Below are 461,373 nucleotides of genomic sequence, written 5' to 3'. Positions count from 1 at the left end.
GACCGCGGATTTAGAAGACAATAAACCGTTACTCGAAGATGAAGTCGCGCTTGGCTTAACCTATGCGCAAATCGATGATTTCCTTGAGGGTAAAGACGTCGGCAAGGCGGTTGAAGACAAGTTAATTGGTATTTATAAGGCGACGCAGCATAAACGTCAGCCTATTCCAACCATTTACGACTAACCCTGAATCGTCCTTGAATATGCACTCGTTTGAACTCTGTTCACGAGTGCTTTTTTATGCCTTTGCTATTTGGTGACAGCCATTACCACAATCATAATGGGATTATTCACTGTGGTGGGGCTCTGGCGTTGCTAAGTGTTGGCGTGTCAGGGCGATCAGTTGGTTTGGGTATTGACGATAATCCAAATAGGGCGTGAGTAAACAATGCTGCCCTGGCGAAGATGGCAGCTTAAGTACGGTTATGGATTTATTTTGGGCAGTTAAATGCTGCGCACCGGAATCGTTCACGGACATGGTGAGCCCTAAAGCATTTGCGGCCACTTGCCCCGCAATGAGATGAATCTTAGCGTTTGCCATCAGCTCTATAGCGCCTATGCAGATCAGTTCATTTTGCTTGAGTAACACTTGGTCACGATAGCTGCGCCAATCTTCTCCAACCGCGCTGATTTTTGCCATAATAGTGAAGATCTTACGCCAATGATTGCCATTGAGAGCGATGAGAGCCCCGATAGCATCTGGCTGAGTGTAATGCCAGCTCTCAGGTACCAGCGGCGCTGTAGGAAGATAGTAGGCGAACCTAGCGTGTGGATTACCGATTATCATCGAGAGCGTATAAGTTTCGTTGGAATAAGACTATTTTCGATCCTAACCCGATTAAGGCCTATGCGGCTAATAAAATTGCGAGATGAGTAAATTGGGTGACTAAATTGAAGTGACTAAATTGGAGTGATTAAATTGTACTGCTTAAGTGGTTTTTATCGCGGTAAAACGTTTGAAGGATGTTTTTATCTACCCGTATAATCTAGTTGCACATTTTATCTTCATGTAGGAACAGCGATGAAGGCCATCATCATAGGTTCGACAAAACACCTATTTTTAGCTGCAGTGTATGCAAGTACTGGCATAGTGGTGGCGTTACTCGCGACAGGGATCTATTTTCTTAATGCGCGCCCTGAGCTGTCACTTTGGCATACGGTCGAGCTAGAAAATGAGTTCCATTATAATACTAAACTCGCCAATTTTAATGAGTACTTATCGCTAGAAGAGCGCCTATTCGCCGAAGTTGAGCGCAAAGTTGTACAGAAAATTCCTGCCTCTGAACTATCTCCCGTGAACCGCTATGTCAAAAATAGCTTATCTGATCCTGCCCATTGGCCACAAAATTGGAATCGCAGTTATGAATGGCCTGTGGCTAATGCCGAATTTGGAGTATTACTGCTCCACGGTATGTCGGATTCGCCCTATGCTCTATCCAATGTGGCGGCGCACTTTAAAGGTAAAGCCCATGTACTCGGTTTAAGATTGCCAGGGCATGGCACGATTCCAAGTGGATTGACTGAGCTTTATTGGCAAGATCTGGCCGCAGCGGTTAATTTAGCCACAGCGCATATGCGGCAAACTCTGAAAGATAAACCATTATTTGTGGTGGCTTTTTCGACGGGTGCCGCCATCGCGCTGAACCATGAGTTAGAACGTATCAGCCATAATAAAACCCCAGATTATGATGGAATGATTTTTATCTCTCCCGCGATAGGGCTAGCGCCATCTGCGGCGGCCGCACGCTGGCAGAGTTGGATAGGACGATTGTTGGAGCTGGATAAACTGCAATGGAACAGTATTCAAGTAGAGTACGATCCCTTTAAATACACCTCTTTTGCGGTTAATGCGGGCGATGTAGTTTATCAATTAGCCCTGCGTAACCAAGGTTTATTGGCAGGATTAACGCCGCAGCAACGGGTGCAAGTTCCGTCGATACTCACTTTTCAGTCAGTGGTGGACGCAACGGTTTCAACCGCGGCGGTGGTGAATAATCTGTATCAAACATTACCTGAAAAAGGTCATGAGCTAGTGCTGTTTGATATGAACCGACTCGATGTGAATGCCAAGATGGTGTCCAATGATCCACTTGCGGGCTTGTTGGCGAACATTAATAACCCTGAGTTACATTATCGCGGCACTGTGGTGGAAAATATCAGTAATGAAACCACGCAGGTTCAGGCGCGATACTTTGGTTTAGATGAACTGGGTTTAAATGAACAGAATTTAGATACACAGGATATAGACGCACAGGGTAAAGTGCTCACTCAGGTCAGTGAAAACGTGCGAATATTAGATTTATATTGGCCTGCAGGCGTGTATTCCTTATCCCATGTTGCGCTACCTTTTGGCATAGATGATGGGCTTTATGGCGCAGTGATCCAGCCTGATTTACATAGGATCCAAATCGGAGCCTCAGCTTCGCGGGGAGAGCGCGGCTTGTATAGTGTGTCAGCATCTGAAATGTTACGACAGAAATGGAATCCCTTTTTCCCATATCTACTCGAGCGCATGGATGAGTACCGACTCGCCCATATGCACTCGCATTGAATGATGATTGAGTAAACGGGTGTCATTATGTCTGTTCTGCAGCTAAATCCTGTTTGAGTATGGACGTAATCAGTATCGAGCAATCATTATCGACGAAAATTGTGTCATTCAGAACATAAACTAAGCAGTTGATCAAAGAGATGTAATGAAGCCCTTGCGCAGTTGCGAGGCAATTGCTACAGTTCTGGCTCGCTTAAGATAAACCCCATAAACAGTATCTTAGGTGATAAGTAATTGAGCAAAAACCGTAAAGATTATCGCTAAACAATATTTAGCTAAGTCAGCACAGGTATGCAATATACTTAAAAATTCGGTATGTAGCGCAGCCCGGTAGCGCACTGTCATGGGGTGTCAGGGGTCGGAGGTTCGAATCCTCTCATACCGACCAAATTCCTCTTTTTATAAGAGTTAAAAAGCCTGCTAACTTAATCGTTTGCAGGCTTTTTTATTTTTATGAATTTTAAAGTTCTTTTTAAGCATGCCAAAAGACTGAGGTATATGCATGGTAAAGTGTCCTAGCTTGAATCATGAAAAAACATAATAAATATGGGCAGGCTGCGCGTAGCTGCGACTTTATCACAGTGTTGAATCACCTCGAGGTTTGATTGATAGGGGGGGGATGTATAAGTTGTATTGTTAAATAGACATTTTCTGAAAGCTTTGGGTAATGCTTTGAAGATTCAGAAGTGGCATTTATTGGGAGCAAAAAATTAGTTGGACACACTTTTGTTCCCATCTTATGGTTGAATAAACTGCATTAAAAAACCCAAATACCACGCCAACAAAGACGCCCAAGTATAACCCCAAACTGCCATCAATAAAGCAGCGGAAGCCAGCCTTGGGTGAAAAGCGCTGGCGATAACTGGTGCAGAAGCCGCACCACCAATATTACACTGACTCGCGATCGCGAAGTACATGATAGGTAATCGAAAAAATACAGTAAAAATAAATAAGATAATAATGTGTATAGAGAACCAAATAAGAGCGATACAAACGTAATAGGGCGCGGCGCTCAATGCGCTAATATCAAAGTTCAACCCCATCAACATTATCATGATATAGATAAAAAAAAGAGCTGCCTGCTGAGTTTCCTTGACTAACACATGTCTTGCATTTGTTAATGAAAATAATAATCCTAAAAAAGTTGCAATTAATACTGACCAAAAAAATTCAGAAGTAAGATTGTATTTAAATAAGTGTGGGAAACTATTAGCGATTCTTGTTGCAAGGAAGGATGATAATTTTTCACTGAAGAAAATTACAATGAAAAAAGTCAAGCTCAATATCAGAATCCAATAATAGCTTGTTTGTTTTCCTATCACTTTACGTTTGATGTCAGTGCAAAATATCGGTCTATAGCTTTTATCAGCTTTCAGGAAATCATCGATTTTATCTTGGCGTTCTGCAATGAAAAGTAATATAACCATCCATATACCGGAAAAAAGAATATTAATAGCCATCATTACCGCAAATACGGCATCACCGACACTGTGGATTTCTTTTACAGCCAATTGATTGGCGGTTCCACCAAGCCAGTTTGCCATCAGTGTTGACATGCCTTTCCAAGCTGCATTATCTCCCTGCCAGACGAGTTCGTTCGGAAAAAATATAGAGCCTAACCATAGGCTTAATGGACCACCAATACAGATGCTCACAGCACCTAGCACGTACATACCGAGAAGTTTTTTTCCCACTAAACTGAGAGCAAAGAAATCGGTACCTAAAATCAGCAAAAACAAACAACCGGGCATTAAGTGTGTTTTTGCCATTTCGCTAAGTTGACTATGACTTGCATCAATAATATTTAGCGAGCTAAAGATGGCAGGTAAGGTGTAGCACATTAGCATCAGTGGAAAAATACGATAAAATTGCTTAAAAAGTGTAATAGAGGATGTGTGTGTATAAAATAAACCACATAGTAAAAAGACTAAAAAAAATCCTATTCCAAGATCTGATGACATCAATTAAATTCACCTAGTAAGAATAGCTGGTATACATATATTATATTTTACAGTAACTTACTAAAGGCTAGGAAGCTCATGCTTAATGCAGATAATTCTTCTCCTTCACGTTGAATTGACCAATAAGTTCGTTTATAATCCCATCCATCCACAGGTAATAAAATAAGGTCTTTTCTTGCTAATTCAGCGTCAATCGCTAATAGGGGTAATACACTCAAACCTATACCTGTTCCAATTGCCCTTTTAATAGAGCCAATGGTTGACATGCAGATTTCATCACGAACGTGGATATTTAAGCTTTTTAATAACTGAATTGCACGAATTCGAGAGAACGATGATTCATGGTCGAATATCCACAATTGTTCACTAAGCCAAGATTTTGTATTTAAACCATTTGCAGCAGGATGAGTTACGCCACTCACAATGCAAAGATTATCTTGTAACCAATGCTCACAAATGAGATTTTTACTCGCGGGTTTAGCATCAATAAAGCCTAAGTCTAGTTCTTTTTCTGAAACCATTTTTTCAATAACTAAACTATTATCAATGACTAGTTTTATTTTTACATCGGGATATTGGTTCTTAAATAATGGAATTTTTTTAGATAATACATAGTTACCAGCAGTCTTACTGCTCCCAATGGTTAACGTCCCCTTAATGCCATGTTCAGGGAATGAAAATATATTTTCTAACTCTTTTCCCTTGGATAGCATTTCATTAGCATAAGGTAATATTATTTCTCCATGCGCATTTACAACCAAACCTCCCGCCACTCGCTCAAATAATCTGCAGCCTAAAGAGCTTTCTAATTCTTTAAGTGCCATACTTACAGCAGGCGTTGACATATGAAGTACTTTTGCCGCTTTTGATATCTGCCTCTCAGAATGTATGGCTTTAAAGATCATCAATTGTCTTAATGTTATCCGCATCAAATGCTCCGCGAGGGGAAAATCAGTTATACTAGCAGTATAATAGTTTAAAACGATAAATAATTAACATGATAAATATCTGATTTTTATAAAGCGGCTATGTAGCCGCTTTATCTATAGAGGTTAAAATAGATATCTTGTAGATACAAAAATGAGAGTGTCATCAAACTCAGTATGTCCTTTGGCGTCAGTATAGTCACCATCAAAATAGGAAATACCTACCCCAAAAGTCAAATCCTTTTGAGCCTTAAAATCAACGCCTACTGAATATTGACTTGCATCACTCTCTTTTAGTGTTTTTAGATCTGCTCCGGCATTTTTTGTCACTTTACCCAGCCCAGCATCATCTTTTAAATATTGAAATTTTATATCATATTTATTAATAGGAACAACCATACTTAACAGGTAGGAGTTACCTTTAATATTATCATAAATACTTGACTCAGAGCGCTGGTACATCGCCCCCAATTTTACGGATGAAATAGCAACACCACCCACCAGTCTTGTTGCCTCTAACTGGTTCAATCCATCAGCATAGGCTATTGAAATATAGTGACTATTCTTTTTAAGTGCTGCATCGCCTAGGGAAAAATTAATTGCATAATTGTTTTGTTTATCAGAAAGTTCTGGATTTTTTTGATTAAAATCCTTATCAAAAACATAACTGATACCCATAGTAACACCTGCGACCTTAGCGCTATTTAATGTTACCGAATCGCCTAATCTATCGTTACCTGCAATGATCATATTCATATCGCTTGAGGTAATATTAAACAAATCCACTTTACCTTCAGCACTTTTAAAAACGGTATCATTTCTTCCGAAAACAGCCGAGCCATAGTTAGTTTTAAAACCTAAGTAAGAGTTCCTCGGTTTGAAAATATTAGAATCATCGTTATCAAAGCTTTCTATCCCTGCTTCAAATTTATATAACAAGCTAAAATTATCATATACACTATACTCACCTTTAACGCCTAAATATGATGCATAATTTTCAAGGGAAAATCCATCAACTTTCTCGTTACCAGAAAGACCATTACTTGAGTTGGCCACACCAAGCCACAGTCTTCCATAAAAATCTAATGGCTCAGATAAAGCTGGAGTTGAACAAATTAAAATAAAACTAAAACCAAGATATTTAGCATTTTTCATCGACATCACCTTTTTAGAATGTAAAAGCAATGTCATATTAGAGATTTAAGCAAACACATCTCCGCTTTAGATCACATCTAATCAACAAAAACATCAAGTTAAGCATAACTTAAAGTGTGTTAAGTTATATTTAACAATTTCAATTTATTGCTCAATGTCACTATTTAAAAAAATTAAGAAACTATCATCACGCCAAATCTTACCAAAATAAAAACTGGAGAATTGCATGAAGATAAAATACTTGAGTATTATTGTCTGTTCGATTTTAACGGCGTCATCATGGGCTGCTGATAATAAAAATGATTTAGCATCATTCCATAAAGATGTTAATGGTTGTAAAACCTGCCATACAGCACCCAATAAAGTGAGCGATAGCGAGACATTTGAAAATAAACAATGTAAATCATGTCATGGTGATTATGGAAAACTAGCAAATCCCAAACTAGAAATTGACCCACATTCTTCACACTTAGGTGATATTAATTGTACGTCTTGTCATAAAGGACATGAACAACCAAAATTATATTGTAATGAATGTCATTCATTTAAAGGGCTCGACATGCCTTTTAATAAAGCCAAATCTAAAGAACCGTGGGACAAAGGTTGGGATAATGAAGCCATAAATAAAGCGATAACTGCAGGTCCTAAAGAAACAACGGATGTGATTGTTGTTGGAGCCGGTAGTGCTGGGTTTAATGCTGCGATTGCAGCTAAAAAGGCGGGGGCTAACGTTATATTGCTTGATAAAGCACCATTTAGTGGTGGTAACTCTATGCTCGCCGCAGGCGGGTATAATGCTGTGGGTACAGTTCAGCAAAAAGATCATAAAGTCGATGATAAAATCGAATGGTATGTCGAAGATACAATGAAAGGCGGTCGATATGCTAACGACCCTAAATTGGTACAAATATTAGCGGAGCAATCGGCTGATGGCATTAAATGGTTAGAATCTTTGGGCGCCAATATGGATGATTTAAAACGCTCTGGCGGCGCTAGAGTCGATAGAACACATCGTCCATCTGGTGGTTTAAGTGTTGGTCCACATATTATTGATGTACTAAGAAAAGCATCAGATAAAGAAGGGGTTGATACAAGACTCAACTCCAAAGTTGTTAAATTGGTTGTTGATGATGAACAAAAAATTGTGGGTGTTGTCATCCACGGTAAACACTCTGGTCACTATATGGTTGCAGCTAAGTCGGTTGTTTTAGCCACAGGTGGTTATGGGTTTAACAAAGAAATGATTGCTTTTTATCGCCCTACATTTAAAGGCATGACAAGTTCAAATAATATCACTTCAACTGGGGATGGTATTGAACTTGCTAAAGCAGTCGGTGCAAGTATGACTGATATTGATTGGATCCAGACGCATCCAACAGTAGGAAAAGATAGCCGTATATTAATTTCAGAAACGGTTCGAGGTGTCGGGGCCATAATGGTTAATAAAGAAGGCAATCGCTTTATCAATGAATTAACGACTCGAGATAAAGCCTCTGATGCCATTCTAAAACAACCTGAACAATATGCTTGGCTAGTATTTGATAATGAATTATATAAAAAAGCTAAAATGGTTCAGGGGTATGATCATTTAGAAATGCTTGAAAAGGCCAATACTGTTGCAGAGCTTGCAAAAATAACAGGAATGACCCCAAGTGTTTTAGACAAAACTATCACAAACTACAACCATTATTTCAAACAGGGTAAAGATGAGGCATTTAACCGTGAGCAGATGCCGCTATCAATAGAAAAATCTCCTTATTATGCCGTAAAAGTTGCTCCTGGCATCCATCATACTATGGGGGGAGTTGCCATTGACACTAAAGCTGAAGTACTCGATATACAAAGCCAACCGCTCAAAGGTTTATTTGCGGCGGGAGAGGTGACCGGTGGTGTTCATGGGTATAATCGACTGGGTGGTAATGCTGTCGCTGATACTGTGATTTTCGGTAAAATCGCTGGGACAAATGCTGCTAAACATGCTCTAAATACAAAGTAACGCTAAATCAGTGAGAGACTCGTTATTGTCTCTCACAACATCTCAAGTTTTATTCATCGTAAATATTAGCAATAAAATTATTGCTTGAGTTAAAGTGCTCCCCTGCTATTTTTTGAGAGGCTAATGTAGCCTCTCTTTTTTATTTTTCGGCAGAATTAGATTCGATGGATTTTGCTCACTTTTCGATGGCTTCATCTTTTTAGATCGCGCGGGAATATTGGCGAAATATACTTACTCTTTCCATGAATCGAATAATACACTGTAGGCGAGTCCAGCATCGCACCATTTCTTAGAGAACCAATTACAGATTTGAACGTCGGAACCTTAAGCCGGATACGCAGTAACGATTACTATCACTGAACCTACATTTCCAACGTTTAAAATTATTACACATATATTGATCAGCTTTAATGCTCAATAGGATTGTGTTGTTAGACTTTCCTACAGAGCATCAAAGCGGGTGAGGCTATTTGGCAGTATTATGCCGCGCAAGCCAGGCACTCAAGCGCTCTTGGGTGCCGATGACAAAGACAAAAAACGCCGGTACGAAGAATATTGCCAGCAAGGTGCCACTGAGCATGCCACCGAATACGCCAGTACCGATAGCATGCTGAGTTTCGGCGCTGGCACCGCTCGCAAGCATTAAGGGTACCACTCCGAGAGTAAATGCCAGTGACGTCATCAGAATTGGACGCAGACGCAGGCGTGCTGCGGTCACTGCAGCATCTATCAGCGTATGGCCCTCGGCGTGCAGTTGGCGGGCGAACTCGACGATGAGGATAGCATTTTTTGCCGATAGACCGATGATGGTGATCATTCCCACCTTGAAGAACACATCGTTAGGCATATCACGCAATATTACTGCCGTTACCGCGCCCAGCAGACCCAGCGGCACGACCAACATCACCGAAAGTGGGATCGACCAGCTTTCGTACAACGCAGCGAGTACCAGAAATACTACCAGAGCGGACAGCAACATTAGCAACGGTGCCTGCGCCGTCGATTGGCGCTCTTGCAATGATGCCCCCGTCCAAGCTATCGCGAACCCTTGTGGCAACTGCGCCACTAAGCGTTCCATCTCTGCCATCGCTGCGCCGCTGGAAACGCCAGCTGCAGCACCCCCGGAAATACGCATAGCTGGGAAGCCCTGAAAGCGCATCATTTGCTGTGGCGACTCTTTCCATTCTGCCGTCACTACTTCCCGTAGAGGCACCATGCCACCACTTGAATTACGCACGCGCAGGCTGAGCACGTCGTCCAATTGCATTCGTGCCGTAGCGTCGGCCTGCAGTATGACCTGCTGCATACGTCCATTATTTGGGAAATCATTGACATACAGTGATCCCATGGCCGCCGAAAGTGTGCTGCTGACCGCGGAGAAGGACAGACCCATAGCCTCGGCTTTTGACCGATTGATATTCAGACTAATGCTCTCACCGGGCGGTAGGCCATCTGGGTAGACATCGCTGACCACCTCGCTCTGCGCAGCCTGTGCCAGCAATTGTGCCTGTGCAGCTATCAATGCAGCCTCGCCGCGGTTAGCTCTATCCTGCAGGAACAGAGTGAAACCGGAGGAGGTGCTCAGCTCGTCAATGGCTGGCGGCATCATGGTCATCACTGTGCCTTCGACGTTATCAGCCATAGCTTGCTGCGCCAGTGCCGCTTCTTCGGCAGCTGTGGCGCCATTTCGTTGTTCCCAGTCCTTGAGCATAGTGAAAGCCATGGCGGCATTGGGGCCGGAGCCTGCAAAGCTAAAGCCCAGCACTACCATATTTGTATCCAGCGTTGGGCGCGATGCGACGTGCGCCTCGTAGGCTTTGACCACATCCAGCGTACGCTCGCTGGTAGCGCCTGTGGGTAATTGGATGGAGGTCATGAAATAGCCTTGATCCTCTTCTGGTAGGAAGGACGACGGCAATTGCCCAGCAGCGATGACTAGCACCATGCAGAGTACGGCGAATGCTGCCATCATACGTCCACTGCGTCCAACTAATCGTGCTACGCGTGCACTGTAGCCTACGGTTAGGTGTTCAAATCCACGGTTGAAGGCACCGAAGAAACCGCCTTTTTGATGGTGATCAGCACTGACTGGGCGCAATAGCGTGGCGCATAGTGCTGGCGTTAGGGTCAGTGCGAGGAAGGCCGAAAACAGAATAGACACCGCCATCGACAAAGTGAACTGTTGATAGATCACTCCCACTGAGCCGCTACCGAAGGCCATGGGGATGAATACTGCGGTCAGCACTAGCGTGATACCGATCACCGCGCCAGTAATTTCCTTCATCGCCTGTGAGGTTGCCTCCCGCGGCGACAGTCCTTGGGTAGCCATCAGTCGCTCAACGTTTTCCACCACCACAATAGCATCGTCAACAATAATGCCAATGGCCAGCACCATGCCGAACATGGTCAATGAGTTGATTGAGAAGCCTGCCAGTAACATCACCGCGAAGGTACCGAGTAGTGCTATGGGCGCGACGATAGCAGGTATAAGTGTGTAGCGCAGGTTCTGCAGGAACAGGAACATCACCATAAATACCAGCGCCATAGCTTCAAACAGGGTATAGATTACTTTTTCGATAGACACTTTGACGAAGGGGGCGGTATCGAATGGCACTGAGTAGTTCATGCCAGCAGGCATACTCGGCGCCAGTTCGGCTAGACGTTCACGTACCGCAGAAGCTGTGCGTACAGCGTTGGCTCCTGGCGAGAGCTGGATAGCAGCACTGGTCGCCGCCACACCATTCTCACGGTTAGAAAAACCATAGGATTGAGCGCCCAGCTCGACCCGAGCCACATCACCGAGCACCAATTTTGCGCCATCGGCACCGGCACGTAGGACGATAGCAGCGAACTCCTCGGGCGTGCTGAGTTGTCCTTGCACTGTTAGGGGGACTGTCAGTCGTTGTCCCTGTAAGATAGGTTCATCACCGAGTCGCCCTGGGGCTATTTGTGCGTTTTGCTGCTCAATAACGATAGCAAGGTCGTTCATTGTCAGGCTATAGGCGGTGAGTTTATTCGGGTCTACCCAGACGCGCATGGCTTGCTCGGCACCGAATAATTGCACGCGACCAACACCGTCGATTCGGCGTAGCTCCTCGACAATATTGCGTGCTAAATAGTCGTTTAGCGCGATTTCGTCGAATTGGCCGTTTGGAGAGGTCATACCAATCATCATCAGAAAACCCGATGCGGCCGACTCTACCTGCAGGCCGCTCTGCCGTACAACTTGAGGTAGGCGTGGTTCGACAGCCTTAATACGATTTTGCACGTCCACTTGGGCCATTTCAGCATTCGTGCCCGGTTTAAAGGTGGCGGTTATTTGTGCGCTGCCCGAGCTGTCCACCGATGATTCGAAGTAGAGTAAGTTCTTCACTCCTGACAATTCGCGCTCGACTAGGCTTACCACTGAGTTATTAAGTGTCTGTGGCGTGGCTCCTGGATAAGCGGCATAAATGCTCACCGACACGGGTGCCACTGATGGGTAGCGGGAGATGGGTAACTGTGGAATGGCGATGACGCCAATCAGTACGATAAATAAGGCTATCACCCAAGCAAATACTGGGCGGTTGATGAAAAACTGGGGCATGGCGACTTCTCCAAATTCAGCGCACGACAGCGCTAAGTTGCTGATTGGAAATAGTAGGTTGCCAAGGGCGCGCGACGACCTGCGCAGTTGGGCTTAGGCGTTCGATGCCTTCAACAACTATCTGCTGACCAGCGCTTAGGCCGGATACTACGTGATAGCGACCTGCCATCAATTCATCGACCTTAACGGCCACAGGTTGCACTTTAGCTTGCCCATCAAGCACCCACACTTGTGATTGACCAGCCTTGCGAGTCACAGCCTGCTGAGGCACGTTCAGAGCCGTAGGATAGTAAGTTTGTGGAATGCGAGCTTTTACGTAAAGACCGGGTAACAGACGATGCTGCGGGTTATCTACCAGTACGCGCAGCAGTACATCGCCAGTACCTGCATCTACTTGAATGCCGGAAAATAAGATATGCCCCTGCATGCCAAGAGGCGTACCACTACTGCTAAGGATCTCAACAGCCAACTCTGGGAGTCCTGAGCTTGCCTGCTGACGCATCGCCTCCAACATTGATGCTGGCAAACGTACATCAACGTACACTTGGTCGATTTGTTGGATCCTCGCCATGGGTGTGGCATCGGTGGGTGAGACCAATGCACCTTCGCTCACTAAAGCTTCATCTATACGTCCGGAGATGGGGGCTTCGACGCTGGCAAACTGAAGATCTAACTGACGCCGTGCCAGCGTCGCTTTGGTTTGGGCTACATCTGCGGCAGCCTGATCGCGCTGGGAAATAGCATCGTCATGCATTTGTTGGCTGACGGCCTTGGTTTGTATCAAAGAGGCTAAGCGATCGGCTTCTTGACGAGCCCTAATCCATACCGCTTCGGTACGCTGTAACGCTGCAGCAGCAATATCGACATCGGCTTTAAATGGCGCTGGATTTATTTGAAACAGCACAGTGCCAGATGTTATCTCGGCGCCCTGTTCGAATAGACGACCTTGCACTATGCCGCTAATTTGCGCGCGGATCTCAGCGCTGCGAACCGCAGAGACACGACCGGGCAGATCTTTAGTCACCAATAGTGCTTCATTTTCTAATGTCATCACTGACACTTGAACCGGAGCAGTTGTCTCTTCATTCTGTACCGCTGAATCACAACCTACCAATCCCAACACGGCAATTCCTACAACTAACACAAGGCTTAAGTGCCGCTGTTTGATGTACATAACCTACTCTCCTCAATGTACAGCGATCTCACTAATGGCGTTTTATCAAACGCTAGAGAACTAATGCTGAATTATGACGAGTCAGTATTGCGAATTATTCGAGACATTGTGGAGAATGTATGGAGGGGATGATAAAGTTCAACCATTTTAACGTTGGGGCAATCCATGGCTAATCTCAATGAGCCCGTAAGTTCTATGACTTCGGCACTGGTGTTAATTGCAGAGGATGAAGCAGAGATTGCCGATATCCTTATCGCTTATTTGCAGCGCAGTGGGCCACGAACTCAACATGCTATCGATGGTATCCAAGCGCTAGCCATGCACCAAGCATTTAAGCCCGATCTATTGCTGCTCGATGTACAGATGCCGAATCTCGATGGCTGGAATGTACTGAATGAAGTTCGTTCCCGTGGTGACACGCCGGTGATCATGCTTACCGCGCTGGATCAGGATATCGATAAATTAATGGGATTACGCCTCGGTGCTGACGACTACGTGGTTAAACCATTCAATCCCGCCGAAGTGGTGGCTAGGGTGCAGGCGGTACTGCGACGCGCTCGCACTAACACTCCTATAAATACCCAAATGTTGCGCGTCGGCACGTTCCAAATCGACTTAGACAGCCACGAGGCTAGCGTAATCTGTAACGGTCAGCAGCAGGCACTGGATCTGACCTTGACCGAGTTCAAACTGCTCGCTTGCTTGATGCGAACACCGAAACGTGCTTTTAGCCGTGAGGAGCTGTTAATTAATTGCTTGCCTGAGGGCGATACTCAGGAACGAACGGTAGACAGTCATATCAGTAAGCTACGTAAAAAGCTTGAAGTCCTCAATATTCAAGGAGTGCCGCTCAGTGTCTGGGGGGTTGGCTATCGCTTTGGTGGTGAAGTATGAGGCAAACACCGGGTTTGCGCAGGCAAATTATCCAGTCCCTAGCGGTAATGACTTTAGGCATCATTTTCCTGTCAGTGTTTGGCTCCTATCTATTCTATGCCATTGCGGTGGCCTACCTGCCAGGCAGTATATCTGAAACCTGGATGCCTTCTCAGATGGAGATGCTATGGATAGTTTGCACTATCATAGCCGCGTTGGGGATAGCGTTATTTGTTGCCATTCGCCTGTCACGGCGCATTCTTACACCACTGAACTCTGTGGCATATAGCCTACGCGAAGTCGCCCAAGGCAAGCTCAACGCGCGTGCGCGAATGGACCAACATGCGATGGGGGAGACGGCGCAATTGGTGAGTGACTTTAATGCTATGGCCGAGCGCCTAGAGTATATGACTCGCGAGCGGGAGTTTTGGAACGCGGCAATCGCTCACGAACTCCGTACCCCAGTCACCATTCTGCGTGGTCGGTTGCAGGGCTTAGCGGAAGGTGTTTTTAGCCCCAGCAGTGAGCTCTTCGAGGGACTGTTACGGCAGGTTGAAGGCCTCAATCACCTTATCGAAGATTTACGAGTGCTGAGCCTCAATGACAGTGGTCATCTAGAATTACAGCGGGATGAGGTCTGTTTAGCAGAGGAGTTAAGTGCAGTGATTGAGACTTTCGCTGTGGTGTTAGACGCTAAGGGACTCATACTGCAGCAGGAACTCGATACAAGACTTAAAGTTTACTGTGATGCTATACGAATATGTCAGGCGCTGATGGCGCTGCTGGAAAATGCGCGCCAGCATGCTGATCCTGGCACTTTGACTGTAAGACTTTACAGCGTGGGAGCAAGTTGTTATCTAACCGTAGAAGATGAAGGCCCTGGTATTCCTGATGAAGCAGCAAGCTACATATTCGAGGCATTTCGCCGAGTTGATCCGTCTCGCTCTCGAAAAAGTGGTGGCAGTGGGCTCGGCCTCGCAGTGGTTAAAACAATTGCTGAAGCTCACGGCGGGCACGTGGTCTGCCAGCCATCGGGCCATGGAGGAACAATATTCGTTCTGTCTTGGCCTGTTAAGGCCTGTTAAGGCTCCCCTTAACTACATCCTGATACTGGAATTATCTATATGAACGGTGACGTGCTTAGTGATTCCTGCACGTATGGTCACCACGCCAGAGCACATTGCTGAATCGGGAAAATGCAGGGATTGTAGGTATTCCCTAGATCCCATTGGTTGTTATCCAATATTGATTACAACTAATGGGATGTTATTTTGTTTGAATACGCTCAATTTGCTGTACTTGTAGCCTTGATATCGCATTTGCGTGTAACTGTACATAAATTTTCGAGGTAATTAAAACGTGCAAAATTACATGATTTATGTTTAAATTTAGCAGGTTATGATTAAATGGTTCACAGTCGTAGAGTATCAGGGGGCGGAGGTTCGAATCCTCTCATACCGACCAAATTAGATGCATCCGCCATTTAGCATTAAAGACATTATTGAGTAGGACATTTACCTATGCGCGCGTTTGTTTTACGAGCAAGATCAGCCCCTACTGACAGTCAGTTGTTTTTGGCTTCTGTCGGCCAAGAGGCGCATACCGAGATTTTAGCTCATACCCTGATGAACACTATCTTTGTGGCTCAGTCCCATCGAAACGATGTTGTCGTTTATTTGGTGCTAGAAAGTACCCATGATTTTTCCCGCACTATCTGCTTCGATACTCGAAATATTTGCCATATTGGTGGTTTTCACGAGCAAGCTTTGCTCACTAAAATTGCCAAAGCCTTAGATATTTCTCGGGGCATGACGAAGGAGCAAACCCGTGTTGTTGACGAGGGCATCAGTGTTAGCACTATCAGTTTTGAAAAGCTGGTACAGGACCTCGCGGTGGATTATCAATTGTTTATGATGGATAAGAAGGGTACATCAATCCGTGAGCAAGAATTTGTGGGTAATCCGTGCTTTTTACTGACCGATCATATTCCTATGCCGAAGAAAAGTTTTAATACCTTGAAACGACTCGGCGCGCAAAAGATCAGCCTAGGGCCTAAGATGTTGTTTGCTTCTCAGTGCGTGGTATTGATCCATAATGAATTGGATATTAATCAATAGCCTCTGAGTCTTATGTATCCGTTGCTAACGCTGACTATTCCTGTGGTAACGTGTGTGTCGAGCCCCATTTTTTAATGGGGTTTTATATTTTCCCCTTTAAAAATGTAATCGCTTTTTGGGCTCTGCGTGACAAGGGCCATTCCGCACGGTGGATAAGCCAAATGGTGTCTACAACTTGGCTGCCACATTCCACAACATAGATATCTTCTTGTCGTTCAAAGGCTTTGCGGGCGTATTGCGGTATAACCGTAAATCCTAGCCCTTTTGCTACAGGCTCGAGAATGAGGCTGATTTGGTTGGTAAATCCCTTGCAAGGGATCTCTTGAATGCCGGGATGGGTTGGATATTTACGGCTAAGCAGCCGAGTCGCCATAGCCTCACCATCGGGATGGGAGATAAACCCTAGCCGTTGTAAATCAGTCCATTCATGTTGTTTATGGCTTGCAGGTACCACAAGTTCAAGCGGCTCTTCGGTAAAATGTGTGCTGTGAATACGAGGATCGGAAGGTTTTAAGGTTACCATGCCGATTTCATGTTCATTGGCCAACACTGAGGCCACTATCTCACTGTCAGGGGCAAAACGGTGGCGAATGCTTAACGCCGGAAAGGCTTGTTGTAATTCGATTAATAATGGAAAAAGCGTTAAACCAATGCTACCTGGAGTGATAAGGCTAATATCACCGGCATTGGCGTCATCATGGATAAGTTTCTGTTGTAGGCGTTTCTGCGCGCATTCAACTTCTTTAACGTAGGTCAGCAGGTTTTCCCCTATGGGAGTGATTTCAAGCTGGCGGGTGCGGCGTAAAAACAGTGTGCCGTAGGTTTCTTCTAAGCGACTGATATGCTGACTCACGGCCGCTTGGGTGATACCTATGGCTTCGGCGGTGCGGGTGAAATTGCCTTTCTCGACCAGAACGCTAAAGGTGTGTAACCATTGTGGATTTATCATAAGTAAAATTTATCAAATCTATAATCTGTATGTGCTTTTAATTATGGCACGATAAGACTAGTCTGTCGTCATTCAGTATTAAAATACCTTTTGATCTTAATAGACACAGGAAACACCATGGCCGATCTATTTTCATCCTTCAAACTTAAAGACATCACCCTCAAAAACCGTATTGCCGTTGCACCCATGTGCCAATACCAAGCCACAGATGGACTCATCAACGACTGGCATCAGGTACATTACACTGGCCTTGCCCGTGGCGGAGCGGGTCTTGTTGTGGTTGAAGCCACAGCGGTTTCTCCTGAAGGACGTATTACCCCCAAATGCCTTGGGTTATGGAATGACGAACAAGCCCAAGGCTTAGCAAAAGTGGCTAGTGCGATTAAAAATGCGGGTGCTGTTGCAGGCATTCAGATTGGTCATGCAGGCCGTAAAGCGAGTGCCAATATCCCGTGGGAAGGGGATGACCATATTGCCGATAATGACGCGCGAGGTTGGCAACCGATTGCACCATCAGCTGTCGCATTTGGCGCAAACTTACCTAAAGTGCCTACCGCTATGACGATTGAGGACATTGAGCGGGTTAAAGCCGACTTTGTGGCGGCAGCAAAGCGTGCTTTAGCGGCAGGATTTGAATGGTTAGAACTGCATTTCGCCCACGGTTATTTAGCCCAAAGTTTCTTTTCAACCTATGCCAATCAACGCACCGACCAATACGGTGGCAGTGCCGAAGGGCGGGGGCGCTTTTTGTTAGAAACCATTGCCGCGGTAAGAGACGTTTGGCCATCGCATTTACCCTTAACGGCGCGATTTGGTGTGATTGAATTCGACCATAAAGATGAAGAAACACTGACGGAATCGATAGCCTTGGTGAAGCAATTTAAGCAAGCGGGGCTCGATATGCTGAACGTCAGCATTTGCTTCTCGACCCCAACGGCAAATATTCCATGGAGTCCGGCATTTTTGGCGCCTATTGCAGCGCGGGTTCGTCAAGAAGTGGGGTTCCCTGTTGCGACGTCTTGGGGTATGGATGATCCACATCAAGCTAATGCGGCCATTGAAGATGAACAAATGGATTTAGTGATGATAGGTAAAGCGTTTTTAGCGAATCCACATTGGCCGTATCAAGCGGCGCAAACCTTGAAAATTGCGCACCCATCTTGGGTATTACCCGCTTCCTACGCCCATTGGTTAGCACGCTACTCTACGGTTAAAGCCGATTGATTGTAGAGTGACTTGAGTTGATTTAAACCTAAGCCTTAAAAAGCCGTTATCTAAAGATAGCGGCTTTTGGCTTTAGTGGCAGGTAAGGTCCATCATAAGAGACTAGCTACAAGAGACTCGCTACGCTGTCCCTTCAACCCACGCAGTTAAATCCAAGCTTCGTGCATTTCGTATTCATCCAGTCGCCAGGGAATAAAAAAGCCCCAATCCTGTAGGAATGGGGCTTTTTTAACTAAGATGATGAAGCTCAGTGGTTATAGAAACGTCGACCTTCACGCATCACTTCAATCAATTCAGGCGCGCTCATTTTTTTATTGAGCCTATGTTCATAGTTTTCATCGTAAATACGATATTTACCGTGGCGGTCAATCACTGTCACTTCTGCTTCTTGATAGATAGCAAAAATACGGCTATCACCTATATAGATCCACGTTTCTTTGTCAGGTTGTAATAGGCTGCGGCCAGCGCTGTAATCTGTCGTGTTATTGGTGCAACCTAGCACGTGGGTCATTAAAGTCGGCGCAATGCCGTAATGGCTGGTGCGGTATTTGACCTTAGAAGCACCCGTACTCGGCCAGTGGATCACTAATGGCACTTTGACACTCTGTGGTGACAGGTTGCGATTAGCTTCATCACTATTGCTGGTGAACATTTTGCCATTGACCCCAGTGATAATCACTAAGGTGTCGTTGGACACATTGGCCAGCATCGCCTTGAGTTGTTGATCGACAAAATACAGAGATTGGCGATATTGATTAAACAGTACTTTTTGTGCTGGCATCAGGTCGGTATTGGCTTTCACTGTTTCGATACCCAGAAAACCCACGGGAGTATCAAAATTTTCTGGCGCTTTTAAGTTAACGAGCGCCAACCAAGGTTTATGTTGGATGCTGTGCCACTCGTTAAAACTGGCCACTGTGTGCAAATCGGCATCGGCACTGCCATTGGTTTCTTTGGCTACGACAGGATTAAAGTCATTAAACATCGCTTGTGATGAACGCAAATTGAGATTGGTTTCAGGGAGGAAAAGCCCCAATTCATAGCCTGCTTGTTGAAAGCTTCTGGTCAGTAAAGGACTGGTGCTATTAAAAATTCGCGCATCGCCATAACTGCCTTGCAGGCCATAGAGTAGCGAAAACATGCCCGTTCTAAATTGGTTGCCGCCGCTGAAATGCTGGGTAAAAGATTGATTATTTTCAGTGTATTGGTGTAGGAATGGCATGCTTTTGCCATCGACCATATCCGCCCGTAAACTGTCGATGGTAATCATCAACACGTTGATTTTCGTGTCGGCTTGGCAGGTGAGTGGCTGCTCTGGATAACTGAGTACACTAGTGTTGTGATTGACGTCATCGCCTTGGTATGAACCATCGATACCGTGACTTTCCATAAAGGAGCGAGCTGTCGCGGGATAAGATAAAGGATAAGTATCGTCGAAACGGGTAATTTCGGTGATATCGGCGGCATCGGCCCAAATGTGGATCAAGTGGCTGCTGATAAAACAGATACACACTAAGGTGATAACTTTATTCCCTAAATTGAGTTTTTGAATTTTCTCTATGCGTTTCCACAAAAAATTGGCCATGGTCAGTTCAATGGCGATGATGGCCAGTGGTGTGACGATATAAGAAGTACCACGGAGCAGGGCATTGAGATCCGCCCAAGCTAAATCGAAGGCGAAGGGGCTCAAGTGCATGCCGTAATCGGCGTAAACAATGGTATCGTATAATAAGATACAAAGACTTAGGGTCGCGATCACCGCCGCGACACCTCTTAATATCTTTGAATAAGGCAATATCAAGGTTAGTGGAAATAGGCAGATCAAATAGGCGATAAAGGCGAGAAAGCTAAACTGACCAATAGTGCTGACGCTCAGATAAAACCAGCCATACCAAGTTTCTGGATAACCTACGCTGCCAAGGTATCGGCTTCCGACTATCATGGCTAATAAGCCATTGAAGAAGGCGAACCAATGCCCCCAGTTGATGAGCCGGGAAACCCGATCGCGGCTCATTTGCTTTTTTCGCTCGACCATAGTGATCCGCTTATTCCTAAAAGGCCTTGTATCTTATATTCTTTTGATGATTATTACCCAGTTAACTTACTGGGATTTAACCGATTGTGCGAGTGCTTTTGCAAATTGTTCGGCCACGGCTTGGCGCGATTCGCTGGGCACTTTACGTTCTAGCAGGTTAGTCACGCAGTTACCCAATGCCATCAGGCTCAGGTCAGTCGGTGCTTTATGCTTTTCTAACACAGCCAATATTTCGGCGATTAATGATTCAACTTGGGTGTTTGAGTATTTCGATTGGATTGCCATAATCAAAAAATGTTTCACTTTGGAATGGATTAGCGGCATATAATAGCGGATTTATCCCAGTATCACTATCAGGGCTTATGAGTATTAACATCGAACACGCAATTATTCACGAGATTTCTCAGGACAGTCAGGGGCAATTACGCTGCCGTTTGCGTCCTCAACCTCTGCTGAACGGTCAGGCGGTCGAGGTGATGCTCGACGAGTTGCATCAGACATATACGGGAAAGGCCGGTAAAGGTTTTGGCTATTTTGGTATCCATGGTGACGACGGTGAGGCGAATCCCGCCTTTGCCAATGCGCTAACTCAATACCGTGGCGGCGAGCTAGGGTTTGTGGAATTTTCCGGTCAAGCCAGTAAATTACTGCAAGAAGAATTGTCGAAATACGACTTCAGTCAAGGCGGTTTCCTGTTGATGTCTTGCTATACCAGCATCACCAGCGATTATTTGTTTGTGGCTTTATTAAGTGCTAAGTCGTCAATGACAGTATTAGATGATATGGAACTGTCGCAAAATAACCATTTGGATTTAAATAACATCCAACTCGCGGCGCGTATTGATTTAACTGAGTGGCAAGCCGATAAGGATTCTCGCAAGTACATCTCCTTTATCCGTGGCCGTGCGGGACGTAAAGTCGCTGACTTTTTCCTCGACTTTATGGGCTGCGTAGAAGGCGTCAACACTAAGGCGCAAAACAAAACCTTAATGAATGCGGTTGAAGATTTTGTTGCCAGCAGTGAGTTGACGAAAGACGAGCGTCAGCAGTGCCGCAATAAAGTGTTTGAATACTGTAGTGAGCGTTTCGATGAAGGCGCTGACATTGAGATCAAAGACTTGGCCGATGAGTTAGCCGATCAAGGCATGGACTCCTTCTATGATTTTGCCCGTGGCGGCAGTTATGATCTCGATGAAGAGTTTCCGGCCGATAAATCGACCCTGCGCCAATTGAAGAAGTTTTCTGGTACAGGTGGCGGCGTAACGTTAAGTTTTGATGGCGGCCACTTAGGTCAACGGGTGATTTACGATCCCATCTCGGACACGATTTTAATCAAAGGTGTGCCAGCAAACTTAAAAGATCAGCTTGATCGTCGTCTTAAAGGCGAATAGTACTTAATTCATCCATCGTTTTTTAAGCGAAAGAATAACCAAAGGCCAAGAGTTTTTACTCTCGGCCTTTTTGCTAACTAAGTCGCGCTGACTTAGTGTCTATGCTAAGTGAGTACAGCTAAGTGAGTACTTCTTAGTCAGTGACTCGTTGCCTATGTTAGTTATTGGAACTAAATGGCACTGGACGTGGCGTATCTTTATTCGATGGTGGCAAAATAGGTAGCGTGATTTGCGGCTGATCGCCCGTTAAGGACTCAAGGAAGGCGACCATTTCTTTCACTTCTTGGTCAGAGAGTTTTTGCCCTAATTGAATGTCTGCCATGGTATTCACCGCTTCTTCCAAGGTCCAGACGCTGCCATCATGGAAGTAGGGATAGGTGAGCTCAATATTGCGAAGTGTCGGCACTTTAAACACAAATTTATCAGCTTCTTTACCTGTGACGCCCTTACGACCTTCTGCTGGGTTATTGGTGTGGAACGGTTTGATGAGTCCCATTTTCATATACATGGTTCCACCGACAGCGGGGCCGTTATGGCAACTCACGCAGCCTTTATCCTTGAAGAGTTGGTAACCCGCTTTGGCATTTGCGCTGATGGCATCTTGCTTGCCCAGAAGATATTGATCGAAGGGGCTATTAGGGGTGACTAAGGTTTTTTCAAAGGTGGCAATCGCATCGGTTAAACGGTCAATTGTGACTTTTTCATCGCCATAGACCTTGGCGAAGTGCGCTCGGTAGGCGGGCATAGAGGCGATAGTTTCAGTTGCGAGTTCATGGGTAAAGCCCATCTCTTTCGGGTTGGCGATAGGCCCCGCGGCTTGTTCTTTCAAATCACTGGCACGACCGTCCCAAAATTGAGCCAGCATAAAGTCGGCATTAAGCACTGTGGGTGAGTTAATTGGGCCTTCCTGCCAATGGTGACCAATAGACGTTGGCAGTGCATCGACACCACCAGTGGATAAATTATGGCAAGAGTTACAAGAGATAAAGCCAGATTTAGACAGTCTGGGTTCGAAGAACAGCATTTTACCTAATTCAACTTTTTCAGGCTCAGTGATCTTGGCTGCTGTAATGACTTCGATGGGTTCTGCACTGATAGCATGGGTACTGGCTAACATACCTGCGATGAAAATGGCGATAGATGTAAGTTTGGTCATCTTATTTCTCCCTGTATAACCTTGGTTTTTGTATGGTTTAACAGGGATGCTAGCGGTTAATAATGCTGAGTGATAATGCTTTGTTTCGATTGGGTCTATCGCTGTTGCGGATTAAGCTTTTGCGATCTAATTCGCTGTTTTTACGTTGTTATTTTGCTAGGTTGAGTGGTATTTCTATTAAGGTTTCATCTGTTAATCGACAAGGTAGATGCATTGTTGCTTTCTGCCTATCGGTACCTGATGGTTGCAATGAGTCGAATTGCTGGATTTTAGAAAACCTGATACAAACATGTGATACAAAATATTGGGCCGAGTGGATTCATTTGTCGCGACAATAGACGGAATTGATTAGAATCTCCATTCATGTTGAGTTAACTCGTGTTGAGTGCCTCAAGTTAGCATGCTCGGCCATCGCCAAGCGGTGCTATAAAATTACATAGGCGGACTGTTTTTCTGCCGAGGAGCGTTAATGCAATTGTTTGTCAAAGATTTAACTGTGATCGATTTTTCCTATTTGTGCCCAAAGCGCGGCATGGTGGGGGAGAGTTGGATTGTTGATGTTCTGTTAGAGGGCGGATTAGACGAGCAAAACATGGTACTCGATTTTGCTAAAGTCAAACGTACGATCAAGCAGACCATAGATGCGGTGGCCGATCATCGTTTATTAGTGCCTACGGCCTGCAGCAGTGTGCGATGGCAACAGCAGGGCGATAGAGTATGGATGGATTTTGATAGTCAGCTAGGTGAAATTCATTTGGCCTGTCCTTCACAAGCCTTTGCCTTAGTGCCGACCGAAGAGATTGATATTCCCAGCGTGAATGCCTTTTTACAGAAAGCATTGCGCGAAGCTTTACCTAAGAATGTCGAAGGGATCACGCTCACCTTGAGACACGAAATCCTCGATACGCCTTATTACCATTACAGCCATGGTTTACGTAAACACGATGGTAATTGTCAGCGTATCGCCCATGGGCATCGTAGTCCTATTCACGTTTATGAAAATGGCAGTCCAGCACCTAAGTGGGATGAGTATTGGGCCAAACGTTGGCACGATATTTATTTAGGCAGTGAAGAAGACTTGGTTTCAGTTAAGACCCTTAATCTTTCGCCGCAAACGCGGATAACCGATGACAGCCACTATGGTTTTCATTACCAAGCCCCCCAAGGGGATTTCCAATTGGCAATGCCAAAGGAATGCTGTGATTTAATTCCCCACGACACGACGGTTGAGTTGTTAGCCGATTATATTGCCACGACATTAGTCGCTAAAGTGCCAGGAAGTCAGTTTAAAGTGGTGGCGTTTGAAGGTGTTGGCAAGGGCGCGATCGTCGTTAAGGGATAGGCACTACGAGCTGATATAAGTGAATGGACTTAAACTATTCACCTTTTAATCACGGATTTAATAGGCCTCGGTAGATTATCGGGGCTTTTTTGTGTGTTTTTAGCATAGGCTGAACTGAGATTACGACAGGGATGTGGGTTTGCAGAATCGATTTTTATGGTGCGTTAGGTTAACGTGGCATTGATTGAATTCGGTTGCGTTTTGTGTCGCGATGAATGTATTTAGTGGGTCTTGATCCCTATTGCCCATCGATAAGGATTTTTTGAAGATGTTGGAAACTAGGATATTGGAAACTAAGATGCTGGAAAATAATAAGATGTTGAGAAATAAAGTATCGCAATTTTTATCTCACGGTGGAGCCCCCCTAAGTTCAAATCCAGTGCGCTGCTTATCGGCATTATTCACTTTGGGCCTAGTGCTCATTGCGCCTCAGGTACAAGCTGAGGTGAGTTTACAGGGTAAGTTAGAGCAAGGCGCATTAATGCGGGGTCAAGCGCCAGCGGGCACTCAGATTAGCTTAAATGGTGAAGCCATCAAGGTCACGCCTGATGGTCATTTTGCCTTTGGTTTTGATCGCGACGGTGAACTGAGCCAGCAGCTAACCTTGGTTTATCCCGATGGTTTGACTGAGGTTAAGCCTTTAACCTTAACTAAGCGAGAGTACGATATTCAAAGTGTAAAGGGCATTAGCTCGAAGATTATGAAGCCTGATCCTGTCGCGCAGGAAAGAGCGGCGAAAGACACGGCGCAGGTGAAAGCGGCGCGGGCAACATTTAGCGAGCAAACGGCCTTTTTACAGGAGTTTATTTGGCCGCTGACGGGGCGTATTTCCGGAGTTTATGGTAGCCAACGTATTTATAATGATGTACCCGGTAATCCACACTTTGGGGTGGATGTGGCGGCGAAAACCGGCACTGTAGTGGTCGCACCCGCCGATGGTGTTATTAGTCTTTCTGTGCCTGACATGTTTTATTCGGGCGGGACTATGGTGATCGATCATGGTTATGGCGTGAGTTCGAGTTTTTTGCACTTGAGTAAGCTGTACGTCAACGCGGGTGAAACGGTTAAGCAAGGCCAAGCTGTTGCAGAGGTGGGCGCAACAGGCCGTGCAAATGGCCCACACTTAGATTGGCGAGTGAACTGGTATCAAATGCGCCTCGACCCTACAACCATAGTGCCGCCAATGGCAACAGTGCTAGCGAATGAGAAAGCCAACAAAGCGGCCAAAAAGGGCTAGGTTCGATATTCAACTCTGGCTCACTTAAATGGCGCAATAATGCGCCATTTAATGGTGATCCTTATCGTGAACACATAGTGAGTTGGCTTCTTTCTAGGCTAGCTTCAAATGTCCGCTTGCCAATAATCATTTTTAACCGAGTCGCCTAAAAAGATTACTTCAACAGTGGATGATCAGCAGGCAGTTGGCGGGTGATCCATAAAATCAGTTTATGTTTCATGTTTGGCCCATCTTCTTTATCTTTGGCCAGTGGCTGAATCAAGTTGTCAGTGACCAATAAACGGTAAATACATTCCACTTTGTCTTTGGGTGAGATGCCTTTGTCAAAGTCTGCATATCCGCGTTTTTTGGCATAGCCCACGCCGATTTCCATGGCGAACTTCAATATTTGTGCTTCGTTCTTGTGTGGCTTCATTGGCGATCCTCTGTTTGCACATAGCATCCATCTACTGGACACGATAATTTGTGCCTGATGGCATCTGCGAGTTATATGTCCTAAGTTACGCTAAATATGCTGTTTTTTAGATTTAATTTTGGCGATTTTTGACAAAACCACCAAAAAACTGACCTAAAAATAACGAGAATATTGAATCTGATTAAATTGTCATCAACTCAGATGTTAACTCAGTTACTGTCGTAGGTTTTAGCTAAGGCAAGTGCCGATGAAAATCTAAGCTCAGTTTTATCTGCCTGAGTTTAAGTCTGACTTAACATTCAGATACTTGTTCGCTCGCGATGACCGCTTTTATGCCATGGGGATGCACTTTAATGCACACATTGCCGCGTTTAAAGGCGATAGTTGGATTGGCTAAACGTTCTTTATCGCCTTTGGGCGAGCTCATTTTGACTTTAATCTCAGCAAGGGATGGCAAGTCTGGTAATCTTGACTGCTCTGATTCAGCTGTCTGCTCAGATTGCGGCAATGAACTCAGTCCTAGGTTGAGTAAAGGGCGGAGTGTTGGACATAAGACCAGTAAATCTTGGCTCAAGGTATCGCAATCTTTGGCTTTAGAATCAATAACTAATTCTATGTGCTCCCAGCCTTCCTGTGGATAAACTTTATCACTAGGATAGGGAAGCTCGACGCAGGCAATGCTAAATTGACCGAGTGTGAGTGGCGTGTCTAGCTCGATGATCAGAATCGTACGGCCATTGATGATGTTGTCTGAAATGATTTTACCTATGCGGCTAAAGGCGTCGCGCATGGCATCGGCACTGGCGATGGAATTGACGCGCAGCGCGACATGGTCGCAAACCAGTGCTTTATCTGCTAAGTCTAAGGTTTCAAGCAAGGCTAAAATCTGTGCTTTGAAGGCTGGCCAGCCTTGGATTAATTGCTCATAGCTGAGGTTTGCACTGTGCGGCGCAACAGGCTTGTTGAATTTAGGCATAAATACTCCAAGGCATTTCTATTGGCGTTAGTTTTATCCCTTAAGTAAATGACTGAGACTATTACAACTAACATCATGCTTTAAAAGGTTAAATAAAAACGCCCATTAAGCTGGGCGTGTTTGATATCGTTCAATTATCTATTTGGCATTTTGCCATTAGGAAGCGGGCTAAGATTAAGGCCAAATCTCAATCGGCGTTCCTTCATCGACTACTTTCCACACTTCATCCATTTCGGCGTTGGTAATCGCGATACAGCCGTCAGTCCAGTTGTATTGCTGGGCTTGTTCTGGCGGCAGTGACGACTTAGGGTTTTGGCCGTGGATCATGATCATGCCTCCGGGTCTAATGCCTAAGGCTTTGGCTCTGAGTTTATCCTCTTCATTAGGATAGGAAATATGGATTGATTTATAATAAGCACTATCTGGCTTTTTATAATCTAGGGTATAACGCCCCTGTGGTGTGCGTTGATCGCCTTCCTTTAATTTGTGTCCAGCGGGTAGGTCACCCATGGCGATGCGATATTGTTTGAGCACTTTGCCATCGCGTAATAAAGCCATACTGGATTCGGATTTAGTGATCACCACCAGATCCACTTTACCCATGCCAGAGGCATGTAATTCGGGTGAAACGAGAGCCGCGATAGTCACAGTGAGAGATGTCAATGTGGAAAGTAGGGTGGCGCGCATGGAGTCCTCGAAAATAAACACAGGTTGTTGGCTTTTTTCGGCATCATACCGCAATTTTATCCTACTGTGAGTAGATAATTTTGAGCTAGGTGCAATTGCATGGCAGACTCGTGGCATATTTATGCTGTAATCCCTGTGTTAGTCAGTTTGTTGCAAGGAAGTAAAAGCTTTTATGTCTGAGAATATCGAATCCGAAAGTCCGTTAAAACGTCAATTACGTACCATTATTTTTGGCACTGATACTCCCGCTGGCCGCTATTTTGATATCGCCCTCATGGTGTGTATTGTGTTGAGTGTCGGCTTAGTGTTCCTCGACACAGTAGAGATATTCCATCGCGAATACGGCCAGCTTATTTCTGTGTTGGAATGGGTATTCACCATTATTTTTACGATTGAATATGGCCTACGTTTGTACTGCGCGACTCATCCTGTGTTATATGCTCGCAGCTTTTATGGTTTAGTGGATTTGTTATCGGTATTGCCAAGTTATCTGGCGTTGCTGATCCCTGGCGCTAACTTTACCTTAGTCATCCGGATACTTAGGCTGTTTAGGATTTTCCGCGTACTCAAATTACTGCGTTATTTGAGTGAAGGAAATGTGCTGCTTAGGGCGATGATGCAGTCGAGTCGTAAGGTTTTTTTGTTTTTCTTCTCGGTCAGTTTGATCGTTATGGTACTGAGTTCAGTAATGTATGTGGTTGAAGGGCCTGATAATGGTTTCAGTTCAATCCCTAAATCTGTGTACTGGACAATTGTGACTATTACTACAGTCGGTTACGGTGACATTACCCCGAAAACTGGGTTAGGTCAGGCGATTGCGGCTTTTACTATGCTGATTGGTTACTCGATTATTGCAATCCCAACGGGGATTTTAACCGCCGAGATATCCCAAGAAGTAGGGCGTCATCGAGATTTACGCTCGTGTAATCAATGCCATAAGACAGGTCATGATATTGATGCCATGTATTGTAGTCGTTGTGGATGTGAGTTAGATAGCTTGGATGTGCCCGTTGATAAAGGCGTTTCCTGATGACTTCGGCGAACACTTTTTATTTTTGTAGGTAAAAGACACGTATGACGCAAGCCAAGTTTGTTGAAGGCCCCATATTACGCCATATCTTAGTGATGAGTTCGACCGCCGCGGTAGGGATTTCTGCCTTATTTGTCGTGGATTTATTGGATATCTTTTTCCTGAGCCTATTGGGAGAGCATGAACTCGCGGCGGCTGTGGGATATGCGGGGAGTATTTCGTTTTTTACCACATCGATTGGAATTGGTTTATCGATTGCATTAGGGGCTTTAGTGTCTCGCTCGATTGGCGCAAAAGATGTGGCGTTGGCAAAGCGCTTATTACTCAATAGCGCGGTTGTGACGACACTGATCAGTGTGCTGGTGGCGGCTGTGGTCACCACCTTTATTCCTGAGCTAGTTGCCTTAGTGGGCGCGAGTGGTCATACGGCAGAACTTGCTGCGAGCTATTTGTATATTCTCGTGCCTTCCTTGCCTTTTATCTGTCTTGCGATGGCGCTCGGCGGGGCTTTGCGCGCCGTGGGTGATGCAAAGTTATCTATGATGTCGACCTTAGCGGGGGGCGGCGTTAATGCTGTACTCGATCCGATTTTTATCTTCATGTTCGCCATGGGGATTGAAGGCGCTGCATTGGCATCCGTTTTAGCGCGGGTGGCGGTATTTGTGATTGCCGCTCGCGGTGTGGTGGTTAAGCATAAGTTGTTAGGCCATTTCGATAAGGCACATTTTATCGCCGATCTTAAGCCCATCTTTGCCATTGCAGGCCCTGCGATGTTAACCAATGTGGCAACTCCCATCGGAAATGCCTTTGTGACCCGAGCGATCGCCGATTTCGGTGATGCTTATGTGGCAGGCTGGGCAGTATTGGGGCGTTTAATCCCTGTGGCTTTTGGGATGATCTTTGCACTGTCCGGCGCGATTGGACCTATTGTTGGGCAAAACTTTGGTGCAGGTCAGTTTGACCGAGTACGTGAGAGTTTAACGCGAGCGATTCAGTTTTGTACTGTGTATGTGCTGGTAATGTCTTTGCTGCTGTTTATGCTTAAGTCACATTTGGTCAGTGTGTTTGATATGAAGGGCGACAGCGCTGATCTTATTCACTTTTTCTGCAGTTATATTGCGGTATTCTTTATATTTTCTGGGATTTTATTCGTGGCGAATGCGTCCTTTAATAACCTTGGCAAGGCCAAATATTCCACGCTATTTAACGTAGGTAAAGCCACTTTAGGCACTGTGCCCTTTGTGTATTTTGGTGCGCTTTGGGGCGGGGTTTACGGCGTATTGATTGGGCAAATTTTAGGGTCTATTTTGTTTGGTACATTAGGTGTGTGGGTTGCCTATCGTTTAGTGGATAAAGTGGCGGCGCAGGCACAGTTTTCAGCCGCGCCTAATCTTGATGCTGCGAATGCTATCCCCCGTAATGTCGTACTGAGTGAGGAAGAGGAAATCGCTAATTGTGTTGCACAGAACTTACCGAGTGCGACCAATCCGCTTTCATCCTCTTGCGTGCAGATGGCGCAATTAACGGAGGAGCAAGAGAATGAGCCCGTATTACCCTATTTAGACGAGGGGAAAAAGCCTAATTGACGTTATGTGGCTTAGCTGCGCCATGTAGAAGCTGTGGGCAAGAACGCAGATAAAAATGAGCTCTTAATAATGAGGATCAGTCAGAAAGCTGCTAATGATAGGTATGCTGAAAAACAAAATGCCACAAGATTGCTTGTGGCATTTTGTTTGAAACGGCGTTTGCACTTCATTTCGTTAAGCTAACAATGCCAAAATACGCCGCTAAAAGACTATTCTGCTGAGCTTCTTATTCTTCGGTACTGCTTATTCTTCAATACTTGGCGTGTCTTGTTGGCCTTCGACTTGTTCAGTCGCGGCTTCTGATGCCGCCATTTTTGCGCGATCAGCCTTAGAGATGTAACCTGATTTTGCAGGTGAGCCGATAGTCACTGGGTCGACTTTATTCAGTCTGGCCTTAGCGCGTTTAGCTATTTTCTTGATGATCTTTTGTTTCTTGTTCATGACGTCTCTAATTTCGTTTCGCACCCGCTACGCGCAGGAATATGAGGCCAAGGGCTCAATTGAGGCGGGATTCTAACTCAATCTGAACGAACTGACCATGTTTTGCTGAATTTTGTCGAAAACAACGGCTACTCTTTGGGAACTAGTTTTGCTAAATGGCGTTAGCATAACTATTTGACTTAAACGGCGCTGTTAGTATTTCACACGACAAATGCTGCAAATTCTGCGGTGTAGACTGTCAGTGTGGATCAAAAGCCATTATATTGCCTAGCATTATGAGTTTGAAAAATTGACTCTACTGTTATTTTATTGCTCATATCCTGAGCCGAGGAAGATGTGTGTTATTAACTAAAATCACTTTTTTTGAGCGCTTTGAGCACGATATATTAAGTGGCACTAAAACCATTACATTGCGTGATGAAACGGAATCCCATGTGATTGCAGGTCAAACGCTTCCCGTTTCAACCTTCGAAACCGACCGCTGGTTTTGTGATATCTATATTATTGATGTCGTGCCAGTGACCTTAACTGAGCTCTCAGACATTCATGCTAAGCAAGAGAATATGACGTTGCCGCAGCTACGTGATGTGATTGCAGAAATTTATCCCGGTCTTGAGCAATTGTTTATGATCCAGTTTAGGGTTTTACCGCAGTAAAAGTATAGAGCGTAATTCGTAAAAGAAAAAAGGCCGCACAGCAGCCTTTTTATTACAAATTCAATGGCATATTAAGTTGTCGAAGATTGCTGAACTGTTCAAGAACATCAGCTATCCAAGACAACTAAACCGTCCAAGGTAACAGTTTTTTGGCAAAGTGATCGGCTTGGCCTAAGCGAATCGCTGCGCGGTGACGTATCCGATAAAATGCTTGATAGCACAGGGGGACTAAGTACAAGCTAGTCACTGTCGAGAACGATAAGCCACCGATAATGGCGATTGCCATGGGGTAATATGGCGGGCCGCCGCCACCGATTTGGGTATCACCCATTGCCAGTGGGACTAATCCCAGTACTGTTGTACCTACTGTCATTAACACTGGCCGCAAACGGGTGATACACACCTCCCGAATGGTGTCAGACAATTTGTCGAGTTCCGGTGTCATCTGATTGATTTGATCCACTAGAACGATACCGTTGTTCACCACTATCCCCATTAAAATCAAGATACCTATCATTGCCATCACTGAAATAGGGGTGCCTGTGATAAACAGCGCCCAGAATACACCTGTGATGGAAAATAGGATCGAGGTAATAATCGCTGTCGGTAACAGTAGAGATTCAAACAACGCCGCCATAACAATATAAATCATCGCGACAGCCAAGAGCATATTAGTCACCATCACGTTCTGATCTTCATCTTGGCGCTCGAAGCCACCACGGAGTGAATAGTCGTAACCATCGGGGAAACGGATATTTTCCATCACTTGCTTGATCTTAGTTTGCGCCTCTTCTGTGGTGAGGTTTTCTAAGTTAGCCCCAATCGACAGCGAGGTTTGGCGATTGAAGTGTTTGATAGTATCGAAGCGGGGTTGGATCTCAATCTTCGCCAGATTATCTAAGGTGTACACTCTTTGGTCGAGGCGTACTATGGGTAACTGCTTGAGTTTCTCAAGTGATTTTTGCCACTCTTTCTCGTAGGCCATTTCGATGCGCAGCTCGCCATTAGGATCGTGGCGGAAGGATCGTAGCGGTGAACCGCGCAGTGCCATGGAGATACTTGAGGCAATTTCATTGAGTTTTAAATCTAACCGCGCCGCCATTTGTCTATCAATGCGGATAATCACTTCTTGCTGAGCGCCATTAAGCTCGGAGCGAACATCTTGCAATCCTTTGATATTTTGCAACAAAGGAATAACTTGTTCGCTCAAATTAATCAGCTCAGAGGTTGAACGTCCTGTCAGTGTGACTCGCACGCCAGAGTTGTCATTACCCCAGCCAAATTGTGGTTTGGCGATGGAATACTTAGGAAAGCCGCTACGGATTTTCTTTTTTAACTCATCCACTGATATAGGCAAATCTTTCTTTAGGAGGATCACCGATGAGCCATCGTCAGAGGCATAATAGCTGTAGACAGAATCAATATGGAATTCCTCTTTATTGTTATAAAGATACTCTTCCATTTGGTTGATCATTGCCTCAGTAACATTGAGATTATGTCGACCTTCTACTTGGTAGTTAATGTAGATTCGTTCATTGCTCTCGCTGTCTTCTTGATCCTGTTTAACCATAGATAGCGGCAGGGCGGTGGATGCGAGTATCGCTACAGCAATCACGCCTGAACGCCAAGGTCTGAGCAATACCCAATCTAGGGTATTATTGTAAAAACGTTGTAATTTACCCGCATCCTTTTCGGGGGCGATGTTGAAGTGAAACTTAGTCAACATCAAAGGGATTAAGGTTTTTGCGACCAATAGCGACGCGGCGAGTGAGATACAAATCGCAATAGCAACATGCTCTAGAAAAATAGTGATCTCGACTTTTACGCCAAAAATATTAGGTAAAAATACAATGGCGGTTGTCATTGTGCCTGCCAATACCGCCAGAGACACTTTATCGACCCCCGTCATGACTGACTCTTCATTGTCTTTAGGGTGTTTACCTTGTTTTTCCTGCAATACGCTCTCAGTGACAACCACAGCGTTATCAATCAACATACCGACGGCGAGCAGGAGTCCCATCATAGACAGAATATTCAAGCTGTAACCGAGTAGATACATAGCGGCGAGCGTCATACCAATTGAAATAGGTACGGATGACACAACCACTAAAGTCATTTTCAAATTACGCAGGAATAAGTACAGCACTACAAAGGACAGCAGTGCACCGATTAACCCTGAAAGCAGCAAATCCATTAGTGAAGATTTTACTCCAGAGGCTTGATCCTCCATGATAAATAGGCGAATACCTTGGAACTGTTGGTCTTGCTTAGCAAGTTCAATCACCTTCATGACACGGTCTGACACTGCGACTAAGTTAGCGCCAGATTCCTTAAACACATCCAAACCCACGGCATAGTGCTTATCTAAATGTCGACCTTCGATACGTTCAGGTAGGGCAAATTGCACATCGGCGATATCGCCTAAGGTCAATCCGGGGATCAGTACTAGTGCTTTGATATCTTCAAGGTTTCTAAACTCACCCTTAGGTGAAACTTGGTAAACGATATTACTGGCCCTGAGTGTACCTGCGCTCAGCACAAAGTTCTCTCTGCCGAGACGTTGTTGCAAATCTGTGGCTGAAAATCCACTGGCGGCAAGGCGGTCGGCATTGATGCGTACCTCAATTTGCTTTTGCTCAACGCCGTACAGGCTGACCTTAGAGACACCTTCAACACGTTCAAGCGGACGCTTGAGCTGTTTATCGAGTAGATCGAATGCACCTGAAAGCTCACGATCACTTGAGATGCGTATGGTGAGCACAGGCATGTCGGCGGTGGAGAATTGTCGGATAAAGACCCGCTCCACATCCTTGGGCAGTAAATGCCGCACAGCATCGATTTTTTCCCGCGCTTCTAAGCTCTTAGTGGCAACGTTTTCTCCCCACTTCATGTTGATTTCGATTTCGGCGCCTTCTTGGGAGGACTCTGATTCAAGCTCATCAATCCCCCCCATAGTCGCGAGGGATTCCTCCAGTACTTTGGTAATATCGCGTTCCACTTCAGCAGGGGTCGAGCCTTTGTAAGGCACTTCCACCACTATCTGTGGGATATCAATACCGGGGAACATTTCCAGCGGTAATAGGCGACTCGAGGCGAGACCAAACAGCAAGATAGCAAAGAAGAACATGCTGGTGGTTACGGGGCGCTTAATGGCTAAACGGGTGAGGTTCATGGGCGAGCCTCCTCTACGTTTACATGTGAGCCAGTTACTGCGTATTCTTTACGGTCGAATAGGGCATAGAGCACTGGGAGCACTATTAAGGTCAGTAGTGTTGATAAACTCAGACCAAAGATCACCGTAATCGCCATCGGTGCGCGCACCTCTGAGCCATCACCTAGACCTAGCGCCATCGGCAATAAGCCTAAGGTCGTGGTGAGGGTTGTCATCATAATCGGGCGTAGGCGCGATTTAGCTGCATCGCGAATGGCATCAAGTTTTTGAGCACCTTCGCTACGCAGTTGATTGATCCGATCCACAAGCACAATCGCGTTGTTCACGACGATCCCCGCCAACATGATAAGGCCAATAAATACCACCACACTCAAGTTAGTTTGGGTGATATAAAGCCCAAGTACACTGCCACCTAATGCCATAGGTACGGCAAAAAGGATAAGCAAGGGGTGCAGTAGTGATTCAAACTGACTCGCCATGACTAAATACACTAAGAGAATCGCTAAGATAAGGGCAATTTTGAGTGATTGGAATGAGTGCTCCATTTCTTCATTTTGACCACCAAAACGGGCCTGGACCGATGCGGGTAACACTTGTTGCGATAGTATCTGCTGCGCCTGTGCAACCGCATCGCTTAAATCACCATAGGCGAGGTTAGCTGATACGAGAGCTACACGTTGTTGGCTGATGCGGTTAATCGCAGATGGGCCTAATTGTAATGAAACTTCTGCAACTGCGCTTAATGCAATAGGCTGACTGCTATTCGGATTGATGATTAAGGCATCGATATCGCTGATTTGATCCCGTTCCGCGAGTTCACTGCGCACCAGAATATCAATCTTACGGTCACGCACTGTGTATTGACTGGCAACAGTACCACCAACACGTTGGGCAATACGGTTTGCAACCGTTGGCGCATCCATTCCTAGAGCCGCTAACCTTGCATGATCGAAACGGATACTTAGCTCAGGTTGACCATCACGTAGACTGGTGTTCACGTCGGCAAAACGCTCCGAGGCGGATAATGCTTTGACGAGACTATCTGCGCTGCGTTTGAGCAAGTTTAAATCGTAACCTGTGAGCTCAATCTCCAGTGGCGTTTTAAAGCTGAATAACTCAGGTTGCTCAATTTTCGCTTCAAGTTCAGGAATACGGCGCGCAGTATCACGTAATACTTGAGTGACTGCGTTATAGGCACTGTGGTCGTTAAGCACCACTTGCAAGCGGCCCCAGTTTTCCCCCCCGCGGGCAGTATCCGAAGTCATCAAACCGCCGCTACCAGCTTGGCTATAAGCATGTTTAACTTCGGCTCTGTCTTTAATGGACAGTGCAAGTTGCTGTAATATCTTGTCGGTTTCGCTCACTGCCGTACCCGGCGGCAGTAAGATCTCCACGTAAAACTCGCCCTGATTCATTGGCGGAATAAGCTCCATACCAAGTCGCGGTAATAAGCTAATACAAGCGCCTGTTATTGCAATCGTGAGTAACAGTGTTGCTTTTTGTTGGCGCAGCGCCGAGGCCAGAAGCTTGTAATAAACCTTCTCAATACTGTGGTAGACAAAGTTAAATGCTGAGCTTAACGGGCGCATCACTAGACCAATAAGCCATGAGAAGAAGCGGCCTAAAATCAACACTAAGGTCAGTAGTGCACTGGGTAAGTAACTAACAATTAATAGAATAGGAAAGGAAAACACAGTCGCACTATAGTGTTTAAGCTTACCCATTTTAGTGGTGGGTTTATCCTTAGGTGCCGTTTTTATCAGCGCGGGTAAGGTTTTAAAGCCTTCACGTGATGCCAGCATTGGAATGGACGTTAACGCGACTAATAGCGATGCTAACAGTGCAAAAGTGACCGTTAGCGCTTGGTCTGAGAAGAGGGCGCCGGCAATCCCATCCACAAATACTAGCGGCACAAACACCGCAAGAGTGGTGAATGTTGAGGCAAAAATTGCGCCTGCCACTTCTTTAGTCCCCGTCACTGCAGCTTCTAATTTACTCATGCCTTCGCTACGGCAGCGGTCTATGTTCTCTAATACCACAATGGCGTTATCGACCAAGAGACCGATGGCAAGGGCAATACCACCTAATGACATGATGTTTAAGCTGATATCGGCAAAATACATCATGTTAAAGGTGGCGATGACTGAGAAGGGAATCGAGATAGAAATAATCAGTGTCGGGATGATATTACGCAAGAACAGGTAAATCACTAGCATAGATAACAAGCTGCCCATCAGCGCAGAAGAGGTGACTTCGCTGACCGCACTTTCGATAAACTCAGACTGATCGTAAATCACTTCGAGCTTATTTTGCTTAGGGTCTTGATTGATTTTGACGAGTTCATCGCGCAGTTTTTTGGCGACAGCGACAGTATTTGCATCACCTTCTTTATAAATGGCCAGTTCAATCGATTCTTGACTGCCGATGCGGGTGATGTCACTACGCTCCTTGTAGGCATCTGTGATGGTAGCAACTTCGAATAAACGGACTAAAGCTTGCTCATCGCGATAGACGATCACTTGGCCGAGTTCATCTAATGAGTTGAATTGGTTTAGCGTTCGTACTAAGTATTCGCGATCACCTTGGATCACTTTACCCGCAGAGAGGTTGATGTTTTCCTCATTAATACGACGTTTAATATCATCGGCATTGAGATTGAGCTGCGACAGTTTTTCTTGATTGAGCTGAATATGCACTTCTTGCTCTAGGCCGCCAGATAAACGCACTGCGGCGACCCCAGATAGCGCCTCTAAACGACGCTTAAGCTCTTCCTCTGCATAGGTGCGCATTTGTTTGAGATCGGCTTCTGAGGCATTGGGCACAGACAGCGCAAGACGCATAATGGGGTCGAGATTGGGGTTAAAACGCAGTAATAAGGGCTTTTTAACATCAAGTGGCAGAGCGATAGTATCGAGCTTTTCACGTACATCTAAACTCGCCATATCCATTGTTGTGCCCCATTCAAACTCAAGCACCACATCTGACATGCCTGAGCGCGAAATAGAACTGATTTTACGTAAGCCTTTGACCACGCCAACGGCTTCTTCAATTGGTTTAGAGACGAGCTGTTCGACTTCAACTGGCGCCGCACCGTCATACATAGTGCGAATGGTTAATGTGGGATAGCTTAAGTCTGGCAGTAACTTCACCGCTAGGCGGGAAAATCCCACCATACCGAATAAAATCACTGCCAGCATGAACATCCATACCGTGACTGGCCGTTTAACGGAAGTGCTGATAATTGACATGAAAGGCTCCTATCAGTTCTTAGCGGAAGCAAGATCGAGTGGGGTGATCACTTCGACTAAGGATTGGTCTTTCAAGTTTTGCTGGCCACGGGTAACGACTTGCTCACCGGGGTTAATACCTGTAATCACTTCTACCGAATCACCTTCACGGTAGCCAATTTCGACTTCACGACGGTTCGCATTGGTACCATCAATAACATAAAGCGCTTGTTTGTTGTCTTGGTTAATCAAGGCGCTGTAGGGAACAGTAATCACGTTCTCGTGGGTATCGTATTTGAGCTCAACCCGGGTAAACATGCCAGCTTTAAGGCGCGCCTCTTGATTTGGCACAGCAAGTGTCACCTTAAAGGTGCCACTTTGTGGGTCCACAATCGGGCTTATGCGCAACACTTTGGCGTGGATAGCATTCTTGCTATGTTGATTACTAAACACTTGTGCTTCTTGGCCGAGTTTTAAGCTCGCAAGCTGTTGCTCTGGCAAATGAACTATACCGTGGAGTTCATCTTGGTTGACTATATAAAACAAGTCGCCAAATTCCTTCGCCATATTGCCAGCTTTCACATAGCGTTTAGCAACTACACCGCTGATAGGGGACAGTACGCGGCTTTCTTTTACTTGCAGTTCGGCGAGATCTTTTTTAGCGATAGCGGCTTGCAAGTTATATTCAAGTTTGGCCATTGAATCCGCGCTGATAAATTCTCTGTTGCTCATTTTCTTCAGACGATTTAATTCTTGTTCGATGATTTTGACTTCGGCTTCTGAGCGGTCTAAATCATATTGCTGCCTCTTGGCATCAATAACAGCGAGCACTTGGCCCTTTTGAATGCGGTCACCTTCTTCAACAGCGAGAGATTCAATGAGTCCTGATATACGACTCACTACATTGGCTTCCTGTGGCGCTTCTAAGGTGGCAGTTGTACTGTAAAAAGAAGAAACGTTTCCTTGCATCACTGTAGTGGTTTCGACGGGAATGGCATATTTTTCTTCTTTTTTGACCACTTCTTCCTCACCACAGGCTGCTAGCATCGAAATCATTAGCAGTGGCAGGGTGAATTGAGCAATTTTTGACTTTTCCATAAGAATGTTACCTGTTGTCTTTATTGTGATGTCAGTTGTTAGCAGAAACCATGCCAATACTTAAAGTTGTTTAATTTCAGTCTATTAGTCGTATTTTTGGCTAAGTGTGATTTGTGATTCTTACTAAATGTAGCCAAAAGGTTTAAAAAGTGATGAGAATAACTAAGCGCGGTTAATTAAGATTACACAAGTGCGCAATTGCAACAATGTATTTTGTCAGGAGAGGTAATACCAATCGTATTAAATATCTGTACATTCAGCGGGAGTTCAACGCGCTTTAGACAAGGTGAAGGCTTGAAGGCATAGTGGTGCTCTGTCGAAAGCCTTGAACGCAGTATAAAGCGCTTTGCCATGTAGTGAACATCAGCCGCTCTTCGGGAGCCTCACAGACATCCCACTCCGGTGTTGCATTGACTTAAAAGGGAATAACCCTTTCTGCGTCAATGCGCCTTGGATTGAAATGCCTGTGAGGCTCTGAACTGATTAGATATTTAATGTGATTGGTATAAGTTTAAAAGAGGATTATTTGAAATGAAAAAAGCGCCCTTAGGCGCTTTTTAATGCGTAAGTCGTGGGACTTAGCGTTTGTCTTGTGCGACGAAATCACGCGCAGTTTCACCAGTATATAACTGACGTGGACGGCTGATTTTGTGGCCTGGTTGATCTAACATTTCTTTCCAGTGAGCAATCCAGCCTACAGTACGTGCCAGTGCAAATAGCACAGTGAACATACTGGTTGGAATACCAATGGCTTTCATAATGATGCCAGAGTAGAAGTCGACGTTTGGATACAGCTTTTTAGAAATGAAGTATTCGTCTTCAAGTGCAATGCGCTCAAGCTCCATTGCCACATCCAAGAGTGGATCTTGTACTTTCAGTTCTTTCAGCACTTCATGACAGGTTTCACGCATCACTTTGGCTCGTGGGTCAAAGTTTTTGTAAACACGGTGTCCAAAGCCCATCAGACGGAAAGGATCATTTTTATCTTTAGCGCGTTCAATGAATTCAGGAATACGGTCTACTGAACCGATTTCTTCTAACATTTGCAAACAGGCTTCGTTAGCGCCGCCGTGTGCAGGGCCCCAAAGAGATGCGATACCCGCTGCGATACACGCAAATGGGTTTGCACCTGAAGAACCGGCTAAACGTACTGTTGAAGTCGATGCGTTTTGTTCATGATCTGCATGTAAAATGAAGATCCTGTCCATTGCACGTTCAACAATAGGGTTCACGACGTATTCTTCGCACGGTACAGCAAACATCATGCTTAAGAAGTTGCCTGCATAGCTTAAGTCATTACGTGGGTACACGAATGGCTGGCCTGAAGAATACTTGTAGCACATGGCTGCTATCGTAGGCATTTTTGAGACTAAGCGATAAGCGGCGATTTCGCGGTGACGTGGATCGTTAACATCCAGAGAGTCTTGGTAAAATGCAGATAATGCACCCGTCACACCACATAACATGGCCATAGGATGTGCATCACGACGGAAACCTCTAAAGAAGAAGGCTAGCTGCTCGTGAACCATAGTGTGGGTTTTAACTGTATGTACAAACTCAGTATATTGCGCTTTGGTCGGCAGTTCACCGTAAAGCAGCAAATAACACAGGTCTAGGTAATCGGAGTCAACGGCAAGTTGATCGATTGGATAGCCACGGTGTAACAATATACCTAGATCACCATCAATATAGGTAATTGCAGATTCACAGGAGGCAGTCGCAAGAAAACCTGGATCAAAAGTAAAGTAACCTTTGCTGCCAAGTTTACTGATATCGATTACGTCAAAACCAGCGGTTCCCTGCTTTACTGGCAATTCTATCGAGTCGTTCCCTGGTAATTCTAATTTGGCTTTTAAATCAGCCATACCCCGTTCTCCTTACTTAGTTCTTATCTGTGAGTGCGGCATGTCAAACCGCCATTACTTTACAGCCATTCTAGATCACATTTCAATTTAAATAAGCGTTTAAATTTGTTAGACCATGGTATAAAAGCCTTTACTTTTCTATTTGTAACTGGCACTTACAGTAAAAAATAGTCAAAAAAACATAATTTGCATTCTGTGATGTTTGTATTTGACATTTGCCGCGAGTATACTTGCCTCGCCCAATAAGGGCCGCAAACAACGATTATAAAGCACCCTTTGTTTACATGTTAAATGAGTGCGTGCTCAGATAGTTAACTGTTTGTTTAAACTTTGCTTTTGTGTTTACTTTTGCAGTGATCAACCTCCTGTTTAAAGTTTGTACAAAAGCGGTTCACATAACAAAAAAAATGCTCAATGGAGCTGAGTGAGCAGAACGTGAAAAAGCAAAGACCTGTCCATTTAGATCTGCAGACCATTCGCTTTCCTGCAACAGCGATTGTGTCAATTCTTCACCGTGTTTCCGGTGTCATCATGCTGTTCGCAGTTGGCATTCTCATTTGGTTGCTAAATTCATCTTTAGCATCAGCTGAAAGTTTCGCTGGCGTACAGTCTCTATTCGATAACTTCGTGATGAAGTTTATCCTGTGGGGCATTATGACTGCACTGGCGTATCACTTGTTTGGTGGCCTGCGCCACTTAGTAATGGATACCGGTCGTTGGGAAGAATTGTCATCGGGTGCCGCATCAGCGAAAGCTGTATTTGCCTTAACGGTAGCCTTTTCAATCATAGCGGGGATCTGGGTATGGTAACCAATGCAGCAAGTTTTGGACGCAGTGGTGTTCATGACTATATTCTACTACGCGCTAGTGCAGTGATCCTCGCCTGTTACACCATTTTCTTGGTTGGCTTTATTGCATGTAGTTCCCCTCTCACCTACGACGTCTGGCATGGCCTATTTAGTGCTCTGCCAATGAAAGTGTTTACACTTCTGACGCTGGTAGCCTTATTAGTACATGCTTGGATTGGTGTATGGCAAGTGCTGACAGATTACGTTAAGTGCACGTCGTTACGTGGTGTTTTACAGTTCACCTTTGTCGTTACCGTATTTTGTTATTTAGCGGCCGGCATTGTTATTGTGTGGGGTGTCTAAGTGAGTATTCCAGTACGCGAATTTGATGCTGTAGTGATCGGTGCCGGTGGCGCTGGTATGCGTGCAGCGCTGCAGATTTCCAAAGAAGGTAAAAGCTGTGCGCTTTTATCAAAAGTATTCCCAACCCGTTCTCATACCGTATCTGCGCAGGGTGGTATCACTGTTGCGTTAGGTAACGCCCATGAAGATCATTGGGAACAACACATGTACGATACCGTGAAAGGTTCCGATTTTATCGGTGACCAAGAAGCGATCGAGTTCATGTGTAAAACCGGTCCTGAAGCCGTGATTGAACTTGAGCAAATGGGTTTGCCTTTCTCTCGTTTCGAAAATGGTACGATTTACCAACGTCCATTTGGTGGTCAATCTAAGAACTTTGGTGGCGAGCAGGCTGCGCGTACTGCGGCAGCTGCCGACCGTACTGGTCATGCTTTGCTTCACTGTTTATACCAACAAAACGTTAAGCATAAGACGCAAGTCTTCTCAGAATGGTATGCATTAGATCTCGTTAAAAACGATGATGGCGCCGTTGTGGGTTGTACTGCGATTGAAATTGAAACGGGCGATATCGTTTATTTCAAAGCTAAAGCAACGATTCTTGCGACCGGTGGTGCAGGGCGTATTTACGCTTCGACGACTAACGCGCATATCAACACCGGTGACGGCGTAGGTATGGCAATGCGTGCTGGCGTACAAATGCAAGACATGGAAATGTGGCAATTCCACCCAACTGGCATCGCCGGCGCGGGTGTACTTGTGACTGAAGGTTGTCGTGGTGAAGGCGGTTATCTGCTGAACAAAGACGGCGAGCGTTTCATGGAGCGTTATGCCCCTAACGCGAAAGATTTGGCATCACGCGACGTGGTAGCACGTTCTATGATGACTGAAATCCGCGAAGGTCGTGGTTTAGACGGTCCATTAGGCCCACACTGTTTGCTGAAGCTTGATCACTTAGGTAAAGAAACATTAGAAGCACGTTTACCAGGCGTGTGTGAATTGTCTCGTACTTTTGCCCATATCGATCCAGCCGATGGTCCAATTCCAGTACTACCAACGTGTCACTATATGATGGGCGGTCTACCAACTAAGGTCAGTGGTCAAGTTATTCGTAAGAATGAAGACGGCACTGAACAAGATGTTATTGGTCTGTTCGCTGTGGGTGAGATTGCCTGTGTATCTGTACATGGTGCAAACCGTTTAGGTGGTAACTCACTGCTTGACTTAGTGGTCTTTGGCCGCGCAGCGGGTCAGCATTTAGGTAAAGCTTTGGATGAGACTGACGATCCAAAAGACGCAAGTGATGCAGATATTCAAGCCTCTCTGGCTCGTCTGAATCGTTGGGAAAGCAACAAAGATGGCGAAGATCCAGCGCAAATCCGTAAGGATCTGCAACTGTGTATGCAATTAAACTTCTCTGTATTCCGCCGTGGCGATGCTATGGCTGAAGGGTTAGAGCAGTTGAAAGTGATTCGTGAACGTCTTGCAAATGCTAAATTGTCTGATAACTCTCGTGAATTCAATACTCAACGTATTGAATGTTTAGAGTTAGATAACTTGATGGCAACGGCAATCGCCACGGCTTACGCGGCTAACTTCCGTACTGAAAGCCGCGGTGCTCACTCACGTGAAGATTATTTAGAGCGTGATGATGAGAACTGGTTATGCCACAGCTTATTTGACCCAATCACTGAAACGATGGATCGTCGTGCAGTGAACATGGCACCTAAGTTACGTGAAGCATTCCCGCCGAAGAAACGTACCTACTAGGAGTTGCAAAGATGAAATTGACATTTGCAGTTTATCGCTACAATCCTGACGTAGATACTAAACCGTATATGCAGGATTACAGCTTAGAAGTGGCTGAAGGCTCTGACATGATGGTGCTCGATGCACTGATCAAGTTGAAAGAGCAAGATCCGACTTTGTCATTCCGTCGCTCATGCCGTGAAGGCGTGTGTGGTTCAGACGGCGTGAACATGAATGGTAAGAATGGTCTGGCGTGTATTACTCCAATTTCAACCTTTAAAGGCAAGAAATTAGAAATACGTCCATTACCAGGCATGCCAGTTGTTCGTGACTTAGTTGTTGATTTAACTCAGTTCTATAAGCAGTATGAGAAGATCAAGCCTTACCTCATCAATGATGAGAAACAACCTGCTCGTGAACACTTACAATCCCCTGAAGAGCGTGCTCATTTAGATGGTTTGTACGAATGTATCATGTGTGCCTGTTGTTCTACGGCTTGCCCATCATTCTGGTGGAATCCTGATAAGTTTATCGGTCCAAGCGGTCTGCTTCATGCATATCGTTTCTTGATCGACAGTCGCGATACAGCTACAGAAGAACGTTTATCTGAGCTGGACGACGCCTATAGCGTGTTCCGTTGCCATGGCATCATGAACTGCGTTGACGTTTGTCCAAAAGGTCTTAATCCGACTAAAGCAATTGGTCATATTAAGTCCATGCTGTTGAAGCGAGCAGTGTAATGCGAGAACCCGAGCTGAAACCAATAATAATATAGCTCTTGAAGAGTCACTTTCTGGTAGCAGAAGGTGACTCTTTTGCGTATGTAATGGAAGACAACGCGCCGTATATCTGGACATCTAGGGGCGGCAGAAATTATGCGTCGAAGGTAATCTCTACAGACTGCATATTTAATACTATGGCTAAGCACGTGTATAAAGTTTGAAAGGAATAGAAATGCACCAAGGCATCATGAAAGCCTGGCTCGAATCATCTCACTTAAGTGGTGCAAATTCGACCTACGTAGAAGAGATGTATGAAGCCTATCAAGAAGACCCACAGTCAGTCGCTGATGATTGGCGTGCGGTATTTGATAATCTCCCTCCTGTGAACGGTGCCTCTGTTGATGCGCCTGAAGCTGCTCACTCAAAAGTACGTGATTATTTTCGCAGTTTAGCGTTAGAAGGTCGCCATAAGAGCTCAGCTCGTGTGACGGATCCTGAAATGGATGCTAAACAAGTTAAAGTCCTGCAATTAATTAACGCCCATCGTTTCCGTGGTCACCAAGGTGCTAATCTTGATCCCCTCGAACTGTGGAAACGTGAACCCGTAGCTGATTTAGATCCTGCCTTCCACGGCTTGACTAAAGAAGACATGGAACGTGAGTTTAATACAGGTTCTTTTGCTCATGGTGGCGAAACCATGAAGCTCGCGGATTTGGTAAAAGCGCTGAAAGCCACCTACTGTGGTTCTATCGGTGCTGAATATATGCACATTACCGATACCGATGAGAAACGCTGGATCCAACAACGTCTCGAACCTTCCTTAGGTAAAGCTAACTACGATAAAAGTGTTAAGACACGCATTCTTGAAGGCCTTAACGCCGCAGAAGGTATTGAAAAATACTTAGGTGCTAAATTCCCTGGTGCGAAACGTTTCTCGTTAGAAGGCGGTGATGCGTTAGTGCCTATGATGCGCGAAATTATTTATCGTGCAGGTGAAGCCGGTACTAAAGAAATCGTCGTCGGTATGGCTCACCGTGGTCGTCTGAACGTGTTAGTGAACGTATTAGGTAAGCGTCCAGCTGAACTGTTTGACGAGTTCGCGGGTAAGCATGCTGATACCCACGGTTCTGGTGATGTTAAGTACCACCAAGGTTTCTCCTCTGATTTCGAAACGCCGGGTGGCAATGTGCATTTAGCACTGGCCTTCAACCCATCGCACCTTGAAATCGTTAACCCTGTGGTCATCGGTTCTGTACGTGCCCGTCAAGACCGTCGTGGTTGTAAGGATGGCTTGCAAGTCATGCCTATTACTATTCATGGTGACTCTGCCATTGCGGGTCAAGGGATAGTACAAGAGACATTCAACATGTCTCAAACCCGTGGCTTTAAAGTCGGCGGCAGTATTCGCATCGTAGTGAACAACCAAGTGGGTTTCACGACGTCTAACCATGCGGACACTCGTTCGACTGAATACTGTACTGACATCGCTAAGATGGTTCAGGCACCGATTTTCCACGTTAACTCTGATGATCCCGAAGCCGTTGCTTTTGTGTCGCAGTTAGCCGTTGATTATCGTAACGAGTTCAAACGTGATGTGGTGGTTGAATTGGTCTGTTATCGCCGTCATGGCCATAACGAAGCCGATGAGCCAAGTGCAACTCAGCCGCTGATGTATGCCAAGATCAAGAAACACCCAACGCCACGTAAGATTTATGCAGACAAGCTAATCGCTGAAAACGTGATGGCAGCTGATGATGTGACTGGTCTTATCAATAATTACCGTGATGCATTAGATCAAGGTGATTGTGTGGTTAAAGAATGGCGCCCAATGACGCTGCATTCTGTTGACTGGACTCCGTATATCGGTCGTGAGTGGGACGAAGCGTATCAAGCCTCTATGTCGGCTGAGCGTTTACAAAGTCTGGCTGACAAACTGAGCTATGTACCTGAAAGTCATCCATTGCAATCACGGGTTGCTAAGATTTATAGCGACCGTTTAGCGATGGCAAAAGGCGAGAAGCCACTCGATTGGGGTTTTGCAGAAACGCTGGCTTATGCCTCAATTCTGGAAGACAACAAGCGTGTACGTATTACAGGTCAGGATTCTGGCCGCGGTACTTTCTTCCATCGTCATGCTGTATTGCACAATCAAAACGATGGCACGACTTACATGCCACTGCGCAATATTGCTGATGAACAAGGCCCAATTGATATTACTGACTCAGTATTATCTGAAGCCTCAGTACTGGCGTTTGAGTATGGTTATGCCACAGCAGAACCCGGCGGATTGACTATTTGGGAAGCCCAGTTTGGTGACTTTGCTAACTGTGCCCAAGTGGTAATCGATCAGTTCTTGTCATCGGGTGAGCAGAAGTGGGGCCGTTTATGTGGTCTGACTATGCTGTTACCCCATGGCTATGAAGGTCAAGGCCCTGAGCATTCAAGCGCCCGTTTAGAGCGTTTCTTGCAGATGTGTGCTAACCACAATATGCAAGTGTGTGTGCCTTCAACACCTGCACAGGTCTACCATATGTTGCGCCGCCAAGTGGTGCGTCCTATGCGTCGTCCACTTATTGTTATGTCGCCTAAGTCATTACTACGTCATCCATTAGCGGTTTCAAGCTTGGAAGAATTAGCCAATGGCAGTTTCCAAAATGTGATCGGTGAAATCGATACGTTGGAAGCAAGCAAGGTTGACCGAGTTGTCTTCTGCAGTGGTAAGGTTTACTTCGAGCTGCTGGAAAAACGTCGTAAAGAAAATATCACTAACGTAGCGTTAATCCGTGTCGAACAGTTATATCCGTTCCCACATGATGAAATGATCGTTGCTTTGGCTGATTACCAACATGTGAAAGATTTTGTTTGGTGTCAGGAAGAGCCACAGAACCAAGGTGCTTGGTACTCTAGTCAACACCATTTCTGGGCCGCGGTTCCTGCAGGTGCACAGTTAACTTATGCTGGTCGTGAAGCGTCAGCTGCACCAGCGTGTGGTTACCCTGAGTTGCACACACATCAGCAAGAATCTTTAGTGAACAGTGCCCTGAAACTTACAATCACACTGTAGTAATAGACATTTTATAAAAGGATAGTTTTTCATGAGTATCGAAATCAAGGTACCCGTACTACCAGAATCTGTTGCCGATGCCACGATTGCCACTTGGCATGTGAAAGTGGGCGAGCAAGTTTCTCGTGATCAAAACCTGGTTGATATTGAAACCGATAAAGTGGTTCTTGAAGTGGTTGCGCCAGAAGATGGCCACATTGGCGAGTTTTTGTTTGAAGAAGGCGCCACTGTTCTGGGTGAACAAGTGATCGCTAAATTCATCGCCGGTGCTGTATCGGGCAAAGAAGTCACTAAAGCGCAAGCTGAAGCGGCAACGCCTGTAGCTGAAACTAGCGATGAAAGCAGTGATGCGTTAAGCCCATCTGTACGCCGTTTACTGGCTGAGCACAATGTTGATGCCAGCAAAGTAAAAGGCACTGGTGTGGGTGGTCGTATTACGAAAGAAGACGTAGAAGCCTTCGTTAAGTCTGCCCCTAAAGCTGCGGCGCCAGCAGCACCTGCTGTAGCTCCGTTAGCGGCTGGCCGTAGCGAGAAGCGCGTGCCAATGACACGTCTGCGTAAGACAATCGCAAACCGCTTGTTAGAAGCGAAAAACTCTACCGCTATGCTCACGACGTTTAACGAAGTGAACATGAAGCCAATCATGGATATCCGTAAGCAATACCAAGATATCTTTGAAAAGCGCCACGGTATCCGTTTAGGCTTTATGTCTTTCTACATCAAAGCCGTGACTGAAGCGCTGAAACGTTTCCCAGAAGTCAACGCGTCTATTGATGGCGACGATATCGTCTATCACAACTACTTCGACATCAGCATTGCAGTATCAACACCACGTGGTCTGGTAACACCAGTGTTACGTGACACAGATACCATGAACTTAGCTGAAATCGAAAAAGCAGTTCGTGACTTAGCCCTTAAAGGCCGTGACGGTAAGCTGACTGTGGCTGACATGACTGGCGGTAACTTCACTGTGACTAACGGTGGTGTTTTCGGTTCACTGATGTCTACACCGATCCTTAACCTGCCACAAAGTGCGATTTTAGGCATGCATGCCATTAAAGATCGCCCAATGGCAGTCAATGGTCAGGTTGAAATCCTGCCCATGATGTACCTAGCACTCTCATATGACCATCGTATTGTTGATGGCCGTGAGTCTGTTGGTTTCTTGGTTGCGATTAAAGACTTCCTAGAAGACCCAACTCGTCTGCTGCTTGATCTGTAACACAACTCGATAAGAGATTGCGCTTAAAGAAATAGCCAGACATACCCTCGTGACTGGCCCAAACGGGCCAGTTGGATTTGATTAGAAGTATACGGATAGATCATCATGAATTTGCATGAGTATCAGGCAAAATCCTTATTTGCCGAATATGGTTTACCAGTGTCAGAAGGTTTTGCATGTGATACAGCCCAAGAAGCTGTAGAAGCGGCAGGCCATATTGGCGGAAATTTATGGGTTGTTAAGTGTCAAGTACACGCAGGCGGCCGCGGTAAAGCAGGTGGCGTTAAAGTCACTGGCGATAAAGAAGAAATCAGAGCCTTTGCCGAACACTGGTTAGGCAAAAATCTGGTGACTTATCAAACTGATGAGAAAGGCCAGCCAGTTGCTAAAATTTTAGTAGAAAGCTGTACCGACATTGCTAACGAACTGTACTTAGGTGCCGTTGTTGACCGCGCGACTCGTCGTGTTGTGTTCATGGCGTCGACTGAAGGTGGTGTTGAAATTGAGAAAGTGGCAGAAGAAACGCCAGAACTCATCCACACTGCAATCATAGATCCTTTGACTGGCCCACAAGGTTATCAAGCACGTGATCTTGGCTTCAAGTTAGGTTTAAACCCAACTCAAATGAAGCAGTTCACTAAGATTTTCATGGGTCTGGCGACTATGTTCGTTGATCATGATTTCGCATTGCTTGAAATCAACCCACTGGTTATTACCACTGAAGGTAACCTACACTGCCTAGACGGTAAAATCGGTATCGACGGTAACGCACTTTATCGTCAACCAAAAATCAAAGGCATGCACGATCCATCACAGGATGATGCCCGCGAAGCTCACGCTGCTAAGTTCGAGCTGAACTACGTTGCATTAGACGGTAACGTTGGCTGTATGGTGAACGGTGCAGGTCTGGCGATGGGTACTATGGATATCGTTAACTTACACGGTGGCAAGCCAGCGAACTTCTTAGACGTAGGCGGCGGCGCGACGAAAGAACGTGTAGCAGAAGCATTCAAAATCATTCTGTCTGACAGCAATGTGAAAGCGGTTCTGGTTAACATTTTCGGCGGTATCGTACGTTGTGACATGATCGCAGAAGGTATTATCGGCGCAGTTAAAGAAGTGGGCGTTAAAGTACCTGTTGTGGTTCGTTTAGAAGGTACTAACGCTGAACTTGGCCGTGAAGTATTAGCTAAATCAGGTCTAGATATCATTGCAGCTACCAGTCTAACTGACGCGGCTGAGCAAGTAGTTAAAGCTGCGGAGGGCAAATAATGTCTGTCTTAATCAATAAAGATACCAAGGTAATTTGCCAAGGTTTCACTGGCGGTCAAGGTACATTCCACTCACAACAAGCTATCGATTACGGTACGCAAATGGTGGGCGGTGTGTCTCCTGGTAAAGGTGGTCAAACTCACTTAGGTCTGCCAGTGTTTAACACTGTGAAAGACGCTGTGGCTGCGACTGGTGCGACTGCTTCTGTGATCTATGTTCCGGCTCCGTTCTGTAAGGATGCCATTCTTGAAGCTATCGACGGTGGCATCGAGCTTATCGTTTGTATCACTGAAGGCATTCCTACACTGGACATGCTGCAAGTTAAAGTGAAGCTTGAAGAAACTGGCGTTCGCATGATCGGCCCTAACTGCCCAGGTGTTATCACCCCAGGTGAATGTAAGATCGGCATTATGCCAGGTCACATCCACTTAAAAGGCAAAGTGGGCATCGTTTCTCGTTCAGGTACTCTGACTTATGAAGCGGTTAAGCAAACAACGGATGAAGGTTTCGGCCAATCTACTTGCGTAGGTATTGGTGGTGACCCAATTCCAGGTACTAGCTTCATTGATGTACTGGAAATGTTCCAAAACGATCCACAGACTGAAGCGATCGTTATGATCGGTGAAATCGGTGGTAACGCTGAGGAAGATGCGGCGGCTTTCATTAAAGCACACGTGACTAAGCCTGTTGTGTCTTATATTGCGGGTGTCACTGCACCTGCAGGTAAGCGTATGGGCCATGCTGGCGCGATTATCGCTGGCGGTAAAGGTACTGCAGAAGACAAATTTGCTGCATTAGAAGCAGCGGGCGTGACAACTGTCCGCTCGCTTGCTGATATCGGCAAAGCGCTGCGTATTCGTACAGGTTGGTAAGCTAACCTTTCGAATATAAAAGGCGCCTAAGGCGCCTTTTTTATTGGCTGTAATTTCGGCAGCTAAGCGCAGTAAATCATAGGAATGGGATTGAGCTAACACCATGAAGACTAGATATTTTTGCTTCTACGGGTTAGATTGATGCTTCTCTACTACGCGCTCGTCTGTGTCATTGGCGAGGATAATGTGAGTAGAGCCATTAACCATGAGCTAAGTGCTTATGGCTTCAGTGCTGTTCTGCAAAAAATCTTGAACTCAAATTTATTTAACACGGTTGCAGTCTATCGTTGCGAGCGTATTTGTTTTATGGGGCTTATCGCATTGGGGGAGGGTAAGCAACAGAGTCGATGTTAGCCACAGTAACGGCTTAAACATCACATTTTTTACGAGGGAAAAATTGTGAAAACACCTAAAATCATTATTTCGGAAATTGACTTAGAAAGACTAGAGCGATTATTGGAGTCACTGCCGGCAAATGCGTTTCCGGGCAAAGCGGCATTGGAGGCTGAATTAGACAGAGCCGATATTGTGCCTGCATCACAGGTGCCCGCGAATGTGGTGACCATGAATTCAGAAGTGAAGTTTAGCGTTTCATCCAGTAATGAGACTTTCTGTTTACGTTTAGTGTATCCAAAAGACGTGAACGGCGCGGGCACGATTTCTATTTTGGCGCCAGTGGGCAGCGCATTATTAGGGCTCTCTCAAGGTGATGAAATTGAATGGCCAGGTCCGGGTGGTTCTATGGTAAAAGTGCGTATTGAAGAAATCCTGTATCAGCCTGAGCGCAGTGGTGATTTCCACCGTTAAGCTTGAGGTATTGGCGTAGTGTCGTTGACGTTACGCCAGTGCACTTTAAGCGAACCATTGGTTGATTTTTAAGTGCCATTTTTGAAGGAGCAAAGATGATAACCCAAACTGAACGGTTAATTATTCGACCATTTACTGAGCAAGATTGTGAAGCGCTTTATTTGATGAACAGTAATCCCGAGATGCTAAAGTACATTCCCACCGCGGCATTTACAGCTCGCGAGCAGGCGGTTGAGTTGTTTCACAAGGTGATCCAAGTCGATTATCTGCAACATGGTTTTGGTCGTTGGGCGGTAGAGCATAAAGCTGATAAGCGGGTGATTGGTTTTTGTGGTCCGAAATTTATTCCAGAATTCAGCGAAGTCGAACTGGGTTATCGTTATTTCCCTGAGTATTGGGGAACTGGAATTGGTACTGAGGCCGCATTTGCTGCATTAGCCGAATTTAAACGTTTTGGCATTGACCAGACGATTGCACTTATCTTAGCAGGGAATCTCGGTTCTGAAGGTGTGGCTAAGCGTGTGGGCATGCATTGGCGTGAGCAAAATGAGTTTATGGGCCATAAAGTGAATATCTACGCCAAGGTGTTATAGCGGTTTACCCGTAAACATCATCTAATAAAAAACCAGCCTTAGGCTGGTTTTTTGCTTAATTCTTTATAAACACAATGGCCGACTTAGGCGTCGTTATGCTCACAGGTATCGTTGGTGCAAGTGCCGTACAAATATAAGCTGTGATTAGTCAACTTAATGTTGTGTTTCATGGCAATTTCATCTTGACGACGTTCGATGACTTCATCTGAAAACTCAATCACTTTGCCACACGATAGGCAAACTAAGTGATCATGATGATGCTGAGTCGATAGTTCGAAAACGGCTTTACCGCTCTCAAAATGATGGCGACTGACAATACCTGCATCATCAAATTGGTTTAACACACGGTAGACGGTGGCTAGACCAATTTCTTCACCGATATCGAGCAGCTTCTTGTACAAATCTTCTGCACTGATATGTTGGTTTTCAGGTCCTTGCATCAGTTCTAGGATCTTGACTCGTGGCAGGGTAATTTTCAAACCCGCTTTTTTTAGCGCTTGATTTCCATCTGTCATTGCTAATCTCTTGATTGCAGAACCAATAGGTTCATCCGTGGATAGTGTTTGCCATTATAGGTGCTCAGGTTGAAAACTTAAACCTTTGTTCTGGCTTTCTAGGGCGATATGCAGATAAATTGTGTCAATAGGCGTTAAATCACAATATTTTGCGGCAATTCAAGCATAGTTTTTGTATGGTTATACCAAGGAATAATATTCACGGCTGCCAAAGTCAGTGAGAATAATTCAAATAAATAAAATAATAAGGAATCGGCATGTACCAGCAAATTGTGGTGTTAACCGGCGCAGGGATCTCTGCTGAGTCGGGTTTACGCACCTTTCGCGATCAAGATGGTCTGTGGGAAGAGCATCATATTGAAGACGTTGCTACACCAGAAGGGTATGAGCGTGATGCTGAATTGGTAGAGCGATTTTACAATAGTCGTTGGTTGCAACTGCATAGTGGCACGGTTGAACCCAATGCAGCGCATGTGGCCTTAGCAAAGTTGGAAGCGGACTTTAAAGGTCAATTACTTATCATCACACAAAATATTGATGATCTGCATGAGCGTGCGGGCTCGCGTCGTCTATTGCATATGCACGGTGAATTATCCAAAGGCCGTTGTCCGCGCTCACGTCAGACCTTTATTTTACGTGAGCCCTTTGGTGCCGATAATTGCTGTACTTGTTGTATTCCGGCCCAGCGATTACGCCCCCATGTGGTGTGGTTTGGTGAAATGCCCTTAGGGATGGATCGAATTCACGATGCGCTGGATAACTGCGACTTGTTTATTGCCATTGGCACCTCTGGCACTGTGTATCCTGCCGCGGGCTTTGTGGATACAGCTAACCATCATGGGGCTCAAACAGTCGAAGTGAATATGATGGCACCCGATAGACACAGTCAGTTTCAATATCACCTCACAGGAAAAGCGGGGGAGTTAGTGCCTCAGTTGGTTGATACCATTTTAGCGGGTCGAGTGATTGGCAGTGAGTCGAACACATGAGCGAAAAAGTTGCGATTATAATGCGTGGCTTACCGGGCAGTGGTAAGTCACATTGGGTTGAAACTTACATTCTTTCCCTTCCTTTAGAAAAAGCCATTGGCGTGCGGCAACGTGGCGTATTTTCGACCGATAGTTTTTTCTACCATGAAGATGAATACCGTTTCGATGCCAAGAAATTACCTGAGTTTCATCAATGTAATTTGACGGGGTTTATTCTGGCACTTTCTTCAAGCGAGCCCGTGGTTATTTGTGACAATACCAATCTGTGCCACTGGGAATACATGGCCTATGAAGCGGCGGCAAAAGCCTTAGGTTATCAAGTTAGAATTGTGCTTGTGGGTGAACCAAGCAGTCTGGCTCATCAGCAGGAATGCGCGAAACGCAATCGCCACGGCGTTCCTTTGGCACAAATTCAGCGGATGGCGAAGGGATTTGAAGATTTTTAATTTCAGGTACTTACTTATGTTGAGTGTTGTGATCTGTAGCAATCAATTTTAGGTATAGGTCCCGCAGTGTTTTCGCCCTGTCATAAGTCTGTTGTACTCTGTTTCAACGTTCTGCTTTGTCTATGTCTATGTGCATGTGTATGGCTCGTACATTCGCCTTGTCTATTTGACTGTGCACTTTAAGCTTGATCCCAAAGACAGTTTATCCACATAAGTCTGCGTATAATGCGCTAACTTGTGTGGCATTGAAGGGTCAATGCAAGATTGCTGCTGGCTTGATCGAGACCATTGAGCACAAGCGGACGTTTATCAGAGGAAAGAGCCATGCTCATTAAAATTTTACTAACAGTCTTAGTCATTGCTGGCGCTTGGTTTTTACTGGTGAAACGCAAGCGTCAGATTGAACCTCTGGCAGTTAATCTCAGTTCAAAGCGTTTTAGTGAACCGCTGTGGCGCCGATACCTGTTGACGGGTGTGTTTGTGGTGATTGGATTTAGCCTACTGAGTTACAGTGTTTGGTATTGGCGCGATCAGCATAGAATTGTCACTGTGAGAATTGTGTCACCGAATGCCGACAATAACGGCGAGTATCGTGTGCGAAAAGGGGATATCTCAGACTCGAAAATGGTCACTATCGATGGCATCCATATTCGCTTTTCGACCCAAGAACGGTTGGCTATTATCGAAACCGATTAAGGCATATTTATTTTACTAAATTACCTTGCACGCCTTTTCATTGCCAACTTATGCGGTAAACTAGCGACAATTTTTTAGCCTGCACTTAAGTGGAATCGTTAACTTAAGTTTTTTTTCAGGAGGACAAATGATTACTGCTTATGTCTATGATAATCGTCACCTTACTGTGACAGAGCTCGGCATACTGGACAGTATTCCCGCATCGACCATTTGGTTAGATCTGTATAAACCCGATGATGAGGAGCGAGAGTGGTTAAGTCATTTTTCTGTTGAAGAAGTGCCTGACGAAGAAGATATTAATGAAATTGAGGCCTCGGCACGTTTTTATCAAAACAGTGACGGCTTGCATATTAATTCATTATTCCCACAGCGTGTCGGCCAAGATGTGCGCGGCGTTAACGTTTCCTTCAACCTTCGTAGCAATTTTTTACTGACAATTCGTGAAGAAGACGTAGGTCTTATCCGTTTGCTGCGTAACTATTTGCGTTTAGGGCGGTTAGAAGTATCGACACCGCAGGAATTGTTTCTCGAATTATTTAATCTGAAAGTGGATTATCTATCTGACTTAATTGAAGACGTTTACACTGTACTTGAAAATGTCGGTGAGCAAGTATTTGATAACGATGAACTTGACGATGTATTTAAGCTCATCACTCTGCAAGAAGACTCTAATGGTAAAATTCGATTAAGTTTGCTCGATACTCAGCGTTCACTGCGTTATATGCAGCGTTATTATCGTGGCCAGTTATCCGATGAACATTTAAAGGACTTGCGGGAAATGTTGTCGGATATCGAGTCGCTGATGCCCCACAGTCAGTTTATTTTCGATAAGTTAAACTTTCTGCTCGATGCGGCCATGGGTTTCAGTGGTCTGCAACAGAACAAAATCATCAAAATCTTCTCGGTTGCCGCAGTGGTGTTTCTACCACCGACCTTGATTGCCAGTAGTTATGGGATGAACTTTACCAGCATGCCTGAGCTTGAGTGGCAATACGGTTATCCTATGGCGATTGTGATGATGTTAGCCAGTGCCGCAGGTACTTACTTCTTCTTTAAACGTAAGCATTGGTTATAAGCCTGGCGCGAGCTGTGTTTATTTCTTGAATTAACAATAAGGGTCGAATGCAATATTCGACCCTTATTGTTATCACTTTTATTAATCATGTTCATTCAATGACTTTTATTCAATGAGTGAGACTCGATGACTTTGCTTAAATGAGTGAAGCTCGTTAGACATAATCGTTAAGCCAGTTTCTTAATCAACTACTTACGACTATCGCCGCCAAAGTAGTAACTCACTCGCTCGCGCGGATTCAAATACTCGTGGACTTTTTCAGGAAGCGCCGCAGGTGGTAAGCAGCGCACTATGCTGATCCCTTCAATTTCCAGATCAACGATAGGCGCCTGATCTTTAGGCACTAAGGCATCGTAAACCAATATTTTTGGACATAGCAGTTTAGTTAAGTTAACCGACATCACCATGGCATATTGACCGCTGGATAATTCCACCACACTGCCTGGGGGGTAAATGCCCAGCATCTTGATCATCTTGCCAATATACTCTTGATTTAGCTTAGTTTTATATTGCTTATACAAATGCCCTAGTGCGGCGTAGGGCATTCTGGCTTTGCCCTGTTGGCTTGGGTAACACAAGGAGTCATATTCGTTCACTACCGCAATCAGTTGCGATACCTTATCGAGAGCCTCTTCCTTTAGGCCTTTGGGATAACCACTGCCATCGAGAAACTCGTGGTGATTGGTGATTGCAGGTAAGGCTGCTTGGGGAAAATTATCGGCTAATTTGAGCAGTTCAATCCCAAGTAATGGATGCTGCTTGATAAAATTAAGCTCTGGTGCTGACCAAGGTGTCGATTTTTTTAGAATTTGTGGTGGGATTTTTAATTTACCCACGTCGTGGAACAGGGCACTGAGACCGACCGTTTCGATTTCACTTCTATCCCATTCCATTTCTTTGGCGATCAGCATAGAGAGGATAGCAACATTCAAGGAGTGGTAGTAAATGCTTTCATCCTGCTTAGCATCACTCATCAAATGCAGCACTAAGTTATCTGAGTTGAGCAGCTGTTCGACTATGGTGTGCACCAAATCTTTGGCGTCATCGACCGCATTTAAGGGGCGATTACGTAACTTAGAGATGAGGCTGCGCATCATGGCTACTGAGCGGGTAAAATTTTGCTCAGTTTTATTAATGTCACGGCGTAATTTTTTTTGTACTTCGATTTGCTCAGCCTTGTATTGATCCATGTCGTTTTTAAGCACATTGATTTCAGCACTTGGCGGCAATTTGATAGGGTTGACCGCATCAGCATGTATCGGGGCGACGTCGCTGCGTTCTAAATCGACGATGACATGTTCGATGCCCAGATTTTTAATCAACTCGATTTGTGCAGCTTGTTTAATATGAAAGCTACTGAATAAAAAGGGATGATCTTTCCAAGCCACGGGCAAACGCACAAAGTTGCCGACTTGAAGTTGATGGACTGAGACTTTACAGCTTTTTTTCATATTCTTGTTATCGTGAAGCGTAATGTGGGTTATTTTATCTCAATGATGCTGCTTTACAATTACTTAACTAACATGTCAGCATAGTAAGCCTAGAAAGTAGCCACTCCATTGAGGAAGTATGGACTTTATTGAAGTATACCCTAATGCGTTGCCGAATGACTTGTGTGACCGTCTCATTCTGGCATTTGAGCAACATGCTGGCGTTGTTGATGGACAAACGGGCAATGGCGTCGATCTGGAGAAGAAGATCAGCCGCGATTTGACCTTAGATAGTTTCGTCGACCTGCAGCCCATCAGAAACGAACTCTTAGGTTATACCTTAAAGGGCGCAGTAGATTATTTTACAAAATATTCAATGGCATTAATGGGTGCGGTTGCTGTGTCAGTGAGTGATGAGCAGGGCCAACCTGTAACACTAACTCCGACTAATTTTGCGACGCTGGGTGCGCCTAGGGCCGATGGCTTAGTGAAGTATTTGTATCGCAGTGGCAGTATTAATATTCAAAAGTATCAGCAAAATAAAGGCGGTTATCCCCATTGGCATTCGGAGCAATTCCCGCAGAATGGCCACAATGAAGCTCTGCATCGCGTCGTGCTCTATATGTTTTATTTAAATGATGTGGAAGAGGGCGGCGAAACCGAATTCTATTATCAACAGCGTAAAATCTCCCCTAAAAAAGGCACTATGGTGATAGCGCCTGCGGGATTTACTCATTCACATCGGGGGAATAAACCTGTGAGTGGTGACAAATATATTGCCACTTCTTGGATCATGTTTAATCGAGCCGAACAGCTATATGCGGTGATTGCATGATAGTATCCCAGTTTCTTACACTGGGATACTGATCCTAAAGAGGGCCCCTTCTAAGCGACTTTCTTCAATTTTTAAGCTGCCACCGTAGCTGTGAACGATTTCATCACAGACAGCTAATCCGATCCCTTGCCCTGGGGACTGAGTATCGGCACGCACGCCACGTTGGATAATCTTCTGTCTTAAGCTTTCTTCAACACCTGGGCCATCATCTTCAACAATGAGTTCAAACTCACCTTGTGAGTTAATTTTAGCCGATACATGCACTTGGCTGATACACAAGCGGAAAGCGTTTTCCATTAGGTTGCCACACAGTTCCATCAAGTCGCCCTTGTTGCCAGGGAACATTAAGGCGGGAGGAATGTTTGCTGAGAACTGCACTTGCTTGTCGCGATAAATTTTAAACAACATTTGCGCTAATTGGTCGACTAAGGGCGCAATCACCGTTTGTTCTTGCTTCAGGCCTTGGCGGCCTAACATAGCTCGTTTTAATTGATATTTGACCAGCTGATCCATCTGGCTGACTTGTTCCATGATCTTTTCGCTCGCCGATTGTTTACTCAAACTGGCGTCATCTGTAATGGCATGCACGGCGGCTAAGCGGGTTTTAAGACTGTGTGCCAAGTCATTCATCGCATTTTGATAGCGCTGTTGTTGGGCACTCGATTGTTGCAACATCTGGTTGAGTGCTTGCGTTACGCCTTCAAGTTCAACAGGATAGCCCTCAGAAAGTGATTTACTCTTACCTTGGTTAATTGATTGCAGTTCATTTTGCATCCGTACCAAGGGACGCATGCCCCAATAGGCGGCGCTGACCAATAGAATTAAGGCTAAGGCCAATACCATGGCTAAACGAATATAAGTACGTTTACTGAATTTACTGTATTCCTGCTCCAGTTTGGCGGCATCTTTCATGACGAGGAGGTTGTAATGCACACTGGCAATTTCTACCGCGAGCAAATAGACGAAATATCCTCTGTCGTCAGCCATGGTGAGGTAGTAGGGCGGGGAGTCGTTACGGATTTCGTTAAAACGCTCACAGGTATCAAATAAGCCACGATCTACTGCGAGGGATGAGGTCCAAACCTGCTTAAATTTGTCATCGCAGCTCGCTATCACATAACGCTCTTGTTTATTATTTTCTTCCAGCCAAGCACTGGTATCGGGGATAAGATCGTGCTCCCGTAATTCGGCGGCGACTTGGGGAATTTCGGCAATGAGTTGGGCCGTTTCTTCGTTATAACTATTTTGCGCATGCAGAATATTAACCATCCATGCGAGACCAAAACCCACTAAGGTAATAATTGATAGCGAGGTGAGAAACATCCGTGTCAGCAGACGTTTCTTGAATTTTAATCTTAATTGCATGGCAGGTTAAATTTATATCCTTGGCCGCGGATGGTCACTATGGGGGTATCGATACCATCGCGGGTCAGTTTTTTACGCAAGCGGCTGACCATAACTTCAATCGTATTGGGATCGCCTTCCTTATCACCATAAATCACATCGAGTAAACGTTGCTTGGCGACAACCTCATGACAATGGCGCATCAAATATTCGAGGATTAAATATTCAAAGGCAGTGACCTCCATGACTTCGTCACCCAGAGTGACTTGTTTGGCGGCGAGATCGAGTTTCAATTCTCCACTGCAAATCACGGGTTTAACAAAACCTGCGCTACGGCGCACTAAGGCATCAAGCCTTGCGACAAGCTCTTCTTTTTGAAAGGGTTTCACTAAGTAGTCATCGGCTCCGGCGTTTAGGCCTTCAACTTTATCCTGCCAATTAACTCGTGCCGTGAGAATTAATATCGGTGCTTTAAGACCCGCTTCACGGAGTTGTTGAATTAAGCTAATACCATCTTGATCGGGTAGCCCTAAATCGACAATGGCGACATCGATGGGATAATTAGTGGCTTGATAAAAACCTTCTTTGGCAGTCAGTGCCACTTGAACTTGATTGCCGAGATCGCTTAATTGCACTTTTAAGTGGTGGGATAAAATAGGATCGTCTTCAACAACCAAAATTCTCATAATATAATGCCTTAAAGTGTATGAGCTAAAGCTTTAGCAAACTAGTCTACGCAAAATCACACTGATAACCAAATAGAGGATCAGCATATCTTAGTTGAACTTAACCTTTGCTGACCGAGTTGAACTTGTGGTCAAAATAAGTACTAATTAATTGTTGAATAAGACGGTTTTGCCGTTAAAGTGTTAGCGTATCGGGGAATTTCCCCAAGGCGATTTTTGTTTTCTGATCCGCAAAATGCCGTTGCCACACATAATCGCGCCTAAGGTAAATAACATCACCGCCATCATGATAAAAGACAATCTCAACCAAGGCATTTCTTGCGCTAATCGCAGATGTACCGCTTCAATGGTTGTGACGCCCCATACGGCAAAGACACTTATAAATAATAAAATTTGTAATAAACGAAGTAAGTAAACTGAGTTAAAAAATAAGACCAAAGGCGCAAGTGCAAAAGGAATAGCAAAGTTAATTTGTTCGTAACGTACGAAGTGGGCACTCAATAACCAGCATGCAATCAGGATCCAAAGACTTCTCCACCACATTTATACCCCTCCCATTAAACGTATTAAAATAGTAAACATAATGTATCTAAAAACAAACTTCCGTACTATTGGTGCGTTCACATTTTGCTAACAATAGACATGTTAACTGTATTGCGTTCAAACAAAAACGCCCAACACTGAAGCTGGGCGTCATTTTGGTCTTTGTGAGGTTTAGTTCGATTTATCTAAATGATGAACTTGCTCATCAAAACTTCTAGCAACTTTACCCGCTTGAGTGTTGTTAAACACTTGCTCGTTAAATTCGCCCTCTGATTTAGCAATAATTACAGTTGCTACGCAATCACCTGTGACGTTTACAGCAGTACGTACCATGTCGAGTAAGCGATCGACACCGATAATCAGGGCAATCCCTTCCACTGGCAAGCCAACTTGATTTAACACCATGGCCAGCATGATAAGTCCGACACCTGGAACACCCGCTGTACCAATTGATGCTAACGTGGCAGTCACAACGACAACGGCATAATCGGTTAGTGAGAGCTCAATGCCAAAAACCTGCGCAATAAACACAGTGGCAACGCCTTGCATGATTGCTGTGCCATCCATATTAATGGTAGCGCCTAACGGTAGCGTAAAAGCGGCGATTTTATTATCCACACCTAATCTATGTTCAGACGCTTCTATGGTAATGGGTAAAGTGGCATTTGAACTGGCGGTTGAAAAAGCAAACAACTGCACATCGCGCATTTTACGAATAAATATTAAGGGATTGAGGCCTGAGAAAAGTTTTAGAAGTGTAGGGTAAACAACAAACGCATGGATCAGTAATACACCTAAGACCACGAAGAAATATTTAACCACACTACCAAAGGTCTCTAAACCGAGTGTTAATGCAAGTTTTGCCATCAGCGCAAATACACCATAGGGCGCGAGTTGCATTATCAGTGTCACGACACGCATGATGACTTCATTTAAATCTTCAAACAACGCCGCAATACGTTTACCTCTCTCACCAATATGGGCAATAGCAAAGCCAAAAATCACCGCAAAAATAATAATTTGCAGCATATTACCTTCGCTCAATGCCTGCATCGGATTAGTGGGCACTATGTTTATCAGCACATCAGCAAGACTTGGGGCTTCTTTTGCGACGTACTCCATTTTTTCTGACGCCAGTGAGGCGTTTCCAGGATGTATAAGGACTGCGCTGACAATCGCAATCACTAAGGCAATGGCGGTTGTGAATAAATAGAAGGCGAGGGTTTTCCCCCCTAAGCGGCCTAATTTTGAAGGTTCACTCAGTGAGCAAGTTCCGCAAACTAATGAAATAAAGACTAAAGGAACGACTAACATTTTTAAGCTGGAGATGAAGATAGTACCGATAACATGCAAGAAACCTTCGGTAATATAATCTTTTACTATATCGCTTTCTGGAAAGGCATTACGAAGAAAGAGGCCTAAAGCAATACCTGTTCCCATACCGATCAGAATTTTACTTGTAAGGCCGAGTTTATTTTTTATAGAAATTGCCATAGAGAGTCCTGTGTGTTTTTTATACATTCTATTTTTTGGCGCTCACAAGACTAGCAAGAAAATCGTGAAGATGAAATGACAATTAATGTTAAAGTATTTATCAGATTTGCGAAATAAAATAAGATAGTTACGGGAAAGTTGCGTGAAAATTGTGTAATGTTAGCCTATAAGTAATAAGCGTCTCGCTTAGGTATTATCATCAGAGTAACAGGGAGCCTGACAATGAAGTCAGCGTATAAGGTTTTTCTCGCAGGATTGTGTTCGCTTTTATTATCAGCATGTGGTGGTGGAGGCAGTATCTCTGATGATGGTTCCGGTACTCCGCCGACGCCAAGTGTCGTCACTGTCACTCTGAGTATTACTAATACGGATATTTCTGCTTTAGCACCTGCCACAGTATCAGCTAAAGTTGTTGATTCGAAACTCGGTTCCTTGGCTGGTGAATTAGTTACTTTTACTCTGAGTAATTCTAATATTGGGTCTTTTGATCCTAGTACGGCAACGGCATTAACGAATACCGAAGGTGTTGCTACTATTATTTTAAATACAGCAACTATTGCGGGTGCAGGTACTGTCACTGGCAAAGTTGATACTGGGGAGTCTGGGAAAATTGGTTTTGTGATGAAAGGTGATGGCGGTGAAGCGGGTGGAGGTGCACAAGTTAATTTAGCCTTAACTGATATTACAGGCTTACCTATTCAAACTATTACATCCTTAAATCCAGGTAAGTTAACTGCTACTATCACCGGCATTAATAAACCCACGATAGTGACCTTTGACAATGATATTGGGGACCTTCCTATCAAAACTGCTGTAACAAATAGTCAGGGAAAGGCTAGTGTTGATATTTATGCTGGTAATACGTTAGGTGCAGGAACTATCGTTGCCTCTTTAGCTAGTGGTGAAAAAGGTAATACAGTAGTGGTGGTTGGTGCTACAAATGTAGTCATGGGTAGTGGAAGTCCTTTTGTTGCTGGTAAAGCAAATGTTAGTTCAAGTGATTTAACTGCAGGTGGCACCGCGACTATTTCTGTCGTTATCCAGGACGATCAAGGTAAGCCTTTTACCCAACCTGTGGATGTTAAGTTTTCATCGGCCTGTTCAACTAAATCATCACCAGAAGCCATAATAAGTTCACCCGTACCCTCTGTGAATGGCGTAGCTACAACGACTTACCTTGCAAAGGGCTGCGTTGGAGATGATCCTATTAATGTTACTGCTAACGCAGGTGGATTAAATCTTTCAGCTACGGGCACTATTAAAGTACTTCCTGCTAACGTGGGAAGCATTATATTTATGTCTGCGACACCGCAAAATATCGCCATTTTAGGTACAGGTGGCTCAGAATCTTCTGAAGTTAAATTTAAGGTACTTGACACAAATAGTAATCCGGTAAGTAACCAGTTAGTTAACTTTAGTTTGAACACTACGACGGGAGGCATAGTGCTTGACCCATCAAGTGCAACGACTAACAATCAAGGCATTGTTCAGACAGTTGTAAGAACAGGGACTGTTGCTACTTCGGTAAGAGTAACAGGCACTATTGCTGGCTCTTCGCCAGTTATTTCAAGTCAATCAAGTCAGCTCATCATCTCGACAGGGATACCCGATCAAGACAGTTTTTCACTTTCTGCAACAGTACTCAATGCGGAAGGTTGGAACGTTGATGGCACCAAAGTGACCGTTACTGCACGCCTAGCCGATGCATTCAATAACCCTGTTCCAGATGGCACAACAGTATCTTTTACCACTGAAGGTGGCTCTATTGAAGATGCTTGTCAGACTGTTAAAGGTACATGTAGTGTTGTTTGGACGAGTCAGTTAACTAGGCCTGAAGGGCAGTCTCTTATTGACGCAACAGGCGCATTAATTCGCAATCCTATTGCGATACTTGCGCCTAATTTAGGTAATTATTATGGCCAGAAATATGGTGGTCGAGCAACTATTACTGCAACTGCGATTGGCGAAGAATCCTTCCCAGATATTAACGGCAATGGCCGCTTTGATTCTTCTGAAGCAACAGCATTTTTAACTCAAAAGGATGTAAGTGGTAAGCCATTTGATTTGGATGATGCTTTCAATGATTATAATGAAGATGGCATTTTTAATCCTCAGCAAGCGGGTGGACAAATTGGTGGGGAATTAGAAGAGTTAATTGATTTTAATTCTAATGGTGTTTTTGATATAAAAGATAGTAAATATAACGGTGTACTCTGCTCTGAGCCAGCACATGCTGCTTGTGCTGATGGTATTACAGATTCAAAATCACTATATGTGAGAGGCAGTTTAGTGATTGTCATGTCAGGAAGTACTGCTTATGCGACTCCGATTGCTGATGTGCTTATCGACGATAGTTACAGCATCAGCAAAGACCAACGTATTGACTTAATAGGTAAAGATGCCGCTACTGTTTATTTCACTATATCTGACTTACATAACCAACAAATGCCTGCTGGTAGTATTGTTAGATTTAAAGCAAGCGCAGGTTCTGTTGCTAGTAGTGCTCAATATATTTGGCCAAGTAGTAACTATAACGCGGGACGTGAGTTTAGTGTGACACTGAAAGGTGAAGAGCAACCTAATGCAGGTACTCTTATTGTTGAGGTTGAAACCCCTAATGGGTCAGTGACTCAGGTTCTATCTATTCCGATTAGAATCAGCTAGTTTTAAGGACCTTATCCAAATAAAAAGAGCATCTAAGGTGCTCTTTTTCTATTGTAGGTCTGTCGAATTTTATAATGATGTAGTTCAAAAAGTTAGGAATAATTCCTAACGCTGGAACTGATACACGCTACCTAGTTTCATGATCTGTGTCAGTTCATCCAGAGCTGTTCGAGATTCGATGATTAGCTGAGGGTCTGCAAGATCTTGGGTGGTTAATCTGTCTCGATAATGTTTGTCTACCCAAAGGTTTAAACGAGTAAATAAAGCATTATTCATCAGAGTGTGTTGATTTACCGCTGCGACTTCCACTTCATTCATGGCGACACGTAAACGAAGACAGGCAGGGCCGCCACCGTTTTGCATGCTTTGTTTTACGTCGAAATAAAGCACTTGCTTAATCGGTGTGTTTAACGTGAGTAATTCGTTCAAATAGGCAAATACCGCGGGATTTTCTTGGCAATCTGTTGGGGCAATAATCGCCATTTCACCGGATGGCAATGTAATAATTTGAGTATTGAATAAATAGCTTTTGACTGCGTCGTTAATTGCTACTTTCGCGGTTGGCACTTCAATGAAATACAGCTCAGTGTCGAGTTTACGTTTAATTTCATCGATCTTATTCTGGGTATTTAAGAAGGCTTGTTCGTGGTAGAACAGGACATTTTGATTACCTACTGCGATAACATCGTTATGGAATACACCTTGATCAATCACATCAGGATTCTGTTGGATGAAGACGCAATTATCGTCTTCCAGCTGATGTAAGCGTGCGACTGCCATCGACGCTTCTAAGGTTTGTCTTGCTGGATATTTTTGCGGTTTAGGTGCATTGGGATTAGTGGCTTCTTGTCCATAAACAAACAGCTCAACACCAGCATGGCCGTATTCATTGCAGAGACGAGTGTGGTTTGCGGCACCTTCATCACCGAAGCTATTATGCTCAGGTAAGTGACTATGGTGATGAAAATAGTGGGGATCACTGAAAGTTGCTGTTAATATGCGCCCCGTTGTCAAAGGCTCGATGCTGCGATGCAGTTTGTCGACTAAATTTGCTGGGGTGAAATGCAGTTTGCCGTCACGTGTATCTGCACTTGGTGAGACGGTAGCGGCATTGGCTGTCCACATACTGGAAGCACTGCAACAGGCATTAAGTAACATAGGCGCTTCTTTTGCCGCTTGTTTTAATACATTAGCATCAGAGCCGGAAAATCCAATTCGGCGCAATGTATAGAGATCTGGGCGCTCTTGAGGAGCTAATATTCCTTGAACCATGCCCATATCGGCTAGTGCTTTGGCTTTTTGGAGTCCTTGTTTTGCTGCAGCTTTGGGGTTGGAAACTAAGGCGGCATTGCTAAGTGAGGCTACATTGCCAAAAGACAACCCTGCGTAATTGTGTGTTGGTCCAACGAGTCCATCAAAATTCGCTTCAAAGTGCTTCATTGCTTATCCTTGTGATAGGGAAAGTTATTATTTGTTCATATGGTCCCTGAGGGAACCCAGTATACTGAAGCTTTTCGAGTGCACAAGCGGACGGTTTTGTGCTCAAAGCGACTTTTTCACGATAAATGCATAACTATTTCTTGCTTGCTGGCAAATAATGAAATATTAGTTTTTAATTACGCATATTATATTTTTACATTTTTTCAACTTTGATTAAAAAGTGACTCGCTGGTACATATAAAAGAGGGATTAACTTGAAACTATCAGTACAACCCTCTATATATGGTGCCAATTTCCACCTTCTTGAGATTTTTTGGCGCAAATTAAACTATGGGTAAATCGCTAGTTATTGTCGAATCACCGGCCAAAGCTAAGACTATTAATAAATATCTTGGCAAAGAATTCATCGTTAAATCGAGCGTAGGTCACATCCGTGATCTGCCGACATCATCGACTTCAGAAGGCAATGAAAAGGTTAAATCCGCTGCCGAAGTTAAGAAGATGTCGCCAGAAGAAAAAGCTCAATATAAAAAGGTGAAAGATCAGCAAGCGCTAGTGTCTCGTATGGGCGTAAACCCTGAAAAGGGCTGGGCGGCTAAGTACCAAATTTTGCCGGGTAAAGAAAAAGTCGTTAAAGAGTTACAGGCACTTGCCGATTCTGCTGACCAAATCTATCTCGCAACCGACTTAGACCGTGAGGGAGAAGCTATCGCCTGGCATTTGCAAGAGGTGATTGGTGGTGATCCTTCACGGTATCAACGTGTTGTTTTCAACGAAATTACTAAGTCTGCGATTCAAGATGCTTTTAGTAAACCGTCGACACTCGACACTAACATGGTTAATGCCCAACAAGCGCGCCGCTTCTTAGACAGAGTTGTCGGTTTTATGGTGTCGCCGCTGCTGTGGAAAAAAGTCGCTCGCGGTTTATCCGCTGGGCGAGTGCAGTCGGTTGCCGTGCGTTTAGTGGTTGAACGCGAAAGCGAAATCAAAGCCTTTGTGCCTGAAGAATTTTGGGATGTACACGCAGAGCTCAATACGCCCGCTCAAGAAGCTTTGCGGATGGAAGTGGTTAAGCATCTAGATGCTGCCTTTAATCCTATCAATGAACAGCAAGCGATGGCTGCGGTTCAAGCGTTATCTGCGGCAAGTTTTACTGTGCTGGCCCGCGAAGATAAAGCGACTCAAAGTAAACCATCGGCTCCCTTTATTACGTCGACACTGCAACAGGCCGCGAGTACACGCTTAGGTTTTGGTGTGAAGAAGACCATGATGATGGCGCAGCGACTTTACGAAGCCGGTCATATCACTTATATGCGTACCGACTCGACCAATTTGAGTCAAGAAGCCGTTGAAAACTTGCGCGATATGATTGCCAAAGAATTTGGTGATAAGTATCTACCCGCCGAACCGATTCGATACGGATCAAAAGAAGGCGCACAAGAGGCTCACGAAGCGATTCGTCCATCGAACGTTCAAGTGCAAGCAGCGACCTTATCTGACATGGAACGTGACGCTCAGCGCTTATATGAGCTTATTTGGCGCCAGTTTGTCTCATGTCAAATGACACCTGCACAATATGATGCCACTAAGTTGACAGTAAAAGCGGGTGACTATGAGCTCAAGGCTACTGGACGTACTTTACGTTTTGATGGTTGGACTCGCGTACAAACAGCGCTTAAGAAGAAAAACGAAGAAGACAATACGTTACCATTCGTGGCACAGGGCGATGTATTAGCATTAAAAGAATTGCAGCCTAAACAACATTTTACTAAGCCGCCAGCACGATACAGCGAAGCCTCTTTAGTTAAAGAATTAGAAAAACGCGGTATTGGCCGCCCATCAACCTACGCAACCATCATTTCAACGATTCAAGATCGTGGTTATGTAAAAGTCGAAAATCGTCGTTTCTATGCCGAAAAAATGGGTGAAATTGTCAGCGAACGATTGGTGAGCAGTTTTGCTGATTTGATGAGCTATGACTTTACCGCCAGCATGGAGCAAACATTAGATGATGTGGCTCGGGGCGAGTTAGACTGGAAAAAAGTACTCGATGGTTTCTATGCTGACTTTATTAAGCAATTAGAAAAAGCGGAGCTGGATCCCGAAGAAGGTGGCATGCGTCTTAACCAAATGGTGATGACGGATATCAAGTGCCCAACTTGTGGTCGTCCTATGGGGATCCGTACGGGAACGACTGGGGTTTTCCTTGGTTGCTCTGGTTATGAATTACCCCCTAAAGAACGCTGTAAGACGACGATGAACCTCACGCCTGGCGTTGAGGCGATTAGCGAAAACAGTGAAGATGCCGAAACAGATGCACTGCGTGCGAAGCACCGTTGTAGTATTTGTGGCACGGCAATGGACAGTTATCTGATCGATGAGAAGCGTAAGTTACACGTCTGCGGTAACAATCCAATCTGTGAAGGCTATGAAGTCGAAGAAGGCCAATTCAAGATCAAAGGCTATGAAGGTCCACTGATTGAGTGTGATCGCTGTGGTCACGATATGGAACTGAAAAATGGTCGTTTTGGTAAGTACTTTGGCTGTACCAATGAAGAGTGTAAGAATACCCGTAAATTACTGAAAAATGGTGAGGCGGCGCCGCCAAAAGAAGATCCTATTTATTTACCCGAACTGAAATGCAGTAAATCGGATGCCCATTTCGTATTACGTGATGGTGCTGCGGGTATCTTCTTAGCGGCCAGTACTTTCCCTAAATCACGTGAAACCCGTGCGCCTCTGGTTGAGGAGCTGGTTCAATACCGCGAGCTGCTGTGGCCTAAGTATCAGTATTTAGCGGATGCGCCAGTCACTGATGATGAAGGCAATAAGGCTGCGGTGAAGTTTAGCCGTAAGACGAAAGAGCAATACGTTGCAACTGAAGTCGATGGTAAAGCCACGGGTTGGTCTGCGCATTACGTCAATGGTAAGTGGGTGAGTGAATCTACCAAGAAGGCCAAGAAAGGCGCATAGCGACGGATTAAGCTAGCTTAACGCTAAGAGAACAACAAAAAGCCAAGTCATATTTGACTTGGCTTTTTTGTTTGCGTTTTTTCGATATTAATTTGTTGCTATAGATAATAATTCAAACATGTTGAGTACTTTACGTACAGATACAAACTGACTAACAATGACGCGATAGCATGAGTGGCAAATGTGTCGCTAATTCAACTTAACGGTAAGCAAATAGAGACTGATCACCATTTCTTTTTAGGTTGAAACAGCATATCGATATCATCTTCTTCATTTTTAGGTCTAGGCGCACTGGGCTCAGATTGTTTCTGTGCACCCATAATTTCATCAAGTAATTGTTTAGCCTCATCGACTTTACGCCCAATGAAGGGATCATTAGGCGTTTGTGCCTTAATGGCGTGTAATGTTGATAGGGCTTTGGTTACCATTTGTTTTGATGAGCCATATTGCTTCATAAAGCTGGCCGCGCGGGCACGAGAAAGCATAGAATCGACATTAATTCTGAGCTGTAAACTGTCGATGCGGCTTTCTTCTTGAGCAAAAATGCTCGGATCAACTTTACCTTTATTATGCTCGGCTCTGAGTATCGCCTTTAATTTTTTTAAGGTTTGAACAAGCGCTAAAATTTGCTTGTCATTATCGGGTAGTCTGAAATTCTCAATTGGAGGAGTTTGAGGTTGTCCAGACTGTAAGCTTGTTATTTGATTATTGATATCGGCTAAGCGGCGTTGGTAGTCTGACTGTTGTTGGCCATTACTGATCGCTGTTGCAGATTGCAAGGCATCTTGTACACGCCGGTACAAAACCAACACTATATTCGTGCTACAAGGCATCATTCCTGTGTTTGATAACACAGTTTCAGTTTCATCGATAATTGCTCTTTGACGGGCAAATTCAATGCGACGCTCAGCCTCTACACGTTCTTTTTGTTGCTGTAATACGTTAATTCCGATAACAAGCAGTAAAAGCGCACCGATGAGGATCAGAACCAAGGTGAATGACATAGATGTTCCATTATTTATCCAATTGAGCTAATGCTACAATAAATCAATAAACTAGCATAGTTATCTTAGCCTAGGTTATCATTTCTGTCGTATGAATCTGTAGACTTGTGCTCTATATTCCTATTTGCTTTAATTTTTACTATATACTATAACGATTGATTATAGCTGAGAGTGCTTTGAGGGCTCAGTTGTTAATGGCATTTTGCGTGTTTGAGACAAGGAAATAAGATGAAACTGCAACAACTCAGGTATATTGCTGAGGTCGTAAAACATAACCTCAATGTATCGGCGACAGCTGAAAACTTGTATACCTCTCAACCTGGGATCAGTAAACAAGTTCGTATGCTTGAAGATGAGTTGGGGATCCAAATATTTGGTCGTAGCGGTAAGCATTTAACCCATGTCACACCTGCGGGTTTGCAAGTGATCAGCATTGCCAATGATATTTTAGGTAAAGTTGAAAGTATCAAAAAAGTGTCTGAAGAATATACTAAGCCAGATCAAGGTGAGTTAAATATTTCCACAACAGATACTCAGGCACGCTATGCATTACCGACGATAATTCGTCAGTTTATTGATCGCTATCCTAAAGTGAACTTGCATATGCACCAAGGGACACCGTCGCAGATCAGCGAACAGGCGGCTCGCGGTGATGCAGATTTTGCCATTGCGACCGAAGCAATGCATTTATATTCAGATCTGATAATGTTGCCTTGTTACCACTGGAACCGCTCTATCGTTGTGCCCAAAGACCATCCTCTTGCGACCCGCAATCAAGGCAACTTGATTAGTATCGAAGATTTAGCCCGTTTCCCCTTAGTGACCTATGTCTTTGGTTTTGACCGTGCTTCTGAAATTGAAAAAGCGTTCAATCGGGCCAATTTAGAGCCGCGTGTTGTCTTTAGTGCGACCAGTGCCGATGTGCTTAAAACCTATGTTCGTTTAGGATTAGGTGTGGGCGTCATCGCGTCTATGGCCATTGATCCAAATGTTGATAAAGATTTAGTCGCTATTGATGCTGGTCATTTGTTTGCCCACAGTACGACTAAAATTGGTTTTAGGAAGGGCAGTTTCTTGCGCAGTTATATGTATGATTTTATTCAGCACTTTGCGCCGCATTTAACCCGTGATGTGGTGGAGAAAGCTGTAGCATTACGGGATCAACAGCTCATAGATGAAATGTTTGCCGATAAAAATCTGCCAATGCGTTAACTTGGATGATTTACAAACATAAAAATGCCGCTAATAAAAGCGGCATTTTTATGGGTTTAGCGATTAAGATAAATCGACTTTATCCATCTCGAGTTGCGCAAGGGCAATAACTGCTTGAGTGCGGTTACGAACGCCAAGTTTTCTAAATATGGCGGTAGCGTGCGCCTTGATGGTCGCCTCAGATACGCCAAGATCGTAGGCTATTTGTTTATTTAATAAACCTTCGGCAAACATCTGCAACACTTTATATTGTTGCGGCGTGAGATCGGATAACTTGCTGGCCATTTTATCAATGGCATCGTCATTGATAGCAATAATCTCAGTGCCTTTAGGCAACCAAATATCACCGAATAACACCGCACTTAGCGCCTCTTTTAGGGTTTCCATTGAAGCTGATTTAGGGATAAAACCACTGCTGCCATAATGAATCGCACGGCTAATGGTATTGATATCCTCGTGGGCTGAAATCACCACAACGGGTAACTCAGGATAATGTGAGCGTAGGTGGATAAGTGTGGAGTAGCCGTGGGACCCCGGCATCTGCAGATCTAACAGTACAAGATCGTAATCGACGCTTCGAACATCCAATACAGATTGCAGTGCGTCAGCACTGTCGGCTTCAAACCACTGTGCATGCTCGAAAGCGCTGGTCAGCGCTTGACGTAGTGCATTTCTGAACAATGGATGATCGTCTGCGATAATAATATTTAAGTTTTCTAGCTTCATGGCTTTTATGATTATGTTCGGTGCGCGTGAAGATTGAACTCAATGTAACAGAAAAGTAATCAAGGAACCTATTGCTTTATTCAGGAATAAGGACAAAATTTTGATATGTTTCTGGTTGTTAGACTTTGGTCGGTGTTTTACAGGGAAAAAGATGGACAGTATAGTTTCAATTGAAAGCCCGAAAGTACGGGCTAACCTATACTTTAAAATCGTCTAAAAACTACCCATATGTCCACACTTTTGTGGGATTTCGTTGTTCGTCAACCGCAACAAAGGTGAACACACCACGTATGGCATGCTCTCGATGGTCTTGATACATGTCTTCGACATAGATGTTGACTTCAACTTTTAATGACGTATTACCTACATGGATCACACGAGCGATGAGTTCTGCTAGTGTGCCAGCTGGGATAGGCTTTTTAAAATCAATTCTATCGGAACTCACTGTGACTAAGGTTTTACGGCAGAAACGAGTTGCCGCAATAAAGGCTGTTTCATCCATCCACGCTAAAGCTTCACCACCAAATAACGTATTGTGATGGTTGGTGATTGAGGGAAATACTGCTTTAATCACACGCGCTTCTGAGGAATCAATTCGAGTTTGAATCGCGTCAGGAAAAGGTGTTTCAGCGGCTTCGATTCGTGAGGTATTTTCGGTGTTTGTGGACATGGGGGTAAGCGACATACAGCAACCTAAGGTAATGCAGCAAAATAAGCTCGAATTATAAAGATTTATGGTGGTTAAAGATAGAAAACTACAGGCTTTAAGGTGCAGTAGGCATATGACTGAGGATAATGTCATGCTTCCAATAAAAAACCGAAATGAGATCGGTTTTTTATTGGACGATTTATTCTACTTCAGATTTATTTGGTTAACAGTGCTTTTCTTTCGCGGGAAGCCGCTGCGAGCTTACGTAGCAGAATTTCAGAGTCGTCCCAATGTAAGCAGGCGTCTGTGATACTTTGGCCATAACAGAGTGGCTGGCCTTCAACGACTTTTTGATTACCTTCTTGTAAGAAGCTTTCAGCCATAATACCTGCGATGGCAGTGCTGCCAGCACGCATTTGAGTCATAATTTCATCGGCGACCATCAGTTGTTTGAGATGGTTCTTCTCACTGTTTCCGTGGCTGAAATCGATAACCATACGTTGAGTTACCCCAACAGATGCAAGCTGTTGACGCGCTTCTTCGATATCTTGTGCGTGATAATTAGGTTTTTTGCCACCACGTAGGATGATATGGCCAAACGGGTTGCCGTGGGTGCGATAGACCGCCATAGCGCCATCTTTATCCGGTGAATAGAAAACATGTGGCACTTGTGCGGCACGCACTGCATCAACGGCAATATTGATGTTCCCATCAGTACCATTTTTAAAACCAACGGGGCAAGACAGTGCTGAAGCCATTTCTCGGTGGACTTGGCTTTCCGTGGTGCGCGCACCAATCGCACCCCAAGTGATGAGATCCGCTATGTACTGACCGTTCACCATATCTAAAAATTCGGTGGCGATAGGTAATTTTAATTCAGTGATTTGTTGCAGCAATTCGCGGGCAATGCGTAAACCTTTGTTTGGCTCGAAACTGCCATCGAGATCGGGATCTGAAATTAATCCTTTCCAACCGACAATTGTGCGGGGTTTTTCAAAATAGACGCGCATTAAGATACACAAGTCATCTTTCAATTCTTGGTGTAACGCGGCTAAGCGTTGAGCATAATCTAATGCCGCTTTAGTATCGTGGATTGAGCATGGGCCTATGATCACCAATAGACGTTGGTCTTCACCCATAATGATGGCTTCGACTTCACGACGTTGCTGAACCAGATAATCGGCTGCATCTTGAGTTAATGGGAACTCAGATGCCAGTTGCGCAGGTGAGATGACTTTTGCTAATAAGGAAGTGCGTAGTTCGTCTGTTTTTATGGTCATTCAAAATACCGAGCTTGCGTGCGGCGCTTTTCGCCAGATTGCCTCGGATTATAACGAATCGAACCGAGTTGCACAGTGCCAATTGCGTTAATTGTCGGCAACTGTGCAATGAATTTGATTTAAGTTAGTTTCTTTTAGACTAAATTCACTCGGTTTCTTTTGCTGATTTTGGCTTATTAGGATTAGAACATATGCCGTTCTAGGCCCGTGACATCTAATATTTTAGTGGCAATTTCTTCCACGGAATGATTAGTGGTGTCTATGTAAGGAATGCGTTCTCGTTTAAACAGCATTTCAACTTCTTTGACTTCTAAGCGGCACTGTTTGAGCGATGAGTAGCGGCTATTCTCCATGCGACTCTGACGGATTTCATGTAAACGCACGGGATCAATCGTCAAACCAAACAGTTTTTTCTTATTGCGTTTCAGTGCTTCAGGTAACTTAAGGTTATCCATATCATCTTCGGTGAAAGGGTAGTTTGCCGCTTTTATGCCGAACTGCATTGATAAATACAGGCTCGATGGCGTTTTGCCACAGCGAGAGACCCCAAGTAAAACCAGATCGGCTTGATCCATATGTTTCATGGTCTGGCCATCATCGTTATCCATGGCGAAATTAATGGCATCAATACGCGCTTCATAGCCGTGATTCGCTTTTCCATGGGTTCTATGTACAACTGGAGAGGCAGAAACACCTAAATGTTGTTCGAGTGGGGCCACAAAAGTATTCAAAAAATCATAATCAACCCCTTCACTCGAGTAGATGATGTCGCGGATCTCGGCTTTTACGATGGAATGGAATACTAACGGCCGCTCACCTGTTGTAATAAAACAATCATTAATTTGTCGCTTAACTTGCTCCGCTTTCGTCAATGTTTCGACAAATGGAATCGTAAGTGACTCAAATTCTAATGGAAATTGCGAGAGAACCGCATGACCAAAAACTTCAGCTGTGATCGCTGTCCCGTCGGAGATATAGAATACTTTTGGTGCCATACTGACCTCTTGTAGTAATAAAATTACAAATAAAATTATAGATTTACGCGTGTTCGACAGGAGTGTAAAATGCCGCTGCCCTCGTGTGAAGGGGCCACTGAAATAAACTTGCGGAGATAGAACTGTGCAGCAATACGTACTCTGGTATCAAGAATTAGGCATGGGTGACGTCAACTTGGTTGGCGGTAAAAATGCTTCTCTAGGCGAGATGATCAGCAATCTGGCCAATGCCGGTGTTCAAGTACCTGGCGGATTTGCGACAACTTCCCATGCGTTCAACGAGTTCCTTGAACAAAGCGGAGTTAACCAGAAGATTTATGACATTCTAGCCACACTGGATGTAGATGATGTCAATGCGCTGGCTAAAGTAGGTGCACAGATCAGACAGTGGGTTATCGACACTCCATTTCAACCAGCATTAGAGCAAGCGATTCGTGAAGCTTACGATAAACTTGCCGCTGAAACTAGCGAAGCGTCATTCGCGGTACGTTCTTCTGCAACAGCTGAAGATATGCCAGATGCCTCTTTTGCAGGTCAGCAAGAAACCTTCTTAAACGTGAAAGGATTTGAATCCGTACTGACAGCGATCAAGCATGTGTACGCTTCACTCTTTAACGATCGCGCTATTTCCTACCGTGTGCATCAAGGTTATGAGCACCACGGTGTTGCCTTGTCTGCTGGCGTACAACGCATGGTTCGTTCAGATAAAGCGGCTTCAGGTGTGATGTTCACTATGGACACTGAATCTGGCAATAACGATGTGGTGTTTATCACTTCATCTTTTGGTCTGGGTGAAATGGTTGTTCAAGGCGCGGTAAACCCAGATGAATTTTATGTTCATAAACCTATTTTAGCCTTAGGTCACAAGGCTGTTGTGCGCCGTAATATCGGTAGCAAGCTCATCCAAATGGTGTATTCAGATGATGCTGCTCACGGCAAACAAGTCAAAATTGAAGACGTGACTGCTGACAAACGTCGTCAATTCTCTATCAATGACGCTGAAGTTGAAGAATTAGCCAAACAAGCCATGGTGATCGAAAAACATTACGGTCGTCCAATGGACATCGAATGGGCAAAAGACGGCAACGATGGCAAATTGTATATCGTTCAAGCGCGTCCAGAAACGGTTCGTAGCCGTGAAGATGTGCAATTGATTGAACGTTATCACTTAAAGAGCCGTGGCGCTGTGATCTGTGAAGGTCGCGCTATCGGTCATAAAGTGGGTACTGGTGTAGCCAAAGTATTAACCTCAATCGCCGATATGGATCAAATCCAACCTGGTGATGTGTTAGTGACAGACATGACAGATCCTGATTGGGAACCTATCATGAAGCGCGCAAGTGCTATCGTCACAAACCGTGGCGGTCGTACCTGTCATGCGGCAATTATCGCCCGCGAATTAGGTGTGCCAGCGGTGGTGGGTTGTGGTGACGTGACTGACCGTATCAAGAATGGTCAAATCGTGACTGTTTCTTGCGCCGAAGGTGACACTGGCTTTATCTACGAAGGTAAACAAGAGTTTGAAGTGATTTCAAACCGTGTTGACTCTCTGCCTGCATTGCCAATGAAAATCATGATGAACGTGGGTAACCCTGATCGTGCATTTGATTTTGCCCGTTTGCCAAACGAAGGTGTGGGTCTAGCGCGTTTAGAATTCATCATCAACCGTATGATTGGTATTCATCCGAAAGCACTGCTCGAATTCAATCAACAGGATGCAGCGCTGCAAACTGAAATCAACGAAATGATTGCTGGTTACGAATCACCTGTTGAGTTCTATATTGCCCGTCTGGTTGAAGGTATTGCGACTATCGGTTCAGCTTTCTATCCGAAGAAAGTGATCGTACGTATGTCAGACTTTAAGTCTAACGAATACGCAAACTTGGTTGGTGGTGACAGATACGAGCCAGAAGAAGAGAACCCAATGCTGGGCTTCCGCGGTGCGAGCCGTTATATCTCTGAATCCTTCCGTGACTGTTTTGCCCTTGAGTGTGAAGCGATCAAACGCGTTCGTAATGACATGGGTCTGAAAAACGTTGAAGTCATGATCCCATTCGTTCGCACAGTGAAAGAAGCTGAGCAAGTGGTCGGCCTGCTCAAAGAGCAAGGTTTAGAGCGTGGTAAAGACGGTTTACGTGTCATCATGATGTGTGAAGTGCCTTCAAACGCCCTGTTAGCAGACCAATTCCTTGAGCATTTCGATGGCTTCTCTATCGGCTCAAACGATTTAACTCAGCTGACACTCGGCCTTGACCGTGATTCAGGTATCATTAGCCATTTATTCGATGAGCGTGATGAAGCCGTTAAAATGCTACTTTCATTAGCGATTAAAGCGGCTAAAGCGAAGGGCGCTTACATAGGAATTTGTGGTCAAGGTCCTTCAGATCACGCTGATTTTGCCGCTTGGTTGGTAGAACAAGGCATAGATACAGTGTCATTAAACCCTGATACTGTGATTGATACTTGGTTGTATTTAGCCGAAGCGCACGGTTGATCTAGATAGTAATTTTATAAACTTGTTAAAAAAGCCGCTTTTTAGCGGCTTTTTTTTGTTTATAATGGCGCCATAACGATAATTGACAGAAGCCATCTATGCTACCCCTGCTATCACATCAACAAACATTAGAGCCAGTGTATTTGGCATACCTTGATGCACTGGAGCAAAGTGAGTATTCCGGTGATATAGACAAACGTTACAGCGCCCGTTTAGTGCAAGCAACGGACAACTCTGTATATCAATTTTTGCCTCAAGCTGTGTTATATCCTAAAAATCAGCAGGATATCCAAATTGCATTGACACTGGCAGCTACGGACGCATTTCGCAGCGTGACCTTCAGTGCGCGGGGCGGTGGTACGGGCACCAACGGACAATCACTGACCCATGGTTTGATTTTGGATGTGTCGCGTTACATGAACCGTGTTCTCGAAGTGAATGCTGAGCAAGGTTGGGTTCGAGTCGAAGCTGGCGTGATTAAAGATGCGCTTAACGATGCATTGCGTCCCCATGGATTCTTTTTTAGTCCCGATTTATCCACTTCAAACCGCGCCACGATTGGCGGCATGATCAATACCGATGCCTCGGGTGCGGGCTCACTGGTCTATGGTAAGACGTCAGATCACGTGCTGGCGCTGTGCAGTGTGCTGATCGATGGCAGTGTGCTGGATACGCATCCCCTAGATGCGGGACTACTGTGTAACCCCGATAATGTCAGTGATAATCCGCTGGGGCAGAAATTGATTTCTGCTGTGGCGGCGGTCTGCCGTGAAAAGCGTACTCAGATTGAAAACCAATTTCCTAAGCTCAATCGTTTCCTCACTGGCTATGACTTAAAACACGTGTGGAACGACAACCTGACGCAATTCGATTTATCACGAATTCTGACTGGCTCAGAGGGCACGCTTGCGGTGATAACCGAAGCCAAACTTAATCTCACCCCGCTGCCGACTGAGCGCGCTATGGTAAACATTAAGTACGATTCGTTCCAATCGGCATTGCGTCATGCGCCATCCTTAGTTGCCGCGCGGGCGACTGTGGTCGAAACCGTCGATTCAAAAGTGCTTAACTTAGCCCGTAAAGATATTGTCTGGCATTCGGTGGCTGATCTTATCCAAGAAGTGCCTGGTAAAGTTATTGATGGCCTCAATATGGTCGAATTTGCAGGTGACACGGTCGAAGTTGAGCAAAAGCTCGCGAGTTTGGAAGCTGTGTTAACTGAGCAGATCAGCAAAGGCGAGTGCGGTGTATTGGGTTACCAAGTGACGCAAGATAAGCCGAGTATCGAAAAAATTTACGGCATGCGTAAAAAAGCCGTTGGCTTACTCGGCGCCACTAAAGGTCGCCGTAAGCCCATCGCCTTTGCAGAAGATACTGCGGTACCGCCCGAAAAACTCGCCGATTACATTATGGAGTTTCGCGCGTTACTCGACGGGCATAATCTGCAATACGGTATGTTCGGCCATGTGGATGCGGGCGTGTTGCATGTTCGTCCAGCGCTCGATATGTGCGATGTTGAAGATGAAAAATTACTGCGAGTCATTTCTGATCAAGTCGCGGCACTGACGCTTAAATACGGCGGCCTAATGTGGGGCGAACACGGTAAAGGTGTGCGCGGTGAATACGGTCCAGCTGTCTTTGGTGATGAACTTTTCGGTGTATTGCAAGATATCAAAGGTTTGTTCGACCCTGATAATCGACTAAACCCCGGCAAGCTGGTGGCGCCTAAGCATACTGGCGCCCTCTATTACGATGTTGACAGTGCTAAGCGCGGTCAGTTTGATCGACAAATCCCCGTTGATGTGCGTGATGCGTTCCCCGATGTGATGAATTGTAACGGTAATGGCCTGTGTTTTAATTACAGTAGCTATTCGCCCATGTGCCCATCGTTTAAGGTGACGGGTGACAGAGTGCAGTCACCTAAGGGGCGTGCAGGGCTCATGAGAGAGTGGCTAAGACTGCTTGAGGCTGAAGGGGTTGATGTTAATGCCCTCGCAAAAGCGAAACCTTTTGGTATATTGCAGCGCATACAAAATACCATCAATGCCAAACGTGATTATGATTACTCCCACGAAGTGATGGAATCGCTTAAGGGCTGTTTAGCCTGTAAAGCCTGCTCTGGACAATGTCCGGTTAAAGTGGATGTGCCTAAGTTTAGGGCGCAGTTCTTCAATATTTACTATCAACGCTATTTAAGACCCGCGAAAGACTATCTCGTTGCCGGGATTGAAGATAGCTTGCCATTGATGGCTGCGGCACCGCGTCTCACTAACTTTGTTGCACAAAATCCATTGAGCCAATGGGTGATTAAACAGGCGATTGGTTATGTGGATGCGCCTGCGTTATCTGTGCCGACTTTGAAGCAAAGACTCGATGGTCATGCAAGCCGTGGTTACGACTTAGCTGCGTTGCAAGCGATTCCTGAAGAGAAGCGCTCACAGTTTGTGTTGGTGGTACAAGATCCTTTTAACAGTTTCTATGACTCAGGTCTTGTGCTGCGCTTTATCCAATTGATAGAAAAACTCGGCTTAAAGCCGGTGTTATTGCCCTACAAACCCAATGGTAAGCCAACACATATCAAGGGATTTTTAGATAAGTTTGCTAAAACGGCGCAGTCGAGTGCAGACTTTTTGAACCAAGTCCATAAACTGGGCATGCCCATGGTCGGCATCGATCCTGCCTTAGTCTTGTGTTATCGCGATGAATACCGTGAAGTCTTAGGGGCTAATCGCGGTAATTTTGAGGTCAAGTTAGCCAACGAATGGCTACTGAATGTCATCAAAGATTTACCTGCAAAAGCTGCGCAAGATAAGCAATATACTTGGTTTAGTCATTGTACCGAATCGACGGCCAAGCCAAATACCGCCAATGAGTGGACTAAAATCTTTGCCCATTTTGGCGCTAAGTTAACCGCAGTCAATTTAGGTTGTTGTGGTATGGCGGGAACCTATGGTCATGAGGCAGAAAACCTCGAGCGCTCTAAAGCCTTGTTTGATATGTCTTGGCAGCAAACGCTAGCGAAAATTGAGCAGCCGCAAGTGTTAGTGTCTGGTTATTCGTGCCGTAGTCAGGTAAAACGTTTTGCCGGATACAAGCCAAAGCATCCACTTGAGGCCTTACTCGAGTTAGCAAATATTTAATAGTGTTTATGCCGTTTTGATTGCGCTAGTCAGATCGTCATTATCCTCACTGGTATATCCCAGTGTTGAATGTCACACTAAAGCCAGCCGCAAGGCTGGTTTTTTTATGGATGATGGAGGCCTAGATGGAAAAGATGACTGACAGTATTCAACACACGCTCAAACAATTCGCCGCCGATAGTAGGCTAATCTCGGTTGCACCATTGTGCAGTGAAGCCCCATTGTTTGACATTAACGCCTTGGGTGATTGGACCTATCTAGGCACATCGCTGCCAGCAAAGTTTGCTAAGTTGTTCGCCAGTATTTTGCATTGCATCGATGATGAGTATTTCTTAATTACCCCAGTGGAGAAGGTGCGAGTGCGGGTTGAAGATGCCCCCTTACTGATTGTCGATTTCGAGCGAGCGCAACCCCATTCGCTGCTCAATGTAAGAACCAGCATTGAAACACAGCACCACAAAGTCGATATAAAACAGATGAAGCTCACCGATGACAGTGTTTATTTGCCGCTTGAGCGCGGTTTATGGGGCAAATTAGGTCGGGCCTGTTACTATAATTTTGTGAATGAATTCAATTTATCTGATCTAGATGAGGAATGAGCTCGTAGGTTAATCGCATAATTTGCTGTGGTCTAAGCTAGTTTATTATGGGTTAAGTGGTAGTATTAAAACTAACTCTGGGTTCCTATGATGGCGTGCAGAGTAAGTGAAAACGCGTTAAACCTTTGCTGTAGGAGGTGCTGTTTGAATCGTCATGAAAGCTTAGGCTATCTTGTATCCCACTTAAATATCGAGCTGCAAAATGAGCTTGATCTGCATCTTAAGCGATATCAACTCGATATAAAACTGTGGCCTGTGCTGTTTGCTTTGTGGCAAGAAGAGGGCATAAGCCAAACTGAATTGTCTAAGCGTTGCGATGTGGCAAATTACACTATGACGCGCTTACTCGATCAGTTGCAGGTGCAAGGTCTTATTACTCGCCATCAAGAAGTCGATAATCGGCGTGCCTTCCAAATCTTTTTGACCGATGAAGCCAAAGCATTAGAGCAAGATCTTATCTGCGAAGCTGAGCGGGTCAATGAAAAATTTCTGTCAAATTTAAGTGAAGATGAACAACAGACATTCATTTTACTATTAAATAAAATCAACCGTTTGGCTTGAAATTTTGAATCTAATGGGTATGGAGGAAAACTGTGGTTTAGCCGTTTTTACTTCTATCTGTATGTGGTTATCTAAATCATGTTCCCAGTTTAATCCCATCCACTATGCCTCACTCTGCGGGATTAAACTGGTTTGATTAATTTAAGTAAAGTGCAAAGACGCAAAGCAGACTTACGGCTATCACTGAGTGCTGTAAATAACGCCGGCTGGCTAATAAATTCTCTTTGCCTTGTTTTAGGCTAGCGACGAGTCTATGTTGCTTATAAATTCGGCACATTAACTCATCGGTTTGGGGATCGATAAGCAGTTCAAACTTGCAAGGTGCGCCATCTTTAAGCTGAATGGTATGCTCGCTTTGAGGTTTAAAGTTAAGCTTGTGCGACACCATCTGCCCATTAACGAAGACCCGCTCTAAACCACTCCAATTGCTGGCTTGCAGTTCTACGACATCTTGGTTGAGATCATATTTGAAACGGATCATAGCGCTATCCTGTGCTGGGACCTGATAGACTAATTCAAGCAGACAAATATGACGTTTTCCAGCGTGATTAAATGAATATTCTGTGTCGAAATTAAAAGCGCGGCTAAACCATGAGCTTAGTGATAGATTAAATTTTAGATAACAAAAAAGCGACCAGAGGTCGCTTTTTTCAATATTTGACGGGCATAAAAAATAATAAACGCGTAGAAAAATTACTGCTTAGCGGCTTCGATAATGGCTTTCGCCATTTCATCAGCCACGGCGCCGGTTGTACGGTTCTGCGCATCGGCTTGGCTGAATATTTTCAGCAGCGTGTTGTAAATTTCTTCTACTTTAGCCGTCGATTTTGCTGCGTCGTAATCTTTTTCGAACGACACGTTGATAATGCCGCCTGCGTTAATCACATAGTCTGGCGCGTACAGTATGCCCATTTCTTTCAGTTGTTCACCGTGGCGTACTTCGGCTAATTGGTTGTTGGCACAGCCAGCAACAATTTTGGCTTTTAGTTGCGGTAAGGTTGCATCGTTTAAGGTTGCGCCAAGGGCACAAGGGGCATACACATCCACATCTTGCGCGTAGATTTCTTGAGGCGCGACAACAATGGCACCAAAGTCGGTAGCGACTTTGTCTAATGAGGCTTGATGAATGTCAGTAACAATCAGTTCTGCGCCTTCGTTATGCAAGTGTTTGCACAGGTAATAGCCAACGTGACCGACGCCTTGAACGGCGATTTTAAGGCCTTTAAGGCTGTCTAAACCAAGTCTATGTTTAACTGCAGCTTTGATGCCTAAATAAGTGCCAAGGGCTGTGAACGGTGATGGATCGCCACTTTTACCTTCAAGACCCGCCATATAAGGGGTTTCTTCATGGGCGATCATAATATCAGCCGTAGTAGTGCCAACATCTTCCGCTGAATAGTAGCGGCCACCTAGGCTGTTAATCAAACGGCCAAAGGCACGGAACAGCGCTTCGCGATCTTGTCTTTTCGGATCGGCAATGATCACGGATTTACCACCGCCCATGGTTAAACCTGCTAGGGCATTTTTATAAGTCATGCCACGAGAGAGGCGTAATACGTCAGTCAGGGCTTCATCATCCGATTGGTAATTCCACATCCGGCATCCACCCACGGCAGGGCCTAGGTTGGTGTTATGGATGGCGACAATGGCCTTTAAGCCACTTTCTTTATCATGACAGAATACAACCTGTTCATGTTCGTCAAAGGATACATGATTAAATACAGCCATGTGAATTTCTCCGCTATACACAATGAAAAAGCCGACGAGGTGAGCCTCTATCGACTGCTTGTTATATTTATTGCAGAACCATAGCATTTAGCGATACTCTCAACCATGCATAATGACCGAATAAATACATTATTTGTGGCAATTTAGCTTTCCACTTTACGTAAACGTAAGCTTTGCGATTAAGAATGGATTGTACTGAATTTAACGTAACGAATAGAATGAATCGCGCACTGATCCCAAGAATTAGGCTCGCGTTATAACAATAAGATAGGACGGAAGTATGACTGAACAAGCTGTCGACCAAACTCAACAAAATTTATCAGCTGAAGAAATAGAAAAGCTGCGTCAAGAGTGGGTCAGAACTCAATTTCAAAAAGCCAATCGTTTTCTCGCTGAAAAAGGCGTGATCCCAAGCAAAGTCCTAGCCGATGAAAGCCGTTATCTTGCGCCTTATATGGCGATTTGGAAGATGGAATCAAAGCGCCCAAGCAACAAAACCTATTGGGTGATGTCAGGTGATTTACCGTCGGATTTTGTCGATGTCAAAGTGGCGGCGACGGCCCGTGATGCCGTGCGTCATTTCTCTATGATGTGGCAAATGCAGGCGGAAAACTTAGTGCGTTCGGGTGCAACCCGTGATGCCACTCAGGCTAAATTTGCTCAATTATTAGTATCGCGTGCCGAGAGTTTATATCGTATGCACAACGACGATAAACTGTGGAATGCTTAAACTCAAATGAGTTAAGGATTGTATTTAGATAGTATTGAGTTAATACAGTCACTTGTGTTGATTGATACTGATAATTGAAATAATAAGGCACTCAATTGAGTGCCTTATTTATGTTGATGTTTTATTTACACTTTATATTAAGAAAAAGGTCATCGAGCAGAGTCGATAGGGCTTATTCTTCGCTGTCGCTCAAGTAGTAGAAACCTTGATTGATGAGTTTCAACAGTAAGGCTTGGACTTCTTCATGTTGACATATTTCAGTCGCTTCATCGGCGTTTAAGCTGACGTTATCGCTCAACTGTGTGATCACATCTGCCGGTGTATTTAGCAGTTCGTGCACATCACCATTGATGAATAATCGCGGCGTGGCGTCATTTTCAAGGCGCAATACTTTCAAACCGCCGATACGGTTGACGCCAGCACCTTGGGCGAAGGCATCTTGCAAATCTTCAATGCTGTAAGCTTCTTCGCCTTCACACAAGTCAAGCTCGAAACGGTTTTGACTGAGCAACTTACCTAACACGATTTGGTAGCTATTGGGATCTTGGCTCAGTTGACTCAAGAGTGACATTATGCCCACTTGGTGATCTTGGCTGACGATACCGGCTGAACTCGGCTCAGTTTGCGACGTGAAACGCTGCTGACCTAAGTTATTGTCGAGCAAATAATCGGCGACTTCACTGACCAATTCTTGCTGGCTAGGAGCGCGGAAACCAATCGAGTAACTCATTGCCACAGTTAGGGTTTCGCCGCAGTGTGGGAAACCAGGTGGAATATAAAGCATGTCGCCTTTTTCTAACACTACATCGATAATGGGTGTGAAGTCTTCAACCAGCGGCGAGTTTGGATTGCCGCCACGGCGTTGTTGCGGGGTATTGTCACCCACAGTCCAGCGACGCTCACCTTCGCCTTGAATGATAAACACATCGTAGTTATCGACGTGTGGGCCGACACCGCCACTTGGAGTTGCAAATGAGGCCATCAAGTCATCGAAGCGCCAGTCAGGTAAAAAGCGTAGAGCTTCAACTAATGGTTGCGAATCTGGATACCAATGGTTGACTGCTTGCACTAATAACTGCCAATGGGTTTCGCCATAGCTGTCGTAATCTTCAAACGGACCTTGCACTACTTCCCAATCATTGTCTTTGGTGACGACGATGCGTGAAGAGATTTCTTCTTCACAGGCAAGACCTGCTAGTTCGTCGGCGCTGATTGGATCTTCAAACTGCGGAAACGCTTTTTTGATCAGCAGGGGTTTCTTTTGCCAGTACTCACTAAGAAACTGGGCGATATCGAGATTGAGTGTATACATAGTGTTAAAAAAGGCGACCACATCGCGGTGATGTGAGTCGCCTTAATCCTTATTTCTGTTTATGAAAGAGTATTGTCCATCGCCAATTTCAGTTAATAACTAATTTCAGTCAATAGCTTACTATTAGTTAATCGCCAATTTTAATTAATAATTTACTTCAGTTCGTCGACAAACGTTTCGGCACGACCAATGTAATTGGCGGGCGTCATTTTCTTCAGTTCAGCTTTCACTGAGTCTGGTAATTCAAGTCCGTCAATAAACACTGACAGTTGCTGCGCGTCGATACGTTTACCGCGCGTCAGTTCTTTTAATTTTTCGTATGGCTTTTCAATGCCATAACGACGCATCACAGTTTGTACTGGTTCTGCTAACACTTCCCAGTTGTGATCGAGTTCATCACGCAGATGCGCTTCGTTAACTTCTAACTTGCTGATGCCTTTTAAGGTCGCTTGATACGCGATCAACGCATGGGCAATACCCACGCCTAAGTTACGCAGTACAGTCGAGTCAGTTAAGTCACGTTGCCATCTTGATAGCGGCAGCTTAGACGCTAAATGTTGCATCAGGGCGTTAGCGATACCTAAGTTACCTTCAGAGTTTTCAAAATCGATTGGGTTAACTTTGTGCGGCATAGTCGATGAACCGATTTCACCAGCGATAGTGCGTTGTTTGAAGTGACCTAGGGCGATGTAACCCCAAATATCACGGTCAAAGTCAATCAGCACAGTGTTGAAACGGGCAACCGCATCAAACAATTCGGCAATGTAATCGTGTGGCTCGATTTGCGTCGTGTAGGCATTCCAGTGCAAGCCAAGGCTAGTCACAAAACGCTCAGACAGCTCATGCCAATTAACTTCAGGATAGGCTGACAGGTGAGCATTGTAGTTACCTACGGCACCGTTCAGTTTGCCCATGATTTCAACATTGGCGATTTGTTTGATTTGACGTTCAAGGCGCACTGCGACGTTCGCCATCTCTTTACCGAGCGTCGATGGGGACGCGGGTTGGCCATGGGTGCGTGACATTAACGGCACAGAGCGATATTCAATCGCCAGCTTTTTAATCGCAGTCAGTAACTCGTTGCAGTAGGGCAGTAATACTTGTTCACGGGCTTCAGTCAACATTAAACCGTGGCTTAAGTTGTTGATATCTTCAGAAGTACAAGCAAAGTGAACAAACTCACCCACAGCGGCTAATTCGCTATTGCCCGCGATTTTTTCTTTAATGAAGTATTCAACCGCTTTTACATCGTGGTTAGTGGTACTTTCGATAGCCTTAACACGCAGCGCATCTTGTTCGTTGAAATTGTCTTTAATGCCATCGAGTACGGCGATAGCTGACGCGCTCAATGTTGGCACTTCGCTAATGTCTGGACAGTCGGCTAACAGTTTTAGCCAATTGATTTCAACCTGAACACGGTACTTGGTAAGACCGAACTCGCTGAAAATCCCTCTCAATGACGCGGTTTTACTACCATAACGACCGTCTACCGGAGAGATAGCAGTTAGTGCGGAAAGATCCATGTGTAGCTCCTTGATGAACGCTAATTTTATTATAGGGTAAGACTTTTCTTGGCTGTATCGACTATGGCTTTGCGGGCGAAGACTAAGTGTCGACGTTTACCGCCCAACTGACGCCACAGTACTGCGCTGCGTATAGCGGCAAGCAGCAGAGCACGAATTTTATGTTGTACAATAGGGCGCTGCAAACACACAGGATTACCCGAAATTTGGATTTTTGGCCCTAAATTACTGATGATGTCACTGTAAATGCTGGCAAGATTGGCAACAACTTGCTCATCTGTGATGGCAAAATGATGTAGCTGGCGATTCACTTGATTAATACGTTCAGCCAACATGCCTAAGCCACTGTTAGAGCGCACGAGTTTACGCTCAAGGGCAAGCACGCCCACTAAATAGCGGGTGATTTCAACATCTTTTTGGCTGCTGTCACCGAGCTGGTTCAGGATCAGCTTATAGCCTTTTTGCAATACGATTTTATCTTGATAGACATCGGCCGTATTGTCAGGATTGGTGACGAGAATGGTGTTTAAGCTCGCTGCGAGCTCAGCATTATCCAATTCGCCATGGCGCGCTAAATGTTGAACTTGGGCAATGGCTTGCAGTATGCCTGCAAACGCCATCGTCCGATTAATGAGTTGCTCGTTCACGCTTTACCCTCGGATTAATTGATCTATGATGCCGCCACCTAGGCAGACTTCACCATCATAAAATACCGCAGACTGTCCAGGCGTCACCGCCGCTACAGGTTCATCGAAGACCACGCGCAAGGTGTGTTCATCTGTGTAGGTTAATGTACAAGGCACATCTTGTTGGCGATAACGGGTTTTGACAGTGATATGACAACCATCGACAGGCCCAGTTCTATCTACCCAATGCAGTTGGTTAACTGTCATGCCGGTCGACATCAAACGGGGATGGTGTCCGCCTTGACCCACGATCAATACGTTACGCTCAAGATCTTTATCGACCACATACCAAGGATCGTCATTGCTGTTTTTCATGCCGCCAATGCCTAAGCCTTTACGTTGGCCTAAAGTGTGGTACATGAGTCCTTGGTGCGTGCCTATGACTTCGCCTTCTGGGGTTTCGATATTGCCAGGCTGCGCCGGTAAATAAGTCCCTAGAAATTCAGTGAACTTGCGCTCACCGATAAAGCAGATGCCGGTACTGTCTTTTTTGTCATGGGTGATTAGGCCCATTTCTTTCGCAATTTCACGAACTTGATGTTTTTCGAGCTCACCGACAGGGAACAGGCTTCGGGCAACTTGCTCATGGCTAAGGGTGTAGAGAAAATAGCTTTGGTCTTTATTGCCATCAACGCCACGGAGCATTTGCGTACTGCCGTCGCTGTTATCGCGACGGCGAACATAGTGACCCATTGCGATGTAATCGGCGTCGAGGATTTCATCGGCAAATTCTAAAAATGCCTTAAATTTGATTTCTTTGTTGCACATGATATCGGGATTTGGCGTGCGCCCGGCTTTGTATTCGGCGAGGAAATACTCAAACACATTGTCCCAATATTCGGCAGCAAAGTTGACTGTATGTAGCTTGATCCCGAGTTTGTCGCACACGGCTTGGGCGTCTTTTAAATCTTCTGCGGCCGCGCAGTACTCGTTGTTGTCATCTTCTTCCCAGTTCTTCATGAAAAGGCCTTCAACCTGATAGCCTTGCTGCATAAGCAAATAGGCTGAAACAGATGAATCTACACCGCCGGACATGCCGACAATGACTTTTTTTCCTGTATGAGTGGGTTCGATTGATGTCATAAATCCTAAAAACCATTGAGTATGTGTGTTGGCTAGGTGGATGAATTTAAGCCGCGACATTGAGCGCGTAACAAAAATACCTAACCTAACTAAAAATATGGGCTAACTAAAAATCCAAGCTCACTTTAAATCCAAGCTAACTTTACATCTAGGTGCTGTGCTGCTGATTGTTAAATCAAACTTTGCCTGCGCTATCAAATAAAATGAGTCCGCAAACTGTCAGTAAACCTCGCATTTACGGCCAACTATTTATTTGCTGTACAAGGCCTCTGCAGTAGCACACGCATTAAGCTTAGCCAGCCGTTTATGCGGGGTGGTATTCTATCACGCCTTGCTCGCTTGGGCTATCGTGAGGCGGTCACTATTGAGTAAGCTAAGGGGATAAGTTTGGCCATTTTGTGCCTGATTGAGATAGTCTTTTAAGCAATCGAGTACTAAGGGACTGCGCAGTAAAGATGGCTTGGCTTCTATCTGCGCAAGACTTAACCAATGCGCACTATGGATCGCTTTATCCTGCGGCGCAGGTGAGGGCATATCATCTAACTGCACGAAAAAAGTAAAGCGTACAAAGGCTAAGTCTTCACTGGCGCTGAGTTGATAAATGCCGACGAGTCCTTGGGCTTTGAGTGATAACCCCGTTTCTTCAAATACTTCGCGCTCACAGGCTTGGATTAAACTTTCATTTGCTTCTAAGTGACCCGCGGGTTGATTAAAGCGTTGCTCGCCTTCAATCCACTCTTCTACCATCAGATATTTGTCCTGTGAAGTTGCATGAACAATACAAGCGACGGTCACATTGGGTTTATATCTTTGACTCATGGAGCCTCCTTTGAGTGGACATGGTGCCACTTTTTAGTGGCGTTGAGCGCAGAAATTAGGCTGAAATTTAGACTTCATCACCGAGACGGATGCATTTGTGCTCACCCGATGGCAAATTATCTAGACTCCATTGGCCTATTTTATAACGGATTAATCTTAAGGTCGGAAAACCGATATGCGCTGTCATGCGTCTGACTTGGCGGTTGCGGCCTTCATGAATTTGGATTTCTAGCCAAGTTGTTGGGATATTTTTGCGCTCTCTCACCGGTGGATTACGTGGCCAAATGTCAGGTGAATCCATGATTTTGACTTTAGCAGGCAGCGTTATACCATCATTTAATTCAACACCTTGGCGCAGTTTTGTCAGTACATCTTCCGTCGGAACGCCTTCTACTTGCACCCAATAGGTTTTAAAGGTTTTCTTTTTCGGCTCTGTCAGTCTTGCCTGTAATTGACCGTCATTGGTCAGCAACAACAAGCCTTCACTGTCTCTGTCTAAGCGGCCTGCGGCATACACGTCAGGAATGGGGATATAGTCTTTTAGGGTCTTGCGACCTTGTTCATCGGTAAACTGGCAAAGTACATCAAAAGGTTTATTAAACAGCACAATAATCGGCGCAATCGTTTGGCTCTGCACCGGTTTTGCCGCCGCAATTGCGCGTCGATTAGGATTTTTAAAGGGTTCTTTCTTTAAACTGCCATTGGCATTTCGTACTGGCGCCACTTTGCTATCTACGGCGGTAGCGCGGTTGACAGGGCCTCTGCTGGCGGGCTTAGCGGGTTTAATCGGGCTCTTGGCCGGGGAACTTGCGCTGGCATTGGCACCTTTAGGTTGAAACTTGTTTTTGGTCATACTTTTGCTAACAGGAGGTTGAGACACGCTTACCTGACTTGATTGAGTCGTTAATGTGGTCATAGTGTACTTGGCATTCGCCGTTAGTGGAATTTGAATATTATTGCGAATGCTCTATGATGTCGGCCAGAAAATGTGATCTGTGCCTAAATGTTTATTAGGTTTTAATGAGTCGTTGTAACAAATTTTAGCTTGCGCGCAAAGACAGAAGGGCATTGAGAATTTTAAAGATGAGGGTGTGGTCGATTGCCTTGATTGATATTTTTCCTGTGCTCAGATTTGTTCGCCATGCTATAAAATTATTATAAAAAATATTAAATTTTACAATAATGTAGGATGTAACATGAAAGATAACTCATCAACAATTATTTACACTGAAACAGACGAAGCGCCAGCACTGGCCACCCTCTCACTCTTACCTATTATCAGAACGTTTACCGACGCCGCGGGCGTTGCGGTTGAAACCCGTGATATCTCGTTATCGGGCCGTATTATTGCCAGTTTCCCTGAGCAACTGACCGAAGCACAAAAGATTGGCGACCATCTGACAGAGCTTGGCGAGTTAGCGAATCAGCCAGAAGCGAACATCATCAAGTTACCGAATATCAGTGCTTCGATCCCACAATTAAAAGCCTGTATCCTTGAACTGCAGCAAAAAGGTTACGACATCCCTAATTATCCGGATGAGCCAAAAACTGACGCTGAAAAGTCAATTAAAACCCGTTACGACAAGATCAAAGGTAGTGCGGTAAACCCAGTACTGCGTGAAGGTAACTCAGATCGCCGTGCCCCATTATCGGTGAAAAACTTCGCCAAGAAAAACCCGCATTCCATGGGGAAATGGGCCAAAGATTCCAAGTCACATGTTGCCCACATGACTGACGGTGATTTCTACGGTAGTGAGCAGTCTGTCACTTTATCTGGTGCGGGCAGCGTGAATATCGTGCTGACGCAAAAAGATGGTCAAGAAGTGGTGCTCAAATCGGGTCTTAAGCTGCTGGCTGGCGAAATTATCGATGCTGCGGTATTGAGTAAAAAGGCATTAGTGAGCTTCTATGAGCGTGAAATCGAAAACGCCAAAGCAGAAGATGTGCTGTTATCGCTGCATCTGAAAGCCACTATGATGAAAGTGTCTGATCCTATTATGTTTGGTCACGCTGTGAAGGTATTCTTCAAGCCAGTATTTGACAAACATGCGGCGCTTTTCGCTGAATTAGGCGTAGATGTTAACAACGGTTTTGGTGATGTTTATGCCAAAATAGCGACATTACCTGCTGATAGCCGCGCCGAAGTCGAAGCCGATATCGCCGCCGTTTACGCTGCGCGTCCCGCATTGGCTATGGTTGATTCTGACAAAGGTATCACCAACTTACACGTGCCAAGCGACATCATTATCGATGCGTCTATGCCTGCTGCGATTCGTTCATCTGGCCAAATGTGGGGACCAGACGGTCAACTGCATGACACTAAAGCCATGATCCCAGATCGTTGTTATGCCGGTATCTACCAAGAAACGATTGCTTTCTGTAAAGAGCACGGCGCTTTTGATCCTAAAACCATGGGCAGCGTGCCAAACGTGGGCTTGATGGCGCAAAAAGCCGAAGAGTACGGCAGCCACGATAAGACCTTTGAAATTCCTGCTGACGGTGTGGTCAACGTTGTCGATGCCAGTGGTAAGGTATTGATGAGCCATAACGTGGAAGCGGGCGATATCTGGAGAATGTGCCAAGTTAAAGACGCACCTATCCGTGATTGGGTAAAACTGGCCGTGCGCCGTGCCCGTTTAAGCAATACTCCAGCGGTATTCTGGTTAGATAGCAAACGTGCCCACGATGCGCAAATCATTGCTAAAGTGCAGCAGTACCTGCCAGAACATGACACTGATGGCTTAGACATCAGCATTATGTCTCCAGAAGATGCTACGCGTTTGTCTTTGGCTCGCATCAAAGAAGGCAAAGATACCATTTCAGTTACGGGTAACGTTCTACGTGACTACCTGACTGACTTGTTCCCCATCCTCGAGCTAGGCACCAGTGCCAAAATGCTGTCAATCGTTCCGCTAATGAACGGCGGCGGTCTATTTGAAACAGGTGCGGGCGGTAGTGCACCTAAACACGTGCAACAGCTTGAGAAAGAAGGTCACTTACGTTGGGATTCGCTCGGTGAATTCTTGGCTCTGGCGGCGTCTTTAGAGCATTTAAGTCAAACCGTAGGCAATCCAAAAGCCCAAGTGTTAGCCGATACGTTAGATCAAGCCATTGGCCTATTCTTAGATGGCAACAAATCGCCATCAAGAAGAGTCGGTGAGTTAGACAACCGTGGCAGCCATTTCTACTTAGCCATGTACTGGGCACAAGCCTTAGCTGCGCAAACGGGCGATGAGCAGTTACAAGCTCACTTCATTCCGTTAGCGCATGCGCTAGCGGCGAATGAGCAAGTGATTGTGGCTGAATTAGCGACGGCACAAGGTGCACCAGTCGATTTAGGCGGTTACTACCGTTTAGATGCGGCTAAGGCTGAAAAAGCCATGCGCCCAAGCGAGACGTTGAACAAGCTGTTGATTGCTTAATTTAGCTCGTTATCACTTTTAGATGGTGTGCGCGTGTGGGCCATCTAAGCTGATGTAAAGTTGTAAGTCATTAGACTGATTTTAAAAAAGGATCTGCATTGCAGATCCTTTTTTATACCCTAAATTTGCTGTCGAGACCGATGATAAAAACTTTTTGCAGGGATGCAATGGATGGTCTGCGGCTATTGAACTTGAATTAAATTCATGCGAAATGATGATGAGCGATGTAGCATTAAGTGGTGAGAATTGATGAAACACGCAGCAATAAAAAGGCAGGGACAAGTCCCTGCCTTTTAGATCATTGGCCTCACCAAACGTTATTTTGTTGGTGAAATGGCTGAAGCGTGCATCCCTTTTGGACCGGCTTCTACTTCAAATTGAACGGGTTGGCCTGCTTTTAGAGTTCGATAGCCTTCCATTTCAATGGTAGAATAGTGTGCAAAAACGTCCTCACCACCTTGATCAGGGCAAATAAACCCGAATCCTTTGGCGTTGTTGAACCATTTAACAGTTCCGCTTGCCATACTTCCACTTCCTTCTGTTGTCTACTTACCAGTAAGATAGTAAAACCTGTATAGACGGGTATTCGTTCACCGTCTGCACAACAGAATGTAAGGAGTAAATGCGGAAGTCAAGCTAAAATTAACAAAGAGGTAACAACTGATTAATTTGAACGGATCAATTGGAAGAGGCCAACACGAGAGGCTAGTATTAAAAAATGGCAAAGATAGGAAATATTGAACACGTTGAAGAACGTGTCGAATCAGAGTTAATGCCGCCTTCGATGTATAAGGTGGTACTCAATAATGATGATTACACCCCAATGGATTTTGTGATTGAAGTTTTGCAGGTTTTCTTTCGCAAGAACGAGCAGGAAGCGACCGATATCATGTTGACGATCCATCACCAAGGAAAAGGGATTTGCGGTATTTTCCCGTTTGGGATTGCAGAAACTAAGGTGATACAAGTAAATCAATTTGCAAGACAAAACCAACATCCGTTACTGTGTTCGTTAGAGAAAGCATAAAACCGCTTTACTCTGTAGTCTGTTGTTAATTTTGGGGGTGCTTATGCTGAACAAAGATCTGGAAGTCACCTTAAATCTGGCGTTTCAGCAAGCCAGAGACGCGCGTCACGAGTATATGACAGTGGAACATCTGTTATTAGCTCTGATCGACAATCCTGCGGCTCAAGAAGCGTTAATCGCCTGTGGAGCGAATCTAGATAAACTCAGAGATGAAGTGGCAAGCTTTATCCAACAAACAACCCCAATCATTGCCGATATTGATGATGACAAAGAAACTCAGCCGACGCTTGGGTTCCAGCGAGTGCTGCAACGGGCAGTATTCCATGTGCAGTCATCGGGTCGCAATGAAGTGAACGGCGCTAACGTGTTAGTCGCCATTTTCAGTGAGCAAGAATCCCAAGCCGTGTATTTACTGCGCCGCTGCGACATTAGTCGCTTAGACGTAGTGAATTTTATTTCCCATGGTTTCGCCAAAAATGATGATGCTGAGTCACATCAAGATCAAGAACGTGTTGAAGATCAGGGCGAAGGCAGCGAAGAGCGCAGTATGTTGTCGCAATTTGCGTCCAATTTAAACCTGCTCGCTAAGCAAGGGATCATCGACCCACTGATTGGTCGCGACCAAGAAATTGAGCGCGCGATTCAAACCCTGTGCCGTCGCCGTAAAAATAATCCACTGTTAGTGGGTGAGGCGGGTGTAGGTAAAACGGCGATTGCCGAAGGGTTGGCGTATCGTATCGTCAATAAACAAGTGCCCGATGTGATGCTTGAAGCCACAGTGTATTCCTTGGATTTAGGTTCACTGCTGGCGGGAACTAAGTATCGCGGCGACTTTGAAAAGCGCTTTAAGAACCTGTTAAAAGAACTGGCGGCTGATAAGCATGCCATCCTATTCATCGATGAGATCCATACCATTATCGGTGCGGGCGCGGCCTCTGGCGGCGTAATGGATGCCTCTAATCTGCTGAAACCTTTACTATCTAGCGGTAACTTGCGCTGCATGGGCTCGACAACTTTCCAAGAATATCAAAGTATTTTTGAGAAAGACCGCGCACTTGCACGTCGTTTCCAAAAGGTGGATATCAATGAGCCTTCAGTGGAAGAAACCACTAAGATTTTGATGGGGCTTAAGTCTAAATACGAAGAATATCATGGGGTTCGTTATACTCAGGCCGCGATCAGCAGCGCTGCAGTATTGTCGGCCAAGCACATCAACGACAGGCATTTACCTGATAAAGCCATCGATGTGATTGATGAAGCGGGTGCGCGTATGGTGATGCTGCCTATGAGCAAACGTAAAAAGACCATAGGCCAGGCCGAGATTGAGTCGATTGTGGCGAAAATGGCACGTATCCCTGAGAAGTCGGTATCCGCTACTGATAAGGACTTACTGCGTAACCTTGAGCGTAACCTTAAGATGGTGGTCTTTGGCCAAGATAAGGCCATTGAGAGTCTGAGTTCGGCCATTCGCTTATCGCGCAGTGGCTTAGGTGCGGACCGAAAACCTGTGGGGAGCTTCTTATTCGCCGGTCCCACCGGTGTGGGTAAAACCGAAGTCACTAACCAACTGGCCAACTGCTTGGGGATGAAACTGGTGCGCTTTGACATGTCTGAGTACATGGAAAGCCATACAGTGTCACGCCTGATTGGTGCGCCTCCTGGTTATGTGGGTTATGACCAAGGTGGCTTGCTCACGGATGCTGTGATTAAAAATCCGCACTGTGTCGTGCTATTGGATGAAATTGAGAAGGCCCACCGTGATGTCTATAACCTGCTGTTGCAGGTGATGGATCACGGTACTTTGACCGATAACAATGGTCGTAAGGCTGACTTCAGACATGTGACTTTGGTGATGACCACTAACGCGGGTGTACAGGAGACTATTCGTAAGTCGATCGGCTTTACCCAGCAAGATCACACCCAAGATGCATTATCTGAAATTAATCGAGTATTTTCGCCAGAATTTCGAAATCGTCTCGATTCCATCATTTGGTTCAATCATTTGGATATGACGATTATCGCCAAAGTGGTCGATAAATTCTTGGTGGAATTGCAGGCTCAGTTGGATGCAAAACACGTTACTTTGGAAGTCAGCGACGAAGCCAGAACCTTGTTGGCCGAGAAAGGCTACGATAAGAACATGGGCGCACGTCCAATGGCTCGGGTCGTGACCGAATTGATCAAACGTCCATTGGCAGACGAGATCTTATTTGGTGTCTTAGAGTCCGGCGGAGTGGCGCATGTGGATGTGAAGGAGGGCGAGATTGTCATTCGCACCGAACGTCACGAAAAAGCGACAACAAAAGCTTAACGCTTGATTATCCATTAGTTTTAGACATAAAAATGGCTGCAATTGCAGCCATTTTTTTCATCTTTCGCAAACAAAAAAACCCGGCCTTGCCGGGTTTTTAAATCTAAGAGGCTATATCAGCGTGCGCGGAAGACAATGCGACCTTTGGTCAGATCATAAGGAGTCAGCTGGACGGTAACTTTATCGCCAGTGAGGATCCGGATGTAGTTTTTACGCATTTTGCCTGAAATGTGGGCTATCACCACATGACCATTTTCAAGCTCTACACGAAACATTGTGTTTGGCAAGGTTTCAAGGATAGTGCCTTGCATTTCAATGTTGTCTTCTTTCGCCATTAATTAATTATCCCATTAGCCTTCGAATATAAAAAACGGGCGTATCATGCCCCAAATTCCCCCCGCTGTAAAGGGGAAGTACTTAGCAAACTTGGGAATACTCCCAGCCCGTCGGTGTCAGAATTTGATATGGGCGATACAAACGCTTGTAAGACATCTTACGGTTTTCATCTATTTGATATCCGAGATAAACAAATTCTTTATTCATGAGTTTCGCCAGTCGACACTGAATTAAAATCAACAGTGCGCCGAGGGAGCGATGTTCTTCGTCGGGGTCAAAATAGCTGTAAATTGCCGAAAGACTATTGGGCAAACTATCAGTGACCGCAACTGCCAATAATTTATTTCCATCATAGACTTCGACAAACGTTGGCGGTAACCAATGGCAAAAAAGAAAGTGATTATATTGATCTTCACTCGGGGGAAACATGGGGCCGTCAAAATGTCGCCCACGAATGTAATGTTCATACAGGGCATATTGTTCGGCGGTTTGCTCCGATGTTATACGCCAGGTCAGATCTTGGTTTTTTGCTAAAGTGCGTTTTTGGCGTTTCGATGGGACAAATTCATGCGTTGGCACACGGATTGGTTGGCATGCACTGCATCTAGGGCAACGTGGTTTGTAGATAGAGCTACCACTGCGGCGAAAACCCACTGCGAGCAAACGCTCAAATAAAATGGGATCGAGCGTATCTTCTTGGATGACGAGTAGCTGCTCCTGTTGGCCATCAAGGTAGCTGCAGGGAAATATTTGACTGATACCGATAGCGATCGATGCTTTACTCGAGTTCAAGGATGACCTCTTTAGTGGCCCAAGTATTTGGGTCCACGGGATTGTTTCTCAGTTCGCTCAGTAACGTTATAAAATCAATGCGTTTAATAGCTTTAGCTCCCAAACTTTCTAGGTGGGGATTCATCACTTGTGCGTCGATGAGTTTGAATCCCATCTTGAGTAAATGTTGTTGCAGTGCGGCAATGGCGGCCTTGGACGCATTGGTTTTACGGTGAAACATGGATTCGCCGCAAAATACTTGGCCGATCGCTAAGCCGTAAAGCCCACCGATTAAACGTTCACCTTCCCACACTTCAATGGAGTGAGCATGACCTGTGTGATGCAATTCGCGATAGGCCATTTGAATTTCTTGGGTGATCCAAGTGCCGCTCTGTTTTTCTCTTGGCTGCGCACATCCCGCCATCACATCGGTGAAAGCGTGATTGATTGTGATCCGCCAAGGTTGTTTTTTTAAGTATTTACGCAGGCTGGTGCTGATGTGAATTTCACCTGGAATAAACACGGCGCGGGGATCCGGTGACCACCATAGGATGGGATCGTCAGAATTAAACCAAGGAAAAATACCGTTGTAGTAAGCAGAGAGTAAACGTTCAGGACGTAAGTCGCCGCCGATAGCCAATAAACCATTAGGATCGGTTAAGGCGTGCTCGGGCGAAGGAAAAGCGTCAAATTCGTGATTCAGGAAAGACAGTGACTTCACAATTGAGTATGATTTAGTTATAGACCTTATTATTAAGTTAGCGGAAATTCAGATATGTGGAAACCTACTCTAGCAAGCTTTATGTTTATTTTTGCTTTTATCATCAGCCCCGCTAATGCTGGCTATGATCGCAATCAAGCCGTGCCAGTTGAGAAAGTACTCTATGGCGATATCACTTCGGTACGTAATATCACCGAAACCCAGTTAATTGAAGACCGTAATCAAGGTTGGAAAACCTTCGGCGGCGCCTTAGCGGGTGGGGTGATTGGTCATCAGTTTGGTGGCGGTTCGGGTCGAGATGTGGCGACGATTTTAGGTGCCTTGATTGGTGGGGGTATCGGTAACCGTTATGGCAGCGGTACTAGCGTGCAATCGTTTAAGCTGGTGGAACTGATGATCAATCAAGAAGATGGTACTCAGGTCATGGTGATCCAAGATTACGATGCTGGCATGACGTTTAACGCGGGTGACAGAGTTCGAGTGGTGTACCTGCAAGGTGGCGTGCGTGTTGATATCGCGATGTAAGCGATTGTCTCATATTGGATAAATTCTCATCTTCAGTAAATGGTCATCTAGAGTAACGGACGGTAATGCAATGACACGGATAGAACTAAGCCAATATTTAGCCGATTTTTTACATGTGTCGGCCTTTAAGGATTACGCACCCAATGGGCTGCAGGTAGAAGGCAAGGATGAGATCCGCACCTTAGTCACGGGCGTGACAGCGTGTCAGGCCTTGATCGATGAAGCGATTCGATTAAACGCCGATGCGATATTGGTTCATCACGGCTTTTTTTGGAAGAATGAGCCTGAAGTGATCACAGGCATGAAACAACGCCGAATTAAGGCGCTGCTCAAGCATGATATTAGCTTGTTTGGATATCATTTGCCCTTAGATGCCCACCCAATGCTCGGTAATAACGCGACTTTGGGGAGACAGCTTGGGATCATCGACGCAGAAGCCATCGAAGAGGTGGCTCAGGGGCTACTGTGGCTTGGAAAACTTGATCTTGCCGTCAGTGCTAGCGAATTTTCTCACACCCTTGAGAATGCGTTAGGCAGAGCCCCACTGCATATTGGTGATAGCGATGCAAAGATCCAACATGTAGCTTGGTGTACTGGTGGCGCACAGGATTATATCGATGTTGCGGCGAGTTTAGGTGTGGATGCGTTTATCAGTGGTGAAGTGTCCGAGCGAACGTTCCACAGTGCGGTAGAGCAGGGCATACATTATTTTGCGGCGGGGCACCATGCGACAGAACGTTTTGGCATTCAAGCCTTAGGCCGTCACCTCGCCCGCGAGTTTGATCTCGTGCACCATTTTGTGGATATCACCAATCCGGTCTAATCCATTCATAAAGCGGCTTATGATGACCATCTAACTGTTTTATTCCTAAACGAAAGGCGAGCATGGCTCGCCTTTTTTATTGTGGTTTATTATTACTTATAGTCACTTATATCCCTTTCTCTAGCGTTTGTGTAATCAGCTCGTAGCTGCTGCTAGATCAGCTCCAAAGTGGACAATACAAAGATGCCTAAGGTGCACGTGATCAGCGAGCAGACTGTGGTTAGCGCAATAATATTGGCCGCAAGGGGCGCATTGCCACCCATGGCGCGCGCCATCACATAGCTTGCGGCTGCGGTGGGTGCAGAACTCATTAAAAAAACCAGTGCTAACTCAATCCCTCGATAACCCAACAGCAAGGCCCCAATAGTGATAAAAAGCGGGGCAAAGATCAGTTTCAATGCGGTCGAGAACCAAGTTGTATGCTTTTCATGTTTGAGTGAACCAACATCGAGCGAACCGCCGGTACACAGTAGCGCTAATGGGAGGGTCATATTGGCAAAGTATTGTCCCGCATCGAGCACCATTTTCGGTACTGGAATAGCAAGCAAATAGAACAAGATGCCGGCCATAATGGCAATGATCAACGGGTTTTTGGTGATGGTCTTGATGATCATGCCAAATGCACGTTGGCTGGATTCTTCACCTTTAGGGCTTAGGCAAATAACCGCTTGAATGTTATACAGCAGCGTCATCGAGGCAACATAGACCGCGGCTAAGGCAACACCAGAACTCCCATAGGCGTTGGAAACGTAAGCTAAGCCGATAATCGCGGTATTGGCCCTAAAACCCCCTTGAATGATCACACCTTGGTCTTTGTGCTTGGGAAATAGCCGCCCAGTTGCATAGGTGGAGAGTATAAAAAACAGGAAATTGGCTGCTAAACCATAGCCAATTAAGGGCGCACTGGAGGCGAGATCGTGATTGGAACTAATGATGCTAAGGAACAGCAAGGCTGGCAGCGTCACGTTAAAGACTAATCTTGATGCGACATCAATAAAGTTTTCATTGATGATTTGGGTGCGTTTTAGGATCACACCGAGCGCTAACATCAAACAGATGGGACCCGTAATCGAGGCCGAAAACAGCAACTGCTCAACGATATTTCCCATAACGACTCCTCGAGTTATTCATTTAGCACTGCGTCGATTTTAGACTTGTCACTGATATGAATGTCACATTGCCGTGAATATCTTGTCGATAGAAATACGAGTTTTAACTCGGTCTCTTAAACCACTCAGTTAAAATTAAATGGCTTAAACTCAGTCTTTTAAAAGACTGAGTGACACTTGCGACCACGAATCGGCTCAAACAATCGATACCAACAAATAAGGCCACATAAAATGCGGCCTTATTGATTTTCGAGCGTTATCTAGCGCAGATTACTTAACTCGCATGCCAGGCTGTGCGCCTTCATGGGGTTCTAAAATCCACAGGTCGCTGCCACCAGGGCCAGCGGCCAAAACCATGCCTTCTGACATACCAAAACGCATCTTACGTGGCGCTAAGTTGGCGACCATCACAGTTAGTTTGCCTTCGAGATCTTCTGGCGAATAGGCCGATTTGATCCCTGCAAACACTTGGCGTGTTTCGCCGCCGATGTCGAGCTGCAACTTCAGTAACTTGTCAGCGTCAGCAACATGCTCGGCTTTCACGATACGAGCGATACGCAGGTCGATTTTAGCAAAATCATCAAAGTTGATGGTTTCACTAATAGGATCGTTAACCAGAGGCTCACTGCTGACATTAGATGATTCAACCGTCTTTTCAGGCGCAGCCGTCTTTGGTGCGTCGGCCGTGACTTGCAGGTTATCCTTAGAGTCGGCAACCATAGCATTTACTTTATCCAGCTCAACACGTTGCATCATGGCTTTGAATGGCGCGATTTCATGACCCGCTAAATCTTGGTTCAATGCACTCCAAGTGAGCGGTAGTTGGAAAAAGGCTTCCACATCTTGGGCTAAACGTGGCAATACAGGTTTGAGATACGTCACTAGAATACGGAACAGATTCAAGGCATTTGAACACACTTGATGGGCCGCTTCCTGTTGATCATCGTGTTTTACCATTTGCCAAGGCGCAGCATCGGCTACAAAACCGTTAGCAATATCCGCCAGTGCCATGATTTCGCGCATTGCTTTGCCGTATTCGCGCGACTCGTAAAATTCGGCAATCACCTCTTGCTTGGCTAGAAACGCCTCAGTCAGTTTGGTGTCGTTAATTTTCGCTAGCTTGCCATCGAAACGTTTAGTGATAAAACCTGCAGTGCGCGAGGCTAAGTTCACTAGCTTACCGACTAAGTCTGAATTCACGCGCTGGGCGAAATCTTCGAGATTTAAATCTAAATCGTCGATACGGCTGCTGAGTTTGGCGGCGTAGTAGTAACGTAAATATTCAGGATCTAAATGATCTAAATAAGTTCGCGCCTTGATGAAAGTGCCTTTGGATTTTGACATCTTAGCGCCGTTGACCGTCACATAGCCGTGGGCATAGACGCTGTTTGGCTGGCGGTAACCTGAGCCGTGTAACATGGCTGGCCAAAACAGACTGTGGAAGTAGACTATGTCTTTACCGATGAAGTGATAAACCTCGGCGGTTGAATCTTTGCCCCAGAATTCCTCAAAGCTCAGCTCAGGGCGTTTGTCACAGAGGTTTTTGAACGAACCCATATAACCGATAGGCGCATCTAGCCAAACGTAGAAATACTTGCCTGGCGCATCGGGAATTTCGAAACCAAAATACGGTGCATCACGGGTGATATCCCATTGCTGCAATCCTTGCTCGAACCATTCGTCGAGTTTATTGGCCATTTCGACTTGCAGGGCACCAGAGCGAGTCCACTCTTTTAGCATGCCTTCGAAGGCGGGCAGGTCGAAGAAAAAGTGCTCAGTGTCTTTCATCACTGGTGTCGCACCCGATACTGCTGATTTTGGATTGATGAGCTCAGTTGGGCTGTAAGTCGCGCCGCAGGCATCACAGTTATCGCCGTATTGATCCGGTGACTTACACTTAGGACAAGTGCCTTTTACGAAGCGGTCTGGCAAGAACATGGATTTCTCAGGATCGAACAGTTGAGAAATACTCTTGCTCTTGATATAGCCATTCGCACGTAGCTTGAGATAAATATCACTCGCCAGTACGCGGTTTTCATCGCTGTGGGTGCTGTGATAGTTATCGAAGGCGATATTGAAATCGGCAAAATCCTGCTGATGTTCTTTGTTCACTTGGGCAATCATGTCTTCTGGCGCTATGCCTAATTGCTGTGCTTTAAGCATGATTGGCGTGCCATGGGCGTCATCGGCACAAATATAGTGGCACTCATGTCCACGAAGCTTTTGATAACGCGACCAGATATCTGTCTGTATGTATTCCAGCATGTGACCTAAATGTATCGGTCCGTTTGCATAGGGAAGTGCGCTGGTCACGAGAATTTTACGTTGTGAAGTTGCCATCTTGTCTCAAATATCGTGGTGGGCCAAAAATATTGGTAGAGATACTAACCGATTACAGGATGATTTTCATCAAAACCTGAGCCAATTGAGCTAAATCTGCGCTAATGTTTTCTGCATTATCTGGTACACTTGGGCAAATTTATTGGTGGGGGTAATTCTTTTGTCTTCAACTCAAACTGATTATCGTCTGAATGACGATCTTCTCGGGCCAGTTCTGGCTATTCTCGATTCATTTGTTGACCCGTATCTCGCTAAAGGGTTAGTGAGCGCAGGATGCGTAAATAAGCTGGCATTGGAAGGTAAGCGTTTGCAGCTTGGCTTAGTCTATCCATATCCTTGTATGACTCAGTATCGCGACACTGTTATGGCGCTGACGAATAAGTTAGCGGTGCTCGATGCTATTGATGAAGTCGAGTGTGAAATCGATTTTCAACCTAAAGCCTACTCAGCGTTATCTTCTATTGCGCCGATTGCCAATGTGAAGCAAGTAATTGCCGTAGCCTCAGGTAAGGGCGGCGTGGGTAAGTCAACCACAGCGGTGAACTTAGCTTTGGCATTAGCGGCTGAAGGTGCGCAGGTGGGTATTCTCGATGCGGATATTTACGGCCCGTCAGTGCCTATGATGTTAGGTATTCCTAATTTCAGACCGCTTTCCCCCGATGGCAAACATATGACTGCCGCCAGTGCCCATGGTATTGCCGCGCAGTCGATTGGTTTTATGCTCAGTGGTGATGAAGCTGCCGTGTGGCGTGGCCCAATGGCTGCGGGCGCGTTAACCCAGTTACTGAATGAAACCCAATGGCCAGAACTGGATTATTTAGTCGTTGATATGCCACCAGGCACAGGGGATATTCAGCTCACGTTATCGCAAAAAGTTCCTGTGAGCGGCGCCGTTATCGTGACTACACCGCAGGATATCGCGCTGGCCGATGCCAAGAAGGGCATCAATATGTTCCAGAAAGTGAACATTCCTGTGCTGGGTATTGTCGAGAACATGAGTTTCCATTTATGTCCTGAGTGTGGTCATAAAGAACATCCATTTGGAACACACGGCGGCAGTAAAATCGCTGAACGCTATCAAGTTCCACTGTTAGGCGCTTTGCCGCTGCACATCAATATCCGTGAAGCCATGGATAATGGTGCGCCGACCGTCGTTGCCGATCCTGACAGTGAAGTCGCAGCTCTTTATCGGGAAATTGCCCGTAAAGTGGGCGCAGAATTGGCTTTAAAACAAAGCCAGAAAACAGTTTCTATTAGTGTTTCAGATGACGAGTAAGGTTTAAGGGTATGAATTCTCAGCAGTGTGTCATTATTGCAATTGCTGGCGCGTCAGCATCGGGCAAAAGTTTAATTGCCAAAACGATTTTTGACGAATTGCGCCGCGATTTAGGCACAGATCAAATTGGGGTAATTAATGAAGACGCGTACTATCGCGATCAGAGTCATTTATCCATGGATGAACGGGTATTAACGAATTACGATCATCCAAAAGCGCTGGACCATCAATTGTTGTGCACGCATTTACAGTTGCTCAAGTCTGGCGAAGCTGTTGATATCCCTTGTTATAGCTATACAGAACATACACGCACTGCAGAAACTTTAAAGATGACACCGAAAAAGGTGATCATTTTAGAAGGTATCTTATTGCTGACCGATCCTAAGTTACGTGCCCTGATGGACGCGAGTGTGTTTATGGACACGCCGCTGGACATTTGTTTCCTACGTCGCTTAACTCGTGATGTGGCCGAGCGGGGCCGTACTATGGAGTCTGTGATTTCACAGTACAAGAAAACCGTGCGTCCTATGTTCTTACAGTTTATCGAACCCTCGAAACAATACGCCGATATTATCGTTCCCCGTGGCGGCAAAAATCGTATTGCGACCGATATTTTAAAGACTCGTATCCAACATTTACTGGCAAAATAACGACATAAAAACTCAAGGAGTAATAGGCAAGATGCGCTTAACCGATATCGAAATTGAACAGGCCCTTGATAACGGCACTATCGTAATAGAACCTCGCCCAGGCATAGAAGCTATTTCAGGCGTCAGTGTTGATGTGCGCTTAGGTGGACAGTTTCGCGTCTTTAAAGATCATACCGCGCCTTTTATCGACTTGAGTGGTCCAAGTGCTGAGATGCAAGCGGCGCTCGATCGGGTGATGAGTGAGATTATCGAAATCCCCGATGGCGAAGCATTTTTCTTGCATCCTGGCGAATTGGCTTTGGCTGTGACTTACGAGAGCGTAACTTTACCTGCTGATATCGTCGGTTGGCTTGATGGCCGTTCGTCTCTAGCGCGTTTAGGCCTGATGGTACACGTAACGGCGCACCGTATCGATCCGGGTTGGCAAGGTAAAATTGTGCTCGAGTTTTATAACAGCGGCAAGTTACCTTTAGCTTTGCGTCCACGCATGACTATAGGTGCGCTTAACTTTGAACGCTTAAATCATGCGGTTGCACGTCCTTATAACACTCGTAAGAGTGCCAAGTACAAAGATCAGCAAGAAGCGGTGGCTAGCCGTATCAGTCAGGACTAACACGCGTGTTCTGGGTGAATGGCGCATCGCAGGCAAGTGTCGACCCTTCCGATCGAGGGCTTGCCTACGGTGATGGCCTGTTTGCAACGATGCGAACGGACGCTGAGGGGATTATGTTTTTTGAAGCCCATCAAGCCCGTTTAACCGCAGGCGCCGCAAGGCTGGGATTTCAATGGCAAATGAGTGAAGCATTGCAACAGCAACTGAATACCTTAGCCATTGAATATCCTCATCATTGCATTAAGTTAATCGTTTCCCGTGGTGCTGGTGGCCGTGGCTATACACCGCCAGAAACGGTTAATCCTACCGAAATCGTCTCAGTTCATACTATCCCCGGCCATTATGCTCAGTGGCAGCAACAGGGTATTAGCCTTAAAACTTCGTCGGTACGATTGGGTTTGCAGCCTCTGTTGGCAGGGATGAAGCATTTAAATCGACTCGAACAAGTTTTGATTAAATCACACTCTTTACCGCAGGGATTTGATGACTGGTTAGTCAAAGATATCGAGGAGAATGTGATTGAATCATCGATGGCGAATGTGTTTTTTATCAAAGATAATCGCATTATCACGCCTTCATTAGCCCTGTGTGGCGTGGCGGGGGTGATGCGCGAACAGATAATGTTGGCCTTGCTTGAACAGAACATGAATATCGAATGTTTGCCCGTTGGCGCCGAGCGTTTAATCGAATTTGACTCAGCGTTTATCACTAACAGCGTTTTAGGGATTGTGGATGTACTGGCGATAGACTCGCTCAAGTTCACCCGTGCTCCGATTACCGCGCAACTTAGACAGACACTTTCACTCACTCTATGAAAAAAATCATTATTATCGCCAGTTCAACCCTGTTGACCTTGCTAACCTTAGTCTGTTTGGGTGCCTTTTGGGGCTATCAAACGGTTGTCGAATACAGTCAAACGCCGCTGAGCCTCAGTGAGCCTAAAGAGTTGAAGGTTGAGCGCGGCACCAGTGTGAATCAACTGGCACAGCAACTTGCCGATGACGGCGTTATTCAAGATACGTGGAAACTCAAGTGGCTACTTAAGTTCCGTCCTGAGCTTGCCAAAATTCGCACGGGACTTTATGAAATATCACCTTCACAAACGATTACTGATTTACTCAATGATTTGATCGCTGGGAAAGTAAAAACCTTTAGTTTGACCTTAGTTGAAGGTAAAACTATTGTGGAATGGGAACAACAGCTTACCAGTGCTCCGCATTTACAAATGTCACCAGAAGCATTTGCTGCGGTATTGATGACACAAGGCGATGATTCTGGTTTGCCTGAGGGAAAATTCTTCCCCGACACTTATCATTATACCGCCGAGGCGGATGCTAAAGTCATGCTGACTCAAAGCTATAAAATGATGGAGCAGGAGCTTGCCAAAGCGTGGGCAGAACGGGCGCCAAATTTGCCGTTAAAATCGCCCTATGAAATGCTGATTTTGGCATCGATAGTTGAAAAGGAAACCGGCCAAGCCCATGAGCGTGAGCAAATCGCCGGTGTATTTGTTAATCGTCTTAACCTAGGTATGCGTCTGCAAACCGATCCGACCGTTATTTACGGCATGGGTGATCGCTATAAGGGTAATATCACCCGCAAAGATTTAGTCGAAGAGACGCCTTTTAATACTTATCGTATCTTTGGATTGCCGCCAACGCCGATAGCTGCACCGAGTAAAGCCTCATTGATGGCCGTGTCTAAGCCCGCCAGTGTGAGTTACCTTTATTTTGTATCGCGCAACGATGGCACCCATGTGTTTTCAACCACGCTTGAAGAACACAATCATGCTGTAGACGTCTATCAGCGTAAGACAAAACCAGCGACGCCAGAAAAATCACCAAAGTAAAAATGCAGAGAAAGAAAATCCAATGTCAGTTTTTGCAAAATTTATCGTTATTGAAGGCTTAGAAGGCGCAGGTAAGTCGAGTGCGATTAACCTTATTCGCGACTTTATTGAAAAGCATACGGGTAAAGCACCGATTTGCACCCGCGAACCGGGCGGTACACCATTGGCTGAACGTATCCGTGATTTAGTTAAGATTGCCGATGCGAACGATCCCCTGTGTGATGAGGCCGAGTGTTTACTCATTTATGCTGCCAGAGCTCAGTTAGTTGCCAATGTAATAAAGCCCGCGCTTGCGCAAGGGCAATGGGTATTGGGTGATAGACACAATCTATCGTCATTAGCTTATCAAGGTGGTGGACGAGGGTTAATGCCGTTAGTGGAAGCAGTGAGCACTGCAACACTAAAGGGATTTAAACCCGATCTTACTTTGTACTTAGATTTAGATCCTAAGCTTGGGCTTACCCGCGCAGCTAAACGTGGTGAGCTTGATAGAATTGAGCAACAAGCGATTGATTTCTTTGAGCGCGCACGCGCTACATATCTCAAACTTGCCAGCGAAGATGACAGTATTGTGGTTATAGACGCGAGCCAAACTATGGCCGAAGTGCACAAAGATATCTTAGCCGTGCTTCAGGCGATGGTATGGTAGCCGAGTCCGGATTTACGGCTGAGCAATTACCTTGGCTCGAAGGGCCAAGACAGGCATTTTTAGCTCAATTAGCGCGTCAAAAAATACCTCACGCACAACTCGTGGGCATTGATTCAGCCTATGGCGGTGAGTTGCTGAGTGTGTTTATGGCGCGCGCTGCTATGTGTTTGCAGCCAACGCCTGTGGGCGCGTGCGGTTTTTGTAAGTCTTGTCAGCTCTATGATGCTGGCAATCATCCTGATTTTTATCATATCGCCGCCGATGGCAATCAAATTAAAGTCGATCAAATTCGTGAGCTGTGTACGCGTCTGACAGCCACCGCACAGCAAAGTGGCAGGCGTGTAGCGATTATCCACCACAGCGAGCGTCTTAACTCCGCAGCCGCGAACGCACTCCTTAAAACCCTTGAGGAGCCAGGTAAAGACACCTTACTGATTTTGCAGTCGGATACGCCTGCACGTTTGATGGCGACGGTTAGCAGTCGTTGTCAACGCATTCCCTTTGTCGTTCCGAGTCGAGAGGTCATCAAAAACTGGCTTGCCCAGCGATGTGGTATTCAAGAGGATGTGACTTGGTGTTTGAGTGTGGTGGGGGGGCCGTTAAAGTTGGCTGAGAGTTTGCAGTCTGAGGGTAGCCAACAGAGTCGGTATCAATCCTTGCTACAATTTCGCAAAGATTGGGCACAAAGTTTGTCGTCTGGTCATCTGTGTGCTAGTTTGTTAATAATAAGTGAACAACAAATAATTGATGTTCTTAAGGTTTTGTACCTACTTATACGACAGGTTTTACTGAAAAATAGCCATCAAGATGCGTTTGTTCATGCGCAGCTCGGGAATTTGGCGGCTAAGATCATGGGAATGTGTCATAGCTTAAGCACAATGCCGAGCGTCAATTATCTGGCCCTGTGTCAAAGTTATGTCTTAGAATATAGAGAGATAACAAATAAGTAATATGCCATGGTAGATCTCGTCGTTAATTTTGATACTTTACATCAGTTATATCGTGCCTATATGCCTTTTATTAAGCCGGCAGGATTATTTATTGCGACCAGTGAAAGTCATTATCTTGGCCAACCGCTGACGATTGCGTATCGTTTACCCGGCGCAACCCTCACTAATGAATTTCGTGGTGTTGTGGTGTGGATTAATCCCTTAGGAGCGTCGGGTGGCCGCCCTGTGGGGATTGGCATTAAAATTATTTCTGAGCCAGATAGCCATAAACACCATATCGAAAAGTTACTGTCCCGCGAACTCGCCTCCGGCGATCTAACCTGCACTATGTAGCTTAGCCTGCATTATTGATCTGGTTTAAACGTTTGTTCACTGCCTAAACTGGCTATTTACTTCTGTTGAATTTGACCTCGATCTCTTGGCTGGGTATCCTTGTCGTCCTTTGTTACTCTGCTTGGAAATCCTTGTGCTTATTGATTCACACTGCCATCTCGATCGCCTCAAAGCGGCGCCTGATCAACAAACCTTAGAACAGATTCTTGCTAATGCTAAAGCCCGTGGCGTGGACTATATGTTGTGCGTGAATGTACGCCAGCAGGGATTTGAATCGATGCGAGATAAAGTTGCAGCCTTCGAACAGGTATTTTTGTCATCGGGTGTGCATCCATTAGACGTTAAAGAAGGCCTCGATGTTGAGCAAATTCGTCGCTTTGCCACCGATCCTAAAGTGGTCGCGATTGGTGAAACGGGGTTAGATTATTTTTATGCCGACGAAACTAAACTGCTGCAACAACAATGTTTTGAGCAGCAGATTGCCCTTGCGGTAGAAGTGAATAAACCTCTAATTGTCCATACCCGTGATGCACGTGAAGACACGATCACTATGCTTAAGCAGGGTAACGCGGATAACGTTGGCGGCGTGCTGCATTGCTTTACCGAGAACTGGGAGATGGCGAAAGCGGCGATTGATCTCGGCTTTTATATTTCGGTTTCTGGCATAGTCACTTTTAAAAATGCGGGTGATCTGCGAACCGTTATTCGCAAAGTGCCTCAGGATCGTCTGCTAGTTGAAACGGACTCGCCTTATTTGGCGCCGATCCCACACCGTGGACAAGAAAATCAGCCTGCCTATGTGCGTGATGTGGCTGAGTTTGTGGCAGAGCTTAGAGGTGAGCGTTACGAAGATCTTGCTGAATACACCAGCAATAACTTCTTTAATTTATTCAAAGATGCAGCGCGTTTAGTTGGCCGTTAGCTGCAAGTGCTTTGAATCACTTTATGCGATTGTGTGATTGTTAGCGTACAGGCATAAAAAAAGGCCCAAAACGATTAAAGCTGCTTGGGCCTAGGGGAATGGCTCATTGAAGAGCCGTGCGCTACAGGTGAAAGCGCCATGCAGTGCGCTTTACAATAGACTGAGTGTAGTCGAGCTTTTGTCTTATAGTCGCGCTCACTTTCCCCCTTTTTTAGGTTATTTATCGCTAAAAAACAGCGAAATTATAACGATTTCGCCTGTTCTGGTAGTAGTAACACTTTATCTTTCACTAAGTCTCTGGGTAGGTTGTTTTTTAACTTATTGCCTAAATGTTTCGCCATGCCTAATGGTGCACCGCCATAACAGACGATCACTTCACCTTGAGCTTTCACTGCGGTGTTTAGGGCAATATCTCGCCCCATCAAATACTCTTTCGCTTCAACATCGCTCACATCGACCGTTTTTGCGGTTGGGCTGAGTTGTTTTCCTGCTAATGCAATAATCGCTTCATGGCGGACTTTAAAGCCGTGTTTACTGTTATCGGCGAGTTTAATACCAATACGCTGAAAGCGCATACGGCCGATAAAAGCGTTGAATTCATGCGGAAATAGCCAGAATTCATCATCGCGAACCATGATGAGTTCGTCCGGTAAGCTGATGCCTAAATCCTGCTGAAAATAGTCTTTGATCCCTTGGGCTTGTTTCGCTGATGCGGGCGTGAAGGGAAAATTTTTCTGTAGTGTAGGCTCTGGTTGTAAACGCGGCACTGAGGCGGTTTTTGTCAATTTAGCGACAAAGAAACCTTCACTGTCGTAAATCTGTGGCCAGACATGTAAGAAGCCTTCGGGCGTTGTAGCTCGATCTGCACCATCAAATAAATCGCTTAAGGATTCAAACTGCACCGCATCGCCGTAGACTTGCTTTAAATACTCGCACACGCCTTGGTTTTCGAGGCGGTTTAAGGTGCAGGTTGAGTAGACCAAACTGCCACCGGGTTTCAGGGCGAGAAACGCCGATTCGATTAAGGCTTTTTGGGTTTCGCTAATCGCCAGCACATCGTCTAGGCTCCAGTGTTTTAGAGCATCGGTGTCTTTACGCACTGTGCCTTCACCGCCACAGGGCGCATCGATAAGCACGGCATCAAAACTTTCGTACAGGTATTCGCCAAATACACGGCCATCGAAATGAGTGAGGGCGCAGTGGCTCGCACCCATGCGCAGCACATTGGCGTGCAATACTTTCACGCGGCTCGCCGAATACTCATTAGCCACCAATAAGCCTTGGTTTTGCATCAATGCGGCCATTTGAGTGGTTTTTGAACCGGGTGCGGAGGCGAGATCGAGTACGCACTGCCACTTTGCACTAGGCGTAAATAGTGCGGTCGGCGGCAACATAGAGCTGGCTTCTTGAATGTAGAATAGACCCTGAATGTGCTCTAAGGCATTGCCGAGCTGTTCTTCTTCGTCGTAACTGATCCAAAATCCGTCTTCACACCAAGGAATAGGATCGAACGTCCAGCCCTTAGGTTGCATCAAGGTCTTAAAGTCGTCACTGCTGATTTTTAAGGTATTGACCCGAATTGAACGTCTAAGCGGCCTGTCGCAGGCGGCAATAAACTCGTCCATGGATAAATGGGCGGGGAGTTCTTGGGTGATTGTATCGATAAAATTTTGATTTAATTGGACCATTGATTTCATTGAACCATAGGAAAATAGACTGTGTATCAACTGGCGCGAGTATATCATAATCCCTTATTGGGTCTGAGATTTTATCCCAAGTGCCTCAGCCGTTATGATGCTTTATGTTTATGCACAGACGATTGCCGCAATATTGCAATGAGTCGCCATAAAGCTAGCACTCAGTAGTCATGAGCTAATAGAATAAAAACAAATAAAAATAAGGGGATTAGCGTGCTGAATCGCGTGTGGTTAGCTTTCTTTGTTACGGCATTGCTGGCAATAGCGGTGCAACTGTTCAATGGACACATAGAAGTCCTATCGGCTTCGGTCGCCGCATTATTTGCGAGCGCTAAGCTTGCCGCCGAAATTGCCCTTGGCCTGATTGGTGTACTTTCCCTGTGGATGGGGTTAATGCAGGTGGGCGAGAAGGCCGGAGTGGTCAGCGCTATCGCCTTTGTGTTTGAGCCCTTACTGCGCCGTTTGATGCCAGAAGTGCCCAAGGGCCATCCCGCCTTTGGCAGTATCACGATGAATTTAACGGCGAATATTTTTGGTTTAGATAATGCCGCCACGCCGCTTGGTTTAAGGGCGATGCATGATTTGCAGAGTTTGAATCCACTAAAAACCGTGGCGACTAATGCACAAATCTTATTCTTAGTGCTTAATACTTCCTCTGTGACCTTAGTGCCTGTGACGGTGTTCCTTTACCGTGCCCAGCAAGGTGCAGCCGCGCCTGCGGATATTTTCCTACCGATTTTACTGGCAACCTCGGCCTCGACATTGGCGGGCTTACTGGTAGTGGCGTTAGTGCAGCGAATTTCGTTATTGAACTCTGTGGTGCTCGGTTATGGCGCCTTGATGCTCTCTGGCCTAGTGGCGAGTGGTTTTTATCTGATGACCTTAAGTGCTGAAGCCATTGGCACAGTGTCGACGGCAATGGGTAACGGCATTTTATTGTTATTAGTGTTTACCTTCGTCATTGTTGCTGGCATCCGTAAGGTGGCGGTTTATGATGAGTTTATTGAAGGGGCGAAGGCGGGTTTTGCCCAATCTATCCAACTGATCCCTTATTTGCTCGCCATGCTATTAGCGATCGGTTTACTGCGCGCATCCGGCGCCTTGGATTATCTGTTGCACTTGATTGCCACTGGCGTGCGGATATTGGGTTTTGATACGCGTTTTGTCGATGCTATGCCGACCGCGCTGATGAAGCCTTTTAGTGGTTCAGGCGCCAGAGCCATGATGCTCGAGACAATGGATCATCACGGCGTCGATTCTTTTGCTGGCCGATTAGCGGCGATTTTTCAGGGCAGCACTGAAACTACTTTTTATGTTCTCGCCGTGTATTTTGGTTCTGTGGGTATTCGCCATGGCCGCCACGCCTTAGCCTGTGGGTTAACCGCGGATTTTGCGGGGATCAGCGCTGCGATTGCCGTTTGTTATTGGTTTTATGGATAAGGGGTTAGAGTGTTGAGCGCCCTAGAATGTGTCAATGACATTTCGATAAGCTGAAAATCAATCAGGCGCATTATGCGCCTGATTGATTTGTAAGAGCTTTAATATTAGTGCGTTGGTGTAAGTATTTTGATGAAAAGGTTTACTGGGCTGGCGCCCATTCCAGCCATGCGTTTTCGGCTTTGTGTTGCAATCTTAATACTGTTCCTGCTGCTAAACGATTACCCTCTTGAGTCGTGTCCTTAGTCGCGACATTAATGCCGCCAGCGAGTAAGGTTTCCAGCGAGCCGGCTTCGATTTGCGCACCTGAAAAGAGGCCAACATCGACTTTAATCCCAGAAGCATCCCAGAACTGACTGCTTTGATTCACTAAGTGACTGTACTGTGCCTCGATATGGGCCTGCATCAATACACTATTACCCTGTGTCGATAGGCTATAACCGTCGATTTGACCGACTTTAATCCCTCGGAAGAAGATAGGTGTGCCGACTTTCATTGAGCCTAGGCTAGTATCTTCTAGAATGAATTTCAGCGCATCTTCGGCAACATTGGCATAGCTGCTGGCAGCGAGGTTGGCAACAAACTGGGTCGCTTTTTGACTGCCCTTACCCGGTAAGACTCCTATGTAAGGACCTGTGATCAGCGTTTCTGGCGCTTTGATCCCCGCCAGAGAAATTTGTGCATCCACTAAATGATATTCACAGTCACTGCGGCTGAAATGTTCGGCATATTCCCCGTAGAGATATGCGCTAGCTGTGAGTGTATTAAGATCCGCATTGAGCTTCACCTGCGACACTTCACCCACTTGATGACCTTGATAGCGAATCGCGGCCTTGGCCGTCAGTTTGCTGGAGGCGGGTAATGTGAGGCGAATCGCCTGCGCCTGACTTAATGCTAACTGCTTGCTCTCATAGAGTTTTAACGGGGTTGTATTGCTCACTTTGTCATTGCTATCAAGCAGTCCCAGACTGATGCTGCCCTTTAATGCCCCTTGTAGCGGGGCAACGGCGACATCAATACCGGCAAGACTGGCACTGATATCCACGGCGCTGTTACGCCAGAATACTTTTGGCTTTTTCAGCAAGGGTTGAAACTGTTTGTCGATAGCTAGCTTGATAGCGAAGTCTTCGGTTTTGCTTTGCCAGTTCACTGAGTCAACTGTGCCAATTTGCATTTTTTTATAGTAAATCGGTGAGCCTTGGCTGACATCGGCGCCATCTTGACTGATTAACGTTAAATGCACTTGCTGCTGACGATCATAAAAAGCTGTCGCGGCATCCACAGAGCTAAAGAGGGTCAGAGCGCTGTTAGCAGCTAAAGGTGTGTCGCTTTGACCTTGGATCAAGCTAACTGCACCTTGAGTGAGCGTTGTAAAATCCCTTGCTTTGACTGAGACACCGTCTAACGATGCGTTTACCGTTAATGCCGACTCAGGCACAAAATAGCTGTCGCTGCGAATTAGACTGGCAAACTCAGGTTGTAGCTCGAGTTGGTATTCCACCGCCGATAAATCTTTGGTTAACTTAACCGCAAGCACTGAACCGATGGGTATTTGCTTGAAGCGAACTTGAGCGCCCGCTGAAATGCCCATGTTTTCGGCTGAGGTTAAGGTCAAGAAACGCTTCTTTGATTGCAGTAAATCAGGTGCCTTTGATTGTAAGGCAAAGCTGCTTGGTACCGCGCTTTTGGTGTTGATGCCTGGCAGGAAGTTGATCACGCTACCTGTCAGTAAACGTTCTGGATTTTTAATACCTGAGAGGGAAATATCAGCACCTTCAAGCCAAAACACGCCGTTGTTAGTTAACAGTGAACCGTATTGAGGTTCAAACTTAGCCACGGCTGTAACACCATTGGACGTGAGTTGTTTACTTAAAATACTGCCAATGCTCATGCCGCGATAAACGATGCGGGTACCTTTGTCGACACCGTTAGCGTCAGCCATGGTTAGGTTTATTTCTATGCCGCCAAGGGCGGTGGTTTCTGAATCATAAAGCGAAAAAACGTCACCGTTTTTAGCTATGTCTGCTTTATCGTCAGAGCTGAAACTCACGCCGCCAGCCAGAATGGACGCCAAACTCTCTGAACTGACTTTAACCCCAGTTAGTGAAGCATCAATTTTGACGCCAGAAACATTCCAAAAGTGAGAATTTTTCTTCACTAACCGTGCATATTGCTCTTGAATGAAAGCGCTGATAATGACTCTTTGATTGCCATCTAAACGATAGCTGACCACGCTACCCACGGGGATTTGGCGAAAAAATATTGGCGAGCCAACATCGAGCGAACCCAGTTTATCGGAGGTCAATTCGACCATCACACCTTCTGAGCCGATTTGCATCGGCGGCGGTTGGCGTTCTGCTTCAAAAAAGGTCGAGGCATTACCTTTCCCTGGTTGGATAGCAATATAGTTACCGGAAAACAGCGCATCTAAGCCTTCAACACCTGTAATACTTGCTTTAGGTGTGACAAGCCAGAAGAGGGTTTCTTTATTCAAGAAAGGCTTAGCGCGGTAGTCCATCATGACCTTGACGTTCACGCCTTTGAGATCTTCATCTATGCCAATGTCTTTCACTTTACCGACAGTCAAACCTTGGTATTTGACTAAGGTTTTACCTACATCAATCCCAGTGGCGCTCGGAAAGTGAATTTGAATTTCAACTCCCGATTCTTTAATGCTCTTAATGCCCAGCCAAGCACCTAATGCCAACGCGACAATAGGAAGTAGCCAAATGGGCGAAAAGAGTTTTTTCTTTACAACTTTCGGCGATTCAATTTGTGTCATCTTGAGGTTCCAATCGATCCCAGAGTAAACGAGTGTCTAAAACTTTTGCGGCTAACTGAGTTAACAGAATCACCAAGGCAAATGCGGTAGCCGCAGGCGCTGGTTTCGCGTCGAGTAATTGTCCTATGTTCACTAATGCCACTGTGATTGAGATGACAAATAAATCGAGCATTGACCAGCGGCCAATCCATTCGATGATGTGAAAACCCACCATCAATTTCTTTTTTGAAATCGGGATATCAAAGCTGATCGCACACAGATAAATGGATAAGCCGATGATTTTAATCCATGGTACTAAAATACTGGCGGTAAACACTATGATGGCAATAGGCAGCATATCTGAATGCACTAAATGTAAAATGCCCGAAAAAATCGTGTCGTGCCGCACTTGGCCTTGGTTGGTCAGCATAGTGATAGGGTAAATGTTGGCTGGCACCAGTAAGATGGCAGCGGTAATCAACAAAGCCCAACTTTTTTGCAGGCTGGAATAGTCCCTGACGTGCAACTCAGTTTCACAGCGCTGACAGTGCGTGAGTTCACTGCTGTTGAGTTGGCGACACACTTTACAGAGACATAGGCCGATATCTTTACCTTGTTGTTTCATATCAGCTATGACCTTCCAATAACGTCCACATATGTTCTAAGTCGTATTCTCTTTGTAGAAACAAGGTCACGAGAAACAGCATAGTGAAGCAAAATGTGCCCATACCAAAATAAATGTCCGAAAAATCAGATAGCTGAAATGATGAAACTAAGAAGCTGATCACATAAATTTCCAGCATAGTGAGCTGCGATAAGATACCATGAAATTTTAATAACTGCTTCAATGAGTTACGCCAAAAAAGGCTACTCAATCCCCATTTCACAATTAAAATCTGTGTCAATATCGATAACAGTAATAAGCCTGGACCTATCACAGCTGCGGCAAGTACGGCGACACCTACAACCCAATAGCCTTGGTCAAATACTGCAAATGCCCCTTGGAAAACCGTGGTAGTACGAATACTACCGAAAAAGTGGATCTCGAGTACGGGTAAAAAATTGGCAGGGAAATAAAACACTAATGCCGAAATACATAGGGCTAACATACCATTCACAGAACAGTATGGCGTGTCATAAAGTGCAGTGCTGCAACGAGGACAGAGTGCTCTAACGCCGCTAGGCAAGGCACGTTTGCGGATCGCTAAATCGCAGGAACGGCATAGGGTTACTGAATTTTCTGCTGCGTTTTCATGCATATAAAAATATATATTAGCCTAATAGGAGTCATAACAGCGAGATCGGTGCAAAGTGTCGTGCTAGTTAGCTGTTCAGCCACGTCTAGCGTTTTATAATCTTGGCAACGAAAGTACGCTAATAATATCAGATTAATCAGAACACTTGCATCACAAGTTCAATCTATGTCACTCTAGTTACTGTATATAAAAACAGTGCGAGGGCAGTCATGGCAGTAATAACACAGTTTGTCGTGGTCAGAGAAGGGGTTGAAAAGATGACATTCACATCTAAGAAGGAGGCTGATGCCTACGATAAGATGCTCGATATCGCCGATAACCTTATCCCCTTCATTCAAAAAGCTGATTTGGGTATAGATGAAAGTGTGGGCGAAAAGCTCGCATTCTATTTTGCTAACAATAAAGATGAGCTGACGAACTTGCTTAAAGGCGCCGTTCAGGTTAATAGTACGCCAACGAATCCGCCTGCAGCGAAAAAAGCGGCTAAAAAGACCGAAGCAGCAGAATAAAATTGTTAGGAAATGTAATGAAATCGAAATTTTATGAGTCACTTAACCGTCAAGCCTTGGCCTTGTTGGAAGGGGAAGACGACCTTGTTGCGGCGATGGCGAATTTTTCAGCCTTGCTCAATGATAATTTAACTGAGCTGAACTGGGTGGGATTCTACGTTATGCGTGGCGAACAACTAGTATTAGGCCCGTTTCAAGGTAAAGTGGCTTGTACACGCATTCCGTTAGGAAAAGGTGTGTGTGGTACTGCAGCATTCACTAATCAAACTCAGCGAGTGGCTGATGTCCATCAATTTGATGGTCATATTGCCTGTGATTCTGCCAGTAATTCTGAAATCGTTGTGCCAGTTCGTGCGCAAGGTAACGTGGTTGCCGTGCTCGATATTGACAGTCCTATCTTCGATCGTTTCGATGAAGAAGACCAAAAGGGGCTGGAATTACTGGTTAAAAGTTTTGAAAACTGCCTATTTGATTAATTTGCGTACAATAACGCATAATTCATAGTCGCAATCGGTGGCGTGCGCCTTATAATATGCGCCTGCACGCATTAAGCTGGTTTGATTGGCATGCAATGAATAAGCTTAGTGTTTTGAGCTGTCAAAATTTGTTAAGGTATATTTTTTAACTTTAGTAAACGCGGCTAGGATGCTAATTTGTACGTTGACTCAATATTGAGTTTAACGAAGATAAACGACATGTAAGAAGCTGATATATATCACCTCGAATCGATGTCCCTTTTTGACTGTGGAAGTAATGATGGAATCAACAGAAAAGTTGACCGACACCAATGCAATTTTGGCGTATTTGTATGAAACATTTCCTTTGTGCTTTATTGCTGAAGGTGAAACTAAGCCATTAAAAATCGGATTGTTTCAAGATTTGGCTGAAAGGTTGGCTGATGATTCTAAAGTCAGTAAAACTCAGCTCAGAGTTGCCTTGAGACGTTACACCAGCAGCTGGCGCTATTTAAAGTGCGTTAAAGCGGGCGCACAACGCGTAAATCTGGATGGCGAACCTTGCGGCGAGTTAGAGCAAGAGCACATTGATCATGCTCAAGCCATGTTGAAAGAGAGTCAGGATAAGGCCAAAGCGAAACGTGCAGCACTTGCACCTAAGCCTGCGGCGAAGAAAGCACCTAAAAAGGTGGCCGTTCCTCAGCGTCCTAAAACTGAGCGTCCTGCTAAGCCTGCACCAAAAGCTGCAGCGCCAGTCGTAAATTATGTTCAAGCACAATTGACTGATTTAACGAAAAAACAACGCGTCAATGTTAAATTAGGTATGACACCCGTAGCCGGTGTGATTACTGACATTAACAAGGAAGATATTCATGTTCAGCTTGATAGTGGCCTAACGATTAAAGTTAGAGCAGAACATATCCTGCTGTAATCATTTATTAAAACGGAGTAACTTGTTGATGCGAAAACTCACTTTGGCTACCTCGATCGCCACTGTTTTTGTCGGATTCTCGGCTTGGGCCGTACCACCCACGATTCAAATCAGCGAGTTACCCACTCTCAAGCAGGAAGCGCAACATAAGGTTGCGAGCAAAAGGGTAACGGACTTATACACTCGTTCGCACTATCATAGATTCAATCTCGATGACGCCTTTTCTGCGCAAATTTTTGATCGTTATCTGCAGCAGTTGGATTATCGCCGCAATGTGTTAACCCAAGCGGATGCCGATAGTTTTAAACCTTATGCTACCCAATTCGATGACATGCTTAGTTCTGGTGAACTTGAGCCTGCCTATAAAATGTTTGATATCGTCCAAAAGCGCCGCTATGAAGGCTTTGTCTATGCTTTATCTCTATTAGATAAAGAGATGGATTTTTCTGCGCCCGGTGATGCCTATGAGTACGACCGCGATGAGGCCGCATGGCCAAAAGACCAGACAGAAATTAATGAGTTATGGCGTCAACGTGTTAAATACGATGCACTAAATCTTAAACTCACAGGTAAGAAATGGCCTGAGATTGTTGATATCCTCCAAAAGCGTTACAACAACGCGATTAAACGGTTGATTCAAACTAACAGTGAAGACGTGTTCCAAGGCGTGATGAATGCCTTCTCGCGTAGCATTGAGCCACATACAAGTTACCTTTCACCACGCAATGCTGAACGTTTCCAAATGGAAATGAACTTGAGCCTTGAAGGTATTGGTGCTCAACTGCAACTCGAAGACGATTACACTGTCATTAAAAGTTTAATTACTGGCGGTCCTGCTGCGGGCAGTGAAAAACTGTCGCCGGAAGACAAGATTGTCGGTGTCGGTCAAGAAGGCGGCGAGATTGTTGATGTGATTGGCTGGCGTTTAGACGACGTGGTCGACCTGATTAAAGGTCCTAAGGGCAGTAAAGTTGTACTGCAAATTTTACCGAAGAAAGGCGGTTCGAATGCGAAGCCATTCGATGTTACCTTAGTTCGCGATAAAATTCGCCTTGAAGACAGAGCGGCAACCTCTAAGGTGATTGAACCTAAAGACGGCGAGTATGCAAATCGCAAAGTCGGTGTGATCCAAATTCCTGGTTTCTATATGAATTTGTCGCAGGACGTTGAAAAAGAGCTAGTGAAGTTAAACGACGCCAAAGTAGAAGGCATAGTCATCGACCTTAGAGGTAACGGTGGGGGTGCATTAACGGAAGCCGTGCTGCTGACGGGACTCTTTATCGATATGGGCCCTGTAGTGCAAATTCGTGATGCCGATGGACGAGTGTCTGCGCATCGTGATAACGACGGTAAAACCAGTTATGCAGGACCATTGACTGTGATGGTTGACCGTTACAGTGCTTCAGCCTCTGAAATTTTTGCTGCCGCATTGCAAGATTATGACCGTGCACTGATCGTCGGTGAGTCGAGTTTTGGGAAAGGCACAGTACAGCAGCATAAGAGCCTAGGCCGTATCTACGACATGTATGAGAAGCCAATTGGCCATGTGCAGTATACGATTCAAAAGTTCTACCGTATTAATGGTGGTAGTACACAGATTAAAGGTGTGACCCCCAACATTGCTTACCCAAGTGCGTTGGAGCCGGGCGAGTACGGTGAAGCTGAAGAGAAAAATGCTTTACCTTGGGATAAAGTGCCTATGGCGCAATATGGCACGCTTAATGATGTTACGCCTGAGTTAGTGACTAGCCTTGAATCTAAGCACCTTAACCGTATAAAAAACAGCGTAGAGTTTGCCTATATCAATCAAGATATTGCCGACTTTAAAAAGCATCACAAAGAGAAAACTGTGTCTCTGGTTGAAAGTGAGCGTATTGCTTCCCGCGAAGCCGATGAGAAAAAAGTCCTCGACAGAACAAACGAGCGTCGAGTCGCCAATGGTTTAGCACCGGTTAAATCAATGGTAGACATTAAAGACGACGCTGAATTGCCAGATGCATTTTTAGACGAAACCGCTTATATCACCTTAGATATGGCTGATGTGCAAAAAATGGCTAAAACTAGTGCTAAGTAGGCACTAGTCGAGTCGATTTATCCGATATCAAAACGCGCTTATGGCGCGTTTTTTCTTATTTAGATCAGCGTTAAAGGGATCGAAATGACACAAGCTCAAGCAAAATACTTAAAAGATTATCAAGCGCCACTTTTTACGATAGAGACTATCGATTTAGCTTTTAATTTGGCAGGCAATGAAACCCAAGTGCAGGCGATCAGTCGTATAAAACGCACTTCAAAACATGCACAAGCCTTAGTGTTGGATGGCGAAGATTTGACTATTGTTTCGCTGACAGTCAATGGTGATGCTGTGCCTTACCATGTTAGTGCAGGTCAATTAGTTTTAGAAACTGAGCTTGATGAGTTTGAGCTGAACATTATCACTAAGCTCGATCCTGAAGCTAATTCGAGCCTTGAAGGGCTCTATATGTCCGATGGTGCCTACTGCACGCAATGCGAGGCAGAGGGCTTTCGACGTATCACTTATTTCCTTGATCGCCCTGATGTATTAGCTAAATACACAGTTCGTATCGAAGCCGATAGCGCCGCATTCCCGTTTTTACTGAGTAACGGTAATTTGATTGATCAAGGTGAGTTAGATGGCGGACGCCATTATGTTTGCTGGCAAGATCCATTTCCAAAACCAGCGTATTTATTTGCCTTAGTCGCTGGCGATTTTGATCTATTGCAAGATGAGTTCATTACTCGCAGTCGCCGTAAAGTGATCCTGCAAGTGTTCGTTGATAAAGGTAATTTACATAAAGCACACCATGCGATGGCATCACTTAAGAAATCCATGGCATGGGATGAGAGCCGTTTTGATCTTGAGTATGATTTAGATATTTACATGATAGTGGCCGTCGACTTTTTCAATATGGGAGCGATGGAAAACAAAGGCTTAAATATCTTTAACACTAAATATGTGCTCGCAGATACCTTAACGGCCACCGACGAGGATTATCACGGCATTGAATCGGTTGTAGGCCATGAGTATTTCCATAATTGGACAGGAAACCGCGTAACGTGCCGCGATTGGTTCCAGTTAAGTTTGAAAGAAGGCTTAACGGTTTTTCGCGATCAAGAATTTAGCTCAGATTTAGGCTCTCGTGCTGTGAATCGAATTCACGCAATTAAAGTGATCAAGAATCAGCAATTTGCAGAAGATTCTGGCCCTATGTCCCATCCTATTCGTCCAGAATCTGTCATTGAGATGAATAATTTCTACACTGTGACTGTGTATAACAAGGGCGCTGAAGTCATCCGCATGATGCACACTTTGCTCGGCGAAGAAAAGTTTCAGGCGGGAATGAAACTGTATTTTAAACGCCACGACGGCCAAGCTGTCACCTGTGATGATTTTGTGGCGGCAATGGAAGATGCCAGCGGAGTGGATTTAACCCAATTCCGTTTATGGTATAGCCAAGCCGGTACGCCGATTGTGACTGCGATGGACAGTTTTGATGCGCAAACGGGCGTTTATCAATTGACCCTTAAACAAAGTCTAGTGAACTGTGCATCACCGCTGCATATTCCGTTTAGCTTAGAGCTCTTAGATGCGAAGGGCCATTCTTTAGTGAATGAGATCCTCGATTTTACTCAAGCTGAACAAGTGTTTAGCTTTGATGGATTCACTCATAAACCCGTCGCTTCGTTACTGCAAAACTTTTCCGCGCCCGTCAAATTACAATATCGATTCAATGTGGATCAACTCGTTCACTTGATGCGTTTTGCTAGCAGCGAAGTGGCGCGTTGGGAAGCTTCTGTGACCTTAGTGAGCCAAGCAATTTGGCAAAATGTGGCGAGTTTACAACAGCAACAAGCTATGGCTCTCGATCCCCGTGTGCGCGATAGTTTTAAAGGTGTGTTGTTAGACACTGAGCTTGATCCGGCATTGATCGCCGAAATATTAGCGATACCTACGGCTTCGGCTTTGATTGAGCAAACAGAGAGTGTCGATCTAGATGCGTTAGCTTTAGCACGTGAATTTGTATTAATAGAGCTCGCTTCACATAGTGAAGATGAATTGATTGCGCTATATCGTTCTTTAGTCGCAGTAGAGAGTACGCAGGCAAGAGCCCTTAAAAATCAGTGTTTAACTTGGTTAGCTCGGGTGTCGGATGAGGCAGAGGAGTTAGTGATTTCTCAGTTCGATAACGCCAGTAATATGACGGATTCTCTTGGTGCGTTGACGGCAGCCAATGTTGGGAATTTACCTTGTCGTGATGAACTGATGACGACATTTGAGCTACGTTGGCAGGATACGCCATTGGTGATGGATAAATGGTTTATGTTGCAAGCGACCCGTGATGCAGATGATGTGATTGAGTGTTTGCGTCAGTTGCAGCAACACAAGTGCTTTAGTATGAGCAATCCAAACCGAGTGCGTGCTTTAGTGGGCAGTTTTGCTGCCGGTAATATTTATCAATTTCACCGTAGAGACGGTAAGGGTTATGCTTTCTTAACCGAATGCTTAATGACCCTTAATAAGCTCAATCCGCAGGTTGCGGCCCGTATGGTGACGCCATTGATCCAGTATCATAAATTCGACTTAGGCCGCCAAACCTTGATAAAAGCCTGTTTAGGACAACTTTTGGCTTTGCCTGACTTATCTAAGGATATGTACGAAAAAGTCTCTAAAGCATTGGCAAAATAGCAGTTTGTAGGAGGAGGGCAGCAGTCTGTGCTGCCCTGATATTATGGAACTGTATTTCAAACTATCGATCAGCTATCGAGATTTCTTACCTTATTATCAAGGGCTTGCCGATAAAGTCGAGGTTCGTGAAACTCAAGGGCGGATTTTGTGGATTAATGGCCGTCATTTTAGGCGTTTTTTAACCGAAAATGGCATTCAAGGCTATTTCAAATTGGTTTTAGATGACAAGGGACAATTTGTTTCATTAAATCGAGTTTAGTCTTAATTTGTTTATCTTTACTTAGAGCAATTACTTTAAACGGTCGGCTGATTACTAAACTCGCTTTGTGATATTTTATTTTTAAATATGTTAATGAATTATATGATTTTTTAATGTGTTTTTATGTTTCATTCCTATTCCGCTTTTCGCTAATTTAAATCTCTCCTTTTTAGTTAACGGTACAAATGTACCTACATGCTTAATTCTTTAGAAAATTTTCTCTAACTGCGCCTTGCTCAAGGGGATTAATTGCTGTAACAATGATGTTACCTGTGAGCTAACAAGATGTTGGTTGTAATTCCTAAAACAAAGAATCCAGCAGGGTACGGAGAGCTAAAATGAAAATTGTTAAAAATAGTTTTAACAAATCGGCGCTTGCTTTGGGGGTGGCGTCGGCATTGAGTTTGTTAATGATCCCAAGCGTTAATGCAGTATCTTTTAATTGGGGAGAGGTTGAGGGCACATTTGACTCAACTTGGACTGCTGGTGCGAGCTGGCGTGTAGGGGAGCGCGATTGGGAAGGTCAAATTGGTAAGGTTAATCAACCCCAATTCGATTGGTCTAATTACAGCGCATTTGGCAATACTAAATACACTTCTGCTGAGATTTGGGCCCAGCCCGGATCGTATTCCAGTAACAATGACTTAAGTAATTTACTTTATTCTCAAGGCGATACTACGTCCGAAATCGTTAAAGGTTTGCATGAATTGTCATTGAAATACAAAAACTATGGTTTATTCGCCCGTGGTATGTATTTCTATGATCGTAAACTCAATGATGGTAATTATGATTTTAATGATCCGATAACGGGCAAAGAGTTTGACCCTTGCGAAGATAATCGTGCTTCAGAAGTTCAATGTAAAGATATTCGCTTACTCGATGCGTTTGTGTATGGCAACTTTGACCTCAACGATGGCGCTAATCCATTATCTATTCGTGTAGGTAATCAAGTGGTGTCATGGGGTGAAAGTACACTGATTGCCCATGGGATCAGTGAAATCAACGCCGTTGACTTGAACATACTTAATGCGCCAGGCGCTGAACTAAAAGAAGCGTTCAGACCTCAAGGCATGGTGTGGGCTTCCCTTGGTTTGACGGATTCATTAACGGTAGAAGCATTCTATCAATATGATTGGCAACCTATTTGGGTTCCAACACCGGGTTCTATTTTTGCGACTAACGATTTTGCGGGTTTCGGTGGTTACGCTCAAAACGCTCAGCTTGGGTTTAATGCTAACCCTGACATCAATTTAGACTTTGTGATGCAAGAATACGAGCGTTTAGCGGGCATGATTGCCAGCGGCCAATCTATTCCGACACAGCAATTGGTTTCTATGGCCTTAGCTTACCCAACAAAAGTGACGCTAGTGCAGGATGAGGCAGAGCCAAGCAATGATGGCCAATATGGTATTAAGCTGGGTTATTACGCGCCTTCACTGGGTGAAACCGAATTTGGTTTTTATTTCATGAATTACCATAGCCGTCGTCCTCTTATCAGTGGTACAGCCGCCGATTTTAGCACGGGTGCACTTTTGTCTGATCTGGCGACCATAGGTCAAAACTCGGGTAACATTGATCGTGAATTGTTGCTCAATTTGAAGAGTTTCTCTAAGGCGCAAATCGTTTATCCAGAAGATATCAAGCTTTACGGTTTCAGTTTCAATACCTTGGTTGGTGATACCTCTGTCGCGGCTGAAATTGCCCATCGTCAGGATGAACCACTGCAAATCGATGACGTAGAATTGTTGTTTGCCGGTATGCCACAGCAGTTAGCTAACGCTGGTCTTCGTCCAGATCTCGATGGTATTTCACAGATTAAAGATGTTAAGCCGGGTGAAACCGTGGATGGCTTTATCCGTCTTGATACCACTCAGGCGCAGATGACTTTCACCCATTTATTTGGTCCAACGTTAGGCTTAGATAACTTGACTATGTTGGCCGAAGTGGGTGGCGTGTGGATCCATGATATGCCAGGTTTTGATGAGCTACGTCTCAATGGCCCAGGTACGTCACGTTCTGGCGGCAACCCAGATATGCCCGGCATCATTCAAGCTTTGCATAATGGTCCTGAAACGAACCCGTTCCCAACCGACTTTGCTTGGGGATACCGTTTAGTTGGAAAGGCGGATTTCAACAACGTATTTGCTGGGGTCAATATGTCTCCACGGGTGATTTTCTCCCATGACGTTGATGGTATTACACCTGATCCTATGTTCCTGTTCACGGAAGGACGTAAGTCTGTCGCGCTAGGCGTTAACTTCGACTATCAAAACCGTTGGGGTGCAGATATCTCCTATAACAATTTCTTTGGCGGTGTCGGTACGACGAATGCGATGGCAGATCGTGATTATGTTTCATTCAATATCAAGTATTCGATCTAAAAGGACTCAAACAATGAAGAAACTGACGATATTGGCGAGTGCAGTCATGCTGGCGTTCGCAGCGCCAGTCGCTATGGCTAAGATATCAGAAGCTGATGCGGCAAAACTTGGCAATGAACTTACCCCTTTAGGTGCTGAAAAAGCAGGTAATGCTGATGGTTCTATTCCTGCGTGGGATGGTGGTATCACTAAGCCTGTGGCGGGTTATACCAAAGGGATGCACCACCCAGATCCTTTCCCTGAGGATAAGATTGAATTTACTATTACCAATGCTAACAAAGCGCAATATAAAGATTTTTTAACGCCGGGTCAGATGAAGTTGTTCGAACTTTATCCTGATACCTACAAGATGAATGTGTATAAGACTCGCCGTAGCGCCTCTGTACCACAGTTCGTTTACGATGCGACTAAAGTTAACGCGACTCGTGCTGAACTGATTGCACAGGGCAATGGTATTTCTGGTGCGGCTATTGGTATTCCATTCCCGATCCCTGCCAATGGTTTAGAAGCAATTTGGAACCACATTTTGCGTTTTCGTGGTATCGATATCGAAACTTCCCGTAGCCAAGCTGCACCTACAGCCGATGGTAGCTATAGCTTAGTGGAAACGGCTGAGGAAATTCGCTTCGAATATTCTCGTCCAGAAATTACCTTAGATCAGCTTAAAGCCAGCAATACGCTGTTCTACTTTAAGCAAGTGGTGACTCAGCCTGCACGTTTAGCAGGTACAGCCTTATTAGTTAAAGAAACCATGGATCAAGAGGCGCTTCCCCGCCAAGCTTGGACCTATAACACAGGTCAACGTCGAGTACGTAAAGCGCCGAACGTGGCTTTTGATACACCGGGTACAGTGTCAGATGGTCTGCGTACGACAGATGATTTCGATATGTTTAACGGCTCCCCAGTGCGTTACAACTGGGAACTGGTTGGCAAAAAAGAAATTTATATCCCGTACAACGATTACAAACTGCATTCGGATAAGCTGAAATATGACCAAATATTGAAACCCGGTCATGTGAATCCTGAGTACGTTCGTTGGGAAAAACACCGTGTATGGCAAGTGAGGGCGACGCTGAAAGACGGTATGCGCCACATTTATAAAGTGCGCGATATGTACCTTGATGAAGATTCATGGCAAGTGTCAATCGCCGATCTCTACGACAACCGTGATCAGTTGTATCGTGTGGCCGTTGCACATGGCTTGAATTATTACGAAGTACCTGCACAGTGGGATACTTTAGAAGTCTTCCATGATTTGCAATCCCGTCGTTATCTCGCCATGGGCTTAGACAACCAAAGTGGCATGTATAACTTCGATGCCAAACTGACTGAAGCTAACTTTACCCCCGATGCATTGCGTCGTGAAGGTATCCGTTAATAGGCCACGTACAAAGGGGCGCTTAGCGCCCCTCATTAGTTTAAGGAAGTTTGTATGTCGTTTCGCATCCTTCAGTGTGTCGCTGTATTAAGTTTCGGTGGCGCTTTTTTTCCTTCTACATTATCTGCAACGCCCTCTGATCCGATTTTTTCTCAAGTTCAACCTCTTGCTGCTTCATCTTTGATTTTAGATATTGCCAACGTAGGCGCAGGTTTAGTGGCTGTGGGTGAACGTGGCCATGCTCTGGTGTATGACGGCAGTTGGCATCAAGTGGCTACGCCCGTGAGTTCACAGCTGACCAAAGTCTTTTTCCTCAATGAAAAACGCGGTTGGGCTGTAGGTCATGATGCAACCATTTTACAGACTCAGGATGGCGGTCAAACTTGGCAGTTACAAATGCATTCGCCAGAGATTGAAAAGCCTTTCCTCGATGTGGTGTTTTTAGACGAAAACAATGGTATTGCCATTGGTGCTTACGGTTTGTTTTATCGCACCAACGATGGTGGCGCCCATTGGCGTGAGGAGTTCCATGAGGAGCTTTTAGCTGAAGAAGATGTGGCTTATTTGGCGGAGTTAAAAGGCAGCGATCAATCGGCCTATTTGAGTGCGCGCGCTTCATTATTGCCGCACTTTAATCGTATTTTAACCTTAACCGATGGACGTTTATTATTGGTTGGCGAGCTGGGCTTAGTCGCTGTTTCTGGCGATCAAGGTAAAACATTTACGCGTACCAATTTTGATTACGATGGTTCTATGTTTAACGCCGTAGAAACGAAAAATGCTGTGTATGTGATGGGCCTTCGCGGTCATATATTCAAAGCTGATGTGAGTTTAAGCCAATGGAATCAAATAGAACTGCCGGTGCAATCCTCAATCAACGGTGCCATGGTTGTTTCTGACGACGCGCTATATTTAGTGGGAAATGCGGGGATAGTGATCAAGCTAAATGAGGATGACACTAGCAGTATCGTGACTCGTCGCCAAGGGGAAAACTTAGTGTCTATTGCGAAGGATAATCAAGGGAATATGTGGTTATCCGGCAGCCAAGGGCTGTTTATTCTTAAGCCATAAAATTTTAAAACTACAATAAATAATAGGGCCGAGAAGATGTTAGAAAAACTGGTCAACGGATTTGAGTCATTTTTGTTTCGCAATCGCGCATGGGTCGTCGGCATTTTTGTGTTTTTGACGTTGTTTTTTGGCTATCAGGCCAGTCAACTCAAAATGGATGCGGCTTTTATCAAAAATATTCCACTGCAGCACAGTTATATGCAGACCTACCTGAAACACCAAAAAGATTTTGGTGGTGCCAACAGCATCATGGTGGCGGTTGAGGATACCAGCGGTAATATTTTTAATGCTAACTATTTTGATACCTTAAAAAATGTGCATGATCAGCTGTTTTTTATTCCAGGGGTTGACCGTGCGCAGGTGAAATCAATTTTTTCGCCTTCCACTCGTTTTACTGAAGTCGTTGAGGATGGTTTTGCTGGCGGGCCAGTTATTCCAGCGGATTTTTCAACTTCAGTGTCTGGGTTAGAAACGGTTCGCGATAATATTGAAAAAGCAGGGATTGTCGGCCGATTAATTGCCAACGATTACAGTGCGGCTATGGTGTCGGCTCAATTAATGGATTTTGATCCACAGACGGGTAAACCGCTTGATACCATTGCTTTTGCTGCACAATTAGAAAAAGAGCTTAGGGGCAAGTTCGAAACCGATAAGGTTAAAATTCACATCATAGGTTTCGCCAAAATGGCGGGGGATGTGGCTGATGGCGCTAAGGGCGTGTTGCTGTTCTTCGTGATCGCGATTTTGATCACCGCCGTCATGGTTTACCTCTTTTCTAAATCCATCATCTTGACCATGTTGCCACTGGTCTGCAGTTTAACGGCTGTGGTCTGGCAGCTTGGTTTATTGACTGTGATAGGTTTCGGTCTCGATCCTATGTCGATTCTGGTACCGTTTTTAGTCTTCGCCATCGGTGTGAGCCACGGGGTGCAGATCATCAATGCTGTACGGCGCCGAGTGCTCGACGGGCAAACGACAAAAGCGGCTTCGGCGTCGGCATTTCGTAGTTTATTAGTGCCGGGTGGTGTGGCATTACTGTCCGATACTGTTGGTTTTATTACCCTGTTATTTATCGATATTGGGATTATTCGCGAGCTGGCGATTTCTGCCTCGCTCGGTGTTGGCGTGATCATTTTCACTAACCTTATCCTGTTGCCTTTGGTGATTTCTTTTACTGAAATCAAAGTCAATAAACATGCAGAACCGACGGCTGAAGAAGTGCGAACTGAGGCGATTTGGCGCTTCATGGCGCGTTTTGCGACGCCTAAATATGCTGTGGTAGTCATTATTGCCACTGTGGTGTTGTATTTTGTGGGTTTGCAACAAGCCAATCAGATGAAGATTGGTGACTTACAGGGCGGCGCGCCAGCGTTACATCAAGATTCGCGTTATAACCTCGATACCTTCTTCATCACAGATCATTTCTCTATCACCACAGATGTGATGACTGTGATTGTTGAGGCAGCACCTGAAGCCTGTACTTACCACGATGTGCTCACTCAAATTGATCAGTTTGAGTGGTTAGTGCGCAATACCCCTGGGGTGGAGTCGACAGTGAGTTTGGCGTCAGTCGCTAAAAAAGTGAATGCTGGCTTCAACGAAGGTAATCCAAGATGGGAAGTGTTGCCGCGTACAACGGCGAGCTTAGTACAGGCCATTGGCCAAATTCCCACGACTTCAGGTTTATTAAATGGCGATTGTTCTGTCATGCCTGTGTATCTGTTTATGAAAGATCACAAGGCCGAAACCATAGAAACTGTGGTCGCTAAGGTTAAAGCCGTCGCCGCGAAAATGGACAACGAGAAGTTGCAGTTTAAACTGGCGTCGGGTCCTGTGGGTGTAATGGCAGCGACTAACGAAGCGGTGGCTGAGGCACAGTTACCTATGATGATATACGTCTATGGTGCAGTGTTTGTACTCTGCTTAATCAGCTTTAAATCTTTTAAAGCCACTGTGGCGGTCATTATTCCGTTATATGTCGTGTCGACACTGGCACAAGCTTTGATGACTCAGCTCGATATTGGCTTAGCTGTCAGTACCTTACCTGTCATTGCGCTGGGGGTTGGTATTGGTGTGGACTATGGTATTTATATCCTCTCGACTATGTCGTCTAAGCTATCGAATGGTATGCCAGTACAGCAGGCTTACTATGAGGCGTTGGTCGAACGGGGTAGTGCGGTGATCTTTACGGGCCTTACATTGGCGATTGGTGTCAGTACTTGGTTCTTCTCGGCACTTAAATTCCAAATGGACATGGGAATATTGTTAACATTCATGTTTGTGGTAAATATGCTCGGTGCCATAATTATCCTACCTGCATTGGCCGCCATTTTCTGGCGCCAACCTAAGTAGAGTCTACAAATGGGGAGCTAAGCTCCCCATTTACTTTTGAATACTTAGTCTGCTTTATCGATTGTTTGGTCATTTGTCATTCCTTGTTTACGCCAATACTGGATTTCAAGAGGATGTACCACTAAAATTTTCCTCGAAATACAGCGGTTTTAGTAATAAACTTCGCGCGACGATCTAGATCACATTAATTTATCTGCGATTGTTAAGCCGAAGCATCCAAATAATGAAAAAAGCGCTGCCATAGACGCTTAAGGAAACAGCAACATGGCCTTGAAAGATGCAATGCCTTCAGTACTACTTGAAAATGTAGTCAGTTTAATTCACGCTAAAGTCCCTAATTCACAAGCCAAGCAAGTTGAACAGTTCGCCACCTGCCTTTATGCCCACATGTCGAAAGACGATCTCAATGCGCGTAATGACAGTGATTTATACGGTGCGGTTCTCAGTTTATGGAACGCCCTGAACAAAACACCAAAAGGTAACACTCATCTGAGAGTGTTCAATCCTAGCCAAGCCAAACACGGCTGGCAATCTACTCACTCGATCATTGAAGTTATCCAACCTGACATGCCATTTTTGGTCGATTCAGTTGGTATGGCATTGAAGCGAATGGGTATTACTGCTCACATGATGTTGCACACTCCACTGGCGATTGAGCGTTCAGAAAGTGGTGTGACGAATGTCACTTATCTTAATCAGAGCCCTGAAAGCACTGAGCATGTCGCCGTATTTTTGATTGAAATTGACCGTCAAAGCAGCACGGTTGATATCAAAGCATTAGAGCGCGAAATTCAGTCTGTGCTTGCCGATGTCGCTTCATCAGTCAACGACTGGGAAGTCATGTCTGCCAAGTTGGCTGAGATGATCAAGGAATTGCCAAAACGTCCGTTCCCGGGCGATAAGCAAGAGTTAGAAGAAGCGATTAACTTCCTGACTTACTTGAATAATCATCACTTTACGCTATTAGGTTACCGTCAATACGATTTGAAACGTGTCGAAGGTGACGTTGAGTTAGTGCCTAATATCGCCTCTAGTTTAGGTTTGATGAACAAGCACACTAAAGCGCAACCTGAGCAAGGTTTGTTGTTATCTAGCTTCTCCGATAGTGCCCGCAAAGAAGCCTTAGATCACAGCTTACTGATCCTCACTAAGAGCAGCGCTAAGAGCCGCGTGCATCGCCCAGCTTATGTCGATTATATCGGTATTAAGCGTTTCGATAAGAAAGGCAATGTGATTGGCGAAGATAGATTTATCGGTTTATATGCGTCAAACCTGTATAACCGCAGTCCACGTGAAATCCCACTGCTGAATGAAAAAGTGCAGCGTGTGTTAGATCGTTCAGGCTTGACCCCACGTTCACACGACTATAAAGCCCTGCTAAACATCCTTGAGAATTTACCTCGTGACGAGCTAATTCAAGCCAATGTTGATGATTTATCGCACATGGCCCATGGCGTGTTAGAAATGCAAGACAGAGACAAGCTGAAACTCTTTGTACGCAAAGATGGCTTTGGCCGTTTCTTATCCTGTTTAGTGTACGTTTCTAAGGATCGTTACAACACTAAACTCCGCCAAGATACTCAACGTATTCTGGCCCAGCACTTTAACAGCAAAGAAGATGTAGAGTTTACGACTTATTTCTCCGAGTCGACGCTAGCCCGCACTCACTACATAGTCAAAGTTGATAACAATAATATGGATGTAGATGTGGCTGCCATAGAGAACAACTTAATAGAAGCGGCACGTTCGTGGGAAGATAAGTTAAGCACTGCGCTTAACAGTGCACTCGGCGAAGAAGCTGGCACTCATCTGACTAAGCGTTATTTCAATGCGTTTGAGCAAAGCTATAAAGAAGACGTATTGCCAAGTTCTGCCGTCGTCGACATGCAACAGCTCGAAGCACTGGATGATGAACACAAGCTCGGCATGTTGTTCTATCAACCGCAGGAAGCGGCGCTGAACGACAACAAAGTGCGTTTAAAGCTATTCCATAAAGATGAGCCTATTCATCTATCTGACGTGTTGCCAATGCTCGAAAACTTTGGTCTGCGCGTGATCAACGAGCGTCCATATGAAGTCACGACTTCAGACGGTTCTACCTTCTGGATCTTAGACTTCTTGATGACAGTTAAAGTCGTCAACACAGATAACATCGCTGATAGCCAAGATAGATTCCAAACTGCACTGTCACAAGTGTGGCAAAAGAAGTTAGAAGATGACGGCTTCAACCGCATTATTCTGGCGTCAGGTTTAACCGGCCGTGAAGTCTCTGTATTGCGCGCGTATGCGAAATACATGCGTCAAATCGATGCAACTTTCAGTCAGTCATATATTGAAGAAACCTTCGGTCGTTACCCACAAATCGCTGATTTGTTGGTGAAGATGTTCATCCGTAAATTTAACCCTAAACTGAAAACCCGTACTCTGGGCAAGTTTTTGGAGCAGATCAATTTACGTTTAGACGAAGTGTCTAGCTTAGATGATGACCGTATTATTCGTCGTTATTTAGACTTGATTAACGCCACTCTGCGTACCAACTTCTACCAACTGGATGCCAAAGGCGAATCTAAGAGTTATATCTCGTTTAAATTCATGCCTTCACTGATCCCTGAAATGCCACGTCCACTGCCGAAATTCGAAATATTCGTTTATTCGCCACGGGTTGAAGGTGTGCATTTACGTTACGGTAAAGTGGCTCGTGGTGGTCTGCGTTGGTCAGATCGCCGTGAAGATTTCCGTACCGAAGTATTAGGTTTGGTAAAAGCACAGCAAGTGAAAAACACTGTGATTGTGCCTGTGGGTGCTAAAGGTGGCTTTGTTTGTAAACAATTGCCAACTGAAGGCGGCCGTGAAGCTTTCTTCACCGAAGGTCAAGAATGTTACCGCATCTTTATCCGTGCATTGCTCGATATTACCGATAACATTTTGAACGGTGAAATCGTCCATCCATTGGATGTGGTTCGTCACGATGAAGATGACCCATATTTAGTGGTAGCAGCCGATAAAGGCACAGCGACATTCTCTGATATCGCGAACTCGATTTCCCTCGAATACCGCTTCTGGCTCGGTGATGCATTCGCATCGGGTGGCAGCAACGGTTATGACCATAAGAAAATGGGTATCACGGCCAAAGGCGGCTGGGAATCGGTTAAGCGTCATTTCCGCGAAGTCGGTATTGATTGCCAAACCACAGACTTTACCTGTTTAGGTATAGGTGACATGGCGGGCGACGTATTCGGTAACGGTATGTTGTTGTCTAAGCACACTAAACTGGTTGCAGCCTTTAACCACATGCATATCTTTATCGATCCAAATCCGGATACGGCATTAAGTTATGATGAACGGGCGCGTTTATTCGCTCTGCCACGTTCAAGCTGGGAAGATTACAACAGCAAGTTGATTTCTAAAGGTGGCGGTATTTTCCTACGTTCATCTAAATCCATTCCATTATCGGCAGAAATTAAGCAAATGTTGGCCACAGAGAAAACCTCTATGACCCCAACTGAGCTGATGAAAGAACTGCTGAAAATGCCAGTGGATTTGATCTGGAACGGCGGTATCGGTACTTATGTGAAATCTGCACGCGAAACCCATGCTGAAGTCGGCGATCGTGCCAACGATGCATTGCGTGTCAACGGTGGCGAACTGCGCGCTAAGATAGTCGGCGAGGGCGGTAACTTAGGTTGTACTCAGTTAGGTCGTATCGAATATGCGTCTAACGGCGGCCGTATCAACACTGACTTCGTGGATAACGTAGGTGGTGTGGACTGTTCAGATAACGAAGTGAACATCAAGATTTTGCTGAACGCTATGGTAACTGAAGGTGAACTGACGTTGAAACAACGTAACCGTTTACTGGAAGAAATGACTGAAGAAGTCGGCCACATCGTACTGCAAGACTGTAAAGATCAAACACGTACTATCTCTGTGACTCAAGTGCGTGGTGCTGAGCAGTTAAAAGAGCAGATCCGCTTTATCCAGTATCTGGAAAAAGAAGGCAAGTTAGACAGAGCCTTAGAGTTCTTACCGTCTGACGACGAATTGGCTGAGCGTTTAGCCAGTGGTCGTGCGTTAACACGTCCTGAGCTATCAGTACTGGTTGCCTATGCGAAGATGGTGCTGAAAGAGCAATTAGTGACCCCAGAAATCACTGAAGATACGCTGTTAAGCCAATTGCTTATCGCCTATTTCCCGAAAAAACTTCAGGAAAAATACAGCGACAAAATGGCAACCCATCCACTGCGTGGCGAAATCATTGCGACCTCACTCGCCAATGAACTCGTTAACGACATGGGCTTGAATTTTGTTCAACGTATGCAAGATGAGACTGGTGCCTCAGTTGCTGACGCGGCAATTTGCTACACTATGGCCCGCGAAGTATTTGGTTTAGCTGAATTAACTAAATCGATCACTGACTTAAACGGCATAGTTCCTGCTGTGGTTCAAGGTGAAATGCTGCATCAGTTACGCCGCAATATGCGTCGTGCTAGCCGCTGGTTCCTCCGTCACCGTAACCGCACTGGTAGCATCGAACAAACCGTTGCCTTCTTCAAACCCGTATTTGAACAAATTAAAGACAATGTTCATTTATATCTGGTCGAAGAAGAAGCTAAGGGTATCCAATCTGAGATCAATGCTTTGGTCAAAGAAAACGTACCACAAGCTGTGGCAACCATTGTGGCTAACATGAGCACCTTGTTCTCTGCCTTAGACATTGCCCAAATTGCCCAAACAGAAGATAAGACAGTTGCGCTAGTGGCTGAAACTTACTTCAAACTCGGCGCCCGCGTTGAGCTGCACTGGTTCTTAGAACAGATCAGCGCTCAACCTGTGGCTAACCATTGGCAAGCACTGGCTCGTGCCGCCTTTAGGGAAGAGTTGGATTGGCAACAACGTGCATTAAGTTCAGTGGTACTAAGAACCTGCAGTGCAACCTGTGATGCCGAAAGCGTGATTTCTCAGTGGATTGAGATCAATCAAGGCTTATTGGAAAGATGGTTCCACATGCTAGCTGACTTCAAAACGTCGCAAAGCCATGAGTTTGCTAAGTTCTCTGTCGCCCTACGTGAACTTAACCTTCTGATCCTTCATTGCGAAGGCCAAAAGTAAACTTATTATAACAATCAGAAGCCCTGGCGATCGCCGGGGCTTTTTTTAGGTCGAGGAAAGTACATGTTTTATAAAATCGCACAGAAAGTCATGTTTCAGATGGATCCTGAGCGAGCTCACCATCTTGCTATAGGCAGTTTAAAAATGACCGCCAATAGCCCGTTAACGTGTCTATATGGACAAACGATTGCACCCGCTCCTGTCAGCTTTATGGGGTTGACCTTTCCTAACCCAGTGGGACTTGCTGCCGGTATGGACAAGGACGGCGAATCGATTGATGCCTTTCATGCGATGGGATTTGGTCATATTGAAGTGGGTACAGTTACCCCAAGACCACAGCCTGGTAACGATTTACCCCGTCTATTTAGATTAAAGCCTGCCAAAGGCATCATTAATCGCATGGGGTTTAATAATAAGGGTGTCGATAATCTGGTCAAAAATTTGATCGCTAAAAAGACCGATATTATGGTTGGCGTCAATATTGGCAAAAATAAAGACACGCCAGTAGAACAAGGTAAAGACGATTATTTGATCTGCATGGATAAAGTTTATCTCCATGCGGCTTATATTGCGGTGAATATTTCATCACCCAATACCCCAGGATTACGATCGCTACAATATGGCGATCTATTAGATGAATTATTGAGCGCAATTAAAACCAAGCAACTTGAGCTGGCCGAAAAGCATAAAAAATACGTGCCCATCGCGCTTAAAATTGCTCCAGATTTAACCATCGAAGAAATTGAAAATATCGCGCAAGCTTTGATTAAAAACAAATTTGATGGCGCAATTGCGACCAATACCACTTTAACGCGTGATGGTGTTAGCGGTCTTGCCAACGCCAATGAAAGCGGCGGCTTAAGCGGCAAACCCTTAACTGAGCTGTCTACTAAAGTGATTAAGCAATTGGCGATTTGTTTGAAAGGGCAGATCCCGATCATCGGTGTGGGCGGTATTAATAGCGCTGAAGATGCCTTAGCCAAATTTGATGCGGGCGCCACTATGATTCAGATTTATTCAGGTTTTATTTATCAAGGTCCGAAGTTAATTAAAGAAATAGTGAATGCATACCGCTTGAAATAATGATCTTAGGATTAATATAACGATCTAAAATAAGATCTTATTCTTTAACAGCGATCTAAAATGATCCTTAGATCGCTGTTAAGATCTTACAATAGATCGACTAAGTAACTGTTAAATAATTTGTATTTTATTATTTTTATTTTGATATTGGATAAAATATCTACTATTATGTCCCAGTGTTCAAATATTGGGTCACCGTTATGTTATTAATGCCGCAAAAAGATTGGCAATGGAAATATAACGATTCGTATGGTGTATTAGGCGTATCGTTAGGTTCCGAGATAGAATTTCTGACGTCTTATAAAGCAAAATTACTCATTCCAGATGCCTTATCAAGTATGGAATTTAATATTGCGCACGCCAAATTCTATATGAACTTACTCGATAGATTGCCTAAAACCCTGTCTTTGTCCGATGCCGCTATTGTTCAAATTGCGCTCAATGCCACCGCAGCCCATTTTATGCTGACACCACAAATGCCTAAATCATGGTTTTTTGATACCAGTGATGTCTGTGTTTATAGCGATGTAGGTAAAGTCTTTGAACTTAAATGCCAAAAGCAAAGGGCACTCGTGCTTGTGGTTGAAAACACCCTGCAATCGGCCTTAGTGATGTTATTATCGACCGAATGTGTTTTATCCGGTGCTAAAACTATGGTGCAGTTTGAAACCATCAAAGTGATGCATAATCGCTTACACCCCCTACGTGCGCAGCGCCACGTGGTTGCGGCATAGCGTAGTTGTAGATCAATAGTCATTATTGGTTTTTGATATCTATTATTAGCCGATAATTCGCTTAAATCTCCATAGCATTAGTGCGCTATCCGTACTCTTTTCTGCTAAGAAAGCTTTTATCTAAAATTAGTCACGTGACTCTTCAACACCTTTCTATCGAATGCTACCCAACGATAATTTGTGAGTCTTATTACTCTAAACTCGGCTCAGCTTTTTCTATCAAATAGAAGGAGAGTGACGAGGCAAAGGCTAAAAAGAACACAGATCGCAATATTCCGTCATGGGTTGCAAGCATTTTAAAGTGAATTTATTCCTTATTGATAATAAGCTCATTTGATCCACATAGATCGGTTTGCCATGGCATTTACTCGGCGACTCGCAGCTAGTCCATCCGTGGATGCTCGACCGCCCCATCCATGGGGCGGACGGTCGTCTCGCCAATCACCATGGCGCACCTTTTAGCATTTGCGTAGTCTGGGGGTTCAAATGGCGAGAGCTTGCATTTGATGATGGTTTTAAATTTTAGTTTTTTCAATGGAAAATATCGAGCAAGAATATCGCTTTGTTGTTCATGGCAAAGTTAATGTATTAATAATACTATTTTTGGGGTATCCGTTAATTTACATACCGTGCCAACCAGTTTCTCGTATATAAAGTCTCTTTTTTTACATAATAAAGTGATTGAAAAATCATCAGAATGGATGCTAAGTTTCTGGCCTATTCAAATTATTTATTCGGAATGTTCGAAACCTAACTATTTCTTGCTAGGTTTTTACGAGGAGTCTGGGTAATAAACTGTTATCTGTTTGGTGGAAAGATGGAATATAACGAAGTCAAAAGTAGCGAAATTCCGATAGACTTATTGCTCGAAGCAGACCCTTCAGAAGTTAACATTGCAACGTATTTATCTGATTCTTGGTGTTTTACTGCATCAGATAAAGGCCAAATACTTGGTGTTTGTGCCGTTAAATCTCAGAATTCGACTCTTGCTGAAATCTACAATGTTTCTGTGTACCCAGAGCATCAAGGCTGTGGTATAGGCTCTGAATTATTGAAATTTACTCTAGCAAATTTACCGATGAAAGGTATAAAAAGAGTTGAGCTTGGTACAGGTACATTTGGCTATCAACTGACATATTATCAACGTTTCGGCTTTCGCGTAGAGTCAGTGGTAAAGGACTATTTTCTACTCAACTATCCTGAACCTATTTTTGAAAATAGCATCCAGCATAAAGACATGTTAAGGCTTTACGTACTGATTTAGTTACTTAGATTACATGCGCTTCAAGAGGGACTGTCAACGTGTGGCGTTTTCAGTTCAAATTGGATGTTGAGAATTTAATAAGACACCCATTGTTAAATTTGGTTACCCAGTATAGGTCGATGAGATTAGGCACAGTCATGGAAGTGACCGTCCGTGACAGGGATGTCACGGACGAGCATACACGGATGTACTTGCTGCGAGTCACTGGAATGACAGTGCTTAACCAAACTCCATCAAACAATCTAAAATCTAGATCCTCGTTCAAAGGTATTGGCCAGCAAATCATTCCCTTTATCGACCACCAATGAAAACGCCTGCGATTGCAGGCGTTTTTGTTTATTTCTATTCGCTTTGCTTTTACGCGCTAGAGCCTTAGAAAGCGGACTACTTTTTAATCCATTTGCCTTTGGCATCTTGCACATAGTTGCCTTTATCTGTGGCGGCTATGGCTTTTTCGCCTGCGAGTTTAGCAACATCGGCTGGGGATAGTTTGTTCTTCTTGGCGATGGTTTCGTAGTGGGCGCGACGTTTGTTATTTACGTCGTCCATCACGGCTTTGGCTTCGGGATTGGCTTGCACTAATCCTAAGTAGCCGTTGGCTTGTTCGCCTAAATAGCCCTGTGATTTAGCTTCTTGAAGTGACATAGCAAAGGCGCTTAGGCTTAAGAAGCTGAGGGTTAATAGCAATAATAACTTTGTTTTTAGTCGGATTGATTTCATGGTGATTCCTCAATTCTTATTTAATTAGAACAGCTTATCGTCTGACAGGAGTTGGTCTAATTCCTTATCTACTTTGATCCGTATCTCATGTTCAATTTTCACATTGAGATTGATAACGATAGGTTTATCTGGCGGTTCTATTTTGACTGTGGGCGTACAGCCCTGCAATGAGGCTAGGGCTACCAATGCGATAAGCGCGCTTCGGGTACCTATGCTAATTTGCTGTAATTGAATTATCTTCACTGAGGTTTCCTTGTTACTTCACTGATTTTTCGATTCTGTCCTGCAAGTCATTACCAATTTGCAGACTTCTAAATAATTGCAGCATGTTCTCTTCGTGGGAGTAATTCAAGTGGATAGGGCGTTCAATCCCTTCACCGCGGCCTTTTACTTCGACGAGTAGTTTAGCATCACCGGCTTGGTCCATATCAAAGCTGCTTGATAATTGGCTGTATTGTAAGTGTTCTAACGTCGAAAAGACAAAGTCTAGATACGGTTGGGATTGGCGCATCTGCTCAACGGCGGGGTTGCCCGAGATAGCGATGAGGCCGCCGGGTGCGCGCGCGGCTAATTGCCCGCCAGTGATCGACACTTTGCCGTTGATTAAATCGACGGGCAACACGCCATCGAATATGCCGTCGGCATAGATGCCAATTTGTGGTTGAATGCGCAGGACCTCTTCCAGACTCATGGCCTGCAGCAGCAGATAGGCATGGGATTTATCCTGCAATTTAAGATTAAATTCTGGCAGCAGAAACTGTCCGCTGAGCACTTTGCCTTTGGCGGTCATGGAAACATCGGTGTCACTTAAGCCTGTGAGTTGTTGTATCCAATTGTCGGGCAATTTCTCGGCATCTTTGCCAAGGGCGATATCGGCTTCCACTTCGATATCGGTCAGTGGGAAGCCAGGATCAAATAAGTTAAAGGTCATCAGCGTCTGCGGGCAATTGAGCTTACTGAGGCTGCTAAAATAGCCTTTATCCTGCGGCTTGTTATGAGACTCTTTTTTATAAGATTGCCCCCAAGTGAACTCACATTGCGCTTGCAGTTTTCCCCCCTCAAAAATGATGTCTTTATAAAAGCCTTCAAGTTCTGTCATCGATTGAGTTATTTGCATGGCAAATTGGGTCTGATCGCGCTGTTGGGTTAAATTAAACTGCGCCTGTAATTGGTTATTACCTGTGACATTAAGCTCAGATGGTAAGGGTTGGGTTTGATTGAGCAAGGCCAGCGCCTCGGTCATGCTAGTGTTGACTACCCATTGGCCCGTTAACACTAAGGGATTGTTCGCGGTGGCAAGGTTCAACTTGTGTTGGCTTTGCAGCTCAACAGTGCCCACTTGCCAGTGCTCATCACCAAAGAGCGTATTATTTTTCCAATCTAAGCTTTGTGCCAGCGTTAACTTGTCCAGCTTGAGTACGGTTTCTTTGCGGCTGCGGCCTTTGCTGCTGAGCTGTTTTTCGATATTAAGCTGACTTGCTTGCCATGCGAGTTGATTACGCCAAGTGGTAGCGCGTAGTGAGTCGAACAGCGCTTCGATATCGGGTTTAAGCTCAAATGACATGGCTTTTTGTAATGCAATCGAGAAACTGCCCGCATTCATATCGGTTTTCGTTATGATGCTAGTGCTAGCATTTTTATCCGCATTAGCCTCAGTGACTACATCATCTGTCACTAAAGTCTGTTTGGTCTGCGAAAAATACAATTGCTCCAGTGCTAAGGTTAAAGGCGGTATGGCAAGGGTTAACCTGTTTGCGGTATCAGATGTGGGCACTGAGCTTTGCGCTGGACTGGCTTTCTGAATGCTAGCGTTTTGAATACCAGAACTCTGAGTATGAGTGCTTTTCTGCGAGCTTATGTTCAGCGGTGCGAGAGCATTTATCGCGATACTACCAAGGCTAAACTCTGCATGTTTAGCCGCATTTTTATTTTGCATGCTAATACGCTTAAGCTCACCCACGGCGAATTGTAGCGTGTTGCCAGTATTTTGTTTTGTTGATTGAGTCAGTTCAGTCGATTCGGTAGCGGCAGTGATAAATTGCCAATCGGTTGAACTTGGCGTCTGAACTAAGTTAAATGTGCCTGCTGTCGTTAACTGACTATTATTCCAGCTAAAATCCTGCGGCGGATTTGTCCACAATTCAGATAATTGCATTGAGCTTGTTTGCTTCGTACTAAGGCGCCAATCTGTTTTGAAGGACAGTGCTTCGGTTGATTTTGTGATTTCAACATTGGCCAAATCGACTTGGGTATCGAGCTTACTGCCTAAGGTTTTAAGCTTCACTCGAGGAAGTTTAATCGCAAGGGGATTAGCCAAGTGCACATCTTGCGGAATTTGAGTCAGCGGGTAATGCAGGGCTTCAGGTAATGTCAGTGCGATTCCCACTGGTGTATCTGTACTTTTGAGCCCCGATAGCAGCTTAGCGATTTGACTCGCTAGCTGATCAGGCACTTGCTCAGCTATCGGTTGAGATACTGGTTCAGATACTGACTGAGATGAAGGTTTAGCCAGCGTCTCATCGAGCAGCTGCATCAATCGTTGTTGCTGCTCTGTATTTGGACTCAGCGCTAAGCTAAAGGGCTCTAGTTTTAGGTCAAGTTCGGCTAAATGCCCAGCAATCTTAAATGCGAGCTCAGGTTTTGGCGCAAGCTCGGGTTTAGGTGCAAGTTGCAGCGCAGCCAACTGATTAAAGGTCAGCTTTGGCTCGATTAACTGATGCTCACTGATAAGCTCGCCTGAGGTTAATGTGATACTGCTGTTGGATATCAATTGGCCTTGTAAATCAATCGCTAACGCTTGCCACTCTTTATCAAGCTCAGTTAACGGACTCAGTACACTGTCCTGCGCTTGCCTTAGGCTGATTTGATGCAAGCTTGCAAGCAGCGGCGCGAGCTGGATTTGACTCATGAGTTGCCATTTGTTGGTTTCGAGTGTGGCTTTAAGTATGGCGATGCTTTCACCTTCGTGGCTAAACTCGCTGTTGATTTCCCCTGCGCCGTTAAGGCTCAACTTATCCATTACCAAACGATAGGCGGGTAAATCATTATGGGTGTTGAGATGGTGGGAGTTGAGAATAAGGCTGGTTTTTCCGATATCGATGAGTGGTAGTGATTTGATATCTAAGGCCAATGCGGGGCCTTGTTCATCGATGGCATTCCGATTGGGTAAAAACAGTGATTGCCCTAACTCGACTTCAATATCACCTGTGGATATTTGGGTGATTTTTTGAGTGAGGTAAGAGGCTTGGCTGAACTGTTTAAGTTCGGCAAAACTTTGCGGCCAGTCAAGTTTTAGCTGAATATTCAAATCATTAAGTCTGATATGGCTATCATGCACCCTCAGATTGGCAGAGGTAATTCGCCAATGTTCTAACTGACTTTGCCCTAATTCAATGTCAATCAGTTCGCTGTCCATACCTGTGAGGGCAAAATTTGCCGCCCGTATGATGAGTTGTTCAGCCTGGGTATTCACAATCCAAACAGTTAACGCCACGCCCGCCAAGATGCCCGTTAAGCTGGTCGCCAATAAGGTTTTTTTTAGGGGGAATTGACGGCGATTTTGCGCAGCAACATGAGTATCCGTTCCAAAATCTAAAGCACCACTGCGAGGGCCTGCAGATATCTCCGTTGCCTCGTGCTGAAGTGCCTTGCTATCAGAGGCATTGCCACGGCTTGGCTTGTTGTGGATTGGCATTGGGTTTGATATTTATCCTTTTTTGACTGAGCCCTGATCAAACTCGTGCCTTAGCAGTACACAAATACACGAATGTGTATATTTCATCGGCACTTTTACTTTGTTCGGTTACTTCGGAGCTTTTATATCGCGCACGAGCACCTGAGGCAGTTTAACACTCAAGGGCTTAGCTGACTAATGTGAAAGGATCATTGAATAGACAAGCGCCTGCTGTCAATAGTTGAGGTTTTACAGGCTCTTGTACTTCATCTTTTATTCGAGCTAGCTAACTTTTGGTTAACTCACTCTTGGTGAGTGAATTGCGGCTAGCTAAATATCTGGGCGGCGATCACCACAATTCCGCAAAGTGTGGCGAGCATTAAGGCTAACTTGCCGCCCGCAACGCGGTAACCCGTCGGCATATTGGCAGCGTCTCGCATTTGGCGTTGTGTCCACACCATGGCCACAGGTAAAAAGATGGCGAGGATCACCAGCGCAATCGCCGCATAACCTAGGGCGGTGATAAAACCTTGAGGGTAGAAGAGGGCAAAACCTAAGGGCGGTAAAAAGGTGATAGCCGCGGTTAAGCTTCGACCTGTTGCATTATCTTCTTGCCTTAAGCTTGAGGCCATAAAATCGAACAAACCTAAACTCACCCCTAAAAACGAGGTCGCAAGGGCGAGATCGGCAAATAGACTAATAGCGCTACTTAAGTATTCACTGTGCAGTACGCTCGCCAGTTGATTGATAAAGCTTGATAAACTCTGGTTTTCGAGCAATTGACTTTGGTTCAATACGCCTTGACTGCCCAGTTGCCACAAAAGGTAAATCACTAATGGCAAAGCCGAGCCAAACAACATGATCCTGCGCAGGGCTTTGACTTCAACGCCTAAGTAGCGCACCACTGAGGGAATCGAACCGTGAAAACCAAAGGAGGTAAAAATCACCGGAATAGCCGTGACAATTAAACCTTGGTTAAGTGGGAGTTCGAGCAAATGTGGGCTTTCAACCTGCGGCAGTAACAAGGCCAACATAAGCAATAATGCCAATAGCTTAAGGGCAAATAAACCGCGATTGATGAGATCCACACAGTGGGTTCCCATGCCCACAATGGCGCCAACCAGCAGGGTGAATAGGATGGCACCCGCCTGCGGTGGCAAATTTAGTCCTAGCCAAGTGCTCAGCTTTTGGTTCACTTGCTCGCCGCCGCCAGCAATGTAGGCGGCGCAGAGGGCGTACAGTAAAAACATCAAGGCGCTATTGGCGATCAACTGGCCCTTACGACCCAATAAGCGTTGCGCTAAGTGATTAAGGCTGGCATCGCTGGGGGCGAATTGATGGATTTCCACCATAAGCAGTGCCGTGTAGGCCATCAGCGCCCATAGGATGAGCATAATGGCGGAGGAGGTGCCAAAACCGAGTCCAGCCGATGCGATAGGCAAAGCTAACATGCCCGCGCCGATTGTGGTGCCGGCGATAAGCAGTAAACTGCCGAAAATTTTATTCTGTGTCATAACATGATCTCAAAAGCGTGTTGCAAGAAAAAGAGATAAAGACTTGATCCTAAAGCAACTGTCTTAAAGGATTTTGATGCGATTCAAGCACAAAATGATTTAAGCAAATGAGACAGTGGCGCTAAGCGGATCCGAAAGGATATGGCCACAATGGAAGGTCAGGCAAGGTGCCTTTATACCCAAACAACCTGAAGATGCAGGATTCAGCGGGAGTTTAACGCACTTTAGGCAAGGCGGTTATTTGCAGACCTAGCGGGCTAAGTTAAAAATAACCAACACCGCATAAAGTGCGTTAAAACCCGCCGGGACGGAGCGTCTAGGGTACTCCACTCCCGTGTTGCATCAATTCAAAAGGTGGTCGACATTCTGTCATTGATGCGCCTTGAATTGAAGCCCCCTAGGCGCTCTGAAACTCGTATCTTCAGGTAGCTTGGGTATATCCATTGCGGCTACAGATAGGGAGTATAAAATGCTGTGAAACACATAAAACTTGCCTTAGCGTGTGTTGAGTAAAAACGGATAAGTGTTTTGATGCTTTGCCTTAATAACCTAACGGCAACGGAGGTTACCATAGGGAACTGAAATGTACTTGTCAACTATTACAACAGTATTTTGATTATTTTTTGTCACAGGATTAAGGCGCAAGATATTCATTGATTACATTGCGGCAATGGCACTTGAGGGAATCGCGCGATAAAAAATGCCGCCGACTTGATTTAAGCTGGCGGTATTTTTAGCGGTAAAATCGATAGTAAGACATCAGGAACAGTGAGCAGATTATGCTTTGCTCTGCAGCGCCTTTTCATGTCTTGCCAGCAAGTTTGCTGTGATGTCACTGAGGCTTAAGTGTTGATCTTCAAGCAATACCAGTAAGTGATAGATAAGATCTGAGGCTTCGTTAACCAGCTCTTCCTTATCGTGGGTCGCAGCGGCAAGGGCGGTTTCAAGACCTTCTTCTCCGACCTTTTGGGCGATACGTTTTGTGCCGCGCGCAAACAAAGACGCCGTGTAACTGGAATCGGCACTTTGCCCTTTACGTGAGGCGATTAAGCTGGCGAGGTTGCTCAAAAAGGGGTGCGCATTGTCATCTAACCAGCAACTTTCGGTGCCTTTGTGGCAGGTTGGGCCGTTGGGGATCACTTGCACTAACAGGCTATCGTTATCGCAGTCTTTATCGATAGCGACCAACCTTAGCGTATTCCCCGAGGTTTCACCTTTAGTCCACAAGCGCTGTTTTGAGCGGCTGAAAAAGGTGACATCACCTGTGCTTAAGGTTTTTTCCAGCGCGGCCTTATCCATGTAACCGAGCATTAATACCTTGCCCGATAAGTGATTTTGGATAACGGCAGGAATGAGCCCATCCTGTTTGTTCCAATCCAGCTCATTAACTTGAACAGGGCTAAAATCCGACTTAGTGTTTGTTTGCGTTGACATAGTATTCACTCTTAATCTGTTTGTAGAACCTAGAACCTAGAACCTAGAACCTAGAACCTAGAACCTAGAACCTAGAACCGCTCTAGCGTCTAATCGTGATCCCTTCGGCCGCTAAATAGGCTTTTAATTCACCGATGTTGATAATCGCCTTGTGGAATACGCTCGCTGCCAGCGCCGCATCGACCTTAGCTTCAATAAATACATCGCGAAAATGCGCCATAGTTCCAGCACCGCCCGAGGCAATTAACGGCACGTCGCAGATGGCGCGAACAAGACTTAACTGCTTGATATCGTAGCCACCGCGCACGCCGTCTTGGTTCATCACATTGAGTACGATTTCACCACAACCTCGTTTTTGCACTTCTTCAACCCAGTCTTGGGTAAACCATTGGGTATCTTTGGTCGCCGCTTCATCGCCAGTAAATTGCTTTACTTTATAGCTGTTGCTGGTGGCATCGAAAAAGGAGTCGATACCAATCACGATACACTGGCGGCCGAATTCGTCCTGCAGGCGTGAGATCAAACTCGGATCAGTTAAGGCGGGCGAGTTAATCGAAATCTTATCCGCACCAAAGGCTAATAATTCACGGGCTTGGCTAATGGTTTTAATGCCACCTGCCACACAGAAGGGAATATCAATCTGCTCCGCCACGCGGCTCACCCAAGATTTATCGACCACACGTTCGTGGGCACTGGCGGTAATGTCATAAAACACCAGCTCATCGGCGCCTTCTTCGGCATAACGCGCGGCTAAGGGGACGATATCGCCGACAATTTCGTGGTTACGGAATTGCACGCCTTTCACTACTTTACCGTCTTTTACATCTAAACAGGGGACTAGTCGTTTGGCCAGCATTGGATTGCCTCCGCCACGTTAAACTGATTGATAAGCAAGGCTTTACCTATAATGATGCCCGCAGCGCCGCTGTCTCGCACGGCGCTCACATCCTCAAGGGTCGCAATACCGCCGGAGGCTTGCCAAGCGATGTCGGGGAAGCTTGCTGCAATTTCTTGATAAAGCGCGGTATTTGCGCCCGTTAAGGTGCCATCACGGCTAATATCAGTCACCAGCGCGTGCGTTAAGCCGACAGCGCTAAAGGTTTCTACGAGGGATTCTAAACTCTTACCGCCACCACTTTGCCAACCGGATACGGCGACCATTTTCTCGCCGCTCTGGTTGATATTGACATCGAGTGCGAGGCAAATCGCTTCGCTGCCGTATTTGATAAACCATTGTTTAACTAACTCAGGTTCTTTCACCGCCAGTGAGCCAATCACCACACGTTTTACGCCGATATCTAATAATTCAGTGACTTGCTCTTCAGTACGAATGCCGCCGCCCACTTGAATATTGGCGTTAAGTCCCGCCACTAATTCACTGATAAGGCGAGTTTGGCGTTTCGCGGGATCTTTCGCACCCGTTAAATCAACGATATGCAACCACTTAGCGCCTTGTGCCTCGTAGGATTGCAGCTGCGCCAAAGGACTTAAATCAAAGGTGGTCTGCTGGCCATAATCGCCTTGATAAAGGCGGACGACATTGCCATCAATTAAATCAATCGCAGGAATAATCATAAGCTCACATCCTCGACTAATTTGTTTATAACTAATTTATTAATAACTAGTTTCTTAATGAGTAATTTATTCATTGGTCAGTCTTTCCTGCGCCAACTTGTCCATCAGCGCTTCATCCATCTGTAAAAAGTTACGCAGAATTTGCGCGCCCACGGTGGCACTTTTTTCGGGGTGGAACTGCACGCCCATAAAGTTGCCTTTGCCAATGGCGGCGCTAAAACCTTCACCATAGGAACATTGGGCTAAGGTAAATTCACTCAACGGCGCGCGGTAACTGTGGACGAAATATACATAACTGCCATCTTCAACGCCTGCAAACAGCGGGTGAACGTTAGGGATTTTGGCTTCTTGTGAGTTTGTCGTTAGCTTAAGTTGGTTCCAGCCCATGTGTGGCAAAGGTAAGCCTTCAGCTTTGAGTAACTGCGTATCCAGTTCACAAATGTCGATTGGGATTATGCCTAAGCACTCGCAATCTTGACCTTTTCCGCCGCGCTCCTTAGAAATCGCCGCGAGCATTTGCATGCCAAGGCACACGCCTAGCACAGGTTGAGTCAGGCCTTGAATAAGTTCGACTAAACCTTTTTCATGTAAGGACGCCATGGCGGCTCCCGCTGTGCCCACTCCCGGTAGCACCACACGTTTTGCCGCTTTGATTTTGGTTTTATCGTCTGTGACTAACACCTTAGCGCCTAAACGCTCGAAGGCGAAACGTACTGAGTTTAAATTGGCGCAGCCCGTGTCTATGATGACGGTTTCAGCATCTGATGATTCATTTGCTGTTAATTGCGGGCTAGTTGTTAATTGCTGGCCAGCTATTAATAGAGTGTCTTGTTGCATCCTAACCTCTTAAACGATTTATGCTGATGCCTTAAAGCACGCCTTTGCTCGATGGCAGAATATCGCCTTCGACTTTAACCGCTTGGCGTAGCGCGCGCCCGAGCACTTTAAACAGGGCTTCAACCTTATGGTGATCGTTATCGCCCTGCGTCGACACATGCAGCGTACAGCGCAGGCCATCGGCAAAGGATCGGAAGAAGTGCGGCACCATTTCAGTGGCCATTTCGCCCACATGCTCACGCTCAAAATCGGCCGAGAACTTGATAAAAGGGCGGCCAGAGATATCCAGCAGACATTCACCCTTGGCTTCGTCCATCGGCAGACTAAAGCCGAAACGGGCAATGCCGCGTTTGTCGCCGAGCGCTTGGCGCAGGGCATCACCTATAGCCAGTGCAGTGTCTTCGATGCTGTGGTGATCGTCGATTTCTAGATCGCCATCGACTTTCACATCCATTTTAAAATTACCGTGGGTGGCAATTTGATCGAGCATGTGGTCGAAAAAGCCAATGCCAGTGTCGATTTTACCTTTAACGGAGCTGTCGAGATCCACAGTCACGCGAATATCGGTTTCTTTGGTGGTACGTACGACTGTGGCGGTGCGGCCTTTATTGAGCAGCGCATCGGCGATGGCGTTCCAGCCTAAAGTGTCGCGTTGATATTTCAGGCTTTTAATGCCCATGGCATTGCCCAGCTCCACATCGGTTTCGCGATCGCCAATTACCGCCGATTGGGTGAAATCGATGCAGCCTTGGGTGAGGTAGTCTTTTACTAGCCCAAGCTTAGGTTTACGGCAGCTGCAATTTTCATCGTTAAAGTGCGGACAAATCACCACATCTTCAAAGTTAACCCCTTGGCTTTTGAGGATTTGCATCATCATATTGTGGGGCGCGTCGAAATCTACCTGCGGGAAAGACGGTGTGCCAAGGCCGTCTTGATTGCTGACCATGACTAAGCGAAACCCTGCCTTTTGCAGACGTAGCAAAGCGGGGATCACCTGTGGCTCAAACACTAATTTAGCCAGACTATCGACCTGTTTGTCGGTGACGGGTTCTTCAATCAAGGTGCCATCGCGGTCGATAAACAGAATTTTTTGTGCAACGTTCGGGACAAATTGTGGGTTCATGGCTCTACCTTCAAATTCAATTCGTTTAGCTAATGCTTAAGCTGATTTAACTTTCAGCGTTACATTGCTTTTTATTAGTTTTTTATGATCAGAGATTTATTATCAGTGACTTATCATTCATTTCCTGATGGCTGCTCAGTGCGTTGCGATTCAAATAAATTCACTAACACATCGGTATCCGCCTTTGAACTAAAGCTAAAACGGATGGACTTAGCAAGCCTTGGGTCTTTGTAGGCGCGAGCGACAACACCGCTGCCTTGCAGTAACGCAGCTACCTTGGCGACATCATCAAATTCAGCCAGCACATAATTGCCGTTAGGCTTAAGCACGCGGGCGCGCGAATCTGAACTATTCGATTTTGAACAATAAGCGCTGATCGCCGCGGTGAGCCTGGCGCCTTGCTCATTTAATTGTGCAACTTGCACTTTCATCCGCGCAACGCCAGCGCTTGATAGCGCTTGGGTGGCGATTTCACTCACGGGTAGCGGCACAGGATAGGGCGCAATTACGCGTATAATGATGTCGACTACGGCCTCATTTGCCAGCATAAAACCACAGCGTGCTCCGGCGAGAGCAAAGGCTTTTGACAGGGTGCGCAGTACCACCAGATTCGGATAGCTTTCCAGCAAATCCGCCACACTGTATTCGGGGCAAAACTCAATATAGGCCTCATCGATCACCACAAGCGCGTCGGGCAGGGCTTTGATTGCTTGCTCGATAATGGCTTTGTCGATCACAGTCCCGGTCGGATTATTGGGATTGCAGATAAACACCAGTTTTGCGCCGCGAACGTCCTCGGCATAGCTTGTCGGCAAGCCATATTCTGCACTGAGATTTAACGCTTTAACGCCCACATTAAAGGTGTTCGCGCTGATGGCATACATGCCGTACGTCGGGCCAAAGCAGGCAATGCTGTCGACGCCTGGTATACAAAAGGCGCGAATTAACAGTTCAATCGCTTCATCGGCGCCGCGGCTGGCAACTATCTTGCTGGTGCTCACGCCGCTGTAGTTGCTGTAGGCACTGATAAGCTGCGGTGGTTGGCATTCTGGGTAACGATTCAATTTTGATAAATCGAGCGCTGCCGTATCGACATTATTGAAGGGTGATTCGTTGGCATTGATCCAAATATCACCACGACCGCCCAGTCTGCGGGCACTCTGGTAGGGCGTTAAATCCAGTAACTCAGGACGCGCTAAGCGCTCGGCTAAATTTAGTGACGCCGATTGCGCTAACGTTGATGGTGCTAACTTTGATGCCGCTAATACTGTGGGTTCTGCTGTCTTTTCCATGCTGCTCACTTGGCTCATTTTCTTCACTCAGCTCTATTTTCAATTACTTAAGGTTAAGCGGGTCATTTCTCTAGGCTAGCTAGGCGAATGGCGACGGCATTTTTGTGCGCATCGAGCAATTCATTACTGGCTAACGTCATGACTGCTTGCCCCAGTCCGATTAAGCCTTTAGCGCTGAGTTCCTGCACGGTAAAGCGGCGGCTAAAATCGGCTAATGACAGGCTCGACACGGCGCGGCTGTAACCGTAAGTCGGTAGCACGTGGTTGGTGCCACTGGCATAATCGCCAACAGATTCAGGTGTATAAGCGCCTAAAAATACCGAGCCCGCGGCGCGAATGTTTTTCAGCACCTCACGGGGAAAGCGCGTTTGAATGATCAAGTGCTCAGGCCCATATTGATTAGAAACCTGCGCGGCTTGCAGCATATCGTCCACAACAAAAGTACGACTGCTCAGTAGTGCCGTTGTAGCTATATCACAACGCGGCAGGGCAGCGAGTTGTCTTGTTAGTGCATCATTTACGCCATCGGCTATAGCTTGCGAATCTGTCACTAAAATCACTTGTGAATCAGGGCCGTGCTCCGCTTGCGAAAGCAAATCGGCGGCGATAAATTCGCAATTGGCGTCGCTATCGGCAATCACTAGCACCTCAGAAGGACCTGCCGGCATATCGATACACACAGTGCAGCGACCATCCTGTGACACTAAGCGTTTAGCTTCAGTCACATAGCGATTACCTGGGCCAAAAATCTTATCAACAGCCGGAATTGTTTCTGTGCCAAAGGCCAGTGCCGCAATCGCCTGCGCGCCGCCCACTTGATAAATTTCAGTGATCCCACAAGCATTGGCAGCATAGATAATGGCATCGTTGATCGGTGGTGGGCTGACTAATACTCTTTGTTCGCAGCCTGCGATCTTGGCGGGCAGTGCAAGCATCATCACAGTAGAAATTAATGGCGCGCTGCCACCGGGGATATATAAACCCACTTTTTCAATCGGTTCGCTACGTAGCTCGCAGCGTACTCCCGCCTCGGTTTCCATATCAATCGGGCGAAATTGCTGGGCGCTGTGAAACACGTCTATGTTCGCCATGGCTTTGGCTATCGCCGCTTTAAGCTCTGGTGATACTCGTGCGCTTGCCGCAGCAATCTCGGCTTCACCCATGCGCAGCTCGCCACTTCCTTGTCCATTTAAATCTCTGGTCGCGTTATTGAAGCCATCAAACTTTTGATTAAATTCAGCAATAGCAGCATCACCCCGCGTTGCCACCGCATCGATAATGGCGCGAACGCTTTGCTCTAAGCCGCTGTCACCAATTAAAGGCGAGCGTTTCAGCGCCGTTTTTTGCTCGGCGGTTGATAAGGTTGACCAAGTTAGGATTTCCATACATTACCCCATCATTTTTTCGATTGGCATTACCAGAATCGAGCTGGCACCGAGTGCGGTCAGCTGTTCCATGGTATCCCAAAACAAATCTTCGGTACTGACGGCGTGGATAGCAACGCGGTTAGTATCATCATTTAATGGCAATACGGTTGGGTTTTCAGCGCCGGACAGCAGGGCGACGATTTGATCTAAGGTTTCGGTTGGCGCGTGCAGCAGGATGTATTTGCTCTCACGGGCGCGGATAACACCATTGACGCGGGACAGAATCTTGTCGATGAGTGCTTGTTTCGTCGGCGTTTGGGTTTGGGTCGATTGAATGATGCAGGCCATAGAGCGGTAAATCACTTCAGTTTCGTATAAACCGTTGGCCTCTAAGGTGGCGCCCGTCGACACGAGATCACAAATCCCATCGGCAAGGCCGGCACGCGGGGCGACTTCAACCGAACCTTTTAACATACAGTCGCGATAAGTTATGCCTTTTTGTTGCATAAAACGGCGCAGCAGGTTCGGGTAAGACGTGGCGATGCGTAATCCTTCTAACGAGGAGGCATCGGCGTAACTGAATTCTGTTGGTACGGCTAACGAGAGGCGACATGATCCGAAATCTAACTGACGCAGTTTGAGGCAATCTGCGGGTTTATTCAGGGTTTGACGCTCGATTTGTTCCTCTTCGAGCACATTTTCACCGATGATCCCCATATCAACCACGCCGTCCATCACTAATCCTGGGATATCGTCATCACGAACGCGCAGTAAATCGATAGGCATATTGTCAGCGTGAGCGATAAGGCGTTGTTCATTAATGGAAAATTTAACACCACAGCTTTTTAGCAGTTGCTGAGAGTCAGTAGAAAGACGGCCAGATTTTTGGATGGCGATGCGTAAACGGTTCGATTCAGTCATAGTGTTATCTCGCTCAAAAGTATCAAAATTAAAAGATTCAAAAGTGTGTGTTTAATCGGTTTAATACGTCTTGCCATTCAATGGGCTCTAGCTAAGGTCTTTAGTTAAGTGCTCTTTGCTAACGTATTGATAATTTATTAAATATCTAAAGTTGCTTATTTAAATTAAAACCAAAATTAACGCCTAAATGCAAAAACCCCCGGAATTCCTTCCAGGGGTTTATGATCATCTTGAATCAGTCCGCCAGAAGGATATAGTCCTCCGGCAGTGAGCGTCCGAAGGCTACCGCATATGGTGGTGATGGTGGTGGATAGCGTTCAGTAGTGGGCTCATTTTACTCTCTCGGTATTTAACGTTATTGGCTTAACTGCTCGAAATACAGTGAAGCGTTGAATTCGTTTTTACGGACGTCTATCCGTATAAGTGGATTTAAACTAACCGCTTTTATGAGCCTTTGCAACAGTCAATTTGAATTAAATGAGAATATTTATGCGTTTTTGTGAAAGGCAGAGGGTTATCGTTAAATAAAGTTATTGAGCATTTTTGTTGGAGGGATGTTGAAAGTGGATGGAAATGTGTTGGAAGTCGTGCAGGGGATTCGTAACTTGAGTTGTGAGCATTTGCTGATATTCATTAATACAGGCTTGCCATGGTGTTCACTCACCGACTCGCAGCTAGTCCGTCCTTGGATGCTCGACCGCCCCGTCCATGGTGCGGACGGTCGTCTCGCTAATCACCATGGCCTACCTTTTTAGCATTAGCATAAACTGTAGGTTTTAAGGAGACACGCAGCACGCTTTTGGACAAAAGCGCGGAAGATCTATTACTCACAATCGTCTAGTTCACATTACGATAAGTATGGCGAAGGTCAAAAAACGTAGACATTGCTGAGGTCAATTCTAACTAGATGGCCAAATTAACCGTACCACTACAAACAATGGGTGGCTTAGAAAAATTTGAATAACATCGATTGTTAGATGTGTTCATTTATGATGAAAGTATAAAACGGCGTAGTTTCATCCTCGATTAACTCACGTACTGAATTAAGCTGTAATCGTTTTGATACCGCTTTAAAAAAGCGCAAAGCCAGTTCATTTTCTTTGAACGTAGCGACCAGTATCGGTGTGCTAATCTGCTCAAATATTTGACGGACTACTTCGAGCGCAATCCAACCACCGCGATATTTAGGAAGAATAAAGAGGTCAGCCAGTTCCCAGATAAGCCTTTTTTCATCTTCAACCCATTCTAGTAGAACAAAGCCTACCAATACTTCATTTACCCAAATGAGGTAGGCTTTTGCCTCTTGTGAGTTAACATAGGATTCAAGATCTGAGGCTGTAGAGCCATCATATAACCCATCAATGCCTATATCTTCTTTACTCCAAGATGTTGAATCAAAATAATAAAGTTGGAGCAGACGTTGTAGCGTTGTGGTGTCACTTGTTTTTAAATTGATAAGACTAACGTTTGACATCATTCATCCTGATTACCTGCGTCTTAGTATTGATGCTTGGGCACTGAAACATCCTGTTATCGAGCGTATATAATGGTATAGAGTTTTGCTTTGCTGAGGTAGCTTATTTATTTCAAATGGTTAGTGGCAGGCTGAAATCGACAGAAGTTTGCGAACCGTTACAGCTAGCGCACATGCTTTGGCGGATGCTAGCAAATACCGACGTTTAAATTGGCGTTAATTACGCGGCTAACTTGTAGTCTTATCTCAAATCAGCATAATGCTTCGAGCTGTTAAGCTTAACGCTATTGTTTACGGCAGTGGCATGCGGTACTAACCATTGTTTGTGCTTATAAAGTTTCACTATGCATTCGCTCAGTAATTTATTGTGTGGACTTGCAGTACTGTTTTCACTGACGTTCCTAACACCTTGATAAAGGATTGATTCTCCCTTTGACTCGCTCCCGCCAACCGACATCAAAGCATGTTTCCTCTAAAGAAACTGTCGCTAAGCCTTCTGCTTTAAAAGGCGCCGCTGCGGTGAGTCGACTCGCGTCCGAAGTGCAACGCGCATTTTTGCCCGATGGAGTATTGTCTAAACATATTCAAGGATTTAGTGCGCGAACAAGCCAGATGCAGATGGCACAGGAAGTGAGTGAGGCGATAGCGGCGAAGGGGAATGTAGTAATTGAGGCGGGTACGGGGGTAGGTAAAACCTTTGCGTATTTGATCCCCGCGATATTGAGCGGTAAGCAAGTCATCGTCAGTACGGGCAGTAAAAACTTGCAAGAGCAGTTGTTTTTTAAAGACTTACCCGCGCTGGTCGCCATGTTGGGAATTGAGCCAAAACTGGCGCTGCTAAAGGGGCGTAATAATTATCTGTGCCAGTGGCGACTCGATAAGCAAATGAGCGAGGCGACACATATCGATGCGCGTTTGTTGGATGATTTGTTGAAAATCAATCAGTGGGCGAGCACCTGCAAAGATGGTGATATTGGCGGCTTAACCTCAGTGCCTGAGAATTCTTCGGCGCTGCCGCTTGTGGTCAGCACTAAGGAAAGCTGTATTGGTAAGCGCTGCGATTTTTACGATGCCTGCTTTACCCGCAAGGCGCGCAGCCGTGCTCTGGATGCCAAAATTATTGTGGTTAACCACCATTTATTTTTCGCCGATAGTGTACTGAAAGACACGGGCTTTGCCGAGTTATTACCCGATCCTGATGTGGTGATTTTCGATGAAGCGCATTTATTACCCGATATTTGCGTTAACTATTTTGGCCAGCAATGTTCGAGTCGTACTATCGATGATTTCATTCAAAAGCTACTCGCTATTTATCAGACTGAACTCAGTGATACTGGGCAACTCGCCCAATTTTGCCAGCGTTGCCTCGCTAAATTAAGTGATTGGCATAATCAGTTATATTCCTGCGGTGAATCCGATTGGCGTTTAGTGCTGGGAAATAAAGCGCTCGCGGGGGCGTCATGGGATTTATTAGCGGAATTAACCGCGCTGCAGAATTTATTAATGGCCCATATTGGCCGCAGTGAATTGTTAGATGATATCGCCATTAAGTTGGCGGAGTTGAATAACAAGCTCAGTGTGTTTTTTAACTGCGATAATAATCTGGCGGCCTACAGCATCGAATTTGGTAGTCGCTTTGTGGTGCTGCGAATTTCACCAATCAATATTGCCCGTGAGTGCCAACAGTTATTTGTGCCCGAAACCAGCTGGATATTTACCTCGGCAACTTTGCAGGTTAACCGCAGTCTTGTTCATTTTGCCCGAGAAATGGGTATCGTCGATGCGCAGCAAAGTATTCTCGACAGTCCCTTCGATTATCCCCGCCAAGCGGTATTTTGTGTGCCAAGACAACTTGGGAGCGTGACCAATCAACAGCAAGCGTTAAAGCAGCTGGTGGATGTGTGCGTGCAAGCGATAGATGCGGCGCAGGGACGGACTTTTATTTTATTTACCAGCCATAAAATGCTCGAACAAGCGGCGCTGGCACTGCGAACTCGCACTCAGTATCCGCTGCTGGTACAAGGCCAAGCGGGTAAACAGAGTCTGCTGACTAAGTTTCGCCAACTTGGCAATGCGGTATTGCTCGGCACCAGTAGTTTTTGGGAAGGGGTGGATGTGCGCGGTAAATTGTTAAGCTGCGTGATTATCGACAAATTACCTTTTGTGTCGCCCGATGAGCCCCTGTATCGCGCCCGAGCCGACAATGTGAGTCGTCAGGGACTCGATCCTTTTACTGAAGTGTCGTTACCGCAGGCGATTATTGCGCTGAAACAAGGTGTTGGCCGTCTTATTCGCGATGAAAAAGATCGCGGTGTGCTGATCCTTTGCGATAATCGCATTGTGAATCGCTACTATGGCCAAGCTTTTTTAAACTCGCTGCCACCGATGGCGCGCACCCGTGACCTAGAAAAGGCATTGGCATTCTTGAGAACAATCCCCTGAAATTCGTTTATGGTTTACCTAGCATACTTAAATTTGTCTTATTTGCCGGATATGGAATTCTGAGCTAAGTATTGAGCCGTTACACATATTGTAAGGATATAAAAACGGAGGTAAAAATTGCCACCTGTGAGCAATAGGTGGCAAACACCCTTGGAGGTTGGGTCAAGTGGCATCCTGCCTAATGGTTCCATTCAAAATAAATAATTCTTCGGCCTTTGGTTTTAGATTTTTAGTGAATTAATGGCATTCTTTGCAAGCATCTGCTGGTGCTTTTTCTTGATGAGCGATATGGCAATTGGTGCATGTTAAAACGCCATCATGTTTAGTATGAGCTTCACCTGCGAGAGTTTTCATTTCTCCATGGCATGATACACATTGCTGATTTTCAAAAACATAATCCGCTGAAGGTTTTTTATCTTTATGGCAGGATTCACAGTCAGATCTTTCAGAATGACTGTCGGCAAGTGATACCGCCATTAAATTAGTTGAAAAGCACAGTGCGCACATTAGCATCATCTTTTTAAGCATGTTATTTTCCTTTTTTATTGTTGGTTAAATCATCATTCTGAAGCGAGTAAATCATATATCTAGCTTTGAAATATGTAACTTTAAGTTGGAACTGTATTTTTCTCGCTGTTTTATTAGTGATATAAACGGAAAGATAATATCGCTTTTGCTTGGTGCGTAAGTTTAATAATCGAGAATTTTACACCTCAAGCTTTAGCAGTCTTGCGTGTGTATAATAGTTTTTTAATATGACAAAACCTTGATCGTTATCAAAGGTTAACGGGTGAGTTATTTTTTAGCGTTAAAGTATGATCAAGGTTATATTGCGGAATGTAAAAGACTAATGATTTAAATCTGGATTATGTAATTTATATTTTTGATGTTTATTTAAAAATTCTATATTTTAGAAAATATATTGATTTTACTTTTTCTAGTCGGATGTGTGATATTTATTTTGATCTTAAAACAATAGGCGAAGCCAAAACGGGCTTCGCCTATGATGTTTAATGTTGAGTAGCAGAGCTATAATTACACATTAGTTTCTAGCTTGTAGAGCTTAGAAACTTGCAGTTACCCCAGCATAAATACTGCGACTCTTTTGAATATAATCAAGGTCGGTGGCAACTTGGTCACGTTCAGAATCCGTTAGGTTAGTCACGCCAAGCTTCAGTCTAAACATAGGATTAATTTGATAATTCGCACCTATATCGAGCGAGCCATAACCCTCTGATTTGACATTGGCTCGCAAATACTGCTCGCCAGTATAATGGTAGGCGATAAAGGTGGATAAACCATCGAATGCCTGCCATTGCAGTTTTAGGTTATAGCTGTCGTCCGGTGTTAAGGTAAAAGGCGCGCCATTTTGCTTATCTTCGGCATCGGTTTTACTGTAATTACCGTTTAGGCTGAGATCTTGAGTTAAATTGTACCAAGCTTGTAATTCCCAACCAGTGATCTTAGCTTCGTTCACGTTTTGGTAAGTTAATACTGTACCAGGGACTCTATTCCAAGTTTCGGTGATAATTTTATTTTCTACATCGTTATGGAAGTAGGTGATCGAGCCACCAAAATCCGTGGTTTGATATTGGGTCGATAACTCGTAGTTCACTGAGGTTTCGGGTTGAAGATCAGGATTTCCCGCAACGGTACAGGCGCCACGACAAGCGGGGATAATATAATCGGCTTGGGATTGCGCCATATTTGGTGCTTTAAAGGCTTTGCCGCCACCACCTTTAATGACCCATTCAGAGCTTAAGTTATACACTAAATACAAGCGTGGGCTAAATTCGGTGCCGTACACATCGTGGTGATCGACGCGCCCACCTAAGGTGATATTGAGTTCGCCTAAGCTAAATTCATCTTGTAGATACAATGCCGATTGGCTGTCGTCTAAGGTGCCATCACCTAAAATATTGCGGCTATTTTCGAGCTGGGTCCAACGGTATTCTGCACCGCTGGTTAACATGTGATCGCCAAGCAGGACAGTGGTTTGACCGTCGAGATTGTGGTTGGTTTGGGTGATATTACCAATCTCGGCGATTAACGCTGAGTCGTCAGTCACCTCAACATTTTCATAGTAATAGCGCAGGCGAGTATCGCCCCAGTTCCAGTGGCCATTATGGGTCAGACCTGAACTTATCCGCTCCGCTTGTTGGTTATTGGTGAGAATCGTGCCGTAGTTATTCCAATCAGACTCGCGTTCATCGTTGGCGTAACTTAAGTCAAATTGCAGATCTTGCTGGTTATCAATCAGCCATTGTAAATTGGCGAGGGCGCTGATTTCATCTCTGTCTTCTAACGCATCAATAGTGGGTTTTAAGTCCGAGCGCCATGCATCGCGTTTATTGCTGTCGACGATTAAGTTTGCCAGTAATTTATCTTTGATCAGCGCGCCACTGCTGTAGAAATTGTACTTAGTGCTATCGCCACCCTTGCCACTGGTAGGTGCATCGTATTGCACGCCAACGCTGGTTTGCCAGTCCTCAGTTGGTTGACGCAGTATGACGTTAACCACACCGCCCAAAGCTTCTGAGCCGTATAGGGATGACATAGGCCCACGCACAACTTCGATACGTTCAATGGCAGACATTGGAATAGAGGACAAGTCAAAATCGTTGCCATAACCAGAAGTTAATGCTTCGCGGGAGTTAATGCGGCGGCCATTAATCAAGATTAAAGTGTAATCTGAATCTAAACCTCGCAGGCTGATTTCATTGCGACCATAGGGCGTGCCTTCGCTGATGTTCACACCCTGTAAATAACGGACTGCGCTAGCAAGATCGTCTATGACTAGCGCTTCAAGTTCACTGCGGTTTATCACGGACACTGAAGCTGGCGCCGAAAGCTCCGAGTGTTTAGTTTGTGTTGCTGTGATCACCATGCGTTCCATTTCTGGAGTGGTATCTTGCGTGTTTGCAGCACTAGCCCATGCTGCAGGTAATAACAAACATAAACCAATAGCGCGCGATAGCTGGCTCAACATAGGTGTCTGTGTTGCATGAGATAGATGCGAGGTTTGGCGAGTGCGACGGATAAAGCGGGGCATATCATTCTTCCTTCGGTAATTTTGGCGAATGATAATTATTCTTAATTATAGCTTCAAGCTTGGATGTCTCTCTTTTGTGTAAAGGCAGTGTAAATTTTTTAGTGTTTAATAACAGTGTGATAGCCCGTATATTCGACGTGTTGCTCGCTGGCATGGTCATTCTGATTGAGCGGATTGAGCGGATTGAGCATAAGGCACTGAGTATGACGATCTGAGTCTGACTGTCGTCGGATAAATCACTAAAAAATAGTGAGAATAATCAGAAACTATCACCGCACAAAACTGCATAACGTAATATGAAGCTATATCAATATGATTAATATGGATATTTTAACTGGCATAAGCTTTGCTGGCGATGTGACTTTATGTTTCGTGGTGCATTCATGTTTGTGATGTGAATCGTCGCCATACAAAATGTATTGCCAATATTTACGGAGAGAATATGAATCCAGCATTTTATAGCCTAGCCACAGTCACTGTTTTAACTTTGTCACTCGCCACTACCGAACCTGCTGTTGCAACAGATGCGCCCGCATTAGCTAAAGCAGCATCAGTTAAAACGGCTGGGGCTCCACAAGCTGACATTGCTCAGCCCGCTGCTGCACTTACAGACACTTTATTTACCCAAATTGCAGCGGTGGATTTTGCTGTGTTCGACAGTTTCAATAAGTGTTCAGCCCCTGCTGAACTCAAGAAACACGCGGCGTTTTTCACTGAAGATGTAGAGTTTTACCACGACACGGGCGGCGTCACTTGGAACCGCAAGGACATGATCGCTAATACTGAAAAATATGCCTGTGGCCATTACCGCCGCGAGTTAGTTGCGGGCACGCTGAAAGTGTTTCCGGTGAAAGAGTTTGGCGCGATAGAGCAAGGCGTTCATCGTTTTTGCAGCTTTGAAACCGGCAATTGTGAAGGTCTAGCCGACTTTGTCATTGTGTGGCGCAAACAGAACGAACAGTGGAAAGCTACCCGAGTGCTGAGCTATGGGCACAGAACCGCTGAGGCCAAAACGGACTAAACCAAAGCTAGCTTTTAACAAAAAATGAGCCTTTAACAAAAAGCTAGCCTCTAACAAAATGCAGTAGTCGATTATTGGCGGGCATAGCCACATCTTGCTTCAGTGTTAAGCCTTGCTCGCTGGCTAAACTGCAAATCCATTCAATATCGCGAATGCCGCTGGCGTGATCCCGCTGTTTTAAAAAGGCATCAAACTGGCGATTGCTGTCACTGCTAAATTCGCCTTGGTAGTTAAAGGGGCCGTAAATGCACAGGGTCTTGAGTTGGGGGAGATACAGACCAAGGCCAGTAAAAAACGCTTCAACCATATTTTGGCTCATAATATGCAAAGTGTTTGCAGTAAATACGCCATCAATATCAGATGTTAATCCCTCCACTGGCCATGGCACAGTGACATCAAGGGTAAGTGGTAAGCGTAGGTTTGCCGCTGCATTGGGTAGCTTGCCTTCATTCATACACCTTGCGGTAATGACCTCAATATATTCAGCCTGATCGCTGGTTTGCCAGATTAAATGGGGAAGATTTGCTGCAAAATACACAGCATGTTGCGCTGTGCCACTGCCGATTTCGAGTACATGTTGGTTGAGTGAGAATGCTTGTGTTAATACCGCTAAAATCGGCGCTTTGTTGTTTTCACACGCTTGGGAAAACGGCAATTGGGTAAGTGGCTGGGTAATTGGCATTAGTGGCATAATGGACTCTAGGTTGCTGAGATAAAAAGAGGATGACGCCGCACAAGCCTATCTTAAACCAGCAAAAAGTATAAGACTTAAAAGATAAAATGAGCCGCGCCTTAACATTCGGAGTCTCTATCTTAGGTAACTTAATCTTAGGTGCCTTAATCTTAGGTACCTTAATTTTAGTGCCTTAATTTTAGGTACCGCTATTTCCAGAAGCTTCCATCTCAAGCTTCTCCATTTCAGGTTCTTCAAGAAGGAGTCAGCAGCCAGCTCAACTTCCTTTGTCATGTCCTGCAAAAATAGTTATCGCAATTCACTGTTGACCTCGATCTCAACTTAGATATACTCACAAATTCTGAACGCTTGTAAAAAATATAAAACAACGTCGGTATGATGCCGTGTTAAAACTAGTCTCCAAAACTGAGTGTCCAGAAGAACTGAGTGCCCAGAACTAAGACTTAACACTCACTTTCAGCCATCAACTTTCAACAGTTAACTTTCAACATCAAGGAATGACCATGCCAGCAGAGCGTTGCGCCTCTTACTACAATGCCACCATTGACCAAGAGTCGGATTATCCTGTGCTTGAAGGCGACATTCGAGTCGATGTGGCGATTGTCGGTGGCGGTTTACTGGCGTGGCAACGGCGTTGGAATTATCTGAGAAGGGCTACAAAGTTGCGCTTATTGAGGCTAACAAAATTGCGTGGGGCGCGACCGGACGCAACGGTGGGCAGGTGACGGGCAGTTTATCCGGCGATGTTGCGATGACAAAACAGCTGCGCCGTCAAATTGGCCATGAGGCCGAAGATTATGTGTGGAATATGCGTTGGCGCGGCCACGATATTATTAAAAATCGGGTGGCCAATTACGGCATAAACTGTGATTTAAAGTTTGGTCATATCCAAACCGCTTACCAGCCAAAGCACATGCAAGAGCTTAGGGCTATGCATAATGAGGCGCAGCGCCGCGGCATGGGTGAATTTATGACGCTGGTATCCGCCGATGAAATGCCTGCCTATTTAGGCTCGCCCTTGTATCACGGCGGCTTAGTCAATCGGCGTAACATGCATTTGCACTCAGTTAATTTATGCCTGGGTGAAGCCCGCGCGGCAGCAGGTCTTGGGGCGTTAATCTTTGAACACTCACCCGTACTTGATATTGAAGAAGGCGATGTGGCGACTGTTATCACTGCCAAGGGAAAAGTGCGCGCCAACAGTGTGCTGATCGCCGGTAATGCTTACCATAAACTCGCCCGTCCAAAACTGCGCGGTATGTTATTTCCGGCGTCCTTAGGCAATTGCGCCACTGCGATTCTGCCCGATGATGTCGCTTTGCAAATCAATCCGCAGGATTTAGCCGTGTATGATTGCCGCTTTGTACTGGATTACTATCGCCTGACCGCGGATAAACGGCTGATGTTCGGCGGCGGCACTAACTACAGCGGCCGCGATCCTAAAAATGTGGCGGCGGAATTACGGCCTGCGATTGAACGTACGTTTCCACAATTAAAGGGTGTTAATATCGAATTTGCCTGGGCCGGAATGGCGGGAATTGTGATTAACCGTATCCCGCAGCTCGGCAAAGTGTCGCCTAATGTATTCTATTGCCAAGGATATTCTGGGCACGGAGTAGCGACATCGCACATTATGGCCGAGATAATGGCCAATGCGATGGACGGGGAATTGCGTGAGTTTGATTTGTTTGCGGCCATGCGCCATATCCGCATTCCGTTAAATGAATGGTTCGGCAATCAAGCGCTTGCATTAGGCATGTTGTATTACACTTTGCGAGAAAACTGGCGCTAGTTTGCGCCGTGTTGTCTGCTACCAATCAATTTGCTCAAACAGTATTTAATCCTGCTCGGCGAGTTTTTCGGCAAGATAATCAACCAATACGCGGATCTTGGCCGACAGGTGGCGATTTTGCGGATAGAGTGCCCAAATGCCTTCTTTGGCTTCGCGGTGAGTGTCAAGGAAGGAGAGCAACCGTCCGGCTTGAATATCTTCTTCAATATAATAATCAGGCAGTTGAACTATCCCTATGCCTTTTAGTGCCGCATCCCTTAATGCGTAGCCGCTGTTACAATTAAGATTGCCGCGGACTTTAATATTGCGCTCGCGGCCATTTTCTACAAAGCGCCAGTAATTATGATTACCAATCAAGCAATTGTGCTGGCTAAGTTCAGATAAGGTATGGGGCTGGCCGTATTTTTCCACATAGCTTGGTGAGGCGGCGACATAGTGGGTACGGCTGCTGAGCGGTTTGGCCATCAAACTCGAATCGGCGAGTTTTCCGAGGCGAATCGCCAGATCATAACCGCCTTCAATCAAGTCCAAGGTGCGATTGGTCAAGTCGACGCTAAATTCAACACTGGGATATTGCACCATAAAATCATTGAGTAACGGCATGATAAATTTCTCGCCATAGGCGACTGGCGCCGTGAGCTTGACTAAGCCTTGGGGTGAGTCCTTTAGGTTTGAGATGGCGCGCTCGGCTTCTTCTAACCCAGTTTGTAATTGGCGGCAATGACGATAATAAATCGTGCCTTCTTCGGTTAACGACACTTTGCGGGTGGTGCGGTAAAAGAGTTTTGTGCCGAGGCGATTTTCTAAGGTGCTCACTTGGCGGCTAACATGGGCGGTGGAGATATTCAGCCGCTGCGCTGCTAGGGTAAAACTTTCGGCCTCAGCCACTGCGACAAATTCAGAAATGCCATCCCAGAGGTACATTGTTGTTACTCAGTAAAAATGAATTGCTTGAATACTAGATTGTCTCTCGCTGAGAAACAAATACAATCCTCCTATTCAGTAGCATCAGTGCAATGGGCGCAAGAATTTACTTGGCCTGAATTGAATTTATGATACACCAATGACTTACTCCTATTACCTATTCAAGGGACGTAACAATGTCGAACGAAAAACCGCAGTTTATTAAATCAAAGGCCGCTGTTGCTTGGGGACCAGGACAACCACTTAAGATTGAAGAAGTGGATGTGATGTTACCTAAAGCGGGCGAAGTCTTAGTGCGCATTGTGGCTACGGGCGTGTGTCACACGGATGCGTTTACCCTGAGCGGTGACGATCCAGAAGGCGTATTCCCAGCGATTCTAGGCCACGAAGGCGGCGGTATAGTTGAGCAAGTGGGCGAGGGGGTGACCAGTGTACAAGTGGGCGATCATGTGATCCCACTTTATACCCCAGAGTGCGGCGAGTGTAAGTTCTGCCTATCGGGCAAAACTAACCTGTGCCAAAAAATTCGCGCGACCCAAGGTAAAGGCTTAATGCCCGATGGCACCACGCGTTTTTATCTCGATGGCAAGCCTATTTTCCATTACATGGGCTGCTCGACCTTCTCTGAATATACTGTGTTACCTGAAATCTCATTGGCTAAAGTCAATAAGAGCGCACCATTAGAAGAGATTTGTCTGTTAGGTTGCGGCGTAACCACTGGTATGGGCGCTGTGATGAACACGGCCAAAGTGGAAGAAGGCGCAACCGTGGCGATTTTCGGCCTCGGCGGTATCGGTTTATCGGCAATTATCGGTGCTACTATGGCCAAAGCCAGCCGTATTATCGCGATTGATATTAATGAGTCTAAGTTTGAGTTAGCCAAAAAACTCGGCGCGACCGACTGCATCAACCCAAAATTACTCGATAAGCCTATCCAAGAGGTGATCGTTGAGATGACCGATGGCGGCGTGGATTACTCATTCGAGTGTATCGGCAACGTCAACGTGATGCGCAGCGCCTTAGAGTGTTGTCATAAAGGGTGGGGTGAGTCGGTGATCATAGGTGTTGCCGGTGCTGGTCAAGAGATTTCAACCCGTCCATTCCAACTGGTTACTGGCCGAGTGTGGCGCGGTTCTGCCTTTGGCGGTGTGAAAGGGCGCTCAGAGTTACCACAGATTGTTGAGCGTTACTTGGCGGGTGAATTTAAGCTCGATGATTTTATCACCCATACTATGGGACTGGAGCAAATCAATGAAGCGTTCGAGCTAATGCACCAAGGTAAGAGCATCCGTAGCGTGATCCATTTTGATAAATAAGCGATTTTGCACGCTAAGTTGATGCTTCAGCTTGATGTGACTAACGGGCAGACAGGTGCAAATCTGTCTGCTGTGTTGCCAACGGAGCTGACGATAAGCGCCATGACTAACGCTAAGACTAACGTTATAAATAGCACTAAAAGATTGAGCTTAAAAGGACTTGTATGACCATAGAAAATATCAGTTGTAACAAGAGTTTTGGCGGTTGGCATAAGCAGTATCGCCATCAATCTCAGTCGTTAAACTGCGAGATGCGCTTTGCCATTTATCTGCCGCCTGAGGCGGTGAATAAACCTGTGCCTGTGCTGTATTGGCTTTCAGGTCTAACCTGTACCGATGAAAACTTTATGCAGAAGGCGGGTGCACAGCGCATGGCAGCAGTACTTGGGATGGCGATTGTCGCCCCTGATACCAGTCCTCGCGGTGACGATGTGCCCGATGCGGCGGATAAAGCTTACGATTTAGGCTTAGGCGCGGGTTTTTACCTCAATGCGACAAAAGCACCTTGGAATCGTCATTACAAAATGTACGATTACATAGTCCATGAGCTGCCTACCTTGATTGAAGCGCATTTTCCTGTCACTACCCAGCGCGCCATCTCCGGCCATTCAATGGGCGGTCATGGTGCTTTGGTGATTGGTCTGAGTAATCCGCACAGATACAGCTCAATTTCGGCCTTTAGCCCGATTTCGAATCCAAGTAATGTACCTTGGGGTATTAAAGCCTTTAGCGAGTACTTAGGTGAAAATCGTGAACATTGGCGGCAGTATGATGCCTGCGAGTTGCTTAAGCTCGCGATTAGCGAAGTGCCAGTACTGATTGACCAAGGTGAAGCTGACAGCTTTTTAGATACCCAATTGATGCCACAATCGCTGGTGGATATCGCCCAAGCTAAGGGCTATCCCTTAGATGTGCGCATGCAGCCGGGTTACGATCATAGCTACTACTTTATCGCAAGTTTTATTGAAGAACACCTTAAGTTCCATAGTCTGTATTTTAAGCCCTAAAGTTATTTAAGATATTGATATTAAAGGCGCAGTGATATTGGTTTATCACTGCGCTTTTTGTTTACCCAATACTGTCTCTTGGTCGTTGGATAGCTTAGAAATATGTCACGCTTGCACATTAATTTGGTTGAATAAAACATTTATCAACAGTAAGTTAGTATTCAATATTTAGGGATTTGAAACGTATTTAAAGGAGATTTGATGAGGATCGTTAAACTTGCCATGTTAGGCGCATTGTTGATATTAGGGGGATGTGCATCGTACACCACCCCAGGTGGTAGTGTGCAGCTGAGTTCGTTAGCTGAATCGGATATCAACTTACTTATGTCCAAAGAGCCTGCTGCGGTATTTCCTGCAAATCTTTCGGTAGCGCGTATTCAAGCTCCCGGTTATTTATCCTATCGAGTAAGCAGTTTTGGTACAGGTCGTTATAGCGTGGTGACGACCCGCGAAGTTGAGACGGAAGCTGACTTTGCTCGGTTAGCTAAAATGCCACAAGTGTCAGGTATTGCGCCATTAAATCGCATTTTACTCCCTGAGAATTTGGACTCGATAAAATCCTTACGAGAAGCCGCTGCGAGATTAAAAGCTGATATCTTACTTATCTATACCTTCGATACTTCATTCCATGCGGGTGAACAACAGTTTGCTCCACTCAATGTGGTGTCTTTGGGTTTCTTAAAGAATAAAGAGATCAGTGTAACGACGACTGTTTCTGCTGCATTTTTTGATGTTCGGACTGAATATCTTTATGGACTTGCCGAATCTACCGCGAAAGAGACGGGAAATGCTAGCGTATGGGGAACGTCTGAAGCGGTAGATGATTTGCGTGTGATTACCGAAAAAACGGCATTTACGCAGTTAATCCCTGAAATAGAAAAAGCTTGGGCGGGTATTATTTCGCAGTATTCCCAGAAAAAATCGTAATCCAGTTAATGTAATAAGAATTCAAATACTGACTGAAAAATGCCGCAACTCACTGAGTTGCGGCATTTTTTATGGTGCGATTTAAGCAATTAGCGAAAGTGAGTTAACACTCTGCACTTAGCACTCAACAATGTTGACCGCTAAACCACCTTTGGCGGTTTCTTTGTATTTACTGCGCATATCTCTGCCGGTATCCATCATGGTTTTGATCACTTTATCCAGTGAAACCTTATGGTTACCGTCACCGCGTAGGGCCATACGAGAAGCGTTGATCGCTTTGATCGCGCCCATGGCATTACGTTCGATACAAGGCACTTGCACTAGGCCGCCCACAGGATCGCAGGTTAAACCTAAGTTATGTTCCATGCCGATTTCAGCCGCGTTTTCAACGTGCTCAACTGTACCGCCCATGATTTCAGTCAGTGCGCCAGCGGCCATAGAACAGGCCACGCCCACTTCACCTTGGCAACCGACTTCGGCGCCCGAAATTGAGGCATTTTTCTTGTACAAAATACCAATCGCAGCGGCAGTTAATAGATAACGGGCGCAGACATCGATATCCACTTCTTGTACGAAGGTATCGTAATAGCATAATACGGCAGGAATAATTCCCGCAGCACCGTTTGTTGGCGCAGTGACGACGCGATCACCGGCCGCATTTTGCTCGTTGACCGACAGTGCGAATAAATCGACCCAATCCATAGCGGTTAATGGATCGACATTGTTACGGCCTTCGGCTTTCAAACGACGGTACAGTGCAGGAGCACGACGACGCAGTTTTAGGCCGCCAGGTAAAATGCCTTCCTTCTGATAACCGCGTTCGATACAGGTTTTCATCGTCTGCCAAATATTCCACAGCTTGGCTTTGACTTCATCTTCAGTGGCTAAACTCAGTTCGTTCGCCATCATTAAAGAAGAAATGCTGAGACCTTGCTCACCGCATAATTCCAGTAAATGAGCCGCACTCACAAAATCAAAAGGAGCCGATTCAATTTGTGAGGCTGGCGATGCATTACGTTGGCTGATTTCGTCTTCATCTAAAATAAAGCCGCCGCCCACTGAGTAGTAAGTGCGATCAAAAATGCATTCTCCTTTACAGTAAGCGTACAAGGTCATGGCGTTAGCATGCGCAGGTAGCGTTTTGCGTCTGTGATAGGTAATGCCTTGCTCACGGGTAAACTTAACTACTTTGCCACAGTGTAGAGTTAAGGTTTCGTCCTTGGAGACGTGTTCTAAAATACCGTCGATACTGTCAGTGTCCACGGTTTCGGGATCTTCGCCCATTAAGCCTAAAATCACTGCTTTGCCCGTGCCGTGGCCTTTGCCTGTTTGGCCGAGGGAGCCAAAGAGTTCGGCTCTTAATTCATCAATCTGGGTCACGAGTCCTGAGTCAGTCAGGTTTTGCATAAAAATTTTGCCCGCTTTCATTGGGCCGACGGTATGTGAACTCGATGGACCTATGCCGATCTTGAACATGTCAAATACGCTAATCATGATAGAAGTCCTGTTGTGTCTTGTTTATTATTTTAGTCTGAGTGCATGGGATTGCTCGCTCTGCAGATTGAAGCACGCTAATCTTGCGCGTGTACTCTGGTCAGTGGCGGCGTTCTTTCATGCGAAATCTGCTTGTGTGATACTCTAACGCCAGTATCCCATAGATTAGTGTGACAATTCACATTAGTTTTTTTTATACGTAATAGTTCGGATAAGCTGAACTTAATTGGGACTTTTTTACAGGCCATTTTATGGCCAAGAATACAGGCTTCGACAGCGCTACAAGAGTAGGTGGCTCGCTTTTTTTAGCTTTTTTGTGAGCGAGGACTACTTATGGCTTGAGTGGTTATTTTTTGAGTATTAATGAATATTTTTAGGGAGAAGTATGAGCTATTTAATGTTGGATTTACTGTCGTTGGACGTCAGTGAGGCTGAATCTGAGATGCTACGCCATCCACAGGTGGGTGGTTTAATCCTATTTTCCCGCAATTTTTCGAGCCGTGATCAGTTGATCCGTCTGGTACAACAGATACGCCAAATACGCCCAGAAATATTAATCGCCGTAGATCACGAGGGGGGCCGAGTACAACGTTTCCGTGATGGCTTTACCATTATTCCCGCCATGGGCGACATTTTACCCGCAGCAAAGGGCGATATGGTATTGGCCAAGCGTTGGGCCTGTGAGCTCGGTTTCTTGATGGCGATTGAATTACTGGCTTGCGATATCGACTTAAGTTTCGCGCCCGTATTGGACTTAAACGGCGTGAGCCAAGTCATAGGTAAACGCAGCTTTAGCCCAGAGCCCGCCGAGGTTATTACATTGGCCGAAAGCTTTATTGCTGGCATGGCCGCAGCTGGCATGGGCGCCGTGGGTAAACATTTCCCCGGGCACGGCAGTGTAGTGGCGGATTCGCACTACGAGAAACCCATTGATGATCGCGATGCCGAGGCGATTTTTGCAAAGGATATCCTGCCGTTTAAAGAATTGATCGCAAAAGAAAAGTTATTAGGCGTGATGCCCGCGCACGTGGTTTACCCTAAAGTCGACCCTAACTCTGCGGGCTTCTCTGAATACTGGCTAAAACAAGTGTTGCGTAAAGAACTTGGCTTTAACGGGGTGATTTTCTCCGACGATCTCGGCATGCAAGGCGCAGGATTTGCGGGCGATTACCGTGCAAGGGCCAGCGCCGCCTTAGCCGCAGGTTGCGACATGATTTTAGTGTGTAATGATAATGCGGGCGTAATGTCGCTACTCGATGGCTTTACTTGGCCTGCGAGCGCGCCACAGTATCCTGCGAGTTTACTTAAACCCAATGCCTCGCAAACGGCAGCGGCGCTCGATAATACGGCTCGTTGGGAAAATGCCAAGCAGCTTGCCGAGCAAATTTGTTTGGCTCAACAGGCGAAAGTTTGATGTAGCGCAAGGTGTGAGATCACTCTTTTGCTAGGGTTAGTTAATTCACTGTGATTAAAAATGATTAAAAGGCCTTGATATGATTTTCTATCTTCATGGATTTGATGCGACTAGCCCAGGTAATCACGAAAAAATGCGTCAGTTGCAATTTATTGACCCTGATGTGCGTTTGATCAGTTACAGCACCTTGCACCCTAAGCACGACATGCAACACTTGCTTAAGGAAGTCGCCAAGCAAATGCAGCATAGCGACGATCCCGCGCCGTTAATGGTTGGCGTAGGACTCGGCGCTTATTGGGCCGAGCGGATTGGATTTTTAAATGGTCTTAAATCTGTGCTGATTAACCCTAATTTGCACCCAGAAAATAATATGCAGGGCAAGATTGACCGCCCAGAAGAATATGCCGATATCGCCAATAAGTGTGTGTCGCAATTTCGCGAAAAGAATACCCACAAGGCCATGTGCATATTTTCTGTGAATGATGAGATGTTCGATAATCAGCAACTCGCCAGTGAATTAAGCGCCTATTATTCGATTGATTGGGATGACGTTCAACCCCACAAATTCCCCCAGCTCGCTGCCCATCTGCCCAAAATAAAAGCCTTTAAGTTGGCTTGATTGATATCGATTGAATAAAAGTATCACTCCTCTTTTTATATTTAAGAGGGGGGAGTGGATTTATCTCATCGGCTATTCCGCCTTATGGTTTGGCTTTCGTACTTCATGTGGCGGACATTGCGACTTTGAATATGACTGTGGCTATTGGGAATATTTTTAAGTAGAGCACATTGAGGGCTCTAGATTATAAAATCGACTGTATTGGTTTTGGACTGAAATGTGTAGGAAAGTAGTCTCGAGTGGCTGCGACTTTTGGTTTTTTTTTAGGGGATTAGCGTTGGCTGGTATCTACTTGCACAGGCTTGCCATGGCATTGACTCACCGACACGCAGCCAGTCCATCCTTGGATGCTCGACCGCCCCGTCCATGGGGCGGACGGTCGTCTCGCCAATCACCATGGCTCACCTTTCGTGCATTCACGTAACCTGTAGATTTAAAAGACATACGCAACACACTTTTGGACAAAACCTTATTAGATAATTGGCTCTTCTTAGCCAGATTCGGATTAGCTATTCTTTAGTAACGTCTTACCGATTTTCAAGTAATCCAATGGCATGGTTTGTAACAAAGATAAGGTTGTTTGCCCAGTACCAAAGTTATCGATAGCCATTAAAATCCCCAACTGGCGTAAGCTTTCAATGCGCTGGCGCCACGTTGAACGCAATCCTAAAGCCCGAGTCAACCTTCATATCAGTAAAATCTTTTAATGCCCGCTCAAAAATATAGTTGGTTAATGGAACAATTAATTTGTCCTCTTCGGCAATGGGAATAAACAAATCAGGTCGCACTAGCCCATTTGCGGGTGTTGCCAACGTACTAATGCCTCGACTCCCTTGGCTTTACCGTTCTCGGCACATCACTGGCTGATAAACTAAGAAAAACTCTTCTTTCTCTATTCCACTGCGAATGTCATCGGTGAGGGAATGGCGAGTAACTCTTGAATCGAGTACAAATAGGATAGAACCCGTAAGTAAGACGATGCTAACTGGCCATGAAATGGCCAGAAATATCCAAAAGAAATGCCAGAAAAATGCGGGGACATTTCTAATAACACTGAAAAATTGTGCTCTTCAGAATCTAGTGTTATCACCTTTTTTTTTATAAACTCGAGTGATTCAGGGATCGTGTTGCCAGTTATGGACAAAGCAACATTGATAACAGCGCTGGGAAACACATTCGGCTGTACAAAGGAGTCTAATAAATATCTCCCTTCTTTAATGAAGGCGGCGCCGCGCTTAGAGATAGGATCCTAGTTTAATGATACTACTGCTGGCACTGACATATCGACGAAGGTTAACAAATAATGAATTACTATAAATTAGGTATAAATTCGGAAAGTAAAAAATGGATGAATTATATGAATCCTAGTTCATTTTTTATAGATGGCGAAGGAAATGAATTAAGTGATGTGAAACTATCTGCGATTCAATCTGGATTCAAAGGTGTTTTATATTTCAATGCCTTAAAAGAAGGTAAATCACCTCCGGTGGTCTCGGTTGGAACCAGGTTATTGGCGTTTAATGAGGATGTCTTTTTTGAGGGCGATATTAATGTTAGTGGTGTCCAGTTAATACCATTTATAAATAGGCATAACAATTTAAAGTATGTGTTGATGCATGTATTTAATTACATTGACTGCGTTGATTGGGAATGTTCTAAAATTGAACGTTGGCCTCTGGGCTACATTCCAGAAGTTTGGGAATCAAAGCGTGGGCGATTTTTTATTGAACCCGTTGTCTATAAGGAAAAAATACCTGAAAACTTAGACGCCTTTCGTTTGTATGAGTGGGGTGGTGCATTTAATATAATAATATCCGAAGCTTTCAAAGATAAATTGTTGTCTGTGGAGTTTGATAGTTCCCTTCTTGATTTTAAACCACTATCTCTTAAATAATAAATGCCGAGGAGGTTATTAAACATCCTCGGCATAATTTTTTTGTATATCCATCCCTCAACTTTGTAGGCGCATATTGATGCGGGACACATATTGGGCAAGGTTCTTGGTGTGCAGGTCAATACCCACAGATTATTCATCACTACAATGCAGATGACTTGGTAATATCATAGCAACTGTCTAGAACCACGGTGAACAGCTCCTAGACAGCGAGCCCCCGCAGTGCTTTTAGATTCTTTCACGTACGTAATCTCCTAATTCTATAATGTTTCCAAATTCAAGATATATACCTTTCCCATCTAGAAGCCTATATGACTTAAAATCTCTACGAAAGAGCACAACAGCATCTAATGTCTTTAATTGATAAACGAGCCACCAATTCTGCCCTTCCTTTTTTGGGTAGCTCTGACGACATGATTTTAGGTACTCTTTTATAGACAAACCACGAATTTTTCTTCTATCTAAATCGGCCTCCTTCATTACATCCGGAGGATAAACATATGCACTAAGTTTTGCAGCAGAGATACCTAAGAATTCCGCCTGTCTTACTAATTCACTTGAAGGATTAATTATTTCTTCCAGTTCTGACTGTGTGAGATTGCTATAAATGTTATCTTTACCACATATTCCGCAATGAAATGAAAGATTAATTTCATTGCTGGTCATAAAGTCATCAAAAAAACACGCATCGACTTCATTATATTTTTCACAATACTTACACTTTAATGATGCTGTTGTTGACATTGTTATCCCTACAAAAAGCTAACGTCTTAGTATTTATGCGCTGCGCTGTTTGCAGGGCATAAATCGCTTGTCGGACTTGGCCGCTGCCACATCCGTGTCAATTGGTATAAATGATGCTATAGGAATTTGCTTTTTTGCGGTAGCGTTTTTTATACCGTTTGAAGAGTAATTAGTTGATATCTATGACTGGATGTTACCCTATGAACCAGACTAGGAAAGTCTGATTCACTAGCTAATTTTTGGATAAAAGCTAGTAAGTGATTTTGCTAAATTAGCAGCCAACCAATTAAATCAGGTATAGCACAGTCATTTAACATATCGTCTAGTGTTGATGCTATTGTTTAGTTTGTGAATATTCTATGTTCTACAATATTCACTTATCTTCTTCTCAAACTCTCTAACGAGCCCTTTGGGTACTCGAAGGTTAACCGTATCAGGTTGCTCTACTTTGTATATCCCTTGATAGTTGAGAACGCATATTCTTACAATCTCAAACAATGATTCAATCGGGTCGATACCGTGTTCATCAACAAATTTAGGGTATTTGCCATGGTTTGAGAATGTTGATATTTCCCCATGTACAAACTTACTCCTCAATTCATAAATAGTTTTTATTTTTGATTCAATACCAACTATATCACTGGCGTCTCTACTCACCCCACCAATTATAGAAGCCTTGTTACTTCTTTCTATACTATACAGAGCATCTAACGCAATGAAATGGTTTAGGAACCTCTCTCGTTTATCATGGGTCCACCCATGAGCGATAAAAGATAGTGCAGATTTCATTCTCTTAGTGGGAGAAGAAAAAATCTTCTGTAGATTGCCTAGAACTTCATCGCTCAAGTTTATCTCATAAACAGAAGGTAGATTAGATCTTATTTGTGTAGTAGTAATGCTCGTAGAATCAAAATAATTAATTCTACAATCAACTGTCTCTTGATTGATTCTCAAAGGAGCATCGATAGTCGCACATAGTGCACCAAATAACCGATCTAGATCTTCGGCAGCTTCATTTATTGAGCGTGCATAAACCAAAACAGCAGAACTATCAGGTAGCAGCTTATACCTCCCGATAGGCTCACGGCGTAAATGTTTATCATCCAGTTCTTTTAGTGGGAAATTTATTCCAGTTCGCGCTCTCATATCGCCAAGTAGGTTTTCTATTTGACCTGAACCATAAATACATAAGTTATTAGTGAGCCTATGTACCCCGTCTGTATTAGCATAGCGAATAGTGTAGACGTATGGTTTAGGAGCCTTTTGAGAGTCGATGTGGTCTACAAACAAAGCACTTAGAATATTGCGATGCTGTTGTGAGAATATGGATTTTACTGGCTCATCCAGACTAGTTAACGATAAAAAATCTGCATCAATAGTATTAAATGCATACGAGCAAAACTTTAGAAGTATCTCCTTTGCACTCTGGATATTACTGATACCTAATTCACTTCCTAACTCTTTAATCAGTCTGCTAGCACATTTATTTACTTCTTCATCATTATATTTGAGCCAGAAAACGATATCTCCAGCCATAAATTCACCTATCTGAATAGATGGAGCTCCATCCTTAGGACAGTAAAAGAATGCGTTAGATAAATCGGTTGTTATGCTGCTAGCGAATGAAGTATCCAATATAAATTATCATCAACATGATGGATGTCTTATTGGATATTAATAGATTTAGATTAATTAAGTCAAAGAATAACATCTATTAGTTTGCGAATACCCACTATCACACACACATAATTTTGGAGGTATTCTGACATTAGATCTCAACCGCCAGCCATGAGGAAAAGTACTGAGTTTCCAGTAACACGATCTACCTCTGAGTAAATATGTTAACAAGTAAAGGGGCAATAGCTTTTTAGCTAAACGAACTGCGAAAGTGATAGTTAAGATTGGCATTGTTGTACCAATGACCGTTGGCGGCATGGATGCCGCCGTCGAGCCTATAGGGATATTTCTTATTAAATAATCGGCGAGTCACTGGGAAACAATGACAATTAATGCAGCACAGCTAGCTTTTTGCATCAGTTATTGATGCCGGAATTCGTCATTAAAAACTTGCCTAAGATTGGTATTGCAGTACCTGTGACTATCTAAAAAGGATGTTTTAGTCGCGCACTCAGGTATCGCGCTGAACTGGCATAAATAGCAAAGCATTTTATTTACTGGGCATGAAAGGGCATAATGCGGCGCTTACTATTTGAGATACAAGGAATAACCATGAAGTACTTGGTTAGCGTAGTTGCATGCTGTTTATTATCGGCCTGTTCTTTTGGGGATGCTGATGTTGAGTTTACGCCTGAAAAAGGGGAAGAGCGCTCGTATCAGCTGTATAGCACCACTAACATCACTGTAGACAATGGTCAGCGTACCGAAACGGTTAACGCCACGTCACATCAATTGCTGCGTTATAAGGTCCTCGAAACAGGCAAAAACAGTCGGTTTCAAGTGCATGTCGATTATATGAACATGCGCGATGGCCAAGGGAGCGGCGTCAGTAGTGGCCAGCGGGCCGATCGTAATCCAGAAATGCACGCTATTTTCTCGCAGGGGTTTGAATTTTCTTTAAATCTAGACGATGGCAGCGTTAAAGAATTCAGTGCATTGAACAAACCTGTATGGCAGGCGCTGTTGGCTGAACGCGGCGCAGAGCTTGAGCAGGAACTGAAAAAGCTCTTTAGCTCATCGGCCTTTCTTAGCACCATACCCGCCAAAGCGGGGGCGGTTGTCGCGCTTCCTACCTATCAAGGCCACCCCAATGCCAAGCTTACTGTATTGCAAGTCACAGATACGCATGTGTTAGCCAAAGTTGAAAGTGGCGGCGATCAAGCCAAAATATACGGTCAGTTGATGTTAGAACGTGAGCGGGGTTGGTTAGCGCAGTTAGCCTTAGTGGCAGAAGCGCCGTTTGAGCGCTACGGCTATAAGGGCACAGTGCGCAGCAACGTTATTATGTTGCCGCAGGAGCGCCAGTTGGGCGATCTGACGCAGTATTTAGGTTTTTATGATTTCCCAGTATTTGAGTATCAAAAACAACCTGACGTTGTGTTGGATAACGTCAATAAGACCTTAACCCAAGATGCTGTATTTGCCTATGATGCGGGCTACTTTTACCAGCAAGATGATTTATTAAAGCTGACTTATCAGTATGACTTTTCAGGTTTTAAACCCGAAGGCGGGTTTAGCTTAACCGATATCACAGCACACAGTGCGGATGGCACAGTACTGCCGCTGCAATTGAGCAAGGTAGGTAGTTATAGTTATCCAGAACAGGATGGTTTCCATCAGTCTGAGCAGCAGAATTTGCTTATCGGTTGGAATGCGCCGAATGACCTCTTAGCTCAGGTTGCTGAGTTTCGCGCGACTGCCCATTATCGCAGCGCGAAATTGGTTAAACTTAACCTGACCCCCGATCCCAGCAAAACTGTGGCCTTGCAGTATGAAGATATACAGCTGGAACTCTCGCCAATCCCAGATAAACCATTCAGTTATTTGCTGAAATCGCGAGGCAGCACTGACAAATCTTGGTTATACAGACGCTTTGACGGTGCCGAAGGCGCTATGGTGAAATATCTTTCACCGCCGCCCACTGGACCGGATTGGTTAACCCCGGCAGAGCAAAATATGCTGGCGTTGGCCTCATCGACACAATATGAATCGATCACACAGTTTACCTTTCCCGCAGCGCCGCCCACGCTGACACTCTATGTGAATACTGTGGTTGACAGTGGTGAACTGACTAAGAACATTCGTTTTATTCCGACTCAAGATTACGCGCAAAATGTCGCTTATCCGCCGGTGCAGCAACAACTGCTTTATAGTGATGATATGTATGCGTCCTATGTTAATCAGCCGCAAGTTACTGCACCTGAAGACCCCGCTTTACTTGAGCCGCAAGTCGTGGCCAAATACGGCGTCAGTTTGCTGTTAACTTCCGAGCAGGCAGCGGTGTGCACGCTCAGTGTTGTCGATGCACCTAAGGTCAACGAGCACACACTGCAATGGACAAACACAAGCACTAACAACACGGGTTTTGGTGGAGGGCTGGATAAGTTTGTGCTGTACCAACTGACTAGCGCCGATGGGATCCGCCGCAATTTTTACGACATCAATGTCAGCAGCACTTTGGCCTGTACCGGTACGCCCAAATGGCAAGCGCTAGCGTATCAACCCGAGCAAAGCTGGTTGATTGATATCACTCAGTTGCCGAATGTTGATACCCATCAAACCGTGGCCGACTTTATGCGGCGCTATCGTTTTTTAAATGCGCAAAATTTACAGCTAGCTCCTGCTATTCAAGGTGACAGCAGTGATTTTTATCAGCGTCCGTTGCAGCAAGTATTACGTGAGGAACGCTGGTTTGTACTGGCGGGGCGCGCAGCACAGATAGAGCAGCTGACGATAAGCGGCGAACCGGTCAATAAACAGTGGGTTAATACATTCCCTGCGTTACCTTAAGGAGCAGAATATGAGAGTCTTATTACTATTATCTGCGCTACTTATGTCGTTTAATCTGTCGGCTGAGCGAATTTTACTCGACGAACTATGGCGGCTTAGCGATGTGCCTGGTGAAGCCATTTATTATCAGGAGCAAGCGCCGACAGAGCAAAATGGTGAGTGGCCGCTACAACTCTTTTATCTGGAGACGGATAAACCCGTTTTTAAGGGCAGCGTCAACAGTCCCAATTTAGCCGAGAGTTTTATCGTTGGTGATTTCGAGTTTTTCTATCCCGATGGTCAACTGTCTCGCAAGGGCAGTAGCGATGCACAAGGGCGTTATCAGGGCACGCATCTGCATTATTGGGAAGACGGAGCGCTCTCGGGAGAGTACCACTACCAGCATGGCCAGTTGCATGGAGAGCAGAAAAGTTACCATACTAATGGTCAATTAAGGGAGCTTCAGCATCGTGTGAATGGTGCTGAATTAGGATTATCGCAAAGTTATTTTAACAATGGCCAGTTGCAAACACGCGTAACCTACGGCGCTAACGGTATGGAAGGGCTATATGAAAGTTTTCATAACAATGGTCAGCCGGAGCAAACCGTTAATATGGTGGCGGGGAAAAGAGAAGGCGAGCGACTGTATTGGACAAAAGAAGGCTGGTTATACACTAAAGAGTTTTATCTTAAGGGGAAAATACACGGCGAAGTGTTGATTTACCGAGCTGCCGATGTGCTGCAAGAGATTAAACACTATGAGCATGATAAGCAGGTGGGAAACCAGCAGCGTTTTGATGAACAAGGGCGGTTAGCAGAGCTGCAAAAGTATGATAAGGATGGTCGTGAAATTCAACATATTACCTATGATAATGCCGGTAACGTTGCGACCCAAACCGACACGCAATACCTCGCTAAAGGTCAGACTAGCACTGAACAGCGCTTCGATTCTGCGGGTAAGTTAACTTATCAATATCAGCAAGATACAGCAAAAGACTGGAGCTTACGTCAGCGTTTTGATGCAGCAGGAGAGCTGATTGAACGTGATGAACAACTCAAGGGGCGATACGATGGCTTGTATATCGGTGCTGGCTGGAACGGTTATATCAGGCGGATAAACTACCGCAAAGGTCAAATGCACGGTGCATATCGAGAAGATAAGGCCGAGGACGGCGGCTTTGTCAGCGGCCAATATCACTTAGGGTTAAAGTCCGGCAAGTGGGTCACAAAAAACGCGGATACGACGCGCAATGAGCAGTTTAACCAACAAGGTGAGCTGAGTGGTGAACAAACAGAAATCGCAGCCGATGGCACGATAATGCGCCGAGAGTTTTATAAAAACGCTAAGTTACATGGCGCGTATTTACTGCGTGGCTTTGATAAACAACTGCAAGCCCAAGGTCAGTATGTTAACGGTCAGCGTGAAGGCCAATGGCTGCTGCAAGATGAAAGCAGCTACAGCATGGTTAAGCTCTGGCATGGCAACTATAAAGCAGGACACGAAGTGGGTCACTGGCAAGCCTTTTCCGCCAATGGCCATTTATTAGGGCAGGCTCAGTATGATGATAAAGGTCAATTGCAAGGCAAAGGCTATAGTTTTAACGAAGATGGCAGCCTGCTGCAAAGTGATGAGTATCTTGATAATCAACTGCACGGCAGGTCGGTGTACTACTTTAATGGTGAACCCTCATCCGAGTATCGCTATCAAAATGGTCTGATGATCAGCGAGTAGTACTTCATCACCAACCCACATAATCAAGCAAAAACCGGCTAATTAGGCCGGTTTTTTGCTTTTTTGTATCTAGTTTGCTGCCTTGCTTTATCGTCAGGCATACGCGCCGCTTGTCATTAGAGGGCTCACTTCTCAAACCCTCGTTTCGCGTTTACTAACTTGCCAGAACAAACACAATCTTAGCGTTAAACGTTAACACGCCTTCATACTTCTTCGGTTATCACAGGGGTGTTTTTAAACATGAACAATGCAGATGGGTGTACGAGTTGATTTTCAGCTAAAAGCATTATATTCATTCGGGATGGATAGTTTTACTTTTCAAACTCTTGAAAATAATTATTTATTGTGTAAAGTAGCGACCCTTGCTATTTTGTAACAAAATGATACAGAGTTGCTGTTTTATTTGTCCATTTATTGGATATCCCTTTGCGTATGTCGCCCGACACAGCTAACAGCAGTCTTGTTAGCTGTTTTTTTGCCTAAATTTAAATATTGTTTGTTTTTTGCTCTACAAATCCATAGGTTAACACTTAGCCTTTGGATAATTGCGGCTATGCTTATTTCTATAACAAGGTTCCGTGAAAAAGGAGCGTGAGATGAAGCGAGTATTAATTAATTTGACGGGAAAAGTGCAAGGTGTTGGTTGCCGTCATGCGACCTTGACTAAGGCCAGAGCCTTGGGCGTGACAGGATATGTAACCAATTGCCGCGATGGCAGTGTTGAAGTACTCGCCCAAGGCAGTGACATTGCCGTTAATGCTTTAATTGCTTGGTGCGAAGTAGGTGTGCCTTGTACCGAGGGATTAACCGTAACGGTAGGAGAAGACGAGGCTGATGATATCTACCTCGATTTCTCCATCGTTCAGTCTTAATTTAAACGTACCGTGTTAGCTTAAGAATTGTGCGGGTTGTGCGTTTGTTCAGTATTGGCCAACAGTCTGTATTGATTCGGCATTCTGATTATTTTGCATTGCACTGGGTTGCGCCATCTTGCGGATTTGGATCACCATGCCCATTTCGGGATGATCTAAATAATGGATTTCTTCACTCTTCACACGGCGGTTTTGCTCCAAAGGCACAAACATTAAAAATGGTGTCATGACTTTGGGTGCCGTGAGTGTTGCGCTGGTATCAGCCGCATCACTGGGTACGGCTGGCATTAATTTTCTGCCTTCTTTGCGCAAGTGCAATGCGGTTTCAATATACAAATAGTGGCTTAAATAGATATTCAGCGTGCCATCTAACTCCCATACTGGTGATACAGCAGGTGCAAGCATTGGTGTGCCATCGGCATTAGTCATAGGCTCTGCTTGAGCTTGCTTAATGATTTTTCTGCCATCGAAGTGATAAGTACCTGAGAAATCTTTACCCGCAAATAAGCGTATGGGTACTGAGCCACTCTTACCACGCATAGGTTGTTGCCAAGCTATGTGCAGTAAACTGCGCGTACCACGTTCGCGGGAAATACTATTGATAATGCTCGCGAACTGACTTTGGCTGCGGGTTAACAATACTGGGTTGCCATTGGCTGTAGGATAACTGATCTGTGCGCTGCTGATTTCTGATGGGATCACCGGCGGGTAACGATATTCCACACTCGCAGGCGCGGCAGGCATAGGTTCTGACGTCGAGGTACCGTTTAAGGTTTCAGCGCAGTGGCTATTTGCATCGGCATCAAAGACCAGTGTGCAAGGCGCAGATGCGCTGGGTATCGGCGTGATTGCTTGCGCGATAGCTGGGGAGATTAAGTCTATTGCGTTATCGGTTTTCGTCTTGTTCGGCGCATCAGGCCATTGTTCACTTGACTGACTTTGGCGTTCAAACACATAGACTTCAACCTCGAACCAAGCTTCTGCTTGGACGACCTGGCTGTGTGATAGTGCAATGAGTGTAGCGATAGAGACCGCGAGTTTACGTAACACTATTTATCTCCAAGACGATGTTGCGATAATTGTTCTAGCAAGAGTTTCACTAAAGCGAGCCTGTCTTTACTGGTTTCGGCTGCAAGGCTGAACTTTAACTTATTCGGTCCTTCCATTCGATAGATTTGTGGCTGGCTTTGGAGTAATCCAATAATAAACACAGGATCTATGACATGATCATCACTAAATTCGATGCTGCCACCTTTACTGTGCACTTCTATTTTAGTCGCACCTAAGCGAGTCGCCTCATGTTTATAGAGGGTCATTTCCATTAAGTTACGCGTCGGTTCAGGTAATAAGCCAAAACGGTCGATCAATTCGACTTTTAACTCATCCAGCGCCGCCTGTGTTTCACAACCTGCGATGCGTTTATAGAGCGACAGACGAATATTTACGTCGCTCACATAGGCTTCTGGCAGTAGGGCGGGGATACGCAGTTCAATTTCGCATTGCTGATTGAGCATTTGCGCCAGTGACGGTTCTTTGCCTTGTTTTAAGGCTTTGACTGCCGCTTCGAGCATTTCCATGTACAAGCTAAAACCAATTTTAGAAATATGGCCACTCTGTTCATCGCCCAAGAGTTCACCTGCGCCGCGGATCTCTAAATCTTGGGTCGCCAGCATAAAGCCCGCACCGAGATCTTCAAGAGCATCAATGGCTTCTAAACGTTTGCGCGCATCTGGGGTCATACGTTTGGGATGCGGCGTCATCAAATAAGCGTAGGCCTGATGGTGCGAGCGTCCGACGCGGCCGCGTAATTGGTGTAACTGTGCCAGACCAAAGGTATCGGCGCGCTCAATAATAATGGTGTTGGCACTTGGGACGTCGATACCAGTTTCGATAATAGTGGTACAGACTAACACGTTGAATCTTTGATGGTAAAAGTCTGACATTACCCGTTCTAGATCGCGCTCACGCATTTGACCGTGGGCAACAACGACTCGCGCTTCAGGCAATAAATCGATAATGCCTTGGGCACATTTCTCAATACTTTCAACATTATTGTGTAGGTAATACACTTGGCCGCCACGGAGAATTTCCCGCAAAATAGCCTCGCGCACAGTCGCGGGATCCGATTCCCGCACAAAGGTTTTCACTGCTAAACGTTTGGCGGGCGGGGTGGCGATAATCGATAAATCGCGCATACCCGACATGGCCATGTTTAAGGTGCGCGGAATGGGCGTCGCGGTCAGGGTTAAGATATCCACGTTGGCGCGCAGCGCTTTGATTTTCTCTTTTTGACGCACACCGAATCTGTGTTCTTCGTCGATAATCAACAGGCCTAAGTTTTCAAACTTGGCCTCAGATTGCAGTAACTTGTGGGTACCGATCACGATATCGACTTTGCCTTCTTCCAATTGTTGCAGCACTTGAGTCTGCTCTTTGGCGGTACGAAAGCGTGACATCACTTCAGTGACCACGGGCCAGTCGGCAAATCTGTCTTTAAAGTTTTCATAGTGTTGCTGGGCAAGCAGTGTGGTCGGAACTAGCACGACCACTTGTTTGCCAGCGTTGACGGCCACAAAGGCGGCGCGCATGGCGACTTCGGTTTTACCAAAGCCCACATCGCCACAGACTAATCTGTCCATTGCGGTCGGCGATTGCATATCGGCTAACACGGCGATGATGGCGCTTTCTTGATCAACGGTTTCTTCGAAGGGGAAGCCGCGGGCGAATTGAGCGTATTCTTCTTCGTCAATGGCGCAGCTTTCGCCGGGACGCGCTTGGCGACGGGCATAGACATCGAGCAGCTCGGCCGCGACGTCGCGGATTTTTTCAATCGCCTTTTTCTTGGCTTTAGCCCACGTCTCGTTGCCGAGTTTATTTAAGTGGGCGTCTTCATCGGCGCCAACACTGTAACGGCTGATGAGATGCAATGAAGACACTGGCACATACAGTTTGTCACCGCCAGCGTATTCTAATTGCAAGTATTCTGCGACCAGTCCACCCGTATCTAAGGTGACTAAGCCCCTATAAAGTGCAACGCCGTGTTCTAAATGCACTATGGGCTGGCCAACTTTGAGTTCGGCCAAGTTTTTAATCAGGGCATCATTACTGATCTGACGCTGTTTCTCACGGCGACGTTGCTGGGAAATACGATGGCCGAAGAGTTCAGTCTCACAAATGATACTGATACTTTCTTTGGCGCTGAGCTGCAGCAAACAACCGCGTGACAGCGGTGATACGATAAGGCCTAACTTGGCATCACTTTGAATAAATTCATCAAAATGGTTAAACAGTGCAGGTTTTAACTGAATTTTAGCGAGCAATTCAAGCAGCGCTTCGCGGCGACCCTCGGACTCAGCGCTAAACAACATGCGTTTGGCGCTGCTGGCATAATCTTGCAGCGCTAGCAGCGGTTGCTTTAATTTATGATTGGCGCTGATGTCGGGCAGGGTGCTGGCGGCAATAACAACCGCTTTCGTTGTTTCAGTGCCATCTGTTGGCACTTGCATTTGATAACGTGGCAGCGGTTTAAAGGCGGCAAATAACTCTTCTATGAGTAAATACAGCTCTTTAGGCGCCAGTAATGGCCGCAGCGGATCGACGCGTCTGTCTTGATAGCGATGTTCGACTTCTTGCAGATGGGCGCGCGCCGACTTTTCGATATCGCCTAAGGTGACGAGTTGAGTGTCCTTGGGCAAGTAATCGAATAGGGTGGCGGTGTCATCAAAAAACAGCGGTAGATAGTTTTCGATCCCCGCCGGCATCAAGTTACGGCTCACTAGCTGATAAACCGATTCCGGCTCTTTGACTATGACCTCGAAACGGCGGCGGTATCTTTGCCTAAAACCTTCGATGGCCGAACTGTCGGTTGGGAATTCCTTCGCGGGCAATAGGCGAATCGAGTCGACAGGTTGCAATGAGCGTTGGGTTTCTGGATCAAAATGGCGAATGGTTTCCACTTCTTCATCGAATAGCTCGATGCGCAGTGGCATATTCATCCCTGTTGGGAAGATATCCAGAATCGATCCGCGAATGGCAAACTCGCCATGTTCATACACTTGCTCCACCGAATGGTAGCCAGTGTCGGTTAAATGCTGGCGTACATCGTGTAACTTGTAGCTATCCCCCTTTTTGAGCACAAACACGTTGGCGCTTAAATAGGCCTTAGGTGGCAGGCGCATCATCAAGGTGGTGACGGGCACGATAACGATATTTTGCTCAATCTGAGACAGCTGCGATAGCGTTTCGAGTCGCTGGGAAATTAAATCCTGATGGGGCGAAAAACTGTCGTAGGGCAAGGTTTCGCGGTCAGGGAATAATCTGACCTTAATGCCTGTTTTACTGAGCAAATAACTTAGCTCTAACTCTAAGCTTAAGGCGCTTGGCGTGTCACTGGTGACGACTAAGGTCGTTCCCTTATGTTGACGCGCTAAATTGGCGAGTGTAACTGCTTGGCAAACCCCGCCCACGGTGGACAGAGTCTGAATTTGAGTGCCATTTTTGACGGCTGGCGGCGTTAGGGCTGATATGTGAGTCATTGGCGTGCGATAAACTGATTCATTCACAAAGAGTTGCAGACATTGTAGAGACTTGATGGCGTAGGTGCCAGAGAAAAGTCAGCGGCTATTGACGCTCGTCTCTGGCGAGTTTGCGTAACTTGAGTTGTTTCTGTTGCACATTGAGGCTGGCTTTGACTAATTGCTCCACGTCAGATTCAAGAATTTGACTGAATTCAAAGTCGGTTTGCCATTGTAGATGTTCAGGTTGAGTATGTTGTTCTGTTCTGTCATTACGACTCATATCGCCTTCGGCTTGTGCTATTTTTTGTGCTTGAGTGGCGATGACTTTGCCAAAACAGAGAATGGCAACTAATTCGTCGTGAATAAACAGAGTAATTTTATAGTGGGAGCCAATGTCTAAGGCTGTTGGGGTGAGTAATCTCAGGCCACTACCACCAAATTGGTTACCAAAGCATTTTTCGCCCTCTTGGGTTTCTTTTTCTAATACATGTTGCAGCACTAGATCTACTTTGCGGGATTGCAGCTTTAAAAAATCCACGACAACTTTTGCCTCGTTATCTAAATGGCGCAGCTGTAGCAAGCAGTTAGCTTCGAGTGTTTTGACTTCGCTGAGTAGTTGAATGCCTAATGATTGCATTGATCTCAGTGCCATTTCTGAGGGTAATGGCTGGGAACTCGGCCATTGGCTTAGGTAGGCGGTAAAGTGGTGAGGCACACTAAAATACGGATTGGTGTCAGTGAACAAGGCTTGCCTCTTTATTTATAGGACCAATACCCCTATTATCGTGCCCATCTTCATGATTTAGCAAGTTCAGCACACAGGACGCAACCCTCTTTCAATGAATCCAGGATTCCCTTTCTATATTGGTTACCGTTATTGGCGGGCCAAAAAAGCGAACGCGTTCGCGTCGTTCATTACCTTATTTGCCGTTTCGGGCATTTTTTTAGGCGTTGCAGCCTTGATCGTTGTCAGCTCAGTGATGAATGGCCTTGAAGGCCAACTTAAGCAACGTATCTTAGGTGCAGTGCCACAATTAACCCTTTATAGCGAAGCGCCATTAGTCGATTGGACAAAGCAGGCGAGTGCGCTTAAAGCCTTACCGGGGGTGTTAGGCATTACACCGAGCGTGTCGACGCAGGCCATGGTGCAATCTGCGTCGAATATTCGCGCTGTGCAGGTTTATGGGGTGTTTCCCGAATTAGCACAAAAGTTATCCTCCGTTGCGCAGCATACTTACTCAGGTGCATTTGAACAGTTGGCGAGTGGCGACTTCAAGGTGATTTTAGGATCTGAGCTCGCACGGCAACTCAAAGTTGCTCCCGGTGATACGGTACGATTATTGAGTGGCGATGGTGTGGTGTACTCCCCATTAGGCCCAGTTCCGAGTCAACGTAAGTTCTTGGTATCTGGCATTTTTGAAATGGGCTCTCAGGTTGATGCCGGCGTTGCATATATCCATTATCAAGATGCAAAACGTCTAATGCGCCAACCGAGTGAGGCTATTGATCAGCTTAGACTCTATTTAACCGATCCCTTTAGCGCGCCCGCTTTAGCGTCTAAAGTGCAGGATGTTCTCGCTAAACAAGATATTAAGGTAACAACCAGCGATTGGCGTGATACCTATGGTCACTTGTTTGGTGCGGTAAAAATGGAAAAGAACATGATGTCGCTGATGCTGAGCCTGATTGTGGCCGTGGCCGCATTCAATATTGTTTCGGCGCTAGTGATGATGGTGGTCGATAAAACCACGGATGTGGCAGTGCTAAAAACCCAAGGTGTAACCACGCCCGCCGTGATGGGCATTTTTGTGGTGCAGGGTTCGCTCAATGCAGTACTCGGTTTAGTGCTTGGGCTCGCGGTAGGTATACTTATCACCTTGAATCTGAATGGCATTATGACGACCTTAGGCATTTCGATTTTAGGTGCGGGACAGAGTTTGCCAGTAAAACTGGAGTTGATGCAGTTGTCAGTGATCGTGATAGGCACGCTATTGGTCACCTTGTTGGCGACCTTATATCCCGCGCTGCGTGCGGCCAGTGTGCAACCCGCAACTGCGTTGAGATACGAGTAACCCGTGAGCTTTTATGATTAGTCGTCACCCATGGGCATTCATCCGTGAGTGATGGTTTGCCAAGATGAAAATAATTTAATGTATTGATTTAATGAAATAAATCGATGCCAAAGCATGTTTAAGAGAGAACTTCAATGCAAGACGTGTTACTGCAAGTGCAGAGTGTCAGTAAGAGTTACCATGATGGCGCCGTGACCACGCAAGTGTTGTCTAATGTCGATTTGCAGGTGTTTAAGGGCGAGCAGTTGGCGATTGTCGGCAGCTCAGGCTCAGGTAAGAGCACACTGCTGCATATTATGGGCACTTTGGATGAGCCAACCGCGGGCAAAGTCTTGTTGCTAGGCGAAGATTTATACCAAGTGTCTAGTGCGCGCCAAGCGCAGATCCGCAATCAAGATCTCGGCTTTATTTATCAATTCCATCATTTATTGCCTGAATTCACTGCGCTAGAAAATGTCGCTATGCCGGCATTTATTCAAGGTAAAGACCGTAAACAAGCACTCGCCGATGCCAAAGTCTTATTGGAGCGGGTAGGGCTAGGCCATCGCATGACTCACATCCCCGCCGAATTATCGGGCGGCGAACGTCAGCGTGTCGCTATCGCAAGGGCGTTGATTAATAAACCTAAGTTAGTGCTGGCCGATGAACCTACGGGTAATTTAGATGCTAACAGTGGCGATGCGGTTTATGAGTTGATCCGCGAGCTGGCCGATCAGTTAGGCACGGCGTTTGTGGTGGTGACCCATGATCATAAATTGGCTGCCCGTATGGACCGCCAACTGATGATGAAAAACGGTTACTTGCAATTAGCGGCGGAAACCCAAGTATGAAAGGACCGTTAGCCCTATCCATTGGTTGGCGTTTTTATCGCGCCCGCCAATCCAACAGTTTTATTAGTTTTATTTCCTTTGCATCGACTGCCGGTATCGCTTTAGGTGTGGCGGTATTGATCATAGTTCTGTCTGCAATGAATGGTTTTGAGCGCGAGCTAGAGCAAAGATTACTGGGTGTAGTGCCGCAGGCGGACATTGTCGGGGTGGACGAACCTATCGTCAATTGGCAGAGTGTTGCGCAAGGTGCACTACAAATTGAAGGTATTCGTGGTGCTGCCCCCTTTATTCGCATGCAAGGTTTAGTGCAGAAGCCTGGTGGTTTTCAAGGCTTAGCCGTGGTGGGTATTGATCCGAAAGAAGAAACGAAGGTTTCAACTTTGTCACAGTTTATGAGTGATGCAAGCTGGCAGAGTCTGAGCCAAGATGAGAATCATATCGTCCTTGGCGAGAGTTTATTGACTAAGTTGGGGCTTGAGGTGGGTGATACGCTGGCCTTATATGTGCAGGATATCGATCCCGACGCGGCAGGCAGTTTACGTGCGGCGAAGAGCCATCGTTTTGTGGTGTCAGGCACCTATCATCTGGGCGGCGAGCTTGAACTGACAACCGCTTATATTCCATTGCAATACGCGGCGCAGATCTTGAACATGAATAACGGTGTAACGGGTGTGCGTATTAGCGTCGATAAAGTGTTTGATGCACCAGTAAAAGTGCGCGAACTCGGTTATGCGCAAAAGCAGTCTGTGTATATCAGTGACTGGACACGTACCCAAGGGCATTTATATCAAGATATTCAGTTAGTTCGTACTGTGATGTATTTAGTTCTAGTGTTGGTGATTGGTGTGGCCTGCTTTAACATCGTCTCCACCTTAGTGATGGCGGTGCGGGATAAAGCGTCCGAAATTGCGATTTTGATGACCATGGGCCTGAGTCGTTTGGCTGTGATGGGGATTTTCATGGTGCAGGGCGCGTTAAATGGTCTGCTTGGCTGTGGTCTTGGCGGCATTATTGGCATTAGTGTGGCGCTGAATTTAAGTGCGATTGCGAGCTCAGTTGAGCAGTTACTCGGTATTCAACTGCTCTCGGCCGATGTTTACTTTGTCGATTTTTTACCGTCTGAGTTGCATGTTTCGGATGCAGTACTGGTGATTGTGATGGCGTTTGTGATGAGTTTAATCGCGACTTTGTATCCCGCTTGGAAGGCGAGCCAAATTGCACCAGCACAAGCGTTAGCGGGTAGATAACTGGATAAGTGGTTGTTCGTCCTGTTAGCCGATTTGGGCTGAAATCAGTGCAGATGTTTTCAGGACACTCCTTTCTTCCCAATGACTATTGCTTAATTACTATACTATTTCTAAATACGAAATTGTGGCGACTGAGGACTTGATGACTCGAGTACTTAAGGCTTTAGAATGAAAACCACATAAACAAAAAGGCCAGTGGGCGCTCTTAAAGAGATTACCACTGGCCTTTTTTGTATCTGTTTTATGCGTTTATTTAAAGCTAAGTGTTAATCTTGATTAACGCTTTAAGCCTTCGTTCAATAATGGACGCATGATCTTCACTAATTCTGTGGTCACCTTAGGTGAGCCAGCAACGATGTTGCCCGAAACCAAATAGTTATGGTTGCCAGTAAAATCAGTCACTGTACCGCCTGCTTCGCGGCAAATCAGATCGCCAGCAGCGATGTCCCATGGCTTTAAGCCGATTTCAAAGAAACCGTCCAAACGACCCGCGGCAACATAGGCTAAATCTAATGCGGCAGAACCTGCGCGACGTAAGTCAGCACATTGGCCGAAGACTTCGCCGAAAATAGCCATGTAAGTTTCAGTGTGTTGACGCGCTTTGAATGGGAAGCCAGTACCAATCATGGTAGGCGCTAATTCATTCACGTTGGTCACACGCAGACGGAAATCATTGAGTTTGGCGCCTTTACCACGTACAGCGGTAAAGAGTTCTTCACGGACAGGATCGTAAACAACGGCAACTTCAGTCTTGCCTTTGTATTGCAGAGCGATTGAAACCGCGAAGTGGGGAATGCCTCTAACAAAGTTGTTAGTGCCATCCAGAGGGTCGACTATCCAAACATAGTCTTTATTCTCACCGCGGTTTTCGCCTTTCTCTTCACCCACGATAGTGTGATCAGGGTAAGATTTACGAATTTGGTAAGTAATTGTCGCTTCTGCTTCCTTGTCTACACTGGTAACAAAATCGTTGATACCTTTTGAACTGACTTCGATACGGTCAAGTTCAGTATAGGCGCGCATAATAGTTTGGCCGGCCGCGCGGGCAGCGCGTACAGCAATCGTCAGCATCGGATGCATTGCAATCCCCTGGATGTTAAAGAACGTTAAAATAGCGGGCGGTATTATACTCGATTTGATAGTTATATCAAATACCGATTTTCATATAAGCATTCGGCAATGGCTGTGATAATATTCGTCCCCAACGTTTTATGAATTAAATTAAGTTGTTTCATGCTAAGTAATATTCGAGTGGTTTTAGTGGGGACTTCGCACCCCGGCAATATTGGTTCTACTGCCAGAGCGATGAAGACTATGGGTCTGTCTACTCTGTATCTTGCAGAACCCCGGGTTGAACCCGACGGTCATTCCATAGCATTAGCCGCGGGTGCATCGGATATTCTGAAACATCTTGTGAAAGTGGATTCACTTGCTGAAGCGATTGCCGATTGCAGTCTAGTGATTGCAACCAGCGCGCGCAGTCGCACCTTAGACTGGCCCATGTTAGAGCCAAGACAAGCTGGGGTGAAATTAGCGACCGAGGCACTTAAAGGCCCTGTTGCGATTGTGTTTGGCCGTGAAAACCATGGTTTAAGCAATGAAGAGCTGCAACAGTGCACTTATCATGTGGCTATCCCTGCAAATCCAGAGTACAGCTCGCTTAATCTGGCACAAGCCGTACAAATCATTTGTTATGAAACCCGCGTTGCCCATCTCGCGCAAAAAGAAGTGGCCGAAGAAGAGCTGACTGAGTATCCCTTGGCTGCCGATCAGGAACGTTTTTTCGCACACCTTGAAACGACACTGTTATCAACAGGATTTATCATCAAGAACCATCCTGGACAAGTGATGATGAAACTTCGCCGCTTGTTTAGTCGTGCACGGATTGAGAGTCAGGAAATGAATATCCTCAGGGGCATTTTGACGTCAATTGAGAAAGTGGCGGGTGCTAAAGAAAAATAGCCAAACCTTAATAATTAACACTAATCGCGAAGGATAAACAATGGGCGTGATAGCTAGGCTAAAAGAAGATATTGAATCTATATATCACCGTGATCCTGCGGCGCGTAGCGCGTTTGAGATCTTGGTTAACTATCCAGGCATGCATGCCATTTGGTTGCATCGGATAAGCCATAAGCTATGGAAGCGCGATTGGCGCTTAACGGCACGTTGTTTATCGACGTTTTCCCGTTGGTTGACAGGGGTTGAAATCCATCCTGGTGCAACCATAGGTCATCGATTTTTTATCGACCACGGTATGGGCGTTGTGATAGGTGAAACGGCTGAGATTGGTGATGATTGCACTCTTTATCACGGTGTCACGCTTGGTGGAACCACCTGGCAGGCGGGGAAACGTCACCCGACGTTAGCCAATAACGTGGTGGTGGGCGCAGGGGCAAAAATCCTCGGTCCTATTACCATGCACGATGGTGCGCGTGTGGGTTCGAATTCTGTTGTGGTGAAAGATGTGCCCAAAGATACCACGGTTGTGGGGATTCCTGGGCGCGTGGTGGCTACACCGTCACCGCAATCGAAAGAGAAAACTGAACGCCGCAGCGCGATGGCAAAAAAATATGGCTTCGATGCGTACGCGGTATCACCGGATAATCCCGATCCGGTGGCCAATGCAATAGGGCAGATGCTCGATCACATGCATTTGATGGACTCGAAAGTTCAAGAGTTGTGTCAAGCCATTCAAGGGCTGGGTGGCAATGTCTGCACTGAAAAGCTGCCAGAGCTGGATATGGGCGAGTTTAATGATGCAGAAAAAGCGGCAGCGGAAAAACGCCATAGTGCATTAGATGAGTTTGATCCGAGTATCTAAGTTTCAAGAAATGGTTCAACGAAATGATTTAACTTAGTGGTCTAACTTGCTTAAGGGCTGACCCTCACAAGGGTTTCGTTTAGCGTTTTACTTTAGCTCATCCTGTTGTAAAGGCGCATATTGCGATCAAACCTGAGTTTGATCGCGCCATAGTACCGAGATCACTTTTATCCTGCGTTTATATCGTGCTAGATGTCGATTAATTGGCGCTTTAGCATTGAATCTTAGGCTAGAAAAAGGTTAAATACCCCACCAAGATGAAAGGGTATTGGTTATGTGCACACTCATATACTTGAGTGTTTTAGTAGGTTTTAATACTTGACTGAATTACTCGGGTATGTTGAAATAATGCATACCTGTTCGGGAGCTATGGTAGTTATGAAACTTACATCAAAAGGTCGTTATGCAGTAACCGCTATGCTAGATGTGGCAATCCACTCAGCATCGGGACCAGTTCCCTTAGCGGATATCTCTGAAAGACAAGGGATTTCGCTTTCCTATCTGGAACAACTCTTCGCTAAGCTAAGAAAACACGGTTTAGTTGCCAGTGTACGTGGACCGGGCGGTGGTTATCGCTTAGGCCTAGAAGCCAATGATATTTCAGTCGGCATGGTTGTCCATGCTGTAGACGAGTCTGTCGATGCGACTCGTTGCCAAGGACTTGGCAATTGTCAGAGTGGAACTCGCTGCTTAACCCATTCACTTTGGGGCGATTTAAGCAAACAAATTTCAGATTTTTTAGATGGTATCAGTCTTGCTGGCTTGATGCAGAAACGAGATGTGCAATTTATCTCGCTTAAGCAAGACACTATGCAAAAGGAACAAAGAGTCAGTTTATAACTGAACTTTGTTATACGATAAAAATAATTTTTGTACGTTGTATGTAGCCTCGGCAGAGACTGCTCAGTACGGAGTGTGTTATGAAGCTTCCTATCTATTTAGATTATGCCGCCACCACGCCTGTTGATCCAAGAGTCGCGGAAAAGATGTTCCAATGCATGACAATGGACGGCATCTTTGGTAATCCAGCCTCACGTTCACATCGCTACGGCTGGCAAGCTGAAGAAGCGGTGGATATTGCTCGCAATCAAATTGCCGAGTTAATTAACGCCGATCACCGCGAAATTGTGTTTACCTCTGGCGCGACGGAATCAAACAACTTAGCGATTAAAGGTGTTGCTCATTTCTATCACAAGAAAGGTAAGCACATCATCACCAGTAAGACTGAACATAAAGCCGTTCTTGATACCTGTCGCCAATTAGAGCGTGAAGGTTTCGAAGTGACTTATTTAGAGCCAGCGGCTAACGGCATCATTCCGATGGAACGTTTAGAAGCGGCAATGCGTGACGACACTATCCTTGTCAGCATCATGCACGTGAATAACGAAATCGGTGTGATCCACGATATCGATGCAATCGGTGAGCTATGCCGTTCAAAAGGCATTATTTTCCACATGGATGCAGCGCAAAGTGCAGGCAAAGTGCCTATCGATGTGCAAGCCACTAAAGTGGATTTGATCTCGATTTCTGGTCACAAAATGTATGGCCCTAAAGGCATCGGCGCGCTATATGTTCGTCGTAAGCCACGCATTCGCTTAGAAGCGCAAATGCACGGTGGTGGCCATGAGCGTGGTATGCGTAGCGGTACGTTACCAACGCATCAAATCGTAGGTTTAGGTGAAGCTGCTGCAATCGCAAAAGCGGAAATGGCCTCTGATGACGCTCGTATCGGTGCATTACGTGACAAATTATGGAATGGCATCAAGCACATTGAAGAAACCTATATCAATGGTGATGCGATTGAGCGTGTTAGCGGTAGCCTCAACGTCAGCTTCAACTATGTTGAAGGCGAGTCGTTAATGATGGCACTGAAAGATTTAGCGGTTTCATCGGGTTCGGCTTGTACCTCAGCCAGTCTAGAGCCTAGCTACGTATTACGTGCGCTTGGCTTAAACGATGAAATGGCACATAGCTCGATTCGTTTCTCTATCGGCCGTTTCACAACCGAAGAAGAAATTGATCACGCTATCGAAGTAATTACTCAATCTATTGATAAATTAAGAGAAATGTCTCCTTTGTGGGAAATGTTTAAAGATGGAATCGACCTGAACCAAGTTCAATGGGCACATCATTAATTCTGACCTTTACAATAGATAATTTTGGAGCAGTACCATGGCTTACAGTGAAAAAGTGATAGATCATTATGAGAACCCACGTAACGTTGGTTCTTTTGATAAAAACGATCCTTCGGTCGTGACCGGTATGGTAGGCGCGCCTGCTTGCGGTGACGTGATGAAACTTCAGTTGAAAATTGGTGCTGATGGCATCATTCAAGACGCTAAGTTCAAAACTTACGGTTGTGGTAGCGCGATTGCGTCTAGCTCACTGGTAACTGAGTGGGTTAAAGGCAAGACTATCGAACAAGCTGCGGCGATTAAGAACACTGATATCGCTGAAGAATTGGCATTGCCACCGGTGAAGATCCACTGTTCAATTTTGGCTGAAGATGCCATTAAAGCTGCTATCGACGAGTACAAATCGAAACAAGCTAAGTAACATCTGGAGTTAAGATGGCGATTACAATGACCCCAGCGGCAGCCGATCGTGTCAGATCTTTCTTAGTCAACCGAGGCAAAGGTGTAGGCCTGCGTCTCGGCTTAAGAACATCAGGCTGTTCTGGTATGGCTTATGTACTTGAGTTCGTTGATTCTTTAAATGATGACGATGAAGTGTTTGATATCGAAGATGTGAAAATCATCATCGATGCTAAGAGCCTCATCTATCTTCAAGGGATCGAGCTGGATTTTGTTAAAGAAGGGCTGAATGAAGGCTTCCAATTTAACAATCCTAACGCAAAAGGTGAGTGTGGTTGCGGTGAGAGTTTCACTGTTTAACCGCTAAAGTTGACGCATGAATTATTTCGAGCTGTTTAAATTTTCCCCTGCCTTCGATATTGATACCGCCTTACTTGCAGAACGCTATCGCGAACTGCAACGGGCGGTTCATCCCGATAAATTTGCCAATGATACTGAGCAGCAAAAACTGCTGTCGGTGCAGCGCACGGCGCAAGTCAATGATGGTTTTCAAACCTTAAAAGATCCCATTCGCCGCGCCGAGCATATGTTGTCGCTGCGTGGCATTGAATTAAGCCATGAAACCACCACAGTGAAAGATACTGGCTTCTTGATGCAGCAAATGGAATGGCGCGAGGCGTTGGAAGACATACGCGATAGTGCCGATCCTCAAGCTAGTATTGACGAGCTATATCAATCGTTTGCGCAGTACCGCGCGCAACTCACTCAGCTATTGACTCAACTGTTAACCAGTGAGCAGGCTGAAGATGCATTGTTAGCGGCAGATCAAGTTCGCAAACTCAAATTTATGGCAAAATTACACGACGAGTTGACCAGAGTCGAAGACGCTCTGTTAGATTGATTTTCCGTGTTTATGTTACTTTGCTGACTCAAGCACGCTTGAGTTGGCATTACTAAGTTGGATATATATGGCCCTTTTGCAGATAGCTGAGCCCGGTCAAAGTGCCGCGCCGCACCAACATAGACTTGCCGTTGGCATCGATTTAGGTACGACCAATTCTTTGGTGGCGGCTGTTCGAAGTGGAGAGACGGCAACCCTGCCGGACGAACTTGGACAACATTCATTACCTTCTATCGTGCGTTATACCCAAGATTCAGTCGAAGTCGGCGCCCTTGCGGCGTTGAGTTCGGCGCAGGATCCGCAAAACACGATCGTTTCGGTTAAGCGTTTTATGGGCCGGAGTTTGGCTGATATCAAAGCCGGCGAGCAATCATTCCCCTACGAGTTTGCCGAAAGCGAAAACGGTTTACCTTTATTCGTGACTCCCCAAGGCCAAGTAAATCCCGTGCAAGTGTCTGCGGAGATTTTACGTCCGCTGATCGCCCGCGCTGAAAAGACCTTAGGCGGCGAACTGCAAGGTGTGGTGATAACCGTACCGGCTTATTTTGATGATGCCCAGCGCCAAGGCACGAAAGATGCTGCAGCTTTGCTGGGTGTTAAAGTGCTACGTCTGTTGAATGAACCGACGGCTGCTGCGATTGCCTACGGCTTAGACTCTAAGCAAGAGGGCGTAATTGCCATATATGACTTAGGCGGCGGTACCTTCGATATTTCTATTTTGCGTTTGAATCGCGGTGTATTCGAAGTGTTAGCCACCGGTGGTGATTCAGCGCTTGGTGGCGATGATTTCGATAATTTACTGCAAGCACATATGCAACAAGTGTGGCAGCTTAGCGACATCGACTCACAATTAAGCCGTCAACTGTTGATTGAATCGCGTCGAGTCAAAGAAGCCTTAACGGATGCTGCAGAAACTGAAGCAAAAGTGATTCTTGCTGATGGGACTGAACTCACGCAAATCGTTTCTAAAGCTGAATTTGATGCCATGATTGCGGCGTTGGTTAAGAAGACCATTGCTAGCTGCCGCCGTACCCTGCGTGACGCGAGCGTGACGACGGATGAAGTGCTTGAAACTGTGATGGTTGGCGGTTCAACGCGCGTGCCATTAGTGCGTGAACAGGTTGAAGCTTTCTTCGGTAAACCACCACTGACGTCTATCGATCCCGATCGTGTTGTCGCTATTGGTGCAGCTATTCAAGCCGACATTTTAGTGGGTAATAAACCTGAATCTGATTTGCTGCTCCTCGACGTGATCCCTTTGTCATTAGGCATAGAAACCATGGGCGGCTTAGTGGAAAAAGTGGTGTCGCGTAATACGACGATTCCGGTTGCGCGAGCACAGGAATTTACTACCTTCAAAGATGGTCAAACGGCCATGGCATTCCATGTGGTGCAGGGCGAGCGTGAGCTCGTCGCCGATTGTCGCTCACTGGCGCGTTTTACGCTAAAAGGTATTCCGCCGTTAGCCGCAGGCGCTGCGCACATTCGTGTGACTTTCCAAGTGGATGCCGATGGTTTACTCAGCGTGACCGCGATGGAGAAATCCACCGGCGTGCAATCTAGCATTCAAGTTAAGCCATCTTTTGGTTTATCGGATACTGAAATTGCCACTATGCTGAAAGATTCGATGAAGTATGCCAAAGACGATATCGGTCGTCGTATGCTGGCCGAGCAGCAAGTGGAGGCGGCGAGGGTACTCGAGTCTTTACATGCCGCGTTAGCGAAAGATGGCGACTTGCTGAATGCCGATGAGCGTGGACAAATCGATGCCACTATGGCCAATGTGGCGCAAGTTGCCGCGGGCGATGATGCCGATGCGATTAAGCTCGCGATTGAAAAACTGGATGAGCAAACCCAAGATTTTGCTGCCAGACGTATGGACAATTCTATTCGAGTGGCATTCAAAGGCCAGTCGATCGACAACATATAGGTGATGTAATGCCCCAATTAGTCTTTCTTCCCCATGCCGAGTTGTGCCCAGATGGTGCAGTGCTTGAGGCGAATGTTGGTGAGACCATTCTTGATGTTGCGCTGCGTAATGGCATCAATATCGAGCATGCATGTGAAAAGTCCTGTGCTTGCACGACGTGTCACTGTATCGTGCGTGAAGGCTTTAATGATCTTGAGCCAAGTGATGAGCTGGAAGATGACATGTTAGACAAAGCTTGGGGACTTGAGCCCGAAAGCCGTCTATCTTGTCAGGCGAAAGTGGTCGACACTGACATGGTGATTGAGATCCCTAAATACACGGTTAACATGGTCAGCGAAGGCAATTAATGCTGCCGCGATAATTGTTAAAACCAGTCCACGTGACTGGTTTTTTGCTTTTGGCGTTGAGCATTTGTGCAACTAATCTTGTCTATGCCTCTAGTTGTTTGATTTATCCCTGCGCAGGCGTATTATGCGCTCAAAATTAATGGTTGCCGGAGACCAAATGAGAATAGCGATTTTATCGCAAGGGCCTGAGTTATATTCAACGAAGCGACTCGTTGAAGCGGCTCAATTACGTGGTCACGAAGTACACGTAATCAATCCCCTTGAATGTTATATGAATATCAACATGCGGCAATCGAGTATCCACATTGGTGGGCGAGAGTTACCCGCATTTGATGCAGTGATCCCCCGCATTGGGGCGTCGATTACCTTTTATGGCTCGGCGGTGTTGCGTCAGTTTGAGATGATGGGCGTATATGCTTTAAATGATTCTGTTGGGATCTCCCGCTCACGTGACAAATTGCGTTCTATGCAGTTGATGTCACGCCGCGGTATTGGCTTACCCATTACTGGTTTTGCCAATAAACCGAGTGATATCCCCGACTTGATTGATATGGTGGGTGGCGCGCCTCTGGTGATTAAATTACTCGAAGGCACCCAAGGTATTGGCGTGGTATTAGCCGAGACCCGTAAAGCGGCTGAGAGCGTGATTGAAGCCTTTATGGGCCTTAAAGCCAACATCATGGTGCAGGAATATATTAAAGAAGCCAATGGCGCTGACATTCGCTGCTTTGTGCTCGGCGATAAAGTAATTGCCGCCATGAAGCGTCAAGCTATGCCCGGTGAGTTCCGCTCTAACTTGCACCGTGGTGGCACGGCAAGTTTAGTCAAATTAACCCCAGAGGAACGCTCAGTCGCCATTCGTGCGGCTAAGACCATGGGGCTTAATGTGGCTGGTGTTGACTTGCTACGCTCAAACCACGGTCCTGTGATCATGGAAGTGAACTCTTCACCCGGTCTTGAAGGAATTGAAGGCGCCACCACGAAAGATGTGGCGGGTGCTATTATTGATTTTGTTGAAAAAAATGCGATTAAAGTGAAAAAGGTGACGCAAGCACAGGGTTAGTGCCCTTGCTGTCGAGTATTGACTACGGAATATCAACACTTGATTCACCTCCTTTTGGGTAACGCCGTTTAGCAAGAACTTACCCATTAAAGCGAACCGAATAGGGGAAAACGATGACATTAACATGGATAGATTCGTTAGATATTGCGTTGGAATTACTCGAAGCACACCCAGAGGTGAATCCTACTCAGCTGCATTTCACCCAATTGTATGAGTGGGTGTTAGCCTTGGATGATTTTGCCGATGATCCCAAGCACTGTAATGAAAAAATACTGGAAGCGATTCAGCAGTGTTGGATTGATGAAAAGTAGTGAGCGCAGTGGTGATACGGCTTTTTATGTGAGGCATCTTGTCCTTTTGACGTTTAACTAAGGTGATTTACCTCACGTATTTGCAGCGGCGCAGAGAATATTTGGCGAGAGTTTGATCACAGTCAAGTTCATTTTTAGCGGATATCGTACCTTGTTGTATATTGGTTAAGGCATTTAAATGGCTTAACTTTGTTATCGCAACTGCAAGGATGTTCACATGAAACTTTTGCTTGTATTGTTATGTATGCTTGTCCCTTCAATGGCTTGGGCTCATCCAGGGCATGGCGGTGTCGGTTTATTCCATCACTTGTTAGATCTTGCTCCCGCAGTCATTTTAGTCGCTTTGATTGCTTGGGCAGGTATTTGGGCAAAAAATAGAAAATAATCCCATTTTTTAATGAGTTAATGGACCCTGCTAAGATATTTTCATCCTAGCGGGGTCTTTTGTGTGATCAAGCTGATTACGAATAAAGCGAATGTGCGCAATATCTCAGACTAATTTGCTATAAAGATAGGATTTAGCTTTTAAATTTCGTATAATCCGCGCGAATTTTTTAAACTTGCTGACAAAGGAAGCTAGTTATGGCGATCGAACGCACATTTTCTATTATCAAACCTGATGCTGTTGCAAAAAACCACATCGGTGCTATCTACAATCGTTTTGAAACTGCTGGTCTTAAGATCGTTGCATCAAAAATGTTACACCTGACCAAAGAACAAGCTGAAGGTTTCTATGCTGAGCATAGCGAGCGCGGCTTCTTCGGTGCTCTGGTTGCATTCATGACTTCTGGTCCAATCATGGTCCAAGTATTAGAAGGCGAAAACGCTGTTTTAGCTCACCGTGAAATTTTAGGTGCAACTAACCCAGCTCAAGCGGCTCCTGGTACAATCCGTGCTGATTTTGCAGAAAGCATTGACGAAAACGCGGCTCACGGTTCAGATGCTGTTGAATCTGCTGCTCGTGAAATTGCTTACTTCTTCAGCGCTGAAGAATTGTGTCCACGCACTCGTTAATTCGATGCTAAGACTGAAAAAGGAGCTTAGGCTCCTTTTTTATTGGCTGCAATTTAGCGAATATAGATTTCCATATTGCAATGATGCTAATCCCTTTATACAAATCATACGTCAATTCAAAGTGTTAAAACTTAATAAAATTTTGTTTTTATTAGTCTTTTTAAATTTTGCACATTTTTTTAATTTTCTTGCTTGAAATTTTCTCTCCCGTCCTTATATCTATTTCAGGATCGCTCGATGAGGATCCTAGTGTGAATTCTGTGCCGTAAGGACAGAAGATTTAACTCGGCAGACTCTACAAGCGTTTTCATCGTGAAAACCGTCCGCCAATTCTCCATATTGCTTAAGACAAGGATATGAATATGCGTAATTATGATCTAGCTCCCCTGTACCGTAGTGCCATTGGTTTTGACCGTTTAGCTCAGCTGGCAGAACATGCCGCCGCTAATAATGGCAATACTGGCTATCCCCCATATAATATTGAATTATTAGGCGAAAATCGCTATCGCATTACTATGGCCGTGGCCGGATTCTCAATGAATGAACTTGAGATCAGCAGTGAAGGTGAGAAATTACTGGTGAAAGGCAATAAAGCTGAAAGCCAAACCGAGCGTAAATATTTATACCAAGGCATAGCGGAACGCGGTTTTGAGCGCACTTTCCAACTGGCAGACTATGTCACTGTGCTCGGCGCAAGTTTAGAAAATGGCTTACTCAATATTGATTTAGTGCGTGAAATCCCTGAAGCGTTGAAACCACGCAAAATCGAGATCACTTCATCGCGCTTGCTAGACAGCCAGTCATAATTGACACTGCGGTAACCACCTAAAAACAAGGGGAGCATAATGCTCCCCTTGATGTTTTTGTGTTTACGCAAAAAAATGTCCACGAGATTTCCGTGAGAAAGTTACGCTTTCATGGCCTTTTCTCCGCGAGCTAAACCCACCACGCCGGAGCGAGAGACTTCGACCAATTTAGTCACTTCACCTAGCGCATGGATAAACGCATCGAGTTTCTCTGATGTGCCGACCATTTGGATGGTATATAAATTGGCGGTGACATCGACAATTTGGCCGCGGAAAATGTCCGCCATCCGTTTAACTTCTTCCCTAAACTCGCCTTGGGCGCGGACCTTAATAAGGGCTAATTCCCGTTCAATATAAGCAGACTCGGTAATATTCGAAACTTTTAACACATCGATTAACTTATGTAGCTGCTTCTCTATCTGCTCTAACACCATTTCATCGGCAACGACCGTGATGTTAAGCCGCGACAGTGTGATATCGTCCGTTGGCGCCACCGTTAAACTTTCAATGTTATAGCCGCGCTGTGAAAACAAACCGACCACACGAGAAAGGGCGCCGGATTGGTTTTCTAATAATACAGATATAATTCGACGCATTAGCATTTCTCCGTCTTGGTCAGCCACATTTCATTCATCGCACCACCACGGATCAACATGGGATACACGTGCTCAGTTTCATCCACCATGATGTCGATAAAGACCAGTCTGTCTTTCATCGCCAGCGCTTCTGCCATTTTTGACTCAAGTTCGGCGGGATCGCTGATCGTCATACCTACATGGCCATAGGCCTCGGCAATTTTGGCAAAATTAGGTACTGAATCCATATAGGAATGTGAGTGACGGCCAGAGTAAATCATGTCCTGCCATTGTTTAACCATGCCAAGGAAACGATTGTTTAAGTTGATAATTTTAACCGGCGTATCATATTGCAGTGCGGTCGAAAGCTCTTGAATGTTCATCTGAATTGAACCATCACCCGTGACACAGACAACTGTGGCATCAGGCATCGCCATTTTAACCCCCATCGCGGCGGGTAGGCCAAATCCCATGGTGCCTAGACCCCCTGAGTTGATCCAGCGGCGCGGCTTATCGAACGGATAGTACAAGGCGGCAAACATCTGGTGCTGGCCAACATCAGAGGCGACATAGGCATCGCCATTGGTCAGCTTATACAAGGTTTCAATCACTTGCTGTGGTTTGATGCGACCACTGTTTTTGTCATAGGCCAGACAATCGCGGCCGCGCCATTGCTCAATATCATTCCACCAAGTGGCGATGGCATCGTTGTCATTGTGCTCGTTCGATTCATCTAACAGTGTCAACATGCTGTCTAAAATACTGTCGGCCGACCCTACGATGGGAATGTCGACATGGATAGTTTTTGAAATAGACGAGGGATCGATATCTATGTGCAAAATGGTCGCGTTCGGGCAATATTTTTCCACATTATTAGTGGTTCTATCGTCGAAGCGCACACCAATACCGAAGATCAAATCGCAGTTATGCATAGTCATGTTGGCTTCGTAGCGACCGTGCATTCCTAGCATGCCTAGGCTGTTTTTGTGGGTACTTGGAAAAGCCCCCAGTCCCATGAGTGTGCTGACGACGGGAATATTTAATCTCTCAGCTAATTGTAAAATTTGCTTATCACAACCCGAGATAATGGCGCCGCCACCGACATAGAGCACAGGCTTTTTAGCCGCTAATAGTGCCTGTATTCCACGACGGATCTGTCCTTTATGCCCCGAGGTTGTCGGGTTGTACGAGCGCATTTTCACGTTTTCGGGATAAATATATTCGTGCAGCAGCGCTGGGTTTAAGCAATCTTTTGGTAGGTCGACGACCACTGGCCCAGGACGGCCGGTAGAGGCAATATAAAAGGCTTTTTTTATCGTTTCAGGGATTTGAGTGGGATCTTTAACTAAAAAGCTGTGTTTCACCACAGGGCGAGAGATACCGATCATATCGCATTCTTGGAAGGCGTCATTACCGATAAGGTTGCTCGGTACTTGACCCGATAATACGACGAGGGGAATAGAGTCCATGTAGGCGGTGGCAATACCGGTAATCGCGTTGGTGGCACCGGGTCCTGAAGTGACTAATACCACACCCACTTTACCCGTGGCACGGGCGTAGCCATCGGCCATGTGTACGGCGGCTTGTTCGTGGCGAACGAGTATGTGTTCAATACCTGGGATAACGTGCAGGGCGTCGTAGATATCTAAAACTGAACCGCCAGGATAGCCGAAAATATGCTTTACACCTTCATCAATCAAAGAACGCACTATCATGCTGGCGCCGGATAACATCTCCATGTGGAACTCCTATTGCATAGTACCGTTACGGTAAACAGTATTTTGTTACAGCGACGGTAATCGCTCTAAAAATTAAGCCTGAAGGGTAATTCAGACTCCGAAATGCTGAACTGACTTCGTAGAAGACAAGTGACTCATCCTTAGGATGCAGCAACTGTTGCAATGAACAGAATTTCATCATATTCAAAAAAAACAACATTTCAAGCCTTTTATGTAAAAAATAACCAACTTGAAACAATTTCACGTTTGAATGGCTGGATAACTTGCTGGAATCGCCAAGTAATCTAGGCTGATTTATGGGTTTATCTTATATTTTTCAAATTGTTAGATTCTTAAAAAGCAAAAACGGCACTAAAAGTGCCGTTTTGGTGTGGGACGTTAGATAAGCAGATACTTAACTGTTGCGATTAAATATTACTTATTATCTACATTAGTGAAAGCCAATGCGCTGTTTTATGCGATCAAACATGTGTTGCCGATGTGGCATTGGTATCCATGGCTCTTAGAAATAGACCCTTAAAAATAGATCCTTAAATCGTCGGCTGTATTTGATGCTTTGGACGATTAAATTGGCAAATACCGACTAACACAATAGAGCCTAACATGAGGGCAGAGAAGGGCACTGCTGTGCCATCATAGAACACCGCTAATAATGGCCCCGCTAACGCGCCACAGCCAAATCTTAAGGTGCCAATAACCGCCGTTGCCGTTCCGGTTTCTTGTTTGAACTTCATCAGCACTATCGCATCGGCGTTGACCGACATCACCCCTAGGCTGCCCATCAAAGGAATAAGCATGATCACGGTAAAATGATAGCTCATATCCAGTAGGTTGACGGTTAATAAACCAGCTCCCGCAATAGCGCCAAAAAAGGTCGATACGTGCAACATACGCAGCGAACCATAGCGGCCGACAATGCGAGTATTAATGATATTGGCCAACATCAAGGCACCAACGTTGGTGCTAAACAAGATGGCAAAATAGGATTTATCTAAGGCAAAGACTTCCATATAAACGAAGGGGGATGCGGTGAGATAACAGAAAAACGCAAAAGACGTTAACACGCCGCTGGCAATGTTCAACTTAACGCCAGGTCGGGAAAATACGGTCGCATAGGCACCAAGAAACGATTTTTGGCTGCGGGTATCCATATCTTTATCGCTGGGCATTTTTAGCGCAAACAGCACGAGTAATAACAGGGTCGCGGCATAGGCAGATTGAATGAAGAAGATTAAATGCCAATCACCGAGTTCTAAGATCACGCTGCCAATACTAGGGGCCAATAATGGCGCTAACATCATGATTAAACTCACGTAAGACATACCTTTGGCGGTATTATCGCCATAGACTTCTTTGATGTATCCCGGTACCACCACAGTCGCTGCTGCGCCGATAAAGGCCTGCAAAAAGCGTAGCCCAAGAAAGACTTCGACTTGACCAGCAAAACCAATCAGTAAACTGGTTAGCATAAAGCCACTCAGCCCCATTATCACCATAGGGCGACGGCCAATGCGGTCAGCTAAGGGACCGAAACACAACATGCCCAGTGCATAACCTGCTAAGTAGATACTCAGGGATTGTTGCACTGTTGTAATATCGGTATGAAAACTAAGGGCCAATGTCGACATCGCAGGTAAGTACATGTCGATGGCCAATGGTGTGATCGCGACAATCGCCGCTAGCATGGGAATAAGCAGTGCTAAATTCGGTATACGTCTACCGTTATGGGCAGAAGGTTGTGATTGTGGGTCCACTGTTACCTCGGGTGGCGAAAGAATTGAAAGCGTATTTCTCAGGGTTATGCGGCGTGGTTTAAATTGTACTAGGACAATTCACTCTAATCCGTCCATTTTTAGCCAGCATCTTGCGCTAATTGGCAGTGTTTGGGGAAAAGTTAATTGTGCTTCGATCAATTTTCACGGTAAGGCATTAAGCAATAGCATAGTAAAGCGCTAGGACAAATAAACCAATCTTTGCGATGATTTCTTTACCGTATTTTACCGATTAAATTGTAACTAAGTAGTAAGTCTCGATAATCGAGGTATAGCCTTGGCGGCTCGAGCCGTTATCCTCCAATATGCTTCATTCAAAAGTGTTAGTTGTCATCTGAGTGTCACTGCTTTGTCATCTAGGTGTCTTTTATGCTGACTAATTTAGTGGGCTTTAGCTTCACCCTACTAAAAATAAAATATTCAGGAATGACAAGATGAAAACACAACGACTCCCGCTTGCAGCCGCCATTATGGCGAGCTTATTACTCGGTGCTTGCAGCGGTGATGATGGCGCAGCAGGTGATAAAGGCGACAACGGCTTAAATTCACTGGTTAAAGTGACGGCATTGAATATCGGTGATGCACATTGTCCCGCCGGTGGTCAGCGTATCGATACCGGATTAGATGCCAACCATAATGGACAATTGGATAACAGTGAAATTGCAGTCGCGCAAACCCAATATGTTTGCCAGCCACAAACTGCAAGCTTAAAAGCAGAGTTGATTGGTCGTCATCAGACTGGCGTTTATGGCTTAAGTGCCGCCGAAATCGTTGAATATCACAGTGCATCTAACCGTATTTTTGTGGTCAATGCGATTAGCGGCAAAGTCGATATTATCGATGGCAGCTTATTAGCGACTGCATCAAACGCCACAGATCCTTTAGCATTGAATAATCTTGAAAAATTAGTAGAACTCGATGTTGCTAAGGATGTGGGTCAAACCTTTATGGGTAGCGTTAACAGCGTGAGTATTTCAGGCAACTTGTTAGCGGCTGCCATTGAGCGTGGTGACTCTGCAGGCAATAAAACCCAAGCCAATGGTTTTGTGGCTTTTTATCAGCTTAATGGCACAGATGCTCCGCAGTTTATCAGCGCCGTCGAAGTCGGTGCTTTACCCGATAATGTGGTGTTCACCCATGATGGTAAAACCTTACTCGTGGCCAATGAAGGCGAACCTAATCCTGCTTATACCTTAGATCCTGAAGGCAGTGTTGCGTTGATTGCTATTACTGACGGTAAGCCCGCAGCTACTGCGACCATCATAAATTTTAGTGCGTTTAATCAGGGCGGTGCGCGTGCAACTGAAATCACCGCAGACATTAAAATTAATGGCCCAATGGCGAGTGTGGCGCAGGATTTAGAACCTGAATATATCGCCCTTAGCCAAGATAACCGCCGTGCATTTGTCAGTTTACAAGAGAACAATGCTATTGCCGTGATTGATATCGCCAATGCGAAAGTCTCGAAGATTTTACCGCTAGGCCTCAAAGATTACGGGCTTGATGTGAATAAAATTGATGCGAGTGACAAAGATAATCTTGTTAACCTGCAAAGCTACACAGGGGTGTACGGCATGTATCAACCCGATACCCTTGCTAGCTACCGTTGGAATAACACTGACTTTATTGTGACTGCGAATGAAGGTGACTCCCGTGACTATGCGGCTTTTTCGGAAGAAGCCCGCGCAGGGGATTTAGTGCTCGACCCGAATCACCCACAATTTGCCGCCGCAAAAGATAAAACCCAATTAGCGCGTCTCAAGGTAACGACGAGCATGGGGGACGATGGTAAGGATGGCGACTACGACAAAGTCGTGAGCTTTGGTGCTCGTTCATTCTCGATTTGGAATGCTGATGGCCAGCAAGTGTTTGACAGTGGCAGTGATTTTGAACGTATTACCGCCGCACTACTGGGGGATAAGTTCAACAATAACAACGAAGAAAATAAAGGTGATAGTCGCAGCGATGACAAGGGGCCAGAGCCAGAAGCTTTAGCCCTAGGCCAAATTGGTCAACGACTATATGCCTTTGTTGGTTTAGAACGTACCTCTGGCTTTATGATCTATGACGTGACTAATCCTTTCGATGTGCATTTTGTCGACTATGTTGTGAACCGTGATTTTGACGCTGACTTCGTTGTCGATACTGCTACAGGTGCAGTCAAAGGTGATGCAACATTGGCGGGTGATTTAGGACCAGAAGGGATGAAATTTGTCAGTGCCGATAAAAGCCCTAATGGTAATCCTTTGTTAATCATAGGCAATGAAGTTAGTGGCACCACGAGTGTTTACCAACTCAAGATCAAGTAATTGAGTTTTACTCAGTCACCTGAGCATCGCGCTTTGGACGTGGGCCTTGTGAGTTCTTGATATAACCGCTCTAAAATCCACCATTGGCGGCATGAATACCGCCAATGGTGAGGGTTTAGGCTATCCAACCGAGCCATAGCCACCATAAATAATCCAGTGGCATGAGTGCAACTAGAGTTATTGCCGCTAGAGGTAAGGTAATGCGAAGTAGTTTAGTTAATGGCTCTTGGGATAATTGCATCGCCAAAATCAAAGGAGCCACCTGATAAGGAAAAATCACGGTTGAAAACCCGATCACCTGCGTCATTAATACCGCAGGGGTGGAGAAGCCAGTTGCATTGGCAAAGTCTGCCGCCATGGGGGATAACACAGTCGGCACGCCAGGAACCGTTGCCACTAATCCCGTTAGCGTCGCGATTAACGATAACGACATAAAATTCAGGAACGATGCCCCTTGCTGCAAGGGTAACCATTCACTGAACAGTTGACCTAGCGCAGTGCCGAGCCCGGAATGATTGACCAATGCTCCCAGACCTAAGGCCGCCGCGACAAAAATGACGGTCGACAAATCCACTGAACTATTAAAATTCTTAGGCTCAAGCACTCCCCATTTTGGGAGCAATAACAAGATAGCCGTTGTTAATCCTACCCAAGCGGGATTAATGCCGTGCAGCGAGTCAGTCACCCAAAAGAGCAAAGTAATAGCCAGTAACAGTGCAACTTTCTTTTGCATACCAAGGTTATAAGCTTCTTTTTCAATAACGCGTTCAGGCTGGTTGTTATCAATTTTTGCAGGAAATAGGAAAACGACTAGCGCCACAATCAATATCGATTTGAGTAAGCCAAGGATTGGAAAATGCAATAAGAGATACTCGGTATAACCAAAATGGATATTGAATAGATTCTCACTGGAACCTGCCAATATCATGTTGGGAATATTCGCGGGCAACACGGCAAAACTGGGCATGTTGCACGCCAGTGCCAAGGCGGTCGCAATGCCTATCCGCCCATGGCTACCACGAGCAAAACCGACTTGCTCAGCTACCGCCATACCAATTGGCACCATGACCACAGCACGGCCAACGGATGAGGGCATCACAAAGCCAAGCAGCACGGCACTAAAGACCAAACCCGCAATCAAGCGTGGATAACTTGAGGTCAGTATGGGGGCAATCAAACTGGCCATTCTGCGACTTAAACCTGACTGAGTGATTGCACTGCCGATCACAAACCCCGAAATGATTAACCACACCGCAGTTGAGCCGAATCCGGAGAAAAGTATACTCGGCTCAATGAGTTTAAAAATGGTGGCAAGGGCAAAAAAGATTAACCCCGCCATAAAGGGCGGGAAGAAACCTGTGCTCCAAAACATCAAGGTCACTAACACTACGCCTGCGCTGTAGGAAAACACCGCGGGATGCTGACTTAGCGGAAAAAGCGCAAGTAAAGTAGCGATCAACAGTGCACTGAAAAACGCTAGCTGTTTAACGCCAATAAAACGTTTCATGTTTACCGACCTATTGGGTTGAATACGTAAAAGATGCCTACTAAGATAACTGATTTGGTTTGGCGTTTTAAGAAGGTAATGTGTCAAAGTATGTTCCTAAAGCGACATTGTTAACACCCAGTGATGCGGCGTTTATCATAGATGCCAATCGGCCCGTGCTGACCCATACTCGCAATATGGTGGCGGAAGCGGGCATCGAACCTCACTCGCACCCGCGGGGTCAGCTACTTTGGGCCGCCAAAGGTTTGTTACGTGTTCGCAGTGAAAATGCCGTCTGGGTGGTCCCCTCAACCCATGCCGTTTGGATCCCTTGCAATCTGCCCCATCAAGTGAACAGTGAAACCCACGCCCATACTCGCAATATTTATATTGACCCTAGCTATGGCGTTAGGCCACAGGATACGCAAGTGGTGATGGTGACTATGACAGCGCTGATGCGCGAATTAGTGCTTAAACTTTGTGAAAGTTCACATCTTATGGACAGTGGACAACTGCATCGGCTGGGTTTGGTTGCCATCGATGAGCTTCAAACTCTGGACAGTCTGGATGCCCATTTACCCGCTGGCTCAGATCCAAGACTCAGCCGATTAATCCAAACGCTGATCCGACGTCCAAAAGTGAGTTACTCACTGACCGAGTTAGCCGAAATGGGCGGCGCGAGTGTGAGAACGATTGAGCGACTATTCAAAGCTGAAACTGGGCTCACTTATCGACAATGGCGGCAAAGGTTTCGTTTGTTAAATTCGCTTGAGAGCTTAAGCCAAGGGGAGAGCACAACTATGGTGGCCCATAGTTTAGGTTATTTGAGTGTCAGCAGTTTCAGTGCCGCCTTTAAAATGCAATTTGGTTGCACGCCGCAAGATTACCCGCAGCATAAGCCTATGAAAAGCGGGCGCTAAATCAGGCATCATAAAACCGTCTATAAAAAGCTAGAACAACATCTAGGATGCTGTTCTAGCCTTCAATTTATCAAAGTATTGTTAAGCTAATGCGCTATTTTAATTGGCTATTTCAACTTGTCATTTCAATGCCGCTGGGACGATAGGGTAATAATCCCAGACTTGGCCATCGGTCATTGAGCGCACCAGTTTGATGTATTCGGCATGGGTCCAGGCAAGCGGTGTGGCAGAGTTGGTGCCTTGTCCGAGTTGGTAATGATAGCGGGTGGCATCGCCGACACCGTCCCACGCTTGCTCGGGTAACATCATGCCCGCATTCGCAAAGGTTTCCATGCCTTGCACATAGGTGTTGATCAACTGCTGCTTGGTTTGCTGCGCGTTATTGCCAGTTAGCTCACCTTTTGCTTGGGCGAGTGATAGCTCAAAATGACCGCGCTCGCCGGTGAAGAAGGGCCAGATTCGACCGCGTTGATCGGCGCTGTTGCTGCCGGATTCTGCGTAGTTATTGCCAGAAACCGTATCCTCACCGTAGCCGTCGTTGCCATAACGTCTAAAGCCTGGGATAGTGCTGCCATCTTTGGCGCTAAACTCATATTTAAGGCGTAGGTTTGGTTCAAGTTCAGTGTTATCAATCAATTGAAGGCTTTGATTGATCAGCTTGTCGGTTGCACCGCGCACGCCATAACGTACTAGTTCTAAAAATCCGCCATCGAGGATCTGACGCTGATCTAAACCTTGCTTACCGTTATTTGCCGCCAGTTTATCGCTGGTGTTTGGCTTGCCATTCGGGCTTAAACGTAAATAGTAGGGCGCGCTGACGCCTGCGCTGTTCTTCAATAGTCCTTGAGTGGTGACTAAGTGCTTTTCTAAGCTATCACTTAAACCTTTTGCGGCGGCAAGATAACGGCTGCTGGAGTCGGGATCTTTGGCTTCTTTGGCGATGTCACTCGCGGCAACAAGACCTGCGATCACTGCAGCCGTTGTTGAGGGGGAGTAACCCGCTTGTTCTTCCCAACGTTCTTGCTGAGTTTTAGGTGGGGTGATTTGGGTGTGATTCCAATCCAGATTGACCTCACCGCCGCTGATCAAAAAGTCCGCTGCACCTTTGAGCATCTCTTGATACCAGTGACTGATCTCATCAGGGGTGAGTACGCCCGCTTGCCAGAGTTTCCAGCCGAGCATGATAGGCATGGCAGTTTGATCGAGTTGCACGCCGACCCATTCAATTTGGCCATCCACATGGGTCTTTTGCAGGAACCAACCGGGCGTACCCGTAAAGCTGGGCGTCTTTTCGGTCACTTGCACTTTTTTCAGGTATTCGAAGGCCACTTTGGGCGTTTGCGTGTCACCCATGGCGAGGAATGCCATGGCGCATTGGTAAAAGTCGCGCGGCCATACCGCTTTATAGCCAGTGCTCGGCACGGCTGCCGAAACCGTATCGCCCCAAGGGTTAGAAAGCGAAGCGATCAGTGCGCCGGCATAGGTTTTATCTTCCTGCGCTTTCAAGACCATAGCGCTGGTATACAGCAGCTTGCCGTTATCTGTGGTGTTGTTAGCCATGTTAGCGATGGCGGGCAGTGAGCTTAGGTAACCCTGCCAGCCTGCATTGTAATGGCTGAGCACAGCATCATAACCTGCGGCCAAGGTGGCATCGGCATTGGCTAAACTTTGTGCTTCATCTTTACCAAAACCGATGGCGAGATTAAAAGTGACGGGTTTGGCTTTGATGAGCGTAGGGTAACTCGCGGTAAAGGCGATATTGCCAACGGTCGATTTATCTTGCGCACTGGTCGTTTGATAGGGCGTATCGAGTTTGCCGTTATCGGCCAAATCGGCTAGGCCATCGGAGACGCCGACAAAGCCAGTGGTTGCCTGCACAAAATTCAGATCGGATTTTACCGTCATTACGCTACTGTCTTTGGCGGCGGTATAGGCCACCAGCGCCTGATTCTTTGTATGAGTGTCGATGCGGCCGATATCATTGGCGCCCGCGTTATCGATATGCGGATTGACATACAAATGCGGTGTAATGCCGTCTTCAAAGGCAGTAAAGGTGACACGCATCATCAAAGTGTCGCGGTCTGGATCGGTAAAGATATGCTTTTCAATCTGATACTTACCTTCAACATCTTTATTGATAATTTTATAGGCAAGGGATTGCGGGCGACCGTTAGCATCGGTATCTAAATATTCTATGCTGCTGATGGTGTTCTCTTTTTCGGTATCGACAAAGCCATTACCTGTGACCACAAATTGCAGTTCTTTGAGCTGCGCATTATGGATAAGACCATACATGGTTTCGGTTAAAATACCTTGGGCGAGGGAGAACCAAACGCGGCTAATGGGATTTTGCTTGGCATCTTGATATTGACCTTGGGTATAAGGCTCGTAAGACGTCCCAATACCAGTTTTACCCGAAAATGCCCAAGTCGGCGCTTTACCTGGTGCGCCGGGCGCAACCTGCTGCACACTTGGCGCTGCATTCACACTTGTGGCAGTTGTTGCTGAATTCGATGTGGGTGAACAGGCTGTGAATCCTATTGTCCCTAATAGACTTGCGGCGACGGCAAGCGCTAGGCGGCTGCGCTTTGTTAACGCTTGTGTGTGACGGTTTTGGTTGGTGTGCAGATCCTGCTGCGGCGTAGGACTCGATTCCATCTCGTTCTCCCCAAATAATGGTTTTATTTTTATAGTGATTGAAATTGATAAAGATATTTTATGCTGCTGTGATTAGCCAAATGACCGAATTCACCGCGCTTAACATGCATTGCTGCATGTCGCCTAATGTGTATCGCTGTTATAAAGAGCTAACTTTTATGTGTTAATTTGCTTGTGGCTTTCGTGATTAAGTGGGTCTTGCGGTTCATCGCTTCACTTTGATTATTTGAGTTATTTTGTTCGACAATGTCTTGGTCGACAAATAATACGGCAATGCCTGCACACATCATCAAGACGCCACCTGTGATCAGTGCATAAATAGGTTGACCATCGAACAGACCATTGAGCACTAAACCCAGCACACTGGCGGCAAGAAGCTGCGGGATCACGATGAAGAAGTTAAAAATCCCCATGTAAACGCCCATTTTTTGCGGGGGTAACATGCCCGACAACATGGCGTAGGGCACAGATAAAATTGACGCCCACGCGATACCGACACCTATCATAGGCAGCCATAACAGGCTTGGGTCTTTAATAAAAAAGAAACTAATCAAACCTATACCACCACAGAACATATTGACTGTGTGGGTCAGCTTGATGCCAATACGCTTAGCCAGCATAGGAATAAAAATCGCGGCAATGGCGGCAAAACCATTGTAGGAGGCGAACAGTACGCCGACCCAATCTGCGCCGTCGTTATAAGCTTGGGACAACACATCGCTGCTGCCAAAATGGTAAGAAGTCACGGCGGCAGTGGTGTAAATCCACATGGCAAACAGTGCGAACCAAGAGAAAAACTGCACGATCGCCAGTTGATGCATGGCTTTGGGCATATGGAACAAGTCATCGACCACGCTAAATACCATGCCGAGCTTATTGCGTTCAGCGGGTTGTGAATTGCCCAAACGCAGCGCGCAATACAATTGCAATGGGCCAAAGGCGAAAATTCCTAAGCTCAAGATATACAACTGCTTATCTAAATCCTGAGCCCAAATAGCGAAGGTGAGCAGGGCGCCGAGACCCATCCACACGATGGAGGCAAATTGATAGTCCTTGCGGGTACGAGTGCGGGCTAAAGTTTGATCTTCAGCATTGACTTGTTTTGCGTTAAAGCTGGCTAATTCTTCAGGGGAATATTCTCTTGACGATACGACAGTCCAACTGACCGCGAGCAATAATACTGTGCCGCCAAAATAGAAGGCATAACGCACTGAATCGGCAATTTCACCCGCTGGTGCAGTATTCGCAACATCAAAAAAGTGAGTCAAAATATAGGGTAAGGCCGAAGCGACCACAGCGCCAATACCGATGAAAAAGCTTTGCATGGCATAGCCTTGGGTACGCTGGCTTTTCGGTAAATTGTCACCGACGAAGGCGCGAAACGGCTCCATGGCGATGTTGATCGAGGCATCCATGATCCATAACATGCCGGCGGCAATCCACAGGGTAGGCGAGTGCGGCATGATAAAAATGGCAAGGGTAGTAAAAATCGCGCCAATCAAAAAATAGGGGCGGCGACGGCCAAGGCGTCCCCAAGTGTTATCACTCAAATAACCAATAATAGGTTGAACCAATAAACCCGTCAGTGGTGCGGCAATCCACAGAATGGGAATTTCATCGATAGAAGCCCCTAAGGTTTGAAAAATGCGGCTGACGTTGGCATTTTGCAGGGCAAATCCAAATTGAATACCTAAAAAACCGAAACACATATTAAAAATTTGCCAGAAATTCAACTCAGGTTGTTGCTTGAATGAATGCGGCAACTGAGGCGCAGCGGCTTGATGGGGATCTTGCTGGTAATTCGAAGACATTGAACTTCCTTTCTGTTGCTGGCAGTCGTTCTGCCTTGAGTGCTTATTGTTTTAATTGTTTTGCCTAGCAATGGATTGGCACTGTACTTTGCTTTTATGTGGTGAGCTATTTCATCACAGCCAAGAGCATACAATAAAAGCTAAGAGTCAGATTCATGGCTTATTCATGGTAGTTTCGCGCATGCCATGAATGAGTGTACTCTGTGAAAAAATGGCGAATATACTCCTCCCTCAGAAGCATATTCGCCGATAAATTCATTTCAAATTGGGACCTAACACCTTAATTCAAAGGTGTTAGCCCAAGTGAGTGGCCTAAAGCCAGTCAGCAGAAAGAACTTAAGCCTGATAGCAATCCTTGTATGTAACCCTATCAGAAACGACCTCACAGATTTCAAACCCCACAAGCAGAGGGTGAAACGAGCGGATTTATAGTAGCCTCGGCGTAGATTTTTGCACAACTGCTTACATACGTATTCATCATGGCTTAGTAACTGGATGGAAACATAGATGTAACGCATTTGGACAGTTTATCAATAGTTATAGGCTTGCTGGAATGCTCAAATAACTCTCTCATATTGTTAGAATACTTGATGATCAGTCATTGCATTATTTTTTAGAAAAAAGGGTATTGTTATTGCGGATGTTAACTGAGTGATAAAATCAACCGCAGCATAACTGACGGCGAATTCAATGGGCTTAATCAGAGTCAGCATGCAATAAATATCCAGTACGGATGCCGATAGCTTGACTCGAAAGTCGCGCACTCTGCACTATGATAATAGCCAGCCTAGATATGGTGGGATCAGATAGGTACTTAGCTTATGATTATCACCAGATTAAGCGTTTTTCGTTCGATTATTTTAAATTTTTTCAGTTGATTAAAGGATCCCTATGTTTGTTGTCTCGCTTACTTATAAAAAGCCAATTGCAGAAGTGGAGTTACATTTAGCCGCCCATATTGCTTATCTTGATGAGTATTATGCCGCAGGGACTTTTGTCGCCTCGGGTCGTAAGGTGCCACGTACCGGTGGCGTCATCCTCGCCAAGGCTGAAAGTCGCGCGGCGCTAGAGGCTATTTTGCAGCAAGATCCTTTCTGCATTGCCGATGTCGCTGAGTTTGAGGTGATAGAGTTTGTGCCGACTAAAACGGCGCCAGGGTTAGAGCCGTTGCTTGAAGTGATTTAACCTACATCTTTGTTTGAAAATTATTCCGTGTACTTGGTTATAACAGGCTTGGCGGGTTGGGGGGACATAGAGTTCCCCCCATTTGGGTGTTAGTCAGTGTTTATGCTGTTTTTGGGGCGAACTTTTCCGATATTCTGCGACCTAGTTTGGTATTATGCCGTTTTCCCTCTTGAAACCTTACGCAGGTTTCCGCTGCGCGAGTCCCGCTTTTTATGTCTATTCAAACGCTGTTATCGACGGCTCTGGCGAAACGCCATGATTTTTTACAACAAGCAGAACAGGATCAAACCGATTGTTTTCGGGTGTTCCATGGGACAGTCGAAGGCGTCAGTGGCTTGAATGTCGATCGCTACGGCGATGTTTGGTTAGTGCAGAGTTTTCATCAGACCTTAACCGACGAAGAGTTGGTTGATGTCGGCACTGTTTTGTTACAACAGGCCGATTTGCCGATAGTGTATAACGATCGTTCATTAGGCCATTCCCGTGTATTGAATGCCTTATCACCCGCACTGACAGAGATCGCGAGTTCTGAGCGAGTAATGCAGGAAAATGGCATCAAGTTCAGCACTAAACTGCGCCACGAAGGACAAGATCCGCTGTTATTCCTTGATATGCGTGTTGGCCGCGAATATGTGCGGGCACACAGCCAAGATAAAACCGTGCTGAATTTGTTTTCCTACACCTGCGGCATTGGTACTGCGGCAGCCATCGGCGGCGCGACTCAGGTGATGAATGTTGATTTTTCTTCCTTTGCTTTAGCGACGGGCAAAGCGAATGCGGCGTTAAATCAGGTGTCGAATGTATGTGAGTTTGTGCAGAGTGATGCGTTTCCGGCATTGCGCCAATTGGCAGGCTTGAGTGTGGGAGGGCGCCGCAATCAAAAATTACCGAGTTATCCCAAATTGGCGCAAACCCAGTTTGATCTGGTATTTCTCGATCCGCCGCGTTATGCCAAGAGTGCTTTTGGTATTGTCGATTTGGTTAATGATTATCAAGGTTTGTTTAAGCCCGCATTAATGGCGACCAAAGTCGGTGGCACTATCGTTTGCTGTAACAATGTGGCGAAAGTCGAGCGCCAAGCATGGTTTGACAGTTTAGTGCGCTGCGTTGAAAAACAAGGCCGTACAGTCACTACGCACACTTGGCTCGATCCCCATGAGGATTTCCCTTCGTTCGATGACAATCATCCACTTAAAATAGTGGCACTGACATTAAGTTAGTTATACAAATGGTATAGTGATAAGAACTACATCGTGATATTAACAAGCAGGGCACCCGATTCGGTGCCCTGTTTATTTGTCCATTTATGTGCCGCTAGATGGGTTGCAAGTGGAAGGCAATCGCGACGCGGTTCCAGCCATTAATGGCAATGATTAAGCTGGTGAGGTCGACAATTTCTTTCTCGGAATAATGCTCAGTAAGCGCTGCATATTGACTATCATGCACGGGCGCAGTAGCAACTTGGGTTAAGATTTCCGTCCAGAGCAGTGCTGCACGTTCCCGTTCATTAAAGATTCCATCGACCTCCTGCCAAGCGGCAAGTAAATCTAAACGCAGCTGTTCTTCACCGTCGCTTCTGGCTTCCTCGGCGTGCATTCGCTGACAAAATGCGCAGCCATTGAGTTGCGATGCTCTAAGCTTGACTAAATGCACCAGTAATGGCGAAAAGTGGGAGTCGCCGGCTGCTTTGTCTAAGCTGAGCAGTGCGTTAGCGAGTACGGGTTGTAGCTGGTAAATTTGCTGGCGTGGTATACGTTCTGACATAAAAGCCTCCTATAAGCTGAGGCTTCAATCTAAGCGGTTAGCGCGACGTAGGATTGGATATTTGCGACATTTTACGCTTTTTGTATTGTCCTGGAGTTTGCTGTGTCACCCGTACAAAGTGTTGATGTAGATGGGCTTGATCGTAAAATCCGCAATCGAATGCGACCTGCACTAGGCTGAGGTTAGGTGATTGGCTGAGTAAGTTTCGGGCGATTTTGACTCTGTTTAATTGCAGTAACTGCGCGGGTGATAATCCGGTTTCTTGTTTAAATCTTCGTTCAAACTGGCGGCGACTTAGGGGCAGTTGTCTATAGAAATCCTCTAAACTGGCTTGGGTTTGAGTAAGCTTTGGTAAACTCGCCTGCACTAAGCTAATCATAGCGCTTTTATGTCGAGATAAGGGCACATCATATTGCCGCTGGTTGAGCTGCAATAACCAGTGCTCAAGTAGAGCGACGCGTTGGGCTGGCAGATTGGTTTCCGCCAGTTGCGATAGCAGTTGATCCAATCCTGTTAGCTGCAATTGCGTCGCATCAATAGTCGTCACTGATGAAGTAGACATAATATCTTGCAGTTCAATGCCGAGTAAATGAAACGCGCCGCCGGGGTGAAAACGAACGGTTATCAGCTCGATTCCTGGTAAAAAGGCGTGGGAATGTCGGCTCTGACCACAGTGAAATAACACTTGAGGTTCTTCGCCTCTTAGCGTTTGAGTAAGCGTTGGCGTTGGGAAATAGAAATGCAGGCTAGTGCCGCCGTCCGGATAAAATGTCTGTTCAATGCTCTGTGGTAAATTAGTCGCAACGCGCAAATGAAAGTAGCGCTGCACCCAAGGGCGAAGTGGCGCTAAGGGTTGGAAATGGCTAAAGCCTAAGTGCGCGAGTTCAGTTTCGAAACGTTTAAAGCTGCGCATTTCTAATAAATTTGCCCGATATCGCAAGCTGAGCACCATAAGGAAGAAAGGAAGGTCAGATTAATCTAACTGAGGCATTTTTGCACCTGTGTTGGTTGTACGCATTTGCCTTGGACTGGCATGGTCTGTCTATGCTGTTGCTGGTTAGCCAGAAGCATTTACAACCTGTTTATTCGGTTTATACCGATTTGACAGCTAATTGGCACTAGCTGAATAGACGCCTCGACCATGATCAACTTTTACGTTTGTACTGGGATCAACTGGTGTTAGTTGGCGATAAAAAGTCACCAAGGACAAGGTATATCCTTGGTGACTTTTTGTTTTTTTACTCTGTATTTTCACATTCGTTCAAACACGTTGTTAACGCACTGATTTTAAAACCAAACCTAAAGCACTTTGAACCTTATTGCCGTGCCGCCACTGCTGGCGAGTGCGAGGTTTAGGCTATCTTTAGCACTCACCTCTTTTGTTTCTATCACATAATCATAGGGGTTGGTTTTCCAATCGGCTTTTGCGCCATCGCGGTAAATCTGCGCTTGATAACGTTTATTCGGGGAGAGGAAATCCAGTTTGACCGTGACCTTGCGTGCAGTTTCATCCGTGAGTGCGCCTAAGTACCAATCACCTTGATCCTTCGCTTGGCGGGCAAAGACAATATAGTCACCGACTTCACCGGCAAGCGCGACACTTTGATACCAATCTGTGGGCACATCGCGGATAAATTGGAAGGCATCTAAGTGCTTTTCATAATTGCGCGGCAGATCCGCTGCCATTTGGATTGGGCTATAGAGCACAACGTACAAGGCGAGCTGTTTGGTCAATGTGGTTTGCACACGATTTTCAGCATCCAACCCCTTGGGCGCTAAGTCAAAAATTCCTGGGGTAAAGTCCATTGGACCCGCAAGCATGCGGGTAAAGGGTAACATGGCCGTGTGTTCAGTGCTGTTTGGTGGGCTCCCCCAAGCATTGTACTCTTGGCCGCGGGCACCTTCGCGGGAGATCCAGTTCGGATAGGTTCGGCGCAGGCCTGTGTCTTTGATCGGCTCGTGGGTATTGATACTGATGTGGTGTTTCGCTGCTTCAGCGACATTGTGCAAATACTCACCGACCATAAATTGGCCGTCGTGCCACTCGTGACGGGTAATGCCTTTGTCATCTATGCGCTTGATCTGGCCACCATCGGCGACATAGCCCGTCTTGACTTGAGTAACACCATGCTGCTCATACAGAGTGAAGGCATCAGCCATTTGCTCGCGATAATGCGTGACTGAACCTGCGGTTTCATGGTGGCCGATTAAACGTACATTTTGTTTTGCTCCGTAGGCTGTGATGGCGGGCAGATCGAAATCAGCATAGGCCTTGGTAAAGCTAAATTGATCGCCGTTGTGGAACCAGTCGCCGTCCCAACCTTCATTCCAACCTTCTACCAGTACACCATCAAACTGATATTTGGCGGCAAAATCCATATAACGCTTTGTTTCACTGGTGGTTGCGCCATGGGTTGGGCCCGAGCCCCAGGTATTTTCGTTTAAGTGCATTCCCCACCAAATACCGACGTATTTCCCTGGTTTTACCCAAGTAACATCGCCGAGTTTATTGGGTTCATTGAGGTTTAGGATGAGGTGCGAATTGAGCAGCCCAGTTGCTTTGTCGGCAATTTGAATGGTGCGCCATGGCGTATAAAAACCCACTTGGGTTTTGACGCGAATACCGTCGGACCAAGGCGTGAGATCGGCCTTAAGTTTGCCATCGCGCTGTTGATCTAAGGTCATGGCGGCAAAGTCCACCAAGGCGGCTTCGTGGATACTTAAGTGCGTACCGTCTGCGAGTTTAAAGGTGAAGGGGGTATGGGCTCTATCGACGTCTTTAAGCGCTGTGGTGCGATATAAATATTCGTAGCGATTCCAGCCGCGGGCAGGGATCCACCATGCTGTGGCTTTAGCGCTATTGCCGACATTGAACTCGGTTAACTCGTTAGTGATTAATAGCGGCGAATTGGCGGGCAGGGCAGCTTGTGGGGCTAAGTGATAGCGAAAGCCAATCCCATCGTCAAAGGCTTTAAATTCGATTTCGAGTTGCACCTTGCCATTACTTAATACAGCAGTCAGTTGATTGTGTTGATCGCGGATCCATTCCTGTTCGCCCCAAGGTTGTTGCCACTTTTCATCAGCACTTTTTTTATCGCTGCTTTTTATCTGTAATCCTTGACCGAGTTCGCCAAGGGATTGAAAAACTAAGCCTAAGCGGCTCGGTTCTATGACTGTTTTACCGCGAAAATCAATTTTATATTCGGGGCGGCCGGTATCATCACTCAAGCTGATTTGAATTTGTTGGTTGGGTGAGCTGACGGTAACGGTTTTGGCAAATACGTTGGCACTAAAAAGACTCGTGACCGCAAGGGCGAGGGCTGTAGGGCTTAATAGCGCTTGCGATAGTTTTTGTCGCGATGAGCTCTGGCGAGTGTGGCTGTTTGTTAAGTGGCAGTCTGTTAAGTGACGGGCAGTTAAGTCGCTGCGAGTAAACTGAATAGGGTTGGTCTTGATGAACATTCCTTGATCCTTATTTTTATAATGAATGTGACTCACAGCATACTAGTGGCGATGGCTTTTTAACCGCAACGGCCTGCATACGTATTCACCACATTAAGGCGTGGCGTAACAGACGTGACGTGAAGCACTGCGAGGGCACGAACAAAAGATGTGGTTTGCTTTTGACTCGAGTAAACTGCGCGCTTTCTTTTTTCTTAAAAGTGCAGGGCAAAGTGCGATTTATAGTGGGATTAACAGCATTAAAAGCCGCAGTAGTAAGGTCAAACCGTGAAAATTAGCCAACGTTTACAACAGATAAACAGCATGATCACAGGTTATTACGATCATATTTGGGATTGCTGCTGCGATCATGGTTTGCTTGGTATGCTGTTGTTAGAAAGGAGCGCTGCCCGCCACGTACATTTTGTTGATTGTGTCCCTTCGCTAATGCAGGCGCTTGAACTGCGTTTACAACGTTTCTTTCCCGCTGACATATCAGGCCTTAATCCACACTTAGATCCAAACTTAAACCCAGACATAGACCCCAATTTAAGTCGTCATAGTCAGTGGCAAGTGCATTGCCTTGATGTCGCGACTTTACCGCTCGCGCAAACCAGTGACAATGATAAACAGTTGATTATCATCGCTGGCGTGGGTGGTGAATTGCTGGTGGAATTAGTGCGGGCAATTCTAGCCAAACACCCACTGCGGCCCCTCGAATTTATTTTGTGTCCCGTGCATCATAATTACTATGTCAGGCAATCACTTTCGGCCTTAGGGCTAGGGCTTAAGTCGGAACACTTATTGGAAGAGAATCAACGTTTCTACGAAATCCTCCATGTCAGTACAATCGCTGCTCCAAATGGTCTATCTATCACTGCTACGGGGTCGTTAATGTGGCAGACATTAGATGAAGCAAACCTGCCGCGAGCACAACGCTACCTGTCGCAGCTGATTGGCCATTACCAACGCATGCCGGCGCACAAGCAAACTCCTGAAATTATTCACGCCTATCAGCAGCAATTGGCCCAGCTCTTGAGTGAGTATGAGTGAGCTTGAATGTTCTTGAGCATTTTTGCCGCTTGGGGATTACGCTGAGAACTAAGATGAGAACCAAAGATGAGCACCAAAGATGAGGATCAGGCGAAAGAGATGATGCATCGCGATCTCGTTGTTAATATTATGGGCAAAACGATTTTAGCATAAACCGTTAACAATCAATCTTGTAATCGTTAAAATCTATTAATCACTCGGACTGGACTGAGTGTGATTATTGCCTCTGTGGCAGTTTTTGATCTGCATTTGGTGTATTTTCGTTTATGCTGCGACTCCTTTTCGGCAAATGGCTACGACGATGCGTTTATTGAGAACCACCCAAGATCCTGCGGTTAACCTACAGACGGCCCGCGTTTTTTATCGCAGAGCTGCCCGCGCGATAGTGTTATCGGGTGAAGATATTTTGCTACTTTATACCCAAAAATACCGCGACTATAGCTTACCCGGCGGCGGAATTGACGATGGCGAGAGTCTTGAAGATGGACTGATCCGCGAGCTACAGGAAGAAACCGGTGCCTTAGACATTCAAGTGTTAGCGCCCTTTGGTCGCTATGAAGAGTTTCGACCTTGGTACCGTGAGGGGGCGAACGCGGTGCACATGGAGTCATTCTGTTATGTGTGCCGTATCGACACCACCTTGGGCGAGCGTGGTTTAGGTGAGACTCGATTAGAAGCCCACGAGATTAAAAATGGCATGCGGCCTGAATGGCTCAATATTCATCAAGCAATCGCCCATAATGAAGATATTCAGCGTAATCATCCCCATAAAGGCCAATCAATAGAGCGTGAAACTTTTTTGCTAAAAAAGATAGTGTTGGAATTTTTTTAAGTTTTATCATTTTAAATCATAACTTTAAACTATGATTTTATTTCATGTCAAACTTAGTTTTCTTGGTTTATTGGCGATTGAACGCCGTTATTTTAACCTGATTTTTTAAGTGGATGTGCTTCGAGTCTGTGCCTGACTCAGTGGATGTTTAAGACAATTTCTCACTCTTTTGCCGCAGCAGGGAAGACAATGCAGATTATTTTATTGACCCACGAACGCGAGTTAACCCGCAAAACGAATACTGGCCAACTCGCGTTAGCCGCATTCCCTGAAGAGGTGAAAAGCATCGTCTGGTCGAGAACGGCACCTGATAACGATTTAGTGGCTATGTTGGCATCCCAGCAAGCCAAGCTGTTGTTTCCTGCAAGTGATACTGAGTTTGCTATGCCCACTGATATTAACCCCTTAGAGACGAATTTAGCTGAGCCATCGCTCTCGAACGCACAAGCCTTGTTAGTGCCTGCGCAATCCACACTCATAGCAGCACAACGAATGCCGAGCCAAGTGGTGATTTTAGATGCGACTTGGCAGGAGGCGCGTAAGATGCTGCGCCAGAGCCCCTATCTTAAAACGGCTGCACGAGTCAGTTTGCCGCCACTTATGCCTGAATCCGCCTTTATATTGCGGCGTAATCAGCAAGAAGGGGGCTTGTGCACTGTAGAATGCATTATTGCGCTTTGGCGCCAGTGTGGCAGAGCAGAACAAGCGACGCTATTAGCGTCGCTGTTTACTGAATTGAATAGCCGTACTTGATTGCAGTGTTTGAGAGAGTGTTCGAGGAAGTGCATGAATAGATAATTAACGACTTTTAGCTTTGACCCATAGATAAATCACCGTCAGCTGAATCACCATCTGTTAAGTCACAGTCATTTAAATCAGAGCCAGTTATATTACCATCAGTTAAATCATAGTCATTTAAATAACAGTCAGATATATACACAGAAAGTGACTCATGGCACCGCCGAGCACAAACAAATGCCAAATGGCATGGTTGAATGGAATGCGTTTACCGACGTAGAACACAACTCCTAAGGTGTAAAATAACCCGCCTAAGATTAATAGATTAAAGCCTACCTCTGACATCGCCGCCGTTAAATCGCCCATCACAGTAACACATAGCCAACCCATAGAGAGATACAACACTAGGCTTAACTTTTTGAATTTGTGAATAAATAACGTCTTAAATAGGATCCCACCAATTGCAAGCGACCAAATGGCCGTTAAAATCACTATCGACTGCGTGCCTTGTAAGCTTATCAGCATCAAAGGTGTGTAAGTTCCTGCAATTAAACAGTAAATAGCGCAGTGATCGGCGATCTTCAGTTTATGTTTCCAGCCTGAATGGCTAACGCTGTGATATAACGTCGAGCATAGGAAAAGCACTATGATGCTCGCACCATAAATGGTTACGCCCGTAAGTTGAATTGGCGTTAGGTGATCTTGACCTTTAAGCAGCATGAGCACCAATGCCACAATCCCCGCAATGACACCTAGGCCATGGGATACACTGTTAGCGATCTCTTCTTTGATACTATATGGTCCAGATTTTACCGGGTTTTTAACTGTGTTTGGCTGTTCGGTAACACTTTGACTCGACATGGTAGATACACACTCGTAAACGATAATGACTGAGTCTATCAGTTAGAAAAATAAATCACCATATTTAAGCGTACACTTGTAAGCTTAAATTTATGGTTGGCTTCTATTTTTCATCTTTTAGATTTTTAACGCCGTCTTGCACTCCCATCAGTGCATCGCATTGATGATGCTATTCGCTTCAAGACGTGAGATTTAACATTCAATTTAGCGCGATTATGATCCCAATTCCCAGCCTTATTTGTCTTAACTGGCAAGTGGCTTATCAAGCACTGGCGTAAAGTACTGTGCTTGTAGCAGGTTGCATTCGCATTGAACTTTGCTCTGTTTGCCTCCTCTAATCTGCGTTGAGCACTCGTAAGTAAATGCAATCAATAGATAATTCGCTTTCAATATTCACCAACCCGATATTGGATTGATATTGGATTTGAGTGTAATCGTTCCACGTTAAGCATCATTGAAATCAATGGATACTATACAAAACCTAAGGATGGATTTTGCCTTTTCAACATCAACCCAAGGCCGCGCCTTTATTGACAGTATCTCCTACAGCAATAGCGATTGGAGATGATACTGATAGTGCTTTGCTTTTTTCGGGCACATCGCCAGAAGGCGAGACTTTTATTGCATTTGATCATCACCTCGGTGATCTGGATACTGCTCAAACGCCTTTTTTTACCACTGCTGCCGAGCCGTCAGCGTTCAATCGCGGTGCAGGCCTTTTAGTCACTGAACATGACACCCAAGCTATATATCATGAGCAGGCTCAAGATTTGGTACTGCAAGAAATCCATGCTGAACATCAAGATCAAGATAAATTGGTTGCTGAATCTGAATCCAAACTTGAACTGTCTAGGACAATACAAACCCGTGCTCAAGGATTGGGGTTACATACTCGTCAGCCATATTTCAAAGGATTAAGTCTGTTATTTTTTGTGATCTTAGTGCATGTGTGTTTATTTTTACTTATCTGCATTTTGTGGCGCCCGCAGTTAAATCCCTTTGGATTGAAGGAAATAGAAAGCCGTGGCCCTAAAGTGGCAGCGATCAAGGCTTACTTTATTTATGCTCCCGCGGTAGAGAAAGCCGAAACCTCAGAGTCCGAAACTGAGATCAAGGCCGAGGATAAGACTGAAGCGACAAGTTCTGTTACGCCTACAATTGTTCCCACACCTCAAACTCAAGTGAAGCCTCTGCCAATACTTGAAAAGGTCATGCCTGAAACAATAGCACCCGAAAAGGCCGTCTCTGAAAAAGTAGAGTCGGAAAAAGTGAACCCAGATACGGTTAAACCGAACATCACTCAATCGAGCCAATCTCAATCAAAGAAAACTCAATCAATTGCCCCAAGTGATGAACAACCCACTGAAACGATGGCAACAAAACCAACGAATACGTTGGATGCCTCAGAATTAAAGCCGCAGATTGGCGCTAAGAGCTCGCCCACAGCAGAAGGTGAGAGCACAATAGCGACAAGCTCAAGCATGAGTTTATTCACCCAGCAATATTTTGAACGTCAGCGCGAGCAAGCGCTCGATGATCTCGTCATTGAACAGGCCGATAAGTTCACCCGGAAATCGAATATGAGTGAAATGAGCCCAGAGATGGAGGTGCTATTTGTCCCTAACGCCGATGATTTCGGTGGCACAACGAGCCTAGATTTACCCTTAGATCCAAATCGTATTGTGCGTAAAGGTGATACGTGTTATCGCGTGGTACAAGTCGGCACTCAAGTTAATCCTTACGCCGAAAATTTAGGCTTCCCATTTGACTGCAGTGGCAAAAAAATCAATCAAGCTATTGATGATGCCATTCAATCTCGATTAAACAAAATGATGCTCAAACCCCATAAATAGTGACTTTCTTTTATGATTTATTTTCATGCTAATTATGGATTTTTTAGTTTAATTTTATTTAATCAATTAAAAACAATTAATTATGAATCTTTATTTTGGATTGGTGGTTAAGGTTTTTAATTGCTTTTTTCCTTGTTTGTTGCTGCCGCTTCTGTCTATACTGCCCACTCATCTTGTCGGAGTGCCTCTTGGCTGAGACCGTTTATTCGGGATCCGTTGAACCTGATCAGGTTAAAACCTGCGAAGGAAACAAGCGTAATAACACACATTAAATCGCTAAAATAGACGGCTTGAACACCTGTTTACTCAGCAGTGTTTTAAGCCTTAATGTTTAGATTTAATCGTTATTGAGCAGGGTAACTCAATTTTTGAAGCCAGTGTTGGCCACAAAAGTTGATTGCCATGTCCAGCTATCAACAACTCAATTCTCCAGACAAGCAACTCCATTTTTTAACGTGAGATTGCTTATGTCCAGTTCAAACCCAAACCCAGCTGTAGCTGCCAATGCGATAGAAATCACAGCACCAGAATCGACAATCCCTAATAAATCGACAGTGCCTAATAAATCGGCTGAGTCTAGTCAATCAATCGTGCCTAAGGCGCCGAGTCGCCGCGAAACCCGCGCGCAGGCTCAAGCCTTTATCGATACGTTAGCGCCGCTGCAACATCCTAATTCACAAAAGATTTATCTCGAAGGTTCCAATGCCGATATTCGCGTTGGCATGCGGCAAATCCTGCAGACTGACACGCTTATCGGCGGTACCGATGATGCGCCTATCATGGAAAAAAATCCGCCAATCCGCGTGTATGATTGCGCCGGACCTTATTCCGATCCTGAGGCCGATATCAATGTGCGTCTAGGCCTGAGTAAATTAAGACAAAACTGGATCCTAGCCCGCAACGATACAGAGCAATTACCCTGCGCGACCTCAGACTTTACCCAACAAAGACTCGCCGATGACGGTTTAGAACATCTGCGTTTTGAGGCAGGTTCGAGTGCCATTGTCCGCCCACGCAGAGCGCTGCAGGGTAAACGAGTCAGTCAATTACACTATGCCCGTCAAGGGATTATCACGCCCGAAATGGAATATGTGGCGATCCGCGAGAACATGGCACTTGCCGAAGTACAGGATGAAATCCTCAATCGTAAAGCCAAGGGCGAAGCTTTTGGTGCCTTAGTCGGCGAACCGATTACCGCCGAATTTGTCCGCGTTGAAGTCGCCCGTGGCCGCGCGATTATTCCGCTGAATATTAACCATCCCGAAGCCGAACCTATGATCATCGGGCGTAACTTTCTGGTGAAAGTGAACGCCAATATCGGTAACTCGGCGGTGACCTCTTCCATCGAGGAAGAAGTGGAAAAGCTCGTCTGGTCTACCCGTTGGGGCGCAGATACGGTAATGGATTTATCCACAGGTCGTTATATCCACGAAACCCGCGAGTGGATCATCCGTAACTCGCCAGTGCCCATTGGCACAGTGCCGATTTATCAAGCGCTGGAGAAAGTGAACGGCGTGGCAGAAGATTTAACCTGGGAAGTGTTCCGCGATACCTTGATTGAACAAGCTGAGCAAGGTGTTGATTACTTTACTATTCATGCTGGTGTGCTGCTGCGTTATGTGCAGATGACGGCTAAACGCGTCACTGGGATCGTTTCCCGCGGCGGTTCAATTATGGCCAAATGGTGCCTGAGTCATCACAAGGAAAACTTCCTCTACAGCCATTTTCGTGAGATCTGTGAACTTTGCGTTGCCTACGATGTATCCCTGTCTTTAGGTGATGGTATGCGTCCCGGATCGATTGCCGACGCTAATGATGCTGCCCAGTTTGCAGAGCTTGAAACCTTAGGTGAGCTAGTCAAAATCGCGTGGGAATACGACGTGCAAACCATTATCGAAGGGCCGGGACATATCCCGATGCAGCTCATTAAAGAGAACATGGACAAGCAGTTAGCTCACTGCGATGAGGCGCCGTTTTACACGCTTGGCCCGCAAATCACCGATATCGCACCTGGGTATGATCATTTCACCTCCGGCATAGGCGCGGCCATGATTGCTTGGTACGGCTGCGCTATGTTGTGTTATGTCACGCCAAAAGAACACTTAGGATTACCGAATAAACAAGATGTTAAGCAAGGTTTGATTGCTTATAAGATTGCCGCCCACGCCGCCGATGTGGCGAAAGGTCATCCGAGTGCGCAAATTCGTGATAATGCGCTGGCAAAGGCGCGGTTCGAATTCCGCTGGGAAGATCAATATAACTTAGGACTCGATCCTGAAACCGCACGTGCTTATCACGATGAATCCTTACCGCAGGAATCCGCTAAAGTCGCGCATTTTTGCTCTATGTGCGGCCCTAAATTTTGTTCGATGAAAATCACCCAAGATGTGCGCGCCTATGCCGCTGGCTTAGAGGCGGCACAAGCGAAGGCGGATCAAGTTGAAGCTGATGACCAAGCCATGCAAGTCACAGTCAAGACGCCGCAGGAGTTGGAAGCGGCTATGGCGCTAAAATCGGCACAATTTGCTGCTTCGGGCGCCGAGATCTATCACGTGAAAGACAAGCTCGTCGCCGAAGCTGAGGAAGCCTAATGATGCTGGGTATTCATGGGGGGAAATTGCCCATGAATACCGAGTACCCCGCGTTTGTCTGGACTATAGCCGGTTCAGACAGCGGCGGCGGTGCCGGTATTCAGGCGGACTTGGCCACGATTCAGGATTTGGGCTGCCACGGTTGCAGCGTGATCACCACAGTGACGGCGCAAAGCTCTGTGGCGGTCACTTTAGTTGAGCCCGTATCAGCGGCGATGTTAATGGCTCAGCTGACGACTTTACTTTCCGACTTACCACCCAAAGCAATTAAAATCGGCTTACTGGCAGATCAAACTCAAGTGGCATTGCTGGCAGATTGGATCGCGAGTTTTAAAATCCACTATCCATCTGTGCCTGTGATTGTCGATCCTGTGATGGTCGCCAGTTGTGGCGATGCATTAGCAGTAGATAACTGTCAGGATATAAAAAGTGCGGCCAAATCAGCCTTAGATTTTAAGCCTTTCAAAGGTTTAATCGAACTTATCACGCCCAATGTGCTTGAACTTGGGCGATTAACTCACAGTGATGTTTCAACGAAAGCGCAATTCGCTGCTGCTGCACTGGCTTTATCCCAGAGTCTTGATTGCAGTGTGCTCGCCAAAGGGGGCGATGTAAGCTTTGGCAGCACTGACATTCTTGCTGATACTCATGCTCAAACTCACGCTAGCACTTATGCTCAAACTCAGGCTAATGTTCATGTTATCGCTCTTGATAGCAACGGCTGGGACCTTGCGCTTGCCGAGGATTATCTAGTTTGTCGTCAAGTGCGCGCAAGCTCTAAACTACATCAAAATGGGCGTTTCTGGTTAGCCTGCCAGCGGGTTAATACCCGTCATAACCATGGTAGCGGCTGTACTTTGTCATCGGCCATTGCCGCTGTGTTAGCGCAAGGTTTTGTATTGCAAGATGCGGTGGTGGTTGCGAAAGCCTATGTGAGTCAAGGCTTAAGCGCGGCGATTGGTTTAGGGCAAGGTCCAGGGCCGTTGGCCCGAACGGGTTGGCCTAATGATGTGTCCCGCTATGCCAAGATAAATCTGTGTGATGGCAATTTTATTAGTCATCACCTCAATCAACATCTTGATGTTAGGTGTGATTTAGTTGCAACAGTTTTATCTGCAACAGATCAGGCTACCTCTCAGGTAAGAATAGCCTCGACGCCACCTCAAAATATTTTATCCCACGGTTTTAAAGTGCTCGATGCCGATCTTGGTGTTTACCCTGTGGTGAGTGACTTAACCATGCTGGAGGGTTTGTTAGCTGCGGGCGTTAAAACCGTGCAGTTACGGATAAAAACCGACATCAGCGAGTTAACTACTGCAGAGTTAGCCGAATCTGATTTAGGTAAATCTGCGCTAAGTAGATGTGAGTCAGGCGAACCTGAGTTAATTGGCTCCGAATTAGAAGCACAAATTCAAACGGCCATTGCCTTAGGTAAGCATTTTAATGCGCAGCTTTTTATCAATGATCACTGGCAGTTAGCGATAAAATACCATGCCTTTGGGGTACATTTAGGCCAAGAAGATCTCGCCGTTACCGACTTAGCGGCCATTCAAGCCGCGGGGCTCGCGCTAGGCATATCGAGCCACAGTTATTTCGAGTTGCTATTGGCGCACCAATACTCGCCATCCTACATAGCGCTTGGGCATATATTCCCAACCACGACGAAGCAAATGCCTTCGGCGCCCCAAGGGCTCGCAAAACTTAAACACTATGTGGCGTTACTCCAAGATCATTATCCCTTGGTCGCCATTGGCGGTATTGACTTAACAAATCTGGCAAAGGTGAAAGCCACAGGGGTTGGCAATATTGCTGTAGTGCGCGCAATAACGAAAGCTAAGGATCCGTTAGCTGCGTTTGCAGAGCTGAGCCAAGCTTGGGAGCAATGTAGCTTGTCTGAAGAACTGGCTGTAAACCATGAGTTGGGTGCTAAGCATGAGTAAAAACCCACTGCTTGCTCACGCAGAGGTTCTTTGCGGTCATATACACAGCGACAATGAACACTGCGGCCATGCACTCAGTGATGCCGATTTCATCCGTTATTCTCGGCAAGTCTTATTGCCAGAAGTGGGTGAGGCTGGGCAATTACAACTGGCCGACGCTGGTGTCGCTATTATCGGTCTTGGCGGTTTAGGGCAATTGGCGGCGCAATATCTGGCCTGTGCAGGTATTGGTCGCTTGACCTTAATCGATATGGATAAGGTTGAAGTATCAAATCTGCCAAGACAATTGTTATTCAACGATGCCGATATTGGACTCAATAAGGCGCGAGTTGCCAAGCAAAAGCTCAATGGCATAGCACCGCATTGCACTGTTACTGCCTATGAAACAGTATTTAGTGCTGCGACATCAGCCCATCACTTCGCTGAGGTTTTACAATTAAAACAACAAGGTAAAAGAGTACTTGTGCTTGACTGCACCGATAACTTCGCGACTCGCCAAGCCATTAATCACAGCTGTATCGAAGCGGCTTTGCCTTTAGTCAGTGCGTCAATCGCAGCATTTAGCGGTCAATTGTTTGCAGTCGACCAAATGCGGTTCCCCTATGGTGGTTGTTATCACTGTATTTTCCCCGCACAAACGAGAGTGTCGCAGAGCTGCAGTACCCAAGGCGTACTCGGGCCGAGCGTAGGCGTCATGGCGTCAATGCAATCTTTGGTGGCCATGCAACTCTTGTTGAATGTGGATAGTTGTGATGAACCTAAAAGTGCCTTGTTGGGAGGTTTTTGGCGCTTCGACGCTAAATCACTTTCATGGACAGCGGCGACATTAACGCGGGATCCCCATTGTGACGTATGTGGTCCAAAAGAGGTTCGTTCATCATCCGATAAGCTCAGCAAACTATAAAGTATGGAGGTTTGATATGATTTTAATTCACATAAATAATGTCCCGCAGCCATTAACGGAACCGACTTCACTCGCGGCTGTGATCCTCGCGCAAGATATAGCCCTCGACTCAGTTGCTATCGTGTTGAATGCAGAGGTGGTTCCGCGTAATCGCTGGCAATCGATTCTCTGCCAACATGAAGATAAATTAGAACTTTTTTCAGCTGTAGCGGGAGGCTAGTATGTTAACGATTGCCGATGTGGAGTTTGAATCACGGTTATTTACCGGAACGGGAAAATTCAGCAATAGCCAAGTGATGCTTGAGGCGATAACGGCTTCAAAATCGCAGTTAGTGACAGTTGCGATGAAAAGAATTGATTTTAAAATGGGGCTTGATGATTTACTCACGCCGTTACGTCAAGCGGGTGTCCGGCTATTGCCTAATACTTCGGGGGCGAGAAACGCCAAGGAAGCGGTGTTTGCGGCTGAGCTTGCCCGTGAAATGCTGGGAACTCATTGGATTAAGCTCGAAATCCACCCGGATCCTAAGTACCTAATGCCCGATGCGATTGAAACCTTAGAGGCGGCTAGAATCCTCTGTGAGAAAGGCTTTATCGTGTTGCCCTACGTGCATGCCGATCCTGTGCTGTGCCGTCGTTTGGAAGAAGTGGGCTGTGCTGCGGTTATGCCACTGGCGAGTCCGATTGGCAGTAATCAAGGTTTAGTCACTGAAAGCTTTTTAAAAATCATCATAGAGCAGGCGCGGGTGCCAGTGGTGATCGATGCCGGTATTGGCGCGCCTTCACAGGCAGCGCGGGCAATGGAGCTGGGCGCCGATGCGGTGCTCGTCAACACCGCCATCGCCAGCAGCGCGTCGCCGATAGTGATGGCCGAGTGCTTTAAAGAGGCGGTGCAATGCGGCAGACGGGCCTTTGAAGCTGGGCTTGGCCGAGTACAAACGGGCGCGGTACATACCAGTCCTCTGACGGGATTTTTAAACCAATGAGTTTTGTAGCGGAATTTGCCAAGATCCCACGGGATAAACTGTTACTCGATTTGTATTCTTGCACTGCCCAAGATGTTGAGCGGGCGTTAGTGAGTCCAGCAGGGGATTTACGTAGCTTATTGGCCTTGCTATCACCTGCGGCGGAACCTTATATCGAAACCATGGCGCAGCACTCTGCGGCGCTAACGCGGCAGCGATTTGGCGCGAATCTGGGCATGTATTTACCGCTATACGTCTCGAATCTGTGCGCTAATGAGTGTGATTACTGTGGCTTTAGCATGAGTAACAAACTCAAACGCAAGACCTTGAATGAGCAGGAGTTGATGGCCGAAATGGCCATTATCAAAGATAGGGGCTTCGATTCTATTTTACTGGTGTCAGGTGAGCATGAAACTAAGGTCGGCATCGATTATTTCAAGCAAATGTTGCCGCTGGTAAAGCAGCAATTTAGCCATTTGGCGATGGAGGTCCAGCCCATGAGTGAGGACCATTATTGCCAGTTAGTCGCGCTAGGTTTAGATGCTGTGATGATTTATCAGGAGACCTATCAGCCCGAAACTTATGCTCGTCACCATTCTCGAGGTAAAAAAATGGATTTTGCCTATCGTTTAGCAACACCGGACAGAGTTGCGGCGGCGGGCGTCGATAAAATTGGTCTTGGGGTATTACTGGGGCTGGATGATTGGCGTTTAGATGCGTTAATGATGGGATATCATCTCGACTATTTAGAGCGACGCTATTGGCGCACCCGCTTTAGTCTTTCGCTACCAAGGTTACGACCTTGTACTGGCGGGATCACCCCAAAAGTCATGCTATCGGATCTAGGTTTAGTGCAAATGATTTGTGCATTTAGACTTTTTAATCAACAGCTTGATATCAGCATGTCGACAAGGGAAAGTCCTGAGCTGAGGGATAATCTTTTGCCACTTGGGATCACTCAAATCAGTGCGGGCAGTTCGACACAACCGGGAGGCTATCAAGCGCCTGACAGTCAACTCGATCAATTTGAGATAAGCGATGATCGCAGTGTCGAGCAAGTTATCGAACAGATGCAACGGCAGGGTTTTAATCCGGTATTTAAAGATTGGGAAGCTAATTGGATCACTAGATAGAACAGACAGTAAATTAAGGCCGAGAATGCGGATAAAACCTGTACTTTTGTAATCCGTTGGTTAATAATTAACCCATTAATCACAGCGTGCAGGAATACCGTTATGCAAATCCAATCTGCTTATTCATCCGGTCTGCAAGGCTTGCAAAGTGCGCAATCTGGGCTCACTCAAGCAACAATAGATGTGGCTAAACCGACACCGACGCAAAGTGCATCTCCGGCTGAGCCTGCTAGAGATGTTGCCCAGCCCGATAAAACCTCGGCATTACTGGCAGCTAATGAGTCATTAAGACAAGGTGAAGCTTCAACAGAAGTGATTGAAACTGACTCAGAAACGATAGGTTCGATCATTAATATTAAGGTGTAAATATCATGTCGGTTGTGGCGCTATCACCTAAGGTTGGAGCGCCATCCTCTTCATTTTCGGCACATGATAAGATGCTCAGCTCGAATCTAAGCCAGAGTCACGCTAATAGCACTTATCAAGGAGCCAGCGCTCACACAGCAGGCTCCTCAAAAATTGAAGCGAGTGGTGTCCATGAACTACAGGTTACTGGAACTTCATTTGCTCCAGTTCAAGCCACGCCTATTACTTCATTAGCTGCTAAAGTTTCTCAATCTCTCCACTCATCACCGAATGTGTCTTTTGCTGCTTCTAGTGCTGTTTCATCAACTGCTGCATCTGTACTTCCTGTACTGAATGGTGCAAGCCAAGTACTCGAGGTCGCTCCTTTTTCCGTACCAACGCCAAGGAGCAATCCTCAGGTAAATACGTTAAATGATCGAGCTAGCTTACATGCCGATGCGAGTTTTAGTTTGTTAACAGGACCAAGATCCATTTCTGGTGTACGCGGGGGACAGATTGCGGCACCTATTTCTACTCAGGTATTTTCGCCAGTCGCGGGTACGAGTAATAGCGGAATTGGGGTAAATTCCTTGGCTACAATAAGTCCAAATCTCAGTGTAACGAGCAATATTCCCGTTGATATTTTTACGCCTCTGAGTCCATCAATTGGCACTAGTGGTACTGATATTCCTGCTTTCAATCCATCTAGCACGGGTGATGTTTCTCCAATAATGCCTGATTTAGCTGCAGTGCTTGGACCACAAACTGTCTTTACTGGAACTGTGTTAGTTGATCCCACTACGTCCGATTCTGCAATCAACAGTTCTGTAAATAAGAGTGCTGTAAATAAGAGTATAGCAACGAGTGCAGGGCCTGTTGGTCAGTCAAACTCTGCGCAAGCCTTAGATCAATCAGCTAGCAATGATGTTGCTCAACCGACTGTGTTAGAACAATTTACTCAAGTTTTCGGTGAAGCTCAGGCTCAAGCTGGTCCTGTAGATGCTCCTGCGACAGCGTCTAATCCAGATGATAGTCAACAAGTCTTAGCTGCTGTCTTTGCCCCAAATGATAATCAGCTTGAAAAGCAAGTACAGGAAGAAGAATCGCGGAAACAGCAAATAGCAGCAGCGGAAGAGGCAAAGCAGCAATCACTGGTTCAGCAGGCTCAGGAACAAGAGATACAAGCCCAAGAAAAAGTACAGGCTCAACAGCAACAGCAAGTCGATGAACTTAAAACTCGAGATTCAGAGGTTAAAGCCCATGAGCATGCCCACGCAACCGTCGGAGGACAATACGCTCAGAGCCCGAGTTTTAAGTATGAAAAGGGTGCTGATGGCCAACGTTACGCCACCGATGGCGAAGTGCAGATTGATGTCTCTCCAGTGGGAGGCGACCCGCTTGCAACGATAAACAAAATGAAGCAAGTTTATGCCGCAGCAATGGCTCCTGTTGACCCGTCATCAGCGGATATCCGTGTTGCCGCGGAAGCCTTGCAAAAAATGAATGAAGCTAAGGTGATGCTGGCAGAGGAGCGACAAAAACAAATTGTTGACTTGCAAACGACTCAAACATTAATAGACGCAGATGCACAAATCAAAGAGTTGCCACCGTTAGAAAAACATACACCTGTAGTGACGGGAGACGTTGATGAGTCCGGTAATATTGCTCAGCCCCAAGAGGCTGTATTCACCCCCGCCTCTACTGCGCTTGATAAGCTAAAACAAGCGATCGAGGCGCAAACGGCCAACACGAGAGTCATTGATACTGGTTCGAAAACCTCTTCTGATATCAGTGACTCAGTCACTACATCGACCACAGTGGAAACGATTGAGCCACCGACCGCAACTTTAGCATTTGGAGAAGCTTCAACTTCAGCGGATTTAGCGACGGGTTTTATCTCAAGATCCGATAGTGCTGCAAGCCGTTATTATGTCGCGGTTGCACAAGCCAGTGCTGGACCTTCAGCTCGTGTCGATATGACGTCGCAAGCCAATATTCAGTCTTCGTATCTGGCATCTTCAAATGAGCTGCTTAGCAATTTGCAATCTACGGATGTTTTGTCCGCAAACGATGTAAATGAGCAGTCTTCAAATATCAGTGCTAGCGCGAATACGAATGTGTCTTTGCAGAGCGAGTTATATGTGAAGGATGACCTTTTACAGGAGACGGGATTTATTCAGCCACAATATTTGGGTGATCAACAAGCGCGCTATGTCGACTTTAGTGTGTAAGATTAGGCTTTAACTATTCCCATGATTCGCTGTTCATCATCTTTTTCGAAACAACTTCTCAGTACCACTAAGAACTAACCATTTAATCAGCAGTTAGCACTTATCGTTTTGCTCACTCGAATTGATAACTCGTTTGGTATCTTGCTGTTAATGACTATTCGTCGTTTCAATTCCATGCTGTTTTAAAATCAAGGAAGCAAGCAGTTTTGATGCAGGCCCTTGTTGATCCCTATTAGGGATAACTAAGCTCAACATGATGCGACGTTTTTGGCTACCCTCAAGATGTAAACGTACTAGATTACCCGAAGCCAATTCTTCTTGGACTAAGAAAGAGGGGATCCAACAGAAACCAATACCTTGATTTAAAATGACTTTAGCTTCATGGAAGTTAGAGACTGTCCAGCGCTGCTCAGCTTTGAGCCAGCCGATATCAATGTTGGATTGTACACCAGTATCTTTAATCACTAACTGTAAATATTGTGCCAATAGTTTATCGTCTTCAATTGTGCCTAAATCAGCGAGTGGGTGATTTGGATGACAGACGAGGTAGAGTTCTTGTTCACATAAGGGTTCGGATAAATACCCTTTAGGCGGCACCCCTGCACAGATAGCAATATCGACTTTACTCTGCAGAATGAGCTCTTGAGTACCGGTGATCACTGAGTCCAGCATGATGATTCGAGTGCCACGACTGTGGGGCAGAAACGCATTGAGGGCACACACTAAGCTTTCCATCGGATAGATAATTTCACGGGCAATCGTGAGTGTCGGCTCCCACCCTTGTTCAAGATTACTCGCAAGTTGTTCTAACTCGTTGACGGCTTGGGTGACATGCCGTGAGCGGCGCAGCAGCACTTCGCCCTGCGGGGTGAGATAGGCTTTACGGCCTTTGACTTCGAGTAGCTCGATACCTAATTGATGCTGTAATTTGGCAACGGCATGGTTAAGTGACGATTGACTCTTGTTGAGTTTTTCGGCCGCTTGGGCATAGCCGCCAAAATCGACCACCGCTTGCAAAATACGCCATTGTTCTAAGGTAGATTTAGCTCGAGTCATTATAATCTCAAAAAAACGATAGATTGAGGCTTATAGTGGCCACTTCTTACGAATTTTTCAATTAAATATCATAGAGTCAGTCATTCTCACGACATATAGATAGTTATGTCGCGCTAAGTTATTAAGGGGATAGAGAGGCTAATCATGACGATTTTCAGTGTTTGCGCCCGAGCGAGTCACAAACACATCCTAAGCATTAACACTTAAAACGCACAAGAACCTGTTGCGTCGAAAGCTTGATTGTTGGAATTGTCAGCATGTTCTGAAGCGGTGCTATTTGAAATTCTTTGGATCAGCGCAGCACTATCAACGGGGGCGCCAATGACCGCTTTTAATTGGTCACTTAAGCTCAAAGCGTCTTCATTGATGACTAATACATTGAATAATTTTAGTTTGTCTTGGCAGTTGAATGTAGATTGAGCTACCAGCTGGGCTAGCGATGCTTGCCAGAGTGATTGGTAGTAGAGCGGTCCTTCGTTGGCGATAGCATTGAAGCTATAAGGATAATCCTGTGTTTGTGGCCAGTCTTGACCAAAGCTCGCATTAAACTCCGCACCGAGATCGGGGTAGACTTGTGCACTTGAGTTTTGGTAAAAGTTGACTGCAACCTTAGCGCGAAAGACTTTAAGCTGCTTCGAATAAGCTTTAGCCAGTGTTTCACGCTCCTGTAAATAGGTGTGCTCAAACTGCGGAAAGAGTTGATGGCGCAGTACTTCTGCTAACCAAAGACTCGCCACAAAATAGCTATCTTGACTCTGTCCCATGGCATTGTTGAGGTAGAAATGGCTCGCTTTAGCAAGGGAAGTGACAGCCTCTGCGATAGACTCGGTTAATTGCTCAATGTCTTTGTAGTTACTCAGCTGTGGCTTGAGATCTAAAGCTTGTTGTCCAAATTGCTGGCCGAGTACACTTTGACGCAATGTCTGCTGTTGACTACCTTGCTGTGGATTATGGTTGTAAGCCACATAGATTTCACCCAACAATCTTTGCTGGTGGTAGACCCTGACGATATGCGGCCGATTAGGAACGGTTGGTGTTTTCTCGGCGTTGGCGGTTGCTATGGTCTCAAAGTGTAAACCAAACTCTTGCAGATAAGTAAAGCTGCGACTCAAGACGTCAGAGGTTTGCCATGTCGGCCCCTTGGCTGATGCTTGTTGTGACAGGGTTCGCCCAATATCCCAGGGAGCCACTTGCAGATCTTGGGTTTGGCTATCGAGAAAGGCTTTGACTAATTCAGGGGATGATAACTGCTGCGAACTAAGCACTAATGCGCTGTAATCGGTAAAGCCTGCAGCAGTGGAAGCTTGTTGGCGCTGCTCAGCAATTCGCTCTAATGCCGTTTGATTGGTTTCACTGGCTCTGGCTTGGTAGGCCTGCCATACATTTTTGCGACATACGGCGTTTTCTTGCGTCAGTAAGTAACTGGCGATAGTGCCAGAAAAGTCGCTCTGCTTTGAACTGTCGGGCTTCGGCTCGTCACTTTTATCCTCTTTTTTATGCAGATGATGTTGCTGAGTCACTTCAGGTTGGCATTGGCTGTCATTGAAGGCAAGACTAAATTGTTGACTGGCTAACCCTTGGCCTATGCTGGCTTGCGCTGTATGTAATTTCGCTTTCTCCTCGGCGCGCCAATGTTGTTGTAGCAATTGTTTAAGCTGTTGGCTCAGCAGTATTTGTTCTGCATTGCCTTGGGCTAAGGCGTAGGCGAGTTGGCTCAATTCAGTTTGGCTGAGAAGTTGCGACAGGGTGTCGGCGAGGTGTAGCTGGCATTGCAGTAGACCCTCGCGTTCCTCACTTGGTAAGTTAAACCCACGGTAATAGTTGAGCCTGTCGTTGATATTATTAAGCCCTAACATCTGTTGCTCAAAAATAAGCGCGCGCTGGGCCAAGGTTAATTCAGACGCAGTTAAACGCGCATTGGCGAACACAGTCGCAAGATCAATACTTGGCAAACGCAGGCATTGTTCAACTAAAAGGGGAACAGGGCTTGGCGCCGCATAGGCGGCATTCGTAACATAAAGGCTCAAGCCAAACAGGCTAACCAGTAAAGTGGGTTTTAACATGGGTTATGTGTTCTGCATCTGTGATGGAATGAGTTAACTTTGACTTAGTATCCAATTGAGTTAGCTTCAAGTCATTGTTATGCATGAAACCCTGTTCTGTTCTGGATGTCAACGATAAGGGTGGGAGTCGCCAATGTATTGCTATTCAAGGAAGGAGTTATAATGAGCTGCTGAACACTTACATATTCCAGATGAACTAGAGGAATGGTGATCTTTCGGCTTTTGATATCAGTCATTACCAACTCAAACCTTGAGGACGCAATGACTGATATTTGCTTACTTCAGACTGAAAAGGTTAGTTTAAATCCTGATTAGGCTGATTTTTCACCGCGATAATCGTGGCGCGTTTGGGCGCAGGATAACCTTCAACCGTTTTGGTGATGTCGTTAGGATCTAGGTATTCAACCAGTGATTCGTTGGGCATCCAGTCGGTACGGCGTTGCTCGGCAAGGGCTGTGACATCGGTATCGACACAACGGATATCAGTGAAATCACACTTTTTTAACCATAGCATGAGCGCGGCAACGGACGGAATGAACCATACATTATTCATTTTGCCATATCTATCTTGAGGCACGAGTACGGCATTTTCGTCTCCATCTATCACCAAGGTTTCTAGCACGAGCTCACCACCGGTGCGCAATTGATCACGCAGCTGTAACAAGTGATCGATAGGCGAACGTCTGTGATACAAAACGCCCATGGAGAAAACCGTGTCAAATGCATCAAGCGGTGGCAGCTCTTCAATGCCAAGAGGCAACAAGTGCACAGGGTGATGTGTGCCCGCTAATCGTTTTACCGCCTCAAATTGACATAAAAACAACGGCGAAGGGTCGATACCGACGACGCGCTTAGCACCTGAGCCCAACATGCGCCACATGTGATAGCCGCTGCCACAACCGACATCGAGCACAGTGCGGTTGTTTAGCGGCGAAATATGTTGCTTAACGCGGTTCCATTTCCAGTCACTGCGCCATTCGGTATCGATATGTATGCCATGAATGTGGAAGGGGCCTTTACGCCATGGCATAAACAGACGCAGCAGGTTTTCTAGCTTCTCTTTTTCGCCTGGGCTGAGTTGCTCGCCGCTACCGACGGTCACGCTATCAACAAAATCCACTTGGTCGGGTGCTGGATAGTGCAGCTTGTTGAGCACTTTTTCCCACTTTGGCAGGTTGCCGTGTTTATGCTCCCGTTGCCACTTGCCTAAAATGCTCGGCAGGGTTTCTAGCCAGTGCTGTAGATTCGAATCGGCGATTTGTTGGTAAAACGAGCTAAAGCTGATCACTTGATGGCCACCATAGAAGCAAAGTTAAAGCATTGGAACCAGAGACTAAAGTGACTAAAGCCTTGGCTGGTGAGTCGTTGTTGATGCGTGGCTAAGGTGTCTGGCTTCATGACATTTTCCAGCGCACTGCGTTTTTGGCTGATCTCAAGTTCGCTGTAACCATTAGCGCGTTTAAAGTCTAAATGTTGCTCTTCCAATAAGGTTTGGATAGGAGCATCTTCGAAGCGAATTTTTTCCGACAGCACTAAAATCCCACCGGGGTTTAGGCCCTGATAAATTTTGGCTATCAGGGTTTCTCTGTCTTCTGGCGGTAAAAACTGCAAGGTAAAATTGAGTACCACCAGTGAGGCATTTTGAATATCGATATCGCGAATATCACCGCAAACCAGATCGACATCCGTATCGCTGACATAGGCATTCAGGTTCTCTTGGCAGCGTGCGACCATAGATTCACTGTTATCTACAGCAATAATGCGACATTGGCGGCCTTGGATTTGGCGACGAATACTTAAGGTCGCGGCACCGAGTGAGCAACCCAAATCGTAAATTTGAGTATTTGGCATGACGAAACGATCTGCAAAATCGCCTATGGTATTGATAATTTGCGTATATCCAGGCACTGAGCGGCGGATCATGTCACTGAATACGCCTGCTACACGGTTATCAAACTGGAAATCGCTAATATGCTCGCTCGCTTGAGCGTAGATAGTGTCTTGAGAAACGTTCATCTGAGATTTTTCATGGGAATTCAACTGTGCATTTTAACGAATCAGAGCGATTAGCAGCAAGTCTCATGCTAGTAATTTGCGATAAATTTTTGTCTAATACTTAATAGATAACAAAATCGTTACATGTACATCAAGTACTAAGGGCTCAACTTGAAGTTTGTGATCCACTTAATTGTGATCTTGTGCAGCTGTTTTTTGAGTATAACGGGGCAGGCAAGTCCGTTGTCCTCTGAGCCATTAATCATCGTTATGGGTGAGGATAGCTTTCCCTATCAATATGTCGACAACGATGGCGAGCCGACTGGATTACTGGTTGATTTATGGAAAGAGTGGGCTAAACAAAGCCATACCCAAGTCGTTTTTGTGGCGCGCCACTGGCATGAGTCCCTTGATCAACTGCGGCAAGGTAAGGCGCAAGTGCATATCGGCATGGGGAAAACCCCAGAGCGAGAGCAAGAATTTGATTTTGCAGTGCCCATTGCGGATGTGGGTACTTTTTTGTATTTGCATAAATCCTTGCAGGGCAAAAAATCCATCAAAGAACTGATCCCCTTTCAAATTGGTGTGGTAGCGGCCTCATCCCATGAAGCGGAATTACACCGTATCGAACCGCAGCTTGTGTTTAAACGCTACGAAAGTCGTGAGAAATTATTGGCAGGGGTCGCCGCGGGCGAGATCGTAGTCTTTGCGGGGTTAGAAGGCTATTTGAAAGATCCCGACTCATCCCAAGAGATTGCCGCAAACTTTCCCAATACTGCCCGCCTTCAAATTAAGGCGATGCAGTTTGTACCCGCAGTTCAAAAGGGCAATCTTGCATTAGTCGATAAAATCAATAAAGGTTTCACTGCGCTCGATGCGCACTTTATTCAGCAAACGGAGCGACGTTGGCTTGGCTATCAACGTCAACAAGCTGGGATTGTTATTTCGATGCAACTGGGCGCCGAGCCTTTTGTGGACTTAGGTGTTGATGGTTTACCCCATGGTTTGTATGTGGACATGTGGCAGCTTTGGTCTGAGAAAACGGGTATTGCCGTTGATTTTATTTCTGGTGATATGAACTCCAGCGTGGACGATGTTCGTCGTGGTCTCGCCGATGCCCATATAGGTTATCCTGAAAGTGATGATGTTAAAACGGGCCTTACTCAGGCTTGGCATTTATATACAGTGAAGAGTCGACTCTTTCTCTATCAGCAACAGTTAACCGATTTAGACAGCTTAAAAGGTAAACGTATTGGTGTGGTGCCTACAGCGCCTTATTTGGTGGATTTGCGTAAAGCATTACCCCAAGTGTCACTGCGTTATTACGACAGTATGGATGCCATGGTGGCGGGGGCGAGGTCTGGAGAAGTTGTCGGTTTTATCGCCGCGGGTGCATGGACATCCCATTATTTACTGCTCAATAAAGGCTGGTCTGACTTTAGCCAGTATCCTGATCTCGAATTTAGCACCAACATTTATGTGCTGACCCGTAGCGATGATGCTGGCCTTACACAGAGGATAGCCAATGGGTTTAACAGTATTAGCAATCAAGAATTTGCTGAGATTGAACATAAATGGATGCTCAATCCTAAAGATCATGTTTTTACCCAAGCTGAGCGCCATGTCAGCCTAAGCCCCGCAGAACAGGCCTATGTGGAAAGTGTAGGCGAACTCAAAGTCGGTTATTTAAAGCAATGGCCACCGATGGAGTTTATGGATGAGCAGGGTGAGTTTGCGGGGATCAATAGCGATATCGTCAAATTGCTCAAGGAACAACTCAAACTTAAGCTCACGCCCGTTGCCTTTGATGATTGGCATTCGTTAATCGAGGCGTTGCAAAAGGGCGAGGTGAGTTTAGCCGGCAGTGTCGCGCAAACGGCGGAGCGCCAGCAGCGTTTAGCGTTTAGTGAAGCCTATTGGCCATCGCCGTGGGCCTTAGTGTCGCAACTGGAACAAGTCTCGGTTTTTAATATTGCTCAGCTCGCAGGTCAAAGGGTGGCCGTGGTTGAGGGATATCATTTGGTGGCGCAATTGATGAGTCTGGAGCCTTCGCTCAAGTTAGTCATAGTGCCAAATACGCAGGCCGGATTAGCGGCCGTGACGAATGGCAATGCGGATGTGTTTATCGATAAAGTGGTGACTTTAGCTTCTGAGCTTAAAACCAGCCACTATCCGACACTGAAAATGTCGCTGCTCAGTGATCTCGCCGATCAACACAGTCATATTGGTGTTTATCCTCAATTTGCGCCGCTGGTGCCGTTGATTAACAAAGCTTTGGCTTTGGTTGATGCTCAACATCAGCAAAAAATATATACGCGCTGGGTGTCATTTTCTGTGGCGACAGAGAGTGCTAAATATCTGCAATGGCTGCGTTATATTGTGTTTGGCGTGATAATCTTGTGCTTAGTGATGGTGGCGGTGTTATTAGTGAATCGTCGCTTAAATCGTGAGATCACCCAGCGATTAGTGGCAGAAAAACGTTTGTTGCATGTGGCTAATCATGATGCTTTAACTCAGTTGCCCAATCGTGCCTTACTTGATGACAGACTAACCCAAGCTTTGCTATCTCATCGCAGAGAACAGGCACATTTCGCTTTGTTATTCATCGATCTCGATGGTTTTAAACAAATCAATGACCAACACGGTCATCCCATTGGCGATGAATTACTGGTACTGGTCGCCCAAAAGTTAACCAAGGTTATCCGTGGATCAGATACCGTTGCGCGATTTGGCGGCGATGAGTTTGTTATCCTGCTAAATCGTGTGCAAGATCTCGATGCCGTTACCCAAGTTGCTGATAATATTCTACAGGCACTGTCGAGCCCTTTGCTTATTCAAGGCGTCAGTGTCAGCATAGCGGTTAGTATTGGCGTGGTGATTTACCCCCGCGATGGTGACACCGCGATAGGTTTATTAAAAAAAGCCGATCAGCTGATGTACCAAGCAAAAAGTAGCGGCGGGCGTTGTTATCGCTCAGCTTGATGTTTTTTTGAACGCTCATGCTCAGATAGTGCGTTCGCCTCTAGTCAAGGGCGTAAAACTGTTTGATACTTCACCGCCTAAGTGTGAAGTACTTTGGTAATCGGCATTATTTTACTATAATGCCGCTTTTATCTCGTTTTGATTATTTCCAAAGCACCGGTTTCCGGATAAAGGATAGAGTTAGATGCGCAGTCATTATTGTGGAGACGTCAATAAGTCTCACGTTGGACAAGAAGTTACCTTGGTAGGTTGGGTTAATCGTAGCCGTGATTTGGGTGGCGTTGTCTTTTTAGATTTAAGAGACAGAGAAGGTCTCATCCAAGTGGTCTATGATCCAGACTTACCTGAGGTGTTCAATGTCGCTAGCACGCTGCGCGCCGAATTTTGCGTTCAGGTCAAAGGCTTAGTTCGTGCCCGTCCTGATAGCCAAGTCAATGGTCAAATGAAGACGGGTGAGATTGAAGTCTTAGGTCAAGCCTTGACGATTATCAATGCTGCCGATCCACTGCCATTGAGCATGGATAACTACCAGAACAACAGCGAAGAGCAACGTCTTAAGTATCGTTACTTAGATTTACGTCGTCCAGAAATGGCGCAGCGATTAATTTTCCGCGCTAAAGTGACCAGTTCTGTGCGTCGTTTCCTCGATTCAAACGGTTTCTTAGACATAGAAACACCGATCCTGACTAAGGCAACCCCAGAAGGTGCCCGCGATTATTTAGTACCAAGCCGTACTTATAAAGGTCAGTTCTTTGCCTTGCCACAATCGCCACAGCTGTTTAAACAGTTACTGATGATGTCAGGCTTTGATCGTTACTACCAAATCGTAAAATGCTTCCGTGATGAAGACTTACGTGCCGACCGTCAGCCAGAATTCACCCAAATCGATATCGAAACGTCTTTCATGAGCTCTGAGCAAGTGATGGCGAAAACCGAAGAGATGATGCGTGGTCTGTTCCTTGAAATGCTGAACGTCGATCTCGGCGAGTTCCCGCGCATGACCTACAACGAAGCGATGCGTCGTTTTGGTTCAGATAAGCCAGATTTACGTAACCCATTAGAGCTGGTGGACATTGCCGATTTACTCAAAGAAGTGGAATTTGCGGTATTCTCTGGTCCTGCGAACGATGAAGAAGGTCGTGTTGCTGCACTGCGTATTCCGGGCGGCGCTGCACTGTCTCGTAAGCAAATCGATGATTACACTAAGTTTGTTGGCATCTATGGCGCTAAAGGCTTAGCGTGGATGAAGATTAATGACCTAAGCCTTGGCTTAGAAGGCATTCAATCACCTGTGCTGAAATTCTTAAACGAAAGCATAGTCAATGAAATCGTGAGCCGCACTGGCGTGCAAACTGGTGACATTATCCTGTTTGGTGCAGATCAGGCGACTGTGGTTGCCGAATCTATGGGCGCACTGCGTCTTAAAGCGGGCGAAGATTTCAGCTTATTGCAAGGTGAATGGCGTCCACTGTGGGTAGTTGACTTCCCAATGTTTGAGAAAATCAACGGCAACTTCCACGCGGTTCACCATCCGTTCACCGCACCGCGCGGCGTAACGGCAGCTGAACTTGAAGCTAACCCAACAAATCGCGTTTCTGATGCTTACGATATGGTATTAAACGGCTGCGAATTAGGCGGTGGTTCAGTGCGTATCCACAACCAAGAAATGCAGTCTGCGGTATTCCGTATTCTGGGTATTACTGACGATGAAGCTAAAGAGAAATTCGGCTTCCTGTTAGAAGCGCTGCGTTACGGCACACCGCCACATGCAGGTTTAGCGTTTGGTTTAGACCGCATCATCATGCTGATGACGGGCGCAAGCTCAATCCGCGATGTGATGGCGTTCCCGAAAACCACCACTGCAGCTTGTCCGCTGACTAACGCGCCTGGTTTTGCCAATCCGCAGCAGTTAGCTGAACTGGGTATTGCTGTGGTTGAGAAAGCCGTTAAAGCGGAAGACTGATCTTTTGTAAGAGGGCTTTGTAAGGCGACTTTTGTAAATCGACCTTATTCAAATCGACATTATGTAAATCGTTTTAGTGTAACTCGTTTTTGTGTAAGTCGATTTGGGTTAACCCTTATCAGTTATTTTTAGTCGTACCGAAAACCGAGGCATGAGCCTCGGTTTGTTTTAGTGAACCGTCATTCCACCGCTTATCAATATCTGTTAGTTCAATCCTTTAAGTAAATAGCCGTTATTTAGTCTCATTCCACCTTCGGCTCTTGATAAGCTTTGCGATGGCACCTAGATGATACCTAAGTAGAGGAGACTTCCCATGGCAGGTCACAGTAAATGGGCCAACATTAAGCACCGTAAAGCGGCTCAAGATGCTAAACGCGGTAAACTCTTTACTAAATTCATTCGCGAGTTAACCGTTGCAGCCCGTGAAGGTGGCTCAGATCCCGACTCCAATCCACGATTACGTGTCGCCATCGATAAAGCCCTTGGTGGCAATATGACCCGAGACACGGTTGAGCGTGCGATTAAACGCGGCGCCGGTGAATTAGAAGGCCAGCAACTCGAAACCATTCTCTATGAAGGTTATGGCCCAGGCGGCACCGCTGTGATGGTTGAAACCATGACGGACAATCGTAATCGTACTGTGAGTGGTGTACGTAATGCGTTTAGTAAATCGGGCGGTAACTTAGGCACGGATGGGTCGGTTTCTTATCTGTTCACTAAGCGTGGGGTGTTATCCTATGCGCCGGGAACTGATGAAGATGCATTGATGGAAGCGGCGCTTGAAGCGGGCGCGGAAGATATTGTCAGCTATGATGATGGTGCGGTGGATGTTTTTACTGATCCCGTTGATTTCTATATGGTGAAAGAGGCGCTCGATAAAGCCCATTTTGTGGCGGATAATGCCGAAATCGCGATGATAGCCTCGACGAAAGCTGAGCTTGATCTAGAAACCGCCGAAAAATTTATGCGCCTTATCGATACCCTTGAAGATCACGATGATGTGCAAGAGGTGTATCATAATGCGGAAATCTCCGATGATGTGATGGCAAGCCTAGGCTAGATTGACTGTGCGCTGAATTGGGGCGTCAATTGATGCCCATTTCAGCTCGCAAATGCTAACGTAGGAACAGGGATGCAAATGTAGATCCCCTATAAGGTATTGAATGGCAATTATTTTAGGTGTTGACCCAGGTTCACGGATCACAGGCTACGGCGTGATCCAATGTCAGGGACGGCATCAGATTTACCTCGGCAGTGGTTGTATTCGCACTTCGTCTGAAGAGCTGCCTGGCAGGCTCAAGCAAATATTTGATGGGATCACTGAGATTATTCGTCAGTATCAACCGGACGAATTTGCGATTGAGCGCGTATTTATGGCAAAAAATGCCGATTCTGCGCTCAAGTTAGGCCAAGCACGCGGCGCGGCCATTGTTGCTGCCACAGTCGCCAATTTACCTGTGGCCGAATACAGTGCGACTCAAATTAAGAGCGCAGTCGTGGGTACGGGGCGAGCGCAGAAAGCCCAAGTACAACACATGATCCAACAACTACTTAAATTACCTGCAGCCCCACAAGCTGACGCCGCAGATGCACTCGGTGTTGCTGTGTGTCATTATCACACCAGCCAGAGTTTAATTGCATTGAGTGGCCGGGCAACGGCAAGAACATACGGACGGTACAGATGATAGGTCGTTTACGGGGCGTGCTCGTTGAGAAACAAGCACCAGAAATTTTGATCGATGTTAATGGTGTTGGTTACGAGTTGCAGATGCCGCTTACTAGCTTTTATGAGCTGCCTGAAGTTAATCATGAAACTATGGTCTACACCCACTTTGTGGTGCGTGAAGATGCACAGCTTCTCTATGGTTTTATCACTAAGCAGGAAAGGGCGTTATTTCGCTTACTGATCAAGACCAATGGTGTCGGCCCCAAGCTCGCACTGACCATTTTATCAGGCATGACAGCCGGAGAATTTGTGGGCTGCGTTGAGCGCGATGACATAGTGACCTTAGTGAAATTACCTGGTGTTGGTAAGAAGACCGCCGAGCGGTTACTGGTAGAAATGCGCGATAAGCTCAAGAGCTTGATGGAAGCCTCAGCAGGCTCAGAGCGTGAGTTCGTGCTGCAATCCAATTACTCACCCGCACCGACAGTCAATAGCGCCGAAGAAGATGCTATTTCAGCTTTAATTTCGCTGGGTTATAAACCACCGCAGGCGAGCAAATCGGTTTCTGCAGCCTACAAAGAGGGCATGGATTCAGAAACTCTGATCAAAGCCGCCCTTAAATCGATGCTTTAATTGAACAATGATGATAATTAAGATGAAAGCTGCGATAAGGAATAACAATGATTGAGGCAGACAGACTCATCCAGCCGCAGATCCAAGCTCAAGATGAATCCATCGACAGGGCGATGCGTCCTAAAATGCTCGATGAATACACGGGTCAAGATGATACTCGGGCACAGCTTAAGGTGTTTATTCAAGCGGCAAAGAATCGTAATGAAGCCTTAGATCATATGTTGATTTACGGTCCGCCGGGATTGGGTAAAACCACCTTAGCCATGATTGTGGCGAACGAGATGGGGGTGAACATTAAATCCACCTCGGGGCCTGTGCTGGAAAAAGCGGGCGATCTCGCCGCACTTTTGACCAATCTCGAATCCGGTGATGTGTTATTCATCGATGAAATCCACCGATTAAGCCCAGTGGTAGAAGAGATTTTGTATCCAGCGATGGAAGATTACCAGCTGGATATCATGATAGGTGAAGGGCCAGCGGCACGTTCTATCAAGCTTGATTTACCGCCGTTCACTCTAGTGGGGGCGACAACACGGGCAGGGGCTTTGACTTCACCACTTCGGGCGCGTTTTGGGATCCCGCTACGGCTTGAATTCTATAACATCAAAGATTTAAGCACCATAGTCACGCGTTCGGCGCAGGTGATGGAACTGGATATTGATGCTGAAGGTGCATTTGAAATCGCACGCCGTTCACGCGGTACACCGCGGATAGCTAACCGATTGCTTCGCCGCGTGCGGGATTACGCGCAGGTGAAGCATGATGGCGCTGTCACTAAGTTTGTTGCCGACCATGCACTAGACTTACTGGATGTCGATAATGAAGGTTTCGATTACATGGACCGCAAGTTACTACTCGCCATTATCGATAAGTTTATGGGTGGCCCAGTTGGACTCGATAACTTAGCCGCAGCCATAGGCGAAGAACGCGAAACCATTGAAGATGTGCTAGAGCCCTTTTTGATCCAGCAAGGTTTTATCCAACGCACGCCCCGCGGCCGTATTGCAACCGCACGGGCATATCAACATTTTGAGTTGATCAAACCCGAGTAAATATCAGTTTGATGATACAGACTATAAGAGGCGACCTAAGTGGTCGCTTTTTTTATAAAGAAAATTTGTCCTTGAATGTGGTCCGTATGAGGTGTAAGTCATTTATTTAGGAATAAGAAATAGTGAGTGTTTAGGGGGATTGGAAGCTAATACTTATATTCAAAATTAATAAGCAAGATCAGTAACAAATAGTCATTTCAAAGGCGTGTAGAATTATTTGCACCTTAATTGTTAAACTATAATTTTAGACGTTGTTAAAATGCATAATTAGCACAATTGATACATAATGCATCTCTGTTTTAATGCAATTTATCTATGTTTATCGGTATTTTAGCGCTTTGGCTATCTGTGGATATTGCTAGATATGCAGATTTAACAATAGTTAATCAATACACTGTTCTTCTAGATAACTTTAATAAGGATTAAAAAGTGTGATCCGCATCACATTTTTTAATGTGCGAAATGTTGCACTTATGTTTCTCATTAACAGGTTTAAAGCCTGCTTAATATCCATCTCGTGGTGATTAACTCTGTATAAGTGTGTTAAATAAGGGTATTAAAAAATAACATTCAAATTAATTAACCAAGTAAATCATAATAATTAACAATATGTTTTTATTGGTTAAAATTTTGAGCATTGACGGAGTTAAAGTGAATCCTCAGTATCAGGTGCAACACTAGTACAGCAATAGCTGTACAAGCTGTAAGCATAAAAATAATAGTAAGATCTAGGGAGCATTCATACATGATCAAAAGAACTAAAGTAGCGTCAGCTATTAACTTAGCTATCGTTGCATCTATCACTACTGGTGCATTTGTTACGTCAAGCGCATTTGCTGCTGAAGAAAAAGCAAAAGTTGAACGTATTGAAGTGACAGGTTCACGCATTCAACGCCAAGATATGGAAACAGCATCTCCTGTGACCGTTATTGATGCTGCTGCGATTAAAGCGGAAGGTTTTACTTCTGTTGACCAAATGCTGCAAGTACAGACTTCGATGGCGGGTGCGGCAATTGGTTCAACAACAAACAACGGTGCTGACGGTGTTGCACAAGTTGATTTACGTGGCATGGGTTCACAACGTACGCTTGTGTTATTAAACGGTCGCCGCATGGTGAACTCTGGTTCCGGTGCTAACAGCTCTGTGGATTTGAACTCTATTCCAGTCGCTATGATTGCACGTGTTGAAATTCTGAAAGACGGCGCTTCAGCTGTTTACGGTTCTGATGCGATTGCTGGTGTAGTGAATATTATTACTAAGAAAGACTTTGAAGGTTTCCAGCTCGATTTTAACGGTAGTGGCACTGACAAGGGTGACGGTAAAAATGGCGACGTAAGTGCACTATACGGTTTCAATACCGATGGTGGTAATTACACCTTTGGTGCTGCTTTTTCTGACCGTCGTGGCGTGATCCAAGGTGACCGTGATTGGACTGAACCTGGTGCAAGTTCATTTATCCCTGAAGGTACTTTAGGCGGCAAGATTAAAGATGCCAATGGCAACTGGGTAGACCGTTCATACGGTTATGATTTTACCCAAGATAGTTACTATCAAACACCAAGTGAACGTCGTAGTTTATTTGCTAACATGACTCAAGAGTTAGGTAATGATGTTGTGTTAACTGCAGATGCTATTTATACCAACCGTCGTTCTAACCAGCAAATGGCTGCTCAACCCGCTGATCTTATGCTAAATGTTTGTGGCGCGGCGGGCGTTCCAGCCGGAGCTCCATGTGTAACGCTTGATAGCGGCATGATCGCAGCAGGTATTAAAGCCGATGATAAGGGTTTAGTTAACTATCGTCGCCGGACTAACGATGTAGGTCCTCGTATTTATACTCAGGATACTGATACTTGGCGTTTATCAGGTGGCTTAGCGGGCACCTTAGATGTTCATACTGGTATGAACTGGGATGTAACCTACACCTATGGTAAAAACCAAGCTAAAACTGCAATAGATAATTCTATCAATGCATCAGATATGCTTGATTCGATCTATGCAAATCCTAATGCATGGTTTAGTGGCACCCCATTAACACAGCAAATGATTAACGAAATCGGTTATTCAGAGCAAGCAAATGGTGGTAATGAGCAACAAACACTTTCTGCTGGTTTAAATGGCGAATTGTTTGATTTAAAAGCAGGTGCCGTTGGTTTTGCGATTGGTGCAGAATACCGTCGTGAAAGTGGTTTTTATAATCCTGATCCTGTAGTTGTTGCTGGTGAAAGTACTGCTGCTCAACAAGACCCTACAGATGGTAACTATAACGTTATTTCTATTTTCCAAGAAGTAAGTGTGCCTTTCACTGAGAAATTAACGGGTGAATTTGCGCTACGTTTAGATGATTACTCTACTTTTGGTAAAGCAACCACTTGGAAGATTGGCTTAACTTATGCAGCAACGGATGAGTTAATGGTTCGTGGTGTAGCGGCTACTGGTTTCCGTGCTCCAAGTGTTGCTGAATTGTATGGTGGTAACTCAGGTTCGTTTGATTATTTAGATGATCCATGGGGCAATGCTCAAGATCCACAAATTTTAGTAAATCGTACATCAGATCCAGATTTAAAACCTGAAGAATCAGAGTCTTATACGGCTGGTTTAGTGTATTCGCCAAGCTATCTTGATGGTATGTCTGTGACTTTGGATTACTGGAGTTTCAAAGTTGATAACGCGATTGCGCGTATGGACACTCAAGCAGGTCTAGATGCATGTCATAGATTCCAAGTAGATGGCGATGCAACAGGTGCAGCATCTTGTGAAATTTTCAATATCGGCGCTAATGGCGATTTAGATAATTTAACGAATGCTTTAACTAACGTGGGTACACAAGACACGAGTGGTGTAGATTTCAACTTAGCCTACAGCTTTGAGCTTATTGGTTTAGATTGGAAACTAAACAATGACACAACTTACTTAGTTAACTTCGAGCAGGATGGTGAAAGCTATACTGGTACTATTGATGGTAACTTTGGTGCTTATGCTCGAGTTCGTAACAACTTTAGCTTGTCAGCAGGTCAAGATGATTGGAGTGTTATGTACTTCAATCGTTATATCGGCGGAATGACAGATCTAGCTCAAGGTACTGATGTAGACTCAATTTTGTACCATAACATTTCTGGTACTTATCATATCAATGATATGACGACTGTCAGTTTAGGCGTTAAGAATTTCACTGATGAAAAACCAGTTACTGTTTCTAACGGTAGCGATGGTGGTACAGTTCCACAAGTATATGACACAGTCGGCCGCGTGATTTACGGTGGTGTAACTGTTAAATTCTAAGCTAAGTTCAGACTCTTAGTTTCTAAAAAGCGCCTTAGGGCGCTTTTTTATTGGGAGTTTACGAGATGATTTTAGAGTCGCTAATCATCAGTTGATTGGTTGTTAATATCGTATTTTGTTCACAGTTTTCAACATCACACTTCTTAACGAATGTAATAGCGCTAGAGTCGTCTCGATTCGCATGGTAATATAAATGATATAGATTCTCGTTTGGGCTTTAAGGATGAGTAAAATACTCTTGGTCGATGATGATCCATTGTTTAGCGTTTGGTTAGCTGATGCCTTATGTACGCAAGGGCATGAGGTTAAGTGTGCGGTTAATGGCATCGAGGGGCTGGCATGCATTGAAAGTTTTGCTCCAGACATCATAGTGCTTGATTTAGTGATGCCACAGATGAATGGGTTTGAGTTGCTAAAAGCGCGTGAATGTTCAACGCCGGTACTGATGATCTCAGCACGTGATAATGAAGATGATCGCATCACTGGTTATGAATTGGGAGCAGATGATTTTCTGAGTAAGCCGTTTAGCATAAAAGAGATTTTTGTCCGCTTACGAGCCTTAGAGCGGCGTCTCTGTGCCGGTCACTCTCACTCGCCGCAAATGGCGACTGTGGCGGCTAAAGTGATTAACTTCGATGAAATGAGTTATAGGATCACTATTGGCACCCGCTATGTCGATTTGACCCAAACCGAGTTTAAATTATTTAAATATCTTTTTGAAAGAAAAGGCCAAGTCATCACTAAGCAAGAGTTGCAGCGCTCAGTGCTACAGAAAGATTTGGGCCGATTTGACCGTAATCTGGACATGCACATTAGTAACACTCGCCGCAAGTTAGCTAACATCAGTTTGCCGCGTAACTTGATTAATACAGTACGAGGCCAAGGTTATAGTTTTATGGTCTAATATCTTCATTAACTTATAGTGAAAGGCTCATTTTTTGTGGATTTTAGGCGTGTTAACTGGTCAATTAAAGGCCGATTGCAAGTGTCTTGACTGAATTTAATGGCTTTCGTTTTCCCCTTGGGATGTTTTGGTTTATTCTATCGGCCATATAATAAAATGTGCCGTGTGCTATCTGTCGCACGCCATTAAATTGCCCTTAGTTTTAACAACCTATTAGGAATCATTATGCGGATCAGTGCCAACTTTGATGGCGGAAATATCCAAGTCGTCAATCTTGATAATAAAGACGATATTCAACTTGCTATCCGCCCTGATGCGGGTGGTGAGTTTTATCAATGGTTCAATTTTCGATTTGAAGGTGAGGTGGGTAACCATTACACCTTGAATATTATCAATGCGGGAACCGCTTCTTATACCAAGGGATGGGAAGATTATCAGGCGGTGGCCAGTTATGATCGCCAGCATTGGTTCCGTATTCCGACTCAATATCAAGACGGTAAACTGAGCATTAGCATAGAGTTAGATTGCGATGCCATTCAAATCGCTTACTTTGCACCCTACAGCTATGAGCGTCATTTAGATTTACTCAGCGGCGCCCAGTTACACCCAGATGTCAATTTAGAGCATTTAGGCCTGACCTTAGATGGCCGCGATATTACTCTGATGAAAGTAGGGAATGGCGATCCTTCTAAACGCAATATTTGGATCACCGCCAGACAACATCCGGGTGAAACGATGGCTGAATGGTTAGTTGAAGGCCTAGTGAATCGTTTACTCGATAATGACTGTCCCACGGCAAAGGCGCTGCTTGATAAGGCCAATTTCTATATAGTGCCCAACATGAATCCCGATGGCAGTGTCAGAGGCCATCTGCGCACTAACGCGATTGGGATTAATCTTAACCGCGAGTGGCAAACACCGAGTTTAGAAAAAAGCCCTGAGGTATATCACGTCGTCAACAAGATGCAGCAAACGGGTGTTGACCTGTTTTATGATGTGCATGGTGATGAAGGCTTACCTTATGTGTTTCTAGCGGGTTGTGAAGGCGTCCCCGCTTATAATGATAAACTCGCGCAGCTGCAAGCGGACTTTAGTCAAGCATTGACCTTAGCCAGTGCCGATTTTCAAACTCAGTATGGGTATGATAAAGATGAGCCCGGTCAAGCGAATCTGACCGTAGCGTCTAATTGGGTTGCCCAGACCTTCAAGTGTTTATCAAATACCCTTGAGATGCCGTTTAAAGACAATAACAATCTGGCCGATCCTTTTGTGGGTTGGTCACCAGAACGCAGTATTTATTTAGGTGAAGCATCGCTAATTGCCATGCTCGCCGTTGTTGATAAGTTACGTTAGGGCGAGGCTGATATGGCATTAATTGAATGTCCGGTGTGTCGTAAACGTATGTCGAGCAAAGCGCCTTCATGCCCCCATTGCCAAGCAAAAACCGATGGCGACAATGAGTCCTTATCGCGCATTAGCCATATTCAAAAGTCCAGCAGCTTAATGAATCAGAGTTTCGTTGCTATGACCTTGTTCATTGCTGGTGTGGTGATTTGGTTTTGGGGTGGGGAACCCGCCGAAGGTATGCGTGCGAATATCGCCGGAATATGCTTTGTGTTTGGTTTTGTAGGTTATCTCATTACACGAGTCAGAATCGTGTTACATAAGCGGAAAAGTGTATGACGGATATCAATCAAGTGATCGACCAAATGCCCGTTGAAGTCTATGAAAGGCTTCGCAGTGCTGCAGAGCTGGGTAAGTGGGAGGATGGTACTATGTTGAGTGAGACTCAGCGTGAATCGACTCTGCAGGTGGTGATGTTGTATCAAGCACGTAAGCTTGAGCAAACAGAGCATTTCACTATTGCATCTGACGGTAAAATTAATGAGCTGTCTAAGGCCGAGCTGAAAAAGCAATTCCGTGGTGAGCCAATTGCCGGCTTTAAAGCGCAGGATTTATAATTTCTGACTGGCCGCACTGATTGGCATGTAAGGGGTGTTTTATTATAGGTATTAGGCGTAAGTCTGAGGTTGGCAAGGGGATTGGCATTTTATCTTTTGTTAGTGATATCAAGACTAACATTGATTTGATATCAAATAACTTCAATGCAAATCTTGGTCCGCAAAAGTCTTAAAATAAATATTCATTTAGTGCTGTTTAGTCTGAGCTGAAATCTAGTCTGAGTTTAAATCAAAAAAGCCCATTAAATATGGGCTTTTTTGTTGCTAGCGTTTGAGGGCAACAAACAGAACAAACAGATTAGAAGACACTATCTTTAATCTATGCTCAGTTCACCGACTAGATTTTGTAACATGGCCGCCTTTATCTCAGCTGGTTGCAAATTTTTAGATAGCAAATAATGCAGTTTTGCTAAGGCCGCTTCTATAGTCATATCGGCGCCACTGATCACGCCTGCTTTGGCTAATGCATTGCCTGTGGCGTAGCCGCCCATATTCACCTTACCTTGGAAACATTGGGTTAGATTCACCAGCACTATGCCACGTTCATCTGCTTGCCTTAAGGTTTTGAGTAAGGCGGCATCCTGCGGTGCGTTACCCACACCAAATGTCAGCAGTATGAGGGCTTTAACTGGCTGTTGCAGAATGTTCTCAAAAATCTGTGTCGATATCCCAGGATACAAGGTCACCACACCGACAGGTTGTGGGCTGATATGAGCGACTTCTAATGGGGTATCGTTGGCTACCGTGATTTTGCCTGCGCGTAGATTGATTTTGATCCCCGCCTCAAGCAGTAGCGGGAAGTTGGGTGAAGCGAAAGCATCGAAACCGTCGGCATGGGCCTTAGTCGAGCGATTGCCCCTAAAGAGTTTGTTATTGAAGAATAAACACACTTCCGCAACTGGATAATTCGCCGCTATGTAGAGTGAATTCAATAAATTGGTTTGGCCGTCTGAGCGTAGCTGGGCGAGGGGGATTTGCGATCCCGTCACTATCACAGGTTTTGACAAGCCTTGCAGCATAAACGACAGCGCCGAAGCCGTGTACGCCATGGTGTCAGTGCCATGGAGGATCACAAAGCCATCGTATTTATCGTAATTAGCTTGTATATCGTCAGCGATCATCTGCCAATCGGTCGGCGCCATATTGGAAGAGTCGATAAGCGGGCAGTATTCGTGGATCACGAATGTCGGCATTTCTTCATGGTAAAACTCAGGCATAGATTGCACGCACTGAGTCAGGAATCCTGCCACAGGGACGAAGCCGTTATCGGTCTTTTGCATACCGATGGTGCCGCCAGTATAGGCAACATAAATGGAGCGTTTAGTCATTCTTGTCGTTTTCTTAGCTTCAAGTGGCCGAATTATACGATTTAACTGACATAAACCCAATAAAAAAGCCCGGAGATCCGGGCTTTGTCTTTATCATCATCTTGAAGTTGCGAGCAGCAACCTAGACGCTGGCAGATTTAGTTCATCATATTGCAACTATCACAGTAGATGTAGACGTTATTTGGATCATCAAAAGAGGTTAACGTTTTCAAGCTGCTGGTCAATTGCGCTAGCATTTGCTCTAACATCGATGATTGGCTCAGTGAGGCGGGCAGGTAGCTCGATACTGAGGCAAACATCTGCTGCATGAATTTTTGTTCGGGTGTCAGCTCTTGCTCGATGACGCGGGTATCAAATAGCGTCATATCCGCGAGTTTAGCGGCTTTAGCAATCGCCTCATCTAAATCACCCAGTTCATCGACTAAGCCAAGCTCAAGAGCCTTTTTACCGCTCCACACACGGCCTTGAGCAATCTTATCGACTTCTTCTATGGTCATCTTACGTTCTTTGGCGACCAGGGAGATAAAGTCTGAATAGCCGCGTTCAATATGACGTTGGATAATCGCTTCAATCTGAGGGGAAAGTGTGCGGGTAATAGATAATCCTGCCCATTCTGAGGTCGATACACCATCGGTATGCACGCCTATACTGGCCAATGAATCTTCAAAGGTAGTGATCATGCCAAAGATCCCAATCGAACCCGTGAGCGTCGTTGGCGTTGCGAAGATATAGTCGGCACTGGCTGAAATCCAGTAACCACCGGATGCGGCTAAACTGCCCATGCTCACAACCACGGGTTTACCCGCTGCTTTAAGTGCCAGTAATTCTTGACGAATTTGCTCAGAGGCAAAGGCGCTACCGCCAGGGCTATCAACACGTAATACTAAGGCTTTAATGTGCTTATCAAAACGTGCCTTACGTAGCAGTTCGGCGGTGCTTTCGCCGCCAATTTGGCCCGCAGGTTGAGTGCCGTTCAAAATTGTGCCACTTGCCACAATAATACCAACACTGTCTTGCTCTACAAAGCTGGGTAATGGCGTCACTAAGGTTAAGTAATCATAAAAACTGACTTGCTTGAAACTGTCACCACTGCTGGCTTTTCCTACGGTTTCTAGCATGGTTTTACGAAAATCTTCTGTGGTCGCTAGGTTATCAACCCATTTCATGTTGATTGCCATTGTGGCTGAATCGCCATTGGCTTTATCGAGCTCTGCCAAATAAGTGGTTGCGTCGGGCACCAGAGAATTCGGTTCGATATTACGATTGCCTGCGACAGTTTGTGTGTAGCTTTGCCATACATCGGCTAACAGTGCACTACTGGCTTCCCGCGCAGCATCTGACATATTGTCACGTATGTAGGGTTCAACTGCAGATTTAAAGGTCCCCACGCGGAAAATATGCGCTTTGACTTTGAGTTTTTCTAAGGCCGATTTGAAATATTGGTTGTACATACTCAGGCCATCAAGCGAGACACCGCCTTGGGGATTGAGGTAAATGGTGTCGGCAAAACTGGCGAGGAAATATTGATTTTGCTCGTAGTAGTTGCCGATGGCGATGACTTTTTTACCGCTCTCTTTAAAGCGATTGAGTGCATTTCCGATAGATTGTAGTTTGCTGATCCCTGCACGTTTAAGATCGACCAGATCGAGCACTAGTACGCTAATACGTTGATCTTGCGCTGCATTGTCAATGACATAAAGCACATCGGCGAGTAGGATTTCACCATCGGCGTTGGCATTTTGGCCTTGTTTGAATGCGGCTTCTAAGGGATCGACTTGTTGTTTCTGATCGACAATAGAGCCGGCTAAATTAAGCACCAGTGCCGAATTATCTTCAACTTGGATATCTTCGCTACTGCCAATGGAGATAATGATCGCGGCTAAGAGTCCAAAAAAGATTAGATTGAGGATGAGTTTACGCGTCCCGTTCAGGGTGTGCCAAATAAACAAACATATTCTCTTGAAAAACGATGGGTTAGCGGACATCTGCCACTCCTTTATAAGTCCAATCTGCCAATGCTAACTGAAAATGGCGCTACAGGCTAAACACAATTGTAAAGGATTTTGACTGATGGCCTCGATCCAACGGTTGAGCTTAGATTTGACACAAGGTATGCTGATTTAAATCACTTGTTTTAAAAGGATGTTTGAATGTCGTTTCCCCATTTATTAGAACCCTTAGATCTGGGATTTACCCAGCTCAAAAACCGCGTGCTTATGGGCTCAATGCACACAGGTTTGGAAGAAGAAAAGGGCGGATTTGAGAAACTGGCAGCGTTCTACAAAGAACGCGCTCTGGGCGGTGTAGGTTTGATTGTGACGGGTGGTATTTCCCCCAATCTTCGTGGTCGCCTTACGCCCCATGCCTGTCAGCTGAGTTTTCCTTGGCAAGTGGGTAAGCATCGCGTGGTAACGCAGGCGGTGCATGAGGCTGGCGGTAAGATCTGTATGCAAATTTTGCATGCGGGACGTTATGGCTATCATCCTTTTTCCCAAGCACCAAGTAAGATTAAGTCACCCATTACACCCTTTACGCCGTCTGCGATGTCCAGCCGTCAAGTGCGCTCGACCATTAAGGATTACGCCAGTTCCGCCGCTCTCGCTAAAAAAGCCGGTTACGATGGTGTTGAGGTGATGGGCTCTGAAGGATATTTGATTAATCAGTTTGTCAGTGCGCGAACCAACACTCGCACCGATGAATGGGGCGGTGTGTTTGAAAAACGGGCGCAATTCCCTATTGAGATTGTTAACGCGATACGGGCAAAAGTTGGTAAAGATTTCATCATTATCTTCCGTTTATCCATGCTCGATCTGGTGGATAACGGTTCGACTTGGGATGAAGTGGTGCAACTGGCCCAGTGGTTAGAGCAAGCTGGTGTGTCCATTCTAAATACGGGCATTGGCTGGCATGAAGCGCGCGTACCGACCATTGCGACAAGTGTGCCCCGCGGCGCCTTTGCGTGGGTGACAGAAAAGCTCAAACAATCTGTCTCTGTTCCCTTAATTGCGACTAACCGCATTAATACCCCTGAGATTGGTGAGCAGATTATCGCCTCTGGTCAAGCTGACATGGTGTCGATGGCGCGGCCTTTCCTTGCTGATCCTGAGTTTGTGAATAAGGCTGCGGCGAACACGCCGGAGCTTATCAACACCTGCATTGGCTGTAACCAAGCTTGTCTTGATCATACTTTTTCCCTCAAGCGCGCAACTTGCTTAGTGAATCCTCGCGCCTGTTATGAGACTGAAATCAACTTCTTACCCACAGCAAATAAAAAGCGTATTGCGGTGATGGGGGCAGGCCCTGCGGGCATGGCGTTTTCTGTTTATGCCGCCATGCGAGGCCATCACGTTGTCTTGTTTGAAGCGAAATCTGAGGTGGGTGGTCAGTTTAATCTCGCCCGTAAAATCCCTGGGAAAGAAGAGTTTAACGAGACTATTCGTTACTTTATAAACCAAATTAAGTTGCATAAGGTGGAGCTGAGATTAAATACTCGCCTCGATGCCAGTGTGTTGGCGACGGAAAAGTTTGATGAAGTGGTAATCGCCTCTGGCGTTGTGCCGCGTGATTTATTCTTACCCGGCTTTGATGACCCACGGGTGGTCGATTATCAAAAAGTGCTCTCGGGTGAAGTGACTGTCGGTAATACGGTGGCCTTGATTGGCGCCGGCGGTATAGGGTTCGATATGGCACACTTTTTGTGTGAGCGCCAGTCGAGCACCTTGGACCCCGATAAATGGCTACAACAGTGGGGCATAGATAAAACTTACCAGCATGCGGGCGGCCTAACTGAACCTCATTCCGACACAACTGATCATCGTAAGGTGTTTTTACTGCAACGTAAAACGTCTAAGATGGGCAAGGGCTTAGGCAAAACAACAGGCTGGATCCACCGTCTTGTGCTTAAGCAACATGATGTGAAGATGAAAACGGGCGTGAGTTACGACAAGTTTGATGAGGCAGGACTGCATATTCGTGTGGGTGAAACAACTGAAGTGCTAGCTGTCGATAACGTCGTTTTGTGTGCTGGGCAAGAATCGAATCGCACGTTAGTGGATGAGATGAAAGCTACGGGCCTGCCTATGCATCTGATTGGTGGCGTAGATGTCGCGGCAGAGCTTGATGCTAAGCGTGCAATCCGCCAAGGCGCTGAACTGGCAATGCGTTTATAGAAAGTCGATAAGCCTTACGTTTTAAACCTTAACGTATTCAATTTTAGATCCTGAAAGCCTGAACTTGTGTTCAGGCTTTTTTGTTTTAGTTTGTTTTAGTTTGTTTTAGTTTGTTTTAGTTTGTTTTAGTTTGTTTTAGTTTGTTTTAGTTTGTTTTAGGTTTTTTAGTGTGAATGCATTGAAAATAGAGGGAAGGGAAAATAGTGGGTTTTAAAACGTTTGGTATCTAATGGCGCGGATTGAATAAGGCTGTATTGAAAGGGGCTGTTTGTCTTAAAGCTACTCTTTGTTTAAAAGCTCATTTTTGTTTTAAAGCGATTTTGGGTTTTAACGCCACATCTTGTTTAAAGCAGCTTATTGAACAATCGAGTCTTGCCGTTATGAGTCTTCAAACACTGCCTGTTTCTGCGTGCGTGTGTCACTTGCTACATTTTGTGTTTGCTTTGACTTAGCCAAACTGGCTTTATTCTGATGAGATTGACACGTATAGGTGACCACAGTTGCACCTTCAGGTGATAGATCCAGCTCTAAATCTTCTGTTGGTACACAGCAGCAGGGCAAACATTCATCATGTTTGAGTTCGGCTAAGGGTTCGTTTAAGTAGCTGACTTTTCCGCTGATGACGCGTGTTTTGCAGGCACCGCAGAAACCGTTGCGACATTCTGAGAAGATTTTGACTTTTTTGGCTTCGAGCGCTTGCAGCAAAGTGCCTTGTTGCTCGGTAAAGAGCAACACAGGTTGACCTTGAAGGCGCACGATTGGCGCCTTCGCAAACAGATTTTGTGGCCGTTTTTTTGATGTCACTGTTTTAATGCCATTTTGTAACGTCACTTTTAAGTGTCTTATAGATCGAAGTCGAGGAACTCATCACCATCAACCGCGGAGTCGATTTGGCCGACAAGGTATGAAGAGACTTCAACTTCCTGTGGTGCAACTTGCACTGCATCGCTTTCTAACCAGTTTTTCATCCAAGGTAATGGATTGGTTATTTCTGGGTATGGTTGCGGTAGATTCACCGACTTCATGCGTTGATTAGTAATAAACTCAACGTATTGGCACAGGATCTGTTCATTCAAACCTATCATAGAGCCGTCTTTGAACAGGTATTTGGCCCATTCTTTTTCTTGCTCTGCGGCTTTGAAGAATAAATCGAAAGCTTCCTGTTGGCATTCTGCAGCAATTTCACCCATTTCTGGATCGTCTTTACCGCCTTGCATTATGCTTAAAATATGCTGAGTGCTGTTTAAGTGTAAGGCTTCATCACGGGCGATTAAGCGAATGATTTTCGCGTTACCTTCCATGAGCTTACGTTCAGCAAAGGCAAATGAGCACGCAAAGCTAACATAGAAACGAATAGCTTCTAGGGCGTTGACTGACATCATGCACAGGTACAAGGCTTTTTTCAGGGTGCGGGTATTTACGATAACTTCTTTGCCATCGATAACATGGGTTCCTGCACCGAGTAAATGGAATATCTGAGTCAGTTGGATCAAATGATCGTAATAAGCGGCGATATCGGTCGCACGGCTTAAGATTTCTTTGTTCACGACGATATCGTCGAAGATCACTGAAGGATCGTTAACGATATTACGAATGATGTGGGTGTATGAGCGCGAGTGAATCGTCTCAGAGAAAGACCAAGTCTCAATCCAAGTTTCTAATTCAGGCAGTGACACCAGCGGCAAAAAGGCCACATTGGGCGAGCGGCCTTGAATCGAGTCGAGTAGGGTTTGGTATTTCAGGTTCGAAATAAAGATGTGTTTTTCATGATCAGGCAATGCACCGTAGTCAATCTTATCGCGACTGACGTCTACTTCTTCTGGGCGCCAAAAGAAAGATAACTGCTTTTCTATCAGTTTTTCGAACACTTCATATTTTTGTTGATCGTAACGAGCCACGTTGACCGATTGACCTAAAAACATAGGTTCACGGGTGGCATCGTTGGGTGTTTGACAGAAGGTAGAGTAGGCCATGGTGCTATTTTTCCAATGGATAGGGATCCACTAAATAGGGATCCCTATAAAACCGTTAACGTTAAAGTTAAAGACTAGATTTTACATGCGCCGCCGGCGCAACCGTCATCTTCTTTCTCTAAATTGGTGATGTCATCGTGTGAATCCGACGCACCATCGCGAGTGTTATGGTAGTAAAGCGTTTTAACACCTAACTTGTAAGCATTGAGCAAATCTTTCAGCAGGGTTTGCATGGGTACTTTACGGCCTTCAAAACGTGAAGGATCGTAGTTAGTGTTAGCCGAAATTGCTTGGTCAACGAATTTCTGCATAATACCCACCAGCTGTAAGTAACCGTCGTTGCTTGGCATTTTCCACAGCAATTCATAGCTATCTTTCAGTGTATCGAAATCAGGTACCACTTGTTTTAGCTGACCGTCTTTGCTCGATTTCACGCTGATAAGTCCACGTGGTGGCTCAATACCATTGGTCGCATTGGAGATTTGCGACGAGGTTTCTGATGGCATTAATGCCGACAGCGTTGAGTTACGCAGGCCATATTGCTTGATATCGCTACGCAGTGATTCCCAGTCTAAGTGCAATGGTTCAGCACAAATTTTATCTAGGTCACGTTTGTAGGTATCGATTGGCAAAATACCTTGAGAGTAAGTGGTCTCGTGGAATAACGGACACGCACCTTGCTCTTTGGCCAAGTTCATTGAGGCTTTCAGTAAATAGTACTGAATCGCTTCGAAGGTTCTGTGGGTTAAAGCGTTCGCGCTACCATCGGAATACTTCATGCCATTTTTCGCTAAATAGTTAGCGAAGTTGATCACGCCTATGCCTAAGGTACGGCGATTCATCGAGGCGATTTGCGCGGCCTTGATAGGGTAATCTTGATAATCCAATAGATTATCCAGTGCGCGTACGGCGAGGTTGGCTAATGGCTCAATATCAGATAACTCTTTGATAGAACCTAAGTTAAGTGCTGACAGCGTACAAAGCGCGATTTCACCTTCAGGATCATCGATGTTGTTCAATGGTTTAGTCGGCAGGGCGATTTCAAGACACAGGTTAGACTGTCTGATCGGCGCGACTTTTGAATCGAACGGGCTGTGAGTGTTGCAGTGATCCACGTTCTGAATGTAGATACGGCCCGTTGAAGCACGCTCTTGCATCATCAGTGAAAACAGCTCAACTGCTTTTATTGTTTTCTTACGAATGTTGCTGTCTTGCTCATATTGCACATATAAACGTTCGAATTCGTTTTGATCTTCAAAGAAAGCATCGTACAAGCCAGGTACGTCAGATGGGCTAAATAAACTGATGTTCTCGCCTTTGATCAGACGTTGATACATCACTTTGTTCAACTGCACACCGTAGTCTAAATGACGGATACGGTTGTCTTCGACGCCGCGGTTATTTTTCAATACCAGCAGAGATTCGACTTCTAAGTGCCAAATAGGGTAGAACAGGGTCGCAGCACCGCCACGCACGCCGCCTTGAGAACACGACTTCACTGCGGTTTGGAAATACTTATAGAAAGGTAAGCAACCTGTGTGGAAGGCTTCACCACCACGGATTGGGCTACCTAAGGCGCGAATACGACCGGCGTTAATACCGATACCCGCACGTTGGCTGACGTATTTCACGATAGATGAAGCGGTCGCATTGATGGAATCTAAGCTGTCACCACATTCGATCAGTACGCAAGAGCTAAACTGACGCGTTGGGGTGCGCACACCGGCCATAATTGGCGTTGGCAGCGACAGTTTAAAAGTTGATACCGCGTCATAGAAATCTTTAACGTATTTCAGGCGCGTCTGTTTTGGATAACGGGCAAATAAGCAAGCCGCAACCAAAATGTAAAGGAACTGCGCGCTCTCGTAGATTTCGTGGGTCACACGGTTTTGAACTAAATACTTGCCTTCAAGCTGTTTTACTGCAGCGTAGGAAAAATCCATATCGCGCCAGTGGTCGATATAGGTATCCATCACATCCAGCTCTTCGCGGGTGTAATCTCTTAAAATGTGTTGATCGTATTTACCCAGCTCAACCAATTTAGTCACGTGAGCATACAATGCTGGCGGCTCGAACTGACCGAAGGCCTTCTTACGCAAATGAAACACCGCTAAACGGGCAGCAAGGAACTGATAGTCCGGTGATTCTGGAGAAATTAAATCCGCCGCAGCCTTGATAATGGTTTCATGGATAGCTTCGGTTGGGATGCCATCGAAAAACTGTAGGTGCGAGCGAAGTTCAACTTCCGAAACAGAAACGTTTTTTAATCCCTTGGCTGCCCAAGTAATTACGCGGTGTATTTTTTCGAGATCGATATTCTCACGATCGCCACAGCGTTTTGTGACTGTCATAGTGCTATTCATTTGGAGATAGGCCTTGGTTCTTATATGTATTTAGGTGAGCAAAATCACCGTACGTATCCTTGTAAAACAATCAATAATCGTCCCTTAAATACAGCTGACTGGTTACAAACGAGTCAATTAAGCGGCGAGCTTCTAGTGTGTCTGATTGTTACCTATACACAAGATATGGTGTTTTAAATTATATGGGATACAAGATAGTGAGGTTTGCCCCTATTTGCAAGTCTGAATTCAGGGGACATCTTGTGGATAACGTGAGGATAAACTTTTGCGTTAGTAACGACTAACCTTGAAGCTCAATTTCAGGTTAGCGTGTCACACTCATGGGGGATTTTTAGGCGATCTTTTCTTTAGATCGCGATCGCTCACGAGTGCCGATCTTTTATCCGCCTGACTTTTTCCGTGGGTCATAAATAGTATGCTGACACACTGATGTCCGTCAGTGAAGTTACGTATTGTATGCCTTATTCGTGAGCATTGTAGGCGCTGTTTTTGGTTGATGTTGTTAAGCCAGTGCTTCGATTAGTGCTTGATGTAGCTCAGTTGGGCTTGCAAAATGCGCGTGCGCAGGCCATTGCAACGGCTTGTCGTTCACGCCCAGATAACCCCATAGGGCCACGCCGCCTAACATGCCAGCAGCCTCGGCCGCGAGCAGATCTCGCTCGGCATCCCCAAGATACAAAATGTGCTCTGGAGCACAGTTCAGCTGTTGTGCGCCTAACAGCATAGGTGCAGTGTGGGGTTTTGGGTGTTTTGTTGAATCGCCACTGATGATAACGGGCATACGCAAGTGTAAATTCAGTTTTCGCAATAAGGGACGGGTAAAGCGCGCAGGCTTGTTGGTGATCACCCCAAACGGCAGCTGAGTTAACTCGAGCCAATCGAGTAATGCTGCTATGCCTGTAAATAGCGCACAATGATCGCCATTTATACGCTGATAGTGGGCGAGCAGTCCTTGCTGTACTTGAGATCGAAGATCTTCTGCCGCATCAGGGATCGCGGCATCGACTAAGGCAAAACTGCCGTGGGATGCGGCGTAGCGCATGGCCGCTAACGGCTGCGCGGCGATGCCGACGTCTTGAAGACTTAAATTGAGGGCCTGCACCAGATCCGGCGCGGTATCGGCTAAGGTGCCATCGAGATCGAACAGTACGCCTTTGATCTGTGCCAGACTCATATTAATCAACCTTACGCGTCGCTATCATGTAATTCACATCAACTTTAGGCGTGTACTTAAAAATGCCCGTCAATGGGTTGTAGCTTATCCCTAAGGCATCGGTACAGATAAGATCGGTATTATCTACTAGCTCAATCAGCTCCGAAGGCTTAATGAATTTTTTATGCTCGTGGGTGCCAACTGGCAGCATTTTTAGCAAATATTCCGCACCTAAAATGGTGTGCACGTAGGATTTAATGTTGCGGTTGATGGTGGAGAAAAACACATGACCACCGGGTTTGACCATGTCACAGCATGCTTTAATCACAGATTGTGGATCGGGTACATGTTCGAGCATTTCCATGCAGGTCACCACATCGTAATAGGCTTGATGATCTTGGCTGTGGGCCTCGGCAGTATTTTTTACATAATTAATGCTCACGCCCGTTTCGAGGGCATGTAGGCGCGCGACTTCTAAGGGCTCATCACCCATATCTAAGCCATCAACCTCGGCGCCGATGCGGGCCATGCTTTCAGACAAAATGCCGCCACCACAGCCGACATCGAGCACTTTCTTGCCGAAAATACCGCCAGCGGTTTGATCGATATAGTTTAAGCGCAGCGGGTTTAATAGATGCAGCGGCTTAAATTCGCCGTTGAGATCCCACCAAGTTTCGGCCATACGTTCAAACTTTGCGATTTCCTGTGGGTCTACATTGGTATTCTGATGCATGCTATTACCTGAAGAAGCTTTATTGTGCGGCTATTATAACGACTATGTTTGATAAACAAAGTGCTCGACTGAGCTAAGCCCTTGTGGTTGAGTGAATTTTCAGCAGTTATCTGCTTTTATGTTAATTGTTGTGCTCCGTATCGACCTTTTACTTTATCCCTTTGACGATTTTTCCTCATCGTAAGCCGTGAATTTCAACGCTTGTTTATCGCACAAACGACCAAATTGACAGTGTTTTCATCTATTAAGCCACCAGACTCTCAATTCGATAATGATAGGTCTGGCGACATTAAATAACTGTGTTAGAATGCCAAATCACGTTTTTGGGCTAGGCAATGATACGGATTATACGTTGTCGGCTATTTTTCAGGGGAACGAGCAGTTTATGACTGATCTGGCATCATCTATTTCGCCAATTAATATCGAAGACGAACTAAAGAATTCGTACCTTGATTACGCCATGAGCGTTATCGTGGGACGTGCATTACCAGACGTGCGCGACGGCTTAAAGCCGGTTCATCGCCGCGTTCTGTTTGCCATGAGTGAATTGAAGAACGATTGGAACAAGCCTTACAAAAAATCTGCCCGTGTGGTTGGTGACGTCATCGGTAAATATCACCCCCATGGTGATTCTGCTGTTTATGACACTATCGTCCGTATGGCCCAGCCATTCTCACTGCGTTACACCTTAGTAGACGGCCAAGGTAACTTCGGTTCGGTCGACGGTGACTCAGCGGCGGCAATGCGTTATACCGAAATCCGTATGGATAAGTTAGCGCACCAATTACTGGCCGATCTTGAAAAAGAGACAGTGGATTTCGTCCCTAACTACGACGGCACAGAACAGATCCCAGCTGTATTACCTACACGCGTACCTAACCTGTTAATTAACGGTTCATCGGGTATTGCCGTGGGTATGGCAACCAACATCCCACCACACAACCTAACGGAAGTAGTGAAAGGCTGTTTGGCATTGATTGAAGAGCCTTCACTGTCGATTGAACAGTTGATGGAATACATTCCAGGTCCGGATTTCCCCACTGCAGCGATTATCAATGGCCGTAAAGGCATTATTGATGCCTATAAAACTGGCCGTGGCCGTGCGATCATGCGTGCTCTGGCAGATGTGGAAACCGAAGATAATGGCCGTGAGCGCATTATCGTCACTGAAATCCCGTATCAAGTGAACAAAGCCCGTTTAATCGAGAAGATTGCCGAGCTGGTTAAAGATAAAAAGCTTGAAGGGATCAGCGGTCTACGCGACGAGTCTGATAAAGACGGTATGCGTATCGTTATCGAAATTAAGCGCGGTGAAGTGGGCGAGGTTGTACTCAATAACCTTTATGCTCAAACGCAAATGCAGTGTTCTTTCGGGATTAACATGGTGGCCCTGACCAATGGTCAGCCTAAACTGTTTAACCTTAAAGAAATGCTCGAATGCTTTATTCTGCATCGCCGTGAAGTGGTGACGCGTCGTACCGTATTTGAACTGCGTAAAGCCCGTGAGCGTGCCCATATTTTGGAAGCGCTGGCGGTTGCACTGGCTAACATTGACCCGATTATTGCACTGATCAAAGCCTCACCCACGCCTGCGGATGCCAAAGTGAAATTGGTTGAGCAAGGTTGGGAATTAGGCCACGTTCAAGGCATGCTGGAAAAAGCGGGCGATGACGCCGCGCGTCCAGAGTGGTTAGAGCCACAATACGGTATTCGTGACGGTCAATATTTCCTGACTGAGCAACAAGCTCAGGCCATTCTGGAACTGCGTTTACACCGTTTGACCGGTCTTGAGCACGATAAGATCATCGCCGAATACGAAGAACTGCTTGAATTTATCGCGGGTCTGCTGTTTATTCTGCGCAGTCCTGAGCGTTTGATGGAAGTGATCAAGGAAGAATTAGTTCAAATCCTTGAAGAATATGGTGATGCGCGCCGTACAGTGATCAATGCCAACGAAGTCGATATGAGTCTTGAAGACTTGATCAACGAAGAAGACGTTGTGGTAACACTGTCGCACTTAGGTTATGCCAAGTATCAACCCTTGACCGATTACCAAGCCCAGCGCCGTGGTGGTAAAGGTAAAGCCGCGACGAAAGTGAAAGATGAAGATTTCGTCGAGAAGCTGTTAGTTGCCAATACCCATGACACCATTTTGTGCTTCTCTGACTTTGGTAAGATGTACTGGCTCAAAGTGTATCAATTGCCATTAGCGAGCCGTACGGCCCGTGGTCGTCCAATTGTTAACTTGCTGCCGTTATCCGATGGCGAGCGCATTACTGCGATTCTGCCAGTACGTGAATACGCGGCTGACAAGTACATCATCATGGCCACCTCACACGGTACTGTGAAGAAAACCGCACTAACTGCTTATAGCAACCCACGTGCAAACGGCATTATCGCCGTTAACCTCAAAGACGGTGACCAACTGATCGGTGTCGATATCACTAACGGTGATGACGAAATCATGTTGTTCTCGAACGAAGGGAAAGTGGTTCGCTTTGGTGAGAAAGTTCGTGATTCTGAAACTGGCGAAGTGAAAACCGATCCTGAAACCGGTGAAGAAGTCTTGTCCTTACGCCCTATGGGCCGTACTGCAACAGGCGTTCGTGGTATCCGTTTAGAAGAAGGCCAGAAAGTCGTGTCGCTTATCGTACCCAAAGGCGATGGCGCGATTCTGACTGTGACTGAAAATGGTTACGGTAAACGGACGCAACTGTCTGAATATCCTGCGAAGAGCCGTGCGACTAAAGGTGTGGTTTCAATCAAGGTGAGCGAACGTAACGGCGCTGTTGTTGGGGCTGTTCAAGTCGGTCTTAACGACGAACTGATGCTCATCAGTGATAAAGGTACCTTAGTGCGTACACCTGCGAGCGGCGTGTCCATCATTGGCCGTAATACTCAAGGTGTAACGATTATCCGCACTGCGGGCGACGAGAAAGTGGTCGGCCTACAACGTATCGACGAAATCCAAACTGAAGAAGATGAAGTCGAGCTGGATGAAAACGGTTTACCGATTGTTCCTGTCATTGTCGAAGGCGAATTAGCTGACGAGGCTCTTGAAGAAGCGCTGGATGACGAAGAAGAGTTGGACGAAGATGAAGACGAACTTGCTGATGATGAGCAAGACGAAGAGTAATTAAGTGTCATATTAACGAGCGTCCAATTGGACGCTCGTTTTTTTAATGGCATTGATGTTGATAGCATTGTTCGTTTTAGAATGGTTTCGTATTTATCAATACCTACATCATGGTTGGGATTAAGGAGAGTGTCAGTGAGCGCGATTTATAATTTCTGTGCTGGACCTGCAATGTTACCCGCAGCGGTAATGAAAAAAGCACAACAGGAATTACTTGATTGGAATGGCCAAGGCGTTTCCGTGATGGAAATCAGCCACCGAAGTAAAGAGTTCATCGCGCTTACACAACAAGCCGAGTCCGATTTACGTGAACTGATGCAGATCCCCACAAATTACCATGTGCTATTTATGCACGGCGGTGGTCGTGGGCAGTTCTCCGCTGTTGTGAATAATTTTTTAGGTAATCATGGCCGAGCCCTGTATTTAGTCAGTGGTCAATGGTCATCTGCCGCGTTAGCCGAAGCACAAAAGCTCGTGGGTGAAGCGCAGATTGATAGCTTGAATATTGTTGAAAAACACAATGGACTCAATGCGGTTGTCTTGCCTGATTTACATAAAATCGATGCCGATTATCGCTATGTTCACTACTGCCCTAATGAGACAGTAGATGGTATCGAAATTTTTGATGAATTAGACTCACCTTGGCCAATTGTTGCCGATTTATCGTCAACCATTATGTCACGTGAAATCGACGTCAGCCGCTACGGTTTGATTTACGCTGGCGCACAAAAGAACATAGGTCCATCGGGTCTGTCGATAGTGATAGTGCGCGATGACATGTTAAAACTGCCGAGTTTACCGCAGTCGTCCATCATGGACTATCGTTTAGCCGTTGAGCATGACTCTATGTTCAACACACCGCCAACCTTTGCTTGGTATCTCGCCGCTGAAGTCTTTGCTTGGCTTAAGTCCATTGGCGGCATTGCGAGTATTGCAAAAATTAATCAACAAAAAGCGCAGATGTTATATCAATGCATTGATGGTAATGCTTTCTACCGTAATGGGGTTGTTGCAGCGAACCGCTCACAAATGAACGTGACTTTCCAATTAGTCAACGAAGCGCTCGATAGTGAGTTCCTAAAGCAAGCCCAAATAGCTGGACTCGTTGCCTTAAAGGGCCATCGTATCGTAGGGGGTATGCGTGCTAGCCTCTATAATGCAATGCCACTCGATGGCGTAGTTGCTTTGGTCAAGTTTATGAATGAGTTTGCAAACAAACATAGCTAGGCTTAGCTGTATTGAGTCACTCATTAGCTTGCGACGCTTAGCGTCTAGGCTTTGCTGCCTGAATATCAACGTTATGCTTATTGAATGTTGATCATCAGTTAGCCATCTCAAGTGAGACATCCCAAAAGCGAATGCTCAAATGCATTCGCTTTTTTGTTAACTTTAATTTATCGACAATGGCGTTAAGCAAGATGACGTTGAGACCAGAGGCCTTCAAGAACACTCGTTTTGAGAAAGCCTGTGAGCTGACGCGCATTACTGAGTAAGATGCTGGGTTAGTTGTATATTATTGTTTATCATAATTAAAAGAACGTATCTTTAGATGTGTATACACGATAAATCAATAGGATGTTACAGATGGATTTGGCCAAGCTTTCGCGGATTAGTATGAAGCATTTGATCACTTTGCATGTGATGCTCGATACCCTGAGTGTAACCGCCAGCGCCGAACGTTTATGTTTAAGCCCCTCATCCGTCAGTAAAACCTTAAGCCAGCTCAGGGACAGTTTAAACGATGAACTGTTCTATCGTAACGGCAACTCACTGGTAGCAACCCCATTGGCAAGACGATTAGGGCCAAGCGTGCAACAGATGATCAATGATATGAATCAGATCATGAGTCAGGATGCGTTTAACCCTGCTCATTTTGAGGGGCGTTTTTCGCTTGCGATGCGAGAAAGCACCTTTGAACTGCTGGCCGCCAAGCTCAGTGCCCATATTCTGAGCTTGGCTCCTAATATCCGCCTCGATATTTACAGTAAAGACAATATTGGTTTTGATGGATTGCTTAAAGGTACATTAGACTTTGTGCTGTTACCCCATGATCTAAGTCAACCTAAACCTCTTCAAGACGATCTGGTGTGGGAAACCTTGTTTAGCGATGAAATGATCTGCCTGATGAATTCATCCCATCCCTTGGCTAAACAGCCGCATATCAGCTTCGATGATTACCTGAGTTTTAGCCATATTGGCATTACCGATACGGATCTCAGTACGCCTTTTTTTGATATTTTGCTCGCCCAGCAATCTAAAAAACGTGCCGTTCCCATTTCGGTCCCAGACTTTGGCAGTGCGGCGTTAATGTGCCATCACAGTGAGTTGCTCTTTACCTGCTCGCGCCGCTGGGCATCCATCGCTAGCCAAGCTCAAGGCTTAACGATTAAATCTTTACCCATAGAATATGGCAAAGTGGCTTACAGCCTAGTTTGGCATAGTCAAAGCATGAAAGATCCCGCACTACGCTGGCTTTATGAGCAAATTTTGCTTTGCAGTCGTTAAAGGTATATGGAAGGTAACACGAGATTGGTTACGCCTCGCTTTGCAAGCGTTGCGGCTAAGCGTTCAATATCGGCTTGTTTACAGCTTGGCCAATTGAGTGCTTCATCGACAACACCATGATGGTGAAAGGCATTTAACTTAACTCGTGTATCTGGGCCTAGCAGAAGTAAATAGGTCGCTAGTGCGTCTATTTCGTCCTCGTAATCCGTGATGCTCGGAATGTGCAGCAATCTCACCTCATACAGTTTTTGCTGTTTAGCTAATAATTGGATTGATTTGAACACGGCATGGTTATCACGACCGGTAATATACCTATGGGTATCCTGTTGCCACGCTTTAAGATCCACCATAGCGCCATCTAAAAACGGCAGCAGTTTATGCCATCCCGTTAGGCTCAAACTGCCATTGGTGTCGAGCATGCAAGTTAAGTGTGATAACGACTCTGTCGCCTTAATTCCTTTAAATAACGCAAGAATAAATGGCAGTTGCAGACTCGCTTCGCCGCCGCTAACCGTAATACCATTAATAAAGTGACGCTGACTATGGAGAATCGTCAGTATCTCCTCGACTGTGTAACGACAGACCTTAGGGCTCGCTTGTTTCGGGCACACGGCAAGGCAGGTATCGCATTGGCTACAACGCTCACTATCCCAGTGAATGCGAGGCTTATCATTGAGGTTTATTAATGTCAGCGCATTGTCAGGGCAGGTGGCGACACATTCGCCACAGGCATCGCATAAACCTATGGTATGTGGGTTATGGCAGTTTTTGCATTGATAGTTGCAGCCCTGCAAGAATAACACGAGCCTGCTGCCAGGCCCGTCGACACAGGAAAAGGGCAATAGCTGACTGACTATTGCCTGTTTATTTATGGCCGGTTCATTTAACAACACAGGGGGGAGTGCTCATGGGCGATAACTCGTGCTTGGCGTTGCAATATTCCCGTATTAACCGCAGCTTCTGCGGCTAAGCCTGTGGTATTGAGACGCGAGCCGCACTGTTTAAACGCTTCAATATCTGAGCGTTTTACCATATAGCCAGTCACGCGCATTAAATCGTTAGAGGCGACATTGGCGGTAAACTCCCTAAAACCTAACTCAAGTGCGGCTTTACACAGTTGGAACATGGCTTGAGGATTGGATTTCACGGTTTCATCTATGGTCAAAATATCGCTAATCCCCGCCGTATAATACTGATGATGTTGCGCTAGGGCTTGAATATGGGCGATGGGATTCGGTTCAGTGCCATAGGGGATGCGAACGCCAGGAGTCACATCGTTGTCGATACTAATACCGCCCTGTGAATGCAGTAGTGCCCGCCCATGGTAACCATGTGCGACGGGTGTGGATTTCACTATGGCATCGAGCGCAGCAGAAATACGGTAGCCAAGTTGATTTGCATCTGCCTGATGACCATAGTCAGTGTGTTGATCTCGTTGAGATAACTTCGTTGCATCAGTTGCAGTGAATGTCCGCAGAATATTCACGGCTTCTGCCATGCCGTAAATACCAAACATGGGTGCAAAGCGCGATTCATCGATCAATTGCTCTTTAACTAAAAAGCTGTCAAAGAAGTGTGATTCTTGATGCAAAAATGCCGAGCGCGCTTCAATGAGCTCAAAGGTGAGTGAGCAGTAGTTTGGCAATACAGTATCAAAAAAATCGTTTATAGAATTGGCCTTTAACGCAACTTCTTTAAGATTAAGTCGAACTAAGGTATTGGCGCCGCCCGCTAACGGCAACGCGTTGTAGCAACTGACAATACCAAAACCGCGCTCATCAAACGCACTGGCATGCAGAGGGTAATTCGCGATATGCGGCTTACTGCACTGACAAATATTGGTGGTCGCAAGCAACAACAATTCATCCGGTGTGACGGCGGGGTCGTACATAAAGGTCAAATTGGGGGCAACTTGTTTTAACTCGGCATCAATGCGCAGTAGGGTGCGGCAAACGATGTTATCTGTAGGGCCAATATTCACATGCATAAAGGCATCGGGCAGGGTTCGGTCGAGCATGATCCAGAACAGTTTTAATTTACGATAAAGGACTTCCGCATCTATTCCTTCAACGAAAGGCATCAAAATGTCATCCAGCTGACCTAAATACACGGGGATATTGGTCACCGATGGCACGTGATGATACAGAATCGTTAAGGCATTGATGGCTTCGTCCAAGTTTTTTGCCGCAGATAACTCTAAGTATTCAGAGCCTTGTTGAAGGTAGCGGGCATAATCTGGCAACACATAGCGTGGTTTAAACGGCGCATGGCCTTCAAACATGTCGCAAATAATACCGTCATTCATCGCCGCTTTTACCTCGGGCGATATCGACATATAGGGCAAACTGGCTTCCGCTTCTAATGCTAAATAGTTGGATTTTTGCTTGGGTGAAAGCAGCGGGTTGGTGACGATTTGCACTAATCTATCTGGTAATAACATGGCGGAATATCCACAAGTTCTATGATAACCACTAATCTACTCAGTGGCGTTGGCTTTAAAAAGTGAAAATTGCCGCAGTCCTGATTAATGAAATGGAAATCCGCCGACCGAGGTCACAATTTGTGGCTTATTGCGATAACGCCGCGATGTCAAAATCACTAGAATGTGGTTTTACGATTAAAAATAAATGCTTGAACAGTGAGACGTGGCCTTGCTTGTCATATTGTGAATATGAAACTGAGGTTAATGAACTGCCAAAACTGATCGGGTGGGATGAATGAAAAATTTAACACATTAGGCGGTAAATGAACTCTGCTGTATCCCTTTATTGCGGGAATACAGCAGAGTGAGCGGTGCAGATAAACTCAGCGGCGCTTAGAGCACTTTAGCAATTGATTGGGCTAAGTAATCGACGTTATCTTCACTGATCCCAGCAATACTGATGCGGCTTGAACCTACCATATAGATGCTGAATTCTTTTTGTAGGCGCGCTACTTGCTCTGGAGCCACCCCAAGGAAAGAGAACATACCTTTTTGGCGGGCGATAAAGCTAAAGTCACGGTTTACGCCATTGGCTTTAAGTTTATCCACTAAAATGGCGCGGTTGCCGTTGATGCGATCGCGCATCACTTTCAGCTCATCAAGCCATTCTTGGGTTAATTCTTTTGATCCTAAAATCGTCTCAACAATCGCCGCGCCATGGGCAGGTGGCATAGAGTAGAGGCAGCGAACCACATAAAGCAGCACAGATTGCGCGACATTGGCGGTATTGGCATCTTTGGCAATCACAGAACACGAACCGATACGCTCACGGTATAAACCGAAGTTTTTCGAGCATGAGCTGCAAAGGATCATATTATCGACCGCTGCCGCCATTTGACGCACGCCGTAGGCATCAATATCAACGCCATCACCAAAGCCTTGGTATGCCATGTCAATCAGTGGGGTAAAGCCTTGCTCTTTTGTCAGGGCAACCACTTTATCCCATTGTTCTGTGGTTAAATCCATTCCGCTCGGGTTATGGCAACAGGCGTGGAATAACACCACATCATCTGGACTCACTTGCGATAGGGCAGCAAGCATCTCATCAAATTTCAATGATTTGCTATCGTAGTCATAATACGGATAGGTTTTAACGGTAATGCCAGCCGCTTCGAACAAACCGACATGGTTAGCCCAAGTTGGGTCGCTTACCCATAACACCGCATTCGGGTTGCAGCGCTTGATAAAGTCGCCGGCCACGCGCAGTGCACCAGTACCACCGGGTGTCGATACAGTGCGGATACGGTTAGCTATGATGGCACTGTGACCAGCACCAAAGGCGAGTTCAGTCATCAAGGTGTTGAATTGTGGCGAGCCGGTTGGACCGATATACACTTTAGTGGTTTCGGTATCGAGACGGAATTTCTCGGCTTTTTTCACGCAGCTTAGAATAGGAGTAACGCCGGTAGGATCTTTATAAACGCCCACACCTAAATCAACTTTTTGCGGGTGGGTGTCTTCGCGGTACTGAGTCAACAAGCCAAGGATGGGATCTGCTGGCATTGCGATGAGTGAGTTAAACATAGCTCCATCTACCTTTCTGGTTATAGTGCAAACGTGATTGTTTGTATCAGATATGCGTTATTTATCGTTTGGAGCTTAGAATAGCGCGGAAAGGTAAAGTATTTAAAGTGAAAACTGTGATTACACACCAGTTATCTTGGCAAAAAAGTCTGCCAAAAATACGATTAAATCATAAATTAACCGCTTAAATTTTGCGTTTTTGTTATTTTTACACTGATCTCAGCAAATAATCTGACCAAAATGCCATTTTTCTCGAAAAAACGGTTGAATCCTTAGCGACAATCGGTAATTTTATAACGACGAAGCACCAACAAGGCCCCAATCTCCTTTTATTTGTAATCTTAACTTGACGCGCTGTAGCGTGAAGTTGCCATTTTGCGTATTCAGTCCGCGTGATCGTGATGATGACGCCCTATAGAGAAAGAAGATTTATTCATGAAGCAATTACGTCTTGAACCTGTTGTGCAAGTCCGCGGTGAAATCAATATTCCGGGCTCAAAAAGTATTTCAAATCGAGCCTTATTATTGGCCACCTTAGCCCAAGGTACGACTACGCTCACCAATCTGCTCGACTCAGATGATATCCGCCACATGTTGGCCTCCCTCAAGCAGTTAGGGGTGAACTACCGTTTATCGCAAAACAATACTGTGTGTGAACTCGATGGTTTAGGTGGTGTGATTTCCTCAGCATCCGCGCAGGAATTGTTTTTAGGCAATGCGGGAACCGCAATGCGCCCCTTATGCGCCGCCTTAACCTTAGGCCAAGGTGAATTTACCCTCACGGGCGAACCACGTATGGAAGAGCGTCCGATTGGCGATTTAGTCGATGCCTTAAGGCAACTCGGTGCCAATATTGTTTATCTTAAAAATGACGGTTTCCCGCCACTGACAATTAATGCCACAGGCCTTAATGGCGGTGATGTTGAAATTGCAGGCGATTTATCGAGCCAGTTTTTAACGGCTTTGTTGATGGTGGCGCCGCTTGCTAAGGGCAGCGTCAATATCCATGTCAAAGGTGAGTTAGTCTCTAAGCCTTATATCGATATCACTATCGCCTTGATGGCGCAGTTCGGCGTTAACGTCATTAACCATGACTACGCGCGTTTTGAGATTGTTGCAGGCCAGCGTTATATATCACCGGGTAAAGTACTGGTAGAAGGCGATGCGTCATCGGCATCATATTTCCTCGCGGCAGGGGCGATTAAGGGCGGCGAAGTCAAAGTCACGGGTGTGGGCCGTTTGAGTATTCAAGGCGATGTAAAATTTGCCGATGTGCTCGAAAAAATGGGCGCAGATATCGAGTGGGGCGATGACTATATTATTGCACGTGGCTCCCAATTAACGGCCGTCGACTTAGACATGAACCACATTCCCGATGCGGCCATGACCATTGCAACCGCAGCCTTATTTGCTAAAGGCACGACGGTTATTCGCAATATCTATAACTGGCGTATTAAAGAAACCGACCGGTTAGCGGCTATGGCAACTGAACTGCGAAAAGTGGGCGCCGAGGTTGAAGAGGGGAATGACTACATTAAAATCACTCCGCCTGCCGTGATTAACACCGCTGAAATTGATACCTACAATGATCACCGCATGGCCATGTGCTTTTCTATGCTGGCATTTGCCGATTGCGGTATCACCATCAATGATCCTGACTGTACTTCTAAAACATTCCCTGACTACTTTAAGCAGTTTGCGAGCCTGCAAGGCTAAGTCTGTTTGTTTCGTCATTGTGACAACCATCGATGCCAAGAATAGCAAGCCGTATTTGTGCGGCTGCTAATCTTCATAAAAAATCCACGGATTTTGTTTGTCTTTTGTTGTACAATGCGGCGCGCTCATTTTCGGGGGCTCACTTGATGAACTCACGGATGATGGTTATTTTTTGCGGAGGAATGTATGTCTGAACGGGCTCCTGTAGTCACAATCGACGGCCCAAGTGGTGCTGGCAAAGGTACAATTAGTCAATTATTGGCTCAGCATCTAGGTTGGCAACTACTTGATAGTGGTGCCATTTACCGAGTTCTTGCGCTTGCAGCAATTCATCATAACGTTGAACTGGAAAATGAAGAGTCTATCACGTTGTTAGCGGCACATCTGGATGTGAAGTTTCTAACAGGCAATGATAAAGATCCGGTTCAAGTGATATTGGAAGGTGAAGACGTCACCAACGACATTCGCACCCAAGAGTGCTCGAATGCCGCTTCAAAAGTCGCTGCCTTTCCACGGGTGAGAGAAGCCTTATTACGTCGCCAACGGGCCTTTAAAACGGCGCCAGGATTAATTGCCGATGGTCGTGACATGGGTACAGTCGTTTTCCCAAGTGCGCCGGCAAAATTATATTTAACCGCCTCAGCTGAAGAGCGTGCCCAAAGACGCTATAATCAGTTGCAGGACAAGGGCTTCGATGTTAATATCGAGCGCCTTTTAAGTGAAATTATCGAACGTGATGACCGCGATATGAATCGTCCGGTGGCTCCTTTAGTCCCCGCCGAGGACGCGCTCATTATCGATACTAGCGGTAAGGGTATTGATGAAGTGCTAGCGCTTGCGCTTAACTTTATCAACCAAAAATTATCCGGCACTAACTAAGTTAGCCCACCGGATAGGTATTCGTATTAAGGATGATACGGATAATTTGACTGACTCCACGTCTAGGACGGACAGTGGTTTAATAAAGAAAGTAACCTAAACATGACTGAATCTTTTGCTGATCTATTTGAACAATCCCTTCAAACTCTGGAATTCCGTCCAGGCTCTATCGTTCGTGGTACTGTTGTATCAATCAAAAACGGTATGGTACTGGTTGACGCGGGTCTGAAGTCTGAAAGCCCAATCCCAGCTGAACAATTCAAAAACGCTCAAGGCGTTTTAGAAATTCAAGTTGGCGATGAAGTTGACGTAGCTCTTGACTCTGTTGAAGACGGCTTCGGTGAGACTCAACTGTCTCGCGAAAAAGCGAAACGTCATGAAGCTTGGATCGTTCTGGAAAAAGCTTATGAAGATGCTGAAACTGTAATCGGTATCATCAATGGTAAAGTTAAAGGCGGTTTCACTGTTGAATTAAACGGTATCCGTGCTTTCTTACCAGGTTCTCTAGTTGACGTGCGCCCAGTTCGCGACACCGCTCACTTAGAGTACAAAGAATTAGAATTCAAAGTTATCAAGCTAGACCAGAAGCGTAACAACGTTGTTGTTTCTCGTCGTGCAGTTATCGAATCAGAAAGCAGCGCTGAGCGTGATGCACTGTTAGAAAACCTGCAAGAAGGTCAAGCAGTTAAGGGTATCGTTAAGAACCTGACTGACTACGGTGCATTCGTAGATTTAGGTGGTGTTGACGGTCTGCTACATATCACTGATATGGCGTGGAAACGTGTTAAACATCCATCAGAAATCGTCAATGTTGGCGATGAAATCAACGTTAAAGTACTGAAGTACGATCGTGAGCGCACTCGTGTGTCTCTAGGTCTGAAACAACTTGGCGAAGATCCATGGTTAGAAATCAGCAAACGCTACCCAGAAAACACACGTTTAACTGGTCGCGTTACTAACCTAACTGACTACGGTTGCTTCGTAGAAATCGAAGAAGGCGTTGAAGGTCTGGTTCACGTTTCTGAAATGGATTGGACTAACAAGAACATTCACCCATCTAAAGTGGTTAACTTAGGTGATGAAGTTGAAGTTCTGGTTCTGGACATCGATGAAGAGCGTCGTCGTATTTCTCTAGGTCTGAAACAATGTAAGACCAATCCATGGGATGACTTCGCAACTCGTTACAACAAAGGCGACAAGGTTTCTGGTAAGATCAAGTCAATCACTGACTTCGGTATCTTTATCGGTCTTGACGGCGGTATCGATGGTCTAGTTCACCTGTCTGACATTTCTTGGAACGGTACTGGCGAAGACGCAGTTTCTGAATACAAGAAAGGCGATGAAATCCATGCAGTGGTTCTGTCTGTAGATCCAGAGCGTGAGCGCATCAGCTTAGGTGTTAAGCAAACTGAAGATGATCCATTCAACGCATACTTGGCTGACAAGAAGAAAGGTACTATCGTAAACGGTACTGTTTCTGCTGTTGATGCTAAAGGTGTGACTGTTGAACTGGCTGACACTGTTGAAGGTTACATCCGTGTAGCTGACATTTCACGTGAGCGTATCGAAGATGCATCTACTGTCTATAATGTAGGTGATGCAATCGAAGCTAAGTTCATGGGTGTTGACCGTAAGAACCGCTCTATCAGCCTGTCAATCAAAGCGAAAGACGAAGCTGAAGAGAAAGAAGTAATGGCGACTCTGAACAAACAAGATGACGCTGTTATTAGCAATGCAATGGCTGAAGCGTTTAAAGCAGCTCGTAAATAATCGCCTGTTGTTTGGGGAGACATCTCTCCCCATTAGGCGACTGTGTTTGGCTTGATAATAGGGGATAGCTAGGATGACGAAATCTGAACTTATCGAAAAACTCGCCACCAGGCAGTCGCAGCTGTCGGCGAAAGAGGTTGAAGGCGCAATCAAAGAAATGTTGGAGCAAATGGCAACAACATTAGAAAGCGGTGATCGTATTGAGATCCGTGGCTTTGGTAGTTTCTCGCTTCACTATCGTGCACCGCGGACTGGCCGTAATCCAAAGACTGGTTCATCAGTCGATTTGGAAGGTAAATACGTCCCGCACTTTAAGCCAGGCAAAGAACTGCGCGAGCGTGTTGACGCCGTTAATGTGTGATTGACCGCATAGTAAAAAGCCTCCGTTAGGAGGCTTTTTTGTATCTATTGCAAGGCAATGCTGGTCAGCTTAGTAAATTTCTTGGATAATCATTAAATTGAAACGCGTTTAGGGAGTGCAGCGTGAAATCATTTGTAGCAACTGTGCTTGTGGCACTGTTATTTATTCTGGCGTTGATTTTTGGCGCGCGCAACGAACAAGTGGTGACCATCAGCTATTTTGTCGCACAGGGTGAATATCGTTTACCTGTTGTCTTAGCGATTGTCTTTTTTGCTGGTTTTATTTTGAGTTGGTTATTTGCTAGCTACTATATTGTCCGCTTGAAATTAAGTTTAGCGGCAACTAAAAAGAAACTAAATCAAGTGATCGCTAAAATCCCTCAGGATGTAGACGCCTAATATGCTTGAGATCCTCTTTCTGTTGCTTCCCATTGCTGCCGCCTATGGTTGGTATATGGGGCGACGGAGCATAAGGCAGAATCAAAGTAATCAACGTAAACAATTGAGCCGGGATTATTTTACTGGCCTCAATTTCTTACTGTCGAACGAATCGGATAAAGCTGTCGATTTGTTTATCAGTATGCTAGATGTTGACGATGAAACCATAGATACCCATCTGTCACTCGGTTCGCTGTTCCGTAAGCGAGGAGAGGTCGACCGCTCTATTCGTATCCATCAAAATTTAATCGCGCGGCCTACATTAACTAATGAGCAGCGTGACATCGCTATGATGGAGCTGGGTAAAGATTATCTAGCAGCAGGTTTTTACGACAGGGCTGAAGAAATCTTTATCAACTTGGTCAGCCAAGACGATCACAGTGAAGAGTCTGAAACTCAGCTTATTGCTATTTATCAGGTGATTAAAGAGTGGCAGAAAGCCATTGATATCACTAAGCGTTTGAGTCGTAAGCGTCAGCAAGTTTTAAAGCCGTTAACGGCACATTTCTATTGCCAATTAGCCGATGAAGCCAGTGATGATGCGCAGAAAATTAAACTGCTACAGCAAGCGCTGAAGCAAGATCCTCAATGCGGTCGTGCATTATTGACCCTAGCGAAAAAATTCCTCGATATTCAAGATTATGCCCAGTGTAAGCAAATGCTGCTGCAACTAAAAAAAGCCGATATCGAGCTTTTTGCCGATGCAATCCCCACAGCTAAACAAGTTTATCGCGACACGCAAGATAAAGAAGGCTTCCAAGAGTTACTCGCAGGGGCCATGGCCGATGGTGCGGGTGCATCAGTGGTTGTCGCCTTAGCGCAGCACATGATAAGTCTTGATGAGATTAAAGCGGCAGAGACCATGGTACTCGATGCGTTATATCGCCATCCGACCATGAAAGGTTTTCAGCACTTGATGCAAATGCATTTGCGCCAAGCCGAAGAAGGGCAAGCTAAGCAAAGTTTAACTATGCTAGAGCAGCTCGTTGAACAACAAATTAAATTCCGTCCGAGTTACCGTTGTAAGGAGTGTGGTTTTCCTTCACATGCCCTTTACTGGCATTGTCCTTCCTGTAAAAACTGGGGCAGCATTAAACGGATCCGAGGCCTAGACGGCGAATAATCTATTAGAAGAATACACAGTTTGTGTAACCTCGTTGGAGAGATGATGACGACTAAACCTATCCTCGTAGCGCTTGATTACGATAATAAAAACCATGCTTTACAACTGATAGAAAAACTCGATCCCAACATGTGCCGCCTTAAAGTCGGCAAAGAAATGTTTACCTTGTTTGGCCCGCAACTGGTGAAAGATATCCATGATCGTGGTTTTGATTTATTTCTTGATTTGAAATTTCACGATATTCCCAATACTGTCGCCAAAGCCGTGGCCGCTGCTGCAGAGCTGGGCGTATGGATGACGAACGTACATGCCAGCGGTGGCTTAGCCATGATGGAAGCGGCTAAAAAAGCCTTACTGCCATACGGCGATAAAGCGCCTATGCTGATCGCGGTCACGGTATTAACCTCGATGAGTGATGACGATCTTAAATTACTCGGCATCAATGTTCCTGCGTTTGAGCATGTGCAACGTTTGGCGAAGCTCACGCAGCAAGCGGGACTCGATGGCGTGGTGTGTTCCGCCCAAGAAGCGACAGCGTTAAAATCGCTGTTAGGTCAGGATTTCAAACTCGTGACGCCGGGGATCCGCCCTGTTGGCAGTGATGCTGGCGATCAACACCGGGTGATGACGCCACCTCAAGCGATAGCAGCGGGTTCTGATTACTTAGTGATTGGCCGCCCAATCACCAAAGCTGCCGACCCGTTAGCAACATTGCAAGCGATTCACCAATCATTGGCATAGACGCCACACTAGCCGTCTAAAGCGCGGTTTGAAAGTCGTTTGACGGTCGTTTAAATAAAAAAGGCTTGGAATCGCTTGTTGGTATCCTTGATATGATGGATAAAAGTTGAAATAGTATCTTGAATGACAGCATAGAATAATGAATCACACCCTGAGTGCTTATCTCACTGTTCACGGAGAACGCCCATGTTTAATGCTACGATGTTTAACTATCAAGGTAAAAATGTTGTCGTTGTCGGAGGAACCAGTGGGATAAATCTCGCGATTGCCATTGCGTTCGCACAGGCTGGCGCAAATGTGGCCGTTGGGAGCCGTAGTCAAGATAAAATCGATGCCGCGGTATTGCAGTTGCAACAGGCCAATCCTGACGGAATTCATTTGGGTGTGAGTTTTGATGTGCGCGATCTTAGCGCCCTTGACGTTGGTTTTGATAAAATCGCTTCTGAGTTTGGTTTTATCGATGTACTGGTAAGCGGCGCGGCGGGGAATTTCCCCGCCAGCGCCGCAAAGCTTTCAGCCAATGGTTTTAAGTCGGTGATGGACATTGATTTGCTCGGCAGTTTTCAAGTGCTAAAGCAGGCTTATCCTTTGCTGCGTCGCCCCAATGGCAATATTATCCAGATTTCGGCGCCGCAGGCTTCGATCGCTATGCCAATGCAAGTACATGTGTGTGCGGCTAAAGCGGGTGTGGATATGCTAACGCGAACTTTAGCGTTAGAGTGGGGCTGTGAAGGGCTGAGAATTAATTCGATTATGCCTGGCCCCATCGCCAATACTGAAGGTTTTAATCGCCTTGCCCCCAGCGCCGCATTACAGCAAAAGGTTGCCCAATCCGTTCCGCTAAAACGCAACGGCGCAGGTCAGGATATCGCCAATGCCGCACTATTCTTAGGCTCTGAATTAGCTTCCTATATTACGGGAGTTGTGCTGCCGGTTGATGGCGGTTGGTCACTTGGCGGCGCCAGTATAGCGATGACAGAGCTTGGCGAACTGGCCGCAAAAATGTAGTTTGGTTTTAGATTATTGATATTCAAAATCGAGAGCTTTGATTTTATAGAAATTAAGTAGGTAATGATCCATGGCTAATGCATTACAAGAGCAGCTACTCAAAGCAGGGCTTGCCAGTAAACAAAAGGTTCGCGATGTTAAGACTCAAAAACGCCGTGACAAAAAATCACGAATAGATGATGGCTCAAGTGCTTTTAAGCAAGAAGTGGCCGAGCAAAAACGGTTGCAGGCGCAAAAAGATAAAGTGCTAAATGAGCAACGTTTTGCTGAGGCATCTGAGCGTGGACAGGTGCGCGGTTTAATCACAGAGTTCACTAAGTCTGCGATTAAGATCCCAGCTTATGCTGAAGTGAAATTTAACTATACTCTTGATAATAAAATTTATTCTTTATACATAGATGAAAAACTGCAGGCAGAATTGCTTAAAGGGCAGTTAGGCATAGTGCGTTACGAAGATAAGAGTTACTTAGTACCACATAAGTTAGCCGAGCGAGTTAAACTGCTGGTGCCGCAGTGGTGTGGTTATCTGTGGCAACAGGATGAATCTAAAGCTGTGGTCGTTGAAGATGATCCCTATGCAGATTACGCAATTCCTGATGATTTAATGTGGTAATTGCCACAAGCCTGTGACCTAACGCTAAGACAATCCTGTGGGAAAGCTTATAAAATAGAGACCCTTAAGTTCAAGCTTAAGGGTTTTTTTATGGGTTAAATTTATATTTAGCTCGCACACTCGCATACTTTTATATTATTCGCGGCTGTATTTGTAATGAGATTGTTTTCTACAGTGAACTGGTATAAATTAAAACAACTGTTTTAATCCTACGTTTAAGAGTCTACCAATGAATCCTTACCAAGCCCCGTTGACGGATATGCGTTTCCTACTGGAACAGGTATTTGATGCTCCAAACACTTGGGCACAATTGCCTGAGATTGCAGAAATGGTCGATATCGACACGGCCAATGCTATTTTGGAAGAAGCAGCCAAGATCAGCTGTGAGTTGATCCATCCGCTGAACCGGACGGGCGATGAGCAGGGCGTGTTGCATCAAGACAATCAAGTGACTACCCCTGATGGCTATAAAGCCGTTTATGAGCAGTATTCCCAGGGCGGTTGGATTGGTTTGTGTGGCGATCCTGAATTTGGTGGCATGGGGATGCCGAAGATGCTGGGGATCTTAGTCGACGAAATGGCTTACAGTGCTTGTAATGCGTTTACGCTTTATGGCTCGTTAACCGCGGGAGCGGCTTTATGTATCAATGCCCACGGCAGCGAAGAATTGAAACAAGCTTATTTGCCTAAGTTATATTCCGGCGAATGGGCGGGTGCTATGGATATGACGGAGCCGCAAGCGGGTTCTGATCTGCGTAATATTCGCACTCGAGCTTTACCGCAGGATGATGGTAGTTATGCCATCACGGGCAGCAAGATTTTTATCACGGGTGGCGATCATGATTTAACTGAAAACGTCATCCACTTAGTGCTTGCTAAGCTGCCGGATAGTAAAGGGATTTCACTCTTTCTGGTACCTAAAATATCGGTAAATACCGATGGCAGCTTAGCCAATGCCAATGGTGTATCAGTGGGGTCTATCGAGCATAAGATGGGCCTTAAAGGTTCTGCGACCTGTGTGATGAATTTTGATAATGCCCAAGGTTTCTTGATTGGCGAGCCTAATCGCGGCCTCGTATGCATGTTCACTATGATGAACTATGAGCGTTTAGCGATTGGTATTCAAGGACTTGGCAGTGCGCAGGCGGCGTACCAGATGGCGGCCGATTACGCTAAAGAGCGTAATCAAGGCATCGCCGCTGGCGGCTCACCGACGGGCAGTGATTCTGATCCCATTATTGTCCACGGCGATGTGCGCCGTATGTTGTTGACTATTCGTGCGATGACAGAAGCGGGCCGTGCTTTGTCTGTGTTTACAGGACAACAGCTGGATTTAGCAAAATATGCCCAAGATGAGGTTAAGGCCAAAGCGGCGCGTTATGTGGGTTTATTAACGCCAGTGGCGAAAGCATTTTTAACCGATCGGGGTCTAGATGCGACTATCATGGCGCAACAAGTCTTTGGTGGACATGGTTATATTCGTGAAACAGGTATTGAGCAATTAGTCCGTGATACCCGTATCGCTCAGATTTATGAAGGCACCAATGGCATTCAAGCCATTGATTTCCTCGGTCGTAAAGTCACCGGCGATAACTTAGCCGCATTAAACGAATTTGTGGCAGACTTGAAGGCACAAATGCGGACATTCACCCATGTTGATGCGGTGAAAGTGGCGGCAGTATGTGCACGTTTAGATGCCTTGGTCATCGTTGCCGAGTCAGTTAATGATCGCAAAGTGGCTCAGCCTGCACTTATTAATGCGTGCGCGGTCGACTTTTTAGATGCCTTTGGTTACACCCTTTATGGTTTCTACTGGTTGGCTATGGTCGATAAGGTCGCGGATCATGAAGATAAAGCTTTCGCCGAGCAGAAAGTCTATTTGGCTAAGTTCTATTTTGATAAGTTATTGCCAAAAGCGGATTACCATATCGCTCAAGTCAGAGCTGGTGATGCGACGACTATGGCGATGCCTGCGGAGTTGTTTTAACAAGGCTTCGGTATATTCGTTTAGATAAAAACTGAAAAAGCACTGATGACTCAGTGCTTTTTTATGCAAGTTTTTTACTCTGTAGCAGTTAATTAATGACTCTAGTGAGCCGCAGTATTCACAGTCGCAGTGGTTGATGACGGTTGCAGCACTGAAATCAATTGTTTAAGAAACTCGGCATTGAATGAGGGTTTATGTTGATTCTTCAATTCAGGACTCATGCCATTCTCAAGGATTACAAACAAGGTATCGTTATGCTGGGGCAAACGGATAAAGCCCGCTAAGTTAGACACGCCTTGCATCGAGCCTGTTTTAGCAAAAATTTGCTGTTTAAGCGGCGGCTTGTTGTAGCCCATACGATATCTTAAGGTGCCGCTGATCCCTGCCTGTGGCAGACTCGTGATTAACGGACTAAAGCGGCTATCTTGGTGGATTAGCGCCAACACCGCGGCTAACTGCTTGGCATTGAGCAAGTTATAGCGTGACAATCCTGAACCATCCACAATATTGGCGTTACTCAAATCTATGCCTAAATTCGTTAAAATTCGCTGCATGGCAGCGGCACCATTGGTAAAGCTGCCTTGGGTCTTAAAATAACTTTTACCAAGTTGCTTAAAAAGGCTATCGGCAATCAAATTATCTGACTTGAGCAGCATAGTCTCGAGCAGCTCAGGTAAAGGCGCCGAGCTATGGCTGGCAATTAGTTTTGCCTTTTGGGGTAAGCTAGTGCCGAGTTGTACTTTACCCGCAAGAGACATCTCGCCTTTAAGTAGGGAGGTGAGGTTATCTTGGGCAAATTTGAACGGATCGCTGATCGCAATCGCCAGTGGTATCGCCTCACAGCCAGGGTAACAGCCGCGTAAATGGTAGTTATTTTGACCTAATCTGACCATATCAAGTTGGCAAAATTCGCGGCTCGCCTTTTGATCAAACACCGCATCGTTGCTGATTTTGACCCCATAACTTCCTGCACGCAGACTTACCTGTGAAGGTTTGCTGGTAGAGCTGGGGCTAAACTGACCATAGACACAGTTTTGATTGATAATATAGCTAGATACAGGCGCAGCAAAACAAATACCTAAGTCATCCCATACCCAACCGGGAGCTTGCAATTGTTCCTGTTTATCGCCGAGTAAATACAGATGTCCGTCAATACGATTAATGCCTTGTTTTACGAGATTGGCAAAAATGGCCTTGAGATCGGCTTGAGTCAGCGTGGGATCGCCACTAAAACGCAGATAAGCACTGCCTGCGATATGGCCCTTGCTTATTGGTGCATCTGTCCATAATTGTGTGACATAACGAAAATCAGGCCCAAGCTGAGCCACAGCACTGACTGCAGTGAGCAGCTTTTGGGTACTGGCTGGAATAAACAAGGTCTCAGCTTGTTGGCTATAGATCACTTGATTGTTCGACATATCCATTGCCAGTAAGGCGATTTGTGAATGTCGAGGGCTGATCTTGCTGATTGCTTGGCTAAGCGAAGTGGTTTGAGCACTTATCGGCCTAGAATCATGTTGCTCTGCATAGGCCATATTATGACTTGCGGCTAGGAGCAGGCCGGCATATAGAGTGGTTTTCAGTAACGTTTCCATGTTAGCTATTGGCCATTTTTATCAAAACATCATTAAGATTAGGTTGGTATTGTGTGCGGTTAATCCTCACTGCTGCCGTCATCCTTTTCCATCAAGCGATATAAACGTAGGGTAACAAACAATACCAGCCCAATAAACAAAGGCAGGATGAGTAACCCTAACTGGGTTTTAAAATGGAAAATACCCCAAGCAAACAGCAATGTCAGTGCTAACGTCAGCAGAATTTTTTTGTTCATAGTCTTAATCTTGTATCGTATGGTCTAATCGCAAATAGGCGGTTTAGTTTACGCTAAATCAGTAGATTCGGGGTGAATGAAATGGGTTTGAAGATTATTTTGTGATTTGGCAGACATTTTGGGCGCAGTTCAGTGAAATTTGGACTGATTTGTAGCGTTAAGAATCACCCTATTTAGGGAGAAATATTGTGTGGACGGGCAAATAATGCCGAGAATACTCACTGTAAAATGCGATTTCAAGCAAGGATAAATGAAGAAGATTTTTAGGCAAATCGGTGCACTGAAGTGGAATAAAATCGCGTGAGGTCAAATTACCAGCAAAACCGTTAGGTTTAACAAGACTTTTGGGAGAAAAGTCTTGCCGAGACGAGGTGAAGTCGGTAATTTCTACCCCTTACGATTTTAGGTTCTTAGGTAACAACTAAACCATGCCACATATTAGTATGCGCGGCTTACCACAAGCGGTCGTTGCAGCGTTCAGCCAAACATTACTGCAGTCATTGGCGGATATATGTAAAGGTAATGCAGAGAGTTTCACATTAGATTGGATCCCAAGCATCAGTTTTCGAAATGGAAAAATTGATCAACGCTTTGTCCAAGTTGAGTTACTCTGGTTCCCTAAGGACCCTGATATACATCTTAAAGTAGAACAAACGATCAGGTTGGCAGTGACAGAGGCCTATCCAGAGTTAACACATATTGCTGTGATGTTTTTATCACTGAACCCCAGTGCTTCCTATCGGGGTGGTCAGCATGTTTAAAGGAGGATGCCTTGCTAGATAAGCTTGGTGGAATAGCCGTTCAACCCGAGGCTTTAACGTGGTTGCTCACGCCATGCCGTTTCAAGGCAGAATTACTCGCTCGTATTGCGAGCGCCAAGCACAGTATTTATATTGCGGCGCTGTATTTAGAAGATGACGAAGCGGGTCGTGAGATATTACAAGCCCTCATGGATGCCAAAGCGGCAAATCCAACGCTTGATATCAAAGTGTTAGTCGATTTTCACCGTGCGAGACGTGGCTTGATTGGCCATAAAGGTGATAGCGGCAACTATTTGATGTACCGTAGAGTTATGGCTGAAGCCGAACATCCCATCGATATCTTAGGTGTACCCGTCAAATCCCGTGAATTTATGGGTGTGTTGCATCTTAAGGGATTTATTATCGATGATGCCGTGATTTATAGCGGTGCCAGTCTCAATAATATCTATTTGCAACAACACGATAAGTACCGTTTCGATCGTTATCACTTGATTGAGTCTGCCGAATTAGCGCGCAGTATGCGCGCGATGATCCAGAAAAATATCATTTCTGATCCAGCTGTGTGTTCATTAACGCAAGATGCTGAGCAAGAAGTGCTACCACCAAAGACGGACATGCGTAGCTTTAAGCTGAGACTGTCTGACGCTGAGTATCAGTTTAAGGAGACCCGTGATGGTAATCGCATCACGCCGTTACTTGGGCTAGGACGTAAGAAAAACTTGCTCAATAAAGTGGTTGTCGCCTTGGTGGAAGAGTCAAAAGACTCGCTGTTTATTTGCACACCCTATTTCAATCCGCCGTACATTTTAGTGCGCGCTTTAGCTAAGCATTTACGCAATGGCAAACGCATCGATATCGTTGTGGGCGACAAGACGGCTAACGATTTTTATATTCCGCCAGAGCAGGATTTCTCAACCATAGGTGCCTTGCCCTATATGTATGAGCAATCATTGCGTAAGTTCGCTAAACGCCAACAGTGGGCGATTGATAATGGTCAGCTGAATATCCATTTGTGGAAACATGGTATCAACAGTTATCACCTCAAGGGCATCAGTGCCGACGGTAATAAGCATTTGATCACAGGCTCGAACTTGAATCCAAGAGCTTGGGCGCTGGATCTTGAGAATGGTTTGTTGATCCAAGATGAAATTGGCTGCTGGAAAGCCCAGTTTGAAGCCGAGCAGGCGCATATTCTTGAACACACACAGCGGTTATATCACTACAGCCAAGTGGATACCTTACAGAGCTATCCTGCGCCAGTGAAGAAGATCATGACCCGAATTCGTCGCCTTAAAGCTGACTTTTTACTGCGTCGCATTTTGTAACGATTAAAGCTATAGAAGCAATAAATTAATCGATATTTTTGATTTATTAGAGTGTCTTATCGATTTAAAAAGCCCACAAAAATGTGGGCTTTTTATTGACTGATGGTAATAGATTTAGCTTAAACCAAGAATTGTCGCTTCAAATCATATGCATTAAATCTGTGGCATTAAATTCTGGTGAGTATCATTTTGATCTTTGGCGTAATACAGAGACAGGATCACTAAAACTACCATTACAGCACTCAATAAACCTATGCTTAACTGGCCGCCCATAGGCACTAAAGACATAGTTAATGCGGCAAGTCCGGCACCAAAATTTTGTAATCCCCCCAGTAATGCGCCCGCAATCCCCGCCTGACGTGGAAATGGCTCTAACGCAGCAGATGTTAGGGTAGGGAACAGCATGCCTGCACCACTGAAGAATAAAATCGATCCAACAAGTAAACTCCAGCCGACCACTAAATTAAAAAGACCTGGGATCAACATAAATAATGCGCCAGCACCGAGTAACGCAACACCTTGGTAAACAACCCTTTGTGGCTTATTCTGTCGGCCCGCGATGAGTGCCCCCAGTAAGTAGCCAGGAATTGGCGCAACAAAATAACAACTGACCATAAAAGGTGTCAGTCCGAGATATTGGCCATAGAGTACGCCAGCAATGGCTTCAAACGCCGCAATACCGGCAAAGGTGGCGATCAATGAAAATAAATAAGCGCGAAACGCTCTATGGCGCAGGACATGCTTATAGGATTTGAAAACGGCTTGATGTTCCCGTTGCGCCTTAGGTAAAGACTCTTTAAAGAGGAATATTAACAACAGCCAGACCACGACACCGAATCCCGCTAATACCCAGTATACGGCTTGCCAGCCAAAATAGGCCGCAGTGGCGCTGCCGATAAATGGTGCAAGCAAAGGTAAAAACACTACGGCCATAGAGACATAGCTATTAAATTTTACCAGTCGGTCGCCAAAGTAATGATCGCGGGGAATGCTACGGCACAATGCGCCTGCGCTGGCTGTGCCTAATCCTTGGATAAGGCTTGCCATAATTAGTTGGTTAAAGCTTGTGGCCTTCGCCGCGAATACAGCGCCTAGAACGAAAATTGCGATACCCACAACGAGCGGCATTTTGCGGCCAACGCGATCTGACACTGGGCCATACACAAATTGAAACATCCCGTAGGAGAGTAAGTAACAGGCCATCACGGCTTGTAGTTGGCTGGCGTCCACATGGAGCCCGAGTGCGATTTGTGGAAGGGCAGGTACAAAAATCGTCTGCGCCATTTGGCCACAGGCGACCATAAAGACAATCATTAACAGTAGGCTAGACTGACTCGCCGCTGGAGCGACATCGTGATGAATAGGAGAATGTGGCGTGCCTGACATGATATTTCCGAAAAAGGTCACTTAAGGTATTTGCGCGCATCTTACTCCCTAAAAGCGTAACTTCAAGTGTCAATCATATTGATTTAACGAAATAATTTTTAATGCGATGCATAAGTTTTTATCCTGATTTTAAGCTGTAAAGCTAAACTTACGATAGGTTATTTGTCTGTTAACTAGGTCGATGAGTTGCAAATGAATTAACGCAAGGATTAACCCTGCGGTGCATCTTTTCTTACAAGCCGCCATGAGAAAAGAGAGATTGCAAGGAAACTGTGAGTTAGCAGCAAGGTGTCAGCCATAAATCAGTAACGACAAGAATATTGTTAAGAAAAAGGAGATAGCACCAATATACTTATCTCCTCTATCCTAGTGCATGGTTATTTTTGCAACTTTTCGATCCCAGTTAAAATCTGGTAGCCCACAGTGACCCGTGGCGGAACGGGGGTGTTTTTATTACTCAGCAGTACAATGCCGAGTTTTTTTGCAGGAATAAAGGCTGCATAAGCGGCAAAACCGCCAGTTGAGCCTGTTTTATTAATCCACACATTTTGCTGCGGCGCGAGGGGCGGCACTATGGGTTTAACGGGTGTACTGCCAAACACGACTTCCTGAGTATGGCCCATAAGTATTTTATCAAGATCAATAGGATATGAGTAATGCTCCCAAATCATATCTTGGGTCATCATGCCCACATCAAAGTATCCCGTGTGGGTCTCATCGAGTGCCGTTTGCAGTGGTTTGGTAAGCGGGTGCATTTGCATATTGGCCTCAACAAATTGCAGTAAATCCTTTGCTGAGGTTTTAACGCCATAGGCTTCATCGGCTAATACCCCTGGATTGACCCGCACTGGCATGTCTTGCTTATCGTAGCCTTGGGCATAATCGGCCATTTTGCTGCTCGGCACCTTGAGATAGCTGTTTGTCATACCCAATTGTGGAAATAGTGTTTGCTCAAGTATTTGTGGAAACGTTTGCCCTAAACTCTGCGCGGCAATCATGCCAAGCAGCCCAATACTCGGATTGGCGTAATTTCTGTGGGTCCCCGCGGCAAATGATGGTTGCCAATGCTTAAGGTAATCCATTAACTCTGCGTTATTAGTGACCTTATCAGGAACTTGCATCGGCAAATCCCCCGCTGTGTGGGTGGCTAAATTGATGAGACTAATCTTATCAAAATGGCTGCCTTTTAATGCTGGAACATAATCACTGGCCATGTCCGTGAGTGTTAATTTACCTTCGCCCTGTGCATAGTTAGCCAGTGTTGCGGTAAAGGTTTTACTGATAGAGCCAATCTCGAACAGGGTATCTTCAGTCACACTTTGCCCAGAGGTTTTAGAACTGACGCCATATTGGTAAAAATACTGTTTACCTTCTATGGTGATGCCAATTACTGCACCGGGAATAGCATACTCGGCCATCAGTGGTTTAACTGCGGAATCTACAATTGACTGGATGTCTTTGGTATTAAGCGTTTGGGCCGTAGTGACAGTAGAAAATAGCGTAGCAGTGAGCAGTACACCGCTTAATAACGGTATAGAAGCGATCGGGGCTTTTGGGTGCATAATTGACCTTTCATTGAGATTGTATTTGTAGAGTAGATTTTCGCATGATATTAGGGCAATTCCACACTAAGTTAAGTCATTACTGATATTTAGTTTCAATACTCTCCCAATAAGTAAGTTAAACGTTAATTTGGTCGGTTTAGTGTTGCATACTAAGTGGCAACACAGATTAATACATTACAGATGTTTTAAGAGATGGTTGCTCTGTGCTCTTAAATTATCTCGCTGACGTTAGGCTGCAGATGAAACCACAACCACTGACACCGGCCTTTTATCATGATAATGTATTACGCGATTGCACCATTGATGGCCAAGGGATAAACTGCGCCACCGCGATTAAAAGTGCTAACTGATGTGGTCGCGATCCTTAATAAGTTTGATAGAGAATTGGTTTTTATGGCTTTAGCCCCCCATGCAGTGCACCATTTATATCAGTACCGTAAGTCTATTTCGACTAAACCCTTTGGTGCCCGCGGTAAAAAACTGATCCGCTGTCCATTATGCCTCTTAGGTGAGCAGTTCTGTACCTGTGCGCTACGCCGTCAGTTAGATACTCACGCCAGTTTTCTGCTGATTATGTATAACGATGAGGTGTTAAAGCCGACTAATAGCGGACGACTCATAGCGGATCTTATTCCTGATACCCACGCCTATATTTGGTCACGTACAGAACCTGAAGCTGAGTTGCTTGCTTTGCTGAATTCGCCGCAATATCAACCCTATTTAGTGTTTCCTGCCCAGTATGCAGAGCAAGGGCAAACCGTACTGAACCAAGTGCCGATGTCGACATTGGCCGAAGGTAAACGGCCGCTGCTAATCATGCTCGATGGCAGTTGGCGTGAAGCGATTAAAATGTTCCGTAAGAGTCCTTACTTACACTCACTGCCGTTGCTTTCCTTCGATCCCGACACGCTCGCGACCTATGCATTGCGTAAAGGTAGTCATGATTTTCAACTTGGCACCGCCGAGGTGGCATCATTGGCTTTAGGAGCGATTGGCGAAGCGGCTAATGGCAAAGCCTTAAGTACTTGGTTTGATTTGTTTGTTGAATCTTCCTTACTAGGCCGCAATCGCCGTTGCCGTGAGGACCTTCTGCCAATTACAGATTTTACCGATGCTTTTGAACTGGCCTTTGAACAAGCAAGTCGTAGTAAGAGTTAATCGATGTTGGATTTAATCTATTATGAAAAAGGCTAGTTAACTATCTTCTTAAATAAAAAATCCCCTACAGTGAGGGGATTTTTTATGTGTAGCAATTAACTTATAGGAACTTCATATTAAGAAGATACCTCGCACAAGCATAATTGTTTATACCGCGACTTCTTTACCATCTAACTTACGGATAACGACCGTAGCGGCGCGAGGGCGTAATGTCGTGCCCGCAGGCGTTTTTTCAGCGGCATTGGACGAATAAGGCCAATTACCGGGATGCTGAATGTTAGCAAAAACAGATGTGTAATCAGGGCTAATAGCAAAACCTGTAACCTCACAGTCGTTTGGTCCAACAAAGAAACGCTTTAATTCCATTTGGTTATCAGCCGTTACGCCGAGCTGTTTCTCTTGGCCATCAACAAGCGTTGAAGGCACTATCGCTAGCATCTGATCGTTGGTTTCTTCTGCGACCTCCTTGGCTCCATTGTCGGTTTGAACCCACAAAATACCGCGTTGATCGAAGGCCAAACCGTCTGGGCTGGCAAATTGGTTAAGATCTGTTAAGCCTGATAAGTTTGTTTCTGCGTTACCATCACTTGGTGAGCCGAATACGAAGATATCCCATGTAAATTCAGTATCTTTGTCACTTTCATCCCAACGAATAATATGGCCAAAGTGGTTTTTCAATCTTGGGTTCGCTGGATTGGTTTCAGTTCGTTTTGAGTTGTTGGTCAGGGTCAAATAAATTGAACCTGTGAAAGGATCGACAGCACACCATTCAGGGCGATCCATAGGGGTTGCACCAACAAGATCCGCTGCGCCCGCGGTGTTCAAAATAATCTCGGCTAAGCTAGCGAAAGTATTGCCTAGGGTTTTTCCGTCCGTAGTCTGGCTATCTAAGGTTAAAGGCAACCAAACACCACCACCATTTGCATTAAACTTAGCTGCATATAAAGTACCTTCATTCATATATTTATCGCCAGTTTGTATGCGATTGCTGCTGTCAGCATCTTTTGCATCCCATGCCGCGGCCGAGACAAATTTATAGAGGTATTCGAATTGTGAATCGTGGCCAGAATAGAACACTACTGGCTTACCTTCGGTTAATTTGCCAAAGGTACAGCCTTCATGGCGGAAACGACCAAGCGCAGTACGTTTAACTGCGCGCGATGTTGGATTGAAAGGGTCAATTTCAACAATATAACCGTGACCATTCGCTTCATTACGATAGTCATCTTGAGCACTTGCACCTTTTGGCGTGACATCAAAACGCGCGAATTCATCGAGACGTTCTTCATCATGACCTGCAAGATCATCCCAGCCATAACGTGTGCTGGTTTTGCTGATCCCAATGCGATTTTGCTCGGCAGTTAACGTACCACGGTTAGCGAAGTAGCCTGGCCAGTTTTCTTCACAGGTTAAATAAGTGCCCCAAGGCGTGTAACCATTACCGCAGTTATTTAATGTACCGCGAGCCTGACTACCGTCGGGAGAATAGCGGGTTTCGAGTAGAGAAGAGTAGGCGAGAGGACCGCTAATATCCATTACAGTCGCACCGGTGAATCGGCGGTTATGGTTATCATTGCTAACCACTTCCCATTGATTATTAACCAGTTTTATCCGTACAACCGATACGCCATGGGCGTTGATTTCTTTACGTACCTCATCGATAATCGTGCGCAAACCTGAAGTAGGATCAAAAGTTTGTCCTGCAGGATGTAATGCAACTTCATCAATGTATTCATGGTTAATGCAAAGTAAACCGTCATTACCCGAATCATTTAATGGAAAGAAATGCATGCCATCATGGTGCATACCGACTGAGTTCGCTTGGTCATCGGCAGTGTTACTACCATCGCTTTTCCATGGTGCTGCTTTTGCATTTAATGGCGTGCCCCATGGTGCAAGTACCTGCGCTGTATAGCCTTCTGGCACAACGACGGCATCTAAACGAGAACCCGCAACTGACGTAAAGTTTAGCTTGGCGGTACTTTTTGTCGGTGGTAAAGGTGTCACTGGATCAACAGGTTTTGTAACGGGTGTGTCATCTGATCCGCAAGCAGTTAAGCCTACACTGGCAAAAGCTGTCATAGCACTGAGGCCTAAACCACTTTTGACGAAGTTACGGCGAGATAAATGTTTATCCAACACTTGGTTAAATGGCTCGTTATTACTTTTATTATAAAGTGTAGGATCAAAGGTGGCCTTACTCATATATTACTCCGGCTAGTACGATGGATTAAATTTCGTGACTAAGGCTAAAGTATCAATATGACAATAAAGATGATTTTATATTACAATAATACTGCAGTGAGCAATAAACCCGATATGCTATGAAAATGTTAACCAGCAGTTTGCTATGGTCTAAGATGCTGAGGTCGCAGTATCTCAATTAGAATTTTTATTCTGCTATAATGTCAAATCTTGTATCCAAGATAAAAATCTATAATGTGAAATTATTGCTTTAATTATTTTTCAAATTAAAAATTGGAAATAATTTTAATATAAATTACTGAATATCATTTTTATTCATAAACATGATAGGTTTATTTTAACGTTATAATTGCTATTTTATTTTAGGTAAAAAACTAACTGATTCTTACCGAGTCATGATCTAGTTTAGTCTTTTGGGTTTTAGTCTCTTGGTTTTAAATAATGGCGAAGTGAGCGCGGATCGGTATGGCCAGTTCTGGCCATAATGTATAAATGATCTTTATCATTTTCATAGAGTTGAGTGACACAACCACTACGCAGACTGTGGGCACCATAAAACTTTGCAGGTAGGCCCGCTTTTGTGCAATATTTTTTAATGATGCGATAAATATCGTCTCCCGTGAGAAAACCACTATTTTTATGTAAACTTGAATTAGCTTCAGAGTGATGTTCTACTATTTGATAAGGGCGTAAATATTTCCCATCACGGGAAAGCGATCTAAATAAATGTCCATCCTCTATATTGGCTAGTGATAACCAATTTTTTACCGCGTTGAGTGCTGCAAAAGGTTCATGATCCGGTAGGTCTTTCCATTCCCGTTGACCTTGCTGATTACTCTTCGAATAAGGTAGGCGAACTTTTAGCTTATTGCGTAAAAAACTGACATATTGAACTTTTATATCTGCAAGTTCAGAACGGCGAAACCCACCTTGTAATCCTAACTGAATAATGGCTTTGTCTCTTGCTCGGGTTAATGGTTGCACTTGTTCATCGATAGCTTGAATGAGCATTTCCACTTCATCATACATAATCGGTTGTTGATCATAATCACTCACATGGCGAGATTGATTTCTGCTCAAGCCACGCATCACTCTGATCACCAGTGGATGTTCGGTAGGCGAGTGGAATCCTGCTTGAATATGATGGTAGCGAATGGCTGCCAACCTTGTGGTTAATGTTTGCTTTGAAAGTTGAACGCCAGTGCTTTCTTGGATCAATTCTTTTTGCTGACCAATAAATGAAATTACGCTTCTTGGATCTGCGGGCAGGGCCTGCAGTTGGTGCTCCGCACAATAACGGCTAAATACACTAAAGCTCGTATTATAAACACGGCGAGTGTTGACTGAAATTTCGTATTCAGTTTCTTCGGCGGCGCTTAAATAATCACTTCGAACAGATTGTGGCAGGAAAGTCTCTTCAAAAAAGCGTGGCTGTTCAGCACGGTTATTATTGTGATGATCTGATCTAGTCACTTTTTCATTCGATACATTGGTGTTATTTTGAGCATTACTATTTGTCCGGATTATTTTAGACATGCCGTTGAAGTCACCTGATATCGAATTAAGAAGGCGTAATTATACGCAAATCACGCCTACATCTACCAGTGATAATCGTCATTATCACTGGTAGAGTGCTTATTTGTTCAAATAAACTTCTGTTATCGGAATAGGGCGCATTAAATAGCATTTAGTTGGTTTTTTTAGTTTAAAAAATAGCCAAGATAAACCTATTCTAGCAATGGCGATTAATTAAGCGGATATAAAATTAAAGGCAATGATAGTATGAAATTCGTACTTTCTCTATGCAGTGGTTTCGAACTTAGTTAGTCACAGATGCATAATTTTAAAGAATGGTTTAACCATTTTATTGGTTTTCTTGAATGGAATGCCGCTAAACTAGGCTTGCGTGTTGGGTGAAATTTAAGCTAATAACGACAACCGCTTATCGGGTTCTTAGCCTGTTATGAGTTGAGCTATTTCTGCCAAAGGCAAAATGAAGCATAAGGGATCGATTCCCAGTCAATAAAATGGTTGAACCATATATTAATACTTATCGATTTGTACTAGCATGAGGTCCCATTTATTTCATCCGCATTAAACGCATGCTTAGCTAAAGAAACGTATTTATGGAACCGCAAGCCTGGATATATCAACAAGACAAACCAACAGCAGGGAGAAAATTATTATTGCTTGAGGAAGCAGAATTAATTTTTGCCTTACCCTTAATTTATCGCCTTATCAATCCTGAAGCTGTGGCATCTAAACCGGATTGGTTTTGTGACGCTGAGTTACAAACGGTTTTCTATACTAAGTTGGTGACACAACTAAATGAATTAGTCCGATTACGCAAAAAGGCACAGCGGATCGACAACGAGCTTACTAATGTAAACAAAATGCTCAATCAGTATTTTACTGATTTTGGCTGGCGTATGGTTCGTAAAGAATTATCTCAAATAAAAAAACGGCAAAAAAAGTCTCATATTGAGCTGAGCAGGGATATTATTTTGAGGTTAAAACGTTATATGGAAACTCAAAAGTTAGACAGTTTTGACCAAGCCATTGATACTCTATTGTCAGAGCATAATGAAAATATTTCGCTTAATGTTTTACAACATACTGATGAGGATGTTGTAGACGACATTGTTGATGAATAGAACAAAAAAACGCGGATCTATGTTTTGAAGAATATGATTTTAAAGTTGTTCTATTGCCTAAAATGGATTATCTAATAAGGGTAAGTTAGCCGTGACTTATCTGTGCAGACACGTAAAATTACTGTTAAGATCTTATGTTTACGACTAGATAACGCGGGGCATTAGAGATGAGTTTAAGTATTGCAAACGATAGGAAAATTGCGGTTTTATGCCGAATTGAACCTGGCTGTCTCGGACCTGATGGCGTAGATCATATTGAGGCTTTTTGTGCTTTAGCCCAGAAAGCGATGCAACATTTTGACGTCGATGTCGGCACTTGGGTATTGATCCCAAGATATGATAAAACCTTAGAAGAGATGCAATATAGTCTTGCAAATAAGCTGCTTTCGCGTGAGCAGGCAACTAAATATTTAGTCTCTATAGGGCGTGACATTGATGGTTTTGAAGAAAGATTTCAGGACAAACTGACGTCGCTGATCAATCTATATCTTGCTAGAAAACCTTAAATGCTCAATTTATCGGAGATGTATTTTTTGCTGAGATTCATCTGACGTCTTGTTTTTTTATAGGAGATATCGGATCGAATTTTTACAAATCGGTTTTATTTTCATATTTAATTGCTGACTAAAAAAGTAAATTAATTATATATTAATCATTGTGTTGCAATGAAATCTGCACCTATAATTACGCTCCTGATGAGCAGTTAAGTTGGCTTGAAAACTCAGTTGTTGCTAATTAACTCCGTAAAGTACGTCAAAATTTGCTAGACTAGTCGACTCACTTAATGCTGAATCTTTTTCTTGCGGTATGCCCGAATTTTGTGGGTGGTAAGGATAAGTGTAAAGGACGGTTGATGTTCAATCCCATTCCGGAAACCAATCCATACGTTAGTTTGTTGCAGCAGGATTTCGGTTTTTCTGAATTTCGTCCTGGCCAAGCGCAAACGATAACACAACTGTTGGCGGGGAAGTCGAGTTTAGCGATTTTTCCGACGGGTTCTGGTAAATCCCTTTGCTATCAATTTACAGCATTGCAGTTACCCCATTTGAGTTTAGTGATTTCGCCTTTACTCGCCTTGATGAAAGATCAGCTGGAATTTTTACAATCTAAGGGAATTCATGCGGCCAGCATAGATTCAACCTTAAGCGCCGAGCAGAGTCAGCAAGTGATGACAGATGCGCGCTCTGGCAAACTGAAAATTTTAATGGTGTCGGTGGAACGTTTCAAAAATGAACGCTTTAGGCAGTTTATTCAATCGGTTCCGCTATCTATGTTGGTCGTAGATGAGGCGCATTGTATTTCAGAATGGGGCCACAATTTTCGGCCTGATTACCTTAAATTACCCGATTATCGGCGCGAACTTGAGATCCCGCTGGTACTGTTATTGACGGCCACCGCGACACGTAAAGTGAAACTGGATATGGCCAAGCGCTTCGATATTGCGCCCGAACACATAGTACAAACGGGATTTTATCGACCCAATTTAGATTTGACAGTTCTGCCCGTGTCGACTCAAGAGAAAAATGCCTTACTGGTTAACAAGATAACATCATTCTCAGGTGCTGGTATTGTGTATGTGACGTTACAGCAAACCGCCGAAACAGTCGCACGACTCTTATGCCAACAAGGCATAGTCGCCAGTGCCTATCATGCTGGATTTGAAGATGAAAAACGTCAACAAATTCAAAATGATTTTATGCAGGATAAGCTGCAAGTGGTTGTTGCTACCATCGCCTTTGGTATGGGAATCGATAAGAGCAATATCCGTTTTGTGATCCACTATGATTTGCCTAAATCCATTGAAAACTACAGTCAAGAAATCGGCAGAGCAGGGCGTGATGGTGCGTTATCCCATTGTGTGACTTTAGCCAATCTTGATGGACTCAATACTGTTGAAAATTTTGTGTATGGCGATACGCCTGAGCGAGAAGGTATAGCGCAAGTCATTGAAGCTATTCGACTTGAACAAGATTCTGCTCAGTGGGAATGTCAGCTTAATGGCGTGTCGACTGCGAGTAATATTCGCCAGTTGCCGTTAAGAACGTTACTTGTGCAGTTAGAAATTCTAGGTGTGGTTAAGCCGTTATTTGCTTATTACGCCGATGTTAATTACAAATTTTTAGTGGACAAACACGCCATTTTGAGCCGCTTTAATCCAGAGCGGCAGGCGTTTTTGACGCAAATGTTTAATCATACGCAGATGAAGAAAATATGGGGCGCGTTAGATTTTGATGCCTTGTACAGTGCGACGGGCCATGAACGCAGTCGCGTGTTGGCCGCGCTGGAATATTTAGCAGAACATCAGTTAATTGAATTAGAAACCAAACGAATTACTGATGTGTATCGGGTGGATGTTGCCGCATTAGCGCGTCCGGAACTCATCGATGAGCTGTACCATTATTTTCTTGATAAAGAGCAGAAAGAAATTGCGCGAATAGCGCAGTTAGTCCGCTTTTTTGAACTTGAGACGTGCTTAAGCCACAATTTATCCCGTTATTTTGATGATAATGAGACGCCGGCTATCTGCGGTCATTGCAGTGTCTGCCGCGGTCATTTCGCTAAGTTGAGTTATTCGACGGAACCGACTTGGCCGACAGATCAGCAGATATTGGCTGATTTACATGAGTTGAAGCATCATTTAACGGCCAAAGGCATAGATGCTTTATCACTTGATACCTATTGTCGTTGCCTTGCTGGCATGTCAGTTCCTTTGGTGAGTCGTTTTCAAGTGCGTAAGTTGAGTGGTTTCGGCCGCTGTGAAAAATTGAGATATGCTGAAATTAAACAGAAAGTTGAGTCACTGTTGTCGCAACTAGATGATAAAAGAGTTGAACATGAATAAGGCCGTAAAAAAGATGTTAGCCACCCATGAACATTTGGTTCACTCTGAAGGTGTGACTGTGGTTTCGCATATGCAAAGGGAAAAGGCGGAGTGGATACAACATACTGTTATGATTGAAGATTGTGACGTGCCGTTTAAGTTTAGACGGGTCAAAAAGTATCGTAATCTGCAAGGGCAAAAGATCAATGTCATCTATTACCCAGAGACAGAAACTGTAGCAGGTTTTGAAATAGAAATTATGCAAGTCGTTAGAATCAAACGATTCTAGTTAATGCGCTTCGAGTCTTTGCTTTTATCAATCAGCAAAGACTCGAAGCGCATTTGATTGATGACGCAAGAATTAAATTCGGCTATTTACTTGGAATATTGATAGGTTGAATCTACTTTCCAAGTTCTGAAACGCAGTTCAGCGCCTTCTGGTAGATAAAACACCTTAGGCAAGCGACTGTCGTAGCGCATTTTTAGTTCACCCGGAATACGTACAAAAGCTTCTTTCTTCGCCAATTCGAAACAGGCCATCATAGTGCTTGGGCCTTCAGCGATTTCATCCACTTGATAGTAGTTATAACCCCAACCTTGTACTGTCAGTTCCTTCAACTCCCCGTTTAATCCATGCTTATTGCAATCAACCATTTGAGTCTGACCAATTTGGATTTCGACCATGTAGTCATCTTCGTTTTCTAATTTAGGTAAACTCAAAATGTGCTGCACCATACCTGCTGCCGGAGCAGGGAACATCTTAGTGGCTTCCTGCGCGCTGTAATCTTTTGGATCGAAACGTTGAATACTGATCATAGGCGCATTTAACCCTGTTGGATGTGGTGGGCTCACCGCCACGGCATTGAATGACAATAGTGCAAATGCAAGGGGAACAGCGCTAACGCTAAATAAGGTCTTCAATTTCATTTTATTTCTCCTAATCGAACTGAATTGATGTCGATAAATTTGTCTGTGTTCTGCTCCCTATAAACGCAGCAGAGGTAAAAAAGGGTTAAATTATTCAATAAAAAATCGATTTTTTATTCAAATAATCTTTATCAATCTGAATAATAAGGGTTGATTACACTTTCCAATGACTTATTTTGTTAAGTTCGCAGCTATTTCAATTCTTTGCTGTGGCTGTTTTATGACTCATATCATGCGAAAAATATACGAAATAGCCTAGATAAAAACCTTAAAACTTGGATTTCAACTTGCACTGAAAAGCCACAGCTGTGTCTGTCTATAACTGCATAAGGCTATAATAAAGCCAATCTAACTCAGCTATGTGAGCTGTTTTTACTCATAAATCAAGCGCTAATCCATTAAACCTTGCCTGATATCCTTTGCCTAGTCTAGCTGCCTATCTTAATTCACATATCAGTGTCTCGACTGATGGCAGGAGGGCAGATGCATTATGGGGATTCAAATACACGTTTAAAAGTTTGAAAACAGTATATCTTGATAAATAGTTAATTTGATCTTCATATATTTTGATTTTCAAACTATAATTCAAGCGACGAGTTTTTCACCATTAATAGCGATAGAAATGGAACAGGGGCCATACAATGAAATCAATGACAGCCGAGCAAGCGACAGGGCATCAAGCTACTACGGGAAGCAGCCAAGGGCACTCACTCGCCCAGTGGCAGCACGCCCATGAGTTTTCGAGTCAGAACCGCGATGGCGAGAAGAACACTCGCTATGTACTGTATTTAACCGTGATCACTATGGTGGCTGAAATTGCTGCCGGAACCATTTACGGTTCTATGGCACTGCTCGCCGACGGTTGGCACATGGGAACCCATGCCGCGGCCTTTATGATCACGTTATTCGCCTATTCGTATGCCCGTAAACACGCTAACGATCCTGCATTTGCTTTCGGTACTGGCAAAGTGAGTGTGCTTGGCGGTTATACCAGCGCAATAGCGCTAGGACTTGTGGCACTGGTGATGTTGATTGAATCGGGAATGCGACTGATTAATCCTGAGCAAATCCATTTTAACGAAGCCATATTTGTGGCTGTCATAGGTTTGAGCGTTAATGTGCTGAGTGTATTTTTACTCAAAGATCACCATACCCACGACCATGGGCACACTCATGGTCATAGTCACGATCATGGACATCAAGATGATCATGAAGACGAGCATGCTCATCACAGCTGCGAAGCACACTCCTCTCATGACGATCACGTCCATACGGCTCATTCACATGGTGCGGGTCCACATACACATGATGACTCACATGTACACGTTGAAAGTCATCAAGATCATAGCCATTGCCATCATAAACAGGAGCACCATGCTGCTGAGCATGAGCATGAGCATGAGCATGAGCATGAGCATGAGCATGAGCATGAGCATGAGCATGAGAGTCAGAAGGCACACGGTGGTCATGATCACAACCTACGCGCCGCCTATTTTCACGTATTAGCCGATGCGTTAACGTCAGTGCTCGCCATTGCGGCCTTGTTGTTTGGTAAATACATGGGACTGACTTGGCTCGATCCGGTTATGGGTATAGTGGGTGCTGTGATTATTAGCCGTTGGTCATGGGGACTCATTCAGCAAACGAGTCCTATCTTACTTGACGGTGGTGTTAAAGCGTCATTGCAGCGTAAGGTCGTGGAAACCCTTGAGGCCGTACCGGATCATCAAGTGGCCGATTTACACCTTTGGCGAGTGAGTGCCGATCACCATGCTATTATGGTGTCTATCGTGTCCCATTCACCGAAAGATGTCAGTTATTTTAATCAGTTACTGTCACAATTTCCTGAATTGGCTCATATCACTATTGAACTCCATACTTGCCGTCAGCGCGAGTGTATGGTTAAGGAAGCCTAAATGACTGTTGAACATCATCATTCATCAAACCTGAATTTAACGACTGCTCATTCAACGGCCGCACATTCAACAGATCATGCATTAAATCATGTGATTATTGAATTTTATGAAAAGCTGTCGTCTTGGGAACACGCCATTGTGCGTGACAAAGGTTTTAGCCTATCGCAGGTGCACACCATTGAGTTACTCGGCGTGCACGGCGCTATGAGGATGAAAGAACTGGCGGATAAAATTGGTGTCACAACAGGCACACTAACGGTCCAAATCGACAAAATGGTAGAAGCTGAGTGGGTTGTACGTCGTCCCCATGAAACCGATCGTCGTTCGATTCTGGTGGAGTTAACCGAAAAGGGCCAAACTTTGTTCCTTGAACATGATGCATTACATCTACAACTCACCACAGATCTCACCGCTAAAATGAGCAGTGAAGAACGTATCGTGCTGCTCAATTTGTTGTCTCGCATGAATAACGAGTTTTAATTTACCCTATTTCATCCACTAAAAAGCGTCCCTCGTGGACGCTTTTTTATAGCATGACATCTTTAAAAACGCGATTCATTCTAGATTAATCATCAGCTATTACAGTATCTTACCTTTTGTTACATTCTTGTTGGATTAATAGTTGAACTGGATATTAATTAAGGTAATGTAAGGGCAGATCTCAAGATGGACTTTGTTTAAAAGGAATAGAATGAATAATAAATTACTGCCTTTGTGCATTGCAGGAGTGCTCGGTATGAGCAGTCAACTTCACGCAGAAGAAGATAAATACATTTGGTTAGAAGATGTTGAAGGCGCTAAGCCTATGGAATGGGTGAAAACCCAAAATGCTGCATCTGCCGCCGAAATTAAAGCGTTTAAAGGTTTTGATACCTTAGTGGCGAACAGTCTCGCCATCCTGAACGATAAAGAACGCATTCCCTACGCGACCCACATTGGCGACAAGTTATACAACTTTTGGAAGGATGACACCCATGTGCGCGGTATTTACCGCCGCACTACCATGGAAGAATATGCTAAACCCGATCCCAAATGGGAGACTGTGCTTGATATCGATGCCCTAGGTAAAGCTGAATCCGTCAATTGGGTATTTAAGGATATTAGCTGTCAGTATCCCGAAAATGAGCGCTGTTTTGTCTCACTTTCCCGCGGCGGTGCCGATGCGGTGGAAGTGCGAGAATTTAATTTAAATACTAAATCCTTTGTTGCCACCAAAGATAAGCCATTCTTTTTGAAAGAAGCCAAATCAAGTCTGAGCTGGATAGATAAAGACCACGCCTTTGTCGGTACTGATTTTGGTGATGGTCAAAGCATGACTGACTCAGGTTATCCACGGGAAGTGAAACTCTGGCAACGTGGTACAGCACTCGAGCAAGCGAAACCGATTTTCACTGGTGACAAAACCTCAGTCGCAGTATCAGGCTGGGTTTTATTCGATGATAAAACGCCGCTGAGTTTAGTCACCGAGGCACATACTTTTTATACCGCCAGCCAATATGTCTATCAAGATGGCAAACTCATTGGGTTGCCATTACCTCAAGATGCTGAGATTAAAGGTTATTTTAAAGGTAAGTTATTTATTGAGTTAAAGAGCGATTTAACCAACAAAGACGGTAACTTTAAGCAAGGCGCGGTCGTGTATGCCGATGTGGCGGATCTTATCGCCCAAAAAGCCAAATTCAGTTTATTTGTGAGCCCGACTCAGACCGCATCGATAGCGCAGCTGAGTTTTAGTAAAAGTGCGATTTTCGTGAATTGGCTCGATAACGTGAAAAGCAAATTAGTACGGTATGAGCAAGACGAAAAGGGCGCTTGGCAAAGCACCCAAGTCCCATTCGAAGCGAATGGCGCCTTGACGGTAATGGACGTTGAGCAAGACAGTGATGATTTTTTTGTGAATTACACCAGTTTTCTTGAGCCTTCAAGCCTCTATACGGTTAATGCAAAAACCTTAAATCCGAAGAAAATTAAAGGTATGCCGCAACAGTTTGCTGCGGATAAGTTTAAAACTGAGCAATACTTTGCGACGTCTAAAGATGGCACTAAAGTACCGTACTTTGTGGTGATGGCTAAGGATCTTAAGTTAGATGGCACTAATCCTACGCTACTTTATGGCTATGGTGGGTTTGAAGTCTCACTGCGTCCATCCTATTCGGCCACCATTGGTAAGAACTGGTTAGAGCAAGGCGGCGTCTATGTGTTATCTAACATTCGTGGCGGTGGCGAATATGGCCCAGCTTGGCATCAAGCTGCGTTAAAGCAAAATCGACATAAAGCCTATGAGGATTTCGAGGCAATAGCGGAAGATTTGATTGCCCGTAAAATCACGTCAAGTAAACATTTAGGCATCCAAGGTGGCAGCAACGGTGGCCTGTTAATGGGGGCGGCATTTACCCGCAGACCGGATCTGTACAACGCTGTTGTGTGCCAAGTACCTCTGCTTGATATGTTTAGATTCAATAAGTTACTCGCCGGTGCCAGCTGGATGGGCGAATACGGTAATCCGGATATTCCTGAGGAATGGGCTTACATTAAAACTTACTCTCCTTACCATAATCTGCATAAAGACGTGCATTATCCAAAGGTCTTTTTCACCACATCGACCCGTGATGATAGGGTTCACCCTGGTCACGCCCGTAAGATGGTTGCTAAGATGAAAGACATGGAAATTGATGTTTTGTATTACGAAAATATTGAAGGTGGCCACGCCGGCGCTGCAGATAATAATCAAGCCGCGGAACTTAATTCAATGGCGTTTGCCTACTTATTACAGCAATTAAGATAATTACCGCTGGGTTAGCATGAATTGTTAACTCTTCACTGGTAAAACCGAGCAAGACCCTAATAGGTTGGGGAGCAGAAAACGGTCGAACTTATTGAGGTTCGGCCGTTTTTTTAAATTTATTATTTAATGTTAACAATACCCACAGATAATTTGAGCCATTGCCGAGAGCTTGCTACTATTGCGAAAAAATTTCACTGTCAAAGGCTAAGACTACCTTAAGAATACTAAGTTATTCTCGACAAACAACTAATTTGAGTGAGAGCTATCAGTGTTAGCAAGATTTAAGACTCTATCGGTGAATCGATTCACTTTTATCACAGCGTTATTTTACGTCTGTATTTTCAATATCCCATTGTTTGGCATCATTAAGAAAGGCATTGAAAAACAACCTGATGTCGATCCTATCTTCATCGCTACTGTGCCGTTGTTTTTAACCTTTGCACTCAGTTTTGTATTTTCCTTATTTACGGTGAAGTATCTCGTTAAACCGTTTTTCATCTTACTCACCTTGTTATCATCGAGTGTGTTCTTCGCTGCCTACCAATACAATGTCGTCTTCGATTACGGCATGATAGAAAACACTTTTCAAACCAATCATGCCGAAGCGTTCATGTATGTGAATTTCGCTTCGATAATGAATATGTTACTGACTGGGATTTTACCCGCGTACCTTATCTATAAAGCGGATATTCAGTACAAACCTTTCCTAAAAGAACTACTGCATAAAGTGCTTTTTATGCTAGCGATGTTGGCAGGACTGGGCATTATTGCTTTCTTCTATTTTCAAGATTACGCAGCCTTTGGCCGTAACAACGACGAGCTAAAACGTTATATCGTGCCGACGTATTTTATCGGTGCTGTGTCTAAGTACATCAATGTGCAGTACTTGCAAACGCCAATGGAATATCAGCAACTTGGCCTCGATGCAAAAAATGTCAGTGCTAACTCAAATGGTAAACCGAATTTATTAGTTCTAGTCGTGGGGGAAACCGCGCGTTCAATGAGTTATCAGTATTATGGCTACGACAAGCCAACCAACGCCCACACTCAAGACCAAGGATTAATAGTCTTTAAAGATACCCATTCATGTGGCACTGCAACGGCAGTATCTTTGCCTTGCATGTTTTCTCGCATGGGACGGGAAGATTACGATTCACGCCGTGCCTATGCTCAAGACACCGCCGTTGATGTGTTGGATCATGGTGGTATTAAAGTACAGTGGTTTGACAATGATTCTGGCTGTAAAGGGGTGTGTGACCAAGTTGAAAACATAACCATTGATTTGAACAGTGATCCTAAGTTGTGCACTGGCCAATATTGTTTCGACCAAGTATTACTGAACAAATTAGATGAAGCCTTAGCCAACGCAGAACGCAAAGATACTGTGATTGTATTGCATGTTATTGGTAGTCATGGCCCGACTTATTTCTTACGTTATCCAGCAGAACACCGTAAGTTCACACCGGATTGTCAGCGCAGTGATATACAAAACTGCAGTGAAGATGAGCTGATGAATACCTATGACAATAGTATTTTGTACACTGACTATATTATTAGCGAAGTGGTTAAAAAGTTAGAAAACCAACAAGATAAATTTGATCCAGCCATGTTGTATCTGAGCGATCATGGCGAGTCTTTAGGCGAAAAAGGCATGTATTTACATGGCGCGCCTTACAGTATCGCACCGATTGAGCAGACGAGCATTCCTATGCTTGCTTGGGTATCAAAAGATTTTAGCCAAGATAATCAATTGGATATGGATTGTTTGGCTGAGCATGCGGCGAAAGGTGGTTTCTCCCATGACAATTTATTCGATAGTCTATTGGGACTAATGAATATCAAAACTGAGGTATATCAGCCTGAATTAGATATCCTTGCTCGCTGCCGCGGTTAATTGTGGACTTAATTGTCGCGAGGTTTTGCTCGTTCTAGTTGGTTCGACACCATGATGAGGAAGAGGATGGCAACATCCTCTTTTCTTTTGCTCCCTGTCATAATAATTGATTTCTCCCATATCCAAATTGAATCAGTTGAGTTAACTTAATGTATACAAAAACATAACAAATCTATGGTTCGCGATTTATGTCTTCTACTGCAGAAAATAAAGAACTTGATTCTGCCGCGCAAATTTTGCGTTTGGCCGTGCCGCAAATGTCTGCCCTCGATATTCCTGTTACTCCTGAAAATTACACTGTTTGGTATGAATATTTTGCAGGCACAAATCTCGATTTAAATCGCGCGATTGATGGTTTTTTGGCGAATTCTGTCTCTTTTACCAAGGAAGTTAATACTAGTCTTTATAAAACCTTTATCCAAGAACAGTCACCAGAAGTGATTGAAAATGTTCAGATTGAAACACAAATCTTGATCAATAGCCTGTTAAATAAAATCAGCCAGTTGAGTCAAGGAACCGCGGCATTTTCTGGCTCATTAGCCGAGTTTGGTTTGCGATTACAAACTAATCCCGATATCAATACCTTAAACGAGCTGGTTGATGGTGTGGTCGATGAGATGCAGATGCTACTTATCAACAACCGTGAGATGGAGCAAAGTCTGTGTACCATGGGTCAAGAAGTACAAAATCTTAAATCTGAAATGGAAAATCTTAGCCTCGCGGCGATGACAGACCAATTAACGTCTCTGCATAATCGCCGCGCCTATGAATTGAGTATTCAGGATCAAATCTACCGTTCACAAGATCACCAGACCCGCTGTAGTCTCTTACTGATTGATATCGATAATTTTAAAGCCTTTAACGACACCTATGGTCATTTAACGGGTGATAAAGTATTGGCCTATGTCGCATTAGCCTTAAAGCAATGTGTGCGTGGGGATGACTTTGTTGCGCGTTATGGCGGCGAAGAATTTGTGGTGGTGCTACCTAACACCCATTTTCACGACGCATTGCAAGTGGCTGAAAATCTGCGTGAACGTATTTCTGAGCGGCGCTTAACGGTAGGGAAAGACAAAAAACTTTCCCTTGGCGCGATTACTGTCTCGATTGGGATGGCCTCATTGCAACAGGGGGATGATGCTGAAACGCTGTTTAGTCGCGCCGATAAAGCACTGTACCAAGCTAAGTCTGAAGGCCGTAACTGTGTTAGAGGCTGAGAATGTGGGTACGAGTGTCGATGTTTCAAGGTGTTAAGTATTAGCTCGGTCGCTATTTCGTTAAATAATCATTTACTTAGGATAACAAAACGCCGCAATGATTTGCGGCGTTTTTGTTTGTCTGGGTAGGTGCTATTGATCACTGGGCGGTTTTAAATCCATGTGCATTTTGATCAAATGTTCCTCCATATCGAAGGTCACTTTAAAACCGAGACTCTTGGCAAGACTGGCCATATTGCGATTCTCAAACATGGTAAAGCCGGTGAGCACGGGCGTGTCGTTGGCCTGATAATATTTGATCAATTTTTCGAGTAACAATTTGCCTAACCCTATACCTTGATGATCGCCACGCACCGCCATGGCAAACTCGGCCTCGGTATTATCAGGGTCAATAGATGCACGCACGGCACCTAAGGTGATGTCATCGCCATCGGGTCCCTTAGCCGTGGCGATAAAGGCCATCTCACGGGCGTAATCGATTTGAGTTAATACCGCCATTTCTTCATGGGTCATTTTCGAGCGCACCCCAAAATAACGTTTGTATCTGTCTTCATCGGATAACGAATTATCGAAGGCCAAATGTTTAGGCTCATCTTCGGGCAAAATCGGCCTTAGCATTACCTTAAGGCCATTTTTAAGCTCGGCGAATTCTTCTAATTCCTTCGGATAGGGCATGATGGCCATCCGCGATGAACTGTCGGCATTGGCATCATGCAAACGGATATTCACATCGAGCAGAGTGATGTTTTCACCCGCGGCCAGTACTGGGTTTAAATCTAACGAGGCGATTTCAGGGCAATCGATAATAATATGGGATATTTGCGTTAACATCACGCACAGGGCATTCATGTCTAGACCCAGTGGTAAATGTCTGTCCTTTAACTTATGGGTCTTTAACGCTTGGATCACCATATAACGCGCCAGTGCCATATTCAGGGGAGGCAGGGCAACGGCAGCATCATTGGTGGGGTCCCATTCTGAGCCACCTTCGCCAAGGCAAATCGCAGGACCAAAGACGGGATCGCTTATCACGGCCACGCGGATTTCCTGCGCGCCAGCGGTCAACGCCATTTTCTGCACTATCATGCCTTCAATAATGGCTTCGGGATTGGCTTGATGCACCCTCTGGGTAATCGCATTCGCGGCGTGGCGGATATCTTCAGCCGAGGTTAAATTGAGCATCACTCCGTGCACATCGGACTTATGCAAGATGTTAGGGGATTGCACTTTTAACGCTAAGGGATAGCCCGCTTCATTCGCAATGGCCACCGCTTCATCGGCATCTTTCACAAACCAAGTGTCTATAGTGTTAAGCCCATAAGCACGCAAAATAGGGCTGGCCTCATGGGTTTCCAGTACCGATTTTCCTTTAGCTTGAGCCGCTTGCAATAATTTGCGCGCCGTGAGGCTATCTGTCGGAATATTATCGGGGATCGATTGCGGCACTTCTTGCAGCAGTTTTTGGTTACGACGGTATTCAACCATGTGCATAAAGGCCCCCACAGCACCTTCGGGTGTACGGTAGGTGGATATACCGCCCTTAGTGAAGCGTTTTCGTGCCTGATAAGCTGAGTCTTCACCGCTCCAGTTCGTCAAAATATTGAGGCGATTCTTTTTGGGATGCGCGTGGATCACACTCACCAAAGCATCAGCTATCTCAACACTTTCACCGAGTGCTGAAGGGGAGTGCAAGACCAAAATAGCGTCAAGTTCATTGGAATCCATCAAGATAGTCAAAGCTTTAGCATATCGTGATGCGTTCGCATCACCAATGATATCGATGGGGTTTTGCCTTGACCAAGTATTCGGTAACACGGCTTCTAATTTGGCTATGGTGTCATCTGACAATTCAGCCAATTTACCGCCGCGCATAATGAGTTCATCCACAGCTAACACCGCGGGGCCGCCACCATTACTGATAATTCCTAAGCGTTCACCTTGCAGCGGATTAGAATGCGCGAGGCTTTCAACCGCGGCAAACAGTTCAATTAGATCGTTAACCCGCAACATACCTGCACGGCGAAACGCCGCTTCATACACTGCATCGTTACCGCCAACACCACCCGTATGCAATTTTGCGGCGCGGGCACCTTCGGCGCTGCGGCCCGATTTAATCACTAGAATTGGTTTATTGCGTGAAGCGGCTCGAGCAGCGGAGAGGAAATGGCGCTTCTCATTCACTGAGTCGATATAAAGCATGATGGCGCTGGTGCGACTATCGCGGCCAAGGTAATCGAGCAGTTCGTCAAAGTTAATGTCGGTGGCATCACCGAGGGAGATAAAGGAGGAAAAGCCAATACCTTTGTTATTGGCCCAATCGAGTACCGTTGTACAAATAGCAGCCGATTGAGACACAAATGCTATTTTGCCCGGTAGGGCGCTGGCGTGGGCTAAGCTGGCATTTAATCCCAATGGGGGTAATAGCATTCCTAAGCTATTTGGCCCCAGAATGCGCATCCCGTAACGCTTAGCATTTTGCATGGCAAGGTCGAGCAGGCTCACGCCATCTTCGTTAAATTCCTGTGCCATTCCCGCTGCCATAATAATGGCCACCTTACAGCCAAATTGCGCAAGGGTTTCAACAATGGTGGGCACACGGCAAGCGCGGGTACAAATAACCGCTAAATCGGGTTTGATGGGTAAGGCTTCAATATTGGGATAGGCGAGCACGCCCATCACTGCCCGATACTTAGGGGTGACTGGCATGATAGGCCCCGAAAAACCACTCGATAGTAGGTTTTTCATCAGCACATTACCCGCGCGTTTTTCGGTATTCGAAGCGCCGATAATGGCAACGGAAGTCGGTTTAAATAAGGAGTTTAATGTACGTTGACTCATAAGCGATCCCATCCCAATCTATGACGCTTCCAGTGTAACCTAGGGTATGAGGACTGCACAGTTAAGTTTCGGGTTCCATTAAGACAAGTTTATTAGCAAATCATGAATTTACGGCAATTTACTGAGAATTAGCGCTCAATGCTGAGGATTTATATCGCGATAACTGCATTTTCCGCATTGCGACACGTAACAATGTGAATAATTTCACTTTCGTGTTTGAAAATCACCCAATATGAAACTACTTTTTAATCACTGTACAATTATTGTGAAGTCCATATGACATACAAGGATGGGGTCGTTGCGGTGCTCGCGGCAGGCGTTGGATATGCGCTGAGTTTGATGACATTGTGGGCTATTGGTCCGGTTATTTCTGTATTGATGATGTTGCTGTGGCAATTTTATCAGCATAAGCAAATGCAGTCAGTTCAACAGCATGATGATAAGTCCTTCAACAACCAACTTGCCGCGGATTGGCAAGCCCATATCAATCTGTATCAAGAGTCAATCACGACACTTAACGGCTGCGAGGCTAACATTGACAGTGTGCTAGCGGTGCAAGGTGACGCAGTCAATTTGCTCGGTGAGTCATTCGATGGTTTAGGGCGGTTAATGACGGAGCAGACAGGATTTATTTCAGATCTCGTTAAGAGTACTGATGATGCTGAGTTATTCCATTCAGATCAAATGAAGCAATTTGCCAATAATACCTCAATGACGTTAGAGCGCTTTATTCAATCCACCATAGAAATGTCGGCATCAACTATGGAGTTGTTGGAAAAAGTGAATCTCATCTACGAGTCTATGCCTCAAGCAATGAAAGCCTTGCAAGACATAGATCAAATCTCGTCCCAGACTAATTTGCTGGCTTTAAATGCGGCAATTGAAGCGGCGCGGGCGGGTGATGCGGGTAGAGGTTTTGCCGTTGTGGCAGATGAAGTGCGCGCTTTATCTACTCGTAGCGCGGGTTTTAGTGAAAGCATACAAAAACAGCTTAAATCAATTCAAATTCAGATTGAACAATTAACCGTACACGTGAGTAAAGTCGCCGCTCAAGATATGACTTATATTATTGATGCAAAAAAGGATATAGATACTGCACTAAGGCAGATTATCGTTAAAGCAGAGAAGGATTCTCAAGTGATTGAACGTATCGATTCATCCGCACATGAACTAGAACAAGCCATCTCGGATACTATTCGGGGATTGCAGTTCAGTGATATTACTTCCCAAAGCCTGATTTACACAAATCAGTCCCTAAACCATTTAAAAGAATCGCTCAATCGCGTCACCACTATGTCACAACAGGAGTTTGGCATTAAGGGGGATGATATCACAATACAAATGAGTCGCCGACGTCAGGAGACTCATAATCCCGTTTCAAGGGATCAAATTACCTGTGGTGAAATTGAACTCTTTTAATTAGGGATAACAAAATGTCAAATATTAAAGTTATTTCATTGCCAGAGCGCTTTGACTTTTATTACCACAAGAAATTCACCAGTGATTATCAAGATATTTTAACGCTTCCAGAGGTTAACCATATTATTTTAGATTTTAGTCGAGTGCTTTACCTCGATAGTTCTGCTTTAGGCATGATGGTACTGCTGCATCGTAAGGCGCAGGAGTTACATATTTCTACGTCTGTAAAAGGTGCACATGGTCAGGCGAATGAAATCCTTAGTATTGCCAATATGCAGAAAATCTACATCATAGAGTAACACTCATTATGGTATCGCTTACTCAGCCGGAACATTTTATTTTAGTTATCGATGATGACGCTATTGCGAGTCAAAGGATCAGTGACTTTATTCATAGCAAAGGTTACAACGTTATTGTTTGTAGTGATCTAGAAGAAGGTTTATTTGAAATAACGCAAAATACGGTTGATTTAATTCTGATTAACTATTGGTTAAAGGATGGTACCGCACTGGCGTTACTGGATAAGTTGAATAAGGATAAAAAAGAAACACCTGTTATCGTCATGAGCGAGACAAAAGAAAATCAATCCGTGTTAGCCTGTTTTAGAATGGGGGTTTTGGATTTTGTTGTTAAACCGATAAATGTTGAAATATTTTGGTACAAGGTTGAATGTTTACTTACCCGGGTGCAACTTCAGCATAAAGTAGAGCATCAAAGAATTGAACTTGAGAAAATGCTTTATGAAAAGGCCCGAGAAGAACACATGGCCCGGCATTTATTTGAGCACTTAGTCAATATTGATAATACTAACTTTGATTTTGTACATACTTACTGCCAAGCCAGTGCCAATTTTAGCGGTGATATTATCCTCAATGGCATAGCGCCTAATGGCAATTTCTTCTTAATTCTCGCCGATTCAACGGGTCATGGCCTGAGTGCAGCCATGCCTATCATGCGTGTTGCCAGTACATTTAGGGCCATGGTTTCAAAGGGATTTTCTTTAGTTACTTTTATTTATGAACTGAATGCTAAGCTCCACCGAGAAAACCCTGAAGACAGATTTGTTGCCTGTATTATTTTAGAAGCCGATTTTAATCGTAATAAATTACACATTTGGAATGGTGGTATGCCCCCCGTGTATATTCAAACGGGGGGAATTGACTGTTTAACAAACCACAATATTAAAGAAACTGACCATTCTCATTCAGTCAGTAATCAATCCATCGATAAATTTAAATCGACAAATATGGCCCTTGGTATTTTACCTCCGCATACTTTTATAGCGGATATTGTTACGGTTGATTTACCATCCCATGGGCATGCTTGTCTTTTTAGTGATGGTTTAATAGAGCAATATACCCATGACGGCAATCCATTTGGCATTGATAAATTAAAAGATCTATTTATTCATTTGTCCGGTGGTCTAGTCAAATATTTAGAGAATAATATGCATGAGTACTGTTCTGCTGAAAATATTGCCGATGACATCACAATTTGTACCTTAGATTTTGAACGATTAAACACTTGGCATCAAGATCGTGATGTTAGTCGTATTAAAGCCATTATGGATGGTGAGTTCTGCTGGGATGTCAGTATTGCAGGGCCTATTTTACTCAGCGCTGATTATTTAAGTTCATTGAATCAGTTTCTCAGCATATTGGGATTTGCGACTAATTTCTGTCAACGGGTTTTTACTGTTGTCGCAGAGTTATTTAGCAACGCCATTGATCATGGTGTACTAAAATTAGATTCTCGACTAAAAAATGATCCAGAAGGCTTCGAACTGTACCATAGTATTAGGGACAGTTTTGCAGATAGGCTCACGGAAAATGATTGGGTAAAAGTGAGCATCATCTGGCGTTCATCGCAGGATGAATTACATATTAGCGTGGCTGACAGTGGCAAAGGCTTTGAGGGTGATGAAAATTTGATGGCGGACATTCCTCAGTTGTCTGGGCGCGGTCTATCGCTGGTGAAAAAATTATCTAAGACATACGAATTAGTACCGCCAGGGAATATAACTAAAGTCATAATGGAATAGCGCATGAGTAAAAGAATATTAATTGTTGATGATTCCGCAGCGATTCGACAAATGGTCGAAGCGACCCTTAAATCGGCTAATTATCAAGTGGTACTGGCCAAAGATGGTCGAGAAGCCCTCGATATCTGTAATGGGCAGAGATTTGACTTCATTCTGACAGACCAAAACATGCCTCGAATGGATGGGCTGACCTTAATTAAATCCTTACGTGCTATGTCGGCATTTATGCGTACGCCGATCATTATGCTCACCACGGAAGCGGGCGATGATATGAAAGCCCAAGGGAAAGCCGCGGGTGCGACGGGATGGATGGTAAAACCCTTTGATCCTCAAAAGTTGTTGGCTATTACGGCTAAAGTGCTGGGTTAACTGCAACGGGGTGCGCTATGTCCATCAATATGGCCGAGTTCCATCAGGTCTTTTTTGAAGAAAGTCATGAACATCTTGAAAATATGGAACAATTGCTATTGGCATTGGACCTTGCTTCTCCCGATCCTGAAGAACTGAACACCATTTTCCGTGCTGCACATTCTATAAAAGGCGGCAGTGGTATTTTTGGTTTTACCGCATTAACCAGTGTCACCCATGTGATGGAAAACCTGCTGGATAAAACGCGTAAGGGTAACTTCCAATTAACGTCATCTATTATCGATTTACTGCTGAGTACTGTGGACACGTTATCCCATATCTTGAGCTTGTACCGCGAAGAAGAGCAGATTGATTGGCAGGAGGTCGAATACAGTAAAAGTCAGTTGGTCGCAGCGTTAAATGGTGAGCCTTTTAGTTCATCAGTTGCGATACGTAATGGTACAGACGCCGCTAGCACTCCCATCATAAATGCAACACTGACCGCACCAGTGGAGGCAGAAGATCTGGGTTTTGGATTTTTTGAAGATGAAATGGCACGTGATATTGCCATCGAAGGTGAAGACTTTGGATTTTTTGATGAGGCTTATCAAGCGGAAGACATCAGCGCTGACAGTGTGGCAAATAATAAAGAGTGTATTGCTGAGCTGTGTGATGTGACAATTGACGATGATGAGTTAGGCTTTGGTTTTTTTGAAGCATTAACGCCAGAATCCTTCGCCAATGAAATCGAGTTATTAAGTTCAAAACCGCTAGTGCAGAAGGTTTATAAGCCTGCGACCACTCGAGCACATCAAGCCCAGGAAACTGGAAGTAGCCAATCCAAAAACACCCTATTTAAAGCCAAAGCGACTGAGCCCACCGTACCTGATTCAACCGTGCCCACGAGTCCTTCTGTGAAAGCAAGCTCGCCTGCAATACTGAGTTCAAATGCAACATCAAACTCATCCGTTGCCCCAAAGCCCAATACCACAGAGGTGAAAACAGCGACTAAAAAATCAGCCACGCCAGCCCAAGATGCCACCTTAAGGGTCGAAACCTCCAAAATAGATACCCTGGTTAATCTCGCGGGCGAGCTGGTGATCACTCAGTCTATGTTGACCCTCATTGGTAACGAGATGACGGGCGATTTAGGTGAGCGACTCAAGACCGCACTCAATGAATTGGAACGTAATACCCGTGAGATGCAAGAAGCTGTGATGTCGGTACGTATGCTGCCGGTATCTTTTGTGTTTAACCGTTTCAATCGTTTGGTGAGGGATCTTTCTGAGCAACTGGGTAAAAACGTCAATCTCGTGATTGAAGGTGGCAACACAGAAATTGACAAGGGAATGATTGAAAAGCTCGTCGATCCGCTGACCCACTTAGTGCGCAATAGTTTAGATCACGGTATCGAAAAACCTGAAAAACGGCTCGCAGCGGGTAAATCCGAAGTAGGTGTGTTATCCCTTAAAGCCAGTCAAAGGGGCGGCAATATCGTTATCGCTGTGCACGATAACGGCGCAGGCTTAAATCGTGAACGCATTATTCAAAAGGCGCGGGAAAACGGTTTGCAAGTGGCTGATAACAGTAGCGACAAGCAAGTTTGGCAATTGATTTTTGCCGCAGGATTTTCAACTGCGGAGGAAGTCACAGATGTGTCTGGCCGTGGTGTCGGTATGGATGTGGTGCGCCGTAATATTGAAGCCTTAGGTGGACGCATTGATATTGAGTCCACTGAGGGCCAAGGCTCAACCTTTGAAATCCAGTTGCCACTCACGCTCGCCATTGTCGATGGTATGACGGTTTCTGTGGGAAATCAGATCTACATTTTGCCCTTAGTGCACATCATAGAATCTATTCAGCCGCAAACGGAACAACTTAAATTTCTCGCCAAAGAAAGACTCTTAAAAGTACGTGAAGAGTACTTACCTCTGCTCAATCTTTATCAGCTGATGGAAATTGAGCCCAATGCCCGCTGCCCAGAAGAGGGCATAGTCGTATTGCTCGAAAGCAACCACAAGCGCTTTGGCCTGTGCGTTGATGCCTTAGTTGGCCAGCAGCAAGTGGTGATTAAAAGTCTTGAAAAACATTATCGCAGGATCCCCGGAGTTTCCGGCGCCACCATCATGGGCGATGGTAGCGTCGCGTTGATCCTCGATGTCGAATCGCTCGCTCTGCACATTAAAAATTAAGGAAATAGCCATGGAGAGTCGATCAACTATGACCGCCAAAGTGGAATACAACGCCCATGATGAGGTGGAGTTTTTAAGCTTTATGTTAGGCGAAGAGCACTACGCCCTTGACATTATGTCCGTCAAAGAAATTCGCGGTTATGAGTCGGTCACTAAAATCGCCAACGCCCCCAGTTTTATAAAAGGCGTGATTAATTTGCGCGGTGACATAGTGCCCATAGTGGATTTGCGGATGAAATTTGCTGTTGGAACAGCCACTTATAACGAGTTCACTATCGTTATTATGCTCAATGTGTTTGAACGTATTGTCGGCATAGTGGTCGATGCCGTCTCCGATGTGATTAAGCTGTCGGCGGAGGAAATTTTACCTGCCCCAGAATTTGGGGTGGCGTTCGATAGCCGCTACCTCAAAGGCTTAGCCACGGTCGAGGATAAGATGATCATTTTAGTAAATATTCAGGCTCTGATCAGCAGTGATGAGCTGGGTCTAATTGATGCAAATAGTCTGACTGTTCAGGAGTAATAATAATGAGTATCTTCAAATTTTTTGGCAATGATGAGGCGCGTGAGCAAAGGGATGAAGAGCGTCAGCGCTATTTTCAGCTACTCGATAACAGTGGCAACAGCTTTATGATCGCTGACAGTCAGCGCAATATTATTTATGCGAATAAAGCCGTCGTCCGTTTACTGCAAGAGGCAGAGGACGATATTCGTAAAGAGTTACCTCAGTTCTCTGTTGCCAAACTGATTGGCAGTAATATCGACATTTTCCATAAAAATCCCGCACATCAGCGCAATTTATTAGAGCGTCTAACCCAATCCCATACCGCGCAAATCACCATAGGCAAACGTACTTTTAGGTTGATTTTGACGCCGATTATCACGGCTGAAAATAAGCATTTAGGCACAGGTGTTGAGTGGATAGACCGCACCGAAAGTATCGAAGCCGAGCGAGCAACTCAGCGCATCCTCGAAGCGCTCAATAATACCAGTACCAACGTCATGATAGCCGATGCTAACCGTACGATCATTTATATGAATCGCTCGGTCGAAACTATGTTGCGCCATTCTGAAAGTGAGATCAGACAAGCCTTACCGCATTTTTCCGTAGATAAAATCCTCGGCAGCTCGATGGATATCTTCCACCGCAATCCTGCTCACCAAGCAAGTTTACTCGATAAATTAGACCGTAAATATGAATCGCTTATTAAGGTCGCGAGTTGCCATTTTCGCTTAACCGCCAGCCCGATTGTGTCTAAAGAAGGTGAGCGCTTAGGGACTGTTGTTGAGTGGCTCGACCGCACCATTGAAGTCCAAACCGAGCAGGAAATTTCCCGCATAGTCACAGCCGCAGCTGCGGGTGATTTCTCCCAAAGGGCGGAAACAGATGGTAAGCAAGGTTTCTTTTTAATGCTGGCGAACAATTTAAATTCGTTAATTGAAACCTCGGAACGTGGATTGCAAGATGTGGCGCGGGTGCTGATGGCGCTGGCGGATGGCGATTTGACCACTCGCATTTATAACGACTATGAAGGCACCTTTGATGATTTGAAAAATTACTCAAATCAAACTGCTGAAAAGTTATCCTTTATGATCCAAGATATCCAGCGAGCGGCAGATACCATCAATACCGCCTCGGCAGAAATAGCCCAAGGCAACGCCGATTTATCCAGCCGCACCGAAGAGCAAGCTTCGAACCTAGAGCAAACCTCGGCCAGCATGGAGGAGCTCACAGGTACAGTGAAACTCAATGCAGATAACGCCAGTCAAGCCAATGCGTTAGCCTCCAAAGCTTCGGAAGTCGCGGTGGACGGTGGTGAGCTTATCCAGCAAGTGGTGCAGACCATGGCATCGATTAATGAATCGGCGCGTAAGATTGCCGACATCATTGGTGTTATCGATGGTATTGCATTCCAAACCAATATCTTAGCGCTTAATGCCGCGGTAGAAGCCGCGCGGGCAGGAGAACAAGGGCGCGGCTTTGCTGTGGTCGCATCAGAAGTGCGCAGCTTAGCCCAACGTTCGGCCAATGCCGCTAAAGATATCAAGGCATTGATTTCAGATTCTGTGTCTAAAATCGAGAGTGGCAACAGCCTTGTCGGTAAGTCCGGCGATACCATGAAGGAAATCGTCATCGCCATTCAACGGGTGAACGACATCATGGCGGAGATAGCTTCAGCCTCTAATGAGCAGGCCATAGGTATCGATGAGATCAGTAAAGCCGTAGTGCAAATGGATGAAATGACGCAGCAAAACGCCGCCTTGGTTGAAGAAGCGGCCGCTGCAGCTGAAAGTATGCAATCCCAAGCACAACAACTGTCGGACAGTGTTGCCAGCTTTCGCGTAGACGATGAGGATGAAGCCCCAAGGCACAGTAACGCGCGATTAGCAGCGCCTAAAGCGAAAGCGGTGAAACCCCTTAAGCAGCTACAACCTGTAGCAAGAGCAAGGGCTACAGATAAACCTAAAACCAATGCGATGAAGCCCATAAAGCAAGATCAAGATGAATGGGAAGAATTTTAATTGAGCGAAAATAAACCATTGGATCGAGAGTTTGCCTATACCTCGGTGCATTTTAATACCGCAAGGACGACGCTATATCGCTTAGCGGGGATCAAGCTCGCCGATAGCAAGGATGCTATGGTGTATAGCCGTTTAGTGCGGCGGATCAGGACATTGAAATTAGCCGGATTTTCGGCTTATTTTGAGCACCTATTAAGTCATGAAAACGAGCATCAAGAATTTATTAATGCGTTAACCACTAATCAAACGGCTTTTTTCAGGGAACCGCATCACTTTGAGGTGTTAAAACAGTATTTAATCGATAACCCTGATACGCGCAGGATCTGGTGTGCTGCCAGTAGCACAGGGGAAGAACCTTACTCAATAGCCATTGTCGTCGCTGAACATTTCAACAGTTTTAAAACGCCTATCGAGATCATTGCCTCCGATATCGACAGCGGCGTGCTTAAAAAGGCTGAAATGGGCATTTATCCCTTAGACAGGATCGATACTGTCAGCGATATCCGTAAGAAACGGTTTTTTCACCGCGGACGCGGAGCACAGTTGGGGAATGTGCGCGTGGTGCCTGAATTAAAACAAATGATCAAATTTATTCGCATCAATTTACTCGATTCATTTTGGTCGTTAAAAACGCCAATCGATGTGATTTTTTGCCGAAATGTAATGATTTATTTCGATAAAGAAACCCAGGAAGTCATTTTAAAACACATGATGAACTCCCTCAGCGAGGATGGGCTTTATATTGCGGGGCATTCTGAAAATTTCAACATGTTCCCGCAAATTATCACTGCCGTAGGCCAAACAACCTATCGGCCAGTGAAGGGGCTCATGAGTGCTAAAACCTAATATCGAATATGCCATTTCAGAGCCTAATCGTTATCATGACCACCATTTTGGTTGCGATGCAGTGAAGATCTTGCCAGGCGAGTATTTTGCCACCCGTGAAGATACCATGATAGTGACAGTGTTAGGCTCCTGTGTGTCCGTGTGTTTGTATGATCCTAAGCTCAAAATCGGCGGAATGAATCATTTCTTATTGCCAAGCGATAACAGCAATTGCACAGGGGTGCTTGCCGACTCAGCCCGTTACGGTGTATATGCAATGGAGCTATTAATCAACGACTTGCTCAAGCTTGGCGCGCAGCGTAATTCACTCGAAGCTAAGGTGTTTGGTGGCGGCAACATGTTGCGTAGTTTTACTGTACACAATATTGGTGAGCGTAATGCGGAGTTTGTGATTGAATACCTCAATCTCGAAAATATCCCTATCATTGCGGCCGATTTACTCGATGTGTATCCACGTAAGGTGTATTTCTTTCCCCATACGGGCAAAGTGAAAGTCCGCAAAATTAAATCCATGCATAACAGCACAATTCTTGACAGGGAAAGTGAGTACCGTTTACGGGTTCGTAATTTACCTTCGGGCGGCGACGTTGAACTATTTGGTGATTAAGTTATGACGATCAAAGTGTTAGTTGTTGACGATTCTGCGCTGATGCGCAGCTTGCTCGGTAAAATGATTGAGGCAGACTCTGAACTGTCTCTGGTTGGGCTCGCTGCTGATGCCTACGAGGCCAAGGATCTGGTGAATCAATTTCGCCCCGATGTGATTACCTTAGACATCGAAATGCCTAAAGTAGATGGTTTAACATTTTTGGACCGCTTGATGAAAGCCAGACCCACTGCGGTAGTGATGATTTCATCGTTAACCGAGCAGGGCGCGGATGCGACCTTTAATGCCTTGGCCTTAGGCGCGGTGGATTTTATCCCTAAACCGAAATTAGACTCGCCCCAAGGTATCCATGATTATCAGGATTTGATTTTAGATAAGATCAAATCTGCCGCGAAAGCCAAAATCATCAAGCCGCAGAAATTTGTTGAGCCAGTACGCCCTGTTTCAAGTAAGCGACCAGTATTGGCCAATACAACCCTGACTCAGCATTTAGTCGCGATAGGCGCATCTACTGGCGGTACTGAAGCCATTCTTTATGTATTACAACATTTACCCGCGGCTATGCCGCCGATAGTGATCACCCAACATATGCCAGCGGGGTTTACCCGAACTTTTGCGGAACGTTTAAACCGACAGTCACGGATCACTGTCAAAGAAGCTGAGCATGGGGAACGACTCTTACCTAGTTATGCCTATGTTGCACCAGGGGATCATCACCTTGAGATCATCAAAGTGGGTGGTAGTTATAAAGTCAAATTAACCCAAGATGAAAAGGTCAGTGGCCACAGACCTTCGGTCGATGTGATGTTTACGGCCTTGGCCCAATGTGCCGCGCCCAATATCAGCGCGATGATTTTAACCGGTATGGGCAAAGATGGCGCCGAAGGCATGGTGGCGCTACACCAAAAAGGCGTCACTACATTTGCCCAAGATGAACAAAGTTGTGTGGTATTTGGCATGCCACGAGAAGCAATAAAGTGCCGTGCAGTAGATTATGTGGTGGAGTTATCGCAGATGCCGAGCAAGCTCATTAACCATTTAAGCTCACTGTGACCGCCCACGCTGAGTGGGATTAAAAAGTAACGAATAGAGCGTGAGTCTCGCAGGAAGAGCATTACGCCGAACTGATTTGTGCGCTGCAGTGACTCATTCTGTTTAGGGTTAGTCAGTCGGAGAAACCACGAGCTGATTTCTACCTAAACGCTTAGCTTCGTAAAGGTTTTTATCTGCCAGTAACAGGCAATCTTGAAATTCCTCACATTGATCCGAAAAGGCTAAACCGCCGCTGAGCGTCACCTTAAATTCGACGCCATCTTCAACAAATACGATATGGCTAAAGCTTTCACGGATCGCATTCAACTTGGCAATCGCCAGTGGTTTTTGCATATCTGGCAGCACTAACATAAATTCTTCACCACCGTAGCGGCCGGTAAAGTCAGTTTGACGTAAGGATTGTTGTAACAGATGGGCAAATGCCAACAACACCTTATCACCACCGGAATGACCATAAGTATCGTTGACCTTTTTGAAGTGATCTAAATCGAACATAGCGATACAAACTTGAGAGTTAATCCGTTTCGCTACGTTAAAACAGCGTCTAGCAGCTACCAGAATTTGGGTATGGTTTAACAGCCCAGTTAAGCTGTCGCGACTAGCCGAACTGCGAATGTCATGACCCCGTTGAGCACGGGAAATCACCTGCGCGACGAATAAACTCGGCGCGGTTTGCTTTGAAATTAAGTCATCTGATCCCGCTTGTATGATGCTGACTTTATTCTGCATAGTATCGTCAGAGCTCAACACGAGAATTGGGCTCGAGGTGTATTTGTCCAATTGACGGATCATCTTTGCCAGCTCAAGCCCGTTCACTTCGGGCATGTACAAATCGAAGATAAACAAATCAGGCTCAAATTGCTCAAGGGCAGGCAAGACTTGCTCGGCACTCGATAACCCTTTTACCATCAAACCGTGACTGCGTAACAGACTTGAAAAGTAATCCACCATAGATTGTTGATCATCCACCAGTAACACCTTCAAGGGTTGTTTCTCTGACATTTTGAGGGATTGATGGATTTTGCGCACTAATAAAGTGGTCTCAGCGGGTTTGACAAAATATTCGTTGACATTGGCACGAATGGCCAATAGCCGCATGTCAAAATCTCCCCGCGAGGATAAAACAAACACTCGGGTATTATTCTTCTCAAACTCAGTGGCGGCTTCGAACAAGGCCTCTTCAGTCCAATCGGGTAGAATTAAATCTAATAAAATCAGATCAAAGGGCGTTTTATTTTGCACTACCAGAAAGCTCGTGAAATTCAAAAAATGCTGCACACTAAAACCGAACTCTCGCAGCTGCTTTGTGATCATAGCGCCGACATTACCATCGTCTTCTATGATTGCAATATGGTGCTCATGGCGCGCCTTTGATGGTTTATAGGGGCTTTGCTGCATTTGCGCCTCCACTACCGGCGCCGACGGTTGGCCGCGCATATTGTTTTGTAACAACTGGTGGAAGAGGGTATCTAAGCCTTTGATCGTAGGAAGTTCGGGGGCTGGCGCATTGAGCAGCCCCTTAAGCAGCAACTCCAGTTTATCGACTATGTGTTTGGTATCTGACAACCCAAAGGTCTCGCTCGACCCTTTTAAGTTATGCACCTCTCGGTATACGGCAGACAGCATGTGTGCGTCCCAATTTTTACGCAATGAAATCCACAAGGTAATGATTTGTTTCTTTTTATCCGGCAGTGCATGTAGAAACTGTCGTTTAAGTTGCTCTAACGAATCTTCAAAACTCATAGGCAATAGATATCCTAAATAATTGAGCCCTAGGTCTTAATCTCTATGTAGACGCTACGCCAAGACGTTAAAACCCGTTTACTCCCACACTGAAATGGAAACTACTCTGGAGAAGCATGTAACAGATTCAATCAATTGCACTTATCTTTACACTCACTCATAGAGTGTAAACCACTGCAAAAAAAACGATGGGGAAATGCTGAGATTGCATAGGCATTGATAAGAATATTGGGTCGAATAGCCGAAATCAGCACAGTGATCGCGAACAGTATAATGCTAAATATTTTATGCAAAACAGCATGATAATGATGGCATGTATTTTTTATCAAATACGACTGTGATAAGTTAGCGTCTGTAAAAACAATCACTTGTTGCAAAAGGATCGTTGTCAGTGAGCACAGTGTTTTATAATGACCACGCCGAAATACTCGCGGCACAGTATTTGTCTAAAACCTTTGAAGAAGTGCATTCGAGTTGGTTGCATCATCTTTTGCCTCTACTTACTAAAAATACATTGTCGATATTGGATGTGGGAGCTGGTTCTGGCCGGGATGTGTATTATTTAGCCGAAAAAGCACAGGGCAAAAAGACACAAATTATTGCAGTCGAACCTGCGGTTGTTTTAGCGAAAATGGGGCAGGTGTTAACTCGGGATCTACCCGTGCGTTGGATTGAAGATGGTTTACCTCAGTTGCAAAAAGTGGTTGGCCTAGCGCAACAGTTTGATCTGATTTTACTCAGCGCTGTGTGGATGCATTTATCTCCCTCAGAGCGCCCACTTGCACTAGCAACACTCTCACGCTTACTCAATTCGACTGGACTTTTAGTCATCAGTTTGCGCCATGGCCCAAGCCCCGATGCACGCGTTATGCACCCAGTCAGTGCCGATGAACTGCTCACACTTGCTGCAGATTGTCAGCTACGACTTTTAGATTTGAGCCAAGATGAAACCGATAAACTCGGTCGCTCACAAGTGGATTGGCAGACGTTAGTTTTTACACCCAAACTGATGCCAAACGTAAATGCACCTGAAGCAAGCGTTATTATTCAGGAGCGACTGAATGCCGATTGATGCGAGAAGACAAGTTGAATTTATTAGCTATTTACAACGTCTGTTAGTTGAAGGGGATTTCGTTGCAACTTACAAATTTGCCTTACTGCATACGATCGCCGATATCTGTATCGAACGGCCATTAATACTCAATGCCGATCCTGCGCTGAAAACCGCGATCAGTATTGATGATTTGGTAGAGAAGTTTATTGAACTTTACTGGCAACACTCTTTGCCTTTTGGTGCCAATGATGGGTATTTTGTCTTGATCCAAAATAGTGGAAAGCAATCAGCCTTGATCAACAGTTTGATTGAACTACGCCATCAAGGTGTTAACAGTCTATCCCAGTTAAAAGCGCATCTTAGTTATCCAGCTTTATTGCGTAAAACGCGCGGTACGTTTAAAGATGGCCCCTTATGGCGCTTACAAAACTTGTCACGTAATGAAGAATGTTTCCTTTATCCCCATGATAAAACGAAAAATTACATCGAGTTGAATCCGGGGATCGCATTTTGCTTCAGGCGATTTCACGATTTAGTGGTGTCATTGGCTCGTACTCAATGGGTACAAAAAATCGCCGAGTTTCCAGCAAATCAGGTCATTATAGGCAGTAAAGGCAATTTAAGTGAGTTTCTGTTTGGTAGCGACAGACAGACGATCACCTATGCTAGACCTGTACTGCTTGATATCCAAAAAGGCCAATGCTTCTATTGCCAAAAATCATTAAAAGAAACAGGCGAAGTGGATCATTTTATCCCTTGGGCACGATATCCTAATGATTTAGGTCATAATTTTGTCCTCGCACATAGCAGTTGTAATAATCAAAAACGCGATCACCTTGCCGCTCAGCACCATAAAGATAACTGGTATGAGCAAAATATTATCCAGCATGGCCAAACGTTACACTCTGAACTCAGTCGATATTTTGTCTGTGAGAGTGATCGCTCTGAAGCCATTACGACTTGGGCTTATCAGCTAGCAGGACAAAATCGCTCGCCTCTCTGGCTCGATAAAAAGACCTTTGTGCCTTTTAATGCATTAGACAATGACCTGTCAAATACAGCAATTTAGAGCATGCTCACAGTTTTATGGCACTTATTTTTAGCACTCGCCAAGGTAAGCAACTGTGCTGCAATTGAATGAGCAACGCTGCCAAGCTAAAGTAATCAATGAACTATTTACATGTTATCTTGGTGGCATTACATTTTATCTTCATTGATTTTGTTACCTGTTGATAGTAAAGGTTTAATTTCTGCCAAGGTAATTGATTTCAAAGAGAATAAGGAGTATTTGGTGGATATATATGGCGCACTCGTTCAGTGACAACAAGCAGATGAATGCACCATGGAATTTATTGATAATACATGTCTAGTTTTGGAGGTTCGATGATGAAATCGATTTTCTTACTGCCCATATCTGTCCTTGTGCTGATAGGTTGTACAACGCCTAAATCGCCGAGCGAAGTGTATGACGAGTACAATGCTAAGGTACAGAAGGGGATGAGTTATCAAGAGGACAAGGCTTACTATACCCAACGTAAGCAAGCGGATGTTGAGTCTAAGTTCCCACAGTATATGCAGCAGATGAAGCTGTCCCGCGATGAAGTGATCGCATCTTATCTTTCATTTTCAAAAGCGGCTGCCAAGTGCAAAGCACTCACCTTAGTGTCGCAGATGATAGAAGGGGATACGGCCGTTCTTGAATATGCACAAAAAGATCTCTGTGGTAATGCATCGGAGGCGAATGAAAAACAAAGAATTAGCATGATAAATGAAGGTGGTTGGAAAATTGATGAGCTCCAAATTAGTCTCTAAATCATTTGGAATGTCGTATCAATGACAGGATTTTATGAGTTTTTTAGCCTGCCAAACGGAGTTGAGGTTACTTGCCCCCATTGTGCTGGCTGCGCCACTTTTACCTTTGCCCATGTTTTTCGTTTAGAGAAAAAAGATGTGCATTTATTTGAGGGTAGGCAGTTTGAGATCAAGCTGTTTAATCAAAGGTTTGCCCATAAATGGCCAGGTGTGCTGTTTTTCCCTCCGCTATTGGATGCTTCTTGGCGGGAAAAATTGCCAGAAAAATACCAAGGTACTTCGACTTGGGAACATAGGGCAAACAGTGCTTTTACAGATGGTACAGATCTTGGTCTTATTTGTTGTTATCAGTGTATGGCAAAACAGAAACATCGACTTGAATGGCCCAATGACGCATTTTATTCCCTTGAGTTTAAAGGTCATTCACTTTGGGCATTTAATAAACAGATGATGCTTCAGATCCGTGATTATATTCAAGCCCAAGATCGCGATGCGGTATTCGAGTCTGAGCCGATAGTCATTCGACATTTGCCGACAATTTTTAAACTGGCTAAAAATCGCGAGATATTGGTTAAAAAAATTAATAAGCTAATGAGTAACTAGTCAGATTTAGCCCAACAAAAAGTCGTCACAGGATAACCAATGACGACTCTTTAATGCGATAACGCTCGGTTAATCGGCGTAAGTTAGCCTAATAACATTACGCGCTCTTTCTCGCTTCCATTTCAGCTTGGCTTGAAAGGTACTCATCGAAAGTGCCCTGGAAGTTAATCACTTTTTTATCTTTAATATCAATGATACGTGTTGCGAGTGACGATACAAACTCACGGTCATGACTGACGAATATCAAAGTGCCTTCAAAGTCTTTCAACGCATTATTGAGTGCTTCGATGGCTTCCATGTCCATGTGGTTAGTCGGTTCGTCCATGATCAGCACATTGATGTCTTGCATCATTAACTTACCGAATAACAAGCGGTTTTTCTCACCGCCTGAACAGTTACGGGCTTTCTTGTTCGCGTCATCTTCGGTGAACAGCAGACGGCCTAACATGGCGCGTACCATAAGATCGTTGTGCTTAGGTTGGCGCCACTGTGACATCCAATCCATTAACGTGTAGTCATTATCAAATTCGTCACTGCTGTCTTGTGGACAGTAGCCGATTGATGCGTTTTCTGACCACTTGATCACGCCTTTATTATGTTCTAAATCATTGACTAAGCAGCGCAGGAAAGTGGTTTTACCCACGCCGTTTTCGCCGATAATCGCTAATTTTGCACCGGCTTCGAGGATTAAGTCGCCGCCTTCGAATAGCAGCTCACCATCAAACCCGTGGGCCAAATCTTCGAGGATCAGTGCTTGGCGATGCATTTTCTTGCCGGCATCGAAACGAATAGAAGGGTGAATACGGCTTGATGATTTCACTTCATCAAGCTTGATCTTGTCCATTTTCTTCGCGCGCGAGCTGGCTTGTTTTGCCTTAGATGCGTTGGCACCGAAGCGGTTGACGAAGTCTTGCAGTTCTTCGATTTCAGCACTCTTCTTGGCGTTGCCCGATAATAATTGTTCACGGATCAAAGACGATTGTGCGAGGAAGTATTCGTAGTTACCAGGGTAAATGCGCAGTTCGCCGTAATCGATATCGGCCATGTGGGTACATACGGCATTTAAGAAGTGCCTATCATGGGAAATAATGATCATGGTGCATTTGCGTTTGTTCAACTCGGCTTCTAACCAGCTAATGGTATGTATGTCCAAGTTGTTGGTTGGTTCGTCGAGCAGCAAAATATCTGGGTTGGCAAATAGTGCTTGTGCCAACAGGACCCGCAGTTTCCAACCCGGTGCGACTTGTTGCATTAGGCCGTAATGGAAAGATTCTTCAATACCCGCTTCGAGCAGAATTTCACCGGCGCGGCTTTCGGCGCTGTAGCCATCCATTTCGGCAAATTCACTTTCAAGATCGCCAACGCGCATGCCATCTTCTTCGGTCATATTCGGATTGGCGTAGATTGCATCGCGTTCCTGTTTGACTTTCCACAGGGCAACATCCCCCATGATCACTGCATCGATCACACTGTATTGTTCAAACGCGAACTGATCTTGGCTTAGGGTACCGACTTTTAAGCCGGGCGTGATGGACACATTGCCAGAGGTTGGCGCTAACGCTCCGCTGAGGATCTTCATAAAGGTCGATTTGCCACAGCCATTCGCGCCGATCAAACCATAGCGGTGACCGTTGCCAAATTTCGCTGAAATGTTTTCAAACAATGGCTCAGGGCCAAACTGCATCGTGATGTTCGCGGTAGAGATCAAAGGAGCTTTCCTAGGTATTTGCTAACGGGGATTGTGACAAACAAGCCTCAAAATGAAACATGCGCTTCACCCACTCTAAGCCAAAACATTAAAGTTGGGATAATAAGGTCGCGGAGTATACAGACTAAGGGCTAAAGATGCGAGCAAGGATGTGATGCGCAGCTATAAATCGAGCCGTTTCAGTTGCGTTTATTTTGAGGCTGACCCAAGGCATCAGCGGATCATAGGTAAAATTTAGAAACGGGTTTGAGCTTGATGCTGAGTTCATACCTGTTAGCGTGATATCGCGGATATGTAGATTAAAACCGTCAGCTGCGGCGTATTTTCTTTGCCCTAAAGCCGATACCAAACCTCGCTAGCGCAAATAAAAGAAGGCGTTTAGCTTATTTACCGTTATTATTCCCGCAGTTTTGTCGAGCAGCAGATTTTACGGCTAATATTTAATGGCTCTGTTTGGAGGCTTTAGGCCCTTAAGATTTAAGATCTAAGCATCACGAGTAACAAGGCTTAACGCCCTATGCTATTGCCGTAACAACGTCAGTGGCTCATGACTTCATAACTTGAGTGATTTCTCTAATCGCGAGTTTTAGTAGCGAATTGAGTCACTCGTTTAACAACTCAAAACCGTAAACTAATACAGTAAAATCAGCCAATAGGGCTGAACTTGGAATTCCCATGATTGAAGAGCAACAGAACAACCCATTACACGGCCTTAAACTCGAGACAATGATCACTGAGTTAGTCGATTTTTATGGCTGGAAAATTTTATACGCGGCATTAAAGCTAGGTTGCTTTAACACCAACCCGACCATTGAGGCCTGTATTATTTTCCTCAAGAAGACTGAGTGGGCGCGGGAGAAAGTGGAAAACTTTTACCTGTATCGATTCAAGCGTATGCCTAAAGCCGTCGGTGAGCAGTTTGACCTTAAGCCACGCGAACGAGGTTTTGCTTCAGGTATCGCGCCGCGTAAACCGATGGAACTCACCATAGAATCTATCGCTAAAATGCAGGCACAAGCCAGCGCCGAGTACGAAGCGGGTAATAAACGTCCTAACTCTGGTTATGGCTCAGGTAAGAGCTTTGGTAATGGTTCAGGTAAAAGCTCAGGCAAAAAACCTACGGGGGGACGTGGCACCGGCTCTGGATATGGTTCATCGAATAGCAACTCACAGCGCCGCAGCGAACCCCGAAACGATTTAAAAATGGCTGAGCGTTCAGGACCAAGCCCATCGACGGATGACAACGATCCGTGGGGCACTAAACGCGGCTAATCCCATGTCTGCCGAATTGAGTGGGCATGGTTTTTCACAGGCGTTAGTTTTACATTCGTTATTTACAGTGACGAGCCTCAGCTTGCTATTTTCGTACCCGTAAAAAATTAGCTCTGGTATGAGTTAGCTTTTGTAAGAGTCGTTTTGAAGTCATGGCTCTAGTTGTATGATAGAACATCTGATTTATCGCCTGATTTAAAGAGAAGAGGTTAGCTGTTGAATACAGCTAACCTCTTTTTTATGATTAACTATTCACTTTATTGCATTGAGGTGAGAAAAATCTCGGGGATTATAGTTTTAGACTTGCATATATAGTGCATAACCAGTTAATTCATCAATTTGCAATCAGATGTGCCGGTTGCTCATTTTTAGGACCAATACCAGCGCCTTCTCTAACACCTGTGCTTTATACTTTGTGCCTTTTGTTCATCTTAGTCTGCTAAATGCCAAGAGTTAACGTCAAGGTGTTTGACGATACAACTCCAAGATAACCATTTAAATGTTTGATTCTCATCGGGTAAGTAGTTTTAGCCGTCTTGCTCCACCAGCGTTCCCTGTTGCCAAACGCCGCTGCCGACTTGCAGATGCGTAACGGCCAAACCATCGGTTTCGGCGCTGCCGTCATTCAGCGCCAAGGGATATGTCAATCACTACTATATGCGAACTGCGGTTAGGCTTAGCGGCTGGTATTCGTTTGTGTCTAATGCGGGATAACTTAAGTTTGCCCGAGATGGATTTAAACTTTGGCCAACTCGCTGATACTTGCTGATGAGACCCGTTTACTCAAAGCACGCTATAACTTGGCGAGACCTGCGCAAGATGCTCACAGTATTCTTCTTTATGCTTCAGCGACGCCAGTGATTATAGGCGTTCCTTTAAACGCTGGACGGCCCATTACCCATTTATTTTCGCAGTTGGCTTGCTTAAGCCATAAGCTATTAAAACTATCCTAGTTATATCTCTAAGCTGATACTGTCGCGGTTTGCCTATTCCAAACGTGAATAACCATGCGTAAAAAACGTGGTTCAGTGAGAAAAATCCCGAGGGTTATATCCCATATTTTGAATATTTAGCGCATAAATAATCAATTTGGCGTTTTATGGCCTTTGCTGGTGAATCTTATATTTTATGCGGTTTTATAGGGGGTTCTGTTGATTGCAGTTTTATCTATGATGCAATGATTTAACCGAACGAATAACTAGACACTTTTTTCCATCGCTTTTTTGACTGTGCCATGGTCTCAGATAAACAATGGCATTTATACTCGTTTTCCTATTGCAAAAAACGTGGTGAATAAAAGGCTGAGATGGAGGAACTGAGTGATGAGTGACGAAAAAATCACTGGACTTTATTTCATCGAGAAACTTCAACGCATTTGGATTACTTTTACATTTAGACATCCAGAGCCAGTAGATGACATCGACCATAAGACGTATATGGAGCTGCTAGATAAAATAAAAAATTCAGATGGAACGCGATATGATTTGTACACCTATCTCCTATCAAAGCAAAACAAGTGCACAGACATTCTCCAATTTCTTAAAACACACCCGCAGTGAGAATAATTTATCTCAAGAAGATTTATGTAGTCTGCTCAGGCAAAAAAGCTGCCTGTTCGATATGTTAGACTCCATCACTATTAGCCGTTGGGAGCGGGGCGTTAACATTCCATCCCTAGCTAAACAGTCTGAAATCGTTGAAATATTTGGCTCTGAACTGTTTGATATTTATCGGGAGGATAAGAAATTCATCAACGAAGGTTTAGCGTTAATTAACCTTTTTGCATCGACCATAGAACGCAGTGATCATCCGTACTACCGTAATACTCCTTATCGTGTCGAGTTTATCGAAAGCCACCATCAAAACTTTATGACCCTGCTGCAACTTAGCTTGGTTTATGAAAGTAACCCGCGTTTATCCTTTGTGAGCCGTAAGTTATCTCAACCTTTTTTTCGTGGACTCTCATTGGTGGTGGCTTTTAGCTTTGGGGATCAAATCATTGGACACAGTCTATTCTGCCGCACTCAAGGCAAAATTGCCCTCGAATTTATGAATGATGAGGTGGACTTGTTTGAGGTCATTAACCATAACAGTCAAGCTTTGCCAGATACCTTAATGGTGTTCTCCTCCTTTGGCGTAACGCCTTATATTGAAAATTATATGATGTCTGTTTATCTCAATGAATTGGCCACGAGTCGCTCACTTAAGTTTTTGAGTTTTAATATCTGTGATGAGTCACTAAAACGAAAATTGACGCAATTTAAGTTGCCCATATTTAAAGTTAGAACGATAGAAGGCGGCTTCAAACCAGTCAAAAACTATTCGTTTTTCTCCAGTCGCACAGAAGTCATGGCGAATCGTAATTTACTCAAGCTTTCTGTTATCCCTACATCCAAATCCCAGACGATCGATCCCATTTTCTTTATGCAGTTAGAGAGCAATATATGAATATTCTCATCATAGATGATCAACGCTTTATTAGAGAAACCATGAAAGCTGATATCCATAAGTACTTAGCAGAGGACAATGTGGAAATCTATGAAGCCAGTAATGGTAATCAAGGAATTGAACTGATCTTAGCTGTAGAGGCAAAACTTGATTTAGTCATTTTAGATTTAAAAATGGATCAAGGTGACGGTATTGCGGTGATTAATATGTTGGCCTCCGAGCCCCGATTTACAGTCATTCCGATTGCGGTGATAAGCTCCTCGGATAAACGGACTTTAGAACTGGTGGATAGCATTATCACGGGTTTGAAACTCAACTTGCTTGGCGTATTTGCTAAACCTATCAATGTGAATGACATTTTAACGCCATTGCTAGACGCCTCCGACGATAGAAACCGTGTCCATCAAGATGAGTCTATCGTGCAAGACATGGCGGCGAATATCAATGTGCGGCAATTACTCAAAAATGAACAATTAATTTTGTGTTATCAACCTAAGATTAACCTTAAAACAAAGGAGATCATCGGTTTTGAAGTGCTTTCGCGGCTTTGCGATCAATCCAATGGCTATATTTATCCCGACGTTTTTTTGCCACTGGTGAATCAGCAGGGGCTAAATAGCTTGTTTTCGCGGATGGTTATTTCCCAAGCATTGCAATGTTGGTCGCGCCAGCCGTTATTAATGGCGTTTGCCTTGTCGATTAATATTACCGCAGATGATTTGACCTGTGATGAACTCATTGAGTACATCATCGAATGTGGTCGTGAGTATAAACAAATCCATTTGATTTTAGAGCTCACCGAATCACAGGAAATCATTAACCAAGATAGAGTGCTTAACTCAATTGCACGGCTGATCATCAATAATATTGATATTTCCCTCGATGATTTCGGTAAAAGTTATTCTACCTATGATCGTCTTGATGCCATTCCCTTTAAAGAGATCAAAATTGATAAAAGTTTTGTTTCCGATATGGATATCAATCACCAACATTATCTCATCGTAGAGTCCACCATCGCGCTTGCGCAGAAGATGCACGTAAAGGTGGTTGCTGAAGGCGTTGAGACAAGTGCAATAGAGTTAATTCTCTCTGAGTTGGGGTGTGATGTTGCCCAAGGTTATTTGTACAGCCCCCCGATTGAAGGTCGCTATCTTATTGATTGGATTGCTCAATATAATAGGAGTGCCTAATGTATGAATGCTAATACTGAGTTACCAAAGGCCTTATCTGTATTCTTTGAGCAATACGGCCAAGAACAGCAATCGCGACTGCGATTGACACTGATTGCTGAATTACAGCGAATGCGACTTGAGCTAGAACAATATGAGTCCTCTGACAGTATTGAAGGGCTGAAACATCAATTTACGGGTATTGCGCGTTACTTGCAGCTTAAAGATATGCTGTCTGTCATGGATGTTTGCGAGCGAGAGCTGTTTGAATATCAGTTATGCAGCTTGCTAAAGGCCGTAATGGATTACGCTAATGAGCTTTAAATATAGCGCTTGTATCAATATGTTCAGTGGCTTATGGGTCACTCTGTTGGTGCTGTGGTTAACCTTGTCCCACTCACGTTATGAATTTGACTCCATTTACAATAAAAAAGCAGAAGCGGTTTTTACTTCTTCACGGGATATGTTCTTACAACATGAAATTATGTTGGATGCGCTAAAATCGTTTTTTTATGCTTCGAGTGAGGTAACGTCACAGGAATTTGAGGTTTTTGCTAAGGACTTACTGAAGATCAAATCTGCTGTCGCTTTTACACTGACCCCCGAACTTGAACTGGCCTATATCTCTGATCAGACAATGGCGCCAGAACTTAAGCCACTTAAATTAGTCAAGAATAGTAAAGGGGAACTTCAGGCTAGCCTTGCCGATTACACGTTAGCGGTTGTTAATATCGATGGGCCTAATACGCTTTATTTAGTCTATGCCATTTCTCATCAGCGGATATTAGCGCGGATTGAGCAGGAGCAGGGTGTATGTATTAGCTATCAATTTGAACAATCGTTATTGCAAAGTTCATCCTGTAACCATGAGTTTTCCACAGGCATATTTTCAATGTTTAGCTACACAGATAGCCGAACTTTGGATATTCCTGGATACCAAACCCGGGTAAATTTACGCATAGAATATCAAGTGCCACAAAAAGAGGTTGTCGAGCTAATCGTGATTATCTTACTGATTGCTTCTCTTGGTATTACTCTGTCTTTTCTTTTGTACTTTAAGTCTAAAAATCAGCATATTGTAGAGCAGATTAAGCTCGATAATCGATCTAGATTAGCAGTACTTTCCAGCATAAATCATGAGATCCGCACTCCTATCAATGCCATTCTTGGCTACAGTCGCATGTTAAAAAAAGCGCGCTCACAACCACAAAAACTGGACGAAATTATCGATAAAATGACCTGGTCAGCTAACTTACTTTACTCGGTTGCCGAAAATACGTTGAATTACAGTAAGGCTGAAGCTGGGCAGTTAAAATTGAATCGGCATTTAGTCAATTTGCACGAATATCTGAGTAATATTGAGGATTACTATCGTGCTTTTAGTGCGACATCGGGTAAACGTTTACAGGTTGTCGTGAATGAGTCTCTGCCGAAGTTTATCGAGCTCGATGGGACTAAGTTATTCCAACTCATGACGAACATTATCAATAATGCCTTTAAATACAGTACGGGTAGCGAAGTGCATTGTTATATGGACTTACGTCTTAAACGTAACCATAAAGACCATAGTCCTATGCTTAGGGTACTGATCCGCGATTTTGGCGAGGGAATGTCAAAGGAAGCGCAGCGCGCTTTAGTTGATCCCTTTATGCACGCATCTAACTCATATACAACAACATCGGGCATGGGATTAGGACTCTATACTTGTAATCGATTGCTTGAGCAGGTTGGCGGTAAGTTTATGTTGCGCAGTCAAAAGGGCAAAGGCACCACAGTGCTGTTACATTTTCCCTGCCAACTTACCGAGGTGAAAGAACGATTAACGATTCAATATGATCAACAAAAAGTGTTAATCATAGATGATAATCTGTTTAACCTTGAGATTTGCAAAGCCATGCTAGAGCACTATCATTTTCAAACCTTCAGTGTTGATAACGCAGCGCAAGCACTTAAGATGTTGATTCACTCATTGCCACATATTGTTATTGTGGATTACCGTTTACAAGATATGAATGGCTTGCAACTTATCAAACAGATGCAACAAACATTACAAAACCTTGCCAGTGATACCCAGTTTGAGCATCACTGTCGCTTCTTTTTGCTTTCAGCTAATGATAGCGATGATATTCCTGAGTTAGCATTATTCCCTGAGGTACATTTCATGCAGAAACCTTTTAGTGCTGAAATATTTCTCAGTAAATTGGCCGTAAAATCGTAAATTATCAAAGCATTGGATCTGGTTTTTAAAGCTTATTTGCCGAATGTGTGGGATTTACATCGCGGTAGAGTCAATCCCGTTGCGGTAATATGGGGGTAAAGACAAAGACGCTGTGATTAGTGTAGAACGCTGCTAATCTAAACATGTCGGAGATCTTCTCTAAAAGCGTCATTGCTAGGAATAATCGATGGAAAAAGAATCTCTTGAGTCTGTTTACCCCTTTTTAACCGAAGCCTTACGGCTAAGCGAGAATGGCCTCGCTGTTTTGGACAAGCACAATCATTTTATCTTTTATAACCATACCTTTGCGAAAATGTTTGGTTTTGTTGCTCAAGACATGGCTGGCCGGCATTTTGACGACATGATGCACTTTGCCTTTACCCATAAGCAAGGGCCTAAAATTGATCATGAAACCATAGAGGAATGGCTTGAACTTATTCATGCGAATCAACGTAAATCAGCTTTTCGACGTTTTGAAGTGGATCTGGTCGACGGTAGCTGGTTGCAACTTTCTGAGCAGGTTTATCACAATGGCGATATGGTCATTGTTTGCACCGATATTACCCAGTTAAAACAGGTCGAATTTGCCCTAAGGAATGCGCAGACTGAGTTGAATCGACTCGCACTCACCGATGAATTAACCGGTATTGCCAATCGACGGCATTTTTTCCAGCAGTTAGAGCATGAAATCAAACGCTTGAGTCGTCTACAGTTACCTTTGTGCCTTGTCATGATGGATATCGATTATTTTAAACTCGTTAATGATCGCTATGGACATCAAGTGGGTGACAAGATACTGCAGCATTTTACCCAATTTATCAGTGCTCGCACGCGCCCATACGATATCTTTGGTCGCTTCGGCGGTGAGGAATTTGCGCTATTACTGCCAGAAACGTCGGTCGATGTCGCGCAGAAAATTGTGACGCGTATGATGTTAGCGCTTGCGAATGAAGATATTTCAGCGATAGTCGCCGATTTTCACTATCAATTTTCGGCAGGAGTGAGTGCGTTAACACCTATAATTACTCATCATGCCATCGAAGAAAACAGCGGTATTTTAGCGCTTCAGTCTGTGCCTTCACCGATTGAAATCGGGAGTCAGTGCCGTTCAGATGCTGAAAAGCTGGTGGCCGAGGCCGATAAAGCCTTGTATCACGCTAAAACGACGGGGCGAAATCGTGTCGTGGTTTGGGATGATGTGATATTAACGGCTAAAGCTTAGCTAACCCAATGGTTGACGAAATCTAAGCATCGCGATAACAAACCAAGAGTAAGCGCTGCTTGGCTCCTATTCTTAACTTGATATTGCACTCAATACAGCGTTTTGTTCCTGTGCATTTTCACCTAAAATAGCCAGCTTAATTTGTCTCTCACTGCCATAGGGTTCAAGGTAAGTCGTGTTAATTAATCAGCAATATAACCGCCATGGACCCGATTATCGATTTGGAGAACAAATCACTTTTCTTGATATTAAACAAACCTTTGGTTTTAGCCATGTCCGTGTTGGCCGCTGGGTGACGCGGGATGAATCGCGCATTGCTGCGGATTTAGTGTTTGATTCGCTCGCCGATCTGGCCTTTATATTAAAATTGCCACCTTTGACTTTAGGGCTGCGGGAAACCGTCAGCCTGGCCTTTGGTCATGGCGGTCAAAAGGGCGTTCAGGCCCATTATGCACCCGCGACCCGAGAGTTGGCATTGGCTAAAAATGCAGGTGCAGGTGCTTTAGCCCATGAGTTTTGGCATGCGTTTGACCATTATATTGCCGCTAAATCATTCAAACCTACTAATAAGCGGTTTCAGTGTGCGAGCGATCTTTGGCTATCCGATCTGCCCATCATAGAGCATCCATTAAATGCTCGATTATCTGAGATCTTCAAAGTGACATTGTTGAGTGGACAGGGTGATGAGCCCCATGATTATGTTCGCCGAGCGATTGCATTAGATAAAAAACATGGGATGCAGTACTTCTCTCGGCCAACGGAGATGATGGCGCGAGCATTTGAAGCCTGTATTGAATCCTATACTGATATTTCGAATCCGTATTTAGTGTCGGGAACCCGTTTTTCAGCGATGGCAAAGGAGGGGGCTTATCCCGATGAGGCCCACAGACAAGTGATTTTTCAGGCACTGATCAATTACTTTGAACCGCTGGGGATCGCATTGGGTAAAAATCCCCTTAACTAGGGTGTGTTGACGTTTTGAGTCATGCATTTGAACAGAGGTTAATTTAGCGTCGCTAGAGGGCAAGGCAAAATGTAAAACGACATTCGCCTTAGGTGTTTTGAATGCGAATGGCAGTGGACAGGGGAAGGTCACGAGCCGTTTGAAAGCTCGTTGCCAATCAAGCTCGCGTGCTTAGTCGACAACGTTTGCCAACAATAGGCCAAACTATGGCGAATCGCATCAAGATATTGAGATGCCTGAGTATCCATTAAATACCAATTGCTGGGTTTTGATTCTGGCATGTGGTTGAAAAATAAAGCTTCAGTATTGATGAGCTGGCTAGGATGAGCAAATTGCTGCCAAATGTTGATGGGGGTATGCGCCAGTGTGATTAGCCATTCAAGTTGCATCTGCCGCGTGGCTGGATTTAGTGCATCTGCGATTAATGAATTCGACTCCTGTAAACGCTCAAGCAAATCAAAGGGATTATCTGCGTTTATCCTAGGTGCGACTTGGCATGGTTGCATTTGGTTTATTGCGGATAGGCGAGGTAAAAATACGGACGCTAAGCTAAATTCAGGCCAGTCGAGCGATGGTACCAAAGCCTGGGCAATCCGTCGTTCGCCTAACCAATTATGCACCATGCAAGGTAAGTGGTCTTCAAGCGGTAAATCACTTGGTCTTGATAAACTCGGAAACAGCGACATCCGCTGCACTTGCACATGCTGAGACAATTGCTGCATCAATACTATTGTGGTTAAGCCAGATGAAGGCCAGCAACCAAGCTGAGGCGTTAATTCAATCGCAACTTGTGTCAAGGCTTGGGTAAGCAGACCACTTTGTGGATGACCTTGTACTACAAAAGCATATTTTGATTCAGCAAAACCACCGTTGGCGATATTTACTATCTGATTATTTGCATTGCTGTTTTCAGCCCATTGAGTACCGTTAAAAATAAATGTCGTACCTGTGGTCGCAGGTTGCCAATCGCCAGAAGCATTACCAATAATGGTCACTTGCTCAAAGGCAAGGGTGCCCGCTAGAGCTTGCAGATCTAATTTAGCATGTGGCATCTGCAAATGTTGATGCATGTGGGTGTGAGACTTAGGCATAGGCGGAACATCTGTTTTACGAACTCAAAATGGACTTCATTGTAATGGATTATCCCCCTGAGCCCAAAGGGTTAATCCATTGAAGTTTACCTGATGCTGTTTTAACGCAGGATAGTTTAGCTTTAGGTATACCGCGCATAAAAGTGATGCGCGGTATTGGCGATTAACAATTAGACTAAAAATTATAGCTCAGGCTAAGTTCGACATTTCGCGGTTCGCCGAAAAAACCTTGATTGTAGAAATCGATACTAGAGTAGTACTTTTCATCAAACAAGTTTCGAATATTCAAACGAACAATCGCATCATCAGTGAGTTGATAACTTGCCATAAGATTGGTAAGGAAATAACTGGCTTGTTCAGAGCTTTCGCCGTTAGGCCCCGCGTTTTCTACATAAATCTTGCTCTGCCAGCTTAAGTTGCCACCTAATGTGAGATCTTCTAGAGCGCCATCAAAGTGATAGAGCGAAGATAAGCGTACTAAGTTTTTAGGCAAATGTGTGCCAAAGGCCGAACCATCGGCTTTTTCAGATTCACTGTAGGTGTAACTGAAGTACAGATCCCAATCCTCTGTGGGTCTACCCGTTAGTTCCATTTCAAAACCACGGTTACTGGTGCCATCCACAGCGCGCATTGGAAAGCTACCATCAGGAAGTGGGTCTTTAATGTTAGGATCTTTTTCCGCCACATTTTCCTTTTGAACTTTAAACACTGCAACACTGGCGGTGAGTTTTTCGTCGAAAAAATCGGCTTTACTGCCAAGTTCAATATTATTGCCAGTTGTCGGGTCTAAGCGTTTGTTATTAGCATCTTTGGCATCTTGAGGCTGAAAAATCTCAGTGTAACTGGTATAAATCGACACACTGTCACTGATATCGTAAATCAATCCCGCATACGGCGTAATGACATCATTGTGCTCATAACCTGGATCGACTTTATATTGGCTGATACGGCTTCCTAACAGCAGTGTGACCTGATCGTGCAAATTGAGTTGGGTAGCAATATAGGCACCTTTTTGGATCTCTTCAGTCTCTTCATTGGTGGGAATCGATGGATAATTTGGCTCTGCAATCGAGCCATCCCACTCAAAGAAATTGCCTACGCTTAAAACATCTGTGGTGTAGTAAGAGTCGGCGCTAATATCTTGTTTTGAATAGAGTAGCCCGGTTGTTAGTTTATGTTCTCGACCCAATAGTTCGAATGGCCCTGAAGCAAATATTCGCGCCGCATCTTGCTTACGGGTTGATTGGTAAATCATAGGCAATGCACTCATCCCCAAACCTGTGATTTTATCTGGGGAGCCATATAAATATAGCAAGTGCCCATCCATCTTATCCTCACGATGTTCTATGTCGAGTTTGAGTTCCCAGTTATTATCAAAGTTGTGTTCTAAAGTAGAAAAAACGTTCGCACCATGGCGTTTCCAACTAGACCAAGATGCTGCAGTGGTCGTCGAACGGGGAAGGTCACTCGCTAAACTGCCGTCGGCATAAAACAGTGGCAGCGCTCCCCAAGTGGAGCCTTTAGGATCGCGGTCACTATAGTCCGCGCCCAAAGTGAATAATGTGCTATCACTTAATCTTGCAGTAACGACGCCATAAATTTGCAGATTTTCATCTTCGGCTAGATCGGTAAAACTATCTGATTTTTCATAGGCGGCGGCAAAACGTGCTTGGACATCGGCATCTTCTGTTATGTCAACTGAACTATCACCTTCTACACGATAACTGTCCCATGAACCTACTTTTGCACTGAGGTAACCCCCTGGTGAAGATTTTGGACGTTTACGAATGAGGTTGATGGCGGCCGAGGGTTCTCCTGCACCCGTTAATAATCCTGTTGCACCACGAACCACTTCTACTCGATCGAAGATAACCGTATCGGTCGAAGCATCATTGAAGAAACTAGAATAGTTAACAGGCACACCATCAAATTGGAAGTTAGTGATTGGATTACCACGGGCGCTGAAAAAGTAGCGGTTAGTTTCTGCTTTCTGTGCAGAAATACCCGGTGTTAAAAACATTAAGTCAGCAACATTGTTAAGAGAAAAACTCTGAATAAATTCTTGATCTATAATCGTCACTGACTGCGGTGTTTCTCTCAGTGTTAAAGGTAAGCCTGTTGCTGTAGCAGCTTTATCTAAACGACTACCTTTAATACTGATCACTTCGATATTGGCGTCTGCGTCTGATTGAGTTTCGTCGGCGTAGGAACTCGGCGCTAACAATAGGCTCGAAATGAGCGCTGCTAACAAGGTTTTATCCATCATGATTCCCCATCATAGTATTTTGTGACCGGCATTCTAATTGAAAACAATTCCCAGTACATCGTATTGATAACAATTTGCATTACCTTTACACTCGCGAAATACGATAAGTGTTAGGAAAGTCACAAATGGCGAAGATCAGTAACCGATTCTGGTTTATGTTGCATGGTTGGGTGTCGCTCCCAATTTGGTTGTTATTTTGTTTTATCTGCTTGACGGGGACGATTGCGGTACTGAGTCATGAGATCACTTGGTTAACGAATCCTGCATCGAGGGCGTTGAACCCTAATGATTTACCCGTAAAACCGGTTAGTGAATTGATGACGATTGTTGAGGAAGCCTACCCAAGTGCGGCAGTCTCTGGCGCTATGACCCTAGAACCTTATATGGTCAATGTGATCATGTTCAGTGACGCGGATAAACCCTATGCCATGGCCTATGTCAATCAATACACAGGTGAGATCCAACAGATTAATGAAGGCATGACATTTGCCGGCTTTATCAGATCTTTGCATGCTTGGTTATTATTTCCTTGGCAAAGCGGTTACAGCTTGGGCTATTACCTTGTCTGTTCGATGGCGCTGTTTATGCTCGCGTCTTTAGTGACGGGACTCATTGTTTATAAACGTTTTTGGCGAAGTTTTTTTGCTCCGAAATTGCGAGTGAGTCAAGGTAAAAAGACACTATTGGCCGATTTGCATAAATTGTCTGGTGTGTGGTCTATTTGGTTTATCGCGATTATGGCCGTTACCGGATTATGGTATTTAGTCCAAGCCATTTTTTGGCATGCAGATATTGATATCGAGCCACATGCGCCATTGGTTGCTGCTGAGCAATTGCCCTTTATCCAAAAGGGTGATGTGAATCCCGTTGATCCAAGCGTGTCATTTGCACAAGCCTTAACATTAGCGCAAACGCACTTTCCAGACTTTCAACCAAGCTATGTGATGAAACCAGAGCATAATCGTGACATGTATCATCTGAGTGGTAGCGGCGATCACATTTTTTACGATCAGTATTCTTACAACCTCAGCATTAACCCTTGGACGGGGGAGATTGCAAAAACGGCATCACCCGAGACGATGACAGGAATACAAACGCTAATGCATATCGCAGATCCTTTGCATTACGGTACCTTCGGTGGTATCTGGACAAAAATCATTTGGTTTATTTTTGGGGTGATCCTATCGGGTATGTCAATCACGGGATTTATGATGTGGGGACTGCGTAATGTGCGTGCAATTAAAAAAATGGAATCCCCCAGTACTGTGGCAGATAGGTTAGAGGAGGTACGTTAATGGCTTTCATTCATTCAACTTTTTGGCAAAAAAATAAATATAAACTGAGTGGGTTTATTCTATTGCTCCCCCTATTGTTTTTGTATCAGTCGCTAACACCTACATTTCCACCGGCCTGGCAGGCTCAAGAGTTAGGTGAATTTAAAATAGCCCCTTTACCCTTAGATCTAAAAGCACCCTATGTGCATCATGATGACTATGTGAAAGATTTTATGTTGGTTTTTGAAAAAGGTGAGGTAGGCAATATACGCCAAGGCTATGCCAATATTGGAACGCAGGCTTTGCCAATAGCAGATTTACAGCGCAGCGAGAATGGTATTTTACACGGTAATAAGCATGGCCAACACGTACACGCCATCGCAACTAAGACGCTAACCTCCGCCGATAGTCTGTGGATATCGATTGAGAATTGGCAAGGTGAGTGGCAAGTGGCAAAGTGGCCTCTGCCTGCCGAGCTAATAGTACAGACACACTGATGAGATAAAAACTAAACACTAATGGCGATCCTATGGAGTAATAATCTCAGGGTCGCTTTTAGTGGCGTAGATTAAGAATGATTAACCGAATACGGGTAAAGAATAACCTTTTTCACCGTAAACGCTCACTTTTGAAGGCATAAACACAACGGGGACGTTTATTCCTCATTAATAAATGATGAATTTGTTATATACATCACCAAAATACAAATGAAAGTGATTCGCAATAGTGTTACCGTATGTTCATCCTAAATAAACTCCCTAAATTACTATGCGCTTTTATCTACTACCTCTCGCGTCTGCCATTACTTTGGCATTAAACCCTTTGTCAGTCTTGGCTGCAGAGCTGTCTTCTGTTGCAGATGCAAATGATCAAAATATTGAAAAAATCACAGTGATGGGCAAGTACACTGTGAGTCGAACTATTGATACCGCCACAGGTTTAGGGCTGTCACTGCAGGAAACGCCACAGTCAGTGAGCATCTTGACCGCTGAACGGATCCAGGATCAGGCACTCAATACCGTTGTTGATGTGGTTAATAACACAGTAGGTTTGTCTTCATCTAAAACAGATAACGTTCGAAATGGCTTTATGGCCCGTGGTTTTGCGGTTCAGAATTACCAGATCGATGGCGTACCTTTATCTTGGAGTTTGGGGGGCGATGCAGGTGAGACTGTGTCAGATATCTCTCTGTACGAGCGTGTAGAGGTGGTGCGTGGTGCAACAGGCTTACTAACGGGAGCAGGGGATCCTTCTGCTTCAATCAACCTAGTGCGCAAACATGCCGACAGTGACGAACTTAAGGGCTATGTTGATGTTGCTACGGGTAGCTGGGATAAAAAACAAGTTACCGCAGATGTTTCTAATGGCCTCAACGACAGTGGCAGTGTGCGCGGTCGCATGGTCGCTAAATATGTCAATAGCGATTCTTATCAGGATCTTTATCAAGACCGTAAGTCCATTCTTTACGGCGTAATTGATTCAGACATTACTGACAACACTATGCTGCGCGTCGGCGGTAGTTACAATAACAACAACCCCAAAGGAGCGATGTGGGGTGCGTTACCAGCAGTATTCAGCGATGGTTCGGCTACTGATTGGGATGTTTCTACTACAACAGCGGCAGATTGGAGCCGTTGGGAAACGACTAACATCAACTATTTTGCTAACTTGAACCATTATTTCAGCAATGGTTGGCAGTTGGTGGCGAACTATAATCGCATGGAATATGAAACCACCACCAAAATGATCTATATGTCTGGCTTGCTGAATAAAGAAACCGGTGCAGGTTTGAGCGGTCAGCGTTATCACAGCCATGGTGAAAGTAACTCTGATAATTTCGATTTTCAGTTGAAAGGCGATTACCAACTCTTTAACCGTGAGCATCAATTTGTGACTGGTGCCTTATACAGCAAACAGAAATCCTATGCTGATACTTATGAACCCATCCGTGAGAATATGACGGGCTGGGACTCAAAGGCAGTTGAAAACTTTTATGATTGGCAAAGCAACGCCTTTGAAGAGCCTGAATGGTCAACAAACGCCAATCGTCAGTTAAATATGGATACCGAGCAGAAAGGTTTCTACGCAGCAACTCGGCTAACAATTACCGATGATTTAAAAGTGATTGCAGGTGGCCGTATTTCTAGTTGGAACCGCGAAGGGGTCAGCTATGGTACTGATACCAACTTTGGTGATGATGGCGTGTTCGTTCCTTATGTTGGCGCCTTGTATGACATAAACGAAGAGCATCGTGTTTACGCTAGTTATACCGAAATATTTAATCCGCAGAACAGTAAGAATATTAACGGTGATTATTTAGAGCCACTCGAAGGTAAAGCCTATGAAATCGGTTTAAAAAGCGCTTATCTGGACGACCGTCTACACACCACTGTAGCACTGTTTAAGATTGAACAGGATAATCTGGCAACAGCCGCTGGGACTATCATTGTTGACGGTACTCCAACCACTTATTACAAAGCTGCTCAAGGTACTGAGAGTACAGGCTTTGAGTTAGAAGTGGTGGGGGAGTTTATCGATGGGTGGAATATCACGGCTGGCTATTCGCAGTTTACAGCGGAAGATGCTGACGGGAAAAAAGTGGCGACTACTAGCCCTCGCAAACAGTTTAAACTATTCACAACTTATCAGTTTGTCGATTACCTGTCTGAGTTGACCGTGGGTGGTGGTATTAACTGGCAGAGTGATAGTTACTCTGAAGGGGGGACAGTAAAAATCGATCAGGATACTTACTTTTTAGTCAACCTGATGGCTCGTTATAACCTCACTGACAACATGGATCTGCAACTTAACGTAGAGAACCTATTAGACGAAAAATACTATGCTTATATGTCTGCCTCTGCCTCAATGTCCGAAGCATATAGCGTGTATCATTACGGAACCCCACGTAATGTGACCCTGAGCTTTAATTACCGCTTTTAAATTTTTCGCTAAATAAAAGGAGTAGCCGATTTATCGGCTACTCCTTTTTTATCTTCTATTATTGTTATTCCCAATATTTTGATGGCTTGTTTCGTGCGTATTAACGGCTCAGTACTAATATCGGTAAATATTGGGCTAGCTCACCTATGGTTCGTTCCCAAATCTAATACTGTTATTAACTGAAAGCGGGAAGATGATGCCCTTCAATCTAGTTATGGAAGTGCAACATATTGTATTGGTAGTTTTCCCTCTTTCTTGTGCGCATTGTATTGTCAACAATCAGTGCGGCAACGAACAGAGACAATAGAAAAATATAGGTATACTCATGCCATTAGCCTTATTACAAGGTTGTGGTTTATCGCCAGCTTTTTAAGCGAAAGACCAGATGTTACATAGATTAAGCCGTTATTGGACTGATAAAGTATTTTATGTTGATGACAGACTGTCAATAATTCATATCATCAACAATAGACATCAGCGTTTGACTATTTAGTCAATAATCATTTCAAAACTGCTTTTTTAATGAGAAATAATGCCATTGTAAATATGGGCTTGTTTAGTAAGTTTATTTTCATCAATGCATAGAAAGGTGATTCATTTTTCACAGTAAAGACCAAGGACTCCCGTTTTAAGGAGAATAATATGCAAATAGAAACGCTTTATGATGTTATGCAATGGACTAGAAATATACACCAACAGCTGCATGCATTTGCGGCACATTGCGCACTTACAAATGATAGCGAAAGAAGCGGATTACTGTTGGAGTATATTTCAGCCCACGAGCAAAAAATAGCACTGGTTATCAGACAGTTCGAAGATAATGGCAATAGCAATGCACTTAACACTTATTGTCGGCATTATTATGAAAAAACCGCTATTCCTTTTAACACTATAGGTGAACATCCGTTTAAGAGGATGGATACGGATGAAATAGCGATGGCCACACTTGAGTATCATAAAAATATTGTAGGGCTGTTTGAATATCTACAAAATTGCAGTTCTGCACCTTCCGTAACTGAATTTCTTAGCAATATACTGTCCCTTGAAGAAGCTGAAAAGCGATTGCTGGCACGTAATATGAAACAAATCGATGACTTCTAGTATGTCTGCTAAAAATCATATCCTTGTACCTATTGCTCGGTGTAGCTTCGGTATTTATTCTGTAGTTCAGATATTGAAATCTTGACTTCATGTGGGTAACAAGTAGATCTGCCATCACAATAATTATTGATTAGCCTTGAAACTAGAGTGTATGACTTAAACTGCCACATTATTAAGGATTAACATGAATCAACCCCTGAACATTGATTACTATTCTGATATTCTTTGTGTGTGGGCTTGGGTTGCACAACAACGTATTGAGGAGTTAAATCAAAAGTTAGAAAATAAAATTCATTTTAAATATCATTATCTCGATGTATTTGGTGATGTTCAAACAAAAATTGAGACGCAATGGAAACAGAAAGGTCAATATAATGGTTTTGCAGAGCATGTACATAAATCTGCATCTATCCGTGATGACGTTCCCACGAACTCAAAAATATGGACAGAAGTCAGACCGACAACGTCAGCCAATGCTCATTTAGTGCTTAAAGCCATTGAACTTATCTATGACAAAAACACCAGTATCAATATGGCATTGAAATTTCGGAGTGCATTTTTTATCGACGCATTGGATATTGGTAAGCTTGAAATACTTTATGAACTGGTTGATTTCTATGGGCTGGAACAGAAAAAAATCACCTCAAGCGTTCATGATGGTTCTGCTATAGCCGCATTAATGAGCAACTACCAAAAGTCAGCACAACAAAATCTACAAGGCAGTCCAAGTTATATTATCGACGAAGGTAGACAAATATTTTATGGTAACGTAGGTTATCGTGTTCTTCTTGCGAATATAGAAGCATTATTGTAAAAATCAGCAGTCGAGGCTAATTGGTGCTAAACAACCTTAGACTACCAGCTGTGGTTTTCTAAGCTCTACAAGATGCTATAAACACCTCTAGATCATTTTAACGTTTTAGAGTTATACCTCTTAGTTACTTCTGAGCTTATTCACTGAATATTCATATGTTTAATGGCATCTATGATATGCCAAAATGTAGCTACATTAGGTATCAGCTGATGTTTCATTGTGTTTTAAGTTAAATTGCGGATTAAAATATTTATAATGTGTACGCTATCGCACAGACACACTTTTAGATAAATTATAAATTGGATACAGAGTTTAGATTGATATGCCTTTAATGGGTAATCTTTGTCTTAATAAAATATTTTATGTTATTTATCTTGATGTTGCGGCTCATCATTAGGATGTCACTTTAGCTGAAAAATCACTAGGTAATTAAATAATGGAATTCAGTCATGATTAATACTAAATTTTCAGTAAATAAAATGATCACCACAATATGTTTAAGATAAAATTCAAGATTGCTACAGTTTTTTCCTGTTCAAACCAATGTCATATTGTAGCGTTAATACCTAAGTTGACGCGGCGTGATTGATGTAGAACCAGTCACACAATTTTATGAAAATACCTCGGAATTAATTTTAGTCTAATTTTTATGTCGCTTTACTGATATTTTACCAACTAAGATATTTACTTAAAATATGTAGATGTTTGCTAAAAGCTATTTACTAAAAATGAACAATAGCTCATAGCTGATTGTTAGCGCTTATTATTATTTAGATGTTATATCAACAACAAAAGGAAATTGACCATGAACAAAGACCAGATAGAAGGTTCAATAAAAGACGCTGCAGGCAAAGTGCAGCAAAAAATTGGTGAGATCGTTGGCAACCCGAAACAGCAGATGAAAGGGGTTCAGAAACAGATAAAAGGTAAAACTCAAAAAGCAATTGGTAATGTAAAAGAAGCGGCTAAGGATGCCGAAAAACACAGTTGATGTCAGAGGCTTTTACAATTAAGTAAGCACCTTAAGCATAAAGTTTGGCAGCTTTATGTGGGTATTTAAAAGGATCTTAGTCATATTGATAAAGATTTCTGGTTCGAGTTATATCCATAATGTCTAGGAGACTCTCATGAGTATAGGAACAATATTATTGGTGGTTTTGATTCTGATGCTGATCGGTGTGGCTCCGACTTGGCCACACAGTAAGAGCTGGGGGTACGGCCCGAGCGGTGGATTAGGTTTGGTAGTATTGATCCTCGTTATATTCCTTCTACTCGGTAAAATTTGAGCGATAAAGCCTAAGTGATGTATGACTTCAATATTGAGTCATCATTTCTAATTGCCGTAGGTAGCTAAAAATAGTGAGTGATGTTTTTAGTCGTTTAAAAATGGCTGACATCGCTCGTTTTTCTTGTACGGCAGTGCTCGCTATACTGAGATTGAAAGGTTCTATACGCCTAAGATTTACACGCGAGATATGGTTTACACGCAAGATATTTCGTTAAGGTAGCATTAGGTGAAGTCCTTCACGCTAAAAATGAAAGTCACTAAGTCCGTAGTAATACAGTTTGCACGCTAGTATTAAATGAGCTAAATGGTGCAATAACACATGCAGAGGTTTGTATTATAAGAACGGCAGCTTAGTGACTAAAGGCGTTTGCTCACGAAAATGGCTTGCTCAAACAGCCAGATTGAATACTTATTTGTGAACAATAGGTGTGTGAGCAACAGGTGTATCTGTAAAAAGGTAATGTTTTAGCTGTTTATCAAAGCTCGGATCTTGTCTCCTTATCCATTCTTGTAGCATTGCAGCATGTTCTTTTTCTTCGTCTCGATTATGTATAAGTATCTCTCTCAACTCATTATTTTTGCACGCATCAACTCTTTGGTTATACCAGTCTATTGCTTCAAGCTCTTCCATCAGTGATGTAAGTGCACGGTGCATGTCCTTGGTTTTATCGGTGAGTTCAGTAATGGGTTCATGATAACCTTCATTCGACATTGGGATTTCCTCGCTAAATGCAGATAGGATCGCTCACTATTGAGCGGTGATGATAATTGCAGATGATTGTCTGAACGCTATTTTCAACGAACAGACTTTGAATGCATTATTCTGCGACCTTAATCGTCGAGTGTCTGTTCGATGCCGTACTTAGTCAAAAATTTTTAGGCAGCTCGTTTAAAAGGATTGGAGAGGGCGCAGAAATACCACTGCGAATATTTGATTTAGCACTGGATATTACTTTGGATTTTGAACTTTGAGATATTTGGGAATGAATTTTAAATAAAAAAACAAAGGTAGATTAATTGTATTTAGCTTGATAAGCAGAGCGGGATTAATGAAATACATAATAAGAAATGGTACACCCGAGTGGACTCGAACCACCGACCCCTACCATGTCAAGGTAGTGCTCTAACCAACTGAGCTACGGGTGCACTGTTTGAATTTCAAATTTAGACTCTTTGAAGAGAGTGGTACACCCGAGTGGACTCGAACCACCGACCCCTACCATGTCAAGGTAGTGCTCTAACCAACTGAGCTACGGGTGCATTGCAAAATTTAACAAGCTATTCAAAAGCGTTGCGCCTTGGAACGAGCGCTATATTAGGGGCATAGCGCAGGGCTGGCAAGCAAAAAAAACAAATTTGTCGTCAAATGGTGAATTGCTGTGCAACTTGCCCAGTGTTTCAACAACGCCGCTGATAAAACCGCAATTTCTTATTCGCTTTACTTCAGAGAATGCATCGAAATCAAACTGATAAACCAAAAGGCGAGCACTGTCGCTCGCCATTAATGCAATCAATGGTGAACACTGTCACCTTCAATAAGGCTTAAATGCACGCCATGCTTTTGGATGTAACGCAGACGAATGAAAAATAACAGCGCTGCTGAGGTCAAGCCAGCAATCAATCCTGCCCAGAATCCATGGGCGCCCATCGCGGGAACGATATGGTCCGTATAAGCTAAGGTATAACCGAGTGACATACCAATGCCCCAGTAGGAAAACAGCGTGATATAAAAAGCGCTGCGTGTATCTTTATAACCGCGAAGAGCACCCGCTGCGACCACTTGAACTGAATCAGATAATTGATACAGGGCTGCCATCAACATCAAGCTGCCGGCTAAGGCAACCACTTCAGGATCACCATTATAAAGTTTCGCAATTTGGAATCTAAATAATACGGTCAAGACCGCTGTCGTTAGAGCAAGGGATAGTGCCAGCCATAAGCCCACTTTAGTGACCACAGCGGAAATATCGGCGCGATCACGGCCTAAGTAATAACCAATCCGAATCGATACCGCGATACCTATCGATAACGGCAGCATAAATACGATGGCAGAAAAGTTGAGCGCAATCTGGTGACTTGCGACCACTGTTGCGCCAAGTGGCGCGAGTAACAGCGCTATGATGGCAAATAAACTCACTTCAAAAAACAGCGCCATTGCTATCGGCATGCCGAGTTTGGTCATTTTCTTCATAGTTTCAAAGTCTGGACGATGAAATTTACTGAAGGGAGCTAAAGCCGCGAATTTTTTATGTAACTGCATGTAAATGGTCATGGCAACTAGCATGGCCCAGAATACGAGAGCAGTGGCGATACCACAGCCTGCGCCGCCCATGGCCGGTACGCCAAAGTGTCCATAAATAAAAATATAGTTAGCGGGGATATTTACGGTTAGACCGACAAAACCAATGACCATGGTCGGTAAGGTATAGGATATACCTTCACTGCAGCCACGTAGCACTTGATAAAGCACAAATGCGGGTGCGCCCCATAAAATACCGTCGAGATATCCTATGGTTAAGCGGTATAATTCGGGTTCTAAATCCATGTGGCTAAGCACAAAGGGCGCAGATGCGAGGAAAACCATCACGCCAATGCCGCCAATGATGGCAAGATAGGCACCTTGAAAGGCCAAAGGTTGGATGGCTTTTTGATTATTCGCTCCATTGTAGTGGGCAAATAAAGGCGTAAAAGCCATCAGTAAACCTTGGACGAACAGAATAGCGGGTAACCAAAGGCTAGTGCCGACCGCAACAGCGGCCATATCAACCGCGCTAACACGGCCCGCCATAACGGTATCAATAAAGCCCATCATGGTCTGAGTGACCTGAGCTATTAGCACCGGCAGCGCCAATTGGATTAAACGTTTGGCTTGATAGCCTGAATGATTCATAAATACAGCCTTTAACGATTAAGCGAGCAAAAAATGTTTACAGGTATAGTTCAAGCCACCTGCGAGGTGGTTGCAATACATAAGAAAGATGGCCTAAATACCCTTGAGGTAGCGTTCGAACCTGATTTGCATGAGGGACTTGCGATTGGTGCAAGTGTGGCAAATAACGGGGTATGTCTTACTGTGACTCAGGTCGTTGATGATAGGGTATTTTTCGACGTAGTGGAAGAGACCTTGCGACTGACGAATCTGGCTAATTTGTCTATAGGTCAAAGCGTTAATGTTGAGCGTTCGTTAACTTTTGGTAGTGAAATTGGTGGGCACATTCTCTCTGGACATATCCATACTAAGGCCAAAGTCATCGATATTAGCCATACAGAACAGCATTATGATCTGACACTGGGCATTGAGCCTAAATGGATGGATTACATTTTTTATAAAGGTTTTGTTGGCGTTAATGGCTGTAGTTTAACGGTTGGCGAGGTGAGTGACTCCGGTTTTAAGTTGCACTTAATTCCTGAAACCCTAAAACTGACCAATTTAAGTCAGTATAAAGTGGGTGATGAACTCAATATTGAGATCGACAGCCAAACACAAATTATCGTCGACACAGTCGAGCGCGTGCTGGCCAGGCGTTTTAACGAACAAGCACGTTAGTTTAGTGACATCGCAGCGTGTAGTGCAATCTCGTTTAATAGATTTGCTCGTCGTCTGAATCGATATACAGCTCAACCGTTCGTCTCGATTCATCGATGTGTAAGCGTAAGTGAATCGGATTACAACAAATTCGGCAGTCATCGTAATAATCTTGGTCTCCACAGCTGGCATCGATACTGATATCTTGATGGTGCCCGCAGTGGGGACAAGCAATAACTTTGTTCATGACTCTCATGGTGCAACTCCTTATCGCCAATAGAGCGAATCGCTCTGCTCAATCAACGCATCTCACACTTCGTACGCTTATATTGTCTGCGCTTTGACGATTTCGAAACCTGAGTGCGCTTTATGTGCTTCCTATTTGAGTATACAGCAGAGTGCAGTGCACTGACTTAGATGAAGTCGGTCTCAAAACGCAGCATGATAGACCTTCTGGTTAAATATTTTCTTGTTGGATCATTATCTCTTCTAAAAACTAGTCCTTTGCCGTCACTAACCCCTCCATTTCATTGCTGTGTAACACGCCATCGCGGGCATCTTGGGTAATATCCAGCGTTAAACGCTGCATCTGTTGCTCAAGTTCACTTTTAATATCAACGAGTAACACTTTAGTATCAATCAAAGATTTGCTTGTGATTTTCACCTGCGGCTCAGGTAAAGCGGTTGCTGTGTGCGTGAGTGTTACAGCCAGTAGAATGCAGTTCAACATATCAACTCCCTTGTCATGTTTTCAGTGATGCCCAATAAACTGGCGCTAGAATAGGGGAGTTAGATGACCAAGAAGTTACCAAGACACTGCAAAATCATGAATTTGCTTTTTGTTTCCAATCCCAATTCTGGTCAATATGCTTGCGCCTTTTAGTTACAATCCCTTAGAATAAACGCCCTGCTACGCAAGGCGGCTAAGACTCCTGTACTGTCTTAACCTAGCGAGCATTTCTCTTACATTAACTAAAACCAAGTGGCCCTACGTGTGGGTCACCACTGGAAAGGACATTTCATGCCTGTAATTACACTTCCCGATGGTAGCAAACGCGAGTTTGCCCATGCTGTATCGACCCTCGATGTTGCCGCTGATATTGGCCCTGGTTTAGCGAAAGCTTGTATCGCTGGCCGCGTTAATGGCGAATTAAAAGATGCTTGCGATCTCATTGAAACCGATGCTGAGCTATCAATCATTACCGCCAAAGACGAAGAAGGTGTTGAAATTCTTCGCCATTCTTGCGCGCATTTATTAGGTCACGCGATTAAGCAAATGTGGCCAGAAACCAAGATGGCGATTGGTCCTGTTATCGATAATGGCTTCTACTATGATATCGACCTTGAGCACAAGTTGACTCAAGATGACATCGACGCATTAGAAAAGCGCATGCTTCAACTGGCAAAAACCAACTATGACGTAGTAAAACGTGTCGTTAGCTGGCAAGAAGCCCGTGATACATTCGCTGCGCGCGGTGAAGATTATAAGATTGCCATTCTGGATGAGAACATCAGCAAAGACGCGACGCCTGCGCTGTATCATCACGAAGAATACACTGACATGTGTCGTGGACCGCACGTACCTAACATGCGTTTCTGCCAACATTTTAAATTAATGAGCATTGCCGGCGCTTATTGGCGTGGCAACTCAGAAAACAAGATGTTGCAACGTATCTATGGTACTGCTTGGGCCGACAAAAAAGCCCTTAGCACACACTTAACCCGTCTTGAAGAAGCGGCTAAGCGTGACCACCGTAAAATCGGTAAGCAGCTCGACTTGTATCACATGCAAGAAGAAGCACCGGGTATGGTGTTTTGGCATAACGACGGTTGGAGCATCTTCCTCGAATTAGAAAGATTCATTCGCCGTAAGCTAAACCAATACACTTACCAAGAAGTGAAAGGCCCATTAATGATGGACCGCGTGTTGTGGGAACGTTCTGGTCACTGGGATAAATACTCAGAAGCCATGTTCACGACCAGCAGCGAAAATCGCGAATACGCCATCAAGCCAATGAACTGCCCTGGCCACGTGCAGATCTTCAACCAAGGGTTGAAATCTTACCGCGATCTGCCATTGCGTATGGCTGAATTTGGTTGCTGTCACCGTAATGAACCTTCAGGCTCGTTACACGGATTAATGCGTGTACGTGGCTTTACGCAAGATGACGCCCATATTTTCTGTACTGACAGCCAAGTTCAAGAAGAAGTGAGTGCCTGTATCCAGATGGTTTACGATACTTACGCTACCTTCGGCTTTGAAAATATCGTAGTAAAACTGTCGACTCGCCCAGAGAAACGTATCGGTGACGATGCGATGTGGGACAGAGCGGAAGAAGCACTTAAGCAAGCTCTGCGTGCCAATAATATTGAATTCACTATTTTGCCAGGCGAAGGCGCATTCTACGGACCAAAAATCGAATTTACTTTACACGATTGTTTGGACCGAGCGTGGCAATGTGGTACTGTGCAGCTCGATTATGCGTTGCCAAGCCGTCTTGGTGCAACTTACGTTGCCGAAGATAACAGCCGTCAGACCCCAGTGATGATCCATCGTGCTATTTTAGGCTCTTTGGAACGATTCTTGGGTATCTTGATAGAAGAATATGCAGGACGTTTCCCAACTTGGTTAGCCCCAATGCAAGTTGTCGTGATGAATATCACCGATAAACAGGCTGATTATGTTGAAGAAGTCGTAAAATTCTTCAAAGAACAAGGTATTCGAGCGTCTTTTGACTTGAGGAATGAGAAAATAGGCTTTAAAATACGCGAGCACACCTTAAGGCGTGTCCCTTATTTGTTGGTCGTTGGCGATCAAGAAATGGAAAATAAGGAAGTAGCGGTGCGTACCCGTGATGGTATCGATTTAGGTAAGATGCGACTTGAAGATTTCGCCACTAAAATCCATCAACAGATTTCGCTCCGTAGTCTCAAATTGTTGGAGGAATAGGTCATAAAGATCAAAAAAACAGCAGGGCGTCAGCCGGCCCCTAATAGAATCAATGAAGAAATCACAGGTGTACCAGAAGTACGCTTAACAGGCATTGATGGTGAAGCTATTGGTGTGGTAAGCATCAGAGATGCTCAGAATTTGGCAGATGAAGCAGGTGTAGACCTAGTAGAAATCAGCCCAAATGCTGAACCTCCAGTATGTCGCATTATGGACTACGGTAAGTTCCTTTTTGATAAGGCTAAGTCAGCCAAGGAACAAAAGAAGAAGCAAAAGCAGGTTCAGGTCAAGGAAATTAAATTCCGTCCTGGAACTGACGAAAACGACTATCAGGTAAAACTACGCAACCTGATACGTTTTCTGGAAGACGGGGACAAAGCGAAGATTACGCTTCGTTTCCGAGGTCGCGAAATGGCACACCAAAACCTGGGTATGGATCTATTGAACCGTATCAAGGCTGATTTGGACGAGTATGCGGTTGTTGAATCTTTCCCGAAAATGGAAGGCCGACAAGCAATTATGGTGCTAGCGCCTAAAAAGAAATAAGTAGGGCAAAACTTAAAGTAGCAAAGGTCTATGGCCTTTGCTCGCCTTGCTTTTTATTAAACATCCCAATGCGGAGTTTTAGAAATGCCTAAAATGAAAACAGACAAGGGTGTAGCGAAGCGTTTTAAGAAAACCGCTAATGGTTTCAAGCGCAAGCAAGCACACTTACGTCACATTTTGACGAAAAAAAGCACTAAACGTAAACGTCACTTACGTGCCAAATGTTTAGTATCAAAAGCTGACGTTCCAGCAATCGCGCGTCAATTACCTTACGCTTAATTTAGGAGATTAGAAAATGCCAAGAGTTAAGCGTGGTGTAACCGCTCGTGCTCGTCACAAGAAAGTTTTAAAACTAGCTAAAGGTTATTATGGCGCTCGTAGCCGTACTTACCGTGTTGCTGTTCAAGCAGTAACTAAAGCTGGTCAATATGCTTACCGTGACCGTCGTCAGAAAAAACGTCAATTCCGTCAACTTTGGATTGCACGTATTAATGCTGCCGCTCGTCAAAATGGTCTGTCTTACAGCCGTTTCATCAACGGTCTGAAAAAGGCGTCTATCGAAATCGATCGTAAGATTTTGGCTGACATCGCTGTATTCGATAAAGTTGTATTTGCAACTTTAGTTGAAAAAGCAAAAGAAGCATTAAACTAAGAAATTAGTTTGTTGCTGTAGAGAAGGGACCATTTGGTCCCTTTTTTTGTGCGCCATTTTTGGCTTAACGAAATGATTTTACTTACCTAAGAACTTATATAAGTACTATCTAAGTGGTGCGGAATTAAGAATCGCAAAGGAAAGAAATGTGCGTGCGTGAACAATATTAATTGGCACAGCCTGCAAAAAATTTTGCTATTGCTTAACGATTTTGGCCTAAAAAAATAGCAGGCTAAGCCTGCTATTCGTTGAAAAATCGAGTCTAGTTATTTTTTAGCGTCTAAATAACGCTCTGCATCGAGTGCGGCCATACAGCCTGTGCCGGCAGAAGTAATGGCTTGACGATAATGTTGGTCCATCACATCACCACAGGCATAAACACCTTCGATACTTGTTTGCGTGGCGTTACCTTGCAAGCCACTCTGAACTTTTAAATAACCGTGGTTCATTTCCAACTGGCCTTCAAAAATACCGGTATTAGGGCTGTGACCAATGGCGACGAACACGCCAGCAACAGCTAAGTCAGTTATCGAGCCATCTTTAGTGCTCTTCATCTTTAGACCTGTCACACCCATGGCATCACCAACCACTTCATCCATGGTTTGATCTAAGTGAAGGATGATGTTGCCATTGGCGACTTTGTCCATCAGACGGTCGATCAAGATTTTTTCTGAGCGGAAGGTGTCACGGCGATGGATGAGGTGAACTTCAGCAGCAATATTGCTTAAATATAATGCTTCTTCAACGGCGGTATTGCCGCCACCGATCACAGCGACTTTTTGATTGCGATAGAAGAAGCCATCACAGGTTGCACAGGCTGATACACCGCGACCTTTGAAAGCTTCTTCTGACTCTAACCCTAAGTAACGGGCAGAAGCGCCAGTTGCGATGATCAGCGCATCACAGGTGTACTCGCCGTTATCGCCTTTCAGACGGAAAGGGCGCTCGGTAAGGGTTACTTCGTTGATATGATCGAACAAGATTTCAGTATCGAACTTTTCAGCATGCTTCTGCATACGTTCCATCAAGGCCGGACCTGTTAAGTCGTCCGCATCGCCTGGCCAGTTTTCAACTTCAGTCGTCGTGGTTAATTGACCGCCTTGCTGCATACCTGTGATCATCACAGGTTTTAAATTCGCACGCGCAGCATAAACGGCTGCGGTATATCCTGCTGGGCCTGAACCCAAAATCAATAAGTTACAATGTCTGACCTGGCTCATTTTTATCTCCGTGCCTTTAGCAAATTGCAAGGATTGTAGGGAATTTACCTGTGGGGGTAAAGTGTTGGAGGGCGATTCTTTTAGATTGCACTAATCGAGTCCATCCGTTTTAGTATGGAGAGTGTCAGTTTTACTTTACTGTGAATAAATAGCTTAAGTGTGAACCACGAAATGAAGCACGGGATGAGCTTGTATAAATATGATGGTCCGATCGTAGTGGAGCCTATTTCTACCCAATAAAAAATCGGCCTCAATAGTATCGAGACCGATTTGAATTACATACTAAGTAAAGCCAGCTTAAATCCACATAAAAAGTTAAGTTAATTAAAAACTTATACTAATAGTGTCGCAGGAGATGTGAACGCTAAGTTTAGGGCGTGAGCCACTTCCTTACACACCACTTTACCGTGCATGACGTTTAAGCCATTAAGAAAATGCTTGTCTTGCAACAGCGCTTCTTTATAGCCTAAATTTGCTAACTTGAGAATGTACGGTAAGGTTGCATTATTAAGCGCAAATGTTGAAGTACGAGCGACCGCACCAGGCATATTTGCAACACAGTAATGCACAACATCATCAACGATATAGGTAGGATCTTGGTGAGTAGTTGCATGTGAAGTTTCAACACAACCGCCTTGATCGATCGCCACGTCAACGATAGCGCTGCCAGGCTTCATACGTGAAATCATGCTACGAGTAACCAATTTGGGCGCCGCAGCACCTGGAATTAGTACACCACCGATTACAAGATCGGCTTCAATAACATGACGTTCAATTGCATCCGCAGTTGAGTAAATGGCTTTTACAGCAGAACCGAATTGCACATTTAAACGACGTAGAGCATCAATACTGCGATCAAGCACAACAACATCAGCACCCATACCAACTGCCACTTGTGCTGCATTAGTACCAACCATACCGCCGCCAATAATGACGACTTTAGCAGGCTCAACCCCCGGTACGCCGCCCAATAACATACCGCGGCCACCAGAAGATTTCTCTAATGCCATAGCACCAGCTTGGATTGACATACGACCAGCGACTTCAGACATAGGAGCAAGCAAAGGCAGGCCACCACGATCGTCTGTCACAGTTTCGTAAGCGATACATACGGCACCACTTTTGATTAAATCTTCAGTTTGCGGTAAATCTGGAGCAAGATGCAGATAAGTAAATAAAATCTGATCGTGACGCAACATAGCGCGTTCAACTGCTTGAGGCTCTTTTACTTTTACAATCATCTGCGCTTTAGCAAAAACTTCAGCAGCAGTCGCTAAAATTGTGGCGCCAGCATCAATATAATCTTGATCTGAAAAACCAATACCTATGCCTGCATTTGTTTCAACAAAAACGTCGTGACCTTTGATCGCCAACTCGCGAACACTAGAAGGAACCATACCGACACGATATTCGTGGTTTTTAATTTCCTTGGGAACACCAATAATCATCTTTGAGCCTCAATTGCCTGAAATCCCACTTTTAATGGGCATAATTGTTATTTTATCGTGACCTGAACGTGATTAATTCAGGGATATCTAGTATAGTATCGGCGACGCAGTTTATGCTGCTGAACTTTCGGCATACGTAGAATAAAATGTTGTTTTAGTGATAAAGCAAGGTTAAATAAATGGCATATAATAAAAAGAGTCCTGTAAAAGACTTGGATCGCATCGATCGCAACATTCTTAATGAACTACAACTTGATGGCCGCATTTCAAATGTGGAATTGTCAAAAAGAGTCGGACTAAGTCCAACTCCGTGTTTAGAAAGAGTAAAACGTCTCGAAAAGCAAGGTTACATCAATGGCTATACCGCATTGGTGAATCCTCATTTCTTGGGTGCATCCCTACTGGTATTCGTGGAAATCACATTAAGCCGTGATACTCCCGAAGTGTTTGATAAGTTTAACCGTGCAGTGCAACTACTCGATGATATTCAAGAATGTCATCTGGTTTCAGGCGATTTTGACTACTTACTGAAAACTCGTGTTTCAGATATGTCGGCTTATCGTCGCTTGTTAGGTGAAACTTTATTGAAATTACCTTCTGTTTCCGACACGCGTACTTATGTTGTGATGGAAGAAGTTAAGCACACCAGTCGTGTAGCGATAAATCATCTACTCTCAGATATCTAAATTACCCTGATTGTTTGGTTTTACAATAAGGGGCTTAGGCCCCTTATTTATCAGTAACGTCGATATATCCATCTCATTTAACGCTTATTGCTATTAGCCTTGTATTGCCCTTAAGTTTGCTAACTTAGGGGCTTCTTTTTGTGGCATTTTTAAACAAATTTGTTAACGGAAGTGTTTGTGTAATAACTCATTCCTTCCCCAAAGCACACTAAAACACCTCAATAGACCAAATTTTGCCAATCATGACCAATTCTGTATAGAAAAACAGGCTAATGTGCTCCACATTTAGTGGGATTCTGGTATCGTTAGCCCACCTGTTTTCACTTTTATGGATTACGTCGTTTGTCTCAAGGAAATAGTGTACGCACGCTCACTGGCCTGCAACGTCTGCTGGAAGGCGGACTCATCATTTGTTGTGTTCTCGCCACTTATATTTTGCTCGCATTGACGAGTTTTAGTCCGTCTGATCCTGGTTGGAGTCAGTCGCATTTTCAAGGCGATATTAAAAACTGGACCGGAGCAGTAGGGGCTTGGATTGCCGATATTCTGTTATATTTCTTCGGCGTTACGGCTTATATCATGCCAATCATTGTCGCATCGACGGGTTGGTTATTGTTCAAACGTGCCCATCATTTACTTGAAATTGATTACTTTTCAGTGGCCCTGAGATTGATAGGATTTTTACTGATCATCCTTGGGTTCTCTGCGTTGGCGAGCATGAATGCCAACAATATCTACGAGTTTTCGGCAGGCGGAGTGGCGGGTGATGTGATCGGTCAAGCCATGTTGCCGTATTTTAATAAACTCGGCACTACCTTATTACTGCTGTGTTTCTTGGGCTCAGGCTTTACGCTGTTGACTGGGATTAGCTGGCTGACTGTGGTCGAGAAAATCGGCTTAGTCTCTATTTGGATTTATAAAAAGTTAAAATTATTGCCGCAAGCGATGAAGCGTGAGCATGAAACCGAGGATACCCGCGGTTTTATGTCCGTGGTGGATAAGTTTAAACAGCGCCGTGAATCCCAATATGTGCTAGAAAAGCCCCCCATAGTTGAAAAGCCTAAGGTGCGTGACCGTCATATTGGTCGTAGAGCTGAGATAACCCCAACGCTATATGCTGCCACTGATGATATGGTCATTGAACCAGAAGGTATTATTACCGAAACTGAGAATAATTCGTCGCCAAAAAATAAACTATCGGCGCTTGCAAAAATTCTGAGCTTGAATGGCAGTAAAAGTAAGAGTGCACAACGGGTTGAGCCACAAATCGATAATGATGATTTGGCCGCCCATGGCAATTTTGAAGCACCACCTTGGTTAGCTAAACCTCAGCATTCAAATGCCGATGAGCAAGACAGTGCCGATTTAAATTCGCATTCATTCGATCATGATGACAATGAGCCTGTGTTTAGCAGTCAAGCATTTACAGAAGATGAAGACGATGAAAGTCTAGGTTTTAGCGATGATGACGTCATTGATTTTGATACTAAAGTGTCAACAGGTGCAGTGAATCAAGCGCAGCGTAATAAGCAAGATCAAAAAGCTAAAATTGTCGATGGCATTGTGGTATTGCCAGGACAAGAAGAAAAACTCGCACCGAAAAAACCGATGGATCCTCTGCCGAGTATTAACTTGCTCGACATACCTGACCGTAAGAAGAATCCGATCAGTCCAGAGGAATTGGATCAAGTCGCTCGCCTTGTTGAGCTTAAATTGGCCGATTTCAACATCATCGCCAATGTAGTGGGTGTGTATCCAGGTCCTGTGATCACACGCTTTGAATTAGAATTAGCGCCGGGCGTTAAAGCGTCAAAAATCTCTAATCTATCAAAGGATTTAGCTCGTTCATTACTAGCTGAAAGTGTGCGCGTGGTTGAAGTTATTCCGGGTAAGGCTTATGTCGGACTCGAATTGCCCAATAAATTCCGCGAAACCGTGTTTATGCGCGATGTGTTAGATTGTGCCGCCTTTACTGAGAGTAAATCCAACTTAACTATGGTGTTAGGCCAAGATATTGCTGGTGACCCCGTTGTTGTTGATCTTGGTAAAATGCCACATTTATTGGTAGCCGGTACTACAGGCTCTGGTAAGTCTGTGGGTGTAAACGTGATGATCACCAGCTTACTGTATAAGTCTGGCCCAGAAGATGTACGCTTTATCATGATCGACCCCAAGATGTTGGAATTGTCTGTCTATGAAGGTATTCCGCATTTGCTATGTGAAGTCGTGACCGACATGAAAGAAGCTGCCAATGCGCTGCGTTGGTGTGTCGGCGAGATGGAACGTCGCTACAAGCTGATGTCTATGATGGGCGTACGTAACATCAAGGGCTATAACGCTAAAATTGCCGAGGCGAAGGCCAATGGCGAAGTGATTTTAGATCCTATGTGGAAGTCTTCTGACAGCATGGAGCCAGAAGCGTCTGCGTTAGATAAGCTGCCATCGATTGTTGTCGTTGTCGATGAATTTGCTGACATGATGATGATTGTTGGTAAAAAAGTTGAAGAGTTGATTGCCCGTATTGCCCAAAAAGCGCGTGCCGCAGGCATACATTTAATTCTTGCAACCCAAAGACCGTCAGTGGATGTGATCACTGGTTTGATTAAGGCCAACATTCCCACACGTATGGCGTTCCAAGTGTCATCGCGTATCGATTCGCGCACCATTTTAGATCAACAGGGTGCCGAAACCTTGCTTGGTATGGGTGACATGTTATTTTTGCCACCGGGTACTGCGGTACCGAATCGTGTTCATGGTGCGTTCGTTGATGATCATGAAGTTCACCGTGTCGTTGCCGATTGGTGCGCCCGTGGCAAACCGCAATATATCGAAGAAATCCTCAACGGTGCCAGTGATGGTGAACAAGTATTATTGCCTGGTGAAACCGCTGAATCAGACGAAGAATACGATCCGTTATACGATGAAGCAGTCGCCTTTGTGACTGAAACTCGTCGCGGCTCGATTTCAAGCGTACAGCGTAAATTTAAGATTGGTTATAACCGTGCAGCCCGCATTATTGAACAGATGGAAGCACAAGGTATTGTTTCTGCTCAAGGCCACAACGGTAACCGTGAAGTCTTAGCGCCGCCAGCACCAAAACATTATTAAGCCGCGCTAAGGCGTAGCTTTGATACACCCAAGGGTTTTACAGGGTAAGGAATAAAATGAAAAAACGATTATGCGCTGTGTTGTTAGCTTCACCTTTGCTATTTAGCGCGGCTGTGTTTGCCGATGATGCGCAGCAGCTCAGGGAAAAATTGATTGGTACCGCGTCACTAAAAGCCGATTTCAAACAAACCGTAACAGATGTCAATAAAAAGGTTATTCAAACAGGGTCTGGCATTTTTGCCTTAGCGTATCCGAATCAATTTTATTGGCATTTAACCCAGCCCGATGAATCGCAGATTGTCGCTGATGGTAAAGATTTGTGGATCTACAATCCTTTCGCCGAAGAGGTGGTCATCATGGATTTTGCTGAAGCAATCAATGCATCTCCCATCGCATTGCTCGTCCACCGCGACGATGCGACTTGGTCACAGTATTCAGTGTCCAAGAAACAAGATTGCTATGAGATCAAACCTAAGGCGATTGATTCGGGCATATTGTCCGTCAATGTGTGTTTCAAAAATGCCCAGTTAGTCAACTTTAATGTTGCCGATGATAAAGGTAATTTAAGCCTGTTTGATTTAAGCAATCAGCAAGCCATCACAAATAAAGACAAAGCCTTGTTCACCTTTGTGATCCCAGACAGCGTCGATGTTGATGATCAACGTCGTAAAGCAGCGCATTAGGCTATCGCGTGAGCAGTTTATCGTTTAATTTTGCGCCCGACTTTCGTCCCTTGGCCGCGCGCATGCGGCCAAGAACGATTGGCGAGTACATAGGTCAAGCCCATTTACTGGGTGATGGCCAACCACTACGCAAAGCATTGGAAGCAGGGCGCGCCCATTCCATGATGTTGTGGGGACCGCCGGGCACAGGTAAAACAACCTTAGCCGAATTAATCGCACATTATTCAAATGCTCACGTTGAACGCATTTCCGCGGTCACCTCTGGCGTTAAGGACATTCGCGCCGCGATTGAGCAAGCAAAAGCCGTTGCAGAATCCCGTGGCCAACGTACTCTATTGTTTGTCGATGAAGTCCACCGATTCAATAAGAGTCAGCAGGATGCCTTTCTGCCATTTATTGAAGATGGCACAGTGATCTTTATCGGCGCGACCACAGAAAATCCGTCTTTTGAAATCAATAATGCCTTACTCTCGCGGGCAAGGGTCTATCTTATCAAGCGCTTAAGCCATGATGAAATCGCCCATATAGTGACTCAAGCCTTAAACGATAACGAGCGCGGTTTAGGCCTACGACAATTTGTAATGCCGACCGATGTGCTCACCACATTGGCACAACTTTGTGATGGTGATGCCCGTAAAGCGTTAAATCTTATTGAGTTGATGAGTGATATGCTCATCGACGGTGGCACCTTTACCAGTGAAATGTTAATTCAAGTGGCGGGGCACCAAGTTGCTGGTTTTGATAAGAACGGCGATCAGTTTTACGATCTTATTTCAGCGGTGCATAAATCCATCCGTGGCTCGGCACCCGATGCGGCTTTATATTGGTTTTGTCGAATTCTAGAGGGCGGCGGCGATCCGCTTTACGTGGCAAGGCGCTTACTGGCGATTGCCTCTGAAGATGTGGGCAATGCCGATCCTGCGGCGATGACAATCGCACTGAATGCCTGGGATTGTTTTCACCGTGTTGGCCCCGCCGAAGGTGAGCGAGCAATAGCACAAGCCATTGTTTATCTTGCCAGCGCGCCGAAGAGCAACGCTGTGTATACCGCATTTAAGGCGGCGCGTGCGTTAGCTCGCGAAACAGGACAAGTCGAAGTACCGCACCATTTACGCAATGCACCGACTCAGTTAATGAAAGACATCGGCATGGGAGCTGGGTATCGATATGCCCACGATGAAGCCAATGCCTATGCCAGTGGTGAAAATTATTTCCCCGAATCCCTGCAAACAGCACAGTTTTATTTTCCGACTGAGCGAGGGTTTGAGAAGCGGATCAAAGATAAATTGGCGCAATTAGCCCAGTTAGATCAAGCCAGTGAGAACAAAAGATATGACTAACATCTTATTAGTGGCTTTCGGCGGGTCAATTGGAGCAGTTTTACGCTATCTTATTTCAATATTCATGATCCAAGTATTTGGCAGCAGTTTTCCTTTTGGTACACTGTTGGTTAATGTTATAGGTTCATTTTTTATGGGCGTAATTTACGCTCTGGGGCAAATGAGTCATATCAGCCCTGAACTCAAAGCGCTTATAGGTATCGGTCTATTAGGTGCTTTGACAACGTTTTCGACTTTCTCTAATGAAACCTTGTTGCTGATGCAAGAAGGGGATTGGCTGAAGGCGATTTTGAATGTGGTGTTGAATCTAAGTCTATGTTTATTCATGGTGTACTTAGGTCAACAACTGGTTTTTTCTCGCATTTAACTATTAAGAATATATCACATGTTAGATCCTAAATTTTTGCGCAACGAATTAGAAGTTACCGCTGAGCGACTGGCTACCCGTGGCTTTATTTTAGACATAGCTCATCTCATTCAATTAGAAGAAAAGCGTAAGTCACTGCAAGTGGCTACCGAAGAATTACAAGCGTCGCGTAATGCCATCTCCAAATCTATTGGCCAAGCTAAAGCCCGTGGTGAAGATGTTGACGCGATCATGGCGCAAGTGGGCGATTTAGGTTCACAGTTGGATGCCAAAAAGATTGAACTGGCCGCCGTACTTGAAGAAGTCAATGCCATTGCCATGTCTATGCCTAACCTGCCTGATGAATCAGTACCAATGGGTGCCGATGAAACAGAGAACGTTGAAGTGAGACGTTGGGGGACGCCACGCACTTTTGATTTCCCGATTAAAGATCATATCGATTTAGGTGAAGGCTTAAACGGCTTAGATTTTAAAAATGCCGTTAAAATTACTGGCTCACGTTTCATCGTGATGAAAGGCCAAGTCGCCCGCTTAAATCGCGCCATTGGTCAGTTCATGTTGGACTTACATACCACAGAGCACGGTTATACCGAAGCCTATGTGCCATTACTGGTTAACGAGGCAAGCTTACTCGGCACAGGCCAGCTACCTAAGTTTGGTGAAGACTTATTCCACACTAAACCTGCGACTGAAGAAGGCCAAGGCTTGAGCCTTATCCCAACCGCAGAAGTGCCATTAACGAACTTAGTTCGCGATAGCATTGTTGATGAAGACGAGCTGCCAATAAAGTTAACTGCGCATACTGCATGTTTCCGCAGCGAAGCGGGCTCATACGGCAAAGATACCCGTGGTCTGATCCGTCAGCACCAATTCGATAAAGTTGAAATGGTGCAAATTGTTAAGCCTGAAGATTCAATGGCGGCACTTGAAGCGCTGACTGGTCATGCTGAAACAGTGTTGCAGCGTTTAGGTTTACCGTATCGAACTGTGATTTTATGTACTGGCGATATGGGCTTTGGCTCAAGCAAAACCTACGACATCGAAGTCTGGTTACCAGCACAAAATACCTATCGTGAGATTTCTTCTTGCTCAAACATGAAGGATTTCCAAGCCCGTCGTATGCAAGCACGTTACCGCGTGAAAGCAGATAATAAGCCTGCGCTATTGCATACGTTAAACGGCTCAGGTTTAGCTGTAGGTCGTACTTTAGTGGCTATTTTAGAAAACTATCAAAATGCTGATGGTAGTATCACAGTCCCTGAAGTTCTGCGTCCTTACATGGGCGGTTTGACTCAAATAGGCTAATGGAACACAAAATAATACTATGGATAAAGGCCAGCGCTATCTCCGTTGGCTTTCCTATACCGCTGTGATTGCAGTATTTTTTGCTGTAATGCTCGCCACCGTAGGCAAAGCCATCTGGGTTGTGTTAGAAAACGTCAAATAACCCTATCAACTTTGTTCAAGTAAAAAGAAAGGCATGTTTCCCAAGGGAACATGCCTTTTTGTTTGTGTCATGTTTACGTGATGACTTAACCCTTTGCCATTAAATACACTTAGCTGGTTTGGGCAGGCCAGCGATTTTCGTTGCTTGTTTCGCAGGTCCAATCGGGAATAGGGTATATAAGTATTTTGAATTGCCTTTGTCTGGTCCTAAGGCTTGGCCAATGGCTTTAACTAATACACGGATAGCAGGGCTCGTTTTATATTCGAGATAGAAATCTCGAACAAAGTTAATCACTTCCCAATGGGCTGGCGTAAGTACAATTTGCTCTTCTGCCGCTAACAACAGGGCCATATCGGGTTGCCAATCGTTAAGATTTTTTAAATAACCTTGATGGTCACGGGCGATTTCTGCGCCATTAAATTGCAATGGATTTACCACGTTATCACCTTGTCATGGAGTAATGATTGAGCCACAAACTCATTGTAATCGATAAGCATGACGTTCTTTAAACGTTCGGATAGGCCACGTGCGACAACATCGTCTTTTAAGACCATCAACTTGAAGGGCGATAATGCCATTGCCCACTGGCGCAGCAGTAACGCGTTAACGCCATCGCTCGATAATAAAATCGCATCTTCCTTACAGGCGTAACGTAAACAAAGTTTCAGCGCGCTATCTCGACTGGGAGATGTTTGAATATGATGTAAAATCATTAGAATACTAAGACCTCATCCACTTGGTTTAAATGGGCTGCGATGGCTTCATCGTTGACGACTGTCACTGGGATCGACAGTAAGCCATGGCTTAAGCCGTAATCGGCTAAGGATTGCTTACAGACAAATACAGATCCAATATCATACAGCGGCAGTGCTTTAAAGGTGGAGATGTAATCTTTAGCACCGATAAGCTCAGGCAGTTGATCTTTAATCAAATGCAACACACCTTCATCCACAAACACTAAACTCACTTCTTGTTCGAAGCTAGCGCTAAGCAGGGCAAGATCTAAACCTTCGCGGCCACGAACAGTACCATGTGGCGAGCAGCGAAATAGAATACACAATTTTTTCATAGTAGCCCTGAGAGTTAAAAACTGATCAAACGATCGGCCGATTCAATACCTGTGATTAGCTCACCTAAACCGCCCATGATAAATGACTCGCCCACATTCCAGTGGCTTAGGCCATTCTCGCTGGCATCTTGCTGACTCACAATGCCACGACGTAGCGCTGCAGAAACGCAATTGACTAACGGGACCTGATGGGATTGCGCCAGCTGTTTCCAGTCACTGATCACATCATTTTCATCGGAGGCGGGTAAGCTTAAATCTGTGGAGTTATACACGCCATCTTGATAAAAAAACACACAGATAATCTGATGCCCAGCTAAAAGTGCAGCTTGGGAGAAGCGTAAGGCATTAACACTCGCCGACGTGCCATAAGCGGGCCCGTTCACTTGGATAATAAATTTGCTCATTTAAAATAAAAATGGCCCTAAAAGTAGGGCCATTCTAACGCAAGTTAAGCTAAAAATCGCTAACTAGGATTAGTCATCGTTGCCTATGCCCATCAGGTGCAACAGCGCGATGAAGAGGTTTAAGAAGTCTAGGTATAACGAGATAGTCGCGCGAATGTAATTAGTTTCGCCGCCATTGACGATACGGCTAGTATCAAACAGGATAAAACCTGTCATCAGTAACGCCAAGCCCGCGTTAATTGCCATAAAGGCAACACTGTTACCCATAAAAATATTAATCACAGCGGCGGCGATCACCACAATCAAGCCGGCAAATAAGAATCCACGTAAGAAAGAGAAATCTTTCTTAGTGGTCACGGCATAGGCTGATAACGCAACAAAAATCACTGACGTTAACCCCAGTGCTTGCATGATCAGCTGTGGACCGTTTGCCATACCCGCGTAGTGATTGAGCATGTAGCCCAGTGAAGCACCTTCCATACCCGTAAAGGCAAACACCCAGAAGATACCCGCTGCAGACTCGGCTTTACGTAAAGTGACAAACAACAGTACTAGGCCACCAATCGATAAACCAATGGAGACTAACGGACTGATATTTAATGCCATTGCTAAACCCGCACACAGGGCAGAGAAGGCCAATGTCATCGATAACAGCATATAAGTGTTTTTAAGAAGTTTGTTGACTTCCAGTGTTGACGCACTCGTCGAATATAAGGTTTCTTGGGTCATGTTGATCTCCGTTGACACATTTCCAAACTGATCATTTTGATTTTTTACAGCACACTAAGTTCCCGTAAAATCCTAAAATGAACTTAACTGGTGCAATGATACCGTACATGAGATACGGGTGAAAGTCATAGAACCATGAATAACAAATTGTTAATCTTCAAAATTTTACTCAATTATTTATTTCAACTTTAACTGCAAAGCAAAAAAATAAGATTCTTGTATCTGCGTCTTCATCCACTATGAAGGTAAAAATTTAGTCTGTACATAAGCAGACGGTACACAATCACACTCAATGCTGATTTCAATGACTAGATCAGCATATTGAGTTTAAACCAAGCTTAAGCCAGCCACTCTTTGTGCAATTTTTCAGTATCGCCAAGATATTCCAGCACCCAAGCGAGTGCAGGCGACATCTTGTCAGCATTCCACGCCAAGCAACAAGGGCTTGTCTGCTTTGGATTTTCCAGTTGTTTTTCAACAAGCGCACCCGCCTTAATAAACACGCTCGCTAAATGCACTGGCATATAACCGACGCCTAAACCTTCGCGGAAACAGTTAATGGCACGGATCCAATCAGGTACGACTAACCTGCGTTGATTCTCTAGCAACCAAGTCATACGTTTTGGAATTTCCCGAGAAGTATCTTCTAAACAAATCGAGGGAAAAGGGCGCAGCTCATCGTCACTTAATGGGCGGTCAATACTGGCCAAGGGATGATTTTTACTAACAAGAAACGCCCACTCAATATCCCCCATGTCTTTATATTGGTAAACACCACCGACTGGAATTGCGGTTGTCGCACCAATAGCAATATCACTGCGACCCGTGGCGAGCGCTTCCCAAACCCCGTTAAAGACCTCAATGCGAATAATTAATTCAATATCATGGAAGTGTCGATAAAAGTCAGCAATTAATACGCTGATCCTGTCGGCACGGACGATATTATCAAGGGCTATGGACAAGGTGGGTTGCCAACCATTTGCCACGCGCTGAGTGCCACGTTTCATCTCGTCCATCTGCGTGAGCAAGGTTCTGGCTTGCTTCACAAAATGTTCACCCGCTGGTGTTAAGGTTACACTGCGATGATGCCGTTCAAAAAGAATGACGCCGAGTTCTTCTTCTATTTGCTTGACCGCGTAGCTCACGGCAGAGGGCACTTTATGTAGCCGATTCGCCGCCGCGGTGAAACTACCTACACGAGCCACAATATCAATGAGTTCTAGCGCTTGTTCTGAGAGCATAACTGACGTCCATTCCAATGAAAATAATTGATAGCACAAGTCAAAAATAAACGTTTCCAATAAATTTAACAAGTCTTTAGACTGCACACTTTAGTCAATCCGACCCGATTATTTTATGAAAACGTCTAGTAACACCTTTGTAAACATAAAGTTCTTTATGTTTCTATTCTATTTAGCCATGTTGAGCATGCTTGGCTTTATTGCCACTGACATGTATTTGCCTGCTTTCAAAGCAATTGAAGGCTCATTTGACAGCACACCATCACAGGTGGCGATGTCACTGACCTGTTTCCTTGCGGGTCTTGCCTTAGGTCAGCTGCTTTACGGCCCGTTAGTCAATAAAATCGGCAAACGTTGGGCACTGATCTTTGGCCTTGTTTTATTTGCCATTGCTAGCGTGTTTATTGCCAACAGTGATTCTATATTAATGCTCAATACCGCGCGCTTCTTCCAAGCCATTGGCGCCTGTAGTGCAGGGGTTATTTGGCAAGCTATTGTGGTTGAACAATATGATGCCGATAAAGCCCAAGGTATTTTCAGCAACATTATGCCATTGGTCGCATTATCGCCTGCATTAGCACCGATCCTTGGCGCTTATATTCTGAACGAATTAGGCTGGCGTGCAATCTTTATCTCCTTGTGTGTTATCGCATTTCTGCTGGTATTGATGACCTTGTACTTTGTTCCAGGCAAGAGTCAACATAAACACAGTGAACATGCTGCAGTATCTTATGGGCAAATTTTGAAAAACACCCGCTATTTAGGCAACGTCGTGATCTTCGGTGCCTGTTCCGGTGCTTTCTTTGCCTACCTAACTGTGTGGCCGATTGTGATGGAAATGCACGGTTATCAAGCGACTGAAATTGGGTTAAGTTTTATCCCGCAAACCATCATGTTTATTGTCGGTGGTTATGCGAGTAAGTTACTGATAAAACGTATTGGCGGGCATCAAACACTGAATATCTTGTTGTCGATTTTCGCTGCCTGTGTTATTTCAATCATCATGTTCACGCTGATTTATCCTGCGAGCACGATTTTCCCACTGCTTATTTCGTTCTCGATTTTGGCCGCAGCTAATGGCGCCATTTACCCGATAGTCGTAAACAGCGCGCTACAGCAGTTTAGTCAGAATGCCGCTAAGGCCGCAGGATTACAGAACTTCTTACAGATCAGCATTGCCTTTGGTGCATCAAGCTTAGTCGCTATGTGGGCAAGTCTTGGTGAAGTGGCGATTGGTTGGGGTATCCTATGTTGCGCTATTTTAGTTGTGGTCGGCTATATACTTAAGAGTCAACAAGAGTGGGGCGACTTTGCCAAACATTTCACTAAGCCAGATCCCGCACGGGTAGGCATAATGTCCGATGTGAAGCAAAATCCAGCGGATTGAGTGTAATAGCAACAATTGGTGCATAATTGAGAGTTAGTGCTTTACAGTCAACAGACTTACTTATATTATGCGCCTCGTTCGGAGGGGTGGCAGAGTGGTTTAATGCACCGGTCTTGAAAACCGGCGTGGGTTTATAGCCCACCCAGGGTTCAAATCCCTGCTCCTCCGCCATATTTAGTCAAAAAGCCGCTAAGCAATTAGCGGCTTTTTGCATTTTAGCTATTTTAGCCTTGCGTTTCTGATTCGAAATGCAGCGCCTCAGCTATATTTCACAAGCAAGACCATCAGCAATGATGACTTTTTTGTTTGTATTATTTAACTCTAGATTTCCTCATTCAACATGATGCCAGACAATCTCAGCCATCATTACACTTTGGGGAGTTTGTGTTGGACCATGGCAAGAGCAAAGGAATGCCAATCTGCATTAGCATAGCAGCTCACCAGATCTCGGAGTGTTGTCGGTTCGCCAGCGTTATCCACCGGTTGCAAAATTATCCGCAAATTCAGCGCATTGAAGTAATCTCGCCGCTCCACCACAAAAAACTGCTTCTTGTAGGGGAGTAGCAATGTGTCCTCAACTTGCGCATTAAAATCACGCGCGGCTAAATAGCCAGTAAACCAATGATTGAGTAATGTGTCGCATTGCTTAGTGTGGAATAAGCCTCCCCAATCATCCCCGAGTATGGCTTGACCCGACAGGACTTGCTGGCAATGATGAAAATCGATAAACCCTAGCTCACGTGTAATCACTTGTTGGCAATGCTTAAGCTGGAGATCTGAGTGTGATATACCCAATTTCGCTATTAAGGTCGCGACTCTTTGCTTGGCTGGCAGCTCATCCTGCTGACAAGCCTTGAGCAGCTTTTTAGCGCGTATTTTGGTTTCATTTAATGCGATGGCGCTTGAGTCTTTCATCTTGGCTAACTTCATTTTGCATTACCTCCATGACTGACTCGATTTGCTCGCGGCACCTGAATGAAAGGCCAAATACTGATGCTCAATAAACTCAAGAGACAAGCTAAGATGTCCGCAATTGGAAAGGCCATCCATAACTCAATCAAAGCGTTTGGCATGATATAAATGTTTAATGCACCTGTGATAAATGAAATATCTGCAAAGGATAGTTGAGGTAACAGGACCAGCAGGGGCAGTAATAAACCATAGATTTTTATCCCAGATAATAGCAATGCAAGCTTAGGGCGGTTTGTGCCTTGATACATAGCAATCGCAATACCTGTGATCCCCGCCAAAGGTAAGGCGATAAACGTCACACTCGAAATCTTAATACAGGCGGCAATGAGTGAGTGATTATCGGTGAAAACACCAAATACCGAGGTAGGAAACACCATAAATATGATTGTCACAACACTCAGATAACAGTAGGTCAAGACGATGCCCCATTTAGCACACGCTAACACCCGAGAAGATGCCATCGCCCCGTAGTTATAGGCACTGATCGTTTGCGCTGCGCTAGTAAGAGCCATGAGCGGCAGGGCGATAAAGATATTAAAGCGTCCGATCAAACCATAAGCGCTAATCATGTACGCAACCTCATTCGCCGCTGGCGTATGGGGCACTACATTGGCTAAATGACTGACTAAAATATGATTTACCGATGAGATCACGCAGGCAATCCCAAGATATGACAATAATATAGGGCTACCCAAGCCAAGAATCGCTTTTATCTCAGTGAGATTGAGCTTTATCTGCTCCATTCTAAAACAAATAGGCTGGGCAGCTTGCTTATGAAGCGCCTGTTTACTGCCAAAACGGTTATTGGGGACAAAATAGACGGTTGCAATAAATAGACTCACACATTGACCCGCCACCGTTGCCCACGCCGCACCACTCACGCCCATCTCCAAAACAGCAATAAAGAGTGTATCGAACAAGATGTTCATGACCGCCGACAACAAGATAACCAGCAGCATCACCACGACTTTTCCTTGAGCTCTGAGTAAATCGCCGCTAAGAGATAACAAAAAAGTGAATAGACTAAAACAGAGAATGGGTTGTAGATACTCTGTAGCAGCTAAGGCAAGTGTTGAGCTTACCCCAATAAACGCCAATAAATGATCAAGCTGGGCGAGTGACACGATAGTCACTATCAGGCCGCAAGCTAGGGCTAACGCAAAACCAGTGTTCGCGATTTGACTCGCCTTATCAAACTCGTTTGCCCCTAAAAATCGGCTTACTAAGGTCGCAGTACCATTTCCTATCATGCAGGCCAAAGCAAAAATCATCATTTGTAACGGGAAGGCAATCGTCACCCCAGCCAATGCATCGGCACCGATGTATTTCAAAATAAAATAAGAGTCGACTAAGTTGTAGCTGCCGCTGAGCATCATGGCCAATGCCATGGGTAACGCAAAGCGCAAATACAAAGTAGGGATAGCTAACGTACCTAAGGACTCAGTTGACTGAGATCCTGAGTGAGATTTCCTGTGGGAGGGTGTTTCGGTGGCTGCAAAGGGTACAATGTCAGAAGATTCAACATTGATACCGGCGGGTTTGAAAGTGTTAGCGGTTGCATGTTTCACAAACAATTCTCCTAAGTTTATTGGCATTCCGCTAAGCCAAACTTATTTGATTGCTGTGGGTTCGATATGAAATCGATTCGCAACGCTGTTAATTTATCAGAGTGATATCATCTTTTGCGGACAGGCTTCTCTGCAGCCTGCCGCGTATTATTCTTACTCATCCGCCCGATGTCAATCATCAGCTTGTCGTATTTGACGGAGGCATTTAACCACTTCCCAGTAGATGACCGATAAATGACGCCATCCAACAAGCCACTTAAACCACTTTCTGTACAGCAAGTTATCGAAGATTCATTGCCTAGTGATAATATAAGAGTCCGCAGTACAAACTTCCTTTTAGTTACGATACAAGCTGTCGCACTTCTACGTATAATATTAAAAAATAACGAATTGAGGTGCACTATGGATGGTCTAGTTATTGTGTCAATCAGCCTACTTACCTTGCTTGAAGTGGGTGATGTTCCATATACCTATCTGATGTTATGTTTCGCAAGCTGCCGTTTGCTGTAGTAAAAAACGTTATTGTTGATTTTACAGCTCGGGGGCAGGGTGTTGGCTCGACCTTATTTAACCTGAGATCGGTTTAACTAGCCATAACTGCAATAGCATTAAACTCCCCGTTAGTGAGGTTCAGTTGTGGCTTATTGTCTTTTAATTGATAGGCGATGAGTCCCGCTATCATATTGAGCATAAATCCATGCACGCTGCGGTGTCTGGAGTGCTCTACTTAGGATATATTTTTTGATGGTTTCTATGATGAAACGTCTCGACAGCATCGCTCTATCCCACAACGACATCGCTTTTTCTTTCATATTCTTACGCACGTTTGTCACCAGTGTGACGCCTTTCTCCAGCAAGTACTGAGTAGCTATCAGATTGCAGCACTGGCGACCCCTGCTCACATTATGCCATTTGGGCACAACTGGTACTGGGTAACATCACAGAAAATAAGCCTTGACCTTCTCCCTGTAGCAAGGTGCAGAATTTTAGCTGCCCACTTTAGCAAAGGAGATTTACGATGTTAACGTTAAAAATTACTGATATGACCTGCAACCACTGCTTTGGCTTGATCAACCGTGCAATAAAGGAACTGGACGCCGATGCAGTTATAACAGCAGATCTTTCCAGCCGTAGTATCAATGTACAAAGCAGCCAATCGCAAGACGAAATACTCGACGCCCTAGAGGAAATTGGATATCCGGCCAAACCTGAGTAAACCTGTTGCAGTGCAGATAGAAGCTGCAAGTCGCAAAATACCGCCAATTGACAGTGCACCTTAGTGGAGGCTTGAGCTGTGTGCAGTGAAAGTTGCATGTACGGTTCTTAGGAGAGCAGCACCTAAGTAACAGAGGTGCTGTTTATCCGACCCAAACGAGTTATAAATGGTATAATTTAAGGACAGAGTAATTGAATTTGTTTCCAAAAATGTAATATCACCGCCAATATAATGGTCTGACTCTCTATACCATTGCACCTGCTCCGGTCTAATTTTATCTCAGCACTTAATTTTGAGGCAGTATGGGTAGGTGTGTGTTGGGATAATGCCTTCATTGAGCGTTTCTTTGGTAGTTTAAAACACGATTGGATTTTTAATATTGCTCAATCAACAAGAGAGTTTTTGAAGCTAGATGTGACTGCTTAAATGAAATATTAGAACTTGGAGTGACGTCATTTTGCTAATGGTGAACTGTCAACTGTAGAGTTCGAAAATTCTCAATTAAAATTGTCTAATATGGGTTGAACAGTACACTGAACGCTCACAGACAGAAGTAAATCTAATGCAATTAAGGCAATGGCACTCATGCGCTAGCCCTGATCAAACACCTGAGTGATCACCACGAATTTAATCATAGTATCAGCTCCTCTTCATTTTGATTACTGCTCAGTCTGACACTTAAGACCAGAACATCATTTCCTGATTTCAGCCTGTATCTGCTTAGTTCTAAGCTCTAAATTTGCGAGTTTACATTGTCTCATACCCAAGTAGTCGAACAGTAAAACTCGCCAGTGTTTAATGCTGTTTGTTTGGAACTGCATTCAGGCCATTTCTGCTGTCAGCCCTAACATGAATGCAACCCGTCGGCTAAAGCTACAAGCAGTAACAACACTTCCAATCGCTCTCGTTTGTAAGTGCAGTGGTCGTAGCTGCCAAGGTCGTATGTCTGGCTTTTTTGTCGAGGAAGTTTTCTTCTATGTGCATGCCTTAATACTTAGCGATTTTCGTCGCTGATCATGATTTTTTCGTCATCAGAGTTAGACTTCGCTGCGTCTCGCAAGGCCCCCCTTATTAATCAAAAAAAACACTTGACCTTCTAAGCGTAGTAAGCCGGATAAATACAGTAGGAGCTACCTCGGCTCAGCAAAACTAACTGTCGACTGCTATCGAGAAAGGAAAAAATGATGAAGGTCAAACGCATAACCATAACCACTGTGGCGCTAAGCGTTGCACTCGCTATCACAGGATGCAAGGAGGCTATTCCCTCTGCCCGTCCCGCAAAGCCACCAAGCGTTCCGGTGGCCGAAGTGATCGTTCGTCCGGTGACGCCATTTGTCGAACTCACAGGTTCGCTGACCGCGGTCAAGCGGGTTGAGCTGCGCCCGAGGGTTGCTGGCTATATACAGAACGTAAGCCTGCCCGAGGGACGCTTCGTCGAAAAGGGCAGCGAGCTCTTTCTCATTGATCCTCGGGTGTTCCAAGCCGCGCTGAACGCCGCGACGGCGCACCTGCGCCAGGCTGAAGCGGCATCGATACTTGCCCAAACGGAATATGCACGAGCCGAACAGCTATTTGCCCAAAAGATCGTTGCTCGTGATCGCTTCGACATCGCAACCGCCTCTATGAATGCAAGCAAAGCACAGGTCGACGCCGCAAAGGCAGCGGTGGATGCCGCACAATTGGATCTGAGTTTCGCACGTGTCACGGCACCGATCAGTGGACGTGTCGGCCAAGCCCTCGTTACAGAAGGCAACTACGTCTTCAGCGGCGAGACGCCACTCACGACTATTGTTTCTATCGATCCCATCCACGTCTATTTCGATGTTGACGAACGCACTTATTTGCGATCGCTCGCCGCAGGCCGAGACCACACTACCACGCATGGTCCACAGGCGGAAAAGGTCATGGTGGCACTGCTCACCGACAAGACGTATTCGAGGCCCGGCCGTGTCGACTTCCTCTCCAACACCAGCGATCGTGGGACGGGAACAGTGCGTATCCGCGCTGTTGTCAACAACCCCGATGGGCATTTGACGCCCGGTCTTTTTGCCAAGGTTAAACTAGAGACCGGAGCGCCGCAAGCTAGGGTTCTGGTTTCCGATCATTCGATTGGTACCGATCAAGGTAGCCACTATGTGCTCGTTGTCGGCAAAGACGACAAGACGGAATATCGGCCAGTCGAGCTGGGTCCGCTGGTCGAGGGGTTGCGCGTGATCGAACAAGGTCTACAGCCCGGCGAGCACATTATCGTCAAGGGGCTGGTAGGCCCGGGCATGCAGGTCACGCCACAGTCCGCTGCGATTGACGGTACACCTATTGCGGTGTCACAAACCTCGGGAGCAGTACAATGACATTCCCACGTTTCTTCATCGATCGCCCGATTTTTGCCATCGTTCTTTCAGTTTTGATGGTGCTCGCTGGCATCGTTGCTTTCTTCCAATTGCCGCTCAGCGAGTATCCGACCGTGACGCCGCCGACGGTTCAGGTGACCGCTTCCTACCCGGGCGCCAATCCCAAGGTGATTGCAGAAACGGTAGCCGCGCCACTCGAGCAGGCGATCACCGGGGTCGAGGGCATGCTATACATGTCGTCGCAATCAGCCACTGACGGCCGAATGATCCTGACCGTCACGTTTGCGCAAGGGACGAATGCCGATATGGCACAGATCCAGGTACAAAACCGCGTCTCGCGCGCTCTGCCGCGTTTGCCGGAGGAGGTGCAGCGCCAAGGCGTCATTACGCAGAAGACCTCGCCGGACATCCTGATGGTGGTTCACCTGTTATCGCCAGACAAACGCTACGACCCTCTCTATATTTCGAACTACGCTTACCTCCAGGTGCGCGACGATCTGTCCCGTATCCCGGGAATCAGCGACGTTCTGGTTTGGGGAGCTGGTGAATATAGTATGCGGCTCTGGCTCGATCCGAGCCTGATCGCCGCACGAGGGCTGACAGCGGGCGATGTGATTGCCGCTGTGCGCGAGCAGAACGTACAGGTAGCAGCTGGCTCCGTCGGTCAGGCTCCCAATTCCAGTGCCGCGTTCCAAGTGACAGTGAACACGCTCGGGCGGTTAACTGATGAGGAGCAGTTCGGCGACATCATCATTCGAACAGGCGGCGACGGCCAGGTGACGCGCTTGCGCGATGTCGCCCGCATTGAGATGGGGGCCGATACCTACGCATTGCGCAGTCTGCTTGACGGTGAACCTGCCGTCGCGCTGCAAATCATCCAGAGTCCGGGCGCTAACGCACTCGACGTTGCGCAGGCGGTGCGTACAACCATGCAGCGGCTTGAAGGCAACTTTCCGGAAGGACTCAGCTCGCGCATCGCGTATGACCCGACGGTGTTTGTCCGTGCCTCGCTGGAGTCGGTGGTAACCACCTTGTTGGAGGCGATTCTTCTTGTCGTTATCGTGGTGGTGCTGTTCCTGCGCAACTGGCGTGCTTCGCTCATACCCCTTATAGCGGTGCCGGTGTCGCTGATCGGCACCTTTGCCGTCATGCATCTGATGGGCTTCTCACTGAACACGTTGTCGTTGTTTGGCCTGGTGCTTTCAATCGGGATCGTCGTCGATGACGCGATCGTAGTGGTCGAGAATGTCGAACGTCACATCGAAAATGGTGAGGAACCCATTCAGGCCGCACGGCTTGCCATGGACGAAGTCACCGGTCCTATTATCGCGATCACCTCGGTACTTGCCGCCGTTTTCATTCCGACCGCTTTTCTAAGCGGCTTGCAGGGTGAGTTCTATCGACAGTTTGCGCTCACGATTGCGATTTCAACCATTCTGTCAGCAGTTAATTCACTCACGCTCAGCCCTGCGCTCGCAGGACTCTTGTTGCGCCCGCGCCAGGCGGCAATAGTGCGAGTTCCGCGCAGTTTGCGTGGCCGCGCCGATCAGTTGTTTCGGACACTAGGCCAGCCGTTCCAGCATGCACCTGACGCTTATGGCAACACGGTGCGCAAAGTGGTGCGGATTAGCGGCGTGGCGCTTCTGGTTTACGCCGGACTCCTTGCGTTGACCTTCTTCGGATTCAAGGCCGTCCCGCCCGGCTTCGTGCCTATGCAGGACAAATATTATCTTGTCGCAATCGCCCAGCTGCCAAACGCCTCGTCACTGGACCGCACCGACGCAGTCGTCAAACAGATGTCGAAGATCGCGCTGACCGAATCAGGTGTCGAAAGCGTCGTTGCGTTTCCCGGCCTTTCTATCAATGGTTTCGTCAACGTGCCAAATGCCGCGGTCATATTCATCATGCTCGACCCGTTTAAAGATCGCACTACACCCGATCTCAGCGCGATGGCGATTGCGGGGCGCTTGCAAGCCCAATTTGCCAGCATCCCCGATGGTTTCCTCGGCGTGTTCCCGCCACCTCCGGTGCCTGGCCTTGGCGCGACGGGCGGATTTAAGATGCAGGTCGAGGACCGCAGCGGTGCCGGGCTCGCAGCTCTGGTGCAGCAGACCCAGATCCTGATGACAAAAGCTAACGAGTCAGGTGAGGTGGCTGGGCTTATGACCAGTCTTGACATCAATGCGCCGCAGTTAGATGTCACCATCGATCGCACTCAGGTTATGAGCCAGGGGGTTCGTCTGGCGGATGTGTTCGAGTCGCTTCAGGTCTATCTCGGATCTCTATATATCAACGACTTCAACCGCTTCGGTCGAACCTATAAGGTGACGGCCCAAGCCGATGCAGACCACCGCATGCAAGCCGAATCTATCGGCCGCCTGCAGGTGCGCAACGCGGCCGGAGATATGCTGCCGTTGTCCTCCTTTGTCACTGTGACGCCAAGTGCCGGCCCAGACCGCGTGATGCACTACAACGGTTACCCTACGGCCGACATCTCGGGCGGTGCGATGGCTGGCGTCAGCTCGGGGCAGGCTGTTGCGGTCATGGAACGATTAGCCAAGGAGGTTTTGCCTGAAGGCATGAGCTTCGAATGGACTGATCTTACCTACCAGCAAAAACTGGCTGGCGATTCTGCGCTGTTCATTTTCCCATTGTGCGTGCTGCTCGCTTATCTCATCCTCGCCGCGCAATACAACAGCTGGCTGCTGCCTCTGGCGGTTCTGCTGATCGTGCCGATGTGTCTTTTGAGCGCGATTACCGGTGTCTGGCTGGCTGGGGGCGACAACAACGTCTTTGTGCAGATTGGGCTTATCGTGCTCGTCGGTTTGGCGGCCAAAAACGCAATATTGATCGTCGAGTTTGCACGCAGCCTCGAGGCTGCAGGAACAAGTGCGCTGGAGGCGGTCGTTGAGGCTTGTCGATTGCGGTTGCGGCCTATTGTGATGACCTCATTGGCATTTATTGCTGGCGTCGTACCGTTGATATTGGCAAGCGGTGCTGGGGCCGAAATGCGTCAGGCTATGGGGATTGCGGTCTTCGCAGGTATGCTCGGCGTGACATTGTTCGGATTATTCCTGACGCCGGTTTTTTATGTAGTGATACGTGGCTTGGAGGCTCGCTTCGAGCGGCACAGTTCAAGTGCTAAGCCGCACATTGAGGAGAGCATGTCATGAGAAGTCCCTATCAAGCAGTTCTGTTACCCCTGAGTGCGCTAATCTTGACTGGATGCGCGGCGGTGGGCCCAAACTACTCACTACCTTCATCGCAGTTTCCGGCCAGTTTCAGTGAGCCTCCCGCCGGTCTTGGAACAGGGGCCGTTGAGGTGAAGTGGTGGGGCACCTTCGACGATCCAGCTCTGAACATCATGATCCAGCGGGCGCTCGCGGCGAATCATGACATAGGTATCGCTGTCGTTCGGCTCGAAGAGGCAAAGGCCATGTTAGGTGAGAGCCGTCAGGGCTTCCTGCCGAGCGGTGGCGCTGAGCTTGGTTATGAGAACCGTCGCCGTAGTGAGGTCGAGACGCCCCATAGTCAGTCGCGTCAGATAGAAACCTATCGCGGCGCGGTCGACGCTTCCTGGGAAATCGATCTTTTTGGCCGTGTGCGGCGATCGGTGGAGGCCGCTCAGGCGCAAGCAGGCTCCCGCGAGGCTCTGCTGCGTGGTGTGCAGGCGGGGGTCGCTGCTGCGGTGGCTGCCACTTGGTTCGAGCTACGCGGTATCGAGGCCGAACTAGCTGTAGCCGCCGACATCAGCCAAAGCCAGCGCGAAAGCCTGAGCCTGGTCGAACGTCTCGTGCACGCCGGTTCTGCCAGCGAATTCGACCAGCTCCGTGCCGAGGCCTTGTTGCACCATGTCGAGGTGGCCGTGCCCGAATTGGAGCGCCGCCGTGCGGCCTCCAGCAATGCACTGGCCATCCTTCTTGGCGAAACGCCCCAGACGTTTAGACCACCCGCTGTAACGCCTGCGCGTGAAGCGCTTGCTGTTCGAACAATCGCCGTGGGCGATCCCGCAGCACTCCTTTCTCGGCGTGCTGATATTGCGGCGGCTGAACGGACTCTCGCTGCGGCGACCGCTCGGATTGGGTTCGAGACGGCTGGTCTCTACCCCGAGATCCAAGTGCATGGTTCAATCGGGCTCGTTGCTGGAAGTCTCGATGAAGTAAATGGCTCCGGAGTGTTGTCCAGCTTCCTCGGTCCGGTCATTCGCTGGTCTCTTTTCGATACTGGGCGCGTGCGTGCCCGCATCGCCGCCAGCGAGGCACGTACCCAAGAGGCGTTGATCGTCTACGACCAGACCGTGTTGCGCGCACTGCAGGAAACCGAGGATGCCTTCAAAGCCTATGGTGCCGCGGGTAGCACGCTTGAGCTGCGTCTGCTTGAGTCAGCCGCAAATCGCAAGGCGGCTCGTCTTGCCCGTGTGCGGTTCTCAGCAGGTGAAGGCATCTACCTTGATGTGCTCGAAGCCGAACGGTCCGACTTTGCAAGCCGGCGTGCGCTGGCAATCGCTCGCACCCACCAACGGCTTGCCGTTGTCAGCATCTACAAGGCGCTGGGTGGCGGCTGGGAGATCTGCGCGCAGGCGGATCAGGACTGCAGTGGCGCCGACGGCATTTCGAACGGACGCGTCGTGAAATAAATCACACATAGGACTTGACCTTCCCATAGCTGGAAGCATTAAGCTTTTTTTAACTCAACATTTAAGGAGTAGTTCAATGGCTTCTGTTTCCTTGCCACAAAACGCCAATCAATCCGTGTCCGCAGGCACTCGTCTGAGCCTGCCTGTCGAAGGCATGACGTGTGCATCATGTGTCGGCCGTGTCGAGCGAGCGTTGAAAGCGGTCCCCGGGGTGCAGACGGCCGTGGTCAATCTCGCTACCGAACGCGCCGACATGACTTTCACCGGCGTAGCCGATCCGCAGGCGGTTGTCCACGCCATTCAGAACGCTGGCTACACCATTCGCGAAGAGACCATCGAGTTGGCGATCGAGGACATGACCTGCGCATCGTGTGTGGGCCGGGTAGAGAAAGCGCTCGTAAAAATTCCGGGCGTGCTCGAAGCCACTGTAAATCTGGCGACCGAGCGCGCGAGGGTGCGCCATTTTGCAGGGTGCGTCTCCACGGCAGATCTTGAAGCCGCTGTCGAACAGGCGGGTTACAGGCCCCGTCGCTTGTCCGCCGAAACGGCGAATGCTGGCGATCAGGACTCTGAGCGTCGTGAGAGCGAGGCGCGGGCACTGCGACGTTCTTTCATCACTGCAGCCATCCTCACCTTGCCCGTATTCATCCTTGAGATGGGCTCTCACCTTATTCCCGCCATGCATCATTGGGTGATGGGGGCTCTGGGGCAACAGACCAACTGGTATGTGCAGTTCGTGCTCGCCACCCTGGTCCTGTTCGGTCCGGGTCAGCGCTTCTTCCTAAAAGGGGTACCGGCGTTGCTGCGCGGTGCTCCTGACATGAACTCACTGGTCTCGGTCGGCACCGCGGCGGCTTATGGCTATTCGATCGTCGCAACCTTTGCCCCTGAAGCGCTGCCGCAAGGCACTGCCAACGTCTATTTTGAAGCTGCTGCGGTCATCGTTACCTTGATCCTGCTCGGACGCATGCTGGAGGCGCGCGCCAAGGGGCGAACCTCGCAAGCGATCAAGCGGCTCGTAGGACTTCAGGCTAAGACCGCACGCGTCCAGCGCAACGGCGAAACGTTCGAAATACCGCTCGATCAGGTGATGACTGGTGACATAGTGTTCGTCCGTCCGGGCGAGAAGATTCCGGTCGACGGCGAAGTCGTCGAAGGTGCCTCTTATGTTGACGAGAGCATGATCACCGGCGAGCCGGTGCCCGTATCTAAAGGGGTGGGAGCCGAAGTTGTCGGCGGCACTATCAACAAGACGGGCGCTTTCAGTTTTTGCGTCACCAAGGTCGGCGCGAATACGGTGCTCGCGCAGATTATTCGTCTGGTCGAGCAAGCGCAGGGGTCAAAGCTGCCGATCCAGGCGCTGGTCGACAAAGTGACCATGTGGTTCGTCCCAGCGGTGATGGCAGCTGCCACGCTGACCTTCCTAGTCTGGCTAATCTTCGGCCCGTCCCCAGCGCTGACCTTTGCGCTCGTTAATGCGGTCGCGGTTCTTATTATCGCTTGTCCGTGCGCTATGGGACTGGCAACGCCGACCTCAATCATGGTTGGCACCGGCCGTGCGGCCGAGCTCGGCGTACTCTTTCGTAAGGGCGAAGCCTTGCAGGCGTTGCGCGATGTGAGCATTATCGCGCTCGACAAAACTGGCACGCTGACCAAAGGACGCCCCGAGCTGACCGATCTCGTGCCTGCCGAGGGATTTGAATACAACGAAGTTCTTGCTCTTGTTGCGGCCGTCGAGACCCGCTCCGAGCACCCGATTGCCGAATCGTTCGTCACAGCCGCAAAGCAGTTGAACCTCGCCCTTGCACCTATTGAGAGCTTCGACGCAACACCGGGCTTCGGCGTGTCGGCCAAGGTCGCAGGTCGTACCGTCGCCGTCGGTGCGGATCGGTTTATGACGCAGCTCGGTCTGGATGTGTCGAGCTTGCAGTCCACCGCCCTGCGTCTTGGCGAGCAAGGCAAGAGCCCACTTTATGCAGCGATCGACGGCCGCTTGGCAGCGGTGATTGCAGTCGCAGATCCAATCAAAGAAACAACGCCCGAAGCAATCAAGGCGCTGCACGCGCTCGGACTGAAAGTAGCGATGATCACTGGCGACAATGCGGCGACCGCTGCGGCGATTGCCGAGCAGCTTGGCATCGATGAAGTCTTAGCCGAGATTCTCCCTGATGGTAAAGTCGAGGCACTGAAGAAGTTCCGGAACAATGGCGCGCGAGTCGCCTTCGTGGGAGACGGTATCAACGACGCGCCAGCACTCGCCGAAGCTGATGTTGGGCTCGCTATCAGCACGGGAACCGATGTAGCGATAGAAGCTGCTGACGTGGTGCTAATGTCGGGCGACTTGCGTGGCGTGACGAATGCGATCGCGCTTAGTCAGGCCACGATCCGTAACATTAAGCAGAACCTTTTCTGGGCCTTCGCCTACAACGCCGTGTTGATCCCGGTTGCGGCGGGTGCGCTCTACCCGTTGAATGGCACCTTGCTTTCGCCAATTTTCGCTGCGGCCGCAATGGCACTTTCCAGTATATTTGTGCTCGGCAACGCGCTCCGACTCAAGCGCTTCAGAGCTCCGATGATGGTTTAAACCCACACCAAGTCATTGGCTTTTGGGGTGGTAGCACAAAAGTCACGCTTGGTAGACGAATATTGTTGAAGGAGTAACACAACATGTTTTCACCAAATATGCCCTTGGAGCACCTCAAGGACGATTATAGCGACGCCCGAGAACATCTCTTTGCCATTGCAAGAGTCGTCACACCTGAGGTGTTGCGGGACTACGACCATGATATCCATTTGACCACCACATTAGCTCTGAGCAATCTTCAGATGGAATATAGACAACATGAATGCAATCTTAATACCTGTATGCCGACGTGTTCTTTACGCCCAGAGAAATATCTGTGCGTAGGTAAACCTCAGTTTTTGGGCGTATTTGATTAATTTACTAGAAGGAGAGAATGATGAATATTGGTCAAGCAGCCAAGTTGTCCGGCATCTCGGCGAAGATGATTCGCTACTACGAACAGATTGGCTTGATACCCAAAGCTAATCGTTCTGATGCTGGCTACCGAAATTACAGCTCGGCAGACGCGCAAAGCTTTCGCTTCATTCGTCGCGCACGCGACCTTGGCTTTTCTGTCGAACAAATCTCGGAACTCCTAGTCTTGTGGTGCAACCGAGATCGCGCGAGCGCCGACGTTAAGGCGTTGGCGCTCTCCCATGCCGACGGACTGAAGGCGAAGATCGTTGAACTACAAGCTATGGTGCAAACGCTCGAGCAGCTAGCCGAAAATTGCCATGGCGATGGCCGCCCGGATTGCCCGATCCTTGCGGATTTGGCTGAGCCAACCGCCGCAGCGAAAGAACGTTCACAAGTTCCACATAGAACACCTCGATTTGGGAGTGACACACCCGCCTCGTCACGCCATCGTCCGCCACGGTGACTAACTCGTGAGCTTCTTCGATGGCGGCGTTTTCCAAGTTAGTTGTCACCATTGACTTACGCATCGAAGAAGCCCAAAAAGCACAATCATCAAGTTCTGTACAAGAACCAATACTAATCAAAACCAGCTCCAGAGGATAACCTATATGACGAATGTTCAATAAATTTACGCTAAGCGCGATACTCATTTTTTGTTTTTCAGCCCAGGTATAAAGCCACCGCCAGCAATACAATTTACATTAATTATGTGGCCTAATTGATATTCGCTTTTTAATTATAAAAAATATGAATAATCCGAACATCGCATCTCTCGCAAAGAAGGCGCTGGCCTAGGTGTGCCCCTTGGGTATTTTTATAATTTCTTTCACCATGCGTAATTATTTGTTTTATATACTAAATTTATTCAACTCATTACATTCAGACTATTCAAGGTAAGGCCTTGCTGCAAGGCTTCGTGTTTTTCCTTCCAGTTGTAAAGCAGACTAGTGCTAACTCCAAGAGGCTTTGTCGCATCGGCAACGCTATAACCTTGCTCCAGCACCATCAAGACGGCTTCATCCTTAAATGCCTGCGGATAACTCTTATGTGATTTGTTCAGACTCATATTGACCTCTTAATTTATTGACCATACAGTCTCAAAGTTAAGTGTCCAATGGGATTAGACCAGAACACGCTATCAGGGGCAGTGTTATGGATATCAATCCCATTTAAAAGTCATTCGTATTAATAACTAACCGTAACTGTTCAACATTAAGCTACTCAGAAGTTATGGAGGTTAAACCGCTTAAGTAGGCGTTATCCATAGAAATTTTAATTCTAAATTCACTAATTCGAGCTAAAAGTCTAACTTGAAAATGTCCAGAAATGAGCTGGGTGGGGTCGAGTTGAGATTGTCCGATTAAGTCTAGCAATTTAATCAACGCTGTCAGTTCATATATGAGCTAGTACATGTCCAAAAGAAGGTTAGGGCGCTTCACTCGATATCTATAAAAACTCCTTAAAATGAAATATTTATGTCCATGGCGGCTCAAAATCGGCAACATCTTAGTATTTTATTGTGACTTTTTGGACAAGCATAAGCGCGTTGCTAGGTGTTTCTGGCGAGTTTGCGAGTCCAATATACCAAAGCATTCACGTAGCGACGATTAAATTGTTTAAGATACAGTCAGGTGAAACTGGTGATGTGTTCGAGCGACTCCGATGTTGATAAATCACGTCATCAACATTACAACAAATTAATAGGTAAGATTAAGCAGTGGAAATATAGCTACGAACCAATTTCAATTAAGCTTGGTAAACCGATGAATTATTGTAAGTAATCATTCTAATGGAGCGACATGATTTGATTGGGACATTGTTTCATAAAATTCATTTCTAACACGTCATCTATACTTCAAAAGAGTTCGCATAGCTGCGAGTGAGATGCACTTTGTCAAAAAGCAGCAAACACAAAGTTTAATGCGCTCTGGATGAACAGCTTTGCACCATAATGGAGCAAAGCTGTTGGCGGAGTGAATTATAGCCTTGATATATAATAACAAAAGTCAGACTCACGAAATGACACAAAACTCATTTGGAATGACAAGCCACACAAAAACATGTGGCTTGTCATACAAAATGAGTTTGGGAAATGCGTAGAAACAACGAGTTAGAAAATACGATTTTCTTTGGAAGGCTTTAAATTGTCATAATTTATGATTTTAAGCGCTTTTTTGTCAAAGAATATGATTTTAAGCGCTAATAAATTAATCAGCATCTGATTGAAGATGGCCGAAATATGACTTTATTTATATTTAATAATATAGTTTTTTAAGTAATTTATCACTCTATTTTTATCAGAAGTGTAAGCATGGAATTAAAGTGAAGACTATTTGAATTCAACGAAGACAATCTTTTGAGAAAAAATCACGATCAAAATAACTAATTGATTGAGTGCACAGAGAAAGCACTTGGATGCCGTTGTGGAGCAGCTTGATGCACGTCAATGTCATCCTTTGTGATGTAGAAAAGACATCAAAGCTCATCACGGCCGAGTGTTCGTTCATTTTTATCACCATGACCGAGAGGGCCTTGAAGACATTTTGTTCTTAGCGTTGAAGCCATTGAGTAAGCGCCTTGATAAGTTACCATTGACGCGGGCTTTGTTGAAAAAGCTTGGATTGAAGTGAGTGTTGTATAGGCTACGCGCAAAGAGGTGAGCTTGTGGCGTCTGATTTACTTATATGATCTTTATCAGGCGTTAAGGCATCTGGGGTCGACTGCGCGCAATTCGTGCTTATGTTAAATCGGCAAGTTTACCCTGATTTATAGCCGTTTTAAGGCAAAATCGCCTTCAAATGTCGATTTATACGCATTTAATCGGCGATTTAGCGTTGCTAACGGCATGAAAGTTTATAACCGTTTGTGGCTCACATTGCCCTTGGAATTGTCGAAGTGTCGCTTCATGCAAAAATGACACTACACCACCCATTTTGGATTGTTTTCTAATTGAAGTTCGGCTCGGCTGTCGGTGAGCATTGCCAATTGCGCTAACTGTTCATGGGTCAACAGAGTGCAATACGTTGAGCTAAAAATGGGGATAATTTGTGCCTCGACCATCACACGCTCAACACTATAACGGTGGTAACTACGCAGGTAACACCAGCGCTGTAATGATGAATATTGCACTAACACTGCCTGCAATGACGCGCGTGTGATGTCACGATTGCGGCTGCAGGCAAATAGGCCTGGGCGGATCATCTCCTTCATTCCCGCAACATGGATCCTCAAACGCCTAGCAACCCACTTTTGCGATTTGTCTTCTTGTGGATCAAATACTTCATTGTCTTGCACAAACTGTTTCACATCCTCAGCGGCCAGGTGGAGTGTTAATTGTTCATTGTAACTGGCCAAGGTTATTCGAAATTTTCCCTGATGGATCCCCTCGAACAGTCGACTGAACTCGATGCCATACATCATGAGCAGTTTGTTAAAACTCTGTTCAGGGTAATAGGCACATTTATCTTGGCTAATACGTGTCTTAAACCAGCGATAAATTTGGCGCATATCATAAGTTCGATGCCGTGAATTGGATAGGTGGTATAGGCTATCAAAATGGCCACTGTCCTCGAGAATACTCAGTTGAACAGCCGTTAAGTCGAGCAGCTGACGCAGGTAAAATGTGCTCACTCGACACGCTAAAGGCACTGTAATGTGTGGATGTTTATTCACTCTGTCGTGCACGGTATAACTGGGCCATGTGGATTGGGTTTCAGCCACCTGAGCCGGTAAGCCACTCAGCTCACGTAAGCTGGTGAGGGGGGACTGCACATGATGTTCACCAAAGAGGCTGAGATAGTGACGATCTTCGGCACATTGTTTGCCCCAAATCAGGTCAAAACGGCCTTGCAACAGGTGAAATGCATCGAGAATGTACTGACTGTCTAGACTCAATTTGTGGTTTGGTGGAAGGGGATCGAGATCGGTCGGATAAATCAGACGGGTGATTGCCCGATGCAATAAGTGCAACCGCTCCTCTGCGCCTTCTTCTTGTTCAATCCATTGTTGATAATCAACATCGATTTCATGGTTGGCGGGTAAAGTGGCCCAGGGTTGTTTGCACTGCAAACAGTGACTAAATAGATGCTGCTGCCAAGTGAGGGGATGCTGACAACAAGGACACTGATCAATGCGTTTACAACGATGTTTTACACAAAATAGCGCTGTCTTAAAGTGCTCGACATGACGCACGTACGGTGTGGTGCCGATGCAAATAGGACAAAATCTGGGGGAGTGTTGATAGAACATCCGCGCTGGCATGGACCTTGGGATCTCCTCCATGCGCGGTAAAAACTCCGAGTGGGGAAGGTGGGTTAATTGCACTAGGCGGTCAAGCGAGACATCCGGATCGATTTTGGTTTTCTTTATCCCCATGACCAATAAAAATTCGGCCATGGTTGACCAGCCATTGACGGTGGCTAACCGACATAAGTAGGACGGCAGGGATTCGGCCTCATAGGGGCGCAATCTGATGGGTAATGTCATTGCACTCATGAAAAATACCACTTTTCTAATTGGTTGCTCGTGATTAAAAACGGACAATGTGAGATGTCATGATCAGCAATATCACGGAACGCGGTGGAAAAATCGAGTAACGTCGCCTTCTTACCGTCAAGGCTATTCTCGATCACAAACTCCAAAATTTTAATAATGATAGAAATTTTTCCGCGACTGGCGGCAAGGAGACGACGAGCAACATTCGGATCGATGAGATTAATGGTTTTGATTGGCATGAAAGACGCAATCGAGTGGAGAAATGAAACATACAGATCATAGGCCGTGTATTCCTCAGTGATGAGTTCATCAGTCATACTAAAAGGCTTGAGCGTCACCGATTTCGAAAATCGTCGTGCTAATTGCGGATCCATGCTCAATAGTTCTGTCGCGTCAGGCATACCAACGAGGACGACCGGACAGTTTGTTTCGGTCATCAGGTTTTTAACGAGATTAATAACTGGCCGCGTTTTTTTCTGGGCATTACGCTCAGTTAGATGTTGAATTTCATCAAAAATGATGATTTTTGTATCGAGCTCATGGATCAAGGTGGTGATCCGAGTGAACATACTGTTGGCGGTTCCTCTGTCTGGCGTCGGGCAACCCAAGACCTTCAGGAGTGCGGAGCACAAGCTTTTCACACTGGCATCCACAGGGGTCACGACATTGGCGACTGTTTTGTAGGAATGTGTTTCTGTTGCAGGTCGACTGAATCGTTGTTCAAACAGTCTCAGCGCTGTGGATTTACCAAGACCAGAATCGCCAACAATCATCAGCCCAGTCGGATTAAGGCCAGTTGTTTTCAGGCTGCGTTCTAATGCCGCAATCACTGCATTGCACTCAAAGTGGTAAACTGAACGAGATAAAAATGCTGTGGTGATAGGCTTTCGTTGAGGTTGATAGTGATCCATGTGTTATTCCTAGCTGGTTTGGTAATTGATTATTTTAGGGATCACGGCGGATTCTGGGACATCACTGCCCGTCGGTTTTGCTGGTGATAATACCAGCGCTTGATGAGCCACTGTTTCACGTTTAGTTAACATGCCTTGAATAACATCTTGAGTCAGCGGGATGTCCATGGACAACGTCTCATCGGCAAGATTGTGGCTCGTTTTCACGTCTCGAGCGGCTTTCTTTTTGCGATCGAGGGCCTGTTTTGTGATATCGTTGACCTTCAGTTCACCTGCGTTAGGCATGAAAATTTTCTTGGTCATTTTCAGTTGCAGGAAGGTTTTTCCCCAAGCTAATTTGTTGGTGTTAGGCACAGTTAACACAGATTGGTTTAACGGGTTAATGACCATGATATTACTGGCGTTTAGCTCATCAACATAAAAAGTGACTTTGCCGCGATCACGACTATTCTTTTTTAATTGTTCAAAAAGGTTTCGTAATTCCATGGAATTAAAAAACTGATTTTTATACTGCAATCCCTTTAATTGCTGGAGTGTGCCTCGTTTTTGTTGCCGCAGGTAAAGATCAAATATCGCAACATTGGCAGGCACAATAGCCGGAGAATAGCGAATATGTGTGTTCCACATCGCTATTGGCGTTTGATTTCCTACTCCTGCATGCGCTTCTTGATGGTATATATCATTGATGAGAATACAGACAATCTTTTCGAATTCCTCGACCGTCAGGGTGGCATAGTGCTTTGCCGGGTGATCATAGGTGAAACCATCCGTTAATTTTCCGACATATCCAGGTATCCCCTTGAGTTTGTCGCGTAACGTACTATTAAAGCGTTCAATAAAACTGTGTTTCCAGGGCTGGCGTGACGGCCCAGCGATTCGATTGATCTTGAGTTGAGCTAATAGTGCGTCGAATGATTCATTAATGAATGCTGCGCCAGAATCGACGTACAGATCCATGGGCGTACCATGGCATGTCCATGGATTTTCCATAAAGGAATATTGTTGATTGGATTTGGGCAAAATGGCATGGCGTAATGCGCTCACCGCTGCATTAGTGGTTTCTCCTTCTTGGATACTGATATGCATTCCCATAATGCAGCGGCTAAAAGCATCAATCATCAAGAAAATGATCGGCTTCCCAACGATATCGCCCTGTTGATCAACGAGATAAATACCGACGTGAACCGCATCCATTTCACATCTTTCAAATAGCCCATTGACCTGATATTGATGGTTTGCAGTGCGCAGATATTTATTTGCAGCGACCGAACCTTGCCGCCGCCTAATAATAACGCTTTCATCTAATTTTTTTATTTCTCTGTAAAATGTCGATTTTGATATCATTGGGCAGTCAAGTGCCATGCGCCTGTGTTGTTGCATAAGCGTTCGGTAACAATCCGCCGCGTTGGGGCCATTAAGAGTCAGATAAAAACTATCAATGACATCGTCGACGAGAGAACGCATCGCTGCATCGATTCTGCAGCTGAGTGTCAGGTTTGGATCGTGTTTTCTGGAGGCCAGCAGATAGATGAATTGTCTATTATTGTTTAGCCATTTTGAATACCAGCGGCGCAGTGTTGATGTTGATGGACGGCAATTAACCGGTTCATTTAATATCTCTCCGCAGGTCGAAATAGCCATATTGAGTGAACGTATTGCACCTGGGTATTCGAGTTTGTCTAGATAGTTTAGGTAGGTGTTATAACGCCGAAGATCAGCCTTCTGTTGTTCGTTTAGCCAAGATTGGTCAAGATTCAGATTTGTCTTAGGGAGGCTCAAACTTCCTAGTTGATATTCAGACAATAGCTGGTCAATCGATAACACCTGATGATGTTTGCTGTCCACAACCTCTAGTGTCACTAACGTGTCATCGAGCATGACTATCCGGTAGTCACGATTATTGCGACAAATAACCATATTGGCTTTAAAGATTTGTTGAGCCATAAGATCTTTCCAGATGAGTTAATGGGCTTAACATACAAGTTAAGTCGAATGTGTAGCATCGATTTGCTAATAGGATCATCGGATCATAAACATGACATTGATGAGATTCTGCCCAGCTAATGAGATCACAATATGTGATACGCGCGGGTAATTCTTGCATTACCTGCTGGCATTGTTCTGACAGCGTAAGTGACCGGTAATGATAGAGTTTTTTTAGATTTGCAATTGTACTGCCGACATAGATTTGTTCTTCAGTAACGAGCTTTAAACCATTGTCAGAGATGGCGGCAAAGGCTTTTGAGAGAATATCGAATTTTTCAATATTTTTTTGACTACCGAGTTTGTCTTTTGGTTTAATTTCCTCGAAATACACCCCTTTATGTTTATGTGAAATAATGAGATCAGGCGTATAACGTCTATTTTTTCCGTTGACGAGATATGTAAATGACGCCGGTTGGGTATTATATGCAATGACATCATCCTCAAACTCCAATAGCAATAATCGAGCAACTTCTAGTTCACTATCACAGAAACGTGTAGAATCATTTTTTTGTGAATGGAAATGAATGCGCGCCATCACTTTACTGTGTCGCGGAATTTTCCTGGGTTTCATATTAACCTCGCTTTATGGATAGATATACACATTAGTGATTCAAAATTATTGTGTAAATAAATATTTTTAGCGAACGCAAGAGAGGTTTGAATATTTGTTGAATATCGTAAATATGTTATCACCCATCAGTGCCTCAGGTTTTCATATTGACTTGTTTATATTTTTCACGAAAACACACGCTGTATTCGAGAGCAGTGACGAATGATGGTGCCAAAAATAAACAAACCTAAAATCATAAGCTTATGAATTTCACACCTATTAATTTCATATTCAATTCGGATATTATTAATACTTTGACAGTGTGGTTAATTTAACTTTCCTTTTATTTTGCCGCGCACACTTAATTTTATTTGATATATATTTCAATAGTAATGTGTATTGCAGCGTAATATACAGCCTAAAGATATAAGCAGTTAATCGTCCAGAGTGAATTGTTATGCTAAAAAGTATTTTCAAACCTATGAATGCCGCTAAATATCTTGATGAACAGAAAATGATTATGACAGGGCTAATCATTGATGATTTTGCTACACTTGGAATGACACCTTTTACGAGAAGCGAACTAACCTTATGAACTCAACATCACTAAGTACCGAGTACCTATTTAATAGGGCATGTGAAATTTATGGTGAGAAAACCCTCGCTGAAACACTGTTTAATAGTGAAATCCCAGTACTAGGTAACAATAAGCCCATCGCATTAATGCAAACACCAGAGGGCTGTAAATTAGTCAATGAATGGCTAAATAAAATAGAAGCAGGGGAGTATTCTTAGCCTTCAATAGTGCACTGAAACGGCCATGCTCACTTGCGATCCAACATCCCATTAAGCATGCCCTGTAACACAGGGCTATAAGCGATTATCAAAGACCTTTTTGACCTTGCCAGATGAAAACCCCAAACACATGTTTTGCTACCTTTTTGATTATCAAACATTAATATCGCTATAACTCATTTGGAAGGGCGTCAGTCTAAGTCTGTTGGTGGTTGAAAAGGGATGCCCAGTTGGCTTGAAACCGCTTGAATGAGAAATGCGCCGTCATCACCATTACAACATCGGTGTAGTGTTAATCGATTTAGTGAGCATAAACACCGCCGGTTAGATTTGTTCTACGCGCTAAAAGTTAACCCCGCGTTAATACAAAATTGCCACTCAAGGTATCGCGCAAAAATGGAACACGCGGCCAGACATGCTCACACCACACTGTGCGACCGGGTAGAATTGTCTGCCCGAGATAAAGTGATTAGAGAGATTTACACGTTTGCCCTAACGCAATGCATTCAATGAAGCCTCTGTACGTTAATTACTGTAAAGCCATGAATGAAGTTCTATGTAACAAAAAGCTCGTTCAATTCTATCAATTTGATTAATCTTGTCTCAATAACTGGATTTTTTGAGATAAAATTTATGTCAGGTCAGTATCTATCACCGCCTGAGTGTCCGTTTAGCACTATCAGTGATGTTATATTTGAGATCCGTAATCATGGTGATGATCCTAATAAATACATGGATTACATCAGTTCACTTCATATCGAGTATCATTCCTTTGATGAATTTAGACGCAGCGTTAAGCCTAGCCTAAATGTTAATTTCTGTTGGTGGTTAGTTCGGCTACATAGAGACAGTTCGCTAATCAATCTCACCCCGTTAGAAAATAAACCGTTACCACTACACCTGCCGGAGTCCGTAAACCGAGCGCTATCGCAATCTTCTGACTTCATGACATATTGCCGATTTAATCACTTGCATGAGTTTAGTCGGGTTTTGTCACAGATTGACCGCTACACCACGCATAGTGCGATGCTCGGAGTGCTTGAGCAAATCGGAGAAAGCGTACATTTTGAGCACTTTAAAAATAATTTGATTGATGATGAAGCTATATCGAGTAGTCAGCTAGAGGGCGCTGCAACAACGACGCTGATTGCGAAAGAAATGCTCCGAAAGAAGCGTAGGCCTTGTACTGATGGTGAGCGGATGATTGTTGGGAATGCTGACTTAATGAATGCAGCGTGGGACCTCAAGGATGAGCCATTCAGTGTTGATTTGATAAAAACCTTACATAGAATGGGTACGCAGTACTTAGAGCAGAAAAACTACACCTCTGGGATGTTAAGAACCACTGATGATATTGCGGTTATGAACGCTGATGGTGAGGTCGTTCATCAGCCACCAAAGCATGATGCTATTGAGTGCTTATTATCCCGCGTCGTGAATTGGCTAAACTCGACTGACGATCAGATTCATCCCGTTATACGGGCCATTACTCTTCATTTTGTCATTGGCTATGTTCATCCGTTCCGTGATGGTAATGGACGGATAGCAAGAGCTTTGTTTTATTGGTATCTGTTTAAGTGTGGCTATACGGGTTTCCGCTATATTGCGATTTCAGCACTGTTGCAAAAATCGCCCATCAAATACGGTCAGAGCTATCTGGATTGTGAGCAGGACAACTTAGATTTAACCTATTTTATTCGATATCAGTTAAGTATTATCAATCGTGCCATTACTGAATTCGTTTCTGCATATGAGCGTGCCGCATATCGAATGACTGAATTGGCCGAGCAGTATTCTGATTTAGAAGATATTGAGAAAAAAATTATTGGTTTTGTTGCTGGTGAGCCTCGTTATCGAAAAAAACCGACAATTACAGCCAGAGAGGTCGAAAAACTACTGGGGCTTAGTTATAACACGGTTAAGCAAAGACTTGATGACATGGTTACTGCAGGAATACTCGGACGTGAAAAAATAGGTAAAGCGACAGAATATTTTTTAGGATGAACATCATCAGCTGCGTTGTCACGTGAAGACAGACTGATGAGATTTAACGGAACATACAACTTTATGAAAATGTCTGGCGACCCTCGTTGGAGTATGCGTTGCGTTAATCTTAGATTTCTTCGTGGTAGTAGCTCACAATCTTATATGCGCTTTAGCCCCAATCCTAGAGTCAGTAAGATACTGATGATCTTCCTTAAGATGAAACAGTTCCAAATTTTCTTATGGTGGGTACTGAAAGGGCGAATCTATCACGCTCATTCACCCTCGAATATCGCGTTTCTATAAACGATAAGAGCCACATTAAGTGGCTCTCTTACGCGCTAACTGCGGTCAATACGCTATGCGCGGAAGAGAACAGGGCTATTTGAATTCATCTGTCTACGAGTGGAGCCGAAGCCGCGTTTCTCATAACAAGCTTTAGTAGTATATTCTTGGAACCGGAATCTGTCGAATTTAAATCTGGCTATTCATACTGAGTGAGAATGCTGGCAAAGTTATGCCCCAAGGTAAGTTAACAAGTTGTCTGTGGCTCAATCTAAAGCAGACTCTCTGGCCTAGAAATTTTCATGCATATAACTCAAATGTTGCAATTCCTTGCTATGCCTAAAAACTGGACAGGCATATTCAAATTATGAGGATTTTGGAAAATTTTAATCCTACCTTCGTCCGCGTTTTCACATTTGCTCACCAATAAAAAATTAAAATCAAATAGTTACAAATACCATGGATTAGATAAGAGGTTTGAGTGATCTACGAAATTCGAATTAATGATGTAGTAATTGGTACTACCAACTTAGAAGGTGGTGATCCGCCGATGGGGTTCGTATTCGTCACTGTCACTCCAACTGAAAACTATGAGTTTTTATCTGGGGGGCTTGCACAATGATCCCGAGCAGATGATGAACATTAAGGCGTTGCGGTTAGGGCTTTATCGCTGGGGCCGTTATTGGGTGCACCAAGAGTTGGGTAAGGGGTTTTCAAACCGCAGCGCCTGCGACCGTTTAGGCGAAGCCTTGGGCGGCGGCAACTTAAAGCACGAACTGAACGTGCCTGCCCATGTCGCCCACTTTGACCACCTCGTTGAGCAGTTATCCATAAACTGCAAACGCGCCATCCGCGCCCATTACCTCTGCAAAGAGCAGTGGGCCTTAATGGGATTTGACAGCAAAAAGTCTTACATCTTCTGGCTAAGAAAAGCCGAAATGGCACTGCTGGATAGGATGAATTAGAAGGAACGCCCTCTTACGAGGGCTGGCGGGTTAGCCGGTTGTCCACCAAGACTGCTAACCCGTTGACAGGATTTTATCAAAGGTTCGGCCCGTTATCTCCGTAAATATGCCGGTTCCACTTTTCATTGCAATGGGAATAACCTTGGCTACCTTGGTTGTTTCCACTGCCTGTTTATCTAAAGTTCGTGGTTAACGACTCTGCTTTGTTATCGTTTACAGCGCCTAGTATCACAAACCCTACCTAATTTGAAATTGAAGTCTAATTTAGCAGTCTATTAACTATCTGAAATGTAATATTAATCACTAAAGTTACAGGTATTCATATTGTAAATTGGATGTTATATTGCTTATCTAACAAGGACGAGCTCAAAGTGCACATTCAATAAATACCGCATCACAGCACAGCGATGACAAATACTTGCATCAGGGATGAACTATCAATATGTGTTAAATCACAACTTCTTGATACTTATCACTAATCACTCCCTGTGCAAACGTATAATCTTCTTGTTTTTATTAAAGTTTAGCCGGATCTATAGCCAAGATGAACGCAGTACTTACTGCGATGGAATGCTTTGATTATTGCGCTTACAAGATCAGTGTTAAACAGATTAAATTCGCATTGTGGTAGCGACAGCCATGTGCGGAAGCCTGCCTGATTTTCGAGGCGTGGGTGAAAGCGTGAGATAGTAATTTACTAAATCACTACATAGCATTAGCTATTTAAAGCAAGGTTTTTCCTTCTAAAGATAATATATTAGAGAGTTTTGTTTATGCATTAGAAGGACGAACTGAAGCTGATGGGTGGAAACATAACTTAAATGAATATGTTGCTCTAAAAGATGTTAAGTCTAAAAACTAGGGAGTGTTATGGATCATTATTTGGATATTAAACTCATGGAGGATCCCGAGTTTTCGGCCCCCATACTGATGAATGCGTTGTTTAGCAAATTGCACCGAGCCTTGGTTGAGGTTTCCCAAGGGAATATCGCCATTAGTTTCCCTGCATTGTCTAGCAAATGCCTAGGCCAACACTTAAGGATCCATGCCAGTCGTGCGGCGTTAGAGCTACTTGAACAATTGCACTGGCGAAAAGGGCTAAGTGACTATGCGCAGGTTTCTGACATTTTAGTTGTTCCAAACACCAGTCAGCATTGCTTAGTCTCGCGGGTGCATGCGCAAAGCAACCTTGATAGTTTACGTCGTCGAGCCATGAAACGACGCTCAATCAGTTACGAAGAATCTTGCCTTCAAATCCCCGAAGATTTATCAAAACAACTCGATTTTCCTTTTGTGCAAATCAAAAGCCAATCGACTCATCAATTATTTCGACTCTTTATCAAGCAATCGCTCAGTCCTCCACGGCAAGCCGATAACGCCTTTTCAAAATATGGTTTAAGCAATACGGCGACAGTGCCTTGGTTTTAGATTTAGGGAAGAGTTCGTAATATGCGAAGACAAATAAAGGGTGAGTTGCTTGATGGCTTGCGTGATGAACTAAAAAAAGAGCCTTCAGAAAACGAGTGGATAACTTATCAATGTACCTTAGTCACGCCTATGTTCGGTGGTGGAGTCGAGGCGGGGAAAGTCGATAAAGACATGCCCATTCGCGCCAGTGCTATTCGTGGGCAGTTACGCTTTTGGTGGCGTATTGCTTGTGGGCCGAAAGACCCTAAAGTTATGCGAGAAAAAGAAGAAGCCATTTGGGGTGGGATTGGCGATAAAGCTGCTATAGCGAGCCAAGTTCAAATTCGAGTGATATCTAAAAATGTCATTATGAGCAATTTGGTTAGCTCGAAAAAGCTGGCTGGTTCGGGTGTTAAATATGCGCTTGGTGCTGCGGATGAAGCTTATTGTTTACCTAGTGGTTATAACTTTGTCCTTGAGATTCGCTACAAAGACGACATTACCTCTGATCAGATAAAGCAAGTCAAAGAGTCCTTACGTTGGTGGGCATCGTTTGGTGGCGTTGGCGCAAGAACTCGGCGTGGTTTTGGTGCTGTGGTTGTTGACGCGATTAAAACCATTGATGCAACTGAGGTTGAGACTATTGGTGGGAAAATAGCGTTGACAGAACAATCTTCAGACTCTGCTGAGGACATATGGAAAAAAGCGACAGAGTTACTTTATAAATTTCGGCAAGGCAGGGAACTTGGTCGGAATGAAGGACAAGGAAATCGCCCAGGACGCAGTCGCTGGCCTGAGCCAGATCAACTTCGTCGAATGTCCAATAAGCATAAAGCTAATCACGAACCTGAGCATAAAGCTGGAAATGTATTCCCGAGAGCCGCTTTTGGCATGCCAATCATTTTTGATTTCAATGATCGAAGTCGAACCGAACCTAACACTATGACCCTCTTGCCAAAAGACGCGCAGCGTATGGCAAGTCCATTGATTATTCGGCCTTACAAAAATGGGGATCAATGGCAAGCTGCCGCTTTATTGCTACCCAATTGGCAAACTGCTCTGAATGAACCATTAGAATTAAGCCCTGCCCCGAAGAATGGCACGCCAAACCATTGGCCTACCAGTGAAAACGAAAGAACTAGGCTGGCAGAAATCATTAGACCGATGATTGGTAAAGACGGCCAGTTAAGAGCCAACGATCCACTTTCCGCCTTCCTCGAATATTTTAAAGAAGGAAACTCATAATGGATTATTTAGTGGCCATCAGTATTGGCCCTGTTCAAAGTTTGATAGAAGCCGGAAGGCGAGCGCAAGATCTTTGGTGTGGTTCATGGTTATTGTCGGAAGTAGCGCGTGCAGTAGCGCTTAAGCTGCATCAAACACAAAATGGCTGTTTGATATTTCCTAACCCAGATTACCCAGAGGTAGAACTGCTGCCTCAATCATCATCTGATGAGCCGAAAGCCAATATTGCTAACGTTATTCGAGCAGTGATTTCTGCAAATAGCAAAGAGGAACTCCAGAATAAGTTAGAAAAAGCCAAGGGCGCTGCATTTGATCGATTAGTCGGTATTTTTGCTGAAGTATTAACGAAAAATGAGCTGCAAAATGCAGGGATTGACCGCGCGCGTTGGCAACAACAGCAAAATGATGTGCTAGAAATCTTTTCGGCCTGGGTCTCACTCGATAATCACGAATATAAGGCTACCTCAACACGTCTTGGTCAGTTATTACATGCCCGCAAGTTGTCACGTAATTTTGAGCCTATGAAAGACTGCATGGCAGCGTTACACAAATCCACGCTGGATGGTGCTAATAATACGGTCACCAACAAACTCACCGCGCGGGATGCTGCAAAAAAACTGCACATTAGCGATCAAGAATTACAGCAGAAAAGACGGTTTTTGGGCCTGACAAATGAAGAAGAGTTAGATGCTTTAGGCGTGGTAAAACGCCGAGCGGGTAATTTGGAGCAGTTTACGCCCTTTAGTCGTATTGTGGCGCATGGTTGGCTTAATAGTTTAAGTGACGAACAGCGAGCTGGACTAAAAGTTGCGTATAAGCCGCTTTTGGACTCAGGGCATGTTACGCAAGTTAAAGGCAATGATGGCATATATGCAGACTTTCCCTTTGATGGTGAATACCTCTTTTTAAGCCGATTGACACAAGCCGATATTGATCCAGAGCCAAAAAACGAGCTACAAAAACAGCTCGCAGCAATTAAATCCTCCCCAGTACCTTACGGCGTTTTGCTCAAAGCCGATGGCGATCGTATGGGGGAATTATTGGCTCAAGCCAAGACTCATGATGATTCAAAAGCGATTTCTAAAGCACTGCATGAATTTGCGACCAGTGTGCGTAAAACGCTACAAGATCACGGCGGGCATGCCATTTATGCGGGTGGTGATGATGTATTAGCCTTTGTGCCATTAGCTCAAGCAATGACGTGTGCTAAACAGTTAGCCGATGATTTTAAAGAAAAGATGAAGGTTATTGCAGCCGAGTTGAAACTGAGTGAAGCGCTTTATCCAACCTTATCCGTGGGCTTAGCCATTGGGCATTTTGTCCAGCCTATGCGTCAACTTCGCCATCGCGCGATTGCTGCAGAAAAATTCGCTAAAGGTAATAAAGAACAAAAGCCCCGCAATGCGCTTGCCATACATTTAGGCATTCGCTCTGGTCATGAGATCACCTGGCGTTGTCGCTGGGATGATGATGAGACATTAAAAGCGCTGACCGATTTCACTCACGCTTTTGCACAGGGTTGGATGCCAACTCGCATCATGCAAGAGGTACGAGAAATGGCAGTCCATTTGAAGTGGACTGCAGGGCAAGAAGAGTTAGCAGGCATTCGAGCAAGTGAGCTTGAGCGCATGTTAACACGAGCGGATTTTAACGTAAGTGTTGAAGAATCAGGGAAGACACCTGAACAGATTAAAGAGTCAAAGAAGGCTGCTCTGGAGAAGATCAAATCACAGCTTCGCAAACAAGCATCACGTTACTCACTAGACGAACTCGCTAATCTACTTATCTTAGCGCGCTGGCTGAGTGCTAAAACCACCGCAGATATTGGAGGCGCTGAATAATCATGCAGTATTACCTTATTCAACCTAAAGACCCTTTGGTTATTCGTTCAGGCAGGCCGTTTGAAGAAATCTCTGATGCACAAGCGGCACGTTTTCCACCACCATCAACGGTTGCTGGGGCGTTGCGTAATATCCATGCCCGCAGCACAGGAAAAACGTTGAATAACGAGCTGTTAGAGCTTGCCGTCAAAGGTCCGCTCGCGGTTAAACGTCCTATCAATGACGACGCCCCAAGCGAAGAACATATCTTGGTGCCTAAGCCTGCCGATGTGCAGTATTTTTATGACGAACAGACTCAACTCTCGCATTTAGTGCGTTCTAAACCTATGGCGTTTTCTGAAGGTGAAGGCTGCGATCTACCCAATGGCTTGCTGCCCTTGTTTGCTGAAAATGTACATGGTGGCAAGCCAGCTCCCGGCCCTAACTGGTGGTCGTTTAACGACTTAGCGGCATGGCGAAAGGGTGATGCGCTGAGTTTTAAACAGGTCACAACAAATGGTTGGACGCCCGCTGAGCCGGATATTCGCACGCATATTGCTATTAATAATCACAGTCGCAATGTGGAATCGGGCAAGCTTTTTCAAACCACAGGGCTAAGCATGTGGCAGCAACGTGCTGATCATCAAACTTTTCCTGAAGCTTACATAAGCATTTTGGCTGGTATTGACGGCGACATAACCTTGCCATTGCTTAATCTGGGCGGTGAGCGGCGTTTAGCAGCAGTGGAGGCTTGCACTTTATGGCCCTCCTTACCCAGTGATCTGGTGCCATCCATCATCGAATCCAAAGGGTTTACGCTGACCTTTTTAACGCCAGCGTTATTTAGCAATGGTTGGTTACCAACCTGGTTGAATGATGATTTGGTCGGTACACCACCATGCTGTCAAAACCTAACCGTCAAGTTACGCGCAACCGCATTAGAGCGTTGGATCCCGCAATCAGGTTGGGATTTAGTGAATAACACACCACGTGCGGCGCAAAAGATGATCCCCGCGGGAGCCACGTATTGGTTTGAAATTGAAGGCGATGCTACGGATGAAGATATTCGTTCGCTCTGGTTAGCGCATTTTTGCGATGACCCACAAAGCAACCTTAACGGCTTTGGTTTGGCGCTGCCTGCTGCCTATCAATTTACTATTTAACGCTATTTTTTAAAGGACTATGTTATGTCGTTTCATGTTTATCACTTATTCAGTCAAACCATTTTGCATTGTGGCTCAGGCCAATCTGTTGGCATTGTCGATCAACCTATTGCCCGCGAGCGAGCTTCTTATTTGCCGATCGTCCCCGGCTCAACTGTGCGCGGCGTGTTAAAAGCGCATATTAGCCTGAAAGAATCAGATTTAAGTCAGTCATTATTTGGTTATGACAAACAAGACGGTGAGCCCAGTTTTGCGGGTGCGTTGTCGATAACCGATGCCCATTTGTTACTGCTGCCCGTGCGAACCGTTTACGGTATTTTGGCCTATGCGACATGCCCATTTATTTTGCAGCGCTACAAAAAAGATCAAAAGCTGGATGTAAAGGTTCCAACACCTGCCAATGATCAAGCTTTATACCCTAAAGGCAATCCTAATCATCAAGATAACTTGATGGTGCTAGAAGATTTGGATCTCAAAGCCCAAGAGTGTGAGTACACCCAACAATGGGCTGAAAATATTGCTCAAACGCTTTATGTAAAAGACAGCCCGGACTATAGCGACATGAGCAAGCGCATCATCGTATTACCTGATACGGTTTTCTCCTTTTTGGCCGAAACCGCCACCGAAATTCGCACCCGTATTCGAATTAATCAAGAGACTGGCGTCGTTGATAATGGGGCATTATGGACCGAAGAAAGCTTACCCGCTGAAAGCGTCTTATGGGGCGTGTTCTCGGTAGATGAACCCCGTTTGAACGATAAAAATGGCGATAAACGACCTAGGTTTAACGACATTATCAATAACAAACCTGTGCTGCAAATGGGTGGCAACATGGGTACAGGCAATGGCTTAGTGCAGTTTATTGCTCAGTCGGCCAAAGGGGAGTAAAGCATGCAACCACGTAGTCAAATCGTTGCCACCGCCACCTTTAAGCAGATCAATTCCCGTAAAGAAAAGAGAATTGAAGATAATAAAAAATACGCCACGCTCGCACATAAATTACCCGCCATGATTTTGCAAAATGGCTTAGCGCAAACCACCGGTTTTTTATTGGCTAAAAATGAGGACCATCACCAAGCATTGCTTGAGGATCTTACCCAAGTGTTTAAACAGGTGGACGCAAAGCTTGCCAATATCGCCAATGGTGAAGCGTTACATGGCGAAATTATCCAATCGGATCTGCATCAAATCATGCGCATGACCCGTGAGGCACTGGAAATTGCAGGCTGGTTGCGCCGTTATGTGCAAGGCGTGTTAAAGATTGATGCCACAGGCGAAGTTAATGATGAACATCATAATCCTGCGGAGGCCAAGTAATGACAGCCTTAGTGCGCAATATAATACAATCCGCTTTTTGCCAGACGGATAGCGTCAATCCAAGTCTTTTACTGCAAAAAGGCATGCTTGACGCTAATAAAGAAAAAAATAGTGACGGTAAATTAGATAATAAGAAGACAGGGCATTTAGAAAAAATCGTTAAACTACCCGCTTCGCAAGAGTACAAAAATGCCTTTAACCGTTGGTTTGACCTAACGAGTGATGCTAGTCGTTTTACGCAATCGGCAATGATGCTAGAAAACCGTTTGCTTATTGGCCTAACTGGTCAAGGGGCATTAGAAACCGGTTGTAGCCTAAATCGTAATTACGGCATGCCGTATATTCCGGGTTCGAGTGTAAAAGGGATTGCTCGCGCTTGGGCAAATCAGCATTTGGCAGGGCATAGCGATGAACTTGAACAACTGTTTGGCACCGCTGATAGTGAACAGCTTCATCGTGTCTCAGGCTTAGTCACTTTCCACGATGCGTGGTGGGTTCCTGAACCTAAGGTAAAAGAGCATAAGCCATTTGTACTGGATGTGGTCACCACACACCATCAAGCCTATTACAACGGCAAGCAAGATAAACCGTCAGATAAGGACAGCCCGATCCCTAATCATCTGTTAGCGGTACAGGGCAGTTTCTTATTTGTGCTTGAAGGTGAGCCCACAGCCATCGAACTTTGCCAAACCATAGTAGGAAAAGCCTTAACTGACAACGGCATAGGTGCCAAGACCGCTGCGGGTTATGGTTATATGAAGGTTGATCAAGAGTTAATGCAAAGGCTTTTGGATGAATATGAAAAACGGTTATCGCCAGAAGTGCGTGAGCAAAGGCAAGCTGAAGCTCAACGTAGAATTGAACAGCAATTGGAAGCCGCAGCAAAGGCCGAGCAAGCCAAACCACCTGTTCAAATTATTGCGGATTTAAGGGCGGATTATCTTAAGCACCGTGATAATGCAGCATATCAACTTAAAGTTGAAAATTGGATTGATACAGCAATAGAAAGTTGGACTGCACAAGATAGAACGTTATTAGCAGAGTGCCTCAAGCAAGTTGGTTATGAACCAAGTAATAAGAAAAATCCCAATCATTTGATCCGGAAAACACGTCTACAGCAATTAAAGGGTAAATAACATGGCTCCAGACTGGCAACTTTCAGAATTACTTGAAAATTTACATGCAGACGTTCAGCACAAATTAACCACAGTCAGAAAATCCTTTAAGCATTCAGTAGTAAAGGGGGATGGTGCCGAAAATGTATGGGTGGATTTGTTTAACCAATATTTACCGGAACGCTATCGTGCAAGTCGTGCTTTTGTGGTTGATAGTCAAAACCAATTTAGCGAACAAATTGATGTGGTGATTTATGACCGTCAGTATTCACCGTTTATTTTTCACTATGCTGAGCAGTTGATCATCCCAGCTGAAAGTGTTTACGCAGTTTTTGAAGTAAAACAGACATTAAATAAACAACATATCGATGCTGCTCGTAAAAAAGTAGCAAGCGTGAGGGAGTTACATCGTACTAGCTTGCCTATTCCCCATGCTGGGGGCGTTCATCCACCCAGAGAACTTATCGGGATTATTGGTGGATTATTAACGCTTGAAAATGAGTTTAAAATATCAGATACGCTAATGGGCCATCTTGAGAATGACCAAGCGGATAAGGGGATGCTCAACATTGGCTGTGCCGCCGATGACTGCTTTTTTTATTACGATAATGACCATCAGCGGATGCAAGTCATGCAGCATAAAAAAGCGACTACGGCATTTTTGTTTGAGTTGTTATCGCAGCTACAAAAATGCGGCACTGTGCCCATGATCGATATCCATGCTTATGGTAAATGGCTCGAATAGCGATGAAGTGTGTAGTACCGTAAAAATACCTTTTTTTTCGCCCCACCGTCAAACGCTGATAAACCGCGGCTTAGCGCTTAGGTATAAAAATAAAGGTATTTTTGCTAAAAATCTTAATTGTTCTTTAATAATCAAATCCTTAATGGTGTTTTGCCATAGTTCACCGCCGAATACGCGGCTTAGAAATCTAAGCTACCGACCACACCGCGAATTTCAGCGTTCACCGCCGAATACGCGGCTTAGAAAACTTACGGATCACCTCCCGTGGGGCGTGTGCCGTTCACCGCCGAATACGCGGCTTAGAAAAATCGATGTCAAAGCTGTGACGATAATTGCCTGTTCACCGCCGAATACGCGGCTTAGAAAAAAATTGCTGAATGCTGTCCCGATAGTCGTTGGTTCACCGCCGAATACGCGGCTTAGAAATGATCCAGACTTAGCGCCTAGAAATCCTGAGCGTTCACCGCCGAATACGCGGCTTAGAAATGTGTCTAAAATGGCGTGCACTATGTCCTGCGGTTCACCGCCGAATACGCGGCTTAGAAATTTTAGCGATGCTTCACGCTGAATCCTTAGCGGTTCACCGCCGAATACGCGGCTTAGAAAGTTAAGTCATCATTTGTGTAGCCTGTAACATCGTTCACCGCCGAATACGCGGCTTAGAAAATAAAGTCTAAACAATGAAGTCATGATGATAGGTTCACCGCCGAATACGCGGCTTAGAAAATAAGAACTGAGTAATCTTCGAAGTTCTGATAGTTCACCGCCGAATACGCGGCTTAGAAAGTTATCTAACTCGTGAAGTATGACACGATGCGGTTCACCGCCGAATACGCGGCTTAGAAAGTTGCGCGAGACCTTGCAATGTGCTGGTAATAGTTCACCGCCGAATACGCGGCTTAGAAATATTCTAGTTCCTTTGAATGACTGCGCTGTGTGTTCACCGCCGAATACGCGGCTTAGAAAGCTTTCACCGTTGATTGTGACGTCATAGTTGGGTTCACCGCCGAATACGCGGCTTAGAAAATAACGGGGTTGCCCACAGATTCAGTGGTGAAGTTCACCGCCGAATACGCGGCTTAGAAAACGCAATAGTTCTTCAGGTAATTCTGTTTTCAGTTCACCGCCGAATACGCGGCTTAGAAATCATGGTGTAAGTCAATCATTATCGGCTCACCGTTCACCGCCGAATACGCGGCTTAGAAAATCATCATTCTTTAGTGCAACATTGAAACTATGTTCACCGCCGAATACGCGGCTTAGAAAGGTTTGAAAAATAGCAATAGATGCCAATGCGGGTTCACCGCCGAATACGCGGCTTAGAAACAGTCGATGCGATCGGCTTTCTTGCTGTAAATGTTAACCGCCGAATACGCGGCTTAGAAAATGAATGGGTTGAAGTCATCATTAGGATACTTGTTCACCGCCGAATACGCGGCTTAGAAATGGTCGATGATGCAGTTAGCAATCACAGGATCGTTCACCGCCGAATACGCGGCTTAGAAAACATGTATTGAATCGGAAAGTGACGCTTGCTCGTTCATCGCCGAATAAGTGGCTTAGAAAAAACTGTGGAATAGTTTAAACACAGCATATAGGTTTACCGCCTAATACGCGGCTTAAAAAGAACTCAACCGGATCGGCATTCATCTGCTTAAGTTCACCGCCGAATACGCGGCTTAGAAAGTTAATGCTTGCGCTAAGAACTGGAACCCTTCGTTCACCGCCGAATACGCGGCTTAGAAAAATACCCAAATTGGCTTAAATGATGGCAATCGGTTCACCGCCGAATACGCGGCTTAGAAAAGTTAATTCACCAGTAGATTGTTCTAAAGTACGTTCACCGCCGAATATGCGGCTTAGAAAATATGTTTAATCTGTTTAACCGTTCCGTCAATGTTCACCGCCGAATACGCGGCTTAGAAAAGTTAGCATTTATTAATCTGATCATTTGAAATGTTCACCACCGAATACGTGGCTTAGAAAATAAAGTATGCTGGCTCATAGAAGTAGTATTGGTGCTCCGCTGAATACGCGGCTTAGAAATGTTGCCATGATTTATGCCCTCACGGCAGAAGGTTCACCGCCGAATACGCGGCTTATAAAAACCAGTTGTCACAGCATTTTCCACCTGAGTACTTCACCGCCGAATACGCGGCTTAGAAAATAAAACCCGCCCGATAAACTGTAATTGATTGAGTTCACCGCCGAATACGCGGCTTAGAAACGATAAATAAACCTATTTCTGTTTAACTGATTGTTCACCGCCGAATACGCGGCTTAGAAATTTCGAGCAATACCCAGTGCGTTCTTAACATCGTTCACCGCCGAATACGCGGCTTAGAAAAAGTCCAATCTATTGTGGTTCCCTATTGGTTCGTTCACCGCCGAATACGCGGCTTAGAAAATACCGCGCGATTCGCCAGCGTGCATTTGTTTGTTCACCGCCGAATACGCGGCTTAGAAACACTGGCAGAGGGCAGAGGTTTTTGACTGTAAGTTCACCGCCGAATACGCGGCTTAGAAATAGATAAAAAACTACTTAAAGGTAAATATATAGTTCACCGCCGAATACGCGGCTTAGAAACACAGAGCACACATCTTGTCATGTGCAAATTCGTTCACCGCCGGATACACGGCTTAGAAAGTTTCGAGTAGTTCTTTTTGGCTTGTGCCGCTGTTAACCGCCGAATACGCGGCTTAGAAAATGAATTACGCTGGCTCATAGAAGTAGTATTGGTTCACCGTGCGAATACTCAGCTTAGAAAATGTGCGGCTAATTGCTTGTTGGGATAAGGGGATGGATAGGGCTGATAACTAGCATCAATGTGAATGTTTACGTCTTTGTCAGCGGCTTTATCTGCAGATGCATTAGTCGTTCAGGCATTTGCTGATGTCTGTGGGTGCAGCTGGCATTGATAGGGCAGATATAGACGTGTTGTGTGATGATGGCGAGTGAGAATACTGCACGTTTTCCCAGCCTTGGTTGTTGCTGGAATGTTACGTGGTGGTAGGTGGATTACACCATTAGAGTTCAATAGTACTTCGATGCGGCCTAGATAATCCCTAGATAGCCTCAAAAAGTTGGGAGCACTCAAACCTATGCAGCAGTAAGGCTACAGGCATATCGTTGCATCAACCCTACAGGAGGATGCAACGGCGCGCTTTTGTTGATTTTGCGTTAACACCTCAAGGGCATAAAGGGTAGGGCAAAAGGTGAGTTTTTGGTAGTTCTGGGTGAATTGATGGCGCCTAAATGGATCCTTCTATTCGGCTCACTGTTTCGGTCGCGGCCTCATCCTGCGAAGGCGTTATCTGCTCCCCGTTTTTAGTCATCGAAAGCAGGCGAACTGGGATGATCTGCACACTGTTTCTGAGTGATTGAACGCGTTTTTAGGCTCATGCTGCCTTAGTTTGAATTGTTGTTGATATGTTTCTATTCAATGGGTGTTGTTCAGTGTATTGCACCAATATGGTTCAACCGTTTTTCGATGCGGCCTAGATAATCCCTAGATAGCCTCAAAAAGTTGGGAGCAGTCTAGCCCATGCAGCAGTAAGGCTACAGACGAGTCATTGCATCAACCCTAGTGGAGGATGCAATAGCGCGCATTTGTTGCTTTAGTGTTAATTGTTAGCGATAGGGTGAAGAGGGTAAAAGCCAAGGTTTTAGACGGTTTTAGGTGAATAGCTGCTGTCTAGGCCTAGGCTCATTTTAACCGAGTGCCACTTTACCTATATTAGTCATCATGCATGGATAGAAAGGGAGCGATGATCATGTGCAATTATGAGGAATTTAGACTTTCTGATGGGCGGATTTTGTGTCTCGCCGATGCTCACGGTTTGATTGAAGCCGAACGCGACACCTTATGATGATGAGAATCACTCTCAACTCAGTGTAGATGCGAACCATTATCATCACGGGTCCTTCTGGCGCGGTTGATTGCGGGGGCAGCGACACGCAGTGCTTCACTACATATGAGGATTTTAGAGGGCTTGGTTGTTGTTTTATTAACGGGCTTTTAGGGGGCGTTCATAATTTTGAACGCTATATATGGTGTTGATTATAAATAATTATTCTCCTTACTTTCTCAGAAGCTCAAAAAATAGGTATGCTCGGATATACCAACTTCGACAGATCGATTTTGTGATCCTTTGATCTTTGTTGAATGGGCCGATATTTTGCCTCTATTGCTAAGTGAGTCGCTATTAAAGTAGAGAGTAGTGAAGTAAGAAACCAACCTTTAGTTTGATTACATCAGAGCGCACCGCCTAGGCATATCGACTCGTTCTAGCTTTATCCCAAAATCACTTAACTGATAACTAAATCATTCAAATTTGCTAACCGGCTAGTACTGTATGTCATGACTGTGACTTTACGCAGTACTTAACCAATGCTTGCCACCGCAAAAAGCGCGCGCTAATCAAGTTGCAATTAAACAATCCATTGGTGGTATTGGCGAGTCATTAGGTTAAGGAAGACTGTTTGTGGTCATACCCGTAATGCCAGTTGGACCATCTGCAGTATTTTGGTCTGAAAAGACTGCAGAGATTAGTGATGATTAACAACTAAAGTCAGCCAGTACGCATGTCAGGATAACCACTTCCTCAAGACGTAGTGTAATGACCGACAGCGAAAAGCTGCCAGCCTTAAGGGGTTAAGCCGATGAGGGGGGGGAGTGTCGGCCTGAATATGGGGCCAAAATGCTGTCAACCAAGGTCAATAATCAGTCGAAAGTGAGCGTAATAGAATGAGAAAGCTGAAACGATATCAAGTGATTACCAACCAAACTGTATAAAAAACCGCTACCGCAAGAAAGCAAATTCCTATAGCATCATTCATACCCATTTACACGGATGTGGCAGCGGCCAAGTCCAACAAGCGATTTATGCCCTGCAAACAGCGCAGCACATAAATGCTAAGACGTTATAAGTCGAACGGAGCGGGATGAGTATCCAATATCAATATGCAAAATGTAGAGTAGCTGAAGGTATTCAGGAATTGTGTATTTATCCTGGTGATGTTCGGAGTCGATTACTTGTTGCAAATGATGCAATGTCTAGTTTGAATACATCACATTTCCCTGAACATCTGAAACTAAAGTGGGATAGCATCACTCGTATGATGAATGAGTATGGTCCAGCTACAAATTTTGAAGGTGTTATATGGCAAAGTGCTGTAGCACATACCATGAGAAGAATTAAGAATGCTACTGGGGTCAAGATTGCAACAGCATTGTGGGAATTGCATGAAGCTCTACAGGCTGAAAATGACTTATAACAAGGCAATTAAACATCGTGCAACAAAAAGACGTTGCATTTGATTCGCTATCGATCGTCGTTTATTTCAGTGTTAATTGTACGAAATTATCGAGTGAGTAGTGTCGAATAAAACCGTTTTAGAAAGGCTTTTAGTCGAAATTGATGAATACGATAAAAATCGTAAAGATCACTATGCCTTTGCGAAAAGAGTATACGAGTCAATCGAAGCTCTAGAGGGAATACCTTATTTGGTGCATCAGCAATGCAGAGATTGGCAGTATCAAATAGAAACCGAGGGTTACTTTGACGAAGAGGGCTTTGAGTCCTCAGTTCAAGAAGTAATCCCTAAACTTAAAGAGTGGGTCAATGAGCTTGTTCAGGTCCACAGTTAACAAGGCTAAGCGGCATCGTGCACTACGTGCGCTGGACCTCGCTTCGCTATGCCTCTGTTGGCAATGTTATGCGCTAAAAGCTTAAAGGGAATTGCAGCATGAAGTTTTCAAAATCCACGAAGGAACATCTTGGCTTTTATGTTTACGGGCTAGTTGATCCCCGTTACAAACGGATTTTCTATGTTGGCAAGGCATCAGCGAATGATCGCGCTTTCAACCATCTAAAAGTCACGATTTCAGAATCCAAGAAACAAGAAATAATCGACGAAATTCGAGCCGCAAATCTAGAACCAACAGTCGAAATCCTACGTTACGGCCTTGAGTCTGAAAAAGTGGCATTGGAAGTCGAAGCAGCCATCATTGATGCAATCGGTCTAGAAAACCTTACCAATGCAGTAAGAGGCCATGGAGTTGAAAGAGGGCGTCTTTTGGCCTCCGAGGTTGAGAGACTTCATGGCTCAAAGCCAGTATTCATTAAAAACATTACCGATCCATACATGCTTTTCTTCATCCACAACTCATACTCGCCAACCCTTTCAGAGCAGGAGTTATATGACAGCGTTCGCCAGTTTTGGCACCAAGTATCGGAAAACACCCGAATGAGAGTTACTCATCCGGTTGCTCTTGGTGTAGTGGAAGGAGTTGTTGTCAGAGCATATTCCATTGCAGGCTGGTATCCGGCAGGTACCACGTTATCATCTAGGTCATTTTCTGGTTCTGAAGATAAGTGGGAGTTCGTAGGTCAACTTCTTAGCAACCATCCGCTTGCTGGTCGAATGCTTGTCGAAGATGATGGCACACCGTTTACCGCAAGCCAAAAAGGGTATTGCTATTTGCCACGCCGCTCATAACCCGGTAATCGAGAGGAACTGCGCAAAAGCGCGCACCCTCTCACTTTTACGTTACCCCATAGAACTATTAATCCGAAACTCACGAATTAGAGTTAGGAATCCAGCTCGCTTTTGTCCAAAAATGAGTTCTTTATTTTTGACTTTATAGAAATTTAGTTAGCATGGATTGCGATATTGATTTTTTCGGGGTGGCAGAGCAGTGCCTCTAGCATCATCGCTTCAGTTTGAAGCCAAAAATCAATTTCAAATGGGCTGATCAGTAGGGGCATTCTGCCATGATAGGCTTTACACTTTTCTGTGGGCTCAGTCGTTAATGGGGTCGTCTCAGAAAACGGAAAATAAAGCACGCTAAGCCGGTGGCAGCGGTCGCAATGGCCTGAACTTCCCCGCACCGACCTTGGCACTGCTGCGCCATAGGTAATCGCCGGTCAGGTTGATATGCTCCCACCCCAGCGGGGACAGATATTGCAGCAACGTGTCGTCCAGCGCCATGCCGTGGGCACGCAAAGCACTGGTGGCACGCTCCAGATAGACCGTGTTCCACAACACGATGGCCGCCGTCACCAGATTGAGGCCGCTGGCCCGGTAGCGCTGCTGCTCAAAACTGCGGTCGCGGATTTCACCCAATCGGTAGAAGAAGACCGCCCTGGCCAGCGCGTTGCGCGCCTCGCCCTTATTCAGCCCCGCATGGACGCGGCGGCGCAGCTCCACGCTTTGCAGCCAATCCAGAATGAACAGCGTGCGCTCGATGCGCCCCAGCTCGCGCAGGGCGACGGCCAAGCCGTTTTGGCGCGGATAGCTGCCGAGCTTGCGCAGCATCAGCGAGGCCGTCACCGTGCCCTGCTTGATCGAAGTGGCCAGCCGTAGGATTTCATCCCAATGAGCGCGAATAGCCTTGATGTTCAGCCTGTCGCTGCTAATCATCGGCTTGAGTGCATCGTAGGCAGTATCGCCCTTGGGAATGAACAGCTTGGTGTCGCCCAGGTCGCGGATGCGCGGCGCGAACCGGAATCCCAGAAAGTGCATCAGGCCGAACACATGATCGGTGAAGCCCGCCGTGTCGGTGTAGTGTTCCTCGATACGCAAGTCAGACTCGTGGTACAGCAGGCCATCGAGCACATAAGTCGAGTCGCGCAAGCCGACGTTGACCACCTTGGCGCTGAAGGGCGCGTATTGGTCGGAGATATGGGTATAGAACGTCCGCCCAGGGCTACTTCCATACTTCGGATTGATATGCCCGGTGCTCTCTGCCTTGCTGCCGGTTCGGAAGTTCTGGCCGTCCGACGATGACGTGGTGCCGTCGCCCCAGTTTCCGGCGAAGGGTTGTCGATACTGTGCGTTCACCAGCTCGGCCAGCGCCGTCGAATAGGTTTCGTCGCGAACGTGCCAGGCTTGCAGCCAAGACAGCTTGGCGTAGGTGGTGCCAGGGCAGGACTCGGCCATCTTGGTGAGCCCAAGATTGATACCATCAGCCAGAATCGTCGTCATCAGCAAGGTTTTGTCCTTGGCCGTGTCGCCGGTCTTCAGGTGTGTGAAGTGGCGCGTGAAGCCCGTCCATTCATCGACCTCCATCAGCAACTCGGTGATCTTGAGGTGCGGCAGCAACATCGCCGACTGGTCAATCAAGGCTTGCGCGGCGTCTGGCACCGCTGCGTCCAGCGGCGTTATCTTCAGGCCCGATGCAGTGGTGATGATGGCGTCCGGTAAGTCGTTGGTCGCCGCCATGCGGTTGACTGTGGCGAGTTGCGCCTCCAATAATTCCAGTCGGTCATGCAGATATTGGTCGCAGTCGGTGGCCACGGCCAGTGGCAATTCGCTGGCCAGCTTCAAGGTGGCGAACTTCTCGATCGGCACCAGGTATTCGTCGAAGTCCTTGAACTGACGCGAACCCTGCACCCAAACATCACCAGAGCGCAGTGCGTTCTTCAGCTCCGACAGGGCGCATAATTCGTAGTAACGCCGGTCAATACCCTCGTCGGTCAGAACCAGCTTTGCCCAGCGCGGCTTGATGAATGCGGTTGGCGCATCGGCGGGCACCTTGCGCGCGCTGTCGCTGTTCATGCCGCGCAGCACGTCGATGGCATCGAGCACACCCTTGGCGGTGGGCGCGGCGCGCAGTTTGAGCACGTCCAGGAACTGCGGCGCATAGCGGCGCAGCGTGGCGTAACTCTCGCCGATATGGTGCAGGAAATCAAAATCTGCAGGCCGCGCCAGCGTTTGCGCCTCGGTGACGCTGGCGGCGAAGGTGTCCCACGGCATGACCGCTTCGATGGCGGCGAACGGATCGCCGCCGTTTTGTTTGGCTTCAATCAGCGCCTGACCGATGCGCCCATACATCCGCACCTTGTCGTTGATCGCCTTGCCGGAAGCCTGGAACTGCTGTTGATGCTTGTTCTTGGCCGCATTGAACAGCTTGCCGATGATGCGGTCGTGAAGGTCGATGATTTCATCAGTGACGGTGGCCATGCCTTCGATGGCCAGTGCTACCAAGGTGGCGTAACGCCGCTGCGACTCGAACTTGGCCAGGTCGGCGGGCGTCATCTGGCCGCCCTCGCGGGCGATCTTGAGCAAGCGGTTTTGGTGTACCTGCCGTTCGATGCCAGCAGGTAGGTCAAGCGCTTGCCAGGCTTTGAGGCGTTCGATGTGTTCAAGCATGTGGCGCGAGTTAGGCTTGGCGGGCGATTGGCGCAGCCACGCTAGCCACGTCATTTTGCTACCATCCTTGCGCTTGAGCAGTTCGTCCAGGCGCTGGCGATGGACAGGTATCAAGGAATCGGCCAATGCCGCATGGATGCTCCGGTTGGCACGGGTAATGGCCTCGGCGCTTGCGCGCTCGATGGCATTCATGGCGGGTAGGATGATGCTCTGCCGCCGCAGGTTTTCAACAAGGGTGCTGGCCAGCACAATGCCTTTGTCTGTTTGCAAGGCCAGTTCGGTCAATGTATGCACGGCTTGCCGGTAGTGACTCATGGTGAAGGGCTTGAATCCAAACACCGTTTGCAGCTCGACCAAGTGCTCCCGCCGTGTCTGCTCGCGCTGGCCGTAATCGTTCCAGCTTTCCACCGGCACCTTGAGTTGTGCGGCCACCATGCGCAGCAGGGGCGGAAATGGAGGTTCATCGACGCCCAAGAAGATGCCAGGGAATCGCAAGTAGCAAAGCTGCACGGCGAAGCCCAATCGATTCGCGGCACCGCGACGCTGACGGATCACCGACAGGTCGGTTTCGTTGAACGTGTAGTGCCGTATCAGTTCGTCTTTGGCATCTGGCAGTGCCAGCAGACTTTCGCGCTCGGTGGCGGACAGGATTGAGCGGCGTGGCATGGTCAGTCCGCCCGCAGGTACTGGTACAAAGTTTCGCGGCTGATGCCGAAGTCACGGGCCACCAAAGTTTTTTGGTCGCCTGCTGCAACTCGCCGTTTCAACTCGACAATTTGTTCGCTGTTCAGCGATTTCTTTCGTCCCCGGTAGGCACCGCGCTGCTTGGCCAGCACGATTCCCTCGCGCTGACGTTCGCGGATCAGGGCGCGCTCGAACTCAGCAAAGGCTCCCATGACCGACAGCATCAGATTGGCCATCGGTGAGTCCTCGCCGGTAAACGTCAGCCCTTCTTTGACGAACTCCATGCGCACGCCTCGTTGTGTCAGCCCTTGGACGATGCGGCGCAGGTCATCAAGGTTGCGTGCCAACCTGTCCATGCTATGCACCACCACGGTGTCGCCCTCGCGGACGAAGGCCAGCAGCCTTTCAAGTTCGGGACGTTGTGTGTCCTTGCCTGAAGCCTTATCGGTGAATACCTTGCCGACTTCTATTTGTTCCAGTTGTCGATCAGGATTCTGGTCGAAGCTGCTGACGCGGACGTAGCCGATACGTTGACCTTGCAAGATGCCTCCAAAGGTAAAAATGTCAGGATGAAATCTATTACCCTTGGCTGAATGTGTCAATAAATATAAATTCATACTCTACTCTGACGTTGTTTGTGCTCAACATCTGACATCAGGTTAGGGTATAGCTTAACCGGACACCTCGGCCTCTGTGCCTTTACTGCTTTTCGGTACAACCGTCAAGAACAGGCAGAGCGCTCCGATAGTTATCGCCACATCAGCGAGGTTGAAGGCGGGCCAGTGCGCAAGTCGCCAATGGAAGTCAAGGAAATCAACAACCTGTCCACGCAGCACACGATCCGCGACATTGCCCAGCGCACCGCCGAGGATCAGGCTGTATCCCATCGCTTCGAGACGGGGCAATTGCTGGCACAGCATGCGTCCCAGCCAAGCAGAAACGACCAGGCCCAGCGTGATGAAAAAGTAACGTTGCCAGCCGCCAGCGTTCGCCAGAAAGCTGAATGCCGCGCCGGGATTCAGGACATGGACGAAGTTGAAGAAGGGCGTGACTTCGACCTGTTCACCGTAGGCAAACGTGCGGGTGATGGCGAACTTTGCGAGCTGATCGGTCATGACAGCACTGGCGGCCACTGCGAACCAGACCCAAGTCGATGTGCGGCGAGCCGATTGCCACACAGGGGCGGCCAGCGGCATCAGCCACCCGGCGAGCGCCGTGCAACTCAATCCAAGTACCCACCCCGCCAGCACATCGGCAGGAAAGTGCATTCCGGCTGCGATGCGTGACCAACCGACCAATGCGGCGTACAACACCAAGCCGATGCGGCCACGACGGCCTATCAAAGGCCAGAGCGCGCCGACCACCAGCGCGGCATAGGTGGCATGCCCGCTGGGCAGGCTGTAGTGTCGTTCGATGCCCCCGATAACGCGCACCATGTCGCCAAAAACGGCAGGCGGGCGTGGAAAGTCGATCCATAGCTTCAAGATGGTGGCGACGAGAAATGCCAACGCAAAGGCCACGCTAAAGACTCTGAGTCTGTACCGGATGGCATCGGCCCGCGTTGGGTCAGGTGCCGACTTTGACCATCCCCACATCGCCAAGAGCATCAGTGGTGCAGTCCAGTAGTTGCCTATCACAAGGTTGAAGAACGATGCCAGCGGTTCCAGCGCTGCAGGTGTGCTCATGTTGATGGCTTGGAACAACGCGATGTTCAGACCACCCCAGTCGTAGAGAAAGAATTTCCAGCTCATTTGCGCAACAGCCTCAAGCCATTGCCAACGACGAGCAAGCTGGCCCCCATATCAGCAAACACCGCCATCCACATGGTCGCTTGACCCGTGAAGGTCAGCACCAGAAATACTGCCTTGATGCCAAGGGCCAGCACAATGTTTTGCATCAGCACCTGCGCCGTCGCACGCGACAGGCGCACGAAGGTCGGAATCTTGCCCAGGTTGTCGTCCATCAGGGCCACGTCAGCGGTCTCGATGGCGGTATCTGTGCCAGCCGCTCCCATGGCAAAGCCGATGTCCGCACGCGCCAAGGCCGGGGCATCGTTGATGCCATCACCGACCATGCCGACCTTGCCCTTTATGGCCAGTAGCTCAACTTCGCGCAGTTTGTCGTCTGGGAGCAGATTGCCTTGCGCACGGTCGATCCCGGCTTGTGCGGCAATGGCCTGTGCCGTGTGGGGGTTGTCGCCGGTCAGCATCATGGTGTTGATGCCCAGTGCATGAAGCTCGGCAATGGCGCTCCTGCTGCTTTCCTTGATGGTGTCCGCTACGGCAAATAAGGCATGAACCCCTTTTGCGCTGACCAACATCACGACAGTTTTACCCATGGTTTCCAGCGCCGCGATGCGCTGTTCCAGCTCGGGAGTACGCTGCCCCAGCTCTTCTAGCATCCGCTGGTTGCCAAGATGGTAGGTTTCACCGTTGATTTGGCCCTGCACACCCCGACCGGGCAGCGCGTTGAATTCGGCCACGTCGAGCAAGGCAACCCCGTCCGTCTGCGCGGCCTGTGCCACCGCCTTGGATACAGGATGGTCCGAGCGGGCCGCCAGACTGGCAGCGATGCTGCGGCTGTCCGAGGCGAGTGCATTGCCCCATGTGACAAAGTCGGTCTGTGCGGGCTTGCCGTGCGTGATCGTGCCGGTCTTGTCCAGAGCCAGCCAGCGCAGCTTGCGGCCTTCTTCCAGATAGACGCCACCTTTGATGAGAATGCCGTGGCGGGCGGCGGCGGCCAGGCCGCTGACGATGCTGACCGGTGTAGAGATCACCAGTGCGCACGGGCAGGCGACCACCAGCAGAACCAATGCACGGTAGATCCAGTCGAGCCATGCCGCACCCATGAACAGCGGCGGCAACAACGCGACGGCGATGGCAACGCCGAATACAACGGGGGTGTACCAGCGGGCGAACTGATCGACAAAACGCTGAGTCGGCGCACGACTACCTTGCGCAGCCTCTACCGCGTGAATGATCCGGGCCAAAGTGGAGTTGTTGGCCAAGGCGGTGACGCGGTACTCGAACGAGCCGGATTCGTTGATCGTGCCAGCGAACACCGAATCACCGGGGGATTTTTCGACCGGGAGGCTTTCACCCGTGATCGGGGCTTGGTTGACGGCAGAGCGGCCTTCCAGCACCTCACCATCAAGGGCGATGCGCTCACCTGGTTTGACCCGGACGCGGGCGCCGATGGTGATTTGCTTGGCGCCCACCTCGCGCCATGTGCCGTCAGCCTGCTGTACCGTGGCCTGTTCCGGGGTCAGATCGAGCAGGCCACGGATAGCGTTACGAGCGCGATCCAGCGATTTGGCTTCGATTACCTCGGCCAGCGCGAACAGTACCATCACCATTGCCGCTTCGGGCCAGTGGCCGATCAACATGGCACCCGTGACCGCAATCGACATGAGGGCGTTCATGTTGAGATTACGGTTCTTGAGCGCAATCCACCCCTTCTTGTAGGTGGAGAGGCCACCCGTGAAGACCGCGACAAGCGCCAGAACGACAACCGACCAGTGATTGCCGTTGTGGAGCCAGTAGACCGCCTCGGCCGCCGATGCAGTGACCAAGGAGATGCCCAGCGGCCACCAGTTGGTCGGCGTGGTCACAGGGGCGGCGGATGGAGATGCGACCTCTGCCGTGTCCACGACCTGCGCCTCGAATCCAAGCGCTTGCAGTGCCACGAGCACGTCTGGCAGAACCTGGTTCGCATGGCGTACCGACAGCGTGCGCTGCATCAGGTTGAAATCGAGATCAGCAACACCGGCCACGGTGCCGAGCTTGTTGCGGATCAACGTCTCTTCGGTCGGGCAATCCATCTTGGCAATGGACAGCTTGGTCGTCTGCTCGGCCGACGCCTGATCCATGCGCACAGCTTGCATGCCGATGGCCTTCAGCGCCTGCTCGACGGGAGACAACGAAGGCAATTCGTGTCGCACGGCCAAGGTACGTTGCATCAGGTTGAATTCAAGACCCGCCACCCCCGCCAGACCGGCCAGTTTGCTTCGGATCAGCGCCTCTTCGGTCGGGCAATCCATGTTCTCGATGCGGTACACCGCTTGAGCCGATCCGGTTGCCAGCGGGGCCGGTGCCGTGGGTTGGATGATCGGCTCAGTCGTGCAGCCACACCCCTTTGAAGCGCATTCGCTCATGAGTAACTCCTGAAAATCTTCTATTCAGCCTCCATTAAAATCTCTATAGTCACTATAGAGTCAAGTGATAATTGGAGATTGATGCATGGAAATCAGAATTGGCGACCTCGCCAAGCGCTCTGGGTGCGAGGTCGTGACCATCCGCTACTACGAGAAGGAAGGGCTACTGCCGAAGCCAGCGCGAAGCGGTGGCAACTTCCGGCTGTACGGTGAGGCGCACATTGAGCGCTTGCAATTCATCCGTCATTGCCGTTCGCTCGAGATGACGTTGAGCGAGATTCGCGCATTGCTGGGTCTGCGAGACAACCCGATGCAGGACTGTGGGGAGGTCAACACGCTGCTGGAGGCCCATATTCAACAGGTGGAAATGCGTGTGTCCGCGCTGTTGCAGTTAAAACGGCACTTGGTTGATTTGCGCGAGAAGTGTTCTGGCTCTCGATCTGTAGAGGCGTGCGGCATTTTGCAAGGGTTGGGCAATTGCAATTGCCATGGTGAAAGTGCCACGAACAGTCAAACATCTGGGTAAGTAAGGGCTTAGCGTGCTTTATTTTCCGTTTTCTGAGGCGACCCCGTATACAGCAACCGGTTCAATCTGAAGGTCCACGGAAACTAATACTGCGGTGATTAATGGCAGTTTAAAGGCTGTTTCAGGTGTATTTGACAGCGTGTCTTTAAAAGATGGAACTGCAACTAATTTTACCGTAAATACGTTCAAGGCATTGGGCGTAAGTGATTTTGCAGGTGATGCTCTGTTTCACGGTAATGTTTCTATTGATGGTGCGCTTTCTGTATTAGGGATTGCATCGGCAAAAGATATTCGTGAAGGAGGGGTGCTACTCAAAGATAAGTACCTGGGGATTGATGCCAAATCAAAAGATGCCGACAAGCTCGACGGCTTAGATTCTACGGCGTTTGCTCAGTTGGATAAGGCGAATAGTTTTACTGGTATTAACTCATTTACCCAAGTGCTAAATGCCAATGGCGGCGTAGCTGTAGATGGTAAAACGGTTGTGTCGGCTGATGGTTCAACGTTATATGAAAACGGAGCAGCATTATCAAGCAAATACCTAGGCATTAATGCTAAAGCTGTTTCAGCGGGAACAGCTGACAATGCTACTAATGCGGCCAATGCAGATAAGCTCGACGGCTTAGATTCGACTGCTTTTGCACAACTAGCAAAAGACAATACCTACACAGGGAAAAATACTTTTACCCAAGCTATTTATGCTGACGGTGGTTTGATTGTTGACGGTAAAACAGTGGTGTCGGCTGATGGTTCAACTCTCTATGAAAATGGAATTGCCTTATCAACTAAATACCTCGGCATAAACAGTACAGCTGCAGATTCAAAAAAACTTGGCGGTGTTGATGCTGGCAATTTTGCTCGGAAAGATGTGGCTCAAACATTTAATGGACGCCAGACTTTCAATAATGGCATTTACGTAAACAATGATTGGGTTCGTGTAGCTGGAAATGTAGGGCTTTATTTTGAGTCTTACGGTGGCGGTTTTTACATGACTGATCCAAATGTAATTAGAATTTACAATGACAAGAGTTTATTCACTGCTGGAAATTTTTACGAAGGTGGACAGCTTTTATCAGATCGTTACTTAGGAAAAACTTCCAAAGCAGTCGATTCTTCTCATGCTGATAGTGCGGATAATTCTACTTCATTAGGTGGCGTAGCTGCAGCTAACTATGCTCGTCGTGATATTGCTAATACGTTCACAGCTACACAAACATTTAATGGTGGAATTGTTGTAAACGGTGCTACTACTCTAAATGATAACGCGACTTTCAATCAGGAAGTCTATTTCAAAGATTCATCCGGAACCACTCGTTCACTAAAACAAGCTTATTCGTCAATCCAGTCGTTAGAAGCTTGGAAAAAGGCTTGTCAAATTGACGTTAGAAGTGCGGCATGTGGCCTAAATATTTCCGGTGATGGTGGTTCATCTAGCGGGCCTGTAGTCGTATGGACGGGGGATACTTATAAGGTTCCTATCACTTGGGGGGCTGGTAATTATGAAGTATTTGCAGGACACACAGTAAAATTAATTGTTTCATCCACTAATACTTGTGGAGAAACAAATTCTGTAACAGAAACGAGGTTATTCGCAAGATGTACCTCTGGTGCATTTGAAGTGTTTTATAACACTGCTGGTTTGTATCCTAGTATATGTAGATAGCTTAAAAATATGATAATGTCGAAATTATTTTTTTAAAAACAGCCCATTGGCTACAAAACACAACGCGGATAGAAAAATGAAAAACGTAATTTCTGCTTTAACCCTGATAACAAGTATGTCTGTCTCTGCTTTCGCAGCTGCAGAAAATATTGACTTGATGGTAGTTGTTGAACCTAGTGTTTCACAGCAATACAACAAGGAAGAGATTTCTGCTTTACTGAATAAGGAATTAGCGAAAGCTAATGAAGTATTCGGTGCTGATTTTGACGTTAAGTTTACAATCAGAGCTGTTGAAGGTTGGGGTAATGACGATGTTGCCAATATGCTTTCAGCTGGTAAATCTTACAGTTATTCTGTTGGCCCAATCATGTATAGTTTGGGGCAAACTGAAGCTTCTTATAATGAGGCTTATTCAGATATAAGTTTTCTTGCTGGTCGATATAACAGCAAAGGTGACGAACTGCTTAAGAAGTATCATGCTGATAAGTTGGTGTTTATTACATCAGGATTGGACACCGTGACATATGATGAAACAATTGGTTATGCGTTTCATAATATGGGGCTTGTGCTTAACTTTGCGTCTCTTTTTGAGCATAAAAGCACATTGGCGCACGAATTGGGTCACACTTTTGGTTTAGTTCATCCTAGTGCAACTGTTTGTTCTTCAAACAACTATGTAATGTGTACTGGTAAATTAGACGGAAGCGGTTTCACTTCTGATGAAATGAAAACTGTAAATGGTGTGTTGAAAAGAGATCCGACTTATTTGTTGGATTACTATCATCCCGATTTTTGGGCGGGGTCATACAGTGAGCCTATGCCAATTAAAGCTTACTTAGATCTGCATGTATTAGATAATCCTATTGCTAATACTATTAATGCAACTGAGGTGGTTTTAAATTTGGTTGATGCTCAAGGAAATGCGGCTGTATTAGATTCGAACGTAACAGTTGAGTTATTTACTCAAGGAAATACGGCTGTATTTGATACTGACTATAGCGACATTTATCAACGTGTGACGTTTGCTGCAGGTGAGTCCAAAAAACGTATTGATCTAAATGTTACTCATGGGGACAGTGCTAAAACCTTCTCTGTAGGTACTCGTTATGGTGAATATGTTGCTGATAGTGAAGCTCAGACGGTAACTATTGCGGCGAAAGCTACTAGTGGTGGCGGCGATAATTCTGGTTCTGATTCTTCAGGTTCTTCCGGTGGTTCATTTGGTTTTGCGTGGTTGGCGTTATTGCCATTAGTTTACTACCGTAGACAAAGATCCATGTAATTCAAAATGATGAAAAACAGCCCTGCGATGGTAAGCGTCCATTTTAGGACGTCCTATTCCCACTTAAGATCGCGCGATAAGCTGTGCACTCATCATTACAGGAGAGTGATATGGCAAAGCGAGCTTACCGCAACGCTGCACAATGGCAGCAATTAATCGACTTATGGCACACATCAGAGCTGAGCATCACTGAGTTTTGCCAAACCCATCAACTGAGCACCATGTCATTTTATAAATGGCGGCAACGTCTATCACCACAAACTGAGCAAGCTAATGTGCACCAGGATACACCGTTTATCGATTTATCCGCGCTTGCACATCACGGTAACACCCGCTGGCATATCGTCTTGTCACTGGGCAATGGCGTTGAACTTACCCTTAGCCAGCAATAATGTTTATCCCTGCTGCCAACCAAAAAATCTGGCTGTGCACCACACCCGTGGATATGCGTAAATCCTTTAACGGTTTAAGTGCCCTGGTGCGCAATAAACTTTGCCATAATCCACAAAGCGGCCAGTACTTTGTGTTTATCAATGCCCGCAAAACCCAGATGAAGGTGTTGTACTTCGAAAGCTCAGGCTATTGTGTCTGGGCTAAGCGCCTCGAGCAAGGCCAGTTTCCGGTGAAACCGCATCCGAGTGGGATCCAATCACTCACCGGTTGCACCCTGCAAATGATCGTTGACGGAATTACCGTACTTCGCCAGAAACAAGCGAAGCGCTATGGGCAGTCAATCGCTTGATAAGTCTGTATAATTGACGCTATGAAAATCAAGCCTTCATCCTCATCCAACGTGGCAGCGGACGCCGAGACACGGGTTAATTTGACCAGTGAAATCGCGCGCCTGCAGAGTTTGTTGCAACAGGCTTCTGCAGAGAATCAGGCCTGGTCAGAAAAGTACGGCAAGCTGGAAACTGAGCATGCGTCATTGCGCGAAACCTTCGCAGGCATTCAGCAACGCTTAGCCTGGTTTGAGAAGCAGTTGTTTGGTCAGAAGTCAGAAAAGCGCGCCTTGGAATTGGGTATGCAGTTAAGCTTACTGGGCGATATGGTGCCAGCACTGGCCCAACCCGAAGGTGAAACCGAATATACCACCTACACCCGCAGAAAAGGCAAACAGCGCCCGGATGATTGCGTTAATGACAGTGGTTTGCGATTTAACGATAACGTACCGGTGAAAGTGATTACGCTGATACCAGACGAGTTAAAAGGGGAAGATGCCGACCAGTATGAAGTGATTGGCGTAAAAAGCACCTTCCGCTTAGCACAGCGCCCAGCGAGCTTCGACGTGCTGCGCTATGACCGGCAAATCATCAAACACAAAGACAGCGACACTATCCTGCCAAGCGCAGCGCCGTTCAATGTGCTGGATAAAAGCGTGGCGGATGTGAGCTTTATCGTCGGCATGTTGGTGGATAAATTCCAATACCACTTGCCGCTGTATCGCCAACACCAGCGCTTAGCCGCAGCGGGCATTACTTTAAGCCGCAGCGGGCATTACTTTAAGCCGCAGCACACTGGGCGCCATCGTGGCACGCGGTATTGATTTACTCTATCCGATTGTGGATGCGATGCTGACCAGCATCTTACAAAGCCAGGTGCTGGCAATGGACGAGACGCCGATTAAAGCAGGCAAAGCAGGCCCGGGCAAAATGAAGCAAAGTTACTTCTGGCCGGTGTATGGTGATAAGGATGAAATTGTTTTTACCTTCTCCACCAGCCGCGGGCGGCAACATATAGAAGAGATATTAAAACATCGCTTTAAAGGGACTTTATTAAGCGATGGCTACAGCGCCTATGCCAGTTATATAAAAGCGAATGAGGGCTTAACCCATGCCCAGTGCTGGGTGCACAGTCGCCGGCAATTTATTGCAGCCGAAAACAGCTGGCCACAACCGGCCAAAGAAGCGATAAGCCTAATCGCCAAGCTGTATGAGATAGAAGAGACTATCCGAAACCAAAAGCTCACGGATGACAAAAAACGCCAATACCGGCTTGCGCACAGCAAACCGGTGGTTGACCGCTTCTTTACGTGGTGTGATGACACCCTGCATAACCTGACGCTGCTGCCAAAAGACCCCCTCTACAAAGCGATTGGCTATGTACAAAGCAAAGAAATGGCACTGCGTGTCTTCTTAGAAGACCCCGATGTGCCGCTGGATACAAACCATCTGGAGCGGGCGCTCAGGCCCATACCCATGGGGAGAAAAAATTGGTTGTTCTGTTGGACAGAAATCGGTGCTGAGCATGTTGGCGTTATCCAAAGCCTGATAGTCACTTGTCGATTGCATGATATCAATGTAAACGATTATCTGACCGATGTACTGCTACGCATCAGCCAACACCCTGCCAGCCTGGTACACGAACTGACGCCACGGAATTGGAAAACCAAGTTCGCCGACAATCCACTGCGTTCAGACCTCTTTGCTTTACCCGCCACTTCGGTAGAATAGCCTCCAGACGGAGGCGATATGCGCATAGAAGACCTAACCTTAGACGAATTACATGACCTGAACGAGCTCATCTGCAAACGGATTGAGTACTTACGTTTGCAAAACGACATCAATGTTCTAAGCCAGCTACGTTTAGGCCAAAAAGTCCACTTCAAGGCCAAAGAAGGCCAAGTGTTCGGGGTGGTTATCAAAATCAACAAGAAATCAGTGATGGTGGTCAGCGATGATAACCGCCAGTGGAAAATCCCACCAGGACTGGTGCAGATCATGAAAGACATCTAGCCAGGATGCTTGGCCGAAATCTATAAGGCGTCAATACGTCCTAAAATGGACGCTTACATTGCTTCGACACTCCTCTAAAAATACGACCAATACTCTGCTGGCTGGGAATACCATTGGTAAAGGGGCGGTATTTCCGTAACCATTCCAATTCCAATGTGCCGAATTCATGGCAAGCAGACCAGCTTTGAGCGCCTGAGATGACGGCACTAAGCACAAGAAAACAGATGTCAATGACATCATGTTCTTGATTTATATGGGAACGGCAATCAGTAATGTTATCGAGATGTTTGAGCATATATAGGTCAAAAGACAAAGAAAAAGTGACCTATTTGATCACATTGGCGGGATCAATCAAGCTATTTCTTATCTCATTGTTTTTAAGGGTTATGCATAAAAAGCGATCGAGTATGATCAGCCCCTGATTTTATATTGGATTGATTGTTATCATATTTTTTATTTTAAAATGTTATTTTTATTTTCATTTAATTATGTTTTTCAAATAAATTTTCATTGCTAAATGCAGTATTTTTCACTACTATTATTTGATAATCATTGGAGATATATTTTGCGTAGAATCCACTTAATCATGATGTTTGTTTTACTGACGTTTGTCGGTCAAACTTTTGCGTCTGTGATTATGCCTGGTACTATGCCAATGAATTCAATGACGACTTCAAATATGCCTGCTGAAAATGGCAAAGCATGTCATGACGCTAGTATGCAAATGAACATGAACATGGATATGAGTGATGGTGCGGATGATAGTTGCTGCGCCCAAACGTGCCATTGTCCTGTCGGATCATGTTTATCAGTCGCTTTAACGATGGCGATGCCAACGCTTAAATCAGAAGTCAATTTAGTTAATGCTGCAACAATGTTTACCTCAGCACTAATGCCTCAGTATCGTTCTTCTTTATACCGTCCTCCAATATTTGCCTAACATAGGCACAGTTACGCCTTTTTTTTGCTAGCTGTCCTAGCCAATCATGTAGTTTCAATTTTTTAACCTTTTGGTTAATAAACTGACATTAAACCGCGTTGTTTAATGTGACGAAATTTGATTTGGAGGCAATATTATGTCTGCTCTATATCGCAATTCTATTAGTTTTTTTCGTGTCATAGGTACTATTTTTATTCTGCAAACTATGGGAGGGATATTAATTGCCCGTGCAGCAGAGCCCGGCACTACGGAGCCATTACTCACCGTTTATAAAGATGCTAATTGCGGCTGTTGTGAGAAATGGCTAACGCATATTAGTGAGCGTGGATTTAGTGTTAGTGCCCACAATATTAACAACCTTTATGAGTTTAAACAGTCAAAGGGCATTCCTGCTTCAATGCAATCTTGCCATACCGCTGTGTCATCTCAAGGTTATGTGTTTGAAGGGCATGTCCCTGCAAAATTCATTAGTCGTTTTTTAGCCACCCCTCCTAAAGATGCTATCGGCTTAACCGTACCCGCTATGCCAGTGGGCAGCCCTGGCATGGAGTACCAAGATAAATTTATGCCATATCAAGTCTTACTGTTGAAAAAAGATGGCAGTAGTGAAGTTTACGCCCAAGTGAACTCGCTTGAGGAGTCTGTACAATGAAATCGCAATACATGATAAAACCCATGATTCAAATGACAAACAGTGAACTCAACAACAGCCGACGCCGGTTTGTGTTTGGTGCATCCGCCATGTTGGCATTGATGTCGATCCCTTTCCCTAAAAATGCCGTTGCCAATGCGTTAAGCCAATCGTTGAGCCAGCTCTCTGGCAAAGTGTTTGACTTATCAATTGACTATAAAATGGTTAATTTTACCGGGAAATCTGCTCGAGCTACTGTGGTAAACCAATTACTGCCCGCGCCGTTATTACGTTGGAAAGAAGGTGAAACAGTCACCTTAAGAGTAAAAAATAATCTCGACCATGATAGCTCTATTCACTGGCACGGTATTATTTTACCCACCGAAATGGACGGTGTGCCTGGCTTTAGCTTTGATGGCATTAAACCCGGTGAAACATTTGAGTATCAATTTACCGTCCAGCAAAGTGGCACATATTGGTATCACAGTCATTCAGGCTATCAAGAACAAACCGGTTTATTCGGCGCTATTGTGATTGATCCAGCGACCCCCGATCCGGTTATATATGACCGTGACTATGTGATCATGCTGTCTGATTGGTCTGACGAAGCCCCTGAAAACATTTATGCCAAATTAAAGAAACAAGCCGATTACTATAATTACCGTGAGCGTACGGTAATGGATTTTTTCTCTGACGTGAATAAAAATGGCTTAGCCAATACGTGGAACGCTCGTTCGATGTGGAATAACGCGCGCATGAGTGACAGAGACATATCTGATGTTACGGGTTCAACTTACACCTATTTAATGAATGGCAATCCTCCGCAACAGGGCTGGCAAGGGTTGTTTGAACAAGGTGAGAAGGTGCGCTTACGCTTTATAAATAGTTCTGCTATGACCATATTTGATGTACGTATACCGGGTCTCAAAATGAGTGTTGTCGCCAGTGATGGTCAGAACATTCAACCGGTATCTGTGGATGAATTTCGAATCGGTGTTGCTGAAACCTATGATGTGGTTATTGAGCCAGAGGTTGATAATGCCTATTGTATTTTCGCTCAAAGTATTGACCGCACCGGCTTTACGGTAGGTAACCTTACCTCAGATGCCAGTTTACATGCTCCTATTCCCCCAATGGATCCAAGGCCAGTCCTTGGCCACAGTGATATGGGCATGGATATGAGTGATATGGATATGAGCGGTATGGATCATAGCAAAATGGACATGGGCGCTGGTGATATGTCAGGCATGGATCAAAGCAAGATGGCTATGGGYRGCGGTGATATGTCAGGCATGGATCACAGCAARATGGCYATGGACGCTGCGAAAGCGACAGTCTCAGGACTAGGGCTTGCAGGCTTTGGCAGTAACAATGAAATTAAACACATTGACACCGAGTTCGGCCCACAAGTGGATATGCGTGCAGATGCGCCAAAAAGTGGTTTACACGATCCCGGGATTGGATTGCGTGACCATCAACAACAATTTAATCGCAAAGTATTAACTTATGGCGATATTAAAGGCTTACATCCTACCTACGACACGCGCCAACCTAGCCGCGAAATTCAACTGCATTTAACCGGCAATATGAACCGATATATGTGGTCTGTGAATGGGGTGAAATTTATGGACGCCGCGCCATTAGAGTTTGAATACGGAGAAAGACTGCGGATCACCTTAGTGAACGACACGATGATGACTCACCCTATGCATTTGCATGGTATGTGGAGTGAGTTAGAGACAGGCGACCCTGATTTTATTCCCCGTAAGCACACGGTATTAGTTCAGCCGGGTTCTAAGATCAGTTACTTAGTCACCGCCGATGCAAAAGGGCAATGGGCATATCATTGCCACTTGTTATTCCACATGCCAGGCATGTTCAGAAAAGTCGTGGTGAAATAAGGGGAATACAGATGAATAAAACGAATTTAGTGGCATTGGGACTGTTGAGTCTGAGCGCCTCATTGGCTAGCTCAGCTGTGTTTGCCGGCGGTAATGATGATCCTCTATTAACAAAAGTCATGCTGGATCAATTTGAAAAAGGCGTGGATCCGCAAGATCCTACCCAGTTTAGTGCACAAGCCTGGTTAGGTTACGATTTGAATAAGTTGTGGCTTAAAACCGAAGGTGAATATTCAAATAGTGATAAGCAAGACCTTGAAATTCAGGCTCTTTACAGTAAGCCCATCGCACCATACTGGGATGTACAATTCGGTATTAAAACCGATATCAAACCGACGCCGAACCGTAATTGGGCTGTGATTGGGGTTCAAGGGTTAGCGCCATATTTTTTTGATATTGACGCGGCCTTATTCATCGGTGAACAAGGCCGTACGGCTATGCGGTTGAGTGCGGAATATGAACTGTTAATCACTCAAAAATTGATACTCACACCTGAAGTAGAAGTTAATTTATTTGGTAAGGACGATGCTGAACTTGGAATAGGCTCAGGCTTATCTGACGTCAGTGCAGGGCTGCGATTGAGATACGAGATTGTTCGAGAGTTCGCACCCTATATCGGTGTTGATTGGCGTCAGAAGCTCGGTAATACCGCCGATTACGCCCGAAGTGAAGGGGAAGATACACAAGAAACCCAGTTTGTTATTGGTTTTAGCGCGTGGTTCTAAGACCTCGTTCGTACACTGAGTTATAAGCTTGGCGCCAAGATGTTAGCTAAGCCAATATTAAATCATTTATGTAAACCGTTTTTCGATCGTTAAAAACAATATAAAAGGAAATATCATGAAATTATTTAACAACGTTTTAGTCGTAACAAGTCTATTCCTGAGTGCTTCAGCATTTGCTCATGTCGGACTGGGCAGTTCTATGCCCACTAACGGTGCCATGCTAAGTCAAGCACCAACAACGCTTGAACTGACCTTTACGGCTCCGGTACGTTTGGTCAAATTAACAATGCAAGATGAGAAGCAGCAAAGCGTACCGCTAACATTACCTTCAAGTGCGACCAGCCAAGCAGCATTTTCATTCGCTCTACCAGCATTAAGCGCAGCTAATTACACGGTTAACTGGATGATCATGGGTGATGACGGTCATAAGATGAAAGGCAACATGAGCTTTATGCTTCACGACTCTGGCATGAACACTCGCAGTGCACCGCCTATGACAATGGAGCATGAGACTAGCGAGCACACTGCACATCAATAAGTGGATGAGTAAACATGATATTAACCGTATTTGAAATATCGGTGTTGATATCTAAATGGGTTATCTATCTGAGTGTTGCCGCTGTTATTGGCGGCACATTGATGCAATACCTCATTAAGGGTCAACTTAATCTGAGCATTAGCGTTGCAAAATATACCGGCCTAGGTGCCGTATTGGGATTGATTGCCGTTAGTATCAATTATTTTGCGCAAGTAGGGGCTTTTGCTGAAAACGGCTTGATGGGAATATTTGATGCGCAGATGCATGCTTTTCTGTGGCCAACCCAGGTAGGGCAAACGGTGCTTTGGCGCTTAATCGGTTTTGGGTTAATGCTAGTGGCTAGTGGTTTACTGTTACATAAGAACCGTTATATCAAAACGTTTTCTGCGGTATTAGCGATTCTCAGTTGTCTGTTAATTGCTGTCACGTTTACTTTTATTGGCCATAGCACTGAACTGGGATTGCTTGCTCAAGGCTTAATATTGATACACGTGTTGATCATTGGCAGTTGGATAGGCGCTTTTTATCCATTATGGAAATTATGCTGCACCGATGACCACATCGTCATAAAAAATGTCATGGATACATTTGGTCGTTTAGGCATAGTGATTGTCATTCTAGTGTTGCTTTCAGGCATGGGAATGGTGTGGATGTTGTTTGATAGTCCCACTGAATTAATCAGTTCCGATTATGGTATTGCGGTCACCATCAAGCTCTGTTTGGTGGCTATCATTTTGCTTATAGCAGCATGGCATAAATTGGTTTTAGTACCTAAATTAACGATTGCGAACACATTACTCGCAAAACAAAAACTACAAAAATCGATTGGATTAGAAGCATTAATAGCAGTACTGATATTAGCGACAACAGCGGTACTTTCGAGCGTGCTAGGTCCTATGAGCCTTGGATAATCACTATAAATTAACAGAGAGATAAAAATGAAAAATAGCCCTTTAACAATACTCATAACGACCGGGATATTACTGATGTCCGCAGGACAAAGCTCATTGAGCTTCGCCCATGGTGATGAAACTCACCCTATAGAACAAAAAGCGTTTATCGGTGTTGATTCCGCCGCGGGTAATGTCGTCAAACAATTTCATGCTGCATTACAAACGGGCAATGAGGCTATTGTTAGGCAGTCATTAGCAGCCAATGTGCAAATTTATGAAGGTGGAAAAGTAGAACGTTCACTTACGGATTATGCCAATCATCATATGCTTGCGGATATGGCTTACTTAAAAGGGTTAACCATAACGCCAAAAGAACACCAAATAACGATTACGGGTGACATTGCTATTTCAACGTCAATAAGTCACGCCCAAGGTGAATATAAGGGTAAAAGTATTGACTCGATGACCATGGAAACGCTTGTGTTAATTAAACAAGTGGATGGTAGTTGGAAAATAACCCACGTGCACTGGTCGTAACTAATAAGAATTTCATCAACCAGATAAAGGATTATCTTGAGTTCCTTTGTAGGTAGTGTTCCCAAGAAAACCACAAAGACTCACGTCATGTTAATGCATGATATTTTATGGAAAAGGATTTCCATTTTTTATATAAAAAAGACCGGAGTAATTCCAGTCCTTTTACAAGCCATATTTAAATGTTAATTTTAAATAAGTTTCATAGTTGTAATGCAAGTTCTATCGTTATTGAAAGTAGACAATACTTCTCTCGCCACTCTTTTGCTTCCGTCTTTTGCTTCATAGTAAATATTAAATGCTAAATTTTTATCTTTTGGAACCCAAAAGTCTATAAATCCATCACGTTGTGTCGTCATTTTTTTGTCTATTAATGTTTCACCTGTGTCAGTATCAATCATGACAACTTTCATTGTTTGATTTCTTATCTCTCCGGTACAACCTGTTAAAACATGATTCGTACATGGATGAGAACTATTAATGTACGGAGCTATTGAAAGAAAGAATTGATCTTTTGGTATTGCTACAGAACTACTTTTACCATCTGAAAAAGTTGCAACTATTCTATTTGGTAGAACTTGTATCATTATCCCTTCATTATTTTTGTATAGTGTATGTGCTGTTGTAACAGCACTCTTATAGTCTAAATTTTTAAACGTTTCTGCATTTATTATTGTGGCATATGATTGACTTGAATATGCAACTATAAGTGCTAATAGAATGTGTTTTTTAATCATGGTCTGAGTTTTCCTATATAGTTTATAAAATATTTTTATTTAAACGTGCCTCGCTTATTTTTATTGTAACGATTGTGGTTTTATATATATTGATCTAATTAACATTATTGATATTGGCCTGATGTTTTTGGTCGTTTGTTTTTTTGTTTTTTAAATATATGCTTTAACGCTCTATTCTCCTAGGTTTTTAGCTCAGGTTTTAAACTTGCGTCTTCATTTAATTTTTCTACCTAAGTTTTTAAACTTGGGTTTTAAACCTATGTTTATTTTAAATTAATATTTATGTCGGTTTGATATTTTTTTTGCGAAATAGATCACTGTTAAAAATGCGCTAGTTTGTATTATCGATTGGGTTTGTAATTTATTTGTTTATCTTTGATTTTAGTTTTACTTAATATAGTTTCTTATTTGTAACTTAACGTTAATAAGGTTTGTATGTTTAAATATAATAAATATGTTTTGGTGCTATTAGCAATGAGTAATAATGCACTCTCTAATGATGATATTGAGAGTTTTTCTGAATGGATACACAATGGTAATGTTGGAGGTACAGCGAGATCGTACTATTTCGAACAAGATTTTGACGATTCAAATACAGAGAATAGCTCGATTTGGGTGAATGGTGGTAATGTTACTTTTAATACATCAGAGTTTAATGGGTTTAAATTGGGAGGAGAGGTACAGGGGTCATACGTTAGTAATATCAATGATGATGATGATACAACTGCGGGAGATATGAACGCACAAGGTCTTGTATTATCGGAAGCTTTTTTGAAGTATCAGTTTGGTGATACTGTGTTTTCTGGAGGTAGACAACACTTTTCATCACCCCTTATCGCTAACTCAGGTACAAGATTGATAAATGAATCTTTTGAAATGTATCAGGTGTCTTCAAGTCATTTTGATGGTACTGATATTTCGATTGGATATGTGACTAAATATCAGACTCGAACAGATAAATCGTTTTATGTTGATAATGAATTTGTTGATTTTGATTTTAATGGTTCTGGCTCTCCTGGCGATTTTTATAAAATAGGTAATGATGGCGTTTTTTTCGTACAAGTTAACAAGCGAATTGCTAAAAAATTCAAAGTTAACTCACAGTACGCAAATGTAATAAATGAAGTCCAAGCACTTTATGCGGATGTCGAATATACATTGCCAACTAACTTTAACAGTTATATTGCAATGCAATATTACAAAACTAAGTGGGATAAAAATGAACTAGTCGATAATGATCTTTTGGGCTTTAAAGTAGGTTTCAGTCAGGGAGGAGTAGATTTTTTTGCTGGTTATACATTAGCTGGAGGAAATGAAGGAGAAAATAGAGTTTTTAGAGGCATTGGTCAAGGAGCTTATTATCAGTTTACTGCCACTACTAAAACTGCGGGTGTTGGGGCATTTGAATCTGGAACAAATTCGTATCAATTGGGGTTAGGTTCTGCTATCTCTAATCTTAAAGGTAAAATATTTTATACATCTTTTGACAATCCCATAGTGGGAAAAGATTTAAATGAATGGACGGTTAATCTTGCATATCAATTTGATGGTAAACTCGAAAATATCGGTATATCAATTGATTTTTCAATATTGGATTATGAAAACAATCAAAAAGACGCTACAGATTTAAGAACGAAATTCATTTACAGCTTTTAAAGGTTGTAAATGTTTTTGACAAATGTTAATTCCCTAATAATTATATTGTAATTGTAAATTCAGGTCGTGTTAATGGGTGTGCTTGGGTTTACAATTTTATATGAAAAATACGTCTAGATGATTAAAGTTGAAAAACTTGTTATTTGATAATTTATCAATATCTACGTTTACAAAAAAATTCATCTTGAATGTATTTTAGAACCAGGGGGTTACACAGGGTGAGATTATGCTTTGTAAATTCTGTTAACATTTAGCTATTTTGTTCTTAAGTCGACTTAATGCGAGATTATTGATTGATATAAATCATCCATAATCGAATGAAATTCGTTCGACTGGATAGGTTTGTTAACCAATTTAACAATGTATAATCCGGCCCTGGGGGGTTACAAACATAAGCAGGGCGAGATCGTGAATATATTTTAACCGTTTTGAGCTAAATTTGACGGACGGCATCGATTATGATCTTATGCTCTCTTTTTCTTATAGAGAGCATAAGAGCATGTACCTTGAAGCCTTCACATCACATTTCAACTCGATTGCTGACAGCCGACAATCTGCCAAAGTGACTTACCCGTTGCATGATGTATTGTTCGTCACTCTGTGTGGTGTGATTGCTGGCGCCGAAGGTTGGTCTGAGATCCACGATTATGCTGTCGGGCACCATAATTGGTTTAAAGAAAAGGGAATTCTGACCGAAGGTGTCCCTGTCCGGGGGAAGCACAACCTATATTTTCATTTCCATAACTGAAACAAGTCCGGCAGTGTTTATTTCTCCGGGAGTTGGCTGGATATTCATTTCCTGGCGTACTCTGACGCCGGGTATTGATGAAGCAATCCAGCCTTCCTGATAAGTTGCACTAATTATATCGAATGGCTTCTGTTTGCTGCATGACAGGCTAATGACATCTTTGTCATTTAAATCTTTATTCTCAGTGTTGGGGCTCCGGAATCCTTTGCTCCAGTCTGAGCACGGATAAGATAAAACGAGTTGAGCGTACGTCCGATTCCACCTGCACTCTTCCGTGATGTGCTTCCACGATTGACTTCACAATTGCAAGGCCGATGCCGCTGCCTTCTCCTTTTCGTTGTCTGGACGGATCCACCCGATAAAAACGGTCAAAAAGCCTTGATAAATGCTCTTCAGGGATTGGTTTCCCCGGATTTTCAATCACCAGGTCAAAAAAGCTCTCTTGCTCTCTTATTGAGACGGTGATTGCCTGTCCCTCCGGGGTATAACGCAGGGCATTGGATAACAGATTATTGATCGCTCTTCTGAACATTTGTGGATCTCCCTCAACCAGGCAGGGCATCCCGTTAAATTTGAGCGTGATATTGCGTTCTTCGGCCCAGGCTTCGAAAAACTCGAAGACTTTCATGACTTCTGCTCTGAGGTCAAACCGGACCCTGTCAGGTATAAGCTGATTATTGTCCGCCTGCGCCAGGAACAGCATGTCGCTGACCATTTTGGTCATCCGGTTATACTCTTCAAGACTGGAGTAGAGGACATCCTCAAGTTCCTTCTGGGTTCGATCCTGACTCAGTGCGATTTCAGTCTGCGTCACCAGATTGGTGATGGGCGTTCTGATCTCGTGCGCGATATCGGCAGAGAAATTGGCCTGGCGGGTAAAGACATCCTCAATCTTTCCAATCATATGATTGAACGAGATAACCAGCTGTTCCAGCTCAATGGGAACGCGTGTCGGTTCCAGCCGCGCATCAAGATTCTCGGAGGTGATGCTTTTAATGGCATTGCTGACATTACGAAGGGGCAGGTGCCCCTGACGGACAGCGATGCGAATGATCAGAACAATCAGCAGGCTTATCACGACGGCAATCGCAATCAGATTTTTTTTCAGCGCATCGAGGTAATGGAGATGGAAATTAATGGAGAGGCCAGTCAGCATGACATAGTTCTGCTGTTTGCCCTGAAATATCGCCTGGCCAGAGGAGGCGATAATCCGGTATGTTTCCATCTTCATTTCAGACCCGGTATCCATCGGTCTCGCAGGATCCTCCACCGTCCAGAGAAAGACATCCCGTGCGTGGCTGTGCTCGCTAAAATCTGCTGAATTCACGGCCGGGCGTAGTGCTGCCCCCTGCGCTGAACTAAAGAGCACCTCACCCCTGGGATTGAGGAGCAAAAGGGCAACGTTGCGGTAGCTGGCAATCGATTCCTTTATTTTGCTTACTTTTTTTTCATCTGGATCTTCCGGGGACTGGAGTATACGGTTCAGTGTGGTGCTGATTTGTTGAAGATCGCTGACATCCTGCTCGGCAAAATGATTTTCAACAGAATGCAGCATAAACCAGGTGAAGGCGATAAAAGCCAGTATCGTGGACAGGCTGATAAAAAAGGTCAGCCGCAGGGAGAGTGAGAAAGGGTGCCTGGAAGGTTTGCTATGCATCCGGGACCTCCAGCATATAGCCCACGCCCCGGACTGTCTGGATCAGCTTTGTCTCGTAATCGTTGTCTATTTTAGCGCGGAGTCGCTTTACGGCGACATCAATCGCGTTAGTGTCGCTGTCAAAATTCATGTCCCAGACCTGAGAGGCAATCAGGGAACGGGGAAGAACCTCTCCCTGATGGCGAATGAAAAATTCCAGCAGGCTGAACTCTTTACTGGTGAGCACAATGCGGTTTCCGGCGCGACTGACTTTTCTGGATACGAGATCAATCGAGAGACCAGCCACCCTAAACTGGCTTTCCGTGATCATCGTGTTTCCCCGCCTCAGAAGGGTTTTCACCCGGGCTAGCAGTTCGGCAAACGCAAAGGGTTTAACCAGATAATCGTCCGCACCCAGTTCCAGTCCTTTGACCCTGTGTTCGATCGTGCCGAGGGCCGTCAGCAGTAAGACCGGCATACCCTTTCCGGCAGTGCGCAGCATCCGGATGATATCCCAGCCGTTCACATCAGGCAGCATGATGTCCAGAATGACTAAATCATACTCGGCTGTCATGGCGAGATGATATCCGGTAAGACCATTATCAGCGTGATCCACTACGAACCCTGCCTCTCTAAGCCCTTTGCTGAGATATTCACCTGTTTTAATTTCGTCTTCGACGATCAATATTTTCATCTTGCTCCCCGGCTGGCTGCTAAGGTCATTCTATTGCGCCCACGATCATTATCAACGGATTACAGCAAAAATGACAACATTGTCATTATCCTGTCACCCGACAAACAGAGAGCGTTCGGTAAAGTACCCCTATCAATACTCTGGACTTCATTTGAACCATTTACCAGGTCTGCCTGGACGAGAAGCGTTATGTTCAAATTAAAATTACTCAGCATTAGCACGATATTCATCCTGACCGGTTGTGTCTCTCTGGCACCTGAATATCAGCGCCCGGCAGCACCGGTACCCCAGCAGTTTTCACTGTCCCGAAACAGCCTTACGCCAGCAGTGAATGGTTATCAGGATACGGGCTGGCGTAACTTTTTTGTCGATCCCCAGGTTACCCGGCTGATCGGGGAAGCCCTTGCTAATAACCGTAATTTGAGAATGGCTGCCCTGAAGGTTGAAGAGGCCCGGGCCCAGTTCAACGTCACGGATGCAGATCGTTATCCCCAGCTGAATGCCTCATCCGGGATCACCTACAGCGGTGGTCTGAAAGGCGACAAGCCGACCACACAGGAGTACGACGCGGGTCTGGAACTCCGCTATGAGCTCGATTTTTTCGGCAAGCTCAAGAACATGAGTGACGCTGATCGCCAGAACTACTTTGCCAGCGAAGAAGCCCGTCGGGCTGTACATATCCTGCTGGTCTCCAGCGTTTCACAAAGCTATTTCAGCCAGCAACTGGCGTATGAACAACTCCGTATCGCGCGGGAAACGCTGAAAAATTACGAACAGTCCTATGCTTTCGTTGAGCAACAGCTCGTGACCGGGAGTACGAATGTGCTGGCGCTTGAACAGGCCAGGGGACAAATCGAAAGTACCCGCGCTGAGATAGCCAAACGAGAAGGCGATCTGGCTCAGGCAAACAATGCCCTGCAACTGGTGCTGGGAACGTACCGTGCACTGCCGCCAGAAAAAGGGATGAAAGGCGGTGAGATCGCGCCAGTTAAACTGCCATCAAACCTGTCGTCACAAATTTTGCTGCAGCGACCGGATATTATGGAGGCGGAATACCAGCTGAAAGCGGCTGATGCGAATATTGGCGCAGCGCGGGCGGCCTTTTTCCCGTCCATTACCCTGACCAGTGGCCTTTCCGCAAGCAGTACGGAGCTGTCCAGTCTCTTCACGCCAGGAAGCGGAATGTGGAATTTTATCCCTAAAATTGACATTCCTGTTTTTAATGCCGGCAGGAACAAAGCCTATCTCAAACTGGCAGAAATTCGCCAGCAACAGTCGGTGGTTAATTACGAACAAAAAATTCAGTCCGCCTTTAAGGATGTTTCCGACACGTTTGCGCTGCGCGACAGCCTTAGCCAGCAACTTGAGTCACAGCAGCGTTATCTTGATTCACTTCAGATAACTCTCCAGCGAGCCAGAGGATTGTATGCAAGTGGTGCTGTCAGTTACATCGAAGTGCTGGATGCAGAACGTTCCCTCTTCGCTACGCAGCAAACCATTCTCGATCTTACCTATTCCCGACAGGTTAACGAAATTAATCTGTTTACTGCGCTGGGTGGCGGTTGGGTAGAATAAATTTATTTAATTAATCAGGAAATTAAAAATGCGTAATTCACTTAAAGCTGTTTTATTTGGTGCCTTCTCTGTCATGTTTTCTGCCGGTCTTCATGCTGAAACACATCAGCATGGCGATATGAATGCTGCCAGTGATGCTTCGGTACAGCAGGTTATCAAGGGCACCGGTGTCGTTAAAGACATTGATATGAATAGTAAAAAGATCACCATTTCGCACGAAGCAATCCCTGCGGTGGGCTGGCCTGCAATGACCATGCGCTTCACTTTTGTTAATGCAGACGACGCTATCAATGCCCTGAAAACCGGCAACCATGTCGATTTCTCGTTTATTCAGCAGGGCAATATCTCCTTACTCAAAAGCATTAACGTTACGCAATCCTGATTGACTGTCCGGAGCGAATACATCCAGTGCGCCTGAACATTCATTAAGGGATTACTGTGAATGAATGATCGGGCGCATATGCCAGGTGTTTTGATTTTTCAGCGAGAAATTGTATGGCTTCTTTAAAGATAAAATATGCTGCAATAATTATCAGCAGCCTCCTAGCAGGAGGGCTGATATCGGTTACTGCCTGGCAGTATGTAAACTCATCACAAAAAACAGTACAAACAGAACAAAAGGCACCGGAGAAAAAGGTACTTTTCTGGTATGACCCGATGAAACCGGGTACCAAATTTGATAAACCCGGAAAATCTCCCTTTATGGATATGGACCTTGTGCCTAAATATGCTGATGAAAGCGACGAGAAAAGCAATGGCGGGATCCGTATTGACCCAACGCAGGTTCAGAACCTGGGATTAAAAACGCAAAAAGTCACGCGCGGAATGCTGAATTATTCTCAGACGATCCCGGCGAATGTCAGTTACAACGAGTATCAGTTTGTCATTTTGCAGGCACGCTCTGACGGTTTTGTCGAAAAAGTGTATCCCCTGACGATTGGCGATCATGTGAAGAAAGGCACTCCGCTTATCGATATCACCATTCCTGAATGGGTTGAGGCACAAAGTGAGTTCCTGCTGCTATCCGGTACAGGCGGTACGCCAACCCAGATAAAAGGGGTTCTGGAGCGACTTCGTCTGGCTGGTATGCCGGAAGAGGATATTCAAAGACTGCGTTCAACCCGCACAATCCAGACCCGTTTTACCATTAAAGCACCTATTGATGGTGTCATTACTGCATTTGACCTGCGCACCGGCATGAATATTTCGAAAGATAAGGTGGTGGCTCAGATTCAGGGGATGGACCCGGTCTGGATCAGCGCTGCAGTGCCAGAATCTATCGCCTATCTGCTGAAAGATACGTCGCAGTTTGAAATTTCGGTACCGGCTTATCCGGATAAAACATTCCATGTCGAAAAATGGAACATTCTTCCCAGCGTGGATCAGACAACCCGTACGCTTCAGGTCCGTCTCCAGGTTTCTAATAAGGATGAGTTTCTCAAACCGGGCATGAATGCCTATCTCAAACTGAATACCAAGAGCCAGGAGATGCTGCTGATACCAAGCCAGGCCGTTATTGATACCGGCAAAGAACAGCGCGTGATTACTGTTGATGATGAAGGCAAGTTTGTGCCGAAACAGATCCACGTTCTGCATGAATCACAGCAACAGTCCGGCATCGGCTCCGGCCTGAATGAAGGCGATACCGTGGTGGTCAGTGGCCTGTTCCTCATTGACTCCGAAGCCAATATTACGGGCGCGCTGGAACGTATGCGCCACCCTGAAAAAACAGAAAGCAGTATGCCAGCAATGTCTGACCAGCCTGTAAATATGCATTCAGGGCACTGAGGAGACGACGATGATTGAATGGATTATCCGGCGCTCTGTCGCCAACCGTTTCCTGGTCATGATGGGGGCCCTGTTTCTCAGCATCTGGGGAACATGGACGATTATTAACACGCCGGTAGATGCCTTGCCTGACCTGTCAGATGTGCAGGTCATTATCAAAACCAGCTATCCCGGCCAGGCCCCGCAGCTTGTAGAAAACCAGGTCACCTATCCGCTTACCACCACCATGCTGTCCGTGCCTGGCGCAAAAACCGTGCGTGGTTTTTCACAGTTCGGGGATTCGTATGTGTATGTCATTTTTGAAGACGGCACCGATCTGTACTGGGCGCGCTCTCGCGTGCTGGAGTATCTGAATCAGGTTCAGGGAAAACTGCCTGCTGGTGTGAGTTCTGAAATCGGTCCTGATGCCACGGGTGTGGGCTGGATTTTTGAATATGCCCTTGTCGATCGCAGCGGAAAACACGACCTTTCAGAACTGCGTTCTCTGCAGGACTGGTTCCTGAAGTTTGAGCTGAAAACCATTCCTAATGTCGCTGAAGTTGCATCCGTAGGCGGCGTGGTTAAGCAGTATCAGATCCAGCTTGACCCGGTAAAACTGACGCAGTACGGCATCAGTCTACCAGAAGTAAAACAAGCTCTTAGCTCATCTAACCAGGAAGCCGGTGGCTCATCTGTTGAAATTGCTGAGTCAGAGTATATGGTCCGGGCCAGCGGTTATCTTCAGACTATTGATGATTTCAAAAATATCGTCCTGAAAACGGGGGAAAATGGAGTACCTGTTTACCTGCGTGATGTTGCCCGCATACAAATGGGACCGGAAATGCGGCGTGGTATCGCTGAGCTTAACGGTCAGGGCGAAGTCGCTGGCGGAGTGGTGATCCTGCGTTCGGGCAAAAATGCACGCGAAGTCATTACGGCGGTGAGGGATAAACTGGACACGCTGAAGGCAAGCCTGCCTGAAGGAGTGGAGATCGTAACGACATACGATCGCAGCCAGTTAATCGATCGTGCGATTGACAACCTCAGTTACAAGCTTCTTGAAGAGTTTATCGTTGTTGCTGTCGTTTGCGCACTGTTCCTCTGGCATGTCCGTTCTGCCCTGGTGGCGATTATTTCTCTGCCACTTGGCCTGTGTATCGCCTTTATCGTCATGCACTTCCAGGGGCTGAATGCCAACATTATGTCGCTGGGAGGGATTGCAATAGCCGTCGGAGCGATGGTGGATGCCGCCATCGTCATGATCGAAAACGCGCATAAACGGCTTGAGGAGTGGGACCATCAGCATCCCGGGGAACAGATTGATAATGCCACCCGCTGGAAGGTTATCACTGACGCCTCCGTTGAAGTGGGTCCAGCGCTGTTTATCAGCCTGCTGATTATCACATTATCGTTCATTCCTATTTTTACCCTGGAAGGGCAGGAAGGGCGTCTGTTTGGTCCGCTGGCCTTTACAAAAACGTATTCCATGGCGGGTGCAGCCATACTGGCAATCATTGTTATCCCTATTCTGATGGAGTTCTGGATCCGCGGGAAAATTCCTGCTGAGACCAGTAACCCACTGAACCGGTTGCTGATTAAAGCGTATCACCCGTTACTGCTCAGGGTACTACACTGGCCAAAAACAACCCTGCTGGTTGCGGCTTTATCCATTTTCACTGTTATATGGCCACTGAGTCAGGTGGGCGGCGAGTTTTTACCGAAGATTAACGAAGGTGACCTGTTGTATATGCCGTCAACGTTACCTGGCGTGTCTCCTGGAGAAGCTGCTGCGCTCTTACAGACCACGGACAAACTAATCAAAACGGTGCCTGAAGTGGCCTCAGTTTTTGGCAAGACCGGTAAGGCTGAGACCGCCACGGATTCTGCTCCGCTCGAAATGATGGAAACCACCATCCAACTGAAACCTGAGGATCAGTGGCGTCCAGGCATGACGATTGACAAGATTATTGAAGAACTCGACAGGACCGTCCGTTTACCGGGTCTGGCCAACCTCTGGGTACCGCCTATCCGTAACCGTATTGATATGCTCTCAACCGGCATTAAAAGTCCGATAGGTATTAAGGTATCGGGTACTGTTCTGTCGGATATCGATGTAACAGCACAGAGTATCGAAGCAGTCGCTAAAACCGTACCTGGTGTGGTTTCCGTACTGGCTGAACGACTGGAAGGTGGACGTTATATTGATGTGGACATTAACCGGGAAAAAGCTTCCCGGTACGGGATGACTGTGGGCGACGTCCAGCTGTTCGTCTCTTCAGCAATCGGTGGGGCTATGGTGGGTGAGACGGTTGAAGGCGTGGCCCGGTACCCTATTAACATTCGCTATCCGCAGGATTACCGTAACAGTCCGCAGGCGTTGAGAGAGATGCCAATCCTGACCCCAATGAAGCAGCAAATTACGCTGGGCGATGTTGCCGATATTAAGGTCGTTTACGGACCAACCATGCTGAAAACCGAAAATGCCCGGCCAGCCAGCTGGATTTATGTTGATGCCCGCGGCAGGGACATGGTGTCGGTGGTGAACGATATTAAGACGGCCATCAGTGAGAAAGTGAAACTGAGACCGGGGACCAGTGTGGCATTCTCAGGACAGTTTGAATTACTCGAGCACGCCAATAAGAAATTAAAACTGATGGTACCGATGACGGTGATGATCATCTTCATCCTGTTATATCTGGCATTCCGCAGGGTTGATGAAGCCCTGTTGATCCTGATGAGCCTGCCGTTTGCCCTGGTTGGCGGGATATGGTTCCTGTACTGGCAGGGCTTCCATATGTCAGTGGCGACCGGAACCGGGTTTATCGCCCTGGCCGGGGTGGCAGCAGAGTTTGGCGTGGTCATGCTGATATATCTGCGTCATGCCATTGAAGCGCACCCGGAATTGTCCCGTAAAGAGACGTTCACACCGGAAGGCCTTGATGAAGCCCTCTATCATGGTGCCGTACTGCGTGTCCGGCCGAAAGCCATGACCGTGGCGGTGATCATTGCGGGTCTGCTGCCAATACTCTGGGGAACCGGTGCAGGTTCAGAAGTCATGAGCCGTATCGCGGCACCCATGATTGGTGGGATGATCACGGCTCCGCTGCTGTCCCTGTTCATTATTCCTGCCGCCTACAAATTAATCTGGCTGCGCAGACATAAAAAAAGCGTGTCCTGAACCTGAAAGGGCACCCCCTGTGGGTGTCCTTCTTTACTGATTCACCCTGACGTCAGGGTTTATATCGATAATATACAGAGGTGAGTATGAAAAAAGTGGTTCTAATGGCGCTGGCTCTCGGCCTTTCACTACCCGCGATGGCGAGTGAAAAAGTGATTGATATGTACAAATCTGAAAACTGTGGCTGTTGTTCCCTGTGGGGCAAAGCGATGGAAAAAGACGGGTTTGAAGTACGAACTCACGTCATGAATGATCAGGCGCTGTCAGCCCTGAAAGAAAAGCATGCTATTCCTGCAGGACTACGAAGTTGTCATACCGCGGTTGCCGGTAATTTGATCATTGAAGGCCATGTGCCTGCGACAACGATACATAAGGCAATGCAGTCTGGTTCGGGTATATACGGTCTCGCCACCCCCGGTATGCCAGCAGGAAGTCCTGGAATGGAGATGGGAGCCCGAAAAGAGGCTTACGATGTTATCGCATTCTCACCGGATGGAAGTAAAAAAGTCTTCCAGCGAATCGAATAGTCAGCGGAACGGCTGATAACGGGACGCCGGTAGCAGGCACTCCTGTGCCGGCGATATTCGTGGTAATCGCATCCATGACATACCCTGAAGACAGAAGATGCTTCGGTATGCATAAGGAGAGTTACTGTGAAAAATGACAATGCAGTGCAACACAACAACCAGACTGCTTCTGAGCAGACATTATCCCCGGACGAGGGCCACGTATTGCATAAGGTGAGAGATCCCGTGTGCGGGATGGCCATCCTGCCCGACAGGGCGCACAGCAGCATTCGATACCAGGACCATCAACTTTATTTCTGCTCCGCCAGCTGTGAGAGTAAATTTAAAGCCCATCCCGATCGTTATCTTACCGAAGATGCCAGTGAACATTCCCATCACCATCACCACGATCATCACGAAGTCAGCCCTGATCAGATAAAACAGCCTCACCACCAGGCGGAAAAAGAGAATTCTGAAGGTGTGTGGACATGTCCGATGCACCCGGAGATACGCCGCAGTGGTCCCGGAAGCTGTCCTGTCTGTGGAATGGCACTGGAGCCGCTTGTAGCTACGGCATCCACGGGGCCGAGTGATGAACTTCACGACATGACAAGACGCTTCTGGCTGGGGTTGTTGCTGGCGTTTCCGGTTCTGGTACTCGAAATGGGATCTCATCTGTTTCTCGACTTGAGGAATACAGTACCGCCACAGTACAACACATGGCTGCAGCTGCTTCTGGCCTCCCCTGTCGTGTTGTGGTGTGGCTGGCCATTCTTCGCCCGGGCCGGAATGTCGTTACGTAACCGCTCCCTGAATATGTTTACCCTTGTTGCAATGGGGACCGGCGTAGCCTGGGTTTACAGCGTCATTGCAACCGTCTTCCCCTCCTGGTTTCCTGCATCGTTCAGAAACATGGATGGCCTGGTGGCCGTTTATTTTGAAGCCGCAGCAGTTATTACAGTGCTTGTTCTGCTGGGACAGGTTCTTGAGCTGCGGGCACGGGAACAAACCTCAGGCGCCATTACTGCGCTTCTGAACCTTGCCCCCAAAACCGCCAGACGGCTGGATCATGACGGTCATGAAACGGATATTAATGCGGAAGATGTCCTGCCTGGCGATAAGCTCCGCATCAGACCTGGAGAGAGTATTCCGGTCGACGGTATCGTGATCGAAGGCAAAACAACCGTTGATGAATCGATGGTGACCGGGGAGTCTATGCCGGTTACCAAAACGAAGGGTGACCCTGTCATTGGGGGGACGATTAATCAGACAGGTAGTCTTATCATCCGTGCAGAGAAAGTCGGTGATGAAACGATGCTCTCACGAATTGTTCAGATGGTCGCTGATGCACAGCGTTCGCGTGCCCCCATCCAGAGAATGGCTGACAGCGTTTCAGGCTGGTTTGTTCCTCTGGTGATACTTATCGCGGTTGTTGCTTTCGTGATCTGGTCTGTCTGGGGGCCCGAGCCCAGGATGGCGCACGGTCTGATTGCGGCTGTGTCGGTCCTGATTATTGCCTGCCCCTGCGCACTGGGGCTGGCCACACCGATGTCGATAATGGTGGGGGTAGGCAAAGGAGCCCAGGCCGGGGTGTTAATCAGGAATGCCGAAGCCCTTGAGCGTCTTGAAAAAGTGGACACGCTGGTTGTCGACAAAACAGGCACGCTCACGGAAGGTTCGCCTACGGTGACAGGGATTATCAGTCTCAATCCGGGTGGGGAAGCATCTCTTTTACGTGTAGCGGCCGCAGTGGAAAAAGGCTCGCAGCATCCGCTGGGTATGGCTGTAGTCCGGGCAGCCCAGCACAGGGGGATCATGATACCCGCAGTCAGTGATTTCAATGCTCCGTCGGGGAAAGGTGTTTCAGGCGATGTTGAAGGTCAACGGGTTGTTATTGGTAATGAACTGGCTATGCAGGAAAACAGTATCGTTATTGATAATCAAAAGGCCGTTGCGGATACGTTGCGGATGGAAGGCGCTACCGTTATCTATGTGGCCACAGATGGGTACCTTGCAGGCCTGATAGCTATCTCGGATCCCGTGAAAGCAACCACGCCGGATGCGCTTAAAGCTTTGCGTCAGGCGGGGATCCGCATTGTTATGCTCACCGGGGATAACCAGCTTACTGCTGAAGCAGTCGCACGGAAACTGGGAATAGATGAGGTTGAAGCCGGGGTTCTGCCTGACGGCAAAAAAGCAGTGATAACCCGACTGAAAGCGTCTGGTCATGTGGTTGCGATGGCGGGGGACGGTGTAAATGATGCCCCGGCGCTGGCAGCGGCTGACGTGGGCATAGCTATGGGAACGGGTACAGATGTGGCAATTGAAAGTGCCGGAGTCACCCTTCTCAAAGGCGACTTGATGATACTGAACAGGGCCCGTCATCTGTCAGAGATCACCATGAAAAATATCCGACAGAATCTGTTTTTTGCATTTATCTACAACGCACTTGGCGTGCCTGTGGCTGCAGGTCTGCTTTATCCTGTGTATGGAATACTGCTGTCGCCAGTTATTGCGGCGGCGGCCATGGCTCTTTCCTCCGTCAGCGTCATTGTGAATGCGTTGCGTCTGAAAAGTGTCAGGCTCGGGAAATAACACTGAGTGAAGGGTCAGTTACGAACAGAAGGAGTCCAGTATGAAAAGTACCACCTATGCGCTTATTGCTGTCGCCGCGATCGCGGCATTTGCCCTCCTGCGCGAACACTGGTCACATGTGGCAGGTTACTGGCCATATCTGTTATTGCTGGTCTGCCCGCTAATGCATCTTTTCCACGGCCACGGAGGGCATGGAGATCATCAACATCACGGAAGTGAAAACGATAAAAAAAATTAATCCGGCAGACGGGGCCGCGTCGCGGTCCCGTTATCAGTCCAGGTATCGTTCGTAGTCTCTGGCATGCGCAAAGGCATGCTGTTCGAGTTTGTTATCAGCGGGTGCCGCTGCCCGGAACGCCAGAGAGTTAACAGGGTTGTTATTGATGACCAGCTCGTAATGCAGATGAGGACCGGATGAACGTCCGCTGTTACCGGATAACGCAATAGCACCTCCCCGTGTAACCCTGGCCCCTTTAGTAACGAGTATTTTATTGAGGTGGAGATAGCGAGTTTTAACACCGGCTTTTCCCGTTACTTCAACAAAATATCCCATGGTACTGTTGTATTCGGCCCGGGTGATTTTTCCGTCGATGACGCTGACTATTTTCGTGTTCATGGGCATGGAATAATCAATGCCATTATGGGGACTCACTTTTCCGGATACCGGGTTAAGTCTTGCAGGATTGAAAGGCGAACTGAGTCTTGCTGTGGCCGGTAACGGATAATCGAGACTGCCTTTCCCGGAAGTATCGGAAAGGTTATAGAACTTTTTATCTGATATACGATACGCCGTGTAATTAAATGAACCGGACGTAAATTTATAGGCCACGACACGTGATTTTCCCGCTTTCTTTTGCAGTACGAGTTTTAATGATTCATTTTTTTTCAAATGCCGCAGATTAAACCGGGAAGGCAAGGAGCGCTGAAGAGTAGCGATCTCGTTCGATTCCAGCCCCGAGCGGGTGGCTGAAAGGCAGGCATTTTCTTTTACGACATCGGTAGAATACATTTACTGGAATTCGCCGTTAGCATGAACACTGCGGCGTATGCTAGGGGTTTTCAGGAGGCGTGTCATCTGTCAGTTAATCGGGAGCACCGTTGATGGTCGTCATTTTTGTAACATATCTTGTTTCCCGTTTGCTCCTGAAGCTCTGGGAACTGTATGACCAGCCCGACGGTGATGATTAACGGGACTGATACAGGTTACGGCAGAGCAATATGGGGCTCATGTCCTGCTACGTAACCCGTCAGTAAAGCCCTGCTGCGCACCTGACGCTAAGCACTAACCCGCCTGCAGTTACCTGGACGAATACAGGCCGCGAAGCTTTCTTGCCTGCGTCTGATGAGCTTCCGCACCGGCATTATTGACCTGCTCATGCACGAGGGCGGCTTTCTCTCCGGCATTCAGTTCGTTAAAAGAAGAAGAGAAGGTCTTTGAATTTTCACCACTCTCGGACAGCATTTTTTTATGTTCCTCAATCATTTTCTGATGTGCATAGGACGGGCTGTTGTTCATAAATGAATGAGCAACAATGGCCCTTTCATGTTCATTCATTTCAGAGAATGAGGGCGTGCTGTTTTTATTAATCCTGTCCGGCAAATTTTCATGCGTCGAGGAATTCACATGACTGACGGCTGAGGCATTATTAACAAATCGATGTGCTTCATGGGCAATATCACTGGACTGAGCAAAAGCTGCCCCACAAAATAAAGCTGTAAACGCAGTGGTCGTGATTAATATATTCATGTGTAATTACCTTCTGAGGTACATAAAAGATGTCCTTATGATCATATATAAAAATAATCAACCTGTGGGGAAGATGACGTAAATGTAATACAGCTATGTACATTACACGATTGTAATGAATTTGTTTCTTAAGGTGTGCTAGCTTCATTTCATTGTAAGTGGATGAACCAGTAATTTAATTTAAATCGGTTCTCGAATTCTGTCAGTAACCATACTTTAAATAAGGGAATGCGCATGCTGTTGAAAACGTCTCGACGAACTTTCCTGAAGGGGTTAACCCTCTCTGGCGTAGCCGGAAGTCTTGGCGTATGGAGTTTCAATGCGCGTTCCAGTCTGAGCCTGCCAGTTGCCGCATCCCTGCAGGGTACTCAGTTTGACCTGACCATTGGTGAAACGGCCGTCAATATCCAGAGGTTGAGCGCCTGCTCGTCTATCCAAAAAGTCAGTGAGCCTCGGTTGGTCAACGCCTTGTTATATTCCGGCCAATTGGTAATGCGAGATTTAGATTTGCCCATCTGATAGCGGTTCCTGCGTGGTATTCACAGGATCTGATCGCATCTGAGACGGAAGGTTCATTCATTTAGGCAACAACGCCATTATCTACTCCAGTTAATCTTAGGTTTCTGACAACTAAAGTCGCTTCTTTAACGCCCGGTCTATGTTCAAAATCACACATAATATCTCTCTTAATCATTAACTCATCATTTTTCTGATGATTTAGGTAAAAAGTAATTAATAAAAAACGGTCAATTTTCTAACCTAGACCGTAAACAGCTTAGGTTAGAATCAAGATATTGATGGCAAAGTTAAAAATGCTCATTTTAATACTGCTATTATATTCATCACTGATACCAAAATATTGAAAAGTACGCATAGATATCTAGTGTTTACTCAACAATCAATACACCCTTATACATTTGCATCTGGCAATGAAATGGATACTCACCTTTTTCCAGTGCCGGTAAGGCTATCGTCGTCGTTTTATCCAGCGCTAAATCTTGGCTAATCTCCAAGTAGGGTAGCAAGACAGTGGCTGAACATCCGGATTTATCTTGGCGTAAAAAGGTTATCTCTGTTGGTCTATTAGCCGAAATTTTAATCCGTGCTGGCGTATACACACCGTCTTTAACCAGTATCAATGTACTAGCGTCAACACTAGAATCGTTTGCCGGTTTATATAGCCAAAACCACCAAATGATAAAACCGATTAATGCGATACACAGTAAATTAATTAACATATTATGCCTCCTAGTGTTCCTTGGCTTTAAACAAACGTAAACGGTTAGCGTTACTCACTACGGTAAGTGATGAAAAGGCCATCGCAGCGCCAGCAATCACTGGATTTAGCAAAATACCAAAAACAGGAAAAAGCACACCTGCTGCTAAGGGAATACCCGCGACGTTGTATATAAACGCGCCAAACAAGTTTTGTTTAATGTTGCGCAGCGTTGCTTTACTAATGGCTATCGCATCGGCTAAGCCATGAAGTGATCCGCGCATTAAGGTCACATCAGCGCTTTCTATCGCCACATCAGTGCCTGTTCCAATAGCAAAGCCAACATCGGCTAACGCTAATGCGGGGGCGTCATTAATCCCATCGCCAGTCATGCCAACCACTTCATTTTGTTGCTGAAGTTCAGCTACTTTATTGGCTTTATCTTCTGGCATGACTTCTGCGAAAAAATCATCAATACCAACTTTTTTAGCCACTGCTGCGGCGGTCGCTTTATTGTCCCCGGTTAACATAATCACTTTGATGCCATTGAGTTTCAGTCTCGCAATCGCTTCAATTGAATCAGGCTTTATCGGATCTGATACCGCAATAATAGCCAGTAATTGCCCTGCAAGCGCTAAATACATTGGTGTTTTAGCATTTTCAGCTAACACTTGAGCCTTAGCTTCGTGAAGGCCAATATCAATGTGTTTGTCTAACATCAGTTTTAAATTACCAAATAGTAATGTCTGGCCATCCACTTCAGCTTCTACACCTTTACCTGAAATGGCATTGAAGTGCTCAGTGTCAATGGCTTCTATACCTCTATCATTCGCACTTTCTACAATAGCTTGCGCGAGTGGATGTTCGGAGTGACTTTCGATTCCAGCAGACAAGGCAAGTACCTGCTCTTCACTGTCGGCATTAACCAAAATAATATCGGTAACTTGCGGTTTACCTTCAGTAATGGTGCCGGTTTTATCTATTATCATGGCGGTTATTTTAGACGCGGTTTGCAATGCTTCACCGTTACGAATAAGCACCCCCGATTCAGCTGCCTTACCAACGCCAACCATCACTGACATTGGCGTTGCGAGACCTAGCGCACAAGGACAAGCAATAATTAATATTGTTGTTGCAGACACGATGGCAAATACACTTGACGGCTCAGGGCCAAAATTAAACCACACCATGGCACTGACTATAGCGATGATCATAATAGCGGGCACAAAGTAAGCGGCTATGACATCTGCTAAACGCCCAATCGGCGGCTTAGAGTTTTGCGCCCGTTTGACCATACTAATAATGCGAGCCAGTGCGGTATCCTTACCTACACGAGTGGCTTTAAATATGATTGAGCCTGATTTATTCAAGGTGCCAGTGAACACATCGTCACCTATCACTTTTTCAACAGGCATTGGCTCACCGGTCAACATTGATTCATCAATGGTGCTGTTACCCTCAAAAACCACCCCATCGACTGGAATTTTTTCGCCAGGGCGAACTTTTACATGATCATTAAGTAATACATGAGCAATATCGATGTCGAGGTCTTTCCCATCACGGATAACCCGAGCAGTTTTAGCTTGCAAACCAATGAGACGCTTAATCGCTTCAGAGGTTTTACCGCGCGCTTTAACTTCTAGTGCTAAACCAAGATTAATTAAACCAATAATCATCGCGGTCGCTTCAAAGTAAACATGTCTTGCCATCTCGGGGAACAATTGTGGAAATGAAACAATCAACATCGAGTAAACCCAAGCAGTACCGGTACCTAAGGCAATGAGGGTGTCCATATTGGCATTATGGTTTAAAAATGATTTCCAAGCGCCGATATAAAAATGCCTACCTGATATAAGCATAATTGCCAGAGTCACCACACCGACCAGTCCCCACACAGTTTGCTCTAATAGGGTTGATACCGTCATTTCGCCAATAAACAGTCCATAAATCATCAACGGGATACCGACGGACAAAGCGATAATGGTATGGCGTAATAAACTTTTATAATGTTGTAAATCAGCCTGTTCTTTCTCGTTCATGGCATCTTCTGCCGACTCAGCCTGTATTTGAGTGGCATTATAACCAGCGCTTTCTACTGCTTTTATAATCAACTCGGCAGATGCGTTACCCGAAACAAGTACTGTTCTGTCGGCAAAGTTCATTTCGGCCGAATCAACGCCTTGCACGCAGTTAATCGCTTTTTCAATTTTGCCAACACAACTCGCGCAACCTGCGCCGAGGATATTGAGTTGTATTGTAGTATAGCCTGTTTTAGTCATCACTTAATCTCCATTGAAGCTTTATCAACATAATGGGGAACTCCTAATTCTTCTGAAACTATATCCTCTTGATTTGTATTCTCTATTAAATGGCAAATCATGTTTCCTGTGGGTATGTTGTCAGGCATTTGAGACCAATCTTGTACCTCCTTAGAAAGCTTACTTCTTAATTTCACCATTTCGTTGAACTGTTGCTCAGTTTCAAGCAGCTTTACTTTAATTAATTCGCGTACAAGTTGACATGCACTATCCCCAAGATCAGTCTTAGAAAAAATAACTTTAATATCTTCGACAGAAAATCCTAAATTTCGAGCACTCAAAATAAATTGCATCCTCACCATATCTTTATGGTTGAATGTTTTATAACCATTATTGGGAGATTTGCTTGGATTGAGTAATCCAATTCGAGTATAAAAACGCACAGTATCAGCGGATACACCCAATTTATTAGCGAGTTGAGCCACTTTCATACAACCTCCAAACCATCATAAATAACTACGATAGTTCAACTATAACTCTGTGTGTAACACACAGCTCAAGAAGTATATTAGGTATTGATAGGGCGCTATGATAGCGCCCTATTAATCCAATTAATGATTCATCATTTTACTGTGTTGTTTCATAATGATAGACATTAACTCTGCATGGTTAACCAGCTTAACTGATTCGCCTTTTAAGCTAGCCGTGTCTATTGTGATCTGAGGGGAGTCGATAAATTTGCGAGCAGATTTTGTAGTGAAAATATCCTTAGCTCTAACCTGAATATCTTCGTTCTTAGTTAAATTCAAACTCCAATATAATGCATCAGATTTTACAAAATTAGTGTCATCTGCTCCCGTTGAGTAATCATCATAAAACTGAAGTTCAAGCAAATGCTGACCAGGTTCAATGTCAATCTGTCCCTTATTAGCCACAGACTGGCCATCAACGGAAGTAAAAATAAGATAATCAGGTAATGTAATAGTAGCAGCCATTGAAACTGTGCTAGCTAAAGATAAAAGTGTAATTGCGATAAATTTTTTCATAAGAAACTCCAGAAGCTTTATGATGCTCATAAGTAAACGAGCAACAAAAATCTTTATAAATTAATAGTAAGTGATTAATTAAAATAAAGAATTAAGCCATTGGAGGGGGATTTTGACTTCCAAGCGAAACCGGAGTTGATATCCATAAAGTCGAGTCAACTTTAGAACTTGTGAATGGATTGTTAATTAAATTTGAGCCCGATAACAAAACAAATGCATTAGCGACTACATGGCAATGGCTAATACAGTGACTTGAATCTTCGGCACAACAGTTATAGTTATCGTCATCACAATCATTGTCCATCATAACTGAATGTGACATAGAGTTAGATTGCATACTTGAAGCAGATATATCGCTAGACATAGCATTACTTGGCACTAATAACTGTGTTATTAATGTCAATATAACTGCTAAATTTAGCAAAATCTTAATCATGCTATTATACTCAATTTAATCATATGGACTACGTTAGCAAATTTTAGAATCAAATTCCATGACGTAAGTCACAATCCTAGGTCTATTAAGATATTCAACTTACAATTATTAAACTATTCAATGAATCCTTACCCTGACATAACACTGGGGAGATGCAGACCTGGGCGGGATATGTGCTCTGTACTATGTAGATATGCCCAAGGGATATTGCAGAGAGCACAGGACTCAGGGCCACCGCATGAGTATTTTATTTGTAACCGAGCTACTAAATCCAGTCTTTAATACTACTTTAAGCATCGATGGATTCATCATGCATCGCTTTTGTTTTCTAACAATGCTTATCTTCGTCGGCTCTGCTCCTAACATATTCAAGCTCATATGATGCAGGCATGATAGATTTTCCGCCCCGTGAGCATTGTATATCAGACATACATCCTCACTCATACTGACATCAAGCACCCAGCGCATCGATTCTATGCCCTAATGTTCTCGAACGACTATCGCTGCTTGTTCGGCAATTAACGCTCTGAAAAGTGATGAACTCAAACAATGGAAACAAGAGAATGACTATCACCAACGCTCCCTGTCAGAAACAGCTATGTATCGTTACAAGCAACTGATTAGCCCGAAATTGAGCCTGCGGGACTACAACGGCCAAGTCGGCGAGGCACTGGCTGGTGTGAAAGTGATGAACAAAGTCATAGGACTGGGTATGCCTATTCGCCAGAGGGTCAATTAATACCAGGAACCCTTTTAGGAAAAGGCATACCTAAGATTGATTTAGGCAACAACGCCTCTGCAATGGGCTTAACGTGCTTTATTTTCCGTTTTCTGAGAGGTCCCCAAAAATATCGCTTGCCTCAGTATGACAACTGTCATACACTATGTTTAAGGTTAGTGCATCGTGCGTTAACCATCGGAGAGCCGAAGCGCATAAGCGGGTGAGGCGAAGGAAAGTATCATGGCAAATCTATCAATCAAATCTCGTAAAACTGGTGAAACTTTTAACTTCTGGATCCCGTTAGACGGAGGATATATTCGTCTTGAATCCCAAGGTCGCAGCGGGACTTTAGGCAGACAAATTTGTGTGGGCGGTGGCTTCATGGGTAACACACTTTCCGCACGTTCTGAGGCCAGCTTTGAAAAGCAATGTCGTAGCTGGTATCGCGCTTACATGCGCAATCAATCAAATATCTAACATCAAATTTATTAAGCCCTGTAATACAGGGCTTTGGAGTCTTATGAGCCAATTACCGCGCAATCCGAGCGAG

The 461,373-nt window shown here is 45.5% G+C and carries 369 protein-coding genes, 4 tRNA genes, 14 pseudogenes, 1 CRISPR repeat array and 1 riboswitch (1 of these 389 only partly in view); of the genes and pseudogenes, 240 read left to right on the top strand and 147 right to left on the bottom strand.

Annotation, left to right across the window (positions count from 1 at the left end):
- On the top strand, positions 1-184 hold the final stretch of the coding sequence (nadE, locus tag L5M37_RS05335) for an ammonia-dependent NAD(+) synthetase (RefSeq protein WP_263162984.1). Its footprint begins 647 nt before the window's first position; only the last 184 of its 831 coding nucleotides appear in the window; its start codon lies beyond the left edge, outside the window; the stop codon is at positions 182-184.
- A gap of 102 nt (positions 185-286) precedes the next feature.
- On the opposite strand, the gene L5M37_RS05330 is transcribed toward nadE, so the two are convergent.
- On the bottom strand, positions 287-787 hold the full coding sequence (locus tag L5M37_RS05330) for a DUF6942 family protein (protein WP_263199660.1): 501 nt from the start codon (positions 785-787) through the stop codon (positions 287-289).
- A 234-nt stretch (positions 788-1,021) separates the two neighbouring features.
- Between L5M37_RS05330 and L5M37_RS05325 the strand changes: the two genes are divergently transcribed.
- Entirely contained in the window at positions 1,022-2,551 is a 1,530-nt protein-coding gene (locus L5M37_RS05325; protein ID WP_263199658.1) for an alpha/beta hydrolase, read from the top strand.
- 311 nt (positions 2,552-2,862) lie between these two features.
- Positions 2,863-2,939: transfer RNA gene (locus tag L5M37_RS05320), tRNA-Pro, on the top strand.
- A 349-nt stretch (positions 2,940-3,288) separates the two neighbouring features.
- On the opposite strand, the gene L5M37_RS05315 is transcribed toward L5M37_RS05320, so the two are convergent.
- The 3 genes from L5M37_RS05315 to L5M37_RS05305 all read right to left on the bottom strand — a co-directional run bounded on the left by L5M37_RS05315 (position 3,289) and on the right by L5M37_RS05305 (position 6,593).
- On the bottom strand, positions 3,289-4,512 hold the full coding sequence (locus L5M37_RS05315) for a DUF819 domain-containing protein (protein ID WP_263199657.1): 1,224 nt from the start codon (positions 4,510-4,512) through the stop codon (positions 3,289-3,291).
- Positions 4,513-4,559: 47 nt separating this feature from the next.
- Positions 4,560-5,441 (bottom strand): LysR family transcriptional regulator, encoded by an 882-nt coding sequence (locus L5M37_RS05310; RefSeq protein WP_028759678.1) that lies wholly within the window; start codon positions 5,439-5,441, stop codon positions 4,560-4,562.
- A gap of 123 nt (positions 5,442-5,564) precedes the next feature.
- Positions 5,565-6,593 (bottom strand): porin, encoded by a 1,029-nt coding sequence (locus tag L5M37_RS05305; RefSeq protein ID WP_263199654.1) that lies wholly within the window; start codon positions 6,591-6,593, stop codon positions 5,565-5,567.
- Between the two features lie 226 nt (positions 6,594-6,819).
- Between L5M37_RS05305 and L5M37_RS05300 the strand changes: the two genes are divergently transcribed.
- Positions 6,820-8,589 carry a flavocytochrome c gene (locus L5M37_RS05300; protein WP_263199651.1) on the top strand — a complete coding sequence of 590 codons (1,770 nt, stop codon included), beginning with the start codon at positions 6,820-6,822 and terminating at the stop codon, positions 8,587-8,589.
- A gap of 466 nt (positions 8,590-9,055) precedes the next feature.
- Here L5M37_RS05300 and L5M37_RS05295 read toward each other — a convergent pair whose 3' ends face one another.
- Both L5M37_RS05295 and L5M37_RS05290 read right to left on the bottom strand, forming a co-directional pair.
- Positions 9,056-12,175, bottom strand: coding sequence for a multidrug efflux RND transporter permease subunit (locus L5M37_RS05295; protein WP_263199648.1), 3,120 nt, complete (start codon positions 12,173-12,175; stop codon positions 9,056-9,058).
- A 16-nt stretch (positions 12,176-12,191) separates the two neighbouring features.
- Positions 12,192-13,349: an efflux RND transporter periplasmic adaptor subunit gene (locus L5M37_RS05290; RefSeq protein ID WP_263199646.1), complete on the bottom strand. Its 1,158-nt coding sequence runs from the start codon at positions 13,347-13,349 to the stop codon at positions 12,192-12,194.
- Positions 13,350-13,514: 165 nt separating this feature from the next.
- On the opposite strand from L5M37_RS05290, the gene L5M37_RS05285 reads away from it, so the two are divergent.
- From L5M37_RS05285 to trmY, 3 genes are all read left to right on the top strand, one after another.
- Positions 13,515-14,243: a response regulator gene (locus L5M37_RS05285; RefSeq protein ID WP_263199645.1), complete on the top strand. Its 729-nt coding sequence runs from the start codon at positions 13,515-13,517 to the stop codon at positions 14,241-14,243.
- Entirely contained in the window at positions 14,240-15,307 is a 1,068-nt protein-coding gene (locus L5M37_RS05280) for an ATP-binding protein (RefSeq protein WP_263199643.1), read from the top strand. Before L5M37_RS05285 ends, L5M37_RS05280 begins: the two co-directional genes overlap by 4 nt.
- A gap of 435 nt (positions 15,308-15,742) precedes the next feature.
- On the top strand, positions 15,743-16,339 hold the full coding sequence (gene trmY, locus L5M37_RS05275; RefSeq protein WP_028759682.1) for a tRNA (pseudouridine(54)-N(1))-methyltransferase TrmY: 597 nt from the start codon (positions 15,743-15,745) through the stop codon (positions 16,337-16,339).
- A gap of 82 nt (positions 16,340-16,421) precedes the next feature.
- On the opposite strand, the gene L5M37_RS05270 is transcribed toward trmY, so the two are convergent.
- A complete protein-coding gene (locus L5M37_RS05270) occupies positions 16,422-17,288 on the bottom strand; it encodes a LysR family transcriptional regulator (RefSeq protein ID WP_028759683.1) in 867 nt (288 codons plus the stop codon).
- A 117-nt stretch (positions 17,289-17,405) separates the two neighbouring features.
- Here L5M37_RS05270 and L5M37_RS05265 point away from each other — a divergent pair, with 117 nt between their 5' ends.
- Positions 17,406-18,512, top strand: a complete 1,107-nt coding sequence (locus tag L5M37_RS05265) for an NADH:flavin oxidoreductase/NADH oxidase (RefSeq protein ID WP_263199642.1) — start codon at positions 17,406-17,408, stop codon at positions 18,510-18,512.
- Between the two features lie 247 nt (positions 18,513-18,759).
- Here L5M37_RS05265 and L5M37_RS05260 read toward each other — a convergent pair whose 3' ends face one another.
- Both L5M37_RS05260 and L5M37_RS05255 read right to left on the bottom strand, forming a co-directional pair.
- The gene (locus L5M37_RS05260) at positions 18,760-20,547 is read right to left on the bottom strand and encodes a DUF3413 domain-containing protein (protein ID WP_263199640.1); all 1,788 of its coding nucleotides are present in this window, start codon (positions 20,545-20,547) and stop codon (positions 18,760-18,762) included.
- Between the two features lie 66 nt (positions 20,548-20,613).
- Positions 20,614-20,832, bottom strand: coding sequence for a YejL family protein (locus L5M37_RS05255; RefSeq protein WP_011847036.1), 219 nt, complete (start codon positions 20,830-20,832; stop codon positions 20,614-20,616).
- Positions 20,833-20,909: 77 nt separating this feature from the next.
- Here L5M37_RS05255 and yejK point away from each other — a divergent pair, with 77 nt between their 5' ends.
- Positions 20,910-21,938, top strand: a complete 1,029-nt coding sequence (gene yejK / locus L5M37_RS05250) for a nucleoid-associated protein YejK (RefSeq protein WP_263138485.1) — start codon at positions 20,910-20,912, stop codon at positions 21,936-21,938.
- Positions 21,939-22,095: 157 nt separating this feature from the next.
- On the opposite strand, the gene L5M37_RS05245 is transcribed toward yejK, so the two are convergent.
- On the bottom strand, positions 22,096-23,094 hold the full coding sequence (locus L5M37_RS05245) for a cytochrome-c peroxidase (RefSeq protein ID WP_263199638.1): 999 nt from the start codon (positions 23,092-23,094) through the stop codon (positions 22,096-22,098).
- Between the two features lie 469 nt (positions 23,095-23,563).
- Between L5M37_RS05245 and L5M37_RS05240 the strand changes: the two genes are divergently transcribed.
- Both L5M37_RS05240 and L5M37_RS05235 read left to right on the top strand, forming a co-directional pair.
- On the top strand, positions 23,564-24,436 hold the full coding sequence (locus L5M37_RS05240) for a 6-carboxytetrahydropterin synthase (RefSeq protein WP_028759687.1): 873 nt from the start codon (positions 23,564-23,566) through the stop codon (positions 24,434-24,436).
- Between the two features lie 298 nt (positions 24,437-24,734).
- Positions 24,735-25,673 (top strand): M23 family metallopeptidase, encoded by a 939-nt coding sequence (locus L5M37_RS05235; RefSeq protein ID WP_411569063.1) that lies wholly within the window; start codon positions 24,735-24,737, stop codon positions 25,671-25,673.
- A gap of 154 nt (positions 25,674-25,827) precedes the next feature.
- Here the strand turns inward: L5M37_RS05235 and L5M37_RS05230 are convergent, their stop codons facing one another.
- From L5M37_RS05230 to L5M37_RS05220, 3 genes are all read right to left on the bottom strand, one after another.
- Entirely contained in the window at positions 25,828-26,088 is a 261-nt protein-coding gene (locus tag L5M37_RS05230) for a DUF5062 family protein (RefSeq protein WP_006081993.1), read from the bottom strand.
- A gap of 292 nt (positions 26,089-26,380) precedes the next feature.
- Complete coding sequence (locus L5M37_RS05225) at positions 26,381-27,064, bottom strand: VOC family protein (RefSeq protein ID WP_263199637.1); 684 nt, start codon at positions 27,062-27,064, stop codon at positions 26,381-26,383.
- A 174-nt stretch (positions 27,065-27,238) separates the two neighbouring features.
- Complete coding sequence (locus tag L5M37_RS05220) at positions 27,239-27,751, bottom strand: murein L,D-transpeptidase family protein (protein ID WP_028759690.1); 513 nt, start codon at positions 27,749-27,751, stop codon at positions 27,239-27,241.
- 172 nt (positions 27,752-27,923) lie between these two features.
- Here L5M37_RS05220 and L5M37_RS05215 point away from each other — a divergent pair, with 172 nt between their 5' ends.
- Both L5M37_RS05215 and L5M37_RS05210 read left to right on the top strand, forming a co-directional pair.
- The gene (locus L5M37_RS05215; RefSeq protein WP_028759691.1) at positions 27,924-28,781 is read left to right on the top strand and encodes an ion transporter; all 858 of its coding nucleotides are present in this window, start codon (positions 27,924-27,926) and stop codon (positions 28,779-28,781) included.
- Between the two features lie 44 nt (positions 28,782-28,825).
- Positions 28,826-30,367: an MATE family efflux transporter gene (locus L5M37_RS05210; protein WP_263199635.1), complete on the top strand. Its 1,542-nt coding sequence runs from the start codon at positions 28,826-28,828 to the stop codon at positions 30,365-30,367.
- A 243-nt stretch (positions 30,368-30,610) separates the two neighbouring features.
- On the opposite strand, the gene L5M37_RS05205 is transcribed toward L5M37_RS05210, so the two are convergent.
- Positions 30,611-30,808: a DUF2986 domain-containing protein gene (locus L5M37_RS05205; RefSeq protein WP_028759693.1), complete on the bottom strand. Its 198-nt coding sequence runs from the start codon at positions 30,806-30,808 to the stop codon at positions 30,611-30,613.
- Between the two features lie 338 nt (positions 30,809-31,146).
- On the opposite strand from L5M37_RS05205, the gene yqfB reads away from it, so the two are divergent.
- Positions 31,147-31,464, top strand: a complete 318-nt coding sequence (yqfB, locus tag L5M37_RS05200; protein ID WP_173496818.1) for a N(4)-acetylcytidine aminohydrolase — start codon at positions 31,147-31,149, stop codon at positions 31,462-31,464.
- Between the two features lie 124 nt (positions 31,465-31,588).
- On the opposite strand, the gene L5M37_RS05195 is transcribed toward yqfB, so the two are convergent.
- The 4 genes from L5M37_RS05195 to L5M37_RS05180 all read right to left on the bottom strand — a co-directional run bounded on the left by L5M37_RS05195 (position 31,589) and on the right by L5M37_RS05180 (position 40,826).
- Positions 31,589-34,636 (bottom strand): efflux RND transporter permease subunit, encoded by a 3,048-nt coding sequence (locus tag L5M37_RS05195; protein ID WP_263199633.1) that lies wholly within the window; start codon positions 34,634-34,636, stop codon positions 31,589-31,591.
- Positions 34,633-37,884, bottom strand: a complete 3,252-nt coding sequence (locus tag L5M37_RS05190; RefSeq protein ID WP_263199632.1) for an efflux RND transporter permease subunit — start codon at positions 37,882-37,884, stop codon at positions 34,633-34,635. The genes L5M37_RS05195 and L5M37_RS05190 overlap by 4 nt, the downstream gene beginning before the upstream one ends.
- A 12-nt stretch (positions 37,885-37,896) precedes the next feature.
- Positions 37,897-38,961 (bottom strand): efflux RND transporter periplasmic adaptor subunit, encoded by a 1,065-nt coding sequence (locus L5M37_RS05185; RefSeq protein ID WP_212600185.1) that lies wholly within the window; start codon positions 38,959-38,961, stop codon positions 37,897-37,899.
- Between the two features lie 578 nt (positions 38,962-39,539).
- The gene (locus tag L5M37_RS05180) at positions 39,540-40,826 is read right to left on the bottom strand and encodes a citrate synthase (protein WP_105252697.1); all 1,287 of its coding nucleotides are present in this window, start codon (positions 40,824-40,826) and stop codon (positions 39,540-39,542) included.
- A 414-nt stretch (positions 40,827-41,240) separates the two neighbouring features.
- Between L5M37_RS05180 and sdhC the strand changes: the two genes are divergently transcribed.
- The 10 genes from sdhC to L5M37_RS05130 all read left to right on the top strand — a co-directional run bounded on the left by sdhC (position 41,241) and on the right by L5M37_RS05130 (position 52,275).
- Positions 41,241-41,636 carry a succinate dehydrogenase, cytochrome b556 subunit gene (gene sdhC / locus L5M37_RS05175; protein WP_012089416.1) on the top strand — a complete coding sequence of 132 codons (396 nt, stop codon included), beginning with the start codon at positions 41,241-41,243 and terminating at the stop codon, positions 41,634-41,636.
- Complete coding sequence (gene sdhD, locus L5M37_RS05170; protein WP_028759700.1) at positions 41,630-41,977, top strand: succinate dehydrogenase, hydrophobic membrane anchor protein; 348 nt, start codon at positions 41,630-41,632, stop codon at positions 41,975-41,977. The genes sdhC and sdhD overlap by 7 nt, the downstream gene beginning before the upstream one ends.
- Entirely contained in the window at positions 41,978-43,744 is a 1,767-nt protein-coding gene (gene sdhA, locus L5M37_RS05165; protein ID WP_011847025.1) for a succinate dehydrogenase flavoprotein subunit, read from the top strand.
- An 11-nt stretch (positions 43,745-43,755) separates the two neighbouring features.
- Positions 43,756-44,463, top strand: a complete 708-nt coding sequence (locus L5M37_RS05160; RefSeq protein ID WP_028759701.1) for a succinate dehydrogenase iron-sulfur subunit — start codon at positions 43,756-43,758, stop codon at positions 44,461-44,463.
- Between the two features lie 214 nt (positions 44,464-44,677).
- Entirely contained in the window at positions 44,678-47,509 is a 2,832-nt protein-coding gene (sucA, locus tag L5M37_RS05155; RefSeq protein WP_028759702.1) for a 2-oxoglutarate dehydrogenase E1 component, read from the top strand.
- Between the two features lie 31 nt (positions 47,510-47,540).
- Positions 47,541-48,731 carry a 2-oxoglutarate dehydrogenase complex dihydrolipoyllysine-residue succinyltransferase gene (gene odhB / locus L5M37_RS05150; RefSeq protein WP_105252694.1) on the top strand — a complete coding sequence of 397 codons (1,191 nt, stop codon included), beginning with the start codon at positions 47,541-47,543 and terminating at the stop codon, positions 48,729-48,731.
- Positions 48,732-48,836: 105 nt separating this feature from the next.
- Positions 48,837-50,003: an ADP-forming succinate--CoA ligase subunit beta gene (sucC, locus tag L5M37_RS05145; RefSeq protein ID WP_006081976.1), complete on the top strand. Its 1,167-nt coding sequence runs from the start codon at positions 48,837-48,839 to the stop codon at positions 50,001-50,003.
- A complete protein-coding gene (gene sucD / locus L5M37_RS05140; RefSeq protein WP_028759703.1) occupies positions 50,003-50,875 on the top strand; it encodes a succinate--CoA ligase subunit alpha in 873 nt (290 codons plus the stop codon). Before sucC ends, sucD begins: the two co-directional genes overlap by 1 nt.
- 399 nt (positions 50,876-51,274) lie before the next feature.
- A complete protein-coding gene (gene rnk / locus L5M37_RS05135; protein WP_028759704.1) occupies positions 51,275-51,682 on the top strand; it encodes a nucleoside diphosphate kinase regulator in 408 nt (135 codons plus the stop codon).
- A gap of 95 nt (positions 51,683-51,777) precedes the next feature.
- Complete coding sequence (locus L5M37_RS05130) at positions 51,778-52,275, top strand: GNAT family N-acetyltransferase (RefSeq protein ID WP_173244472.1); 498 nt, start codon at positions 51,778-51,780, stop codon at positions 52,273-52,275.
- Positions 52,276-52,358: 83 nt separating this feature from the next.
- Here L5M37_RS05130 and fur read toward each other — a convergent pair whose 3' ends face one another.
- Entirely contained in the window at positions 52,359-52,790 is a 432-nt protein-coding gene (gene fur / locus L5M37_RS05125; RefSeq protein ID WP_028759706.1) for a ferric iron uptake transcriptional regulator, read from the bottom strand.
- A gap of 257 nt (positions 52,791-53,047) precedes the next feature.
- On the opposite strand from fur, the gene cobB reads away from it, so the two are divergent.
- The 4 genes from cobB (at position 53,048) to corA (ending at position 55,996) form a co-directional block, all read left to right on the top strand.
- Complete coding sequence (cobB, locus tag L5M37_RS05120) at positions 53,048-53,779, top strand: Sir2 family NAD+-dependent deacetylase (protein WP_028759707.1); 732 nt, start codon at positions 53,048-53,050, stop codon at positions 53,777-53,779.
- The gene (locus L5M37_RS05115; RefSeq protein WP_263199631.1) at positions 53,776-54,225 is read left to right on the top strand and encodes an ATP-binding protein; all 450 of its coding nucleotides are present in this window, start codon (positions 53,776-53,778) and stop codon (positions 54,223-54,225) included. The genes cobB and L5M37_RS05115 overlap by 4 nt, the downstream gene beginning before the upstream one ends.
- 324 nt (positions 54,226-54,549) lie before the next feature.
- Positions 54,550-54,921, top strand: a complete 372-nt coding sequence (locus L5M37_RS05110; protein ID WP_168825387.1) for a hypothetical protein — start codon at positions 54,550-54,552, stop codon at positions 54,919-54,921.
- Between the two features lie 127 nt (positions 54,922-55,048).
- Positions 55,049-55,996, top strand: coding sequence for a magnesium/cobalt transporter CorA (gene corA / locus L5M37_RS05105; RefSeq protein WP_028759710.1), 948 nt, complete (start codon positions 55,049-55,051; stop codon positions 55,994-55,996).
- Between the two features lie 188 nt (positions 55,997-56,184).
- Here corA and L5M37_RS05100 read toward each other — a convergent pair whose 3' ends face one another.
- Positions 56,185-57,447: an HD-GYP domain-containing protein gene (locus L5M37_RS05100; RefSeq protein WP_028759711.1), complete on the bottom strand. Its 1,263-nt coding sequence runs from the start codon at positions 57,445-57,447 to the stop codon at positions 56,185-56,187.
- 118 nt (positions 57,448-57,565) lie between these two features.
- Here L5M37_RS05100 and L5M37_RS05095 point away from each other — a divergent pair, with 118 nt between their 5' ends.
- A complete protein-coding gene (locus tag L5M37_RS05095; protein ID WP_173244477.1) occupies positions 57,566-58,261 on the top strand; it encodes a 2OG-Fe(II) oxygenase in 696 nt (231 codons plus the stop codon).
- Between the two features lie 15 nt (positions 58,262-58,276).
- Here the strand turns inward: L5M37_RS05095 and L5M37_RS05090 are convergent, their stop codons facing one another.
- The 4 genes from L5M37_RS05090 to L5M37_RS05075 all read right to left on the bottom strand — a co-directional run bounded on the left by L5M37_RS05090 (position 58,277) and on the right by L5M37_RS05075 (position 62,328).
- A complete protein-coding gene (locus L5M37_RS05090; RefSeq protein WP_263199629.1) occupies positions 58,277-59,626 on the bottom strand; it encodes a sensor histidine kinase in 1,350 nt (449 codons plus the stop codon).
- The gene (locus L5M37_RS05085; protein WP_219252121.1) at positions 59,617-60,291 is read right to left on the bottom strand and encodes a response regulator; all 675 of its coding nucleotides are present in this window, start codon (positions 60,289-60,291) and stop codon (positions 59,617-59,619) included. The genes L5M37_RS05090 and L5M37_RS05085 overlap by 10 nt, the downstream gene beginning before the upstream one ends.
- Before the next feature lie 183 nt (positions 60,292-60,474).
- Positions 60,475-60,834 (bottom strand): hypothetical protein, encoded by a 360-nt coding sequence (locus L5M37_RS05080; protein ID WP_028759715.1) that lies wholly within the window; start codon positions 60,832-60,834, stop codon positions 60,475-60,477.
- A gap of 171 nt (positions 60,835-61,005) precedes the next feature.
- A complete protein-coding gene (locus tag L5M37_RS05075) occupies positions 61,006-62,328 on the bottom strand; it encodes a dicarboxylate/amino acid:cation symporter (protein WP_173496825.1) in 1,323 nt (440 codons plus the stop codon).
- Between the two features lie 222 nt (positions 62,329-62,550).
- Between L5M37_RS05075 and L5M37_RS05070 the strand changes: the two genes are divergently transcribed.
- A complete protein-coding gene (locus L5M37_RS05070; protein ID WP_263199627.1) occupies positions 62,551-64,992 on the top strand; it encodes a hypothetical protein in 2,442 nt (813 codons plus the stop codon).
- A 105-nt stretch (positions 64,993-65,097) separates the two neighbouring features.
- On the opposite strand, the gene astB is transcribed toward L5M37_RS05070, so the two are convergent.
- Complete coding sequence (gene astB / locus L5M37_RS05065; RefSeq protein WP_263199625.1) at positions 65,098-66,432, bottom strand: N-succinylarginine dihydrolase; 1,335 nt, start codon at positions 66,430-66,432, stop codon at positions 65,098-65,100.
- 330 nt (positions 66,433-66,762) lie between these two features.
- On the opposite strand from astB, the gene topA reads away from it, so the two are divergent.
- Positions 66,763-69,405: a type I DNA topoisomerase gene (topA, locus tag L5M37_RS05060; protein WP_263199623.1), complete on the top strand. Its 2,643-nt coding sequence runs from the start codon at positions 66,763-66,765 to the stop codon at positions 69,403-69,405.
- Between the two features lie 224 nt (positions 69,406-69,629).
- Here the strand turns inward: topA and zomB are convergent, their stop codons facing one another.
- Positions 69,630-70,409, bottom strand: coding sequence for a flagellar motor control protein ZomB (gene zomB, locus L5M37_RS05055; protein WP_028759720.1), 780 nt, complete (start codon positions 70,407-70,409; stop codon positions 69,630-69,632).
- Between the two features lie 228 nt (positions 70,410-70,637).
- Here zomB and cysB point away from each other — a divergent pair, with 228 nt between their 5' ends.
- Complete coding sequence (gene cysB / locus L5M37_RS05050) at positions 70,638-71,621, top strand: HTH-type transcriptional regulator CysB (RefSeq protein WP_168825399.1); 984 nt, start codon at positions 70,638-70,640, stop codon at positions 71,619-71,621.
- A 63-nt stretch (positions 71,622-71,684) separates the two neighbouring features.
- Here the strand turns inward: cysB and L5M37_RS05045 are convergent, their stop codons facing one another.
- The 4 genes from L5M37_RS05045 to L5M37_RS05030 all read right to left on the bottom strand — a co-directional run bounded on the left by L5M37_RS05045 (position 71,685) and on the right by L5M37_RS05030 (position 75,271).
- Positions 71,685-72,347: a response regulator transcription factor gene (locus L5M37_RS05045; protein ID WP_028759722.1), complete on the bottom strand. Its 663-nt coding sequence runs from the start codon at positions 72,345-72,347 to the stop codon at positions 71,685-71,687.
- Positions 72,348-72,567: 220 nt separating this feature from the next.
- Complete coding sequence (locus L5M37_RS05040; protein ID WP_168825401.1) at positions 72,568-73,032, bottom strand: acyl-CoA thioesterase; 465 nt, start codon at positions 73,030-73,032, stop codon at positions 72,568-72,570.
- A gap of 179 nt (positions 73,033-73,211) precedes the next feature.
- Entirely contained in the window at positions 73,212-74,276 is a 1,065-nt protein-coding gene (locus L5M37_RS05035; RefSeq protein WP_028759724.1) for a 3-deoxy-7-phosphoheptulonate synthase, read from the bottom strand.
- A gap of 182 nt (positions 74,277-74,458) precedes the next feature.
- Positions 74,459-75,271: a pyruvate, water dikinase regulatory protein gene (locus tag L5M37_RS05030; RefSeq protein ID WP_028759725.1), complete on the bottom strand. Its 813-nt coding sequence runs from the start codon at positions 75,269-75,271 to the stop codon at positions 74,459-74,461.
- Positions 75,272-75,395: 124 nt separating this feature from the next.
- Between L5M37_RS05030 and ppsA the strand changes: the two genes are divergently transcribed.
- The 4 genes from ppsA (at position 75,396) to L5M37_RS05010 (ending at position 82,065) form a co-directional block, all read left to right on the top strand.
- The gene (gene ppsA, locus L5M37_RS05025; protein WP_028759726.1) at positions 75,396-77,765 is read left to right on the top strand and encodes a phosphoenolpyruvate synthase; all 2,370 of its coding nucleotides are present in this window, start codon (positions 75,396-75,398) and stop codon (positions 77,763-77,765) included.
- 98 nt (positions 77,766-77,863) lie between these two features.
- On the top strand, positions 77,864-80,905 hold the full coding sequence (locus tag L5M37_RS05020) for an FAD-binding and (Fe-S)-binding domain-containing protein (RefSeq protein WP_263199620.1): 3,042 nt from the start codon (positions 77,864-77,866) through the stop codon (positions 80,903-80,905).
- Between the two features lie 125 nt (positions 80,906-81,030).
- Complete coding sequence (locus L5M37_RS05015) at positions 81,031-81,504, top strand: DUF1285 domain-containing protein (RefSeq protein WP_263199618.1); 474 nt, start codon at positions 81,031-81,033, stop codon at positions 81,502-81,504.
- A 144-nt stretch (positions 81,505-81,648) separates the two neighbouring features.
- Positions 81,649-82,065, top strand: coding sequence for a MarR family winged helix-turn-helix transcriptional regulator (locus tag L5M37_RS05010; protein WP_028759729.1), 417 nt, complete (start codon positions 81,649-81,651; stop codon positions 82,063-82,065).
- A 136-nt stretch (positions 82,066-82,201) separates the two neighbouring features.
- Here L5M37_RS05010 and L5M37_RS05005 read toward each other — a convergent pair whose 3' ends face one another.
- Both L5M37_RS05005 and L5M37_RS05000 read right to left on the bottom strand, forming a co-directional pair.
- Positions 82,202-82,546: a hypothetical protein gene (locus tag L5M37_RS05005; RefSeq protein ID WP_011789104.1), complete on the bottom strand. Its 345-nt coding sequence runs from the start codon at positions 82,544-82,546 to the stop codon at positions 82,202-82,204.
- Between the two features lie 212 nt (positions 82,547-82,758).
- A complete protein-coding gene (locus tag L5M37_RS05000; RefSeq protein ID WP_028759730.1) occupies positions 82,759-83,793 on the bottom strand; it encodes a Glu/Leu/Phe/Val dehydrogenase dimerization domain-containing protein in 1,035 nt (344 codons plus the stop codon).
- 280 nt (positions 83,794-84,073) lie between these two features.
- On the opposite strand from L5M37_RS05000, the gene L5M37_RS04995 reads away from it, so the two are divergent.
- On the top strand, positions 84,074-84,523 hold the full coding sequence (locus L5M37_RS04995; protein WP_011789106.1) for a DUF4826 family protein: 450 nt from the start codon (positions 84,074-84,076) through the stop codon (positions 84,521-84,523).
- Between the two features lie 172 nt (positions 84,524-84,695).
- Here the strand turns inward: L5M37_RS04995 and L5M37_RS04990 are convergent, their stop codons facing one another.
- The 6 genes from L5M37_RS04990 to rluE all read right to left on the bottom strand — a co-directional run bounded on the left by L5M37_RS04990 (position 84,696) and on the right by rluE (position 90,799).
- Positions 84,696-85,835, bottom strand: a complete 1,140-nt coding sequence (locus L5M37_RS04990; protein WP_263199617.1) for a cupin domain-containing protein — start codon at positions 85,833-85,835, stop codon at positions 84,696-84,698.
- A 152-nt stretch (positions 85,836-85,987) separates the two neighbouring features.
- Positions 85,988-87,358: an adenylosuccinate lyase gene (gene purB, locus L5M37_RS04985; protein ID WP_263199616.1), complete on the bottom strand. Its 1,371-nt coding sequence runs from the start codon at positions 87,356-87,358 to the stop codon at positions 85,988-85,990.
- Between the two features lie 29 nt (positions 87,359-87,387).
- Positions 87,388-88,005, bottom strand: coding sequence for a high frequency lysogenization protein HflD (hflD, locus tag L5M37_RS04980; protein WP_131523325.1), 618 nt, complete (start codon positions 88,003-88,005; stop codon positions 87,388-87,390).
- 3 nt (positions 88,006-88,008) lie between these two features.
- Positions 88,009-89,127 carry a tRNA 2-thiouridine(34) synthase MnmA gene (gene mnmA / locus L5M37_RS04975; protein ID WP_014610717.1) on the bottom strand — a complete coding sequence of 373 codons (1,119 nt, stop codon included), beginning with the start codon at positions 89,125-89,127 and terminating at the stop codon, positions 88,009-88,011.
- Between the two features lie 324 nt (positions 89,128-89,451).
- Positions 89,452-89,946 (bottom strand): NUDIX hydrolase, encoded by a 495-nt coding sequence (locus L5M37_RS04970; RefSeq protein ID WP_263195978.1) that lies wholly within the window; start codon positions 89,944-89,946, stop codon positions 89,452-89,454.
- A gap of 67 nt (positions 89,947-90,013) precedes the next feature.
- On the bottom strand, positions 90,014-90,799 hold the full coding sequence (gene rluE, locus L5M37_RS04965) for a 23S rRNA pseudouridine(2457) synthase RluE (RefSeq protein ID WP_263199614.1): 786 nt from the start codon (positions 90,797-90,799) through the stop codon (positions 90,014-90,016).
- A 343-nt stretch (positions 90,800-91,142) separates the two neighbouring features.
- On the opposite strand from rluE, the gene L5M37_RS04960 reads away from it, so the two are divergent.
- Positions 91,143-93,368 (top strand): NADP-dependent isocitrate dehydrogenase, encoded by a 2,226-nt coding sequence (locus tag L5M37_RS04960; protein ID WP_263199613.1) that lies wholly within the window; start codon positions 91,143-91,145, stop codon positions 93,366-93,368.
- 317 nt (positions 93,369-93,685) lie between these two features.
- Here the strand turns inward: L5M37_RS04960 and cspD are convergent, their stop codons facing one another.
- Positions 93,686-93,892: a cold shock domain-containing protein CspD gene (gene cspD, locus L5M37_RS04955; protein WP_006081937.1), complete on the bottom strand. Its 207-nt coding sequence runs from the start codon at positions 93,890-93,892 to the stop codon at positions 93,686-93,688.
- A 194-nt stretch (positions 93,893-94,086) separates the two neighbouring features.
- Between cspD and clpS the strand changes: the two genes are divergently transcribed.
- Together clpS and clpA are read left to right on the top strand one after the other, a co-directional pair.
- Positions 94,087-94,395, top strand: a complete 309-nt coding sequence (clpS, locus tag L5M37_RS04950; protein ID WP_006081936.1) for an ATP-dependent Clp protease adapter ClpS — start codon at positions 94,087-94,089, stop codon at positions 94,393-94,395.
- 43 nt (positions 94,396-94,438) lie between these two features.
- Positions 94,439-96,706 carry an ATP-dependent Clp protease ATP-binding subunit ClpA gene (clpA, locus tag L5M37_RS04945; RefSeq protein WP_263199612.1) on the top strand — a complete coding sequence of 756 codons (2,268 nt, stop codon included), beginning with the start codon at positions 94,439-94,441 and terminating at the stop codon, positions 96,704-96,706.
- Positions 96,707-96,822: 116 nt separating this feature from the next.
- On the opposite strand, the gene infA is transcribed toward clpA, so the two are convergent.
- The 3 genes from infA to aat all read right to left on the bottom strand — a co-directional run bounded on the left by infA (position 96,823) and on the right by aat (position 98,534).
- Positions 96,823-97,041: a translation initiation factor IF-1 gene (gene infA, locus L5M37_RS04940; protein WP_006081934.1), complete on the bottom strand. Its 219-nt coding sequence runs from the start codon at positions 97,039-97,041 to the stop codon at positions 96,823-96,825.
- An 82-nt stretch (positions 97,042-97,123) separates the two neighbouring features.
- A complete protein-coding gene (locus tag L5M37_RS04935) occupies positions 97,124-97,834 on the bottom strand; it encodes an arginyltransferase (protein ID WP_105252670.1) in 711 nt (236 codons plus the stop codon).
- Entirely contained in the window at positions 97,821-98,534 is a 714-nt protein-coding gene (gene aat / locus L5M37_RS04930; RefSeq protein WP_263199611.1) for a leucyl/phenylalanyl-tRNA--protein transferase, read from the bottom strand. Before aat ends, L5M37_RS04935 begins: the two co-directional genes overlap by 14 nt.
- Positions 98,535-98,588: 54 nt before the next feature.
- Between aat and L5M37_RS04925 the strand changes: the two genes are divergently transcribed.
- On the top strand, positions 98,589-99,059 hold the full coding sequence (locus L5M37_RS04925; protein WP_198572315.1) for a glycine zipper 2TM domain-containing protein: 471 nt from the start codon (positions 98,589-98,591) through the stop codon (positions 99,057-99,059).
- Between the two features lie 70 nt (positions 99,060-99,129).
- Positions 99,130-99,882 (top strand): Nif3-like dinuclear metal center hexameric protein, encoded by a 753-nt coding sequence (locus L5M37_RS04920; protein ID WP_263199610.1) that lies wholly within the window; start codon positions 99,130-99,132, stop codon positions 99,880-99,882.
- A gap of 152 nt (positions 99,883-100,034) precedes the next feature.
- Here L5M37_RS04920 and L5M37_RS04915 read toward each other — a convergent pair whose 3' ends face one another.
- Both L5M37_RS04915 and metG read right to left on the bottom strand, forming a co-directional pair.
- Positions 100,035-100,991 (bottom strand): AEC family transporter, encoded by a 957-nt coding sequence (locus L5M37_RS04915; RefSeq protein ID WP_263199609.1) that lies wholly within the window; start codon positions 100,989-100,991, stop codon positions 100,035-100,037.
- Between the two features lie 270 nt (positions 100,992-101,261).
- Positions 101,262-103,331: a methionine--tRNA ligase gene (gene metG, locus L5M37_RS04910; protein WP_263199608.1), complete on the bottom strand. Its 2,070-nt coding sequence runs from the start codon at positions 103,329-103,331 to the stop codon at positions 101,262-101,264.
- Between the two features lie 160 nt (positions 103,332-103,491).
- On the opposite strand from metG, the gene apbC reads away from it, so the two are divergent.
- The 9 genes from apbC to L5M37_RS04865 all read left to right on the top strand — a co-directional run bounded on the left by apbC (position 103,492) and on the right by L5M37_RS04865 (position 110,573).
- Entirely contained in the window at positions 103,492-104,607 is a 1,116-nt protein-coding gene (gene apbC, locus L5M37_RS04905) for an iron-sulfur cluster carrier protein ApbC (protein WP_263199607.1), read from the top strand.
- Positions 104,608-104,618: 11 nt separating this feature from the next.
- Positions 104,619-105,257, top strand: a complete 639-nt coding sequence (gene udk / locus L5M37_RS04900) for a uridine kinase (RefSeq protein ID WP_028759746.1) — start codon at positions 104,619-104,621, stop codon at positions 105,255-105,257.
- Between the two features lie 31 nt (positions 105,258-105,288).
- Positions 105,289-105,870, top strand: coding sequence for a dCTP deaminase (gene dcd, locus L5M37_RS04895; RefSeq protein WP_028759747.1), 582 nt, complete (start codon positions 105,289-105,291; stop codon positions 105,868-105,870).
- Positions 105,871-105,875: 5 nt separating this feature from the next.
- Entirely contained in the window at positions 105,876-106,685 is an 810-nt protein-coding gene (gene pabC / locus L5M37_RS04890) for an aminodeoxychorismate lyase (RefSeq protein ID WP_263199606.1), read from the top strand.
- Positions 106,682-107,719, top strand: coding sequence for an endolytic transglycosylase MltG (gene mltG / locus L5M37_RS04885; protein ID WP_263171984.1), 1,038 nt, complete (start codon positions 106,682-106,684; stop codon positions 107,717-107,719). The genes pabC and mltG overlap by 4 nt, the downstream gene beginning before the upstream one ends.
- Before the next feature lie 22 nt (positions 107,720-107,741).
- The gene (gene tmk, locus L5M37_RS04880) at positions 107,742-108,368 is read left to right on the top strand and encodes a dTMP kinase (protein ID WP_028759750.1); all 627 of its coding nucleotides are present in this window, start codon (positions 107,742-107,744) and stop codon (positions 108,366-108,368) included.
- A complete protein-coding gene (gene holB / locus L5M37_RS04875) occupies positions 108,362-109,318 on the top strand; it encodes a DNA polymerase III subunit delta' (protein WP_173244537.1) in 957 nt (318 codons plus the stop codon). Before tmk ends, holB begins: the two co-directional genes overlap by 7 nt.
- 6 nt (positions 109,319-109,324) lie before the next feature.
- On the top strand, positions 109,325-109,651 hold the full coding sequence (locus L5M37_RS04870) for a PilZ domain-containing protein (RefSeq protein WP_028759752.1): 327 nt from the start codon (positions 109,325-109,327) through the stop codon (positions 109,649-109,651).
- A gap of 133 nt (positions 109,652-109,784) precedes the next feature.
- Positions 109,785-110,573, top strand: a complete 789-nt coding sequence (locus tag L5M37_RS04865; RefSeq protein ID WP_173244540.1) for a TatD family hydrolase — start codon at positions 109,785-109,787, stop codon at positions 110,571-110,573.
- A 242-nt stretch (positions 110,574-110,815) separates the two neighbouring features.
- Here L5M37_RS04865 and rsmF read toward each other — a convergent pair whose 3' ends face one another.
- Positions 110,816-112,261, bottom strand: a complete 1,446-nt coding sequence (gene rsmF / locus L5M37_RS04860; protein ID WP_263199605.1) for a 16S rRNA (cytosine(1407)-C(5))-methyltransferase RsmF — start codon at positions 112,259-112,261, stop codon at positions 110,816-110,818.
- Positions 112,262-112,483: 222 nt separating this feature from the next.
- On the opposite strand from rsmF, the gene L5M37_RS04855 reads away from it, so the two are divergent.
- A complete protein-coding gene (locus L5M37_RS04855) occupies positions 112,484-113,710 on the top strand; it encodes a nucleoside recognition domain-containing protein (protein WP_263199604.1) in 1,227 nt (408 codons plus the stop codon).
- 139 nt (positions 113,711-113,849) lie between these two features.
- Here the strand turns inward: L5M37_RS04855 and L5M37_RS04850 are convergent, their stop codons facing one another.
- From L5M37_RS04850 to L5M37_RS04840, 3 genes are read right to left on the bottom strand one after another with little or no spacing between them, the layout of a single operon-like run.
- Positions 113,850-116,489, bottom strand: coding sequence for a PqiB family protein (locus L5M37_RS04850; RefSeq protein WP_263199603.1), 2,640 nt, complete (start codon positions 116,487-116,489; stop codon positions 113,850-113,852).
- Positions 116,476-117,093, bottom strand: a complete 618-nt coding sequence (locus L5M37_RS04845; protein WP_263199602.1) for a paraquat-inducible protein A — start codon at positions 117,091-117,093, stop codon at positions 116,476-116,478. Before L5M37_RS04845 ends, L5M37_RS04850 begins: the two co-directional genes overlap by 14 nt.
- Before the next feature lies 1 nt (position 117,094).
- Positions 117,095-117,727: a paraquat-inducible protein A gene (locus L5M37_RS04840; protein ID WP_131523341.1), complete on the bottom strand. Its 633-nt coding sequence runs from the start codon at positions 117,725-117,727 to the stop codon at positions 117,095-117,097.
- A 206-nt stretch (positions 117,728-117,933) separates the two neighbouring features.
- Between L5M37_RS04840 and L5M37_RS04835 the strand changes: the two genes are divergently transcribed.
- The 15 genes from L5M37_RS04835 (at position 117,934) to L5M37_RS04765 (ending at position 140,266) form a co-directional block, all read left to right on the top strand.
- Complete coding sequence (locus L5M37_RS04835; protein WP_105252655.1) at positions 117,934-118,233, top strand: YebG family protein; 300 nt, start codon at positions 117,934-117,936, stop codon at positions 118,231-118,233.
- Positions 118,234-118,250: 17 nt separating this feature from the next.
- Positions 118,251-118,709, top strand: coding sequence for a GAF domain-containing protein (locus L5M37_RS04830; RefSeq protein ID WP_028759760.1), 459 nt, complete (start codon positions 118,251-118,253; stop codon positions 118,707-118,709).
- A 280-nt stretch (positions 118,710-118,989) separates the two neighbouring features.
- The gene (gene proQ, locus L5M37_RS04825) at positions 118,990-119,619 is read left to right on the top strand and encodes an RNA chaperone ProQ (RefSeq protein WP_028759761.1); all 630 of its coding nucleotides are present in this window, start codon (positions 118,990-118,992) and stop codon (positions 119,617-119,619) included.
- A gap of 28 nt (positions 119,620-119,647) precedes the next feature.
- Positions 119,648-121,693, top strand: a complete 2,046-nt coding sequence (gene prc / locus L5M37_RS04820; RefSeq protein ID WP_263199601.1) for a carboxy terminal-processing peptidase — start codon at positions 119,648-119,650, stop codon at positions 121,691-121,693.
- Between the two features lie 84 nt (positions 121,694-121,777).
- Positions 121,778-124,327: an aminopeptidase N gene (pepN, locus tag L5M37_RS04815; protein ID WP_173244559.1), complete on the top strand. Its 2,550-nt coding sequence runs from the start codon at positions 121,778-121,780 to the stop codon at positions 124,325-124,327.
- Between the two features lie 43 nt (positions 124,328-124,370).
- Positions 124,371-124,586 (top strand): DUF2835 domain-containing protein, encoded by a 216-nt coding sequence (locus L5M37_RS04810; protein ID WP_028759764.1) that lies wholly within the window; start codon positions 124,371-124,373, stop codon positions 124,584-124,586.
- 338 nt (positions 124,587-124,924) lie between these two features.
- On the top strand, positions 124,925-126,967 hold the full coding sequence (locus tag L5M37_RS04805) for a DUF1302 domain-containing protein (protein WP_105252651.1): 2,043 nt from the start codon (positions 124,925-124,927) through the stop codon (positions 126,965-126,967).
- Positions 126,968-126,980: 13 nt separating this feature from the next.
- Positions 126,981-128,345: a DUF1329 domain-containing protein gene (locus tag L5M37_RS04800; RefSeq protein WP_198572303.1), complete on the top strand. Its 1,365-nt coding sequence runs from the start codon at positions 126,981-126,983 to the stop codon at positions 128,343-128,345.
- Between the two features lie 54 nt (positions 128,346-128,399).
- Positions 128,400-129,416 (top strand): WD40/YVTN/BNR-like repeat-containing protein, encoded by a 1,017-nt coding sequence (locus L5M37_RS04795; RefSeq protein WP_263199600.1) that lies wholly within the window; start codon positions 128,400-128,402, stop codon positions 129,414-129,416.
- Positions 129,417-129,452: 36 nt separating this feature from the next.
- Positions 129,453-131,768 (top strand): efflux RND transporter permease subunit, encoded by a 2,316-nt coding sequence (locus L5M37_RS04790; protein WP_263168980.1) that lies wholly within the window; start codon positions 129,453-129,455, stop codon positions 131,766-131,768.
- A 264-nt stretch (positions 131,769-132,032) separates the two neighbouring features.
- Positions 132,033-136,877, top strand: coding sequence for an NAD-glutamate dehydrogenase (locus tag L5M37_RS04785; RefSeq protein ID WP_263199598.1), 4,845 nt, complete (start codon positions 132,033-132,035; stop codon positions 136,875-136,877).
- Positions 136,878-136,940: 63 nt separating this feature from the next.
- Positions 136,941-137,960: a quinone-dependent dihydroorotate dehydrogenase gene (pyrD, locus tag L5M37_RS04780; RefSeq protein ID WP_198572301.1), complete on the top strand. Its 1,020-nt coding sequence runs from the start codon at positions 136,941-136,943 to the stop codon at positions 137,958-137,960.
- 200 nt (positions 137,961-138,160) lie between these two features.
- On the top strand, positions 138,161-138,694 hold the full coding sequence (locus L5M37_RS04775) for a cell division protein ZapC (protein ID WP_263199597.1): 534 nt from the start codon (positions 138,161-138,163) through the stop codon (positions 138,692-138,694).
- Positions 138,695-139,511: 817 nt separating this feature from the next.
- Entirely contained in the window at positions 139,512-139,958 is a 447-nt protein-coding gene (locus L5M37_RS04770) for a GNAT family N-acetyltransferase (protein ID WP_263199596.1), read from the top strand.
- 137 nt (positions 139,959-140,095) lie between these two features.
- Positions 140,096-140,266 carry a hypothetical protein gene (locus L5M37_RS04765; RefSeq protein ID WP_263199595.1) on the top strand — a complete coding sequence of 57 codons (171 nt, stop codon included), beginning with the start codon at positions 140,096-140,098 and terminating at the stop codon, positions 140,264-140,266.
- Between the two features lie 76 nt (positions 140,267-140,342).
- Here L5M37_RS04765 and L5M37_RS04760 read toward each other — a convergent pair whose 3' ends face one another.
- The 12 genes from L5M37_RS04760 to hisG all read right to left on the bottom strand — a co-directional run bounded on the left by L5M37_RS04760 (position 140,343) and on the right by hisG (position 154,414).
- The gene (locus L5M37_RS04760; protein ID WP_106650697.1) at positions 140,343-140,678 is read right to left on the bottom strand and encodes a YdbL family protein; all 336 of its coding nucleotides are present in this window, start codon (positions 140,676-140,678) and stop codon (positions 140,343-140,345) included.
- Between the two features lie 24 nt (positions 140,679-140,702).
- Positions 140,703-140,921, bottom strand: a complete 219-nt coding sequence (locus L5M37_RS04755; RefSeq protein WP_028759774.1) for a YnbE family lipoprotein — start codon at positions 140,919-140,921, stop codon at positions 140,703-140,705.
- 13 nt (positions 140,922-140,934) lie between these two features.
- Positions 140,935-144,372: a YdbH domain-containing protein gene (locus L5M37_RS04750; protein ID WP_263199594.1), complete on the bottom strand. Its 3,438-nt coding sequence runs from the start codon at positions 144,370-144,372 to the stop codon at positions 140,935-140,937.
- Positions 144,373-144,677: 305 nt separating this feature from the next.
- Positions 144,678-145,865 (bottom strand): aromatic amino acid transport family protein, encoded by a 1,188-nt coding sequence (locus L5M37_RS04745; protein WP_263199593.1) that lies wholly within the window; start codon positions 145,863-145,865, stop codon positions 144,678-144,680.
- 777 nt (positions 145,866-146,642) lie between these two features.
- Positions 146,643-147,299 (bottom strand): bifunctional phosphoribosyl-AMP cyclohydrolase/phosphoribosyl-ATP diphosphatase HisIE, encoded by a 657-nt coding sequence (hisIE, locus tag L5M37_RS04740; RefSeq protein ID WP_263199591.1) that lies wholly within the window; start codon positions 147,297-147,299, stop codon positions 146,643-146,645.
- An 82-nt stretch (positions 147,300-147,381) separates the two neighbouring features.
- Complete coding sequence (hisF, locus tag L5M37_RS04735) at positions 147,382-148,155, bottom strand: imidazole glycerol phosphate synthase subunit HisF (protein WP_263199590.1); 774 nt, start codon at positions 148,153-148,155, stop codon at positions 147,382-147,384.
- On the bottom strand, positions 148,137-148,874 hold the full coding sequence (gene hisA, locus L5M37_RS04730) for a 1-(5-phosphoribosyl)-5-[(5-phosphoribosylamino)methylideneamino]imidazole-4-carboxamide isomerase (RefSeq protein WP_263199589.1): 738 nt from the start codon (positions 148,872-148,874) through the stop codon (positions 148,137-148,139). Before hisA ends, hisF begins: the two co-directional genes overlap by 19 nt.
- 66 nt (positions 148,875-148,940) lie before the next feature.
- Positions 148,941-149,711, bottom strand: a complete 771-nt coding sequence (gene hisH / locus L5M37_RS04725; RefSeq protein WP_263162702.1) for an imidazole glycerol phosphate synthase subunit HisH — start codon at positions 149,709-149,711, stop codon at positions 148,941-148,943.
- Positions 149,712-149,742: 31 nt separating this feature from the next.
- On the bottom strand, positions 149,743-150,834 hold the full coding sequence (gene hisB / locus L5M37_RS04720; RefSeq protein WP_263199588.1) for a bifunctional histidinol-phosphatase/imidazoleglycerol-phosphate dehydratase HisB: 1,092 nt from the start codon (positions 150,832-150,834) through the stop codon (positions 149,743-149,745).
- A gap of 113 nt (positions 150,835-150,947) precedes the next feature.
- On the bottom strand, positions 150,948-152,144 hold the full coding sequence (gene hisC, locus L5M37_RS04715) for a histidinol-phosphate transaminase (protein ID WP_263199587.1): 1,197 nt from the start codon (positions 152,142-152,144) through the stop codon (positions 150,948-150,950).
- Positions 152,145-152,188: 44 nt separating this feature from the next.
- Entirely contained in the window at positions 152,189-153,511 is a 1,323-nt protein-coding gene (gene hisD / locus L5M37_RS04710; protein WP_263199585.1) for a histidinol dehydrogenase, read from the bottom strand.
- A gap of 3 nt (positions 153,512-153,514) precedes the next feature.
- A complete protein-coding gene (gene hisG, locus L5M37_RS04705) occupies positions 153,515-154,414 on the bottom strand; it encodes an ATP phosphoribosyltransferase (protein WP_263199583.1) in 900 nt (299 codons plus the stop codon).
- Positions 154,415-154,968: 554 nt separating this feature from the next.
- Between hisG and L5M37_RS04700 the strand changes: the two genes are divergently transcribed.
- On the top strand, positions 154,969-155,169 hold the full coding sequence (locus tag L5M37_RS04700) for a hypothetical protein (RefSeq protein ID WP_263199582.1): 201 nt from the start codon (positions 154,969-154,971) through the stop codon (positions 155,167-155,169).
- A 218-nt stretch (positions 155,170-155,387) separates the two neighbouring features.
- Here L5M37_RS04700 and L5M37_RS04695 read toward each other — a convergent pair whose 3' ends face one another.
- A complete protein-coding gene (locus L5M37_RS04695; protein WP_263199581.1) occupies positions 155,388-155,891 on the bottom strand; it encodes a GNAT family N-acetyltransferase in 504 nt (167 codons plus the stop codon).
- A 429-nt stretch (positions 155,892-156,320) separates the two neighbouring features.
- Here L5M37_RS04695 and L5M37_RS04690 point away from each other — a divergent pair, with 429 nt between their 5' ends.
- Positions 156,321-158,330: an ATP-dependent DNA helicase gene (locus L5M37_RS04690; RefSeq protein ID WP_198572292.1), complete on the top strand. Its 2,010-nt coding sequence runs from the start codon at positions 156,321-156,323 to the stop codon at positions 158,328-158,330.
- 237 nt (positions 158,331-158,567) lie between these two features.
- Here L5M37_RS04690 and L5M37_RS04685 read toward each other — a convergent pair whose 3' ends face one another.
- Entirely contained in the window at positions 158,568-158,858 is a 291-nt protein-coding gene (locus L5M37_RS04685) for a cytochrome c3 family protein (RefSeq protein WP_028759787.1), read from the bottom strand.
- Positions 158,859-159,393: 535 nt separating this feature from the next.
- A complete protein-coding gene (locus L5M37_RS04680) occupies positions 159,394-161,382 on the bottom strand; it encodes a TonB-dependent receptor domain-containing protein (protein WP_105252636.1) in 1,989 nt (662 codons plus the stop codon).
- Positions 161,383-161,824: 442 nt separating this feature from the next.
- Here L5M37_RS04680 and L5M37_RS04675 point away from each other — a divergent pair, with 442 nt between their 5' ends.
- Positions 161,825-162,403, top strand: coding sequence for a nuclear transport factor 2 family protein (locus tag L5M37_RS04675; protein ID WP_263199580.1), 579 nt, complete (start codon positions 161,825-161,827; stop codon positions 162,401-162,403).
- 43 nt (positions 162,404-162,446) lie between these two features.
- Here L5M37_RS04675 and L5M37_RS04670 read toward each other — a convergent pair whose 3' ends face one another.
- On the bottom strand, positions 162,447-163,094 hold the full coding sequence (locus L5M37_RS04670; protein WP_263199579.1) for a class I SAM-dependent methyltransferase: 648 nt from the start codon (positions 163,092-163,094) through the stop codon (positions 162,447-162,449).
- A 506-nt stretch (positions 163,095-163,600) separates the two neighbouring features.
- Here L5M37_RS04670 and L5M37_RS04665 point away from each other — a divergent pair.
- Positions 163,601-164,889 (top strand): annotated as a pseudogene (locus tag L5M37_RS04665) (NAD(P)/FAD-dependent oxidoreductase).
- 45 nt (positions 164,890-164,934) lie between these two features.
- On the opposite strand, the gene L5M37_RS04660 reads toward L5M37_RS04665, so the two are convergent.
- The gene (locus L5M37_RS04660) at positions 164,935-165,813 is read right to left on the bottom strand and encodes a LysR family transcriptional regulator (RefSeq protein ID WP_219252648.1); all 879 of its coding nucleotides are present in this window, start codon (positions 165,811-165,813) and stop codon (positions 164,935-164,937) included.
- A 176-nt stretch (positions 165,814-165,989) separates the two neighbouring features.
- Between L5M37_RS04660 and L5M37_RS04655 the strand changes: the two genes are divergently transcribed.
- The 3 genes from L5M37_RS04655 to L5M37_RS04645 all read left to right on the top strand — a co-directional run bounded on the left by L5M37_RS04655 (position 165,990) and on the right by L5M37_RS04645 (position 169,063).
- The gene (locus tag L5M37_RS04655; protein ID WP_263199578.1) at positions 165,990-167,129 is read left to right on the top strand and encodes an S-(hydroxymethyl)glutathione dehydrogenase/class III alcohol dehydrogenase; all 1,140 of its coding nucleotides are present in this window, start codon (positions 165,990-165,992) and stop codon (positions 167,127-167,129) included.
- Positions 167,130-167,293: 164 nt separating this feature from the next.
- Positions 167,294-168,136 (top strand): S-formylglutathione hydrolase, encoded by an 843-nt coding sequence (fghA, locus tag L5M37_RS04650; RefSeq protein ID WP_263199577.1) that lies wholly within the window; start codon positions 167,294-167,296, stop codon positions 168,134-168,136.
- 201 nt (positions 168,137-168,337) lie between these two features.
- Positions 168,338-169,063 (top strand): hypothetical protein, encoded by a 726-nt coding sequence (locus L5M37_RS04645; RefSeq protein ID WP_263199576.1) that lies wholly within the window; start codon positions 168,338-168,340, stop codon positions 169,061-169,063.
- 117 nt (positions 169,064-169,180) lie between these two features.
- On the opposite strand, the gene L5M37_RS04640 is transcribed toward L5M37_RS04645, so the two are convergent.
- Positions 169,181-170,557: an L-serine ammonia-lyase gene (locus L5M37_RS04640; RefSeq protein WP_028759794.1), complete on the bottom strand. Its 1,377-nt coding sequence runs from the start codon at positions 170,555-170,557 to the stop codon at positions 169,181-169,183.
- A gap of 385 nt (positions 170,558-170,942) precedes the next feature.
- Between L5M37_RS04640 and nagZ the strand changes: the two genes are divergently transcribed.
- Positions 170,943-171,971, top strand: a complete 1,029-nt coding sequence (gene nagZ, locus L5M37_RS04635) for a beta-N-acetylhexosaminidase (protein WP_131524457.1) — start codon at positions 170,943-170,945, stop codon at positions 171,969-171,971.
- A 79-nt stretch (positions 171,972-172,050) separates the two neighbouring features.
- The gene (ycfP, locus tag L5M37_RS04630; protein WP_028759796.1) at positions 172,051-172,590 is read left to right on the top strand and encodes an alpha/beta hydrolase YcfP; all 540 of its coding nucleotides are present in this window, start codon (positions 172,051-172,053) and stop codon (positions 172,588-172,590) included.
- 505 nt (positions 172,591-173,095) lie between these two features.
- Here ycfP and L5M37_RS04625 read toward each other — a convergent pair.
- Positions 173,096-173,254: an EAL domain-containing protein gene (locus tag L5M37_RS04625; protein ID WP_263199575.1), complete on the bottom strand. Its 159-nt coding sequence runs from the start codon at positions 173,252-173,254 to the stop codon at positions 173,096-173,098.
- Between the two features lie 639 nt (positions 173,255-173,893).
- Between L5M37_RS04625 and L5M37_RS04620 the strand changes: the two genes are divergently transcribed.
- Positions 173,894-174,484, top strand: coding sequence for a hypothetical protein (locus L5M37_RS04620; protein WP_263199573.1), 591 nt, complete (start codon positions 173,894-173,896; stop codon positions 174,482-174,484).
- A gap of 228 nt (positions 174,485-174,712) precedes the next feature.
- Here the strand turns inward: L5M37_RS04620 and L5M37_RS04615 are convergent, their stop codons facing one another.
- Together L5M37_RS04615 and L5M37_RS04610 are read right to left on the bottom strand one after the other, a co-directional pair.
- Positions 174,713-175,228 (bottom strand): hypothetical protein, encoded by a 516-nt coding sequence (locus L5M37_RS04615; protein WP_263199571.1) that lies wholly within the window; start codon positions 175,226-175,228, stop codon positions 174,713-174,715.
- Between the two features lie 357 nt (positions 175,229-175,585).
- Entirely contained in the window at positions 175,586-176,764 is a 1,179-nt protein-coding gene (locus tag L5M37_RS04610; RefSeq protein WP_263199569.1) for a HEPN domain-containing protein, read from the bottom strand.
- A gap of 693 nt (positions 176,765-177,457) precedes the next feature.
- On the opposite strand from L5M37_RS04610, the gene L5M37_RS04605 reads away from it, so the two are divergent.
- The 3 genes from L5M37_RS04605 (at position 177,458) to L5M37_RS04595 (ending at position 182,278) form a co-directional block, all read left to right on the top strand.
- A complete protein-coding gene (locus L5M37_RS04605) occupies positions 177,458-179,695 on the top strand; it encodes a hypothetical protein (RefSeq protein ID WP_263199568.1) in 2,238 nt (745 codons plus the stop codon).
- Between the two features lie 10 nt (positions 179,696-179,705).
- Entirely contained in the window at positions 179,706-181,406 is a 1,701-nt protein-coding gene (locus L5M37_RS04600) for a toxin-antitoxin system YwqK family antitoxin (protein ID WP_263199566.1), read from the top strand.
- Positions 181,407-182,002: 596 nt separating this feature from the next.
- Complete coding sequence (locus L5M37_RS04595; RefSeq protein WP_028759808.1) at positions 182,003-182,278, top strand: acylphosphatase; 276 nt, start codon at positions 182,003-182,005, stop codon at positions 182,276-182,278.
- Between the two features lie 48 nt (positions 182,279-182,326).
- On the opposite strand, the gene L5M37_RS04590 is transcribed toward L5M37_RS04595, so the two are convergent.
- The 3 genes from L5M37_RS04590 to L5M37_RS04580 all read right to left on the bottom strand — a co-directional run bounded on the left by L5M37_RS04590 (position 182,327) and on the right by L5M37_RS04580 (position 187,540).
- Positions 182,327-183,328 carry a peptidoglycan binding protein CsiV gene (locus tag L5M37_RS04590; RefSeq protein ID WP_263199565.1) on the bottom strand — a complete coding sequence of 334 codons (1,002 nt, stop codon included), beginning with the start codon at positions 183,326-183,328 and terminating at the stop codon, positions 182,327-182,329.
- On the bottom strand, positions 183,328-186,813 hold the full coding sequence (gene mfd, locus L5M37_RS04585) for a transcription-repair coupling factor (protein WP_263199754.1): 3,486 nt from the start codon (positions 186,811-186,813) through the stop codon (positions 183,328-183,330). The genes L5M37_RS04590 and mfd overlap by 1 nt, the downstream gene beginning before the upstream one ends.
- Before the next feature lie 85 nt (positions 186,814-186,898).
- Entirely contained in the window at positions 186,899-187,540 is a 642-nt protein-coding gene (locus tag L5M37_RS04580; RefSeq protein WP_212601065.1) for a hypothetical protein, read from the bottom strand.
- A gap of 94 nt (positions 187,541-187,634) precedes the next feature.
- Between L5M37_RS04580 and L5M37_RS04575 the strand changes: the two genes are divergently transcribed.
- From L5M37_RS04575 to lolE, 3 genes are all read left to right on the top strand, one after another.
- Entirely contained in the window at positions 187,635-188,867 is a 1,233-nt protein-coding gene (locus L5M37_RS04575) for a lipoprotein-releasing ABC transporter permease subunit (RefSeq protein ID WP_263185431.1), read from the top strand.
- A 134-nt stretch (positions 188,868-189,001) separates the two neighbouring features.
- Complete coding sequence (gene lolD / locus L5M37_RS04570; RefSeq protein ID WP_028759813.1) at positions 189,002-189,697, top strand: lipoprotein-releasing ABC transporter ATP-binding protein LolD; 696 nt, start codon at positions 189,002-189,004, stop codon at positions 189,695-189,697.
- Complete coding sequence (gene lolE / locus L5M37_RS04565) at positions 189,694-190,944, top strand: lipoprotein-releasing ABC transporter permease subunit LolE (protein WP_105252620.1); 1,251 nt, start codon at positions 189,694-189,696, stop codon at positions 190,942-190,944. The genes lolD and lolE overlap by 4 nt, the downstream gene beginning before the upstream one ends.
- A 276-nt stretch (positions 190,945-191,220) precedes the next feature.
- Here lolE and suhB read toward each other — a convergent pair whose 3' ends face one another.
- Complete coding sequence (suhB, locus tag L5M37_RS04560; protein ID WP_028759815.1) at positions 191,221-192,024, bottom strand: inositol-1-monophosphatase; 804 nt, start codon at positions 192,022-192,024, stop codon at positions 191,221-191,223.
- A gap of 153 nt (positions 192,025-192,177) precedes the next feature.
- Here suhB and trmJ point away from each other — a divergent pair, with 153 nt between their 5' ends.
- The 14 genes from trmJ to L5M37_RS04490 all read left to right on the top strand — a co-directional run bounded on the left by trmJ (position 192,178) and on the right by L5M37_RS04490 (position 202,674).
- Complete coding sequence (trmJ, locus tag L5M37_RS04555) at positions 192,178-192,906, top strand: tRNA (cytosine(32)/uridine(32)-2'-O)-methyltransferase TrmJ (protein WP_263185432.1); 729 nt, start codon at positions 192,178-192,180, stop codon at positions 192,904-192,906.
- A 40-nt stretch (positions 192,907-192,946) separates the two neighbouring features.
- Positions 192,947-193,768 (top strand): serine O-acetyltransferase, encoded by an 822-nt coding sequence (gene cysE, locus L5M37_RS04550; protein WP_028759817.1) that lies wholly within the window; start codon positions 192,947-192,949, stop codon positions 193,766-193,768.
- A 378-nt stretch (positions 193,769-194,146) separates the two neighbouring features.
- Positions 194,147-194,608: a Fe-S cluster assembly transcriptional regulator IscR gene (iscR, locus tag L5M37_RS04545; protein WP_006081858.1), complete on the top strand. Its 462-nt coding sequence runs from the start codon at positions 194,147-194,149 to the stop codon at positions 194,606-194,608.
- Positions 194,609-194,688: 80 nt separating this feature from the next.
- Positions 194,689-195,903 carry an IscS subfamily cysteine desulfurase gene (locus L5M37_RS04540; protein WP_006081857.1) on the top strand — a complete coding sequence of 405 codons (1,215 nt, stop codon included), beginning with the start codon at positions 194,689-194,691 and terminating at the stop codon, positions 195,901-195,903.
- 37 nt (positions 195,904-195,940) lie between these two features.
- The gene (gene iscU, locus L5M37_RS04535) at positions 195,941-196,324 is read left to right on the top strand and encodes a Fe-S cluster assembly scaffold IscU (protein ID WP_006081856.1); all 384 of its coding nucleotides are present in this window, start codon (positions 195,941-195,943) and stop codon (positions 196,322-196,324) included.
- Between the two features lie 14 nt (positions 196,325-196,338).
- The gene (gene iscA / locus L5M37_RS04530; RefSeq protein ID WP_006081855.1) at positions 196,339-196,662 is read left to right on the top strand and encodes an iron-sulfur cluster assembly protein IscA; all 324 of its coding nucleotides are present in this window, start codon (positions 196,339-196,341) and stop codon (positions 196,660-196,662) included.
- A gap of 16 nt (positions 196,663-196,678) precedes the next feature.
- On the top strand, positions 196,679-197,203 hold the full coding sequence (hscB, locus tag L5M37_RS04525; protein WP_107404632.1) for a co-chaperone HscB: 525 nt from the start codon (positions 196,679-196,681) through the stop codon (positions 197,201-197,203).
- Between the two features lie 67 nt (positions 197,204-197,270).
- Positions 197,271-199,133 (top strand): Fe-S protein assembly chaperone HscA, encoded by a 1,863-nt coding sequence (gene hscA / locus L5M37_RS04520; protein WP_263199563.1) that lies wholly within the window; start codon positions 197,271-197,273, stop codon positions 199,131-199,133.
- Positions 199,134-199,141: 8 nt separating this feature from the next.
- Positions 199,142-199,480 (top strand): ISC system 2Fe-2S type ferredoxin, encoded by a 339-nt coding sequence (gene fdx, locus L5M37_RS04515; protein ID WP_006081852.1) that lies wholly within the window; start codon positions 199,142-199,144, stop codon positions 199,478-199,480.
- A gap of 157 nt (positions 199,481-199,637) precedes the next feature.
- Positions 199,638-200,543 (top strand): 30S ribosomal protein S6--L-glutamate ligase, encoded by a 906-nt coding sequence (gene rimK / locus L5M37_RS04510; protein WP_006081851.1) that lies wholly within the window; start codon positions 199,638-199,640, stop codon positions 200,541-200,543.
- A gap of 113 nt (positions 200,544-200,656) precedes the next feature.
- Positions 200,657-200,854, top strand: coding sequence for a Fe-S cluster assembly protein IscX (gene iscX / locus L5M37_RS04505; RefSeq protein WP_006081850.1), 198 nt, complete (start codon positions 200,657-200,659; stop codon positions 200,852-200,854).
- Positions 200,855-201,071: 217 nt separating this feature from the next.
- A complete protein-coding gene (locus L5M37_RS04500) occupies positions 201,072-201,239 on the top strand; it encodes a hypothetical protein (RefSeq protein WP_006081849.1) in 168 nt (55 codons plus the stop codon).
- Positions 201,240-201,436: 197 nt separating this feature from the next.
- On the top strand, positions 201,437-201,868 hold the full coding sequence (ndk, locus tag L5M37_RS04495; protein ID WP_006081848.1) for a nucleoside-diphosphate kinase: 432 nt from the start codon (positions 201,437-201,439) through the stop codon (positions 201,866-201,868).
- 362 nt (positions 201,869-202,230) lie between these two features.
- Positions 202,231-202,674, top strand: coding sequence for an Hsp20 family protein (locus tag L5M37_RS04490; RefSeq protein ID WP_028759822.1), 444 nt, complete (start codon positions 202,231-202,233; stop codon positions 202,672-202,674).
- Positions 202,675-202,775: 101 nt separating this feature from the next.
- On the opposite strand, the gene ilvN is transcribed toward L5M37_RS04490, so the two are convergent.
- The 3 genes from ilvN to L5M37_RS04475 form a co-directional block, all read right to left on the bottom strand.
- Entirely contained in the window at positions 202,776-203,270 is a 495-nt protein-coding gene (gene ilvN, locus L5M37_RS04485) for an acetolactate synthase small subunit (protein ID WP_028759823.1), read from the bottom strand.
- Complete coding sequence (locus tag L5M37_RS04480; protein WP_263138696.1) at positions 203,270-204,988, bottom strand: acetolactate synthase 3 large subunit; 1,719 nt, start codon at positions 204,986-204,988, stop codon at positions 203,270-203,272. Before L5M37_RS04480 ends, ilvN begins: the two co-directional genes overlap by 1 nt.
- 530 nt (positions 204,989-205,518) lie before the next feature.
- On the bottom strand, positions 205,519-206,742 hold the full coding sequence (locus tag L5M37_RS04475; RefSeq protein ID WP_168827502.1) for a multidrug effflux MFS transporter: 1,224 nt from the start codon (positions 206,740-206,742) through the stop codon (positions 205,519-205,521).
- 452 nt (positions 206,743-207,194) lie between these two features.
- On the opposite strand from L5M37_RS04475, the gene L5M37_RS04470 reads away from it, so the two are divergent.
- Positions 207,195-209,069 (top strand): choice-of-anchor I family protein, encoded by a 1,875-nt coding sequence (locus L5M37_RS04470; RefSeq protein ID WP_263199561.1) that lies wholly within the window; start codon positions 207,195-207,197, stop codon positions 209,067-209,069.
- Between the two features lie 115 nt (positions 209,070-209,184).
- Here the strand turns inward: L5M37_RS04470 and L5M37_RS04465 are convergent, their stop codons facing one another.
- On the bottom strand, positions 209,185-210,576 hold the full coding sequence (locus L5M37_RS04465) for an SLC13 family permease (protein WP_263199560.1): 1,392 nt from the start codon (positions 210,574-210,576) through the stop codon (positions 209,185-209,187).
- 80 nt (positions 210,577-210,656) lie between these two features.
- Here L5M37_RS04465 and L5M37_RS04460 point away from each other — a divergent pair, with 80 nt between their 5' ends.
- Positions 210,657-211,475 carry an AraC family transcriptional regulator gene (locus L5M37_RS04460; RefSeq protein ID WP_219250861.1) on the top strand — a complete coding sequence of 273 codons (819 nt, stop codon included), beginning with the start codon at positions 210,657-210,659 and terminating at the stop codon, positions 211,473-211,475.
- Positions 211,476-211,595: 120 nt separating this feature from the next.
- Here L5M37_RS04460 and L5M37_RS04455 read toward each other — a convergent pair whose 3' ends face one another.
- Together L5M37_RS04455 and L5M37_RS04450 are read right to left on the bottom strand one after the other, a co-directional pair.
- On the bottom strand, positions 211,596-214,133 hold the full coding sequence (locus tag L5M37_RS04455) for a glycoside hydrolase family 15 protein (protein WP_263199558.1): 2,538 nt from the start codon (positions 214,131-214,133) through the stop codon (positions 211,596-211,598).
- A 149-nt stretch (positions 214,134-214,282) separates the two neighbouring features.
- Positions 214,283-215,944 (bottom strand): MFS transporter, encoded by a 1,662-nt coding sequence (locus L5M37_RS04450; protein WP_263199557.1) that lies wholly within the window; start codon positions 215,942-215,944, stop codon positions 214,283-214,285.
- An 891-nt stretch (positions 215,945-216,835) separates the two neighbouring features.
- Between L5M37_RS04450 and L5M37_RS04445 the strand changes: the two genes are divergently transcribed.
- Positions 216,836-217,129, top strand: coding sequence for a YciI family protein (locus tag L5M37_RS04445; RefSeq protein ID WP_198572268.1), 294 nt, complete (start codon positions 216,836-216,838; stop codon positions 217,127-217,129).
- Positions 217,130-217,341: 212 nt separating this feature from the next.
- Positions 217,342-218,349: a class I SAM-dependent rRNA methyltransferase gene (locus tag L5M37_RS04440; RefSeq protein WP_263199555.1), complete on the top strand. Its 1,008-nt coding sequence runs from the start codon at positions 217,342-217,344 to the stop codon at positions 218,347-218,349.
- Between the two features lie 94 nt (positions 218,350-218,443).
- On the opposite strand, the gene L5M37_RS04435 is transcribed toward L5M37_RS04440, so the two are convergent.
- The 3 genes from L5M37_RS04435 to L5M37_RS04425 form a co-directional block, all read right to left on the bottom strand.
- Positions 218,444-218,893 carry a carboxymuconolactone decarboxylase family protein gene (locus L5M37_RS04435; RefSeq protein WP_263199554.1) on the bottom strand — a complete coding sequence of 150 codons (450 nt, stop codon included), beginning with the start codon at positions 218,891-218,893 and terminating at the stop codon, positions 218,444-218,446.
- Positions 218,894-218,930: 37 nt separating this feature from the next.
- The gene (locus L5M37_RS04430; RefSeq protein ID WP_263199552.1) at positions 218,931-219,845 is read right to left on the bottom strand and encodes a helix-turn-helix domain-containing protein; all 915 of its coding nucleotides are present in this window, start codon (positions 219,843-219,845) and stop codon (positions 218,931-218,933) included.
- Between the two features lie 347 nt (positions 219,846-220,192).
- Complete coding sequence (locus L5M37_RS04425; RefSeq protein WP_263199550.1) at positions 220,193-222,355, bottom strand: glycoside hydrolase family 97 protein; 2,163 nt, start codon at positions 222,353-222,355, stop codon at positions 220,193-220,195.
- 267 nt (positions 222,356-222,622) lie between these two features.
- On the opposite strand from L5M37_RS04425, the pseudogene L5M37_RS04420 reads away from it, so the two are divergent.
- The 3 genes and pseudogenes from L5M37_RS04420 (at position 222,623) to L5M37_RS04410 (ending at position 224,972) form a co-directional block, all read left to right on the top strand.
- A pseudogene (locus L5M37_RS04420) lies at positions 222,623-223,403 on the top strand (tRNA (adenine(22)-N(1))-methyltransferase).
- 285 nt (positions 223,404-223,688) lie between these two features.
- On the top strand, positions 223,689-224,219 hold the full coding sequence (locus tag L5M37_RS04415; RefSeq protein WP_263199548.1) for an NUDIX hydrolase: 531 nt from the start codon (positions 223,689-223,691) through the stop codon (positions 224,217-224,219).
- A 189-nt stretch (positions 224,220-224,408) separates the two neighbouring features.
- Positions 224,409-224,972 (top strand): tRNA-uridine aminocarboxypropyltransferase, encoded by a 564-nt coding sequence (locus L5M37_RS04410; protein WP_411569062.1) that lies wholly within the window; start codon positions 224,409-224,411, stop codon positions 224,970-224,972.
- Between the two features lie 162 nt (positions 224,973-225,134).
- On the opposite strand, the gene trhA is transcribed toward L5M37_RS04410, so the two are convergent.
- Positions 225,135-225,818 (bottom strand): PAQR family membrane homeostasis protein TrhA, encoded by a 684-nt coding sequence (trhA, locus tag L5M37_RS04405; RefSeq protein WP_263199545.1) that lies wholly within the window; start codon positions 225,816-225,818, stop codon positions 225,135-225,137.
- A gap of 494 nt (positions 225,819-226,312) precedes the next feature.
- On the opposite strand from trhA, the gene L5M37_RS04400 reads away from it, so the two are divergent.
- From L5M37_RS04400 to L5M37_RS04360, 9 genes are all read left to right on the top strand, one after another.
- Positions 226,313-227,671, top strand: a complete 1,359-nt coding sequence (locus L5M37_RS04400; protein ID WP_263199544.1) for a hypothetical protein — start codon at positions 226,313-226,315, stop codon at positions 227,669-227,671.
- A 167-nt stretch (positions 227,672-227,838) separates the two neighbouring features.
- Positions 227,839-227,937, top strand: a riboswitch (TPP riboswitch).
- 201 nt (positions 227,938-228,138) lie between these two features.
- Complete coding sequence (gene thiC / locus L5M37_RS04395; protein WP_263199543.1) at positions 228,139-230,262, top strand: phosphomethylpyrimidine synthase ThiC; 2,124 nt, start codon at positions 228,139-228,141, stop codon at positions 230,260-230,262.
- 2 nt (positions 230,263-230,264) lie between these two features.
- A complete protein-coding gene (locus tag L5M37_RS04390; protein WP_263199752.1) occupies positions 230,265-232,202 on the top strand; it encodes a bifunctional hydroxymethylpyrimidine kinase/phosphomethylpyrimidine kinase in 1,938 nt (645 codons plus the stop codon).
- The gene (locus L5M37_RS04385; protein ID WP_263199541.1) at positions 232,195-233,106 is read left to right on the top strand and encodes a HesA/MoeB/ThiF family protein; all 912 of its coding nucleotides are present in this window, start codon (positions 232,195-232,197) and stop codon (positions 233,104-233,106) included. Before L5M37_RS04390 ends, L5M37_RS04385 begins: the two co-directional genes overlap by 8 nt.
- A gap of 16 nt (positions 233,107-233,122) precedes the next feature.
- Entirely contained in the window at positions 233,123-233,326 is a 204-nt protein-coding gene (gene thiS / locus L5M37_RS04380; protein ID WP_006081758.1) for a sulfur carrier protein ThiS, read from the top strand.
- Between the two features lies 1 nt (position 233,327).
- The gene (locus tag L5M37_RS04375; RefSeq protein WP_012089303.1) at positions 233,328-234,092 is read left to right on the top strand and encodes a thiazole synthase; all 765 of its coding nucleotides are present in this window, start codon (positions 233,328-233,330) and stop codon (positions 234,090-234,092) included.
- On the top strand, positions 234,089-235,204 hold the full coding sequence (gene thiH, locus L5M37_RS04370) for a 2-iminoacetate synthase ThiH (protein WP_263199538.1): 1,116 nt from the start codon (positions 234,089-234,091) through the stop codon (positions 235,202-235,204). Before L5M37_RS04375 ends, thiH begins: the two co-directional genes overlap by 4 nt.
- 102 nt (positions 235,205-235,306) lie before the next feature.
- Positions 235,307-235,570, top strand: a complete 264-nt coding sequence (locus L5M37_RS04365) for a chemotaxis protein (RefSeq protein WP_113940374.1) — start codon at positions 235,307-235,309, stop codon at positions 235,568-235,570.
- 5 nt (positions 235,571-235,575) lie between these two features.
- Positions 235,576-237,780, top strand: coding sequence for a putative metalloprotease CJM1_0395 family protein (locus L5M37_RS04360; protein ID WP_263199536.1), 2,205 nt, complete (start codon positions 235,576-235,578; stop codon positions 237,778-237,780).
- Between the two features lie 147 nt (positions 237,781-237,927).
- Here L5M37_RS04360 and L5M37_RS04355 read toward each other — a convergent pair whose 3' ends face one another.
- The 4 genes from L5M37_RS04355 to cmoA all read right to left on the bottom strand — a co-directional run bounded on the left by L5M37_RS04355 (position 237,928) and on the right by cmoA (position 242,915).
- A complete protein-coding gene (locus L5M37_RS04355) occupies positions 237,928-238,836 on the bottom strand; it encodes a LysR family transcriptional regulator (protein WP_113940376.1) in 909 nt (302 codons plus the stop codon).
- A 203-nt stretch (positions 238,837-239,039) separates the two neighbouring features.
- The gene (locus L5M37_RS04350; protein ID WP_263199535.1) at positions 239,040-240,899 is read right to left on the bottom strand and encodes a M3 family metallopeptidase; all 1,860 of its coding nucleotides are present in this window, start codon (positions 240,897-240,899) and stop codon (positions 239,040-239,042) included.
- Between the two features lie 295 nt (positions 240,900-241,194).
- A complete protein-coding gene (gene cmoB, locus L5M37_RS04345; RefSeq protein WP_263199534.1) occupies positions 241,195-242,187 on the bottom strand; it encodes a tRNA 5-methoxyuridine(34)/uridine 5-oxyacetic acid(34) synthase CmoB in 993 nt (330 codons plus the stop codon).
- On the bottom strand, positions 242,184-242,915 hold the full coding sequence (cmoA, locus tag L5M37_RS04340) for a carboxy-S-adenosyl-L-methionine synthase CmoA (RefSeq protein WP_263199531.1): 732 nt from the start codon (positions 242,913-242,915) through the stop codon (positions 242,184-242,186). The genes cmoB and cmoA overlap by 4 nt, the downstream gene beginning before the upstream one ends.
- Positions 242,916-243,065: 150 nt before the next feature.
- On the opposite strand from cmoA, the gene L5M37_RS04335 reads away from it, so the two are divergent.
- The 11 genes from L5M37_RS04335 to L5M37_RS04285 all read left to right on the top strand — a co-directional run bounded on the left by L5M37_RS04335 (position 243,066) and on the right by L5M37_RS04285 (position 257,338).
- Complete coding sequence (locus tag L5M37_RS04335) at positions 243,066-245,876, top strand: transporter substrate-binding domain-containing protein (RefSeq protein WP_263199529.1); 2,811 nt, start codon at positions 243,066-243,068, stop codon at positions 245,874-245,876.
- A 184-nt stretch (positions 245,877-246,060) separates the two neighbouring features.
- The gene (aspS, locus tag L5M37_RS04330; protein WP_263199528.1) at positions 246,061-247,839 is read left to right on the top strand and encodes an aspartate--tRNA ligase; all 1,779 of its coding nucleotides are present in this window, start codon (positions 246,061-246,063) and stop codon (positions 247,837-247,839) included.
- 313 nt (positions 247,840-248,152) lie between these two features.
- On the top strand, positions 248,153-248,899 hold the full coding sequence (locus tag L5M37_RS04325) for a YebC/PmpR family DNA-binding transcriptional regulator (RefSeq protein WP_263199527.1): 747 nt from the start codon (positions 248,153-248,155) through the stop codon (positions 248,897-248,899).
- Positions 248,900-249,002: 103 nt separating this feature from the next.
- Positions 249,003-249,524, top strand: a complete 522-nt coding sequence (gene ruvC / locus L5M37_RS04320) for a crossover junction endodeoxyribonuclease RuvC (protein WP_006081743.1) — start codon at positions 249,003-249,005, stop codon at positions 249,522-249,524.
- The gene (ruvA, locus tag L5M37_RS04315) at positions 249,521-250,138 is read left to right on the top strand and encodes a Holliday junction branch migration protein RuvA (protein WP_006081742.1); all 618 of its coding nucleotides are present in this window, start codon (positions 249,521-249,523) and stop codon (positions 250,136-250,138) included. Before ruvC ends, ruvA begins: the two co-directional genes overlap by 4 nt.
- Positions 250,139-250,185: 47 nt before the next feature.
- Positions 250,186-251,190: a Holliday junction branch migration DNA helicase RuvB gene (ruvB, locus tag L5M37_RS04310; protein WP_028759854.1), complete on the top strand. Its 1,005-nt coding sequence runs from the start codon at positions 250,186-250,188 to the stop codon at positions 251,188-251,190.
- Positions 251,191-251,935: 745 nt separating this feature from the next.
- Positions 251,936-254,473, top strand: coding sequence for a TonB-dependent receptor plug domain-containing protein (locus L5M37_RS04305; protein WP_263199526.1), 2,538 nt, complete (start codon positions 251,936-251,938; stop codon positions 254,471-254,473).
- Positions 254,474-254,696: 223 nt separating this feature from the next.
- A complete protein-coding gene (locus L5M37_RS04300; protein ID WP_028759856.1) occupies positions 254,697-255,377 on the top strand; it encodes a response regulator transcription factor in 681 nt (226 codons plus the stop codon).
- A gap of 225 nt (positions 255,378-255,602) precedes the next feature.
- Entirely contained in the window at positions 255,603-256,730 is a 1,128-nt protein-coding gene (locus L5M37_RS04295) for a M14-type cytosolic carboxypeptidase (RefSeq protein WP_105252564.1), read from the top strand.
- Between the two features lie 12 nt (positions 256,731-256,742).
- Positions 256,743-257,060: a hypothetical protein gene (locus L5M37_RS04290; RefSeq protein ID WP_028759858.1), complete on the top strand. Its 318-nt coding sequence runs from the start codon at positions 256,743-256,745 to the stop codon at positions 257,058-257,060.
- Complete coding sequence (locus L5M37_RS04285) at positions 257,057-257,338, top strand: YeaC family protein (protein ID WP_263199524.1); 282 nt, start codon at positions 257,057-257,059, stop codon at positions 257,336-257,338. The genes L5M37_RS04290 and L5M37_RS04285 overlap by 4 nt, the downstream gene beginning before the upstream one ends.
- A gap of 314 nt (positions 257,339-257,652) precedes the next feature.
- Here L5M37_RS04285 and ansA read toward each other — a convergent pair whose 3' ends face one another.
- Both ansA and sppA read right to left on the bottom strand, forming a co-directional pair.
- Positions 257,653-258,666 carry an asparaginase gene (gene ansA, locus L5M37_RS04280; RefSeq protein ID WP_006086774.1) on the bottom strand — a complete coding sequence of 338 codons (1,014 nt, stop codon included), beginning with the start codon at positions 258,664-258,666 and terminating at the stop codon, positions 257,653-257,655.
- Between the two features lie 137 nt (positions 258,667-258,803).
- Entirely contained in the window at positions 258,804-260,651 is a 1,848-nt protein-coding gene (gene sppA / locus L5M37_RS04275; protein WP_263199522.1) for a signal peptide peptidase SppA, read from the bottom strand.
- Between the two features lie 165 nt (positions 260,652-260,816).
- Between sppA and L5M37_RS04270 the strand changes: the two genes are divergently transcribed.
- On the top strand, positions 260,817-262,835 hold the full coding sequence (locus L5M37_RS04270; RefSeq protein WP_263199521.1) for an NADPH-dependent 2,4-dienoyl-CoA reductase: 2,019 nt from the start codon (positions 260,817-260,819) through the stop codon (positions 262,833-262,835).
- Between the two features lie 378 nt (positions 262,836-263,213).
- On the opposite strand, the gene yfaE is transcribed toward L5M37_RS04270, so the two are convergent.
- The 5 genes from yfaE to ubiG all read right to left on the bottom strand — a co-directional run bounded on the left by yfaE (position 263,214) and on the right by ubiG (position 269,057).
- Positions 263,214-263,639: a class I ribonucleotide reductase maintenance protein YfaE gene (gene yfaE, locus L5M37_RS04265; protein WP_168827147.1), complete on the bottom strand. Its 426-nt coding sequence runs from the start codon at positions 263,637-263,639 to the stop codon at positions 263,214-263,216.
- A 38-nt stretch (positions 263,640-263,677) separates the two neighbouring features.
- Entirely contained in the window at positions 263,678-264,808 is a 1,131-nt protein-coding gene (gene nrdB, locus L5M37_RS04260; protein ID WP_028759863.1) for a class Ia ribonucleoside-diphosphate reductase subunit beta, read from the bottom strand.
- A 74-nt stretch (positions 264,809-264,882) separates the two neighbouring features.
- Positions 264,883-267,171 (bottom strand): class 1a ribonucleoside-diphosphate reductase subunit alpha, encoded by a 2,289-nt coding sequence (gene nrdA / locus L5M37_RS04255; protein WP_263199519.1) that lies wholly within the window; start codon positions 267,169-267,171, stop codon positions 264,883-264,885.
- Positions 267,172-267,673: 502 nt separating this feature from the next.
- Positions 267,674-268,345, bottom strand: coding sequence for an HAD family hydrolase (locus tag L5M37_RS04250; protein ID WP_263199517.1), 672 nt, complete (start codon positions 268,343-268,345; stop codon positions 267,674-267,676).
- 1 nt (position 268,346) lies between these two features.
- Positions 268,347-269,057 carry a bifunctional 2-polyprenyl-6-hydroxyphenol methylase/3-demethylubiquinol 3-O-methyltransferase UbiG gene (gene ubiG, locus L5M37_RS04245; protein ID WP_219250836.1) on the bottom strand — a complete coding sequence of 237 codons (711 nt, stop codon included), beginning with the start codon at positions 269,055-269,057 and terminating at the stop codon, positions 268,347-268,349.
- A gap of 385 nt (positions 269,058-269,442) precedes the next feature.
- Here ubiG and gyrA point away from each other — a divergent pair, with 385 nt between their 5' ends.
- The 3 genes from gyrA (at position 269,443) to L5M37_RS04230 (ending at position 274,698) form a co-directional block, all read left to right on the top strand.
- On the top strand, positions 269,443-272,193 hold the full coding sequence (gene gyrA, locus L5M37_RS04240) for a DNA gyrase subunit A (RefSeq protein ID WP_105253124.1): 2,751 nt from the start codon (positions 269,443-269,445) through the stop codon (positions 272,191-272,193).
- A gap of 135 nt (positions 272,194-272,328) precedes the next feature.
- Positions 272,329-273,420, top strand: coding sequence for a 3-phosphoserine/phosphohydroxythreonine transaminase (gene serC / locus L5M37_RS04235; protein WP_131524063.1), 1,092 nt, complete (start codon positions 272,329-272,331; stop codon positions 273,418-273,420).
- 357 nt (positions 273,421-273,777) lie between these two features.
- A complete protein-coding gene (locus L5M37_RS04230; protein WP_263199515.1) occupies positions 273,778-274,698 on the top strand; it encodes a LysR family transcriptional regulator in 921 nt (306 codons plus the stop codon).
- On the opposite strand, the gene L5M37_RS04225 is transcribed toward L5M37_RS04230, so the two are convergent.
- The 3 genes from L5M37_RS04225 to L5M37_RS04215 all read right to left on the bottom strand — a co-directional run bounded on the left by L5M37_RS04225 (position 274,695) and on the right by L5M37_RS04215 (position 278,704).
- Complete coding sequence (locus L5M37_RS04225; protein WP_263199751.1) at positions 274,695-275,555, bottom strand: YjjW family glycine radical enzyme activase; 861 nt, start codon at positions 275,553-275,555, stop codon at positions 274,695-274,697. The two genes, L5M37_RS04230 and L5M37_RS04225, sit on opposite strands and share 4 nt — an antisense overlap.
- A gap of 26 nt (positions 275,556-275,581) precedes the next feature.
- Positions 275,582-277,138, bottom strand: a complete 1,557-nt coding sequence (locus L5M37_RS04220) for a YjjI family glycine radical enzyme (RefSeq protein WP_263199513.1) — start codon at positions 277,136-277,138, stop codon at positions 275,582-275,584.
- A gap of 375 nt (positions 277,139-277,513) precedes the next feature.
- Entirely contained in the window at positions 277,514-278,704 is a 1,191-nt protein-coding gene (locus L5M37_RS04215) for an amino acid aminotransferase (protein WP_263199510.1), read from the bottom strand.
- Between the two features lie 435 nt (positions 278,705-279,139).
- Between L5M37_RS04215 and aroA the strand changes: the two genes are divergently transcribed.
- From aroA to L5M37_RS04165, 10 genes and pseudogenes are all read left to right on the top strand, one after another.
- On the top strand, positions 279,140-280,420 hold the full coding sequence (gene aroA, locus L5M37_RS04210; protein WP_219250831.1) for a 3-phosphoshikimate 1-carboxyvinyltransferase: 1,281 nt from the start codon (positions 279,140-279,142) through the stop codon (positions 280,418-280,420).
- A gap of 186 nt (positions 280,421-280,606) precedes the next feature.
- Positions 280,607-281,299, top strand: coding sequence for a (d)CMP kinase (gene cmk / locus L5M37_RS04205; RefSeq protein WP_168827070.1), 693 nt, complete (start codon positions 280,607-280,609; stop codon positions 281,297-281,299).
- 99 nt (positions 281,300-281,398) lie between these two features.
- Positions 281,399-283,069 (top strand): annotated as a pseudogene (gene rpsA, locus L5M37_RS04200) (30S ribosomal protein S1); the annotation flags it as partial.
- Between the two features lie 73 nt (positions 283,070-283,142).
- Positions 283,143-283,430: an integration host factor subunit beta gene (ihfB, locus tag L5M37_RS04195; protein WP_006081718.1), complete on the top strand. Its 288-nt coding sequence runs from the start codon at positions 283,143-283,145 to the stop codon at positions 283,428-283,430.
- Positions 283,431-283,552: 122 nt separating this feature from the next.
- Positions 283,553-283,828, top strand: a complete 276-nt coding sequence (locus L5M37_RS04190) for a LapA family protein (RefSeq protein ID WP_028759876.1) — start codon at positions 283,553-283,555, stop codon at positions 283,826-283,828.
- Position 283,829: 1 nt separating this feature from the next.
- Positions 283,830-284,990, top strand: coding sequence for a lipopolysaccharide assembly protein LapB (lapB, locus tag L5M37_RS04185; RefSeq protein ID WP_113940394.1), 1,161 nt, complete (start codon positions 283,830-283,832; stop codon positions 284,988-284,990).
- A 45-nt stretch (positions 284,991-285,035) separates the two neighbouring features.
- Complete coding sequence (gene pyrF, locus L5M37_RS04180; protein WP_263199749.1) at positions 285,036-285,731, top strand: orotidine-5'-phosphate decarboxylase; 696 nt, start codon at positions 285,036-285,038, stop codon at positions 285,729-285,731.
- 186 nt (positions 285,732-285,917) lie between these two features.
- A complete protein-coding gene (locus L5M37_RS04175) occupies positions 285,918-286,739 on the top strand; it encodes an SDR family oxidoreductase (RefSeq protein WP_263199508.1) in 822 nt (273 codons plus the stop codon).
- Between the two features lie 70 nt (positions 286,740-286,809).
- Entirely contained in the window at positions 286,810-287,352 is a 543-nt protein-coding gene (locus L5M37_RS04170; protein WP_263176174.1) for a DUF2058 domain-containing protein, read from the top strand.
- 229 nt (positions 287,353-287,581) lie between these two features.
- Entirely contained in the window at positions 287,582-289,339 is a 1,758-nt protein-coding gene (locus tag L5M37_RS04165) for an acyl-CoA dehydrogenase family protein (protein WP_263199507.1), read from the top strand.
- 101 nt (positions 289,340-289,440) lie between these two features.
- Here the strand turns inward: L5M37_RS04165 and dacB are convergent, their stop codons facing one another.
- Complete coding sequence (gene dacB / locus L5M37_RS04160; protein ID WP_263199506.1) at positions 289,441-290,934, bottom strand: D-alanyl-D-alanine carboxypeptidase/D-alanyl-D-alanine-endopeptidase; 1,494 nt, start codon at positions 290,932-290,934, stop codon at positions 289,441-289,443.
- Positions 290,935-290,993: 59 nt separating this feature from the next.
- Positions 290,994-291,170 carry a hypothetical protein gene (locus L5M37_RS04155; protein ID WP_006081710.1) on the bottom strand — a complete coding sequence of 59 codons (177 nt, stop codon included), beginning with the start codon at positions 291,168-291,170 and terminating at the stop codon, positions 290,994-290,996.
- A 428-nt stretch (positions 291,171-291,598) separates the two neighbouring features.
- Between L5M37_RS04155 and L5M37_RS04150 the strand changes: the two genes are divergently transcribed.
- Together L5M37_RS04150 and pssA are read left to right on the top strand one after the other, a co-directional pair.
- Entirely contained in the window at positions 291,599-291,931 is a 333-nt protein-coding gene (locus L5M37_RS04150; protein ID WP_028759882.1) for a DUF1904 domain-containing protein, read from the top strand.
- Positions 291,932-291,942: 11 nt separating this feature from the next.
- Positions 291,943-293,256 (top strand): CDP-diacylglycerol--serine O-phosphatidyltransferase, encoded by a 1,314-nt coding sequence (gene pssA / locus L5M37_RS04145; RefSeq protein ID WP_028759883.1) that lies wholly within the window; start codon positions 291,943-291,945, stop codon positions 293,254-293,256.
- Positions 293,257-293,409: 153 nt separating this feature from the next.
- Here the strand turns inward: pssA and emrD are convergent, their stop codons facing one another.
- Positions 293,410-294,642: a multidrug efflux MFS transporter EmrD gene (emrD, locus tag L5M37_RS04140; RefSeq protein ID WP_263199504.1), complete on the bottom strand. Its 1,233-nt coding sequence runs from the start codon at positions 294,640-294,642 to the stop codon at positions 293,410-293,412.
- Positions 294,643-295,019: 377 nt separating this feature from the next.
- Positions 295,020-296,204, bottom strand: a complete 1,185-nt coding sequence (gene ampC, locus L5M37_RS04135) for a class C beta-lactamase (protein WP_263172090.1) — start codon at positions 296,202-296,204, stop codon at positions 295,020-295,022.
- Positions 296,205-296,600: 396 nt separating this feature from the next.
- On the opposite strand from ampC, the gene L5M37_RS04130 reads away from it, so the two are divergent.
- Positions 296,601-297,365: a tRNA-uridine aminocarboxypropyltransferase gene (locus L5M37_RS04130; RefSeq protein ID WP_131524052.1), complete on the top strand. Its 765-nt coding sequence runs from the start codon at positions 296,601-296,603 to the stop codon at positions 297,363-297,365.
- A 147-nt stretch (positions 297,366-297,512) separates the two neighbouring features.
- On the opposite strand, the gene L5M37_RS04125 is transcribed toward L5M37_RS04130, so the two are convergent.
- Together L5M37_RS04125 and L5M37_RS04120 are read right to left on the bottom strand one after the other, a co-directional pair.
- Positions 297,513-299,570, bottom strand: a complete 2,058-nt coding sequence (locus tag L5M37_RS04125) for a PhoX family protein (protein ID WP_219234135.1) — start codon at positions 299,568-299,570, stop codon at positions 297,513-297,515.
- Positions 299,571-299,990: 420 nt separating this feature from the next.
- Positions 299,991-301,106, bottom strand: a complete 1,116-nt coding sequence (locus tag L5M37_RS04120; RefSeq protein WP_263199502.1) for a tyrosine-type recombinase/integrase — start codon at positions 301,104-301,106, stop codon at positions 299,991-299,993.
- Positions 301,107-301,696: 590 nt separating this feature from the next.
- On the opposite strand from L5M37_RS04120, the gene L5M37_RS04115 reads away from it, so the two are divergent.
- The 4 genes from L5M37_RS04115 (at position 301,697) to L5M37_RS04100 (ending at position 305,334) form a co-directional block, all read left to right on the top strand.
- Positions 301,697-302,224, top strand: coding sequence for a hypothetical protein (locus tag L5M37_RS04115; RefSeq protein WP_219252409.1), 528 nt, complete (start codon positions 301,697-301,699; stop codon positions 302,222-302,224).
- A gap of 167 nt (positions 302,225-302,391) precedes the next feature.
- The gene (locus tag L5M37_RS04110; RefSeq protein WP_105252539.1) at positions 302,392-302,730 is read left to right on the top strand and encodes a hypothetical protein; all 339 of its coding nucleotides are present in this window, start codon (positions 302,392-302,394) and stop codon (positions 302,728-302,730) included.
- 347 nt (positions 302,731-303,077) lie between these two features.
- Complete coding sequence (locus tag L5M37_RS04105) at positions 303,078-305,066, top strand: ATP-dependent DNA helicase RecQ (RefSeq protein WP_263199499.1); 1,989 nt, start codon at positions 303,078-303,080, stop codon at positions 305,064-305,066.
- Positions 305,059-305,334: a hypothetical protein gene (locus tag L5M37_RS04100; RefSeq protein ID WP_028759892.1), complete on the top strand. Its 276-nt coding sequence runs from the start codon at positions 305,059-305,061 to the stop codon at positions 305,332-305,334. Before L5M37_RS04105 ends, L5M37_RS04100 begins: the two co-directional genes overlap by 8 nt.
- Before the next feature lie 86 nt (positions 305,335-305,420).
- Here the strand turns inward: L5M37_RS04100 and eco are convergent, their stop codons facing one another.
- The gene (eco, locus tag L5M37_RS04095) at positions 305,421-305,972 is read right to left on the bottom strand and encodes a serine protease inhibitor ecotin (RefSeq protein ID WP_263199498.1); all 552 of its coding nucleotides are present in this window, start codon (positions 305,970-305,972) and stop codon (positions 305,421-305,423) included.
- Positions 305,973-306,613: 641 nt separating this feature from the next.
- On the opposite strand from eco, the gene L5M37_RS04090 reads away from it, so the two are divergent.
- The 5 genes from L5M37_RS04090 to L5M37_RS04070 all read left to right on the top strand — a co-directional run bounded on the left by L5M37_RS04090 (position 306,614) and on the right by L5M37_RS04070 (position 313,784).
- Entirely contained in the window at positions 306,614-307,888 is a 1,275-nt protein-coding gene (locus L5M37_RS04090; protein WP_263199495.1) for a cation diffusion facilitator family transporter, read from the top strand.
- Positions 307,889-308,368: a MarR family winged helix-turn-helix transcriptional regulator gene (locus L5M37_RS04085; RefSeq protein WP_173244777.1), complete on the top strand. Its 480-nt coding sequence runs from the start codon at positions 307,889-307,891 to the stop codon at positions 308,366-308,368.
- A gap of 211 nt (positions 308,369-308,579) precedes the next feature.
- A complete protein-coding gene (locus L5M37_RS04080) occupies positions 308,580-310,673 on the top strand; it encodes a prolyl oligopeptidase family serine peptidase (RefSeq protein WP_263199494.1) in 2,094 nt (697 codons plus the stop codon).
- 268 nt (positions 310,674-310,941) lie between these two features.
- A complete protein-coding gene (locus tag L5M37_RS04075) occupies positions 310,942-312,567 on the top strand; it encodes a phosphoethanolamine transferase (RefSeq protein WP_263199492.1) in 1,626 nt (541 codons plus the stop codon).
- 188 nt (positions 312,568-312,755) lie between these two features.
- A complete protein-coding gene (locus L5M37_RS04070) occupies positions 312,756-313,784 on the top strand; it encodes a GGDEF domain-containing protein (protein ID WP_028759897.1) in 1,029 nt (342 codons plus the stop codon).
- A gap of 132 nt (positions 313,785-313,916) precedes the next feature.
- On the opposite strand, the gene L5M37_RS04065 is transcribed toward L5M37_RS04070, so the two are convergent.
- Positions 313,917-316,622, bottom strand: coding sequence for an acetate--CoA ligase family protein (locus L5M37_RS04065; RefSeq protein WP_173244787.1), 2,706 nt, complete (start codon positions 316,620-316,622; stop codon positions 313,917-313,919).
- A 276-nt stretch (positions 316,623-316,898) separates the two neighbouring features.
- On the opposite strand from L5M37_RS04065, the gene L5M37_RS04060 reads away from it, so the two are divergent.
- Genes L5M37_RS04060 through L5M37_RS04015 form a run of 10 tightly spaced genes read left to right on the top strand, consistent with a single transcriptional unit; the run spans position 316,899 to position 327,651 of the window.
- A complete protein-coding gene (locus L5M37_RS04060; protein WP_219252397.1) occupies positions 316,899-318,041 on the top strand; it encodes a methyl-accepting chemotaxis protein in 1,143 nt (380 codons plus the stop codon).
- Between the two features lie 14 nt (positions 318,042-318,055).
- Positions 318,056-318,340 carry an STAS domain-containing protein gene (locus L5M37_RS04055; protein ID WP_028759900.1) on the top strand — a complete coding sequence of 95 codons (285 nt, stop codon included), beginning with the start codon at positions 318,056-318,058 and terminating at the stop codon, positions 318,338-318,340.
- A gap of 8 nt (positions 318,341-318,348) precedes the next feature.
- The gene (locus tag L5M37_RS04050; protein WP_263199489.1) at positions 318,349-320,082 is read left to right on the top strand and encodes a SpoIIE family protein phosphatase; all 1,734 of its coding nucleotides are present in this window, start codon (positions 318,349-318,351) and stop codon (positions 320,080-320,082) included.
- Positions 320,083-320,085: 3 nt separating this feature from the next.
- Entirely contained in the window at positions 320,086-320,451 is a 366-nt protein-coding gene (locus L5M37_RS04045) for a response regulator (RefSeq protein WP_028759902.1), read from the top strand.
- A gap of 17 nt (positions 320,452-320,468) precedes the next feature.
- A complete protein-coding gene (locus L5M37_RS04040) occupies positions 320,469-322,622 on the top strand; it encodes a chemotaxis protein CheA (RefSeq protein ID WP_263199486.1) in 2,154 nt (717 codons plus the stop codon).
- Between the two features lie 10 nt (positions 322,623-322,632).
- Entirely contained in the window at positions 322,633-323,145 is a 513-nt protein-coding gene (locus L5M37_RS04035) for a chemotaxis protein CheW (RefSeq protein ID WP_263199484.1), read from the top strand.
- Positions 323,146-323,150: 5 nt separating this feature from the next.
- Positions 323,151-325,145, top strand: coding sequence for a methyl-accepting chemotaxis protein (locus tag L5M37_RS04030; RefSeq protein ID WP_263199482.1), 1,995 nt, complete (start codon positions 323,151-323,153; stop codon positions 325,143-325,145).
- Positions 325,146-325,991, top strand: coding sequence for a CheR family methyltransferase (locus L5M37_RS04025; RefSeq protein WP_012089259.1), 846 nt, complete (start codon positions 325,146-325,148; stop codon positions 325,989-325,991).
- Positions 325,978-326,598, top strand: coding sequence for a chemoreceptor glutamine deamidase CheD (cheD, locus tag L5M37_RS04020; RefSeq protein ID WP_263199479.1), 621 nt, complete (start codon positions 325,978-325,980; stop codon positions 326,596-326,598). The genes L5M37_RS04025 and cheD overlap by 14 nt, the downstream gene beginning before the upstream one ends.
- Positions 326,599-326,601: 3 nt before the next feature.
- On the top strand, positions 326,602-327,651 hold the full coding sequence (locus L5M37_RS04015; protein ID WP_105252528.1) for a chemotaxis response regulator protein-glutamate methylesterase: 1,050 nt from the start codon (positions 326,602-326,604) through the stop codon (positions 327,649-327,651).
- 108 nt (positions 327,652-327,759) lie between these two features.
- Here the strand turns inward: L5M37_RS04015 and L5M37_RS04010 are convergent, their stop codons facing one another.
- Positions 327,760-329,394, bottom strand: a complete 1,635-nt coding sequence (locus L5M37_RS04010; RefSeq protein ID WP_263199477.1) for a diguanylate cyclase — start codon at positions 329,392-329,394, stop codon at positions 327,760-327,762.
- Positions 329,395-329,785: 391 nt separating this feature from the next.
- On the opposite strand from L5M37_RS04010, the gene L5M37_RS04005 reads away from it, so the two are divergent.
- The 4 genes from L5M37_RS04005 to L5M37_RS03990 all read left to right on the top strand — a co-directional run bounded on the left by L5M37_RS04005 (position 329,786) and on the right by L5M37_RS03990 (position 332,863).
- Entirely contained in the window at positions 329,786-330,466 is a 681-nt protein-coding gene (locus L5M37_RS04005) for a class I SAM-dependent methyltransferase (protein WP_263199476.1), read from the top strand.
- Positions 330,456-331,517: an HNH endonuclease gene (locus L5M37_RS04000; RefSeq protein WP_263199475.1), complete on the top strand. Its 1,062-nt coding sequence runs from the start codon at positions 330,456-330,458 to the stop codon at positions 331,515-331,517. Before L5M37_RS04005 ends, L5M37_RS04000 begins: the two co-directional genes overlap by 11 nt.
- A gap of 314 nt (positions 331,518-331,831) precedes the next feature.
- The gene (locus tag L5M37_RS03995; RefSeq protein ID WP_263199474.1) at positions 331,832-332,260 is read left to right on the top strand and encodes a hypothetical protein; all 429 of its coding nucleotides are present in this window, start codon (positions 331,832-331,834) and stop codon (positions 332,258-332,260) included.
- 21 nt (positions 332,261-332,281) lie between these two features.
- Positions 332,282-332,863 carry a hypothetical protein gene (locus L5M37_RS03990; protein ID WP_263199473.1) on the top strand — a complete coding sequence of 194 codons (582 nt, stop codon included), beginning with the start codon at positions 332,282-332,284 and terminating at the stop codon, positions 332,861-332,863.
- 97 nt (positions 332,864-332,960) lie between these two features.
- Here the strand turns inward: L5M37_RS03990 and L5M37_RS03985 are convergent, their stop codons facing one another.
- Positions 332,961-334,571 (bottom strand): ABC-F family ATPase, encoded by a 1,611-nt coding sequence (locus tag L5M37_RS03985; protein WP_131524739.1) that lies wholly within the window; start codon positions 334,569-334,571, stop codon positions 332,961-332,963.
- A gap of 675 nt (positions 334,572-335,246) precedes the next feature.
- On the opposite strand from L5M37_RS03985, the gene L5M37_RS03980 reads away from it, so the two are divergent.
- From L5M37_RS03980 to L5M37_RS03950, 7 genes are all read left to right on the top strand, one after another.
- Positions 335,247-335,843 (top strand): VF530 family DNA-binding protein, encoded by a 597-nt coding sequence (locus tag L5M37_RS03980; protein ID WP_263138921.1) that lies wholly within the window; start codon positions 335,247-335,249, stop codon positions 335,841-335,843.
- 1,479 nt (positions 335,844-337,322) lie between these two features.
- On the top strand, positions 337,323-338,291 hold the full coding sequence (locus tag L5M37_RS03975; protein ID WP_263199471.1) for a helix-turn-helix transcriptional regulator: 969 nt from the start codon (positions 337,323-337,325) through the stop codon (positions 338,289-338,291).
- Positions 338,288-339,481 carry an EAL domain-containing response regulator gene (locus L5M37_RS03970; RefSeq protein WP_263180383.1) on the top strand — a complete coding sequence of 398 codons (1,194 nt, stop codon included), beginning with the start codon at positions 338,288-338,290 and terminating at the stop codon, positions 339,479-339,481. Before L5M37_RS03975 ends, L5M37_RS03970 begins: the two co-directional genes overlap by 4 nt.
- A 3-nt stretch (positions 339,482-339,484) precedes the next feature.
- Positions 339,485-339,784: a hypothetical protein gene (locus tag L5M37_RS03965; protein ID WP_263199470.1), complete on the top strand. Its 300-nt coding sequence runs from the start codon at positions 339,485-339,487 to the stop codon at positions 339,782-339,784.
- Positions 339,774-341,678 (top strand): ATP-binding protein, encoded by a 1,905-nt coding sequence (locus L5M37_RS03960; protein ID WP_263199468.1) that lies wholly within the window; start codon positions 339,774-339,776, stop codon positions 341,676-341,678. The genes L5M37_RS03965 and L5M37_RS03960 overlap by 11 nt, the downstream gene beginning before the upstream one ends.
- Before the next feature lie 187 nt (positions 341,679-341,865).
- A complete protein-coding gene (locus L5M37_RS03955) occupies positions 341,866-342,900 on the top strand; it encodes a GGDEF domain-containing protein (protein ID WP_263199467.1) in 1,035 nt (344 codons plus the stop codon).
- A gap of 175 nt (positions 342,901-343,075) precedes the next feature.
- Positions 343,076-343,864 (top strand): CLCA_X family protein, encoded by a 789-nt coding sequence (locus tag L5M37_RS03950; RefSeq protein WP_263199465.1) that lies wholly within the window; start codon positions 343,076-343,078, stop codon positions 343,862-343,864.
- 128 nt (positions 343,865-343,992) lie between these two features.
- Here L5M37_RS03950 and L5M37_RS03945 read toward each other — a convergent pair whose 3' ends face one another.
- Together L5M37_RS03945 and L5M37_RS03940 are read right to left on the bottom strand one after the other, a co-directional pair.
- Complete coding sequence (locus L5M37_RS03945; protein ID WP_263199464.1) at positions 343,993-344,955, bottom strand: hypothetical protein; 963 nt, start codon at positions 344,953-344,955, stop codon at positions 343,993-343,995.
- A 175-nt stretch (positions 344,956-345,130) separates the two neighbouring features.
- Positions 345,131-347,218, bottom strand: coding sequence for a TonB-dependent siderophore receptor (locus L5M37_RS03940; protein ID WP_317630089.1), 2,088 nt, complete (start codon positions 347,216-347,218; stop codon positions 345,131-345,133).
- A 128-nt stretch (positions 347,219-347,346) separates the two neighbouring features.
- Here L5M37_RS03940 and L5M37_RS03935 point away from each other — a divergent pair, with 128 nt between their 5' ends.
- The 7 genes from L5M37_RS03935 (at position 347,347) to L5M37_RS03905 (ending at position 354,636) form a co-directional block, all read left to right on the top strand.
- Positions 347,347-348,516: a PepSY-associated TM helix domain-containing protein gene (locus tag L5M37_RS03935; protein ID WP_263199462.1), complete on the top strand. Its 1,170-nt coding sequence runs from the start codon at positions 347,347-347,349 to the stop codon at positions 348,514-348,516.
- Entirely contained in the window at positions 348,516-348,992 is a 477-nt protein-coding gene (locus tag L5M37_RS03930) for a hypothetical protein (RefSeq protein WP_105252512.1), read from the top strand. The genes L5M37_RS03935 and L5M37_RS03930 overlap by 1 nt, the downstream gene beginning before the upstream one ends.
- Before the next feature lie 271 nt (positions 348,993-349,263).
- Positions 349,264-351,435 carry a TonB-dependent siderophore receptor gene (locus L5M37_RS03925; RefSeq protein ID WP_263199460.1) on the top strand — a complete coding sequence of 724 codons (2,172 nt, stop codon included), beginning with the start codon at positions 349,264-349,266 and terminating at the stop codon, positions 351,433-351,435.
- 642 nt (positions 351,436-352,077) lie between these two features.
- Entirely contained in the window at positions 352,078-352,536 is a 459-nt protein-coding gene (locus L5M37_RS03920; RefSeq protein WP_263199458.1) for a hypothetical protein, read from the top strand.
- Between the two features lie 184 nt (positions 352,537-352,720).
- Positions 352,721-353,350: a DsbA family protein gene (locus L5M37_RS03915; RefSeq protein ID WP_263199457.1), complete on the top strand. Its 630-nt coding sequence runs from the start codon at positions 352,721-352,723 to the stop codon at positions 353,348-353,350.
- 805 nt (positions 353,351-354,155) lie between these two features.
- Positions 354,156-354,341 (top strand): CsbD family protein, encoded by a 186-nt coding sequence (locus tag L5M37_RS03910; protein WP_028759929.1) that lies wholly within the window; start codon positions 354,156-354,158, stop codon positions 354,339-354,341.
- A gap of 142 nt (positions 354,342-354,483) precedes the next feature.
- Positions 354,484-354,636, top strand: coding sequence for a DUF3309 family protein (locus L5M37_RS03905; RefSeq protein ID WP_311981184.1), 153 nt, complete (start codon positions 354,484-354,486; stop codon positions 354,634-354,636).
- 411 nt (positions 354,637-355,047) lie between these two features.
- Here the strand turns inward: L5M37_RS03905 and L5M37_RS03900 are convergent, their stop codons facing one another.
- The 4 genes from L5M37_RS03900 to L5M37_RS03885 form a co-directional block, all read right to left on the bottom strand.
- Positions 355,048-355,350, bottom strand: coding sequence for an encapsulin-associated ferritin-like protein (locus tag L5M37_RS03900; RefSeq protein WP_028759930.1), 303 nt, complete (start codon positions 355,348-355,350; stop codon positions 355,048-355,050).
- Between the two features lie 357 nt (positions 355,351-355,707).
- A tRNA-Val gene (locus L5M37_RS03895) sits at positions 355,708-355,784 on the bottom strand.
- Positions 355,785-355,821: 37 nt separating this feature from the next.
- Positions 355,822-355,898 (bottom strand) — tRNA-Val (locus L5M37_RS03890).
- A gap of 250 nt (positions 355,899-356,148) precedes the next feature.
- Positions 356,149-357,528 (bottom strand): MATE family efflux transporter, encoded by a 1,380-nt coding sequence (locus tag L5M37_RS03885; RefSeq protein WP_263199455.1) that lies wholly within the window; start codon positions 357,526-357,528, stop codon positions 356,149-356,151.
- A 33-nt stretch (positions 357,529-357,561) separates the two neighbouring features.
- On the opposite strand from L5M37_RS03885, the gene L5M37_RS03880 reads away from it, so the two are divergent.
- A complete protein-coding gene (locus L5M37_RS03880; RefSeq protein WP_028759933.1) occupies positions 357,562-358,185 on the top strand; it encodes a riboflavin synthase in 624 nt (207 codons plus the stop codon).
- Positions 358,186-358,219: 34 nt separating this feature from the next.
- Here the strand turns inward: L5M37_RS03880 and L5M37_RS03875 are convergent, their stop codons facing one another.
- Both L5M37_RS03875 and L5M37_RS03870 read right to left on the bottom strand, forming a co-directional pair.
- The gene (locus L5M37_RS03875; protein ID WP_028759934.1) at positions 358,220-358,420 is read right to left on the bottom strand and encodes a CPXCG motif-containing cysteine-rich protein; all 201 of its coding nucleotides are present in this window, start codon (positions 358,418-358,420) and stop codon (positions 358,220-358,222) included.
- Between the two features lie 240 nt (positions 358,421-358,660).
- Positions 358,661-358,894: a hypothetical protein gene (locus L5M37_RS03870; RefSeq protein ID WP_263199453.1), complete on the bottom strand. Its 234-nt coding sequence runs from the start codon at positions 358,892-358,894 to the stop codon at positions 358,661-358,663.
- 291 nt (positions 358,895-359,185) lie between these two features.
- Between L5M37_RS03870 and thrS the strand changes: the two genes are divergently transcribed.
- The 4 genes from thrS to rplT all read left to right on the top strand — a co-directional run bounded on the left by thrS (position 359,186) and on the right by rplT (position 362,312).
- On the top strand, positions 359,186-361,114 hold the full coding sequence (thrS, locus tag L5M37_RS03865; RefSeq protein ID WP_028759936.1) for a threonine--tRNA ligase: 1,929 nt from the start codon (positions 359,186-359,188) through the stop codon (positions 361,112-361,114).
- 3 nt (positions 361,115-361,117) lie between these two features.
- On the top strand, positions 361,118-361,660 hold the full coding sequence (gene infC / locus L5M37_RS03860) for a translation initiation factor IF-3 (RefSeq protein WP_012089240.1): 543 nt from the start codon (positions 361,118-361,120) through the stop codon (positions 361,658-361,660).
- Positions 361,661-361,744: 84 nt separating this feature from the next.
- Positions 361,745-361,939, top strand: a complete 195-nt coding sequence (gene rpmI / locus L5M37_RS03855; protein ID WP_006081653.1) for a 50S ribosomal protein L35 — start codon at positions 361,745-361,747, stop codon at positions 361,937-361,939.
- A 16-nt stretch (positions 361,940-361,955) separates the two neighbouring features.
- On the top strand, positions 361,956-362,312 hold the full coding sequence (gene rplT, locus L5M37_RS03850) for a 50S ribosomal protein L20 (RefSeq protein WP_006081652.1): 357 nt from the start codon (positions 361,956-361,958) through the stop codon (positions 362,310-362,312).
- Positions 362,313-362,578: 266 nt separating this feature from the next.
- Here rplT and trxB read toward each other — a convergent pair whose 3' ends face one another.
- Positions 362,579-363,532 carry a thioredoxin-disulfide reductase gene (gene trxB / locus L5M37_RS03845; protein WP_007647644.1) on the bottom strand — a complete coding sequence of 318 codons (954 nt, stop codon included), beginning with the start codon at positions 363,530-363,532 and terminating at the stop codon, positions 362,579-362,581.
- A gap of 332 nt (positions 363,533-363,864) precedes the next feature.
- Positions 363,865-364,980 carry an alanine dehydrogenase gene (gene ald, locus L5M37_RS03840; protein WP_028759938.1) on the bottom strand — a complete coding sequence of 372 codons (1,116 nt, stop codon included), beginning with the start codon at positions 364,978-364,980 and terminating at the stop codon, positions 363,865-363,867.
- Positions 364,981-365,159: 179 nt separating this feature from the next.
- Here ald and lrp point away from each other — a divergent pair, with 179 nt between their 5' ends.
- From lrp to L5M37_RS03805, 7 genes are all read left to right on the top strand, one after another.
- A complete protein-coding gene (lrp, locus tag L5M37_RS03835; protein WP_006081649.1) occupies positions 365,160-365,666 on the top strand; it encodes a leucine-responsive transcriptional regulator Lrp in 507 nt (168 codons plus the stop codon).
- 342 nt (positions 365,667-366,008) lie between these two features.
- Positions 366,009-368,774, top strand: a complete 2,766-nt coding sequence (locus L5M37_RS03830; RefSeq protein WP_263199451.1) for a DNA translocase FtsK — start codon at positions 366,009-366,011, stop codon at positions 368,772-368,774.
- 56 nt (positions 368,775-368,830) lie between these two features.
- A complete protein-coding gene (gene lolA, locus L5M37_RS03825; protein ID WP_028759940.1) occupies positions 368,831-369,457 on the top strand; it encodes an outer membrane lipoprotein chaperone LolA in 627 nt (208 codons plus the stop codon).
- Between the two features lie 8 nt (positions 369,458-369,465).
- A complete protein-coding gene (locus tag L5M37_RS03820; protein ID WP_263199449.1) occupies positions 369,466-370,797 on the top strand; it encodes a replication-associated recombination protein A in 1,332 nt (443 codons plus the stop codon).
- Positions 370,790-371,164 carry a fluoride efflux transporter CrcB gene (crcB, locus tag L5M37_RS03815; RefSeq protein ID WP_028759942.1) on the top strand — a complete coding sequence of 125 codons (375 nt, stop codon included), beginning with the start codon at positions 370,790-370,792 and terminating at the stop codon, positions 371,162-371,164. Before L5M37_RS03820 ends, crcB begins: the two co-directional genes overlap by 8 nt.
- An 18-nt stretch (positions 371,165-371,182) precedes the next feature.
- Positions 371,183-372,469 carry a serine--tRNA ligase gene (serS, locus tag L5M37_RS03810; RefSeq protein ID WP_028759943.1) on the top strand — a complete coding sequence of 429 codons (1,287 nt, stop codon included), beginning with the start codon at positions 371,183-371,185 and terminating at the stop codon, positions 372,467-372,469.
- Between the two features lie 19 nt (positions 372,470-372,488).
- Positions 372,489-372,611 (top strand): hypothetical protein, encoded by a 123-nt coding sequence (locus L5M37_RS03805; RefSeq protein ID WP_028759944.1) that lies wholly within the window; start codon positions 372,489-372,491, stop codon positions 372,609-372,611.
- 99 nt (positions 372,612-372,710) lie between these two features.
- Here L5M37_RS03805 and L5M37_RS03800 read toward each other — a convergent pair whose 3' ends face one another.
- The 6 genes from L5M37_RS03800 to punR all read right to left on the bottom strand — a co-directional run bounded on the left by L5M37_RS03800 (position 372,711) and on the right by punR (position 376,054).
- On the bottom strand, positions 372,711-373,049 hold the full coding sequence (locus L5M37_RS03800) for a TusE/DsrC/DsvC family sulfur relay protein (RefSeq protein ID WP_105252498.1): 339 nt from the start codon (positions 373,047-373,049) through the stop codon (positions 372,711-372,713).
- Positions 373,043-373,324 (bottom strand): sulfurtransferase complex subunit TusB, encoded by a 282-nt coding sequence (tusB, locus tag L5M37_RS03795; protein ID WP_105252497.1) that lies wholly within the window; start codon positions 373,322-373,324, stop codon positions 373,043-373,045. The genes L5M37_RS03800 and tusB overlap by 7 nt, the downstream gene beginning before the upstream one ends.
- Positions 373,324-373,680: a sulfurtransferase complex subunit TusC gene (gene tusC / locus L5M37_RS03790; protein ID WP_105252496.1), complete on the bottom strand. Its 357-nt coding sequence runs from the start codon at positions 373,678-373,680 to the stop codon at positions 373,324-373,326. The genes tusB and tusC overlap by 1 nt, the downstream gene beginning before the upstream one ends.
- A gap of 14 nt (positions 373,681-373,694) precedes the next feature.
- Entirely contained in the window at positions 373,695-374,084 is a 390-nt protein-coding gene (gene tusD, locus L5M37_RS03785) for a sulfurtransferase complex subunit TusD (protein WP_028759948.1), read from the bottom strand.
- Between the two features lie 69 nt (positions 374,085-374,153).
- Positions 374,154-374,813, bottom strand: a complete 660-nt coding sequence (locus tag L5M37_RS03780) for a Bax inhibitor-1/YccA family protein (protein WP_028759949.1) — start codon at positions 374,811-374,813, stop codon at positions 374,154-374,156.
- 338 nt (positions 374,814-375,151) lie between these two features.
- Complete coding sequence (punR, locus tag L5M37_RS03775) at positions 375,152-376,054, bottom strand: DNA-binding transcriptional activator PunR (protein ID WP_028759950.1); 903 nt, start codon at positions 376,052-376,054, stop codon at positions 375,152-375,154.
- Positions 376,055-376,169: 115 nt separating this feature from the next.
- Here punR and punC point away from each other — a divergent pair, with 115 nt between their 5' ends.
- Both punC and L5M37_RS03765 read left to right on the top strand, forming a co-directional pair.
- Positions 376,170-377,441, top strand: coding sequence for a purine nucleoside transporter PunC (gene punC / locus L5M37_RS03770; RefSeq protein WP_263199448.1), 1,272 nt, complete (start codon positions 376,170-376,172; stop codon positions 377,439-377,441).
- A gap of 80 nt (positions 377,442-377,521) precedes the next feature.
- Positions 377,522-377,612: transfer RNA gene (locus L5M37_RS03765), tRNA-Ser, on the top strand.
- A gap of 195 nt (positions 377,613-377,807) precedes the next feature.
- Here L5M37_RS03765 and L5M37_RS03760 read toward each other — a convergent pair.
- From L5M37_RS03760 to L5M37_RS03750, 3 genes and pseudogenes are all read right to left on the bottom strand, one after another.
- Positions 377,808-378,371, bottom strand: coding sequence for a hypothetical protein (locus L5M37_RS03760; RefSeq protein WP_263199447.1), 564 nt, complete (start codon positions 378,369-378,371; stop codon positions 377,808-377,810).
- Positions 378,368-379,981: an MATE family efflux transporter gene (locus L5M37_RS03755; protein WP_263199445.1), complete on the bottom strand. Its 1,614-nt coding sequence runs from the start codon at positions 379,979-379,981 to the stop codon at positions 378,368-378,370. Before L5M37_RS03755 ends, L5M37_RS03760 begins: the two co-directional genes overlap by 4 nt.
- A 583-nt stretch (positions 379,982-380,564) precedes the next feature.
- A pseudogene (locus L5M37_RS03750) lies at positions 380,565-380,838 on the bottom strand (transposase); the annotation flags it as partial.
- Between the two features lie 161 nt (positions 380,839-380,999).
- Between L5M37_RS03750 and L5M37_RS03745 the strand changes: the two are divergent.
- The 8 genes and pseudogenes from L5M37_RS03745 to cueR all read left to right on the top strand — a co-directional run bounded on the left by L5M37_RS03745 (position 381,000) and on the right by cueR (position 391,627).
- Positions 381,000-381,197: a heavy-metal-associated domain-containing protein gene (locus L5M37_RS03745; protein ID WP_263199444.1), complete on the top strand. Its 198-nt coding sequence runs from the start codon at positions 381,000-381,002 to the stop codon at positions 381,195-381,197.
- A gap of 306 nt (positions 381,198-381,503) precedes the next feature.
- Positions 381,504-381,722, top strand: a pseudogene (locus L5M37_RS03740) (IS3 family transposase); the annotation flags it as partial.
- Between the two features lie 656 nt (positions 381,723-382,378).
- Positions 382,379-383,548, top strand: a complete 1,170-nt coding sequence (locus L5M37_RS03735) for an efflux RND transporter periplasmic adaptor subunit (RefSeq protein ID WP_317630088.1) — start codon at positions 382,379-382,381, stop codon at positions 383,546-383,548.
- A complete protein-coding gene (locus L5M37_RS03730) occupies positions 383,545-386,721 on the top strand; it encodes an efflux RND transporter permease subunit (protein ID WP_263199443.1) in 3,177 nt (1,058 codons plus the stop codon). The genes L5M37_RS03735 and L5M37_RS03730 overlap by 4 nt, the downstream gene beginning before the upstream one ends.
- Complete coding sequence (locus L5M37_RS03725; RefSeq protein WP_317630087.1) at positions 386,718-388,184, top strand: TolC family protein; 1,467 nt, start codon at positions 386,718-386,720, stop codon at positions 388,182-388,184. The genes L5M37_RS03730 and L5M37_RS03725 overlap by 4 nt, the downstream gene beginning before the upstream one ends.
- Positions 388,185-388,260: 76 nt before the next feature.
- A complete protein-coding gene (locus L5M37_RS03720; RefSeq protein ID WP_263199442.1) occupies positions 388,261-390,768 on the top strand; it encodes a heavy metal translocating P-type ATPase in 2,508 nt (835 codons plus the stop codon).
- 83 nt (positions 390,769-390,851) lie between these two features.
- The gene (locus L5M37_RS03715; RefSeq protein ID WP_263199440.1) at positions 390,852-391,124 is read left to right on the top strand and encodes a hypothetical protein; all 273 of its coding nucleotides are present in this window, start codon (positions 390,852-390,854) and stop codon (positions 391,122-391,124) included.
- Positions 391,125-391,141: 17 nt separating this feature from the next.
- On the top strand, positions 391,142-391,627 hold the full coding sequence (gene cueR / locus L5M37_RS03710; RefSeq protein WP_317630086.1) for a Cu(I)-responsive transcriptional regulator: 486 nt from the start codon (positions 391,142-391,144) through the stop codon (positions 391,625-391,627).
- 426 nt (positions 391,628-392,053) lie between these two features.
- Here cueR and L5M37_RS03705 read toward each other — a convergent pair.
- The 5 genes and pseudogenes from L5M37_RS03705 to L5M37_RS03685 all read right to left on the bottom strand — a co-directional run.
- Positions 392,054-392,230 (bottom strand): annotated as a pseudogene (locus tag L5M37_RS03705) (transposase); the annotation flags it as partial.
- Positions 392,231-394,083: 1,853 nt separating this feature from the next.
- The gene (locus L5M37_RS03700; protein WP_259581202.1) at positions 394,084-395,658 is read right to left on the bottom strand and encodes a TniQ family protein; all 1,575 of its coding nucleotides are present in this window, start codon (positions 395,656-395,658) and stop codon (positions 394,084-394,086) included.
- Complete coding sequence (locus L5M37_RS03695) at positions 395,655-396,569, bottom strand: TniB family NTP-binding protein (protein WP_006087149.1); 915 nt, start codon at positions 396,567-396,569, stop codon at positions 395,655-395,657. Before L5M37_RS03695 ends, L5M37_RS03700 begins: the two co-directional genes overlap by 4 nt.
- Positions 396,570-396,578: 9 nt before the next feature.
- Positions 396,579-398,513: a DDE-type integrase/transposase/recombinase gene (locus L5M37_RS03690; RefSeq protein ID WP_263199439.1), complete on the bottom strand. Its 1,935-nt coding sequence runs from the start codon at positions 398,511-398,513 to the stop codon at positions 396,579-396,581.
- Positions 398,494-399,126, bottom strand: a complete 633-nt coding sequence (locus tag L5M37_RS03685) for a TnsA endonuclease N-terminal domain-containing protein (protein ID WP_063884428.1) — start codon at positions 399,124-399,126, stop codon at positions 398,494-398,496. Before L5M37_RS03685 ends, L5M37_RS03690 begins: the two co-directional genes overlap by 20 nt.
- Positions 399,127-399,696: 570 nt before the next feature.
- On the opposite strand from L5M37_RS03685, the gene L5M37_RS03680 reads away from it, so the two are divergent.
- The 14 genes from L5M37_RS03680 (at position 399,697) to L5M37_RS03615 (ending at position 418,447) form a co-directional block, all read left to right on the top strand.
- Entirely contained in the window at positions 399,697-399,900 is a 204-nt protein-coding gene (locus tag L5M37_RS03680; protein ID WP_063884429.1) for an MbcA/ParS/Xre antitoxin family protein, read from the top strand.
- 633 nt (positions 399,901-400,533) lie between these two features.
- The gene (locus L5M37_RS03675; RefSeq protein WP_259581208.1) at positions 400,534-401,904 is read left to right on the top strand and encodes a Fic family protein; all 1,371 of its coding nucleotides are present in this window, start codon (positions 400,534-400,536) and stop codon (positions 401,902-401,904) included.
- An 854-nt stretch (positions 401,905-402,758) separates the two neighbouring features.
- Entirely contained in the window at positions 402,759-403,133 is a 375-nt protein-coding gene (locus L5M37_RS03670) for a hypothetical protein (RefSeq protein ID WP_259581210.1), read from the top strand.
- An 870-nt stretch (positions 403,134-404,003) separates the two neighbouring features.
- Positions 404,004-404,561: a type I-F CRISPR-associated endoribonuclease Cas6/Csy4 gene (gene cas6f / locus L5M37_RS03665; protein ID WP_259581211.1), complete on the top strand. Its 558-nt coding sequence runs from the start codon at positions 404,004-404,006 to the stop codon at positions 404,559-404,561.
- Between the two features lie 21 nt (positions 404,562-404,582).
- Complete coding sequence (cmr1, locus tag L5M37_RS03660; protein WP_259581212.1) at positions 404,583-405,785, top strand: type III-B CRISPR module RAMP protein Cmr1; 1,203 nt, start codon at positions 404,583-404,585, stop codon at positions 405,783-405,785.
- Positions 405,785-407,626, top strand: coding sequence for a type III-B CRISPR-associated protein Cas10/Cmr2 (gene cas10 / locus L5M37_RS03655; protein WP_263199433.1), 1,842 nt, complete (start codon positions 405,785-405,787; stop codon positions 407,624-407,626). Before cmr1 ends, cas10 begins: the two co-directional genes overlap by 1 nt.
- Before the next feature lie 2 nt (positions 407,627-407,628).
- Positions 407,629-408,768, top strand: coding sequence for a type III-B CRISPR module-associated protein Cmr3 (locus tag L5M37_RS03650; RefSeq protein ID WP_259581216.1), 1,140 nt, complete (start codon positions 407,629-407,631; stop codon positions 408,766-408,768).
- Positions 408,769-408,792: 24 nt separating this feature from the next.
- On the top strand, positions 408,793-409,656 hold the full coding sequence (gene cmr4, locus L5M37_RS03645) for a type III-B CRISPR module RAMP protein Cmr4 (protein ID WP_006087136.1): 864 nt from the start codon (positions 408,793-408,795) through the stop codon (positions 409,654-409,656).
- 3 nt (positions 409,657-409,659) lie between these two features.
- On the top strand, positions 409,660-410,085 hold the full coding sequence (gene cmr5 / locus L5M37_RS03640) for a type III-B CRISPR module-associated protein Cmr5 (RefSeq protein ID WP_259581219.1): 426 nt from the start codon (positions 409,660-409,662) through the stop codon (positions 410,083-410,085).
- The gene (gene cmr6 / locus L5M37_RS03635) at positions 410,085-411,221 is read left to right on the top strand and encodes a type III-B CRISPR module RAMP protein Cmr6 (RefSeq protein WP_259581221.1); all 1,137 of its coding nucleotides are present in this window, start codon (positions 410,085-410,087) and stop codon (positions 411,219-411,221) included. Before cmr5 ends, cmr6 begins: the two co-directional genes overlap by 1 nt.
- A gap of 1 nt (position 411,222) precedes the next feature.
- Positions 411,223-411,945, top strand: a complete 723-nt coding sequence (locus L5M37_RS03630) for a DUF6602 domain-containing protein (protein WP_259581223.1) — start codon at positions 411,223-411,225, stop codon at positions 411,943-411,945.
- A gap of 158 nt (positions 411,946-412,103) precedes the next feature.
- A CRISPR array of direct repeats spans positions 412,104-414,652; the repeat unit is 28 nt; unit sequence GTTCACCGCCGAATACGCGGCTTAGAAA.
- A 2,238-nt stretch (positions 414,653-416,890) separates the two neighbouring features.
- Positions 416,891-417,223: a hypothetical protein gene (locus L5M37_RS03625; RefSeq protein ID WP_259581225.1), complete on the top strand. Its 333-nt coding sequence runs from the start codon at positions 416,891-416,893 to the stop codon at positions 417,221-417,223.
- Between the two features lie 100 nt (positions 417,224-417,323).
- On the top strand, positions 417,324-417,596 hold the full coding sequence (locus L5M37_RS03620) for a hypothetical protein (protein WP_259581227.1): 273 nt from the start codon (positions 417,324-417,326) through the stop codon (positions 417,594-417,596).
- A gap of 98 nt (positions 417,597-417,694) precedes the next feature.
- Positions 417,695-418,447, top strand: a complete 753-nt coding sequence (locus tag L5M37_RS03615; protein WP_259581229.1) for an LEM-3-like GIY-YIG domain-containing protein — start codon at positions 417,695-417,697, stop codon at positions 418,445-418,447.
- A 348-nt stretch (positions 418,448-418,795) separates the two neighbouring features.
- On the opposite strand, the gene L5M37_RS03610 is transcribed toward L5M37_RS03615, so the two are convergent.
- The 4 genes from L5M37_RS03610 to L5M37_RS03595 all read right to left on the bottom strand — a co-directional run bounded on the left by L5M37_RS03610 (position 418,796) and on the right by L5M37_RS03595 (position 425,939).
- Positions 418,796-421,768, bottom strand: coding sequence for a Tn3 family transposase (locus L5M37_RS03610; RefSeq protein ID WP_248114727.1), 2,973 nt, complete (start codon positions 421,766-421,768; stop codon positions 418,796-418,798).
- Positions 421,769-421,770: 2 nt separating this feature from the next.
- Positions 421,771-422,328, bottom strand: coding sequence for a recombinase family protein (locus L5M37_RS03605; protein ID WP_259581230.1), 558 nt, complete (start codon positions 422,326-422,328; stop codon positions 421,771-421,773).
- 129 nt (positions 422,329-422,457) lie between these two features.
- On the bottom strand, positions 422,458-423,537 hold the full coding sequence (gene lspA / locus L5M37_RS03600) for a signal peptidase II (protein WP_011638892.1): 1,080 nt from the start codon (positions 423,535-423,537) through the stop codon (positions 422,458-422,460).
- Positions 423,534-425,939, bottom strand: a complete 2,406-nt coding sequence (locus L5M37_RS03595; protein WP_011638891.1) for a heavy metal translocating P-type ATPase — start codon at positions 425,937-425,939, stop codon at positions 423,534-423,536. The genes lspA and L5M37_RS03595 overlap by 4 nt, the downstream gene beginning before the upstream one ends.
- An 85-nt stretch (positions 425,940-426,024) precedes the next feature.
- Between L5M37_RS03595 and cadR the strand changes: the two genes are divergently transcribed.
- The 7 genes and pseudogenes from cadR (at position 426,025) to L5M37_RS03560 (ending at position 432,145) form a co-directional block, all read left to right on the top strand.
- Complete coding sequence (gene cadR / locus L5M37_RS03590; protein ID WP_011638890.1) at positions 426,025-426,465, top strand: Cd(II)/Pb(II)-responsive transcriptional regulator; 441 nt, start codon at positions 426,025-426,027, stop codon at positions 426,463-426,465.
- A 94-nt stretch (positions 426,466-426,559) separates the two neighbouring features.
- Entirely contained in the window at positions 426,560-428,128 is a 1,569-nt protein-coding gene (gene pilV / locus L5M37_RS03585; RefSeq protein ID WP_263199425.1) for a shufflon system plasmid conjugative transfer pilus tip adhesin PilV, read from the top strand.
- 76 nt (positions 428,129-428,204) lie between these two features.
- On the top strand, positions 428,205-429,410 hold the full coding sequence (locus L5M37_RS03580) for an SVAGG family GlyGly-CTERM protein (protein WP_259581236.1): 1,206 nt from the start codon (positions 428,205-428,207) through the stop codon (positions 429,408-429,410).
- A gap of 110 nt (positions 429,411-429,520) precedes the next feature.
- Entirely contained in the window at positions 429,521-429,802 is a 282-nt protein-coding gene (gene tnpA, locus L5M37_RS03575) for an IS66 family insertion sequence element accessory protein TnpA (RefSeq protein WP_113851620.1), read from the top strand.
- Positions 429,802-430,152 carry an IS66 family insertion sequence element accessory protein TnpB gene (gene tnpB / locus L5M37_RS03570; protein WP_014610304.1) on the top strand — a complete coding sequence of 117 codons (351 nt, stop codon included), beginning with the start codon at positions 429,802-429,804 and terminating at the stop codon, positions 430,150-430,152. Before tnpA ends, tnpB begins: the two co-directional genes overlap by 1 nt.
- A gap of 21 nt (positions 430,153-430,173) precedes the next feature.
- A pseudogene (gene tnpC / locus L5M37_RS03565) lies at positions 430,174-431,863 on the top strand (IS66 family transposase).
- A gap of 18 nt (positions 431,864-431,881) precedes the next feature.
- Positions 431,882-432,145 carry a transposase gene (locus L5M37_RS03560; protein ID WP_248084423.1) on the top strand — a complete coding sequence of 88 codons (264 nt, stop codon included), beginning with the start codon at positions 431,882-431,884 and terminating at the stop codon, positions 432,143-432,145.
- 58 nt (positions 432,146-432,203) lie between these two features.
- On the opposite strand, the pseudogene L5M37_RS03555 reads toward L5M37_RS03560, so the two are convergent.
- Positions 432,204-432,440, bottom strand: a pseudogene (locus L5M37_RS03555) (transposase family protein); the annotation flags it as partial.
- Positions 432,441-432,710: 270 nt separating this feature from the next.
- Between L5M37_RS03555 and L5M37_RS03550 the strand changes: the two are divergent.
- From L5M37_RS03550 to L5M37_RS03520, 7 genes are all read left to right on the top strand, one after another.
- Positions 432,711-433,085 carry a hypothetical protein gene (locus L5M37_RS03550; RefSeq protein WP_263199422.1) on the top strand — a complete coding sequence of 125 codons (375 nt, stop codon included), beginning with the start codon at positions 432,711-432,713 and terminating at the stop codon, positions 433,083-433,085.
- A gap of 136 nt (positions 433,086-433,221) precedes the next feature.
- The gene (locus tag L5M37_RS03545) at positions 433,222-433,737 is read left to right on the top strand and encodes a DUF411 domain-containing protein (protein WP_011711622.1); all 516 of its coding nucleotides are present in this window, start codon (positions 433,222-433,224) and stop codon (positions 433,735-433,737) included.
- On the top strand, positions 433,734-435,617 hold the full coding sequence (locus L5M37_RS03540) for a copper resistance system multicopper oxidase (RefSeq protein ID WP_263199421.1): 1,884 nt from the start codon (positions 433,734-433,736) through the stop codon (positions 435,615-435,617). The genes L5M37_RS03545 and L5M37_RS03540 overlap by 4 nt, the downstream gene beginning before the upstream one ends.
- A gap of 11 nt (positions 435,618-435,628) precedes the next feature.
- Positions 435,629-436,342 (top strand): copper resistance protein B, encoded by a 714-nt coding sequence (locus L5M37_RS03535; protein ID WP_011711624.1) that lies wholly within the window; start codon positions 435,629-435,631, stop codon positions 436,340-436,342.
- A 115-nt stretch (positions 436,343-436,457) separates the two neighbouring features.
- Positions 436,458-436,880: a copper resistance protein CopC gene (locus tag L5M37_RS03530; protein ID WP_037425940.1), complete on the top strand. Its 423-nt coding sequence runs from the start codon at positions 436,458-436,460 to the stop codon at positions 436,878-436,880.
- 14 nt (positions 436,881-436,894) lie between these two features.
- Positions 436,895-437,791, top strand: a complete 897-nt coding sequence (locus L5M37_RS03525) for a copper resistance D family protein (protein WP_011711626.1) — start codon at positions 436,895-436,897, stop codon at positions 437,789-437,791.
- A gap of 75 nt (positions 437,792-437,866) precedes the next feature.
- The gene (locus L5M37_RS03520; RefSeq protein ID WP_037426042.1) at positions 437,867-438,310 is read left to right on the top strand and encodes a YybH family protein; all 444 of its coding nucleotides are present in this window, start codon (positions 437,867-437,869) and stop codon (positions 438,308-438,310) included.
- A 188-nt stretch (positions 438,311-438,498) separates the two neighbouring features.
- Here L5M37_RS03520 and L5M37_RS03515 read toward each other — a convergent pair whose 3' ends face one another.
- Positions 438,499-439,044 (bottom strand): CueP family metal-binding protein, encoded by a 546-nt coding sequence (locus L5M37_RS03515; protein WP_259527414.1) that lies wholly within the window; start codon positions 439,042-439,044, stop codon positions 438,499-438,501.
- Between the two features lie 435 nt (positions 439,045-439,479).
- On the opposite strand from L5M37_RS03515, the gene L5M37_RS03510 reads away from it, so the two are divergent.
- Together L5M37_RS03510 and L5M37_RS03505 are read left to right on the top strand one after the other, a co-directional pair.
- Positions 439,480-440,700, top strand: a complete 1,221-nt coding sequence (locus tag L5M37_RS03510; protein WP_011918409.1) for an OprD family outer membrane porin — start codon at positions 439,480-439,482, stop codon at positions 440,698-440,700.
- Positions 440,701-441,199: 499 nt separating this feature from the next.
- Positions 441,200-441,409: pseudogene (locus tag L5M37_RS03505) on the top strand (transposase family protein); the annotation flags it as partial.
- A 220-nt stretch (positions 441,410-441,629) separates the two neighbouring features.
- On the opposite strand, the gene silS reads toward L5M37_RS03505, so the two are convergent.
- Together silS and silR are read right to left on the bottom strand one after the other, a co-directional pair.
- The gene (gene silS, locus L5M37_RS03500) at positions 441,630-443,105 is read right to left on the bottom strand and encodes a copper/silver sensor histidine kinase SilS (RefSeq protein ID WP_011918410.1); all 1,476 of its coding nucleotides are present in this window, start codon (positions 443,103-443,105) and stop codon (positions 441,630-441,632) included.
- Entirely contained in the window at positions 443,098-443,778 is a 681-nt protein-coding gene (gene silR / locus L5M37_RS03495; RefSeq protein WP_011918411.1) for a copper/silver response regulator transcription factor SilR, read from the bottom strand. Before silR ends, silS begins: the two co-directional genes overlap by 8 nt.
- 189 nt (positions 443,779-443,967) lie before the next feature.
- On the opposite strand from silR, the gene silC reads away from it, so the two are divergent.
- From silC to L5M37_RS03460, 7 genes and pseudogenes are all read left to right on the top strand, one after another.
- Positions 443,968-445,353 carry a Cu(+)/Ag(+) efflux RND transporter outer membrane channel SilC gene (silC, locus tag L5M37_RS03490; RefSeq protein ID WP_259560926.1) on the top strand — a complete coding sequence of 462 codons (1,386 nt, stop codon included), beginning with the start codon at positions 443,968-443,970 and terminating at the stop codon, positions 445,351-445,353.
- A 28-nt stretch (positions 445,354-445,381) separates the two neighbouring features.
- Entirely contained in the window at positions 445,382-445,735 is a 354-nt protein-coding gene (gene cusF, locus L5M37_RS03485) for a cation efflux system protein CusF (protein ID WP_001246153.1), read from the top strand.
- A gap of 113 nt (positions 445,736-445,848) precedes the next feature.
- A complete protein-coding gene (gene silB, locus L5M37_RS03480) occupies positions 445,849-447,141 on the top strand; it encodes a Cu(+)/Ag(+) efflux RND transporter periplasmic adaptor subunit SilB (protein WP_259560931.1) in 1,293 nt (430 codons plus the stop codon).
- A 10-nt stretch (positions 447,142-447,151) separates the two neighbouring features.
- Positions 447,152-450,298: a Cu(+)/Ag(+) efflux RND transporter permease subunit SilA gene (gene silA / locus L5M37_RS03475; RefSeq protein WP_263199415.1), complete on the top strand. Its 3,147-nt coding sequence runs from the start codon at positions 447,152-447,154 to the stop codon at positions 450,296-450,298.
- Between the two features lie 86 nt (positions 450,299-450,384).
- Positions 450,385-450,825, top strand: a complete 441-nt coding sequence (locus tag L5M37_RS03470) for a DUF411 domain-containing protein (RefSeq protein WP_000758228.1) — start codon at positions 450,385-450,387, stop codon at positions 450,823-450,825.
- 126 nt (positions 450,826-450,951) lie between these two features.
- The gene (gene silP, locus L5M37_RS03465) at positions 450,952-453,399 is read left to right on the top strand and encodes an Ag(+)-translocating P-type ATPase SilP (RefSeq protein ID WP_259581252.1); all 2,448 of its coding nucleotides are present in this window, start codon (positions 450,952-450,954) and stop codon (positions 453,397-453,399) included.
- Positions 453,400-453,439: 40 nt separating this feature from the next.
- A pseudogene (locus L5M37_RS03460) lies at positions 453,440-453,692 on the top strand (DUF2933 domain-containing protein).
- Here L5M37_RS03460 and L5M37_RS03455 read toward each other — a convergent pair.
- Entirely contained in the window at positions 453,671-454,408 is a 738-nt protein-coding gene (locus L5M37_RS03455; protein WP_011918416.1) for a peptidoglycan DD-metalloendopeptidase family protein, read from the bottom strand. The pseudogene L5M37_RS03460 and the gene L5M37_RS03455 overlap by 22 nt on opposite strands.
- Positions 454,409-454,696: 288 nt before the next feature.
- Positions 454,697-455,146, bottom strand: coding sequence for a hypothetical protein (locus L5M37_RS03450; RefSeq protein ID WP_011918417.1), 450 nt, complete (start codon positions 455,144-455,146; stop codon positions 454,697-454,699).
- A 234-nt stretch (positions 455,147-455,380) separates the two neighbouring features.
- Here L5M37_RS03450 and L5M37_RS24150 point away from each other — a divergent pair.
- A pseudogene (locus L5M37_RS24150) lies at positions 455,381-455,554 on the top strand (twin-arginine translocation signal domain-containing protein); the annotation flags it as partial.
- Here the strand turns inward: L5M37_RS24150 and L5M37_RS03440 are convergent.
- The 6 genes and pseudogenes from L5M37_RS03440 to L5M37_RS03415 all read right to left on the bottom strand — a co-directional run.
- Positions 455,554-455,661, bottom strand: a pseudogene (locus L5M37_RS03440) (IS5/IS1182 family transposase); the annotation flags it as partial. The pseudogenes L5M37_RS24150 and L5M37_RS03440 sit on opposite strands and share 1 nt — an antisense overlap.
- Positions 455,662-456,033: 372 nt before the next feature.
- Complete coding sequence (locus L5M37_RS03435; protein ID WP_011918418.1) at positions 456,034-456,384, bottom strand: cupredoxin domain-containing protein; 351 nt, start codon at positions 456,382-456,384, stop codon at positions 456,034-456,036.
- A gap of 10 nt (positions 456,385-456,394) precedes the next feature.
- Positions 456,395-458,641 carry a heavy metal translocating P-type ATPase gene (locus L5M37_RS03430; RefSeq protein ID WP_011918419.1) on the bottom strand — a complete coding sequence of 749 codons (2,247 nt, stop codon included), beginning with the start codon at positions 458,639-458,641 and terminating at the stop codon, positions 456,395-456,397.
- Positions 458,641-459,111 carry a MerR family transcriptional regulator gene (locus tag L5M37_RS03425; protein ID WP_011918420.1) on the bottom strand — a complete coding sequence of 157 codons (471 nt, stop codon included), beginning with the start codon at positions 459,109-459,111 and terminating at the stop codon, positions 458,641-458,643. The genes L5M37_RS03430 and L5M37_RS03425 overlap by 1 nt, the downstream gene beginning before the upstream one ends.
- Before the next feature lie 120 nt (positions 459,112-459,231).
- Entirely contained in the window at positions 459,232-459,666 is a 435-nt protein-coding gene (locus tag L5M37_RS03420; RefSeq protein WP_011918421.1) for a DUF2057 family protein, read from the bottom strand.
- A gap of 661 nt (positions 459,667-460,327) precedes the next feature.
- Positions 460,328-460,630: pseudogene (locus L5M37_RS03415) on the bottom strand (transposase); the annotation flags it as partial.
- Between L5M37_RS03415 and L5M37_RS03410 the strand changes: the two are divergent.
- Together L5M37_RS03410 and L5M37_RS03405 are read left to right on the top strand one after the other, a co-directional pair.
- Positions 460,617-460,841, top strand: a pseudogene (locus L5M37_RS03410) (IS5/IS1182 family transposase); the annotation flags it as partial. The pseudogenes L5M37_RS03415 and L5M37_RS03410 overlap by 14 nt on opposite strands.
- A gap of 222 nt (positions 460,842-461,063) precedes the next feature.
- Positions 461,064-461,300: a hypothetical protein gene (locus tag L5M37_RS03405; protein ID WP_259581254.1), complete on the top strand. Its 237-nt coding sequence runs from the start codon at positions 461,064-461,066 to the stop codon at positions 461,298-461,300.
- The last annotated feature ends 73 nt before the right edge of the window (positions 461,301-461,373 follow it).

It is taken from the genome of Shewanella sp. SM69 (genome assembly GCF_025653985.1).
GTDB classification, from domain to species: Bacteria; Pseudomonadota; Gammaproteobacteria; order Enterobacterales; family Shewanellaceae; genus Shewanella; species Shewanella oncorhynchi.
This window is presented reverse-complemented; position numbering and strand designations above follow the sequence as displayed.

Coding starts and splice junctions, on each gene's coding strand:
- cueR (WP_317630086.1), top strand. CDS start 391,142: ATGATGAATATTGGTCAAGCAGCCAAGTTGTCCGGCATCTCGGCGAAG.
- L5M37_RS03530 (WP_037425940.1), top strand. CDS start 436,458: ATGAAATTATTTAACAACGTTTTAGTCGTAACAAGTCTATTCCTGAGT.
- cusF (WP_001246153.1), top strand. CDS start 445,382: ATGCGTAATTCACTTAAAGCTGTTTTATTTGGTGCCTTCTCTGTCATG.
- L5M37_RS03630 (WP_259581223.1), top strand. CDS start 411,223: ATGGCTCCAGACTGGCAACTTTCAGAATTACTTGAAAATTTACATGCA.
- L5M37_RS05285 (WP_263199645.1), top strand. CDS start 13,515: ATGGCTAATCTCAATGAGCCCGTAAGTTCTATGACTTCGGCACTGGTG.
- L5M37_RS05080 (WP_028759715.1), bottom strand. CDS start 60,834: ATGTGGTGGAGAAGTCTTTGGATCCTGATTGCATGCTGGTTATTGAGT.
- cmk (WP_168827070.1), top strand. CDS start 280,607: ATGTCTGAACGGGCTCCTGTAGTCACAATCGACGGCCCAAGTGGTGCT.
- L5M37_RS04455 (WP_263199558.1), bottom strand. CDS start 214,133: ATGGAATCGAGTCCTACGCCGCAGCAGGATCTGCACACCAACCAAAAC.
- ndk (WP_006081848.1), top strand. CDS start 201,437: ATGGCGATCGAACGCACATTTTCTATTATCAAACCTGATGCTGTTGCA.
- L5M37_RS04810 (WP_028759764.1), top strand. CDS start 124,371: ATGGAACTGTATTTCAAACTATCGATCAGCTATCGAGATTTCTTACCT.
- L5M37_RS04100 (WP_028759892.1), top strand. CDS start 305,059: ATGAATAAGGCCGTAAAAAAGATGTTAGCCACCCATGAACATTTGGTT.
- L5M37_RS05020 (WP_263199620.1), top strand. CDS start 77,864: ATGCTACCCCTGCTATCACATCAACAAACATTAGAGCCAGTGTATTTG.
- fghA (WP_263199577.1), top strand. CDS start 167,294: ATGACCATAGAAAATATCAGTTGTAACAAGAGTTTTGGCGGTTGGCAT.
- L5M37_RS04770 (WP_263199596.1), top strand. CDS start 139,512: ATGGAATATAACGAAGTCAAAAGTAGCGAAATTCCGATAGACTTATTG.
- L5M37_RS05100 (WP_028759711.1), bottom strand. CDS start 57,447: ATGAAAAAAAGCTGTAAAGTCTCAGTCCATCAACTTCAAGTCGGCAAC.
- L5M37_RS03670 (WP_259581210.1), top strand. CDS start 402,759: ATGAGTTTTTATCTGGGGGGCTTGCACAATGATCCCGAGCAGATGATG.
- L5M37_RS03470 (WP_000758228.1), top strand. CDS start 450,385: ATGAAAAAAGTGGTTCTAATGGCGCTGGCTCTCGGCCTTTCACTACCC.
- L5M37_RS04055 (WP_028759900.1), top strand. CDS start 318,056: ATGTCAAATATTAAAGTTATTTCATTGCCAGAGCGCTTTGACTTTTAT.
- prc (WP_263199601.1), top strand. CDS start 119,648: ATGCGAAAACTCACTTTGGCTACCTCGATCGCCACTGTTTTTGTCGGA.
- hscB (WP_107404632.1), top strand. CDS start 196,679: ATGAATTATTTCGAGCTGTTTAAATTTTCCCCTGCCTTCGATATTGAT.
- clpS (WP_006081936.1), top strand. CDS start 94,087: ATGGCAAAGATAGGAAATATTGAACACGTTGAAGAACGTGTCGAATCA.
- proQ (WP_028759761.1), top strand. CDS start 118,990: ATGGAATCAACAGAAAAGTTGACCGACACCAATGCAATTTTGGCGTAT.
- hisC (WP_263199587.1), bottom strand. CDS start 152,144: ATGAGCCAAGTGAGCAGCATGGAAAAGACAGCAGAACCCACAGTATTA.
- L5M37_RS04105 (WP_263199499.1), top strand. CDS start 303,078: ATGTTCAATCCCATTCCGGAAACCAATCCATACGTTAGTTTGTTGCAG.
- L5M37_RS04325 (WP_263199527.1), top strand. CDS start 248,153: ATGGCAGGTCACAGTAAATGGGCCAACATTAAGCACCGTAAAGCGGCT.
- L5M37_RS04220 (WP_263199513.1), bottom strand. CDS start 277,138: ATGTTATTACCAGATAGATTAGTGCAAATCGTCACCAACCCGCTGCTT.
- L5M37_RS03430 (WP_011918419.1), bottom strand. CDS start 458,641: ATGACTAAAACAGGCTATACTACAATACAACTCAATATCCTCGGCGCA.
- L5M37_RS04660 (WP_219252648.1), bottom strand. CDS start 165,813: ATGTACCTCTGGGATGGCATTTCTGAATTTGTCGCAGTGGCTGAGGCC.
- crcB (WP_028759942.1), top strand. CDS start 370,790: ATGACTAACATCTTATTAGTGGCTTTCGGCGGGTCAATTGGAGCAGTT.
- L5M37_RS04920 (WP_263199610.1), top strand. CDS start 99,130: ATGACACGGATAGAACTAAGCCAATATTTAGCCGATTTTTTACATGTG.
- L5M37_RS04010 (WP_263199477.1), bottom strand. CDS start 329,394: ATGAGTTTTGAAGATTCGTTAGAGCAACTTAAACGACAGTTTCTACAT.
- L5M37_RS04150 (WP_028759882.1), top strand. CDS start 291,599: ATGCCACATATTAGTATGCGCGGCTTACCACAAGCGGTCGTTGCAGCG.
- L5M37_RS04835 (WP_105252655.1), top strand. CDS start 117,934: ATGGCAGTAATAACACAGTTTGTCGTGGTCAGAGAAGGGGTTGAAAAG.
- L5M37_RS04125 (WP_219234135.1), bottom strand. CDS start 299,570: ATGAGTAAGGCCACCTTTGATCCTACACTTTATAATAAAAGTAATAAC.
- L5M37_RS03610 (WP_248114727.1), bottom strand. CDS start 421,768: ATGCCACGCCGCTCAATCCTGTCCGCCACCGAGCGCGAAAGTCTGCTG.
- hisB (WP_263199588.1), bottom strand. CDS start 150,834: ATGAACCCACAATTTGTCCCGAACGTTGCACAAAAAATTCTGTTTATC.
- L5M37_RS04600 (WP_263199566.1), top strand. CDS start 179,706: ATGAGAGTCTTATTACTATTATCTGCGCTACTTATGTCGTTTAATCTG.
- ihfB (WP_006081718.1), top strand. CDS start 283,143: ATGACGAAATCTGAACTTATCGAAAAACTCGCCACCAGGCAGTCGCAG.
- emrD (WP_263199504.1), bottom strand. CDS start 294,642: ATGTCAGGCACGCCACATTCTCCTATTCATCACGATGTCGCTCCAGCG.
- holB (WP_173244537.1), top strand. CDS start 108,362: ATGGTAGCCGAGTCCGGATTTACGGCTGAGCAATTACCTTGGCTCGAA.
- rplT (WP_006081652.1), top strand. CDS start 361,956: ATGCCAAGAGTTAAGCGTGGTGTAACCGCTCGTGCTCGTCACAAGAAA.
- sppA (WP_263199522.1), bottom strand. CDS start 260,651: ATGTCCGCTAACCCATCGTTTTTCAAGAGAATATGTTTGTTTATTTGG.
- L5M37_RS04680 (WP_105252636.1), bottom strand. CDS start 161,382: ATGCCCCGCTTTATCCGTCGCACTCGCCAAACCTCGCATCTATCTCAT.
- L5M37_RS03970 (WP_263180383.1), top strand. CDS start 338,288: ATGAATATTCTCATCATAGATGATCAACGCTTTATTAGAGAAACCATG.
- L5M37_RS04120 (WP_263199502.1), bottom strand. CDS start 301,106: ATGTCTAAAATAATCCGGACAAATAGTAATGCTCAAAATAACACCAAT.
- L5M37_RS05030 (WP_028759725.1), bottom strand. CDS start 75,271: ATGGCACCAAAAGTATTCTATATCTCCGACGGGACAGCGATCACAGCT.
- tusB (WP_105252497.1), bottom strand. CDS start 373,324: ATGATTTTACATCATATTCAAACATCTCCCAGTCGAGATAGCGCGCTG.
- L5M37_RS03805 (WP_028759944.1), top strand. CDS start 372,489: ATGGATAAAGGCCAGCGCTATCTCCGTTGGCTTTCCTATACCGCTGTG.
- L5M37_RS04385 (WP_263199541.1), top strand. CDS start 232,195: ATGAGTAAAAACCCACTGCTTGCTCACGCAGAGGTTCTTTGCGGTCAT.
- thiH (WP_263199538.1), top strand. CDS start 234,089: ATGAGTTTTGTAGCGGAATTTGCCAAGATCCCACGGGATAAACTGTTA.
- L5M37_RS04655 (WP_263199578.1), top strand. CDS start 165,990: ATGTCGAACGAAAAACCGCAGTTTATTAAATCAAAGGCCGCTGTTGCT.
- L5M37_RS04775 (WP_263199597.1), top strand. CDS start 138,161: ATGTTATTAATGCCGCAAAAAGATTGGCAATGGAAATATAACGATTCG.
- L5M37_RS03990 (WP_263199473.1), top strand. CDS start 332,282: ATGACAGGATTTTATGAGTTTTTTAGCCTGCCAAACGGAGTTGAGGTT.
- tmk (WP_028759750.1), top strand. CDS start 107,742: ATGTCAGTTTTTGCAAAATTTATCGTTATTGAAGGCTTAGAAGGCGCA.
- L5M37_RS03425 (WP_011918420.1), bottom strand. CDS start 459,111: ATGAAAGTGGCTCAACTCGCTAATAAATTGGGTGTATCCGCTGATACT.
- tnpA (WP_113851620.1), top strand. CDS start 429,521: ATGGCAAAGCGAGCTTACCGCAACGCTGCACAATGGCAGCAATTAATC.
- L5M37_RS04300 (WP_028759856.1), top strand. CDS start 254,697: ATGAGTAAAATACTCTTGGTCGATGATGATCCATTGTTTAGCGTTTGG.
- L5M37_RS05260 (WP_263199640.1), bottom strand. CDS start 20,547: ATGGTCGAGCGAAAAAAGCAAATGAGCCGCGATCGGGTTTCCCGGCTC.
- L5M37_RS03675 (WP_259581208.1), top strand. CDS start 400,534: ATGTCAGGTCAGTATCTATCACCGCCTGAGTGTCCGTTTAGCACTATC.
- L5M37_RS04915 (WP_263199609.1), bottom strand. CDS start 100,991: ATGGGAAATATCGTTGAGCAGTTGCTGTTTTCGGCCTCGATTACGGGT.
- lspA (WP_011638892.1), bottom strand. CDS start 423,537: ATGAGCTGGAAATTCTTTCTCTACGACTGGGGTGGTCTGAACATCGCG.
- sdhD (WP_028759700.1), top strand. CDS start 41,630: ATGGTAACCAATGCAGCAAGTTTTGGACGCAGTGGTGTTCATGACTAT.
- L5M37_RS04155 (WP_006081710.1), bottom strand. CDS start 291,170: ATGAACAAAAAAATTCTGCTGACGTTAGCACTGACATTGCTGTTTGCT.
- L5M37_RS05230 (WP_006081993.1), bottom strand. CDS start 26,088: ATGAAGCCACACAAGAACGAAGCACAAATATTGAAGTTCGCCATGGAA.
- L5M37_RS03930 (WP_105252512.1), top strand. CDS start 348,516: ATGGCTTTCATTCATTCAACTTTTTGGCAAAAAAATAAATATAAACTG.
- clpA (WP_263199612.1), top strand. CDS start 94,439: ATGCTGAACAAAGATCTGGAAGTCACCTTAAATCTGGCGTTTCAGCAA.
- punR (WP_028759950.1), bottom strand. CDS start 376,054: ATGCTCTCAGAACAAGCGCTAGAACTCATTGATATTGTGGCTCGTGTA.
- silB (WP_259560931.1), top strand. CDS start 445,849: ATGGCTTCTTTAAAGATAAAATATGCTGCAATAATTATCAGCAGCCTC.
- L5M37_RS04970 (WP_263195978.1), bottom strand. CDS start 89,946: ATGAGTCAAAGATATAAACCCAATGTGACCGTCGCTTGTATTGTTCAT.
- lrp (WP_006081649.1), top strand. CDS start 365,160: ATGGCATATAATAAAAAGAGTCCTGTAAAAGACTTGGATCGCATCGAT.
- L5M37_RS04675 (WP_263199580.1), top strand. CDS start 161,825: ATGAATCCAGCATTTTATAGCCTAGCCACAGTCACTGTTTTAACTTTG.
- L5M37_RS03545 (WP_011711622.1), top strand. CDS start 433,222: ATGTCTGCTCTATATCGCAATTCTATTAGTTTTTTTCGTGTCATAGGT.
- L5M37_RS05110 (WP_168825387.1), top strand. CDS start 54,550: ATGCTCATTAAAATTTTACTAACAGTCTTAGTCATTGCTGGCGCTTGG.
- ycfP (WP_028759796.1), top strand. CDS start 172,051: ATGATTTTCTATCTTCATGGATTTGATGCGACTAGCCCAGGTAATCAC.
- trmJ (WP_263185432.1), top strand. CDS start 192,178: ATGCTAAGTAATATTCGAGTGGTTTTAGTGGGGACTTCGCACCCCGGC.
- L5M37_RS04175 (WP_263199508.1), top strand. CDS start 285,918: ATGTTTAATGCTACGATGTTTAACTATCAAGGTAAAAATGTTGTCGTT.
- lapB (WP_113940394.1), top strand. CDS start 283,830: ATGCTTGAGATCCTCTTTCTGTTGCTTCCCATTGCTGCCGCCTATGGT.
- hisIE (WP_263199591.1), bottom strand. CDS start 147,299: ATGTCAACGCAAACAAACACTAAGTCGGATTTTAGCCCTGTTCAAGTT.
- L5M37_RS04595 (WP_028759808.1), top strand. CDS start 182,003: ATGAAGCGAGTATTAATTAATTTGACGGGAAAAGTGCAAGGTGTTGGT.
- L5M37_RS05220 (WP_028759690.1), bottom strand. CDS start 27,751: ATGCGCGCCACCCTACTTTCCACATTGACATCTCTCACTGTGACTATC.
- mltG (WP_263171984.1), top strand. CDS start 106,682: ATGAAAAAAATCATTATTATCGCCAGTTCAACCCTGTTGACCTTGCTA.
- L5M37_RS04830 (WP_028759760.1), top strand. CDS start 118,251: ATGAAATCGAAATTTTATGAGTCACTTAACCGTCAAGCCTTGGCCTTG.
- L5M37_RS04390 (WP_263199752.1), top strand. CDS start 230,265: ATGCTGGGTATTCATGGGGGGAAATTGCCCATGAATACCGAGTACCCC.
- L5M37_RS04800 (WP_198572303.1), top strand. CDS start 126,981: ATGAAGAAACTGACGATATTGGCGAGTGCAGTCATGCTGGCGTTCGCA.
- L5M37_RS04110 (WP_105252539.1), top strand. CDS start 302,392: ATGAGTTTAAGTATTGCAAACGATAGGAAAATTGCGGTTTTATGCCGA.
- L5M37_RS04765 (WP_263199595.1), top strand. CDS start 140,096: ATGGAAGTGACCGTCCGTGACAGGGATGTCACGGACGAGCATACACGG.
- L5M37_RS04750 (WP_263199594.1), bottom strand. CDS start 144,372: ATGCCAATCCACAACAAGCCAAGCCGTGGCAATGCCTCTGATAGCAAG.
- L5M37_RS04790 (WP_263168980.1), top strand. CDS start 129,453: ATGTTAGAAAAACTGGTCAACGGATTTGAGTCATTTTTGTTTCGCAAT.
- sucC (WP_006081976.1), top strand. CDS start 48,837: ATGAATTTGCATGAGTATCAGGCAAAATCCTTATTTGCCGAATATGGT.
- sucA (WP_028759702.1), top strand. CDS start 44,678: ATGCACCAAGGCATCATGAAAGCCTGGCTCGAATCATCTCACTTAAGT.
- L5M37_RS03720 (WP_263199442.1), top strand. CDS start 388,261: ATGGCTTCTGTTTCCTTGCCACAAAACGCCAATCAATCCGTGTCCGCA.
- L5M37_RS04430 (WP_263199552.1), bottom strand. CDS start 219,845: ATGGTGCTCAGCTTGCGATATCGGGCAAATTTATTAGAAATGCGCAGC.
- L5M37_RS04230 (WP_263199515.1), top strand. CDS start 273,778: ATGGATTTGGCCAAGCTTTCGCGGATTAGTATGAAGCATTTGATCACT.
- silA (WP_263199415.1), top strand. CDS start 447,152: ATGATTGAATGGATTATCCGGCGCTCTGTCGCCAACCGTTTCCTGGTC.
- L5M37_RS04685 (WP_028759787.1), bottom strand. CDS start 158,858: ATGCTTAAAAAGATGATGCTAATGTGCGCACTGTGCTTTTCAACTAAT.
- L5M37_RS03580 (WP_259581236.1), top strand. CDS start 428,205: ATGAAAAACGTAATTTCTGCTTTAACCCTGATAACAAGTATGTCTGTC.
- rsmF (WP_263199605.1), bottom strand. CDS start 112,261: ATGGTCCAATTAAATCAAAATTTTATCGATACAATCACCCAAGAACTC.
- thiC (WP_263199543.1), top strand. CDS start 228,139: ATGTCCAGTTCAAACCCAAACCCAGCTGTAGCTGCCAATGCGATAGAA.
- astB (WP_263199625.1), bottom strand. CDS start 66,432: ATGAAGCACTTTGAAGCGAATTTTGATGGACTCGTTGGACCAACACAC.
- iscA (WP_006081855.1), top strand. CDS start 196,339: ATGGCGATTACAATGACCCCAGCGGCAGCCGATCGTGTCAGATCTTTC.
- L5M37_RS05330 (WP_263199660.1), bottom strand. CDS start 787: ATGATAATCGGTAATCCACACGCTAGGTTCGCCTACTATCTTCCTACA.
- L5M37_RS05115 (WP_263199631.1), top strand. CDS start 53,776: ATGAGCGAAAAAGTTGCGATTATAATGCGTGGCTTACCGGGCAGTGGT.
- L5M37_RS05280 (WP_263199643.1), top strand. CDS start 14,240: ATGAGGCAAACACCGGGTTTGCGCAGGCAAATTATCCAGTCCCTAGCG.
- L5M37_RS05195 (WP_263199633.1), bottom strand. CDS start 34,636: ATGAACCTCACCCGTTTAGCCATTAAGCGCCCCGTAACCACCAGCATG.
- L5M37_RS04270 (WP_263199521.1), top strand. CDS start 260,817: ATGTCGTTTCCCCATTTATTAGAACCCTTAGATCTGGGATTTACCCAG.
- iscU (WP_006081856.1), top strand. CDS start 195,941: ATGGCTTACAGTGAAAAAGTGATAGATCATTATGAGAACCCACGTAAC.
- hisG (WP_263199583.1), bottom strand. CDS start 154,414: ATGACTGAATCGAACCGTTTACGCATCGCCATCCAAAAATCTGGCCGT.
- L5M37_RS05070 (WP_263199627.1), top strand. CDS start 62,551: ATGAAGTCAGCGTATAAGGTTTTTCTCGCAGGATTGTGTTCGCTTTTA.
- L5M37_RS04610 (WP_263199569.1), bottom strand. CDS start 176,764: ATGGCTGGAGATATCGTTTTCTGGCTCAAATATAATGATGAAGAAGTA.
- purB (WP_263199616.1), bottom strand. CDS start 87,358: ATGGATCTTTCCGCACTAACTGCTATCTCTCCGGTAGACGGTCGTTAT.
- L5M37_RS03935 (WP_263199462.1), top strand. CDS start 347,347: ATGGCGAAGATCAGTAACCGATTCTGGTTTATGTTGCATGGTTGGGTG.
- cmoA (WP_263199531.1), bottom strand. CDS start 242,915: ATGAACGTTTCTCAAGACACTATCTACGCTCAAGCGAGCGAGCATATT.
- ampC (WP_263172090.1), bottom strand. CDS start 296,204: ATGCACCCAAAAGCCCCGATCGCTTCTATACCGTTATTAAGCGGTGTA.
- ruvB (WP_028759854.1), top strand. CDS start 250,186: ATGATTGAGGCAGACAGACTCATCCAGCCGCAGATCCAAGCTCAAGAT.
- L5M37_RS04350 (WP_263199535.1), bottom strand. CDS start 240,899: ATGTTAAAACCCACTTTACTGGTTAGCCTGTTTGGCTTGAGCCTTTAT.
- L5M37_RS04435 (WP_263199554.1), bottom strand. CDS start 218,893: ATGTCAGAACGTATACCACGCCAGCAAATTTACCAGCTACAACCCGTA.
- L5M37_RS03625 (WP_259581225.1), top strand. CDS start 416,891: ATGAGTATCCAATATCAATATGCAAAATGTAGAGTAGCTGAAGGTATT.
- zomB (WP_028759720.1), bottom strand. CDS start 70,409: ATGTCATTCACCTTGGTTCTGATCCTCATCGGTGCGCTTTTACTGCTT.
- L5M37_RS04540 (WP_006081857.1), top strand. CDS start 194,689: ATGAAGCTTCCTATCTATTTAGATTATGCCGCCACCACGCCTGTTGAT.
- L5M37_RS03780 (WP_028759949.1), bottom strand. CDS start 374,813: ATGACCCAAGAAACCTTATATTCGACGAGTGCGTCAACACTGGAAGTC.
- fdx (WP_006081852.1), top strand. CDS start 199,142: ATGCCCCAATTAGTCTTTCTTCCCCATGCCGAGTTGTGCCCAGATGGT.
- infA (WP_006081934.1), bottom strand. CDS start 97,041: ATGGCGAAAGAAGACAACATTGAAATGCAAGGCACTATCCTTGAAACC.
- L5M37_RS04440 (WP_263199555.1), top strand. CDS start 217,342: ATGTCTATTCAAACGCTGTTATCGACGGCTCTGGCGAAACGCCATGAT.
- L5M37_RS03615 (WP_259581229.1), top strand. CDS start 417,695: ATGAAGTTTTCAAAATCCACGAAGGAACATCTTGGCTTTTATGTTTAC.
- L5M37_RS04080 (WP_263199494.1), top strand. CDS start 308,580: ATGAATAATAAATTACTGCCTTTGTGCATTGCAGGAGTGCTCGGTATG.
- pepN (WP_173244559.1), top strand. CDS start 121,778: ATGACACAAGCTCAAGCAAAATACTTAAAAGATTATCAAGCGCCACTT.
- lolA (WP_028759940.1), top strand. CDS start 368,831: ATGAAAAAACGATTATGCGCTGTGTTGTTAGCTTCACCTTTGCTATTT.
- L5M37_RS04085 (WP_173244777.1), top strand. CDS start 307,889: ATGACTGTTGAACATCATCATTCATCAAACCTGAATTTAACGACTGCT.
- L5M37_RS03730 (WP_263199443.1), top strand. CDS start 383,545: ATGACATTCCCACGTTTCTTCATCGATCGCCCGATTTTTGCCATCGTT.
- tnpB (WP_014610304.1), top strand. CDS start 429,802: ATGTTTATCCCTGCTGCCAACCAAAAAATCTGGCTGTGCACCACACCC.
- L5M37_RS04090 (WP_263199495.1), top strand. CDS start 306,614: ATGAAATCAATGACAGCCGAGCAAGCGACAGGGCATCAAGCTACTACG.
- L5M37_RS04060 (WP_219252397.1), top strand. CDS start 316,899: ATGACATACAAGGATGGGGTCGTTGCGGTGCTCGCGGCAGGCGTTGGA.
- L5M37_RS04015 (WP_105252528.1), top strand. CDS start 326,602: ATGACGATCAAAGTGTTAGTTGTTGACGATTCTGCGCTGATGCGCAGC.
- L5M37_RS03915 (WP_263199457.1), top strand. CDS start 352,721: ATGAATCAACCCCTGAACATTGATTACTATTCTGATATTCTTTGTGTG.
- L5M37_RS04290 (WP_028759858.1), top strand. CDS start 256,743: ATGGCATTAATTGAATGTCCGGTGTGTCGTAAACGTATGTCGAGCAAA.
- L5M37_RS03920 (WP_263199458.1), top strand. CDS start 352,078: ATGCAAATAGAAACGCTTTATGATGTTATGCAATGGACTAGAAATATA.
- L5M37_RS04470 (WP_263199561.1), top strand. CDS start 207,195: ATGAAAACACAACGACTCCCGCTTGCAGCCGCCATTATGGCGAGCTTA.
- L5M37_RS03455 (WP_011918416.1), bottom strand. CDS start 454,408: ATGTATTCTACCGATGTCGTAAAAGAAAATGCCTGCCTTTCAGCCACC.
- L5M37_RS04375 (WP_012089303.1), top strand. CDS start 233,328: ATGTTAACGATTGCCGATGTGGAGTTTGAATCACGGTTATTTACCGGA.
- L5M37_RS04165 (WP_263199507.1), top strand. CDS start 287,582: ATGAATCCTTACCAAGCCCCGTTGACGGATATGCGTTTCCTACTGGAA.
- pyrD (WP_198572301.1), top strand. CDS start 136,941: ATGTTTTATAAAATCGCACAGAAAGTCATGTTTCAGATGGATCCTGAG.
- L5M37_RS04450 (WP_263199557.1), bottom strand. CDS start 215,944: ATGTCTTCGAATTACCAGCAAGATCCCCATCAAGCCGCTGCGCCTCAG.
- L5M37_RS05225 (WP_263199637.1), bottom strand. CDS start 27,064: ATGCCTAAATTCAACAAGCCTGTTGCGCCGCACAGTGCAAACCTCAGC.
- cmr4 (WP_006087136.1), top strand. CDS start 408,793: ATGTCGTTTCATGTTTATCACTTATTCAGTCAAACCATTTTGCATTGT.
- L5M37_RS03650 (WP_259581216.1), top strand. CDS start 407,629: ATGCAGTATTACCTTATTCAACCTAAAGACCCTTTGGTTATTCGTTCA.
- L5M37_RS03515 (WP_259527414.1), bottom strand. CDS start 439,044: ATGATTAAAAAACACATTCTATTAGCACTTATAGTTGCATATTCAAGT.
- L5M37_RS03925 (WP_263199460.1), top strand. CDS start 349,264: ATGCGCTTTTATCTACTACCTCTCGCGTCTGCCATTACTTTGGCATTA.
- iscR (WP_006081858.1), top strand. CDS start 194,147: ATGAAACTTACATCAAAAGGTCGTTATGCAGTAACCGCTATGCTAGAT.
- L5M37_RS04305 (WP_263199526.1), top strand. CDS start 251,936: ATGATCAAAAGAACTAAAGTAGCGTCAGCTATTAACTTAGCTATCGTT.
- ruvA (WP_006081742.1), top strand. CDS start 249,521: ATGATAGGTCGTTTACGGGGCGTGCTCGTTGAGAAACAAGCACCAGAA.
- L5M37_RS05315 (WP_263199657.1), bottom strand. CDS start 4,512: ATGTCATCAGATCTTGGAATAGGATTTTTTTTAGTCTTTTTACTATGT.
- L5M37_RS04615 (WP_263199571.1), bottom strand. CDS start 175,228: ATGTCAACAACAGCATCATTAAAGTGTAAGTATTGTGAAAAATATAAT.
- L5M37_RS05085 (WP_219252121.1), bottom strand. CDS start 60,291: ATGAGAATTTTGGTTGTTGAAGACGATCCTATTTTATCCCACCACTTA.
- L5M37_RS04030 (WP_263199482.1), top strand. CDS start 323,151: ATGAGTATCTTCAAATTTTTTGGCAATGATGAGGCGCGTGAGCAAAGG.
- cobB (WP_028759707.1), top strand. CDS start 53,048: ATGTACCAGCAAATTGTGGTGTTAACCGGCGCAGGGATCTCTGCTGAG.
- L5M37_RS04065 (WP_173244787.1), bottom strand. CDS start 316,622: ATGAGTCAACGTACATTAAACTCCTTATTTAAACCGACTTCCGTTGCC.
- aspS (WP_263199528.1), top strand. CDS start 246,061: ATGCGCAGTCATTATTGTGGAGACGTCAATAAGTCTCACGTTGGACAA.
- hisA (WP_263199589.1), bottom strand. CDS start 148,874: ATGATTATTCCTGCGATTGATTTAATTGATGGCAATGTCGTCCGCCTT.
- L5M37_RS04870 (WP_028759752.1), top strand. CDS start 109,325: ATGGTAGATCTCGTCGTTAATTTTGATACTTTACATCAGTTATATCGT.
- L5M37_RS04170 (WP_263176174.1), top strand. CDS start 286,810: ATGGCTAATGCATTACAAGAGCAGCTACTCAAAGCAGGGCTTGCCAGT.
- L5M37_RS03760 (WP_263199447.1), bottom strand. CDS start 378,371: ATGAAGTTAGCCAAGATGAAAGACTCAAGCGCCATCGCATTAAATGAA.
- punC (WP_263199448.1), top strand. CDS start 376,170: ATGAAAACGTCTAGTAACACCTTTGTAAACATAAAGTTCTTTATGTTT.
- L5M37_RS05015 (WP_263199618.1), top strand. CDS start 81,031: ATGGAAAAGATGACTGACAGTATTCAACACACGCTCAAACAATTCGCC.
- L5M37_RS04115 (WP_219252409.1), top strand. CDS start 301,697: ATGGAACCGCAAGCCTGGATATATCAACAAGACAAACCAACAGCAGGG.
- L5M37_RS05300 (WP_263199651.1), top strand. CDS start 6,820: ATGAAGATAAAATACTTGAGTATTATTGTCTGTTCGATTTTAACGGCG.
- L5M37_RS03520 (WP_037426042.1), top strand. CDS start 437,867: ATGTCCGCAGGACAAAGCTCATTGAGCTTCGCCCATGGTGATGAAACT.
- cysE (WP_028759817.1), top strand. CDS start 192,947: ATGGGCGTGATAGCTAGGCTAAAAGAAGATATTGAATCTATATATCAC.
- L5M37_RS03940 (WP_317630089.1), bottom strand. CDS start 347,218: ATGGATAAAACCTTGTTAGCAGCGCTCATTTCGAGCCTATTGTTAGCG.
- dcd (WP_028759747.1), top strand. CDS start 105,289: ATGCGCTTAACCGATATCGAAATTGAACAGGCCCTTGATAACGGCACT.
- pyrF (WP_263199749.1), top strand. CDS start 285,036: ATGACGACTAAACCTATCCTCGTAGCGCTTGATTACGATAATAAAAAC.
- L5M37_RS04795 (WP_263199600.1), top strand. CDS start 128,400: ATGTCGTTTCGCATCCTTCAGTGTGTCGCTGTATTAAGTTTCGGTGGC.
- L5M37_RS05295 (WP_263199648.1), bottom strand. CDS start 12,175: ATGCCCCAGTTTTTCATCAACCGCCCAGTATTTGCTTGGGTGATAGCC.
- L5M37_RS03870 (WP_263199453.1), bottom strand. CDS start 358,894: ATGTTGAACTGCATTCTACTGGCTGTAACACTCACGCACACAGCAACC.
- mfd (WP_263199754.1), bottom strand. CDS start 186,813: ATGACTCACATATCAGCCCTAACGCCGCCAGCCGTCAAAAATGGCACT.
- L5M37_RS04365 (WP_113940374.1), top strand. CDS start 235,307: ATGCAAATCCAATCTGCTTATTCATCCGGTCTGCAAGGCTTGCAAAGT.
- L5M37_RS05255 (WP_011847036.1), bottom strand. CDS start 20,832: ATGGCAATCCAATCGAAATACTCAAACACCCAAGTTGAATCATTAATC.
- L5M37_RS04045 (WP_028759902.1), top strand. CDS start 320,086: ATGAGTAAAAGAATATTAATTGTTGATGATTCCGCAGCGATTCGACAA.
- L5M37_RS04000 (WP_263199475.1), top strand. CDS start 330,456: ATGCCGATTGATGCGAGAAGACAAGTTGAATTTATTAGCTATTTACAA.
- ruvC (WP_006081743.1), top strand. CDS start 249,003: ATGGCAATTATTTTAGGTGTTGACCCAGGTTCACGGATCACAGGCTAC.
- L5M37_RS04295 (WP_105252564.1), top strand. CDS start 255,603: ATGCGGATCAGTGCCAACTTTGATGGCGGAAATATCCAAGTCGTCAAT.
- L5M37_RS05205 (WP_028759693.1), bottom strand. CDS start 30,808: ATGAACAAGAAACAAAAGATCATCAAGAAAATAGCTAAACGCGCTAAG.
- L5M37_RS03995 (WP_263199474.1), top strand. CDS start 331,832: ATGATGAAATCGATTTTCTTACTGCCCATATCTGTCCTTGTGCTGATA.
- cadR (WP_011638890.1), top strand. CDS start 426,025: ATGGAAATCAGAATTGGCGACCTCGCCAAGCGCTCTGGGTGCGAGGTC.
- L5M37_RS05090 (WP_263199629.1), bottom strand. CDS start 59,626: ATGCAATTAAGATTAAAATTCAAGAAACGTCTGCTGACACGGATGTTT.
- L5M37_RS04215 (WP_263199510.1), bottom strand. CDS start 278,704: ATGTTTAACTCACTCATCGCAATGCCAGCAGATCCCATCCTTGGCTTG.
- L5M37_RS04575 (WP_263185431.1), top strand. CDS start 187,635: ATGAATCCAGGATTCCCTTTCTATATTGGTTACCGTTATTGGCGGGCC.
- udk (WP_028759746.1), top strand. CDS start 104,619: ATGAATTCTCAGCAGTGTGTCATTATTGCAATTGCTGGCGCGTCAGCA.
- L5M37_RS04670 (WP_263199579.1), bottom strand. CDS start 163,094: ATGCCACTAATGCCAATTACCCAGCCACTTACCCAATTGCCGTTTTCC.
- mnmA (WP_014610717.1), bottom strand. CDS start 89,127: ATGACATCAATCGAACCCACTCATACAGGAAAAAAAGTCATTGTCGGC.
- L5M37_RS03510 (WP_011918409.1), top strand. CDS start 439,480: ATGTTTAAATATAATAAATATGTTTTGGTGCTATTAGCAATGAGTAAT.
- L5M37_RS05305 (WP_263199654.1), bottom strand. CDS start 6,593: ATGAAAAATGCTAAATATCTTGGTTTTAGTTTTATTTTAATTTGTTCA.
- L5M37_RS04465 (WP_263199560.1), bottom strand. CDS start 210,576: ATGAAACGTTTTATTGGCGTTAAACAGCTAGCGTTTTTCAGTGCACTG.
- L5M37_RS04605 (WP_263199568.1), top strand. CDS start 177,458: ATGAAGTACTTGGTTAGCGTAGTTGCATGCTGTTTATTATCGGCCTGT.
- corA (WP_028759710.1), top strand. CDS start 55,049: ATGATTACTGCTTATGTCTATGATAATCGTCACCTTACTGTGACAGAG.
- L5M37_RS04805 (WP_105252651.1), top strand. CDS start 124,925: ATGAAAATTGTTAAAAATAGTTTTAACAAATCGGCGCTTGCTTTGGGG.
- L5M37_RS04410 (WP_411569062.1), top strand. CDS start 224,409: ATGCAGATTATTTTATTGACCCACGAACGCGAGTTAACCCGCAAAACG.
- L5M37_RS04360 (WP_263199536.1), top strand. CDS start 235,576: ATGTCGGTTGTGGCGCTATCACCTAAGGTTGGAGCGCCATCCTCTTCA.
- L5M37_RS05075 (WP_173496825.1), bottom strand. CDS start 62,328: ATGGCAATTTCTATAAAAAATAAACTCGGCCTTACAAGTAAAATTCTG.
- gyrA (WP_105253124.1), top strand. CDS start 269,443: ATGACTGATCTGGCATCATCTATTTCGCCAATTAATATCGAAGACGAA.
- sucD (WP_028759703.1), top strand. CDS start 50,003: ATGTCTGTCTTAATCAATAAAGATACCAAGGTAATTTGCCAAGGTTTC.
- L5M37_RS03725 (WP_317630087.1), top strand. CDS start 386,718: ATGAGAAGTCCCTATCAAGCAGTTCTGTTACCCCTGAGTGCGCTAATC.
- eco (WP_263199498.1), bottom strand. CDS start 305,972: ATGAAATTGAAGACCTTATTTAGCGTTAGCGCTGTTCCCCTTGCATTT.
- ubiG (WP_219250836.1), bottom strand. CDS start 269,057: ATGCATCAGAATACCAATGTAGACCCACAGGAAATCGCAAAGTTTGAA.
- L5M37_RS03980 (WP_263138921.1), top strand. CDS start 335,247: ATGATTGAAGAGCAACAGAACAACCCATTACACGGCCTTAAACTCGAG.
- hisD (WP_263199585.1), bottom strand. CDS start 153,511: ATGGAAATCCTAACTTGGTCAACCTTATCAACCGCCGAGCAAAAAACG.
- L5M37_RS04490 (WP_028759822.1), top strand. CDS start 202,231: ATGCGTAATTATGATCTAGCTCCCCTGTACCGTAGTGCCATTGGTTTT.
- L5M37_RS03975 (WP_263199471.1), top strand. CDS start 337,323: ATGATTTGTACACCTATCTCCTATCAAAGCAAAACAAGTGCACAGACA.
- L5M37_RS03900 (WP_028759930.1), bottom strand. CDS start 355,350: ATGTCGAATGAAGGTTATCATGAACCCATTACTGAACTCACCGATAAA.
- L5M37_RS04070 (WP_028759897.1), top strand. CDS start 312,756: ATGTCTTCTACTGCAGAAAATAAAGAACTTGATTCTGCCGCGCAAATT.
- L5M37_RS04700 (WP_263199582.1), top strand. CDS start 154,969: ATGTTGAAAGTGGATGGAAATGTGTTGGAAGTCGTGCAGGGGATTCGT.
- fur (WP_028759706.1), bottom strand. CDS start 52,790: ATGACAGATGGAAATCAAGCGCTAAAAAAAGCGGGTTTGAAAATTACC.
- cmr1 (WP_259581212.1), top strand. CDS start 404,583: ATGCGAAGACAAATAAAGGGTGAGTTGCTTGATGGCTTGCGTGATGAA.
- L5M37_RS03945 (WP_263199464.1), bottom strand. CDS start 344,955: ATGCCTAAGTCTCACACCCACATGCATCAACATTTGCAGATGCCACAT.
- L5M37_RS05000 (WP_028759730.1), bottom strand. CDS start 83,793: ATGGCTGTATTTAATCATGTATCCTTTGACGAACATGAACAGGTTGTA.
- L5M37_RS04990 (WP_263199617.1), bottom strand. CDS start 85,835: ATGTATACACTCAATCTCGATATCGCCCAGTTTCTTAGTGAGTACTGG.
- tusD (WP_028759948.1), bottom strand. CDS start 374,084: ATGAGCAAATTTATTATCCAAGTGAACGGGCCCGCTTATGGCACGTCG.
- L5M37_RS04960 (WP_263199613.1), top strand. CDS start 91,143: ATGAAAGATAACTCATCAACAATTATTTACACTGAAACAGACGAAGCG.
- L5M37_RS05035 (WP_028759724.1), bottom strand. CDS start 74,276: ATGACCATAAAAACAGACGAACTACGCACTTCCTTATTAGCAAAAGTC.
- L5M37_RS03955 (WP_263199467.1), top strand. CDS start 341,866: ATGGAAAAAGAATCTCTTGAGTCTGTTTACCCCTTTTTAACCGAAGCC.
- L5M37_RS05210 (WP_263199635.1), top strand. CDS start 28,826: ATGACGCAAGCCAAGTTTGTTGAAGGCCCCATATTACGCCATATCTTA.
- L5M37_RS05040 (WP_168825401.1), bottom strand. CDS start 73,032: ATGTCGCTTACCCCCATGTCCACAAACACCGAAAATACCTCACGAATC.
- L5M37_RS03745 (WP_263199444.1), top strand. CDS start 381,000: ATGTTAACGTTAAAAATTACTGATATGACCTGCAACCACTGCTTTGGC.
- L5M37_RS04840 (WP_131523341.1), bottom strand. CDS start 117,727: ATGCATGAAAACGCAGCAGAAAATTCAGTAACCCTATGCCGTTCCTGC.
- L5M37_RS04285 (WP_263199524.1), top strand. CDS start 257,057: ATGACGGATATCAATCAAGTGATCGACCAAATGCCCGTTGAAGTCTAT.
- iscX (WP_006081850.1), top strand. CDS start 200,657: ATGACATTAACATGGATAGATTCGTTAGATATTGCGTTGGAATTACTC.
- ilvN (WP_028759823.1), bottom strand. CDS start 203,270: ATGCGTCGAATTATATCTGTATTATTAGAAAACCAATCCGGCGCCCTT.
- ansA (WP_006086774.1), bottom strand. CDS start 258,666: ATGACTAAACGCTCCATTTATGTTGCCTATACTGGCGGCACCATCGGT.
- L5M37_RS05245 (WP_263199638.1), bottom strand. CDS start 23,094: ATGACCAAACTTACATCTATCGCCATTTTCATCGCAGGTATGTTAGCC.
- L5M37_RS03735 (WP_317630088.1), top strand. CDS start 382,379: ATGATGAAGGTCAAACGCATAACCATAACCACTGTGGCGCTAAGCGTT.
- hisH (WP_263162702.1), bottom strand. CDS start 149,711: ATGCAACAAGACACTCTATTAATAGCTGGCCAGCAATTAACAACTAGC.
- lolE (WP_105252620.1), top strand. CDS start 189,694: ATGAAAGGACCGTTAGCCCTATCCATTGGTTGGCGTTTTTATCGCGCC.
- L5M37_RS03965 (WP_263199470.1), top strand. CDS start 339,485: ATGAATGCTAATACTGAGTTACCAAAGGCCTTATCTGTATTCTTTGAG.
- L5M37_RS04925 (WP_198572315.1), top strand. CDS start 98,589: ATGTGGAAACCTACTCTAGCAAGCTTTATGTTTATTTTTGCTTTTATC.
- L5M37_RS05235 (WP_411569063.1), top strand. CDS start 24,735: ATGCTGGAAAATAATAAGATGTTGAGAAATAAAGTATCGCAATTTTTA.
- L5M37_RS03690 (WP_263199439.1), bottom strand. CDS start 398,513: ATGGCTCAACAAATCTTTAAAGCCAATATGGTTATTTGTCGCAATAAT.
- L5M37_RS04250 (WP_263199517.1), bottom strand. CDS start 268,345: ATGAGTCTGGCACAGATCAAAGGCGTACTGTTCGATCTCGATGGCACC.
- L5M37_RS05290 (WP_263199646.1), bottom strand. CDS start 13,349: ATGTACATCAAACAGCGGCACTTAAGCCTTGTGTTAGTTGTAGGAATT.
- suhB (WP_028759815.1), bottom strand. CDS start 192,024: ATGCATCCGATGCTGACGATTGCTGTACGCGCTGCCCGCGCGGCCGGC.
- L5M37_RS03715 (WP_263199440.1), top strand. CDS start 390,852: ATGTTTTCACCAAATATGCCCTTGGAGCACCTCAAGGACGATTATAGC.
- L5M37_RS04645 (WP_263199576.1), top strand. CDS start 168,338: ATGAGGATCGTTAAACTTGCCATGTTAGGCGCATTGTTGATATTAGGG.
- L5M37_RS05095 (WP_173244477.1), top strand. CDS start 57,566: ATGGACTTTATTGAAGTATACCCTAATGCGTTGCCGAATGACTTGTGT.
- L5M37_RS05185 (WP_212600185.1), bottom strand. CDS start 38,961: ATGGAAAAGTCAAAAATTGCTCAATTCACCCTGCCACTGCTAATGATT.
- L5M37_RS04130 (WP_131524052.1), top strand. CDS start 296,601: ATGGCTTTAGCCCCCCATGCAGTGCACCATTTATATCAGTACCGTAAG.
- silS (WP_011918410.1), bottom strand. CDS start 443,105: ATGCATAGCAAACCTTCCAGGCACCCTTTCTCACTCTCCCTGCGGCTG.
- rluE (WP_263199614.1), bottom strand. CDS start 90,799: ATGACCAAAAACAAGTTTCAACCTAAAGGTGCCAATGCCAGCGCAAGT.
- nrdA (WP_263199519.1), bottom strand. CDS start 267,171: ATGAATAGCACTATGACAGTCACAAAACGCTGTGGCGATCGTGAGAAT.
- cspD (WP_006081937.1), bottom strand. CDS start 93,892: ATGGCAAGCGGAACTGTTAAATGGTTCAACAACGCCAAAGGATTCGGG.
- L5M37_RS04040 (WP_263199486.1), top strand. CDS start 320,469: ATGTCCATCAATATGGCCGAGTTCCATCAGGTCTTTTTTGAAGAAAGT.
- L5M37_RS04745 (WP_263199593.1), bottom strand. CDS start 145,865: ATGACACAGAATAAAATTTTCGGCAGTTTACTGCTTATCGCCGGCACC.
- L5M37_RS05215 (WP_028759691.1), top strand. CDS start 27,924: ATGTCTGAGAATATCGAATCCGAAAGTCCGTTAAAACGTCAATTACGT.
- L5M37_RS03535 (WP_011711624.1), top strand. CDS start 435,629: ATGAATAAAACGAATTTAGTGGCATTGGGACTGTTGAGTCTGAGCGCC.
- L5M37_RS04850 (WP_263199603.1), bottom strand. CDS start 116,489: ATGACACAAATTGAATCGCCGAAAGTTGTAAAGAAAAAACTCTTTTCG.
- L5M37_RS05265 (WP_263199642.1), top strand. CDS start 17,406: ATGGCCGATCTATTTTCATCCTTCAAACTTAAAGACATCACCCTCAAA.
- thrS (WP_028759936.1), top strand. CDS start 359,186: ATGCCTGTAATTACACTTCCCGATGGTAGCAAACGCGAGTTTGCCCAT.
- nagZ (WP_131524457.1), top strand. CDS start 170,943: ATGAGCTATTTAATGTTGGATTTACTGTCGTTGGACGTCAGTGAGGCT.
- L5M37_RS05270 (WP_028759683.1), bottom strand. CDS start 17,288: ATGATAAATCCACAATGGTTACACACCTTTAGCGTTCTGGTCGAGAAA.
- hisF (WP_263199590.1), bottom strand. CDS start 148,155: ATGCTGGCCAAACGACTAGTCCCCTGTTTAGATGTAAAAGACGGTAAA.
- L5M37_RS04995 (WP_011789106.1), top strand. CDS start 84,074: ATGACTGAACAAGCTGTCGACCAAACTCAACAAAATTTATCAGCTGAA.
- thiS (WP_006081758.1), top strand. CDS start 233,123: ATGATTTTAATTCACATAAATAATGTCCCGCAGCCATTAACGGAACCG.
- hscA (WP_263199563.1), top strand. CDS start 197,271: ATGGCCCTTTTGCAGATAGCTGAGCCCGGTCAAAGTGCCGCGCCGCAC.
- L5M37_RS03405 (WP_259581254.1), top strand. CDS start 461,064: ATGGCAAATCTATCAATCAAATCTCGTAAAACTGGTGAAACTTTTAAC.
- cysB (WP_168825399.1), top strand. CDS start 70,638: ATGAAACTGCAACAACTCAGGTATATTGCTGAGGTCGTAAAACATAAC.
- L5M37_RS04035 (WP_263199484.1), top strand. CDS start 322,633: ATGGAGAGTCGATCAACTATGACCGCCAAAGTGGAATACAACGCCCAT.
- dacB (WP_263199506.1), bottom strand. CDS start 290,934: ATGGAAACGTTACTGAAAACCACTCTATATGCCGGCCTGCTCCTAGCC.
- L5M37_RS04785 (WP_263199598.1), top strand. CDS start 132,033: ATGGCCTTGAAAGATGCAATGCCTTCAGTACTACTTGAAAATGTAGTC.
- L5M37_RS03685 (WP_063884428.1), bottom strand. CDS start 399,126: ATGAAACCCAGGAAAATTCCGCGACACAGTAAAGTGATGGCGCGCATT.
- L5M37_RS03695 (WP_006087149.1), bottom strand. CDS start 396,569: ATGGATCACTATCAACCTCAACGAAAGCCTATCACCACAGCATTTTTA.
- L5M37_RS05130 (WP_173244472.1), top strand. CDS start 51,778: ATGATAACCCAAACTGAACGGTTAATTATTCGACCATTTACTGAGCAA.
- rimK (WP_006081851.1), top strand. CDS start 199,638: ATGAGAATAGCGATTTTATCGCAAGGGCCTGAGTTATATTCAACGAAG.
- L5M37_RS04640 (WP_028759794.1), bottom strand. CDS start 170,557: ATGATTAGCGTATTTGACATGTTCAAGATCGGCATAGGTCCATCGAGT.
- silC (WP_259560926.1), top strand. CDS start 443,968: ATGTTCAAATTAAAATTACTCAGCATTAGCACGATATTCATCCTGACC.
- cas10 (WP_263199433.1), top strand. CDS start 405,785: ATGGATTATTTAGTGGCCATCAGTATTGGCCCTGTTCAAAGTTTGATA.
- L5M37_RS03450 (WP_011918417.1), bottom strand. CDS start 455,146: ATGAATATATTAATCACGACCACTGCGTTTACAGCTTTATTTTGTGGG.
- aroA (WP_219250831.1), top strand. CDS start 279,140: ATGAAGCAATTACGTCTTGAACCTGTTGTGCAAGTCCGCGGTGAAATC.
- L5M37_RS03525 (WP_011711626.1), top strand. CDS start 436,895: ATGATATTAACCGTATTTGAAATATCGGTGTTGATATCTAAATGGGTT.
- L5M37_RS04845 (WP_263199602.1), bottom strand. CDS start 117,093: ATGAAACAACAAGGTAAAGATATCGGCCTATGTCTCTGTAAAGTGTGT.
- L5M37_RS03435 (WP_011918418.1), bottom strand. CDS start 456,384: ATGTTAATTAATTTACTGTGTATCGCATTAATCGGTTTTATCATTTGG.
- L5M37_RS03595 (WP_011638891.1), bottom strand. CDS start 425,939: ATGAGCGAATGCGCTTCAAAGGGGTGTGGCTGCACGACTGAGCCGATC.
- L5M37_RS03880 (WP_028759933.1), top strand. CDS start 357,562: ATGTTTACAGGTATAGTTCAAGCCACCTGCGAGGTGGTTGCAATACAT.
- L5M37_RS03680 (WP_063884429.1), top strand. CDS start 399,697: ATGAACTCAACATCACTAAGTACCGAGTACCTATTTAATAGGGCATGT.
- L5M37_RS05005 (WP_011789104.1), bottom strand. CDS start 82,546: ATGATCCGTTTCAAATATGATCTCAACCAAGATGTCGTAGAACTGCAA.
- trxB (WP_007647644.1), bottom strand. CDS start 363,532: ATGAGCCAGGTCAGACATTGTAACTTATTGATTTTGGGTTCAGGCCCA.
- silR (WP_011918411.1), bottom strand. CDS start 443,778: ATGAAAATATTGATCGTCGAAGACGAAATTAAAACAGGTGAATATCTC.
- L5M37_RS03910 (WP_028759929.1), top strand. CDS start 354,156: ATGAACAAAGACCAGATAGAAGGTTCAATAAAAGACGCTGCAGGCAAA.
- L5M37_RS03420 (WP_011918421.1), bottom strand. CDS start 459,666: ATGAAAAAATTTATCGCAATTACACTTTTATCTTTAGCTAGCACAGTT.
- L5M37_RS05325 (WP_263199658.1), top strand. CDS start 1,022: ATGAAGGCCATCATCATAGGTTCGACAAAACACCTATTTTTAGCTGCA.
- L5M37_RS05240 (WP_028759687.1), top strand. CDS start 23,564: ATGCAATTGTTTGTCAAAGATTTAACTGTGATCGATTTTTCCTATTTG.
- L5M37_RS04620 (WP_263199573.1), top strand. CDS start 173,894: ATGAATTACTATAAATTAGGTATAAATTCGGAAAGTAAAAAATGGATG.
- L5M37_RS04425 (WP_263199550.1), bottom strand. CDS start 222,355: ATGTTCATCAAGACCAACCCTATTCAGTTTACTCGCAGCGACTTAACT.
- ald (WP_028759938.1), bottom strand. CDS start 364,980: ATGATTATTGGTGTTCCCAAGGAAATTAAAAACCACGAATATCGTGTC.
- L5M37_RS04445 (WP_198572268.1), top strand. CDS start 216,836: ATGTTTGTTGTCTCGCTTACTTATAAAAAGCCAATTGCAGAAGTGGAG.
- L5M37_RS05310 (WP_028759678.1), bottom strand. CDS start 5,441: ATGCGGATAACATTAAGACAATTGATGATCTTTAAAGCCATACATTCT.
- L5M37_RS04480 (WP_263138696.1), bottom strand. CDS start 204,988: ATGGAGATGTTATCCGGCGCCAGCATGATAGTGCGTTCTTTGATTGAT.
- L5M37_RS04500 (WP_006081849.1), top strand. CDS start 201,072: ATGAAACTTTTGCTTGTATTGTTATGTATGCTTGTCCCTTCAATGGCT.
- cmr5 (WP_259581219.1), top strand. CDS start 409,660: ATGCAACCACGTAGTCAAATCGTTGCCACCGCCACCTTTAAGCAGATC.
- L5M37_RS03885 (WP_263199455.1), bottom strand. CDS start 357,528: ATGAATCATTCAGGCTATCAAGCCAAACGTTTAATCCAATTGGCGCTG.
- L5M37_RS04050 (WP_263199489.1), top strand. CDS start 318,349: ATGGTATCGCTTACTCAGCCGGAACATTTTATTTTAGTTATCGATGAT.
- L5M37_RS05160 (WP_028759701.1), top strand. CDS start 43,756: ATGAAATTGACATTTGCAGTTTATCGCTACAATCCTGACGTAGATACT.
- L5M37_RS04415 (WP_263199548.1), top strand. CDS start 223,689: ATGCGTTTATTGAGAACCACCCAAGATCCTGCGGTTAACCTACAGACG.
- L5M37_RS03560 (WP_248084423.1), top strand. CDS start 431,882: ATGCGCATAGAAGACCTAACCTTAGACGAATTACATGACCTGAACGAG.
- rpmI (WP_006081653.1), top strand. CDS start 361,745: ATGCCTAAAATGAAAACAGACAAGGGTGTAGCGAAGCGTTTTAAGAAA.
- serS (WP_028759943.1), top strand. CDS start 371,183: ATGTTAGATCCTAAATTTTTGCGCAACGAATTAGAAGTTACCGCTGAG.
- metG (WP_263199608.1), bottom strand. CDS start 103,331: ATGGCAACTTCACAACGTAAAATTCTCGTGACCAGCGCACTTCCCTAT.
- tusC (WP_105252496.1), bottom strand. CDS start 373,680: ATGAAAAAATTGTGTATTCTATTTCGCTGCTCGCCACATGGTACTGTT.
- cmr6 (WP_259581221.1), top strand. CDS start 410,085: ATGACAGCCTTAGTGCGCAATATAATACAATCCGCTTTTTGCCAGACG.
- lolD (WP_028759813.1), top strand. CDS start 189,002: ATGCAAGACGTGTTACTGCAAGTGCAGAGTGTCAGTAAGAGTTACCAT.
- L5M37_RS05045 (WP_028759722.1), bottom strand. CDS start 72,347: ATGAAGCTAGAAAACTTAAATATTATTATCGCAGACGATCATCCATTG.
- L5M37_RS03875 (WP_028759934.1), bottom strand. CDS start 358,420: ATGAGAGTCATGAACAAAGTTATTGCTTGTCCCCACTGCGGGCACCAT.
- yejK (WP_263138485.1), top strand. CDS start 20,910: ATGAGTATTAACATCGAACACGCAATTATTCACGAGATTTCTCAGGAC.
- topA (WP_263199623.1), top strand. CDS start 66,763: ATGGGTAAATCGCTAGTTATTGTCGAATCACCGGCCAAAGCTAAGACT.
- L5M37_RS05190 (WP_263199632.1), bottom strand. CDS start 37,884: ATGTCAATTATCAGCACTTCCGTTAAACGGCCAGTCACGGTATGGATG.
- L5M37_RS03700 (WP_259581202.1), bottom strand. CDS start 395,658: ATGAGTGCAATGACATTACCCATCAGATTGCGCCCCTATGAGGCCGAA.
- L5M37_RS04695 (WP_263199581.1), bottom strand. CDS start 155,891: ATGATGTCAAACGTTAGTCTTATCAATTTAAAAACAAGTGACACCACA.
- nrdB (WP_028759863.1), bottom strand. CDS start 264,808: ATGGCCTACTCTACCTTCTGTCAAACACCCAACGATGCCACCCGTGAA.
- L5M37_RS03960 (WP_263199468.1), top strand. CDS start 339,774: ATGAGCTTTAAATATAGCGCTTGTATCAATATGTTCAGTGGCTTATGG.
- L5M37_RS05180 (WP_105252697.1), bottom strand. CDS start 40,826: ATGGCTGATTTAAAAGCCAAATTAGAATTACCAGGGAACGACTCGATA.
- trmY (WP_028759682.1), top strand. CDS start 15,743: ATGCGCGCGTTTGTTTTACGAGCAAGATCAGCCCCTACTGACAGTCAG.
- odhB (WP_105252694.1), top strand. CDS start 47,541: ATGAGTATCGAAATCAAGGTACCCGTACTACCAGAATCTGTTGCCGAT.
- L5M37_RS04355 (WP_113940376.1), bottom strand. CDS start 238,836: ATGACTCGAGCTAAATCTACCTTAGAACAATGGCGTATTTTGCAAGCG.
- trhA (WP_263199545.1), bottom strand. CDS start 225,818: ATGTCGAGTCAAAGTGTTACCGAACAGCCAAACACAGTTAAAAACCCG.
- cas6f (WP_259581211.1), top strand. CDS start 404,004: ATGGATCATTATTTGGATATTAAACTCATGGAGGATCCCGAGTTTTCG.
- L5M37_RS04760 (WP_106650697.1), bottom strand. CDS start 140,678: ATGAAATCAATCCGACTAAAAACAAAGTTATTATTGCTATTAACCCTC.
- sdhC (WP_012089416.1), top strand. CDS start 41,241: ATGGAGCTGAGTGAGCAGAACGTGAAAAAGCAAAGACCTGTCCATTTA.